Raw genomic sequence first — 458,504 nt, 5'->3', positions numbered from 1 at the left:
AAAACGTGATCCGCGCGGCCAAGGAAGTGTTCGCCTCGCTGTTCAACGACCGCGCCATTTCCTACCGTGTGCACCAAGGTTTCGACCACAAGCTGGTGGCCCTGTCTGCCGGTGTGCAGCGCATGGTGCGTTCGGAAACCGGCACGGCCGGCGTGATGTTCACCCTCGATACCGAATCGGGCTTCCGTGACGTGGTGTTCATCACCGGCGCCTACGGCCTGGGTGAAACCGTCGTACAGGGCGCGGTCAACCCCGACGAATTCTACGTACACAAGGGCACCCTTGAAGCGGGCCGCCCGGCCATCCTGCGCCGTAACCTGGGCAGCAAGGCTATCAAGATGATCTACGGTGACGAGGCCAAGGCCGGTCGCTCGGTGAAAACCGTGGAAGTCGATAAGGCCGAACGCGCGCGTTTCTGCCTGAGCGACGCAGAGGTCAGCGAGCTGGCCAAGCAAGCGATGATCATCGAAAAGCACTACAAGTGCCCGATGGACATCGAGTGGGCCAAGGACGGTGACGACGGCAAGCTGTACATCGTGCAGGCCCGTCCGGAAACCGTGAAAAGCCGCACGTCGGCCAACGTCATGGAGCGCTACCTGCTCAAAGAAACCGGCACCGTGCTGGTAGAAGGCCGTGCCATCGGCCAGCGCATCGGCGCCGGCAAGGTGCGGATCATCAAGGATGTGTCCGAAATGGACAAAGTTCAGCCAGGTGACGTACTGGTCTCCGACATGACCGACCCGGACTGGGAACCGGTGATGAAACGCGCCAGCGCCATCGTCACCAACCGTGGCGGGCGTACCTGCCACGCGGCGATTCATCGCCCGTGAACTGGGAATCCCTGCGGTAGTCGGTTGCGGCAACGCCACCCAACTGCTCAAGGACGGCCAGGGCGTGACCGTGTCCTGCGCCGAAGGCGACACCGGCTTCATCTTCGAAGGTGAGTTGGGCTTTGACATCAAGCAGAACTCCATCGATGCCATGCCGGACCTGCCCTTCAAGATCATGATGAACGTCGGCAACCCGGACCGTGCCTTCGACTTCGCGCAATTGCCGAACGCCGGTGTGGGCCTGGCCCGCCTGGAATTCATCATCAACCGCATGATCGGCGTGCACCCCAAGGCCCTGTTGAACTATGACGGCCTGCCGCTGGACATCAAGCAAAGCGTTGACAAGCGCATCGCCGGCTACAACGACCCGGTGGGCTTCTACGTCGAGAAGCTGGTGGAAGGCATCAGCACCCTGGCGGCGGCGTTCTACCCGAAAAAGGTCATCGTGCGTCTGTCGGACTTCAAGTCCAACGAATACGCCAACCTGATCGGCGGCAAGCTCTACGAGCCGGAAGAAGAAAACCCGATGCTGGGCTTCCGTGGCGCGTCGCGTTACATCAGCGAAGCGTTCCGTGATTGCTTCGAACTCGAATGCCGCGCCCTCAAGCGCGTGCGCAACGAGATGGGCCTGACCAACGTCGAGATCATGGTGCCGTTCGTGCGCACCCTGGGCGAAGCGAGCCAGGTGGTGGACTTGCTGGCGGAAAACGGCCTGTCCCGTGGCGAAAATGGCCTGCGCGTGATCATGATGTGCGAATTGCCGTCCAACGCCATCCTGGCCGAAGAGTTCCTGGAGTTCTTCGACGGTTTCTCCATCGGTTCCAACGACCTGACCCAGCTGACCCTGGGCCTGGATCGCGATTCCGGGATCATCGCCCACCTGTTCGACGAGCGAAATCCTGCGGTCAAGAAGCTGCTGGCCAACGCTATCCAGGCCTGTAACAAGGCCGGCAAGTACATCGGCATCTGCGGCCAAGGCCCATCCGACCACCCGGACCTGGCCAAATGGCTGATGGAGCAGGGTATCGAAAGCGTCTCGTTGAACCCTGATTCCGTGCTGGAAACCTGGTTCTTCCTGGCGGAAGGCCAAGCGTCCGCCTAAGATCGTCATGTCAAAAGTGCCGGTCACCCGATGAGGGTGACCGGCATTCTTATCTGTGCAGGGCGGAACTCCTTCCGGACGCCGCCCTTTTTTGTGCAAGAGCATTATGCAAAGCAGCAGCAAACTGTTTCCCGTCGCCCTGATCAGCGCTGAACGTCGTGGCGACCTGAGTGAAGACGTGTACCGCCTCAAGCCCGGTAACAGCCCCGACGGCACCGTCGAGCTGGCGGTTACCCGTTTGGGCCTGGCCGATGTCCCGGAAAACCGGGGCGTAGCGGTTATTTTATTGCATGGCAGTTTTTCCAATCGGCGCTTCTGGTATTCGCCCAAAGGCATCGGCCTGGGGGCTTACCTGGCCCGCCAGGGCTTCGATGTGTGGATCCCGGAAATGCGTGGTCATGGTTTGTCCAAGCGCAATCATGACTACGCACGCAACCGCGTCGCTGACTATGCGCGCTACGACTTGCCGGCCATTGGTGCGTTTGTGCGCGAGCAAAGCGGGCAGGTTCCCCACTGGATCGGCCATTCCCTGGGTGGCACCAGCCTGGCCGCAGCGCTGGGTGGGCAGCACCTTGGCGCACCAGCCGTGGCTTCGGTGGCGTTGTTCGGCTGCCAGGTCAGCCGCACCCACTGGCCGTTGAAACTGCCACCGGTGGAGTGGACGGGGCGCTTGCTCTTGAAACGCTTCGGCGAAGTGTCTGGCTCGCGCCTCAAGCGTGGCCCGGAGGACGAGCCGGCGGGTGTGATGATCGAGGCCATGCGCTGGAACGGCCTGTTTGGCCGCTTTGGCGAAGGCAAGAACGACTGGTGGAAAGGCCTGACAGACGTGGATGTGCCGTTGCTGGCCGTCAGTGCTGCCGGCGATCATCAGGATCCCGATTGGGCGTGTCGCAAGCTGTTCGAGCAGGTCGGCTCCGAGCACCGTCAATACCTGTGTCTCGGCCGCCAGCAAGGGTTTACCGAGGATTTCGGGCACGTTGAAATGCTCGTCAGCAAAGCTGCACAGGCCGAAGTGTGGCCGCTGGTGGCGCAATGGCTTAACGACCCGCTCACACCCTTGTTCGGCGTGCAGCCCGAGGTGTTGGCCACGGTTTGAGCGCAGGGCTCTGCCAAGGGCGTTTCACTCGTGTGTGGTTGCGGCTAAGATATGACGCGTTAAACGCTTCTGGTCATATTCAGTCGCGCAGTGGCTATTGCGTTGCGGCGAAGTGGATGGGATGTTTCGCACCTGCTTGGGCTGGCGCTTCTTTCGAAAGACGCTTCTTTGACGGAAAGGAATTGTTCAATGAACCATTACGTGACCCCCGACCTGTGCGACGCCTACCCGGAGCTGGTGCAGGTGCTTGAGCCGATGTTCAGCAACTTCGGCGGCCGAGATTCCTTCGGTGGCGAGATCGTCACCATCAAGTGTTTCGAAGATAACTCGCTGGTCAAGGAACAGGCAGACCAGCCTGGCGCCGGCAAGGTACTGGTGGTCGACGGTGGTGGTTCCCTGCGCCGTGCGTTGCTGGGTGACATGATCGCCGAGAAGGCCGCGAAAAACGGCTGGGAAGGGCTGGTGATCTACGGCTGCATCCGTGACGTCGATGTGATCGCCCAGACCGACCTGGGTGTGCAGGCCCTGGCCAGTCATCCGATGAAGACCGACAAGCGTGGCATCGGCGACTTGAATGTGGTGGTCACGTTTGCGGGCGTGACGTTCCGTCCGGGTGAATACATCTACGCCGACAATAACGGTGTGATCGTGTCGCCCAGCCCGCTGAAAATGCCTGAATAAATTGCAATAACCGACGGGGTGAGGATGTTCGAGGAAGAAAACGCGCAATGGGGGCTGGTGCATGCCCTGGTGCTGGACGGTAAAGGCGGTGCGCGTTCGATTGCCCGGACAGAGCTCGACGACTTGCAACTGCAGCCTCAGGAAAGCCTGTGGTTGCATTGGGATCGCAGCCATCCGCAAACCCAGACCTGGCTGCGCAAATCCAGTGGCTTGAGCGAGTTCGCCTGTGACCTGTTGCTGGAGGAGAACACCCGCCCGCGCCTGTTGCCGCTGCCGGACTCGGAATTGCTGCTGTTCTTGCGAGGGGTCAACCTCAACCCCGGTGCCGAACCGGAGGACATGGTCTCGGTGCGCATCTTCGCCGCTGCCAGCCGGGTGATTTCCCTGCGGTTGCGCCCGTTACGCGCCACCGACGAGCTGCTGGTGCAATTGGCGGATGGCAAGGGGCCGAAGACGGCCTCTGAACTCATCCTTTATATGGCTCAGTACCTCACCAATAAAGTGCAGGATCTGGTCTCCGACCTGTCCGAAATCGTCGACGTAGAGGAAGAAAAACTCGATACCGACGAACGGTATACTCCGGAACATGGCAGCGTTTTGCAGATCCGTCGACGGGCGGCCGGGCTGAAGCGATTCCTGGCGCCGCAGCGGGATATTTTTGCCCAGCTCACGCGCATCAAATTGCCGTGGTTCTGTGACGACGATGCCGACTATTGGAACGAATTGAACAACAGCCTCACCCGTTACCTGGAAGAGCTTGAATTGACCCGAGAGCGCGTGGGGCTTGTGCTGGAGGCCGAAGACCGGCGTTTGAGCGTGCGTATGAACCGCACCATGTACCGCTTCGGGATCATCACCGGGATCTTCCTGCCGATGAGTTTTCTCACCGGCTTGCTGGGTATCAATGTGGGCGGGATTCCGTTCTCTGCCAGCCCCTATGGATTCATGATTGCGTGCCTGTTGATGGTCTCGGTGGCGCTTGGACAATGGTGGCTTTTTCGACGATTGCGCTGGGTTTGACCTGAATATGAGCTGAACGTAGGAAGGGGCCTATGTGACCCCAAGAATTTAACCCTCGTCTTTTAAATCACTTGCGAGAGGTCCTTATGCACGATCCGTTCGAACAGTCTTTGCGTGACATGCTCAATGCCTCGCCGTCCAACCGGGACGATGATGCCTGCCTGGGCCGCGTGCTGAAAACCGCCAACCGTCAGGTAGGCGCGGGTGATCTGTTCGGCCTGCTCGGGCGCTGGGTGCCGGCGTTGATGATGGCCCTGAACAACGGTTCAGCCCACGTTTCACCGGTTTCCCGTCGTAAACCTCTTGCTCGCACTGCTGATAAGGCTGATTGAATATGGAACTTGATCTCTGGACCCAGAGCCTGGTCACCGCGATGACCGCATTGTGGACCAAGGTGGCGAATTTCATTCCCAACCTGTTTGGTGCCCTGGTGCTGGTGTTGCTGGGCTTTGTAGTGGCCAAGCTGCTCGACACCCTGCTGTCCAAACTGCTCGCTAAACTGGGCCTCGACCGTCTGATGGCGGGCACCGGCCTGACCAAGCTGTTGGGGCGTGCCGGGCTGCAGGTACCGATCTCGACATTGATCGGCAAGATCGTTTATTGGTTTGTTTTGCTGATTTTCCTGGTTTCTGCGGCTCAATCCCTTGGACTTGAGCGAGTTTCAGCTACGCTCGACATGCTGGCGCTGTATTTGCCGAAGGTTTTCGGCGGCGCGCTGGTGCTGCTGGTAGGCGTTTTGCTGGCGCAACTGGCCAATGGGCTGGTGCGCGGCGCCGCCGAAGGCGTGGGGTTGGACTATGCTGCCGGCCTGGGGCGAATTGCCCAGGGCCTGGTGATCATCATCAGTATTTCGGTCGCGATCAGCCAGTTGGAGGTCAAGACTGACCTGCTGAACCATGTGATTGTGATCGTTTTGATTACCGTTGGTCTGGCCGTTGCGCTGGCCATGGGGTTGGGAAGCCGGGAAATTGCCGGCCAGATTCTTGCGGGAATCTATGTGCGTGAGTTGTACCAGGTGGGCCAACAGGTGCGTGTGGGCGAGGTCGAAGGGCAAATCGAGGAGATCGGTACCGTCAAGACGACGGTGCTGACCGATGACGGCGACCTGGTGTCGTTGTCCAATCGGATTCTCCTGGAGCAGCAGGTGAGTAGCCGCTAATCCGGCAAACCCTGCTAATGTACGCCGCCGCAAACCCGGCTGATCGGGCTGCGGCGGACATTGACCTGACTGTCGGCACGACTTGTTTTGAATAAAGCCCAAACGCTGTCCACGCGCTATGACCCCCGTGAGCTCTCCGATGAGGAGCTGGTCGCGCGCTCGCACACGGAGCTGTTTCACGTAACTCGCGCGTACGAAGAATTGATGCGCAGATATCAACGCACTCTGTTCAACGTTTGTTCAAGGTATTTAGGGAACGATAGAGATGCGGATGATGTCTGTCAGGAAGTGATGCTCAAGGTGCTGTATGGCCTGAAGAACTTCGAGGGCAAATCGAAGTTCAAGACATGGCTCTACAGCATCACGTACAACGAGTGCATCACGCAGTATCGGAAGGAACGGCGAAAGCGTCGCTTGATGGACGCGTTGAGTCTGGACCCCCTTGAGGAGGCGTCTGAGGAAAAGGCGCCCGCACCCGAGGAGAAGGGCGGACTTGATCGCTGGTTGGTGTATGTGAACCCGATTGACCGGGAAATTCTGGTGCTACGATTTGTCGCAGAGCTGGAGTTCCAGGAAATCGCTGACATCATGCACATGGGTTTGAGTGCTACAAAAATGCGTTACAAACGTGCTCTTGATAAATTACGTGAGAAATTTGCGGGCGAGACTGAAACTTAGTGCGTGGCAAATATCTCTTACGTGTAGGCAAGTTCTGTTAGACTTGTCGCCGAGTTGTCCCCCGGTTTGTGGGACTGCTTTACAATCACCAGATGGGGATTTAACGGATGAAACTGAAAAACACCTTGGGCTTGGCCATTGGTACTCTTATTGCTGCCACTTCTTTCGGCGCACTGGCACAAGGCCAAGGCGCAGTTGAAGGCCAGCTGTTCTACAAGAAGCAGTTCAACGATAGCGTCAAGCACATCGAAGACGGCTACAACCCTGGCGCTAGCATCGGTTACTTCATTACCGACGACGTGTCGGTGAACCTGAACTACGACACCACCAACCACACCCGTTCGAACGACGGTACTGGCAACCAGAAGATCAAAGGTGACACTGGCAGCCTGACTGCTCAGTACCACTTCGGTCAGGCCGGTGTTGACTCCCTGCGTCCATACGTAGAAGGTGGTTTCGGTCACCAGAGCCGTACCAACGTACAGGCTGACGGCCACAGCGGTCGCGACCAGTCGACCCTGGCTATCGCTGGCGCTGGTGTGAAGTACTACTTCACCAACAACCTGTTCGCCCGTGCTGGCGTTGAGTCTGACTACAACCTGGACAACGGCAAGTGGGATTACTCCGCACTGGTCGGCCTGGGTGTGAACTTCGGCGGCAACGCTGGCGCAGTTGCTCCAGCTCCTACCCCAGCACCAGCTCCAGAGCCAACTCCAGAGCCAGAAGCTCCAGTTGCTCAGGTTGTTCGTGTTGAGCTGGACGTCAAGTTCGACTTCGACAAGTCGGTTGTTAAGCCTAACAGCTACGGCGACGTGAAAAACCTGGCCGACTTCATGGCTCAGTACCCAGCTACCAACGTAGAAGTTGCTGGTCACACTGACTCCGTAGGTCCAGACGCTTACAACCAGAAGCTGTCCCAGCGTCGTGCTGACGCTGTTAAGCAAGTCCTGGTTAAAGACGGCGTTGCTCCTAGCCGTATCACCGCAGTAGGTTACGGCGAGTCCCGCCCAGTTGCTGACAACGCAACTGAAGCTGGTCGTGCTGTTAACCGTCGCGTAGAAGCGTCGGTTGAAGCTCAAGCTCAGTAATTACTGAGTGGTAGAAAAAAGCCCGGCTTAGGCCGGGCTTTTTTTCGTCTGGAATTTGCTTCAGGCGCTGGCGGCTTGTGTGAGGCAAGCGACTTGCCCAGGGGCTGCGACATGGCCAATTACCAGGATGGCCGGGCTTTTCAAGGCAAATGCCTGCGCATCTGCATACATGCGTGACAACTCACTGCGGCATTCCCGTTGCTGGGGCAGCGATGCGTTTTCAATCATCGCCACCGGCATATCCGTCGCCATCCCGCCGTCCAGCAATTGCTGGCGAATCTCCTCCAGCTTCGCCACCCCCATGTACACCACCAACGTCGTCCCGCCCTCGGCCAGTGCTCGCCAATTCAAACGGCTGTTGTCCTGGGTATGCGCCGTAACCAGGGTCACGCCACGACTCACCCCGCGCAGTGTCAGCGGAACCGCGCAATTTGTCGCACCCGCCAGCCCCGCAGTGATTCCGTTGACCAACTCCACCTCGACGCCCCGTTCACGCAGCCACATCGCTTCTTCACCGCCGCGCCCGAAAATGCACGGGTCACCGCCCTTGAGCCGCACCACGCATTTGCCCTGGCGCGCATAGCGCAGCATCAGGCGATGGATAAAGTCCTGCGGGGTCGAGCGACAGCCACCGCGTTTGCCCACGGTGATCACTCGCGCTCCGGCGCAGTGTTCCAGTACCGCCGGGTTGACCAGGTCATCGATCAGCACCACATCGGCCTCACGCAAGGCGCGTACCGCCTTGAGGGTCAACAGCTCCGGGTCACCGGGGCCTGCGCCCACCAGCCAGACTTTTGCGTTCATGAATTATTCCTCGTCCAGGGATGACGTCAGCGGTTAAAGAGTGCGTACAACAGCACCAGGTTGATCAACAACGAAAGCAGCGCCAGAGTGCGCCAGACCTTCAAGGGTTCACGCTCCAGCAAGGGCTTGGGGCGGATGCTCAGTTCCTGTCGGTCCGCCTGTTCCAGCACTCGCAACCATTCTTCGGCAGTTTCGTAACGATGCGCCGGTTGGGCCGCCACTGCCCGTTCCAGGCTCAGGGGCAGCCAATCCGGCAAGTCGGGGCGGTAGCGACTGGCGCTGACAGGCTGGTTGAACCGGGGCCGTTGGAAGGCTTCGATTTCACCGTAGGGGTAGTGCCCGGTCAGCAGGTAATAGAGGCTGACACCGACACTGTATAAATCCTGCTGGGCCGTAGGCCGGTCGCCATTGAACGCCTCGGGCGCGATAAAGCTTGGCGTGCCCGGCAGCGCATGAGCGCACTCTTCCGACAGGCCTGGGCAGTACGCCAGGCCGAAATCCAGTAAACGCAGTTCGCCGTCATCCCCCAGCAACAGGTTTTCCGGCTTGATATCGCGGTGCAGGATCTGCCGGCGGTGCAACATGCCCACCGCCCGCAGCAAGCGCTCGGCGATCGACTGCCATTGCGCCAGGGGCAGTGGGCCGTGCTGCTGGAACAGTTCGGCCAGGGTCTGGCCGGGGTATTCCCGCATTACGTAGTACAAATGCTGACGCCCGCCGCAGGCATGGACTTCAGGAAATGCCCGCCCCGCAACTCGCCGTAGAAACCATTCCTCCGACAGCAAGGCCTGGCCGGCGTCGTTGTCATCCTCGCGACTCGGCGGCAGCGTTTTCAGCAGCCAGGGTTGTTGCTGGGCATCCCGCACCCGGTACAGCAATGACTGTCGGCTTTGCGCCAATACGCTTTGCACCTGCCAGCCTTCAAAGTGTTGTCCGGCTTTCAGTGGTGGTGGCAGCGGCCATTGCTGCAACTGCACCAGGGCATCGCCGAGGGTGGCTGCGCCAAGGGCGTCGATACGGACGAGCAGGGCACTGGCATTGTCCTGGCTGCCCGCCAGGTGTGCGGCGTTCACCAGGGTGTTGACCGCCAGCTCCAGGTCGGTTTGCTCGCGCAGAATCGAACGGATGCTGTGATCACCCAGGGTTGCCCACACACCGTCACTGAGCAGCAGGAAACATTCGCCTTCGCGCAACTGACCGTCGAGAAAATCCACCACCAGATGCTGATCCAAGCCGAGGGCACGCTTGAGCACATGCTGCATGCCCGGCTGCTCCCATACGTGATCCTCACTGAGGCGCTGCAATTCATCATTCAGCCAGCGATACGCCCGGCAATCGCCGACATGCGCGAGGGTAAAGCGCTGGCCGCGAAACACCAGAGCGCTGAGGGTGGTCAGCAACGGCTGCCCACCGCCATTGGCCTGCAGCCAGCGATTCTGTGCCAGCAGCAAACGCTCCAGGGCCTGGGCCACGCTCCAGGTCTGCGGCGTGGCGTAGTAATCCAGGGCCAACGCCTGCAAGGTCGAGCGTGCGGCCAGGCCGCCGTCGGCGCACTGGCTCACTCCATCGGCGATGGCGCACAAGTAGCCTTTGCTCGCCGCCAGTTCGGCCACGGGTGTCACCACCCGCAGTGCGTCCTGGTTTTCCGGCCGTGGGCCGATGGCACTGGCCTGGGCGACGCTCAGTTGCAGGCTCATCAGACCCGTGCAGCCGTCACTGCGGCCGAGCCCCAGGTGGTTCTCCAGCGACGTTTCACGCCATACAGGCCGAACCAGGCCAATACGCCCAGGCTCGCGAATAGCCACAGCGCCATCTGATAGCTGCCGGTGCTTTGCTTGATCGCACCCATGCCTGCCGCCAGCGCAAAGCCGCCAATGCCGCCGGCCATGCCGATCAGGCCGGTCATCACGCCGATCTCACGGCGAAAACGCTGCGGCACCAGTTGGAACACTGCGCCGTTACCGGCGCCCAGGCCAAGCATGGTGCAGACGAACAGGGCCAGCGCTGCGTAGGAACTCGGCAGGTTGAACCCAACCGCCGCAATGCAGATTGCCGCCACACTGTACATGCCCAGCAGGGTACGGATTCCGCCGAAGCGGTCCGCCAGCGCGCCGCCTAGAGGGCGCATCAGGCTGCCACCGAACACGCAGGCGGCGGTGTAGTAGCCGGCGGTCACCGGGCTCAGGCCGTACTGGTCGTTGAAGTAACCGGGCAGGGCGCTCGCCAGGCCGATAAAGCCGCCGAAGGTCACACTGTAGAAAAACATGAACCACCAACTGTCACGGTCACCCAGGGCCTTGAAGTAGTCGGCCATGGATTTGGCTTTTGGCCGTTCAGGTGCATTGCGCGCCAGCCAGGCAAACACGATCAGGGTCAGCACCAGCGGAATCAGAGCGAAGCCGAACACGTTGCTCCAGCCAAAGGCGGCCGCCAACACAGGCGCCAGCAGCGCGGCGAACACCGTGCCGGAGTTGCCCGCACCCGCGATCCCCATGGCTTTGCCCTGGTGTTCCGCCGGATACCACTGGGAGGCCAGCGGCAACGCAACAGCAAAGGATGCACCGGCCATACCCAGGAACAGCCCCAGCAGCAGCGCTTGTTCGTAACTGTGGATGCCCAGCTTCCAGGCGCCGAACAGGGCACAGATCACAATCACCTGGCCAATCAGCCCGGCGGTCTTGGGTGACAGCTTGTCCGCCAGCATGCCCATCAGGAAGCGCAGCACCGCACCCGCCAGGATCGGTGTAGCCACCACCAGGCCGCGTTGTTGGGTGGTCAGGTGCAGGTCGGCGGCAATCTGCACCGCCAGTGGACCCAGCAGGTACCAGACCATGAAGCTCAGGTCGAAATACAGGAACGCGGCAAACAGGGTCGGGGTGTGCCCGGATTTCCAGAAGCTTGATTTCATCACGCACCTCAACGGTTGGGAGTCTTGTAAGAAGGCCAAAACGAAAAAACGCCGCCACCGGGTTCGCGAGGGCAAACCGGGTGTGCGACGTCTTTGTCGGGGAGGGGCAACCGCCGTTGGCTACCTGTCCAGAATACTTAGCAAGAGCTGAGCCAATAAGGTGGAAGGCGAGACGCGGAGCGCCTCAGGCTGCATTTCCACGCGGGAGCGTGGGAACGATCATCAGCCGAGCAGCTCGCTCATGGCGATAATCTGCTCCGCCACCTGGATCAGCTTTTGCTGACGGCTCATGGCCTGGCGGCGCATCAGGGTGTAGGCCTCTTCTTCGTTGCAGGCCTTCATTTTCATCAGCATGCCCTTGGCCAGCTCGATGCGCTTGCGCTCGGCCAACTGCTGGTCACGTGCCTGGAGCTGGGCGCGCAAGGCCTGGTCACTTTCGAAGCGCGCCATGGCCACATCGAGGATCGGCTGCAGGCGCTGGGCCTGGATGCCTTCAACGATGTAGGCGCTGACGCCGGACTTGATTGCCTGGCGCATTACGTTCGGGTCGTGTTCGTCGGTAAACATCACGATGGGCCGGGGTTGATCGCGACTGACCAATACCACCTGCTCCATCACATCACGGCCCGGTGACTCGGTATCGATCAGGATCACGTCCGGGCGCACCGTTTCGACGCGTGCGGGCAGGTCGATGGTCAGGCCTGACTCATCGATTACCTCAAAACCGGCCTCGATCAGCGCCGTCCTGAGGCGGCCGACCTTGCGCGGGGTGTCATTGATCAACAGGATTCGCAGCATGGGTGTTCTCCTGTCAGCGCAAGGCCTGGCGGTTGGAATCATCGGCCAGGGCATGCAGGCGGAAGCTGCGGGCGTATTCGGCTGGGTTGGAACCGTCCCAGGTTTTGCCGTCGATCAGTTGGCTGCTGCGCATGTCCTGGGCTTTCACCGGGATCCCCAGCGCACCTGCCGCCTGGCGATACAGCGCCAGTTGCTGCACCTGGAGGGCTACGCCGAGGTAGTCGGGGTCCTCGCGCAACAGTCCCCAACGCCGGAACTGGGTCATGAACCACATGCCGTCGGAGAGGTAGGGCAAGTTCACCTCACCACCGGCGAAAAAGCGCAGGGCGTGGGGGTCCTGCCACTGATTGCCCAGGCCGTCGTCATAGGCCCCCAGCAGGCGCGGTTCGATGCAGTCGAGCGGGGCGTCGAGGTACTCGCGGCCACTGAGCAATTGCGCGGTGGAGCGGCGGTTTTCGGTACTTTCTTCGATAAACCGGCTGGCCTCCAGGATCGCCATCACCAACACGCGCGCAGTGTTGGGGTATTGGTCGACGAACGCTTGGGTGCAACAGAGGACTTTTTCCGGGTGATCCGGCCAGATCGCCTGGCTCGTTGCCAAGGTAAACCCTTGGTTTTGCTTGACCGCGCTGGCGCACCAGGGCTCACCGACGCAGAACCCGTCGATGCGTCCGGCTTGCAGGTGCGCAACCATTTGCGGCGGCGGGACTACCACGCTGTCCACATCCTGCAAAGGGTGAATGCCTTGGCTCGCCAGCCAGTAATACAGCCACATGGCGTGAGTACCTGTGGGAAAGGTCTGGGCGAAGGTCAGTTTTGTTCGGCTTTGGTGCACGTGGCGGTCCAGTGCCTCAGGAGTGACCACCCCTTGTTGCTGCAAACCGTGGGACAGGTTGATGCTCTGGCCGTTCTGGTTGAGCCCCATCAGCACGGCCATGTCGGTGGGTGCGACGCCGCCGATGCCCAGGTGCACGGCATAGATCAGCCCGTACAGGCTGTGGGCGGCGTCCAATTCGCCGCTGGCCAGTTTGTCGCGCAGGTTGGCCCAGGACGATTGGCGCTTGAGGTTCAGGGTCAGGCCGTAGGGTTGAGCGAAGCCCTGGGTGGCTGCTACGACCACCGAGGCGCAATCGCTCAAAGCCATGAAACCCAGGTCAAGGCTGCTCTTTTCCGGGGCATCACTGCCGTTGACCCAGGCCAGAGGGTCGTTCATCGGGCTCTTGCCAACCGAATCGTTCATCAACACCTGCCTTTTCTTTAAAAAAAAAGCGTCGTTCCCTCAGATGGCGATGTAAGCCAATGCGGGTAACGACGCCTTTGTCCGTAAGCGCGCTCCGCCGTTGGTGCGTGCTCTCATGCAGAGTTCATAGCAAGGCACATGCCACGGGCGGTGAGGCGCGGGTGGCCGTCAACTTTCCATCAAGATTGAAACCGGGCGGGCTTTCAGTATGGCCGCTCTCTCACTGCCAGACTGCCCAGGAACCCTCACGGTGCATGCCGACCCCCTTGTGACGATGCCCCGCCTCCGGTTTCACCGTTGGCTGTTGTTTGCCGGGCTGTGGCTGCTAAGTGCGGTGGCCTGGGGCGAGCTTTACCAGGTTCGGAATGAAAGCCTGTATACCGTGTTCACTGCATTGTCGGAGCCGCTGGGGGTACCCATAGTTGTCAGTCAGGCGGTGGCGCGCAAACGTCTCAGTACTGCGCTGGATTTCGATGCGCCGCAACAGACGCTGGAAGCGCTTGCGCTCGAACAGGGGTTGATCTGGTACGGCGACGGGCAAGTGCTGCATATCTACGATGCCGACGAGGCAAAGAGCTCTGCGGTGACCTTGCGGCATATTACGGTCGACAAGTTGCGTGGCCTCATGCGCCGCTCGGGCCTTGATGAGTCACGCTACCCGCTGCGTGAAAGTGGGGCGCGCACATTCTATGTGTCCGGCCCACCGAATTACGTCGACCAGGTCATGCGCCTGGCCCAATTGATGGATCGGCAAAGAGCCGACTTGCGTGTGGGCGCGCAGGCCTTTGCTGTGGTTCAAGTGCTTAACACCGATGTGGCGGACCGTCAGTACGGCACACGTGACAACCCGGTAACGGTGCCGGGGATGGCGTCGATGATCGAGACCCTGCTGGCCAGCGAGCACAAGGGGTTGCTGTCCGACAAGAGCCTCGGTGTGATCGCCTACCCGGACAGCAACAGTCTGCTGATCAAGGGCAAGCCGGCCCAGGTGAGTTTCATCCAGAAGCTGGTGGCGGAACTCGACGCACCCAAGCGACCGATCGAAGTCTCGCTGTGGCTGGTGGATGTGGAGCGCACTGAACTGGAGAAGCTGGGCCTGGGCAGGGATGAAGACGCCAAGACGTCGACCACGCGAATCCTTGCGCCTCTGGATGACAACCGCGTGATGGCCAGGATCGGTGCATTGGAGCGTCGTCGACGCGCGACGGTGGTGACACTGCCCGTGATTCTCACTCAGGAGAACGTCCCGGCGGTGTTCCAGGATAGCCATACCTTTTATCTACCGTCCCCCGGAAACGACCGAACTGACTGGAAACCTGTGCGCTATGGCACTCAGGTCAGTGTACTGCCGCGTTTTTCCGAAGCTAACCAGATCGAAATGCGCCTCGAGATTGAGGAGGGGCGCCAGATGAGTGAGCAGGGGCGGCGTGAAAAAAACACAGCGGTGGGGCAGGTGGGGGTCAACAGTGTGGTGCGTGTGCCCCAGGGCAGGCGTCTGTGGCTGGGTGCGTTTCAACGAGAGGCACAAGGGCGGGCGGCTGCTCGCCCGGATCAAGTGCGTCTGTTTGTGATTCAGGCCCGGGCCGTGGGCAGCGAGGCGCTGGGGCCGGGCGGGGGCGCAGGGCCGCCGCCTTTGACAGCAGCGCAATACGAGCGCGTTCAACGTGCGTTTGTACGGCCTGAGCGCCATGTCTCACCGTGAACAAGGTGTTAGCCGATGCATCTGGAAATTCTTCTTCAGGAACAATTGATCAGCCGCCGGCGCCTGGCAGCGTTTGCGCCCGGAAAGGTGTTGCCGTTGATGCCGGAGATAATCCATTGCGTGGAGGTTCGGGTTAACGGGCAACTACTGGCCTTGGGTGAGTTGGTGCAGTTGGAGGACCGGTTGGGGGTTGAACTGCACGAGGTTTATCAACCGTGGCTGCCTGGTGGCGGTGGATAGCGAAACGTCTTACAGCGCGGTTTCAAAAAGCGCGGGATATATGGGCTTATTCCTAACGTGAGCCCTTAGGCAGGTTTTTATAGTCGTGACAGGGGCACTTGAACCCGTAATGCAAATGAGGACTTCAATGTCAGTAGTCGGATGCCGAGGTAATCATGGCTGTCATGGATGATGGAGGGACGACGACTTCCCTGGTGTTTGCGCGTTGGACCCTGCACGACGATGGTCGCCTGACCGGTGAGGACGCGGATGTTCAGTTGCCGCCCAAGGAAGGGCTGGTGCTGCGATTGTTGCTGATGTCCGGTGGTGTTTTGATGACCAAGGATCGCTTGCTGGAGCTGGCTTGGCCGCAAGGGGAAGTCGCTGAAGAGTCGCTGACACGCTGCATTTATTCACTGCGCAAGTACCTTGGCACCGACAAGGGCTTTATCAAGACGATTTATGGTCGAGGATACCGGTTCATCTGCCCGGTGAAGGTCGAGGGTCATGCGTCAGGCCGTATGGCGCATGTGTGCTCCGCATGCGGGCAGACCCGCCATGGAGTGGTAACCCGTGGCTAGTTTCTGGAGCAAGGGCTTGGTGTTGGGGGTGATGATGACCGGCAATCAGGCGCTGGCCTATTGCTGGGAGGAGGCGGCCAGCCGCTACGACATCGAGCCAGAACTGCTGCAGGCGATCGCTGCAGTAGAGTCGGGCTTTCGTGCGCAAGCGATAAACCATGCGAACCGTAATGGCACTCGCGACATCGGCCTGATGCAGATCAACAGCAGCCATTTGCCGCGACTGCTCGAACGAGGTATTACCGAGGAGCGTTTGCTCAATGAACCTTGCCTCTCCGTGGAGGTGGGGGCTTCGATTCTCGCCGAGTTCATCCAGCGCTTTGGCTACAACTGGACGGCGGTAGGCTCCTACAACGCCGGCCCGGGTTCCGGGCCTGCGCGTGAGGCGTTGCGCATGCAATATGCCCAGAAAATCTGGGCGTATTACGAGCAGTTGGTAGCGCACCGCTACTGACGATTGAGGTTCGCGCCTCGCGCGCAACCCGTGACCCCGGCTATAATCGCCGCCACCTTTCGCCGCCATCCGAGTCTAGCCCGCCCATGTATACCCTGGCCCGCCAGCTGTTGTTCAAACTCTCCCCGGAAACCTCCCACGATCTGTCCCTGGACCTGATCGGTGCCGGTGGCCGCCTGGGGCTCAATGGCCTGGTATGCAATGCACCGGCAAAAATGCCGGTCTCGGTGATGGGGCTCGACTTCCCCAACCCGGTCGGCCTGGCGGCTGGCCTGGATAAGAACGGTGCGGCCATCGATGGTTTTGCACAGCTGGGTTTCGGTTTCGTTGAAATCGGCACCGTGACGCCACGTCCACAGCCGGGTAACCCCAAGCCACGTATCTTCCGCCTGCCGGAAGCCGAGGCGATCATCAATCGCATGGGCTTCAACAATCTGGGCGTTGATCACTTGCTGTCGCGGGTTCAGGCCGCCAAATACAAGGGCATCCTGGGCATCAATATCGGCAAGAACTTCGATACGCCGGTCGAGCGCGCCGTGGACGATTACCTGATCTGCCTGGACAAGGTCTACGCCCACGCCAGCTATGTCACGGTCAACGTCAGTTCGCCCAACACCCCGGGCCTGCGCAGCCTGCAGTTCGGCGATTCCCTCAAGCAACTGCTCGAAGCCTTGCGCCAGCGCCAGGAAGACCTGGCCGTGCGTCATGGCAAGCGCGTGCCGCTGGCGATCAAGATCGCGCCGGACATGAGCGACGAAGAAACCGTGCTGGTGGCCCAGGCCCTGGTGGACTCGGGGATGGACGCAGTCATCGCGACCAACACCACCCTCAGCCGCGTAGGCGTCGAAGGCCTGGCCCATGGCGACGAAGCGGGTGGCCTGTCGGGCGCGCCGGTGCGTGACAAGAGCACCCATATCGTCAAGGTGCTGGCTGCGGAGTTGGCCGGGCGCTTGCCGATCATCGCGGTCGGCGGTATCACCGAAGGCAAGCATGCGGCCGAGAAGATTGCCGCGGGCGCAAGCCTGGTGCAGTTGTATTCCGGCTTTATCTACAAAGGCCCGGCGCTGATTCGCCAGTCGGTAGATGCCATCGCAGCATTGCCAAAAGCCTGAAAGCGACCCATTAAAAAGGGCCCCTGAAAAGGAGCCCCCTGGGCCGAAGCCCGCCGCCCGGATGGGGCGTGCATGGTAAGTCGTTACAAATCCAGAGGTGGTGTCGGAATTAATTGCCCTTGATTAGCCGACGGCGTGAAGTTCGTTGAGTCTGTGGATTCCCGCAGTGCCAGTCATACCGTCCCAGTTGTCGCCGCGTCCTTCTCGCCAGCCGTTGATCCAGGCTTGGCGTACCGACGGTAGAGTAAATGGGCAAAGCTCACGGGATTTGCCATGAACGCCATATTGATATCCGCGTAAAAATGCTCTTTCCAACGGATCACGCTTAAGTCTTCTCATAGGGTGTTTCCCTCACTTGTTGACTGTCTTGATATCCTTCGGCCTCGTCCGAGGCCGGGCAGAGTTTTTCTGCCGTTGGTGGGCTCGCTGCCGGCGTGGCGAGCCGATGTGTCGGCGTCGTTACGGCGCCAACCTGTGTTGAGTTCTAACCAATAGGTCACATGGATTCAATGATCGTTTTGTCATAAGCACGTAACGATAACGATGCTATAGCCATAAGCTGGGATGGTTTTTCGCCCCTTTTAATGGGCAAACCCAGCTATGATGCACCCTGCATAGAGGATGGGTTTAATCCTTTAGTGAGAATGTCCGCCCGTTGCAGTCGGTTATTATTCGACGAAGGGTCGGAATATTTCTTTTTGTTACAGCCAATTGTTTATCTGCCCCGTCACTAAAGGCCCAAAGGCCCGGCAGCCGGGGTGGGACGGCACATTCGTGCCACGCGAGCACTCTTCAAGAAAAGTGCTTGATTGAAAACCGAGCCGGCGATGCGTCGCCCGTTCATTTATTGCTGAAAAGCCTGGAATGCCCCATGTCGGACCGTTTTGAACTCTTCCTCACCTGCCCCAAGGGCCTCGAAGGCCTGCTGATCGAGGAAGCCGTCGGGCTTGGCCTTGAGGAAGCCCGCGAGCACACCTCGGCCGTGCGCGGCATGGCCGACATGGAAACCGCCTACCGCCTGTGCCTCTGGTCACGCCTGGCCAACCGCGTGCTGCTGGTGCTCAAGCGCTTCCCGATGAAGGACGCCGAAGACCTCTACCACGGCGTGCTGGATATCGAGTGGGCCGACCACATGGTCCCCGACGGCACCCTGGCGGTTGAATTCAGTGGCCACGGTTCGGGCATCGACAACACCCACTTCGGCGCGCTGAAGGTCAAGGATGCGATTGTCGACAAGCTGCGCACCCCGACCGGCGAGCGCCCGTCCATCGACAAGATCAACCCGGACCTGCGTATCCACCTGCGCCTGGACCGTGGCGAAGCCATCCTGTCCCTGGACCTGTCCGGCCACAGCCTGCACCAGCGCGGTTACCGCCTGCAGCAGGGCGCGGCACCGTTGAAGGAAAACCTGGCAGCCGCGATCCTGATCCGTGCCGGTTGGCCGCGTATCGCCGCTGAAGGCGGCGCGCTGAGCGACCCGATGTGCGGCGTGGGCACCTTCCTGGTGGAAGGCGCAATGATCGCTGCTGACATGGCCCCCAACCTGAACCGCGAGCTGTGGGGGTTCACCACCTGGCTCGGTCACGTCCCGGCGCTGTGGAAGAAGCTGCATGCCGAGGCCGCTGAACGCGCCGCCGTCGGCATGAACAAGCCGCCGCTGTGGATCCGTGGCTACGAAGCTGACCCACGCCTGATCCAACCTGCGCGCAACAACATCGAGCGTGCCGGCCTGAGCCACTGGATCAAGGTGTACCAGGGCGAAGTCGGCACCTTCGAGCCGCGCCCGGACCAGAACCAGAAAGGTCTGGTCATCTGCAACCCGCCGTACGGCGAACGTTTGGGTGACGAAGCCAGCCTGTTGTACCTCTACCAGAACCTCGGCGAGCGTCTGCGCCAGGCGTGCATGGGCTGGGAAGCCGCGGTGTTCACCGGCGCGCCGGACCTGGGCAAGCGCATGGGCATCCGTAGCCACAAGCAGTATTCGTTCTGGAACGGTGCGTTGCCGTGCAAGTTGCTGCTGATCAAGGTCAACCCGGACCAGTTTGTCACCGGCGAGCGTCGCACCCCGGAACAGCGCCAGGCCGAGCGTGAGCAAGCTGCCTACGACCAGGCCCCGGCCGAGCCGCAAGAGCGCCAGTACAACAAGAACGGTAACCCGATCAAACCCGCTCCGGCCCCGGTGGTCGAGCAGGCGCGCCTGAGTGAAGGCGGGCAGATGTTTGCCAACCGCTTGCAAAAGAACCTCAAGCTGCTGGGCAAGTGGGCCAAACGCGAAGGTGTGGATTGCTACCGCGTGTACGATGCCGACATGCCGGAATACTCTATGGCCATCGACCTGTATCACGATTGGGTCCACGTGCAGGAATACGCCGCGCCGAAGTCCATCGACCCGGAAAAAGCTTCCGCGCGCATGTTCGATGCGCTGGCCGCGATTCCCCAGGCGCTGAACATCGACAAGAGCCGCGTGGTGGTCAAGCGCCGCGAGCGTCAAAGCGGCACCAAGCAGTACGAGCGGCAGAGCGCCCAGGGCAAGTTCACTGAGGTCAGCGAAGGCGGCGTGAAGTTGCTGGTCAACCTCACCGACTACCTGGACACCGGCCTGTTCCTCGACCACCGCCCGATGCGCCTGCGTATCCAGAAGGAGGCGGCCGGCAAGCGTTTCCTCAACCTGTATTGCTACACCGCTACCGCCAGTGTGCACGCGGCCAAGGGCGGCGCGCGCAGCACCACCAGCGTCGATCTGTCCAAAACCTACCTGGACTGGGCACGCCGCAACTTGTCCCTCAACGGCTTCTCCGACAAGAACCGCCTGGAGCAGGGTGACGTGATGGCGTGGCTGGAGGCGAGCCGCGATGAGTTCGACCTGATCTTCATTGATCCGCCGACCTTCTCCAACTCCAAGCGCATGGAAGGTATCTTCGACGTGCAGCGCGACCACGTGCAATTGCTCGACCTGGCCATGGCGCGCCTGGCACCGGGCGGCGTGCTGTACTTCTCGAACAACTTCCGCAAGTTCGCGCTGGAGGACAACCTCAGCGAACGCTACGCGGTCGAGGAAATCAGCGACAAGACCATCGATCCGGATTTCGCACGCAATGCGAAGATCCACCGGGCATGGAAAATCACCGCGCGCTGATCACGCCCCTGTAGGAGCGAGCTTGCTCGCGAAAAACTCAAGAGCGCCGCATTAATTCTGAATAATGCGCTGCCCTCAGGTTCTTCGCGAGCAAGCTCGCTCCTACAGTTGTTTTGCGCTGGTCAAAAGCGGGGCCGGTGGCTATAACTTAAGGCCAAGCCAAAGTGACACCCCCGCACGCTGGCGCTGTGAGTGTTGCCCATGCCGTTGCAAGCCGTTCGCCCGAAAATTCTAGGCTTTATCAGTGAACAGGCGTCGGCTTGGCTGGTGGCGTTGGTGGTATTACTGGCAGGGTTGGCCTTGACGGCGATCGTTGCTTGGGCAGCCGCCGATCTTTATCAGCAACAGGTGCGCCAACGTTTTCAGTTGCTGGTCAATGAGCGCTATACCCGCCTGCAGGAACGCTTCGAAGACCAGGAACAGCGTCTGAACAGCCTGCGGCGTTTCTTCGTCAATTCCGATGACGTGTCGCGCGAAGAATTCGATGGGTTTGCCCAGCCCTTGCTGCTGCGTGCTCGTGCTTACTCCTGGGCGCCCCGGGTGTATCGCGAACAGCGCAGTCAGTTTGAGCAAACCGTGTCCGAGCAGCGCGGCACCCCTTTTGTTATCCGTGAGTTGAATTCGGCCGGTGAGCTGGCCCCTGCGCCCGAGCGCGATGAATACGTGCCGGTCTTGTACAGCCAGACCCAAAGCCTGCTGGGCGCTCCCCTCGGCTTTGACCTGCTGGCCCAGCCCCTGCGGCGTTCGACCCTTGAGCGTGCGCAAAAGACCGGCAAGCTGGCGGTGTCCCAGCCCATGCAACTGGTGGGGGTGGAGCCGGCTTATGCCACTGGGGTTCTACTGGTTGCGCCGGTGAGTCATTTGCCCACCTCCGACCAATCCCAGAATGAGCCCTACGGCTATGTCATGGCGGTGATCAGCATGCGCCAGTTGGTGGCCGACGGTTTGCCCAAGCCGGATCGCGACAACCTGGTGATGCAGATCATCGACACCTCCGACGTGCAACAGCGCGTACTGTTCGAGTCCGGCAATACCGTGGCCGGCGGTGATCTTGTCGGGGCGCGCCGCCTCACGCTGGGCGACCATGTGTATGCCCTGAAACTGCGCCCGAGCCAGGTGTTCGACCAGGCCAACCACTCCTCGTTGAGCACTATCCTGACCATGGGCGGCCTGCTCAGCCTGTTGCTCAGCGCGTTGCTCTATGTGCTGGTCAGCCAACGCCAGCGCGCGTTGAAACTGGTGGAGCAGCGCACGGCGCAGTTGCGCCTGCGTGAGCAGGAATTACGCGGCGCCCATGGCCAGTTACGCAGTGTGCTGAATGCCGCGACGCAGGTCGCCATCATTGCCACCGACCTGCGCGGTGTCATCAATACCTTCAATGCCGGTGCCGAGCAGATGCTGGGGTTCAAGGCCGAGCAGGTGGTGGGCACGCAGACCCTGGAAAGCCTGCACCTGGCGTCGGAACTCGAAGCGCGCTCCGCCAGCCTCAGTGTGGCCCTGGGCAAACGCATCCCGGCAAGCCAGGCGATGCTGGTGGAAAGCCCCGACAACCTGCACGAAGCCCGTGAATGGACCTTGATCCGCGAGAACGGTAGCCAGTTGACCGTGAACATGTTGGGAACAGTGTTGCTGGACGACCATGGTTTGTGGATCGGTCACCTGGCGATTTACCTCGACATTACCGAACAAAAGCGCGCCTACGAGGCATTGGCGGCCCGGGATCGGCTGCTGAAGAAACTCAGCGCCCATGTACCCGGCGGCATCTTTCAGTTCACGTTGGAGCCTCAGGACAATTGGAAATTTATCTACGCCAGCGACGGCATGCGCGACATCTATGAAATCGAGCCCAGCGTCTTGCAGCAGGACGCCAAGCAGGTCTTCGAGCGCATCCACCCTCTGGATGCGGAGCGGGTACGCGCATCGATCCGCTTGTCGGCATTGCAGTTGAGCCATTGGCGTGAGGAGTATCGGGTGCTGTTGCCGCAACGCGGCCTGCGCTGGATTCGTGGCGAAGCCACTCCGGAAGAGTTACCTGCAGGCGGCACGTTGTGGCATGGCTACGTGTCGGATATTTCCGATCTGAAGCGGGTGGAAGAAGAGCTGCGTGCGCTCTCCATCACCGACTCCCTGACCGGGATCCACAACCGCCGCTATTTCCAGGATCGCCTCAAGGCCGAGATGGTCAGGCTCAACCGCACCTCGGGGGCCTTGTCGGTGATCATGCTGGATATCGATCACTTCAAGCGCATCAACGACCAGCATGGGCACGCCGTCGGCGATGGGGTATTGCAGGAGTTGTGCAAACGCATCAGCCAGCGCCTGCGCCGTACCGATGTGTTCTGCCGCCTGGGCGGCGAGGAATTCATGGTGCTGTGCCCGCACACCGATGGTGCTCAGGCCTACAGCCTGGCGATGGAGTTGTGGGCGTCGCTGCGCAGTGCGCCGATGGAACCGGTAGGCATCGTCACCGCCAGCTTCGGCGTGGCCAGTTGGCGGGTGGATGAAGGTATCGACGGGCTGCTGCTGCGCGCCGACTCGGCCGTGTATGTGGCCAAGCAGGCGGGCAGGGACAGGGTGGAGGCTGAGAGACTGCGCGCCTGAGACCGCCGCAGGCCAATGTGGGAGCGGGCTTGCTCGCGAATGCGGTAGACCAGCCACTCCATTTGGCGACTGATACTCCGCATTCGCGATCAAGCCCGCTCCCACAGGGGCTGCGTTACCTCTTAAAGGACGGGCGCAGCCGCCACCGCCTTCGGCTGGCGGTACAAATCCAGCAGCACCTGGTCCAGCACCGATGAAGCGCCCCATGGCTTCGGATCATTGAGGATCGCCACCACGGCCCAGGTGTTGCCATTGTTGTCGCGGCTGAAACCGGCGATGGCGCGCACGGTGTTCAGGGTGCCGGTCTTGACGTGGGCTTCGCCGCGCATGGCGGTGGTCTTCAGGCGTTTGCGCATGGTGCCGTCGGTGCCGGCGATGGGCATCGAGCTGATGTATTCCGCCGCGTAAGGGCTTTTCCACGCGGCTTGCAGCATGGCCGCCATCTCGCGGGCGCTGACCCGTTCGGCACGGGACAGGCCGGAGCCGTTCTCCATCACAAGGTGCGGCGCGGTGATGCCCTTCTTCGCCAGCCACTGGCGCACCACGCGTTGTGCAGCCTTGGCATCGTCGCCATCGGCGTCGTTGCGGAACTGCGCACCCAGGCTCAGGAACAACTGCTGGGCCATGGTGTTGTTACTGTATTTGTTGATGTCGCGGATGATTTCCGCCAGGTCCGGCGAAAATGCCCGGGCCAATACCTTGGCATCCTTGGGCACAGGCGCCTGGATGTCACGGCCCTGGATGGTGCCGCCCAGTTCCTTCCAGATCGCCCGGACGGCGCCGGCGGTATAGGTGGCGTGGTCCAGCAGCGACAGATAGGTCTGCGAGCTGCAGCCGTCGGCCAATTGGCCGCTGACCGTTACCGTCACGCTGCCGTCGGCGGCGGTGACCGGGTTATAGCGTACGTCGCCGGTGCACTGTTTGGCGTTGGACACCTTGACCTGGTTGTCGATGCGGATGCTCGCAATCGGCGGTTCGACCGATACCAGTACCCGGCCGGAATCATTGCGGGTCACAAAGCGCAGGGCCTTGAGGTTGACCAGCAGCGCGTCGGGCTTGACCAGGAACGGTTTGTTCTCGTCGTTGCCATCGTCGTTGAATTCCGGCAACAGCGGCTGGTTGAAGAAACTGCGGTCCAGCACCAGGTCGCCGGTGACTTGCTGCACGCCGTTGGCACGCAGGTCGCGCATCAGCAGCCAGAGTTTTTCCATGTTCAGCTTGGGATCGCCGCCGCCCTTGAGGTACAGGTTGCCGTGCAACACGCCACCGCTGAGGGTGCCATCGGTGTAGAACTCAGTTTTCCACTGGTGGTTGGGGCCGAGCATTTCCAGGGCCGCGTAAGTGGTGACCAGCTTCATGGTGGAGGCCGGGTTCACTGACACGTCGGCGTTGAACACAGTGGGCGTGCCCGGGCCGTTCAGGGGGATCATCACCAACGACAGCGCAGTGTTTTGCAGTTTGGCTTTGGCCAGCGCCTGTTGAACATTGGGCGGCAGGGTGTTGTTGACGGGGGCAGCGGAGACGGAAAAGGCCAGTGGCAGAATAAAACCGGCAAACAAGACGGAACGCAACGATTTGATCATAAGAAGTAAAACCCTACTGCTGAGGAGGGTGAAAAAGGCGAGGGGTAAATAAGAAAAATCCCTCAATGGTCATGAAAGTGTCGGCATTATGCCCCAAGGTTAAGCCACTTGTAGCTGAACCATAGCGGGTATTCGGCGTTTTTTTCACAGGCGTTGTGCCGCCTGTCCCAGAGAATCGGGCAATCGCCGCCTTAAACTGCTAAAGTGCCGCCCGTTATTACTTATGAGGATTGTTCCAATGGCGACTAACCGTTCCCAGCGTCTGCGCAAAAAACTGTGCGTTGATGAATTTCAAGAGCTGGGTTTCGAACTGAACCTGGACTTCAACGAAGGCCTGAGTGAAGAAGCTATCGACGCTTTCCTCGAAGCATTCATCAAAGAAGCCATGGAAGCCAACGGCCTGGGCTACGTCGGCGGCGATGACTACGGTCTGGTTTGCCTGCAGAAGCGCGGCTCGGTCTCCGAAGAGCAACGTGCTGCCGTTGAAGCCTGGCTGAAAACCCGTTCCGAGCTGACCAAGGCTGAAGTCAGCCCGCTGCTGGACGTGTGGTATCCGGAAAAGCCGATCAACGCGGCTAAGTGATACTGAAAAAAACGGCGACCTGAAGGTCGCCGTTTTTTTATGCCTTACGCCAGTTCAGGATCAGCAGCGTCAACACCCCCGCCACAATCCCCCAGAACGCCGAGCCGATGGAAAACAGCGTCAAGCCAGACGCCGTGACCATAAAGGTGATCAGCGCCGCTTCACGTTCCTTCGGCTCATTCATGGCGATGCTCAGGCCATTGATGATCGAGCCAAACAACGCCAGGGCCGCAATCGACAGCACCAGTTCCTTGGGCAAAGCTGCGAATAATGCTGCCAAGGTCGCGCCAAATACCCCGGCAACCCCGTAGAACACCCCGCACCACACGGCAGCGGTATAACGCTTGTTGCGGTCTTCATGGGCGTGAGGCCCGGTGCAGATCGCTGCGCTGATGGCAGCCAGGTTGATGCCGTGGGAGCCGAACGGAGACAGCACCAGGGACGCCAGCCCCGTGGCGGTGATCAGCGGCGAGGCCGGCACGTTGTAGCCGTCGGCCCGCAGTACGGCAATGCCGGGCATGTTCTGCGAGGTCATCGCCACCACGAACAGCGGGATGCCGATGCTGATGGTCGCCGCCAGCGAGAAGTGCGGCGTGGTCCATACCGGCGTCGCCACTTCCAGGTGAAAACCGCTGAAGTCCAGCAGCCCCATCAACCCCGACAGCGCGGTGCCGATCAGCAGCGCAGCCAGCACCGCATAGCGTGGCGACAGGCGCTTGATGATCAGGTAGGTAAAGAACATCCCCAGTACCAGCCCGGTGCGATGCTGTGCGGCGACGAAGATCTCGCTGCCGATCTTGAACAGAATCCCCGCCAGCAAGGCCGCCGCCAATGACGCAGGGATGCGCTTGACCAGTTTTTCAAAGCTGCCGGTCAAGCCGCAGAGTGTCACCAGCACCGCGCAGGTGATATACGCGCCGATGGCCTCGCCGTAACTCACACCGCCCAGGCTGGTGATCAGCAGCGCGGCACCGGGCGTCGACCAGGCAATCGTGATGGGGGTGCGATAGCGCAGGGACAGGCCGATGCTGCACACCGCCATGCCGATGGAAATCGCCCAGATCCATGAGGAAATCTGCGCCGTGGTCAAACCGGCGGCTTGCCCGGCCTGGAACATCAGGACCAGGGAGCTGGTGTAGCCGGTCATCATGGCGATGAAGCCGGCGACGACGGCCGAGGGTGAAGTGTCGGCCAGCGGGCGCAGAGGCGCTTGGGCGGCATCGTTCATGAACAGGTGTTCCTTTTACCAGGGAAGTTGCGGATTCAAGCCTAAACTCAAACGCAGCGACCCATTGCAATACAGCCGCCGCCGCAAACAGCCGTACAGTGTGTTGGCGCATTGGGTTGTGTACAATGTGCCCTGTTTTTAGGTGATACTTGCCAGCGACACGCTGTTGCCGTATTACCGTTAATTCGCCGCCGTTCTCCAAACCCGAGTGCCCATGAACGAACAGTTGCAACCTCTCAAGAAACAACCGCGTGCCGGCAAGGCCGGTCGCAGCGGAACCCAGGACGATATCGTCTACGCGCATATCTTCGAGGCGATCCTCGAACAACGCCTGGCACCCGGTACCAAGTTGAGCGAAGAGGCACTCGGCGAAATCTTCGGCGTCAGCCGCACCATCATTCGCCGCGCGCTGTCGCGCCTGGCTCATGAAGGCGTGGTGCTGTTGCGGCCCAATCGCGGTGCGGTAGTGGCTAGCCCAAGCGTCGAGGAGGCACGCCAGGTGTTCCTGGCGCGCCGTCTGGTGGAGCGGGCGATTACTGAATTGGCGGTGCAACACGCGACAGCCGAGCAACTGGCCGAACTGCGCCAGATGGTCAACGACGAACGCGACAGCTTTTCCCGTGGCGACCGCGGTGCCGGTATCCGTCTCTCCGGCGAGTTCCACCTCAAGCTGGCCGAAGCGGCGAAGAACGCGCCGCTGATCAGCTTCCAGCGCAGCCTGGTGTCCCAGACCTCATTGATCATCGCCCAGTACGAAAGCGGCAACCGCTCGCACTGTTCCTACGATGAACACACCCAGTTGATCGATGCGATCGAAGCACGGGATGCGGCGTTGGCAGTGAATTTGATGATGCATCACATGGATCACATCGACAGCAAGCTCAACCTCGATGAAGAGAGCGCGTCGGATGATCTGCATGCGGTGTTTTCGCATTTGTTGCAGACCAAGAAGCCGGGTCGTTCCTCAATAAAGCTGTAGTTTCCCTGATTCACCGGGGACAAAAATGTGGGAGCGGGCTTGCTCGCGAACGCGGTGGATCAGTCAATACATCTGTTGACTGACACTGCGCATTCGCGAGCAAGCCCGCTCCCACATTTGGTTTTGTTGTGTGGCTGAAATTAGCGCTGGTGCACCAATTGCCCGGCCGCATACGTCTGCAACACCGTGCGATCATCCCCCAGCGTCATCAACACAAACAACGTCTCGGCAATGTTCTTCGCCTGCTTCAGGCGATAGCTCAGCAGTGGCGTGGCGTTGTAGTCCAGCACCAGGAAGTCTGCATCGGTGCCCGGTTGCAGCGTGCCGATCTTGTCTTCCAGCCGCAGCGCACGAGCACCGCCCAGGGTCGCCAGGTACAGCGACTTGAACGGGCTCAACCGCGCGCCCTGCAACTGCATGACTTTGTAGGCTTCGTTCAGGGTTTGCAGCAGCGAAAAACTGGTGCCGCCCCCCACATCGGTGCCCAGGCCCACATTCAATTTGTGCTTTTCGGCCATCGGCAGGTTGAACAAACCGCTGCCCAGGAAGAAATTCGAGGTCGGGCAAAATGCGACCGCCGAACCCGTCTGCGCCAACCGCGCACACTCGTCATCACACAAATGCACGCCATGGGCAAACACCGAGCGCTCGCCCAGCAACTTGTAGTGGTCGTAGACATCCAGATAGCCACTGCGCTCCGGGAACAACTCCTTCACCCACTCGACTTCCTGCTTGTTCTCGCTGATGTGGGTCTGCATGTACAGGTCCGGGTATTCGCCCAGCAGTTGCCCGGCCAGCGCTAGTTGCTCAGGTGTGCTGGTCGGCGCGAAGCGCGGCGTGACCGCATAGTGCAGGCGGCCCTTACCGTGCCAGCGCTCGATCAGCGCCTTGCTTTCCTGGTAGCCGGATTCGGCGGTGTCGGTCAGGTGGTCCGGCGCATTGCGGTCCATCATCACCTTGCCGGCGATCATGCGCAGGTCGAGTTTCTCGGCGGCTTCAAAGAACGAATTCACCGACTGCGGGTGCACGCTGCCAAACACCAGCGCGGTGGTGGTGCCATTGCGCAGCAGTTCCTTGATGAAAATGTCCGCGACTTCTTCGGCGTGGGCCTTGTCGGCGAACTGGCTCTCGCAGGGGAAGGTGTAGGTGTTGAGCCAGTCGAGCAACTGCTCGCCATAGGCGCCGACCATGCCGGTTTGCGGCAGGTGGATGTGAGTGTCGATCAGGCCCGGGGTGATCAACGCGTCCTGGTAATGGGTGATGTCGATGTCAGCGGGCAGCGTCGGCAGCAAATCGCTGGCATGGCCGATGGCGCTGATTTGACCGTTTTCGATCACCAGCAGGCCGTCTTCGAAATACGCGTAGGACGCTTCGATGCCCACTTCAGCGGGGTCGGCGAGGCTGTGCAGCAGGGCGGCACGGTAGGCTTTGCGAGTCAGAGGCATGGTGATCTCATTTCAAATGGCTTGGCTGCGACGTGAAGCCGGCAGCAGTTTGGCAATGGGTTCGGCGCTGGCGGTGTGCTGGCCGAAATTGGCGTTATAGGTGGCGATGATTTCGCCGGCGATGGAGATGGCGATTTCCACCGGCAACTTGCCCTTCACCTCGGTGAGGCCCATGGGACAGCGCATGCGTTGCAGTTGCGCGGCGTCGAAGCCGCGATCGCGCAGGCGATGTTCGAACTTGACGCGTTTGGTCTTCGAACCGATCAGGCCGAAGTAGGCGAAGTCATTGCGCTTGAGCAGGGCCGCGGTCAGCTCCAGGTCCAGCGCGTGATTGTGGGTCATGACGATGCAGTAACTGCCCGCCGGCAGGTCGGCAATTTCGTCGACTGGCTCTTCGCTGACGATTTTACGCACGCCCTGGGGGATATGTGCCGGAAACTCCTGATCACGGGAATCGATCCAGCGCACCCGACACGGCAGGCTGGCCAGCAACGGCACCAGCGCACGGCCGACATGGCCGGCGCCAAACACCGCAATCTGCGCCTGCACCTGGCCCATGGGTTCGAACAGCAATACGGTCACGCCACCGCAGCACTGGCCCAGGCTCGCGCCGAGGCTGAAGCGCTCCAGATGGGTGTTCTGCTGGCCACGCACGAGCATGTCGCGGGCGATCTGCATCGCCTTGAATTCCAGGTGCCCGCCGCCGATGGTGTCGAAGGTCTGCGCGGCACTGATCACCATCTTCGAACCGGCGTTGCGCGGTGTGGAGCCGAGCTCTTCGATGATGGTCACCAGCACGCAGGGTTCGCCTTGGTTCTGCAGGTCGGCGAGGGCACTGATCCAGTTGTTCATAGTCACCTCCAGTCAGATCGTTCCCACGCTCCGCGTGGGAATGCATACCGTGACGCTCTGCGTCACAAGAGTGGACGCAGAGCGTCCAGGGCGGCATTCCCACGCAGAGCGTGGGAACGATCAAGCCAGTTCAGTTTCGACCGCCGTCGCAGTGGTCAATCGGCGCATTTGTTCGCAGCCCCACAACACCCGCTCCGGCGTGGCCGGTGCATCGATCCTGGGCTGATGGCGGTAGTCTGCCAGGCTCGCCACGGCATCCTTGATCGCGCACCACGAAGCAATCCCGAGCATGAACGGCGGCTCGCCCACGGCTTTGGAATGGAACACCGTGTCTTCCGGGTTCTTGCGGTTCTCCACCAGCTTCACCCGCAGGTCCAGTGGCATGTCGGCCACGGCCGGGATCTTGTAGCTGGCCGGGCCGTTGGTCATCAGCTTGCCCTTGTCGTTCCACACCAGCTCTTCCATGGTCAGCCAGCCCATGCCCTGGATGAAGCCGCCTTCGACCTGGCCGATGTCGATGGCCGGGTTCAGCGAGGCGCCCACGTCATGGAGGATGTCGGTGCGCAGCATCTTGTATTCGCCGGTCAGGGTGTCGACGATCACTTCGCAGCACGCCGCGCCGAACGCGTAGTAGTAGAACGGTCGTCCCCGCGACTGGCTGCGGTCGTAGAAGATTTTCGGGGTCTTGTAGAAGCCCGTGCTCGATAGCGAGACCTGGGCGAAATACGCCTGCTGGATCAACGCTTCAAAGGTCAGTATCTGCTCGCGCACGCGCACATGGCCGTTGTGGAACTCCACGTCCGCTTCGCTCACGTCGTACTTGCGCGCGGCGAATTCCACCAGGCGCTGCTTGATGGTTTCGGCGGCGTTCTGCGCAGCCTTGCCATTGAGGTCGGCACCGCTGGAGGCGGCGGTCGGCGAGGTGTTGGGCACCTTGTCGGTGTTGGTGGCGGTGATCTGTACGCGGTCGATTTCCACCTGGAACACCTCGGCCACCACCTGCGCGACCTTGGTATTCAAGCCCTGGCCCATCTCGGTGCCGCCATGGTTCAAGTGAATACTGCCGTCGGTGTAGATATGAATCAGCGCACCGGCCTGGTTGAGGAAACTCGCCGTAAACGAGATACCGAACTTCACCGGGGTCAGCGCCAGGCCTTTTTTCAGGATCGGGCTGTGGGCGTTGTACAGGCGGATCGCTTCGCGGCGTTCGGCGTATTGGCTGCTGGCCTCCAGTTCGGCGGTCATCTCGTCGAGCATGTTGTGCTCGACGGTCTGGTAGTAGTGGGTGACGTTGCGCTCGGTCTTGCCATAGTAGTTGGCCTTGCGTACGGCCAGCGGGTCGAGGGCCAGATGGCGGGCGATGGCGTCCATCACTTCCTCGATGGCGACCATGCCTTGCGGGCCGCCGAAACCGCGGTAGGCGGTGTTGGATGCGGTGTTAGTCTTGCAGCGGTGGCCGTTGACGGTGGCATCACCCAGGTAATACGAGTTATCGGCATGGAACATCGCACGGTCGACAATCGAGTTGGACAGGTCCGGCGAACAGCCGCAGTTGCCCGCCAGTTCCAGATTGATCCCGTGCAGACGACCGTTGTCGTCAAAGCCCACGTCATATTCGATGTAGAAGGGGTGGCGCTTGCCGGTCATCAGCATGTCTTCGACGCGCGGCAGGCGCATCTTGGTCGGCTGGCCGGTCAGGCGTGCCACCACCGCACACAGGCACGCAGGGCTGGCCGCCTGGGTTTCCTTGCCGCCGAAACCACCGCCCATGCGGCGCATATCCACGACGATTTTATTCATCGACACGTCCAGCACTTCGGCCACCAGTTTCTGCACTTCGGTGGGGTTCTGCGTGGAGCAGTAGACGATCATGCCGCCGTCTTCGGTGGGCATCACCGAGGAGATCTGGGTTTCCAGGTAGAAGTGTTCCTGGCCGCCGATGTGCAGGGTGCCCTGGATGCGATTTTTCGCGGTGGCCAGTGCGCCGGCCGAATCGCCGCGCTGGTGGGTGTGGCTGTCGAGCACGAAGTGCTTTTTGCGAAACGCCTCGACCACGTCCAGCACCGGCTCCAGGTCTTCGTATTCGATCACCGCCGCCATGGCGGCCTTGCGTGCGGTTTCCAGGTCACGCGCAGCAACGGCCAGCACCACTTGGCCGACGAACTGCACCGTATCAATCGCCAGCAAGGGGTCGCCAGGCATCAACGGGCCGATGTCTTTCAGGCCCGGCACGTCTTCATGGGTGATGACAATGCGCACGCCTTCAAACGCGTAGCAGGGCGCCGTGTCGATGCTGATGATGCGGGCGTGGGCGCGGTCGGACATGCGGGCATACAGGTGCAACTGGTTGGGGAATTCCAGGCGGTCATCGATGTACTGCGCTTCGCCGGATACGTGCTTGGCGGCGCTGTCATGCTTGACGCTGCGGCCCACACCGGAAGTGAGGTCCTGGGCAAACAGTGCGGCGAGTTCGGCCTGGGTTTTAACGACGGCGTGATGGTTAGACATAAGCGGTCACCCGAGTCTCGATGTGCGGCGTTTGCAGTTCGATGAAGTATTTGCGCAGCAGGTTCTGCGCGCTGAGCAGGCGATATTCCTTGCTCGCGCGGAAGTCCGACAGTGGGGTGAAGTCCTGGGCCAGGGCGGCGCAGGCCTTTTCCACAGTGGCGCTGTTCCAGGTGGCACCGACCAACACCGCTTCACAGTTTTTGGCACGCTTGGGCGTGGCGGCCATACCGCCGAACGCTACGCGGGCGTCGCTGATCACGCCGTTGTCGAGCTTGAGGTTGAACGCGGCGCAGACGGCGGAAATATCATCGTCCAGGCGCTTGGACACCTTGTAGGCGCGGAACAGCGTGTGGCCTTTCGGCACGATGATCTTCTCGATGAACTCGCTGTCCTGGCGGGCGGTGACGCGGTAATCGATGAAGTAGTCTTCGAGTGCCAGGGTGCGACGCGTGTTGCCCTTGCACAGCACAATCTGCGCGCCGAGGGCGATGAGCAGTGGCGGCGAATCACCGATCGGTGACGCATTGCCGATATTGCCGCCCAGGGTGCCCTGGTTGCGGATCTGCAGGGAGGCGAAGCGGTGCAGCAACTCGCCGAAGTCCGGGTAGGCATGGTGCAGCGCGGTGTAGCAGTCTGAGAGGGCGGCGGCGGCGCCGATTTCCAGGCGGTCGTCGAAGTCGTCGATGCGCTTCATTTCTTCGATGTTGCCGACGTAGATCATCACCGGCAGGGTGCGGTGGAACTGGGTCACTTCCAGCGCCAGGTCGGTGCCGCCGGCCAGCAGACGGGCCTGCGGGTAGGCGTCGTAGAGGTCGGCCAGGTCGGCGACGGTGAGCGGCACCAGGCAGCGTTTGTCGCCGCTGTTGAGTTCTCCGGTCTGGGTTGGCGCGATGGCTTTGAGGCGGGCGATGGTCTGCGCCTCACGGCTGTCGAACTGATCCTGGGGCTTGTTGCAGCAGGCCTGTTCAGCGGCGGCGAGGATCGGGCGATAACCGGTGCAGCGGCACAGGTTGCCGGCCAGGGCTTCATGGGCTTTCTGGCTGTCGGGGGCGTCGCTGTTCTTTTGCAGGGCGAACAACGACATCACGAAACCGGGGGTGCAAAAACCGCATTGCGAGCCGTGGCACTCGACCATTGCCTGTTGCACGCTATGCAGCTGGCCCTGGTGCTTGAGGTCTTCTACACTGATCAGTTGTTTGCCGTGCAGTGACGAGACAAAGGTCAGGCACGAGTTGAGGCTGCGATAACGAATCTGCTCGGCGCCCTGATCATCGGTGTGCAACTCGCCCACCACCACGGTGCACGCCCCGCAATCGCCGCTGGCGCAGCCTTCCTTGGTACCGGATTTGCCCAAATGCTCACGTAAATAGTTGAGCACGGTCAGGTTGGGGTCCAGGGCGTGCTCGCTACGGAGTTCCTGGTTAAGTAAAAACTGGATCACGGAAGGCCTCGCAGACTCATTATTGTTGTTAACCGCTTTGCGCCGAATCTAGTCATCTCTGACTTTTCGGTCAACGATTTTCTGACCAGAAGGTCAAGAAAATGCGATCGCAACACTTTCAATTATGGTCCAGTCTTCTGGAACCGGCGTTTTTGGGGGCTTGTGGCTGTTCATCGCTGCTTATTCTGTGCCAAATTCGCCACGGTGGGCGTAGCGCCATCAGCCAGCCAATGCGCTACACTGCCGCGCTTGTACCGATAGAAGATTTTGAAGGGAAAACATGACGTTCAAGGCGCCGGACAGTCTCGCCGAGCAAATTGCTCACCACCTCGCCGAACGCATCATTCGCGGCGATCTCAAGCCTGGGGAGCGGATCCAGGAACAGAAGGTCACGCTGGCGCTCAATGTCAGCCGTGGTTCCGTGCGCGAAGCCTTGCTGATCCTCGAACGCCGCCACCTGATCGCGATCCTGCCGCGCCGTGGCGCCCATGTCACCGAGTTAACGGCGCACAAGGTGCAGAGCCTGTGCACCTTGATGGGCGAGCTGTACATCCTGCTCGGCAATGCGGTGGCCCAGGGCTGGCAGGTGCAGGCCGACATGGCGCCGTTCCTGCAGATCCAGCAGCGCCTGGTGACCAGTTACGAGCGCGAGGACATCCGCGCTTTCGTTGAAGAAAGCTTCAATGTGATGCGCGCCGCGTACCCCTTCGCCAATAACCCGTATTTGCAGGAAACTGTCGAGAACCTGCAGCCGGCGATGAACCGCGCCTATTACCTGGCGCTGGACCAACGCAAGGCCTCCATGAGCGAATACCTGGCGCTGTTCGAGCAACTGCTCGCCGCCGTACTCGCCCGTGACCTGCCGCAAATCCGCCAAGTGCTCTCGGCCTACGGCGAGCGCAGTTGCTCGCTGGTCATCGCTGCGTTGGCGGACGCCTAAACGTGCGGCTCAAGTGCATCAAACTGGCGGGGTTCAAATCCTTCGTCGACCCGACCACGGTGAACTTCCCCAGTAACATGGCGGCGGTGGTCGGGCCCAATGGTTGCGGCAAGTCGAACATCATCGACGCCGTCCGCTGGGTGATGGGCGAGAGCTCGGCCAAGAACCTGCGTGGCGAGTCGATGACCGACGTCATCTTCAACGGCTCCACCAGCCGCAAGCCGGTGAGCCAGGCCAGCATCGAACTGGTGTTCGACAACTCCGACGGCACCCTGATCGGCGAGTACGCGGCCTACGCGGAAATCTCCATTCGCCGCAAAGTGACGCGCGACAGCCAGAACAGCTACTTCCTCAACGGCACCAAGTGTCGCCGTCGGGACATCACCGATATTTTCCTCGGCACAGGCCTGGGGCCGCGCAGCTACTCGATCATCGAGCAGGGCATGATCTCCAAGCTGATTGAAGCCAAGCCCGAGGACCTGCGTAACTTCATCGAAGAAGCGGCCGGCATCTCCAAGTACAAGGAGCGCCGCCGCGAGACCGAAAACCGCATTCGCCGCACCCACGAGAACCTCGCCCGCCTGACCGACTTGCGTGAAGAGCTGGAGCGCCAGTTGGAGCGCCTGCACCGCCAGGCCCAGGCCGCCGAGAAGTATCAGGAATACAAGGGTGAGGAACGCCAGCTCAAGGCACAACTGTCGGCCCTGCGCTGGCAGGCGCTGAACGACCAGGTGGGCCAGCGCGAAGCGATCATCGGCACCCAGGAGATCAGCTTCGAAGCCCTGGTGGCCGAGCAGCGCAATGCCGACGCCAGCATCGAACGCCTGCGTGACGGACACCATGACCTGTCCGAGCGCTTCAATCTGGTGCAGGGCCGCTTCTATTCGGTGGGTGGCGATATCGCCCGCGTCGAGCAGAGCATCCAGCACGGCCAACAGCGCCTGCGCCAGTTGCAGGATGACCTCAAGGAAGCCGAGCGCGCGCGCCTGGAGACCGAATCCCACCTGGGCCACGACCGCACCTTGCTGCTGACCCTCGGCGAAGAGCTGGACATGCTCACCCCCGAGCAGGAAGTCACCAGTGCCGCCGCCGAAGAGGCCGCCGCCGCCCTGGAAGAAGCCGAAGCCACCATGCACGGCTGGCAGGAGCAGTGGGACACCTTCAACCTGACGTCTGCCGAACCACGGCGCCAGGCCGAAGTGCAGCAGTCACGCATCCAGCAGCTGGAAACCAGCATGGAGCGTCTGGCCGAACGCCAACGCCGCATGCAGGAAGAGCGCGCATTGCTGTCCGCCGACCCGGAAGACGCGGCGATCATGGAACTGAGCGAGCAACTGGCCGAAAGCGAAATGACGCTGGAAGAACTGGAAGCCAGCGAAGAACAACAAGTGGAGCGCCTTGAGCAATTGCGTCAGCAGTTGCAACAGGCGACCCAGGCACAGCAACAGGCCCAGGGTGATTTGCAGCGGCTCAATGGCCGGCTGGCTTCCCTTGAGGCGTTGCAGCAAGCCGCTCTGGACCCAGGCACCGGCACCGCCGAATGGCTGCGCGATCAGCACCTGGCCGAGCGCCCGCGTTTGGCAGAAGGCTTGAAGGTTGAGGCCGGCTGGGAGCTGGCGGTGGAAACCGTCCTGGGCGCCGACCTGCAAGCGGTATTGGTGGATGATTTTGGCGGCTTCGACCTGGCCGGTTTTACCCAGGGCGACCTGCGTTTGCTCAGTCCAGCTGCTGACGGTACGCGGGTGCCAGGGAGTCTGCTGGATAAAGTTGAAGCGGCGATTGATCTGTCGCCGTGGCTGGGCCAGGTCAAGCCAGTGGACTCTTTGGAGCAGGCCCTGGCCCAGCGCGGTCAGTTGGGCGCTGGCGAAAGCCTGATCAGCCGTGACGGCTACTGGGTCGGTCGCCACTTCCTGCGGGTGCGTCGCGCCAGTGAAGCGGAAAGCGGCGTGTTGGCCCGTGGCCAGGAAATCGTCAACCTGATCGCCGAGCGCGAAGAGCGCGAAGCCACCCTCGAAAGCCTGGAAACCGAACTGCAAACCCTGCGCGCCACCCAGCGCCAGCAGGAGACCGGCCGTGAACACCTGCGCCGCCTGTTGCAGGACGAAGCGCGCCAGCAAGGCGAATTGAAGGCCCAGCTTTCCGCGAGCAAAGCCAAGGTCGAGCAACTGACCCTGCGCCGCACCCGTCTCGACGAAGAAGTCGCGGAAATGGGCGAGCAGCGCGCCCTGGAACACGAACAGATCGGCGAAGCGCGCCTGCAGTTGCAGGAAGCCCTCGACAGCATGGCCCTCGACACCGAGCAGCGCGAACTGTTGCTGGCCCAGCGTGACAGCCTGCGCGAACGCCTCGACCGCGTGCGCCAGGAAGCGCGCCAGCACAAGGATCACGCCCACCAGTTGGCCGTGCGCCTGGGGTCGCTCAAGGCCCAGCACGCGTCCACCGCCCAGGCCCTTGAGCGCCTGGAGATGCAGTCCAAACGCCTCACCGAAAAGCGCGAGCAACTGAGCCTCAACCTGGAGGAGGGCGAGGCGCCGCTGGAAGAGCTGCGCCTGAAGCTCGAAGAATTGCTCGACAAGCGCATGACCGTCGACGAAGAACTCAAGACCGCGCAGATCGCCCTCGAAGACGCCGACCGCGAACTGCGCGACGCCGAGAAACGCCGGACCCAGGCCGAGCAGCAATCCCAGCTGATCCGTGGTCAGCTCGAACAGCAGCGAATGGAATGGCAAGCCCTGACCGTGCGCCGCAAGACCCTGCAAGACCAATTGCTGGAAGACGGCTACGACCTGCACGGCGTGCTCAACACCCTGACCGCCCAGGCCAACGAGAAAGACGCCGAAGAAGAACTGGAACGCATTGCTGCGCGTATCCAGCGACTCGGCGCAATCAACCTGGCGGCCATCGACGAATACCAGCAGCAATCCGAACGTAAACGATATCTGGATGCCCAGGACGCCGACTTGGTCGAAGCCCTGGACACCCTGGAAAACGTGATCCGCAAGATCGACAAGGAAACCCGTAACCGCTTCAAGGATACCTTTGATCAGATTAATGGCGGTTTACAGGCGTTATTCCCAAAAGTTTTCGGCGGTGGCAGCGCTTACTTGGAACTGACGGGCGAAGATCTACTCGATACAGGGGTAACGATCATGGCGCGGCCTCCGGGCAAGAAGAACAGCACCATCCATTTGTTGTCCGGCGGCGAGAAAGCCCTCACCGCATTGGCCCTGGTATTTGCCATCTTCAAGTTGAACCCGGCGCCGTTCTGCATGCTCGACGAAGTTGACGCGCCGCTGGATGACGCTAACGTTGGACGCTACGCGCGTTTGGTCAAAGAGATGTCCCAGACCGTGCAGTTCATCTATATCACCCACAACAAGATCGCCATGGAAATGGCGGATCAGTTGATGGGCGTGACGATGCACGAACCGGGCTGTTCGCGTTTGGTGGCGGTAGATGTCGAAGAAGCCATGGCGATGGTGGAGTCTTGATCCATGCCGGCAAAGAATTTTTGTAGCGTGCGGTAAGAGGCTTTACCGGTCTGGCGAAAGTGGCAAATGGACATATTTGTTCAAGGCATTTTGACAGACGGTGTAAAGTTATCTTTGGTCGTGCTAGTTTAATGTCAAATTTTCGTATGCGTGGGCAAAACGTCAGTCAGAACATAGAGTTGGCGCCACGTTTTAAAGCGGTTTGCACGTTGCTAAACCCCTTATTTTTCAGCATTTTTTATTAGAGGCACGGGATTACATGGAAATCGGTCTGCGCGAGTGGCTGATCGTCATCGGCATTATTGTCATTGCCGGTATTCTTTTTGATGGCTGGCGCCGCATGCGCGGTGGCAAGGGCAAGCTCAAATTCCGTCTGGACCGCAACCTGTCCAACTTGCCCGACGACGACGGCAGCGCCGAGCTGCTGGGGCCGCCCCGTGTGCTGGATACCCATAAAGAACCGCAACTGGACGAGCACGACTTGCCGTCGATGAGCGCGCCGGTGCGTGAAGCCCGCGAGCCGTCATCCAAGCGTGGCAAGCGCACCGCTCCGGTGGTTGCAGAACCGCGCCAGGCCGACCTGGACCTGGACGTCAATGACGGCCCGAGCTTCAGCAGCCGCGACGATGATTTCCCCGACGAAAACGCCGGCAAAAATACCCCGCGCCAATCCGTGAACGACCAGCCGGCCGCCGAAGAAGTGCTGGTGATCAGCGTGATCTGCCGCGACGCTGCTGGCTTCAAGGGCCCGGCCCTGTTGCAGAACATCCTCGAAAGCGGCCTGCGGTTTGGCGAGATGGATATCTTCCACCGCCACGAGAGCATGGCCGGCAACGGCGAAGTGCTGTTCTCCATGGCCAATGCGGTCAAGCCGGGCACCTTCGACCTGGACGATATCGACCTGTTCAGCACCCCGGCCGTGAGCTTCTTCCTCGGCCTGCCAGGCCCGCGTCACCCGAAACAGGCATTCGACGTGATGGTGGCCGCCGCCCGCAAGCTGTCCCAGGAGCTCAATGGCGAGCTCAAGGACGACCAGCGCAGCGTGCTGACTGCGCAAACCATCGAACACTACCGTCAGCGCATCGTCGAGTTCGAGCGTCGCGCCCTGACACAGAAGCGCTGAGGTCCGAGCTTAAGCGTTGCCTGTAGAATCCGTGCACTAACATATTGAGCAGCTTCGGCTGCTCTTTTGCTTTATGAGAGAACACCCATGACCGCCGCCCACACCCGCATCCTCGAACTGCGCGCTGAACTGGATCAGCACAACTACCGCTACCACGTCCTCGACGAGCCGAGTATTCCGGACGCCGAGTACGACCGCTTGTTCCACGAGCTCAAGGCCCTGGAGGCCGAGCACCCGGACCTGGTAACGCGCGATTCACCGACGCAGCGGGTCGGCAGTGCGGCGCTGTCGGCGTTCACCCAGGTCAAGCATGAGATCCCGATGCTCAGCCTGGGCAACGCGTTTGATGAAATCACCATGCTCGAGTTTGATCGCCGGGTCACTGAGGGCCTCGACCTGCCGGTGGGCGACCTGTTCGGCGCTGGCGCGGCGGTGGAATACAGCTGCGAACCGAAGCTGGACGGCCTGGCGGTCAGCCTGCTGTATCAGGACGGTGAGTTGGTACGCGGCGCCACCCGAGGCGACGGTACCACCGGCGAAGACATCAGCGTCAACGTGCGCACCGTGCGCAATATCCCGCTGAAACTGCACGGCAGCGGCTGGCCGGCAACCCTGGAAGTGCGCGGCGAAGTGTTCATGTCCAAGGCCGGTTTCGAGCGACTCAATGCCTCGCAACTGGAAGTCGGCGGCAAGACCTTCGCCAACCCGCGCAACGCCGCCGCCGGCAGCCTGCGCCAGCTGGACTCGAAGATCACCGCCAGCCGCCCGCTGGAGTTCTGCTGCTACGGCGTGACCACCGATATCAGCGACACCCACATCGGCAACCTGCAACAGTTGAAGCAGTGGGGCATGCCCATCAGCCATGAGCTGAAGCTGGCCAAAGGTATTCAGGATTGCCTGGACTACTACCGCGACATCGGCGAGCGGCGTAACAGCCTGCCGTATGAGATCGACGGTGTGGTGTTCAAGGTCAACAGCATCGCCTCCCAGCGTGAACTGGGCTTTCGCGCCCGCGAACCGCGCTGGGCCATCGCGCATAAATTCCCGGCCATGGAAGAGCTGACCGAACTGCTCGACGTGGAATTCCAGGTTGGCCGCACCGGCGCCGTGACGCCTGTGGCGCGCTTGAAGCCGGTCAAGGTTGCGGGCGTCACCGTGTCCAACGCCACTCTGCACAACATGGATGAAGTCGCGCGCCTGGGCGTGATGATCGGCGATACCGTGATCATCCGCCGCGCTGGGGATGTGATCCCGCAGGTGGTGTCGGTGGTGCTTGAGCGCCGCCCGGAAGACGCCCGTGCGGTGCCGATCCCGCAGAGCTGCCCGGTGTGCGGCTCCCACGTGGAGCGCACGCAACTGGTCAAGCGCAGCAAGGGCAAGGAAACCGTCAGCGAAGGCGCGGTGTACCGTTGCGTCGGGCGTCTGGCCTGTGGTGCGCAGCTCAAGCAGGCGATCATCCATTTCGTCTCGCGCCGCGCCATGGACATCGATGGCCTGGGCGACAAGACCATCGAGCAATTGGTGGATGAAAAGCTCATCGGCTCACCGGCCGACCTCTACAAGCTCAAGTACGAGCAGATCATCGACCTGGAAGGCTTTGCCGATATTTCCAGCAAGAAGCTGATCACCGCCATTGAAAACAGCAAGACCCCGACCCTGGCGCGGTTTATCTATGCCCTAGGCATTCCCGACGTGGGCGAGGAGACCGCCAAGGTGCTGGCGCGCTCGCTGGCGTCCTTGGAGCGCGTGCAGAAGGCCTTGCCACAAGTGCTGACGTACCTGCCGGACGTGGGCCTGGAAGTGGCGCATGAGATCCACAGCTTCTTTGAAGACAGTCATAACCAGGACGTGATCGGCGCACTGCTGTCGCAGCAGGAGTGCGGCCTGCAATTGCAGGATCAGGGCGACCTGAGCGCCGAATTCGCCGCCAGTACCACCCTGGGCGGCTTGCTCGACAAGTTGCATGTGCCAAGCGTCGGCCCGGGCGCTGCGCAGAAGTTGGCAGACAAGTTCGGCACCCTCGAAGGCGTGATCAAGGCCGACTGGCTGGACATGCGCCAGGCATTGCCCGAGAAGCAGGCCAAGGCGGTACGCGAGTTCTTCGATAACGCAGACAACGCCAACCATGCCCTGGCCATCGAGCAGCAGCTCAAGGAATTCGGCATGCACTGGCTGAGCGAGAAGAAAGTCGTCGAAGGTTTGCCCGAAGCCGGACACACCTGGGTACTCACCGGCTCCCTGGAGCTGATGAGCCGTGACGTGGCCAAGGAAAAACTCGAAAGCCTCGGGGCCAAGGTGGCGGGTTCCGTCTCGGCGAAGACCCACTGCGTGGTGGCGGGGCCGGGCGCGGGTTCCAAGCTGGCCAAGGCGAGCGAGTTGGGTCTGAAGGTGCTGGATGAAGAAGCTTTCGTCGCCTTCCTGGCCAAGCACAACATCAAGGTCTGATGATCGTTCCCGCGCTCTGCGTGGGAATGCATCCTGTGACGCTCCGCGTCACGACCCTCAAGAGCAGACGCGGAGCGTCCATGGCGGCGTTCCCACGCAGAGCGTGGGAACGATCTCTCACGGGAAATGATCTAGTCTCAATCACCCAGGGAGAGATCGCCATGTTCCGCTACTTCGAGCAACTCAGTTCGCGCATCGCTGCACCGTTTGTAGCCGGCACCTCTCGCGACAGCAAGGTGTGGCAGTGCCGCTGCGGCCAATCGCTGTTCTTTCGCAACAGCCAGTGCCTGGCCTGCCAGGCGCTGCTGGGCTACCAACCCCAGCAAGCCCGGCTGGACTCCCTGCAGCCCGGCCCGGTCGAAGGCACCTGGCTGCAGGACGGTAACCTCGACGCCGGCGCCTTCCGCCGCTGCGCCAACCTCGACACCCCGGCCGCCTGCAACTGGCTGATCCCGGCCCACAGCACCGCTCCGTTGTGCGTGGCCTGTAGCCTGAACCGCACCATTCCTGACCTGTCGATCCCGGAAAACCACGAGCGCTGGCGCAAAGTCGAAACCGCCAAGCGCCGTTTGGTCGCGCAACTGATCAGCCTGGGTTTGCAAGTGGTGCCCAAAAGCGTCGACGAAGACACCGGCCTGGCCTTCGATTTTGTCGGTATCGACCTGGAGGGCAACGCGCCCATGACCGGCCACGCGAACGGCCTGATCACCCTCGATATCAAGGAAGCCGACGACGCCCACCGGGAAAAGGTCCGCGTCCAGATGCGCGAACCCTATCGCACGCTGCTCGGTCACTTTCGCCATGAGGTCGGCCATTACTACTGGGATCGCCTGATCGCCAATACCCACTGGCTTGAACCGTTTCGCAACCTATTCGGCGACGAACGTGCCAGTTATGCCGACGCCCTCGACCAGCACTACCAGCACGGCCCACGCGCCGACTGGCAGCAAACCTGCGTCAGCGCCTACGCCACCATGCACCCCTGGGAAGACTGGGCTGAAACCTGGGCGCACTACCTGCACATGATGGATGCCGTCGATACCGCCCTCGGCTTTGGCATGAGCGCCCGCGAGATGGACCTGGATTACCAGCCATTTCCCCTCAGCACGCTCTATGATCCCGAACACCCTGGCGGCGTGGCATTCCTGTCATTCGTTAACGCCTGGATCGAACTGGCCGGCATGCTCAACGAACTGTCGCGCAGCATGGGCCAGCCGGATTTCTATCCCTTCGTGCTGCCCCCAGCGGTGATCGCCAAGCTGCACTTCATTCACCTGGTGATCCAGGAAGAAGGCGGCCGAGCAGATGACGCCGTCCTATTGTAGGAGCGAGCTTGCTCGCGAAGAATTCACAGGCGCCGCGGGTATCCAGAATCCCCGCGTTAGCGTTCAAGCTCTTCACGAGCAAGCTCGCTCCTACAGGGATCTGTGTGAAAGCCGTGGGCAAGTGCTTGAACCATCGGATATTTTTAATCCGCCCCCAACGGTTGTAACTTCCGATGAGATCGGTACAATGGCCCCGCTTGCCGAGAGGCAGGCGTCGTTATGGTGACCCCATCGGTCCCCCCGCAACGATTACCCGTGAACCTGGTCAGAGCCGGAAGGCAGCAGCCACAGCGGGAACATTGTGTGCCGGGGTGTGGCTGGTGGGGTTGCCTCCATAACGCTCTTCCTCGCAGTACCTCTTAATTTCAAATCAAAAATGCTTTCACGCCATCTGCCATCGGGCAGTCCATGGCGGCATACTCCAGTGCCTGGCATCCGGAGACAGCACACGTGGAAAAAGTCGACGACCTCACTCGCGAAAAACTGCGGGAATGGCAGATGCGCCGCCTGGAGATCAAGGACCGCATTCAATCCCACCCTGAGCAGACCCTGGAATTGTCGAGGGTGCTGGACCAGATGGACGATGAACACGCGGAAATCCTCAGTCAGGCGGAAATGATCCGCTCTGCGCAAGTCGTTGACGAGCCCGCGCAGCCACCGCTTGCGGGCGCCTGCAGGCTGCAATTGAACGTGGCCGCGCAGAGCGCCGAAGACTTGCGGCGGTTGCTCGATATGGCTGTGTTCGAACTCCAGCAACAGATCAGCGCGATGGCGTCTGCGGCTGACGCAGGCCCTCATTTCGGCAGTATGTCGGGCTCTCTGGGCGAGTATCGGTTTGAACTGGGCGGTCAGGGCAATGCCTGATTCCCTGGCGGTGAGGCACTATGCAACCTGAACACTTTGACCTATCCAGCCCGGTCTTCCTGCCTGTCACGGATGAAACCTGCACGGCCCTGCTCGGTACGGACGGCGCCCTGGCCCTGGCTGGCCTGACGGATCCGGAGTTGGCCGCCGTACTGGTCATCCAGAACCTGGCCCAGGCTGCGGAAAAAGACCTGACCTGCGCAGGCGCCGAGCGCATCCTGGTCAAGTTGCTCGACTGGTCGGTCGACACGCAGGCAGGGGGCGCCGCGACGCTGCTGTCCGAAGCCCAGCGACTGTTCGATCCGCGCAAGCTCTACTTCGGTTTCAACGCGCTGAAAAGCGTCAACCTGCGCCTGCTGTCGGCTGAAGAAGTCGCGGCGCGGGATTACCTGCTGCCTACCGGAAAATGGGACATCGGCTACAAGGTCCGCCATCTGCGCAGCAACGACCCGTTCAGCCAGCAGATGATCACGCCCCGGCAGCGCGAGCGCTGGCTCAGCCCGGCCCAGGACAAGCTGGTGCGCACCTTCCGCGCCAACCTCAACGAAGACCTGCACGTTCAAGGCTACGCCGGCATCGGCAAGAGCCACCTGCTCGGTGCCTTTATGGAGTGCCTGCGCCCCGCCCAGACCCTGGTGCTGGCACGCACGGGGGCCAAACTGGCGACCCTGCGTGAGCGCATGGGGCTGGGGAAGGACAGCAAGGCGGGTTCTACCTTCGCTGCGTTCGCCAAGGCGCTGTTGCAGGGGCCGCGCCCATCCGTGCAGGGCACGCCTGCCAGGTTGCCCGGCAAGCATGAAGTGTCGCAGACCCTGAATATCCACGGCTGGCGCGGGCACGAGGGTGTGGCGACGCTGGATATCTGTCTGAAGGTGCTCGAAAGCTATTGCCACTCCAGTCATCACAGCCTGTCGGCCAGGCACCTGCCGCATTTCAAGCAGCCGTTGTCCAGCGTGGATACCCAGGCGTTACTGGAGTATTCCAGCCGGTTGTGGACGTACCTGGAGGCCAACCCACAGTGGGCCGGCCAGACTGCTTTCGCGGCGCTATGGTTGATCAAGCGTGCGAGTCTCGAAGGCTGTGTGGTGCCACCTCGCTATACCCACGTGTTGATCGATGAAAGCCAGGACATCCCGCCTTCATTGCTGCAGATCATCGAACGTGGTCGCCAGGTGCTGATCACCCTCGGCGATGAATACCAATTGGCCAGCGGTGTAATGGTGCGAAGAAAGCGTGAAGTCCGGCACACCGACATCAGTTACTCGGTGCGCTCGGGCCGCAACGTCGAGCGCCTGGTCAACCCGTTGATCAGTGTGCACTCACAAAAGTGCAAGACCCCTTTCGAAGGCGCGCGTGATGCCGACGTCGGCATCGAGCATTACCCCCAGGGCTTTGTGCCGCCGGAAGGCTGCGTCGTGCTGACCGCCTCCCATTGGGACACCATGAAATGGGCCATCCAGTTGCAACAGGCCAACTGCCCGTTCGGGTTCTTCGACACTGCAGCGCAGCAGGATCTGCAGCGCTTCATGATCAGCGTCATCGCCTTGTTCAAGCCGCAGTTCTACAGCAACGAGCACAACGACAACGGCCCCCATACGTATTTCAGCGACATGGACGATTGGCAGCAGGTGCGCGATGCCAGCCAGTTCGACGAGGCGTTTTTGTGGGTCGAAGGGGAGTTGGAAAAAGGCTTCAACGTCGCCGACATCACACGCTTGAACCGGCTGGGCGGCGTGCCCGGCAAACGTTGCCTGCTGATGCTGGCGGCAGAGGCGGGCGGCATGGAGTTTGACCGGGTATTGCTGACGCCCGAGTTGCTGACCAACGTGAAGTTCAAGGACGCCTACGCGTTCGATCAAAGACTGTGCGAGGTGTATATCGCCATTTCCCGCGCGCGGATGCAGCTCTACCTGCCTTACGATGTGGTCGAATGGATTGATTTTCACACCTATCAGAAAACCAGGGAGTTCCACGGTTACTGATTGATTTAATTCGGCTGTTTCACAACTTTTGCAGGTCGCTCTGGACAACCCAAAACCACCTTGTTAGTTTCCGCCAGCCACTTGTTTCAGAGTGTGACAAGTGTGCGGAGTTGATATTGAAGTGCCACCACTTCTTTAACTAACAAGGATGTCTCTGATGAAAAGCCTGCAAGGGTTGCCCCGTCTTATCAGTGCTTCGGTAGGCGCGCCCGGCAAAGCCCGCAACTTGCCCGCCGATGTGCAGTGCGTCCAGTATTTATTCAATCTGATCATTCCAAAAATGGGCTTCCCGCTGGCCGAAAACGGCAAGTGCGATGGCCAATTGGTGCAATGCATCAGCCAGTATCAATTCCGTCATCTCAAATATGCCCACCCTGATGGCGTGATCGACCCGACCGGTAAAACCTTCAACAGCCTGATCGAAGAAGCGGTGAAGGTGCCGGTAAAGGCGTTCCCGAGCATGCGTATCCCGAGCTTTCTGAATGTGTTCGGCAACAATCAGGGCGACGCGGTGCAGGCCACGGTCAATGTGTACCTGGACCGCATGCGCGCGATGATCGAGGCCGAGAAGCGCAACCGCCAATTGATGCTGCAGGCCACATGCGACGGGGGCATGACCCTCAGCGAGACCGATTTCCAGAACGCCGCCACGCAGTTGGGTGGCGGTATTTCGGTGAATATCATCAAGGCCTTCGCCACCGTGGAATCCGGCGGTCGTTCCGGTTTCGGCCCGGCCAAATTGCCGGTGATCGCCTTCGAAGGGCACCTGTTTCGCAAGTACACCAAGCACATCTACGACCAGGCGCATCCGCTGTTGTCCTACCCCTACAAGAAAAAGGCCGGGCCACAGTGGCAGACCAATAACAAGGACCAGACCAAGGCCTGGGAAACCATGGCCACCGCGTTTGCGCTGGATCAGGAAGCCGCGTTGATGTCAGCGTCCTGGGGCATGTTTCAGATCATGGGCTTCAACTACGTGTCCTGCGGTTACAAGACGGTGTTTGAATTCTCTGCGGCATTAAAAGTGAATGCCGGTAACCAACTAAAGGCCTTCCTCGGTTTTTGCAGCAAGAGCCCGGCGTTGATGAAGGCCATGAAAGCCAAGGATTTTACCGGCATGGCGCGTAACTATAACGGCGAGGACTACGGCAACTATGACGTCCTTATGCAAAAAGCCTACGAGAAACTTGAAGGGAAAAAATAAGATGATCCGTTTTCTAGCGATGGGTGTGTTGTCGTTGTGCGCCGTAGCCCCTGCGTTTGCCGGTTCGCCCGCGTTGCATTCAGGCAAGTACGAAGGGCTGATGCTGGCGGTGACGCCTGAGCACCAAGTTGAAGGCTACTACTTAGAGGCGATGGGCGAGGGCGTGACCCGCAGTTGCGCGTTTTACCTGCAAGGCAAACCCGCGGCGTTGACCACCTGGGCCGACGCCACCTACCCCGGCAGCGTGGCACCCTCATCCGATGGCGTGACATTGACCGTGGCAGAAGGCCGCCAGCATCCGGGTTGCCTCAATGTGCTGATGCCGGAGATCGCCACCGGCCTGGACCTGAGCCAGACCGTCAACACGAAATGGATCGGCCTGGTGAAAGTGTCCGCCGACAAGGCTTACCTGCTGAAGAACCCAAGTGCCAAGGCCGCCAAGCGTCCGTACATCGTCAAGAATGACGTGGTCGGTGTGCTGGCCTTCAAGGATGGCTGGGCCCAGGTCGAGTTCATCAATGCCGATGACCGTTCGTTTACCGGGTGGATCAGCCAGGATCAGTACAGCCGTCTGGCTGCCCCCAAAAGCTGATCAGCCGAAGGTTTCCCGCAACAACCCGGCAAACGCATCCCGTGCCAGATGCCGCTGGGTGTCCTTGTGCCAGAACAGCAGGTTGTCCACCGCCTGCAGTTCCTCGAACCGGTACGACGCCAGCTGATTGGCCTGCTCATAGCGGGCCAGGATGCCCTCCGGCGCCAGTGCCACGCCAATTCCCGCACTGACACAACCGATGATCGTGCCCCAACTGGCATAGCTGGCAATGGCCGGCTTGAACGCGTGGGGCTTGACCCAGTTCTCCAGCGCCGCCCGATAAGGGCAGCCGGGCGGCCATACCAGCAGGGTGCGGCCGGCCAGGTCTTCGGCGCTATGGATCGGTGCGCTGGAGGCGCTGGCGATCAGCACCAGGCGCTCGCTGTAGACCACGCTGTGTTCGAGCTTTGCGCGTTTGTTGCCGGCGGCCACCAGCGCGACGTCCAGGCGGTGGTGTTGCAGGTCATCGAGCAGTTCGCCCCAGGCGCCGGTCACCAGCTCCAGGCTGACATCCGGGTAGCGCCGATGGTATTCGGCCAGCAACGGCGGCAGACGTCCGCTGGCGCTGGACTCCACAGCGCCGATACGCAGGGTGCCACGGGGGATGGCATTGGTGTCGACTGCGCGTTTGGACTCGTCCACCAGCGCCAGGATGCGTTCGCAATACTCCAGGAAGATCTCACCGGCCGCACTGATCGACAACCCGCGTCCGGCACGGATAAACAGCGGTGTGCCCAACTCGCTTTCCAGCTGCTTGATGCGCGTGGTGATGTTGGACGGCACACAATGCAATTGCACGGCGGCCTGGGCCACGCTGCCGGTTTGTGCCACGGCTCGCACCATTTTCAGTTGGGCCAGTTCCATTGCTCAGTTCCAGTGATTTCAGAAGTCAGAAACGGTTAATTGTCCTACGTGTTGCCCGGGCCAAGACTGACGGCATTCCTTCTCAGTTTTCGGATGCCGTCGATGAATACCCCGTCACCCCTGAAGCTTACGCTAGTCATCGCCAGCGTCATCCTCTGTTGGGCCTATTCGCCGATTGGCGTGCACATGGGCCTGCACAGCTACAGCCCTGGCCAGCTTGCGCTGCTGCGGTTTCTGATTGCTTCGGTGTTCATGGCCGGTGTGGCGCTGGTGCTGGGCATTGGCCGACCGCGCCTGCAGGATCTGCCGTGGCTGTTGGTGTTGAGTTTTTTCGGGGTGTTCCTGCATCACACCAGCCTTAATTATGGGCAGCAATTCGTGACGGCGGCGGCGTCCAGCGTGCTGGCGCAATCGGCGCCGCTGTTCAGCGTGTTGATCGCGTTCTTCTGCTTGAAGGAACGGGTCAGCCTCTGGCGCTGGAGCTGTGTGCTGCTGGGGTTGTTCGGCGTGCTGGTGGTGATCTGGGGCGATCACGGTGTGGGCGATATCGACCCGCGCGGTTTGCTGATCCTGCTGGCGGCGGCTTCGTGGAGCCTGTACTTCGCCATCCAGAAACACTACGCCCACCGCTATAGCCCGCTGACGATGGCGTGCTACATGGTCTGGGCCGGCACCTTGATGCTCTGCGTGAACCTGCCGGGCCTGCCGGCTGCCGTGGCGCAGGCGCCTTTGCCGGAGAACCTCGCGGTGCTGGTACTCGGGGTTTTCCCCAGCGCCCTGGCGTACCTGGCCTGGGGCTATGTGTTGAAACATGTCGAGGTCAGCCGCGCTTCGGTAGCGATGTACCTGATCCCGCTGGTGGCGATGACGATGGCGGCCACGCTGCTGGGTGAGCACATCGCCCTGCAAGTGGTGCTCGGCGGCGTGATCGTGTTGGCCAGCGTGGCCGCCATCAGCCTGGAGGGGCGCTGGCGGTCAGTCGCTCAGGCAAAACGCGCGCAGCCGGTGGCCGTCGAGGTCCTGGGCGACGAAGGTGTAGCCGAAATCCAGCATGGTCGGTGACTGGATAATGGTCGCGCCGCGCTCTACCCATTGATCATGCAACGCATCCACCGCGGCCTTGTCAGCCAGGGACAAGCCCACTTCGCCGCCACCCCCGGTGAGCCGGGCTGCCGGTTCCACGGTATGGCGCGACCACAGCCCCAGCTTTACGCCATTGTCGAGAATGAACAGGGCGAAGGTCGGGTTGAGTTCCACGGGCGGCTTGTCCAGCAGGCGGCTGTAGAAGTTGGCGCTGGTGGCCGGGCTGTCGACGTACAGCAGGAAGTAATGGGCGAGGGTGTTCATGCAGGCTCCTTGGGACGGCGTGTTTGATGGCGCCCAGTCTATAAGGCTGCATTGTCAGTTTCTGTCAGGAGTCTCACCGGTGTAGAGCTGGATGATTTGCTCGATCTCGCCCGACTGCTTCATGCGCAGCAAGGTGCGCAGGATCTGCTGCACCGGCACATTCGGGTCGTTGCGCACGATGCAACCCAGGCGCTGCTCATCAATCACCGCGACCTTGTGCAGCCGTTTGCCGACCGGCAGGCGTTGGTTGAACCGGTCGAGTATCCATTCGTTGCTCACCGCAAACTTGAAGCGCCCGGCCACCAGTTTGTGCAGCACCTGCTCTTCGCTGCGCGCATCGTCGCGGCTGAGTTGGCCTTTGGCGAACAGCGGGTCGAGGGTCGCGTAACGGTAGTTGAGCACGGTGCCGATCGCCTGCGGCGCGAGTGTGTCCAGTTGTACCGGCTTCGGGGGGATGTGGGTGCTGACCAACAGGTTGCGCTGCACCATCAACGGCACGCTCCAGACGTAATCACCGGACGCGTCGTCGACCCAGGCCTGGGTGACATAACAGCGCACATCGATATCGCCATGCTCCATGGCGCTGGAGATACGCGCCCGTGCCAACACGTGGAATTCGGCCGGCCTGCCGACCTGGGTAGCCAGGCTCAACATCAGGTCATACAAAATGCCCTGGGTGGGCCGGCCGCTGTCCAATTGCACCATGGGCATCGCCCAGCTGTCGGAAACCGAGAAACGCAACGGTGCGGGCGCTGCCAGGCAAGCCGTGGTGATCATCCATAAAGCGCCCAGGACTACGCGCATACACACTCCGGGTTCAGGCCTTTTTGGGGCCAACCCGGCAAGCTTAGTCAGATTAGGCGAGCGTGCCGGATGCAATTTCCCCCTTGCTCCGCTAGCATTACCGGCTTCCGCTTCCCAGTTGCGACGGTTTTCGATGAGTTATCAGGTTCTTGCACGTAAATGGCGTCCGCGCTCGTTCCGCGAAATGGTCGGCCAGACCCATGTGCTCAAGGCTCTGATCAATGCCTTGGACAGCCAACGGCTGCACCACGCCTACCTGTTCACCGGTACCCGCGGGGTGGGCAAGACCACCATTGCGCGCATCATCGCCAAATGCCTGAACTGTGAAACCGGTATCACTTCGACGCCCTGCGGCACCTGCTCGGTGTGCAAGGAAATCGACGAAGGGCGTTTCGTCGACCTGATCGAGATCGACGCCGCGAGCCGCACCAAGGTCGAAGACACCCGCGAGCTGCTCGACAACGTGCAGTACGCGCCCAGCCGTGGTCGCTTCAAGGTCTACCTGATCGACGAAGTGCACATGCTGTCCAGCCATTCCTTCAACGCCCTGTTGAAAACCCTGGAAGAGCCGCCGCCCTACGTCAAATTCATCCTGGCCACTACCGACCCGCAGAAACTTCCTGCAACGATTCTGTCGCGGTGCCTGCAGTTCTCCCTGAAAAACATGACCCCCGAGCGGGTGGTCGAGCATTTGACCCATGTGCTGGGCGTCGAGAACGTACCGTTCGAAGACGACGCGCTGTGGCTGCTCGGCCGCGCCGCCGATGGCTCGATGCGTGACGCCATGAGCCTCACCGACCAGGCCATTGCCTTTGGTGAAGGCAAGGTCATGGCCGCCGATGTGCGCGCCATGCTCGGCACCCTCGACCACGGCCAGGTCTTCGACGTGCTGCACGCGCTGATCGAAGGCGATGCCAAGGCGTTGCTCGAGGCCGTGCGCCACCTGTCGGAGCAAGGCCCGGACTGGAACGGCGTGCTCTCGGAAATTCTCAACGTGCTGCACCGTGTCGCCATCGCCCAGGCGCTGCCGGAAGGCGTCGACAACGGCCATGGCGACCGCGACCGCGTGCTCGCCCTGGCCCAGGCGCTGCCGGCCGAAGATGTGCAGTTCTACTACCAGATGGGCCTGATCGGTCGCCGCGACCTGCCCCTGGCACCCGACCCGCGCGGCGGCTTTGAAATGGTGTTGCTGCGAATGCTGGCCTTCCGGCCCGCCGATTCGGCAGACGCGCCGAGACAGCCGCTAAAGCCAGTGGGGATCAGCCAGGCCACAGTTGATTCCGCCAAACCAGTGGCTGGCGCGGCAGTGGTCGCACCAGTGGTTGCTGCACCTGCACCGGTGCCCGAACCTGTGGCAGCTGCACCAGTGGTCGAGCCGGAACCGGTTGTCGAGCCCGAGCCCGTCGTCGACCTGCCCTGGAATGATCCGGTCGAAGCTGAAGTCGAGGCCGAGCAAGCGCCTGCCGTGGAGCCCGTGCTGGAAACCACCGGCGAGCAACCAGAGCTGACGCCGATGCCCACGCCGACTCCCGACAGCGTGGTGCCGGATGCTCCCGAATGGGTCTCTGCACCCGTCCCCGAGCCAACCGTGGCCCAGGTGGAAGCCGCCACGCCGGGCATCGACCTCGACGACGAACCGCCGCTGGACGAAGATTACATCGAGCCGGACATGGACTCGGCCTACAGCTACCTGGACGACCTGGCCAGCGAGCACACCGCCGAACCGGCCCCCGAGCCCGAAGCGGAGCCCGCTGCGGCGCCGGCCACTGGCCTGGCCCTGCAATGGCTGGAGTTGTTCCCCAAACTGCCGATCTCCGGCATGACCGGCAGCATCGCCGCCAACTGCACATTGATCTCCATTGAAGGCGACCACTGGTTGTTGCACCTGGACCCGGCCCACAGCGCCCTGTTCAATGCGACCCAGCAGCGTCGTCTCAACGATGCGCTGAACCAGTACCATGAGCGTACGTTGACCATCGCCATCGAGCTGATCAAGCCTGAGCAGGAAACCCCGGCCCAGGCCGCGACCCGCCGGCGCATCAACCGCCAGCGTGAGGCCGAGGATTCGATCCATGCCGATCCGCTCATCCAGCAAATGATGCAACAGTTCGGTGCGGTCGTCCGTCACGATACTATTGAACCTGTCGAAGCCCCGGTGCCCCAGGCGTCATAAAACCGGGCTACTTATTGATCCACGTACTTTTGAGGTGATTCCCATGATGAAAGGTGGCATGGCCGGCCTGATGAAGCAGGCGCAGCAGATGCAGGAAAAGATGGCCAAGATGCAGGAGGAACTGGCCAACGCCGAAGTCACCGGTAAAGCCGGTGGCGATATGGTCAGCGTGGTGATGACCGGTCGTCACGACATCAAGCGCGTGAGCATCGACCCAAGCGTCCTGCCAGGCGTGGGTGAAGATGACCTGGAAATGCTCGAGGCGTTGTTCGCCGCGGCCGTCAACGACGCCGTGCGCAAGATCGAAGCCAACAGCCAGGAAAAAATGGGCGGCGTCACTGCTGGTATGCAACTGCCTCCGGGCATGAAGCTGCCGTTCTGATCGACGAGCTAGACTCCAATGCCAGGCCTCGTGCCTGGCATTTTTGTTTGTGTTGTGGCGAGCAGGCTGATCGTTCCCACGCTCTGCGTGGGAATGCCGCCCCCGACGCTCCGCGTCCAATATGAACCCTGGCACGCCACGCATGGTCTGCACCCTATACCGATGCATTCGATAAAGGAGCCCCTTCATGCCTCAAGAACCGACCCTGAACCAGCGCATCGTCCTGGTCTCACGCCCCCAGGGCGCACCCACCCCGGAAAACTTCCGCCTGGAGCGGGTGAACCTGCCGGAACTGGCAGACGGTCAGGTCCTGCTGAAAACCCTGTACCTGTCCCTCGACCCCTACATGCGTGGGCGCATGAGCGACGCTCCGTCCTACGCGGCGCCGGTGGAAATCGACGAAGTGATGACCGGTGGCGCTGTCAGCCGTATCGAGCAGTCGCGTAATCCGAAATTCGAAGTAGGCGACCTGGTGGTTGGTGCTACCGGTTGGCAGAGCCACAGCATTTCCGATGGTCGCAACCTGATGCCAGTGCCCAAGGGCCTGGCCAGCCCGTCGATGGCCCTGGGTGTGCTCGGCATGCCAGGCATGACCGCCTACATGGGCCTGATGGACATCGGCCAGCCCAAGGCCGGGGAGACCCTGGTGGTGGCGGCCGCGTCCGGCGCGGTGGGCTCGGTGGTGGGGCAGGTGGCCAAGCTCAAGGGCTTGCGTGTGGTCGGGATTGCGGGAGGCGCAGACAAGTGCCGCTATGTGATGGACGAACTGGGCTTTGATGCCTGCATCGACCATAAGAGCGTGACCTTTGCCGATGACCTGGCGCAGGCGTGCTTCAAGGGCGTCGATATCTATTTTGAAAACGTCGGTGGCAAGGTGTTCGATGCGGTGGTGCCGCTGTTGAACCCCAAGGCGCGCATCCCGTTGTGCGGGCTGATCGCCGGCTACAACGCCCATGAAGCGCCCAGCGGGCCTGATCGTTTGCCAGCGCTGCAACGTACCTTGTTGACCAAGCGCGTACGCATCCAGGGCTTTATCGTGTTCGATGACTACGGTGACCGCCAGCCTGAATTCCTCAGCGCCATGGCGCCGTGGGTGCGCGACGGCAAGATAAAGTTCCGCGAGGACGTGGTCGATGGCCTGGAGCAGGCGCCCGAGGCCTTTATCGGTTTGCTGGAAGGGCGCAATTTCGGCAAGTTGGTGGTACGCGTCGCGCAGGATTGAGTATTTGACGCTAATCCGGGGCGCGGGTATAAACCGCGTCTCGTTGTTTTGTCGGACCCTTCGCCCATGAGCTTCAGCCCCCTGATTCGCCAACTGATCGACGCCCTGCGTACATTGCCGGGTGTCGGCCAGAAAACCGCCCAGCGTATGGCGCTGCAACTGCTGGAGCGTGATCGCAGCGGCGGCACCCGGTTGGCCCAGGCCTTGAGCCAGGCCATGACCGGCGTTGGTCACTGTCGCCAGTGCCGCACCCTCACCGAGGAAGAACTCTGCCCGCAATGCGCCGACCCGCGTCGCGACGACACTTTGCTGTGCGTCGTGGAGGGACCAATGGACGTGTACGCGGTGGAGCAGACTGGCTATCGCGGGCGCTATTTTGTGCTCAAGGGCCACCTGTCGCCCCTCGACGGCCTGGGCCCGGAAGCCATCGGCATTCCGCAACTGGTGGCGCGCATCGAAGAGCAGGGCACCTTCACCGAAGTGATCCTGGCCACCAACCCGACGGTGGAAGGCGAGGCAACCGCGCATTACATTGCCCAACTGCTGACCAACAAAGGCCTGATCACCTCGCGCATTGCCCATGGCGTGCCGCTGGGTGGCGAGTTGGAATTGGTCGATGGTGGCACGCTGGCGCATTCGTTTGCCGGCCGCAAACCGATCGCCCTCTGACGGCACGGCTTGATAACCAAGCAAGCGCTTGGTAATTTCGCTCCACCTCACCGTGGAGCTTGCCGATGTCTGCCTATCAGGACTACTTCGACCCCAGCCACCAATTGGTCCGCGACAGCGTGCGTCGCTTTGTCGAGCGCGAGATGCTGCCGGGTATCGAGCAATGGGAAGAGGCGGAAAGCTTTCCCCGGGAGTTGTACCTCAAGGCGGGTGCGGCGGGCATCCTTGGCATCGGTTATCCCGAAGTCCTCGGTGGTAGCCATGAAGGTGATCTGTTCGCCAAGGTGGCCGCCAGCGAAGAGTTGATGCGCTGCGGTTCTGGCGGCGTAGTTGCGGGGTTGGGCTCGCTGGATATCGGCTTGCCGCCCGTCGTCAAATGGGCGCGGCCGGACGTGCGTGAGCGCGTCGCGCCACAGGTGCTGTCGGGCGAGAAGATCATCGCGCTGGCAGTCACAGAACCGGGCGGTGGTTCCGATGTGGCCAGCCTGCAGACCCGCGCCGTTCGCGACGGTGACCATTATCGCGTCAGCGGCAGCAAGACCTTCATTACCAGCGGCATCCGCGCCGATTTCTACACTGTCGCCGTCCGTACCGGCGGGCCGGGCTTTGCCGGGATCAGCCTGCTGTTGATCGAAAAAGGCACTCCCGGTTTTACCGTCGGCCAGCCCCTGAAGAAAATGGGCTGGTGGGCGTCGGACACGGCTGAATTGTTCTTCGACGATTGCCGGGTGCCCGTAGGCAACCTGATCGGCGCCGAAAACATGGGCTTTGCCTGCATCATGGGCAACTTCCAGAGCGAGCGCCTGGCCCTGGCGCTCATGGCCAACATGACCGCGCAACTGGCCCTGGAGGAAAGCCTCAAATGGGCTGCCGAGCGCGAGGCCTTCGGCAAACCCATCGGCAAATTCCAGGTGATCAAGCACCGGCTGGCAGAAATGGCCACCGCCGTGGAGGTCTCTCGGGAATTCACTTATCGGCAGGCCGCAAAGATGGCCGCCGGTATCAGCGTGATCAAAGAGATATCCATGGCCAAGAACCTCGCCACCGACACCGCCGACCGCGTCACCTATGACGCGGTGCAGATCCTCGGGGGCCAGGGTTATATGCGTGGCAGCCTGGTGGAGCGGCTGTATCGCGACAACCGCATCCTCTCCATCGGCGGCGGCACCCGCGAGGTGATGAATGAAATCATCAGTAAGCAGATGGGCTTCTGATCTTGAGTGCCTTTCAGCGCCTCATCGGGGGCAAGCCCCCTCCCACATTTTGATCTGTGAACCGGTCAAGTGTGGGAGGGGGCTTGCCCCCGATGGCGTCAGCCCAGGCAACCGTTATTGTTCACTCAGCGCAAACTGCGTCAGGCAGAACGTTGGAATCCCCATATCTTCCAAACGTTGCGACCCACCCAGCTCCGGCAAATCAATGATCGCCGCTGCCTCGAAGATCTTCGCGCCCATGCGGCGTACCAGGTTCGCCGCTGCGATCAGGGTGCCGCCGGTGGCGATCAGGTCATCGAACATCAACACCGAGTCGCCTTCGCACAGGCTGTCGGCGTGCACTTCCAGGAAGGCCTCGCCGTACTCGGTCTGGTAGCCCTCGGCCAGCACGTCAGCGGGCAGCTTGCCCTGCTTGCGGAACAGGATCAGCGGTTTGTTCAGTTGGTAGGCGATGATCGAACCGATCAGGAAACCCCGTGCATCCATGGCGCCGATATGGGTGAAGTCGGTCTCGACGTAGCGCTGGGCAAAGGTATCGGCCACCAGGCGCAGGGCTCGGGGCGATTGGAACAGCGGCGTGATGTCACGAAAGATCACCCCCGGCTTGGGGAAGTCGATGACGGGACGGATCAGGGATTTGATGTCGAACGAATCGAAGGTCATCGTCGAAGAGTCCTGGGGCTGGAAACGGACTCGAAGTATACCTGCGGCCTCGCCGGTTGGCGCGGCCGCAAGTGTCTGCGTCAACCTTCCAGGGAACCACCGGCCAGCGCGCACAACTGGATCGGGTCGAGGATATGCACTTCCTTGCCTTCGGCGGCGATCAGCTCGTTCTGCTGGAAACGGGTAAACACGCGGGACACGGTTTCCACCGCCAGGCCCAGGTAGTTGCCGATTTCGTTGCGCGACATGCTCAGGCGGAACTGGTTGGCCGAGAACCCACGGGCACGGAACCGCGCCGACAGGTTGACCAGGAAAGTCGCAATGCGTTCGTCGGCGGTTTTCTTCGACAACAGCAGCATCATTTGCTGGTCGTCACGGATCTCGCGACTCATCACGCGCATCAACTGGCGGCGCAGTTGCGGCAGTTGCAGGGCCAGTTCGTCCAGGCGTTCGAAGGGAATTTCGCAGACGGAGGTAGTCTCCAGCGCCTGGGCCGACACCGGGTGGATCTCGGTGTCCATGCCCGACAAGCCCACCAGTTCGCTGGGCAGGTGGAAACCGGTGATCTGTTCTTCGCCGCTGTCGCTCAGGCTGAACGTCTTCAATGCACCCGAACGTACTGCATAAACGGAATCGAACTTGTCGCCCTGGCGAAACAGGAACTCGCCTTTTTTCAGCGGGCGACCACGTTTAACGATCTCGTCCAGCGCATCCATGTCTTCCAGATTCAACGAAAGTGGCAAGCAGAGGGGGGCCAGGCTGCAATCCTTGCAATGAGCCTGGCTGTGAGCGCGCAGTTTAACTGGCTCGGACATTTCTTAAATCCTTGTGGGAAAACACACATAAGACGTAAGGGTAACGCACTGGGGGGCGGTGAGGCCAGCGTGTACAAAAAACCAGCAACGGTATAAAGAATTTTGTGTCGCCGCCGATACAAAGTTACGAACCCTTGAGCTTGGAGGCTCGATTCATGATTTCCATCGGTGCAATGAACTCTGCAAGCGTTCAGGTGCAGTCCTTCGCGGAGCCGAAAGACCTGGTGGCAGAGGCCAAGCTCGCCAAGGCTGCCAAAGAGCTCAAGGACGCTACTGAAGCGCCGTTGCGGGAGAAAAAGGACGAGGAGGGGGTGAAGGTGACCTTTTCCGGTGCTGCCTTGAAAGCCCTGACCGAGGCCAAGAAACCCAATAAGGACATCGAAGACAGCGGTCTGCCGGACAGTGTCCAGCAGGTCCTCAAGATGATTCGCAAGATCAAGCAGCAGATCGCCGAGAAGCAGGCCGAACTGCAAGCCGTGATGGCGGACAAGAGCCTCAGCCCCGACGAGGCGCGGATCAAGGTCAGCAATCTGCAAGGGGCACTCGCCCAGTTGCAGGCGAGCCTGGTGACTGCCCAAACCTCCCTGGCCAAGGCCATGAAAGGCCTCAGCGGAGAAGACGCGTTGAAGGCTGGCTCCCTCGCTATGGCGTAGGGGGGGGTCAGATCACCCGTGAAAACCGCTGCCGGTTCTGGTGCTCCAGGTAGGCATCGAACACCATGCACACCGAACGCACCAGCAGGCGCCCGGCAGGCAGTACACGAATGGCCTGGGCGTCGAGTTCGATCAGGCCATCCTCGGCCATGGCCTCCAGTTGCGGCCAGATCTCGGAAAAATATCCGCGAAAATCAATGGTGAACGCCTGCTCGATCTTGTCGAAGTCCAGGCTGAAATTGCAGATCAATTGCTGAATTACTTCCCGGCGCAACCGGTCGTCCGTGGTGCAGACCAGGCCGCGACTGGTGGCCAGTTGTGCGCCGGCCAGGGTGTTCTGGTAGGCGTTGAGGTCGCTGCTGTTCTGGCAGTACAGGTCGCCAATCTGGCTGATCGCCGACACACCAAGCCCGATCAAGTCGCAATGGCCGTGGGTGGTATAGCCCTGGAAATTGCGCTGCAGGGTGCCTTCTTCCTGGGCGATGGCCAGTTCGTCGTCGGGCAGGGCGAAGTGATCCATGCCGATGTAGCGGTAGCCGGCCTGGGTCAGTTGCTCGATGGTGGTTTGCAGCATCAACAGCTTTGAGGCCGGGGACGGCAGTTCATCGGTGTTGATGCGCCGCTGGGGCATGAAGCGTTCCGGCAGGTGGGCGTAGTTGAACACCGACAAGCGGTCGGGCTGCAGCCTGATTACCTCTTCCACGGTGCGTGCGAAGTTGATCGGCGTTTGCTTGGGCAGGCCGTAGATCAGGTCGATATTGATCGAGCGAAATTGCAGGGTGCGTGCCGCATCGATCACCGCGCGGGTTTCTTCCAGGCTTTGCAGGCGGTTGACCGCCCGTTGCACCTCGGGGTCGAGGTCTTGCAGGCCGATACTCACGCGGTTGAAACCCAGCTCGCGCAGCAGGCCCATGGTGGCCCAATCCGCTTCGCGTGGGTCGATCTCGATGCCGTAGTCACCGGAATCGTCATCCAGCAAATTGAAGTGCTGGCGCAGGCAGCTCATCACCTGGCGCAATTCGTCGTGGCTGAGAAACGTCGGGGTGCCGCCGCCGAAGTGCAGCTGTTCCACCGGTTGTCTGGGGTCGAGGTGGCACGCCACCAGCTGTATTTCCTGCTCCAGGCGTTGCAGGTAGGCCTGGGCGCGGCCACGGTCCTTGGTGATGACCTTGTTGCAGGCGCAGTAGTAGCAGATGTTCGCGCAGAACGGCACATGCACATACAGCGACAGTGGCCGCACCGCCTTGCGGCTGTCGCGCAGGGCGTGGAGCAGGTCGAAAGTGCCGACCTGGCTGTCGAATTGTACGGCGGTGGGGTAGGACGTGTAGCGCGGTCCCGCCAGGTCGTAGCGGTGAATCAGATCGGTATCCCAACGAATGGCGTCGAGCATGCGGGCGTTCCCCCGGATAGGCTAGTGGGCCGAGTCTAGGGGCTGTCCGGGGCGCCCACCTTGATTTGCATCAACAGGGAGCGGCGCTATGCCACATGGCGATTTAATGGCCCATCAACCAGTGCTGATGCGGACCGGGTAACGTCCATATTCCAAACAGGATCACCAGCAAGCCGCCGGCCATCCTCACGCTGCGCTTGCGCAACAGCGCCGTCACCCGCTCAGCCGCCAGACCTGTAGCCAACAGCACCGGCCAAGTCCCCAGCCCGAACGCCAGCATCAACAACCCACTGTCCCAGGCATTGCCCTGGCTCGCCGCCCACAGCAACGTGCTGTAGACCAACCCGCACGGCAACCATCCCCACAGCGCCCCCAGCAGCAATGCACGCGGTACGCTGGACACGGGCAGCAAACGGTTGGCGACCGGCTGTATATAGCGCCACAGGCCGCGTCCGAGGCTTTCGATACGGGTGAGACCGCTCCACCAGCCCGCCAGGTACAGGCCCATGCTGATCAACAGCAGGCCGGCGAGCACGCGCATGAACATCGCCGCCGGGCTGTTCGCCACCGCCCAGCCGGCGAGGCCGATCAACACGCCGGCCGCGGCATAGCTGAGGATACGTCCCAGGTTGTAGGCCAGCAGCAGTTGAAACCGGCGGCCGCGTTGCTCCTTGGGGATCGCCAGGGTCAGCGCGCCCATCAACCCGCCGCACATGCCCAGGCAATGGCCGCCACCGAGCAGGCCGAGGATCAGCGCAGAGACCAGCAGCGGCGCCAGCTCAAGCATGGGGCGGGTCTTTTGGTGGTTGTTCGGGGTGGTTGGCCTCTTCGACGCCAGCCAGGTGGTTCGGGTCCTGATCGTCGAACAGCACGCTATGGGCCGGGCCGTCGAGGTCGTCGTACTGGCCGCTGTCCACGGCCCAGAAGAAGATGTAGATGGCCACGCCCACCAAGAGCAGCGCCGCCGGGATCATTACGTATAAAGCTGGCATCTGCACTCCATGCCCGCGCGGCTCACACCGGCAGCGGGCGGGTTACTGAGGGGGCTCGGGCGGCTGGCGCGCTCGGCAGGCGAGTCAGGCGCAGGGCATTGAGCACCACGGTCAACGAACTGAGGGACATGCCGATCGCCGCCCAGATGGGAGTGATCCAGCCCAGGGCGGCAAACGGCAGCATAAGGCCATTGTACAGCCCGGCCCACAGCAGGTTTTCAATGATTACCCGGCGGGTGCACCGCGCCAGAGTAAAGGCTTGCACCAAGGCGTCCAGGCGGTTGGACAGCAACACCGCATCGGCGCTGGTCTTGGCCAGGTCGGTGGCCGTGCCCATCGCCACGCTGATGTCCGCGGCGGCGAGTACCGGCACATCGTTGACGCCATCACCAAGCATCAGCACCTTGCGGCCTTCCTTGTGCAGTTGCTGAAGGACTTGCAGCTTGTCATCCGGGCGCAGGCCGCCGTGGGCCTCGTCGATACCCAACTCGGCGGCGACGCTGGTGACCATCGGCGAACTGTCCCCGGACAGCAACAGCGTGCGCCAACCACGCGCCTTGCACGCGGCCAGCAGGGCAGGGGCATCACTGCGCAGGCGGTCGTCGAGCACGAACCAGGCCAGGGCGCCGTCGCGGTCGCCGAGCAACAGCCATTGGCCGCAAACCTGCGGCGCTGCAGGAATCGGGCAACCACTGAGTTCGCAGACAAAGCCCGGCTGGCCAATGCGCAATACGCGCTCGCCGACACGACCTTCAAGGCCCAGCCCTGGCGAACTGATGACCTCATCGGCGGCCAATGGCGCACGCCCAAAGGCGCGGGCAATCGGGTGTTCGGAGCGGTTTTCCAGGGCGGCGGCCAAGCTCAGGCACAGGTCGGTGCTCAACGACCCCAAGGGCCGGATGGCTCTCAACGCCAGGCGCCCTTCGGTGAGGGTGCCGGTCTTGTCGAAGATCACTGTGTCGATCTGGTTCAGCCCTTCCAGCACATGGCCGCGAGTTAGCAGTAACCCGAGTTTGTGCAAAGTACCGGTGGCGGCGGTGAGGGCGGTGGGAGTGGCCAGGGACAGCGCACAGGGACAAGTCGCCACCAGCATTGCCAGCACAATCCAGAACGCCCGCGACGCATCCAGTTCCCACCACAGCAGGCCGATCAGCGCGGCGGCGATCAGCGAGCACAACAGGAACCACTGCGCGGCCCGGTCGGCGATCTGCGCCAGGCGTGGTTTATCGGCCTGGGCGCGCTCAAGCAAACGCACGATGGCGGACAGGCGTGTGTCATGGCCCAGGGCACGTACTTCGACGGTCAATGCCCCCTCGACATTCAGCGTGCCCGCCGTGACCGCGTCGCCGGTCTGGCGCGGTTGCGGCAGGTACTCACCGGTGAGCAGGGATTCATCAATGCTCGATTGTCCATCGAGAATCACCCCATCCGCCGGCAGCACGGCGCCGGGGTGCACCAGCACGCGGTCGCCTAGCATCAGTTCGGGGAGCAGGATGCGCTCGCTCTGGCCGTCGGGCTTGAGCCGCAGGCACGAGGCGGGCAGCAGGTTCACCAATTGCGCCGTCGCGGCGGCCGTGCGCTCCCTGGCGCGGCGCTCCAGGTAACGGCCAGCCAGCAGGAACAACGCAAACATGCCCACCGCATCGAAGTACAACTCGCCCGTGCCGGTGATCGCGGTCCAGATGCCCGCCAGGTACGCCCCGCCGATGGCCAGGGATACCGAGACGTCCATGGTCAGGTGGCGCGTGCGCAAGTCGCGCAGGGCGCCCTTGAAAAACGGTGCACAGCTGTAGAACACGATGGGTGTTGTAAGAAACATCGCCACCCAGCGCAGGATCACATGCAACTCGGGGCTCAGGTCGATGTTGAATTCCGGCCAGGTGGCCATGGTTGCCATCATCGCCTGGAACCACAGCAGCCCGGCCACGCCCAGTTGGCGCAGGGCCAGGCGGTTTTCCCCGGCCAGTTGCTCGGCGGCGCGATCCGCCTGATAGGGGTGAGCGGCGTAGCCGATATGGCGCAGTTCACCGAGCAGTTGGCTCAGCGGCAGTTGCCCATCGGCCCAACGCACGTGCAGGCGGTGGTTGGACAGGTTCAACCGCGCCTCGGCCACGGCGGGCAAGCTGCGCAGGTGTTTCTCGATCAGCCAGCCGCAGGCGGCGCAACTGATGCCCTCCATCAGCAGGGTGGTTTCGGCCAGCTCGCCTGCGTGACGCACAAAGGGTTTCTGCACGTCGGCGCGGTCATACAGCGCCAACTCGTCCACCAGTTGCACCGGCAACGCCTCAGGGTTGGCTGAGGCTTCGCTGCGGTGCTGGTAATAACTTTCCAGCCCACCGGCCACGATGGCTTCGGCCACGGCCTGGCAGCCGGGGCAGCAGAGTTCGCGGCGCTCACCGAGGATGACCGTGGTGAAACGGCTACCGGAGGGGACGGGGAGGGCGCAGTGGTAGCAGGGGGTGGTCATGGCTTGGGAATCTATGGTGGCTGGTAGGGCCTCATCGGGGGCAAGCCCCCTCCCACATTTGACTGATTTCACCAATAGATATGTGTAAACCCAATCCAGTGTGGGAGGGGGCTTGCCCCCGATGCGCGAAGCGCAGGCTTTTTATTTTTTCAGGTCTTCGGCACCCTGCAACGGTTCATCACCCAGCAGCAAGTCCTTGTCGTGGCTGACTTGTTCTTCCTCGAACATGCGCCAGGTCCGGTCGCCTTCCACGCCGAGCAACTCGACGAAGCGCCGGCCTTCGACCTTGTCGGTGACTTGGCCGATGTAGCGGCCGGGCTCACTGTCGCTACGGGCCAGGTTGATCTTGCGGTCTTTCTCCGGCTGGGTCGGGGAAATCAGGTTCAGCTCCAGGGTTTTCGGGTTGCTGTAGCCGGTAAGGTTGACCTCGACTTCACCGGTCAGCTCATCCAGGTGCACCTTGGCGCGCAGTTGCAGGGTCTGCGCGAGTAGCTCGCGGTCGAGGGAGCGGTTGATGCCTTTGCCGGCCTCGTAGTAGTTGTCGTTGACCAGGTTGTCCGGGTTGTTCACCGCGATGGTCACCATGGACAGGGTCAAGGTCACCGAACAGGCCAGGATGCCAATGATGATCCAGGGCCAGAGGTGCTTGTACCAAGGGCTTGCGGCAGTTGCTACGGACATTGTTCGGTTCCCTGTTAGCGGACTTGTGGGCCGATGAATCGGCTCTTGGCTTCAATATGGACGCTGGCGTCATCGGCATCGGTGAGGATGAATTTCACCTCGTTGGTGCTCGACGGCAACTGTTCCGGCGCACTCGACAGCTCCACCGGCATGCTGACGATATCGCCGGCCGCCACCTTGATCTCGCGGCGGCCTTGCAGCTTGAGGTCGGGCAGGCCGGCGGCGTCGAGCACGTAGGTGTGGTCGCGCTGGTCCTTGTTCATGATCTTCAGGCTGTAGACGTTCTCGATGCGGCCTTCGGCGTTTTCGCGGTACAGCACGCGGTCCTTGCTCACGTCGAAACCCACCAGCGAGCGCATGAAGAACGCCGCCACCAGCAGGCTGATCATCGCCAGCAACACCAGCGCGTAGCCGATCAGGCGTGGGCGCAGCTTGTGGGTTTTCTGCCCCGACAGGTTGTGCTCGGTGGTGTAGCTGATCAGGCCGCGTGGGTACTCCATCTTATCCATGATGTTGTCGCAGGCGTCGATGCACGCGGCGCAGCCGATGCACTCGATCTGCAGGCCGTCGCGGATGTCGATACCGGTCGGGCACACCTGCACGCACATCGTGCAGTCGATGCAATCGCCGAGGCCCTGGGCCTTGTAGTCGACGCCTTTCTTGCGCGGGCCTCGCAGCTCGCCACGGCGTGGGTCGTAGGAAACGATCAGGGTGTCCTTGTCGAACATCACGCTCTGGAAGCGCGCATACGGGCACATGTAGATACACACCTGTTCGCGCAGCCAGCCGGCGTTGCCGTAGGTGGCGAGGGTGAAGAAACCCACCCAGAAATACGACCAGCCATCGGCCTGGCCGGTGAAGAAGTCAAACACCAGTTCGCGGATCGGCGAGAAGTAGCCGACAAAGGTCATGCCGGTGACAAAACCGATCAGCAGCCACAGGGTGTGCTTGCTGAATTTGCGCAGGAACTTGTTGGCGCCCATGGGGGCCTTGTCGAGCTTGATGCGCTGGTTGCGGTCGCCTTCGGTGACCTTTTCGCACCACATGAAGATCCAGGTCCACACGCTCTGCGGGCAGGTGTAGCCGCACCACACGCGGCCGGCATACACCGTGATGAAGAACAAGCCAAACGCCGCAACGATGAGAATGCCCGAGAGAAGGATGAAGTCCTGGGGCCAGAAGGTCGCGCCAAAAATAAAGAACTTACGCTCTGGCAGGTTCCACCACACGGCCTGGTGCCCACCCCAGTTCAGCCACACCGTGCCGAAGTAGAGCAGGAACAGGCCGGCACCGCCGAGCATGCGCAGGTTGCGGAACAGGCCGGTGAAGGCGCGGGTGTAGATTTTCTCTCGCGAGGCGTAGAGGTCGACGGTTTTGGCAGGCGGGGTAACGTCATGTACCGGTATCTGGTCGCTCATCATTGCATCCCACGGCGGTGGAGATTTGCCTCGGCCAGTACGTGCCAACCGGGGTCAAATTAAGGATATTGCAGTGGCGTAATGATACGCCCCTGATCCCTGTCAAAGGGTGCGACCTTTGGTCGCGTTGGGGGAGATCAATTGATGGTGTAAGTGATCTGGGTCAATTGACAGGTGAGTATGGACGGTTTTTGGCTCTCCGGGCTCGGAGAGTAAGGTTTTAGAAGCGACGAAGCCCCGCGCAGTAAAAACTGGCGGGGCTTTTTTCATGGGGCTTTGGTAACCCTTTCGCACTTACCTGATATACGGGAGCTTCTGCTTGACATCATCACGAGTAACCAAGCTGGACTTACCATGAAACCCCAATTGCTGCATTAGCTCAGGACGGTTAAAGAATTCACGTATGAACATCTTTTTTTCATCATTATAGTTTTTCGAATTGAGTACCTGTTGAAGTCTTTGAATAGATAGTTCGTTAAATTTTCTACCCGTGCTACTCCAACTCACCAGTTTGAAATCATTGAAATTATCGAAGAGGTGTCGAGTTATATCCCTATCACTCATGGTAGAGAATCGACCATTATCTTTTCTTTCAAATGACGCGAGACTGGCCTGATCAATTTTTCCATCATGTTTGTCTTTGCCGTAACCATCTAGCTTTTCGAACAGCCTATCTTTTTCCAAGATGGCCCTGGCGAACGCTGAATCGTAAGGGTCGACCCCATCCATTTCAGGGAAGTACGCCATTTTCGCCAGATGTTCGCGAGTTACAGAACCTGGGTGCTTGGGATCTTCAAACTTGTCAAAGTACGTACGCAGAAGAAAGACTATCCCCTCCTCTGTAGTGTTCATGTAATAATTTTTAAGGTCGCGCGTTGCTGGAGTAGACGAAGCTTGAGTCGGCGCCGAGGGGTTATAATAAACATTTCCAATCGCAGTCATTAACAGTCCCTAAATTAAAACCAGTTGTCTATGGCCCCTCTTGGTGGAAACACCCCGTCCTACCGTTCCAACTGAAACCGAAGCAATTATTTAAGAATATTTTCTACGGTTATTACGTTGCGGCTCTGACATCAATTTTTGTACCAGCCTGCACAGCGGAGAGGATAAATTTTACGAGAGATTGACTATCTGAATGTAGGGTTCACTGCTTGACTCATTGTCGCCGCATGTACACTGCCAGCGGTGCAGATTCAACAATTTTGCAACGACATATGATAACCCGGTACCGCTGATGGCGGTTCATGCCGTTTGCCGCCGCCCTAATCTTCGCCCTCGGCCACTGGTGGCCTTAACCACGCTTGGGCAACTACAGCTAGTCCCATGGGGACAATAAAGCCGAGGAACAATAGAACCGCAAACCGACAGCCCTGGACGGTTGAGCCTGGCAGGCTAATGTGGTTGTCAACTAACGTTCGGTTGAGCCCGCTGTATGCCCAGGCCAACTAACCGCACGCTTACACTCGCTTGTGACCAGCTTCTGATATCGGAATCGGAGTTTCTAGTTTATAGATGACACCCTGGGTATTGGCTCGATCCTAACGCGCTAAGACGTATCCGCAGGCGATTCGCTGCTGAGTGAGCTGGATGGATACTGCAGGGGCGCCAAGGTGGGGCGGCACTGTAGAGGATGTAAGGGATTGACAGCTTGAAATGGTTTATGACATTTGTGTAAGTTGTTTAATGCCGTTGTGAGTGGAACTGATAGCGTCGAGTTGCCACACACGAGTAGACACTGCTATCAACGTGGTTACTATTCTAAGGTAATACTATGATTATAAATAATGTGTTGAATGCTCCACTACTGTCTGCGCCATCTCGTATCGCGCTGTGGCCCGAAGAGGAAAAAACGGTGCGCATACAATATGCCGCTTGGAGCGATTTTACGGATGTCCAAGCAATTGGCTGGTGACTTCAAAAGGGTGAAGTGCGGTTTTCAGGTAGTGCAATACAATTGTGAGTAATCATCAACGCCCTTACGGTTTCACCGGACGGGGCTTCATATAATGTCATCAATGCTCAGGAGCTTACCTCTTTGGACGGGATTGAGCGATCAAGCCTTGACCTTGAAGTTGCTGGCCAGTTTCGACAAGTACGTCGATCCATTTGAAAAGGGTTTTTATCACACCGAACTCGTTGAGAAGAGTCGAGAAGAGGTGCATGGATTGACCGTTGAAGGCTCACCGCTGGCGGATGCAATTCTATGCCGTCCGTACATTATGAATCAGCTTGATATAGATGCGCATGGCCGGCTGGATGGGGAAATTGATCGTCATAATATCCAACATGTTATTGGTGCCAAGGGTTTAATCACTTTCCGATCACTCGAGTGATAACAATATCAGCCAATATTTATTAAAAACTTCAGTTGTTGTCTCGTCGGTTTCTGTTCAGGAAACTGGATGGTGATCAAGATGGAAGGATCGGCGTCGGTACTATCGTAGACGAGTTGACGCACAGGATTGAATACCTGGACGACCCTTTCCACGGGACTGTCCGGGTAGCACTTTCGGATAAGGGCGAAGAGATTGCACGTTACCGTGGTTACAAACCTTCGTCATATGTAACAACGAGTTGGATGTTGATAGAAAAAAGATCGGACTCCTTGTAACCCCGGTTGATGTATGCAACGCGTTGTGCTGAAACATCATCGAGCCTCAAAGAAGCAGCTCGCCAGAGCACTGGCGGGCTGTTTGGTGGTGCTGAGTCACTTGCTCCGCGTCCGTCGCCTTATTTCCATGGGATTGGCCGTAAACATACACTGCCAGCGAGTGCACCCTGTCATTGCCTTGCAACCGTTCCTGCGCAGGCATGTGGCCCTTACGGGCGTAGCGGATGGTTTGCTGCAGTTGGGCGAAGCTTGAACCCTAGATGAATGCAACCGGGTGGGCAGGTCTTGCGCGTTCCTCGCTGTAATGGTGCCGATCGCCTGCACGCGCCTGCGCTTGCAGGTTAATCAGTGAATTGTCGATGACGCTGATGTTGTCGGTGAGTGAAGTTGTTGTGCACTCAAAAAAAAGCCCCGCCGATTAATATTGGCGAGGCTGTTTTGTTTTAACGCTTCACTCGGTGTCGGCCGGTTTATCCCCATGGGACAAGCTGTACACATACGCCGCCAGCAAGTGCACCTTGTCATTGCCTTGCAGTTGCTCCTGCGCCGGCATCTGGCCCTGGCGACCCCAACGGATGGTCTGCTGCAGTTGGGCGAAGCTCGAACCGTAGATGAACGCACCGGGGTGGGTCAGGTCGGGTGCACCCATGGCTGGGGTACCTTTACCGGCCGGGCCGTGGCAGGCCACGCAGTTGGCGGCGAAGAGTTTCTCGCCGTTGGCCACATCGGCTTTCACGCCTTCGGGCAGTTTGCGCCCGTCGAGGTTGGTGAGCACGAACGCGGCCACATCGCTGACGCCTTGTTCCTTGAGGATATCCAACCACGCCGGCATCACCGCATGGCGACCCTTCATGATGGTTTCCTTGATGGTGGCCGGCTCGCCGCCCCAGCGCCAGTCGGCGTCGGTCAGGTTGGGAAAGCCATACGCGCCCTTGGCGTCGGAGCCGTGGCACACCGAGCAGTTGGAAGCGAACAGGCGGCCACCCATCTTCAGGGCTTGCGGGTCCTTGGCGACTTCTTCAATCGGCATCGACGCGAATTTGGCGAAGATCGGCCCGAACTTGGCGTCCGACCTGGCCATTTCCTTTTCCCATTCGTGCACGCCGGTCCAGCCGGTCTGGCCGTTGGCGAAAGGGGTTTGTTTGTCGGTATCGAGGTAGTTGTAGCCCGGCAGCAGGCCCTTCCAGTTGCCCAGGCCGGGGTACAGCGCCAGGTAGCCGAGGGCGAAGACGATGGTGCCGACGAACAGCATGAACCACCACTTGGGCAGCGGGTTGTCGTACTCCTCGATGCCGTCGAACGAGTGGCCGACGGTTTCGTCGGTTTGCTCGGCGCGCTGGCCCTTGCGGGTCGACAGCAACAGCCAGGTCAGGGCGAAGATGGTACCCAGACTGAGGACTGTGACGTACAGACTCCAGAACGTAGTCATTCTTTGTTACTCCTAGAAGCTTGCTCGACGTGCTTGATGGCTTCGGGATCATCCGCAAAGGGCAGCAAGGTCGCGTCTTCAAACTCCGACTTGCGCTTGGGGCTGAACACCCACAACGCCAGGCCAATAAAGGCCACCATCACCACAACGGTGCCCAGGCCACGAATCATCCCGATATCCATAGATCACCGTTTGCTTTTGATGATGGTGCCCAGGCCTTGCAGGTAGGCCACCAGTGCGTCCATTTCGGTCTTGCCCTTCACGGCGGCGGCTGCACCGGCGATGTCTTCGTCGGTGTAGGGCACGCCCAGGGTGCGCAAGACTTCCATCTTCTTCGCGGTGTCCTTGCCGTCGAGCTTGTTTTCCACGAGGAACGGGTACGCCGGCATTTTCGACTCAGGCACCACGTTGCGCGGGTTGTACAGGTGCGCACGCTGCCAGTCATCGGAGTAACGCCCGCCGACACGGGCGAGGTCCGGGCCGGTACGCTTGGAGCCCCACAGGAACGGGTGGTCCCACACGCTTTCACCGGCGACCGAGTAGTGGCCGTAGCGTTCGGTTTCGGCACGGAACGGGCGGATCATCTGCGAGTGGCAGCCGACACAGCCGTTGGCGATGTAGACGTCGCGGCCTTCCAGTTCAAGGGCGGTGCGCGGCTTCATGCCTTCCACCGGCTTGTTGGTCACGTCCTGGAAAAACAGCGGAACGATCTGGGTCAGGCCGCCGATACTCACGGCGATGACCATGAAGAAGGCCAGCAGGCCGATATTCTTCTCGACTACTTCATGCTTCATCAGTGAGCTCCCACAACGGCGATCTTGGCGGCGGCTTCGGCTTCTGCCGGGTCGGCGGCACGCACGGTGCGCCAGACGTTGTAGGCCATCAGGAACATGCCGGAGGCAAAGAATGCACCGCCCAGGGCGCGCACGATGTAACCCGGATGGCTGGCTTGCAGCGCTTCGACGAAGGAGTAGGTGAGGGTGCCGTCATCGTTGATGGCTCGCCACATCAGGCCCTGGGTGATGCCGTTGACCCACATCGAGGCGATGTAGAGCACGGTACCGATGGTGGCCAGCCAGAAGTGCGCGTTGATCAGGCCAACGCTGTGCATCTGCGGACGGCCGAACAGTTTGGGGATCATGTGGTACAGCGCGCCGATGGAGATCATCGCCACCCAGCCGAGGGCGCCGGCGTGTACGTGGCCGATGGTCCAGTCGGTGTAGTGGGACAGCGAGTTGACGGTCTTGATCGCCATCATCGGCCCTTCGAAGGTCGACATGCCGTAGAACGCCAGCGACACCACCAGGAAGCGCAGGATCGGATCGGTGCGCAATTTATGCCAGGCGCCGGACAGGGTCATCATGCCGTTGATCATGCCGCCCCAGCTCGGGGCCAGCAGGATGATCGACATCGCCATGCCCAGGGACTGTGCCCAGTCCGGCAACGCGGTGTAGTGCAAGTGGTGCGGGCCGGCCCAGATGTACAGGGTGATCAGTGCCCAGAAATGCACGATGGACAGGCGGTACGAGTAAATGGGACGTTCGGCCTGTTTCGGCACGAAGTAGTACATCATCCCCAGGAAACCGGTGGTCAGGAAGAAACCCACGGCATTGTGGCCGTACCACCACTGGATCATCGCGTCCGTGGCCCCGGCGTAGGCCGAGTAGGACTTGAACAGGCTCACCGGCAACGAGGCGTGGTTGACGATGTGCAGCATCGCCGTGACCAGGATGAATGCGCCGTAGAACCAGTTGCCCACGTAGATGTGCTTGGTCTTGCGCTTGACGATGGTGCCGAAGAACACCACGGCATAGGCCACCCACACGATGGCAAGCAAAATGGCGATGGGCCATTCCAGCTCGGCGTACTCCTTGGTGGTGGTGTAACCCAGCGGCAGGGTGACGATGGCGCCGACGATGACCGCTTGCCAACCCCAGAAGGTGAAGGCCGCAAGGCTGTCGGAGATCAGTCGCGTCTGGCAGGTTCGCTGCACGACATAGTAGGAGGTGGCAAACAATGCACATCCGCCGAAGGCGAAGATCACCAGGTTGGTGTGCAGCGGGCGCAGGCGGCCAAAGGTCGTCCATGGCAAACCGAAATTCAATTCCGGCCAGACCAGTTGCGAGGCGATGAACACCCCGAGCCCCATGCCAAGGATCCCCCAGACCACCGTCATGATGGCGAACTGGCGGACTACCTTATAGTTATAAGCAGTCGGACTGATTGCTGTGCTCATTCTAAGGTTCCACGGTTTAGGTTTTTTTATAGGTAAAATCGGCCGCAAGTATGTAGAAAGCGAGGGGTCATTGCAACGCAATGACTGACCTGTATCAATGCGTTCCACGCCAGATTCTGCGCCCTTTCCATGTTTGGTGTAAGGACAAAATCGGAAATCGAAAGCTGATCAAGTGGACAGGAAAATTCAGGGGGTCGCAACGAATGTCGTCGCGTACGCCAGGATTGGTCCGCTGTGGGAACAAGCGTAGACCCGAAAGTGAGGAGGGGAAAGTTGTGCTTTGGAAGGGTGTGACACTTGGTCGCGTCAGTGAAGGCGACATTGGATTCTTTGTAGGAGCGAGCTTGCTCGCGAAAAACGTGAGGGCGCCGCGCTGAATCAGGATCACCGCTTCATCGTTGACGCTCTTCGCGAGCAAGCTCGCCCCTACAGGAAAACCGGGGGCCGCCCCTGATCAGGGGCGGCGGTTGAAGGTTATTGCGCTTGGCTTTCTGGCGTTGCGCCATCAGCGTTGTGGGACAGGCTGTAAACATAAGCGGCCAGCAGGTGCACCTTGTCATTGCCCTGCAGCACTTCCTGCGCCGGCATCTGGCCTTGGCGGCCGTGGCGGATGGTCTGCTGCAACTGCGCAAGGCTGGTGCCGTAGATGTACCCGGCCGGTTTGGTCAGGTCGGGCGCGCCCATGGCTTCCATGCCGTGGCCTTCCGGACCGTGGCAGGCAACACAGGTGGTGTTGAAGGCCGCCTGGCCGGCAGCCACATCGGCGCTGCTGTCGGCGGGCAGGGGCAACTTGGCCAGGTCGTGGCGAACAAAGGCCGCAACGTTCTTCACACCCTCATCGCCGAGCATGTCACCCCAGGCCGGCATCGCCGCGTGGCGGCCGTTGAGGATGGTGGTCTTGATCGCCTCGGCCGAACCGCCCCAGCGCCAGATGTTGTCCGCCAGGTTCGGGAAACCAAACGCGCCCTTGGCATCCGAGCCGTGGCACACCGCACAGTTGGAAGCGAACAGGCGACCGCCCATTTTCAGCGCTTGCGGGTTCTTGGCCACTTCTTCCACGGGCATGGCCGAGAATTTGGCGAAGATCGGCCCGAACTTGGCGTCGGCCTTGGCCATTTCCTTGTCCCATTCCTTGGTCTGGGTCCAGCCGTCTTCATAGCCCGGCAACACGCCTTTCCAGTTGCCCAGGCCCGGGTAGAGGATCAGATAGCCGACCGCAAACACCAGGGTGCCGGCGAACAGCATGAACCACCACTGGGGCAGCGGGTTGTCGTATTCCTCGATACCGTCGAAGGCGTGGCCCATGGTCTGGTCGACACTGCCCTTGGTCTCGCCCTTGCGGGTGCCGACCAGGAGCCAGGTCAAGCCGATCAGGCTGCCGAGGGTCAGTACGCAGATCCATGTACTCCAGAATAGGGTCATGGCCGGGTGCTCCTTATTGCAGGCTCTTCTTGAGCGTCGGATGGAGAGGGTTCATCGGCGAAGGGCAGCAGGCGCGCCTGCTCGAATTCCGCGTTGCGCCGGTTGTTGAACACCCATAGCGACAGGCCGATAAAGGCGATGGCCACCACCAGTGTGCCGAGGCCGCGGATGGTGCCTGCATCGAATTCAAATCCCATGGCTCACCTCTTGCTCTTGATGGCAGTGCCGAGCACTTGCAGGTACGAAACCAGCGCGTCCATCTCGGTCTTGCCCTTGAGGCTGGCCACGGCGCCACTGATGTCGTCGTCGGTGTATGGCACGCCGAGGGTGCGCATCACTTTCAACTTGGTCTCGGTGTGGCTGCTGTCGACGGCGGCGGTGACCAACCATGGATAGGCCGGCATTTTCGACTCGGGCACCACGTTGCGCGGGTTGTACAGGTGGGCGCGGTGCCAGTCGTCCGAGTAGCGTGCGCCGACGCGCGCCAGGTCCGGACCGGTACGCTTGGAGCCCCACAGGAACGGGTGGTCCCACACGCTTTCACCGGCGACCGAGTAGTGGCCGTAGCGTTCGGTTTCGGCACGGAAGGGGCGGATCATCTGCGAGTGGCACTGTACGCAGCCTTCGCGGATGTAGATGTCACGGCCTTCCAGTTGCAGCGCGGTGTAGGGTTTCATGCCCTCCACCGGCTTGTTGGTCACGTCCTGGAAGAACAGCGGGACGATCTGGGTCAGGCCGCCGATGCTCACGGCGAGCACCATCAGCAACATCAACAGGCCGACGTTCTTTTCAATCGTTTCGTGTTTCATCACAGACTCCTCAGGCCAGCTGCGCTGCAGCGGTGACTTCGGCGGGCTGCGCCGAACGCACGGTGCGCCAGGTGTTGTAAGCCATCAGGAACATGCCGCTGAGGAAGATGGCACCGCCCACCAGCCGCACGATGAAGCCTGGGTGGCTGGCCACCAGGGTTTCGACGAAGGAGTAAGTCAAGGTGCCGTCTTCGTTGACCGCACGCCACATCAGGCCCTGGGCGATGCCGTTGACCCACATCGAAGCGATGTAGAGCACGGTGCCAATGGTGGCCAGCCAGAAGTGCGCGTTGATCAGGCCGAGGCTGTACATCTGCTCGCGACCGAAGACTTTCGGGATCATGTGGTACAGCGCGCCGATGGAGATCATTGCCACCCAACCGAGGGCGCCGGCGTGTACGTGGCCGATGGTCCAGTCGGTGTAGTGGGAGAGGGCGTTGACGGTCTTGATCGCCATCATCGGGCCTTCGAAGGTCGACATGCCGTAGAACGCCAGGGACACCACCAGGAAGCGCAGGATCGGGTCGCTGCGCAACTTATGCCAGGCGCCCGACAGGGTCATCATGCCGTTGATCATGCCGCCCCAGCTCGGTGCCAGCAGCACCAGGGACATCACCATGCCCAGGGACTGTGCCCAGTCCGGCAGTGCGGTGTAGTGCAAGTGGTGGGGACCGGCCCAGATGTACAGGGTGATCAGCGCCCAGAAGTGCACGATGGACAAGCGATAGGAATACACCGGACGCTCGGCCTGCTTGGGCACGAAGTAATACATCATGCCGAGGAAACCGGCGGTGAGGAAAAAGCCGACCGCGTTATGCCCATACCACCACTGCACCATGGCATCCGTCGCACCGCCGTAGAGGGAGTAGGACTTGGTCAGGCTGACCGGGATTTCCAGGTTGTTGACGATATGCAGGATGGCCACGGTGATGATGAACGCACCGAAGAACCAGTTGCCGACGTAGATGTGCTTGGTGTTGCGCTTGGCCACGGTGCCAAAGAACACAATGGCGTAGGCCACCCAGACAATGGTGATCAGAATGTCGATCGGCCATTCCAGCTCGGCGTATTCCTTGGAGCTGGTGTAGCCCAGCGGCAGGGAGATCGCAGCCAGCAGGATGACCAACTGCCAGCCCCAGAAGCAGAACGCGGCGATTTTCGGCGCGAACAGCTGCGTTTGGCAGGTGCGTTGCACCGAGTAGAAGGAGCTGGCGAACAGCGCGCAGCCACCGAAGGCGAAGATCACCGCGTTAGTGTGCAGCGGGCGCAGGCGGCCGAAGCTGGTCCACGGCAGATCGAAGTTGAGTGCAGGCCACACCAATTGGGCCGCGAGAAAAACCCCGAGCCCCATGCCGACGATGCCCCACACCACCGTCATAATGGCGAATTGGCGGACCACCTTGTAGTTATAGGCGGTACTTAAAGTAGTGTTCATGGTTCCCCATCCACGGTTCAACCCAAGCAGATGCGGCACTTGGGCTGGAGTTATAGGCAGACTAAAAAGCGAGGCAAGCATGGGCAAAGAGCACAAGGCCAGTATTGACGGGGATCAATGGGCGCAGTGTGTGCGGGAACATGGGTGGTTGTGGGATGTCGCGGCCGTGGCGCTTTCGAGCGATCCCGTCACGCTGATCCTGGCCCACGGCGCAGGCGCACCGATGGACTCATCCTTCATGAACGACATGGCTGCGCGCCTTGCCGGGCATGGCGTCAACGTGTTGCGCTTCGAGTTCCCCTACATGGCCCAGCGCCGGGTGGATGGCGGCAAGCGCCCGCCAAACCCTGCGCCGAAACTGCTGGAAGCCTGGCGCGGGGTGCATGCCGAGGTGCGACGTCATGTCGCTGGGAAACTGGCCATTGGTGGCAAGTCCATGGGCGGGCGCATGGCCAGTTTGTTGGTCGATGAACTGGGCGCCGATGGACTGGTGTGCCTGGGGTATCCGTTCTACGCGGTGGGCAAGCCGGAGAAACCACGGGTTGAGCATTTGGCGGGGTTGAAGACGCCAACCTTGATTGTGCAGGGCGAGCGCGATGCGCTGGGTAATCGGGCGGCGGTGCAAGGGTATGAATTGTCGCCGAGCATCGAGGTGATGTGGCTGGTGGCGGGGGATCATGACTTGAAGCCGTTGAAGGCGTCGGGGTTTAGTCATGAGCAGCATTTGGAGGCGGCGGCGGGGAAGGTGGCCAGGTTTCTCGGCGCCTGTTAGGGCCTCTTCGCGAGCAAGCCCGCTCCCACATTCGACCGCATTCCAAGGGATGTACGCGGTTAAATGTGGGAGCGGGCTTGCTCGCGAAAGCGGTTTAACGGTTAAACCGTTCTACCAGCGAATACTGGGTATTCGCGGTATGCGTCAACTCTTCACTCAACTGCGCCGAGTTCAACGCTTGCTCCGAGGTCTGGTCTGCCAATAGCGCAATGGTGCTGATATTGCGGCTGATCTCTTCGGCCACCGAGCTTTGCTCTTCGGTGGCAGCCGCGATCTGGGTAGTCATGTCGGTGATATGCGCCACCGCTTCACTGATGCCCACCAACGCCTGGTCCGCTTCCATCACCCGTGCCACGCCTTCTTCGGCCTGGCGATGCCCGGCGTCCATGGTCTGTACGGCAGCGGCGGCGGTTTGTTGCAGCTTGGCGATCAGGGCATGGATCTGCCCGGTCGACTCCGCCGTGCGCTGTGCCAGTTGACGGACTTCATCGGCAACCACCGCAAACCCACGGCCCATCTCACCGGCACGGGCCGCTTCGATGGCGGCGTTGAGCGCCAGCAGGTTGGTCTGGTCGGCAATGCCCTTGATCACGTCGACCACACCGCCGATTTCATCACTGTCCTTGGCCAGTTGGGTGACGGTCACACCGGTCTCACCCACTGCTACGGACAGACGCTGAATCGCCTCGCGGGTTTCCCCGGCGATATCGCGGCCACGGCCGGTGAGGCGGTTGGCTTCCTGGGTTGCGTCCGCTGTGCGCTGCACATGGCTGGCGACTTCCTGGGTGGTGGCCGCCATCTGGTTAACGGCGGTCGCCACCTGCTCAGTCTCGACGCGCTGGCGTTCCAGGCCGCTGGAGCTGTTATGCGCCAGGGTGTTGGACTGTGCGGCCTGGTCGTTGAGGTGTTCGGCGGTGTCCTGCAGGCGGGTAAGACACGTCTTCAGACGTGCCTCCTGGCTGAGGATCGACATCTCCAGGCGCGCCTGGGCGCCACGGCTGTCGGTGTACATCTGCGCGATCAGCGGGTCGGAGGTGGTCTGCTCGGCCAGGCGCAGCAAACGCTTGAGGCCGCGCTGTTGCCAGCTCAGGCCGAGCAGGCCCAGCGGCACCGACAACCCCGCCGCCAGGGCAAAGCCCCAGTGGGAGTTGAGCGAGGCGCCGATCATGAAACTCAACTGGCTCACCAGGATAAACGGCAGCCAGTCCTGCAACACCGGTAGCCACTTGTCCCGCTGGGGGATCGCCGACTTGCCCTGGTTGATGCGTTGGTAGAGCGCTTCGGCCCGGCGGATCTGCTCGGCGGTGGGCTTGATGCGCACCGATTCGTAGCCGACCACCTGGTTGCCTTCGAAAACCGGCGTCACATAGGCGTTAACCCAGTAATGGTCACCGGTCTTGCAGCGATTCTTGACAATGCCCATCCATGGCAAGCCTTGTTTGAGCGTTGACCACATGTGCGCGAACACCGCCGCCGGAACGTCCGGGTGACGCACCAGGTTGTGCGGGGCACGCACCAGTTCGTCGCGGGAGAACCCACTGATTTCGACAAAAGCGTCGTTGCAGTAGGTGATCACGCCTTTGGCATCTGTGGTGGAGATCAACCGTTGCTGAGCGGGGAAGGTACGTTCGCGCTGGGTAACGGGTTGGTTATTACGCATGATTGTTCAATCCGCAAGGCTTTCAGGGGTTATCGGCAAGATCGGCATTTTATTTAACTTATTTTTGCAACAATCGGCGGTACGCACGTCCCCACTGTAGGAGCGAGCTTGCTCGCGAAGAGCGTTAACGATAACGCGGGGCATCTGGAAAAACGCGGTGCCTTGGCGTTTCTCGCGAGCACGCCCGTTCCTACTGGGACGGGGATCAACCGGCCAGCATCGGGTAGGTAAACAACCCGAAGTGAAGCAGATTCAAGCCAAAGTGCGTGGCTATCGCCGCGCCCAGACCGCCAAACCGATAGGCCAGGCCATAACCCACCCCGGCGATGCTCGCCAGCAATACCCAATGCCAGCCTGCGCCGATGTGCACCAGGCCGAACAGCAGCGAGGCCAGCAGCAGCGCCAGGTTCTCACCGTAAGGCAGGTGTTTGAAACGTCGGCTCAAACCGCCCTGTACGTAACCCCGGAACAGGGCTTCTTCCACCAGGGTCACCAACAGCAGGTTATTCAGTACCCAGAGCCAGGCTTGTTCCGGCCATTTCGGTGCCCAACTGATCACGCCCAGCAAGGCCGCTCCGCCGAGGGCAGCGATGGCGGTGAGGGTCAACGCCAGGGCGGCCACGCAGATCGACAAGCGCAACGAGCGCCGCGCCACAATCCACGGGCAGGCCAGCAACAGCCAGAAGCCGATCAGCGGTTTGTCCTGGTTCAGGTACATCGAGAAGGGGACGGCGTCCTCGGTGAAACGCTGCGAGGCAATGCCGCGCCCGTTGTAGAAACCCGGCAACCAGTGCATCGCCAGGCTCAAGGCCAGCACCACAAAAAGCCCGTGGCCCAGGTAGCGCGCCCAAGGCGTGCGTTGCTGGCGTACCGCGTAGCCGGCGATCAGCAGCAGGGCGACGGACACGGCTGCCAGCACCCCCAGTTGCCCGTACATCAACGCCAGCAGATAGCCGATGGAAAGAAGCGCGAGATACAGCCAGGGCAATGCGATCATGGGGAGTCCTTGGAAAAAGCTGGGCGGCATTATAGCGAGCCGTCCGGCAGGTCCTGCATGAAAACTACTCCATTCAAGGCGATTGCAAAACGTAACTCCGGCTGGGTATAGTCCCAGCCTCTTCATCCCCTCACACAAGATCAGTCCATGCCAGCTCTCCAGCGCACAGCGGTAGTCGATTCAGCGGTCAACGCTGCGGTCGTGCCGTGCGGGGACAAGCAGCCTGCGCAGATCAGTCACTACCCCCCACCTGTCAGCAGTACGCCGGTGTACGCAGTCGTATCACCGCCGGGTGTTGGTATTTTGGGCTGATCAGCTGATTGCTGTTCCCGTCTGCCCGCCTGAAAAAACCTTGAACTTCAGCGTCTGCTGAGTCGGCTTTTTTGCCTGATTACAGGTGGTAACCATGTCTGTTCTTTCGAAACAATCCGTGGCCGCGGCGGCCTCGACGAGCCTGTTTGTCCTGCTGTGGAGCAGCGGGGCGATCTTCTCCAAATGGGGCCTGGCCCACGCGTCACCCTTTGCGTTTCTGCTGATCCGTTTTGCCATTGCCCTCGTGGGCCTGGTGGTGCTGATACCGATCCTCAAGTTGAAACTGCCGCGCCCCGGCAAGCCGCTGTTGTATGCCGCGGCGACGGGGTTGGTGTTGTTGGGCGCCTACCAGATTTTCTATCTGTTGGCCCTGGACCTCAACGTCACCCCCGGCGTGATGGCAACCATCATGGGCGTACAGCCGATCCTCACCGTGGTGCTGATGGAGCGCCAGCGCTCATTCAGCCGTGTGTTCGGCCTGGGCCTCGGGTTGGCGGGGCTGATCATGGTGGTGTATCAGGGCATTGGTTTGTCCGGCATGTCCCTGGCGGGCATGCTGTTCGGGCTGCTGGCCCTGGCCAGCATGACCTTTGGTTCGATCATGCAGAAACGCATCACCGACAACCCCCTGGGCACGCTGCCGGTGCAGTACCTGGCGGGGTTGCTGCTGTGTTCTGCATTCGTGCCGTTCCAGCCATTCAACTTTGAGCACAGCAGCAGTTTTTACCTGCCTGTGCTGTGGATGGGGCTGGTCGTGTCGTTGCTGGCCACGCTGTTGCTGTACCGCCTGATCGCCCGGGGCAACCTGGTGAATGTCACCAGCCTGTTCTATCTGGTGCCAGCGGTGACGGCGGTGATGGACTACCTGATCTTTGGCAACAGGCTTGCTCTGTTGAGTCTGGTTGGGATGGGGTTGATTATCATCGGATTAGTGTTTGTCTTCCGCAGACGCTAAAGGCCCAACCTCCCTGTAGGCGCGAGCAAGCTCACGCCTACAGGTTTTTTTTCGGGCGCAATACCAGCCACAACGCTCCAGCGATCAACACCCCACCATACAGATGCGCCATGGACAGCGGCTCATCCAGCAGTAATGCCCCCCACAGCACACCAAACGGCGGAATCATGAAGGTCACCGTCATCGACTTCACCGGCCCAATGGACGTCAGCAACCGGAAGTAAAGAATGTAGGCAAACGCCGTACACACCAGCCCTAACCCCAGCAACGACCCCCACACCTGCCATCCACCCCAACTTGCGGGCGGCTGACTGATCGCGCTGTATGCAAAGAACGGCAACAGAAATAACGTCGCACCAAGCATGCTGCCCAGCGCCGATAGGCGACTGTCCAAGCCACCGCGCTGATCCAGCCAGCGCCTTGCCAGGAACCCGGCAAAGCCGTAACAGGTGGTCGCCAGCAAACACGCCAGCGCCCCCATCAACAATTCCAGATCAAACGCCACCGGCCCTGCGCGGGTCAGTACACCCACGCCCAGCAGCCCCAGGCAGACCCCGGCGACTTTCGACGGGGTCAGCCGTTCGCTGAAAAACAGCCCGCCGATCAGCACACCCATCAACGGCGTGGTGGCGTTGAAGATCGCCGAGTAACCCGCCGGCAGCACCTGGGCGGCCACTGAATACATGGTCGCCGGGATCCCGGAGTTGATCACGCCGAGCAGTAACACGGTCTTGAACTTGCCCTGGAAATCCCAGCTCACCCGCATCACCGCCAGGATCACCAGCAACCCGGCGGCGGCAATCGACACGCGGAAAAATGCCGTCGGCACGGTGCCGATCTCGGGCGCGATGATGCGCATGAACAGGAAACTCGCGCCCCAGATGGCGGCGAGTCCCAGCAAGTACAAGGTGTCGACAGGTCTCACGGAACACTCCTACCCTCAATAAGGCGGCGAGTGTTACACGACATTTCTATCGATTACAGGACAAACCGCGTCACCAGCCCATTCAGGTCCACCGCCAGGCGCGACAGTTCCTGGCTGGCGGCCGAGGTCTGGGTGGCACCGGCGGCGGTCTGGGTGGACAGGTCGCGGATGTTCACCAGGCTGCGGTCCACGTCACGTGCCACCAGCGCCTGCTGCTCGGCGGCGCTGGCGATTACCAGGTTGCGCTGGCTGATCTGCGAGATGGCCGCGGTGATTTTTTCCAGGGCGCTGCCGGCGCTGTTGGCTCGTTGCAGCGTCTGGCCGGCGTGCTCGGCGCTGCTGTTCAGCGCATCGACGGTGTCTTGGGTGCCGCGCTGGATGCCGGTGATCATCTGTTCGATTTCTTCGGTGGAGTCCTGGGTGCGTTGCGCCAGGGAGCGCACTTCATCGGCCACCACCGCAAAACCGCGCCCGGCCTCGCCCGCGCGAGCCGCCTCGATAGCGGCGTTGAGCGCCAGCAGGTTGGTTTGCCCGGCGATGCCGCGGATCACTTCCAGCACCTTGCTGATGTCCTGGGCCTGCACGGCCAGCCCTTCGGCCTTGTTCGAGGCGCCGAGCACTTCGTCGACCAGGTTCTGGATCGAGCTGATGGTTTCGCTGATCTGGTAGTGGCCGTGCTTGCTGTCCTCGTCGGAGGCCTGGGACGCCTCGGCGCTGGACACGGCATTGCCGGCCACTTCGTCCACGGCCGCGCTCATTTCGGTGACGGCGGTGGCGGCCTGTTCGATCTCGTCGTTCTGCGCCTGCAGGCCACGGGTGCTTTGTTCCATCACCGAGCTCATCTCTTCGGCGGCGGAGGCCAGTTGTTGCGCCGATTCGCTGATGCCCCGAATGGTGCCTTGCAATTGCGCCTGCATGGTGGCCAGGGCGTTGAGCAATTGAGCCGGTTCGTCCTTGCCGCTGACGGCAATCGGCTGGCTCAGGTCGCCGCCGGCAATGGTGCGGGCCACGCTCAGCGCCTGGCCGAGCGGGGCGGTGATGCTGCGGGTCAGTAGCCAGGCGAGCAACAAGGTGGCGATCAAGGCGGATACGATGATCAGGCCGACGATCCACTGGGCACTGGAATAGGTCTGCGCGGCTGAATCCACTGCGGTTTCCACGCCGTTCTGGTTGAACACGATCAGGTCCTCCAGGCTCTTGTTGAGGATCACGCCCTGCGGAGCGACGCGGGTGTTGAGCAGGTCAATGGCGTCTTGCTGCTGATCCTTGTCCACCAGGGTGACGATCTGTTCGACGAGGGTCAGGTAAGTGTTCACGTTACCTTCGAGCTGTTTGAGCATCTGACGCTCTTCGTCGCTGCTGAGCAGGCTTTTGTGATGGTCGAGCAGGGTTTGCAGCTCGCTGCGCTGGCGGGTGATCAGGGCTTTGCTGTTGTCGCGGATCCGCGATTCGTCGGTGGTCGCCAGGCGCAAGGCCTCCAGGCGGATGCTGGCGACAAAGGCCGCGCTGTCGTGGATGTTCTCGATGCTCGGCATCCACGATTGCTCGATGACCAGTGCGCTTTGTCGCAACTTGGCCATCTGGCCCAGGCCGAACAGGCCCACAATCACCAGCAAGCTGGCCAAAACCCCAAAACTCAGACTGGCACGCAGACCGATCCTCATGTTCCTCAATGACATCTCTATGCTCCTTGGGCGATTAGAACCTGTTCCCGGATCGGTCTTCGGACCTTGTTAGGGTGGGAGAGGGCGCGCTATATATCAAAGTGCCATCAAGGTGGTAATCAGGGTTTCCCTTAGTTGGATCCAAAGGTTTGTAGAGGGCAGAGTCACCGGGTGAGTACGCGTGTTTCCTGCTCTAAGCGGCAAGGCCGCGTCGTTGTGGGCGTATGGGGAAAACACCGGGCGACTTTTTAGTGCGTTTATTGACCGATTGGTCGAATTAAAAAAATTGAAAACAAATGTACGAAATGAACGGAGTTGTACAAGACTGCACGAAAAATGACCCTTCTCCTGCGTTCGTACACTGGCTAAGCTCAGGGCTTCCAGATGCCCGTTCGAGGTTTCCCACATGTCGCAACTCGCCCTCGCCATTGCCCAAATGATCCTCGATGGCTTCGACGATTACCGCGAGCATTTCCGCCAGATCACCGATGGCGCCCGCGAGCGTTTCGAAAAGGCCCAGTGGCAACAGGGCCAGGCGGCGTCGGCGGCGCGGATCAATCTCTATGAGGAAAAGGTCACTGAGGTGACCCAGTGGTTGCGTAAGCACTTCGATGACGCCGCACTGCTCGACATCGATGCGTGGCCTGTGGTCAAAAGCGCCTACATCGGCCTGATCGACCTGCGCTTCGACGATGAACTCTCCGAGACCTGGTACAACTCGATCTTCTGCGGGCTGTTCAGCCACGACCTGATCAGCGACGGCAGCATGTTCATCCACACCACCCGGCCCAGCCTGCGCCGGGCACGGGCCGCGCAGACGCGCACCTACACACCCGCTGGGCACATCCCGGAAATGCTCGCGCAGATCTTTGCCGACTACCGCTTCAGCGAATCCTACGCCGACCTTGCAGGCGATCTTCATCGCCTCGAAACCCAACTGCGGGAAAACCTGCCGGACTGGGTGTGCAAGGACCCGGACCTCAAGGTCGAGCTGTTTTCCTCGGTGCTCTACCGCAATAAAGGTGCCTACCTCGTCGGGCGCATCTACACCCGCGACGAACAATGGCCGCTGGTTATCCCGTTGCTGCACCGCGAAGGGCAAGGCATCCAGATCGATGCGCTGATCACCGACGAAGCCGATGTGTCGATCATCTTCTCGTTCACCCGCTCCTACTTCATGGTGGATGTACCGGTGCCAGCGGAGTTCATCGGCTTTCTCAAGCGCATCCTGCCGGGCAAGCACATCGCCGAGTTGTACACCTCCATCGGTTTTTACAAGCACGGCAAGTCGGAGTTTTATCGCGCGCTGATCAACCACCTGGCGACCACCGACGATCAGTTCATCATGGCCCCCGGCGTGCGTGGCATGGTCATGAGCGTGTTCACGCTGCCGGGCTTCAACACCGTGTTCAAGATCATCAAGGACCGTTTTTCACCGTCGAAAAACGTCAACCGCGCCACGGTGATCGAGAAGTACCGCCTGGTCAAAAGCGTCGACCGGGTCGGGCGCATGGCCGACACCCAGGAGTTCGCCGACTTCCGTTTCCCCTTGAGCAAGTTCGAGCCCGAATGCCTGGCCGAGCTGTTGGATGTGGCGGCGGGCACCGTCGAAGTGGAGGGCGACACGGTACTGATCCGCCACTGCTGGACGGAGCGGCGCATGACCCCGCTCAACCTCTACCTCGACAACGCCAACCCCGCCCAGGTGCGCGAAGCCCTGGAAGATTACGGCCTGGCGATCAAGCAACTGGCGGCGGCGAACATTTTTCCCGGCGATATGCTGCTGAAGAATTTCGGTGTCACCCGCCACGGCCGCGTGGTGTTCTACGACTACGACGAAATCTGCTTCCTTACCGAGGCCAACTTCCGCCACATCCCGGCGCCGCGTACCCCGGAGGATGAAATGGCCTCCGAGCCCTGGTATTCCATCGGCCCGTTGGACGTCTTCCCCGAAGAATTCCCACCGTTCCTGTTCGCCGATGCCGGCCAGCGCAAGCTCTTCGACGAGCTGCACGGCGAGTTGTACAACGCCGATTACTGGAAAGGCCTGCAGGAGGCGATTCGCGCCGGCAAGGTGATCGATGTGTTTCCGTATCGGCGCAAAGACCGCGATAACGAATGAGGGGGCACGCTTGTGGGCGGTTTTCTGCGACAATCCGCCCCCTGCATATATATAGACGACCCTTGCGTACCTGATGACTGACCAAGCGCCCACTATCGACCAACTGCTCAAAACCCTCGATCACGCCATGCTCGCTGACCGCCACCGCTTGCGGCGCCAGCTGCTTGAGCTGCGCAAGAAGCCCGACGAGGAGAAGCTGGCGCAGTGGGTGGCGCGCATGCAGGCGTCCTGCGCCCAGGTCACGGCGCGGCGCGCCAGCCTGCCGGTGATTCGTTATGACGACAGCCTGCCGATCGCGGCCAAGCGCGATGAAATCAAAGAGGCGCTGAACAAGCATCAGGTGCTGATCATTGCCGGCGAAACCGGCTCGGGCAAGACCACCCAGTTGCCGAAGATCTGCCTGGAAATCGGTCGTGGCCAGTTCGGCCTGATCGGCCACACCCAGCCCCGCCGGATCGCCGCACGTAGCGTGGCCAGCCGCGTCGCCGAGGAGTTGGCCACACCGCTCGGCGCGCTGGTCGGCTATCAGGTACGGTTCGAAGACCAGAGCGATTCCAACACCCTGATCAAGCTGATGACCGACGGCATCCTGCTGGCGGAAACCCAGAACGACCGCTACCTGGAACGCTACGACACCATCATCGTCGACGAAGCCCACGAGCGCAGCCTGAACATCGACTTCCTGCTGGGCTACCTGAAAACCCTGTTGCCACGTCGCCCGGACCTCAAGGTCATCATCACCTCGGCGACCATCGACCTGGAACGTTTCTCCAAGCATTTCGACGATGCGCCGATTGTCGAGGTGTCGGGCCGCACCTTCCCGGTGGACACCTGGTACCGCCCACTGACCCTGGAGCAGGACGAGGAGGGTAACCGCGTCGAGGACGACCTCACCGTCGACCAGGCGATCCTCGCCACCCTCGATGAAATCGCCGCCTATGAGCGCAGCGAGCGGCGCAGCCCCGGCGACGTGCTGGTGTTCCTGCCGGGCGAGCGCGAGATTCGCGACGCCGCCGACATGCTGCGCAAGGCCCAGCTCAAGCACACCGAAATTCTGCCGCTGTACGCGCGCCTGTCGCCGGCCGAGCAGCAGCGCATCTTCCAGTCCCATCCGGGCCGGCGCGTGGTGCTGGCGACCAACGTCGCGGAAACCTCGCTGACCGTGCCGGGCATTCGTTATGTGATCGACAGTGGCACCGCGCGCATCAGCCGCTACAGCTACCGCGCCAAGGTGCAGCGCCTGCCGATCGAAGCGATTTCCCAGGCCAGCGCCAACCAGCGTAAAGGCCGTTGCGGCCGGGTCGAGCCGGGCATCTGCATTCGTTTGTACAGCGAAGAAGATTTTATCGGCCGCCCGGAATTTACCGACCCGGAAATCCTGCGCACCAACCTCGCCGCCGTGATCCTGCAAATGCTGCATTTGCGTCTCGGCGAAATCACCGACTTCCCGTTTATCGAACCGCCGGACGGCAAGGCCATCAGCGACGGTTTCAACCTGCTGCAAGAGCTGTCGGCGGTGGACCGCAACAGCCAGCTCACGCCACTGGGCCGCCAACTGGCGCGCCTGCCGGTGGACCCGCGCATGGGCCGCATGTTGCTCGAAGCCGCCAAGTTGGGCAGCTTGCAGGAAGTGCTGATCGTCGCCAGCGCCATGTCGATCCAGGACCCGCGCGAGCGTCCGCCGGAGCGTCAGCAGGCCGCCGACCAGGCCCACGCACAGTGGAAGGACCCGGATTCGGACTTCGCCGGCCTGGTCAATTTGTGGCGCGGTTTTGAAGAGCAGCGCCAGGCGCTGACTGCCAGCCCGCTGCGTAACTGGTGCCGCAAGAACTTCCTCAACTACCTGCGCCTGCGCGAATGGCGTGATTCCCATCGCCAGTTGAGCCTGATCTGCCGCGACATGCAGTTGAGCGTCAATAAAGAGCCGGCGGACTTTCCTAAACTGCACAAGGCGGTGTTGTCCGGTTTGCTCAGCCAGATCGGTCAGAAAACCGAGGACGGCGATTACCTCGGTGCACGTCAGCGGCGTTTCTGGATTCACCCCTCATCGGGCATCGGCAAGAAACGCCCGCAATGGTTGATGACCGCCGAACTGGTGGAAACCACCAAGCTGTATGCGCGCATGGTCGCCAAGATCGACGCCGACTGGATCGAACCGCTGGCCGGGCACCTGATCAAGAAAAACCACTTCGAGCCGCACTGGGAGAAGAAGCGCGGCCAGGTCGTGGCCTTCGAGCAGATCACCCTGTTCGGGCTGATTGTGGTCGGGCGCAGGCCGGTGCATTACGGGCCGATTGACCCTGTGGTGTCCCGCGAGCTGTTTATCCGCGAGGGCCTGGTGCGTGGCGAGATCCAGTCGCGGGCCAAGTGCCTCACCGCCAACCAGCAACTGCTGGAACAGCTCGACGAGTTGGAGGCCAAGGCGCGCCGGCGCGACATCCTGGCGGACGAGGAAACCCTGTTCGCCTTCTACGATGCGCGCCTGCCGGCGGAGATCCACCAGACCGCGACCTTCGACAGTTGGTACAAGGTCAACAGCCAGAAAGACCCGCAACTGTTGATCATGCGCGAAGAAGACGTGCTGGCCCGCGAGGCCAGCGAAGTCACCGCTGCGCATTACCCGGACACCCTGCAGTTGGGTGACCTGGAACTGGCCTTGAGTTACCACTTCGAACCCAACCACCCGCGTGACGGTGTGACCCTGCGCGTGCCGGCGCCGCTGTTGCCCGCCTTGCCCCCGGAGCGCCTGGAGTGGCTGGTGCCGGGGGTGATCGAAGCCAAGTGCATCGCCCTGGTGCGCAACCTGCCCAAGGCGCTGCGCAAGAATTTTGTACCGGTGCCGGACTTCGTCAAGGCGGCCCTGCAACGCATCGAGTTCGGCCAGGGCTCATTGTCCCAGGCCCTGGGCCGCGAATTGTTGCGCATGACCGGGGCGCGGGTCAGCGATGAAGCCTGGGCTGAGGCCGCGCAGCAGGTGGAAAGCCACCTGAAGATGAACCTGGAAGTGGTCGACGGCCAGGGCAAGTTCCTCGGCGAAGGCCGGGATCTCGCCGAACTGACGGCGCGCTTTGCCGAGGCCAGCCAGGCCGCGTTGGCCGTGCCGCAAACTGCAAAAAGCCAGCAGCCGGTGGAGGCCAAGGTGTTCGCGGCGGTAGCCGAGAAGACGCAGCAGAAGATCGCCGGGTTGTCGATGACGGTGTATCCGGCACTGGTGGAAGAAAACGGCACGGTCAAGGAAGGGCGTTTCTCCACGGCGGCCGAGGCCGAGTTCCAGCATCGTCGCGCCTTGCAACGCCTGCTGATGCAGCAACTGGCAGAACCGGCGAAATTCCTGCGCGGCAAACTGCCAGGCCTGACCGAACTGGGCCTGATGTACCGCGAGTTGGGCCGGATCGATGCGCTGGTGGAAGACATCCTGCTCGCCAGCCTCGACACCTGCGTGCTCGAAGGCGAAGCCAGCCTGCCGCGTGATGGCGCTGGTCTGGCTGCCCTGGCCGAGCGCAAACGCAGCAGTTGGACCGAGCACGCCGAGCGTCTGGCGCGCCTGACCCTGGAGGTGCTGAAACTCTGGCACGGCCTGCAAAAACGCTTCAAAGGCAAGATCGACCTGGCCCAGGCCGTGGCCTTGAACGACATCAAGCAGCAACTGAGCAACCTGGTATACCCCGGGTTTGTACGGGAAACCCCGGCCCAGTGGTTCAAGGAGCTGCCGCGTTACCTCAAGGCCATCGAGTTGCGCCTGGAAAAACTACCGAGCCAAGTGCAAAAGGATCGGGTGTGGAGCGGCGAGCTGGCCGGCCTGTGGACGCAGTACGAAAACCGCCTGAAAAAACACGCCCAGGAAGGCAAGCGCGACCTCCAGTTGGAGCTGTATCGCTGGTGGCTGGAGGAATACCGGGTGTCGTTGTTTGCCCAGCAACTGGGGACCAAAGTGCCGATTTCCGACAAGCGCCTGAGCAAGCAGTGGAGCCAGGTAGAAGCCTGATGTTTACACGGTTTCCAAGGCAATACAGGTCCAGTGTGGGAGGGGCTTGCCCCCGATTGCGGTCTGTCAGTAAAGGATGTGTTGACTGGCCCACCGCTATCGGGGGCAAGCCCCCTCCCACAGATAGCGCCAAATTCCGAGGGTTGTGGCAAACTTCGCGGTTATAAATGCCGGGATCGTCGCGAAAGGCTGCGGCGCGATGGAATAAAGCGATGCCAGTTTGGTGTCCGCGGAGCGGAATCGGACTACTTATAGTTTGGTACGACGGTACCAATATCTTCTGCCTGACAGATTTAGAGGAACGACCGTGCATAACGTCGTCATCAGCGGCACTGGCCTGTATACCCCGGCCAACAGCATCTCCAACGAAGAGCTGGTGCAGTCTTTCAATTCCTACGTGCATCAGTTCAACAGCGACAACGCCGCCGCCATCGAGCGCGGTGACGTGCAGCCGCTGACCGAATCCAGCGCCGCCTTCATCGAAAAGGCCTCCGGCATCAAGAGCCGCTTCGTGATGGACAAGGACGGCATTCTCGATCCGCAGCGCATGGCCCCACGCCTGCCCGAGCGCAGCAACGACGAATGGTCGGTCCTCTGCCAGATGGCCGTCGGCGCCGCTGAACAAGCTCTACAACGCGCGGGCAAAACCGCCGCCGACATCGACGGTGTGATCGTCGCCTGCTCCAACCTGCAACGTGCCTACCCGGCCATCGCTATTGAAGTCCAGGAAGCCCTGGGCATCGAAGGGTTTGGTTTTGACATGAACGTGGCCTGTTCCTCGGCCACCTTCGGCATCCAGAACGCCGCCAACAGCATCCAGCTGGGCCAGGCGCGGGCGATCCTGATGGTCAACCCGGAAGTCTGCACCGGCCACCTGAACTTCCGCGACCGCGACAGCCACTTCATCTTTGGTGACGCGGCCACCGCCGTGATCCTGGAGCGCGCCGACCTGGCAACCTCCGAACATCAGTTCGACGTGGTGAGCACCAAGCTGCTGACCAAGTTCTCCAATAACATCCGCAACAACTTCGGCTTCCTCAACCGCGCCGCGGAAGAGGGCATCGGCGCGCCGGACAAACTGTTCGTACAGGAAGGCCGCAAGGTGTTCCGCGACGTATGCCCGATGGTGGCCGAGCTGATTGGCGTGCATCTGGCGGAAAACCAGTTGAACGTGGCCGATGTGAAGCGCTTCTGGCTGCACCAGGCCAACCTGAGCATGAACCACCTGATCGTGAAGAAGCTGCTGGGCCGCGAAGCCACGGTCGAAGAAGCACCGGTGATCCTCGATACCTACGCCAACACCAGCTCGGCGGGTTCGGTGATTGCGTTCCACAAGAATCAGGATGACCTGCCCAAGGGCTCCGTGGCGGTGCTCAGTTCGTTCGGCGCGGGCTATTCGATCGGCAGCGTGATCCTGCGCAAACGCTAAGACAATCGAGGTCTTGAATGGCAGCAGCGGACGACGCGCACCTGCTTGAACGCCTGCTCAAGGGTGAGCAGCGGGCCTACAAGGAATTGGTCACCACCTACCAGAGCGCCATGCGCGCGGTGGCCTTTGCCATCGTCGGCCAGCGTCACGCCGACGAAGTCGTGCAGGATGCCTGGCTGTCGGTGGTGCGCAACCTGGCCAGGTTCGAGGGGCGTTCCAGCCTCAAGACCTGGCTGCTGACCATTACCGCCAACGCTGCCAAAGGGCGCTACAAGCAGAATCGTCGCGAAGTGTTGCTCGACGATCTGCCTTCGCCCCACGGCACTATCGGTGATGATCGCTTCACGCCTGACGATGGCCATTGGGCCGTCGCCCCCTACGCCTGGCACCAGGACACCCCGGAAGCCCTGCTCACCGAAGATGAACTGCGCAAATGCCTGGAGCATACGTTGCTGAGTCTGTCGGAGTTGCAAAGCAGCGTGCTGGTGCTGCGCGAACGGCAGGGCCTGGAGTTGGAAGAGATCTGTAATCTTCTGACGTTGTCGCTCTCCAATGTCCGTGTGCTGTTGCATCGGGCACGGCTTAAAGTCTTCGCCACGGTGGAGCATTTTGAGGAAACGGGCGAATGTTGACCTGTAAAGAACAAGTGGCACGTTCCAGTGACTATCTCGATGGGCAGTTGACCTTTCGCGAGCGTCTGCTGGTGCGTCATCACTTGATGTTCTGCCCGAACTGCCGCCGGTTTATCCGCCAGATGCGCCTGATGCAGGCGACGCTGAAGATAATGCCGGATGAGCCGGTAGAGGGTGTGGAGGCCTTGGCCCAGCGTCTGGCTGACGAGCGGCTCAAGGATCACAAAGGCGGGGAATAAACAGGCTCGCGTGGGTGGAGCGAACGGATGATGGGGACCGATCCACTCACGCAAGACTGGTACAGCCACCTCGGGCCGTCCTGGCCCAAGGCTTTCAACACCTACTATTAGAACTTGGCTTCTGCATCCAGCTGCAGGGTGTTGGTGTTGGCGTCACGCTGGGTACGGCTGGCGTAGTCGGCCTTGGTCAGGAAGTACGTGGCACCGAGGGCGAAGTTCTTGTCGATGTCGTAGCTGACCTTCATCTTGTGACCGCGCGAACCGGTGGTTCCATTGGCGAAGTCCGAGTCGGTGAAGGCACCCACCACGGCATTACGCTGGATGTCGCGGTAGTTGTAGTCCAGGTTGAAGCCGAACACTTTCGACTTGGCACCGATCAGCCAGGCGGTGTCTTGGTCGGTCACGGCGTCGTTGTTTTTCACGTACTGGCCGTAGAACGCCAGCGGCACTGCCAGACCGCCGATGTCGGCTTGGGCAAAGCCTTCATACAGGCGGAACTGGTTGTCGGCCGAGTTACCGTTGACCGCCAGTGCGCAAGGCGTGGTGGTGGTTGTGCAACGGCTGTCCTTGTCGTTCTGGTAGGCGTAGACGCTGCCGCCCAGGGTCATTTTCAGGTTGTCGGTGACCGAGAAGCGTGTGCCCAACTGGCCAGAGGTCAGGCGCAGGTCGTGACGGAATTGCACGCCATCGCCGTCGACGTTGTCCTTGAGGTTGTAGTTACCGAGGCTGCCGAACAGCTCGGCGCTGCTGCCCAGCGGGTATTTGTAGGTCAGGGCCAGGCCTTCAGGGTTGATGTCGCTATCCCAGATGACGTCGCCCATGTTCACCCACGGTTGCAGCATCTTGCCGCCGATCACGTGCAGGTTCTTGATCTGGTCCGGGTGGTAGTCGATGTAGCCAAGGTCCAGCCAGATCGACTTCTTGTCGAAATAGTTGTCCTGGTCCTGGTTGGTCGAGCGCGCATCGTCGCTGCTGCCGGTGGCAATCCGGATACCGGTGTCGACTTGCGAGTTGATCTCGGTGTAGGCGCCCAGGCGGGCACGGATGCGCTGACGGTCCTTGTCGCGGCCGCCGTTGTTGGATTCGCCCTGGATTTTCACGGTTTCCTGACGGAAACGTACGTCACCCTTGAACTGAGTCTTGGCGGCCCAGGCCAGCTTCTGGTCGAAGCTGCTCAGCTCATTGGTTTTCTTCGCGGTGGCCGCGATCTGTTCGTTGGTCTCTTGTTGAGCTTGCCGTGCGATCTGCTGTTCTTTCTGGTCTTTGGCCAGCTCGCTTTGCAGTTCAGTGTACTGCGCCGCGGTGATCTGGCCGTTGGCCTTGAGCATGTCGAGCAATTTAGCGTCGACTGCAGCGCTGGCCGGAACGCTCAGGGCCAGTAACAGGCCGCCGCACAGGACCGCCGCAGTTTTAGTGGAAGCAAGACGCATATCAATCTCCGAAAGTGAGGAGGGATGGCAAACCATCCAGGACACAACCGACCGATGACGGACGGAAAAATAGCCGCCGGGTAGAACCAGGCGCTCTAAAAACAGGCGTTAGTATCACGATCGTTTATGACGGCGCAGTGGCGAAGTGATGTCATCTAGATGACAAATTTTTCACGTTCGGAACTATTGGTTTAGAGCCTTGTCGCGCGAAACGGGGGTGTGCCAGGGCCGGCAATCGGCGATACTCGCCAGGCTTTCACGCCCCGAACCAGTGAGGATGCCGATGCCGCTGCAACGCCTGGACAGCCTGTCCGAAATCGTCCCGCAAGCCTGGGATGCGCTGGTGCCGCAGGGGCAGCCGTTCGTGCGGCACGCGTTCCTGAGCGCCTTGGAAGACAGCGCCAGCCTGGGCCCGCAATCGGGCTGGCAGCCGGAGCATTTGCTGCACTGGGAGGGTGACCGGCTGGTGGCCGCACTGCCCAGTTACCGCAAATGGCATTCCTATGGGGAGTACGTGTTCGATCACGGTTGGGCCGATGCCTGTGAGCGCGCCGGCATCGACTACTACCCCAAGTTGCTGACAGCGGTGCCGTTCAGCCCGGTCAGCGGTCCACGTCTATTGGCCGCCAGCGCCGAAGACGGTTTTGAGCTGCTCAAGAGCCTGCCGGGTTACCTGGAGATCGAGGGGCTTTCCAGCGCCCATATAAACTTCACCGATGGCCTGGCCGATGCTGCACTGGCCCGGCAACCGGGCTGGTTGCAGCGCCTGGGCTGTCAGTATCACTGGCAGAACCGCGGCTACCGCGACTTCCAGGACTTTCTCGACGCCTTGAGCTCGCGCAAGCGCAAACAGATGCGCAAGGAGCGCGAGCAAGTGGCGGGGCAGGGGATCGATTTCGAGTGGTTGCAAGGCCATGAACTGAGCGAGGCGCAGTGGGATTTTGTCTACGCCTGCTACGCCAACACCTATGCCGTGCGCCGCCAATCGCCCTACCTGACTCGCGCGTTTTTCAGCCTGCTGGCCGAGCGCATGCCTGAAGCCATCCGCGTGGTACTGGCCAAGCAAGGCTCGCGCCCGGTAGCCATGGCCTTCAGCCTGCTCGGCGACGACAGCTTCTACGGCCGCTACTGGGGCTGCCTGGCAGAGTTTGACCGTCTGCACTTCGAAACCTGCTTCTACCAGGGCATGGACTACGCCATCGCCCACGGCCTGCAGCGTTTCGATGCGGGGGCACAGGGCGAGCACAAGTTGATCCGTGGGTTCGAGCCAGTGATCACGCGGTCGTGGCACTACCTGCGCCATCCGGGATTGAAGAATGCCGTGGAGGATTTCCTCGAACGCGAGCGCGTAGGGATCGTGGCGTATGCCGAGGAGGCGAGGGCAGCCTTGCCGTATCGGCAGGTATAAATCCCCCTGTAGGAGCGAGCTTGCTCGCGAAGAACGCCCAGACACCGCGTTAAACCAGGCTGCCCGCGTTATCGTTGACATTTTTCGCGAGCAAGCTCGCTCCTACAGGTGAGGCGTCAGCCCGCCGCCTCCTTGCCCAGCCATCGATAAGTGAACCCACCGATCACCGCGCCCAGGATCGGCGCAAGCCAGAACATCCACAATTGCTGGATCGCCCATCCGCCGACGATCAGTGCAGGGCCGGTGCTGCGGGCCGGGTTGACTGAGGTGTTGGTGACGGGAATGGAGATCAGGTGGATGAGTGTCAACGCCAAACCGATGGCTATCGGTGCAAGGCCTGGCGGGGCACGGCGGTCGGTGGCGCCGAGGATGATCAGCACGAACATTGCCGTCATCACCCACTCACAGACAAACCCCGCCGCCATTGAGTAACCGCCAGGCGAATGCTCGCCATAGCCGTTGGAGGCCAGGCCCGACGCCAGTTCGAACCCCGGCTTGCCGCTGGCAATGAAGTACAGCAACGCAGCGGCGAGCGTACCGCCGACTACCTGCGAGACAATGTAAGCCGGTAACTCCCGGGCTGGAAACCTTCCGCCCACCACCAGCCCCACCGATACTGCCGGGTTGAGGTGACAACCGCTGATATGCCCGATGGCGAACGCCATGGTCAGCACCGTGAGCCCGAAGGCCAGTGACACGCCCAACAACCCTATCCCGACTGCGGGGAACGCGGCGGCCAACACCGCACTCCCGCATCCGCCCAACACCAGCCAAAACGTACCTAACCCCTCTGTGACTGAACGCTTGAACAAAGACATGCAACCCGTCCTTGATAGATCGCTCTACCGGATCCGTAAATCAGTGATGCTCCCTGCAGATTTACTTCAGCGCCCGTCTGGGCACTGCACTGAGTACAGCACGGGTATGGCACAAATCCAGGGCTCTAAAGTGGGAGGGGGCTTGCCCCCTCCCACAGGCTGGGTTGTGTAAGGGTCAGTCGATACCGACGAAGCCGCCGGTCTGGTGCTGCCACAACCGCGCATACAACCCACCATGGGCCAGCAGTTCGGCATGGCTGCCGCTCTCGGCGATCTTGCCTTTCTCCAGCACCACCAGGCGGTCCATCCGCGCAATGGTCGACAAGCGGTGGGCAATCGCGATCACGGTCTTGCCTTGCATCAGGGTTTCCAGGCTTTCCTGGATCGCGGCTTCCACTTCCGAGTCCAGCGCTGAAGTGGCTTCGTCCATGATCAGGATCGGCGCGTCCTTGAGCAGTACGCGGGCGATGGCGATACGTTGACGCTGCCCGCCGGAGAGTTTCACTCCGCGCTCACCCACATGCGCATCCAGCCCGGTGCGGCCTTCGGAGTCCGACAGCAAGGGGATGAACTCATCCGCGCGCGCCTTGTGCACGGCGGCCCAGAGTTCTTCGTCGGTAGCGTCCGGTTTGCCGTACAGCAGGTTGTCGCGGATCGAGCGATGCAGCAGCGACGTGTCCTGGGTGATCATGCCGATCTGCTCGCGCAAGCTTTCCTGGGCGACGTCGGCGATGTTCTGGCCGTCGATCAGGATGCGCCCGCCTTGCAGGTCGTACAGGCGCAGCAGCAGGTTGACCAGGGTCGACTTGCCCGCACCGGACGGGCCGATCAGGCCGATCTTTTCACCGGCCTTGATCTCAAGGTTGAGGCCGCCAATAATCCCGCTCTTCTTGCCGTAATGGAAATCCACCTGCTCAAAACGCACTTGGCCACGGGGCACGCTCAGGCGCGGGGCGTTATCGCGGTCGATCACCGCCAGCGGCTGGGCGATGGTCTTCAGGCCATCCTGCACCTGGCCGATGTTTTCGAAAATGCCGTTGACCACCCACATGATCCAGCCGGACATGTTGACGATACGGATTACCAGGCCTGTAGCCAGGGCAATCGCGCCAACGGAAATCATCGATTGCGTCCACAACCACAGCGCCAGGCCGGTGGTGGTCACGATCAGCAGGCCGTTCATGGTGGTGATCACGATGTCCATGCTGGTGACCACGCGGCTGGCCAACTGGGTTTTTTCGGTCTGCTCGACGATCGCTTCCTTGGCGTACTCCTGCTCATAGCGGGTATGGGCGAACAGCTTCAAGGTGGTGATGTTGGTGTAGCCGTCGACGATGCGGCCCATCAATTTGGAGCGCGCCTCGGAGGAAATCACCGAGCGCTCCTTCACCCTAGGTACAAAGTAGCGCAGCGCCAGGCTGTAGCAGAGGATCCAGGTCACCAGCGGGATCATCAGGCGCCAGTCGGCCTCGGCAAACAGCACCAGGGAACTGATGGCGTAGATCGCCACGTGCCAGATCGCATCCACCGCGGCCACGGCGGAGTCGCGCAGCGAGTTGCCGGTTTGCATGATGCGCTGGGCAATACGTCCGGCGAAGTCGTTCTGGAAGAAATTCAGGCTCTGCTTGAGCACGTAGCTGTGGTTCTGCCAGCGGATCAGGCTGGTCATGCCGGGGCTGATGGTCTGGTGCACCAGCAGGTCATGCAGGGCGCCGAAGATGGGGCGCAGCAGCAGGGCGACCACGGCCATCCAGATCAGCTCGGTGCTGTGAACCTGAAAGAAGTTGGCCGGTGGCGTGCCCTGGGCCAGGTCGATGATGCGACTCAGGTAGCTGAACAGCGCCACTTCGATCAGCGCACCGATCAGACCCACCACCAGCAAGGCAGCAAAATGCGGCCAAACCTGGCGCAGGTAGTACAGGTAGAAAGGCAGGACTTTATCAGGCGGGGCGGCGCTCGGGGCGTCGCGGAAGATGTCGATCAGTTGTTCAAAGCGACGATAGAGCATTCAGTTTGACGCCCGCCGTGCGGGCTCTCCTTTTACAAATGCGCGCGCGGCCTTGTGGGCTGCGCACGGAGCTGCCTGCCAGGCATCAGTCGATGCGCTTGGCCGACTTGATCAGGACAGGATCGATTGGCACGTTCTGCATGCCCTGCTTGGTGGTGGTCTGGGAGTTGACGATGATGTCGACCACATCCATGCCCTTGACCACTTTGGCGAACACGGCGTAACCGGCATCGCGGCCCGGGTCGAGGAACGCATTGTCGGCGACGTTGATGAAGAATTGGCTGGTGGCCGAATTCGGGTCATTGGTGCGCGCCATGGACAAGGTGCCACGCACGTTATGCAGGCCGTTGCTGGCTTCGTTCTTGATTGGCGCGTCGGTCGGCTTCTGCGCCATCTGCGCGGTGAACCCGCCGCCCTGGACCATGAAGCCCGGAATTACACGGTGGAAAATCGTGTTGGTGTAGAAGCCCTTGTCGACGTAGGCCAGGAAGTTCTTGGTGCTGATTGGCGCCTTGACCGGATCCAGTTCGATCTCGATGTCGCCGTTGGTGGTGGTGATCAATACGTGGGGCGCCTTGGCGGGCTCGGCGGCCATCAGGTTGGCGGCGAACAGAACAGAACCGGCAAAGAAGGCGATTTTTTTCAGCATGGGTCAGTGATCCTGGTTAGTGGTTTCGACTGTCTTTAGAAAATCGAGCAAGGTTGCGTTAAAGACTTCGGGTTGGTCCAAGGGCGTGGCATGGCGGGAATCTTCTATCACCACCAGTCGCGCATCGGGCAGCAGTTTTACATAGTTTTGTTTCTGCGCCACAGGGGTGTAGTCGTGGTCGGCGCTGATGACCAGGGTTGGACAGGTGATCCGCGAAAGTCGTTCCTGCACGCCCCAGCCCACAATCGCATCGAAGCTGGCGAGATAAGCACGTTTGTCGTTCTTTGCCCAGCGTTCGGCCATCTTGCGGCGCAGCTCGGCCTGGTGCGGTTTGGGGAAGAGCCGCTCGCCCAACGCCTTGCCGATCGTGGACAGGCTCAGCAAGCGTGCCAGGCTCCAGCGCTTGGCCCACTGCCAGTAATCATCGGCACTGCGCACCTTGACCTCGGGGGCGCTGTTGACGATGCACAGGCTTTTGACCAGCGCGGGTTCGTCCACGGCCAGTTGGAAAGCGATCATGCCGCCCATGGACAAGCCCACCACGTGGGCCGGTGGCAGGCCCAGGTGCTCGAACAAGGCGATCAGGTCATAGGTGAAACCCTGGATGCTGTAGCGTTCGCGCGGTTTGTCCGAGCGGCCGTGACCGCGCACGTCCACCACGACCAGGCGGTAATGCCGGGCCAGTACTGGAATCTGCAGTTCCCAATCCTGACTGCTGGAGCCCAGGCCGTGGATCAGCACCAGCGGCGCGCCGTGGCCATATTCCTCGTAGTGCAGGCTGCATCCTTCATGGTCGAACCAGGCCATGGGCGAACTCCGTTTCAGGCTTGCCGGGGGGCGGCGAAAGGCGCGTCCAGCGGTGCGGTATCAAAGGTGCGCAGCAGTTCCACGAGGATCTGCGTGGCAGGCCCCAGGGGTTTGTCCTTGTTTGAATACAGGTAGAACGTGGGGTGGCGGCTGCCGCCCTGTTCCAGGGGCAGTTGCTTGAGCACGCCCTCGGCGAGTTCGCGCTCGATCATGTGCCGGGGCAACCAGGCAAAGCCCAGGCCGCTGCCGACAAAGGCGGCGGCGGTGGCCAGGCTGCCGACGGTCCAGCGCTGCTCGGCGCCGAGCCAGCCCACGTCGCGGGGTTGCTGGCGGCCGGAGTCGCGGATCACCACCTGCATCTGGCTTTCCAGGTCCTGGAAGCTCAACTCGCGGTTCATGCGGTGCAGTGCATGCTCCGGGTGGGCCACGGCGACAAACTCCACATCGCTCATTTCCGTACCGAGGTAGCCGGGTATGCTGAACCCGCAGATCGCCAGGTCGGCCACGCCTTCCATCAGCAACTCTTCTACGCCCGACAACACCTCTTCACGCAGGCGCACGCGGCAGCCACGGCTTTGCGGCATGAATGCGGTGAGGGCGCGAACCAGACGCGCATTGGGGTAAGCCGCATCCACCACCAGGCGCACCTCGGCTTCCCAGCCCTGTTCCATATGGTGGGCAAGGTCTTCCAGCTGGCTGGCGTTTTTCACCAGTTGCCGGGAGCGACGCAACAGCACTTCACCGGCGTCGGTGAGTACCGCCTTGCGTCCGTCGATGCGCAGCAGCGGTACGCCAAGCTGGTCTTGCATGCGGGCCACGGTGTAGCTGACCGAGGACTGCGAACGGTGCAGCGCTTCGGCCGCCTGGGCGAAGCCGCCATGGTCGACCACGGCCTGCAGCGTGCGCCATTGATCGAGGGTAACGCGGGGCGCTTTCAAGATGGGCTCCTCTTGTCCTAAGCTGGCTGTCCATATTGGAGACTGCCGAATGAGAAAATTCTGTTGTGTGTTGCTGGCGCTGCTGCCGATGAGCGTGTTTGCCTACCCCATCGACGTGACCAAGACGATCGACGGTGTGAGCATCGATTACACCGCCTCCGACGTGGACGGCGATATCAGCTCGATCCAACTCAATAACTACGGCACCCACGATGCCGTGTGCTCGGTGACCTTCACCAACGGCCCGGAATCCCCACGTCGCCGTACGGTCACGGTGCCGGCGGGCAAAAGCACCAACACCACGGTCAAGTTCAACCGCGCGATTATCAAGATGCGTATTGCCTTGGCCTGCACGCCGAAATAACCCGAGAGCGGAGCATGCTCTGCCTATAAACAAATTTATAGATGGGTTATAGCAGTTTTTTGCGCTTTTTAATCGAATTGGCTCTGTTTAATCTTCACTCCATCGACTTACAGCAATTACAGATGGAGCCTACAACGCCATGTCCAACGTTCTGATCATCGAAAGCAGCGCCCGCCAGCAGGATTCAATTTCCCGCCAACTGACCCAGCAGTTCATCAGCCAATGGCAGGCCGCGCACCCGGCGGATCAGATCACCGTACGTGACGTGGCCCTCAACCCGGTCCCGCACCTGGATGCCAACCTGCTCGGCGGCTGGATGAAACCGGCGGATCAACGCAATGGCAACGAACAGGCCTCCCTGGATCGCTCCAACGCATTGACCGACGAACTGCTCGCCGCCGACGTCCTGGTGATGGCCGCGCCGATGTACAACTTCGCTATCCCCAGCACCCTCAAAGCCTGGCTGGACCACGTGTTGCGTGCGGGTGTGACCTTCAAGTACACCGCCACCGGCCCTCAGGGTCTGCTGACCGGCAAGCGCGCCATCGTGCTGACTGCTCGCGGCGGCATCCACACCGGTGCCAGCTCCGATCACCAGGAACCGTACCTGCGTCAGGTCATGGCCTTCATCGGGATTCACGACGTCACCTTCATTCACGCAGAAGGGGTGAACCTGAGCGGGGACTTCCAGGAAAAGGGCATCAACCACGCCAAGGCGCTGCTGGCCCAGGTGGCTTGATCCTTTAATCGTCACATAATCGCGCGGTGTTTATATCGCTTCACGCCAACCCTTCAAGTACGCGTAACGAACCTCCCTTTGCACTATTGCTCCTGAGTGCTACCGCCCGACTGACGCTATAGCGAGGTCGGGTTTTTTTTGCCCCGAGTTTCTTCAACCGCCGAAAACCTTTAATGTCCCGCCCATTCGAAACGAGGCGCGCATGGGCTATTTACTGGTTGTCACCCTGATTCAGGCATTTTCCTTCAGCTTGATCGGCGAATACCTCGCCGGTCACGTCGACAGCTACTTCGCCGTGCTGGTACGTGTGCTGCTGGCCGGCCTGGTCTTCATCCCGCTGACCCGCTGGCGTTCGGTGGAACCGGCCTTCATGCGCGGCATGCTGGTGATCGGCGCACTGCAGTTCGGCGTGACCTACGTGTGCCTGTACCTGAGCTTTCGCGTGCTCACTGTGCCGGAAGTGTTGCTGTTCACCATTCTCACGCCGCTGCACGTGACCCTTATCGAGGACGCCCTCAACCGTCGCTTCAACCCCTGGGCGTTGGTCGCCGCACTGGTGGCGGTAGCGGGCGCCGCGGTGATTCGCTTCGACCAGATCACCCCGCATTTCCTTGGTGGCTTCCTGCTGCTGCAACTGGCCAACTTCACCTACGCTGCCGGGCAAGTGATGTACAAGCACCTGGTGGCGCGTTACCCGAGCAATCTGCCGCACTACCGGCGCTTCGGTTACTTCTACCTCGGCGCGTTGCTGGTGGTGTTGCCGGCGTTCCTGCTGTTCGGCAAAGCCAACTTTCTGCCGGAGGCGCCGCTGCAATGGGGCGTGCTGGTGTTCCTGGGCCTGGTCAGTACGGCGCTGGGCATGTATTGGTGGAATAAAGGCGCCTGCCTGGTGCAGGGCGGCACCCTGGCGGTGATGAACAACCTGCATGTGCCGGTGGGGCTGCTGTTGAATTTGCTGATCTGGAACCAGCATGAACCGCTGGGGCGGTTGGCGTTGGGTGGGCTGGTGATTCTGGGGGCGGTGTGGATCAGTCGGTTGGGGGGGCGCAAACAGCCGATACTGCGCTGACCCCCCTTGTGGGAGCGGGCTTGCTCGCGAATGCGGTGTGTCAGTCACCAGATGCATCAACTGACAAAAAGCTTTCGCGAGCAAGCCCGCTCCCACACAAGCCCGCTCCCACAGGGGGACTAGTGTCAGGCAGATTTGTTTTCCTGCGTTGGCAAATGACTGGCGCCGAGCAAGGCCGGTAGCATCCCAGTACGCAAGTCATTACCACTCGGCTGCTGATACAAACTCAAGCCAAACTCCGGCAACACCGCCAGCAGGTAATCAAAGATATCCCCCTGGATGCGCTCGTAATCCGCCCACGCCGTGGTGCGGGTAAAGCAGTAGATCTCCAGCGGCACGCCCTGGGCAGTGGTCTGCATCTGGCGCACCATGCAGGTCATGTTCGGCTGGATGTCCGGGTGGCTTTTCAGGTAGGCCAGGGCATAGGCGCGGAAGGTACCGAGGTTGGTCATGCGGCGGCGATTGGCCGACAGTTGCGCGCTGTGGCCCTGTGCTTCGTTCCAGGCCTTGAGTTCGGCCTGTTTGCGCCCGATGTAGTCGGTGAGCAGGTGCACCTGGGTCATGCGCAGTTCTTCGTCGTCGCGCAGGAAGCGCACGCCGCTGGCGTCGATGAACAGGCTGCGCTTGATGCGGCGCCCGCCGGAGGCCTGCATGCCGCGCCAGTTCTTGAACGACTCGGACATCAGGCGCCAGGTGGGGATGGAGACGATGGTCTTGTCGAAGTTCTGCACTTTGACCGTGTGCAGGGTGATGTCCACTACGTCGCCGTCAGCGCCGACCTGGGGCATTTCGATCCAGTCGCCGACCCGCAGCATGTCGTTGCTGGTCAACTGCACGCTGGCGACGAACGACAGCAGCGTGTCCTTGTACACCAACAGGATCACCGCCGACATCGCACCCAGGCCCGACAGCAGCAACAGCGGCGAGCGGTCGATCAGGGTGGCAACGATGATGATCGCGCCAAACACGAACAGCACCATCTTCGCCAACTGCACGTAGCCCTTGATCGAACGGGTGCGCGCGTGTTCGGTGCGGGCGTAGATGTCCAGCAAGGCGTTGAGCAGGGCGCTGATGGCCAGCACCAGGAACAGGATGCTCAATGCCAGGGCCACGTTACCGATGAACAGGATGGCGGTCTTGCTCAGGTCCGGCACCAGGTACAGGCCGAACTGGATCACCAGTGACGGTGTCATCTGGGCCAGGCGATGGAAGACTTTGTTGTGCCGCAGGTCGTTGAGCCAGTGCAGGGACGGTTGCCGGCCAAGCAGTTTGACCGCGTGGAGGATGAGGTAGCGCGCCAGTCGTCCGAGCACCAGGGCCACCACCAGCAACACCAGCAAGCCGAGGCTGGCGTGCAGCAGCGGGTGTTCATCGAGGGCGCCCCAGAGGTCCTGGGCGTTGAGCCAGAGCTGTTTGATATCCATGGGTGAAACCGATTCTTCTGTGGGACAAGACGGGGCGATTAGAGCATTTAAGTGCAACAAAGTTGACGTCATGGACAAATGTCCTGACAAAAAAGCGGCCGATTAGCACCGTTCGCGTAAAGAAACTCGGTTTGGGCGCCCGAAACCGGTAACCTATGCAGCTGATTTTTGTATTTCTTCGAGGTAGCACCCGTGTTTTCCCAATTCGCCCTGCACGAACGCCTGCTCAAAGCCGTGGCCGAGCTTAAATTTGTCGAGCCTACGCCTGTGCAAGCAGCGGCCATCCCGCTCGCGCTCGAAGGGCGTGACCTGCGGGTGACAGCTCAAACCGGGAGTGGCAAGACCGCCGCTTTCGTCCTGCCTGTACTGAACCGCCTGATCGGCCCGGCCAAAGTGCGTGTCAGCATCAAGACCCTGATCCTGCTGCCGACCCGCGAGCTGGCCCAGCAGACGTTGAAGGAAGTGGAGCGCTTCTCCCAATTCACCTTCATCAAGTCCGGCATCATCACCGGCGGTGAAGACTTCAAGGTCCAGGCCGCCATGCTGCGCAAGGTGCCGGATATCCTGATCGGCACCCCGGGCCGCATGATCGAGCAACTCAACGCCGGCAACCTCGACCTCAAGGAAGTCGAAGTGCTGGTGCTGGACGAAGCCGACCGCATGCTCGACATGGGTTTTGCCGACGACGTGCAGCGCCTGGTGGGCGAATGCGTCAACCGCCAGCAGACCATGCTGTTCTCCGCCACCACCGGCGGTTCCACCCTGCGCGAGATGGTCGCCAAGGTGCTGAACAACCCCGAGCACCTGCAGGTCAACAACGTCAGCGACCTGAACGCGACCACGCGCCAGCAGATCGTCACCGCCGACCACAACGTGCACAAAGAGCAGATACTCAACTGGCTGCTGGCCAACGAGACCTATCAGAAAGCCATTGTGTTCACCAACACCCGCGCTGCCGCCGACCGCATCTACGGCCGGCTGGTGGCCCAGGAATACAAGGCGTTCGTGCTGCACGGCGAGAAAGACCAGAAGGACCGCAAGCTGGCCATCGACCGCCTCAAGGCCGGCGGCGTGAAAATTCTGGTGGCCACTGACGTTGCCGCGCGCGGCCTGGACGTGGACGGCCTGGACCTGGTGATCAACTTCGACATGCCCCGCAGCGGCGACGAATATGTGCACCGTATCGGCCGTACCGGGCGTGCCGGCAACGATGGCCTGGCCATCTCGCTGATCTGCCACGGCGACTGGAACCTGATGTCGAGCATCGAGCGCTACCTCAAGCAGTCGTTCGAGCGTCGTACCATCAAGGAAGTCAAAGGCACCTACACCGGGCCGAAGAAGGTCAAGGCATCGGGCAAGGCCGTTGGTGTGAAGAAGAAAAAGACCGACGCCAAGGGCGACAAGAAGAAAACCGGCGCCAAGTCGCCGACCAAGCGCAAGATCGCCAACCGGCCGAAGACCGACAACCTGTCGCTCGTCAGCAAGGACGGCATGGCACCGCTCAAGCGCCGCAAGCCGGAAGCCCCGGCTGCCGAGTAAGGCTTGGGTGATGTGAAAAAACCGGACGATTGTCCGGTTTTTTTATGCCCTCAGGTTCTTCGTCAGGTGGACGGAACGGTGCGTAATGGTGCCTGTCCACCGTTTGACAGGCTATTTTCCACCCGCCTGCAGGAGGAATCAGGATGACGACTTACAACTGGGATCTGATCGAACGTCTGCTGCACGAAGTGCAGAACGGCGAGGGCAGCTTCGCCCCGCGCAAATACGCCGAGCAGGAAGCGGCCGAGAAGGCCACGGCGGGTGAGTCCACCGGCAATCTGGACGTGCTGAAAAAGACTGCTGCCGATTATGAGGCGCTGTTGTTCAAGCGCGGTTTCATAGCGTCGCGTCCTGAAGACGAGGGTGGCAACGGTGAAAATTTCATCCTGACCCCGCTCGGCGCACAGTTGCTGGCGCTGATCGACAGTTCGATCCCCGGCAATGATCACCCGCGTCAGGTGCTGGACGAGCAGGCAGATGCGCTGGACCCGGCGACCTTTGCCGAGGTGGCCTCCAAGGCGCAGATCGCCTGATACCCATCGCGCCCCGGCACTGTCGCAAAGCCGGGGCGAAACTGTCAGATCGGTAATCTGCCGCTAAGCTGGCTGACAGCCGGCCCTGCCTACTCTGCTGCCATTCAACTCATGGAATTGAATCGGCATGCACCCCACAACCACCCGACGAACCTTCGTCAAAGGCCTGGCCGCCTGCAGTTTGCTGAGCGGGCTCGGGCTTTGGCGCAGCCCGGTCTGGGCCCTCACCGGCCTCGGCCAGCCCACCGTGCTGGCAGGCACCGAATTTGATCTGTTCATCGATCAGACGCCGGTCAACCTCACCGGTCGCAACCGCACCGCGCTGACCATCAACGGCAGCCTGCCTGGCCCCTTGCTACGGTGGCGCGAAGGCGACACGGTCACCGTGCGCGTGAAGAACCGCCTGGCCGAGCCGACGTCGATCCACTGGCACGGCATTCTGCTGCCGTCGACCATGGACGGCGTGCCCGGACTGAGTTTCCAGGGCATCGAGCCGGGTGGGGTGTTTGTCTACCAGTTCACGCTCAAGCAGCACGGTACCTACTGGTACCACAGCCATTCCGGGTTCCAGGAACAGCAAGGCGTGTATGGTCCGCTGGTGATCGATCCCAGGGAGCCCGAGCCCTTCACCTACCAACGTGACTACGTGGTGATGCTGTCGGACTGGACCGATGAAGACCCGGTCGCGCTGATGAAAACCCTCAAGAAACAGTCCGACTACTACAACCTGCACAAACCGACCGTGGGCGATTTTGTGCGGGATGTGGGCAAGCAGGGCTGGTCGGCCACTGCCGCCGACCGTCTGATGTGGGCACAGATGAAGATGAACCCCACCGACCTTGCCGACGTCAGCGGCGAGACCTACACCTACCTGCTCAACGGCCAGCCGCCCGAGCATAACTGGACCGGCCTGTTCCGTGCGGGCGAGACCCTGCGCCTGCGCTTCATCAACGGCTCGGCGATGAGCTATTTCGATGTGCGCATCCCGGGGCTGAAAATGACGGTGATCGCGGCCGATGGCCAGCCGCTGCAGCCGGTGAGTGTCGATGAGTTCCGCATTGCCGTGGCGGAGACCTTCGATGTGCTGGTCGAACCTACTGCAGCCGCCTATACCCTGTTTGCGCAGTCGATGGACCGCAGCGGCTACGCCCGCGGCACGCTGGCCCTTCAAGCTGGAGCAATCGCACCGGTGCCGGCGCTGGACCCGCGCCCCTGGATCACCATGGACGACATGGGCATGGGCGGCATGGATCACGGCGCCATGGCGGATATGCCGGGCATGGATCACAGCGCCATGTCGATGCAGGCCCATCCGGCCAGCGAGCAACACAACCCGCTGGTGGATATGCAGGCCATGAGCCCGGTGCCCAAGCTCGATGACCCTGGCATCGGCCTGCGCAACAATGGCCGCCGTGTGCTCACCTATGCCGACCTGCGCAGCACTTTCGAGGACCCCGACGGCCGCGACCCCAGCCGCACGATTGAACTGCACCTCACCGGGCACATGGAGAAGTTCGCCTGGTCGTTCAATGGCGTGAAGTTCTCCGATGCCGAACCCTTGCAGCTCACGTATGGCGAGCGGGTCCGGCTGGTGCTGGTCAACGACACCATGATGAGTCATCCCATTCACCTGCATGGCTTGTGGAGTGATCTGGAGGATGAGAACGGCCAGTTCCAGGTGCGCAAGCACACCATCGACATGCCGCCGGGCTCGCGCCGCAGCTACCGCGTAACCGCCGATGCGCTGGGGCGCTGGGCCTATCACTGCCACCTGCTGTACCACATGGAAATGGGCATGTTCCGTGAGGTGCGCGTGCATGAATAAGGACGCAAACATGAGCCATCGTGTTTTATTGACCTTCTTCGGGCTGGCGCTCGCTCCGCTGGCGCAGGCCGACGAGTTCCAGGGCATGAGCCCGGCGACACCGGCCCTTACCGAAAGTCGCACTCCGATTCCTGCGCTGACCGATGCTGATCGCGCGGCGGTGTACAACGCCCCCGGTGGGCACAGGGTTCACGATAGTGGCATCAATTCTTTGCTGCTGATCAACCAGTTGGAATGGCAGGACGGTGACGGTGCAGGCGCGCTGAACTGGGATATCAAAGGCTGGGTCGGCGGCGATATCGACCGCCTGTGGCTACGCAGCGAAGGCGAGCGCAGTGCCGGTCGCACTGAAAGCGCCGAAGTCCAGGCCCTGTGGGGGCATGCCATCAGCCCGTGGTGGGACCTGGTGGGCGGCGTGCGCCAGGACTTCAAGCCAGGCGACGGCCAGACCTGGGCGGCGTTCGGCGCCCAGGGCATGGCGCTGTACAACTTCGAAGCCGAAGCCACGTTGTTTGTCGGTGAGGCGGGTCGTACCGCTGCTCGCCTGGAAGGCGACTACGACATCCTGCTGACCAACCGGCTGATCCTGCAGCCCACCGCTGAACTCAACTTCTATGGACGCAACGACCCACAGCGCGGCATCGGCTCGGGCCTGTCGGATAGTGAGCTGGGTTTGAGGCTGCGTTATGAAGTGCGCCGTGAGTTTGCGCCCTACATGGGCGTCAGCTGGAACCGCAGCTACGGCCAGACTGCGCAATACGCCCGGGATGAAGGCGAGGACACCAGCCAATGGCGCTGGGTCGTCGGTGTGCGCCTGTGGTTCTGATGGTTTCCCCCTCTCTATGATTCACTCGCCGCCATGAGCGGCCTGGAGCCTTGCATGTCATTGTTGAAAACCACTGTGCTGTGCGCCGGACTGATCAGCAGCCTGGCGGTATCGGCTCATCCGAAGCTGCTGTCGTCCACACCATCGGATGGGGCCAAGGGGGCGCCGCCGGCCGTGATCGAACTGCGCTTCTCGGAAAACCTGCTGACGCAGTTTTCCGGTGCCAAACTGACCATGACTGACATGCCCGGCATGTCCCACTCGCCGATGCCGGTGAAGGCCAGTGTCGCGGCCAGTACCGATCCCAAGGTGATGCTGATCAAGCCGGCGTCCGCGCTGACGGCGGGTACTTACCGGGTGGATTGGCGCGCGGTGTCGTCCGATACGCACCCGATCCTGGGTAATGTGATGTTCAGCGTCCAGCCATGAGCGAAGTGGTTCCGATACTCCTGCGTTTTGCGCTTTATCTGGACTTGATGCTGGTGTTCGGCCTGGGTTTGTTTGGCCTTTATGGCGACCGCCGCCTTTGGAAGTTGCAGCCGCTGTTGCGACTGATGGCGTGCCTGGGTGTGCTGCTTTCGGTCGCGTCGTTGCTGTCCATGACCCAGGCCATGAGCGGCGCCGAAGATTGGCAAACGCTGTGGCCGCACCTGCAGATGATGCTCGGGCAGACCGAGCTGGGTGGGACCTGGGGCCTGCGAGTGGTGGCCTTGATGCTGGTTGTGCTCAGTACCCGGCTGGCACCGCTGTTCGGCGCGCTTGCGCTGGTCACGCTGGCGTGGGCGGGCCACGGTGTGATGCACGAGGGGGCGCTGGGGCTGTGGCATGTTCTCAGTGACAGTGCGCACCTGCTGGCGGCGGGGGGATGGGTCGGCGCACTCGCTGCGTTCGGGTTAGCGCTGAGACGCAGGTCTTTGCCGGCGCTCCATAGGTTGGCGCATGCGCTGGCAGGTTTCGGGCGGATGGGCGCGGTATTCGTGGCAGTGCTGATTGGCACGGGCGTGGCGAATTATCTGTTCGTGGTCGGGCCGAACCTCGATGGCATCAACGGTGGCACCTATGCGGTCCTGTTGTGTTTCAAGTTGGGCCTGTTCGGTTTGATGCTGGGGCTGGCGGCGCTCAATCGTTCGCACTTCACGCCGTTGCTGCAACGCGCCCTGGCGGCGGGCGACATTACCGTGGCAAGCAGAGCACTGCGCCGCAGCATTGCGCTGGAGTCTGCCGCAGTGGTGTTGATCCTGGCGCTGGTGGCCTGGCTGGGGACGTTGGCGCCCGGTTAGGACTGCGCGCTCTTCAAGCATTTGAGTGCCTGGAAGTCGCTGCGCACCTTGTCGATTTTCTGGGTGAGTTTCTGCCGTTGTTGCAGCGTACTTTCGGCCATCACATCGACAATCAGGCTGCGCGCCGCCGCTTCTGTCTGGGCATAAGCTGCTCTGTACTCCGGGGTCCACAGGCTTTCACGGTCCACCAGCAACTGCTGGACCTTCTGCGGGAAATCGGCACTGCGGCGTTGTTGCACGGCGTCGATAAATTGCGCCTGCCAGCGGACGCGATTGCCGATCCATTCCTGGTTCTGCTCGCCCAGGGCGATGGACCACGCGGTCACGCGGTTCTGCTGGCTGACGCTGAGCGGGCCGATCCAGGCGTCCAGGCGCTTGCTCATGCGCTCGGCGCGTTCCTTGATCTGCTGAGCCAGGGGCGGCTTGAGGTAGTCGTCCTGGCGTTTGCGCAGGTCCTTGGCCAGCGCGTCGTTCATGTCCTTGACCTGCTGATCATCCAGGCCCTGCAGCAGTTGGATGGCGGACGGGGTGATCTCGCGGGCGATTTCGTCGATGGCCTGCTTGGCCTCGACGGTACGGGCCTGCAAGGCGGCGTCGGTGACCTGGTTGTCGTCGGCCATCCGCTGCAGGCGGTCCAGCCAATCCAGGTAACCCGGCAATTGCGTGGTGCAGTGCCAGGCCAGGTGCTGCTTGAGGGTGTCGTTGAACCAGCTCTTCTGCCCGGCGTTCATGTCCAGGTAGTCGTTGAGGGTCCAGGGTATGATCACGTCCAGATTGCGGTAGGCCAGGCCCACGCGATTGCAGCCGGCGAGCACGAGGCTCAGGGTCAGCAATAGCACCAGTAGTTTGAGCCGACGCAGCATGGGCGGGTCCTTCGCGAAGTGGGTTATCACATGTGAACCCGCGCAGGGTGCGACAGTTCAGCCCATCAATAGAACGACCGTGCGGCCTTTAGCGTCAACAGACCATCGCATTGCGAATTGTGTCCGGAATAGGCCGAGCAATCCCCGCCGCTGAGGCTGGAGTCGCTGTAGATCAGGTTCAGGTCAACCCCCATCCATTCCCGGGAGAATTGCACCGACCAGTCGCTGAAGCTGCGGATGGAACCGCCTTCCACCGACACCGGGGTGCCCAACTGATGAGTGGTGTATTTCATGCTGACGCCAATACCAAACGGTTGTGTGCCACCAAGGTCGGCGAACAGGGTGCTGTCCTGGCGGTCCGGGTCGTTGCTGAAGGATGCGCCGAAGCGGTTGCCCAACAGGTTCAGACCGCCGTAGAACTCCTGGCTGTCGAGGGGGCTGAGCTTGGGGTAGCTGTAGTGGATCAGGCCCACTTCGTAGCCCAGGGTCTGGTCGAAGGGATGTTTGAAACCCATGTACGAATCGACTTCGAGGTTGCTGGACGAAGACAAGCCCATGTTCGGTGAGAACTGACCGAAATACAGGCCACTGTCGTGGCTCAGGTCCAGCCCGCCATGGAACGAGTCGCTGCCGGGGGAGGTGGGTTTGACCAGGCCCTGGGCCATGCTGCGGCTGGGCGTGGTGCCCAATTTCAGGTCGAAGTCGCCCAATTCGCGCTGGAAGATCTGCGCTTCGGCGAGAGGGCTGGCAACCAGGGCAAAGACCAGGAAGATGCAGGGTTTGAACATGCTTCACTCCATGAAAAGCGAGGAGCAGTGACGGAGAAAATCGGGCAGATGCCCGTGCTAGACGTGTGCAAGCATACCGGCGAATGCCAGGCGCTGAGGCCCGTTCGTCGATTAGAGGTATAGAAGGGGTATTTCGGGCTCTAGTCCTAGCGCCTTGAGAGTCAAGACGCTTAGGGACCAGGGGGGTTGCGCGGTATTACTTTTTACCCAGGCTGATCTGCTTGGACGGGCCGAAAGTCTGGCCGCTTACGCCCTTGGCAATTTGCTGGATTTCGCCGCCGGACTTGAGGAACGCCGCAATCTGGCTGTTGATCGACTCGCTGGTTTCAACGGCGGGAGCTGGCTTTGCTTTGCTGTTGGATGCTTTTACGCGCATGGCGGCCACTAACCTGTAGAAAATTAACTTGGCCAGGCATCGTACAGGAAATACTTGACAATTGCTTGGTAAATATCCCCTGAGAATAAGTGCGGCGGCCGGAAATCGCCGAAGTTCATCTTATCAATAAGCCCCTAACTTACTGTTTTAACTCGAAACCATGGGGGCGGGTGGCGCTTGCCAACCATGGAAAATTCAGCCGATCGATCGGACGAGCGGGGCACTGCCATTGGAAGGCCACGCCAGCCCGCGATTTTTCAGGCGCGCGCGCGTGGCGAGCGCAACTCGGGTAGAATGCCGCCCACGTAATGAGGGTATTGGACATGGCTTTAGTCGGGCGCTACAACAGCTTGCAAGTGGTTAAACACACTAACTTTGGTTTGTACCTGGACGGTGCGCAAGATGGCGAAATCCTCCTGCCCAATCGGTATATTCCCAAAGATATTCCCAGTGAAGATGAAGACTGGCTTAATGTTTTCATTTATCTGGACAGCGATGACAAACTTATCGCCACCACTGAAAAACCCAAAGTTCAAGTCGGCGAATTCGCCAGTTTGAAAGTGGTGGAAGTCAACAGTATTGGCGTGTTCCTCGACTGGGGTTTGCCCAAGGATCTGCTGCTGCCGTATTCGGAAGAAAAGCGCCAGTTGACCGCCGGTGAATACTGCGTGGTGCATGTCTATCTCGACAAGCACACCAAGCGCATCACCGCCACCGCGCGCCTGGATCGCTACCTGGACAAGACACCGGCCAACTACCAGGTGGGCCAGGAAGTCGACCTGCTGGTGGCCGAAGCCACGGACATGGGCTTCAAGGCGATCATCAACAACAAGCACTGGGGCCTGATCCACAAGAACGAAGTGTTCAAGTTCCTGCGCCCGGGTAAGGAAGAAAAGGGCTTTATCAAAGAGATCCGCGCCGACGGCAACATCAGCCTGAGCCTGCAACCGGTCGGCCAGGAAGCGGCCTCCAGCCTGAACTCGAAGATCCTCGCCAAGTTGCGTGAAAACAACGGCACCTTGCCGGTCAGTGACAAGAGCGACCCTGCGGTGATCAGCAACTTGTTCGGCGTGAGCAAGGGCAACTTCAAGAAGGCCATCGGTGCGCTGTATAAGCAGGGCCAGATTGTGATTCATGCGGATCGTATTGAACTAAGCTGAGTGCGTTTTGCTCTTCTGTAGGCGCCCATTGGCGTCTACAGAGGTCGCCTCAATGAATAAGAAAACGCTGTTCGCCTACCTTGGCACGTTGCTCGCCTTCCTGATTCTGGACGGCCTCTGGCTCGGCGTCATCATGGGGCCCACCTATAAGTCCCTGCTGGGTCCACTGATGCTGGATCAACCACGCCTCTTGCCTGCAACGCTGTTTTATCTCCTTTATGTGCTCGGTTGCGTCGTGTTCGTGGTCTTGCCAAGTGCAAGCTGGCAACGCGCCGCGCGCCTGGGCGCCTTGCTTGGCCTGGTCGCCTACGGCACCTATGACCTGAGTAACTGGGCCACGCTGCAAGGCTGGTCCGCGCAATTGGCGATCATGGACATGGCTTGGGGGACGTTCCTGACCGCCGCATGCTGCACAGTGGGTTACCTGTGTGCACAACGAGTGCGCCGCTGATTGTGTACAGGATGTATGTGCACCGTTGCTGAGCGTAGTGCCGCCCTATAGGCGCTTATCAATCTCTTTGGAACGCCGTGCCAGCGGGATTGCGTTCAATTGGCACGCATTCTGCTGACTCTCTCGTATACAAACCATGCCGCCTCCCGTATGCACCCCGCGACGGAAGCGCAGGCCGGTATTTCGAGGAGCCCAGCGATGACCGAACAATTGCCCAAAGGCTACAGCCCGCGCCTATATAACCAGGACTTGGGCCCGCTGCCGCAGAAGTGGACCTGGTACAACATCTTCGCATTCTGGATGAGCGACGTGCACAGCGTCGGCGGCTATGTGTTCGCCGCCAGCCTGTTCGCCCTGGGCCTGGCCAGTTGGCAGGTGTTGATCGCGTTGCTCGCGGGCATTTGCATCGTGCAGTTGATCGCCAACCTGGTGGCCAAGCCGAGCCAGCAGGCTGCGGTGCCTTATCCGGTGATCTGCCGCCTGGCGTTTGGGGTGTTCGGCGCGAATATTCCGGCGGTGATTCGTGGTCTCATCGCCGTGGCCTGGTACGGGATTCAGACGTACCTGGCGTCGAGTGCCTTGATCATCGTGGTGCTGCGCTTCTTCCCACAGATGGCGGTGTATGCAGAACCGCATTTTGCAGGCCTGTCCTACCTTGGCTGGTTTGGTTTCCTCAGCCTGTGGGTGTTGCAGGCGGCGGTGTTCTGGGCGGGCATGGAGTCCATCCGCCGTTTTATCGATTGGGCAGGGCCGGTGGTATACGCGGTCATGTTTGTACTGGCGGGTTGGATCGTGTGGAAGGCCGGCTGGTCGAACATCAGCTTTACCCTGGCGGAAAAATCCCTGTCGGGCTGGCAGGCATTTGGCCAGGTGATTGTGGCGACGGCGCTGGTGGTGTCGTACTTCTCCGGCCCTACCTTGAATTTCGGCGATTTCAGCCGTTACTGCCGCAGCATGCAGGACGTGCGACGCGGCAACTTCTGGGGGCTACCGGTGAATTTCCTGGCGTTTTCCCTGGTGACCGTGGTGATTGTCTCGGGCACCTTGCCGGTGTTTGGCGAAATGCTGCATGACCCGATCGCCACCGTGTCGCGCATCGACAACAGCATGGCCGTATTGCTCGGTGCCTTTGCCTTCGTCACCGCGACCATCGGTATCAACATCGTCGCCAACTTCGTCTCGCCGGCGTTTGACTTCGCCAACGTCGCGCCGAGCAAGATCAGCTGGCGCGCCGGCGGGATGATCGCTGCCGTGGCCTCGATCTTCATCACCCCGTGGAACCTGTTCAATAACCCGCTGATGATCCACTACACCCTGGATATCCTCGCGGCGTTTATCGGCCCGTTGTTCGGGATCCTGCTGGTGGATTTCTACCTGATCAAAAAACAGCAGATCGACGTGGACGCCCTGTTCGATGACAGCCCGAACGGGCGCTATTACTTCGACGGCGGGGTGAACTGGACAGCGGTCAAGGCGTTGGTGCCTGCGACGCTGGTGGGCGTCGCGATCACCTTCACCCCGGCCTTGCAGGGCATGGCCAACTTTGCCTGGTTTACCGGGTGCTTCCTGGGTGGGCTGTTTTTCCTGGTGTTGGCGCGGCGTGAACAGGTGCGTGTGCCTGCGCCGCTGGTTGCCGGTTGATCAGCACCGAGCCCGCTACCAACAAGCCTGCTCCAGCGACCACCAACGCCGGTTGCAGGCCACCGCTCAAGTGGCTGCTGACCGACGCCAGCAACGGCCCGCTCAATTGGCCGATGGCAAAGCTGGCGGTCAACAGCCCGGTGCTGCGCTGGTAGCCATGGGGCGCGACTTCCCGCAGCCGGGCCATCACCAACTGCATGCAGGCCAGGAACGGCCCACCACACAGCAGGACCCCCAGTGCCAGGCCCCAGCCGTTGCCCAGCAAGCAGGCAAACACCCCCGCCGCTTGCAGCCAGAGCGTGGCCATCAGCCAGCGGCGCGTGGTGTTCGGGTCCTTGCGGCGCAGGGTCGCCACCACCACACCGATCGCGGCCGCCAGGCCGAAGCACGGCCAGAACAGGTCAGCCTGCCAGACGCCCTTGAACTGTGCGCTGGCCATCTGCGACAGAAACGTTGCCGGGATGATGTAGCCCAGGCCGTACAACACGTAGATCCAGCACAAGTGCGCGATGCTGCCGTTGCTGCCTGCGTCGGAGTGGCCGGTCAGGGGGGCGGCGGCAGACGGCTTGGGCAGAAACGGCAGAATCGCCAGTAACATCACCAGCGCCACCGCGCCGTACACCAGCCATAACGTTGCCGAGCTTTGCCCCAGCAGGTTCGAGCCCAGCGCCAGCAGGCCGGTCAATAGAATCCCCAGCCCCGGCCCTGCGAACACCAAGGCACCCAGGCGTGGACGCCCGGCGGCCATCGCCAGCGGCTGGCTCAGGCTGGTGATCATCACCAGCGCCCAGGCACTCGCGACACCGGTGCCAAAGCGCAGCAACAGATGCGGCCAGAAACCATGGGCCCAGTACGACGCCAGGGTCAGCAGCACGCACAGCCACAACCCGCCATACAAACGGCCACGCACGTGGTGATGGCTGCGCGCGAAGATCGAATCCACCGCGCCCACGAAGTAGCCCAGGTAATTGGCGGCGGCGATCAGGCCGGCGCCGGTCAAGTCGATCTGCCCTTCACTGAGCAGGTGGGGCATTTGCGGGGTGAGGGCGAAGCGGCCAATGCCCATCGCCATCATCAGGGCGACAAAGCTGGCTGTTAAGCGAATCAAGGGAGACATAGGTCAGGTTTCCTGCGGGTAAGCGAATACCTTCAGGCTAAGACGGATTGACTTTCTGTAAAATTGAATAATAGTGAGTAACTTGTTCAGTTTTGGAGAAAGTCATGGAGTTCAGTCAATTGCGCATTTTCCAGGCCGTGGCGGAAGAGGGCTCCATTACCCGTGCGGCTGACCGCTTGCATCGGGTGCCGTCGAATCTGTCGACGCGCCTCAAGCAAATGGAGGAGCAGCTTGGTGTAGAGCTGTTCGTGCGTGAACGCCAACGCTTGCAGCTTTCTCCTGCGGGCAAGGTGCTGCTGGACTACAGCACCCGTCTGCTGGCCCTGCATGACGAGGCCCACGGTGCCGTGCAAGGTGGGCAACCGGCTGGCGATTTTGTATTGGGCAGCATGTACAGCACGGCCGCGGTGCATTTGCCGAAGTTGTTGGCGGGCTATCACAAGGCTTATCCGATGGTGAACCTTCAGGTGCAATCGGCGCCCAGCGGGGAGTTGCTCGAAGGGTTGATCACCGGTCGCCTGGATGCGGCCTTTGTGGACGGTCCCATCACCATCGCCTCCCTGGACGGCATCGCACTGTGCGAAGAGCGCCTGGTGCTGATTTGCGAGGCCGACCACCCTCCCGTACGTGGCCCCCAGGATGTCGCTGGGCGCTCAGTGTTCACCTTCCGTCGCAGCTGCGCCTACCGCACCCGCCTGGAGACCTGGTTTTCCCACGAGCGCGTGGCCATGGGCCGGGCGATCGAGATCGAGTCCTACCAGGGCATGCTCGCCTGCGTGATCGCCGGATCGGGTGTGGCGCTGATGTCCGAATCGATGCTCGACAGCCTGCCCGGCAAGGACAGTGTGTCCGTTCATCCGCTGATAGGGCCTTTTGCCACTGCGACCACCTGGCTGATGTGGCGAAAGGGTATGCTCGGCGCTAACCTCAACGCATGGATCGACTTGCAGCAAGCCGACAAGGCTGCGGTTGTGCAAGACACACGCGCCATTGCTTGAGCGATCCGTCAGGATTTTGATGAATTCAGTAATAGTTCGTTGTGTTTTCGTTCAAGCAATACGTAGGACTTAGGGCTACTATCACTGTAGGAAAGGGCGACAGAACTTGCGCCTACTCGCATTACCCTTAAAGGGGGCAACCATGAAAGAGAAAATTCAAAACTGGCTCCATGACCTGGGTGTTGCACTGGGCTTGATCGAGCCTCCGCTGCAGCCGGTACCGATTCGCACAGATGACGAGCAGCGTCGTCCACGTCGCAGGTAAGTCCTGAAGCGCTCACGCGATTGAATCGCGCGGGCGCTCATGGCTGGGTTGTTCTTCAGGGCGTGTTCGGTTCCCTGTAATCAGACTGTATTCCCGTTCATTGGGTAGTGTGCCCAATTATCTGACGAGGCACGTGTCATCGTCAGAGCCTTCTTTTTATCCCGTCATCCATGCCCTTTTCCCCGTTTGTCCTTCTATATTTTTGCCTTCACATGGATGAATGGGCAGTGGTATGTCGAGTATTGATAGCGAAGGGATGTTGATTGCCGACAGAGTCGAACTCCGTCGGTTTCAATCGATCGAGCACGGGGATTTGCGCAGCGTGAGCGCGCTGGTGGTTCACCAGACAGATGCCCCGACCGCCCCGCACACCTTTAATGCCTACCTTGCCAAGGGCAACGGAGCACACTTTCTCATCGAGAAAAATGGTGTGATCTACCAGACGGCCAGCCTCAAGAAACGCTGTTATCACGTTGGCCGCTACTTGCGTTCCAAGTGCATGGCAACGGACAAGGCAACGTGCGACCCCGCCCGAATCCGAGCTATTCAAGCACTCACCTGGACCTTGCAGATCCGCGCGCTGGATCGGTATGAACGCACCAAGGGCTATCCTGAGCGATTCCCGATGAATGCGGACTCCCTGGGCATCGAATTGGTCGGCAAGCATCTGGATGCTGCACGTTATGAGGAGGTGACCGCGATGCAGAATCAATCTCTGCGATGGCTGGTGGGGGAGTTATATGGTCATTTCCGCCTGACGCCGGAGGACGTCTACAGGCATCCGCAAATCTCTTACAAACACCCCGGCGAAGCCAGCAGTGCGGTGTGGCAATGAGTCTGCGCCGATGGGCACTTGGCGTGTGGGTATTCCTCGCCGGATGCACGACTTCCCCTCCCGATATCGACGAAATTGCCCTTTTGGGCTTTCACTCCGAAGAGCCGGAACGCTGTCGACCCAGTGACGTTGCGCTGGATGAGCGACAGGTCGCGTCCTTTTTCAAGCGTGCTGAGCCCATTGATGGAGGCACGCTGCATGACGAGTACGAATGGGCGCCTTGTTACCTTGAAGGCACACTGAAATATCATGGCAAGGCGTGTGTGTGGCGGGTGAGGGCGGGGGCGACAGGGGAGATCGAATGCCCGGCAGTCGAGCAATATTTCGGCTGTAAGGATTGTGTTGATTTGTTTAAAGGTCTCAGCAGCGGGGAGGAGTGAGCAAGCGCTGTGGGTCTGCCGGTCAGCCCTTGGCGTTCGATTGTCGGAATCGGACTACCTGTCAGTCGGAATCAGCTGGCTTATCTAATTCTAGAAATACCCATAGCTTGAAACTCAAGCGCCTCTTCATAGCGCCCCAACGTTTTATTGAGTGCCTCTTTTCGAGGTGTCAGTCAGAGTTGTTGGAGACAAAGCTATGTTGCTCTCTTCAGTTCCTCCGGTCGCCGCGTCACTCATCACCACCACCGACTGTGTTTTACAGGCTGCGCCTGTGTCGAAAGGCTGGAGGGCCGACGCGCCCAGAAACGTCGTGTTTCTTTCCCCGGCATTGACCAGGCAGGCGCTGCTCATACAGATCGCGCTCCTGCGTCCAACAACCATCATTGTTGGAGACCAACCCATCGATGCGGATGTCCTGGAGCAATGGCGTACCTCCCACCCTTTTGGAAACCTCTGTTTGATCCGCAGAGGGACGAGCCTGGACAAGATACGACTGGACCTGTGTGAATCCCACGCCATTCAAGTACTCAACACCCCAGGGGTGAACGCGCCGCATGTGGCCGCCTACATCCTGCGTTGGCTGAGACTGGCGGATGGTTCCATCCCCCGGGACGTGCGCGTACTGGGATACGGTAATGTGGGGAAAGAGCTGGTCAACCTGTTGCTTGATCGAGATCCCGATGTTCGGATCAGAGTGTTGGTCCGGCCAGGTCGAGCGCCGGATACTCTCGGGAATGCCGCTTCCGACAGTCGAGTGTCATTTGTCGTGGACTGGTTCGAGGCCTTGGAGGGCGCCGCTGCTGTGGCAGTGTGCGTATCCCTCAATGACGAGTCCGTTCATCGCCTTGATCGGGCTCTTATTCAGTGCCTGCACCGACAAGCCCGCCTGATCTGTGTCGCCAAGCCGGATGTCTTTAGCGACGGTGCGTTGCATGCCCTGGCCGAGGCTGAAAATATGCAGCTGGTATTGGACTATGGGCCAGCGACATTGGATGCGTTCCGGCAACGCACGCAGACGCTCGGCTGCGAGGTCTCCACCTGGTACAGGCCTGCGACGCTCACTACCCAGGCATCAACCACCGAGGCCTGCCAGCGCGACCTTGACTATGCCGTTTCAATACAGCTGAGTTTGATGGCCTTGCGCGGTCTGGTGAGGCGTAAACTTGCACAATCATTGACGCTCCCTTCTCTGCCGGTAGATTCCAGTGCGCCGCGTGTGTCGATTATCGGCAGAGGCATCAATGGCCTGTTCCAGGCCGTGATGCTCCGGTTGGCGAATTATCAGGTCACCGTGTATGGGGGAGATCAGAAGAGCGATGGCACCGGTTATGCCGATCTGTATTTGGCCGTTGAATGCAATCGTGCAGGTATCGAGCTGTTTGAAAGGTTTCTGGCTGACAATCCAACGCTGACACGATTCGCGCTGGCTCGGGATGTTGAGGTTTCGGGCTACGGCCTGGAACTTATCCATTTAAAGAGGGAGATCAAGGCGCTTTTGAGAGGCTCCGGGGTTCGGTTTCCGTCACAGTTTCTGAGTCGGGTTCAGATCGCCGAGCGGAGCAGGGGGCACTTCGTGGTTATAGCCAGTGAGGAGGGCGGAACTTCGATAGTTCACTGTTGCGCCCATCACCAAGTAGCAGCCGGAGGCACCTACGCCGGCGGCACAATCCAAGGACTGTTATGGGCCTCCCTGGTCCAGGAGATCATCCAGGCAAACCAGAACCTGGCGGTTGAATGAAAAAAACGGGCGCGACATCCGACGTCGCGCCCGCTGAAGAAACCCCTCTAAAACCCGCTGTCTCTCAAACCGCGCTGGCCGCTACACCTTCTGGCCGACGCGACAACAAGCTCACCACCACAAAGCTCACCAGCCCCACCGCCAGGCTGTAGTAGATCGGTGTGTTCGCATCCAGCCCATCCTTGATCATGAACACCAGCGCCGTGACAAAGCCCAGGGTCATGGAGGTGATCGCGCCGGAGGTGGTGGCACGCTTCCAGAAGATCGCACCGATCAGCGGGATCAACATGCCGCCCACCAGCAGGTTGTAGGCCAAGGTCAGGGCGCTGATCACATCGCTCACCACCAGGGCGATGCCCAGCACGGCAATGCCGGTCAGCATCGTGAACAGGCGGTTGACGGCCAGGCTCGACTGTTTGCCGCCACGCAGGCGCGGCAGCAGGTCTTCGGTCAATACGGTGGAAGCGGCGAGTAAACCGGCGCTGGCGGTGGACATCATCGCGGCCAGTGCAGCGGCAATCACCAGGCCACGGATGCCGTCTGGCAGTGAGGCTTTGACGATAGCGGCAAACGCATTGTTGACGTTGTCCAGGTCCGGAATCAGCACGTGCGCGGCCATGCCGATCAGCGCACAGGCCAGGCCGTAGAGGATGCAGTAGAAACCGGCGAAGGTGCCCGCGTACTTGGCGACCTTTTCGTCACGGGCGGTGAACACCCGCTGCCAGATGTCCTGGCCGATCAGGATGCCGAAGAAGTAGATCATGAAGTAGGTGATGATCGTGTCCCAGCCGATGGCGGTGAAGCTGAAGCTCGACGCCGGCAGCTTGGCGACCAACTCGTCCCAGCCGCCGACGCGGTACAGGCAGATCGGCAGCAGGATAAACATCAGGCCGACAGTCTTGATCACGAACTGCACGATGTCGGTCAGGGTCAGCGACCACATGCCGCCGATGGTCGAGTACACCACCACCACGCCACCGCCGAGCAGCACCGAGATCCAGAACGGCAGGCCGAACAGCACCTGCAACACGGTGCCGATGGCCAGGATTGATGTCACGCCGATCATCAGCGCGTAGGCCAGCATGATCACCGCACTGGCCTGGCGGGCCATGGGGTTGTAGCGTTTTTCCAGGACTTGGGTCACGGTGAAGATCTTCAGCTTCAGCAGCGGCTTGGCCAGGAACAGGTTCAACGCAATGATGCCCATCCCCAGCGCGGCACACAGCCAGAAGCCGGAAATGCCATGCACATAACCCAGGCGCACGGTGCCGACGGTGGACGCACCGCCCAATACGGTGGCGGCCATGGTGCCCATGTACAGCGACGGGCCCAGGTTGCGCCCGGCCACCAGGTAGTCTTCGTGGGTCTTGGCGCGGCGCATGCCGTAGTAGCCGAGCACGAGCATGCCGGCGGCGTAGATGAGTACGACGAATAAATCCAAAGCCATGACGGCGGTTCTCCGATTATCGTTCTTATGGGCGATCAGGCGGCTGGTTGCAGCGCCGGTTTAACGCGCGCATCCGTGCGCTTGCTGCGAGGGTCGGCGGGCCCGTAGACGGCCGCCGGTTCCGGGAACATGCGTAGCAAAGTCAGGTACACCACCGACGCCAGCCCCAGCGTCACCGGCAGGCTGATATCGATGCCGTCGGCCAGGTTGCCCAGTGGCCCGACAAACTGCCCCGGCAGGTTGACGAAGCACAGGCCCACCAGCGCACTCGGAATCCACGCGCCCAGCCCGCGCCAGTTCCAACCATGGCTGAACCAGTAGCGACCGCCGGTTTCTCCACGGGTGAATACCTGCAGGTCATCCGGGCAGTAGAAGCCGCGACGCACGATCAGGCCGATGATCATCATCACCATCCACGGCGTGGTGCAGGTGATGATCAGCACGGCGAAGGTCGACACGCTCTGCACCAGGTTGGCGGCGAAACGTCCGATAAAGATGAAGGCAATCGACATTACCCCAATCAGCAAGGTGGCCTTGACCCGCGACAACAGGCGCGGGAACACGCTGGACATGTCCAACCCGGTGCCATACAGCGAGGTGGTGCCGGTGGACATGCCGCCGATCACCGCGATCAGGCACACCGGCAGGAAGAACCAGGTCGGTGCCACCGCCAGCAAACCGCCGACGTAGTTATTCGCCGCGATGTAGTCCGGTGCCTTGATCGCTACGATGGTCGCGGTGGCCAGGCCGAACAGGAACGGGATCAGCGTCGCGATTTGCGCCAGAATCACCGCCAGCATGATGCGCATTTTCGGCGTCTCACGCGGGATATAGCGCGACCAGTCGCCGAGGAACGCCCCGAAGGAAATCGGGTTGCTCATGGCCACCAGTGCAGCGCCGATGAAGGCGGCCCAGAAACCGGTCTGGCCCAGCGCGACGGTGCCGGCGAAATGGCTGTCGAAGGCGGGCGCGAAGGCGAAGATGCCCAACAGGAACAACAGGCTCGCCGCCCACACCGCAATGCGGTTGACCCACAGCATGAAGCGAAAACCGTAGATGCACACGGTCAGCACCAGAATGGCGAACACCCCGTAGGCCAGGCCCAGGGTCAGGTCGGTTTCCGGCAGGCCGATCAGGCGTTTCGCACCGCCCACCAGCGCATCACCCGAACTCCACACCGACAGTGAGAAGAAGGCAATCGCGGTCAGCAGCGACAGAAACGAGCCGACGATCCGCCCGTGCACACCAAAGTGCGCACCGGAAGACACGGCGTTGTTGGTGCCATTGATCGGCCCGAACAGGCCCATGGGCGCCAGGATCAGCGCGCCCACCAGCACACCCAGCACAATCGCCCAGACGCCGGCCTGGAATGACAGGCCGAACAGCACGGGGAAGGAGCCCAGCACGGCGGTGGCAAAGGTATTGGCACCGCCGAAGATCAGTCGGAACAGATCCTTGGGCCCGGCGGTACGTTCGTGGTCCGGGATCTGCTCGACCCCGTTGGTTTCTATCTTTCGAATACTTTTATCGTTGTTTTTATTATTCATGATCTGCTCCGATCACATTGGCTAAGGGGGCGGCAGCCCTTCCGGCATAGCGGACAAATGTTCGTGACAGGCCAGCCACAGGCCTTCTTCTTGTTCTGTGCGAGATCCTTGCCGTGTGAAGACAATGGTCTCGCGTTCCTGGCTAAAGAATTGCTCCCCGTTCATGCGCAGCTCGGTGGCCACGTCATGCATAAAAATCGCCACGTCGCCTTGCAGGCTGACCACGGCGTTGCTCGAGGAGCAGGACAGCACCTCGAACCCCTCATCCCGGCGCCAGCTGTCCCACAACGCCTGGTAGGCATCGCGGCTGAGCAGCGGCTGGGGGAGGGTGTGGAACACAAAGCTGGCATCCGCCGTGAACGCGCCGAAGTAGGCGGCGCGGTCATTGCGGGCGAAGGCCGCCACCAGTTCGGCGGCGGCTTGCAGCACTTCGCGGGTGCTCATCAGCGGTGCGCCACGCCCGGCAGTACGCAGAGCATCTCGTACAGCAGGTTGGCGCCCAGCAGTGAGGTGTTGCCGGTGGTGTCGTAGGGTGGCGAAACTTCTACCAGGTCACAACCAATCAGGTCGAGGCCCTGGCAGCCACGGATGATCTCGATTGCCTGGATGGTGGTCAGCCCGCCGATTTCCGGGGTGCCGGTGCCCGGTGCCCAGGCCGGGTCGATACCGTCGATGTCAAAGCTCAGGTACACCGGGCCGCCACCGACTTTCTCACGCACTTCGGCCATCAGCGGCGCGAGGGAGTGGTGCCAGCATTCTTCGGCCTGGACCACGCGGAAACCCTGCTTGCGGCTCCAGTTGAAGTCTTCGGCGGTGTAGCCTTGGGCGCGCAGGCCGATCTGCACCACGCGGTCGCAGTCCAGCAGGCCTTCTTCCACAGCGCGGCGGAAGGTGGTGCCGTGGGCGATTTTCTCGCCGAACATATGGTCGTTCACATCGGCGTGGGCATCGATATGCACCAGCCCGACCTTGCCGTGTTTCTTGTGGATCGCCCGCAGGATCGGCAGGGTGATGGTGTGGTCGCCACCCAGGGTCATCGGGATCACGTCGTGTTCGAGGATCTCGTCGTAGGCTTCTTCGATGATGCGCACGGCGTCGAGCAGGTTGAAGGTGTTGATCGCCACGTCGCCGATGTCTGCCACCGACAGCGAGTCGAACGGTGCAGCGCCGGTGGCCATGTTGTAGGGGCGGATCATCACGGATTCGGCGCGGATTTCACGCGGCCCGAAGCGGGTGCCGGCGCGTAGCGAGGTGCCGATGTCCAGGGGCACGCCGATGAAGGCGGCGTCGAGGCCCTTGGCTGTTTGCAGGTGGGGAAGTCGCATCATGGTGGCGATGCCGGCAAAGCGCGGCATTTCGTTGCCGCCCAGTGGTTGGTGGAAAATCTTGTCCACGGGAGTGCCTCATCGTTGTTTTGTTTATTAGGGCCTGATTCTGCGAAATACCGGGAAACGAAAGAATCGGTAGGGGCAAATACTTAGTTCAGATTTTTCTAAACTAATGCCTGGGGTAAACTGCCCCCGACCTTTGTAGGAGCGAGCTTGCTCGCGAAAACCGTCAACGATGACGCAGCGCATCTGGTTTTACGCGGCGCTCTCAGGTTTTTCGCGAGCAAGCTCGCTCCTACAGTTACAGCGTTTTTGGAGGCCCCATGGCCAACGCCTTGCCCGACCTGAAACTCCTGCGCATCTTCGTCAGCGTCGTGCGCCACCAGGGGTTCGCCAATGCCCAGCACGAACTCAACCTGTCCACCTCGGCCATCAGCACCTATATGAGCCAGCTGGAATCGGCATTGGGCCTGGTGCTGTGTCATCGAGGCCGCGGCGGGTTCAGCCTGACCAGCAAAGGTGAGCTGTTCCATCAGGAGACCTTGCGCCTGCTCGGTGAACTGGAAGGCTTCGAGCAATACGCCGCCGCGTTGAAAGGCGAGTTGCGCGGCACGCTCAAATTGGGCGTACTCGACTCCACTGTCAGCGACAAGGCGTTGCCATTCGCCGAAGTCATCGGCGCCTACAGCCTGGAGCACCCGGCGGTGCACCTGCACTTGTCGGTGATGAGTCCCTACGAGCTGCAACTCGGCGTGCAGGACAACCGCCTGGACCTGGCAATCGGCGCCTTCTCCAACCGCATGAGCGGGCTGGTCTACATGCCGCTGTACCGCGAGCAGCACTGGCTGTATTGCAGCACCCGTCACCCTCTCTTCAACGAGCGGCGTATTCCCGAGCAAGTCATCACCCAGCAACGCATGGTCGGGCGCGGCTATTGGAGCCAGGCCGAACTGGCGCGCCATGGCTTCAAGCACAGTGCGGCAACGGTGGAAAGTATGGAGGCGCAGCTGATCCTGGTGCTGTCCGGCGCCTACATCGGCTACCTGCCCGAGCACTATGCCCAGGCCTGGGCCGACAAGGGCGATTTGCGCGTGTTGCTGCCGGCGACCTTCGGCTACCAGGCACCGTTTTCGATGATCATGCGCCGTGGTCGCAGCCGTGAACCGCTGATCCAGACCTTCCGCGATCTACTCAAAGCCCAGCTCAACCAGGCCTGATAACACCATGTCCAGACCCCAATGTTCCCGCTGCCTACGGCCCGTCACCCATTGCCTGTGCGCGCTGATCCCCAGCCTCGACAGCCGCACCCGCGTGCTGCTGTTGCAGCACCCGAGTGAGGTCAACCATGCGCTGAACACCGCGAGGCTGGCAGCGCTGGGCTTGAACAACGCGCAGTTGGTGGTGGGGGAGGTGTTCGAGGATCTGCCGACGTTGTTGAACCCACCCGGTTATCAGGCGCGACTGTTGTTTCCGTCGGACGATGCACAACCCCTCCAAAGCTATGTGCCAGGCGAACAGCTGCTGTTGCTGGTGGTCCCTGACGGCACCTGGCGCAAGGCGCGCAAATTGTTGCACCTCAACCCGATGCTGGCAGCGTTGCCCCGGGTGACGTTGGCGGGCGACGCCGTATCACGCTATCGGCTGCGCAAGGCTCCCGGACCGGGGGCATTGTCCACTATCGAGGCGATTGCACAGGCCCTGCAAGTGTTGGAAGCCCCCACCTCCTTCGAGCCATTGCTGCGTCCGTTCGATGCACTGATCGAAGGGCAGATTGCAGCGATGGGCGCAGCGGTCTTCGAGAAGAACCATGGCTGAATCAACGCGCTACATAGCTACCGGAGCCATCGACGGGTAGTGGATAGGCTGATCATTTCAAGGAGTGTGAAATGATTGAGCCGATAGCGACACGACAGCAGGCAGACCCATTGGCTGAGTTCATGGCGCAGCAGCGAGCGCTGGGGCCTTTGGTCGCAGGCGACGAGTGGGCGACCCTGCAAACCGTGGACGCCCTGCATGAAAAGTTCGCCGCGTTCATGGCCGGGTTGGATGACGATGGCCAGCGCGAATATGTTCGCCTGCAACGGGCCTTGATCGAGGCCCAGGCGGAGGTTGAGCGTACTATTCGTCAATTCGTCACACAGTTTGAACACCAGAGCCTGGAGCGTTTGCGAACGGGGCTCAAAGACCTCACCGGTCAAGTCGTTGATCCCAAAACCCAGCACATCACCACCACCTATTCGTATGGCCCTCGCCGCCATCGGCGCGACCTGGCAGACCACGCCAATGAGCCCAAGGTCGTCCGGCTTTCGCTGTGGGACGCCGCCTGCATGAACTATGACGGGCTGACCGGATGGGATTACCCCGGCCATGACGGCGTGGCAACGTCCAGCAGGCTCAGTATCGACCTCAGCCCCGAGGACTTCATCGCGTTGGTGCGCGAACTCGATCTCGGCGGCCAACTCAGAACCCTGCTTGACGATAACCTGCACAAGGGTAAGCCGTTGGGCCAGGCGATTGTGAACCTGGGGCGCCTTGAGCTTGAGTTCGCCCTGATTGCAGCCCTGAAAGACTCGAACATCACTCGAATCGACCGGGAAAAATACCGGCATATCAAGCAAGCACTGGAGCAGGACGAGGGGTGGGGGCACTGCGAGGAAATGCAGCTGTTCATCCCCGACGGCATGGACAACATCGGTTGGGTGCCTCAATTCATCGGCAACACCGGGCAAATACTCAGCAAGCCGCCGGGGGACAGCCTGAACATCCCCCACCTGGTGTTTTCCGTTAACGGTTGCAAAGGCGCGTTCAGTTACTTTCCCCGTCGGCCGGGCGGGGGCGACCTGCGTCATTTCGACAGCCAACGGGAAGCCTGCCAGGAGTTTTATGTGGCCTTCAGTGCTTTCTACCGAAAGGGCTGGGTGGCGTGGTTATACGTGGTCATGTCACAGCCCGACAGCGAGCGCTTGACCAGACTCAGACGAGGCGCCACCCGCGAAACCGGGCTCAGTCCTTTTGCCGAGGCACTACAGGATCTGTTTCTTGAGGTGTTCGAGCCTCGCCTGGAGGACCGGACCGGCTATACCCGTAAAGTCGTGACCAAAGCACCGCCCGTCAGCTTGGGCGATCTCCACCTGGCGCGCATTCGCGCCAACCTCAAGGGCCTGGCCAACGAGACACCGGGATTTCTGCCGACCCTTGCCGGTATCGCTCGCACCGTGATCGGCGAGGTGCTGGAGCTATTGCTGATGCCGGTACCCGGGCCGCTCAAGGGTTTGGCGCGTGTACGGGCAGTCGCGTTGTTCGCGGCGCTCGGTGAGGGGTTGCTCAACGGAATTTCCAGTGTGCTCGAGGGGCATGCTGGGGAACTGGTCCTGGCTTTTTCCGACCTGGCCGACCTGCTGATCAACGGGCGGCTGCATAGCCGCCTGGCGTTCAGTGTACGGCGGCGCCATCAAGCCTTGTATCAACGCCTTTCGCAAATGCCCGCCGCCAGCATCAAGGACAGTGCGGGGTTGAGTAGCCCCCAGTTGCTTGAGCGCATGTTGCTGCCCTCCCAGGCGCCTGCGCATGAGCTGCAGGCCGTTCTGGAAACCAGCGGTACCTCACGGGAACAATTGGAGCGTGTCTGGGCAGGCGAACGTCCATCAGCCTCGTTGGTGGAGGCGGCGCATCGGTTCAACGCCGACCGGCTGATTGACTGGGCCGCCAACTCGGTCGATTCCAACCGGCCAGTGCCTATGGGGGCGTTCGAAGTCATGGGCCCGTTGCTGACCCAGCTGCCGGCGTGGCCGGTGGATACGGCGTTGAGGATCGTGAGTGCACAGGGCCAAGAGTTACGGCGCTACAGCAGGGATGCGACCCGCCCGACGACGATCGTGATCACGGTTACCGCCCTGGATAACCACCAGTTTGGCTACTCTGCACCGCAGCGCATCACCGCGCACCTGTCCCACGCGGTGGTACAACTTTTACCCTCGATTTTTTCCGCCGGCGAACAGGCGGTCCGTTTGCAACTGGCGGCCCAGGCTCAGGCGTCGCGGTTCGATCTGTTCGAAGCCTTGACCCGCTTTGCCGACACCCATCGCTTGGCCGCTAACCGCGCGTCGGCCTTCGTGCGCAAGTGGCTGCCCGACAGCCTTGGGCATGACTATCCGGTGCCCGATGTGATCGAGGTGCTGCGCGCATTGCACCCCGACGTCAGCCTGCCCAGGTTGCTGGAGGTGCTGGAACAGCATCCGCTGTCGCTTGAACAGCAAACCCGTTTGATCGAGGTGCGGCAGCAACCCGAGCAGCTCTACGACGCGCTCAAGGTTGCCGCGCAGATGGCGCGTGCCGAGGCGCTCATTGACCGGATCTACCACCGCCGCAGCTTTGACCAGCAGACCCAGGCGTGGGTCCAGGCGTTCGCCCGCAGTGCGTTGAGGGCTATCGGCAAGCACCTGATTGTTCGCCCTCCAACCTACGTTCCCCTGGATCGTGACAAGCATGCCGTGTTGATCCTCGACCATGGTGATGGGGAGTTTTCGCCCTATGATCCGGGCAGCCAGGGCGCCGGCGTGCAGCAGGGCGGCGCGGATGGGTTTTTCCGGGTGCTGCTGAGCCAACTCTCCGATCACGATCGCGCCCGGTTTGGTGCCGATATGCCCGCGGCCATCACTGGGTTTCGTCATCAAGTGGCCCAGGCAATGCTGCGCAATCGTGCACCGCAAGGCACGTTTTACCCGGTACTGCGCGACATCGCGCAGTACGCGAGTGACGTCGACACCAGGCGCATTGCACCCGAGCCCGATGCCTTGGGGTTGTTCTCTCTGGAATCGGACCGCTATTTGTTCATCGATAGCCAATATTTCAAAGTGACCCAGGCGGATCGAACCCGAGCCTGGCGCATCCGCCATCCGGCCCTGGACGATGCGTATGCGCCGCTGCTGAGCCACAACGGCGCGGGCGCGTGGCGGCATGAATGGGAGAACCCGCTGACCTGGGACGGGCATAAACCCTTTTACCGCCTGGGCCCCAGGTTTCGCACATTGACCCCCGATGCCATCGACCAGGTTCAGCAGATCAGCGGGGTGACGCCGGACATACTGCGCAAGGTGCATGTGCGCAGCGAACCGCCGCCGGTGCTTTTGGTGGAGACGTTCGAGCGCTTGAATATCTTTGAACGGGTCAAGCAAGGGCTGGAGACGGGCTCGGAATTTATCGTCCAGGTGCTCGATGAAATAACCCCCGACAGCGCGGATGCGTTGGTAGGGCTGCCTGGCGCTGCACGTGAAGATCAGGTCACGGCGCTGGAGGCCAAGGTGAATATGGACAAACTGCAGATGCATGCTCAGTTTTTTGATGTGCTGCGTCTGAAGAATCAACAGTCCGACGACCCCCTGGTTCAGTTGATTCTGCGTCAGTTCCCTGGGTTGACGGTGGGGATTGCACAGGACTGGGTACAGCATGCCGCGCCGTCGGAGCTTACGCGCTTGAGGGGGGGGCGGGTACCTGCCTCCCTGCTGCAAGAAGCGCGCTGGTGGACCCGCTGGTTGCGCGTCTGCCGCGCCTTGGAAGGCGTGCACCTTTCCCCACTGGCGAATGATGACAGCTCACGGTTGATGCTGCATGAGATGGCTCGCCGTGAGGGATGGCCAGCCCATTTGCGAGTCGAAGTCTGGGACGCCCATCGGATGATCGACAGCGTTGGTCCTGCTGATGGGGCTCTACGGCGAGTGTTGAAGCCGACCGTGGGCCAATACCAAGCGTACTCCCCGCGGCCTGGTGACGGCTTGCAGGCTGTGGGCGCTCGGGCGCCGTTTCTGGAAGCCTTGCTCAGTGCATTACCGCCTGCCGAGCGACAGACGTTGGGCTACACCCATATGGGCGGGGTGGCTGAGTTGAGGGCGGAGATGGGCAGCCGGCTTAGTCGCGACTGGCCGGGCATGCAGGCCATTCTCAAGATGCAGCGTGTACCAGAAACGGGCGTGTCAAAGCGCCTGGAAGACGGGCGTGTGGGGTATCCGTTGAGTGGTGGTACCGAGTTGGGGCCGGTGGACCGCCAACAAGTGGCCCGCATGCGCGAGTTGTTTCCTGCCATGACGGACCGGGAAGTCTTCGAGATGTTGGAGAATATCAGTGACTCCGTGGCCCAGCGTGAGGAGGCTATCGACTTCAAGTTCAGGGAGCGGGGGCGTATGAATCGGCTGCTGGATCACTGGTGTCGTCAGGGAGAGGCAGCGGACACTCTCCGGCGAAATGAAGTCGCTGAGCGGATTCGGCGCTGCTGGCGTAAAGAAGTCTCCACACGAGGCGTGGACTTCGAACTCAATCTGGATGATTTGGAGGTCAGTGACCTGCCGCCATTAGGGGCTCTTATGGCACATGTCCAATTGATGAGTTTAAGGAATAATCACCTGACAAGTTTGCCCACTCACTTCCTCAGGTGCTTCCCGAACGTGCGCTGGCTGTGTGCCAGTGGCAATCGTCTGGAGCGCCTCCCCTCGGGTTTGAATTACTTACCCTATCTGGTACAGCTGGATCTTGCTGACAATCGGCTCAAGTTCAACTTGGGGGACGTGATCGCCCTATCCGAATGGACTCAACTGACAAGCCTCGATTTGTCCGACAACCCGCTTAGGTTGGGCAAGCGGCTCAATCTTTATCCGCTGAAGCATTTGCGTGTATTGAAAATGCGGAATACGCAACTCGAGAACCTTCCACAGGGTGCCGTCACCTTGCGTAACCTGAGAGTGTTCGACCTTCGCGATAACCGTATATCCATACTTACCAGCAGTGATCTGTTTATTTTCCCCCATGTCAGTCGTGCGATGAATCTGCGCGGAAATCCACTGTCGGACGGAACGCTGCAAATGATGCGCCGCATGCGCGAGCAGCCTGATCGATCAGATATCCACTTTGGACTCGGCCCACAACACCTATCGCAGGCGGACCGTTGGCTGGCGGTGCTGCCATTGCAAGAGGTAACTGCGCATCACGAACGTTGGCGCTTCATGCAATCACAACCGAGATTCGAGAATTTTTTCTCATTGTTGGCATGTGTGAGTAATGACCCCAATTTTACGTCGATCGGCTATCGGGCTTTTAGAGAAGACCTGACTGCGCGAGTCTGGTCATTGATCGAACGTGCGGAGTTAAACCGTTCGCTGGCTGATGTTATGGCCGAGCAACTGTACGAAAGGGGCTACGGTAGAGATGGATGGGTGTTGGCGCTGAACCGCTTGGAGCTCAGGTTTCAAGCCACCGAGCTGTATTTTAGTGCAGACAATGAACGGGGTGTGTCTCTCATCCACTGTCTTCGTACCTTGAAGCGGCTGGACACTATCACGGAGATAGTGGTGAAGGTATTACCGTCCCAATCTCCCAGAGCGGCAGGCAACCGTATGTTGGCTTTCGCAATTTTGTTGGCTCGGGAATTGGAATTGCAACTTCCGTTGAAGGAACGCCTGGACAGAGAGTTGACCGTCAGCCCTGCGGAGGTCGCTGCTATGCATCAAAGAGTGATGATGGAGGAGGCGCAGGCTTTGTGGCCGTCGCCCTTGCTGGACGAGGAAGAGACGCTCTGGAGAGCCTTTCTGAAACAGAAGTATCAAGGGCGCTTTAACGAGAAGATTGACTATCACGGTTATGAAAGTCGGATGAATGATGCAATGGATAGGCAGGAACGCGGGGCGCTCAGCGAAGGTGAGTATCTACGGGAGGTGAACGGGCTAGCGGCGGCAAGGAATCAGGAAGAAGAAACGCTGTTTGTCCAGTTGACCGAGGAAGAATGGAGCGCATTCCTGGCTACTTATTCTATTGGGTAATAAGCACCATACTTTGCGTGATATGGCCCGCCAGCCTTTCCCGGTATGATGTGCGCCCCGCAGTCTGGATTGCGAATACGCCATGACCTTGCAGTACCCAACAATCGCCGATTGCGTCGGCAACACGCCCCTGGTCCGCTTGCAACGCATGGCGGGTGAAACCAGCAATACCCTGCTGCTCAAGCTCGAAGGGAATAACCCGGCCGGTTCCGTGAAGGACCGCCCGGCGCTGTCGATGATCACCCGCGCCGAGCTGCGCGGGCAGATCAAGCCCGGCGACACCCTGATCGAAGCCACCTCGGGTAACACCGGGATCGCCCTGGCCATGGCCGCCGCGATCAAGGGCTACAAGATGATCCTGATCATGCCCGACAACGGCAGCGCCGAGCGCAAGGCGGCGATGACCGCCTATGGCGCGCAGTTGGTGCTGGTCACCCAGGAAGAAGGTATGGAAGGCGCGCGTGACCTCGCTGAGCGCATGGCCGCCGAAGGCCGTGGCCTGGTGCTGGACCAGTTCGCCAATGGCGACAACCCCGAGGCGCACTACACCAGCACCGGCCCGGAAATCTGGCGCCAGACCCAGGGCACCATCACCCACTTCGTCAGCTCCATGGGCACCACCGGCACCATCATGGGCAACTCGCGCTACCTCAAGGAGCAGAACCCGGCGATCCAGATCGTCGGCCTGCAACCGATGGAAGGCGCGGCCATCCCAGGTATCCGCCGTTGGCCCGAGGAGTATCTGCCGAAGATCTACAACGCCACGCGTGTGGACCGCATCATCGACATGGCCCAGCGTGAAGCCGAAGACACCACCCGCCGCCTGGCGCGTGAAGAAGGCATCTTCTGCGGCGTGTCTTCCGGTGGTGCGGTGGCGGGCATGTTGCGCCTGTCCAAAGAAGTGGAAAACGCGGTGATCGTCGCGATCATCTGTGACCGAGGCGACCGATACCTGTCGACCGGCATCTTCGACGAACCCAACTGATGGCCAAGCACGAGAGAGGCCTGCGCTTCCAACCGACGGGCGGCAGCCGGGCCCCGCAGATTCCAGTGGGCAAGAAACAACGCCTGACCATCGAGCGCCTGGCCAATGATGGCCGTGGCATCGTGTTCTTCGAGGGCCGCACCTGGTTTGTGAACGGCGCGCTGGCCGGCGAAGAAGTCGAAGCCCGAGTGCTGGGGGCCCACGGCAAAATCGTCGAGGCGCGCACCGAGCGTGTCTTCAAGGCCAGCGAGCTGCGCCGCCCGGCGCCGTGTGCGCACGTTGGCCGTTGCGGCGGTTGCAGCGTGCAGCACCTGCCCCACACCGAACAGCTTGCCCTGAAACAGCGCATGCTCGCCGAGCAACTGTCCCGCGTGGCCGGTGTCGAACCGCAAGAGTGGGCCGCGCCGTTGAGCGGGCCGGAATTCGGCTACCGTCGCCGCGCCCGCGTGGCGGTGCGTTGGGATGCCAAGGCGAAACACCTGGACGTCGGTTTTCGCGCCGTGGCCAGCCAGGACATCGTCGCCATCGATGATTGCCCGGTGCTGGTACAGGCCTTGCAACCGATCATGCAGCGCCTGCCGAACATGCTGCGCCGCCTGAGCAAACCCCAGGCGCTGGGGCATGTGGAGTTGTTCAGCGGTACGTCCACTGCGGTGTTGCTGCGGCATATGGCGCCGTTGTCCGAAGCGGACCTGCAGGTGTTAAAAGAATTCTGCACTTTCCATGAGGCTCAATTGTGGCTGCATGGCGAGGGCCAGCCGGAGCCGGTCGACACTGATGCTGTCTTGGGCTTTCGACTGGAACAGTGGAATCTGGAGCTGGCTTACCGGCCGGGAGACTTCGTACAGGTCAACGCCGGGGTCAATGAAGCGATGGTTGCCCAGGCCCTGGAATGGCTGGCGCCACAACCCGACGAACGGGTGCTGGACCTGTTTTGCGGCCTGGGCAATTTCGCCCTGCCACTGGCGCGCCAAGTGCGTGAAGTGGTGGCGGTGGAAGGTGTGCAGACCATGGTGGACCGGGCGGCCGTGAATGCCATCAGCAACGATTTGCATAATGCGCAGTTTTTTCAGGCCGATTTGTCCCAGCCTTTGATTGACGCAGAATGGGCCAAACAGGGCTTTTCTGCGGTACTCTTGGACCCACCCCGTGACGGTGCCCTGGAGGTTGTGCGCAAGCTTGCGACCTTGGGCGCCAAGCGTCTGGTGTATGTGTCCTGCAACCCGGCTACGCTGGCGCGGGACACGGTTGAGTTGGTCAAGCAAGGCTACCGGCTAAAACGTGCCGGGATCCTCGACATGTTTCCGCAAACCGCGCATGTCGAGGCCATGGCGTTATTTGAAGCGGGCTAGGATGCCCGTTTAATCCGACTGGCCTGCGTTCTCCAGGGCCTGTGATCTGCCAGGGAGTCCGCAGTAAACGTCGGCGATGATTTTGGCGCATCGAAGGTGCGTCGTAGGGAAGGTAAGCAAGATGGTACAGGTGAGAGCACACCAGCCGATCAACACCGACGGCAGTATCAATCTCGAGGCATGGCTGGACCATGCCATCAGTGTCGACCCGGCACTGGACCGTGAAGCCTTGAAAGCAGCCTGCGAGTTCGCTCGTGAGTCTGAGCAGCAAGACAATGCGGCCAAGAACCTGTGGGCCGAAGGCACTTCAAGCTTTCGCACCGGGTTGGAAATCGCCGAGATCCTCGCCGATCTCAAGCTGGACCAGGATTCGCTGATCGCCGCCGTGCTCTATCGCGGCGTGCGTGAAGGGCATATCCCGTTGCCCACCGTCAGCCAGCGTTTCGGCACCGTGGTGGCCAAGTTGATCGACGGCGTGCTGCGCATGGCGGCGATCAGCGCCAGCCTCAGCCCGCGCCAGTCCATGGTGCTGGGCACCCAGGGCCAGGTCGAGAACCTGCGCAAGATGCTGGTGGCGATGGTCGACGACGTGCGTGTCGCCCTGATCAAGCTGGCCGAGCGTACTTGCGCGATCCGGGCGGTGAAGACCGCCGACGACGAAAAACGCAACCGCGTCGCCCGCGAAGTCTTCGACATCTATGCGCCGCTGGCGCACCGCCTGGGTATCGGCCATATCAAGTGGGAACTGGAGGACTTGTCCTTCCGCTACCTCGAACCCGATCAATACAAACAGATCGCCACGCTGCTGCACGAGCGGCGGCTGGACCGTGAGCGCTTCATTACCGATGTGATGAACCAGCTGCGCTCCGAGTTGCAGGCCACCGGCGTCGAAGCCGACATCAGCGGCCGCGCCAAACACATCTATTCCATCTGGCGCAAAATGCAGCGCAAGGGCCTGGCCTTCAGCCAGATCTACGATGTGCGTGCGGTGCGCGTGCTGGTGCCGGAAATGCGCGACTGCTACACCGCGCTGGGCATCGTCCATACCCTGTGGCGGCACATCCCCAAGGAGTTCGACGATTACATCGCCAACCCCAAGGAAAACGGTTATCGCTCGTTACACACAGCGGTGATCGGCCCCGAGGGCAAGGTGCTGGAAGTGCAGATCCGCACCCACGCCATGCACGAAGAGGCAGAACTGGGGGTGTGCGCGCACTGGCGCTACAAGGGCACCGACGTCAAGGCCGGGTCCAACCAGTACGAAGAGAAAATCTCATGGCTGCGCCAAGTGCTGGAATGGCACGAAGAACTCGGCGACATCGGCGGCCTGGCCGAACAGCTGCGCGTGGATATCGAGCCGGACCGGGTCTATATCTTCACCCCGGACGGGCACGCCATCGACTTGCCCAAGGGCGCCACGCCGCTGGACTTCGCCTACCGCGTGCACACCGAGATCGGCCACAACTGCCGGGGCGCCAAGATCAACGGGCGCATTGTGCCGCTCAACTACAGCCTGCAGACCGGTGAGCAGGTCGAGATCATCACCAGCAAGCACGGTACGCCGAGCCGTGACTGGCTGAACCCGAACCTGGGCTACATCACCACGTCGCGAGCGCGGGCGAAGATCGTCCACTGGTTCAAATTGCAGGCGCGCGACCAGAACGTCGCGGCCGGTAAAACCTTGCTCGAGCGCGAATTGGCGCGCCTGGGCCTGCCCCAGGTGGACTTCGACAAGCTGGCCGAAAAGGCCAACATGAAGATTGCCGAAGACATGTTTGCCGCCCTCGGTGCCGGCGATTTGCGCCTGGCCCAACTGGTCAACCTGGCCCAGCAACTGGTCGAGCCGGAACGCGGCAGCGAACAGCTGGAACTGATCCCACGCAAGGCCACCGGCTACAAGCCAGGCAAGCGTGGCGATATCCAGATCCAGGGCGTGGGCAACCTGATGACCCAAATTGCCGGCTGCTGCCAGCCGCTGCCGGGGGACGCCATCGTCGGCTATATCACCCAGGGCCGTGGCGTGAGCATTCACCGCCAGGATTGCGCCTCGGTGCTGCAACTGGGCGGGCGTGAGCCGGAGCGGATCATCCAGGTCAGTTGGGGGCCGGTGCCGGTGCTCACTTACCCGGTGGACATCGTCATCCGTGCCTACGACCGTTCCGGTTTGCTGCGTGACGTGTCGCAAGTGCTGCTCAATGAGCGGATCAACGTGCTGGCGGTCAATACCCGCTCGAACAAAGAGGACAACACCGCGCTGATGTCCCTGACCATCGAGATTCCGGGGTTGGACGCACTGGGGCGGTTGCTGGGGCGGATTTCCCAGTTGCCGAATATCATCGAGACGCGGCGTAACCGTACCCCATGATTAGCGGGATGAACGCGGACTAAAAAAATGTGGGAGCGGGCTTGCTCGCGAATGCGGTTTGTCAGTGCCGGATGCAGTGGCTGACCTACCGCTTTCGCGAGCAAGCCCGCTCCCACATTTGATCTCTAGCGTTCCCACTTCAGCGGAAAGAGACCGATGTATTCACTAGAAGACCTGCTGCATTTGATGAACCGCCTGCGGCACCCGCAATACGGGTGCCCGTGGGACATCAAGCAAACCTACGCCACCATCGTCCCGCACACGTTGGAAGAGGCCTACGAAGTCGCCGACGCCATTGAGCGCGGCGACTTCGATCACCTGCAGGGTGAGCTGGGCGACCTGTTGTTCCAGGTGGTGTATTACAGCCAGTTGGCGCGGGAAGAAGGGCGCTTCGAATTTGCCGGGGTGATCGACAGCATCACGCGCAAGCTGATCCGTCGCCATCCCCATGTGTTCCCCACCGGCGACCTGTATGCGCCGCTGGATATCCCACAGCTGAGTGAAGAACAGGTCAAGGAACGCTGGGAGCAGATCAAGGCTGAGGAGCGTGCGGAAAAGTCCGACGCGCCGGAGCAACTCTCCCTGCTGGATGACGTGCCCACGGCGCTGCCGTCCCTGTCCCGCGCCGCCAAATTGCAGAAGCGCGCCAGCCAGGTTGGCTTCGACTGGCCGTCGGCCCTGCCGGTGGTGGATAACGTGCGCGAAGAGCTCGATGAAGTGCTCGAAGCCATGGCCGACAACGATTCTGCGGCGATTGCCGATGAGGTCGGTGACCTGCTGTTCGCGGCGGTCAACCTGGCCCGTCACCTCAAGGTCGACCCGGAAACCGCGCTGCGTGGCGCCAATGCCAAGTTCGAGCGACGCTTCCGATTTATCGAACAGGCATTGCGCGATACGCACCAATCCATAGAAGATTGCACCCTCGAAACGATGGACGCCCTGTGGGGCGAAGCCAAACGTCAGGAAAAGAATGTGTCCAGCTGCGGTTGAGCAGTTGCCTAAGTGAGTAAGCACCATGAGCCTTTCCCTTCGCGACCAGTTGCTCAAAGCAGGTCTGGTCAACCAAAAGCAGGCCAAGCAGGTCGGCAAAGAGAAACAGAAGCAGCAGCGCCTGGTCCACAAAGGCCAGATCGAGGCGGATGACACCCAGGCCCGCCTGGCGGCTGAGGCGCAGGCCGAGAAGGTCAAGCGCGACCAGGAACTGAACCGCCAGCAGCAGGAAAAAGCCGAGGCCAAGGCCCGCACGGCCCAGGTCAAGCAACTGATCGAGACCTCGCGCCTGCCCAAGCTGACCACCGAGGACTATTACAACTTCGTGGACGACAAGAAGGTCAAGCGCCTGTCGGTCAACACGCTGATGCGCAACAAGCTGAGCAACGGCTCCCTGGCGATCGTGCACCACGGTGGCGGTTATGAGGTGATCCCGCGTGAAGCGGCGCTGAAAATCCAGGAACGTGCACCGGAGCGTATCGTCCAGCTCAACATCCTGACGGAAAGCCAGGTGCCGGATGAGGATGATCCATACGCGGCCTACCAGATTCCGGATGACCTGATGTGGTAAGGCAGTAGAAACGAAAAACCCCGCTTAACAGGCGGGGTTTTTATTTGTAGGAGCGAGCTTGCTCGCGAAAAACGTCAACGATAACGCGTGTAGCCTGAATGAGCGCGGTGCCTATGAGTTTTTCGCGAGCACGCTCGCTCCTACAGTATGGGGTTAACGACTTTCTGACTGGCGTCTCATCTCAAGGGCTTCGAGCTCGTTTTTATAATTATGAGCGTCGCTCTCGTTGTGAAACATGCCGACCAACAGGTCTTGCTGGTGTACATCCCAGATGTGAATCCCATGGCCCAGTGCTTCGTGGGACATATGTTCGTCGTCGCGTTCAGTTACTTTTACAGTCATCTGCTTGCTCCAATCTCTGGTGAGTCTGCGGCAAGTCGTCGCAGGCCTTTGTTATATGATTTGTTAGCTTGCTAAGTAAACCGACTTTTCGCGCAACAAATCATTGCAGCAAACGCAACAGTGCTGCAGGCCGCGTAAACCGCGACATTGCGCCGCAGGGTGCTGAGTTTTATGACAAAAGTTTCATGTTCAAGTCAGGCCTTGAACCCTTTGTTGGCCCGGCTATCTCCATCGGGGGCAAGCCCCCTCCCACGTTTTGATCGGTGAACACAACCAAGTGTGGGAGGGGGCTTGCCCCCGATAGCGGTAGAGGTTTCAACACTGAATCCATGGGCGAAAAAAAGCCCCGCATTCGCGAGGCTCTCTGTTCCAGCTACCGATCAGCTACCTTTGACAGCCTTACCGTCAACGGTGCCGTCCTGCAGCATGATGTTGTATTCCTTGCCGTCGGTTTCTACCTGGCGCAGGGCAACCAGGATGCCGCCCTGGTCCTTGGCAAACCACATCTGGGTGATGCGCTTGCTCTGCGTCGGGTCACGCACGCGCTCGACCTTGATCGCGTCAATGGAGCCAACCTTGGTCTGGACCTTTTCCGGGCCGATCACGCGGAAGTCGTAGGTGTCGACGTCGGTGCCTTCGACCACGTTGTAGCTCATGCTCTTCTTGCCGGCAGCCACGTCGCGCTGCAGGGCCAACTGGTAGGTCGACTTGTCGAGCATGCCGCTTTGCAGGGGCACGTTGACCGGGTCTTTGTTTTCAAAGCCGGTGACTTTCTTGGCGGTCTGGTCGAAGTCCAGATTGATCTTCTTCGCCTTGCCCAGGCCGCCGCGTTCGAAGGTGTAGCTCTTCGGTTGCAGGGTGTCCTTGTCAAACAGGATCACGCTGGTTTCGGTGAGGCTGGCGATCATCATGGAAGCCTTGAAATTCAAGGTCCAGGAGCCGTCGCCGTTCTTGGCCAGGCTGCGTTCGGCCGAACCACTCATGGGCAACTGTTTCCAGTCGGCGGTGTAGCTGACGGAGAAGGGGTGAAGGTCTGCTGCTTGCACGGCTGGCAAGGCGAACAGCGCAAAAGCGAAGAGCAAGGCGCGACGCATAAAATCTCCTAGGTTCGAATCAAGTGGCCGCTGGCCGCGAGTAACTGACCGTCCAATAATGCACCCTGGTCACCAAGAATCAACCGCCCCTCGGCAAACCAGCGAACGGCCAGCGGGTAAATCCTGTGTTCCTGGGTGTGAACCCGTTGCGCAAGCGTCTGCGCCGAGTCGTCAGACTCTACCGGAACCACTGCCTGTACGACCAGAGGCCCGCCATCGAGTTCCTCGGTGACAAAGTGCACGCTGCAGCCATGCTCGCTGTCGCCGGCCTCGAGCGCACGCTGGTGCGTGTGCATGCCTTTGTACTTGGGCAGCAGGGAAGGGTGGATATTCAACAGGCGCCCTGCGTAATGCCGCACGAAGTCAGCGCTGAGGATGCGCATGAAGCCGGCGAGTACCACGAGTTTGGGGTTGAAGGCGTCAATCAGTTCGATCAAGGCACTGTCGAAGGCCTCGCGGCCCTCGAAAGCCTTGTGATCCAGCGAGCGGGTGTCGATACCCGCGTCCCTGGCGCGTTGCAGGCCGTAGGCGTCGCTGCGGTTGGAGATCACCGCAGCAATGCGCACCGGGCTGTCGCCGGTGCGCGTGCTGTCGATCAGGGCCTGCAAGTTACTGCCGGTGCCGGAGAGCAGCACCACGACATCACAGGTCTGAGACATTAATGAGCCTTGAGGTTCTTCAGCTCAACCTGAGCCGCGCCTTCGGCAGCGGTGGCGATCTGGCCGATGACCCAAGGCTGCTCGCCGGCTTCGCGCAGTACGTTCAGTGCGGTTTCAACGTGCTCCTGAGCCACGCAGATGACCATGCCGACGCCGCAGTTCAGCACGCGGTGCATCTCGGTTTCGTCGACGTTGCCTTTCTCTTGCAGCCAGTCGAATACTGCCGGACGCTGCCAGCTGGCCACGTCAACGATGGCCTGGGCGCCTTTTGGCAGCACGCGCGGGATGTTGTCCAGCAAGCCACCGCCGGTGATGTGGGCCATGGCCTTGACTACGCCGGTGTCCTTGATCAGCTTGAGCAGTGGCTTGACGTAGATGCGGGTCGGGGCCATCAGCAAATCGGTCAGCGGCTTGCCGTCGAGCTGGGTGTTCTCGATCTCGGCACCGGACACTTCGATGATCTTGCGGATCAGCGAGTAACCGTTGGAGTGCGGGCCGGAGGATGGCAGGGCCAGCAGGGCGTCACCGGCAGCGACTTTGGAGCCGTCGATGATCTCGGCTTTTTCCACGACACCGACGCAGAAGCCGGCCAGGTCGTAGTCTTCGCCTTCGTACATGCCTGGCATTTCAGCGGTTTCACCGCCGACCAGGGAGCAACCCGACAGTTCGCAACCAGCGCCGATGCCGGTGACCACTTGTGCCGCGGTGTCCACATTCAGCTTGCCGGTGGCGTAGTAGTCGAGGAAGAACAACGGCTCGGCGCCGCACACCACCAGGTCGTTGACGCACATGGCGACCAGGTCGATGCCGATGGTGTCGTGCTTGTTCAGGTTCAGTGCCAGGCGCAGCTTGGTGCCCACGCCGTCTGTGCCGGACACCAGGACAGGCTGCTTGTAGCCGGCCGGGATTTCGCAGAGGGCGCCAAAACCGCCCAGGCCGCCCATGACTTCGGGGCGCGCAGTGCGCTTGGCGACGCTCTTGATGCGTTCGACCAATGCTTCACCGGCGTCGATGTCTACACCGGCGTCCTTGTAGCTCAGGGAGGGTTGCTTGCTCATGATCCAGGCCTTTAGGGGGGATTTCTGGGTAACGACCGAGCGGGCAGGCGCTTTTGGTAAAAGGCCCAGCCGTTGACGGTCTGCGAAGGCGCGCGATTTTATCAGGCTTGAGGGGCAGCGGCCATCCTCGGGCCGACGGGCAGGGGCATATAGGTAAAAAAGCCGGTTAAAAAATGCAAATCGGCCCTGCCTTGACGTGTATTAAGGTATAGCCTTTAAACCGCTATCGTTATGACAGTACAAAAACTGCCACGACCCTGTGAATGTTTTACCGGTCGCTGTGGTCACAGCCTTGCCAAGCCGAGTTCACGCGGTCTGTTCCAGCCGCTAAATTTGTCGTTCGGGAATCTTTCATGCGTTTGTTCAAGTTTTTCTTTGTAGGCTGCTTGTCGTTGGTCAGCCTGGCGAGTCATGCCGAAACCCTCAATGGCCTTTATCAAGTACTCGAGCCCGTCAGCAGCCAGTCGCCGCAAGAGCGCGACCAGGCGACCCAGCGCGCCGTGCAGACCCTGGTGATTCGCTTGACCGGCGACGCCAAGGCCGCCGATGGCCCGGGCCTGGCGGCCGTTCGCAAGGACCCGCAACAAATCATCAGTCAGTACGGCTACGACGCAGGCCCGCCGGAAAGCCTGCAAGTGGATTTCGACCCGGTGAGCACCGATCGCGTGCTGCGGGAAGCGGGCCTGTCGATCTGGGGCAGCAATCGGCCGTCGATCCTTGGCTGGTGGCTGAACGACTCCACCGAAGGCAGCAGCCTGGTGGGCGATGGCCAGACCGTTGCCCAGGCGCTGCGCCGTGCGGCGCAACACCGAGGTTTGCCGCTGCGCCTGCCGCTGGGTGACCTGGATGAGCAGGTGGTCGCCACCGCACCGAATCTGGAAAGTGCCGACGCCACACCGCTGCGTGCGGCCTCCGAGCGTTACGGCGCCGACGCCTTGCTGGCGGTGCATGCGCGTCAGGAAGGCAGCCAATGGCTGGCCAAATGGCGTCTGTGGCTGGGCGACAAAAGTGAGCAAGGCACGGCGCAAGGGGCCGACACCGGCGCCGTGGCCGACGCGGTGATGCTGGCGGTCAGCCAGAAGCTGGCGCCGCGCTTTGCGGTCAAGCCCGGCGTGAGCACCGAACAATTGCTGGAAGTGCAGGGCATGACCCTTGAGCGTTATGCCGCGCTGGGGCATCTGCTGGAGCCTTTCGGCGGTCAGCCGCAGTTAGTGGATGGCAATCGCATCGTGTACCGCGTCAACGGCAGTGCCGATCAGTTGCGTACTCAGTTGAGCCTGGCCAAGTTGCAGGAGATTCCTGCGGGTGAAGCACCGGTCCAGCAACCCGTGGCGGAGGGTGAGCAGCCGGCTGCTGCACCAGAACCTCAGGCGCAACTGCGTTTTCGTTGGTAGCAGTTTTCTTCTTTATATAGATGGAGTGGTTTATGGCGGATACGCGTCGTTGGGTGTGGCTTGGCGGGTTTGTCCTGCTGTGCGTTTTTGTGTTCCTGCTGCATTCGATCCTGACGCCGTTCCTGGTCGCGTTGCTGCTGGCTTACCTGTTCGATCCGGTGGTGGACCGTCTGGAGAAGGCAGGGTTGTCGCGGACCTGGGGCGTGGTGGCGGTGTTCGCCCTGTTTACCTTGATCATCACGGCGTTGGTGCTGGTGCTGGTGCCGATGCTGGCCAAGCAGTTGTTCCGCTTGTATGAGCTGGCGCCGCAGATGCTCGATTGGCTGCAGCACACGGCAATGCCATGGGCCCAGGCCAAGCTGGGGCTGGCGGATGGCTTCTGGAAGTTCGACAAGGTCAAGTCGGCCATCAGTGAACATATGGGTCAGACCACCGACATCGTCGGGGTCATCCTCAGTCAGGCGACGGCGTCCAGCCTGGCGTTGATCGGCTGGCTGACCAACCTGGTGCTGATCCCGGTGGTGGCGTTCTACTTGCTGCGCGACTGGGACATCATGATGGCCAAGATCCGCAGCTTGCTGCCGCGCAACCGTGAGGAACGCATTGTCTCGCTGGCCGAAGAGTGCCATGAGGTGCTTGGCGCCTTCGTGCGCGGGCAGTTGCTGGTAATGTTGGCCCTGGGGATCATCTACGCTGCTGGCTTGATGGCCATCGGCCTGGAGCTGGGCCTGTTGATCGGCCTGATCGCCGGCCTGGCCGCGATCGTGCCTTATATGGGCTTTGTGATCGGTATCGGCGCGGCGCTGGTGGCGGGCTTGTTCCAGTTTGGCGGTGACCTTTACCCGATGCTGGGGATCGTGGCCGTATTCATGGTCGGCCAAGCGTTGGAAGGCATGGTGCTCACGCCGTTGCTGGTGGGGGATAGGATTGGCCTGCACCCGGTGGCGGTGATCTTTGCGATCCTGGCGGGCGGTGAGCTGTTTGGTTTTACCGGCATCCTGCTGGCACTGCCGGTAGCGGCGGTGATCATGGTGCTGGTGCGCCATGTGCACGATCTGTACAAGGATTCGGATGCGTATACGGGGGTTGAAGATCCCGACTTGTAACCCTTTCTTCACAAACCCGGCCAACGCCGGGTTTGTCTTTTCTGGGAGCGGTCCGTCAAACAATCTGCATAAATCCAACAAGTTAACGCAAACCTTTGATTTTGCTTGGGGTCTGTTGCATTGTGCGCCCGGCGTCACGGGTATAAACTTTGCAAACTTTACACAGAGGCCACTAACGGTTCGTTTGGAGCCGTTCAGTCAGCATGAAACCGATTCAGCTGCCCTTGGGTGTGCGTCTGCGTGATGACGCCACCTTTATCAACTACTACCCAGGCGCCAATGCCGCTGCACTCGGCTATGTCGAGCGGCTCTGCGAAGCCGACGCCGGGTGGACCGAAAGCCTGATCTATCTGTGGGGCAAGCACGGCGTAGGGCGTACCCACCTGTTGCAGGCTGCGTGCCTGCGGTTCGAGCAGATGGGCGAACCGGCGGTGTACCTGCCGTTGGCTGAGTTGATGGACCGCGGTATCGGCATCTTCGACCATCTTGAGCAATACGAGCTGGTGTGCCTCGACGATCTGCAAGCGATCGCCGGCAAGGCGGATTGGGAAGAAGCGCTGTTTCACCTGTTCAACCGCTTGCGTGACAGCGGTCGGCGGCTGCTGATTGCCGCGTCGACTTCGCCCCGTGAGTTGCCGATCAAGCTGGCCGACCTCAAGTCGCGGATGACCCTGGCGCTGATCTTCCAGATGCGCCCGCTGTCCGACGAAGACAAATTGCGTGCCCTGCAACTGCGCGCATCCCGTCGCGGCCTGCACCTCACCGACGAGGTCGGGCACTTTATCCTTACTCGAGGCACCCGCAGCATGAGTGCATTGTTCGATCTGCTCGAACAGCTCGACCAGGCCTCCTTGCAGGCCCAGCGCAAGCTGACCATCCCCTTCCTGAAAGAAACCCTCGGTTGGTAACCAGCCCTTTGTTTTCGCGGCTTTCGGCAAATTCCAGGCGCCAGAAAACCTGCGTTTTAGCCGGTTTGGCCACGCAAAAGGCAGGTAAGGGGTGTTAAGGGCTTAGATGTCATAGTCCAAACAAGAAGTCACATAGACCACGATTGAATTTGCAAATCGATGTGATAGAAGGCATAGTCTCGACTTCTTTACATATCAGCCACGGTCGTGCCCATGCTAAATCGCTTCGCACCCCTCGTGCCCCTCGCACTCGTTACCCTGTTGTTTGGTTGCGCCTCCCACCCTCAGCAGGTGGCAGATCAGCAAAAACCACAGGTTCAAAATCAGGCAAAATTCGTTGCTGCTCAATCTGCCTCTGTTTATGAGGAAGAAGTTGCAACGGAAAAGGAACTGGCCGACTTCGCCGGCAACAAGCCTTACCAGCTTCCAGTCCTGGCCGACAGCATCCTCGAACGCGGCATGTCCCTGATCGGTACCCGTTACCGCTTCGGTGGTACCTCTGAAGCCGGTTTCGACTGCAGCGGTTTCATCGGCTATCTGTTTCGTGAAGAGGCCGGCATGAACCTGCCGCGTTCCACTCGCGAAATGATCAACGTGAATGCACCGTTGGTCGCACGCAACAACCTCAAGCCCGGTGATCTGCTTTTCTTCAGTACGGCAGGCCGTGGTCGTGTCAGCCATGCCGGTATCTACCTGGGCGATAACCAGTTTATCCACTCCAGCAGCCGTCGCAGTGGTGGTGTCCGGGTCGATAACCTGGGTGACAGCTACTGGAGCAAAACCTTCATCGAAGCCAAGCGCGCACTCGCCATGGCCCCGACGACGGTTACCGCTAGCAAGTAAACTTAAAGTGATACTTGAAGTTTGACGTGTAAGCGCTAGAATCCCTGGATATTGTTGTAATCCGTTCGCGCGAGCTTTGCTTGCGCGTTCTGGTTTTCAGCGTTCGGCAGCGAAAGCCGCATCCAGACCAGGATTGTTCTGCACATGTCGACCTCGGCCCGCCTGATTCTCATTGTTTGCGCCGCGCTCCTCAGCGCCTGTGCAAGCCGCACGCCGCCGCCCGCTCCCGTAGCGGTGAAGCCCAAGCCGGTGTTCAACTATTCCACCCAGAATTTCTCGCCTGCGGCCGAAGACGTGCTCTTCCGTGCGCTGGGCCTGGTCGGCACGCCTTACCGTTGGGGCGGCAACACGCCGGACTCCGGGTTTGATTGCAGTGGCCTGATCGGGTTTGTCTTCCGCGATGCCGCTGGTATCTCCCTGCCGCGTACCACCCGCGAACTGATCGTGATGCGCGCCCAGGATGTCAGCGAACAGAACCTGCAGACCGGCGACTTGCTGTTCTTCGCCACCGGTGGCGGTTCCCAGGTCAGCCACGCCGGGATCTACGTGGGTGAAGGCCGGTTTGTGCATGCGCCGCAAACCGGCGGCACGGTGAAGCTGGATACGCTGTCCAAGGCCTATTGGCAGAATGCCTACCTGAGCGCCAAACGCGTGTTGCCGGGCAACCTGGCACGCAATCCTTAGCGCCAGACTCGAATCAAAATGTGGGAGGGGGCTTGCCCCCGATAGCAGTGTGTCAGCTAAAGATAAATGGGCTGATCCACCGCCATCGGGGGCAAGCCCCCTCCCACAGTTGTTTTGTGTCGACTTCAAGTCGCTTTAATTGACGCTCCACCCCCAACCTACTACCCTTCGCCGCTTGTTCCAGGTGCTCTGTGACCCACGGGTCGACGGAGTGAAACAGGGAAGCCGGTGAGTGAGCGCACTTCTACACAGTGCCGCCGCGATTCCGGCGCTGCCCCCGCAACGGTAAATGAGTCAAGACGCTGCCTTTTGCCACTGTATCGCCTGCGATATGGGAAGGCGCAGCGTTGGCCTGCCTTCAACCCGCACGCCACTCATGAGCCCGGAGACCGGCCTGCAACATCCAACAGCATCACGGTGGGCGATGCTTGGCTGTCTGTTGTTCTTTTTTCCTGCCCGCCGTTTTTGTCCAGCCCCAACGGAGAGCTGCCATGACCGATTCCCCCGACCGCGACGAACGCCACCTGGCGCGCATGCTGCGCAAAAAAGCCGTGATCGACGAGCGCATCGCCAACTCCCCCAACGAATGCGGCCTACTGCTGGTGCTGACCGGCAACGGCAAAGGCAAGAGCAGCTCCGCGTTCGGCATGTTGGCCCGAGCCATGGGCCACGGCATGCAGTGCGGCGTGGTGCAGTTCATCAAGGGGCGCAACAGCACCGGTGAAGAATTGTTCTTCCGCCGCTTCCCCGAGCAAGTGCGTTTCCATGTGATGGGCGAAGGTTTCACCTGGGAAACCCAGGACCGCCAGCGCGACATCGCCGCCGCCGAAGCCGCCTGGGCGGTCTCCCGCGAATTGCTGCAAGACCCCTCCATCGGCCTGGTGGTGCTGGACGAACTGAACATCGCGCTCAAGCACGGCTACCTCGACCTGGACCAGGTCCTCAGCGACCTGCAAGCCCGTCCACCGATGCAGCACGTGGTGGTCACCGGCCGTGGCGCCAAACCCGAGTTGATCGAAATGGGCGACACCGTCACCGAAATGGGCATGCTCAAGCACGCGTTCCAGGCCGGCATCAAGGCACAGAAGGGCGTCGAACTTTGAATCAGCCCCGTCATTGCCCTGCCGTGTTGATCGCCGCTCCGGCGTCCGGCCAGGGCAAAACCACCGTCACCGCCGCGCTCGCCCGCTTGCACCGCAACTTGGGGCGCAAGGTGCGTGTGTTCAAATGCGGCCCGGACTTTCTCGACCCGATGATTCACGAGCGCGCCAGCGGTGCGCCGGTGTATCAGTTGGACATGTGGATGGTGGGCGAGGCGGAAAGTCGCCGTTTGCTGTGGGAAGCGGCGGGGGAGGCGGACCTGATCCTGATCGAAGGCGTGATGGGCCTGTTCGACGGCACACCCTCCAGCGCCGACCTGGCGCGACATTTCGGCGTGCCGGTGCTGGGAGTGATCGACGGCACGGCCATGGCGCAGACCTTCGGTGCGTTGGCATTGGGCCTGGCGCGCTATCAGCCGGATCTGCCATTCGCCGGCGTACTGGCTAACCGTGTCGGCACCCTGCGTCATGCGCAACTGCTGGAAGGCAGCCTCACCGAGGGCCTGCGCTGGTATGGCGCGTTGTCACGCGAGACCGGTATCGAACTGCCCAGTCGCCACCTCGGCCTGGTGCAGGCCAGCGAACTGAATGACCTGGATGTGCGCCTGGACGCTGCCGCGCAAGCCCTGGGCAGCAGTTGCGAAGTCGCCTTGCCGCCACCGGTGACATTTGCTGCGCCGCAAGTGATCGAGGCCGAACCCTTGCTCAAGGGCGTGCGCATCGCCGTGGCCCGCGATGAGGCCTTCGCTTTTACCTACGGTGCAAGTCTCGACCTGCTGCGCGCAATGGGCGCTGAGCTGGCGTTCTTCTCGCCGATTCACGATAGCCAGTTGCCCGATGCCGACAGTCTCTACCTGCCCGGCGGTTACCCGGAATTGCACCATCAGGCGCTGTCGGAAAACATCCCGATGCTTGAAGCCATTCGCGCTCACCACGCGGCCGGCAAACCCTTGCTCGCCGAATGCGGCGGCATGCTCTACCTGCTGGACTCGCTGACCGATGTCGACGGCATCCGCGCTGAACTGCTCGGCCTGTTGCAGGGCGACGCGGTGATGCAAAAGAAACTGGCGGCCCTGGCCCTGCAAAGCGTCGAATTGCCGGAAGGCACCCTGCGTGGCCATACCTATCACCATTCCCTGACCACCACCGAATGGCAGCCGATTGCCCGTGGCATGAGCCCCAACGGTGGGCGCGGTGCCGAGGCGGTATACCGGCAGGGGCGGATGACGGCGTCCTACGTACATTTCTATTTCCCATCCAATCCCCAGGCGGTGGCCGCATTGTTCGCGCCCGACCCAGCACTATGAGCGACAACGCCTTTCCCCAGGCCGACCGCGACGCTGTCTACCGTGCCATCGCCGAACGCCGCGACATGCGCCACTTCAGCGGCGGTACTGTCGCCCCCGAGCTGCTCCACCGCTTGCTCCAGGCCGCACACCAGGCGCCCAGCGTCGGCCTGATGCAGCCCTGGCGCTTTGTCCGCATCAGCGACCGCCAACTGCGTGGGCAGATTCAACAATTGGTGGAAGAAGAACGCGTACGCACCGCCGAAGCCCTGGGTGAGCGCTCCGATGAGTTCATGAAGCTCAAGGTCGAAGGCATTCACGACTGTGCCGAAGTGCTGGTGGCGGCGTTGATGGATGATCGCGAGCGGCACATCTTCGGGCGTCGCACCCTGCCGGAAATGGACATGGCGTCATTGTCCTGTGCTATCCAGAATTTGTGGCTGGCGGCGCGGGTCGAAGGCCTGGGCATGGGCTGGGTCTCGTTGTTCGAACCCCAGGCGCTGGCCGATCTGCTGGGCTTGCCGCCCGGCGCGAAACCCCTGGCCGTGTTGTGCCTGGGGCCGGTAGCCGAGTTCTATCCGGCACCGATGTTGCAGCTCGAAGGCTGGACCGAGCCTCGGCCATTGAGTGACATGTTGTATGAAAATACGTGGGGAGTGAGTCAATGAGTGTGGCCTTGCTGTGTGTCGCTGCAGTCGCGCTGGATGCGCTGCTGGGCGAACCCAGGCGCTGGCATCCGCTGGTGGCGTTCGGCAATTTCGCCGGGCGCATCGAGCAACGTTTCAACACCGGTGGCCGTGGCTGGCGCAGCCATGGCGTGACCGCGTGGTTTATCGCCGTGGTGCCGCTGACGTTGCTGGCCACGGCCTTGTCATGGGCGCCGTACATCGGCTGGGTGCTGGAGATCCTCGCGCTGTACTGCGCCCTCGGCATGCGCAGCCTTGGCGAGCATGTGATTCCGGTGGCCCAGGCGCTGCGCAGTGATGACCTGGAGGAAGCGCGCAAGCGTGTGAGCTATCTGGTCAGCCGTCAGACCAGCGAGCTGGACCGCACCGAAGTTGCCCGTGCCGCTACCGAGTCGGTGCTGGAGAACGGCAGCGATGCGGTGTTCGCTGCGATTTTCTGGTTTGTGGTGGCCGGCGTGCCAGGCGTGGTGCTTTACCGCCTGAGCAACACCCTCGACGCCATGTGGGGTTATCGCAACGAACGCTTCGAGCGCTTCGGCTGGGCTGCTGCAAAAATCGACGACGTGCTGAATTACATTCCCGCACGCCTGGTGGCGTTGACCTACGCGGTGCTGGGCAAGACGCGCCTGGCGCTCAAATGCTGGCGCACCCAAGGCCCGACCTGGGACAGCCCCAACGCCGGGCCGGTCATGGCCGCTGGTGCGGGCGCCCTGGGCGTGGAGTTGGGCGGCGCTGCGATCTATCACGGTGAAGTGCACCACCGCCCGCAACTGGGCGAAGGCCCGGCGGCGGATGCCGCTTCCATCGACCGGGGCTGGCAACTGGTGCAACGCGGCGTATGGTTGTGGCTGCTGATCCTATGCGCGGGGGCGCAATTCTATGCTTGAGCACGGTGGTCGGCTGCGCAAGGCCGCGATTCAATACGGGATAGCCGAAGCCGACTGGCTCGACCTGTCCAGCGGCCTCGCGCCTTGGCCTTGGCCGATCCCCGAGATCCCGTTGCGCGCCTGGGCGCGCCTGCCGGAAACCGACGACGGCCTGGAGCAGGCCGCCAGCGAATACTATGGCGCTGCGCATCTATTGCCGGTGCCGGGTTCCCAGGCGGCGATCCAGTTGCTGCCGCGGCTGCGTCGCGCGGGCAAGGTCGGCGTGCTGTCGCCGTGCTATGCCGAACACGCCGAAGCCTGGCGCCGTGCCGGTTATGTGGTGCGCGAAGTGCAGGAGCAGGAAGTCGACTTCTTTCTTGATGGTCTCGACGTGCTGGTGGTGGTCAACCCCAACAATCCCACCGGCCTGAGCCTGAGCCCGCAACGCTTGCTGGATTGGCACTCGCGGCTGGCCCAGCGCGGCGGCTGGTTGGTGGTGGACGAAGCCTTCATGGATGTGACCCCGCAACTGAGCCTGGCGGGCCAGGCGCATCAGGTCGGTTTGATCGTGCTGCGCTCGTTCGGCAAGTTCTTCGGCCTGGCCGGCGTGCGACTGGGCTTTGTGTTGGCCGAGCGCAAGTTGCTCAAGTTACTCGCCGAGCAGCTTGGTCCCTGGGCGGTCAGCGGGCCGACGCGGGTGCTGGGCCAAGCGTGCCTGCGCGACACGGCCGGGCATGCGCAGCAACGTGCGCGTTGCATTGAGGCGGGCCAGCGTTTGTTCGCGTTGCTGGAGCGCCACGGTTTTCCACCCCACGGCGGCTGCGCGCTGTTCCAATGGCTGATCACGCCCCATGCCGAACGTGTGCACGAATTCATGGCCCAGCGCGGCATTCTGCTGCGGCTGTTCGTGCACGACAGCAGCCTGCGTTTCGGCCTGCCTGACACCGAGGCCGATTGGCAGCGCCTGGACGAAGCCCTGGCCGCCTATAAGGACGCGACATGAGTACGCTGATGGTGCAGGGCACCACCTCCGATGCCGGCAAGAGCACGCTGGTGACCGCATTGTGCCGCTGGCTGGTACGCCAGGGCGTTGCCGTGGTGCCGTTCAAACCGCAGAACATGGCGCTCAACAGCGCCGTGACCGCTGAAGGCGGTGAAATCGGCCGTGCCCAGGCGGTGCAGGCCCAGGCCGCCAACCTGGCGCCCCATACCGACATGAACCCGGTGCTGCTCAAGCCCAACAGCGACACCGGCTCTCAAGTGATCATCCACGGCCGCGCCGTGACCACAATGAACGCAGTGGCCTATCACGACTACAAAGCCATCGCGATGCAAGCGGTGCTGGCCTCCCACGCGCGGTTGAGTCAGGCCTATCCCGTAGTCATGGTGGAAGGCGCTGGCTCCCCGGCGGAAATCAACCTGCGTGCCAATGACATCGCCAATATGGGTTTCGCCGAGGCGGTGGATTGCCCGGTGTTGCTGATCGCCGATATCAATCGCGGCGGGGTATTCGCCCATCTGGTCGGCACCCTGGAGCTGCTGTCACCCACGGAACAGGCGCGGGTCAAAGGCTTCATCATCAATCGTTTTCGCGGTGACATCGCGCTGTTGCAGCCGGGCCTGGACTGGTTGGAAGCGCGCACCGGCAAACCGGTGGTGGGCGTGTTGCCCTACGTGATGGACCTGCACCTCGAAGCGGAGGACGGCATCGACCAACGCCAGATCGACAAGGCGGCCCAGGTGCTCAAGGTGGTGGTGCCGGTGTTGCCGCGCATCAGCAACCATACGGATTTCGACCCGCTGCGCCTGCACCCCCAGGTGGATTTGCAATTCATTGGTCCGGGCCAGCCGATCCCTGCCACCGACCTGATTATCCTGCCGGGCTCGAAAAGTGTGCGTAGCGACCTGGCCTATCTGCGTGCCAACGGTTGGGACACCGCCGTGGCGCGGCACTTGCGCTATGGCGGCAAGGTGCTCGGCATTTGTGGCGGCTTGCAGATGCTCGGCGAGCAGGTACACGACCCGTTGGGCCTGGAAGGGCCTGCCGGCTCCAGTGATGGCCTGGGGCTGCTGGCGTTCAGTACCACGCTGGAAGAAGAGAAGCAGCTGCGCAATGTGCGGGGGCGCTTGTTGTTGGAGAATGCCGAGGTCAGCGGTTATGAGATCCATGCGGGCGTGACCTGCGGCGATGCTTTGTCGAATGCCGCCGTGCTGTTGGAGGATGGCCGCAGCGATGGCGCACAAAGTGCCGATGGGCAAATTCTTGGCACCTACTTGCACGGCTTGTTCGAAAGCCCGGCCGCGTGCAGCGCCTTGTTGCGCTGGGCCGGTTTGCAGGACGTGCAGGAAGTGGATTACCACGCCCTGCGCGAGCGCGATATCGAGCGCCTGGCTGATCTGGTGGAGAACCATTTGGATACTGAGTTGTTACGCAAACTATGTGGGATTTGACAGTGAGCGAATGCGCTGAGTATTTAACTGCTGCACTGCAACCCAAAGGTGGGAGGGGGCTTGCCCCCGATGGCGGTGCGTCAGTAGCCAATGGGCTGACTGGCGCACCGCCATCGGGAGCAAGCTCCCTCCCACAGGGAGCCGTGCCAGCTTCGAGGGTCCCACTGGCGAAGCAAGGTGTTATGTCATGCTCCAACTGATCCTCGGTGGCGCCCGTTCCGGCAAAAGCCGTCTTGCCGAAAAGCTCGCCAGCGACAGCGGCTTGCCGGTCACGTACATCGCCACCAGCCAACCTTTGGATGGCGAGATGAACGCGCGCGTTGCCCTGCATCGCCAGCGCCGCCCCGACCATTGGGGCCTTATTGAAGAACCCGTCGAACTGGCGCGTGTACTGCGTGAAAACGCGGCAACCGAGCGCTGCCTGCTGGTGGATTGCCTGACCTTGTGGCTCACCAATCTGCTGATGCTTGAGGATGCGGATCGTCTGGCAGGCGAGCGCGATCAACTGCTGGAAACCCTGGCCGCGCTGCCAGGTGAAATCATTTTTGTCAGCAACGAGACCGGTCTGGGTGTCGTGCCGCTGGGCGAATTGACTCGCCGCTATGTGGATGAAGCCGGTTGGCTGCATCAAGCCTTGGCCGAGCGATGTCAGCGTGTTGTCCTGACCGTCGCCGGCCTGCCCCTGACTTTGAAAGGTACTGCGTTATGACTGACACCTGGTGGCTCAACCCGTGTAAGGCGATCGACACTCAAGCGTACGAACACGCCCTGGCACGCCAACAGCAATTGACCAAACCGGCCGGCTCCCTCGGCCAGTTGGAAGCGCTGGCGGTGCAATTGGCCGGCTTGCAGGGCCAGGTCAAGCCGTCGGTAGATTCGCTGTGGATCGCCATCTTCGCCGGTGACCATGGCGTGGTTGCCGAAGGCGTGTCGGCGTTTCCCCAGGAAGTCACCGGGCAGATGCTGCACAACTTCGTCAGCGGTGGCGCGGCCATCAGCGTCTTGGCGCGGCAGTTGGACGCCCAATTGGAAGTGGTCGACCTGGGCACGGTGACCCCGTCCCTGGACCTGCCCGGTGTGCGTCACCTGAACATCGGCGCGGGCACCGCCAATTTCGTCAACGGCCCGGCCATGACCCAGGCCCAGGGGCAACTCGCCCTGCAAGCTGGTCGCGACAGTGCGCGGCGGGCGTTGGCAGGTGGTGCACAGCTGTTTATCGGCGGCGAGATGGGCATCGGCAACACCACCGCCGCCAGTGCGCTGGCGTGTGCCTTGCTCGACTGCCAGGTCAGTGACCTGACGGGGCCGGGCACCGGCTTGAATGCCCAGGGCGTAAGCCACAAAGTGGCCGTGATCGAACGCGCACTGGCGGTGCATGCCGCTCAGCGCGGTGATGCCTTGCAGACCCTGTTCAATCTGGGCGGCTTCGAGATTGCCGCGCTGGTGGGGGCGTATTTGGCCTGCGCCCAGGAAGGCATCGTGGTGCTGGTGGACGGTTTCATTTGCACCGTCGCCGCGCTGGTCGCCACGCGCCTGAACCCGGCATGCCGTGAGTGGCTGGTGTTCGGCCACCGTGGCGCTGAGCCTGGGCATCGTCATGTGCTGCAACACCTTGACGCGCAGCCGCTGCTGGAACTGGGCCTGCGCCTGGGCGAAGGCAGTGGTGCTGTGTTGGCAGTGCCGTTGTTGCGCCTAGCCTGTGCATTGCACGGGCAGATGGCGACCTTCTCTGAAGCCGCCGTGGCAGACCGCCCGGCATGACCTTGCACCTGGACCTGTTGCGCCACGGCGAAACCGAGCTGGGCGGTGGCCTGCGCGGCAGCCTGGACGACGCACTCACCGCCAACGGCTGGGCGCAGATGCGCGAGGCCGTGGTGGCGCAGGGGCCGTGGGACCGCTTGATCAGTTCGCCGCTGCAACGCTGTGCACGATTCGCCGAAGAGTTGGGTGCCCGGCTCAAGCTGCCGGTGACGCTGGAGAAGGACCTGCAAGAACTGCACTTCGGTGCCTGGGAAGGGCAGAGTGCAGCGGCGTTGATGGAGACCGACGCCGAAGGGCTGGGGCTGTTCTGGGCCGATCCTTATAGCTTTACACCGCCGGAAGGGGAGCCAGTCAGCGACTTTTCCGAGCGGGTTCTAGGCGCTGTCTCACGCTTGTATCAGGCGTATGCCGGTGAACGTGTGTTGTTGATCAGTCACGGCGGCGTGATGCGTCTGTTGCTGGCGCACGCGCGTGGCTTGCCCCGGGAGCAGTTGTTGAATGTCGAAGTCGCTCATGCTGGGTTGTTCAGCCTCCAAGTTGCAGCTGACGGCACGCTGAAGGAAGGAGTTTAGGCATGCTGCCGTTCTGGATCGCCCTGCAATTTCTCAGCAGCCTGCCGATTCGCCTGCCCGGCATGCCGCAGCCTCAGGAGCTGGGGCGTTCGCTGCTGTTTTATCCTGTCGTGGGCCTGTTGTTCGGCGTGCTGTTGTGGGCGCTGAACAGCGTATTGATGGGCGCGCCATTGCTGCTGCATGCCGCACTGTTGCTGACGGCCTGGGTATTGCTCAGTGGCGGCCTGCACCTGGATGGCCTGGCGGACAGCGCCGATGCCTGGCTGGGCGGCTTCGGTGACCGCGAGCGCACGCTCACCATCATGAAGGACCCGCGCAGCGGGCCGATTGCCGTGGTGACGCTTGGCTTGGTGCTGCTGCTCAAATTCACCGCGTTGGTGGCGTTGATCGAACAACACAACGGCGCCGCGCTGATCCTGGCCCCGCTGATCGGCCGGGCATCGATGCTGGCGCTGTTTCTCACCACGCGCTATGTGCGTGCCGGTGGACTGGGCCAGGCATTGTCGGATCATTTACCGAGGATCGTCGGTCAACAGGTGCTGATCCTCAGTGGACTTGCCTGCATCCTGATCGGCGGCTTCAGCGGCGGAGTTGCGGTATTGCTCGCGGCGATCTGTTTTGTGGGGCTGCGCCAACTGATGGTCAATCGCTTGGGCGGTACCACCGGCGACACCGCAGGGGCCTTGCTGGAACTGCTGGAGGTCGTGGTGTTGGTCGGCCTGGCGCTGTAACACTTTCTTGCATTTCCTTAATCGCGGGTATATACACGTTCCATGCTTGCCTCCCAATGTTTGTGCACCAACCTGCGACGTGCCGCCCGTGGCGTCAGCAGGCATTACGACGGCGCTCTCGACGGCTTCGGGATCAACGTCGCCCAGTATTCTTTGCTGTGCAACCTGCAACGACTCGACCAGCCGAGTATTTCCAGCCTGGCGGAAGCCATGGGCCTGGATCGCAGCACCTTGGGCCGCAACCTGCGGGTGCTGGAAGGCGAGGGCCTGGTGCAACTGGTGGAAGGCGACGACCTGCGCAATCGCCTAGTGATGTTGACCCAGGAGGGGGAAGCGCGACTTGCCGCTGCATTACCCGCTTGGGAGGCGGCGCAGCAGAAATTGATCGATCAACTCGGTGCGGAAAAACGCGAAACCTTGTTGGCCTTGCTGGACGAACTCGCTTGAAAGGCAGTTTGTTCGAATACAAGCGGGTATATACCCGCGAGCGGAGAATAAGAAATGACCTCGATGTGGCGCACCAGTGGCTGGATTCTTGTGGGGAGTGCGCTGATCCTGGCGTTGTCGTTGGGCGTGCGTCACGGTTTCGGCCTGTTCCTGGCGCCGATGAGCAGCGAGTTTGGCTGGGGCCGTGAGACTTTCGCCTTTGCCATTGCCTTGCAGAACCTGATCTGGGGCCTGGCGCAGCCCTTCACCGGTGCCCTGGCCGACCGTTTTGGTGCCACCAAAGCGGTGTTTGTCGGCGGTGTTCTTTACGCCGTTGGCCTGGTGTTGATGGGCATGTCCGATTCGGCGTGGTCGTTGTCTCTCAGTGCGGGCTTGCTGATTGGTATCGGCCTGTCCGGCACCTCGTTCTCGGTGATTCTGGGTGTAGTCGGGCGGGCCGTGGCGCCGGAAAAACGCAGCATGGCGATGGGCATCGCGAGTGCTGCCGGTTCGTTCGGTCAGTTCGCCATGGTGCCTGGCACTTTGGGTTTGATCAGCTGGCTGGGCTGGTCGGCGGCACTGCTGGTGCTTGGCCTGATGGTGGCGTTGATTCTGCCGCTGGTCGCCATGCTCAAGGACCGACCATTACCGGCGGTGGCGGGCCAGCAGACCTTGCGTGAAGCCTTGAAGGAAGCCTGCTCCCATTCCGGTTTCTGGCTGTTGGCGTTCGGCTTTTTTGTCTGCGGTTTCCAAGTGGTGTTTATCGGCGTGCATCTGCCGGCTTATCTGGTGGACCAGCACTTGCCGGCCACCGTCGGCACCACGGTGCTGGCACTGATTGGGCTGTTCAATATCTTCGGGACCTACACCGCCGGCTGGCTCGGCGGGCGCATGTCCAAACCGCGCTTGCTCACCGGGTTGTACCTGTTGCGTGCAGTGGTGATCGTGCTGTTTCTGTGGGCGCCGGTCACCGAGATCACGGCCTACCTGTTTGGCATGGCGATGGGCTTCCTGTGGCTATCCACGGTGCCGCTGACCAACGGCACCGTGGCCACGCTGTTTGGTGTGCGAAACCTCTCCATGCTCGGCGGCATCGTGTTCCTGTTCCACCAGCTGGGTTCATTCCTGGGTGGTTGGTTGGGCGGGGTAGTCTATGATCGAACCGGCAACTACGATTTGATCTGGCAGGTGGCGATTCTGTTGAGCCTGCTCGCCGCCGCCCTGAACTGGCCGGTGCGTGAGCGGCCGGTGGCGCGCTTGCAGGCGCAGATGGAGGCGGCATGAGTGTAGCGTTACGCGGTCTGATCCTCTTCGCGGGGCTGATCCTGGTGCTGCTGGCCTGGTGGGGCTGGCAGCATGGCGGGCTGGCGTTGATGCAACTGGGTATGTCGATCTGTTAAGTTCGTGGTTTGACTACTTTCAAGGACACACGACATGCAGATGCGTTGGCTCGCTGTACCCGTCCTGATGGCCATTGGCAGTGCCGCCCTGGCCGCCAGTTGCCCGCCGTTGCTGGAAGGCCAGTTGCCCAAGCTGCGCGCCAAGGAATCCATCGACCTGTGCCAGCGCTTCGCCGGCAAGCCCCTGGTCATCGTCAACACCGCCAGCTTCTGCGGGTTCGCCCCACAGTTCAAAGGTCTTGAAGCGTTGTACCAACGTTACAAGGGCCAAGGTTTGGAAGTGATCGGCGTGCCGTCCGATGACTTCAAGCAGGAAGCCAAGACCGGCGAAGAGACTGCCAAGGTCTGCTACGTGAATTACGGCGTGACCTTCACCATGACCGAGCCGCAGAAGGTCAAGGGGCCGGACGCGGTGCACCTGTTCAAGATCCTGGCGCAGCAGACCGACACGCCGCCGAAGTGGAATTTCTACAAGTACGTGGTGGATCGCCAGGGCAAGGTGATCGCCAATTTCTCCAGTTTGACCAAGCCGGACAATCCGGATTTGATCAAGGCAGTGGAACAGGCGATAGCGTCCAAGCCTTGATCGTCAGCCATTAAAAAGCCCCGCCTCCTTTGCAGGAGAGCGGGGCTTTTTTACACCGGTCTGGATCAGAAGGTGTAGGTCATGCCCAGGCCGAAACCGTTGGCGCTGTTTTCGTACTTGGCGTTGTAGCTGGCTGTCGACGGCGGGTTGGCCTTGTTGTTGACCTTGACGTCTTCTTCCTTCAGGTAGGAATAGGCCAGGTCAATGGTCATGTTATCCATGACTTTGTAGCCCATACCCACACTGAAGATCGTACGGTCACCGGTAGGAATACGTGGCGAACGATCGGCGTTGTTGGTGGGAGACTGGTCGAAGGTCAAGCCGGTACGCAGTACCACTTGCTTGGTCAACTGGTACGAAGTACCCACGGCGTAGGCCCAGGTGTCGTGCCAATCTTGCTTCTCGGTGATCGCTGTCAATTGGCTAGGTGCCAGGCCGCCACCCCCAACGCCAGTTACACCTTCGTTGTTGACGGTGATTTCTTTCAGACGGCTCCAGCGCGTCCAGGTAGCGCCACCGTACAGTTTCCAGGCATCGGTCAGGTCTTGAGTGACCGACAGATCGTAGGATTCTGGCGTTTCGATTTTCAACGAAGCGTCGTAACGGTTGTTGCGCAGGAACGGTTGAGTCTGCGCTGGACCGCTGACGGTGGTATGACCCTCAAGTTTGTAATTGACCTTCGAGTGGTAGGTCAGGCCGACACGGGTGGTATCCGTGGCCTGGACCAGCACGCCGATGTTAAAGCCCAGCGCGGTGTCATCACCCTTGATCTTGACGTTGGTGTCTGCAAAGCGCGGGTCGAGTGTCTTGTCCGATTCCAGCACACCGGAGATCCGGTTGATGGTCGGGCCAAAACCGATGGAGACACGGTCGTTGAATGCATAGCTGACAGTTGGCTGGAAGGTGATGACCTTCACTTCGCTCTTGCTGCCGAAGCCACGGCCCTGGAAGCCGTTTTCATAGTCGGTCACCAGGCCGAACGGTGCGTATACACCGAAGCCGATGGCCCACTGATCGTTTAGTTTGTTGGTGTAAAAACCGAAAGGAACGGCCGTGAACGGAACCATATCGCCTTTGTTGGAGCCGCGGGAATTACCACCTGTGTCGCTGATATCGGTCGAAGCATCAATGGCAGCAACGCCCCCCGTGATCTGTTGACCATTCAGGCGGGACATACCGGCAGGGTTACCGTAAACAGTGCTTGCATCATCGGCAGAAGAAGAGCGACCTGCGAAACCCGTACCCATCCCGCTGACGCTCTGTTCGTTCAGTGCGAAACCGCTTGCGAACAGGTGGGAGGATGCCATGGCAACGGCGAGGCTAAGTGTGGTCTTGAGCATTACTTTTTTCATTATTAGAACTCCGTGGTGATCACCGCTGCGGAAAGTAACAATAAATTTAAGATCGCGCTATAGGCTGTAATACAGGAGATAGAGCGGTTTTGTAGGACAATCCAACCAAAATTCGGTTTTTTTGGCGAATCTTGCAAATTGCCCGGTCAGCAAACCACGTGATTCATGGGTGAAACACAGGTTTGCCAGGCTTGAGTGAAATCGCGCAGCCTTCCTTGTGGATGAAAAATTTCTTTCCAGATACGTGCCATGGCGAGTACATCACCGGGCGGGGGCAGTGCAGGGGTGTGTTGTTCCACCAGGAGCCAGGCGATGGCTGTGGCGTAACGCAGGTTGACCGTCAGCTCAAGTTGCGGTGCGCTGAGGAACGCGTGCTGGCTAGCGAGGCCGCGTACCAGGCTGGCGCGCTCAGGGTCCAGCGCCAGGTAGCTGTCCCACAAGGCACGGTGGCGCGGTTCGGTGATGCTATACAGGCCATGCCCCCGTCGGTCGTGCAAGGCGGAACCGAGTTCCGACTGGCTGGCGGCGATGCCCAGCAGCAGGGACTCGGCCGTCGGGTTATGTCGGCCGAGGTACATCAACGTCGGCTTGATCACATAACGACACAATTCGCTGGCAGCGATACCCATACACGCCTCAATCCGTGAAAGTGGTCGACGAGGCCTGAGAAGATGGGGGCTTGGCAGCAGTGGATCGGATCTCAGGCTCGCCGGAAGCGGATCATGCCGCTTGAGTTGAAGTGTAGTGTCATATTTACGATGTAAAGGACTGTTTTTAAAACATCTTCTTCATTTAGTTATAACGTTTATATCTATTTGAACTTAGTGCAATTGCTCAATCAGTAAATTCCGGGCAATAAAAAACCCTGCTGTTCAAGCAGGGTTTTTGTGTTTCAGCGACTCGGGTCGGTCAGGCAGTCAATGCCTGACGGGTACGCTCGATCACGGCCTGCAGCGGTTCTGCGCTGGAGTATTGATCGGGGTACAGGCGTTCGCTGTGACGAGCGATGCCGTGTTCGTTGACCAGGGTGAAGCTGAAGCAGCCTTTGCGCGCAGCCATGATCAGGCAGTTCATTGGAGCAAAAGCGTTGGTGAGGGTGCGAATGGCATCCTGAGTGTGGATTTGAGCGTTCATATTATGGGTGTTCCTACAAATGACACGGATTAAGAACCGTGCAACGTTAAAACGTTCCAGTAACGTTGATCACCATTGATCAAACGAAGAACCTGACTGGAACAAAGCAGCCAGTTTGAAGCGCTGATAAGTTAGGCGCGCTTGGGCTGGCAGGTAGGTACTTAGGAGGGCAGGCATCACAACAGGGGCAAAGGTTCTGGGCCCGGGGTGAAGATCCTGATCAATTTGCAGGTTGGTTCGGTCAGAGTATGGAAACTTCGCGCACCCTTTGCTTGTTCAAAGGCAGTGTCGTCGCAAGTGATACCTGGAAACCATCGAGGTGGTCGATCCCGTGTTGTGCAGGGGAGTTGTTCGACCAGAATTGACTTTCAGCTTGGTACTAACGCCGCGGATAGTAACTGATTGAAACAGGTAAGGGAAGTATGTTAGCCAAAAAACCTCAATCAGCCGCCCAGCAGGCCTCGATAGACCAGCACAGTGGCTGCTGCTGCCAGCGAGCAACCCAAGCCATAAGCGGCAAGGGTCAAGCGCAGGGACTGGCCGGTCTCGACCACTTTCATCACATCCCCCATATCGTTGATCCGGCCTTCGCCGAGTTCGATGCACAGGCTCACGGCCGTGAACGCCGCCGACAGCAGGATGGCGATGGCGAACAGTGCCCCATCCGGTGAGGGCAACGCTGCATTGATCCCCAATGAAATGGCACAGATGGCCAGGAGCAGCACCGCAAACAACAGAATTCCTTTCATCGACCCCTCCACCGTTGCGCTGTAGGTCGGGGAGTGTGGCGAGCCGGGAAAGATTTGAAAAGTCCCTGTTTTGCCGCGGCGGTAACATCTTTGCAGCAAGTTGCTTCAAAAAACGTCGGCGATATAACCGTCGGATGGGTACTTGTGCACATTAGTTGCGGGAGGTGTAACCGCGCTGTCAACTGCTCTACCGGGCCGCCATTTGCCTGCAATGGAAATTTAAGTCAATGAAAAATCTGGCTTTTTTTTATTGGTGAAAAAATCGTCAGTTTGACTGCGACCCCCATTCCATGGGGCTTTGCGCGAGTTAAAGGGGGGTTGTCCACTGAGTTATCCACAGCTTCTGTGGATTGTCCCGAGCGCTTGCTCTAGAACGGGCGTGCAGAGTTTTTTCAGCTTTACCTGTACGAAAAAAAGAGTAGAGTGGCGCGCCTTCCGATCTGTCCCACAGTGCTTTATGAAGTTTCGCTCAGTATCACCTTCTGTTACCGATACCCCTCAAACTGTTACCGCCCCCAAGCGCTTCTCCTTGAAAGTCGCCTTGTGGCTGCTCGACAGTCCGCGCCTGGGTCACAACACCAACGTCAAACACTTCGCCGGGCGCTTGCTCAAGCAGCCCGCCCGTGAAGGCGTGGTTGCGGCCCAAAGCCGCCTGGGTCAACTGATGTGCCGTGAATGCGGGAATGCCCGCGACCGCCGCATCGGCCACGACCTGTTGCGCCTGGCGGCTCGCGCCGGTGACCGTCGCGCCCAGCGTGAACTGGGCCAAGTCGAAGACTGAGCTGTCCTCAGGCCCTGGGCTCCGCTAACCTTGCTTTTTTTCGGTGATGGCAGACATGTCTATGGTTTTTGACTGGACCAGTATTGCCCTGGGCCTCGCAGGCGCTGCCGTGCCTTTATTGGCGGTGTGCTGGCAGCTTCAGCGGCGACTGACCGCCCGCATGACCGGCTGGGAACTGCTCGAAGAGCGCCTGGCCACTGCGCAACTGGCCCAGGAGGGCCTCGCCGCACAGTTGGATGCCAGCCGCGACGAGATCAGCGATCTGAGCCAGGCGAATGCTGCCAAACAGGCCGACCTGGCGGCCGTACGCCGCGAAGTCGAACTGCTGCAGATCGACCGCGACAATGCCCGCGACGCCGCCCACGCCTGGAACCTCGACCGTAGCGCCAAGGAGACCGAGCTGCGCCGTCTCGATGCTCTGTCAGCGGCCTTGCGCGCCGAACTGCGGGAACAACAGGACAGCCATCAACAGCGCCTCACTGACCTGCAAGGCTCACGGGATGAGCTGCGCGCGCAGTTCGCCGAGCTGGCCGGCAAGATTTTCGATGAGCGCGAACAGCGCTTCGCCGAAACCAGCCAGGAGCGCCTGGGCCAATTGCTTGATCCGTTGAAAGAGCGCATCCAGTCCTTCGAAAAACGCGTGGAAGAAAGCTACCAGAACGAGGCCCGCGAGCGTTTTTCCCTGGCTAAAGAGCTGGAGCGCCTACAGCAACTGAACCTGCGTCTGTCGGACGAAGCCACCAACCTGACCCGTGCTTTGAAGGGCCAGAAAACCCAAGGCAACTGGGGCGAGCTGATTCTTGAGCGGGTGCTGGAGCATGCGGGCCTGGAAAAAGGCCGCGAGTACCAGACTCAAGTCAGCCTCAAGGGCCCGGATGGCGAGCGCTTCCAGCCCGACGTGCTGATCATGTTGCCCGGCGACAAGCAGGTGGTGGTGGACTCCAAGGTCAGCCTCACTGCTTACCAGCAGTACGTGGCGGCGGATGATGAGGTCATCGGCCAGGCGGCCCTGAAGCAACATGTGCTGTCGCTGCGAAACCACGTCAAAGGCTTGGCCGGCAAGGATTACAAACGCCTGGAAGGCCTGCACAGCCTGGATTTCGTGTTGCTGTTCGTGCCTATTGAAGCGGCGTTTTCCGCTGCGTTGCAGGCCGAGCCGAACCTGTTCCAGGAAGCTTTCGACCGCCATATCGTGATCGTCAGCCCGACCACGTTGCTGGCCACCCTGCGGGTGATCGACAGCCTGTGGAAGCAGGAGCGCCAGAGCCAGAATGCCCGGGAAATCGCCGAGCGCGCCGGTTGGCTGTACGACAAGTTCGTGTTGTTTATCCAGGACCTGGATGAAGTGGGTAACCGTTTGCAGCAGTTGGATAAGGCTTACAGTGCGGCGCGTAACAAGCTGACAGATGGACGCGGAAATCTGGTCAGCCGGACTGAGCAATTGAGGTTGCTCGGTGCGCGGGCGAGTAAGAGCCTTCCCGCTGACCTGCTGGAGCGGGCGATGACGGACTCAGATGGCGTGGCCCATCTGCCCGAATAAACGGCCACCTCTTGTAGGAGCGAGCTTGCTCGCGAAGAACCCACAGGCAACACGTTCATTCAGAATGTCCGCGTGTCGTTGACGGTTTTCGCGAGCAAGCTCGCTCCTACAAAGGCAAATGCCGGCTCAACAGTGCCCGCAACGCTGCCGGTTTCACCGGCTTGGCCAGGTAATCCAACCCCGCCGCATGCACCTCGGCGACCATCTCCGGGCGGCCATCGGCACTGATCACCACACCGGGAATCGGCTCCGCCAATTGCGCGCGCAACCAACCCATCAGTTCAGTCCCGGTTTCGCCATGGTCCAGGTGGTAGTCCACCAAGGCCAGTTGCGGGCGCACGCCGTCGGCCAGTAATGCCGCGCATTGCGCCTGGTCGGTGGCGGTCCAGACCTCGCAGCCCCAGCGCGTCAGCAGGCTGCGCATACCGATCAGGATGCTCTCTTCGTTATCCACACACAGCACTTGCGCACCGCTCAGTGGCAGGCCGCTTTCCTGCGGCGTCTTGACCTGCGGGGCGGCCTGGTTGCGGGCCAGCGGCACACGCACGCTGAACACGCTGCCCTTGCCGGGCCATGAGCGCACGCTCAGGCGGTGGCCCAGCACGCGGCACAGCCCGTCGGCGATCGCCAGGCCCAGCCCCAGGCCTTTCTCGGCACGGGTCTGGTGGCTGTCCAGGCGCTTGAATTCTTCGAAGATCACCTTTTGTTTATCCAGCGGGATCCCCGGGCCACGATCCCATACTTCCAGGCACAGCTCGCCTTTGCGTCGGCGTACGCCCAGTAGCACCGGGCCATCGGCATAACGAAAGGCGTTTGTGAGGAAGTTCTGAAGAACTCGTCGGAGTAGCTTGATGTCGCTGTCCACGCGCAAGCGACTGCCACGCATACGGAAGCGAAGACCTTGCTCCTGGGCCAGCGCCTTGAACTCCGCGCCCAGGGTGTCGAACAGTTCGTTAAGCACAAAAGGATGGCGCTGCGGATTGATCTTGCCGTTTTCCAGGCGCGAGATATCCAGCAGGTCGCTGATCAGGTCTTCGGCGGAGCGCAGTGAGCTGTCCAGGTGCTGCACCAGTTGCCGGGCTTCGTCGGACAGGCCGTCGTTCTGGTGGGAGAGGGCGGCGGAGAACAGGCGTGCGGCATTCAGCGGTTGCATCAAGTCATGGCTGACGGCGGCCAGGAAGCGCGTCTTCGACTGGCTGGCGGACTCGGCCACGCCCTTGGCGTCAGTGAGCGCCACGTTGAGTTGCGACAGCTCGTGGGTGCGCTCGGCGACCCGTTGTTCCAGGCCTTCGTTGGCCTCGGTGAGGGCCTGCTCGGCTTCACGGAACGCGGTGATGTCGGTGAAACTCATCACGAAGCCGCCGCCGGGCATCGGGTTGCCGATCAGCTCGATCACCCGGCCATTGGGAAACAAGCGTTCAGAGGTGTGCGCACGGCCCTGGCGCATCCAGTGCAGGCGTCGCGCCACGTGCACTTCGGCCTCACCTGGCCCGCATAGGCCGCGTTCGGCGTTGTAGCGGATGATGTCGGCAATCGGCCGGCCGACGCTGATCAGGCCGTCCGGATAGTTGAACAGCTCCAGGTAACGCCGGTTCCAGGCCACCAGCTTGAGGGACTGGTCGACCACGCTGATGCCCTGGGTGATGTTCTCGATAGCGCCTTGCAGCAATGCGCGGTTGAACTGCAGCACTTCCGACGCTTCGTCGGCGATGCGTACGACGTCCTCCAGCTGCATTTCGCGCCCTTCGATGGCGGCTTTCACCACTGCGCGGGTCGAGGACGCCCCGAGTACGCCGGCCAGCAAGCGCTCCGTGTGAGCTATCCAGTCGTTGTCGGCGTTCTGGTTGGGGTTGAAGCCTTTGCCCTGGCGATAGGCGAAGCGGATAAAACTCTGCTGGGCGCGTTCTTCACCCACAAAGCGCGCGGCCAGGCTGAGCAAATCACTGATCTGCACCGACAGCATCGAGCGGGCGCTGGCGCGTTGGCTGATTTCCTGGCCAATAAAACGCCCGGCTTGCCAGTGTTCGGAAACCCGCGTACGCGACAGCATCGACACCCATACGAACAGCGTGAAGTTACCTGCCAGAGAAAACACGGTACCCAAGGTCAACGAAGTGACGGACAGACCCAGTGGGTGGGAATGCATCCACGTCAGTCCTGGGAAAAGGCTGAGGGACCAGCCCAGGCTTTTCGCCGTTACCGGTAGGACCAAGGTGTAGAACCACAGGAAAGTGCCCGCTGCCAGCCCGGCAAACACGCCGCGCCGGTTGGCCTGCTTCCAGTACAGCGCGCCGAGCATCGCCGGTGCCAGCTGGGTCACGGCGGCAAAGGCGATCTGGCCGATGGTTGCCAGGCTGGCAGACGAGCCCAGCAGGCGGTAACTGACGTAGGCCAGCAACAGGATGATCACGATGCTGACCCGGCGTACCGACAGCATCCAGTGGCGGAACACTTCGAACGGGCGCTCGGCGCTGGAGCGGCGCAGCAACCACGGCAGCAGCATGTCGTTGGAGACCATGGTCGACAAGGCGATGCTTGCCACGATCACCATGCCGGTGGCTGCCGAGGCGCCGCCGATAAAGGCCAGTACCGCCAGTGCCGGATGGGCTTCGGCCATGGGCAGGCTGATTACGTAGGAGTCCGGCAGCACCGAGCCCGGCAGCATCATCTTGCCGCCCAAGGCGATCGGTACTACAAACAGAGCGGCCAGGATCAGGTAGGCGGGGAACACCCATTTGGCCAGGCGCAGGTCCTGAGGGTCGATGTTTTCCACCACCGTGACATGAAACTGCCGAGGCAGGCAGATGATCGCCATCATCGCCACGCCGGTCTGCACTACCATCGACGGCCAGTTGACGGTCTCCTTCCAGTATTCCTCCAGGCGTGGTGCCAGCATGGCCTGGCTGAACAAATCACCGAAACCGTCATACAGGCCGTAGGTCACAAACGCACCCACCGCCAGAAACGCGAACAGCTTGACCAGGGATTCAAACGCAATCGCCAGCACCATGCCCCGGTGGTGCTCCGTGGCGTCGAGGTTGCGCGTACCAAACACGATGGTGAACAGTGCCAGCACCAGCGACACAATCAACGCGGTGTCCTGGGCGCGGGTGCCGGTGGTGTCGGCCCCAGCGCCGATCAACAGGTTCACCCCGAGCACGATGCCTTTGAGTTGCAGTGCGATATAGGGCAATACGCCGACCAGGCAGATGAGTGCGACCACCACCGCCAGCGATTGCGATTTGCCGTAGCGCGCGGCAATGAAGTCGGCGATGGAGGTGATGTTTTCCTGCTTGCTGATCAGAATCATCTTCTGCAGCACCCAGGGTGCCAACACCAGCAGCAGCACCGGTCCCAGGTAGATCGGTAAAAACGCCCACAGCTGTTCGGCGGCCTGGCCTACGGCGCCAAAGAAGGTCCAACTGGTGCAATAAACCGCCAGCGACAGGCTGTACACCCAGGCACGCATGCGCGGCGGCAGTGGCGCACGGCGGCGGTCTCCGTAGAAGGCGATGGCAAACATGATGGCCATATAGGCCAGGGCAACGGCGGCGATCAGCCCGCTGGACAGCGACATGGTAACTCCGAGCATAGGAACGCCCGGGCATTCCGGGCCCGGTTGGACAGTCTCGCATGATGCTTGGGGTTAGTCAGTGTCGACCAAGGTCGTGTGGGATCGAATGTCGCAGGTCATTCAGCGCGGTGGCAGGGTTTTCTGGCGCAGGATGTAGATTGTCACCAGCACGGCGCTGGTCAGCATGAAGCCGCGCGCCCACGGTAATGGCACTAAATAGCAGGACACGCCGATGCTCAGCCACATCAAGCCGATGGCGTAGACCTTGCCTTTGAGTGGGATGCCGTTGCCGTCCAGGTAATCACGGATCCACGGGCCAAGGCGCGGGTGTTGCACCAGCCAGTGGTAGAAACGCGGGGAGCTTCGGGCGAAGCAGGCGGCGGCGAGCAGCAGGAAGGGCGTGGTCGGCAATACCGGTAGGAAAATGCCGATCACTCCCAGCGCTACGCTCAACCAACCAATGGCCAGCAGCAGGTAGCGCAGGAGCAGCGGACGGTTGCCCATGGGTGTCACGGGCAAGCGACTCAGTGGTGACGTGGCTTGAGAATCGCCGGTTTTTCGTCAGGGGCGTTGCACAGCAGGTACAGCGCGGTGAGGGCTTCCGGGATCTGCACGATCATGTCGTCCATCAGGTTGGCGTCGGCGGCGATGTCGGAGAACTCCGGCTGGTCGTCGAACAGACCCGAACCGACCATGATCGGCAGCAGCATTTCGCTGACTTCTTCCTCGGCGGTTTCGAACCAGGCGGCTTCACGCAGGAACACGCCTTCCATGAAACCAATGCACCAGCCGCGCAGGTCGGAATCATCCGGCTCTTCGCCCAGGTCCAGTTCGCACGGCAGCTCGAACTCTTCGTCGGAGGCCAGTTGGCGACCGATGTGGGCCTTGAGGGCCAGCAGGGTGGCTTCGATTTCTTCGCGTTGGGCGGCGTCGGTGTAGTGCGGCTCTTCGGCGAACAGCGCGTCGATCCATTCACGGTCAGGCACGACCTCGGAGCAGATCGACAAGGCGGTCAGGTAGCCGTGGGCGGCCACGTAGTCCAGCGCCTCGTCATGCAGCTCATCGGCGTCGAGGAAGGCTTGCAGGCGGGTTAGTTGCTCAGCGAAGGACATTGAAGAGTTACCTTGGGAATAAACGATGCTGAATTCTAGGCTTTCTTGAGCGCCCAGGCCAGCGTGGGAGCGGGCTTGCTCGCGAAGAGGGCGATTTGGTGTGGCTGGCGGAATGAATTTCTCAGCGTTTCTGGAGGGATGCCCGGTTTTTACTATTCGTCAGTGATGCCCTTTGCCGGGGATCGCTCGGGTATACTGCCGCGTTTTGTGATGCCCTTGCAGGCCAAGCGCCAGCCCGCGAAAACTTCGCTTACGGATTATTTCCCGTGAAAGCGTGTTTTTTCGGCCAGCCTGTACAGAGGGATTTCGGCACCATTTTGGAGTTTTACATGCTCGAGCAGGCTCAACGCGTCCTCAAGGACATCTTCGGCTACGACAGTTTTCGTGGCCGCCAGGGTGCGATCATTGAGCGCGTGGCCAGTGGCGGTGACGCACTGGTCCTGATGCCTACCGGTGGCGGCAAGTCATTGTGCTTCCAGGTGCCTGCGCTGTTGCGCAATGGCCTGGCGGTGGTGGTATCGCCGCTGATCGCGTTGATGGACGATCAGGTCGCCACCCTCGAAGAACTCGGGGTTGCAGCAGCGTCATTGAATTCCACCCTCAGTGCCGAGCAGCAGCGCGACCTGGCGGCGCGGATCAAGCGCGGTGAAGTGAAGATGCTCTACCTGGCGCCTGAGCGCCTGGTGCAGCCACGCATGCTGGCTTTTTTGCAGGGCCTGGAAATAGCCTTGTTCGCCATCGACGAAGCCCACTGCGTATCGCAATGGGGCCATGACTTCCGGCGTGAATACCTGCAACTCGGCCAGTTGGCGGAGCTGTTTCCCGATGTGCCGCGCATTGCGTTGACCGCGACTGCCGACAAGCGCACCCGCGAAGAAATCGTCGAGCGCCTGCATCTGCAGAACGCCGAGCGCTTCCTCTCAAGCTTCGACCGACCGAATATCTTCTATCGCATCGTGCCCAAGGAACAGCCGCGCAAGCAGTTGCTGGCGTTCCTCTCCGAGCGGCGCAGCGATGCGGGCATCGTTTATTGCCTGTCGCGCAAGAAGGTCGATGAAGTCGCCGCATTCCTCTGCGAGCAAGGCTACCCGGCGTTGCCGTACCATGCCGGCCTGCCCAACGAAACGCGTTCGGCGCACCAGAAGCGCTTCCTCAACGAGGAAGGCCTGATCATGGTGGCCACCATCGCGTTCGGCATGGGCATCGATAAATCCAACGTACGCTTCGTTGCGCATATGGACTTGCCCAAATCCCTCGAGGCGTACTACCAGGAAACCGGTCGCGCCGGCCGTGATGGCCTGCCGGCGGATGCCTGGATGGTCTATGGCCTGCAGGACGTGGTGATGCTCAAGCAGATGCTGCAGAACTCCGAAGGCGACGAGCGTCACAAGCGCCTGGAGCAGCACAAACTTGACGCGATGCTCTCGCTGTGTGAGGAAACCCGCTGCCGGCGCCAGACCCTGCTGGCATATTTCGATGAAGACATGCCCGAACCATGCGGTCATTGCGATAACTGCGTCGATGGCGTGCAGACCTGGGATGCCACCGAGCCGGCGCGCCAGGGCTTGTCCGCTATCTACCGCACCGGCCAGCGTTATGGCGTGGGCCACTTGGTGGATGTCTTGCTGGGCAAGGACAACGAGAAAGTCCGCAGCTTTGGCCACGAAAAACTCTCGGTCTACGGTGTCGGCAAGGCCCGCGCTGAAGGTGAATGGCGCTCGCTGTTCCGCCAGATGGTCGCACGTGGGTTGGTGGACATCGATATCGAAGGTTTTGGCGGCCTGCGCTTGAATGACAGTTGCCGGCCGTTGCTCAAGGGCGAGGTCAGCCTGGAGTTGCGCCGCGACCTCAAGCCGCAGACCACCGCCAAGACCAGCACCAGTCAGGCCAGCCAACTGGTGCGCTTTGAGGAGCGCGAGCAGTGGGAAGCCTTGCGCACCTTGCGGCGCAAACTGGCGCAGGAACACAGTGTGCCGCCATACGTCATTTTCCCCGACTCGACCCTGTTGGAAATGTTGCGCGAACAACCTACCACCATGGCCGAGATGGCGCGGGTCAGCGGCGTGGGTGCGCGCAAGTTGGAGCGTTACGGCCAGGCGTTCCTCGAAGTGCTCGGCGGCCAGGCCGAAGCGCCGAAGGAAGTCGCCGATATCCGCCACGAACTGATCAGCCTGGCACGCGCTGGCATGACCCCGATGCAGATCGCCGGTCAGCTGCAATGTTCGGAAAAAAACGTTTACACCTTGCTTGCCGAATCCATCGGCAAGCAGCAATTGTCGTTGGAGCAAGCCCTTGATTTGCCGGAGGATCTGCTCGGCGAAATCCAGGATGCGTTCCTCGACGGAGAGGGCGAATTGCCACCGGTCGCAGAGATTGCGCCGCTGTTCACCGGGCGTGTTCCAGAGGGGGTTTTGTACTGCGTGCGGGCGGCTTTGCAGTCCGAATTCGAAATTTAATGTGCCAATTACGACAATGTAACGAATCAGTACATAGCACCTCTTGCCTAGTGACATGGCTCATGCTTAGCTGACTAATAATTAGCCATACTTTATTTTCAGTCTAAATAATGAGTTTTTTATGTCGTTAACCGATCAACATCGTTTTGGCATGCAGCTGGCGCAAATGTCCCGTGGGTGGCGCGCCGAGCTGGACCGCCGTTTGGCGGGGCTTGGTTTATCCCAGGCGCGCTGGCTGGTTCTGCTGCACTTGGCTCGTTTTGAAGAAGCACCCACCCAGCGCGAGCTGGCGCAAAGCGTTGGCGTCGAAGGGCCGACACTGGCTCGCCTGCTGGACAGCCTCGAAGGCCAAGGCCTGGTGCAACGCCAGGCCGTGGTGGAAGACCGTCGTGCCAAGCGCATCGTGCTGTGTGATACCGCCCGGCCACTGATCGAACAAATCGAAACCATCGCCACCGCCCTGCGCCACGAACTGTTTGTGGGGGTAGACGAAGCCGACTTGAGCGTGTGCATGCGCGTGCATGGGCACATCCTGGCGAATCTGGAAAAGTCCTGAAGAAACCACTGTGCTGGCTTACTGTGGTAAGTAGGGCTGTTGTGGTGAGCGGGCTTGCCCCGCGTTGGGCTGCGAAGCAGCCCCACTAAAGTCACCGCGTTTTTTCAGTCAGAAATCAGTCGTCTGTTTTTGGGGCCGCTGCGCAGCCCAGCGCGGGGCAAGCCCGCTCGCCACAACAGCGCCGCTCTACACAATCGGGTTCTGTGCAAGACGCTAAAACGTCTGCCCCAGGTTCAGATACACCGCCTTCTGGTTATCATCGTTGAACCCATAGCTGAAATTCAGCGGCCCCAACGGCGTATCGAACCCCAGGAAGATACTCGCCGCATTGATGTAGCCGCTGTCGAATTCGTTGTCGTTGTTCCACGCCCGGCCGCGTTCCAGTGACGCACCCAGGTACAACGGGAAATCCAGCGGCAAGTACGAGCGAGGCGTGAGCCTGCGGTAATACACCGCCCGCATCAGGCTGATGTTCTGCCCCGAGATCGCATCCTGGCGGAAGCCTGAGAGCTGCCGCGCGCCCCCCAGCAGGAAGCTGGAAATCACCACATCCGAATCATCCAGGGTGCGCCCGTAGCGTCCACCCAGCACCAGGGTGTCCGGGCCGTGGCTCATGGCCTTGTCGAGCTTGAATTCCCATTGGCGGTAGCGCTGGTCCGAGCCCAGCCCCGGTTCGAATTCGCGCAAGGCCAGGCCGATGTCTTCGCCGCTGTGGGGGAAGTAAACGTTGTCCAGGGAGTCGAAGGAGTATTTCAACTCATAGAACCCTTCGCTGAAACTCACACTGGGCGAATCCCGGTCGCCGATACGCACATCCGCCTTGCCCCAGGCTTCGCCGACGCCGAAGCGGATCTCGCCGCTGCTGCCGATCTGCCGCCCGACGTTCAAGCCGAAACCGTAGCGCTCCAAGCGGTATTCGGAGACCGGGTCGTTGTCCAGGGTCAGCTCGACGTTCTGCGCCTGTGCCCTGATGTACGGTGCGACAAAGTAGCGCGAGCCGGTGTCCATCGGCTGGTAGAACTCGCTGTACAGTTCCTGGCGGTCACCGATCTGCACCCGCGTCAGCCATTCTGCGCCAAGACGGTTGATGCCATTCATGCGGTAGCTGGCGCCGAGATTAAAGGCGCTGTCGCCGCGCATGTCATCCGACAAGTTCAGGCCCAGGCGCAGGTAATCGGTGCCGCTGCGCTTGCCCCGCGCGCTGATCACCAGGGTGTTGTCCTGGCCCTTCTTGACCACGCGGTATTGCACCTGCTCGAAATAATCCAGGCCGTACAGGGTGCCCATGTCGGTTTGCAGGCGCCCCAGGTTGAGTGGTTCGCCCAGGGGCTGGCGAATGTAGTAGCGGATCACGTCGTCGCTGACTTTCGAATCGTTCTCTACGCTGATCGCGGTGATCACCGGGGTGCGTTCGCCCGGTGTGCGGGCGGCCACCAATTGCGGGTCGACCGGCTCGGCGGGGCGCAGGTGAGCCAGGCGTGCGTCAAGGGCACGGGTGGCGCGGTAGCCGGCGTCGATCATGTCCTTGGCGCGGCCGAAGTCGGTCACGCCATAGGCGGCGAGGGGCGGCTGGATCAGAACGTCCTTGGGGTGCAGGTCCTTGAGTTGTTCTTCGGAATTGCGTCGGGTCATCAGGGTGATGGACTGGTTGAGCACATCCACCACCGTGGCCAGTTGCTTGCGCGAACGCAGCGGGGTGCCGATGTCCACGACAATGGCGATGTCCACGCCCATCTCCCGCGCCACATCCAGCGGGATGTTGTCGGTCATGCCGCCGTCCACCAGCAGCCGGCCGTCCAGTTCCACCGGGGCGAATACCGCCGGGATCGACATGCTGGCGCGGATCACCTGGGGCAGGTGGCCCTTGCGAAACACCACCTTCTCGCCGGTGGTGATGTCGGTCGCCACCGCCCTGAAGGGGATGGGCAACTTGTCGAAGTTACGCGTGTTGCTGGTGTGGGCGAACATGCTTTCCAGCAGCAGCGCCAGGTTCTGGCCCTGGATCACACCCAGTGGCAGGCCCAGGCTGCCGTCGTCGCGGAAGCTGAGTTTCTGCTTGACCAGGAAGTCCCGGTCGTCCTGCTTGCGTCGGAATGGTACGTCTTCCCGGGGCGGTGCGTCAGACAAGGCCTGTTGCCAGTCGATACTCAGCGCCAGTTTTTCCAGCTCATCGATCTTGTAGCCCGACGCATACAGTCCGCCGATCACCGCGCCCATGCTGGTGCCGGCAATCGCGTCGATCTGGATACCTTGCTCTTCCAGCGCCTTGAGCACGCCGATATGGGCCAGGCCACGGGCGGCGCCGCCGGACAGCACCAGGCCGATTTTCGGGCGTGGCGCTTCAATGGCGTCGGCAAGCAGAGGGAACAGGCACAGCAACAGGCAGGACAGCAGGCGGCGCATCAGGAATCTCGGGGCTGGGCGATAAAGGCCGGTATTATAGCCACTCGATCCGCCGAGCCCGTTATGCCAGGAGCTTCTCAAGTTATGTCCACAAGCAAACCCGAGATCGTCATCACCTATTGCACCCAGTGCCAGTGGCTGCTGCGCGCCGCGTGGCTGGCGCAGGAACTGTTGAGTACATTTGCCGATGACCTGGGCAAAGTGTCGCTGGAGCCGGCCACCGGCGGCGCGTTTCGCATCACCTGTGATGGCGTGCAGATCTGGGAGCGCAAGGCGGACGGTGGTTTCCCCGAAGCCAAGGTGCTAAAGCAGCGCGTGCGCGACCGGATCGACCCGCAACGTGACCTGGGGCACAACGACCGTACGCAGTGAAAGTCACCGCCTTATTATTAGGGGCGGTGACCCTCTAGCGCAGCCCTATTTGGCGGCCATCTTGTGTTTGATGAAGCCAATCAGCCACGTCAGTACGAGGCCACCTATACCACCCCCACAATGTTGCTGCCAACTGCCGCCACATCCAGCGCTTCACCGCCCGAGGTGCCCGTGAATGCCGCGACGACCTGGCCCAACACCAGTCCGCCGACACCACCGATCAGTGTATTGAGCCCGGTCCCGAGGCTCTGTTTGGTCATGCCGGCGACGTTGCCGCCGACCGCCCCGCTGATGATCTGTACCAATAAGCTGATGAGCATTTCCATGTTAAAGCTCCCGCATCGCGTTGAGGTTGTGACCACTCGCTTGCAGCAACTTCAGAACACACCCTGGCTGTCGTCGAGCTGTCGGTTATCCGTTGAACGACTGCTGACTGTTGCGGATGTTTAAAGTATAGATCAGGCCGTTGCAGTGGGCTGTTTAGCCTGGCTGGCGCTGCCCATCAACCCCGACAGCACAATGGCGACGATGATCAGCGCGCCACCCAGCAGCATGCGCAGCGTCGGCGTTTCGGCAAACAGCAGCCAGGCGGCGGTGATGCCGTAGACCGGCTCCATGGCGAACACCACCGAGGCGGTGCGTGCCTTGATCACCGCGAGGCTGGCGACAAACAGGCTGTGGGCCAGGCCTGTACAGAACACGCCGAGCAAACCGATCCACAGCCAGTCGATTGCCCGTACCTCGGTCAGCCCTGGTGCCGCCACCGGCAACAGGCAAACAGCGACCACCACGTTCTGGCACAACGCCGCCTGCACTGCGGGGATGCGGCCGGAGCTGGCGCGGTTGTTCAATGAAAGCAGCGAAAACAGCAGCCCCGAGGCGATCCCCCAGAGCAAGCCGCCAGTGGCTTCGCTGGCGAGGTTGAAGTCTGGGGTGACCAGCACCAGCCCGATGCTGACCAGCACCACCAGCACGATTTCGTTGGGGCGGATCCGCTCGCGGAAAATCAACCCTTCGAGGATCACGGTAAACGCCGGGAACGCGGTGAAGCCCAGTGTCGCGACGGCCACGCCGGCCACCTTGACGGCGATAAAGAAGGTCACCCAGTGCGCTGCCAGCAACACGCCGCTCACCAGCAGCCGGCGCCAGTCGCGCAGTTCCAGTGTCTTCCATGCCGTGTTGCTGGCGAACCGGGCAAACACCGCAAGGGCCACCACGGCAAACACCGCGCGACCAAACACGATGATGGCCGGCGAAGCGGCCGCGAGTTTGCCGAATACGCCGGTAAGGCCAAACATCAATGCGCCGATATGCAGGGCGCCGAGGGCTGAGCGGGGAGTCATTGCGATCCTTGAGACAAGCGGGTGGCAAGTGCGCAGTCTAGTGGGTCGCCGGTGCGGATGTCTGTCGTGCGGCTCGCGTTTTTTATCGCAGGACTCTTCCTACGCGTTGCGGCGCAATGCCCCCGGTGACGCGCCGAACTCACGCAGCATCGCGGCGGCAAAGGCGCTTTGCGAGGTGTAGCCGACGCGATCGGCGACTTCACCGATGGCCAGCGGCGTTTTGCGCAGCAGGTCCAAGGCCATCTGCAGGCGACGGCTGCGGATGTAGTCCATCGGCGTTTGCCCGCATTCGGCGATAAAGCGTGCGTGTAAACGTGCCACCGACAGGTCGGCGATGCGCGCCAGGTCCGCCACCTGCAGCGGGTGCGCAAGGTGGCGCTCGATGTGCGCATTGAACGCCGCGTACGGCAGGCGCCGTCCCGGCAGGGGTTGGGCCTGGGGATGATTGAGGCTGGCCAGCAACAGCACCGCGCCTTGCTGGACGATCAGCGGGTCATGCACCGGGCTTTGCGCCAGCCATTGCACCAACTGGCTCTGCCGCGTATCCAGGGCCAGCCGCGACGGTTGGTCGAGCAGGCGGCGGCTGGCGTCGGCATGTTCGCCCAGCGATTGCAGCACCCAATGCTCGGTAGGCACATCCAGCACCAGGCAGCGGCTGCCATCACGGCTGCCGCACGCATGGTGGGCCGAGAAAGGCAGCACCATCACGCTGCTTTCGCGGACCTGGCTGCCACGCCCATCGACTTCCAGGTCCAGGTGCCCGGACAGGCCGAACACCAACTGCGCATGGTCATGGCTGTGGGCGAGGGGCGCTTCGAGGTAATGGCGCAGGGTGAGGGCGGGTCCCATAGTGATCTCCGGGGCGGCAAGCCGGCAGTCTACAACGCTTTGCGGCCGGCAGGCGCTGTCATCAGACTGACGCACAGTTGTCATGGGCTATTAATCGCCAGGGCGCAAGCTCGCGAAAACACCGTCGAGGGATGCCCATGACCAGTGCCGAGTTCACCAAGCCCAGCCGCAAGCAACGGGTGCGTACCCTGTGGATTTCCGATGTGCACCTGGGCACCCGGGATTGCCAGGCTGAGCATCTGTCGCAATTTCTCAAGGGCTATCACGCCGACAAGGTCTACCTGGTCGGCGACATCATCGACGGCTGGAAACTGCGTGGCGGCATGTATTGGCCCCAGGCCCACACCAACGTGATCCGTCGCCTGCTGACCATGGCCAAGCGCGGCACCGAGGTCATCTATGTCACCGGTAACCATGACGAATTCCTGCGCCGTTATTCCAAGCTGATCCTGGGCAATATCCAGCTGGTGGACGAAGCCATCCACGTGACTGCCGATGGCCGCCATCTGTTGGTGATCCACGGTGACCAGTTCGACGTAATCACCCGCTATCACCGCTGGCTGGCGTTCCTCGGCGATTCGGCCTACGAATTCACCCTCACACTCAACCGCTGGCTCAATCACTGGCGGGCGCGCTATGGCTATGGCTATTGGTCGCTGTCGGCGTACCTCAAGCACAAGGTCAAGACGGCGGTGAACTTCATCAGCGATTTCGAAGAAGCCATCGCCCACGAGGTGACCAAACGCGAGTTGCATGGAGTGGTGTGCGGGCATATTCACCATGCGGAGATTCGCAAGGTGGGCGAGGTGGATTACCTCAATTGCGGGGATTGGGTGGAGTCATGCACGGCGTTGATCGAGCACTGGGATGGGAGTATCGAGTTGTATCGGTTGGCGGATGCGCAGGCCAAGGAAGCACAGCTCAAGGCTGAGATGGTTGCTGGCTAGCGTCGGACTCGGTCCAAAATGTGGGAGCGGGCTTGCTCGCGAATGCGCAGTGACAGCCGACAACTATAGTGACTGATACACCGCATTCGCGAGCAAGCCCGCTCCCACATTTAGATTGAGTTTCGTCAGTTGGAGACGTTGGCGATGGCCTTGGCCAGCAAGGCCAACCGCGTGGCATCAATCCCTGCCACATTCGCCCGGCCAGAACTCACCATATACACACTGTGCTTTTCACGCAGTTGCTTCACCTGCTCGGCGCTCAAGCCGGTATAGGAAAACATCCCGCGCTGTGCACCGATATGCGCAAACCGCTCTGACAAGCCATGGGGCGCCAACGCCTCCACCAAGCCGGAGCGCAGGTGTGCGATCCGCGAACGCATGGCTTCAACCTCGTCGCTCCACTGCTTTTTCAGTCCTGCATCGCCGAGGATGGTCGCCACCACTGCGGCACCATGGTCCGGCGGCGTCGACCACAGGTTGCGCGCCGTGTTCGCCAGTTGGCTGCGCACGTCTGTCAGTTTCTCGGCATCCGGCGCGCAGACGATCAGCGCGCCGACACGGTCGCTGTACAAGCCGAAGTTTTTCGAGCAGGAGCTGGTGACCAGCACTTCCGGCAACTCGGCCGCAAATAGCCGCACCGCCCAGGCGTCTTGCTCCAGGCCATCGCCAAAGCCCTGGTAGGCGAAGTCGATCAGCGGCAGCAACTGGCGCTCGCGCACGATCTGCAGCACCTGGCGCCAGTCATCCTGGGACAGGTCGAAACCGGTCGGGTTGTGGCAGCAGGCGTGCAGCAGCACGACATCGCCTTGGGGCACGCTGGACAAGGTGGCGAGCATTGCCGCCACGTCCAGGCGATTGTCAGCGCCCACGTACGGGTAATGGCTGACCGGGATCCCGGCCTTGGCGAAGATGGTTTCGTGGATCGGCCAGGTCGGGTTACTCAGCCATACGCCACGGCCCGGCAGGTTCTGCGCGATAAAATCGGCGCTCAAACGCAGGGCACCGGTGCCGCCTGGGGTCTGGGTGGCGCCGGCACGACGGTCGCGCAGCAGCGGGGAGTCGGCGCCGAGCACCAGTTCGCTGATCAGCTTGCCGAACGCGGCATTGCCGTGGCCGCCGATGTAGGTCTTGGTGGTTTGCGTGTCCACCAGGCGTTGCTCGGCCAGCTTCACCGAGTGTGGAATCGGCGTCAGGCCCTGGTCATCTTTATAGACGCCCACGCCCAGGTCGAATTTGTTCGGGTTGGCGTCCTGGGCGTACAGGTCCATCAGCCCGAGGATCGGGTCGCCGGGCACGCGGCCAATGGTATCGAAGTGCATTACTTGCGGCCCTCGGCGTCCTTGGCCACTTCGTCGGTGCGTGCGGCCATGATGAAGTCGTTGCGGTGCAGGCCCTTGATGGAGTGGCTCCACCAGGTCACGGTGACCTTGCCCCACTCGGTGAGCAGGCCTGGGTGATGGCCTTCGGCTTCGGAGATTTCCCCCATGGCGTTGGTGAAGGCCAGGGCGAACTTGAAGTTCTTGAACAGGAAAACCTTTTCCAGTTGCATCACGCCGTCGCGGACTTCGATGTTCCAGTCAGGGATCTGCTTGAGCAATACCGGCAGTTCTTCGTCGCTGACTTGCGGGGCATCGGCGCGGCAGGCTTCGCAGTGGGCTTGGTTCAAGGTGGTCATGATGGTGTCCTGAATTCGAGTGTTTGAAGATCAGTAGCGTCACCCTAAAGCAACGCGGGGCCAGGGAACAGACTCACCTGGCCTGAAGATGTAAGGTTCAAGCCGCTTTGGGTTTCGGTGGAAACTTCGGCGCGTGGAGACCCAACTGCATGCCGCGCTCGACCATGCCCATGATGTCTTCCTGCGCCACTTCAAACAGGCGCTTCAGATTGGGCAGCACGAAGTACAGCGGTTGCAGGATGTCGATGCGGTACGGCGTGCGCATGGCTTCCAACGGGTCGAACACCTGGTGTTCGGGCTCGGACGACAGGCTGTACACGGTCTCTTTGGGCGACGACAGAATGCCGCCACCGTAGATACGCCGGCCAGCGGGCGTGTCCACCAGGCCGAATTCGATGGTCATCCAGTACAGGCGCGCCAGGTACACCCGTTGCTCCTTGGTGGCCGCCAGGCCGAGCTTGCCGTAGGTGTGGGTGAATTCGGCGAACCAGGGGTTGGTCAACAGCGGGCAGTGGCCGAAAATCTCGTGGAAGATATCCGGCTCTTGCAGGTAATCCAGTTCTTCGCGGGTACGAATAAAGGTCGCCACCGGAAACTGTTTGCTGGCGAGCAATTCGAAGAAGGTCTGGAAGGGGATCAGCGCCGGCACGCGGGCGACTTGCCAACCGGTGGTCTCGGCCAGCACCTGGTTGATTTCGCCCAGTTGCGGGATGCGATCGTGTGGCAGGCCGAGCTTGTCGATGCCGTCCAGGTATTCCTGGCAGGCGCGACCCTCGATCACTTTCAACTGGCGAGTGATCAGGGTGTTCCACACCGCATGTTCTTCCGGTGAGTAGTGGATAAAACCTTGCGCGTCGGGCTCGCGTGCCACGTACTGCGTCTGCTTCATACGGCTCTCCTGCTAGGCATTCGTTCTTGTTATGTCCTGCGATGAGCCTATTGATAACCCGTGAGAAGCCAGATTCCATCTGTCTAAAACCGACGGATGTAGGAAAACTTACCATTTTTCGTAAAGTATTCGTTACGCTTGTTAGGTTGACCGTTGCATTGGGCTGGGAAAGTCGCTGTCGCTGTCACATAATCTTGACGACTATCTGCGCCCAGCGACAAAAAGACGCGGCGCCTCCCCACTTTTCGGGCCTCTTCATGCGTATCAAAGTGCACTGCCAGAACCGCATCGGCATCCTGCGGGACATCCTCAACCTGCTGGTGGAATACGGCGTCAACGTCGCCAAGGGCGAGGTCGGTGGGGAGCATGGCAACGCCATCTACCTGTACTGCCCGAACCTGGTGAACATGCAGTTCCAGGCGCTGCGCCCGCAATTCGAGGCGATTGCCGGGGTGTTTGGCGTAAAGAGGGTAGGGCTGATGCCCAGCGAGCGCCGGCATATGGAGCTCAATGCACTGCTGGGTGCCCTGGAGTTTCCGGTGTTGTCCATCGACATGGGCGGTTCCATTGTCGCCGCCAACCGCGCCGCGGCGCAGTTGCTCGGGGTGCGGGTGGATGAGGTGCCGGGCATGCCGTTGTCGCGCTACGCCGAGGACTTTGACTTGCCGGAGTTGGTGCGCGCGAGCAAGTCGCGGATCAACGGCCTGCGGGTCAAGGTCAAGGGCGACGTGTTTCTGGCGGACATCGCACCGCTGCAATCCTCCGAGCATGACGACAGCGAGGCCATGGCCGGTGCTGTGCTGACCCTGCACCGCGCCGACCGCGTCGGTGAGCGCATCTACAACGTGCGCAAGCAGGAGCTGCGCGGCTTTGACAGTATCTTCCAGAGCTCCAAAGTCATGGCCGCCGTAGTGCGCGAAGCCCGACGCATGGCGCCGCTCGATGCGCCTCTATTAATAGAAGGCGAAACCGGTACCGGTAAAGAGCTGCTGGCGCGTGCCTGCCACTTGGCCAGCCCGCGAGGGCAATCACCGTTGATGGCGCTCAACTGCGCCGGCCTGCCTGAGTCGATGGCCGAGACCGAGTTGTTCGGCTACGGCCCTGGCGCGTTTGAGGGCGCACGGGCTGAAGGCAAACTGGGGCTGCTGGAGCTGACGGCGGGCGGTACGTTGTTTCTCGACGGTGTGGGGGAAATGAGTGCGCGCTTGCAGGTGAAACTGCTGCGCTTTTTGCAGGACGGCTGCTTCCGTCGCGTCGGCAGTGATGAAGAGGTGTACCTCGACGTGCGCGTGATTTGCGCCACCCAGGTGGACTTGTCCGAGCTGTGCGCCCGTGGTGAATTCCGCCAGGACCTCTACCACCGCCTCAATGTGCTGTCCCTGCATATCCCTCCATTGCGCGAATGCCTGGATGGCCTGGCACCCTTGGTCGAGCACTTTCTCGACCAGGCCAGCCGCCAGATCGGTTGCCCGCTGCCCAAGTTGGCGCCCGCCGCGATGGAGCGTCTGAGTCACTACCACTGGCCAGGCAACGTGCGGCAGTTGGAAAACGTGCTGTTCCAGGCGGTGTCGTTGTGCGACGGCGGTATGGTCAAGGTTGAGCATATCCGCTTGCCCGATTATGGCGTGCGTCAGCCGCTTGGCGACTTCTCCCTGGAAGGTGGCCTGGAAGACATTGTCGGGCGGTTTGAGAAGGCGGTGTTGGAAGCCTTGTACGCTGAGCATTCCAGCAGCCGGCAGTTGGGTAAGCGACTGGGGGTATCCCACACCACCATCGCCAATAAACTGCGCGATTACGAAATCCTGAAGAGCGATAAATAATTCGCGGACACTACGCGGTCAAAATGTGGGAGCGGGCTTGCTCGCGAATGCGGTGTGTCATTCAACACATGAGTGAGTGAACCACCGCATTCGCGAGCAAGCCCGCTCCCACATTGGATCTTCGCCGTTTTCCAGACATGTGTTTGCCGCAGGCGGCAGTAGTCCGCCGTTTTTTCGACTCACGCTCAACCCTGAAATCACCCCACCTCACGGCAAACCCCCGCGCAGCCTGCACTTCTCGCTCTTTTCAAAAGTTGGTTCGCAAATTGCTTAAGCCTCATCAGTACAGCGGTGGGCGGCAAGCGTCCGTCAGAAAGAGGAAGAAGCGTGGACAAGTACCTTTATGTGGCAATGACCGGCGCCAGCCAGAATGCTCTGGCGCAGAAGGCCCATGCCAACAACCTGGCGAACATTTCCACCAATGGTTTCCAACGTGACCTGGAGCAGGCGCGTTCGATGCCGGTGTTCGGCGACAGCTTTCCGGCGCGGGCGTTTGCCATGACTGAGCGTCCGGCCACCGACTTCACCCCTGGCGCAATGATCGAGACCGGTCGTGACTTGGACGTGGCCGTCAACGGCGACGGCTGGATGGCCGTGCAGACCCCTGATGGCAGCGAAGCCTACGTACGCAGCGCCAGCATGAACGTCGATGCATTGGGCGTGCTGCGTGCCGGCAACGGTATGCCGATCATGGGCAATGGTGGTCCGATTGCCGTGCCGCCCCAGCAGAAAATCGAAGTGGGTTCCGACGGCACCATCAGTATCCGTGCCATGGGCGAAGGCCCGCGGGTGATGGCTGAAGTGGACCGCATCAAGCTGGTCCAGCCGGACCTGAAGAGCATGAATAAGGGCCTCGACGGCACCATCCATACCAAGGATGGCCAGCCAGCCCAGGCCGACGCGAACGTCAAGCTGACCTCGGGCTTCCTGCAGGCGAGCAACGTCAATGCCGTGGAAGAAATGACTGCGGTGCTGGCGCTTTCCAAGCAGTTCGAGCTGCACATCAAGATGATGAACAGCGCTAAAGAAGACGATCAGGCCATGACGCGCGTCATGCAGATGAGCTGATCCAACACACTAATTTTGCGGCGCAGCGCCAACAAACAGGCGCACGAAGGAGAACAGCATGCTTCCGGCTCTATGGGTTGCCAAAACAGGCCTGTCCGCCCAGGACACCAACCTGACCACCATTTCCAACAACCTGGCCAACGTGTCGACCACGGGGTTCAAACGTGACCGTGCCGAGTTCCAGGACTTGCTCTATCAGATCAAGAAGCAGCCAGGCGCCCAGTCGACCCAGGACAGCGAACTGCCGTCGGGCCTGCAATTGGGTACCGGTGTGCAGATCGTCGGCACCCAGAAGAACTTCAGCGCCGGTAACCTGCAGCAAACCGGCCAGCCGCTGGACATGGCCATCAACGGCCGCGGTTTCTTCCAGATCCTGCAACCGGACGGGACAACTTCCTACACCCGTGACGGTACTTTCCACCTGGACTCTAACGGCCAGATCGTGACCGCCAACGGTTTCGCCCTAGAGCCGGCCGTGATCGTTCCAGCCGACGCCAAGACCTTCACCGTCGGCAACGACGGCACCGTGTCGATCACCGTGGCCGGCAACCCCGCGTCGCAAGTGATCGGCAACCTGCAGACCGCTGACTTCATCAACCCGGCCGGCCTGCAAGCCATGGGCAACAACCTGTTCCTGGAAACCGCCTCCAGCGGCGCGCCGCAAATCGGCACCCCTGGCCTGAACGGTTTCGGCACCACGCTGCAAAGCACCCTGGAAACCTCCAACGTGAGCACGGTTGAGGAGATGGTCAACATGATCACCACCCAGCGCGCCTACGAGATGAACTCCAAGGTGATCTCCACCGCCGACCAGATGCTTTCGTTCGTAACGCAGAATCTGTAATCAAGTCTATGGGGCGCTCTTGAGGGCGCCTGCAACACCGTGAGGTAAGGGTCATGAATCGCTATGTTTCTGTTCTGGCATTGAGTGGGATTGCCGTGCTCGCGGGCTGTGTCGCCCCGACGCCAAAACCCAATGACCCGTACTACGCGCCGGTGTTGCCACGCACGCCGTTGCCGGCGGCTGCCAACAATGGCTCGATCTACCAGGCCGGTTTTGAACAGAACCTGTACAGCGACCGCAAGGCGTTCCGGGTCGGTGACATCATCACCATCACCCTGAACGAGAAGACCCAGGCCAGCAAGAACGCCAACTCCCAGGTGGGCAAGACCAGCAAGACCGGTATCGGCCTGACCTCGTTGTTTGGCGCAGTGCCTAACACCAACAACCCATTGGGCAGTGGTGACTTGAGCCTGAGCGCCGGCTACAGCGGCGACCGTGCCACAAATGGCAAGAGCGCGGCGGGGCAGGGCAACAGCCTGACCGGTTCGATTACCGTGACCGTGGCCGATGTATTGCCCAACGGCATCATCGCCATTCGCGGTGAAAAGTGGATGACCCTCAACACCGGCGATGAGCTGGTGCGCATTGCCGGCATGGTCCGCGCCGATGACATCTCCACTGACAACACCGTGCCGTCGACACGCATTGCCGATGCGCGCATTACTTACTCGGGTACGGGTTCGTTTGCTGATGCGAGTCAGCCGGGCTGGTTCGACCGTTTCTTCCTTAGCCCGCTGTTCCCTTTCTAGGTGGCCACTTTGAACTTCAAACAGCTGATGGCCGCCGCGCTCTTGTTGTGCCTGAGCGCAGCCGCCCAGGCCGAACGCCTGAAGGACATCGCCAGCATCTCCGGCGTGCGTTCCAACCAGTTGATCGGCTACGGCCTGGTGGTGGGGCTCAACGGTACGGGTGACCAGACCACCCAGACCCCGTTCACCCTGCAGACCTTCAACAACATGCTCTCGCAGTTTGGCATCAAAGTGCCGGCGGGCTCGGGCAACGTGCAGTTGAAGAACGTCGCGGCGGTGTCGATCAGCGCCGACCTGCCAGCGTTCTCCAAGCCGGGCCAGGTGGTGGATATCACCGTGTCGTCCATTGGTAACTCGAAAAGCCTGCGCGGCGGCACCTTGCTGATGACGCCGCTGAAGGGTATCGACGGCAACGTCTACGCCATCGCCCAGGGCAACCTGGTGGTGGGCGGGTTTGACGCCGAAGGTCGCGACGGCTCGAAGATCACCGTCAACGTGCCGTCGGCCGGGCGTATCCCGGGTGGCGCCACGGTTGAACGTACGGTGCCGAGTGGTTTCAACCAAGGCAACAGCCTGACCCTGAACCTCAACCGCTCCGACTTCACCACCGCCAAGCGCGTGGTCGACAAGATCAACGACATGCTCGGCCCAGGCGTGGCCCAGGCCATCGACGGCGGCTCGATCCGCGTGACGGCGCCGCTGGATCCGAGCCAGCGTGTCGACTACTTGTCGATCCTGGAAAACCTTGAAGTCGACCCGGGTCAGGCCGTGGCCAAAGTCATCATCAACTCGCGCACCGGCACCATCGTGATCGGCCAGAACGTCAAGGTCTCGCCGGCCGCCGTGACCCACGGCAGCCTGACCGTGACCATCACCGAAGACCCGATCGTCAGCCAGCCAGGGCCTTTGTCCAACGGCCAGACGGCGGTGGTGCCGCGTTCGCGGGTGAATGCCCAGCAAGAAGCCAAGCCGATGTTCAAGTTCGGCCCCGGCACCACCCTGGATGAGATTGTCCGCGCGGTGAACCAGGTGGGCGCAGCGCCCGGCGACTTGATGGCGATCCTTGAAGCATTGAAACAGGCCGGCGCCTTGCAAGCCGACCTTATCGTGATCTGAGGCCATGGCCATGGATATGCGCAAGAGCGGGATCAGCAGCACGGCGGACTCGGGGTCTTATTCCGACCTGAACCGGCTTAACCAGCTCAAGGTCGGTGCCGACAAGAACAGCGAAGGCAACATGCGCAAGGTCGCGCAGGAGTTCGAATCGTTGTTCCTGAGCGAGATGCTCAAGTCCATGCGTTCGGCCACCGAGGCGCTGGGTAAAGACAACCCGATGAATACGCCGGCGGCCAAGCAGTACCAGGAAATGTACGACCAGCAGCTGGCCGTCTCCATGTCCCGTGAAGGCGGGGGTATCGGCCTGGCCGACGTGCTGATGCGCCAGATGCAGAAGAACAAACCGGTAGAGGCCCAGGCCGCCACCTTGCAGGGCCCGGCAGGCACCACGCCTGAGAAGAAAGTCGATGTGCCGACCGAGATTGCGGCAGGCACCCAGGCCGAAGGGCCGCTGGGCCGCTCCAATGGCCAGCGTCCGCTGTGGGCTTACCGTGTTGCTGAGCCTCAGGCTGGCGCTGCGGCGTCCCACAGCAATGACATGGAATTGATGAACCAGCGTCGGATCGCCTTGCCGAGCAAACTGACCGATCGCCTGCTGGCTGGCATCGTGCCGAACGCACCTGTCGCGATTGATGCCAAGAGCGCGCCGCTGCGTAACAGCGTGGCCGACGATAATGTGATCAACAGCAGCGCGCGCACCTTCGCCGTGCCGAGCGGGCGCATGCAGGTCTACGGTCGCGCCGTGGCCCAGCCACCGTTGGCGCCGGCTAAGAAAGCCTTCAGTTCGCAGGATGAATTTGTCGCCACCATGTTGCCGATGGCCAAGGCGGCCGCTGCGCGCATCGGTGTCGATCCGAAGTACCTGGTGGCCCAGGCCGCCCTGGAAACCGGTTGGGGTAAATCGGTGATGCGCGCCGAAGACGGCAGCAGCAGCCACAACCTGTTCGGCATCAAGGCCGGCCAGAGTTGGCAGGGCGGCCAGGCCCGTGCGATCACCAGCGAGTTCCGCGATGGGGCGATGGTCAAGGAAACGGCGCAGTTCCGTTCCTACAACTCCTACCAGGACAGCTTCCATGACCTGGTGACATTGCTGCAAAGCAATGATCGCTATAAAGAAGTCATCAAATCGGCCGACAACCCGGAACAGTTTGTCCGCGAGTTGCAAAAAGCCGGTTACGCCACCGACCCGGCCTATGCCAGCAAGATTTCGCAGATCGCCAAAACGATGGACAGTTACCAGAACTACGCTGCCGCTGGCGCAACCACACATTTATAAGGTCTGAACCATGAGTTTGCTCAGTATCGGGATGTCAGGGCTCAACGCCTCTCAAGGATCGCTGTCGGTCTTGAGTAACAACATTGCCAACGCCAACACTCCGGGTTACTCGCGTCAGCAGACCACCCAGAATGCCAGCGCGGCGAACCAGTACGGAGGTGTGTACATCGGCAGCGGTACCACCCTGGCCGATGTGCGCCGGGTGTACAACGAATTCCTCGACGCGGCGTACCAGAACAGCACCTCGCTCAACAGCGATGCCAAGGCTTACCTCGACCAAGTCAGCGCTGTCGACAAGACCCTGTCGGACAAGACCACCGGTATGTCGGCTGTACTCAGTGAGTTCTTCTCGGCTGTGCAGACGGCCTCGGCCAACCCGAGCGATGTCTCGGCCCGCCAGGTGTTGATCACCAAGGCGCAGACGCTGAGCAATCGCTTCAACTCGATCTCTACGCAACTGGGCCAGCAGAAAGAAACCATCAACGGCCAGTTGAGCTCGATGAGTGACCAGGTCAACAAGCTGACCTCGTCCATTGCCTCGCTCAACAAGCAGATCGCCCAGGTGCAGGGTTCGTCGAACACAGCCCCGGCCAACCTGCTGGACGCGCGTGCCGAAGCCGTGCGTTCGCTGAACGAATTGGTCGGCGTGACCGCCACCGAGAAGAATGGCGTGTTCAGTGTCAGCACCGGTTCCGGCCAGTCGCTGGTACTGGGTGACCAGTCCAACACGATTTCCGCCGTACCGAGCAAGAACGACACCAGCCAGTTCACCATCCAGCTCAACGTTGGCGGCGGTGAGTCGCTCGACCTGGGCAACGTGCTGAGCGGCGGTAGCATCGGCGGTCTGTTGCGTTATCGCACCGATGCGCTGATGCCTGCCATCAATGATCTGGGCCGCATTGCCATCGCCACCGCAGACACCATCAACAACCAGTTGGGCCAGGGCCTTGACCTCAATAGCCAGTTCGGCAGCTCGCTGTTCAAGGACATCAACAGCGCCGCCGCCATTGCCCAGCGCAGCCAGGCTTCGGGTGACAATAGCGCGGGTTCCGGCAACCTGAACGTGACGATCAAGGACAGCAGCAAGCTGACCAATTTCGATTACAAGGTCACCTTCAGCGACAGCGCCAACCCGAACAACGTCACCGTAGTGCGTTCCGATGGCAAGGCCATGGGGACCTTTGACGTCACGGCCACGCCACCGGCCGTGATCGATGGTTTCACCTTGGCGCTCGATGGCAAGGGGCCGATGGCCACCGGGGACAGCTTCAAGGTCAGCCCGACCGCCAATGGTGCCAAGGACATTGGCACGGTGCTGACGGATCCGAACAAGATCGCCTTCGCCGCGCCGTTATCCGGGCAAGCCAGTAAAACCAACGAGGGCACCGGCACGTTTACCCCGCCGACCCTGACGGTGCCTCTGGATATCCAGGGCGGCGCCGCCACTGCCCAATTGCGCACAGGTATTGAACATTCGATGCCGGTGAAGATGGTGTTCGGCAAGCCGGCAGCCGATGGCACCCAGCCGTACACGCTCAATGATGCCCAGGGCAACCCGATCGGCACCGGCAGCATTGTTCCGGGGCAGGGCAACAAGGTCACGGTCAACGTGCCGATGCGCGATGCCAACGGTGCCTTGGTGGTGCCGGCCAAGAGTTTCAGTTTCGACACCACGGTGGGCGGTTCGCCGGCCAACGGCGACAGCACGACGTTCTCGTTCAATGCCTCCGGCAAGTCCGACAACCGCAACGCTCTTGACCTGCTCAGCTTGCAGACCAAGGCGACCATCGGTACGGCCGCCGATGGCACTGGCGGCACCAGCCTGGTGGGGGCCAACAGCAAGTTGGTGTCTACCGTCGGTGCGAAAGCGGCGGCTGCCGGTACCGACAGCACGGCGACGAACGCATTGCTGACCGCCAACAAGAACGCGCGCAACTCAGTGTCCCAGGTCAACCTGGACGAAGAGGCGGGCGACATGATCAAGTTCCAGCAGTACTACACGGCGTCGTCGCAGATCATCAAGGCTGCGCAAGAAACCTTCAGCACATTGATCAATAGTCTTTAAGGGAGGCTGGGACGATGCGTATTTCTACACAGCAGTATTTCGAGACCAGCTCCGCCAAGTATTCGGATAACTATTCGGGTGTGGTGAAGGCCCAGGACCAGGCCAGCTCCGGCGTGCGTGTACAGACCGCCGCGGATGATCCTGTGGCGGCGGCGCGGTTGTTGATGCTGCAGCAGCAGAAAGACATGGTGGCCCAGTCCACGGGCAACATCACCAGCCTGAAAAACTCGCTGACTAACGAAGAGAGTGTTTTAGGTGCGATCAGTGAAGCCATGCAGCGTGCCACGGAGCTGGCACTCAAGGCCGGTGGTGCCGGCAGTGATGCTGATCGTCGCTCGATTGCCAGTGAGGTCGGTGCGATTGAAGATCAGGTCCTGGGCCTGCTCAACAGCAAGGACTCGGCCGGCAACTACTTGTTTTCCGGGTCCAAGACCCAGACGCCGCCGTATGCGCGCAACAACGATGGCACCTACAGCTACCAGGGGGATGAAACCCCACTGAGCCTGCAGATTTCCAATACGCTGAATGTCAGCGCGGGTGATACCGGCAAGACCATCCTTGAAGGCGCGGCCAACGCCGGTCGCACCCAGGCCCCCTGGGTTGCGCCGAACCCGCAGACCGTGCCGCCTACGGTCAATGACCACAAGGTGGCGCTCTCGGCCGGGCTGGTGACATCGAGCGGCGACTACGCCAACAAATTCGCCGACGGCCAGCCTTACAAGCTGACTTTTACCAGCAGCACGCAATACAAGGTGTCTGACAAGAACGGCAATGACGTGACTTCCGAGATACCGGGCAATGGCACGTTCGACGCCACCAAGGAAGGCAGCACCAGCGTTGCACTGCGGGGGGTGAAGTTCGATATCACCATGAACCTCGGGGACGTGGCGCCGGGCGCCAACTCCGATGCGTTGGTCAAGGACCGTACCTTCAGCCTGGAGGCCAAGCCGGACACGTTCAGCGTGTCGCGCACGCCGAGCAATGCGTCGAGCGCACAGTTGACCGGCGCGCAGGTCACCAATCAGGCGGACTATGCCAGCACGTTCCCGTCCAACAGTGGGGCGATCATCAAGTTCACCAGCGCGACGGCCTATGAGGTGTATGCCCAGCCCTATTCGAGCGCCAGCAAGGCGATCGCCACCGGCGATACCGGCGGCGGTACCACGGTGACGGCGGCCGGCGTGACGTTTGACGTGAGCAGCGGCCCGCCGCAGCCAGGCGACCAGTTCTCGGTGGGCGCCAATACCCAGAAGACCCAGAATGCGCTGGATACCCTGGGCCAGTTGCGCAAGGCGCTGGAAGCGCCGGCCGACGGCAATCCGGCAGCGACGGTCAAGCTCAAGGATGCCATGAATTCGAGCATCGCCAACCTGGCCAATTCGATGTCCCAGATCGTCAATGTGCGGGGTTCCGTCGGGGCGCGGCAGAATGCTCTGGATATCCAGGCCAGTGAGAACTCAAGCATCAGCATTGCCACGACCAGCACGATGAGTGATCTGGCCAACATCGACATGGGTGAGGCGGCCATCAACCTGGCGCTGCAGCAAACCATGCTGCAAGCCTCCCAGCTGGCGTTTGTGAAAATCTCGCAGTTGAGCCTGTTCAACAAGATGTAAGTGGCTTCACGTCAAGCGGCCCGCCCTGGAAACACGGCGGGCCGTTGTCGTTTCTGGGATTTAATTGTTTGAAGGTTTTGCACAAAGCACACACAATTGAGTGACCTGTGAGTCATAAAGCGCATCTTCACTGTATCGTGTGAAAAGGATAAGTCGTCACAGGGTCCTTGCGAGGCGGCTTTCAGCGAGATTTTTATGGGGTTATCCCCTTTATTGTCAGCACTCCGGGCGTGGCCCAGGGGTGTTCTCCAGCTATTTAGTATTGGGAAGCCACAATGATTGGCATAAAAAGCATCGCCAGTTACGTGCCGGCAGACGGGATCGATAACTACGCCCAGGGTGCCAAATTCGCCAAGGATGAAGAATTCATCATTGGCAAGATCGGGTCGGCGTTCCTGCCGCGCAAGGAAGCCGCGCAGGAAACTTCCGATCTGTGTGTCGAGGCGGTCAACGCTTTGTTTGCCAACAACCCGGATTTGAAGCGCGAGTCGATCGACGCGCTGATCGTCGTCACCCAGAACGGCGACGAAGAGGGCCTGCCGCACACCGCCGCCATCGTCCAGGACAAGCTCGGTTTGCCGACCCACGTCGCCGCCTTCGATATTTCCCTGGGCTGCTCCGGCTACGTCTACGGCATCTACGCGATGAAGGGCTTCATGGAAGCCGCCGGCCTGAAAAACGGCCTGCTGGTCACCGCCGATCCGTATTCGAAGATCGTCGACCCGGAAGACCGCAACACCACCATGCTGTTCGGCGATGCCGCCACCGCTACCTGGATGGGTGAAGACGCGCCGTGGTTGCTCGGCAAGTCCAAGTTCGGCACCGACGGTTCCGGCGCCCCTCACCTGAAGGTCAGCGATGGCGTGTTCTTCATGAACGGTCGCCAGGTGTTCAACTTCGCCTTGCTCAAGGTGCCGGCGCATTTGCACGAGTTGCTCGATGAGTCAGACCTCAAGGCTGACGACATTGATGCGTTCTGCATCCACCAGGGCAGTGCGGCGATTGTCGATGCCGTGGCGCGTCGTTTTGAAGATGCGCCGGTGGACAAGTTCATCAAGGACATGGTCGAGACCGGCAACACCGTGTCGTCGAGCATCCCGCTGCTGCTGGAAAAGCACGTGATGGACGCCACCTGGAAACGCGTGGCCATCAGCGGGTTTGGTGTAGGCCTGTCGTGGGGCTCGGCGATTCTCTATCGCCCGTGACACCTTGAATCGATAGCACAAAAAAACGCCGATGCTCGAAAGAGCATCGGCGTTTTTTATTTGGCGCCAGAAAAGCCAATGAAATCGGGCTTTTTTGCCTGCGTAAGCCCTTGAATTACAAGGGGTGGCACGACGCCAGCAAAAAAATCGAAAAAAATCCTCAAGCAACCGGCTAGCACGACGATAACTATTACGTAGGTTCTCAGGCCACACCCGGCGGTTGCCAGGGCCGGAAGCCGCAGTATCCATCCAACGAGGATTTCGTCATGGCTTTAACAGTAAACACCAACATTGCTTCGATCACTACTCAGGGCAACCTGAACAAAGCTGGCGGCGCCCTGGCCACTTCCATGCAGCGCCTGTCTTCCGGCCTGCGTATCAACAGCGCTAAAGACGACGCCGCCGGCCTGGGTATCGCCAGCCGTATGACCAGCCAGATCAACGGCCTGGGTCAAGCTGTAAAGAACGCCAACGATGGTATCTCCATCGCGCAGACCGCTGAAGGCGCAATGCAGGCTTCGACCGACATTCTGCAAAAAATGCGTACCCTGGCTCTGTCCTCGGCTACCGGCTCCCTGAGCCCCGACGACCGTAAGTCGAACAACGACGAATACCAGGCCCTGACTTCGGAACTGACCCGTATCGCCCAGACCACTACTTTCGGTGGCCAGAAGCTGCTGGACGGTTCGTACGGTACCAAGTCGATCCAGGTTGGCGCCAACGCTAACGAAACCATCAACCTGTCCCTGGATAACGTTGCTGCCAACAATATCGGTTCGCAGCAGGTGAAGAGCATCGGCATCACTCCAGGTGCTGGTGTAGCTGGCGGCGCAATCGCAGTGACCGGTAACGGCCAGACTAGCAGCGTCACTGTTGCTGCTGCTGCTTCCGCTAAAACCATCGCTGCCCAGCTGAACGGCGCCGTCGGTGGCCTGAGCGCTACCGCCAGCACTGAAGCTCAGTTCGTAGTCGGCGCCGGTGCTGCTACCGCTCCAGCTTCGTTCACCATGACCGTTGGCGGCCAAGCCACCACGTTCGTTGGCGTAAAAGACACTGCCAGCCTGGCTGACCAACTGAAGTCGAACTCCGCCAAACTGGGTATCAGCGTTAACTACGACGAGTCCAAAGGCACTCTGTCGGTTAAATCCGACACCGGTGAAAACCTGGCCTTCAGCGCTTCGACCGCTGCCGGCACCATCACTGTTGCCACCAAAGACGGTTCGGGCACCTACGGTACTGCTACCGCCCTGGCTGACGGCATCATCGCTACCGGTGCAGTAAACCTGGACTCCGCCAAGGGTTACTCCCTGGAAGGCGCTGGTGTGACCGGTGTCTTCGGTGCCGCTACTTCGGCTGCTTCGACCAAGACCTCCGTATCGCAAACCGACGTGACTGACGCCACCAAGGCCCAGAACGCTGTGTCCGTGATCGACCAGGCTATCGCTACCATCTCCAGCTCCCGTTCGGGCCTGGGTGCGGTACAGAACCGTCTGACCAGCACTGTGGACAACCTGTCCAACATCCAGAAAAACAGCACCGCTGCTCGTTCCACCATCCAGGACGTCGACTTCGCTTCCGAAGCCGCTGAACTGACCAAGCAGCAAACCCTGCAGTCGGCTTCCACTGCGATCCTGTCGCAGGCTAACCAACTGCCATCCGCTGTACTGAAGCTGCTTCAGTAATAGCGACGCGTGGTGAATGACGGAAGGGCGCGTTTACGTGCCCTTTCGTCTTTTCCAATCAGAGGAGATTGGGCATGGACATGAGTGTAAAACTGAACTTGTCTTATCCGCCGCTGGCCCCTCAAGGCACTCCGGCACCTGTGGTTGCGGATAAAGACAAGACTAAGGTTGAAGCGGCCGCGCCAACCGCGGGTACGTCCCAAAAGGACAGCCTGGAAAAAGCGGTCACTGATATTAAAGAATTCGTACAAGCGGCCCAGCGCAACCTGGACTTTTCCATTGACGATTCCACCCATAGGGTTGTGGTCAAGGTCATTGCCACCGACACCGGTGAAGTGATCCGACAGATTCCTTCGGAAACGGCCTTGAAACTGGCACAGAGTCTGGCCAGCGCCAGTCATGTGTTGTTTGACGACAAGGCGTGAACTGGCATGAAACTTGTTGCTGTCACAGCTTGAAGCGATAGTCGTCAAGATAACGGCAGCCACCGGAACAGGAGAAAGATGATGGCGGGTACAACGATTACCGGCGTGGGGTCGGGTTTCGACACTCAGGCGATTGTGAAATCCCTGGTGGATGCCGAGCGAGCGCCTAAACAGGGTCAGATCAACCTCCAGTCGCAAAAGGCAACCACCCAGCTGTCGTCCATCGGCAAGATCCAGGCAGCCCTGGACGCCTTCCGGGGTGCGCTGACAAGCATGGGCACCGATAACAGCTTCAGTGGCTTGACCGGTACGTCCTCGGACGAGAAGGTCGCCACCATGACGGCCAACCAGGGTGCGGCGAGCGGTAGCTTCTCGCTGGTCGTCAACCAGTTGGCGACGCCGTCGAAGCTGTCGACCAAGAGTTTCACTGGCGGCCAGTCGACGGTCGTGAACAGTGGCACCACCCCAACGACGCTGACGATCAGCCAGTCGGGCAAGAACTTCGACCTGAAGGTGCCGGCCGGCGCGACCCTGCAACAGGTGCGTGACTCGATCAACTCGCAGTTCGGCACCGCAGGCCTGAGTGCCAACATCCTCACCGACTCCAACGGTTCGCGTCTTATTCTGACCTCCACCAATGCTGGTGTTGGTTCCGATCTGACGATGTCGGGCAACTCGGGGATTGATACCGGTTACACAGTGGTCAGCGAGCCGAAGAACGCCAAGTACACCATTGACGGTATTGCTGCAGAGTCCAAGACCAACAGCATCACGGATGCAGTGAGTGGTGTAAGTATCAAGTTGCTCTCTGTGTCGCCCTTGACCACGCCTTCGGATACCGCGTCTACGGCTCGCAATGCTTTGACCATCTCCGTCTCCACCAGCACCACCGCCCTCAAGTCCGGGGTCAAAGGCTTCGTCGACACCTACAACGCCCTGCTCAAGGCGATGAACGCCGAGACCAAGGTGACCAAGGATGCCGCCGGTAACTCCGTCGCCGCCACCTTGACCGGCGACTCGACCATGCGCACCTTGCAGGCGGCGATCCGCAACGAGTTCAACGCCCTGTCCGGCAACGGCACCTTGAAGTCCCTGGCGCAATTCGGGGTGACGACTGACCGCGACACCGGCGCGCTGAGCATCGATGCCAAGCAGTGGGACAAGGCTGTGCTGACCAACGCCGCCGACATCAACAGTATCTTCAGCGGCAAGACCGGCCTGCTCGCGCGCCTGACGGCGGCGACCGATGGCTATGCCAAGGCCACCACCGGGATCCTGGCCACGCGTTCAGCGTCGTTGTCCGACAGCCTTAAAGACCTCAACAAGCAGCAAGTTGCGTTGGATGAACGCCTCACCACCATGCAAGACTCCTTGACCCGCAAGTACACCGCCATGGATACGCTGGTGGCGCAACTGCGCCAGCAGAGCAGCAGTATCCTGGGTACGCTCAGCGCGCTGAGTAACGCCCAGAAAAGCAGCTGATTGATGGCTGATGAAAAAGCCCAGGTCCATTGACCTGGGCTTTGTTCTTCATAGTGCCGTCGGGTTAAAGTTTTTTGCGACCCAGTCGACATAATGGTTATTGCAACCCTTCTCGCTGTTGCCTGTCACGAGGTAGAAACATGAATCCCATGAGAGCCCTTCGCCAATACCAGAAGGTCAATTCCCATGCCCAGATCTCCGAAGCCAGCCCGCACCGTCTGGTGCAAATGCTGATGGAGGGCGGGCTCGACCGCATGGCGCAGGCCAAAGGTGCGTTGGCGCGTGGCGATATCGCCGCAAAGGGCCTGATGCTGGGCAAGGCCGCCGACATCCTCATCGGGCTTCGTGATGGCCTGAGCGCGGAAAAAAGCGACAACAAGGAATACGTTCAGCAACTGGAAGGTCTGTACGTGTACATGACTAACCGTTTAATGGAAGCCAATCTGCACAACGACGCCGACATGATTGACGAAGTCGCCCGTTTGCTGATTACCGTGAAAGAAGGCTGGGATGCCATCGGCGCGCCACAAGGCGCTGCACAATAAGGCCAAGCGGCCTTGAGGAACACGTCATGAGCCAAGCATTGCAACGCATTGATGAAACCCGCGAGGCGCTGATGGGCGCGCTGGCGGACCGCAACTGGGACGCCATCGGCGAACTGGACCTGGGCTGTCGTCATGTCATCGACGAGGTGCTCAGCGAAGCGCCGGTAGACGAGGATGCGTTGCGCGAAAAGCTTGAGAGTCTGCTGGCGGTTTACCAGCAATTGCTTGAGGTGACGACCGGCGAGCGGCAGGCGATTTTCGAAGAGATGTCGCAGATCAACCAAGCGAAAAATGCGTCAAAGGTTTACCATCTGTTCGGCTGAAGAGCCGCAGTTGGTCCGATGGGTGCGTCATATATTTGACTGTGCCAGCATTTTTGACTTAACTAGTGCTGTTTTCAGATTTCAGACGTCTAGTAAGGTACAAAGTCGTACAGGCGTCTCGATTGCCCTCACTTTTGGGGCACGAAGTTTTACTAGGGAAGTTGCTATTGCATGTGGCGTGAAACCAAAATTCTGCTGATTGATGACGATAGCGTCCGCCGCCGCGATTTAGCGGTGATTTTGAATTTTCTTGGCGAAGAAAATCTGCCCTGCGGCAGCCATGACTGGCAGCAGGCGGTCAGCTCATTGTCATCGAGCCGTGAAGTCATTTGTGTGCTGATCGGGACGGTAAACGCTCCTGGCGCTGTTTTGGGCTTGTTAAAGACACTGTCTACCTGGGATGAGTTCCTTCCCGTGTTGCTGATGGGCGATATTTCTTCTGTCGACCTGCCAGAAGACCAGCGCCGCCGCGTGCTTTCCACCCTGGAAATGCCGCCCAGCTACAGCAAATTGCTCGACTCCCTACACCGTGCCCAGGTCTATCGCGAGATGTATGACCAGGCCCGCGAGCGCGGTCGCCATCGCGAACCCAACCTGTTCCGCAGTCTGGTCGGCACCAGCCGCGCCATCCAGCACGTGCGCCAGATGATGCAGCAGGTTGCCGATACCGACGCCAGCGTGCTGATCCTTGGCGAGTCGGGCACCGGCAAGGAAGTGGTCGCGCGCAACTTGCACTATCACTCCAAGCGCCGCGACGGGCCCTTTGTGCCGGTCAACTGCGGGGCGATCCCGGCAGAGCTGCTCGAAAGCGAATTGTTCGGCCACGAGAAGGGCGCCTTTACCGGGGCGATCACCAGCCGTGCCGGGCGTTTCGAGCTGGCCAACGGCGGCACCCTGTTCCTCGACGAGATCGGCGACATGCCGCTGCCGATGCAGGTCAAGCTGTTGCGCGTGTTGCAGGAGCGTACCTTCGAGCGCGTGGGCAGCAACAAGACCCAGAGCGTCGACGTGCGCATCATCGCGGCCACCCACAAGAACCTCGAGAGCATGATCGAGGTCGGCAGCTTCCGCGAAGACCTGTACTACCGCCTCAACGTATTCCCGATCGAGATGGCCCCGCTGCGCGAGCGCGTGGAAGACATCCCGCTGCTGATGAACGAACTGATCTCGCGCATGGAGCATGAAAAGCGCGGTTCGATCCGTTTCAATTCCGCCGCGATCATGTCCCTGTGCCGCCACGGCTGGCCGGGCAACGTGCGCGAGCTGGCCAACCTGGTGGAGCGCATGGCGATCATGCACCCCTACGGTGTGATCGGCGTGGTCGAGCTGCCGAAGAAATTCCGCTACGTCGACGACGAAGACGAGCAACTGGTCGACAGCCTGCGCAGCGACCTGGAAGAACGGGTGGCCATCAACGGTCATACCCCGGACTTCGGCTCTACCGCGATGCTGCCGCCTGAAGGCCTGGACCTGAAGGACTACCTCGGCAACCTGGAACAAGGCCTGATCCAACAGGCCCTGGACGACGCCAACGGCATCGTCGCCCGTGCCGCCGAGCGCCTGCGCATCCGTCGAACCACCCTGGTAGAGAAGATGCGCAAGTACGGTATGAGCCGCAAAGAAGGTGATGAACAGGCGGATGATTGACGCCTGTTTTTCAAACCGCTGATTTATCAGCGGTTTTTTTTCGGCACGGGTATTGCTACAGCCCTCGCAACGTTCCGTTTAACTGACGGTCAGCCAAGCGAGAGAGCATGATGCCCCACGCCGCCCAACATTCTTCCAGCCCCGCCATCCCGGGGCTCGTTCCCTCTGTAGAACAGCAAAGCCGCCAGGGCCTGGAGCAAGCTTTTTCGCTGTTCAACCAGATGTCCAGCCAATTGACCGATTCCTACAGCCTGCTCGAAGCCCGTGTTTCGGAGCTCAAGGGCGAGTTGGCGGTGGTCAGTGCCCAGCGCATGGAAGAGTTGGCTGAGAAGGAGCGCCTGGCCAACCGTCTGCAAAACCTGCTGTCGCTGTTGCCTGGTGGCGTGATCGTCATCGACGAAGAGGGCCGCGTGCGCGAAGCCAACCCGGCGGCCTGCGACATGCTTGGCCTGCCGTTGGAAGGCGAGCTGTGGCGTCACGTGATCACCCGCTGCTTTGCGCCGCGTGAAGACGACGGCCATGAAATCTCGCTCAAGGACGGCCGCCGCTTGTCCATTGCCACGCGCGCCCTGGACGCGGAGCCGGGCCAGCTTGTGCTACTCAACGACCTGACTGAAACCCGTCACCTGCAAGACCAGTTGGCGCGCCACGAGCGTTTGTCTTCGCTGGGGCGCATGGTCGCTTCTCTGGCGCATCAGATCCGCACGCCACTGTCGGCGGCGTTGATCTACGCCAGTCATTTGACTGATGAGCAATTGCCTGCGGCCACCCACCAGCGTTTTGCCGGGCGCCTCAAGGAGCGCCTGCACGAGTTGGAGCATCAGGTGCGCGACATGCTGGTATTTGCCCGTGGTGAATTGCCGCTGACCGACCGCATCACGCCGGCCGAGTTGATGCAGGCCCTGCAAGCGGCGGCCGCCACTCACATTCAAGACGTGCAAGTGCGTTGGCAGTGTGACAGCCATCTCGGCGAGCTGCTGTGCAACCGCGACACCCTTGTTGGTTCGCTGCTCAACCTGATCGAAAACGCCACCCAGGCCAGCGGCCCCGGTGCGCGGCTCAAGGTGCACCTGTACCACCGCGAGCAAACCCTGCGCCTGTGCATCAGCGACAGTGGCAGCGGTATCGAGCCCGCCGTGTTGCAGCGCCTGGGCGAACCCTTTTTCACCACCAAGACTAACGGCACCGGCCTCGGCCTGACCGTGGTCAAGGCAGTGGCACGCGCCCATCAGGGAGAATTGCTGCTGCATTCCCGTGTCGGGCGTGGCACCTGTGCATTGATGACCTTGCCGCTGTTTTCATGCGCGGCAAGCGCGGAGTAAAAGGTTATGGCTATCAAGGTTCTGTTGGTGGAAGACGATCGCGCGCTGCGTGAAGCATTGGCTGACACGCTGCTGTTGGCGGGCCATGACTACCGGGCGGTCGGTTCTGCCGAGGACGCCTTGGAGGCGGTGGAGCAAGAGTCCTTCAGCCTGGTGGTCAGCGACGTGAACATGCCGGGCATGGACGGCCACCAGTTGCTCGGCCTGCTGCGCGCGCGTCAGCCACAGCTGCCGGTGTTGCTGATGACCGCTCACGGCGCTGTCGAGCGTGCGGTCGACGCAATGCGCCAGGGCGCGGCGGATTACCTGGTCAAACCGTTCGAGCCCAAAGCTTTGATCGAACTGGTCGCGCGGCATGCCCTGGGCGTGATCCCGGCCAGCGACGGCGAAGGTCCGATTGCCTTCGAGCCGGCCAGCGCGCAGTTGCTGGAATTGGCGGCCCGCGTGGCGCGCAGTGATTCCACCGTGCTGATTTCCGGCGAGTCCGGCACCGGTAAGGAAGTGCTGGCCCGCTATATCCACCAGCAATCGACCCGCGCCAAACAGCCGTTTATCGCGATCAATTGCGCGGCAATCCCCGACAACATGCTCGAAGCCACGCTGTTCGGCCACGAAAAAGGCTCGTTCACCGGCGCCATCGCGGCTCAGGCGGGCAAGTTCGAGCAGGCGGATGGCGGCACGATTTTGCTCGATGAAATTTCCGAGATGCCCCTGGGCCTGCAAGCCAAGTTGCTGCGGGTGCTGCAAGAGCGCGAAGTGGAGCGCGTTGGCGCACGCAAGCCGATCCAGCTGGATATTCGCGTGGTCGCCACCACCAACCGTGACCTGGCGGGCGAAGTGGCGGCGGGGCGCTTCCGTGAAGACCTGTTCTACCGTCTCTCGGTCTTTCCCCTGGCCTGGCGCCCGTTGCGCGAGCGCCCGGCGGATATCATTCCGCTGGCCGAGCGTCTGCTGGGCAACCACGTCAAAAAAATGAAGCATGCCCAGGCGCGCCTGTCGGCCGAGGCCCAGGCCTGCCTGGTGGCCTATCCGTGGCCAGGGAACGTGCGGGAATTGGACAATGCCATCCAGCGTGCGTTGATCCTGCAACAGGGCGGCCTGATCCAGCCCCAGGATTTCTGCCTGGCCATGGGCAGCGGGATTGCGCCGCTGCCGACCCTGGCACCTGCGCCCGTGGTGGTCGAATCCGAAACCGCCGGTGCATTGGGCGACGACCTGCGTCGCCGTGAATTCCAGATGATCATCGACACCCTGCGCGCCGAGCGCGGCCGCCGCAAAGAGGCCGCCGAGCGCCTGGGGATCAGCCCGCGGACCTTGCGCTACAAGCTGGCACAGATGCGTGACGCCGGCATGGACGTCGAGGCGTATCTGTTCGCCACCTGATCGGTAACAAGGCAGACAAGGTTTGTCGCCTTTTCTTACGAGTTGAACCAGAGCTGGCACCCTTGTTGCTACTTCACCTAGTAATTGCGGCGTAGCGTCAAAAAACATGCGGGTTGTCGGAGAGAGAAGTTCATGAGCCAGGGTATTGAGTTCAATCGGTTGATGTTGGATATGCGCTCCATGCAAATGGATGCCATGGCTCAACCGAAATCCGTCGCGCCTGCGCCGGAATTGGGCCAAAGCAGCTTCGCCGACATGCTCGGCCAGGCCATCAACAAAGTCAGTGATACCCAGCAAGCCTCCAGCCAGTTGGCCAACGCGTTCGAGATCGGCAAAAGCGGCGTGGACCTCACCGATGTGATGGTTGCCTCGCAAAAGGCCAGCGTGTCGTTCCAGGCGTTGACCCAGGTGCGTAACAAGCTGGTTCAGGCTTACCAAGACATCATGCAGATGCCGGTTTAAGGACGAGATTTAAGTCATGGCAGAAGCAGTCGTGGACAACGCACCCGCCAAGGCAGACGGCAAGCCGCCGCTGTTTGGCCTGTCGTTCCTGGAAAACCTTTCCGAAATGACCATGTTGCGTCAGGTGGGCCTGATGGTCGGCCTGGCCGCCAGCGTGGCGATTGGTTTTGCCGTGGTGCTGTGGTCGCAGCAACCGGATTACCGGCCGTTGTACGGCAGCCTGGCCGGCATGGATTCCAAGCAAATCATGGAAACCCTGGCCGCCGCCGACATCGCCTACACCGTTGAGCCCAACTCCGGCGCGCTGCTGGTCAAGGCCGACGACGTGGCCCGTGCGCGCATGAAGCTCGCGGCGGCCGGCGTCACCCCGTCCGACGCCAATATCGGTTTTGAAATCCTCGACAAAGACCAGGGCCTCGGCACCAGCCAGTTCATGGAAGCCACCCGCTACCGTCGTGGCCTGGAAGGCGAGCTGGCACGCACCATCTCCAGCCTGAACAACGTCAAGGGCGCCCGCGTGCACCTGGCCATTCCGAAAAGCTCGGTGTTTGTGCGCGATGAGCGCAAGCCCAGCGCTTCGGTATTGGTGGAGCTGTTCTCTGGTCGCTCCCTGGAGCCAGGCCAGGTGCTGGCCATCGTCAACTTGGTTGCCACCAGCGTGCCTGAGCTGAGCAAGTCGCAAATCACTGTGGTCGACCAGAAGGGCAACCTGCTGTCCGACCAGGCGGAAAACTCCGCGCTGACCCAGGCCGGCAAGCAGTTCGATTACAGCCGTCGCGTCGAAAGCATGCTCACCCAGCGTGTGCACAACATCCTGCAACCGGTGTTGGGCAACGACCGCTACAAGGCTGAAGTGTCGGCCGATGTGGACTTCAGCGCCGTCGAATCGACCTCCGAGCAGTTCAACCCGGACCAGCCGGCGCTGCGCAGCGAGCAGTCCACCAGCGAACAACGCACCGCCGCCAATGGCCCGCCACAAGGCGTACCGGGCGCCCTGAGCAACCAGCCGCCGGCCCCGGCCTCGGCTCCGCAAACCACCGGTGGCGCGACGGCCAGCGCTGGCGCCATCCAGCCAGGCCAGCCACTGCTGGACGCCAATGGCCAGCAGATCATGGACCCGGCCACCGGCCAGCCGATGCTCGCACCGTACCCGGCGGACAAGCGTAACCAGTCGACCAAGAACTTCGAACTCGACCGTTCCATCAGCCACACCAAGCAGCAGCAGGGCCGCGTCAATCGCCTGTCGGTGTCGGTGGTGGTGGATGACCAGGTCAAGGTCAATGCCGCCGATGGCGCCGTTACCCGTGCCCCCTGGAGCGCCGATGAATTGGCACGCTTCACGCGCCTGGTGCAGGACGCTGTCGGTTTTGACGCCAGCCGCGGTGACAGCGTCAGCGTGATCAACATGCCGTTCTCCGCCGAGCGTGGCGAAGTGATCGCTGACCCTGCGTTCTACACGCAGCCGTGGTTCTGGGACATCGTCAAGCAAGTGCTGGGTGTGTTGTTCATCCTGGTGCTGGTGTTCGGCGTGCTGCGCCCGGTGCTCAACAACATCACCGGCAACGGCAAGAAACAACTGGCGGCCTTCGGTGGCAGCGACGTCGAGTTGGGTGGCATGGGCGGCCTGGACGGCGAACTGGCCAACGACCGCGTCAGCCTCGGCGGCCCGCAAAGCATCCTGTTGCCAAGCCCGAGCGAAGGCTATGACGCTCAGCTGAATGCAATCAAGAGTCTGGTGGCAGAAGACCCGGGCCGTGTGGCCCAGGTCGTGAAAGAGTGGATCAACGCAGATGAGTGATAATCGAGCCGCTGTTGCCAAGCTCACCAAGGTCGACAAAGCCGCAGTCCTGCTGCTGTCCCTCGGTGAAACCGACGCCGCCCAAGTGCTGCGCCACATGGGGCCCAAAGAGGTCCAGCGCGTGGGCGTGGCCATGGCGCAGATGCGCAATGTGCACCGCGAGCAGGTCGAGCAGGTGATGAGCGAGTTCGTCGAGATCGTCGGCGACCAGACCAGCCTGGGCGTCGGCTCCGACAGCTACATCCGCAAGATGCTCACCTCGGCCCTGGGCGAAGACAAGGCCAACGGCCTGATCGACCGCATCCTGCTGGGTGGCAACACCAGCGGTCTGGACAGCCTGAAATGGATGGAGCCGCGTGCCGTCGCCGACGTGATCCGCTACGAACACCCGCAGATCCAGGCGATCGTGGTGGCGTATCTCGACCCCGACCAGGCCGGTGAAGTGCTCGGCCACTTCGACCACAAAGTGCGCCTGGACATCATCCTGCGCGTGTCGTCGCTGAACACCGTACAGCCGGCGGCGCTGAAAGAACTCAACACGATTCTGGAGAAGCAGTTCTCCGGCAACTCGAACGCCTCGCGCACCACCCTGGGTGGTATCAAGCGTGCGGCGGACATCATGAACTTCCTCGACAGCTCGGTCGAAGGCCAGTTGATGGACTCGATCCGCGAGATCGACGACACCCTGTCCGGCCAGATCGAAGACCTCATGTTCGTGTTCAACAACCTCTCCGATGTCGACGACCGTGGCATCCAGGCGTTGCTGCGCGAAGTGTCCTCGGACGTGCTGGTGCTGGCCCTCAAGGGCTCGGACGAAAACGTCAAAGAGAAGATCTTCAAGAACATGTCCAAGCGTGCCTCGGAACTGTTGCGCGACGACCTGGAAGCCAAGGGCCCGGTGCGTGTCAGCGACGTGGAAACCGCACAGAAAGAAATCCTCACCATTGCCCGCCGTATGGCCGAAGCCGGAGAAATCGTTCTCGGCGGGAAGGGCGGCGAAGAAATGATCTAAGGCGCGTCCCATGTCGAACAAAGATGAGGCGCCCAGCGATCTGATTCGCGCACGGGACGTCGGTGGGTTCGACATCTGGTCGTTGCCCAGCTTCGACCCGCATGTGCCGGAGCCCGAGCCGGAGCCGGTCGAAGAACTTCCGGTGGAAATGGAAGAAGTGCCGCTGGATGAAGTCCAGCCACTGACCCTGGAAGAACTGGAAGCCATTCGCCAAGAGGCCTACAACGAAGGCTTCGCGGCGGGTGAAAAAGATGGTTTTCGCAGCACCACCCTCAAGGTGCGCCAGGAAGCCGAAGAGGCGCTGAGCGTCAAGTTGGCCAGCCTGGAACGCTTGATGGGCACGCTGTTCGACCCCATCGCCGAGCAGGATTCGCAGATCGAAAAGGCCATGGTCGGCCTGGTGCAGCACATTGCCCGCCAGGTGATCCAGCGCGAGTTGGTGCTGGATTCCAGCCATATCGAAAGCGTGATGCGCGAAGCGCTCAAGCTGCTGCCCCTGGGTGTCGGCAACGTGCGGCTGTACATCAACCCGCAGGATTTCGAGCAGGTCAAAGCCTTGCGCGAGCGCCATGAAGAAACCTGGCGCATCGTCGAAGACGCGGCGTTGCAGCCCGGTGGTTGCCGGGTCGAAACCGAACACAGCCGCATCGATGCCACGGTGGAAACCCGCATCAGCCAGATCATGGCCAAGCTCTTTGATCAGCTTCACGAACAGGCCCTGCACCCGGCCGAGCCTGATCTGAGCGTGGACCTGGACGCCGTCGATGCGCCTTGACCGCACCAGCTTCGCCAAGCGCCTGGGTGGTTACGCCGAGGCTACGGAGTTGCCCGGCCAGCCGATCCTCGAAGGGCGCCTGCTGCGCATGGTCGGCCTGACCCTCGAAGCCGAAGGCCTGCGCGCCGCCATGGGCAGTCGCTGCATGGTGATCAACGACGACAGCTACCACCCGGTGCAGGTCGAAGCCGAAGTGATGGGCTTTTCCGGCAGCAAGATTTTCCTGATGCCCGTGGGCAGCCTGGCGGGCATTGCCCCCGGCGCCCGCGTGGTGCCGTTGGCCGACACCGGCCGCCTGCCGATGGGCATGAGCATGCTCGGCCGCGTACTCGACGGCGCTGGTCGCGCGCTGGACGGCAAGGGCGGCATGAAGGCCGAAGACTGGGTGCCGATGGACGGCCCCACCATCAACCCGCTCAACCGCAACCCCATCAGCGTGCCGCTGGACGTGGGCATTCGCAGCATCAACGGATTATTGACGGTCGGCCGTGGCCAACGTCTGGGCCTGTTCGCCGGTACCGGCGTGGGTAAGTCGGTGTTGCTGGGCATGATGACGCGCTTTACCGAGGCCGACATCATCGTGGTCGGGCTGATCGGCGAGCGGGGCCGCGAGGTGAAGGAATTCATCGAGCACAGCCTCGGTGAAGAAGGCCTCAAGCGCTCGGTGGTGGTCGCATCCCCAGCCGACGATGCGCCGCTGATGCGGTTGCGCGCCGCCATGTACTGCACGCGCATCGCCGAATACTTCCGCGACAAGGGCAAGAACGTCCTGTTGCTGATGGATTCGCTCACGCGTTTCGCCCAGGCCCAGCGGGAAATCGCCCTGGCCATCGGCGAACCGCCGGCGACCAAGGGTTACCCGCCGTCGGTATTCGCCAAACTGCCCAAGCTGGTGGAGCGCGCCGGTAACGCCGAGGCCGGTGGTGGCTCGATCACCGCGTTCTACACCGTATTGTCCGAAGGCGATGACCAGCAGGACCCGATTGCCGACTCGGCGCGGGGCGTGCTCGACGGCCACATCGTGCTGTCACGGCGCCTGGCCGAAGAAGGGCATTACCCGGCCATCGACATCGAAGCGTCCATCAGCCGGGTGATGCCGGCCGTGGTCACGCCGGAACACATGGCCCGTGCGCAACAGTTCAAGCAGCTGTGGTCGCGCTACCAGCAGAGCCGCGACTTGATCAGCGTCGGCGCCTACGTGGCGGGCGGTGATCGCGACACCGACTTGGCGATTGCCCTGCAACCGCAATTGGTCACCTACTTGCGCCAGGGTCTCAACGACAAGATCAGCATGGGCGAAAGCGAAGCGCACCTGCAGTCGATCTTCGCCCCCGCGCCGGGCGGCTAAGCCATGGCCAACAGCCGCGCCGCGCGTCTGGCTCCGGTGGTGGACATGGCCGAGAAGGCCGAGAAAACCGCCGTGCAGCGCCTGGGTTACTTCCAGGGGCAAGTCCGCTTGGCGGAAAGCAAGCTGGGCGACCTGGAGCGTTTTCGCGGCGAGTACCAGCAGCAATGGATCGAGCGCGGCAGCAAGGGCGTGTCCGGCCAATGGCTGATGGGTTACCAGGGCTTTCTCAACCAGTTGGAAACCGCCGTCGGCCAGCAACGCCAAAGCCTGGCCTGGCACCAGAACAACCTCGATAAGGCGCGTGAGAGCTGGCAAGCCGCGTTTGCCCGGGTCGAAGGGTTGCGCAAGTTGGTGCAGCGCTATATCGACGAAGCACGGGCGCTCGAAGACAAGCGCGAGCAAAAGTTGCTGGATGAGCTTTCGCAGCGCATGCCGCGCAAAGACGTCTATTGAAAGTTGCCCACATCCCCGGCACCTGCTAAACCTTGTGTCATTGCCAATGACAAGGAAGCAGTCACATGTCAGTCGAGTCAGAAGTATCCCTGGATGGGACGAAGTTGACGATCGCAGTCAAGGGCCGGTTCGATTTCGGCAGCCACCAGACGTTTCGCGAAGCCTATGAGCGCTTCTACAAAGTGCCCAATACCTACGTCGTGGACTTGAAAGAGACGACCTACCTCGACAGCTCCGCCCTCGGCATGCTCTTGCTGCTGCGCGACCATGCCGGCGATGACGCCGATATCCGGGTGATCAACAGCAATTCGGATGTGCGCAAGATCCTCGGCATCTCCAACTTCGACAAACTGTTCGACATCAGTTGAGCGTCCTGGCCCCGGTCCTTGAGCCGCTGACAATCCTGATCGCCGAGGACAGTGCCGCCGACCTGTTGTTGCTGTCGACCATCATCCGGCGCCAGGGCCATCAGGTGCTCACGGCCACCAACGGCGCTGAAGCGGTCGCGGTGTTTACCCGTGAGCGCCCGCAGTTGGTGTTGATGGATGCGCTGATGCCGGTGATGGACGGCTTTGAGGCGGCGCGCCGAATCAAGCAATTGGCGGGTGAAGAGCTGGTGCCGCTGATTTTTCTCACCTCCCTGCGCGAGAGCGAAGCGCTGGCCCAGTGCCTGGATGCCGGCGGTGATGACTTTTTAGCCAAACCCTACAACCCGCTGATTCTCGCGGCGAAGATCAACGCCATGGACCGCCTGCGCCGGTTGCAGGCGACGGTTTTGCAGCAGCGCGACCTGATTGCCAAGCATCACGACTACCTGCTGCACGAGCAACGGGTGGCCAAGGCAGTGTTCGACAAGGTTGCCCATTCCGGCTGCATCAACGCCGCGCCGAATATCCGCTACCTGCAATCGCCCTATGCGTTGTTCAACGGCGACCTGCTGTTGGCCGCCTACACCCCGTCCGGCGATATGCATGTGCTGCTCGGCGACTTCACCGGCCATGGCCTGCCGGCGGCGGTGGGCGCCATGCCCCTGGCGGAAGTGTTCTACGGCATGACCGCCAAGGGCTACGGCCTGGCGCAGACCCTGCGGGAGATGAACGCCAAGCTCAAGCGCATCCTGCCGGTGGACATGTTCTGCTGCGCCACCCTGTTGTGCCTCAGCACGCAGCGACGGGTGGTGGAGGTGTGGAACGGTGGGATGCCCGAAGGCTATGTGCATGAAATCGCCACGGGCAAACGCACGCCGCTGGAATCGCGGCATTTGCCATTGGGGGTGCTGTCGGCTGAGGTCTTTGATGATCGCACCGAAGTCTGGCCCATGGCCCTGGGTGACCGGGTGTTCCTGTTGTCCGATGGCGTGCTGGATACCGCTGACGCCAATGACCAGTTGTTCGGCGCTGAACGCTTGCAGCAGGTGTTCGCTGCCAACCGTGAGCCGGATCGGCTGTTTGAAGATATCGAGCAGGCCCTGGCGGCGTTCCGAGGTGAAGCGCGGGATGACGTGAGCATGGTGGAAATCACCCTGCACGGCGGCCAGCAGCTGCGTGCCAGCGGGCCGTTGTATGCCGACAGTGGGCAGTCTTGTCCGCTGGATTGGTCAGTCAGTTTCGAATTTCGTGCTGAGACGTTGAAGCGTTACAACCCATTGCCGTACTTGCTGCAACTGCTGCTGGAGATTCACGGTCTGCGCGAGCAGAGCGGGGCGCTGTACAGCGTGATGGCGGAGCTGTATTCCAATGCGCTGGAGCATGGCGTGCTGGGGCTGGATTCCCGGCTCAAGCGTGACGCCCAAGGGTTTGCCGAGTATTACCGCCTGCGTAATGACCGCCTGGCGCAGCTCAACAGCGGCTATATACGGGTGCATGTGCAGGTGGTGCCGACCGAGGTGGGCGGAAGGATGACCCTGCGCATCGAGGACAGCGGTCCTGGGTTCGACGTGGAACAGATGCTGGCGCGGCCGCTCGATATCGACCGTCTGTCAGGCCGGGGCTTGAGCCTGGTGCGTCAATTGAGCAGCGATGTACGCTGGTCGGACGGCGGGCGCAGTGTCTGCGTGGAGTTTTCCTGGGAGGCTCTGGCATAATCCGCCGATTCTTGATCAAGGAGCGAGCAAGTGGTTGATCTACATCTGGACCCGGAGGTGTTGTCGGGTTTGCAGGAAGTTATGGAAGGCGAGTATCCCAAGCTGCTTGATACCTTTCTCGATGATTCCCAGAAACGCGTCGAAGCGCTGCGCAAGGCCAGGGATGATGCCAAGGCGTTGGGGCGGATTGCGCATAGTTTCAAGGGCAGCAGTGGGAACCTGGGGGCGGTGCGGTTGGCGCAGTTGTGTCAGCGGTTGGAGGTTGAGTCGGTTGAGTCTGCGGTTGGGGATCTGGGGGAGTTGGTCGATCAGATTGATCGGGAGTTTGCGTTGGTGAAGCCGTTGTATGAGTCGGAGCGGCAGCGGTTTCAGGTTTGATTGAGTACATATCCGTTTTTTATGTAACGGCGGCTTATGGTTCCGCCCTTACGGCGGGTCACTTTTGGAAAGGCCCAAAAGTAACCAAAAGGCCTTCGCCCCAACACTCGGCACCTCGCCTAGGCTCGGTGTTCCCTCACTCCGGCTTGAATCCGTGGGCCGCCGCCACGCGCCATCCATGGCGCGGGGCGGCTAACCCGGCGTCCTGCCGGGTTACCCACGGATTCAAGCCTGCGCTCGGCCAGCGTGTTTGACGGGGCGCCGAAGATCAAAAGCAAGAGCGACTCGCTTCGCATCGTAGATACGTTTTCTGTTCTGTGTAACCCACTTACTGTGGTGAGCGGGCTTGCCCCGCGTTGGGCTGCGAAGCAGCCCTAAAACCGGTGAGGGCGCCGCGTTTATCCTGGTTTCCCGCGTCATCGTTAACGACCTTCGCGGGCAAGCCCGGCTCCTACAGGGGGAACGCGTATGCCTTAACGACTCGGTCGGCTACCAGGCCGCCGCGCTTTGCTTTTGATTTTGATCTTAGGCGCCCCGTCAAACACGCTGGCCGGAATTCGGCAGGGATTTGGGGGGTAAACCGGCAGGGATGCCGGTTTAGCCGCCCCGCGCCATGGATGGCGCGTGGCGGCGGCCCCCCAAATCCCTGTCGAATTACGGGCACACCGAGCCTAAGCGAGGTGCCGAGTGTTGGGGCAAGAGCGTTTTGCTTACTTTTGACTGGGCCGGCATTCCGGCTTTTCAAAAGTGAGCCGCCGTAAGGGCGGAACCAATATCAGCCGTAACCGAAGAAATGGATATGTACTCGGTCGATATACCAACCTGGCCCAACTCTTGCTCTACCTTCAGTTACTGCATCCCCGACCCCCATGCAGTGGAGACCTTTACCTATGCCAGTCGCCCCCAATTCGCTCCTTCAGGCTGCCCCCGCGGCCAAGCCTCAAGCGCCCTCTGCCAACCCACCGGCAGCGGCTGCGGACCCACGGGACAAGGGCCCTGGCTTCGCTCAAGTGTTTGCCAACCAGGCGTCCAAACCTTCCGTCAAGACCGACGACAGCTCGGCCAAACCCACTGCAGGCAAGTCGTCCGATGCCAGCGCCAAGCCTGCAGCGGGCAATGACAAGCCTGCCGCCAGCACGCCAGCCGTTGCCGATAGCGGCAATACCTTGCCTGCCACGCCGCCGGCCAAAACCGACGACAGCGCCAGCAAGGATGACGACGCGCCAGCCGACCCGACCCTGGTGCAGCAGCCTCCGGCTGACCCGGTGGTCGACCCGGCATTGATTGCCACCGTAACCCCGATAGCCGTGCCGGTGCCGGTTGAAACACCCGCGCCCGTTACCACCGCCAAGGATGACAAGGCCCAGCCGGTGGTTGCAGCGCCGGTCGCCGCGACCGAGGAGGCCAAGCCTGCGTTCGATCCGGAGGCTGATCCCCTGGATGCCATGCCAGCCGTGCGCCTGGCGATGGAGCAGGGCGGTCACGTATCGGCCAGCAGCCAGGCGCAGGCAAAAAGCGCTCCGGCGCCAACTCAGGATCAACCCACCGCCGCACAGAATTTCGCCGCCGGCCTGGCCAATATGGTCGACCAGCAAGCCACCAAAGACAGCACCGACCAGGGCGGCGACAAGGCCTTCAGCGGGTTGATCGAAGACGGTCTCAAGGACCTGAAGAACGCCAGCAGCGACACCCGTGTCGATGACTTCGCCAACCGCCTGGCCGCATTGACGCAAGCCGCCACGCCGAAAACCGCCAACGCCTTGCCACCGGTGACCAATGCACCATTGGCCATGCACCAGAGCGGCTGGACCGACGAAATCGTCAACCGGGTGATGTACCTGTCCAGCGCCAACCTCAAGTCGGCGGAGATCCAGTTGCAACCCGCTGAGCTCGGCCGCCTGGATATCAAGGTCAATATGACCGCCGACCAACAGGCCCAGGTCAACTTCATGAGCGCCCACCCGGTGGTACGCGAAGCGTTGGAAAGCCAGTCCGGGCGCTTGCGGGAGATGTTTGCCCAGCAGGGCATGGGGCAGGTGGATGTGAATGTGTCCGACCAGTCCCGTGGCCAGGAGCAACAGCAGCAACAGGCCCAGACCGGTGGCGTGAGCCGCAGCGGTGGACGTGGCGGGGATAACGGCGACAGTGGCAGCCACATTGATGTGGCTGAAGCCCTTACGCCGGTGACATCCACCGTGATCGGCTCCAGCGCGGTGGACTACTACGCCTGATTTGAACGTTGCGCAGGCCCAAATGTGGGAGCGGGCTTGCTCGCGAATGCGGTGGAACAGTCAGTATATCTGTTACTGATAAACCGCATTCGCGAGCAAGCCCGCTCCCACATTGGATCTGTTGCGTGGCCGATATCGGGATACACCTCCAAATCCACCAGACAACTCTGGCATAACACTTGCTCTTGCCTTTCCGTAGATCTATGAATCCCCGAATAGTGACGGATTATTGGCATGGCGAAGAGCGACGACGCAGCAAAAGCACCCGCAGGCAAAGGCAAGCTCAAGCTTATCCTGTTGATAGTCCTGGGCCTGCTCCTGGCCATCGGCGCCTCGGTCGGCGGCACCTGGTACATCATGCACAGCAGTGCCAGCAAACCGGCCCCTGCCGCCGAAACCGCCACTAACGTCAAGCAACCGGCAATCTTCGAGCCGATGCTTCCGGCCTTTGTCGCCAACTTCAATCAGAACGGTCGTCAACGCTACCTGCAGGTGAGCATCACCTTGCTGGCACGTAACGCTTCGGACCTGGACGCCCTCAAGGTGCACATGCCCGTGATCCGCAACAACCTCGTCATGCTGTTCTCCAGCCAGAGCTTCGACACACTTGCCACCCCGGTGGGCCAGGAAATGCTGCGCCAGAAGGTCACGGCCAGCGTGCAGGAAGTGGCCCAGAAGGAGCTCGGCAAAGTCGTGGTCGAGCAGGCGCTCTTCACTAACTTCGTATTGCAGTAGGATCACGACATGGCCGTGCAAGACCTGCTGTCCCAGGATGAAATCGACGCGCTGCTGCATGGCGTCGACGATGGTCTGGTACAGACCGAAATGGCTGCCGAGCCCGGCAGCGTCAAAAGTTATGACCTCACCAGCCAGGATCGTATCGTCCGCGGACGCATGCCGACCCTGGAGATGATCAACGAACGTTTCGCCCGCTATACCCGCATCAGCATGTTCAACATGCTGCGCCGTTCGGCGGACGTGGCGGTAGGTGGCGTGCAGGTGATGAAGTTCGGCGAGTACGTGCACTCGCTGTACGTGCCCACCAGCCTCAACCTGGTCAAGATCAAGCCACTGCGCGGCACCGCGCTGTTCATCCTCGACGCCAAACTGGTGTTCAAGCTGGTGGACAACTTCTTCGGCGGCGACGGCCGCCACGCCAAGATCGAAGGCCGTGAGTTCACCCCCACCGAGTTGCGGGTGGTGCGCATGGTGCTGGAGCAGGCCTTCATTGACTTGAAGGAAGCCTGGCAGGCGATCATGGAAGTCAACTTCGAGTACATCAACTCCGAAGTGAACCCGGCCATGGCCAACATCGTCGGCCCTAGCGAAGCCATTGTGGTGTCGACCTTCCACATCGAACTCGATGGCGGTGGCGGCGACCTGCACGTGACCATGCCGTACTCGATGATCGAACCGGTGCGCGAGATGCTCGACGCCGGTTTCCAGTCCGACCTGGACGACCAGGACGAACGCTGGGTCAAGGCCCTGCGCGAAGACCTGCTGGACGTCGACGTACCGCTGAGCGCCACCGTGGCCCGTCGTCAGCTGCGCCTGCGCGATATTTTGCACATGCAGCCGGGGGACATCATCCCGGTCGAATTGCCGGAAGAAATGATCATGCGCGCCAACGGCGTGCCGTCATTCAAGGTCAAGCTCGGTTCCCACAAGGGCAACCTGGCGCTGCAGGTGGTCGAGCCGATCAACCGCCGCTGATTCACTCCTATTTATGAATGTTTGCTCCGCCGAGGACATGTAATGGCTACCGAACACGAAAACACTTCCGCCGAAGACCAGGCCCTGGCTGACGAATGGGCGGCTGCCCTGGAAGAAACCGGCGATGTTGGCCAGGACGATATCGACGCGCTGCTGGCCGCTGACGCCGCCACCGCCCCGGCCGGCAACCGCCTGCCCATGGAAGAGTTCGGCAGCGTGCCGAAAAACAACGAGCCGGTGTCCCTCGATGGCCCGAACCTGGATGTGATCCTCGATATCCCGGTATCGATTTCCATGGAAGTCGGCAGCACTGAAATCAACATCCGCAACCTGCTGCAACTCAACCAGGGTTCGGTGATCGAGCTCGACCGCCTGGCCGGCGAGCCGCTGGATGTGCTGGTCAACGGCACCCTGATCGCCCACGGCGAAGTGGTGGTGGTCAACGAAAAGTTCGGCATCCGCCTGACCGACGTGATCAGCCCGAGCGAACGCATCAAGAAGTTGCGCTGATATGAAGTATTCGATGGCGGGACTGTTTCTGGCGCTGCCATTGAGCGCCCTCGCGGCTGAGCCGGCCGCGCAAGCGACAGCGGTAGCCGCACCGGTGGTGAGCAGTGGCATCGGCGGGCAATTGACCCAGTTGGTGCTGGGCCTGTTGCTGGTGGTCGGGCTGATTTTCGTGCTGGCCTGGCTGATGCGCCGCGTGCAGCGGGTAGGGCCGGGCAACGGCCAGGTGATCGAGATGATCGGTTCGCGCGCCCTCGGCCCGCGTGATCGGCTGGTGCTGGTGCAGGTGGGCGAGGAGCAGATCCTGCTGGGCATCACTCCTGGCCGCATCACCCCGTTGCACGTGCTCAAGACCCCGGTGAGCGTGGATCAGAGCCAGTCCGCCACGCCAGAATTCGCCCAGCGCCTGATGGAGTTGCTGGGCAAGGATCAGAAGGATAAGAAGTAATGCGCGTTTTATTGACGCTCATGCTGTTGCTGGCCGCGCCATTGGCGTTCGGCGCCGACCCGTTGTCGATCCCGGCCATTACGCTGGGGACCAACGCAGCGGGCGCGCAGGAGTATTCGGTCAGCCTGCAGATCCTGCTGATCATGACCGCGCTGAGCTTCATCCCGGCGTTCGTCATGCTGATGACCAGCTTCACGCGGATCATCATCGTGTTCTCGATCCTGCGCCAGGCCCTGGGCCTGCAGCAGACGCCGTCGAACCAGATTCTCACCGGCATGGCCCTGTTCCTGACGCTGTTCATCATGGCGCCGGTGTTCGACAAGGTGAACCAGCAAGCCCTGCAGCCCTACCTGGCGGAGAAAATGACCGCCCAGGACGCGATCGACAAGGCCCAGGGCCCGATCAAGGATTTCATGCTGTCGCAGACCCGCTCCAGCGACCTTGAGCTGTTCATGCGCTTGTCCAAGCGCACCGACATCGCGACCCCGGACCAGGCGCCGTTGACCATCCTGGTGCCGGCGTTCGTCACGTCCGAGTTGAAGACCGCGTTCCAGATCGGCTTCATGATCTTTATCCCGTTCCTGATCATCGACTTGGTGGTGGCGAGCGTGCTGATGGCCATGGGTATGATGATGCTGTCGCCACTGATCATCTCGCTGCCGTTCAAGATCATGCTGTTTGTGCTGGTGGACGGCTGGGCGCTGATTATCGGCACCCTGGCCGGCAGTTTCGGCGGGGTATAGCGCGATGACGCCAGAAGTAGCCGTCGACCTGTTCCGTGAAGCGCTGTGGCTGACCACCATGATGGTCGCCGTGCTGGTGGTGCCGAGCCTGTTGGTGGGCCTGCTGGTGGCGATGTTCCAGGCCGCGACCCAGATCAACGAACAGACCTTGAGCTTCCTGCCGCGCCTGCTGGTGATGCTGGTCACCCTGATCGTCGCTGGCCCGTGGCTGGTGCAGACCTTCATGGAATACATCCTGCAGTTGTACGGCAGTATTCCGCAGTTGATCGGCTGACCCGATGCAGTCCTTGCTGGCGTTGACCGACACCCAGATCAGCACCTGGGTGGCGTCCTTCATCCTGCCGCTGTTCCGGGTGACGGCCATGCTCATGGCCATGCCGGTGTTCGGCACCACACTCGTACCGCGCCGCGTACGCCTGTACTTTGCGGTGGCGATTACCGTGGTGATCGTGCCCGGGTTGCCGCCGATGCCGCCGGTCAACGCTATCGATCTCAGTGCGTTGCTGCTGATTGCCGAACAGATCCTGATCGGCGCGCTGATGGGCTTTTCCCTCACGCTGTTTTTCCAGGCCTTTGTGATCGCCGGGCAAATCATCTCGATCCAGATGGGCATGGGCTTCGCCTCGATGGTCGACCCCACCAACGGTGTGTCGGCGGCGGTGATCGGGCAGTTCCTGACCATGCTGGTGACCTTGCTGTTCCTGGCCATGAACGGCCATCTGGTGGCGTTCGAGGTGATGACCGAAAGCTTCACCACCTTGCCGGTGGGTTCGGGGCTGGTGGTCAATCACTTCTGGGAGATCGTCGGACGCCTCGGTTGGGTATTGGGCGCTTCGCTGTTGCTGGTGCTGCCGGCGATCACCGCGTTGCTGGTGGTCAACATCGCCTTTGGGGTGATGACCCGCGCGGCGCCGCAATTGAACATCTTCTCGATTGGTTTCCCGTTGACCCTGGTGTTGGGCATGGGGATTTTCTGGATCGGCCTGGCCGACATTCTGAATCAGTATCAACCGCTGGCGACCGACGCCCTGCAGTTCTTACGTGATCTGGCACGGGCGCGCTGAGCCATGGCCGAGAGCGAGAGTGGTCAGGACAAAACAGAAGACCCCACGGAGAAACGTAAAAAGGACTCCAGGGAAAAGGGCGAGATTGCCCGCTCAAAAGAGCTCAATACCGTCGCCACAATGATGGCCGGCGCCGGCGCGTTGCTGATCTACGGCGGCGGCCTGGCACTGGACCTGATGGAGTTGATGAAACACAACTTCGCCTTGCCCCGCGAGGTGCTGCTCAACCCTGATGCCATGGGCCAGTACCTGCTGCACTCGGGCAAGATTGCGATCCTGGCGGTGCAGCCGATCCTGATCACCTTGCTGCTCGCCGCACTGATCGGCCCGGTCGCCCTGGGCGGCTGGCTGTTCGCCGCCGGCAGCATGGCGCCCAAGTTCAGCCGCATGAACCCTGGCGCCGGGCTCAAGCGCATGTTCTCCACCAAGGCCCTGGTGGAGCTGCTCAAGGCGTTGGCCAAGTTCATCCTGATCCTGTTCGTGGCGCTGATGGTGTTGTCGTCCGACATTGACGACCTGCTGCGCATCGCCCATGAACCGCTGGAGTCGGCGATCATCCACAGCGTGCAGGTGGTGGGCTGGAGTGCGCTGTGGATGGCGGCCGGGTTGATCATCATCGCGGCGGTGGATGCGCCGATCCAGCTGTGGGAAAGCCACAAGAAACTGCTGATGACCAAGCAGGAAGTGCGCGACGAGCACAAGGACCAGGAGGGGCGCCCCGAGGTCAAGCAGCGTATTCGCCAACTGCAGCGCGAGATGTCCCAGCGCAAGATGATGGCCTCGGTGCCCGACGCCGACGTGGTCATCACCAACCCGACCCACTACGCCGTGGCCCTCAAGTACGACCCGGAGAAGGGCGGCGCGCCGATGCTGCTGGCCAAGGGCAGCGACTTTACCGCCTTGAAGATCCGCGAAATTGCGGTGGCCAACGACATCCTGCTGCTGGAGTCGCCGGAATTGGCGCGGTCGATCTTCTATTCCACCGACCTCGACCAGGAAATCCCCGCCGGGCTGTACCTGGCCGTGGCCCAGGTACTGGCGTACGTCTATCAGATTCGCCAGTACCGTGCGGGCAAGGGCAAGCGGCCGGATCCGCTCAAGGATCTGCCGATTCCGCCGGATTTGCGCCGCGATTCCTGACGCCGCACCGCCCTCTTTACCACTCGTCGATAACTGGCGTCTACCTGTCAAACTTGACAGTAGCCAGGCAGCGCTGCTCGCGGTTCTATTGCCGTAAGTACTGCGCGCAGGCTGTAAACGAGATGCAGGGAGAGTGGTTTTGAATCGGGTTATCAGAGGCATCGTCACATCCTATGACCAGGCAACTGGAAAGGGTTTGATTGTCGTGGGCGGCGAGGCGGTTCCAGTGGACCTCATTGGTTCGCGCGGCGTCCGGCTTGCAGTGGGTATGCAGGTTGCGTTTCAGAGGATCCATCGACCTGACGGCGTCTTTGCCTCCGATGTCAGGGTCATCCAGCAAGTCCTTGAGTGAGATATCAGGAGAACGGTAATGGCAACAGGCACGGTGAAGTGGTTTAACGCGGAGAAGGGTTACGGGTTCATCACTCAAGACGATGGCGGTGATGTTTTTGTCCATTATTCGGCTATCAAGAGCGACGGTTTCAAGACGCTTGAAGAACATCAAAAAGTTGAATTCGATTTAGCCCAAGGACCCAAAGGCGGTCAGGCTGAAAACGTCCGCATCCTATCAGTGTCATAATCGTTCCCGCAGGGTAGTGCAGGAACGATCCGCCATCAGGCCCTCAAGTGCTCGCTGTCCTCCAGTACTCTGTCGGCCAGCAGCTTCGCGAGCCCGATCAACTGCGCTACGCCCAGTGCACCTTCGCGTTTTGTCCCGTCCAACTCGAAGGCAAAGTCACTCATCAGCGCTTCGGCCGAAGCGAGGGTTTCGGTGAGGTTGACCAGCAGGTCTTCGGTTTTCAGGTGGTCTGCAACGGTGAAGAGGCTGATGGGGGGATTTGGGGTGGGTTTGATCATTGTGAGGCTCCTTAAAAGTGGAGCTGCCACTGATCGCCGCGACGCGATGGGGTGACAGCTGTGCGCAGGTTCGCGGACCGGTCAAGGAGCAACCCGGCATACCCTAAGGTATCCCGCGCACAGCCGCCATAGCGCCGCACAGTAGACGCTAAAAAAGCGTCAACTGAAAGCGGGCGATAGTGCTTTTGCTCTTTGAAAATCCGGGCCGCGACGCCCGTCCACTGCGTTTGCAGCGGTGTACGGAGACTAGAGAGCGGCTTTCCTAGGGGCAACCGCAAAACCTTGTCGGAAATTTCCCCAGTAGTACCGGCTGCGCGCACATCCAAGTGTGGGAGGGGGCTTGCCCCCGATGGCGTTGTGTCAGTCACCGACTCTTAGTCTGGCAAGCTGCAATCGGGGGCAAGCCCCCTCCCACATTTAAAATGTGTTCTTTCCGAAAAAACGTGGGCCTCCATAGCGATCGACGTTCCAAAACAAAAGTTGGAAGGCTTCTTGCAATACCGCCTCCAGGACGCCCAACCGCGTCAAAACTTTGCTTCAAAGGACACGAGGAATACTGGTGGATCGCTCTCAAATGCTCGGCACGGCGCGCAGCACCCTGACTGACCTCTCGCGGGGCAATCTGGGTGTGCCGTTGTTGTTGCTGGTGATGCTGGCAATGATGATGTTGCCGATGCCGCCGTTCCTGCTGGACGTGTTCTTTACCTTCAACATTGCCCTGTCCGTCGTGGTGCTGCTGGTCTGTGTGTACGCCCTGCGGCCGCTGGACTTCGCGGTGTTCCCGACCATCCTGCTGGTCGCCACCTTGCTGCGCCTGGCGCTGAACGTGGCGTCGACCCGCGTGGTGATGCTGCACGGCCAGGACGGCCACGCCGCCGCCGGCAAGGTGATCCAGGCCTTTGGCGAGGTGGTGATCGGCGGTAACTATGTGGTCGGTATCGTGGTGTTCGCGATCCTGATGATCATCAACTTCGTGGTGGTGACCAAGGGCGCCGGGCGGATTTCCGAGGTGAGCGCGCGGTTTACCCTCGACGCCATGCCCGGTAAGCAAATGGCGATCGACGCCGACCTCAACGCCGGCCTGATCGACCAGAACCAAGCCAAGGCCCGCCGTCTGGAAGTGGCCCAGGAGGCCGAGTTCTACGGTTCCATGGACGGTGCCAGCAAGTTCGTGCGCGGTGATGCCATTGCCGGCCTGCTGATTCTGTTCATCAACCTGATCGGCGGCGTGGCGGTCGGCATGTTCCAGCACGGCATGACCTTCAGCGATGCGGGCAAGGTGTACGCCTTGCTGACCATCGGTGACGGTTTAGTGGCGCAATTGCCATCACTGTTGTTATCCACAGCAGCGGCGATCATGGTGACCCGTGCGTCGGGCTCCGAAGACATGGGCAAGCAGATCAGCCGGCAAATGTTTGCCTCGCCCAAGGCCCTGGCCGTGGCGGCGGGCATCATGGCGATCATGGGCATCGTGCCGGGCATGCCCCACGTGTCCTTCCTGAGCATGGCGGCCATGGCGGCGGGCGGTGCCTACCTGTTCTGGAAAAAGCAGAATGCGGTCAAGGTCCAGGCCCAGCAGGAGATTGCACGCCAGCAGGAACTGCTGCCATCCCCGGCCCGCGCCCAGGAAACCAAGGAGCTGGGCTGGGATGACGTGACACCGATCGACATGATCGGCCTGGAAGTCGGCTACCGCCTCATTCCGCTGGTAGACCGCAACCAGGGTGGCCAGCTGCTCGCGCGGATCAAGGGCGTGCGCAAGAAGCTGTCCCAGGACCTGGGCTTCCTGATGCCCACCGTGCATATCCGCGACAACCTGGACCTGGCGCCCAGCGCCTACCGCCTGACCCTGATGGGCGTGATCCTGGCCGAAGCCGAGATCTACCCGGACCGCGAACTGGCGATCAACCCGGGGCAGGTGTTCGGCAGTCTCAACGGCATTACCGCCAAAGATCCGGCTTTTGGCCTGGACGCGGTGTGGATCGAAATCAGCCAGCGCAGCCAGGCGCAGTCCCTGGGTTACACCGTGGTGGACGCCAGCACCGTGGTTGCTACCCACCTCAACCAGATCCTCTACAAGCACTCCCACGAGCTGATCGGCCACGAAGAAGTCCAGCAATTGATGGGTTTGCTCGGCAAAGCCTCGCCAAAACTCGCCGAAGAGCTGGTGCCGGGCATCCTGTCGCTGTCGCAGTTGCTCAAGGTATTGCAGGCGCTGCTGGCCGAACAGGTGCCGGTGCGCGACATTCGCAGCATTGCCGAGGCTATCGCCAACAATGCCGCCAAGAGTCAAGATACTGCCGCCCTGGTGGCCGCGGTGCGCGTCGGATTGTCGCGCGCAATCGTGCAAAGCATTGTAGGGCTTGACTCCGAGCTGCCTGTGATCACCTTGGAACCAAGGTTGGAACAAATATTGCTCAATAGTATTCAGAAGGCAGGACAGGGCCAGGAAGAGGGCGTTCTGCTGGAGCCAAGCATGGCCGAGAAGCTGCAGCGTTCGTTGATCGACGCCGCGCAGCGCCAGGAAATGCAAGGCCAACCGGTGATCCTGCTGGTGGCAGGCCCGGTCCGGGCGATGTTGTCGCGGTTTGGGCGCCTGGCAGTACCGAATTTGCACGTTTTGGCTTATCAGGAAATTCCTGACAACAAGCAAGTGACTATCGTCGCGACAGTAGGGCCCAACGGCTGAGGGTAGTGGGTTATGCAAGTGAAGCGTTTTTTCGCCGCCGATATGCGTCAGGCCATGAAACTGGTTCGTGATGAGCTGGGCGCCGACGCTGCGATTATTGGCAACCGTCGTATTGCCGGCGGTGTCGAGCTGACGGCTGCCCTGGATTACACACCTTCGGCCCTGGCGCCGCGCGTGCCGAACATGGAGCTCGAAGACGAGCTGCGCAAGACCGCTTCGCGGATTGTTTCGGCCCAGGCTGAACTGAGCATGCGTGGCGACAGCGATGCCACCACCAATCGCCAGTTGTTCGCCGGCCTGCCGCTGACCGCCGCGGAGCCATTGGTTGAGCCAACCTTCAAAGAGCCGCCGCGTCCCGCTGCGCCAGCCCCGGCAGCGGCGGTTGACCAGCGGGTGTTCGACTCGATGCGCTTTGAGCTCAACGGTTTGCGTGAACTGCTCGAAGTGCAATTGGGTTCGCTGGCCTGGAACCAGTTGCAAGGCAGCAAGCCGCAACAGGCCAACCTGTGGCGCCGCTTGCAACGCATCGGTCTGTCCGGCCCGTTGTCCCGCGACCTGCTGGCCCTGACCACCGAAATCGAAGAGCCTCGCCAGGCCTGGCGCATGTTGCTGGCCCATCTGGCGCGGATGATCGTCACCCCGGAGATCGAGCCCCTGGAAGAGGGCGGCGTGATCGCCATGGTCGGCCCAGCCGGCATGGGCAAGACCACCACTCTGGCCAAGCTGGCGGCGCGCTACGTGCTCAAGTACGGCGCTCAGAATATCGCGCTGGTGAGCATGGACAGCTACCGTATCGGTGCCCAGGAGCAGCTCAAGACCCTGGGCCGCATTCTCAATGTGTCGGTGACCCATGTCGACCCAGGCCAGTCCCTGGCCAACGCCCTCGACCCGCTGCTGCGCAAGCGCGTGGTGCTGATCGACACCGCCGGCCTGCAAGCCAGCGACCCGGCCTTGCGCATGCAGTTGGAAAGCCTGGCCGGGCGTGGCATCAAGTCGAAAAATTACCTGGTGCTTGCAACCACCAGCCAGAAACAGGTTCTTACCGCTGCGTATCATAGTTACAAGCGCTGCGGCCTGGCCGGTTGCATCCTCACCAAGCTCGACGAAACCGCGAGCCTGGGCGAGGTGCTGAGCCTGGCCATCAGCCATGAATTGCCGGTCGCCTACCTGACCGACGGGCCGAGGATTCCGGATGATCTGCATCTGCCGCGCCGTCATCAGTTGGTCAGCCGTGCAGTCAGCGTGCAAATGCAAGACGAGCCTAGCGAGGAAGCGATGGCCGATATGTTCGCCGACCTCTACCACAACCCGGCGAAGCGGGTAGGTTGAGGGCGGTATGAACACCGTGAAAAGTATCTACATCGATGGTCTGCAAGCGATTCACGCGGCCAAGCCATGTAGCCTGCGTCTAAGCAAGACAAGGTAAAGAAATAAAATGGGCAGCATGCATCCCGTACAGGTGATCGCGGTGACCGGCGGCAAAGGTGGCGTCGGGAAAACTAACGTGTCAGTGAATTTGTCCCTGGCCCTGGCAGAGCTTGGCCGTCGCGTCATGCTGCTGGATGCTGACCTGGGGTTGGCGAACGTCGACGTTCTGCTGGGGCTGACGCCCAAACATACCCTTGCCGATGTGATCGAGGGCCGCTGTGAGCTGCGCGATGTGCTGCTGCAGGGGCCTGGGGGCATCCGCATCGTCCCGGCCGCTTCCGGCACCCAGAGCATGGTGCACCTGAGCCCGGCGCAGCATGCCGGGCTGATCCAGGCCTTCAGTGACATCGGTGACAACCTCGACGTGCTGGTGATCGACACCGCCGCCGGGATCGGCGAGTCCGTGGTCAGCTTCGTGCGCGCTGCGCAGGAAGTGTTGCTGGTGGTCTGCGATGAACCCACCTCGATCACCGACGCCTACGCCCTGATCAAACTGCTTAACCGCGACTACGGCATGAACCGCTTCCGCGTCCTGGCCAACATGGCCCAGAGCCCGCAGGAAGGGCGCAACCTGTTCGCCAAGTTGACCAAGGTCACGGATCGTTTCCTCGATGTCGCCTTACAATACGTCGGCGCAGTTCCCTACGACGAGTGTGTGCGCAAGGCTGTGCAAAAGCAGCGTGCAGTCTACGAAGCGTTCCCTCGTTCCAAGTGCGCACTGGCGTTCAAGGCTATTGCCCAGAAGGTCGATACCTGGCCGTTGCCTGCCAACCCCCGGGGGCATCTGGAGTTTTTCGTCGAGCGATTGGTGCATCAGACGAGCGCAGGACCCGTGCTATGACCGCGACCGGCTACAACGCGTACAAGAAGTCTGCCCGTGACAGCCAGGGCGAGTTGATCGAGCGCTACGCGCCCTTGGTCAAGCGCATTGCCTATCACTTGCTGGCACGCCTGCCCGCCAGCGTCCAGGTCGAAGACCTGATCCAGGCGGGCATGATCGGCCTGCTCGAAGTGTCGACCAAATACGACGCGAGCAAGGGTGCAAGTTTCGAGACGTATGCGGGCATCCGTATCCGTGGCGCGATGCTCGATGAAGTGCGCAAGGGTGACTGGGCGCCGCGTTCGGTACACCGCAATACACGCATGGTCAGTGACGCAATTCGCGCAATTGAAGCAAAAACCGGTCGCGACGCTAAAGATCACGAAGTTGCGGCCGAACTCCAATTGAGTCTCGACGATTACTACGGGATTTTGAACGATACCTTGGGCAGCCGCCTGTTCAGTTTCGACGACCTGTTGCAGGACGGCGAACATGAAGGGCTGCACGAGGACGGCGCGAGTGCTCATATGGAGCCATCGCGAGACCTGGAAGATGAGCGTTTCCAGGGGGCGTTGGCGGACGCGATTGCCAATTTGCCGGAGCGTGAGCGGCTGGTGTTGGCGCTGTACTACGACGAAGAGCTGAACCTCAAGGAAATCGGTGAGGTCCTGGGTGTCAGCGAATCGCGGGTCAGCCAGTTGCACAGCCAGTGCGCAGCCCGCTTGCGGGGGCGTTTGGGAGAGTGGCGAGCGCGCTGAACAGGCAGTGTGGGGACACTGCAGACGATACCGCGAGGGCAACCGGCCTTCGCGGGTTCGACCCGTGGTGCCCCCGGCAGTCCTTTTTGTGTAATGCCTGTTGATTGAAATGGCGTGTCCAGGTGCTGGGCGCGTTTAAGACTGCTTGGAGGTCGAATTGGACAAGAACATGAAAATCCTCATCGTTGATGACTTCTCAACGATGCGGCGGATCATAAAAAACCTGTTGCGTGACCTTGGGTTCACAAACACGGTCGAGGCGGATGACGGCATTACGGCCATTCCGATCCTCAACAGCGGGAGTATCGACTTTCTGGTAACAGACTGGAACATGCCGGGCATGACCGGTATCGACTTGCTGCGCCACGTGCGCGCTGACGAAAAGCTGCGCAGCCTGCCTGTGCTGATGGTGACCGCCGAAGCCAAGCGTGAGCAGATCATCGAAGCCGCCCAAGCCGGGGTCAACGGTTACGTGGTCAAGCCATTCACTGCACTGGCCTTGAAAGAGAAGATCGAAAAAATCTTCGAACGCATCCACGGCTAATGCCATCGCGGGGGAGCTATGGAGCATAAAGAAACGTCACAGGGAGACTTCGAGTCGACCCTGAAAAAGCATGCTCACCAGTTGGTCGACAGCCTTGAAAAAGGCCAGTTCGGCGACGCGGTGCAGTTAATCCATGAGCTCAACCAGACCCGTGACCGCGGCCTGTACCAGGAAGTGGGCAAGCTCACACGCGAGCTGCACAGTGCGATCGTCAATTTCCAGATTGACCCGCATATGCCCCAGGCCGAAGAAATCTCGCAAATCACCGATGCCACCGAACGCCTGTCCTATGTGGTCAGGCTGACTGAGGCGGCGGCCAACCGCACCATGGACCTGGTGGAAAACGCCACGCCCCTGGTCAACGGCATGGCCACTGAAGCCCAGGCCCTGAGCCACGACTGGGGCCGCTTCATGCGCCGGGAAGTGGGGGCTGAGGAGTTTCGCGAGTTGGCACGTCGGGTTGACGGTTTCCTGTCACGCAGCGAGCAGGAAAACCGCACGGTTTCCAGCAACCTCAACGACATTCTGCTGGCCCAGGATTACCAGGACCTCACCGGTCAGGTGATCAAGCGTGTGACCCAGTTGGTCACCGAAGTGGAAAGCAACTTGCTCAAATTGGTGCTTATGGCAGGCCAGGTTGACCGTTTCGCCGGCATCGAACATGACCGCGAAGCGATCCTCTCGGAAAAAGATCCACAAAAACATCTCGCCAAGGGTGAAGGTCCGCAGATTCATGCCGATAAACGTGAAGACGTTGTGTCAGGTCAGGATGACGTAGATGACCTGTTATCCAGTTTAGGCTTCTAAGGAGCACCCACATGAGCTTCGGCGCCGATGAAGAAATCCTTCAGGATTTCCTTGTAGAGGCCGGCGAAATTTTAGAGCAACTGTCCGAACAACTGGTCGAGCTGGAAAGCCGACCGGATGATGCGAACCTGCTCAATGCAATTTTTCGCGGTTTTCACACTGTAAAAGGGGGCGCCGGCTTCCTCCAGCTCCATGAGCTGGTGGAGTGCTGCCACATCGCCGAGAACGTGTTCGACATCCTGCGCAAGGGTGAGCGTCACGTTGATTCGGAGTTGATGGACGTGATTCTCGAAGCACTGGATGCGGTCAACGGCATGTTCAGCGAGGTGCGCGACCGTGCACCGATCACGGCGGCCACCCCGGAACTGCTGGCCGCCCTGGCGCGCCTGGCGGAACCTGCCGACACGTCGGCCGCACCGGTGGTTGAAGCCGCACCGGAGCCTGTGGTTGAGGCCGAACCGGATGTGACCGACAGCGAGTTCGAACAGCTGCTCAACTCCCTCAGTGCCGTCAAGGCCGAGGCTGAAGCACCGGCTGCGCCGGTCGCTGCACCGACCAGCGAAGACATCACCGACGCCGAGTTCGAATCGCTGCTCGACCAGTTGCATGGCAAGGGCCAGTTCGCGGCCGACGCCGTGGCACCTGCCGCTGCGGCTGTGGATGCACCGGCGGCCAGCACCAGCACCGACATTACCGATGATGAATTTGAAGCATTGCTCGACCAACTGCATGGCAAGGGCACTTTCGTGGCCGACGCCTTGCCGGAAGTCGCCGCCACGGCTGCGGCACCGGCTGCTGCCAGCGCCGCTCCTGCGGGCGATGGGCTGATCTCCGATCACGAGTTCGAATCCCTGCTGGACGAGTTGCACGGCAAGGGCAAGTTCAGCGAAGTGGCCCCGGCCGCTGCGGTGGCGACCGCTGCACCGGTCGCCGCCAAAGCCGCTGCGCCAGCCCCGGCCGCCAAACCTGCACCGGCTGCCAAGTCAGCACCGGCCCCGGCCGCCGCACCTGCTCCAGCGCGCGCAGCCCCGGCCCCGGCCGCCGAGAAGCCTGCCAGTGAAGCCGAAACCACCGTGCGGGTTGATACCGCGCGCCTGGACGACATCATGAACATGGTCGGCGAACTGGTACTGGTGCGTAACCGCCTGGTGCGCCTGGGCCTTAGCAGCGGCGATGAAGCCATGCAAAAGGCCGTGTCGAACCTTGACGTGGTCACCGCCGACCTGCAGACCGCCGTGATGAAAACGCGGATGCAGCCGATCAAGAAAGTCTTCGGCCGCTTCCCGCGCCTGGTCCGCGACCTGGCGCGTCAGCTGAAGAAAGAAATCAACCTGGAACTGGTGGGCGAAGAAACCGACCTCGACAAGAACCTGGTCGAGGCCCTGGCCGATCCGCTGGTCCACTTGGTGCGCAACGCTGTCGACCACGGCGTGGAAACCCCGGAAGAACGCGAAGCCTCGGGCAAGTCCCGTGGCGGCAAGGTGATCCTGGCGGCGGAGCAAGAAGGCGATCACATCCTGCTGTCGATCACTGACGACGGCAAAGGCATGGACCCGACCATATTGCGCAACATTGCGGTCAAGCGCGGCGTGATGGACAAGGACGCCGCCGACCGCCTGACCGACACCGAGTGCTACAACCTGATCTTCGCCCCGGGTTTCTCGACCAAGACCGAGATTTCCGACGTGTCCGGCCGTGGCGTCGGCATGGACGTGGTGAAGACCAAGATCAGCCAGCTCAACGGCTCGATCAACATCTACTCGACCAAGGGCCAGGGCTCGAAGATCGTCATCAAGGTGCCGTTGACCCTGGCGATCATGCCGACCCTGATGGTGATGCTGGGCAACCAGGCGTTCGCCTTCCCGCTGGTCAACGTCAACGAAATCTTCCACCTCGATCTGTCGCGCACCAACGTGGTGGACGGCCAGGAAGTGGTGATCGTGCGCGACAAGGCGTTGCCGCTGTTCTACCTCAAGCGCTGGCTGGTGGCTTCGGCTGCCCACGAAGAGCAGCGCGAAGGCCATGTGGTGATTCTGTCCGTGGGCACCCAGCGCATCGGCTTTGTCGTCGATCAACTGGTTGGCCAGGAAGAAGTGGTCATCAAGCCTTTGGGCAAAATGCTGCAGGGAACCCCGGGCATGTCGGGTGCGACCATCACCGGTGACGGTCGGATCGCGCTGATTCTCGATGTTCCGAGCATGCTCAAGCGTTACGCCGCTCGGCGTATTTGATTCTGGTGGGGCAGGGCGGTAGTGCCCGCCCCGCCTAACGGAGTGTTTATGGCAGTCAAGGTCCTGGTGGTGGACGATTCGGGTTTCTTCCGCCGCCGCGTCTCGGAAATTCTTTCCGCCGATCCAACGATCCAGGTGGTCGGCACGGCCACCAACGGCAAAGAGGCGATTGATCAAGCCATTGCGTTGAAACCGGACGTGATCACCATGGACTACGAGATGCCGATGATGGATGGCATCACGGCAGTCCGGCACATCATGCAACGCTGCCCGACCCCGGTCCTGATGTTTTCCTCGCTGACGCACGAAGGCGCCCGGGTCACCCTGGATGCGCTGGACGCTGGCGCGGTGGACTTCCTGCCGAAGAATTTCGAAGACATCTCGCGCAACCCCGAGAAGGTCAAGCAGATGCTGTGCGAGAAGGTGCACAGCATTTCGCGCAGTAACCGTCGCAGCCTGTTCAGCACGCCTACGCCGACGCCTGCACCTGCGCCCGCAGCGGTTCCGACGACCTCGTTCGGGCGTCCTGCGCCAGCACCGGTGGCCCGTCCCGTGGCACCTGCGCCTGTGCGTACAGCCGCGCCGGCGTCGGCTCATTCGCCCGCACCCAAGCGCAAGGCCTACAAGCTGGTCGCCATCGGCACCTCCACGGGTGGCCCGGTTGCGCTGCAACGCGTGTTGACCCAACTGCCGGCCAACTTCCCGGCGCCGATCGTGTTGATCCAGCACATGCCGGCGGCGTTCACCAAGGCCTTCGCCGAGCGCCTGGACAAGCTGTGCCGCATCAGCGTCAAGGAAGCCGAGGATGGCGACATCCTGCGCCCTGGCCTGGCGCTGCTGGCCCCCGGTGGCAAGCAGATGATGGTCGACGGCCGTGGCGCGATCAAAATCCTGCCAGGCGACGAACGCCTGAATTACAAGCCGTGCGTGGATATCACCTTCGGTTCGGCAGCCAAGTCCTACGGTGACAAAGTTCTGGCGGTGGTGCTCACCGGCATGGGCGCCGATGGCCGTGAAGGTGCACGCCTGCTCAAGCAGGGCGGCAGCGCTATCTGGGCCCAGGACGAAGCCAGCTGCGTGATCTATGGCATGCCCATGGCCATCGTCAAGGCGGGCCTGGCCGACGCCGTCTACAGCCTGGACGACATCGGCAAGCATCTGGTGGAGGCCTGCCTCTGATGGATGTACTGAGCCTGATCGGCATCATCATGGCGTTTGTCGCGATCATCGGCGGCAACTACCTCGAAGGCGGGCACCTCGGCGCCCTGGCCAACGGCCCGGCCGCCCTGATCGTGATCGGCGGCACCGTGGGCGCGGCGTTGTTGCAATCGCCCATGAGCTCGTTCAAGCGCGCCATGCAGATTCTGATATGGATCATTTTCCCGCCACGCGTGGACCTGCCGGGCGGCATCGACCGCGTGGTCAACTGGAGCCTCACCGCACGCAAGGAAGGCCTGCTGGGCCTGGAAGGCGTGGCCGATGCCGAGCCCGACAGCTACGCACGCAAAGGCCTGCAATTGCTGGTGGACGGCGCCGAACCGGAAGCGATCCGCAGCATTCTTGAAGTGGATTTCTACACCCAGGAAAGCCGCGATATCAACGCCGCCAAAGTCTACGAAAGCATGGGGGGCTACGCGCCGACCATCGGCATCATCGGTGCGGTGATGGGCCTGATCCACGTGATGGGCAACCTCGCCGATCCATCGCAACTGGGCAGCGGCATTGCCGTGGCGTTCGTCGCGACCATCTACGGCGTGGCCAGTGCCAACCTGGTGCTGTTGCCGGTGGCGAGCAAACTCAAGTCGATTGCCATGCGCCAGTCGCGTTATCGCGAGATGCTGCTCGAAGGCATCCTGTCGATCGCCGAGGGCGAGAACCCGCGTTCCATCGAATTGAAGCTCCAGGGCTTCATGGATTGATGAACATGCACCTTGTAGGAGCGAGCTTGCTCGCGAAAATCGCCAACGATAACGCGGGTTGCCTGATACCCCGTGGTGTTCTCGGGTTTTTCGCGAGCAAGCTCGCTCCTACAGGGGATGCGTTTTGTCCAGGGAGTTGCTTGTGAGCCGTCGCCGTCGCGAGCCTGAAGAACACGTCAACCACGAGCGGTGGCTGGTGTCCTATGCAGACTTCATCACCCTGCTGTTCGCGTTTTTCGTGGTGATGTACTCCATCTCGTCGATCAACGAAGGCAAGTACAAAGTCATTTCCCAGGCGCTGATCGGCGTGTTCAACGATGCCGACCGTGCGCTCAAGCCGATTCCCATCGGTGAAGAACGGCCCAAGACCGTGACCCCGGCCAAGCCGCTGGTCAACGACAGCGATGAAACCGCTGCCGGCGTGGGCGGCACCAGCGACCCGCTGAAAAGCATCGCCGACGACATCAGCGCGGCGTTTGGCGACCTGATCAGTTCCAACCAGATGACGGTGCGCGGTAATGAGCTGTGGGTGGAGATCGAACTCAATTCCAGCCTGCTGTTCGCCAGTGCGGATGCGTTGCCCAGTGACCAGGCGTTCACCATCATCGACAAGGTGGCGGCGATCCTCAAGCCATTTGAAAACCCGATCCATGTCGAAGGCTTCACCGACAATTTCCCGATCAGCACCGCGCAGTACCCGACCAACTGGGAGCTGTCCTCGGCCCGCGCCTCAAGCATCGTGCGCATGCTGGCGATGCAGGGCGTGAACCCTGGTCGCCTGGCGTCCGTAGGCTACGGTGAGTTCCAGCCGGTGGCCAATAACGCCACGGCGGAAGGCCGCGCGCGTAACCGTCGGGTGGTGCTGGTGGTGTCGCGCAACCTGGATGTGCGCCGCAGCCTGACCGGCACCGGCACCGCCAATGCAACACCGGATGCGGCCTTGAAGCGGGCTGGCACACAAACTGCACCGGCCCCGGTAAAACCGCCGGTTCGACAGAGTGCCGTCAATTCTCCGTCGCCGGCTCAATAACCCTATGCAATGTCTCGGTCGCGCCTGTGCCTGCCGGGAGGAACCAACCGAATGAGAGTCTGGGCAGTTGCCAATCAAAAAGGTGGAGTCGGCAAGACCACCACCTCCATCGCCTTAGCCGGTTTGCTGGCCGAGGCAGGCAAGCGTGTGGTCGTGGTGGACCTGGACCCTCACGGCTCCATGACCAGCTATTTCGGCTACGACCCGGATGCGCTGGAACACAGCAACTACGACCTGTTCCTGCACAAGGGCAGTGTGCCGGCCGATCTGCCGGGGCAACTGCTGTTGCCCACCAGCAACGAAAGCATTTCCCTGCTGCCGTCCAGCACCGCGCTGGCGACCCTGGAGCGCCAGTCGCCGGGGCAGAGCGGCCTGGGCCTGGTGATCGCCAAGACCCTGGCGCAACTGTGGCAGGACTTCGACTACGCGATCATCGACAGCCCGCCGTTGCTTGGCGTGCTGATGGTCAACGCCTTGGCGGCCAGCCAGCAACTGGTGATCCCGGTGCAGACCGAGCACCTGGCCGTCAAAGGCCTGGAGCGCATGGTCAGCACCCTGGCGATGATCAACCGCTCGCGCAAACAGGCGCTGCCGTTCAGCATCGTGCCGACCTTGTTCGACCGCCGCACCCAGGCGTCCCTCGGCACCCTGCGCGTATTGCGCGATGCCTACCCGGACACTATCTGGAACGGCTATATCCCGGTGGACACGCGCCTGCGTGACGCCAGCCGTGCGGGCCTGGCGCCGTCGCAGTTTGACCCGAAAAGCCGTGGCGTACTGGCCTACCGCGCGTTGCTCAAACACCTGCTGTCGCAGCAGCTTGTGGCGCAGGTGGCGTGATGAACCGTCCCGTCGAACTCAAGACCCGGCCGCAACTGGCGCTGGAATCCTACCTGGATGCCCTGCTGCAGGATGCGACCGAGGAAGCGTTGCCGGAACCGATCCTGGTACTGGAGCCTGCCGTTGTAGAACCGGAAAGCACGCTGGATGAATTCCAGTTGGCCGTCCTGGAAGAACAGGCCCGCGATGCGCAGGTTGCGCCTGTCGTCGTGCCGATTGCTCCGGTGGTGATTGCCCCCGTGGTGGTCGAGCCGGTGGTGGAAGTGCACCTGCCACCGAGCATCACACCGCCGCCGGTCACCGGTGATGATCGCCCGAGCTGGGCTGCCGAGCCGTTCGAATGCCTGTTGTTCGACGTCGCTGGCTTGACGCTGGCGGTGCCACTGGTGTGCCTGGGCTCGATCTATTCCCTGGAAGGCCAGGAGCTGACGCCGCTGTTCGGGCAGCCGGAGTGGTTCCTCGGCATCCTGCCGAGCCAGGCCGGTAACCTGAAAGTGCTGGATACCGCGCGTTGGGTCATGCCCGACCGCTACCGCGACGACTTCCGCCAGGGTTTGCAATACGTGATCTCGGTGCAGGGCTACGAGTGGGGGCTGGCGGTGCATCAAGTCAGCCGCTCGTTGCGCCTGGACCCGAACGAAATCAAATGGCGCAGCCATCGGGGCCAACGGCCTTGGCTGGCAGGCACCGTGATCGAACACATGTGCGCGTTGCTTGATGTGGCAGAACTGGCCGAGTTGATCGCCAGTGGCGCTGTCAAAACGATGCCGGTTACTAAACGCAGTTGATTGAACAATAAGGTCCACGCTGGTGCGTGGCCAATCTTGAAGGGGTCAGGGGTATGAACAAGTCAGCGTCCGCACAAGGTTTGGATGATCCGATCCTGCAATGGGTGACCTTCAAACTGGACAACGAGTCCTACGGCATTAACGTGATGCGCGTCCAGGAAGTGCTGCGCTACACCGAGATCGCGCCGGTACCGGGTGCGCCGAGCTACGTGCTGGGTATCATCAACCTGCGCGGCAACGTGGTGACGGTGATCGACACCCGCCAGCGCTTCGGCCTGGTACCGACCGAGGTCAACGACAACACGCGTATCGTCATCATCGAGGCCGACAAGCAAGTGGTCGGGATCATGGTCGACAGCGTGGCCGAAGTGGTCTACCTGCGCCAATCGGAAGTGGAAACCGCGCCGAACGTGGGTAACGAAGAATCCGCCAAGTTCATCCAGGGCGTGTGCAACAAGAACGGCGAACTGCTGATTCTGGTTGAGCTGGACAAGATGATGAGCGAAGAAGAGTGGTCGGAACTGGAGAGCATCTGATTGTTCCTTGAGGCCGCGGTGATTGTCCTGGCCCTGTTGTGGGCCGGGACCCTGGCATTCCTGTTGCGCTATGTGCGTCAGCAGCGCGAACTGTTGCTGCAGCAGGCTGAGCGTGATGTTGTGCGTGATCGGCGGGTGCTGGAGTTGGTGAAGCGGGTTGATCACTTTCAGCAGAGTGCGGTGAAGGTCGGGGACGAGGTGCATGAGTTGCGCGCGATTCTTGCGCCATTGCCGGATAAGCTGGCGCAGATTGAGCAGCGCGATCCTTCGAGTCTTTCGTTTGCGCAGGCGGCGAAGCTGGTGGGGATGGGGGCTACGGTGGATGAGCTGACGCAGTCGTGTGGGTTGACGCAGGCTGAGGCGCAGTTGATGAGTAAGTTGCATAAGAGTTGATCGAGTGCATATCCGTTGCTGCGGTAACGGCTACTTAGGGTTCCGCTCTTACAGCGGGTCACTTTTGGAAGAGCGCCAAAAGTAACCAAAAGGGCTCTTGCCCCAACACTTGGCACCTCGCCTAGGCTCGGTGTGCCCTCTCTCCGGCTTGAATCCGTGGGCCGCCGCAATGGGCCATCCTTGGCCCAGTGCGGCTAACCCGGCGTCCTGCCGGGTTACCCACGGATTCAAGCCTGCGTTCGGCCAGCGTGTTTGACGGGGCGCCGAAGATCAAAAGCAAGAGCGCGGCGGCCTTAGAGCCGACCGGATTGTATGGCCGGTACTCGGTCAAAGTGTGGGAGGGGGCTTGCCCCCGATGGCATTGGGTCAGTCACTGATGAGTTGGCTGACACACCGCCATCGGGGGCAAGCCCCCTCCCACAGTTTGATCTTCATGTATCAGTTGAAGGGTGGTTTGCTCTGGCTCAGGCTCTGGCTCTGGCTCTGGCTCTGGCTCTGGCTTTTGATCTGCTTTTGATTTTGATCTAAGGCGCCCCGTCAAACACGCTGGCCGGAATTCGGCAGGGATTTGGGGGGTAAACCGGCAGGGATGCCGGTTTAGCCGCCCCGCGCCATGGATGGCGCGGGGCGGCGGCCCCCCAAATCCCTGTCGAATTACGGGCACACCGAGCCTAAGCGAGGTGCCGAGTGTTGGGGCAAGAGCCCTTTTGGTTACTTTTGGCTGGGCCGGCATTCCGGGCTCTTTTCCAAAAGTGACCCGCCGTAAGGGCGGAACCCTAAGCGGCCGTTACCAAAAAAATGGATATGCACTCGGTAAACCAAAACCCCTCCCCAAAGGTCCCATCCTCCAAGCACCTTTGAATCAGGAGATTCCCCAATGACCACCCCCAAAGCCCTGTTGATCCTCCACGGCAAGCAAGCCCTCAACGAGGACGTGCGTTCAGCCGTGCAGGCCCGGCGCGAGCAGGGTGGGGAGTTGGCCGTACGGGTCACGTGGGAGGGCGGCGACGCCCAGCGCCTGGTCAACGAAGCCCTGGCTGACGGCTACACCCACATCATCGCCGGTGGTGGCGATGGCACCCTGCGCGACGTGGCCGAAGCCATGGCCCAGGCCAACACCAACGCCAGCCTGGTGCTGATGCCCCTGGGCACCGCCAACGACTTCGCCAAGGCCGCCGGCGTGCCGCTGGAGCCTGACCAGGCGCTGGCGCTGCTGGACGTGCCACCCAGGGCCATCGACCTCGGCCAGGTCGGCGGGCAGATCTTCCTCAATATGGCCACCGGCGGTTTCGGCAGCCAGGTCACCGCCAACACCTCCGAAGACTTGAAAAAAGTCCTGGGCGGCGCCGCCTATCTGTTCACCGGTTTGACGCGATTCAGCGAGTTGAAAGCCGCCTATGCCGAGCTGGATGGCCCCGATTTCCATTGGAAAGGCGAGCTGCTCGCGCTGGGCATCGGCAACGGTCGCCAGGCAGGCGGTGGGCATGAGCTATGCCCAGGCGCCATGGCCGACGATGGCCTGCTGGACGTCAGCATCCTGCCGGCCCCCCAGGAAGTGGTCGGTACCTTGCGCGAGTTGATGAGCAACGGCTGGGGCCTGGACACCATGTTTGTGCGGGCGCGCCTGCCGTGGGTGAATATCAAGGTCGCACAGGGCTTGTACATCAACCTGGATGGCGAGCCGCTGGAGGGCGATGATCTGCACTTCGAGGCCTTGCCCAAGGCCTTGCGCGTGCACTTGCCGGTGGATTCGCCGCTAGTCGTCCAGGCTGATGATCTGCTCGCGCACCGCGAATAGCACCAGGCCCGCCACGTCGAAAATCTGCAGGCGCTTCATGATCTGCGAGCGGTGGGCTTCCACGGTCTTGATGCTCAGGCCCAGGCCGTGGGCGATCTCACGGGTGGACTTGCCGCGCACGATCAGGCGCAGGATCTCCAACTGCCGCGCCGTGAGATTGTGGCTGTGGCCGGCGGGAGTGGTCGGCCCCTGGCTGCGCACCAGCGCCTGGTTGATCACGGTGTGGGCGATCGCCGGGCTTAGGTAGCGCTCGTTGTTGCGCAAGGCCAGCAGCGCGTGTTCCAGCTCGTTGGCGGTGGTGTCCTTGAGCAGGTAGCCATGGGCGCCGGACTCCAGCGCACACATGATCAGTTCCGGGTCGGTGTGCATCGACAGGATCAGCACTTTGCTCTTGGGATAGGCGCGCTTGAGTTGCTGCAAGGCGTCCAGGCCGCCGGTGTGCTTCATCGACAGGTCCAGCAGGACGATATCCGGCAGCAGGGCGCTGAACTGCTCCAGCAACTGCGCGCCATCGCTTGCTTCGCCGATCACCGTGTAGCCGGGAATATCCTGGACCAGTGCGCGTACGCCGGCCCGGATCAGTGCATGGTCATCCACCAGGAGTAATTTGCAGCTCACTCGAGAACCTTAGGGGAACTGGCCCGTTCGAGGGCGCGGGGCGCCCAGGGGAAAAGCGCTTCGATCCGTGTCCCATTGCCGGGCTGGCTGCTGACGGACAACGTGCCGCCAAGCTGATCTATCCGCTCGGACATGCCGGCCATGCCCCGTTGGCCTTCCAGGCCGGGATTGATGGACGGTGAGAAACCCTGGCCGTCATCGCAGATGGTCAGCGACAGGCCTTCGGGCAAGCGTTGCAGGCGTACCAGCAGGTTGCGCGCCTGGGCGTGGCGCAGCATGTTGGTCACCGCTTCCTGGGTGATGCGGAAGGCCGCCACCGCCATTTCTTCCGGGATTCCGGTCAGCCGTTGCTGGCATTCCAGGCTCCAGTGGATCGGGGTGTTTTCCAGGGTCTTGAGCAGGTGTGCACGCAGGCTGGCTTCCAGGCCCAGGCTGGCCAACTGGCGAGGGTTGAGGATGGCGGATACGTCACGCACCTTGGCCAGGGTTTCATTCAGGGTGTTGCACAGCACCGTGCATTGGCTTTGCAGGTCGTCGGGCAGGCGGCGCTTGAGCCATTCGCTTTGCAGCTTGGCCGCGGTGAGCAGTTGGCCGATATCGTCGTGCAGTTCACGGCTGAGGCGATGGCGTTCGTTTTCCTGTACCTGCAACAGGCGATCGGCCAGTTCCTGGGGCTGGAACTTGATGGACTTGCGTGAACGCCATTGTTGCAGGCCGACCACTACCAGGGTGGCCAGGTTAAGCACAATCACCAGCAACGGCAGCGGTTCGGAGCTGGAATAGGTCCAGAGGCTCAGCAGCAGCGAGCCAAGGCACAGGGCGAGGATCAAACGGCGCGCATTGCTGCGGGACGCGGACCTTGCGATGAGTGTCTTGAGGCTGGCGTACATAGCGGATGGAGCCAATGAGGGTGCGCTGCGGGAAGTCCGGTCACTGCGGCTGACGGGGCTCTGTTTGGGATGCGTTATCGAATCGTTTTTATGCATGATGAAGTTGAGTCACTTCGAGCGGGGCATAGTACCACCACTATTACCGTTGGTCGCCTGGTGCCGTGCCTCACCGGATTATTGACCGCGCAAATGCTCCGGGCGGTATTCCCAGAGTTCATGGAGTGGGGGAGTTATATTATTTCTGTTTGGTTGTATCGTTATTACCGTTAATGGCTAATTGATATCTTTGTCTGCGCTGTTCAAGTCCAACACATTAATAGTCGTGTCGTTTTTAGATAACTTCGGGTTCGAATACGACTTGTTATCCACTCAAGAGGCGTGGTGCACACGCTGCTGCGGTTTATAAGTGAAGTCCTTTTGCGGGATCTGCAGCGTGACGGTTGCAATCAATGTCGCCTGCTCACTCTCGTCCATACTCAGTTCACCGGTGCGCACATCGATCAGTTCCAGTTGCCACGCGAGTAGCGTCAGGCACGCATGCAGTGCATCCAGCGCCTGGTCATGCAGTTGCATCGGGCTGGCCGCATTGGCGATCAGGTATTGGATATGCCGGGAAAACTCGCTGATCACCTGCAGGGCCAGGCTGTCGGCCTTTTCAGCGAGTTTAGCCAGGCTGGCCTTCATGCAATCGATGGCGTCGCTGTCGTCGCGAATCAGGTGCAGGTGGCTCAAGCACTCTTCCGACTTGGCCAGCAGCGTTTCTGCTTCAAGCAGGAAATCGGGAAGTGTGGTTTGCCATTCATTTGCGCTGTTCATCATACAAGTCTCCACAACATAAGGTCGGGTGATGAGATGTCGCACCGGGTGAATGGCTTAAAAATAGCGCTGAAATATGACTTGGACCTGTAGGTCGCTTCTGAGCGTTCAGTAGGACGTTTATTAGAGTGACGGCAACGGCTGTGCGCTGCCCTCATGAAAGGGGTCAATTGCACACCTTCGATTGCCGACATCTGTATGTCTGGAAGGCCCGTGGGCCGAGGGCTTGGGATGGCAAACAAAAGCCTGACTCCATTCATGCATTGAGAATGGCGTCACATTAATGGCTATTAGATATTGCGAATATCAGGTTGGGCCTGATTGTGCGTAGGGGAATCCCTTACATAGCGGAACCTTGCGTCGAATTGAATGTCGCGCAACGTCGCTTTATTGCCATACGGAGAGGCCAGCGCAGTAAAGCATGATGTCAGTGTGACATCAATGGATTTACGTGGCATTTTACGGGGGTCAAGGTCTGGCGTTCGCCGCCGATAACCCACCTTATGTGAACCGCACAAATTCCTCAGCGCATCAGGAGCTTTTAATGGCCGGCATTCTCGACACGGTAGATCAACGCACGCAACTGGTGGGTGAGAATCGCCTGGAGATCCTCATGTTCCGCCTGGCGGGGCGCCAATTGTTCGCGATCAACGTGTTCAAGGTGCAGGAAGTGCTGCAACTGCCCAAGTTGACCCTGATGCCCCAGCGCCATCCTTTCGTGTGCGGTGTGGTCAACCTGCGTGGCCAGACCCTGCCGGTGATCGACCTGTCCCAGGCCATCGGCATGCGTCCGCTGGTGCCTGGCCCCAACAGCACCATCATCGTCACTGAGTACAACCGTTCGGTGCAGGCCTTCCTGGTGGGCGGTGTGGACCGCATCGTCAACATGAACTGGGAGGCCATCCTGCCGCCACCGACCAGTGCCGGGCGCCAGCATTACCTCACCGCCATCAGCAAGGTCGACGACCAGTTGGTGGAAATCATCGACGTGGAAAAAGTCCTGGCCGAGATCGTGCCGTACAACGCCAAGGTTTCCCGCGAGAAACTCGAAGACCCGGTGCTGGAGCGCGCCCGCGGCCGCGAAGTGCTGCTGGTGGATGACTCCAACGTGGCCCTCTCGCAACTGCGCGACACCCTTGGCCAACTGGGCGTGAAGATGCACATCGCCAGTGACGGCCTCAAGGCATTGAACATGCTCAAGGCCTGGGCCGACGCCGGCCATGTGATGACCGACAAGCTGCTGATGATTTTCACCGACGCCGAAATGCCCGAGATGGACGGCTACCGTCTCACCACCGAGATCCGCAACGATCCGCGCTTGCGCAGCCTTTACGTGGTGTTGCACACCTCGCTGTCAGGCAGCTTCAACGACTCGATGGTGAAGAAGGTCGGCTGCGACAATTTCCTGTCCAAATTCCAGCCCGACAAGCTGGTGGACGTGGTGCGTCAGCGTCTGATGCTGGACGAAGTGCCCGCATGACCTTAGGGTGATGGCTTTGCCCCTCAGGAATGCAGGCCCATGCTTCGTCTCAGCGCGTTGTACCGTTACCCCTTGAAGTCCGGCAAGGCCGAAATCCTGCAGCAGGTCGGCCTGGATAAGCTCGGGGTGGACGGGGATCGACGCTGGATGTTGGTGGACGAAGCCAGCGGTCGCTTCCTCACGCAGCGCGCCGTGGCCAAGATGAGCCAACTGTCGGCACTGTGGAACCGCAACGGCGGGCTCACCTTGAGTTCGCCCGGTTGCACGCCGCTGGAGGTGGCGCTGCCCGGCGCTGATGCCGAGTTGCGCGGTGTGACCATCTGGCGCGATACCCTGCGCGTACCGGACGCCGGCGACGAGGCAGCGGCCTGGGTCAGTGACTTTATCGGCAAACCGACGCGGCTGGTGCAGATCCCCCTCGAACGCGCCCGCACCACCGAGGCCGGTTATGGCAAGGACGATGACCAGGTCGCGTTTGCCGATGGCTACCCGCTGCTGGTGATTGGCCAGGCTTCGCTGGATGACCTTTCGCAACGCATCGGCCGGCCCATGGAGATGCTGCGTTTTCGACCCAACCTGGTGATCGAAGGCAGCACCGCCTTCGCCGAAGATGGCTGGAAGCGCCTGCGTATCGGTGATGTGGAGTTCCGTGCGGTCAAGCCCTGCTCGCGCTGCATCCTCACCACCATCGACCCGCAGACCGGCGAACGCAGTGCTGACCGTGAACCCTTCGCCACGCTGGAAACCTATCGCAAGACTGAAAATGGCGCGATCTTCGGCCAGAACCTGGTCAACGATGGCATCGGCCGCCTGGAAGTGGGGATGCCGGTGACCATTCTCGAATAGTGTTCGACGCCCATAAAAAATGCCCGTCTCGCAGGAGACGGGCATTTTTTTGCTTCCGGGAAACCCTTAGCCGCGGTATTCGCACAGGTAAGCGGTGTCCACGGCGACCTTGAGTTGGAACTTGCTGTTGGCCGGCACGTTGAACTGGCTGCCGGCGGCGAAGGTTTCCCAGTCGCTGGCGTCAGGCAGCTTGACGGTCAGGGCGCCGGACACCACGTGCATGATTTCACGCTGGGCGGTGCCGAATTCGTATTCGCCGGGAGCCATGACGCCGATGGTCGCCGGACCTTCTGCGGTGCCGAAAGCGATCGACTTGACGGTGCCGTCGAAGTACTCGTTGACTTTGAACATGGGCGATTCCTCGGAAAGTGGGTCAAGGCTTTACTGTAGGAGCGAGCTTGCTCGCGAAGAGCGTCCAGACACCGCGTTTAATCAGACAGCACGCGTTATCGTTAGCATTCTTCGCGAGCAAGCTCGCTCCTACAGGGTAAGCCACACGAAAATGGGTGCTCAGTATGCCCAAGCCTTTGGAAGCTGCCTAGACCGGCAGAATCAGCGGCAGCAGGCGCGCCGTGTTGCGCGCATCCTCCAACGCCCGATGTTGCTGGCCATGGAACTGCATCCCCGCCAATTGCAGGGCGCCGTTGAGCCCCAGGGGCTTGTCCAGGCGCCGGGCCTTGGCGAAGCGCTGCTTGAGGTTCACATGGGGCGTGGTGGCGAGGGCGCTGGCCAGGCCATGGCGCTGCCATTCCAGCTCCAGTTGCCTGCGATCGTAATCGCCCCAACTGGCCCAACCCTCCAGGCGCGCCTGGTGTTGGCCCAGCCAGCGCTCGAACAGCGGCCAAACTTCAGTGATTGGCACCGCGCCATCGATGTTCGCCTGGGTGATGTGGGTCAACTGCCGACAAAAAGGCGTCAGCAAGGGGCGGCGCAGCGGCCGCACGAAGCGCTGGAAGTGATCCAGCTCGCGGCCCTGGCGGTTGACCAGGCTTGCGCCGATCTCGATGACTTCCATCTCCGTCACGGGCCAGCCGCCTTCATCCGTTGTGGCTTCAAGGTCAATAATCAGCCAATGAGGCATCGCGCAGGTTCCCGTACTCTTCCCTTTCTGTTGGGGATAGAGCGTAGCCCGGCCCTGTAGTTCCGCCTAGGGGGCTAGATGATCTCGAGTAAAACCTGGCGATTGCGCACCTGGTCACCGGCGATCACCTGCACACCCTTGATCACACCGTCGATGCCGGCGGTCAGCGGATGCTCCATTTTCATGGCTTCGAGCACCAGCAGCAGTTGGCCCTTGGTGACGTAATCACCGGCGCTGACCCGCACATCGACGATGGCGCCGTCCATCGGGGCCTTGACCGTGCCGCTGCTGGCATCGGCCTGGCGGCTGGCCACTTGCTGGGTGCGGTTGGTCACGCACAGGCCCGGCAGCCACAGTTGGTCGTCGTCGAGGTGATAGGCCATGCGCCGACGGATACCGTTGAGCACCTGGGTGGCGTGGCGGCCGTCGGTGGTGAGCAGCAGGGGTTCGGTGCTGACAGTGTGGATTTCTCCATTGACCTCAAGCCGATAGGTGCAAGGGCTACTCGCGGTGTTGCGCCAGCCCGACAACCCGTGGGGATGTTGCTCGGCACCGTGGGTGTAGAACAGTACAGCGGCCAGGGCGAGCTGTTCGCTCGACACAGAAGGACGCGGTATCTCGCTGAAGTGCTTGGCGATAAACCCGGTGCTGAAATCGCCGTTGATAAAGTCCGGGTGCTTGAGCAGGTCAGCCAGCAGTTGCTGATTGGTCGCGACGCCCAGCAACAGCGTGTCTTCCACCGCCCGCAGCAGTTTGCGCCGCGCTTCTTCGCGGGTGGTGCCGTGGGCGATGAGCTTGCCCAGCATCGGGTCGTAGAACGGGCTGATACGTTGGCCCTGCACCACGCCATGGTCGATGCGCACGCCCGTCGCCGGTTCCCAGCGCAGCACCGCGCCGGTTTGCGGCAGGAAGCCCTGAGTCGGGTCTTCGGCGTAGAGGCGCACTTCCATGGCATGGCCGCTGAGGGTGACGTCTGCCTGGGTCAACGGCAGCGCTTGCCCGGCGGCGATCTGCAACTGCCAATCCACCAGGTCGAGGCCGGTGATCAGCTCGGTGACCGGATGTTCCACTTGCAAGCGGGTGTTCATTTCCAGGAAGTAGAAGCGGCCGCTACGGTCGAGCAGGAACTCCACGGTACCGGCGCCGACGTAATTCACCGCGCGCCCGGCCTTCAATGCGGCTTCGCCCATGGCCTGGCGCAACTCGGGCGTCATGATGGGGCAGGGGGCTTCTTCGATGACTTTCTGGTGGCGGCGCTGCACCGAACAGTCGCGTTCGCCGAGGTAGATCAACTGACCGTGGCTGTCGCCGAACAACTGGATCTCGACGTGGCGCGGCTCGATCAGCGCTTGTTCGAGGATCAGGTCGTCGCTGCCAAACGCATTTTTCGCTTCCGAACGGGCGGTATGCAGGTTGTCCAGCAGCGCTTCCGGCTGGTGCACCAGGCGCATGCCACGTCCGCCGCCACCGGCGCTGGCCTTGATTATCAACGGGTAGCCGATGCGCCCGGCTTCCTGTTGCAGGGTGGCGTCGTCCTGGGCGCTGCCTTGGTAGCCGGCAATGCACGGCACGCCGGCGTCGAGCATGGCAAGTTTGGACAGGCGTTTGCTGCCCATCAGTTCGATGGCCTCGACGCTGGGGCCGATGAAGGTCAGGCCGGCGTGTTGGCAGGCTCGGGCGAAGTCGGGGTTTTCCGAGAGGAAGCCGTAGCCGGGGTGGATCGCATCGGCGCCGGTGAGTCTGGCGGCGGCGAGAATCGCCTCGATATTGAGGTACGACTGTTGCACGGGGGCCGCGCCGATATGGACGGATTCATCGGCCATCTGCACGTGCAGGGCCTGGGCGTCGGCGTCGCTGTAGACGGCGACGGTGCGGTAGCCCAGGGCTTGGGCGGTGCGCTGGATGCGGCAGGCGATTTCGCCGCGGTTGGCGATCAGGATTTTGTTAAAGGCGGGCATGGGTTTATCCCTTGGCTGATGGGGTGTTTGATCGGGCCTCATCGGGGGCAAGCCCCCTCCCACACTGTGGGAGGGGGCTTGCCCCCGATGGCGTCATTTGCACCACCGAGGCTTTCTTTTTTGTACAAACGCCTGCGTCCCCTCAATCCCTTCCTCACTGCGCACCGCCTCGGCAAACCACTGCGCGCCCCGATCCAGCACCGCCTCCAGCGGCTCATTCACACTGGCCAGCAACAGCGCTTTAGTCCGTCCATTCGCCCCCGGCGCACACTTCAGCACCTGGCCCAGCACGTCGTCCAACCGCTGCGCCAACGCCTGCGGGTCGCGCTCGGTAAAGTGCACCACCCCCAGCTGCTCAGCCTCAAGCCCATCAAACCGCGCCGCGGTCAGCGCCAGCCGTCGCGCCTGGGTCAGCCCGATGCGCTTGACCACAAACGGTGCAATCTGCGCCGGCAGCAAGCCCAGGCTGGTCTCCGGCAGGCCGAATTGCGCCTGATGATCGGCGATGGCGATATCGCTCACGCACGCCAGGCCAAAGCCCCCGCCCAGCACCGCGCCCTGCAGCACCACGATCACCACCTGCGGCAGCGCTTGCACTTCCTGCAGCAAGGTGCCAAACGCCCGGTTCAGCGCCTGCAGTTGATTGCCCGCCGTGACCAGGTCCTTCACATCCGCCCCGGCGCAGAAATGTCCGCCGGCGCCGCTGATCACTACCGCGCGCGTCTGGCTATCCAACTGCGCCAGCACACTGCTCAGTTCATTGACCATCTCCAGGCTCATCGCATTGCGGCAGTCGGGCCGGTTGAGGGTGATGTGCAGCACGCCGTTGTGGGGTTCGAGCAACAAGGTGTTCATGGCTTTTTCCCCGGCAAGGTGCCCATCAACTTGCAGATGATGCCCAGCATGATTTCATCGGCGCCGCCACCGATCGACACCAGCCGCACATCGCGATAAGCCCGGGCCACAGGGTTGTCCCACATGAAGCCCATGCCGCCCCAGTATTGCAGGCAACTGTCGGTGACTTCGCGGCCCAGGCGCCCGGCCTTGAGCTTGGCCATCGACGCCAGGCGGGTCACGTCCTGGCCCTTGATGTATTGCTCGGTGGCCTGGTAGACCAGGGCGCGCAGGCATTCGATTTCGGTGGAAAGTTCGGCGAGACGAAAGTGAATGACCTGGTTGTCGATCAGCGCCTTGCCGAAGGTCTGGCGCTCTTTGCAGTATTCGATGGTGCTGTCGATGCAATGCTCCAGACCCTTGATCATATTGGCCGCGCCAAACAGGCGTTCTTCCTGGAATTGCAGCATCTGCATCATGAACCCCGCGCCTTCGTGACCGATGCGGTTGCGTTGCGGCACGCGCACGCCGTCGAAGAACACCTGGGCGGTCTCGGAGCTGTGCATGCCGAGCTTTTCCAGGGGTGGGCTGACGCTGATGCCGGGGGTGTTCATCGGCACCATGATCAGCGACTTGTTGATGTGCGGCTTGTCATCGGAGGTGTTGGCCAGCAGGCAGATGAAGTCGGCGCTGGGCGAGTTGGTGATCCACATCTTGCTGCCGTTGATCACGTAGTCGTCGCCGTCCTTGCGCGCATGGGTCTTCAACCCGGCCACGTCGGAACCGGCGCCGGTTTCCGAGACGCCGATGCAGCCGACCTGCTCGCCGCTGATGGCCGGGCGCAGGAATTCTTCGCGCAGTGCATCGGAGCCGAAGCGGGCGAGGGCGGGGGTGCACATGTCGGTCTGCACGCCGATGGACATGGGAATGCCGCCGCAGCGGACGGTGCCGAACTCTTCGGCGGCGACGATGGAATAGCTGTAGTCCAGGCCCATGCCGCCGAACTTCTCCGGTTTGGAGATACCCAGCAGGCCGAGTTCACCGGCCTTGCGGAAAATATCGTGGATGGGAAAGCGCCCGGCCTTTTCCCATTCGTCCACATGGGGGTTGATCTCGCGGTCGACGAAGGCGCGGACGCTGCGGCGCAGTTCCTGGTGTTCTTGAGTGAAGATCATTTTTATTGTTCTCCTGATTAGAAGCGCGCCACACCAAAGCTGTTGGGCTGCAATGGCCGCACCTCAGCCTCATGACAGATATCCAGCAGAAAACCGAGCAAGGTCCGTGTATCCCGAGGGTCAATCAGCCCGTCGTCCCACAGGTTCGCGCTGCCATACAGCGCCGTGGACTGGCTGTCGAGCTTCTGCGCAGTGACCTGTTCCAGCATGTCCAGCACCTTGGGGTCCGGCACCAGGCCGTCCTTCAATTGCTTGGCCTCCGTGACAATTCGCAGGACTTTGCCGGCCTGCGCACCGCCCATCACCGCCGTGCGGCTGTTGGGCCAGGCGAAGATAAAGCGCGGGTCCAGGCCACGGCCGCACATCGCATAGTTGCCCGCGCCATAGGAGCCGCCGACCACAATCGTCAGTTTAGGCACCCGTGCATTGGCCACCGCCTGGATCATCTTCGCGCCGTGCTTGATCACGCCTTGCTGCTCCGACTCGGTGCCCACCATGAAGCCGGTGGTGTTGTGCAGGAACAGCAGCGGCGTGCGGCTCTGGTCGCACAGCTGGATAAATTGCGCGGCCTTGCTCGCCCCCTTCGGTGTGATAGGGCCGTTGTTGCCGATCACGCCGACGGCGCGGCCCTGGAGGTGCATGTGGCCGCAGACGGTGTGGGCGTCGAACTCGCCCTTGAACTCGAGGAAGTGCGAGCCGTCGGCCAGGCGTGCGAGGATTTCGCGGACGTCGTAGGGCTTTTTCGGGTCGTCCGGGATCAGGCCGAGCAGCTCTTCGATGGGGTGCAGCGGTTCGGCGTAGGCACGTTTCGGCGTCTGTGGCAGGCGATCATTCCAGGGCAACAGGCCGACGATTTCGCGCGCGATACGCACGCCGTCCGCATCGTTTTCCGCCAGGTATTCGGCGGTGCCGGCGGTTTGTGCGTGCATCTCGGCGCCGCCCAGTTCTTCATCGGTCGCCACTTCGCCGGTCGCGGCTTTAAGCAGCGGCGGGCCGGCGAGGAACAGTTTGGCTCGGCCGCGCACCACCACCACGTAATCCGACAGCCCCGGCTGATACGCGCCACCGGCCGTAGCCGAGCCATGCACCACGGTGATCTGCGGCAGGCCCATGGCTGACATGCGCGCCTGGTTGGCGAAGCTGCGCGCACCTTCGACGAAGATCTCGGCGGCATAGTTGAGGTTGGCGCCGCCGCTTTCGGCGAGGGTCACCACCGGCAGTTTGTTCTCCAGGGCGATCTGTTGCAGGCGCAGGGATTTTTTCAGGCCGGTGGGGGAAATGGTGCCGCCCTTGATCGCGCTGTTATTGGCCACCACCAGCATGCGCACGCCGCTGACGTAGCCGATGCCGGCGATCAACCCACCGCCGGCGGCGCTGCCGTCCTTGTCGTCGTGCAGCTTGTAGCCGGCCAGGCTGGCCAGTTCCAGGAACGGCGCACCAGGGTCCAGCAGCAGGTTGAGGCGCTCGCGTGGCAGCAGTTGGCCGCGCTTGTCGAACTTGGGCTTGGCGTCCTGCGCCTTGCTCAGCAGGGTGTCTTCCAGCGCGCGCAGTTGGGCGATGGCGGCCAGCATGGCTTCGCGGTTTTGCGCGAATTGGGCGCTGTGGGCATCGATCAGCGATTCAATCACTGGCATGGTCTATTGCTCCGCCTTGAGCACATCCGGCAAGTAGGCGCGGTGGAAGCCATTGAACGGTTCGCTCGGCGCCTGCGCCTTGTGCAACGGCCAGGCGCGGCTGCCCAGGCTGGCGGCGCCGTCGATGCGCAGTGTGCTGCCGCTGATAAAGGCAGCGGCGGGGCTGAGCAGGAACACGATGGCTGCGCTGACTTCCGATTCGGTGCCGATGCGCTTGAGCGGCACATGTTCGCGCAGCGTGGGAATCACCGCCTTGAACGCGCCTTCGTAGGTGTCCATGCCGCTGGAGGCGATCCAGCCCGGCGCCACCGCATTGACCCGCACCCCGGCATAACCCCATTCGAACGCGGCGGTCTTGGTGAAGTTGTCCATGCCCGACCGTGCCGCCCCCGAGTGGCCCATGCCGGGCATACCGCCCCACATGTCGGCGAGCATGTTGACGATGGCGCCGCCGTGCTTGCTCATGGATTGGTTGAACACTTCCCGCGCCACCAGGAAACCGCCGACCAGGTTGGTGCGCAGTACGGTTTCGAAACCTTTCTGGTTGATTGCGGCCAGTGGCGAGGGGTACTGGCCGCCGGCATTGTTGACCAGGCCATGGATCGGACCGTGCGCATGCAGGATGTGTTTGACCAGCGCCTTGACCGCCTCTTCATCGCGGATGTCGCACACCTGCCAATGGGCGATGCCGCCGTCTTCAGCGATTTCCGCCGCGACCTTCTGCAACTTATCCGCCTTGCGTCCCACCAGGATGACGTTAGCGCCGAGCGCTGCCAATTCATGGGCAGTGCAACGGCCAATGCCGCTGCCGCCACCGGTGACTACCACGGTTTGCCCCTGGAACAGGTTGGCTTTGAAGATCGAGTCGAAGGCCACGGCAACGCTCCTGTTATGCGAGTTGATTGGCAATGTGTTGCGGCACGGCAATCGGGATGTCCAGCAGTTGCTGGGCGAAGGCTTTGCCCTGCGGGTCGATGCGTAGGCTGGCGATGCCACCGCCGCCCAGGGCGTTTTCCAGCAAGAAGTTGAGGCTGTGGCTGCCGGGCAGATACCAGCGCCCGACACGGCCGTGAACGGGGTCGAGCAGGTGGCCCATCCAGTCGACAATCACTGGCGGGGTGAGTGCTTCGGCGATCCATGGCAGGTAATCGGGGTGGCGGGCGATCACGCCAATATTGCTGTGGTTGCCCTTGTCTCCGGAGCGCGCCACGGCCAGTTTCACCAATGGCACGCTGGCGTCGGCGCGGCCTTGGGGCTTGGGCGGATCGATGGACGCATCGGGCAGGCGCGGGGCGTCGGCAGCTGGCAGTGCGCAGGGGTGGCGTTCGCCCTGGAAGTCGATGGCCAAGTCACAGGCTGTTTTATCGATCAGGAAGGAAAACAGCCGGATCAGCGGGTACACCGTCGGCCGTCCGCCGACGATGCCGGTCAGGCCCGGCGCCATGCCGGTAGCGGCCTGGGCAATCTCGCGGGAAAACAGTATCAGCGCTTGTTTGCTGGGGTGACGCACCGCCAGTTTCACCACCACTTCGCGGCAGTCCTGGCGCCTGGCGTGGGCGCCGTAGGTGGCTTCGCTGCCGAGCAATTCGATGTTCACTTCGGTGTAAGGCGCCCAGCCGCGCTGGCTGAACAGCTCCGAGGTCTTGTTGATGATCGCCTGGCTGACCCGCTCGGCCTTGGCGACCGCATCGATGCCGGCGATCAGGCAACTGGCGGTGCAGCGGAAACCGTCCGGGTACGTGGCGCTGACCTTGTACTGGTCGGTAGGTGGCAAGCCCTTGGCGCCGTGCAGGCGTACCTGGTTGTTGCCTTGCTGCTGCAATTTGACCTGGCTGAAATCGCAGATCACATCGGGCAGCAGGTAGGCGTGCGGGTTGCCGATTTCATACAGCAACTGTTCAGCGACGCTGAGTTCGCTGATCAGCCCGCCCGTGCCCTCGACCTTGTTGACGGTGAATTGGCCGTCGGCGCTGACTTCGACGATGGGAAAGCCGATGTGCTCGTAGTCCGGTACGTCGCGCCAATCGGTGAAGTTGCCGCCGGTGCACTGCGCGCCGCATTCGATGATATGCCCGGCCAGGGCGGCCTGGGCGAGGCGGTCGTAATCCTGCCAGGACCAGTCGAATTCATGCACCAGCGCGGCGCTGACCACTGCGCTGTCCACCACGCGCCCGGTGATGACGATATCCGCGCCCAGTTTCAGCGCCTGGGTGATGCCGGGTGCGCCCAGATAGGTGTTGGCGGACACGCACAGCGGCGGCAACGGTATACCGTTGAACATGTCGGTGACGCCGCGCAGGTGTTTGAGCTGGGGGTGCAGGTCGTCGCCCAGCAGCACGGCGATTTTCAAGGGAATATCGGCTTTGTCGCAGGCGGCTTGCAGGGCGGCGGCGCAGGCTTGCGGGTTGATGCCGCCGGCGTTGCTGATCACGCGAATGCCCTGGCGCTGGATATCCGCCAGCAGCGGCGTGAGCACGTCGACGAAATCCGTGGCATAGCCGGCCTGGGGATCTTTCATCCGCGCACCGGCCAGGATCGACATCGTGACTTCCGCCAAGTAGTCGAATACCAGGTAATCCAGCTGGCCGCCTTGCACCAGTTGGGCGGCGGCGGTGCAGGTGTCGCCCCAGAAGGCGCTGGCACAGCCGATACGAACCGTCTTGCTCATGAGAAATCCTTCCTCGAATGGCTGGGGTCGAGACTACCAAGCAAGCGCTTGGTTTGTAAACTGTGGATGCAAGTTTCAGCCAAGCGCTTGCTTGGGTCGCCGCCTCGGCCTAAATTGCGGGCCAAGACGTCCGTGGAAGTAGAGGAGAGAGGCATGGATGAGCACAAAGCCCTGCGGGTCATGCGCACCATGGTTGATGGCGGGCAATTGACCGACCCCGACAGTGCCCGGGGCAAGCTGCTGCAAACCGCGGCCCACCTGTTTCGCAACAAGGGCTTCGAACGTACCACCGTGCGTGACCTGGCCAGCGCCGTGGGCATCCAGTCCGGCAGCATCTTTCATCACTTCAAGAGCAAGGACGAGATCCTGCGGGCGGTGATGGAAGAAACCATCCACTACAACACGGCGATGATGCGCGCTTCGCTGGAAGAGGCGAGCAACGTGCGCGAACGCGTGCTGGCGCTGATCCGCTGCGAATTGCAGTCGATCATGGGCGGCAGCGGCGAGGCCATGGCGGTGCTGGTGTACGAGTGGCGTTCGTTGTCGGCCGAAGGCCAGGCCCAGGTGCTGGCCCTGCGCGATGTGTACGAGGCGCTCTGGCTGCAAGTGCTGGGGGAGGCCAAGGATGCGGGCTATATCCGTGGTGATGTATTTATCACGCGGCGTTTCCTCACCGGCGCGCTGTCCTGGACCACCACCTGGTTTCGCGCCGAGGGCAGCCTGACGCTGGAGCAGTTGGCCGAAGAGGCCCTGCTGATGGTTTTGAAGGCCGATTGAGGCGCAAGCTATTAATTTACCGCTGGAAAGTTGTCTCTCCAGACAAAAACGCCTAGCTTATCGCCATTAGCGTTTTTGAACGGTGCGTGCCTTGATGTTTTCGCCATGGCGGCTGGCTGCAGGACTTACCTTTTGGGCACTGGGCACCGCGTGGTGGGTGCCGGCTTCGGCTGCGCAGTTGGTCCGTATCGGCGCGGCGCATTTCCCACCCTACACCGTGCGCCCGGAGCAGGGCGCCGACACCGGTTTGCTGCCGCAACTGGTCGAAGCCCTGAACGCCGCGCAAACCGACTACCAATTTGTCTTGGTGCCCACCTCCATCCCGCGACGTTTTCGCGATTTCGAGCAGGGCCGGGTGGATATGGCGATCTTCGAAAACCCCGCCTGGGGCTGGCAGGAGATAGCCCACACGTCGGTCGACATGGGCCTGGAAGATGCGGAAATCTTCGTCGCCCAGCGTGAGCCCGGTCGTGACCAAAGCTATTTCGCTGACCTGAGAGGTAAACGCCTGGCGGTGTTCAGCGGTTATCACTACGCCTTCGCCAACTTCAACCCCGACCCCAAGTACATGGCCGAGCACTTCAACGCCACGTTGACCTATTCCCATGACAGCAACCTGCTGATGGTCGCGCGCGGGCGTGCCGATATCGCCTTGGTGACGCGGTCGTACCTGAGTGATTTCATGGTGCGCAATGCGCAGATGGCGGGGCAGTTCCTGGTCTCGGAGCGCATCGACCAGGTCTATCACCACTACGCGTTGTTGCGCCCGAAAGCGCCGATCACGGGGGACGCGTTTGCCGCGTTGCTCAAGCGTTTGCGCGACGATGGCGAGATGCTGAAGATTTTCGAACCGTACCGCATCGATGTAACCGCAGTCCCCATGTAGGAGCGAGCTTGCTCGCGAAGAACCAGAGAGCGCCGCGTCAAGCCAGATGCGCTGCGTTATCGTTGACGACCTTCGCGAGCAAGCTCGCTCCTACAGTGATGGTTTGCTGTCAGACCCGACGTGCAAACGTATCGCTATGGCTGCCCGACACCTTGCGGCAGTGCACCAGCGCATCACGGATCATGAAGTTCACCAGGGTCGGCGATACGCCCAGTTCCTTGGCGATGTCCTTTTGTGGCACGCCGTGCAGGCGGTACATCTCGAACGCATAGCGGGTGCGCTGGGGCAGCTCCGTCAGGGCGTCGGCGATGTTTTCCAGGGTGTTGAAATTGATGTGCGAGGTTTCCGGTGAAGCGCCGTGAATAACCACATTCAAGCCTTCCTCTTCCGTCCCGGAGTATTTGAGCTCCAGGGCCTGCTTGCGGTAATGATCGATGGCCAGGTTGCGCACGATCTGGAACAGATAACTCAACTGGGCCTTGAACGATGAGGTGATCGTCGGCGCCGATTGCAGCCGAAAGTAGGCATCCTGCACTACATCCTCGGCACGGGAGCGGCACCCGGTAATACGTGCCGCGATCTTCACCAGAATCAGTCGATTATCGACGAATGCCTGGAGCAGCGGTGAGTCGCACCTGCCTGTGGATACTTGTTCCGTCATGGAAATCACCTTGTCGCAAAAGAGGTTAGGGGAGGGCGTCCTTGCCGGGGCCTCCTACACATCGGGCAACAAATTATGCTTAATGATAATGATTGTCAAATGAGAAGGCGAACTAATCTTATGCTTTCTTGTTCGGTGTGAACCACGTCTCGCTTGTACCCGGCGACTAATTATTTGCCGGTGCCGTCCGTTCTTCTGGGTGACAGGTCCGTTAGTAAAACGGCCAAGGATCAGCACCCGCAGGAGGACGAAATGGGTTTCTATCGTGCATACAGCGTGTTTCAGTTTGGAGTCGTCACTCGATGAGTACGCCGACTCGACTGCGCCTGTTCTGCCTGCCCTATTCGGGCGCCAGCGCCATGGTGTATGCGCGTTGGCGCCGGGCGCTGCCTGAGTGGTTGCAGGTATGTCCGCTGGAATTGCCCGGCCGTGGCATGCGCATGGACGAGCCGTTGCAACGCGATATCAAGGCCCTGGCCGCGCAGCTCGCCGATGAAATCAGCCGCGACTTGAGCGGTCCCTATGCCCTGTTCGGCCACAGTCTCGGCGGCCTGCTCGCCTTCGAATTGGCCCATGCCTTGAACGCTCGCGGTGTGCCTGCGCCGCTCGCCCTGTTCGCCTCCGGCACTGCCGGCCCGGCCCGTCGCGATGTCAGCGAATACGCCATCGAAAAGACCGACGAACAACTGATTGCTCGCCTGCGCGAACTGCAAGGCACCACCGAAGAAGCCCTGGCCAACCCCGAGTTGATGCAGTTGATGCTGCCGATCCTGCGTGCCGATTTCCTGCTGTGCGGCAGCTTCACCTACGGCGAGCGTGCGCCGCTGCGCATGCCGATCCATGTGTTCGGCGGCAAGCAGGACAGCGTGCGCGCCGACCAGTTGCTCGACTGGCAACTCGACGCCGCCAGCGGCTTTTCCCTGGACATGTTCGACGGCCACCACTTCTTCCTCGTGCAACACGAAAGCGCCGTACTGCGTTGCGTGCGGCGCTACGCCGACGAACACCTGGCCCGCTGGCGCAATGGCGCGGCGCGGCCACTCGCCGTCGGCTGAACACCCCCCCGAATTCTTGAATTTCCCGTAAGCCGATTTCAGGCAGGAACCCCATGATGGACGCCTTCGAACTCCCCCGCACCCTGGTCCAGTCCCTTCAACGTCGCGCCGCGCAGACCCCGGACCGGGTTGCCCTGCGCTTCCTCGCCGAGTCCGCCGAGCACAGCGTCGTGCTCAGCTATCGCGACCTCGACCAGCGCGCCCGCACCATCGCCGCCGCCTTGCAGGCCAACGCCGAGCTGGGCGATCGTGCGGTGCTGTTGTTCCCCAGCGGTCCGGATTACGTCGCGGCGTTCTTTGGTTGCCTGTACGCAGGCGTGATCGCGGTGCCGGCCTATCCGCCGGAGTCCACCCGCCGTCATCACCAGGAGCGCCTGCTGTCGATCATCAGCGATGCCGAGCCGCGCCTGTTGCTGACCATCGCCAGTCTCGCCGACGGCTTGGCGCAGATCGACAATGCGCCGCCGGTCCTGAGCGTCGATACCTTACAGAGCGCTGGCGACTGGGCCGCCCCCGACCTGCACCCCGATGACATCGCCTTCCTGCAATACACCTCCGGCTCCACCGCGTTGCCCAAGGGTGTGCAAGTCAGCCATGGCAACCTGGTGGCCAACGAAGTGCTGATCCGGCGCGGTTTTGGCATCGACCTCAACCCCGACGACGTGATCGTCAGCTGGCTGCCGCTGTACCACGACATGGGCCTGATCGGCGGCCTGCTGCAACCGATCTTCAGTGGCGTGCCGTGCGTGCTGATGTCGCCCGCCTACTTCCTCGGCCGGCCATTGCGCTGGCTGGAAGCGATCAGCGAATACGGCGGCACCATCAGTGGCGGGCCGGACTTCGCCTATCGCCTGTGCAGTGAGCGGGTCAGTGAATCGGCCCTGGAACGCCTGGACCTGAGCCAGTGGCGCGTGGCTTATTCCGGCTCCGAACCGATCCGCCTCGACACCCTGGAGCGCTTCGCCGAGAAGTTCGCTGCCTGTGGTTTTACCCCGAATAATTTCTTCGCCTCCTACGGCCTGGCCGAAGCAACCCTGTTTGTCGCCGGTGGCACTCGTGGCCATGGCATCCCCGCGCTGCGCGTCGACGAGCAGGCCCTGGCCGCCAACCGCGCCGAGCCGGGGCAGGGCAGTGCGATCATGAGTTGCGGCACCAGCCAGCCCGAACACGCGGTGCTGATCGCTGACCCGCACAGCCTCGCCGAACTGCCCGATAACCACGTCGGCGAACTCTGGGCCAGCGGCCCGAGCATCGCCCACGGCTACTGGCGCAACCCCGAGGCCACCGCCAAGACCTTCGTGCAACATGCCGGCCTTACCTGGCTGCGCACTGGCGACCTCGGTTTTATCCGGGACGGCGAGGTGTACATCACCGGTCGCCTCAAGGACCTGCTGATCGTGCGCGGCCACAACCTGTACCCGCAGGACATCGAACAGACCATCGAGCGCGAAGTGGAAGTGGTGCGCAAAGGCCGGGTCGCCGCGTTTTCGGTGAATGACCGGGGCCTGGAGGGCATCGGCATTGCCGCCGAAATCAGCCGCAGCGTGCAGAAGATCCTGCCGCCCGAAGCGCTGATCAAAGCGATCCGCCAGGCCGTCGCGGAGGCGTACCAGGAGGCGCCGAGCGTGGTGGTGTTGCTCAACCCTGGCGCGTTGCCGAAGACCTCCAGCGGCAAGGTGCAACGTGCGGCGTGTGCGCTACGCCACGCCGATGGCAGCCTCGACCGCTATGCGCAGTTCCCCGATCTGCAAGCGCAGGCGCGCACTGGAGCGCTGGAATCCGACCTGCAAAACCAGATCGCCGCGATCTGGTGCGAACAGTTGCAGGTCGCGACCGTTGCGGCCGATGACCACTTCTTCCTGCTCGGCGGCAACTCCATCAGCGCCACCCAAGTGGTCGCGCGCCTGCGTGAAACCCTTGGCCTGGAGCTGAGCCTGCGCCTGCTGTTCGAAGCGCCGACCCTGCAGGGTTTTGCCGCGGCTGTCGCGCAATTACAACAGGATGGCGGCGTCGCCCAAGGTGCGATTCACAGCTTGTCCCGTCTGGAGGAACTGCCCCAATCCCTGGCACAGAACCGCCTGTGGATCACCTGGCAACTGGACCCGCACAGCAGCGCCTACACCATCCCTGGTGCCCTGCGCCTGCGCGGCGAGTTGGACGAAGACGCGGTGCGCGCAAGCTTCCAGCAGTTGATCCAGCGCCACGAAGCCCTGCGTACACGCTTCTACGAACGCGACGGTCAGGCTTTCCAGCGGATCGATGCCAAGGCCGATTTCGACCTGCAGATCATCGACCTCAGCGACCTGCCCGCAGCCGAGCGTGAAGCCCGTGCGCAACAGATCCGCGAAGACGAAGCGCGCACCCGGTTCGACCTGGAAAAAGGCCCGCTGCTGTGGGTGACCCTGGTGCGCCTGGACGATGAAGACCACCAACTGTTGGTGACCCTGCACCACATCATCGCCGACGGCTGGTCGCTGAATATCCTTATCGATGAATTCTCACGCCTCTACGCCGCCGCTGCCCAGGGCCAGACCCTGGCGTTGCCGCCCCTGGCTCTGCACTACGCCGACTACGGCAGTTGGCAGCGCCAATGGCTGGCCGAAGGCGAAGGCCAGCGCCAACTGGCGTACTGGAAAACGCAACTGGGTGAAGAGCACCCGACACTGAGCCTGGCCACCGACCATCCGCGCTCGGCACACCACCGCCACACGGCCTCGCGCCATAGCTTGCGCTTGGGTGCGAGCCTTAGCGAAGCCATTCGCCAGGCCGCCCAGGCCAACGAATCCACGCCCTTCATGCTGTTGCTGGCGGCGTTCCAGAGCCTGCTCTATCGCTACAGCGGCCAGCGCGATATCCGCATCGGCGTACCCAATGCCAACCGCCCGCGCCAGGAAACCCAAGGCCTGGTCGGCTTCTTCATCAACACCCTGGTGATGCGCGCCGAACTCGACGGACGCCTGCCCTTCAACCAGCTGCTAGCCGCAACGCGCCAGACGGCCTTGGGCGCCCAGGCCCATCAGGACCTGCCGTTCGAACAACTGCTGGAAGCCTTCCCGCAAGCCCGCGAGCAGGGCCTGTTCCAGGTCATGTTCAACCACCAGCAACGCGACCTCAGTGCCTTGCGCCGCCTGCCGGGTATGCTCGCCGACGAGCTGCCGTGGCACAGCCGCGAAGCCAAGTTCGACTTGCAACTGCACACCGAAGAAGACCGCAACGGGCGCCTGAGCCTGTCGTTCGACTACGCCGATGAACTGTTCGAAAACGCGACTATCCAGCGCCTGGCCGAGCACTACATCAACCTGTTGCACGCTGTCTGCGAACAGCCCCGGCAAGCCATCGGCGACCTCATGCTGATGCAGCACGACGAACAGGCGCTTTACAGCGAAGCCCCCTGCGCGCCGGCCCAACAGTGGCTGCCCGACCTGCTCAACCAGCAGACCTCGGACAGCACCGCGCTGGTCTGGGACGGCGGTAGCCTGACCTTCGCCCAACTCCACACCCAGGCCAACCGCCTGGCCCATTACCTGCGCGATAAAGGCGTCGGCCCGGACGTGTGCGTGGCCATCGCCGCCGAGCGTTCGCCGCAACTGCTGATCGGTCTGCTGGCGATCATCAAGGCCGGTGGTGCCTACGTGCCGCTCGACCCGGACTATCCCGCCGAGCGGCTGGCCTACATGCTCAAGGACAGCGGCGTCCACTTGCTGTTGACCCAGACTGCGCTGCTGGAGCAAGTGCCGAATGCCGAAGGCGTGTGTGTGATCGCCATGGACAGCCTGCACCTCGACAGCTGGCCGACCCAGGCGCCCGGCCTGCACCTGCACGGCGATAACCTTGCCTATGTGATCTACACCTCCGGTTCCACCGGCCAGCCCAAAGGCGTGGGCAATACCCATGCGGCATTGGCCGAGCGCTTGCAGTGGATGCAGGCCACCTATCAACTCGACGCCAGCGATGTGCTGATGCAAAAGGCGCCGATCAGTTTTGACGTGTCGGTGTGGGAATGCTTCTGGCCGCTGATCACCGGTTGCCGCCTGGTGCTGGCCGGCCCCGGCGAGCATCGCGACCCGCACCGCATCGCGCAGTTGGTGCAGGCGCACGGCGTGACCACGCTGCACTTTGTGCCGCCGCTGTTGCAGCTGTTTATCGATGAACCGCTGGTGGCCGTATGCACCAGCCTGCGCCGCCTGTTCTCCGGTGGCGAAGCCTTGCCTGCCGAGCTGCGCAACCGCGTGTTGGCCCAGTTGCCGGCGGTGCAATTGCACAACCGCTATGGCCCGACCGAAACCGCAATCAACGTGACCCACTGGCACTGCAGTGCCGAGGATGGCGAACGCTCGCCGATTGGCCGTCCGCTGGGCAATGTGATCTGCCGTGTGCTGGATGAGCAGCTCAACCCCGTGCCCGTTGGCGTGCCGGGTGAGCTGTGTATCGGTGGTATCGGCCTGGCGCGGGGTTACCTCGGCCGTCCTGGGTTGACCGCTGAGCGCTTTGTCGCCGACCACCAAGGTGCGCGCCTGTACCGCACCGGTGACCGCGCCCGCTGGAACGCCGACGGTGTGCTTGAGTACCTCGGCCGTCTCGACCAACAGGTCAAGCTGCGCGGTTTCCGTGTGGAGCCGGAAGAAATCGAAGCGCGCCTGCTCGCCCTGGACGGCATCGCCCAGGCCGTGGTGCTGGTGCGTGACGCCCAGTTGATCGGCTACTACACCGCCCATGCCGAACTGGACGAACAGCAGGTCAAGAGCGCCCTGGCCGCCGAACTGCCGGAGTACATGGTGCCGGCGCTGCTGATGCGCCTGGACGCCATGCCGTTGAGCCCCAGCGGCAAGCTCGACCGTCGCGCGTTGCCGGAGCCGGTGTGGCAAACCCGTGAGCACGTCGAGCCTGAAACGCCGCTGCAACAGCAGATCGCCGCGATCTGGCGCGAAGTCCTCGGGCTGCCGACAATCGGCCTGCACGATGACTTCTTCGCCCTGGGCGGCCACTCGCTGCTCGCCACGCAAATCATCTCCCGCACCCGCCAGGCGTGTGACGTCGAGTTGCCGTTGCGCACCTTGTTCGAAGCCAGCGAGTTGGGCGCTTTTGCCGAACAGGTCGGGCTGATCCAGGCGTCGGGCCAACGCAACCAACAAACCGCCATCGCCAAGGTCGACCGCAGCCAGCCGGTGCCGTTGTCCTATTCCCAGCAGCGCATGTGGTTCCTCTGGCAGATGGAGCCGGACAGCCCGGCGTACAACGTCGGCGGCATGGCGCGCCTGCGTGGCGTGCTGGATGTGGGGCGTTTCGAGGCGGCGTTGCAAGCGCTGATCATGCGTCACGAAACCCTGCGCACCACCTTCCCGAGCGTCGACGGCGTGGCCTGTCAGAAGGTCTCGGCACAGACCGGCCTGCGCATGGACTGGCAGGACTACTCCGCGCTGGCCGAACCCGAACGCCAGCAGCGCTTGCAGCAACTGGCCGATCACGAGGCGCATACTCCGTTCAACCTGGAAACCGGGCCGTTGCTGCGCGCCTGCCTGGTCAAGGCCGCCGAGCGCGAACATTACCTGGTGCTGACCCTGCACCATATCGTCACCGAAGGCTGGGCCATGGACATCTTTGCCCGTGAACTCAGCGCGTTGTACGAGGCCTTTATCGACGAACGCCTGTCGCCGCTGGCGCCGTTGCCGGTGCAGTACCTCGACTACAGCGTATGGCAGCGCCAGTGGATGGAAGCGGGCGAGCGTCAGCGCCAACTGGACTACTGGACTCGTCAGTTGGGCACGGAACATCCGCTGCTCGAACTGCCCGGCGACCGTCCACGTCCACCGGTACAAAGCCATCGGGGCGAACTGTACCGCTTCGATTTGAGCGATGACCTGGCCGTCCGCGTGCGTGCCTTCAACGCTGAACGCGGCCTGACCCTGTTCATGACCATGACCGCCACCCTGGCCGTGTTGCTCTACCGCTACAGCGGCCAGACCGACCTGCGCATCGGCGCGCCCGTGGCCAACCGCATCCGCCCGGAAAGCGAAGGGCTGATCGGCGCGTTCCTCAACACCCAGGTGCTGCGTTGCCAGCTCGATGGGCAGATGAACGTGGCTGAGCTGTTCGAACAGGTGCGCCATACCGTGATCGAAGGCCAATCCCATCAGGACTTGCCTTTCGACCACTTGGTGGAGGCCCTGCAGCCGCCGCGCAGTGCGGCCTACAACCCGCTGTTCCAGGTGATGTGCAACGTGCAGCGCTGGGAGTTCCAGCAGAGCCGCCAATTGGCCGGCATGACCGTCGAGTACCTGGCCAACGATGCGCGGGCGACCAAGTTCGACCTCAACCTGGAAGTCACCGACCTTGACCATCGCCTGGGTTGCTGCCTGACCTACAGCACCGATTTGTTTGATGAGCCACGCATCGCCCGCATGGCCGAGCATTGGCGCAACCTGTTGGAAGCGTTGATCGCCAATCCCGAGCAGCGTCTGAGCGAATTGCCGTTGCTCAGTGCTATGGAACAGCGCGCGCTACAGGACAGCCTGGGCGTCGAAGCCGGTGAACATCGCCTTGATCAGTGCATTCACACGCTGTTCAGCCAGCAGGCGAAAGCCCGTGGCGATGCGCCCGCGCTGACCTTCGCCGGCGTTACCCTCAGCTACCGCGAACTGGACGCCCGCGCCAATCGCCTGGCCTGGATGCTGCGCGAGCGTGGCGTCGGCCCGCAGGTGCGGGTCGGCCTGGCGTTGCCGCGTTCGCTGGAAATGGTCATCGGCCTGCTGGCGATCCTCAAGGCCGGCGGCGCCTACGTGCCGCTGGACCCGGAATACCCGCTGGACCGCCTGCATTACATGATCGAAGACAGCGGCATCGGCCTGCTGCTCAGCGACGCGGCGATGTTCGAAGCCCTTGGCGAATTGCCGGCGACCGTGGCGTGCTGGTGCCTGGAAGATGATTTGCCGGTACTCGCCAACTACCCAGCCGATGAGCTGCCGTTGATCAGCCTGCCGCAACACCAGGCGTACTTGATCTACACCTCCGGCTCCACCGGCAAGCCCAAGGGCGTGGTGGTGGCCCACGGTGAAATCGCCATGCATTGCGCGGCAGTGATCGAGCGGTTCGGCATGCGCCCGGATGACTGCGAGCTGCACTTCTATTCGATCAACTTCGACGCCGCCACCGAGCGCCTGCTGGTGCCGTTGCTCAGCGGTGCGCAGGTGGTGTTGCGGGCCCAGGGCCAGTGGGATGCAGAAGAAATCTGCGGACTGATCCGTACCTATCACATCACTATCCTGGGCTTCACGCCGAGCTACGGCAGCCAGTTGGCGCAATGGCTGGCGACCCAGCAGCAGACGTTGCCGGTGCGCATGTGCATCACCGGTGGCGAAGCGCTGACCGGTGAGCACCTGCAGCGCATCCGCGCAGCGTTCCAGCCGCAGGTGTTCTTCAACGCCTATGGCCCGACTGAAACGGTGGTGATGCCGCTGGCCAGTCTCGCGCCCGAGCAGTTGGAGGAGGGCGCCGGCAGCGTGCCGATCGGCAGCATCATCGGCGACCGTGTGGCGTACATTCTCGACGCCGACCTGGCCCTGGTGCCGCAAGGGGCGACCGGCGAGTTGTACGTCGGTGGCGCCGGACTGGCCCAGGGTTATCACCAGCGTCCGGGCATGACCGCCGAGCGTTTTGTCGCCGATCCCTTCGCGAGCAACGGTGGGCGCCTGTACCGCACCGGCGACCTGGTGCGCCAACGCGCCGATGGCCTGGTGGAGTACCTGGGGCGGATTGACCATCAGGTGAAGATTCGCGGTTTCCGTATCGAACTGGGCGAGATCGAAACCCGCCTGCTGGAACACGAGTCCGTGCGTGAAGCGGTGGTGCTGGCGCTGGATTCGCCGAGTGGCAAGCAGTTGGTGGCGTACCTGGTCAGCGATGCCGAGCACGGCGCATTGCGCGATGCGCTCAAGGCACATCTCAAGGCGCAACTGCCGGACTACATGGTGCCCGCGCACCTGATCGTGCTCGACAGCATGCCGTTGACCGCCAACGGCAAACTCGACCGTCGTGCGTTACCGCAGCCGGACCCCGAGGCGAATCGCCAGACCTATGTTGCGCCACGCAACGAGCTTGAACAGACGTTGGCAGCGATCTGGTGCGCCGTGCTGAATGTGCAGCAAGTCGGCCTGGACGATAACTTCTTTGAACTGGGCGGTGATTCGATCCTGTCGATCCAGGTGGTCAGCCGTGCGCGGCAGGCCGGGATTCATTTCAGCCCCCGCGACCTGTTCCAGCACCAGACCGTGCAAACCCTGGCCGCCGTGGCCACGCGCTCCGAGCAGATCACCGCCGAGCAAGGCGTGCTTACCGGTAGCTCGGGCCTCACGCCGATCCAGCACTGGTTCTTCGACACCGAGATCCCGAACCGTCAGCACTGGAACCAGGCGCTGGTCCTCAAACCGTTGCAACTGCTGCAACCCCATCGTCTGGAGCAGGCGCTGCTGGCGGTGCTGGAACACCACGATGCACTGCGCCTGAGCTTCTCCCAGCGCGACGCGCGGTGGCACGCCGAGCATCTGGCCGTGCCGGAAGGCGGCGTGCTGATGCAGGCGCAAGTGCGTGATATGGCGCAGTGCACCGCGCTGTTCACCGACACCCAGCGCAGCCTCGACCTGCAACACGGTCCGTTGCTGCGCGCCTTGCTGGTGGACGGTCCCCAAGGGCAACAACGCCTGCTGATCGCGATCCATCACCTGGTGGTGGACGGCGTGTCGTGGCGCGTCCTGCTCGAAGACCTGCAAACGGTCTACCGCCAACTGAGTGACGGCCAATCGGTCAGCCTGCCGGCCAAGACCAGTGCCCTGCGTGATTGGGCCGCGCGTTTGCAGGCGTATGCCGGCAGCGAATCCCTGCGTGAAGAACTGAGTCTGTGGCAGGACCAATTGGCTGGGCCGGAAGTGGTGTTGCCGGTGGCGCGCCCGCACGGTTCGTTGCGCAACCGCGACGCCGACAGCGTCAGCGTGCGCCTGGATGCCGAACACACCCGCCAGCTGCTGCAACAGGCCCCGAGCGCCTATCGCACCCAGGTCAACGACCTGCTGCTGACCGCCCTGGCCCGTGTGCTGTGCCGTTGGACGGGTCACGCCTCGGCACTGATCCAGTTGGAAGGCCACGGTCGTGAAGCCCTGTTTGATGACATCGACCTGACCCGCAGCGTCGGCTGGTTCACCAGTGCCTACCCGCTGCGCCTGACCCCGCAGGCCGGGCAGGGCGATTCGATCAAGGCGATCAAGGAGCAACTGCGCGGCGTGCCGCATAAAGGCCTGGGTTATGGCGTGCTGCGCTACCTGGCCGATGATCTGTGCAAGCACAGCATGGCCGCCTTGCCGAGCGCGCAGGTCACCTTCAACTACCTCGGCCAGTTCGACCAGAGCTTCGGTACCGATGCGCTGTTCCATCCGCTGGATGAGTCCGCGGGCCTGGCCCATGACCCGGACGCGCCACTGCCCAACGAGCTGAGCATCGACAGCCAGGTGTACGGCGGCGAACTGGTGCTGCGCTGGACCTTCAGCCGTGAGCGTTTCGATCAGCACACGGTGCGCGAATTGGCCGAGGCCTACCTGGCCGAACTGCACAGCCTGACCCGGCACTGTCTGCAGGACGATGTCGGCGGCCTCACGCCGTCCGACTTCCCGCTGGCCGATCTGACCCAGGCGCAACTCGACAGCCTGCCGGTGCCGGCCAGCGTCATCGAAGACGTCTACCCGCTGACGCCGATGCAGGAAGGCCTGTTGCTGCACACCCTGCTGGAGCCGGGCACCGGCCTCTACTACATGCAGGACCGCTACCGCATCAACAGCGCCCTCGACCCCGAGCGTTTCGCCCAGGCCTGGCAGGCGGTGATCGCCCGTCACGAAGCCTTGCGCGCTTCGTTCTGCTGGAACGTCGGCGAAGACATGCTGCAAGTGATCCACGCACCGGGCAGCACGCCAATTGAATACCTCGACTGGAGTGCTGACCCGGAAAGCGAACATGAGCCGCGCCTGCAAGCACTGCTCAAGCAGGAGCGCGAAGCCGGTTTCGATCTGCTCAACCAGGCGCCGTTCCACCTGCGCCTGATCCGCGTCGGCGCCGAGCGCTACTGGTTCATGATGAGCAACCACCATATCCTCATCGATGCCTGGTGCCGCTCGTTGCTGATGAATGACTTCTTCGAGATCTACATGGCCCTCGGCGAGGGGCGCGAGGCGCAACTGGCCACACCGCCGCGCTATCGCGATTACATAGCCTGGCTGCAACGCCAGAACCTGAGCGAGGCACGCCAGTGGTGGCAGCAGAACCTGCAAGGCTTCGAGCGCACCACGCCGATCCCGAGCGATCGTCCGTTCCTGCGTGACCACGCCGGCCACGGTGGCATGTTGGTGGGCGACTGCTACACCCGCCTCGACGCCCGCGACGGTGCGCAGCTGCGCGAACTGGCCCAGGCTCATCAACTGACCGTCAACACCTTCGCTCAGGCGGCGTGGGCGCTGGTATTACGTCGTTTGAGTGGCGACCGTGACGTGCTGTTTGGCGTCACCGTGGCCGGGCGCCCGGTAGAGATGCCCGAGATGCAACGCACCGTCGGCCTGTTCATCAACAGCATCGCGCTGCGGGTAAAACTGCCCGAGGACGACCAGCGTTGCAGCGTGCGCCAGTGGTTGAGCGACTTGCTCGACAGCAATATGCAACTGCGCGAGTACGAATACCTGCCGCTGGTAACCCTCCAGGAACACAGCGAACTGCCCAAGGGCCAGCCGCTGTTCGACAGCCTGTTCGTGTTCGAAAACGCCCCGGTGGAAGTCTCGGTGCTGGACCGTGCACAAAGCCTGAATGCCACCTCGGACTCCGGCCGCACCCACACCAACTTTCCGCTGACGGCCGTGTGTTATCCGGGCGATGACCTGGGCTTGCACCTGTCCTACGACCAGCGCTACTTCGACGAAACCACCGTGCAAGGCATGCTCGGTGAGTTCAAGCGCCTGCTGCTGGCGCTGGTGCAGGGCTTCCATGGCGACATGGCCGACCTGCCGCTGATTGGCGAGCAGGAGCGTGAGTTCCTGGTGGAGGGCTGCAACCAGAGTGAGCATGTTTACCCGCTGGAGCGCAGCTATGTCGAGTTGTTCGAAGCCCAGGTGGCCGCACATCCGCAGCGCATCGCCGCCAGTTGCCTTGATCAACAATGGACCTACGACGAACTGAACCGCCGCAGTAACGGCCTGGGTCATGCGCTGATTGCAGCCGGCGTGGGTCTCGATCAACCGGTGGCGTTGCTGGGCGAACGTAGCCTTGACCTGCTGGGCATGATCATCGGCAGCTTCAAGGCCGGTGCCGGTTACCTGCCGCTGGACCCGGGTCTGCCGAGCCAGCGTTTGCGCAGCATCATCGACTTGAGCCGCACGCCGTTGCTGGTATGCACCGAGGCATGCCGCGAGCTGGCCATCGAGTTGCTGGACGGCTTCGATTGCCAATTGCTGGTGTGGGAAGAGATACCGGCACGTGGTGAAAACCCGCGGATCTACAGCGGCCCGGACAACCTCGCCTACGTCATCTACACCTCGGGTTCCACCGGCCTGCCCAAGGGCGTGATGGTGGAGCAGCGCGGCATGCTCAATAACCAGTTGAGCAAGGTCCCATACCTGGCCTTGAGCGACGCCGATGTGATCGCGCAGACTGCGTCGCAAAGCTTTGATATTTCCGTGTGGCAGTTCCTTGCCGCGCCGCTGTTTGGCGCGCGGGTGGATATCGTGCCGAACACCATCGCGCATGATCCCCAAGGCCTGCTGGAACACGTTCAGACCCAAGGGATCACCGTGCTGGAAAGCGTGCCATCACTGATCCAGGGCATGTTGGCCCAGGACCGCATCAGCCTGGATGGCCTGCGCTGGATGCTGCCAACCGGCGAAGCGATGCCACCGGAGCTGGCGCATCAGTGGTTGTTGCGTTACCCCGAGATCGGGCTGGTGAACGCTTATGGTCCGGCGGAATGTTCCGATGATGTGGCGTTCTATCGCGTCGACTCGGCCTCGACCCGTGGCACTTACCTGCCGATTGGTACACCGACCGACAACAACCGTTTGTACCTGCTGGATGGTGCGTTGGAGCTGGTGCCCCAAGGTGCTGTGGGTGAGCTGTGTGTCGCCGGCACCGGCGTTGGTCGCGGTTACGTCAGCGACCCGCTGCGCACTGCGCCGGTGTTTGTGCCGAATCCTTTCGGTGCGCCGGGCGAGCGCCTGTACCGCACCGGCGACCTCGCGCGTCGCCGTAGTGATGGCGTGCTGGAGTACGTCGGGCGTGTCGATCATCAAGTGAAGATTCGCGGCTACCGCATCGAGCTGGGTGAAATCGAAGCGCGCCTGCACGAACAACCGGAAGTGCGCGACGCGGCGGTGGGGGTGCAGGAGGGCGTCAACGGCAAGCACCTGGTCGGCTATCTGGTGGCGGCGGATGAGGCGCTGAACCCAAGCGAACGCCTGGACCGCATCAAGCAACGCCTGCGCGCCGAGCTGCCGGAATACATGGTGCCGCTGCACTGGCTGTGGCTCGACCGCCTGCCACTGAATGCCAACGGCAAACTCGACCGCAAGGCGCTGCCGGCGCTGGAGATCGGCCAGTTACACAGCCAGGACTACCTGGCGCCGCGCAATGAGCTGGAAACCACCTTGGCAGACATCTGGGCCGAAGTGCTGAAAGTCGAGCGGGTAGGGGTGCAGGACAACTTCTTCGAACTGGGCGGGCATTCGTTGCTGGCCACGCAGATTGCCTCGCGGGTGCAGAAGACCTTGCAGCGGGATGTGCCGCTAAGGGCGATGTTTGAATGCAGTACGGTGGCGGAGTTGGCCGAGTATATCGAGGGGCTGGCTGCGAATGAGATCAGTGCCGAGAAGGTAGATCGTTTGAGTGATTTGATGGCGGAGTTGGAGGGGCTTTAATTTTCGTTGTCTGTCAGGGCCTCATCGGGGGCAAGCCCCCTCCCACATTTGAAATGCGTTCCAAATGTGGGAGGGGGCTTGCCCCCGATGGCGTCAGTCAAGGCACCGCCTATTTCGGCCCAAGAATCTTCACCAACTTCTCCGGCGAAGGCGCCCCTTGCTGCTGCTGCAACCCGCCCTTGTCATCCAGATAGAAAATCGCCGGCGTCGCCGACAATTCCAGCTCATCCATCAACTTCATGTTGCTATCAAGCTTGGCCTCGATATCCGCCGGAATCTTGGCCAACGCCTGCAACTTGCTGCCCTTGCCAGCGGCTTCATGTTCTTCCAAGGCTTTCTGCGGGTCTTTAGCGGCAAACAGCGCGGCGGATTTGCCCGGGCTGTCTTCGCGGATGATGCCGACCATGATGTGGCGCAACTGCACCTTGCCGGCCTTCACCCAGGGGCGGGCCTGTTCCCAGAACATGTTGCAGTAGGGGCAGTTGGGGTCGCTGAACAGGTAGACGATGCGCGGCGCCTTGATGTCGCCGTCCTGGATCCAGCTGCTTTTTTCCATCTTGGCCCAGACTTCCTTGGCCATCGGTGCGTACACCAGCTTTTCCAGGGGGGCGCTGCTCAGGTCGTTGCCTTGGGCGTCGTACAGGTTGCCGGCGATCACGCTTTTGCCGTCGGCGGTCAGGTACAGGGCCATGCCACGGTTCTGGTACTGGGCGGCGTAGCCGGTGAGGCCGCTGGGGGCGTCGAATTTGCCGAGGATCTTGGCGCCCTTGGCCTCGATCTGTTTGATCGGTGCAGGCCAGTCTTCGGCCTGGGCCAGGGTGGCCGCGAGTGTCAGCGGCAGCAGGGTCAGCAGGTGGCGGAGGCTTGGCATGTCGGTTTCCTTTCAGGGGCGGTGTCGAAGGGTTCCATGGCGCGGGCCAGGCTGGCCTGGGACAACTCGCCCAGGTGGCTGTTGATCAGGCGCCCATCGGCTCGGTAGAACAAGGTGGTCGGCAAGGCCATCGAGCCCACGGCCTGGCCGAGGCGGCCGCTGGCGTCGAACAGCACGTTGTCCAGCGTCAGGCCTTGAGTGGCGAGGAAGGTGCTGACGCTTTGCATGCTTTCGGCCTGGTTGACGAACAGGAAGGTCACATCGGGACGTTGGTGTTGGGCACGTTCCAGCACCGGCATTTCGCGGCGGCACGGCGGGCACCAGGTGGCCCACAGGTTGATCACCAGCGGACCGCCCTTGTAGTCGGCCAATTGCACCACCTCGCCATTGGCATTGCGCAGGGTGATTTCCGGCAGCTGCGAGCCCTTGTCATACAGGCTCAGGGACACGCTGGTCATGCCCCAGAACACCAGGCCGGTGATCACCCCGGCACTCAGCGGCTTGCGCAGGGCCGGGCGGCGCCAGCCATAGGCCAGTGCGCCAAGGACCAGGGCGATCACGCCCGGCCAGGCAAGGAAGCCGCCGTCGCGCAGGTCGACCATCTGCACCCAGTCGTTGCGGTAGTCGCTCCAGTACCTCAGTACAAAGCTGATGCGGGCGACGAGCATGCCCAGCAGGAAAAGGCTGAACAGCACCGATTCCGGGTTTTCACCACCACGCTTGGCCACGCGCCAACCCACCAGGGTGGCGAGAATCAGCGCGCTGATCAGCAGGATGTGATTCAGGGCGATGGCGAAGGTGCCGATGGTCAGGGTCAGCATCAGAGAGCGTCTCGGGTTTGCGTCCAGCGTTGCAGGAAAGCGGCGGCATCCACTTCGCCGGTGATGCGTTGGGCGCGGCGTTCTTCACCGTCCGGGCCGATCCACACGAAGCTCGGTGGGCCAGGCACTTTGTAGCGGCCGAGCAGCGCGCGGCTGGCGGCGTTGTCGGCGGTGACGTCCAGGCGCAGCAGGCGTACGTCTTTCAGCGCCTGCATGACTTCGGGTTGGCCGAACACCTGTTTTTCCATGATCTTGCACGACACGCACCAGTCGGCGTAGTAGTCCACCAGCACCCATTGGCCTTGGGCCTTGGCGCTGTCGAGCTGGCTTTGCAGCACGGCCGGGTCGTTGATGGTCATGAAGGCATCGTGGGCGGAGGCTGCGCCGGCGACCCGTGAACCGCTGTAGACCTTCAGCGGTTGCCACAGGTCGTCGCTGCCCCCCGCTGCGCCCACCACCAGCACCGCGCCCCACAGACCCAGTACCAGGGAGCCTGCGCCAAACACCTTGGCGGCCAGGCCGTATTCTCGGGCCAGGGTCCAGCCGCAGTAGGCCATGATCAGCGCGAGTACGCCCCACAGGCCGATCCACAGGTTTTCACCGACCACCGGGCGGATCATCAACACGGCGGTGCCGAGGAACAGGAAGCCGAAGATGCCCTTGAGCACGTTCATCCAGGTGCCCGGCTTGGGCAGGAAGCGGTTGCCCACGGTCACCAGCAGCAACAGCGGAATGCCGATGCCGATGCCCATGGCGAACAGGATCAGGCCACCGTGCAGCGCATTGCCGCTCTGGGCGATGTAGAGCAGGGCGCCGGCCAGGGGCGCGGTCATGCACGGGCCCACCAGCAGACCGGACAGCGCACCGAGAATCCCTGCCCCCACCAGGCTGCCGCCGCTTTGCTGGCGGCTGACGTTGTCCAGGCGGTCGCGCAGGAACGCTGGCAGTTGCAGTTCAAAGAAGCCGAACATCGGCAAGGCGAGGATCACGAACAGCGCAGCGAAACTGCCGAGGATCCATGGGGTTTGCAGGAGCGCGGCGAGGTTGGCGCCAAGCAACGCAGCCAATACGCCGAGCGCGGCATACACCAGCGCCATGCACACCACATAGCTGCTGGCCAGGGCAAAACCGCGACGCGGGCTGGCGCCACTGCCCACCACCAGGCCGGCGAGAATCGGCAGCATGGGCAACGAGCACGGGGCAAACGCCAGTAACAGGCCCAGGCCGAAGAACAACAACAGGCTCCAGCCCAGGCTGCGCTGTTGCAAACCGCTGGCCAGGCTCTGGTCCTGGGCTTGCGCGGTGGCGGCGACGGCGGGGTTGCCGCCCAAGTCCACGGTGATCGATTGCGGCGGATAACACAGGCCCGCGTCAGCGCAGCCCTGCCAGCCCAGCTTGACCTGGCCGGTGACGCCGGCCGGGATCTTCACTTCCAGGCCCTGGCGATACACTTCCTGGTCGCCGAAGAACTCGTCGCTGTGAGCCTCGCCTTGCGGCAAAGCGGGCTTTTCGGCCAGGCCGTCGAACTTCATACGCTGCTTGTACAGGTAATAGCCGTCGGCAATCTGCCAATACAACTGGGTCTCGCCACTTTCAAGACGTTCGGAGGTAAAGGTGAAGGCCTTGCCCACCGGGAGGAAATCGGGTTTGGTCTCAAACGGGTTGCCCGGCGCTGCCTGGGCCAGCCCGGCGAACAACACCAGCAGAAAGGTAAACAGATGCCGCATGGTCAAGCCTTAGTTCGATGCAAGTAGGCACACAATGTGTGGCGTTGATTAACCGATGATTAACCATGGCTATTCTAGATTGAGTGTGGGGTGTTTAGCGGCATAATCTGCGCTTAATCCGCTGCCCCTTTAATCTCCCCATCTTTCATGAAGGGTTCTCCATGCACGTACTGGTCTGTGAAGACGACAAACTGATCGCCAGCGGCATTGTGGCCGGCCTCGCTGCCCAAGGGTTTACCGTCGAACATGTGGCCACGGCGGGCGCTGCACGCGCGATGCTCAAGGCCGCGACGTTCGACATCATGGTGCTCGACCTGGGCCTGCCGGATGAAGACGGCCTCAAGTTGTTGCAGCAACAGCGCAGCCAGGGCCTGGAGATACCGGTGCTGATCCTGACCGCACGCGACTCGGTGACCAACCGCGTCGATGGCCTGCAAGCCGGCGCCGATGACTACCTGCTCAAACCCTTCGACCTGCGCGAACTCGCCGCGCGCCTGCAAACCCTGTTGCGACGGGTCGCGGGGCGCAGCGTCAACCTCATCGAGCATGGCCGCCTGGCCTACGACCCCAGTAGCCGCGAAACCTTCCTGGGCGGTGAGCCCGTCGACCTGTCGCGTCGCGAACAGGCGCTGTTGCAAGCCTTGCTGCACAATAAAGGCCGGGTACTCTCCAGCGAACAGCTCAAGGACAGCGTCTACGGTTTCAACGACGAGCTGGAGAGCAACGCGCTCAACGTGCATATCCACCACCTGCGGCGCAAATTGGGCAATGGCATCGTCGAGACCGTGCGTGGCCTCGGGTATCGCCTTGGCCCGGCCGATGGAGGCGAGGACGCATCGTGAAAAGCCTGCGCCTGCGCCTGACGTTCAAGCTGGGCGCCGCTTTTGTGCTGATCTGGGCCCTGGCGGCGGCCTGGATGCTCAACGACCTGCGCAACCAGATGATGTTCTCCCTCGACCAGCGCCTGGTGGCGTCGGCGCGCATGGTGGCGGGGCTGACCGAACAGATGCCCGGCCTGGCCAGCGTCAGCGGCGGCGCGCATTTCAGCGCTGAACAATTGAATGTGCCCGGCGGCATGGCCTGCCAGGTCAGTTCCCTGCGCGGGGAAATCCTGGCGCGCAGCCACACCACGCCGGAAGAGGGGTTGGAGTCGCGCAAGAGCGGGTTTCGCGACCAGGTCGTCGATGGCGTGGGCTGGCGCAGTTTCACCCTGTCCCGGGGTGACCTGCTGATCACCACGGCCGATCGGCAAGTGGAGCGCGAGGCGCTGAACCTGTCGATCTTGCTGGCAGCGTCGGTGCCGGTGGGCGTGGCGATGCTGGGCTGCCTGTGCCTGTTGTGGCTGGGCATCGGCCAGAGCCTGCTGCCGCTCAACCGCATGCGTGACGCCTTGATGCGCCGCAGTGCCGACTCCCTTGAACCGCTGCAGATCCACCCGTTGCCCAGCGAACTCAAGCCGCTGCTCGACACCCAGAACCAGCTATTGCAACGCATCGCCAAGACCATCGAGCGCGAGCGCCGTCTCACCGGTGACGCCGCCCACGAACTGCGCAGCCCGCTCACCGCAATCAAGACCCACCTGCAAGTGGCGCGCATGACCGAAGGCGCGGCCCGCGACCAGTCCCTGGCCCATGCCGAGGAGGGCGCCGACCGCCTGCATCGGACCCTGGAGCAATTGCTCTTGCTGGCCCGGGTGGAGGGCAACCTGTCGTTTGACGATGGTATGCATTCCAGTGCCGAAGAAGTAGCGCGCCTGGCGATCCAGGATGCCAATGCCGGTGACAACTCGCGCATCGACCTGATCCTGCCGGACGACCTCTCGGCCACCCCGGTGGAAATGCCGGTGGGCCTGGCGGTCGCGGCCTTGCGCAACCTGCTGGACAACGCGTTGCGCCACACGCCGACGGACACCCGGGTGGAGCTCAGCGTGTTCACCGAAGCCGATAATGTGGTGTTCCGCGTGCGTGACCACGGCAAGCAGATTGCCGCCGAGGACCTGCAATACCTGACCCAACGCTTCTGGCGCAACGGCAACAGCGAAGGCTGTGGCCTGGGCCTGGCGATCGTGCAAGCGATCGTGCAACGCTGTTCCTGCTCATTGAAATTCGACAGTCGGCCGGATGGTTTGCGCGTCGACCTGGGCATGCCTCTGCGCTGCTGATCACGTTTCTTTCAAGTGCCAAATAGTTACCGCCCTGCTGAAGTTCAAGCCTTCAGGATGGCGGTAATTTTTTTGCGCTTGAACGGGCCGAACGACTCGGCCTGTATTGAAAAGGACGGTTCTCATGTTGGTCATCGATACCAGTTTCCCTGCCAGAGGCTTCAACGAACGCAACGGCGAGCCCGTGCGGCAGGTGATCCTGCATTACACCGCAGCGCCTTTTGGTGCCTCCCTGCGCACCCTGACTCAGGACGGGGTGAGTGCCCACTACTTGCTGCCCGACCCTGATGAGCCCGACTATCGCGCGGCGGGCTATGAAGAGCTGCGTGTGTTCCGGTTGGTGGAGGAAGACAAGCGTGCCTGGCACGCCGGTGTGAGTCATTGGGCGGGGCGCGACAACCTCAACAGCCGCTCGATTGGCGTCGAGATCGTCAACCTGGCGCGGGATGACGGTGGTGTGTTCACCTTTCCTGCCTACGCGCAGGAACAGATCGACGTATTGATTGCGCTGGTTCGCGACATTCTTGGGCGCTACCCGCAGATAGGGCCCATCGACATCCTCGGGCATGCGGACGTGGCGTTCGGGCGCAAGAGCGATCCGGGGCCGCGGCTGCCGTGGCGGTGTCTGCATGAGGCTGGGGTGGGGGCCTGGTTTGATGAGGCGACGCGGGCGATGTATCAGCGTAGGTTTTGCCTGGGCCTGCCGCCGGAGGTCGAGGTGGAGCGGGCGTTTCAACGCTATGGCTATGCGCCGGCGAAGAATCGGCAAGGGTTTGAACAGAGGACGCGGGCGTTTCAGATGCACTTTCGGGCGCGGGATTACTGCGGGTTTCTGGATGCGGAGACCTGCGCGATCTTGTACGCACTGAACGAAAAATACCGTGGTTTATGACGCCGAACGCAGTTCCAATGTGGGAGGGGGCTTGCCCCCGATTGCGCTCTGTCAGTCCCGACACCAGTGACTCATCCACTGCTATCGGGGGCAAGCCCCCTCCCACATTTGGTTTTGTATTCATTGGTGAGTGATCAAAGGCCCTAAATCCCCTCGACGCTGGTGCGTTTCCAGAACAGGAAATCCGTGCGCATGCCCCTTGGGGCCAGACGCCAGCGGATCGGCAGTTTGGTCACCATCATCAGCGTATTGAGGGATCGAGAAATGTCAGTCGCTACCAGCCGTATCGAAGACGCCCAGGTGCATGAAACGCTTTACCAGTTCGACGAAACCCCGCTGCTGGCCCGACAGCGCCAGCAGGAATCCAATGCCCGCAGCTACCCTCGGCGCATTCCCCTGGCACTCAAGCGTGCCAAGGGGATTTACGTGGAAGACGTCGAAGGGCGCAGCTTCATCGACTGCCTGGCGGGCGCCGGCACCCTTGCGCTGGGGCATAACCACCCGGTCGTGATCGAGGCTATTCAACAGGTGCTGGTCGATGAACTGCCCCTGCACACGCTGGACCTGACCACCCCGGTCAAGGACCAGTTCGTGCAGGACCTGTTCGGTTTGTTGCCGCCGGCGCTGGCGCGGGAAGCGAAAATCCAGTTCTGCGGCCCCACCGGCACCGATGCGGTGGAAGCTGCGTTGAAGTTGGTACGCACCGCCACCGGGCGCAGTACCGTATTGTCCTTCCAGGGCGGTTACCACGGCATGAGCCAGGGCGCCTTGAGCCTGATGGGCAGCCTGGGGCCGAAGAAACCCTTGGGCGCCCTGCTCGGCAACGGCGTGCAATTTTTGCCATACCCCTACGACTACCGTTGCCCGTTCGGCCTGGGTGGCGCGGAAGGTGTGCGGGTCAACCTGCACTACCTGGAAAACCTGCTGAATGATCCGGAGGCTGGCGTATTGCTGCCAGCCGCTGTGATTGTCGAAGTGGTGCAGGGCGAGGGCGGCGTGATTCCGGCTGACCTGGACTGGCTGCGCGGCCTGCGTCGCATCACCGAGCAGGCGGGCGTGGCGTTGATCGTCGATGAAATCCAGAGCGGTTTCGGTCGCACCGGCAAGATGTTTGCCTTCGAACATGCCGGGATCATCCCGGATGTGGTGGTGATGTCCAAGGCCATCGGCGGCAGCCTGCCGCTGGCGGTGGTGGTGTATCGCGACTGGCTCGACACCTGGCTGCCGGGCGCCCATGCCGGGACCTTCCGTGGCAATCAGATGGCCATGGCGGCAGGTTCGGCGGTGATGCGCTACCTCAAGGACCACGACCTGGCCGGCCATGCAGCGGCCATGGGCGAGCGCCTGGGTGAACACCTGCGCATCCTGCAACGCGACTTCCCGCACCTGGGGGATATTCGGGGCCGTGGGTTGATGCTTGGCGTGGAACTGGTCGACCCGAACGGCACGCCGGACATTCAAGGCCATCCGCCGGTGCATCGCCAATTAGCGCCGCTGGTGCAGCGCGAATGCCTCAAGCGCGGGCTGATCCTTGAACTGGGCGGTCGGCACGGCAGTGTGGTGCGTTTCCTGCCGCCGCTGGTGATCACCGCTAACGAAGTGGACCGGGTGGCGGACATCTTCGGGCGCGCGTTGGCGGCAGCGGTCGCCAGCCTCTAATTTTTTGCCAGCTTGGTACGTTTCTACAGATATCGGTGCTGCGCACGGTGCGCAGCCAGCCTTATAGCGATGGAGAACAGCAATGACCTCAGTATTTGACCGCGACGACATCCTGTTTCAGGTAGTGGTCAACCATGAAGAACAGTATTCCATCTGGCCCGACTACAAGGCCGTGCCGGAAGGCTGGCGCACGGTGGGCAAGAGCGGCCTGAAGAAAGAGTGCCTGGCCTATATCGAAGAAGTCTGGACTGACATGCGTCCGCTGAGCCTGCGCCAGAAGATGGATGGCACTGCGATCGCGTAAACGCCACAGATCAAAAATGTGGGAGGGGGCTTGCCCCCGATGAGGGAGTGTCAGTCGACTAATGAGTGACTGATACACCGCCATCGGGGGCAAGCCCCCTCCCACATTTTGAGCTGTGTTGCTTTCAGGTATTTTTTTCTTTGTCTAATCCGCCCGAAGCCCCCGTCACCACTTGCACGCTCAAGCGTGGTGTGGCCAGGTCCAACCCCGCCTCATCCAGATGCCGTTTCAGCGACAGGTTGAACGCCCGCGACACTTCCCACTGTTTGATCGGCGCCGTCTTGAACCGCGCCCGCAGGATCGCGCTGCCCGACTCGAAACTCTCAACCCCCTGAATCTCCAACGGCGACCAGATATTGCGACGTTGCAGCGGGTCGTTGCGCATTTTCTGGCCAACATCGCGCATCAGCTTGATGGCGTCGTCGATCTCCATGTTGTACGGGATCGCCACCCGGAAGATCGCGTAGCCGAACTCCCGCGAGTAGTTCTTGATGCTCTTGATCTCGCTGAACGGGATGGTGTGCACAATGCCGTCGATATCCCGCAGGCGCACGGTACGAATGGTCAGGCCTTCCACCGTGCCCAGGTGGCCGCCCACATCCACGTAGTCGTCGATGGCCAGGGAGTCCTCGATGATGATGAACAGGCCGGTGATCAAGTCCGCCACCAGCGACTGCGCGCCGAAACCGATGGCCAGGCCGATCACACCGGCGCCCGCCAGCAGCGGCGTGACGTTCATGCCCATGTTTGCCAGGGCGACGATGGCAGCAATGATAAAGATGGTCACGAACAGCACGTTGCGGATCAACGGCATCATGGTCTGCGCCCGCGCGTTGGCCAGGCCTTTGCGCGAGCGGGTGAGGGCATGGTGGATCGCGGTGTCGCTGAGAATCCAGATCAGCCAGGCGAACAGCAAGGTCCCGGCCAGGCCGAACAGCTTGACGCTGACTTCATGGCCATCGCCTTCGGTAAAGCGGATCAGCGACAGGCCCCACACCCGCAGGCCCAACTCGATAAACACCAGCCACACGATCAGGTGGGCCAGGGTGTAGACGAAGCTTTTCAGGCGTTCGGAATACAGCGCATGACGCTTGTGCCCACGCTGCGGCTTGAGCGCGTGGCGACGGACCAGGCCGTTGATCACCATGCACAGCACCAGCAGCACCGTGCACAGCAGGGACTGGCGCAAGGCGGTGCTGGTATCGCCGGCCGAGACGAAGGTGGCGAACAGCGAGATGCCCACCAGCAGCAAGGCCGGTATGTACCAGAAGGACCCGATGATTTCGATGGTGTCGCTGAGGGCGCGGCGCGTCAGGCGGCGCGACAGCGGCTGGTTGCGGATCAGGTGGGCGATGGGCCGGCGGAAACGCAGGATGAATACACCGGTCGACAGCGCCGCCATCACATTGGCGACCGTCGCGGCGGTGTGGGACAGGTGCTGGCCCAGGGCCTGGACCAGTCGCGGGTCGCTCAAGGCCTCGCCAAAGGCGGCAAAACTGCCGATCCACCATAGCGGGCGGAACGCCTGGTGCCGCAGGATATACAGCGCACGATGACGGTGCGGGCCGTCGAGTACCGAAAAAGCAATCACGCAGATCGCCGAGAAACAGGTGCCTACCACCAGTGCGTAGGCCAGCACCATCGCCAGGGACTTGCCCAGGGACGAGGGCAGGGCGTAGCTCAGGTACACCGTGATCACCAGGGCGATCATCCATGGGCCGAGCTTGCGCAGGGCGAAGCGCACCATGTCCCAGGTGCGTGGATGTTGCGGCAATTCTTCAGGCAGGCCGAAACGTTCGCGCACCCGATGGCTGAGCCAGATCAGCGCGTAGGCCAGCAGGCTCCACACGGCGAGGATCAGGGCAAAACCGAAAATGATCGGCAGCCATTCGTTGGCCGGCAGCATCAGCGCACTGAGTTCTTCCTTGGCCTGGTCGACTTCGTTGGACCAGCGTTCCAGCGGGCTGTCGGCTCCGGAGAACTGTGCCTCCAGGTTGGCCAGGGTGCCGCCGATCAACCCCAGCACGCCTTCTTCGGCGGCCGGTTGGGCCTTTTGCGTGGCGGCGCGCAGCTTTTTCAGGTCGCTCAGCAACTGGGTGCGCTGCTGGTCGTTTTCCAGGGTCTTGATCACCTCGTCCAGCGACTGCCCCAGTGGCACTTCGGCCTGGGGCTGGGTCTTGTTGGTACTGCCCAGCAAGCCGGGCAAACCCACTGCATGGGCAGGCGTGAGCGGCAGCAAGGTGAGCAGGGCGATCAAGCAGTAGCAGGGCAGGGCAAACAGACGGGAAAGCACGAGGCGGTCAACCTTGGAAACGACGGGTTGAGCGAGTGTACGAGTGCAAGCGTCATTCGGCCAGTTTGGCGAGGATCTTGTACACCACGGTGCCCAGGATCAGCAGCATGCCGAGCCACATGCCGAACACGCCGAGGGGCTTGTCGCGAAAGTTGAAACCCACGGCCAACATGATCATGCCGATAAGGATAGGGATAAGCATGGCGTGGAAGGAGGACATGGAGATCATGGGAGGGGACGGCCTTGTCGGAGTGGGAATACTGACAAGTCTAGGTCGGATTGTGAGAAGTGCAGGTGATATAGATCAGGCGTGCACAACACAATGTGGGAGGGGGCTTGCCCCCGATTGCGGTGGATCAGCGTCAGGTGTAGTCACTGGCACACTGCTATCGGGGGCAAGCCCCCTCCCACATTCAGATCAGGGCAGATCGTGGCTCGCGTAGAACGCCCCCAACACCTTCACCAGATGCGCCAGGTCATGGCTGCCGCACAGTTCGCGGATCGAGTGCATGGCGAACGTCGGCAGGCCGATGTCCACGGTACGCACGCCAAGATGGCTGGCGGTGATCGGGCCGATGGTCGAGCCGCAGCCCATGTCGCTGCGTACCACGAAGCTCTGCACTGGCACTTCCTGGGCCATGCACAGGTGGCGGAAGAACCCGGCGGTTTCGCTGTTGGTGGCGTAGCGCTGGTTGCTGTTGACCTTAATCACCGGGCCGGCGTTGAGCTTGGGGCCGTGGTTGGCGTCGTGTTTCTCGGCGTAGTTAGGGTGAACGCCGTGGGCATTGTCTGCCGACACCAATAGAGATTTCTGAATGGTACGTACGAATTCATCACCTTCTGGCAGCAGGCGACGCAGGGTCTGCTCCAGCATCGGGCCATCGGCGCCGCATGCCGAGCAGGATCCGACTTCTTCGTGGTCGTTGCACACCAGCACGCAGGTTTCTTCGCTGTCGCTGGTGAGCAAGGCTTGCAGGCCGGCGTAGCACGACAGCAGGTTGTCCAGGCGTGCGCCGGCGATGAAGTCGCCATTCAGGCCAATGACCGCAGCGCTTTGCGTGTCGTAGAAACTCAACTCGTAGTCGAGCACCACGTCGGCGTTCAGCCCATGCTCGCGCGCCAGTTGCTCGGTGAGCACGGCGCGGAAGTCGACGCGCTCGTCACCGGCAAATTGCGCGAGGATCGGCGGCAGCTCGGTCTGGGCATTGATCGCCCAACCCTGGTTGGCTTCACGGTTGAGGTGAATGGCCAGGTTGGGAATGATCGCGATGGGCAGCTTGAAGTCGATCAACTGGCTTTCGACCTTGCCGTCGCGGCGGAAGGTCACGCGGCCGGCCACGGACAGGTCGCGGTCGAACCACGGCGCCAGCAGTGCGCCGCCGTAGACTTCCACGCCCAACTGCCAGAAGCCCTGGCGTTGTAGCTCAGGCTGCGGCTTGACCCGCAGGCACGGGCTGTCGGTGTGGGCGCCGACCAGGCGGATACCACCCTGCAGCGGCGAATGGCGGCCGAGCTTGAAGGCGATGATCGAAGAGTCGTTACGGGTCACGTAATAGCGCCCGTTGGCCTCGGTGGCCCAGGTTTCGCGCTCATCGAGACGCTGGTAGCCGGCCGCTTCCAGGCGCTGGGCCAGGGCGGCAGTGGCATGAAAAGGAGTAGGGGAGGCCTTGAGGAAGTCGATCAGGCCTTGATTCAACGCTTCGCGCATAAATAGCTCCAGACAGCAATGCGCGGAGTTTACCGTATTGGCTCCGCCGATTCATTGTAGGAGCGAGCTTGCTCGCGAAAAACGTCAACGATAACGCGGGCATTCTGAATGAACGTGGCGTTCTCTGGTTTTTCGCGAGCAAGCTCGCTCCTACAGGTAAGCGTCTTTGCCTTAGAAAGGGGCAGGGCACTCGAAGCGCAGGCGCTCGCCGCTTTGGGGGTGGGTGAAGCTCAACATGCTTGCATGCAGGCACAGGCGCGGCCAGGCAGCCAGGGCTTGCTCATGGGCATACAGGCCATCACCCAGCAAGGGGTGGCCGATGGAAAGCATGTGCACACGCAGCTGGTGCGAACGCCCGGTAATCGGTGTCAGCTCGACGCGGCACCAGTCCCCGCAACGCTCCAGCACCTTCCAGAAGGTCAGCGCGTGCTTGCCGAACTCGTGGTCGACCACATGCCGGGGTTTGGTCGGTGGGTCGTAGCGCAGCGGCAAATCGATGCTGCCACTGTCCAGTTCCGGTTGGCCCCAGGCCAGGGCGGTGTAGGCTTTTTCGGTTTCACGGTCGTGAAACTGGCGAGACAGCTCGCGGTGCGTGTCAGCATCCCGGGCCAGCAAGATGATGCCCGAGGTTTCCCAGTCCAGGCGGTGGACGATACGGGCTTCGGGGTAGCCGTTTTCCTGCAGGCGAGTGATCAGGCAGTCCTTGTTGTCGTCGGCGCGGCCAGGCACCGAGAGCAGCAGGGTGGGCTTGTTCACCACCAGGACGGCGTCGTCCTGATACAGGATGTGGATATTGGACAGCGGCATTAAACAGCCTCGTAACAAACGCCAACGGCGGCTCCACTGACTGCCCCTTCAATCTGTAGGAGCGAGCGTGCTCGCGAAGAACCTGAGGACAACGCGTTTATCCAGAATGAACGCGACGTCCTTGAGTTTTTCGCGAGCAAGCTCGCTCCTACAGGTTGAGGGCCAGGTAGCAGAGCCGCCGTGGCGGCCGCCTGTTCGATCAACGATCAGGCAGGGTGATATTGAGTTCCAGAATCGAGCAGCTGCCGTCATTTTCCAGGGCGACATGCACGTCATCGTTGCCGATATTGACGTACTTGCGGATCACCTCGACCAGTTCCTTCTGCAAGGCTGGCAGGTAGTCCGGCGTGCTGCGTTGGCCGCGTTCGTGCGCCACGATGATCTGTAGACGCTCTTTCGCTACCGACGCGGTACTTGGCTTTTTGTTGGCGCGAAAGAAGTCGAGAAATTTCATTGTTTAGTTGCCTCCAAAGATACGCTCGAAGAATCCCTTCTTCTTGACATCGAGGAAGCGGTGTTCCACGGTCTTGCCCAACAAGCGATCAACGGCATCGCTGTACGCCTGGCCGGCGTCGCTCTGGTCATCGAGAATCACCGGAACGCCCTGGTTGGAAGCCTTCAGGACCGCCTGGGATTCTGGAATCACGCCCAGCAGGGTCACTGCGAGGATTTCCTTCACGTCTTCAACGCCGAGCATTTCGCCGTTGCTGACGCGCTCAGGGTTGTAGCGGGTGAGCAGCAGGTGCTCCTTGATCGGGTCTTCGCCTTTCTCGGCGCGCTGGGACTTGCTGGCCAGCAGGCCGAGCATGCGGTCCGAGTCACGTACGGAGGAGACTTCCGGGTTGGTCACCACGATGGCTTCATCGGCAAAGTACATCGCCAGGTGAGCACCGGTCTCGATACCGGCCGGCGAGTCGCAGACCACGTATTCGAAGGTTTCCTTCAGCTCGGCCAGGACTTTGCCTACGCCTTCTTTGGTCAGCGCGTCTTTGTCGCGGGTCTGGCTGGCGGCCAGCACGTACAGGTTCTCAAGGCGCTTGTCCTTGATCAGGGCCTGTTGCAGGTTGGCTTCACCGTTGACCACGTTGACGAAGTCATACACCACGCGGCGTTCGCAGCCCATGATCAGGTCGAGGTTACGCAAGCCGACGTCGAAGTCGACGATAACTGTCTTGTGGCCGCGCAGAGCGAGGCCGGTACCGATAGCGGCGCTGGTGGTGGTCTTACCCACACCACCCTTGCCGGATGTAACCACGAGAATCTTGGCCAAGGTGTTTCACCCCTAAGGAAAAAGGACTTTTCAGTCCCTGAAAAACATCTCTTGGAACTCGCTGCAGGCGGACAGCCTTGTAGGAATAAAAAATTCCTACATAAGTAATGCCGGTTTCGCTGTGCTATCAGAGTCTAGAGATGCTTGGAAAATGCGGCAGTATCCGTTAAAGACGGATGATGTTCAACACATCGCCCGACAGGTTGACCTGCACCGAAGCCCCCCACAGCGGATCACGGCGCAAATCTTCCGAAACCTTGTACTGGCCTGCGATGGACACTAGCTCAGCGGTCAACTGCTGGCAAAAAATACGGGCCTTTGTATCACCCTTGATGCCGGCGAGGGCACGTCCGCGCATCGGGCCGTATACATGGATGTTGCCATCGGCGAGAAGTTCCGCCCCCGGGCTGACCGAGGAGATCACCACAAGGTCGCCGCCCTGGGCGTAAATCTGCTGCCCGCCGCGTACGGGCGAGGTGATGATCTTTGTAGGCTTTATCGCAGGCTCGGGTGGTTTTTCCGGTTTTTTCTTCTCTTCGCCGACCAATGGTTCGAGCGGACGCTCGCGTGCGCCGGACGGTGGCAGTACTGGCAGTTCAATGGCGATGGCCGCCGCAATGTCTTCGATGCGGCTGGCGCGAATCGCCAGGGTACGCAGGCCATGGGAACGGCACACGCGCATCAGGCCGGGCAAATCGATACTGCCCTGGCCGGCGGGCAACTTGTCCAGGGCCAGCACCAGCGGGGCGTTGTTGAAGAAGTTCGGCGCCAGGGCGACCTTGGCCGCCAACTGGCGGTCCAGGGCGTCGAGGTCGTTACGGGCGAGTTCCAGCACGGTGATGGCGAGCATGCTGCCTTTCAGCTGGAACACGGGATCTTGGTCTAGCGGTTCGGTTTGGCTCATGGTCGGCAAAAGCGGCTTGTCACGAAAAGTGTCGAGACTTATAACGAGAACACTCACCCGCCGCAAGCCGGGTCGAACCGTTGTAGAATGCGCGGCCCTTGTCTTTACCGGAATCTGTAATGGATCGCCCGCGTTTTCGAGCTGTATTTTTTCACCCGCGTTTCTGGCTGTTATGGCTGGGGCTCGGTCTGCTGTGGCTGGTCACCCAACTGCCGTATCGCGCGCTGCTGAGCATCGGTCGCCTGCTGGGTGCCGGCATGTACCGCGTGGCCGGCGAACGACGCCGCATCGCCGCGCGCAACCTGGAACTGTGCTTCCCGGAAAAATCCGCCAAAGAACGTAAGCAGTTGCTCAAGGAAAACTTTGCCTCCACCGGCATCGCGTTCTTTGAAATGGCCATGAGCTGGTGGTGGTCGCGCCAGCGCCTGGCGCGCCTGGCCCACGTTGAAGGCCTGGAACACCTCAAGCAGGCCCAGTTGGATGGCAAGGGTGTGATCCTCATGGCCCTGCATTTCACCACCCTGGAAATCGGCGCCGCGCTGCTGGGGCAGAAGCACACCATCGATGGCATGTACCGCGAGCACGGCAACCCGCTGTTCGACTTTATTCAGCGCCGTGGCCGCGAACGTCACAACCTCGATTCCCTGGCTGTGGAGCGCGAAGACGTGCGCGGTATGCTCAAGCTGCTGCGCGCCGGGCGTGCCATCTGGTACGCACCGGACCAGGACTATGGCGCCAAGCAAAGTATCTTCGTGCCATTGTTCGGCATCCAGGCCGCCACAGTGCCGGCTACCAGCAAGTTCGCCAAGCTGGGCAAGGCGCTGGTGGTGCCGTTCACCCAAAAGCGCCTGGCCGATGGCAGCGGTTACCGCCTGGTGATCCATCCGCCGCTCACCGATTTTCCCGGCGAAAGCGATGAAGTCGACTGCCTGCGCATCAACCAATGGGTTGAAGCCTCCGTGCGTGAATGCCCCGAGCAATACCTGTGGACGCACCGCCGCTTCAAGAGCCGGCCGCCGGGTGAGCCCAAGCTGTACGAAAAACGCCGCTGATAAGAACGACTTTTCCCCACATGGAGTGAAGCAATGCGCCCAGCTGAACCGGTTACAGGCTTGATTCTTTCCGGCGGCGGGGCGCGAGCGGCGTATCAGGTGGGGGTATTGGCGGCGATTGCCGAGTTGCTGCCACCGGGGGCACCCAATCCTTTTCCAGTGATCGTCGGCACCTCGGCCGGCGCGATCAATGCGGTGAGCCTGGCCAGTGGTGCCACGGACTTCACCGCTGCGATCCAACGTCTTACGGCGTTCTGGCAGGGCTTTCGCAGTCATCTGGTGCTGCGCAGTGATTGGCCGGGGGTGATCCGGCAGGCAAGCCGCTTCCTAATCCACAGCCTGCTCGGGCTGGGCGCGCAAGTACCGGTGGCATTGCTCAACAGCACGCCGCTCAAGGCGCTGCTCAAAGACAAACTGCATCTGGACGGCATCGACGAAGCGATCCGCAACAAGCATCTGCATGCGGTGGCGGTCACGGCCTTCGGCTACGAGTCCGGCCAGGCGGTGACCTTCTATCAGGGCGGCGGCACCATCGATGCATGGTTGCGCCACCGCCGTATCGGCCTGCCGACTCAACTGACGGTCGAACACCTGCTGGCCAGCTCGGCGATCCCCTTGTTGTTCGCGCCTGTCAAACTCGACCAGGAGTACTTCGGCGACGGTGCGGTGCGGCAATCAGCACCGATCAGCCCGGCGTTGCACCTGGGGGCCAGCCGCGTGCTGGTGGTGGGCGTCAGCGGCAACCCACGGGGCAATGAACCGGCGGTGCAGCGCAGCTACACCGGCCAGGAACCGACCCTGGCGCAGATCGGTGGGCATATGCTCAACAGCACGTTCATTGACAGCCTGGAAGGCGATATCGAATTGCTCGAACGCTTGAACCAGTTCAGCCATGTCGCGCCTGGTGTGGCGGCGGTGGAGGTGCTGGTGATCGCACCCAGCCAGCCGATCGATGAGATCGCGGCGCGGCATCGCCAGGAATTGCCGGCGGCGTTGCGCTTGTTTTTGCGCGGGCCGGGGGCGACCAAGACGAGCGGGGCGGGGGTGTTGAGTTACTTGCTGTTCGAGGCGGGGTATTGCAGCGAATTGATCGAGCTGGGGCGACGGGATGCGTTGGCCAAGCGCGAGGAAATAACCCGGTTCTTGGGCTTGGCATAATCCCTGTAGGAGCGAGCTTGCTCGCGAAAAACCCAAGAGCAACGCGATCATTCAGTATGTGCGCGTTATCGTTGACGTTCTTCGCGAGCAAGCTCGCTCCTACAGGGGGAAACCTGAACGCTTAGAAGTGATACTTGACCAGGAAGCTCGCTGTGTCCTGGTTGGTCTTGAACGCGCCGGAATCTTCGATCCCGTACTTGTTCTTCCAATAGTCGTATTCAAAGCCCACGTACAACTGCTTGTCGCCCCAATGCAGTGCCTTGCCCAGGTCATATTTGACCTGCGGGTTGAAGTGCAGGTTGGCGTGGTAGGTGCCACGGGCGTTCTTGTCGTTGTCCGTCACCCAGTCCATGAAACCGTCGATCAGCACATCGGAGTTGCCCACGGGGATGGTGTAAGACCACACCGGGGTGATCTGCCACACACCGTCACCCGGGCGATTGCCTTCGGTCTGGCGCTGGTAGAAGTTCAACTGGAAGTAATCGAAACCGGGGATGTTCAAGTCAAAGCCAGGCCCGAGCAGGTACGACTCGTTGTCGCCTTCGCCGAACTCGTAAGTGAAGGCCAGCAATACATCTTTGATCGGGCCGAACGACAGGTCTTTATCAAAGATTTTGCCGAATGACAGGCGCGGGCTGATTTCGCCGTAATAGGTACTTGGCCCGACGTTGCCGTCTTCCTTGCCGTTGTAAAAGATGCGGTCGACGAACACAAAGTTATCACCGTACTTCCAGGCATCGGCATGTTCGAACGTGACGGTTTGCTGGATCTGCGGGTTGACGGTAAAGCTCTTGCCCCACAAGTAAGTCAGGCTGTTGTTCTGCCACTGCAACAGGTCACCGGCCACGGCTTGGCCACCGGCCAGCAGGGATCCCGCCAGCATCAGGCCTTTGAACATAGGTTTCATTCGGTTGCTCCCGAGTTAAAGTTTTATGGTTTTTCTTCTACGCAGGCGCTCTGGTGTGGCGCCTTTTGGTTCGCTGCAAAAATCGTCTGTTCGGTCAGCTTTAGTGCTTTTAGCAAGAGCTGCGCCAAGGTGTTTAAAAAGCCAAAAAATCCCCGTCGGCTGCATGAGATGCAGTCGAATTCAGAGGACATTTGCGCACTTTGGCTGCAGACAGGAGGCCGGGATAAGTTGGCCTTGCAGTCAGCTTTTACATTCGCTGTTTTTTTTTGAGTCGATTCGAGCGGGCGCGGAGAATACTGGCTCCCAGGCCTGGGCTCAAGTGCGCCGTTACAGCGCGCGCGGGGCGAGAATGGGGCACGGCTTGTGACCGGCCCCAGGTGAAGGGTGTGCATGTTGATGTTCCCTGTTTCGTTATTGTTTTTGTGCGAACGAAGGAATCAATGCGTAGGAGCAACGGCAGGTCGTTCAGAACCGCCGAGAATGTTGAACAGGATATTCAGCGACAACGCGCTGAGCGTGGCCATGGCGATGCCACTGTGGGTAATCGGGCTCATCCATAGCGGCAGCTGCGCGAAGAACTCCGGGCGCACCACCGGGATCAGGCCCATGCCGATGCTCACCGCCACCAGCAATTGGTTGCGCCGGTCGGCGATATCGGCTTCCTGCAGGATCTTGATCCCGGTCGCCGCCACCATGCCGAACATGGCAATCGCCGCGCCGCCCAGCACCGCCGGCGGGATCGACGCGACCAGGTACGCCGCCTTGGGCAGCAGGCTGAGCACGATCAGAAACGCGCCGGCCATCATCGTCACCGAACGGCAGCGCACGCCGGTCATCTGCACCAGGCCGATGTTCTGCGCGAACGAAGAGTGGGTGAAGGTGTTGAAGAACCCGGCGAAGAATGACGCACCGGCATCACACAGCAGGCCACGGCGCAGCATCTTCGGCGTGACGTCCTGCCCGGTGATCTTGCCCAGCGCGAGGAACATCCCGGTGGACTCGACAAAGATGATCACCACCACCAGGCACATCGACAGGATCGGCGCCAACTCGAATTTGGGCATGCCGAAGTGCAACGGCGTCACCACCTGCACCCACGGCGCCTGGGCCAGGCCGCTGAGGTCGACCATGCCGATAGCACCGCACAAGGCGTAGCCCAGGCCCATGCCGATCAGCACCGAGATGTTCACCCAGAAGCCACGCATGAAGCGGTTGATCAGCAGGATGGTGGCCAGTACCAGCGCGGCAATCGCCAGGTAGACCGGTGAGCCGAAAGTCGCGGCGGCACTGCCACCACCGGCCCAGTTCACTGCCACGGGAAACAGCGACAAGCCAATCGCAGTGATCACCGTGCCGGTCACCAACGGCGGAAAAAAACGTACGACCTTGGACATGAACGGTGCGATCAGCATGCCGAAGAACCCGGCAGCGATGGTCGCACCGAAGATGCCCTGCAGGCCGATACCGGGCATGCCGGCCATGGCGACCATGCTGCCGACGGCGGCGAAACTGGCGCCCATCATCACCGGCATGCGGATGCCCACCGGGCCGATGCCGAACGACTGCACCAGGGTGGCGATGCCGGCCACCAGCAGGTCGGCGTTGATCAGAAAGGCGATTTCTTCACGGCTGAGGCCTGCGGCCTGGCCAATGATCAAAGGCACGGCGACGGCGCCGCCGTACATCAGCAAGACGTGTTGCAGGCCTACCAGAATCAGTTGCAAGAGGGGCAGCCGCACCAGGGCGGGTGCGGCGGGAATCTGCGGTTCGGCTAACTCGGTCATGCAACACCTCGGATCTTTTTTATTGTTGTGTTGTTCGGCATTCAATTGCCATTTGAAACGCGATCGGTAAATCGGCGCAAATCCCCTGTGGGAGCGGGCTTGCTCGCGAAAGCGGTGTGTCATTCAACTGATCAGTGACTGAACGATCGCATTCGCGAGCAAGCCCGCTCCCACATTTGGATCTGCATCAGGCTGTCAGTTTGTGCGGGCTCCTTGATTGATCCAGGTGCCAATCAAATCCCGCTCCTGCTGGGTCATCTGGGTGATGTTGCCCAGCGGCATGATCTGGCTCGCCACGGCCTGCGCCTGGATGCGCGCCGCCTGCTGCTGGATCTGCGCCGGGGTGTCGAACATCACGCCAGCGGGTGCGGTGCTGAACAGCGGGCTGGTGGGCTTGGCCGAGTGGCATACGGCGCAGCGTTCCTGGATTACCCCGTGGACCTTGTCGAAATCAATCGTCGCCTGGGCCGGCGCAGGTTCAGCGGCGGGTGCGGCAGGTGCAGCCGGTTTCAAGCCACCGCCCAGTGCTGTTTCCGGCAATGGTTGGTACTCGATGGCCGCTGGGGCCTTGGCCACTTCGGCCACCGGCTTGGGGCCGGTCACGTAGGCCAGACTGATCATCGCCAACGCACCCACCGGCAACGTCCACGCATACTTCTGGCTGTTATGCCGGGTGTTGAAGTAGTGACGCACCAACACCGCCGCCACCGCGATGCCCGCCAGGATCAGCCAGTTGTATTGGCTACCGTAGGTGCTCGGGAAGTGGTTGCTGATCATGATGAACAGCACCGGCAAGGTGAAATAGTTGTTGTGCCGCGAACGCAGCAAACCTTTGGCCGGCAGTGCCGGGTCCGGCGTGCGGTTCTCCGCGATCGCCGCCACCAGCGCGCGTTGCGCCGGCATGATGATGCGGAACACGTTGCCCACCATGATGGTGCCGATCACTGCACCCACGTGGAGGTACGCACCACGGCCACTGAACACTTTGCTGAAGCCGTACGCGGCGGCGATCAACAGCACGAACAGGATGAAGCCGAGCAGGGCAGGGCGCTTGCCCAGCGCCGAGTCGCAGAGGAAGGAGTAGATGAACCAGCCGGCGAACAGTGAGCCAATGCCCAGCAATACGCCTTCCGGGCCACTGAGGCTGCTGCCCGGGGCCAGCAGGTACAAGGTCGGGTTCCAGTAGAACACCACGCACAGTAGCGCGATGCCCGACATCCAGGTGAAATAGGCTTCCCATTTGAACCAGTGCAGGTTGTCCGGCATGGTCGGCGGGGCCAGTTTGTATTTTTCCAGGTGGTAGATACCGCCACCGTGGATCGCCCACAAGTCACCGGCCAGGCCGCTCTTGGGGTTGACGCGATTGAGGTTGTTTTCCAGCCAGACGAAGTAGAAAGAGGCGCCGATCCACGCGACGCCCGTGATCATGTGAACCCAGCGCACGCTCAGGTTCAGCCATTCCATCAAATGTGCTTCCACAGTCTTTACCTCTCGCCTGTCACCCTTGTTGTCGGGTGATCAGACCTTCTCTTATTGGTGGGGGGCGAGGATCAACCGCTCATCCTCTTTGAAAAAATGCTCATCGCAGTTATTGCCTGTGCCACTGCGATCAACCACCAGGAAGTCATCCCGCTTTTCGATCGTCAGCACCGGGTGGTGCCAGACGCCGCGATGGTAATTAATGCCCTGCCTGCCGTTGGTGACGAAGGCGCGGACCAAGCCTGATACAGGTGCATCGCCAAGTGGCGCGACCACGATCAGAAAGGGGTTGCCGAGCAGCGGTATGAAAGCCTGGCTGCCCAGCGGGTGTCGTTCCAGCATGCACACGGTCAGCGGCATGTCCTGCGCGTCGGCGCGGAAGATGCTGATGATCGCGTTGTCCTCCGGCGTCGCGGTTTCCACCGTCGCCAGTTTGTGAAAGCGCATGGTCGACCCGTTGTTGATCATGAAGTGATCGCTGCCATCGGTTTCGATAACGTCTCCGAAAGGGGCGAAGGCTTCTTTGGTCAGGGGTTCGATCACTAGTGTGCGCATGGCTGTCTTCTTATCCGAATTTTGTGTTGTTTGTTCTGGCGCCTTCGCGAGCAAGCCCGCTCCCACATTTGGAGTGCATTCCCCTGTGGGAGCGGGCTTGCTCGCGAATGGCATCACCGCTTACTTCGAAACCTTGCCCAATACACGCAGGCGGCTCACACCGCCATCCGGGAATACGTTCAGGCGGATGTGGGTAATCGGCCCCAGCGCCTTGATCTGCTCGGCGAAGGTATGTTCGGCGTGCATTTCCAGCTTCTGCGCCGGCAGCAGTTCGCGCCAGAACAGTGATTGGGTTTCGATCTGGCTGTCGGTGCCGCCCTTGACGAACGCGCCCTGGATTGAGCAGGTGTCCGGGTAGTTGCCCTTGAAGTGCAGGGTGTCGACGATGATCTTCTCGATCTCGCCCGGGTGGCCCAGGGCGACGATTACCCAGTCATTGCCCGGCGTGCGACGACGCGCGGTTTCCCAGCCGTCGCCCATGTTGATGCCACGGCCGGGGTTGAGGATGTTGCTCATGCGGCCGAAGTGTTCATCGGAACAGGCCAGGGCACGGCCACCGTTCAAGGCCGCAGCCAGGTCGACCTGTTCGTTGTCGCCCACCGAGGACCAGTCGCGGAACGGCACCCCGTACACGCGCAGACGCGCCACACCGCCATCCGGGTAGATGTTGAAGCGCAGGTGGCTGAAGGCCTGGTCGTTGTTGATCTCGTGGTAGTGGTGGCTGTTGCCTTGCAACTCGACGGCCGACAGCACTTCGACCCACTGGGTGTTGTCATCCGGCTCGCCCGAGGCCAGGAAGCAGGCTTCCAGGGAGGCCGATGGCGGGAAGTTGCCGGTGAAGAATGAAGTGTCGATGTCCACGCCTTTGATCGAGCCCGGCACGCCCAGGCGGATCACTGCGCTGTCGTAGCCTTCGAAGCGCTTGCGGCGTGACTCCCAGCCGTCCATCCACTTGCCGTTGTCATCGAAAACGCCCTCCTTCCACACGGCCGGGGTCGGCTGGAACAGGCGGTTGGCATCGGCAAACCAGTCATCGGTGACGGAGATGATCTTGGTGCCCAGGCGGGCGTCGGCCAGGTTGACGAACTTCTCGAAAGGTACGGCGTAAGCTTTCATTCTTCTTGTCTGCCTTAGATAGAGTGGCTGGGGATGGTCGTTTAGAGGGTCAGTAAACGGAACAACGCGATCTTGTTGATCTCGGCCAGTGCACATTTGAACTCGGCGTCGACCGAGTTGTGGATGCGCGTTTCGAATGCGGCGAGGATCTGGTGCCGGTTGCTGCCTTTTACCGCCATGATGAAGGGAAACTTGAACTTGGCCTTGTAGGCGTCGTTCAGCTCGGTGAAGCGCGAGAACTCTTCGGCCGTGCATTGGTGAATCCCCGCGCCAGCTTGCTCATCGGTGCTGGCTTGGGTCAGTTGGCCCTGGACGGCGGCTTTGCCGGCCAGGTCCGGGTGAGCGACTACCAGCATAAGCTGGCTGGCATGATCAGCGCTCAACAGGATGTCGCTCATGCGCTGGTGCAGGGTCTCGATCTGGTCGATCGATGCGCCCTGGCCCAGGTCGAAGGCCTTTTCGGCCACCCATGGCGAATGTTCATAGATATCGGCGAAGGCAGCGACAAACGCATCGCGGCTCAGGCTCGAGGGTTTCAGGCTCTGGAACGCAGTCATTTGGCCGCTCCCGTGTAGGGGTGGGTTTGCTGCCAGTGGCGGGCAATGTCGACGCGACGGGTGAACCACACCTGCTCATGGCCTTTGACGTATTCGATAAAGCGCTTCAACGACGCCAGGCGCGCCGGGCGGCCGATCAGGCGGCAATGCAAACCGATGGAAAGCATCTTCGGCGCCTCGGCCCCTTCGGCGTAGAGCACGTCGAAGGCGTCCTTGAGGTACTCGAAAAAGTCATCGCCCTTGTTGAAACCCTGCACCTGGGTGAAGCGCATGTCATTGGTGTCCAGGGTGTAGGGGATCACCAGGTGCGGCTTGCCGGTGGGGTTGTTGGGTTCCCAGTAGGGCAGGTCGTCGTCGTAGGTGTCGCAGTCATAGAGGAAGCCGCCTTCCTCCATCACCAGCCGCCGGGTGTTGGGGCCGGTGCGCCCGGTGTACCAGCCCAGTGGGCGTTCGCCGGTGAGTTCGGTGAGGATGCGGATGGCTTCGAGCATGTGCTCGCGCTCCTGGGCCTCGTCCATATATTGGTAGTCGATCCAGCGGTAGCCGTGGCTGCAGATCTCATGGCCGGCGTCGACCATGGCGCGGATCACATCCGGATGGCGCTGCGCGGCCATGGCCACGGCGAAGATGGTCAGCGGGATGTCGAATTCCTTGAACAGCTTGAGGATGCGCCACACGCCGGCACGGCTGCCGTATTCATACAGCGACTCCATGCTCATGTTGCGCGCGCCTTGCAGCGGCTGGGCCGAGACCATTTCCGAGAGGAACGCTTCGGATTCTTTGTCGCCGTGCAGGATATTGCGCTCGCCGCCTTCTTCGTAATTGAGTACGAAAGACAGCGCAATGCGCGCCTTGCCCGGCCAGTGGGGGTGAGGAGGGTTACTGCCGTAACCGATCAGGTCGCGTGGGTAGTCAGCGCTCACTGCAGTCTTCCTTCTTGTTCGTCGTAATAGCGATGAGTGATTGTATACAACTTATCGCCGACTTTGTAAGCCCGCATTTCTGCATTTTTTCCGCAGGCACCCTCGGAAGGCTATTGCAATAAACTTGCCCAATCGGTCAGCTAATGCACAAAAAGTTCCTTGTAGCAGCGAGCTTGCTCGCGAAAAACCTGAGGGCAACACTTTTTATCCTGAGAGCCCACGTTATCGTTGGCGTTTTTCGCGAGCAAGCTCGCTCCTACAGGGATACGAGGATTTGTTAAATTTATTGTGTACAATTTTTTTGGAAAGTGTCTTAATCAGTAATCACCGGCTTTTTCGATGCCCTGAAAAAGTGCGGATCACTTTTCTTCTGACCACAGGAGGCGCGTAGACGCCATGGGACGCTTGACCACACACGTATTGGACGCCGCACATGGCTGCCCCGGCAGCGCAATCAAGGTTGAGCTGTACCGCGTCGAAGGCGCGCAGCTGGAACTGGTGGCCACCGCGCAGACCAACAGCGATGGCCGCTGCGACGCACCGCTGCTGCAAGGTGACGACTACCGCAGCGGCGTGTACCAATTGCAGTTCAGCGCCGGTGATTACTACCGCGCCCGTGGCGTGCAACTGCCGGAACCGGCCTTCCTGGATGTGGTAGTGCTGCGCTTCGGCATCAGCGCCGAGCAGGATCACTACCATGTCCCGCTGCTGATTTCGCCCTACAGCTACTCCACCTATCGCGGTAGCTGAGCGTCACCTCGCTTCACACCCCCAAAGCTCTTCGTTGGTTTCGCCCGCGCACACTGCGGGCTTTTTTTCGTCTGGCGCTTGTCGACACGACCGTTCAATTATGTGGCGCACACCTCAGAGGGATGAGGCCTAGGCTCGGCGTCTTTCGTACAAGAAGACGCCGTCATGAGCTCTGATCCCCTTAACCCCACAGTCTCAGCACCGGACACTGTCCCCGTCGAAACCTATGATCTCGACAGCCCCATTCAGGCCAGCGAGGCCCGTGATCAAGCCGTCCGCCGCTTGCTGACGCGCCGCCTCAACGCCTCTGCCCAGCCCAGCCGGTTGATCAACCAATGGCACCTCGTGAACACGCGCTGTATCGAATCTTCAAAGGCGCTCAAGCGTCTCATAGGCAGGGCGCCACGGCTGTTGCGGGTGATTCGTTTCGCGTTGCAGGAAGCCTTTGGCCTGGACCCGGACAACCTGCTGTTCACCGAGCCCACGCCGCCACGTCCCGCGCAGAAAGTCGACAGTCTGACCGAGCGCGCGCTGGCGTTGTTCAGCGATCCGTCCTTGCCGATCAACCTTAACCAGTACACCGCACTGAGCCTCAAGGACGACCCTGCGCGCACACTGCCTTTTACCGCCCTGCAGGCGCTGGAGCGGGTCAAGGGGCTGGGGTTGATGGCTCGGCTCGACAACCAGGTGCGTGAATATTGGCAGTATTTGGCGTACGGCTCGTGGTTGACGCGCCAGGCGCGCTGGGTTCAGTTGCGCAAGCGCTTGTTCATCGACGCGGGCTTCCTGGCGCACCAGCTGGATGAACTGTCGGATGCGGGTTGGGTATTGGTGCAGCAGGTGGCGGACGCGCCTTCCGGCGAGGCGCGCAAGTGCGCTGGCGGCGATTGGGCTGGCGTGCGCGTCAGCACAGTGCTGTGGCCCGGTACGTTTCAGACGGCGCTGGCCATTCCCGGCGCCCTGCACTTGTGCCGTGAGGGCGCGGCGCAGCAGGCGCCCCACGTGATCTATCTGCCAGGGATGGCCCGCGCATTCTATGAGTTCAGTGCATGGGAACAGGTGCAATGCGGTCTGACGAGCCTGCTGAACGGCGCGTTGTTCAGTGTCCTGTGGCAGTGCCTGCCGCTTCGCCGTCGCCACGAAGCCTGTCGCGGCGAGACGCGGTTGGCGCGTGGCGCTGCGCTGACCGGCGATGCCTTGCAGCACAGTGCAATCGCCGTGCTTGATGCGCAATGGGACAATGAACTGGCGTGTGCGTTGTCGATCAATCACGCGACGGTAGCGGCGCCGGCTTCACCGGGGCGTGACACGGCGCGCTTCCTGCGGTTTATCGAAAAAGGCCGGGACCGACTGGCGATCGCGGAGCACCTGGGCGCTTCCCTGGGGACCTTGTTGGGTTGGGATGCAACGCGGCGTGCGGCAGAAATCATCCTCGGCCAGCTGCCGTCCGGACTGGCCTTGCGCAGCCGCGAACAGCAGGTGGAGCGCTACGAAAAGCGTCTCATGACGCTGCTCGATCCACAGGACCCGAGCCGGGAGAACACGGCCTATGACGCATTGGTCACGCTCAATGGGCAATGGCAAGCACAGACTGATGCGGTGCAGGCCCTGTCACTCGGGCCAGATGAGCGCCTGCTGAGCCCGGCATTCTGGCTGGAACACCCAGACGACAGGCGCAACCGTACCACCTTGTTGTTGATCGCCCAGCGCGAGGCGTTGTTGCAGGAGGTGCAACGGTTGCAGCATTTGAAACTGATGGCCGAGGCGCCCTTGCAGCGCCTGGTCGAGGTGTTGAACAAGCCCCAGGCCAGCGATCGCAACGGCAGCGACACCTGCGTGCTGCGGGTGCTGTTGGGCGGCGAGGGGATGCTTGGGGCGTTCGTGGTGACGACGAAACAGGCCCACGCCACCCCGGTGCGGACGCAGCCGGTGCTGCTGTGTGTGGCCGGGCGCTTCGGCGGGCTGGCTGCATTCGACAACCTGGAGACGCTATCCGAGCGCCTGCGAGCCAGCCTGGGCAGTCGCGACGGCTCGCCCCTCTGGCAGTGCGTGGGGCGTGATCGGCGCCAGGCGCTGAAGACCGCGTCTGACATCAAGGTGACGTACGAAGTGCTTGAGGAACATGTGCTGCACCATGGGCTCACTGAACTGATCAACCACTACGCCAGGCTCGACCAGGGACTAGACCAGGGCTCGCGACTTTTCAGTGAAGTCCGCGACCCGGCGCTGGTCCGGATGCTGTTGGCCGCCGAGATGCGCGAGCACCTACAGGTGCCGGCGCATGACGCCGTGACCGAGGCTATGGCCAACCTGGAGCTGCTGCGGTTCGCCGCCGCCCAGGCGAAAAAACTGCCGGCATGGCTGGGCCAGGCGCAGGCCGATCAGCGCAATGCCTACCGACGATTACAGCTGCATTACCTGAGCAGTGCCCAGGCATTCGAAGCCAAGCTCTGGCGTGAATTGCCGGAGTTGGAGGCGTTCGCACGTAAGCTGCTGATCGCTCAATTGAAGCTGGATGGGTTGTACCCGGAGGTGGATATCGATCAGCCCTTGCTCGATATGCCCGATGACGTCAGCGCCTACTTCTGCGGGTGGACCAGCCAGTGCGCGGTGGGCGAGCGGGATATCAAGAAAGTCGTCAGTCCGCAACGCACTACATTCAGCCTGTTGCAGTTGGCCCTGCACAATCTGGATGCCCAGGCGCCCTGGACCGAATGGCGCTTGAACCGTGCGCGCTACCTGGCCCCGCAGTGGCAGCAGCGCTTGAATAGCCGTTACTTGATCAAGACCCTGGCAGCCCTGGATATCGGTGGGCGCTATGACACATTGATCCAGCAAGTGTTTTATCCGCCCGCTTCCGCGCCCCCAGCGTTGCCTGGTGGACTGGTTGACCGGGTGCTGCGCCAGCAGGCACGCATGCATGTATTTTCGGCGGCGCAGCAGGGCCTGGGTGCCAAGGCCCAGAGTGTGTTCAACACCCTGATGGCGGCGCAGGCGGTGGCCGATCTGAACCGCAATGGCCATCGCCTGCGACTGCACTTCGTGCGTCTGTGCGGCCATACCCTGGAACACGACCGGCATATCGCCGGGGTGCTGGTGACCCACGACGAATCGACAGGGTTGTGGCTGGTGTACTGGCCTGCCGCAGTGGACGGCCCGGCCATTGCCGAGTACACGAGCCGGGAGCAGGCTGTCGCTGCATTGAACAAGGCTTGGGCAACCCCGGCCAATGTGAAAGCCCTGGCCCATCGGGTGGCACCGGGGTGGGAGACGCAGGCCATCGCCAGTTACCCCGCCGCCGGCAGCGAGGGGGCGATGGTCGCCACGGGTGGCTCCAGGTTGGTGTTTGCCCCGGTGCGTGGTTTTTATGTGCTGGAAACGGTCGAGGCCATGGCTCGGTTCATTCGCTCGTTCAAGGTCAAACACCGCGTTCCGGCGGTGGTCGTGGAAGATATCCAGACGCAGATCAACGAACAGATCGCCACCGCCCCGAAAGCCTGGCTCGACTTCAGCACGACCACCGCCAGCCATGCGCTGGCCCTGCTGGCGCACGCGCGGATGTTCGAAATCCAGCACCGTGCACAGGGGCGAGCCGTATCGGCCAGGACATTGCAGGCCTACCGGCAAGAGCGCTTGGGCGAGCAACACGCGGCCACGTTGCGTGGGGTGCTGTCGTTCGTACCGGTGATCGGCCTGGGGGTCAGCCTTTACGAAATTCTGTTGGCGGCCAGGCGCTTTCATCACAGTCGCCAACCCGGTGATGCCGTGGACCTAGGGTTTGTCACACTGCTGGGCTTTGTGGATGTGCTGACCGCGTTCATTCCCGGGCCAAAAAGTGCGCGGGTGACAGGTGTGGCCGCCACGCGCGCGTCGATGCGCGGTGCCCTGGGCCGGCTGCACCGTCGTCATGGGTTGGTCGGCGGCGGGCTGTCTGCGCTCAAACCGTCGACGATCCTGCCGGCCAAGGCGTTGGAGCGTTTTCGCAAGGACCTGCCGCCAAGCGCAGCCATCGAGTTGCAGGGGCCGGGCAATCGGGGCACTTACGTCAAGGGTGGCGAGCAATTTGTGCTCGACGATACCCATCAATACCCGGTCTATCGACGCCAGGATGATCAGGTGCTGCGTCTCAAGCATCCGCAGGACGATGTGCAAAACGAGCTGATTCTGCACATCGAGGAACCCGGAGAGTGGCTGCTCGGCGCCGATGCTCCGCCAGCCCAGCCGCAGCCGGGGCCCAGTACCGAGATGTGGCGGCCCTGGGCCACAACCCCCAGCGCCCAGGAGTGGTCGCCGCCTTCTCATGCGATGCTGCAGGAACACGTGGGCCGCGCCGCTCATTTGCCAGGCGCGGGGCAGGGCTGGGGCTTCGATTCGCGCTGGGTGCTGACAGACCTGTTGCCCGAGCGCGGGATCTTCCGCGTGTCGGGCGGGGAGGGGGAGCGGGCCTTCGATGTGCTGCGCCAAGACGGGCGTTTGTTCCGGTTGCTGCCCGAGGGGACCAACTCTTCGTTCCAGAGCATTATCTTTCTCACCCGCAACCGGGCGCTGGCCCCTCAAGCGGCCACCGACATTCACTTCTGGTTGGGCGCAGGCTTCAGTGAGCAGCCGATTCCTGCGACGCTAGGCGCCGATGGCCTCTGGAAGGCGCGGCCGGTGCTGTTCCTGGAACCGCTGGAAAACACCATGGGCCGAGTGTTTCCGCGCATGAAGGAACTCAGTCGGCGCTTCGCCAGCGAGCGCTTGATCGAACTGGCTGACGCCGGTCGTGAGGTGACGGCCAGTCATCTGTTGACCATCCGCGCCACCCTGGACGACTGGCTCGCCCCCGGTGCCGTGGGCCACACCGATGACCTGTTGAAAATGTTGCGCCCCACCTACAGCCGGCGGCGCCTGGCTTTCTACATTGGCTATGAAGGCCGTTCACCGGGGTTTACACGCATGGACTTCACCCTGCCAGCGCCCCTCGATCCCTCCTGGCGCGTGAGCACCCGCGAAAACGCCAGTGCCAGAGCCCAGGTGGTGCAGGCGGTGATTGCCCAGATGCTGGAACAACAGGGGTTTGTCATCCGCTCGATTGAAAAGCGCATGGGCGGGCAGTACTCGGTGGATTACTTCTGCACGCACCCCAAATCCAACGCCAGGTACTACGTGCTCACGCGCTGGGTGAAGGACAGCACGGTCAACCTGCGGTCCGCCACCAGCGTGCAACTGACTGACGAATGGTTCAGGCGGCGCAGTGTGGCGCGCACTTATTCGGAGCATATGCCCGAGATCAGTCGGGCATTGAATCAGAACCGCCTGGTCAAGATCATTGCCGGTATCCAGTGGACATCGCGTTCCAACCCGACGGTGTTTTTCGTCAAGTTCGGCGGGGTCAGCTCTTGAGCAACGACAGCGCGCCTGCGCCACCGAACAGCCCGGCGCTGACCCGGTTGAACCAGCCCTGGCCCTTGCCACTGCGCAGGTAGCGCGCAGCGCCGTGGGCACTCAAGCCGTAGGCCAGCTTGCACAGCAGGTCGAGCACGGTCCAGGTGGCGATCATGATCAGCAACTGCGCCAGGAACGGCTGCTGGCTGTTGAGAAACTGCGGCAGGAACGCGGCAAAGAACAGGATGTCCTTGGGGTTGCTGGCGCCCAGCACAAACGCGCGCCCGAACAGGGCGCGAAAGCGTGGCGTCGGCGCGGCCTGCGGGACGTCGGCGCCCTGGCTTGGCTGGCGCGACTGCTGCCAACTCTGCCAGGCAAGGTAAAACAGGTACAGCGCGCCGACGATCTTCAGCGCGCTGAACAGATGTTCCGAGGCCAGCAGCAGGGCGCCCAGGCCCAGCGCTGAAGCGCTGAGCAGGCAGATCGAGGCGCTTACGCCACCGAGGAAGGCGGGGTAGGAGCGGCGCAAGCCATAGTTGAGGCTGTTGCTGATCATCAACAACGACAGCGGCCCGGGGATCAGGATAACCACCAATGCAGCGCCACTGAACAACAACCAGGTTTCCAGACTCATGCCTAACACCTCTTATAGAAATATGAATTTCGCGATGAAAATCGCGCACAGTACCCACAAGCTGACGGAAATCTCGCGGTACTTGCCGGTACCGGCCTTGAGGGCCACGTAGGTGATAAACCCCAGGGCAATCCCATCGGCGACCGAGAACGTCAGCGGCATCATGATCGCGGTGACAATCGCCGGGATGCTGTCGGTGGCTTCATCCCAATTGATATGGGCCATGCTTGCCATCATCAGCATTGCCACGTAAATCAGCGCACCTGCGGTGGCATAGGCCGGAATCATCCCGGCCAGCGGTGCAAAAAACATCGCGGCTACAAACAGCACGCCGACGGTGACGGCCGTCAACCCGGTACGGCCACCTGCGGCCACGCCCGCAGCACTTTCCACGTAGCTGGTCACCGGCGGAACACCGACCATGGCACCGAACACGCTGGAGGCACTGTCGGCCTTCAATGCGCGGGACAGGTTGTCGATCTTGCCGTCGGCATTGACCAATCCGGCCCGTTGCGCGACGCCCATCAGTGTACCTGCGGTGTCGAACATGTGTACAAAAAGAAAAGCAAATACCACGCTGATCATGCTGACATTGAATACACCCGCTATATCCATCGCCATCCAGGTCGGCGCCAGGCTCGGCGGCGTGGAGATAAAGCCGTTGTAGTGCACCAGCCCCAGGCCCCAGCCGGCCAGTGTCACGGCGATGATGCTGATCAGGATGGCGCCAAAAACCCGGTGGTAGCTGAGGATGGCGATCAGCAGGAAGCACACCGCCGCCAGCAATGGCGCCGGCTCGTGCAGTGAACCGAGCTTGATCAAGGTCGCCGGGCTTTCGACGATGATGCCGGCGGTCTTCAGGCCGATCACCCCGAGGAACAGGCCGACGCCGGCGCCCATGGCGTGGCGCAGGCTCACGGGGATGCTGTTGAGCAGCCATTCACGCACCCGCGACAGGGTCAGGAACATGAACAGCACGCCGGAGATAAACACGGCGCCGAGCGCGGTCTGCCAGGTGTAGCCCATGGTGCCGACCACGGTGTAGGTGAAAAACGCATTCAAACCCATGCCTGGCGCCAGGCCCACCGGCCAGTTGGCGTACAGGCCCATCAACAGGCAACCGAGTGCGGCGGCGATGCAGGTGGCGACGAACGCCGCACCGTGATCGATGCCCGCGTCGGCCATGATGTTGGGGTTGACGAAGATGATGTAGGCCATGGTGATGAAGGTGGTGAGGCCGGCGATCAGCTCGGTCTTCACTGTGGTGCCATGCAAGCGCAGTTTGAACAGGCGTTCCAGCCAGCCGTTTGGTGAGGGGGCAAGGTCCAGCGTCGAGGCTTCGGATTTGCGGCTATCCACAGCGAGTACTCCTCAAGCATTTTATTGTTATGGCCAGCGCCGAAGCGCTGAGAGGTACTGGCGGGTTTGTTGACCAATAGGTCAGGAACTCGCACGAAGCGAATTATGCTTTTGTATACAAATAAAGCAAATAATGTTTTCTATCTGCTGCACGAAAGAGATGAAAGGCAACCACACGATTGTGTGGTGAGCGGGCTTGCCCCGCGTTGGGGCGCGTAGCGGCCCCAGGAGAGTCACCACCGCATCAGGGTTGGTTGGCGAGCGCCTGATTCACCGCCAGCCACCCAACCACCGCGTCTTCGCCCGCGTCACTGAAGGCGCGTTGCAGCAACTTCACCTGCTCGCGGCGCAGTGACTGCTCGAAACGCAGGCCTTCCTCGGTCAACTCCAGCAGGCGTTTGCGCTTGTCTGTCTCGGACGCAACGCTGTTGACCAGGTGCATCTCCTGCAATTGACGCAGCGGTATGTTCAGCGCCTGCTTGCTCACGCCGAGCAGTTCCAGCAGTTCCTTGACGCTCAACGCCGGGTAGCGCGCAATGAAAAACACGATGCGCTGGTGCACCCGGCTCAGTCCACGGCGCTCGAGCATTTCGTCGGCTTTGGCGGTAAACGCCTGGTAGCCGAAGAAGAACGCTTCCATGGCGGCCTGCTGGGCGGTGGGGTTTTTAAGGTCAAGCATATTGACGTATCCGTGCGAGTCGTCGTAATTTCGGTCAACCAGTTTGACGTATTTCCCACAGTCTTCGCTACCGGTGACCCCATGGCCTTCTCTGAACGTGTTACGCGCCTCAAAAGCTCCCTGATCCGTGAAATCCTCGCGGCAGCCCAGCGTCCGGAAGTGATGTCGTTCGCCGGTGGCCTGCCGGCCGAAGCCATGCTGCCTGCCTTGAACTGGGACGACATGCCGCTGAACATCGGCCAATACGGCATGAGCGAAGGCGAACCGCAGCTGCGCGAACTGCTCGCCGCCGAGGCGCGTGCCCTGGGTGTACCGTGCCAGGCCTGCCAGGTGCTGGTGGTCAGCGGTTCCCAACAAACCCTGGACCTGGCGGCCAAGCTGTACATCGACAAGGGCACCCAGATTCTGTTGGAAGGGCCTACCTACCTGGCCGCGTTGCAGATCTTCCAACTGTTCGGCGCCGATTGCCTCACTGTGCCACTGGAAGCCGACGGCCCGGATCTGGCCGCGTTGCGTGCCAATCTTGAGCGCCATCGCCCGGCCTTCATCTACTTGATCCCAACGTTCCAGAACCCCTCGGCCGTGCGCTACAGCGAGGCCAAGCGCGAAGCCGTCGCCGCTTTGCTCGATGAGTTCGGCGTGACCCTGATCGAAGACGAACCCTACCGCGAGCTGACCTTCGACGGCGGCAGCGCCAAACCCATCGTCGGGCGCTTGAAAAAAGCCAGCTGGATCTACACCGGCACCGTGTCCAAGACCCTGTTGCCGGGGCTGCGCGTGGGCTACCTGATCGCCAGCCCGGATCTGTTCCCGCACCTGCTCAAGCTCAAGCAATCGGCGGACTTGCACACCAACCGCGTCGGCCAATGGCAGGCCATGCAGTGGATCGGCACGGAGCACTACCAGCAGCACCTGGCGCAACTGCGCAGCTTTTATCGCGAGCGCCGCGATGCTTTCCAGTCGGCGCTGGAGCGTCACTTCGCCGAGTTGGCCGACTGGCAGGTGCCCCAGGGCGGTTTATTCTTCTGGCTGACCTTGAAACAGCCGCTCGACACCCGCACCTTGTTGGCTCAAGCGCTCGACCAGGACGTTGCGTTCATGCCCGGTGAACCGTTCTTTTCCGAGCCCGACCGACACCTGGGTTCGTTGCGGCTCAATTTCAGCCACATCGACCCGGCCCGTTTGGATGAAGGTCTCAAGCGCCTGGCCGCGGTGATCCGTCAAGCACAGCACGCGCAAGCGGCATAAGGGGAGCCCCATGTACAAGGTTTATGGCGATTACAAGTCGGGCAACTGCTACAAGGTCAAATTGATGCTCAGCCTACTGGGCATTCCCTACCAATGGATCGATGTGGACATCCTCAAGGGTGACACCCAGACCGCCGAGTTCCTGGCGAAGAACCCCAACGGCAAGATCCCCGTGCTGGAGCTGGAAGACGGCACCTGCCTGTGGGAATCCAACGCGATCCTCAACTTCCTTGCCGATGGCAGCGAGTTCCTGCCCAGCGAACCGCGCCTGCGTACCCAGGTGTTGCAGTGGCAGTTCTTCGAGCAGTACAGCCATGAGCCGTACATTGCGGTGGCGCGGTTTATCCAGTTTTACCTGGGCCTGCCCGAGGATCGCCTGGAGGAATACAAGAAGCTGCACAAAGGCGGTTACAAGGCGCTCAAGGTCATGGAACGCCAACTGCAACTGACGCCGTACCTGGTGGGCGAGCAGTTCTCCATCGCGGATGTGGCGTTGTATGCCTATACCCATGTGGCGAATGAGGGTGGTTTTGACTTGGACGCTTATCCGGCGGTGCAGGCTTGGTTGAAGAGGGTTGCCAGCCATCCCAAGCATGTGGCCATGCTCGGTTAAACCTGTGGGAGGGGCTTGCCCCCGATTGCGGTGTATCAGTCAACTGATGTGTGACTGACACTCTGCTATCGGGGGCAAGCCCCCTCCCACATTCAGTTGTTCGTTCAGCAAGTCGAAACAACGCTGCGCCGCCGGGCTCAGGCCCATCCCGCTGCGAGTGATCAAGCCGATCTCGCGGTTCACCCCGGGATGATCGATGGGCATGCGCTTCAACCCCGCCAAGCTGTCCGCCGCCGATTCCGGCAGCACACTGATCCCCAACCCCTGGCGCACCAGCGCCAATACCGTCGACATGTAGTTGGCTTCCATGCCCGCGTTCATCGTCAGGCGTGTCTGATCGAACAGTGCATCCACTTGCTCGCGCACGCTGCTGTCGCGGCCGGTGAGGATGATCGGCTGGTCCGCCAGTTGCTCCAGGGTCAGTCGGCGATGGCGGGTGAGGGGGTGATCCACCGGCACGAACGCACACAGGCGATCGTTCAGCACCGGCACGAATTCCAGCCCGTGGCTGAGCCGAGCGCGCACACCTACGCCGAAATCCACCTCGCCGGAACGTACCTGGGCATGAATGCGATGGGCGACCAGGTCATGCAGGCGTACTTCGATTCCGGCAAAACGCTCGCGAAACAGGCGCAGCACCGGCGGCAGGCTGCCGGCACAGACCGAGGGCAGGGCGGCGATGGTCACCACGCCTCGGCGCAACGCCGCCAGGTCGCGGGACCCGCTGACGATGTTGTCCAGGTCCAGCAGCAGTTTTTCCATCGGCCCGCGGGCCTCCTGGCCGGCGACGGTGATGCTGACGTGGCGCGGGCTGCGGTCGAGCAAGGCGACGCCGAGCCAGTCTTCCAGTTGTTGCACCTGCACCGTCAGCGCAGAAGGCGACAGATGCAGCTCATTGGCCGCCTTGGTGAAACTGCCAGTACGGGCCACCGTAAGAAATGCCTGAATGTGTTGGATACTGTTCTTCATTTTGTTTTTCCGAACACTAACGGGTGAATATTCCAATTTACAAAGACTAACCTGCTTCCAATACTCCAGGGAAAACAATAACCGGCCAAAAAGGCCGCTCTGGAGTAACCCATGCTCGCTACCCTGGGTGTCATCACCATCCTGTGCCTGCTCGCTGCCGTCATGAGCAAACGCCTCTCGCCGCTGGTGGCCCTGATCGCCTTGCCGATCATCGCCGCACTGCTCGGCGGGTTCGGCCTGCAAACCAGTGCCTTCATCATCACCGGGATCAAGAACGTCGCCCCCGTGGTCGGCATGTTCGTCTTTGCGATTCTGTTTTTCGGGATCATGACCGATGCCGGCATGCTCGACCCCATCATTGATCGCATCCTGCGCACGGTAGGGACGCGTCCTACACGCATTGTTGTAGGCACCGCGACCCTTGCGCTGCTGGTGCACCTGGACGGCTCCGGCGCGGTGACCTTCCTGGTGACGGTGCCGGCCATGTTGCCGCTGTATACGCGGCTGGGCATCGATAAACGCATCCTCGCCTGCGTCTGTGCGATGGCCGCCGGGGTCAACTTCCTGCCGTGGACCGGGCCGGTGTTGCGTTCGTCCGCCGCCCTGCATGTGCCGGTGGCAGACCTGTTCCAGCCGCTGATCCCGGTGCAGATCGTCGGCCTGATCTTTGTGTTTGCCTGTGCCTGGTGGCTGGGCCGTCGCGAAGAAAAACGCCTGGGCCTCGGCGCCGGCTCCACGGTGGATGCGGTGCCGCAACGGGTGCTCAGCGACGACGACATCAAGCTGCGTCGCCCGCGCCTATTCTGGGTCAACCTGATCCTCACCGTGCTGGTGATGGTGGTGATGATTGCCGGCTGGGTCGACCCAGTGGTGATGTTCATGCTCGGCACCGTAGTGGCGTTGTGCATTAACTACCCGAACGTGGATGCCCAGCGTGCCCGCATCGATGCCCATGCCAAGACCGCTCTGACCATGGCCAGTATCCTGCTGGCCGCCGGGGTGTTCACCGGGATCATGCAAGGCACCGGCATGCTCAAGGCCATCGCCGAAGTGGCGGTGGCGCAGATTCCGGCGGGCCATGGCAAGTTGATCCCGGCGGTGGTGGGCTTCATTTCCATGCCGTTGAGCATGCTGTTTGACCCCGATTCCTACTATTTCGGCGTAATGCCGGTGATCGCCGAGGTCGGCAAGGCCCTGGGTGTCGATCCACTGCAAGTCGCCCAGGCCTCGTTGCTGGGGGTGCACACCACCGGTTTCCCGGTCAGCCCGCTGACGCCCGCGACCTTCCTGTTGGTGGGCCTGTGCAAGGTCGAACTGGCCGATCACCAGCGCTTCACCATTCCGTTTCTGTTTGCCGCGTCGGTGTTGATGACCCTGACCGCGTTGCTCCTGGGAGTGATTTGAGATGAAAACCTTGCGCATCGGTTCTGGTGCCGGCTATTCCGGTGACCGTATCGAACCTGCGGTCGAGTTGGCCGAACACGGCGACCTGGATTACCTGGTATTTGAATGCCTGGCTGAACGCACCATCGCCTTGGCGCAACAGGCGCGTATCAGCGATCCGCAGGGCGGTTACGATCCGCTGCTGAGTGAGCGCATGCGCCGGGTGCTGCCGTTTGTGGGGGTGCAGACCGGGCGCCGTCGCCTGCGGGTGATCACCAATATGGGCGCGGCCAACCCAGTCTCGGCGGCGGCCGAAGTGCGGCGAATTGCGGGTGAGATGGGCCTGGATCTCAAGGTGCTCGCTGTGGTGGGCGACGATGTGTTGACGCTGTTGCAGCCTGATTTTTTGTTGGATAACGGCCAGACCGTCGGCTCTTTGGGCGAACGGTTGATCTCTGCGAATGCCTACCTGGGCGTCGACGGCATTCTGCAGGCGTTGCACGCTGACGCGGATGTGGTGATCACCGGGCGCGTGGCCGACCCCTCGCTGTTCCTGGCACCGCAGATGTTTGAGTTCGGCTGGACGGAGGATGATTGGCAGCGCTTGGGGCGCGGCACCTTGGTGGGGCATCTGCTCGAGTGTGCCGGGCAAGTCAGCGGCGGCTATTTTGCCGATCCGGGTTTCAAGGATGTGGATGACCTGGCGCGCCTGGGTTTCCCGCTGGCCGAGATTGATGCCGACGGTGAAGCCGTGATCACCAAGGTCACCGGCTCCGGTGGGCGGGTCAGCCGTGCCACCTGCACTGAGCAACTGATCTACGAAGTGCATGATCCGGCCGCGTACCTGACGCCGGATGTGACCGCCGACTTTTCTCAGGTGGGTTTTGTCGAGGAGGGCGCTGATCGTGTTCGTGCCCAAGGTGCTGGGGGGCGCTCGCGTCCCGCACAGTTGAAGGTGAGTGTTGGCTATCTGGACGGATGGATCGGTGAAGGGCAGATGTCCTACGGTGGCCCCGGTGCTGTCGCACGGGCACAGCTGGCGAGGGATGTCGTGCTCAAGCGCCTTGAGTTGATGGGGGTAAAGATGCAGGACGTGCGTGCCGAACTGATCGGCATGGACTCGCTGCACGGCCCGCGCAGCACGGTGGAGCCCTGGGAAGTGCGCCTGCGCGTGGCGGCTCGCTGTGAAGAGCGCAGCGAAGCGGTGCGCGTCGGCAACGAAGTGGAAACCCTTTATACCAACGGCCCGTCCGGTGGCGGCGGCGCGAGCAAGAGTGTGCGGCAGGTGGTGGCGGTGGCGTCGTTGCTGCTGCCGCGTAATGCGGTCAAACCGAGGATCGAAGCATGAAGCTGCACACACTGGCCCATTCCCGTACCGGGGATAAGGGCGACACGTCGAACATTTCGATCATTGCCTATCGTGCCGAGGATTACCCATTGCTCTGCGCACAGCTGACGGTTGAGCGCGTGGCCGCGTTCTTTGCCGACCAACTGGAGCCAGGCGCCGCACCGGTGCGGCGCTATGAACTGCCGAACGTGCAGGCATTGAACTTCGTGCTGCCGGGCATTCTGCGCGGCGGTGTCACCCGCTCGCTGGCGCTGGATGCCCACGGCAAGTGCCTGGGCTCCGCGCTGCTGGACATTGATTTGCCAATACTGAACTAAATGTGGGAGGGGACTTGCCCCCGATAGCAGAGTGTCAGTCACACATAAGTTGACTGATACACCGCCATCGGGGGCAAGCCCCCTCCCACATTGGTTATCCAGTGTCTGTCAGACCGCAGCGAAACGCTTGTCGAGGTAGTCGATGATCACCTTGGAATCATACATCCAGGTGGTCTGGCCATTTTCTTCAATGCGCAGGCACGGCACTTTGATCTTGCCGCCTTGCTCCAGCAGGGTCTGGCGGTCCTGCGCGTTGTTCTTCGCGTCCTTCAACGCCACCGGCACATTCAGGCGGTGCAGGGTGCGACGGGTCTTCACGCAGAACGGGCAGGCGTGGAACTGATACAGGGTCAGTTCCTTGGCCGCTGCATTCACCTGCGCCTGCTGTTCGGCGGGGCGCTGTTTTTTGCGGGGACGGGTCAGGAAGTCGCCCGCGATGATGATCTGGCCGAGGCCGACTCGAAGTGCTTTGACCAACATGGTGTAAACCTCTTGCCCATAACTGAGGGGCGGCAGCTTACCTGAATTCTGCGGGCGAAAAAAAACCGGCGATGAACGCCGGTCTTTTCCTACGCAGCCCGTTATTTGATCAGGCTGAGGAATTCGCTGCGGGTCGCCGCGTTTTCGCGGAACTCACCCAGCATCACCGAAGTGATCATCGACGAATTCTGTTTCTCCACACCGCGCATCATCATGCACATGTGCTTGGCTTCAATCACCACGGCCACGCCCAGGGCGCCGGTGACTTGCATCACCGCATCGGCGATCTGGCGGCTGAGGTTTTCCTGGATCTGCAGGCGGCGCGCATACATGTCGACAATCCGCGCGACCTTGGACAGGCCCAGCACTTTGCCGCTGGGGATGTAGGCAACGTGCGCCTTGCCGATAAACGGCAGCAGGTGGTGTTCGCACAGCGAGTACAACTCGATGTCCTTGACCAGCACCATTTCGCTGTTGTCGGAGCTGAACAAGGCACCGTTGGTGACTTCTTCGAGTGTCTGCTCATAGCCGCGGCAAAGGTACTGCATCGCCTTGGCGGCACGTTTTGGCGTGTCGAGCAGGCCCTCGCGGGAAACGTCCTCGCCGAGTTGGCCGAGGATCGCGGTGTAATTCTGTTCCAGGGACATGAAACTACCTGTGGGATTTTCGCAAAGCGCAAGGTTACGGTGGCGGGCACATCGCTGCAAGCCTGACGATGGCACTTGTTACTCGTCGCGCCCTTCCATCATGGTCCGCTTGAGCATCACATACACCGCCCCCGCGCCGCCGTGACGAGCCTGGCACGAGGTAAAGCCGAGTACCTGGGCGTGCTGGCGCAGCCAGGTGTTGACATGGCTCTTGATCATCGGCCGCTTGCCGTCCAGCCGCACGGCCTTGCCGTGGGTGACGCGCACGCAGCGGATTTCGAACTTGGTGGCTTCGGCGAGGAAGGCCCACAGGGTTTCCCGGGCTTTTTCCACGGTCATGCCGTGCAGGTCGAGGCTGCCTTCGAACGGGATCTGGCCGATCTTGAGCTTGCGCATCTGGCTTTCCTGCACACCGTCGCGGGCCCACATCAGCTCGTCTTCGGGGCCGACGTCGATCACGAACTGGTCCGACAGGCCGTCTACGGTGGTGGCATCGGTGCGCACGGTCGCGGCCTGGCGCAGCTTGGCGATCTGCGCGCGGTCGGCCTTGGGTTTGCCAGTGTCGGCGCGGTCGTGCTTGATCGGCTTGACGCCGCGCAACTCGTTTTTGAACAGGGAAAAATCGTCGTCTTGCATGTCAGCCTCCGCGAAGGGCGGGCAGTTTACCTAAATCGCGGCGGCCGGGGCGCAGGAAACGCTATCCAAGCGCCATCAGTCGTGTTTTTTCATCAGGTGCGAAGCGATGTTAAGCGACAACGGCTGGCGCATTTTCCGACGGCTGCGCCGCCACAACCATACGCCCAGCCACAGTACCAGCAGCCCGATCCCCAGCAGGATAGCCGAGCCACCAGGGCTGGCATTCAGCTCGCCAAGGGCCGGCGAGTGACCAGACAGACCGGCGCCACCAGCGCCGGCCAACAGCAGACCTACGATCGCCAGCAGCGCGGCGATGCCGGCTACCAGGCGCAGACGCCAGTTGCTCGGGCCCTTGGGGCGCAAGCGACGAGCATCAAAACCATCGGATATCTTCATTCCGACCTTTCCTCCAGGGTATCGGCCCTTGGACCGGACAATACACAGGTTGTTCCGGGACGAGGGGTAAATGCGCCAAATGAAAAGGCTTTGCGGATGAGCGGGGCAATAAACATTGTCGCACCGCTCATCAGAAGGTCGATCAGATCAGATCTTTGGTCAACGCCAGGGTGGCGAAGTTGTCGGCCATGATGGCCATTTCGGTCTGCTGTACGTGCTCGGCGCTGAGGATGCCGCCTTTGTAAGGCAGGTCGCGGGTGGCGCAGGCGTCTTCCACCAGGGTGCAGCGAAAGCCCAGGTTCTTGGCGGCACGCACGGTGGTGCTGACGCTGGAGTGGCTCATGAAACCGCAGACGATCAGGTCCAGGGAACCGAGGTCCTGCAGGTGTTTTTCCAGGCCAGTGCCGTGAAATGCGCTGGGCAGCAGTTTGCCGATGATGGTTTCGTCGCCCTCAGGCTCGAGGCCCGGGATGAACTCACCCCGTTCGCCTTGAGGGTCGAACAAGCCGCCAACGGTGCCCAGGTGACGCACATGCACGATCGGGCGCCCGGCGTTGCGCGCTGCGGCGACCAGTTGCTTGATGTTACCAACGGCCGCGTCCATGCCCGAGAGGGCGAGCGGGCCGCTGAGGTATTCCTTCTGGGCGTCGATGATCACGAGGGTCGCGTGGCTGAGGTTCGCTGCTGCGTAACCACGACCGCTGAGTTGAAACATCGTCTTTGGAACGGACATTCTGGGGCTCCTGTGAGGGGGGCTTTTGCGACATTGTCCACTGGCTGAGCGGTTCTGTGAATCGCTACCATCGTAAGGTACGCCGTTGTTGACGTGCAGCCATGTCAAGAGGTGGGCCTGTTTAACACAATGATGGCAATTTGGATGAAATCCGACGGATGGGCGCGGCTTTTCGTACATCGTCGGTACAGGTGAAGGCTGTTAGAATCGCCAGTCGTTTTTTCCAGGAGCTTGTCCCCGTGATCACATCCCGCCTGCGCACTTTGCGCGACCATATTCGTTGGGCTGTCAGCCGTTTCCATGGGGAAGACCTGTTTTTCGGGCATGGCACTGACAATGCCTGGGACGAAGCCCGGCAACTGGTGCTCGGTGCCTTACACCTGCCGTGGGAGATTGCCGACAGCTATCTGGATTGCAACCTGGAAGAAGAGGAAGTCTCCCACGTGCAGCGTTTGCTGCATCGCCGCATCCATGAGCGTGTGCCAACTGCTTACCTGCTGAAGGAAGCCTGGTTCTGCGGCATGTCGTTCATCGTCGACGAGCGCGTGCTGATCCCGCGTTCGCCGATTGGCGAGCTGATCGAAAACCGCTTCGAACCCTGGCTGGCTCAGCCGCCCGCCCGCATCCTCGACCTGTGCACAGGCTCCGGCTGCATCGGTATCGCCTGCGCCTACGAGTTTCAGGACGCCGAAGTGGTGCTGGGCGACTTGTCGTTCGAAGCCCTGGAAGTGGCCAACCAGAATATCGAGCGGCATGGCGTCGATGAGCGCGTCTACACCGTGCAGGGTGACGGTTTCGACGGCCTGCCGGGCCAGCGTTTTGACCTGATCGTGTCGAACCCGCCGTATGTGGATGCCGAAGATTTCGCCGACATGCCGGATGAGTACCAACACGAACCGGAGCTGGGCCTGGCCTGTGGCGATGATGGCTTGAACCTGGTACGGCGCATGCTGGCCGAAGCGGCAGACCACCTGACCGAGAAGGGCTTGCTGATCGTGGAAGTGGGCAACAGCCAGGTGCACGTCGAGGCGTTGTACCCGGAAGTGGACTTCGCCTGGCTGGACTTCCAGCGCGGTGGGCATGGGGTGTTCATGCTGACGGCTGAGCAATGCCGTCAGCATCAGGCCGTCTTCGCCGCCCGCGTTTAACCCACCTTACTGAACGAATAGGGCCAATGTGGGAGGGGGCAAGCCCCCTCCCACATTCAGGCCTTATTTCAAGGCATAGACTCATTTCAGCGGTGCGTAGCAATCCAGATCAACAACCCCGCCTGAAACACCGTAAACGCCACCAGGCAGGTGATGGTAAAGCGCAACCCGCTGTCCTCACGCTTGAACTTGGTGACCTTTTCCTCTTCCTTGCGCAGCTTCACTTCCTGCTCGGCCAGGTTCTGCTCGGCCTGTTGCAGCATCTGCGCCGCTTCAAGAATCTCCACAAACTGGACCTTCTCGGTGTTCCAACTATCCAGCACATCACCGACCTTGCCCGGCTGCACGTTACCTTTCAGGTGCTGTACATCGGCGTAGGCCACATCAAAGCCCTGGATGCGCAGGAAGTGATCGCGGCGCAGGCGGGTGGCCTCGTTCAACGCATCTTTGTTGGCCAGGTCGACGCCGTCGACGCGGTAGTGTGACCACTTCTTCTTCGCCCACGCGGCGCCCTGAGCTACCAGGAAGCGACCGATACCCCGGTTGGCCGGTTCGATTTCCAGGCTGTTGCCCGGGCCGAAGTGCACGCGGTGCTTGTCGTGGTCGACCCAGATATCCAGGTGGTTCTGCTCACGGCGCACGCGCTGCCCTGGCAGTTGGATGACCATGCGCAGCAGGCTGTGGTGTTTGTCATTGCGTTCGGCATAGCCGAACTGCACGAAGCGCAACGGCCGCACGCCGGTGGCGCGGTCGGTGGCCAGGGGCGCCAGGCGCAGCATCTTGAAATGCTCGGCCTGGACATCCGCCCACGGCAAGGGCGCCGCGTCGACGGCCTCGGTTTTTTCTGCCGGGGTGTCGGCGGTGGATTCCGGTGTTGCTTCAGTGGTTGTCATGCGGCGCGATCCTGTCCAAGCCCGGCGAGCCGACAGTCTTTTTGCTGTCGACTCAGTGCTTATCGGCCGTTTTTCCCAGGACTGGAGGCAAATTGTCGCTTAACGGGGTTGAAGTCCGTCGATAAAGCGCACGATGCGGCTGCCCAGCTCGGCGGCAAGGGGCAGTTGCGGATCGTTGTAGGAGGCCAATTGCTGCTTCACGTCGTTGGGCACAATGCGCATCACGTGGTTCATGCCTTCGATCACCGCCAGCTGTGCGTCGGGCTTGGCCTTTTTCAATTGCTGGGCGTCGCTCACACCCACCTGGATATCGTTGGTGCCCTGGATGATCAGCGCGGGCATGCGCAACTGGGCGAAAGCGGCCGAAGGGTCGGCACGGAACAGGCTGATCAGGTACGGCTGCACGCTGGGGCGGAAAATGCCTTCCAGCGGGCCGGGTACATCGGCGTCCACCTGGCCGGCCTTGAGGTGATCGAGGATCTCGTTGCTGCGCAGCAACAGGGCAGGGGGCAGGTGATCGGCCAACTGCTGGCGTATCACCTGGTCCACCGGGCGTGCGCTGCCGGACAACGAAATGACGCCGGCCGGGTCCAGTTGCGGCGCGGCGAGGGCCGCCACCAACGCCCCTTCGCTATGGCCCAGCACAATCAGCGGGCCAAAGCGTTGGTCGGTCTTGAGCAACTTGCCCCAGGCCACGGCATCGGCCGCGTAGGCCTCCAGGGTCAGGTTGCGTTCATCCGGCGTGGCCGCCAGGCTGGCCGCGACGCCGCGCTTGTCGTAGCGCACGCTGGCGATGTTGTGCCGCGCCAGCACCCAGGCGAGGCGCTTGAGGCTGTCGTTGCGCGCGCCGTCGGCACTGTTGCCGTTGCGGTCGGTAGGGCCGGAGCCAGGGATGATCAGTACAACCGGGACTGGCTTATCGGATTTGGGCAACAAGAGTGAGCCAAACAGCTCGCCACTGCCGGTGTCCAGGCTGATGGGCCTTTGCAGCACGACAGGAGAGGCAGCGAAGCCAACACTGGAAAACAGGGTGAGGGTCAAAAGCAGAACTCGCAGCATCATCGCGCCATCATGAGGAAGGTGCCGGTTGGACCAAGGTCTACCGGTAAGGTTTCGAGGATGAACTACTCGGTTAGCCTGCGTATACTGGCCGCCTTAAGTTATTACGGTTGACTTGATTCAACTGATTTCACGGAGCGCCCTGCATGTCCGGCAATACCTTCGGCAAGCTGTTCACTGTCACCACCGCGGGCGAAAGCCATGGCCCGGCGTTGGTCGCCATTGTCGACGGCTGCCCGCCCGGCCTCGAGCTGTCCCTGGAAGACCTGCAGCGTGACCTCGACCGCCGCAAGCCCGGCACCAGCCGCCACACCACCCAGCGCCAGGAGCCCGACGAAGTCGAGATTCTCTCCGGGGTGTTCGAAGGCCGCACCACCGGCTGCGCCATCGGCCTGCTGATCCGCAACACCGACCAGAAGTCCAAGGACTACTCGGCGATCAAGGACCTGTTCCGCCCGGCTCACGCCGACTACACCTACCACCACAAATACGGCGAGCGTGACTACCGTGGCGGCGGCCGCAGTTCGGCCCGCGAAACCGCCATGCGTGTGGCCGCCGGTGCCATCGCCAAGAAATACCTGGCCACCCAGGGCATCGTGATCCGTGGCTACATGAGCCAACTGGGCCCGATTGAAATCCCCTTCAAGACCTGGGACAGCGTTGAAGACAATGCCTTCTTCAGCCCGGACCCGGACAAAGTGCCAGAGCTGGAAGCCTATATGGATCAGTTGCGCCGCGACCAGGATTCCGTCGGCGCCAGGATCACCGTGGTGGCCGAGGGCGTGAAGCCGGGCCTGGGCGAACCGATCTTCGACCGCCTCGATGCGGAACTGGCCCATGCGCTGATGAGCATCAACGCGGTCAAAGGCGTTGAAATCGGCGCCGGTTTCGCCTGTGTGTCCCAGCGTGGCACCGAGCATCGCGACGAACTGACCCCGCAGGGTTTCCTCAGCAACAACGCGGGGGGCATCCTCGGCGGTATTTCCTCGGGCCAGCCGATTGTGGCGCACCTGGCGCTCAAGGCCACGTCGAGCATCACCACGCCGGGCCGTTCCATCGATGTGCACGGCAACCCGGTGGATGTGATCACCAAAGGCCGCCACGACCCCTGCGTCGGCATCCGTGCCACGCCAATTGCCGAAGCGATGATGGCCATCGTGTTGATGGACCACCTGCTACGCAATCGCGGGCAAAACGCCGATGTGCGCGTGAGTACGCCGGTGCTGGGCCAGCTGTGACTGTGGTGAGCGAGCTTGCTCGCGCTGGGCTGCGCAGCAGCCCCTGACATGACTCCATCTCTCCCATACTGGCGCCTCTCCAGCTTCTACCTGTTCTACTTCGCCCTCCTGGGGGCGACCGCGCCGTTCCTGGCGCTGTACTTCGATCACCTGGGGTTCTCCAGCGCGCGCATCGGCGAGCTGGTGGCCATCCCCATGCTGATGCGCTGCGTGGCGCCCAACCTGTGGGGCTGGCTGGGCGACTACACCGGCCGGCGCCTGACTATCGTGCGTTTTGGCGCGGTGTGCACCCTGGCGAGTTTTTCGCTGATCTTCGTCAGCCACACCTACGCCTGGCTGGCCATGGTGATGGCGCTGCATGCGTTCTTCTGGCACGCGGTACTGCCGCAGTTTGAAGTCATCACCCTCGCGCACTTGCAAAAGCAGACGTCGCGCTACAGCCAGATTCGCCTGTGGGGCTCCATCGGATTCATCCTCACCGTGGTGATCATGGGGCGCCTGTTCGACTGGCTGAGCCTGGATATCTACCCGGTGGTGGTCGTGGTGATCATGGCCGGCATTATCGGCGCCAGCCTGTGGGTGCCGAATGCGCAGCCCACGACCCAGGGTAATCGTCTGGCGGGCGACGGCTTCCTCAAGCAATTGCGCAGCCCCGGCGTGCTGGCGTTTTATGCCTGTGTGGCATTGATGCAACTGAGCCACGGCCCCTACTACACGTTCCTCACGCTGCACCTGGAACACCTGGGTTACAGCCGGGGCTTGATCGGCATGCTGTGGGCCTTGGGTGTCGTGGCGGAAGTGTTGATGTTCCTCGGCATGAGCCGCATCCTCACGCGCTTTTCGGTGCGTCGGGTACTGCTGGCGAGTTTCCTGTTGGCGGCGCTGCGCTGGTTGCTGCTCGGGTCGTTTGCCGAGTATTGCTGGGTGCTGTTGCTGGCACAGGTGATGCACGCCGCTACGTTCGGCAGCTTTCATGCGGCCTCGATTGCCTTTGTGCAACGCAGTTTTGGTGACCGCCAACAAGGCCAGGGCCAGGCGCTTTACGCCGCCCTGGCCGGCACCGGCGGTGCGCTGGGTGCGCTGTATGCCGGCTACAGCTGGAACCTGTTGGGGCCGACCCTGACCTTCAGCATCGCGAGCCTCGCGGCCCTGGCCGCCGCCCTTATCATCGGTCTTCGATTGCACGAGCAGAACCAAGGAACCCTTCAATGAGCTATGTCGCCGTCTACTCCGTTGCTTCACCAGACACCCCGAACAAGGTCCTCACCCACTACGAGGATATTGCTGCGACCCTGGCCGAGCACGGCGTGCGTTTTGAGCGTTGGCAGCCTGTCCCCATCGAGAAGGGGGCCACAGATGCGCAATTGATTGCGGCGTACCAGGCGCAGATTCAGGCCTTGGGCTACGCAGATGCGCGTGTGCTCAAGGTGACGGAGGATCATCTCCAGAAGGCCGAAGTGCGTGCGGGTTTTCTTGCTGAGCGCCGCTACAGCGAGGATACCGTACGGTTCATCATTGCTGGCCAGGGGCTGTTTTCCCTGCACATAGGCGATTACGTATACGCCGTGCGCTGTGAGAAAAACGACCTGTTGGTGATCCCGGCCGGTATGGCGCACTGGATTGACATGGGTGAGAACCCGCACTTTGTCACGCTGCGCCTGTGCAATACGGCTGAAGAATGTACACCGGAGTTCACCGAGGACGATATTGCCAGTCGTTTTCCCGGCCTCGACGACTAATCCCCACTTATCAAAAACTACAACCCCTGAAGGTTGGAAGTTGCTGTGGGAAGAAACTTAAACTTCTGTAAGGCTCGGATGTTTATGCGCGGGCCTGCGCCTTAATACCATTCGTTATGTAACCCTCTGCGGCATCAATGTTTATGTCACCTGTCAATAGGAGGAATCCGAAGGTGGTGCGGCATGAGCCAGAAAAAGGAGAGGATCTAATGAGCGGCCCCAAGGAATCGTATCTACCGCCGTATTCAGTGCCTAATGCAATCAGGCGACGTTTGAACCTGGCGGGCAAGGCCCTGACGCCAGCGGAGTTGGAAATCCTGCGCTGGGCTTCGGAAGGCAAGACCGTCTGGGAGATCAGCCAGATACGCGCTACGTCTGAAGCAACCGTGAAGTTCCACCTGCGCAATATCTACTGCAAGCTGGAAGTGACCAATCGGGTACAGGCCGTCAATGAAGCCAGCCGCCAAGGGCTGTGTTGAACCCATGAAAAAGGGCCGCGACGCTAGAGGCGTCGCGGCCCTTTTGGGTATCTGGAGCTTAAGCCGAGTGGTAGGTCGGCAAGGCAAAGCGGTTCTGGCTTTGCAGCATCGAAATCTGCGGCAGCTCGCTGGCCTGTTCTGCCAGGTCGCGGCGAATGGCGCTGATAACCCATGTCAGCTGGTCGGCAGTGTGCAATTGCTGGTAAGAGATCGAACGCTTGACCTGTTTACCCTCGCTGTTGCGCAGGGTCAGCAGGATGCCGCCGTCTGGACGAGGCTGGGTGGTGACATCGTAGTTGGAGAATACTGAAGCGAATTTATCTTGGATCAGGCTCATGTCTATCAGCTCCGTTGGCTCAAGTTGGCAAGCATGGAGAGATAGGTGCAGTGATTGTGCCAGCTAATGGTTTAAATAAATATCGTTATAAATCAACATCTTATAAGAATTCAAGATTTTCGGATTCGTGCAATTTGCATGAATGGCCATCATGCATCCTGCATTTTGCGTGGCTATGCACGCTCGAGCAGGCGCTTCACTCCTCATAAAGACTGCCCTTGGCTGGCTAAATTCCTTTTTTTAGCGCTCGCTTATCGGGATACAAAACTTTTCAAATCCTGCGTGTACAGCCGAAGAGGGCCTGACGTACTTTTCTGCAAGGTTTACGCACAATAAGAAAAAGGACGTTCCCATGAGCCACGCGCAAAACGACATGATCACCTGGGGCATGATGCTACGTAAGGTGCCGGCCATTGTTCGCGCTTTGCCTCGCGTGGTGCGCGGCATGCGGGCCGCCAATGTCACCGACCCTGCGCAGCCCTGTGGCCTGGGCTGGCATTTTGAACAAGCCACCCTGCGTAACCCGGATGGCACAGCCTTGTTGTACGGCGACCGCGTGCTCAGCTACAGCGAAGCCAACCAACAGGCCAACCGCATGGCCCACCATCTGCAAGCCCAGGGCATCGGCAAGGGCGACGTGGTGGCGATCTTTATTGAAAACCGTCCCGAGTTGCTGCTGAGCGTGCTGGCCGTGGCCAAGTTGGGCGGCATCTGCGCGATGCTCAATACCGCGCAAACCCAGGCGGCGCTGCTGCACAGCCTCAACCTGGTGAACCCGGTGGCGATTGTGGCCGGTGCGGAACTGGTGGCTTCTTATGACGCGGTACGTGAGCAGGTGAGCATTCCTGTGGAACGGACCTGGTTTGTCGCGGACCAGCAAGCCAATGCGCTGCCCGACGGTTATTGTGACCTGGTGGCAGCCAGCGCCGAATGCCCGGTGGACAACCCGCCGAGTACCGCGCAGATTTTCTTCAACGACCCCTGCTTCTATATCTACACCTCCGGCACGACCGGGCTGCCCAAGGCCGGCATCATGAAACATGGTCGCTGGACCAAGACCGCTGTCAGCTTCGGCAGCATTGCGCTGGACATGGGGCCGGAGGATGTTCTTTATTGCACCCTGCCGCTGTACCACGCCACCGGCCTCTGCGTGTGCTGGGGCTCGGCGATTGTCGGCGCGTCCGGGTTCGCTATCCGGCGCAAGTTCAGCGCCAGCCAGTTCTGGGAGGATGCGCGCAAATTCAAGGCGACCACCCTCGGCTATGTCGGCGAATTGTGCCGCTATCTGCTCGATCAGCCGGCCACCGGAAACGACCGTGACCACCGCGTGACCAAGATGGTTGGCAATGGCCTGCGTCCTGGTGTGTGGGCGCAGTTCAAGGCGCGTTACGGCGTGGAGCATGTCTGTGAGTTGTATGCCGCCAGCGACGGTAATATCGGTTTCACCAACATATTGAATTTCGACAACACCGTCGGCTTTTGCCTGCAACACTGGGCGTTGGTGGACTATGCCCACGACAGCGGTGAGCCGATCCGTGGCAGTGATGGTTTCATGCATAAAGTGAAGACCGGCGGGCAGGGCTTGTTGCTGGCCAGGATCGATGAAAAGTCGCCCTATGACGGTTACACCGACCCGGAGAAAAACCGCAAGGTGATCCTCACGGATGTGTTCGAGAAGGGCGACCGCTACTTCAATACCGGCGACCTGGTGCGCAGCATCGGCTTTGGCCATGCACAGTTTGTCGACCGCCTGGGCGACACCTATCGCTGGAAGGGTGAAAACGTCTCCACCACCGAAGTGGAGAACATCCTGCTGCAACACCCGCAGATCGCCGAAGTCGTGGCCTATGGCGTGGAAATCGAAAACACCAACGGCCGTGCTGGCATGGTCGCCATCACCCCGAGCGAATCGCTGGCTGCCCTGGACATGCGCGAGTTGCTGCAATTCGCTCATGGCCAGTTGCCGCACTATGCCGTGCCGTTGTTCCTGCGCATCAAGGTGAAGATGGAAACCACCGGCACCTTCAAATACCAGAAGGTGCGGCTCAAGGAGGAGGCCTTCGACCCGGACAAGGCCGGCAATGACCCGGTCTATGCCTGGCTGCCGGGGTCGGACAGTTATGTGCCAGTCACCGGGCAGTTGCTGGCGCAGATCCAGGGTGGGCATTTCCGCTATTAAAGGAGCGCTATTGATTCTGCCTATGGCTGCTTTTGACAAAAAAGCCATGACAGGGGGGAACTCCCTCGCGACACTGGGCGCCATATAAAGCACCAGACAAGGAGCCCCACATGTCAGACCAAGCCAAACAAATGACCGAAGACGAAGCCGCCGAATTTGCCGAGCAGGTCTTCGACGTTGCCCGTAAAGGCGACGCCGCCATGCTCGCTGCGCTGCTGGCCAAGGGCTTGCCGGCCAACTTTCGCAACCATAACGGCGACACCTTGCTGATGCTCGCGGCCTACCACGGCCACGCCGAGGCGGTAAAAGTGCTGCTGGAGTTCAAGGCCGATCCGCAGATCGCCAACGACAAGAACCAGCTGCCGATGGCCGGTGCAGCGTTCAAGGGCAACCTGGACGTGGTCAAGGCGCTGATCGAAGGGGGCGCGCCGGTGGATGCCGCGTCTTCCGATGGCCGTACGGCGTTGATGATGGCGGCGATGTTCAACCGCGTCGAGATGGTCGATTACCTGCTGGGCCAGGGCGCTAACCCCAAGGCCACCGACGCCAATGGCGCCACCGCACTGGCTGCCGCGCAGACCATGGGCGCGGTGGATACGGCGGCGCAGTTGCAGAAACTGGTGTAGGCTACGCGCCCTCAAAAGCCAGCCCGCTACAGGACCATTCCCATGAAAACCGCCCTCGTCGAACTCATCAGCAAAATCAGCGCCGGCGTCATGGGCGAGGACGAGGTGGCGCGCATCGCCGATGAAGCGGCCCAGGCCTACGCCGACCCGGCCGCGTTTCTGGCGGCCAACCCGGATATCAACTACGACGACACCTTCCCCATCCCACTCGGTGAGTGGGTGGTGGTCGGCAGCCTGCCGGACACCGTACTGTTCCAGGCCGACACCTATGGCGACCTGTTCGCGCAGATCGTCGCGTCGTTCGGCCCCGGCGTGGCGTTCAACCTCAAGCCCAAGCAACTGGCCAAGACCGAAGACCTGACCGCACTCAACCGCATCCAGATCCAGATGAGCGCCCTCAGCCCCGAGGATGGCGGCTATGTGCTGCTCAACTTCAGCCAGCTGCTGGATGACGAAATCCAGGCAGTACTGGTCTACGGCAACGACCTGCCGCGCGTGCTGGAGCTGTGCGCCGAAGTGGGCATCAAGGGCGAACCGTCCCTGGAAGCGCTGAAAGTGGCCGTTCACGTCTGAAATAAAACGGAACCCCCGCCAGGGCTGACTATCCTACAAGGGCATGCCCTCACTTAGGAGCGACACCATGGGTTCCACTTTTAACAGCTTGATCGGGCTGATCATCCTCGCGCTGGATATCTGGGCGATCATCAACGTGTTCAAAAGCGGCGCAAGCACGGGCGCCAAGGTGTTGTGGATCCTGTTGATCCTGCTGCTGCCGGTGCTGGGCCTGATCATCTGGGCGATTGCCGGGCCAAGGGGTAACGTGCGGATCTGATCGTGCGCCCGACCTGGCAGCTGTCGAGCCCTGGCTCGGCAGCTGCCAGGCTAGGGTTCTTCCCTTCAATTCATTTTGTGTTTCGAAATATTCGCTGCACACAATTTTCACATCCCGTCCAAGACAATTCGCCGGCTTTATCTTCCTGCCAAGGCCCTATTTCAAGAGCCACTAAAGGCGGAGCGCCGGTGCACGTTCAGTAATTAATAGCCTTGCCGCCGTTGATCGGGCACCATTCGCGCCACTGCATTACTTCGTCACTTAAACTTCCAATGGGTCCTGAAACGACATGGCAAACCCGGACGCCCTGAGTCAGCAGCGAGCTTCTAATCGCCTGCTGCAACCGACCGTCAAATCCCATCTGGCGTACACGCTGCTTTGCGCACTGGTCATGATGGTGATGTTCTCCCTGCTGCGCCTGGCGCTGCTGGTGTACAACCGCGAAATGATCCTCGACACGCCGGCCTCGACCTTCCTCGAAGCGTTCGGCAATGGCACGCGCTTTGACATCCGCTTCGTGATGTACGCGTTGGTCCCGCTGCTGCTGGCGCTGTTCAGCGTCCGCGCCATGGCCGCGCGTGGGTTCTTCCGTCTGTGGCTGACCGTCGCGTCCAGCATTGCCCTGTTCCTGGGCCTGATGGAAATGGACTTCTACCGCGAGTTCCACCAGCGCCTCAACGGCCTGGTCTTCCAGTATGTGAAGGAAGACCCCAAGACCGTGATGAGCATGCTCTGGTACGGTTTCCCGGTAGTGCGCTACCTGCTGGCCTGGGCCGTGGGTACGCTGATCCTGAGCATGGCGTTCAAAGGTGCCGACCGCGCCACACGTCCCCGTGGCCCGTTCAGCGGTGGCAGCATCGGCACCCGCCAGGTGGCGCCTTGGTACACGCGCATCGCGGTGTTCGTGGTCTGCCTGCTGATCGCCGTGGTCGCCATCCGTGGCACCCTGCGCCAGGGTCCGCCGCTGCGTTGGGGTGATGTCTACACCACCGACTCCAACTTCGCCAACCAGTTGGGCCTCAATGGCACCTTGTCACTGATTGGCGCGGCCAAGGCCCGCTTCGGCGAAGACCGTTCCAACGTCTGGAAGGCCACGCTCGACCAGCCGCTGGCCACCCAGACCGTGCGTGACATGCTGGTGCTGCCGCAAGAGAAGCTGGTGGATACCGACATCGCCGCCGTGCGCCGCGACTACATGCCGCCGGCCGAGAAGACCCTGCCGATCAAGAACGTGGTTGTGATCCTGATGGAAAGCTTCGCCGGTCACTCGGTCGGCGCCTTGGGTCGTCCAGGCAACATCACGCCGTACTTCGACAAACTGTCCAAAGAAGGCCTGCTGTTCGACCGTTTCTTCTCCAACGGCACCCATACCCACCAGGGCATGTTCGCCACCATGGCGTGCTTCCCGAACCTGCCGGGCTTCGAATACCTGATGCAGACCCCCGAAGGCAGCCACAAGCTGTCGGGCCTGCCGCAGTTGCTCAGCGCGCGCAAGTATGACGACGTGTATGTCTACAACGGCGATTTCGCCTGGGACAATCAGTCGGGCTTCTTCAGCAACCAGGGCATGACCAACTTCATCGGTCGCAATGACTTCGTCGACCCGGTGTTCTCCGACCCGACGTGGGGCGTCTCCGACCAGGACATGTTCAACCGTGGCCTGGAAGAGCTGAAGGCGCGTGAAGGCGGCAAGCCGTTCTATGCGTTGCTGCAAACCCTGTCCAACCACACGCCGTATGCGCTGCCGACGCCATTGCCAGTGGAGAAAGTCACCGACCGTGGCAGCCTCAACGAGCATTTGACCGCCATGCGCTACTCCGACTGGGCCCTGGGCCAGTTCTTTGAGAAGGCCCGCAAGGAGCCGTACTTCAAGGAAACCCTGTTCGTCATTGTCGGTGACCATGGCTTCGGCAACGAGCAGCAGATCACCGAAATGGACCTGGGCCGTTTCAACGTGCCGATGCTGATGATCGCGCCAGGCATGCAGGAAAAGTTCGGCGAGCGTGACCATACCGTAGGCACCCAGATCGACATCGTGCCGACCATCATGGGCCGCCTCGGTGGCGATACCCTGCACCAGTGCTGGGGCCGTGACCTGCTGAACCTGCCGGAAGGCGACAAAGGTTTCGGCGTGATCAAGCCATCGGGCAGCGATCAGACCGTGGCGCTGGTGACCGCAGACCGCATTCTGGTGCTGCCGAAGGAAATGCCACCGAAGTTGTGGGAATACGAACTGGGCGCGAACCCGACCGGTAAAGTGATCCCCGAGTCACCGGACGAGGCGGCGCTGAAGCAGAAACTTGAGTCGTTCCTGCAGACGGCTACCAAGAGTCTGTTGGATAACACTGCCGGTGTGGTCAACGGCAAGCCGGACTAATTAACCGGCCATAAAAAAGAGGCCCTTTAAAGGGCCTCTTTTTTTGTGCGTTTTACTGTAGGAGCGGGCCTGCCCGCGGAAGAATTCTAGAACAACACGTTAATCCGGAAAGCCCGCGTTATCGTTAACGACCTTCGCGAGCAAGCTCGCTCCTACAGGGGGTGGCGTTTATATGCGGCCGAGCAACAACAGCACCAGCAGCACCACCAACACCACGCCCAGGATACCCGACGGGCCATAACCCCAGTTGCGGGAGTGAGGGAATACTGGCAAACCGCCGACCAGTAGCAGGATCAGGATAATGATCAGAATGAGGCTCATGGTTTTTTTCCTTATTGGCCTTCTGCAAAGACCGGTTGTTTAACGATAGGCCCGAGTAATTAATACGGACGCCTTAACAACTCCGACTGTGGCCCTTCATAGAAAATTCAGTATTTTTTTAAAGCATTTCGCAAACGTGTTTATTTCTTTTAATGCGCTCGCAACTAAAACCTATTAGTTGAAAAATATTGAACTTAGGCTATACGCAAACATCCGACCCGGCCCACGGTTTGCCAGGGGCATTCATCACTCTGATGGTGGATGGGGGCAGGAAAAACCTTCGCTACACTGCCGGTCACTTCTTCTGTGAACCACAAGGCAACTTCCTATGCAAAATCGCATGATGATCACTGGCGCCGGGTCCGGCCTGGGTCGTGAAATCGCTCTGCGCTGGGCCCGTGAGGGGTGGCAGTTGGCCTTGTCGGATGTCAGTGAGCCCGGCCTGCAAGAAACCCTCAAGCTCGTGCGTAACGCCGGTGGCGAAGGTTTTATCCAGCGCTGCGACGTGCGCGACTACAGCCAGCTCACTGCATTCGCTCAGGCCTGTGAGGTCAAGCTGGGCGGTATCGATGTGATCGTCAACAACGCGGGCGTGGCGTCAGGCGGCTTCTTTGCCGAGTTGTCCCTGGAGGACTGGGACTGGCAGATCGCAATCAACCTGATGGGCGTGGTCAAGGGCTGCAAGGCATTCCTGCCGCTGCTGGAAAAGAGCAAGGGCCGCATCATCAACATCGCCTCCATGGCTGCACTGATGCAGGGGCCGGCCATGAGTAACTACAACGTGGCCAAGGCCGGTGTGGTGGCATTGTCGGAGAGTCTGCTGGTGGAACTCAAGCAGCAGGAAATCGGTGTGCATGTGGTGTGCCCATCGTTCTTCCAGACCAATCTCCTGGATTCGTTCCGTGGGCCGACCCCCGCCATGAAGGCCCAGGTGGGCAAGCTGCTGGAAAGCTCGCCGATTTCGGCGGCGGATATCGCCGACTACATCTATCAGCGGGTCGCGGAGGGCGAGTTCATGATCCTGCCCCACGAACAGGGGCGCATGGCATGGGCGTTGAAGCAGAAGAACCCGCAATTGCTGTATGACGAAATGACCAGCATGGCCGACAAAATGCGCGCCAAGGCACAGGCTGCCAAGGGCTGATCGGGTAGTGGTCTGTCAGGTATTTTACCTACACATGTAAGTAGTGCCTGATTTCACGGCAAGCCATTGATGCGCAGCACAGCCTGCGCGCATGGTCGAGGTCCTTTCACTGTTATAAAGGACAACCGCCATGCTGGTCTTAAGCCGCGCCATAGGCGAAGTCATCTCCATCGGCGATGACATCGCCGTGCATATCCTCGAGTTGAACGGTACCCAGGTGAAACTCGGCGTTGAAGCGCCGGCCGGGGTGCATGTACATCGCGCGGAGGTGCATCAGAAAATCCGCGATCGCCAGGACCCCAGCACCCATCCGGTGCCGGTACCCAATCTCTGACGTCAGTCGAACAGATGCTTGGGCACGTCGTGCTTGAGCATCAGCTGGCACTGCTCGCTTTCTGGGTCGAACACGATCAGTGCCTGGCCCTTGGTCAGCGCCTGGCGCACGCGCAGTACACGGGTTTCCAGGGGCGTGTCATCGCCATTGTCGGTGCCGTCGCGGGTCACGAAGTCTTCGATCAGGCGCGTCAGCGTGTCGACTTCAAGTGCATCGTAGGGAATCAGCATACAAGCCTCGGGTGATGGATCCCGGCGATCCTACTGCGCCGGGACCGCAGTTGCCAGTCTCAGGACTTGTTGCCCACCAGGCTATCCACCGACGGCACTCGCGTGTCGCTCTCCATCTGCGTCTCGTGCTCGATCTGGTGACTGAACCTGTCCAGGGAACCCTGTGCCGGCTGTGCATCGCTGGCGAACACGGGCGGGCTGAGAATGTAGGCGCCCAATAGACGACTCAGCGCCGCCAGGCTGTCGATATGCGTGCGCTCGTAGCCGTGGGTCGCATCGCACCCAAACGCCAGCAACGCGGTGCGGATATCGTGGCCGGCGGTGACAGCCGAGTGTGCGTCACTGAAGTAGTAGCGGAACAGGTCGCGGCGCACCGGCAATTCGTGGTCGGACGCCAGGCGCAGCAAATGCCGCGACAGGTGATAGTCATACGGCCCGCCGGAATCCTGCATCGCCACGCTCACCGCATGCTCGCTGGAGTGCTGGCCGGGGGCGACCGGGGCGATATCGATGCCGACGAACTCACTGACGTCCCAGGGCAGCGCGGCCGCTGCGCCACTGCCGGTTTCCTCGGTGATGGTGAACAGTGGATGGCAGTCGATCAGCAACGGCTCGCCACTGTCGACGATGGCCTTGAGTGCGGCCAGCAGCGCGGCGACGCCGGCTTTGTCGTCCAGATGTCGGGCGCTGATGTGCCCGCTCTCGGTGAATTCCGGTAGTGGGTCGAAGGCGACATAGTCACCGATGCCAATCCCCAGGGAGTCGCAGTCGGCCCGGGTCGCGCAGTAGGCGTCCAGACGCAATTCCACGTGGTCCCAGCTCACCGGCATTTCATCCACGGCGGTATTGAACGCGTGCCCGGAGGCCATCAACGGCAGCACGCTGCCACGGATCACGCCGTTATCGGTAAACAGGCTGACGCGGCTGCCTTCGGCAAAGCGGCTCGACCAGCAGCCTACCGGCGCCAGGCTCAGGCGGCCGTTGTCCTTGATGGCGCGCACGGCGGCGCCAATGGTGTCCAAGTGCGCTGAAACCGCGCGGTCGGGGCTGTTTTTCTGGCCCTTGAGGGTGGCGCGGATGGTACCGCGGCGGGTCATCTCAAAGGGGATGCCCAGCTCTTCCAGGCGCTCGGCGACGTAGCGCACGATGGTGTCGGTAAACCCGGTGGGGCTGGGGATGGCGAGCATTTCCAGCAGCACTTTTTGCAGGTAGTTCAGATCCGGTTCGGGGATGGTTCGGCTCATAAAGACTCCTGATGAGGTGTGGCGAACAGCCGTGTTGTGGCTAGCTGGCTTTTTGTGGTGAGCGGGCTTGTTGTGGCGAGCGGGTTTTCTGTGGTGAGCGGGCTTGCCCCGCGTTGGGCTGCGAAGCAGCCCCAAAACCTGCCAATGAGCTTTGACTGAAGGAGCGCGGCGCCTGGATTGGGGCTGCTGCGCAGCCCAACGCGGGGCAAGCCCGCTCGCCACAACAGGCCCTCTAGCCACACTAGCCCGCTAGCCACAGGGTTATTGAGTGGCCGGCTGGCTATGAGGAAACAGTAAATCCACAAACTTTTCTGCGGTTGGTTGCGGTTCATGATTGGCCAGGCCGGCCCGTTCGTTGGCTTCGATAAACACGTACTCGGGTTGGTCGGCGGCGGGCACCATCAGGTCCAGGCCCACCATGGGAATGTCCAGGGCGCGGGCGGCGCGCACGGCGGCGTCCACCAGCGTGGGGTGCAGGATGGCGGTGACGTCTTCCAGGCAGCCGCCGGTGTGCAGGTTGGCGGTGCGGCGCACGGCCAGGACCTGGCCACGAGGCAGGATGCTGCTGTAGTCGTAGCCGGCCGCTTTCAAGGTGCGTTCAGTTTCGCCATCCAGGGGGATTTTGCTTTCACCATCGGTGGCGGCCTGGCGACGGCGGCTCTGGGCTTCGATCAATGCGCCAATGGAGTGATGGCCGTCACCGGTCACCTCCGCCGGGCGGCGGATCGCGGCGGCCACCACCTCGAAGCCGATCACCAGGATGCGCAGGTCCAAGCCTTGGTGGAAACTCTCCAGCAACACACGGCTGTCGAATTGCCGCGCCGCTTCAATGGCTTGCTGCACCTCCTCGATACTCTGCAAATCCACCGCCACGCCCTGGCCTTGCTCGCCATCCAGCGGCTTGACGACGATGCGCTGGTGCTCATCGAGGAACTCCAGGTTGTCATCCGCGCTGCCCGCCAGTTGCTGCGCCGGCAGTTTCAATCCGGCGGCCTTCAGCACCTTGTGCGTCAGGCTTTTGTCCTGGCACAAGGTCATGCTGATGGCACTGGTCAGGTCGCTCAACGACTCACGGCAACGCACTCGGCGCCCGCCATGGCTCAATGTGAACAGACCGGCATCGGCGTCATCCACCTGCACATCGATGCCACGTCGGTGGGCCTCTTCGACAATTATCCGTGCGTACGGATTAAACCCAGCCTGTGGGCCAGGGCCGAGGAACAACGGCTGGTTGATCCCATTCTTGCGTTTGATGGCAAAGGTGGTCAGCGCGCGGAAACCGAGCTTGGCGTAAAGGTTCTTGGCCTGGCGGTTATCGTGCAGCACCGACAGGTCCAGGTAGCTCAGGCCACGGCTCATGAAGTGCTCCACCAGATGGCGCACCAGCACTTCGCCCACGCCGGGGCGCGTGCATTGCGGGTCGACTGCCAGGCACCACAGGCTGCAACCGTTTTCCGGGTCATGAAATGCCTTCTGGTGATTCAGGCCCATGACGCTGCCGATCACCGCGCCGCTGTCTTCGTCTTCTGCCAGCCAGTACACCGGGCCGCCTTGATGGCGCGGCGTGAGGCGTTCGGCGTCGACCGGCAACATGCCGCGCCCCTGGTACAGCTGATTCACCGCCAGCCAATCGGCCTCGGTCTGCACCCGTCGAATGCGGAAGCCGCGGAACACCCGGGTGGCTGGACGATAGTCGGTGAACCACAGGCGCAAGGTGTCGGACGGGTCGAGGAACAACTGCTGCGGGTCGATCCCCAGGATCTGTTGCGGCGCCGCCACATACAGGGCGATGTCGCGTTCGCCTGGCTGTTCATTCAACAGTTCCTGCGCCAGGGTCGCGGGGTCTGGAAAGGTATGCCCGATCAGCAACCGGCCCCAGCCGCAATGCACGGCAATCGGTTCGGCGCCCAGTGGGCTGCCATCTTCCGCCAGGCGCGCCTGCAGGCGCTCGTAGGTCGGCGCCTGGCCCTTGAGCAAGCGTTGGCTATAGGCCGCTGCGAGAGGTTTCATCAATCAGATTCCTTGTTCGCTGAGCCACAGGTTCAGCGCTGCCAGTTGCCACAGCTTTGAGCCACGCAACGGCGTCAATTGGCCTTGCGGGTCGGTCAACAAGCGGTCCAGCGCGGCGGGGTTGAACAGGCCGCGATCCTGGCTCGGGTCGAGCAGCAGTTCGCGTACCCAGTTCAAGGTATCGCCCTGCAAATGCTTGAGGCCCGGCACGGGGAAGTAGCCTTTCTTGCGGTCGATGACTTCGCTCGGGATGACCCGGCGCGCCGCTTCCTTGAGCACTTGCTTGCCGCCGTCGGGCAGCTTGAACTTACCCGGCACGCGGGCCGAGAGCTCGACCAAGCGGTAGTCGAGAAACGGCGTGCGCGCTTCCAGGCCCCAGGCCATGGTCATGTTGTCGACACGTTTGACCGGGTCGTCCACCAGCATCACCGTGCTGTCCAGACGCAGGGCCTTGTCCACCGCCGCATCGGCGCCGGGCATGGCGAAATGCTCGCGCACGAAATCACCGGCAGCGTCGTTGGCGGTCAGCCATTTGGGCGCGACAGTAGCGGCATAGTCTTCATAGCTGCGGTCAAAAAATGCATCGCGATAGGCCGCATAGGGGTCGGCAGCACCGTCCACCTGCGGGTACCAGTGGTAACCGGCGAACAACTCATCGGCGCCCTGGCCGCTTTGCACCACCTTGCAATGCTTTGCCACTTCCCGTGACAGCAGGTAGAAAGCAATACAGTCATGGCTGACCATCGGCTCGCTCATGGCGCGGAAGGCCGCCGGCAGTTGCTCGATGATCTCGCTTTCGGCGATGCGCAATTGGTGGTGGCGCGTGCCGTAGTGCTTGGCGATCAGGTCCGAGTACTGGAACTCGTTGCCGGCTTCGCCACCGGCGTCTTCAAAGCCGATGGAGAAGGTCGACAAATCCTGTACGCCGACTTCACGCAGCAGGCCGACGAGCATGCTCGAATCGACACCACCGGAGAGCAACACCCCCACATCCACCGCAGCACGTTGACGGATGGCCACGGCTTCGCGGGTGCTGTCGAGCACGCGGTCGGTCCAGTCTTCCAGGCTCAGATTTTTTTCATCTTCATGCGGGCCGTAGGGCAGGGTCCACCAAGTCTTCTGTTCAGTCTTGCCGCTGGCATCGATGCGCATCCAGCTCGCCGGTGGCAGTTTTTCAATGCCCGCCAGCAGGGTGCGTGGCGCCGGTACCACGGCGTGGAAATTCAAGTAGTGGTTCAAGGCAACCGGATCGAGGATCGGGTTGATATCGCCACCCTTGAGCAGCGCCGGCAAAGCCGAGGCAAAGCGCAGGCGCTGACCGGTGCGCGACAGGTACAACGGCTTCACGCCGAGGCGGTCGCGGGCGATGAACAGGCGCTGGGCATCGCGTTCCCAGATCGCGAAGGCAAACATGCCGTTGAGCTTGGGCAGCAGTGCCTCGCCCCAGGCGTGATACCCCTTGAGCAGCACCTCTGTGTCGCCGCCGGAAAAGAAGGCGTAGCCCAGGGCTTCCAGCTCTTCTCGCAATTCCGGAAAGTTATAGATCGCACCATTGAAGGCCAGGCTCAGGCCCAGGTGCGAATCGACCATCGGTTGGGCTGAACCGTCCGACAGGTCCATGATTTTCAGGCGCCGATGGCCCAGGGCTATCGGCCCCTGGGCATGAAAACCCCACGCGTCAGGGCCACGCGGGGCCAGGTGATGGGTGATGCGTTCAATCGCTGCCAGGTCGGCAGGTTGGGCATCGAAACGTAATTCTCCAGCTAATCCGCACATAAATTCCTTACCGGTTTTTCCGTTGGGGAGCATAAAACTCAATACGCCCGACAGGGCGCGTACCCAGAAACTGACACGGGGCTATTCGTGGAGTTTTAGATCAATCGGTTATAAGCGGATGAAGGTGGTTGCAGGGCGGTATACAGATACCCGGATGCGGTCCGGTCCAGGCTTATCGTTTGGCGTCATGTTCAGCTGGCTGAGGAAACATGCCGATGACGCAAAAACGCGATTTGAGTGAGGTCGCCGCAGGGGCGACTCAAGATGAACTGGACAGGGCATTGCTCGACATGACCGCCGACCTGGACAAGGCGCAGGTTTTGCGCACAACCGTGCCGCACTGGTTGGTTGAGGCCGACGCTTCGACACTCACAGCCCTTGAACAGACGCATATCGACAGCAAGGTGATTCGTGAGAATGTCCGTTACCTGTTGAGCCGCCTGGAACCGCTGGATCAGTATTGCGCAGAGCGCTTGACCAATTTTCTGCGGGCCAAAGGGGTGGAGTCGCCGGATGTCAGGCAAGACCTGCTGGAGTTGCCCCGGCGCAAGCTCACTGGAGTGAGCCCGGACCTGGGCGGCGGCTTGCTCCAGACCGTTACCTATACCAAACAAAGCCTGCTGCATGCGGCGATGCAGAATTTCTCTGCAGAGCGCGCTGAGCCCGGGGGCATGTCCGTCGCAGCTGTAGTGCGCTCCGCGGCCACCAGGCAGCCGATGGTGGGGATGACGGTGCCTGAATTTGTCGGTTATTGCCGGGAGCTGGACCTGGGGGCGCTCTATCAAAAGCACATCGAAGAGGTCTTCGACCTGCCCGACCCGAAAAGCAAAGAGGAAGTCAGCTCCTACAACCAGGTTGCCGTCAGTATTGGCCTGGGCAAACTCATGGACATGCGCATGGATTTGCATATTGCCTTGTGCAAGGGGCATATCGAAGCCGGGACCTACGCGCGGTTGCTCAAGCTGATCGGTTTCGACCGTCCGGCCAGTGAGCTCAAGAGCAAGCTGCCGGGCAACGGTCTGAGTACGTGGCAAGGTGTGAACATCGATGACACCTGTGTGTGGAGTGTATTGGTATTTTCCGACAGCGCACCGGGCAGCCTGCATACCGGCCCCTTTATTGTCTACATGCCGAACGAGCCCTCCAGGCCCTGGTACGAGTATCCGACGCTGGAAGACTTCAAGGTGTACTTGTCCTTGAAGCTGCAAATCAAGAGCTACCGGACGTTTTTCGAAGGGTACCTGGATGAGTCCAACCGCCTGGATTTTTTCGAATCGTTCGACAGGACGCGCAAGGTTGGCCAGCTGCGTGCCTTACCCGTCACGACCAGCCTGACCGGGTTCTTCTTCCAGGCATTTGTCGGCAAGATTCAGTTGGACGCGCTGGTGCTGGCGGTACCCAAGGCCCAGGTCGACCAGCAAGCCAGTGAAGAGCGCATGCAGCGCTATCTGGACCTGGGGCTGGACCTGCTGAATGTGGCGTCGTTGGTGGTGCCGGTGTTGGGTCAGTTGATGCTCGGGGTAGCCGTCGGACAGCTGTTGGGTGAAGTGTTCGAGGCCGTCGAGGACTGGCAGCACGATGAGCATACCGAGGCCCTCAAGCATCTGCTGAATGTGGCTGAAAATATCGCGGCCATGGCGTTGTTCGTGGCGGGCGGGCGGGTAGTGGGGACGTTGAAGCGCACCCTGACAACGTCTGCGCAGTTCTTCGAGAAGTTCGAAGCCGTCAACACTGCCGATCAGGGCCAGAAACTCTGGCGACCAAGGCTCAATGCCTATCGACAGCCTGAGCCGGTCGCACGCCAGGCCGTGGCCAGTTCTCGAGGGGTGTACCAAGTCAACGGCCGCTCCTACATCCGCATGGGGGGAAACCACTATTCGGTTGCGTTCGATACCCGATTGCAGAAGTGGCGGGTCATCCATCCACAGCGTCCGCAGGCTTATCGCCCGCCGCTGGAGCACAACTTCCGTGGTGGCTGGCAGCATGTCTACGAGCGCCCCTTGCAGTGGGTAGACCCCGTCTACAGCCTCAGGCGACTGGATCCAAGCCTTGAAGAGTTGCCGGCTGAGCCGTTGTCGAACCTGGCAACCCTCACAGGAATGACCCTGCCACACCTGCAGGCATTGGGCAGTGCCTACGAGCCGTTACCCGAGCGTTTTCATGACGCAGTGCTGCGCTATAAGCAAAACGACAGGGTCCATGAACTGATGGAGTACCTGGAGCGTGGTGAACGTCCCGATGCGAGTACCGCACGCGCGCAATTGTTTGCGTTGCCGCTGGTGCCAGGCTGGCCCCAGGGGCGTTTTTTCGAGGTGCTGGACGAGGAGGGCGAGCTGCTGGAAAGGCATCCGGAAACAGCACCTTTCGATTATGAGGACCTGAGCATCCATATCACCCGCAAGGAGTTGAGGGAGGGGCGAGTCATGGAGACTCTGCTGGAGCACTTGAGCGACGAGGAACGTAGCGACCTGTTGGGCAAGGGCGTGGCGGAAGACGACATGCGCAGCACACTGGAGCGTCGTCTGCTGGACACGCTGCGCAGCCGGCATCAAGCCGTGTTCGATCATTTGTACACCTATTACGCCGGTGTTGCCCTGAACGAATTGGTGCCGTTGTGCGAGCGCTTCAAACAACTGCCGCCCCGTGTGGCGTGGGAGCTGTACTCACAGGCCACATTATGGGAGCGCCGGTATTTGCGCACCACCGGCCAGGTACCGCTGGTGCTTGCCCAGCGGGCACGCGAGGCGGTGGACCTGTTGGAGCAGGACCGCGCATTGATGGGCCTGTACTGGCCGGAACTGGCGGGGGACGGCACCCGACGCGTGGCCGTCGGTATGCTGCAGCGAATGCCCGGCTGGCCCCGAGACTTGGCGTTGCAGGTGCGCAGGCAAACCCTGGGCGGGGAGGTGCTGGCCGAGGCGGGCGCGTCAACAGCCGCAACGCAGAGGACCCTGGTCAGTACGCCCCAGGGGTATCAGGCATTCGATCAAAAAGGCAAAGCCCTCGGGCCGGTCGCGACAGGCGCGGACGGCTTGTACACGGCGCTTTTCGATAGCCTGCTGCCACGCCAGCGCATTGCATTGAAGCTTCAGGCCGAAAACGAGGCGGCCGACCTGCGCGGCCGCCTGCGTGCTACCACGGTGCATGAGCGTGACAGGGTCGCCCGTTACCTGTGGCCGGAACGCGGGCTGCTGGACGAAGAGCCGCTGATCTGTACCCAGGCGGCGCGCGCCGAGGCAGAGCATTTCCCGGCGGCGTTGGTGCGTAAAGTCAACAAGCTCTATCCCTTGCTCAGTCCGTCGCAGGTCAACGATTTCCTGCGCGATGCGGGCCATGATCACCTGTCGCGTGCCAAGGCGGTTCAGGCACGCGAGCAGGAGTTTGAAGCGCTGCACATGGCACTCAAACGCTGGCGTGCCGAGAAGTCTGTCAATATCGTGCAGGCCGACCCCCTGTGGGACTATCGATTGAGCCGCCACCAGGCGGCGAAGAGCATCGAAAAGTGCTGGCGACGGATGTCGACCCTGCCCGATGAGCACGCCCGCCAGGTTCCTGGGCTGTTGCTCGATGATATGGTCATCGGCCCTCTGCCGACATTGCCCGCACAGGTGCGCTTCGATCACGTCGAGCATTTGTCACTGCGCCGTTTGAACCTGACTGACGATGTGGCGTATTTCCTCAGCCACTTCAAGGGGCTGCGCACCCTTGAACTAGGCGAAAACCAGATGACCCGGCTACCTGAAGCCCTGTCGCACATGCCGGGCCTGGAGCGGTTGTACCTGAGCAACAACAAACTCCAGCTCACCGAATACACCCGTGCCAAGCTGGCCGACCTGACGCGCCTGAAGGTGTTGAACCTGACGGATAACCCGCTGCTGGACCCGCCGGATATCAGCCGGATGTTCGCGCTGCGCAGCCTGGTGTTGCGCAATTGCCGGCTCAAGGAACTGCCCAAGGACCTGTGGCGCCTGCCTTATCTTGAACACATCGATTTGCGCGCCAATGACATCAGCGTGCTGCCGGAGTGGCTATTGCGCGTGCCGCGAAACTTTGCCCAGGGTGTCAACTTGCGGCACAACCCGTTATCGGTTCAAAGCCAACTGGCCTTGAAAAACTACCGTCAGGCGTTCGGTCCGGGGATGGGGTTCCTGGAAGACGACATTGCCCGTTTGAACGAGCAGAGCGCGCGGGAATTGTGGCTGGCGGACGAACGGCTGGCGGGCTATGCGGCGAAGAAACTCACGTGGACGGGGCTCAAGGACGATCGCCGGTCGGATGCCCTGTTCAAGCTGCTCGCGGAACTGGGCGGTACCAAAGACGCCGAGTTCGTGCGTGAGGATCTGCAGCGCCGCGTCTGGCGGGTGCTGGAGGCTGCCGCGATGAACAGCGAACTGCGTGATGAAGTATTCGAACGGGCCGCCACGCCGATCAATTGTGACGATGCCGCCGCCGTCAACTTCAGCAGCCTGGAAGTCCTGGTGGAAATCAGCGATGCCAAGGCCCTCATTCAGGGGCGTGCTCTGACGCCCAAGCCGCTGTTGAAACTGGGTCGTGGCCTGTTTCGCCTGGAGCAGTTGGAGGCGATTGCGCGCCGTCACAGTGGCCTGCATCCTGCCGCCGATCCATTGGAGGTCAGCCTGGCGTTCCGCACAGGCCTGGTCGGCGAATTCTATTTGCCCGGCCAGCCTCGGCACATGCGCTATTCGCGGCTGGGGGAGGTCACTCAGTTGGCGCTGGATGAAGCCAAGGCCGAAGTCACGCTGGCCGAGCTGTCCCCCGAGCTGATGACGTATCTCAAGAAGCTGCCGTTCTGGACCGACTACCTCAAGCGTGCCCAGGCGGCTCGCTTCGAGGCCTTGAACACGCCCTATGATGAGCGCCTCAATGACATCTTCGAACAAAGCCTGGTACTGAGCGATGCCGATTACCGCAGTCGCATGCACACCGTCCTCAGTGAACGGGAGCAGGCTGAAAGCGTGCTGATCGAGCGCTTGACCGAGGACGCCATCAGGACCGAAGGGCTGGGCCCCGTGTGTGAGGCCCCGGCCGGTTGATCATTCGGCCTTGCCGGTGGTGGTGCGGATCAGCGCCCGCACGCCGAAGCGGTTGGGGTGGCAGGCGTCAGCCACCGCGCGCGACACCGGCAGCGGCTCGTTGTCCAGCCAGGCGGCGAGTAGCTCCGCACTCAGCGGGGCGGTGATCAGCCCCCTTGAGCCGTGGCCGCTGTTGACGTACAGCCCGTTCAGCCACGGGCAGGCGGCACCTGGCACTTGCCGGGCGTCCTTGCGCAGGGCGGCGTAGGCCTGGTCGAACGCCTGGCGGTCAGCCAATGGCCCGACAATCGGCAGGTAGTCCGGGCTGGTGCAGCGGAACGCAGCGCGGCCTTCCAGGGCTTCCGGCGCCAGGCTGTCGGCGCCCAGGCGCTGGGCCAGGTCTTCGGAAATGCCCTGGAGCAGCTCCAGGTTCCCGGTATGTTCAGCGGCAGTGGGCGTAAGGTCATCGCTCTTGAAGTCGAAACTGGCGCCCAGGGTGTGCTCGCCCAGGCGTGGCGGGGCGACGTAGCCTTCGGCGCACACCACCGTGGCCAGGGCCTGGCTGTCGGCGGTCTGCGGCAAACGGGTGATCTGCCCGCGAATGCGCTTGAGGGGCAGGTTGGCGAAGCGCTGGACTTCAGCGGCGCCGGCCAGGATCGCCACGCTGGCGCTGGCGAGCAGGCGCTCACCGTCCCAGGCTTGCCACTGACCGTCGACGTGCCGCAGGTCGAGCACATCATGGTGGGGCAGCAGGGTCACGCCCGGCTGGTGTGCTTGCCATTCGCACAATGCCGGTGGGTGCACCCAGCCGCCTTCGGGGAAAAACAACCCACCGTGCGCCAGTGCGATACCGGCGCGGGCCTGGGCCTGGTCGCGGTCGAGCAGGTGCAGCAAGTCCGGCGCGAAGGCAGCGGCCAGTTGCGCCTGGCGCTGGGCCTCCTTGGCATCGAAGGCCAGCTGCAGCACGCCGCAACCGTCCCAGTCGACGCCGCGATGCAGGTGCTCCAGCACCCGGCGGGTGTAGCCGAACCCCGCCACGATCAACTGCGAGAGGGCCGTGCCGTGGGCTGACAGTTTCAGGTACAGCACGCCCTGGGGGTTGCCGGAGGCTTCCCGGGCCGCGCCGGCACGGCGCTCCAGCAGACTGACTTGCCAGCCCCTGGCTGCCAGGCTGGCCGCTGTCGCGCAGCCCGCCAGGCCGGCGCCGATCACCAGTGCGTGACGCTCACCCGTAATGGCGGGCGGCCTGGCGAACCACGGCTTGGCAGCGGCCGGTACCGGTGTGTCGGCCGGCCAACCGAGAAACTCCCCACGCAGGATCTCCCACTTGTGGCCAATGCCCGGCGTACGTTTCATCTTGAACCCGGCGGCGTTGATCAACCGACGCACCCAGCCGGTGCTGGTAAAGGTGCTGATGGTCGAGCCTGGCGCCGCCAGGCGTGCCAGCTCGGCAAACAGCTCGGCGGTCCACATTTCCGGGTTTTTCGCCGGGGCGAAGCCGTCCAGGAACCAGGCGTCGATCTGCGCATCCAGTTGCGGCAGTTGTTCCAGGGCGTCACCGACCAGCAGGGTCAGGCTCACGCGGCCGTTATCCAGCACCAGGCGCTGGAAGCCCTGATGGATGGCAATGTATTGCGCCAGCAGTTGTTCGGCGAAGGGGTGCAGTTCGGGCCAGAGCAGCAGGGCGCGTCGCAGGTCGGCATGGCTCAGCGGATACTTTTCCACGCTGACGAAATGCAGGCGCGCACCGGCTACCGCGTGTTGTTCGAACAGTTGCCAGGCGCAGAGGAAATTCAACCCCGTGCCGAACCCGGTCTCACCGATCACCAGCCGCCCACCGGCGGGCAGCGCGGCGAAGCGTTCCTGCAAACGGTTCTGTTCGAGGAACACATAGCGGGTTTCCTCAAGGCCGGACTTATCGGAAAAATACACGTCGTCAAAGATTCGCGAGTGCGGGCGACCTTGGTCATCCCAGTCGAGCTGGGCGTGGGTGATGGGGTTCATGGGCGGCTCGGTAAAGACAAGGCCGCCATTCTAGCCGATCAACCGGCATTGAATTGACCCACGGCAAGCGCCGGTGGAATTTCCTCCCGCGTGTTGTTGCCCAATCCGCTAGTCTTGAGCCATCTTGAAACGGAGCTGCCCATGTTCGAATCCGCCGAAATCGGTCACGCCATCGACAAAGACACCTTTGAGGCTGAAGTGCCTGCATTGCGCGAAGCCTTGCTTGAGGTGCAGTACGAGTTGCAGCAGCAGAAGCGCTTCCCGGTGATTATCCTGATCAACGGTATCGAAGGCGCCGGCAAGGGCGAGACGGTCAAGCTGCTCAATGAATGGATGGACCCGCGCCTGATCGAGGTGCGCACCTTTGACCAGCAGACCGACGAAGAACTGGCGCGCCCGCCGGCCTGGCGCTATTGGCGCCAACTTCCTGCCAAAGGCCGCATGGGCATCTTCTTTGGCAACTGGTACAGCCAGATGCTGCAAAGCCGGGTGCATGGGCAGATCAAGGACGCCCGCCTGGACCAGGCCATCGCCGGCGCCGAACGCCTGGAAAAGATGCTCTGCGATGAAGGCGCGCTGATCTTCAAGTTCTGGTTCCACCTCTCCAAAAAACAGATGAAAGCGCGGCTCAAGGCCCTGGCCGACGACCCCCTGCACAGTTGGCGCATCAGCCCGCTGGACTGGCAGCAATCGGAGACCTACGACAAATTCGTGCACTTCGGTGAGCGTGTGTTGCGCCGCACCAGCCGCGACTATGCGCCGTGGCATGTGATCGAAGGCGTGGACAGCAACTACCGCAGCCTCACCGTGGGCAAACTCCTGCTCGAAGGCCTGCAGAATGCGCTCAAGCTGCCCAAGGGCAAGGCCAGCGGCATGAACCCGGCGCCGTTGATCGCCTCGGTGGACAAGAAGAGCCTGCTGGACAGCCTCGACCTGTCCCAGCGCCTGGACAAGGACGATTACGAAGAACAGCTGATCACCGAACAGGCGCGTTTCTCCGGGCTGATGCGCGACAAGCGTATGCGCAAGCACGCCTTGATCACGGTATTTGAAGGCAATGATGCGGCGGGCAAGGGCGGCGCGATCCGCCGGGTGGCAGCGGCGTTGGACCCGCGTCAGTACCACATCGTGCCGATTGCCGCGCCCAGTGAAGACGAGCGCGCCCAGCCTTATTTGTGGCGGTTCTGGCAGAAGATCCCGGCACGCGGCATGTTCACCGTGTTCGACCGCTCCTGGTATGGCCGCGTGCTGGTAGAACGCATCGAAGGCTTCTGCACCCCGGCCGACTGGATGCGCGCCTATGGCGAGATCAATGACTTCGAAGAACAATTGCGCGATGCCGGTGTGATCGTGGTCAAGTTCTGGCTGGCCATCGACAAGGACACGCAACTGGAGCGCTTCCAGGCCCGCGAGGAAATCCCCTTCAAGCGCTTCAAGATCACCGAAGACGACTGGCGCAACCGCGACAAATGGGACGACTACCGCGCGGCGGTAGGCGATATGGTCGATCGCACCAGCACCGAGGTATCGCCCTGGACCCTGGTGGAGGCCAATGACAAGCGCTGGGCGCGGGTCAAGGTGTTGCGCACGATCAACCTGGCGCTGGAAGAAGCGTTCGCAAAGACCGACAAGCACGACAAAAAGAAAAAGAAATAATGATGCAGCTCGTTGTGGCGAGCGGGCTTGTTTTGGCAAGCAGGCCTGTTGTGGCAAGCAGGCTTGTTGTGGTGAGCGGGCTTGCCCCGCGTTGGGCTGCGAAGCAGCCCTAAAACCTGCCAACTCAGTCGTGCCTGAAGAACCGCGGTGCCTGATTCGGGGCCGCTTCGCGCCCCAACGCAGGGCAAGCCTGCTCACCACAACAAGCCTGCTCACCACAACAGGCCGACTCGCCACAACAAGCCGAACCATCACAACAAGCCTGCTCGCCACAGTGAACCGGGCCGCCATGGTTTTGTATCTATGGGGTGAATGATCGTCGCGGCTGCGCAGAGCGGGATCTATGCTCGATCCAACAACCACAAGATCGAGGTAGCCCATGCGTGAAGTAGTGATCGTCGACAGCGTGCGAACCGGCCTGGCCAAGTCCTTTCGCGGCAAGTTCAACCAGACCCGCCCGGATGACATGGCGGCCCATTGCGTCAACGCGCTGCTCGCCCGCAACGGCATCGACCCGGCGACCGTGGAGGATTGCATCGTCGGCGCCGGCTCCAACGAGGGCGCCCAGGGCTACAACATCGGGCGCAATGTGGCGGTGCTCTCGCAACTGGGCACTGGCGTGGCCGGCATGACCCTCAACCGTTTCTGCTCGTCGGGCTTGCAGGCGATTGCCATTGCGGCCAACCAGATTGCGTCGGGTTGCAGCGATATCATCGTTGCCGGCGGCGTCGAATCGATCAGCCTGACCATGAAAAGCGTCAACACCGACAACCTGATCAACCCGCTGCTCAAAGAACAGGTGCCGGGTATCTATTTCCCCATGGGACAGACCGCCGAGATCGTCGCGCGTCGCTACAACGTCAGCCGCGAAGAACAGGATCTGTACGCCCTGCAAAGCCAGCAGCGCACCGCCCAGGCTCAGGCCGACGGCCTGTTCAACGATGAAATCGTGCCGATGGCGGTCAAGTACAAGGTCGAGGACAAGCACACGGGTGAAGTGCAGATCCTTGACGGCGTGGTCGACCGTGACGACTGCAACCGCCCGGACACCACCCTGGCCAGTCTGCAAGGTTTGAAGCCGGTGTTTGCCGATGACGGCTCGGTGACGGCGGGCAACTCGTCGCAGCTCTCCGACGGTGCCTCGATGACCCTGGTGATGAGCCTGGAGAAAGCCCTGGCACTGGGGCTTAAGCCCAAGGCGTTTTTTCGTGGCTTTACCGTGGCCGGCTGCGAGCCGGACGAGATGGGCATCGGCCCGGTGTTTTCGGTGCCCAAGTTGCTCAAGGCCAAGGGTTTGCAGGTGGCGGACATCGACCTGTGGGAACTGAACGAAGCCTTTGCCTCCCAGTGCCTGTATGCGCGTAATCGCCTGGAAATCGACAATGCCAAGTACAACGTCAACGGCGGCTCGATCTCCATCGGGCATCCGTTCGGCATGACCGGCTCGCGGCAGGTGGGGCACCTTGTGCGTGAGTTGCAGCGGCGCAACCTGCGTTACGGCATCGTCACCATGTGCGTGGGCGGCGGCATGGGGGCCACCGGGTTGTTCGAAGTGGTGCGCTGATCGGCAAAGTAAGTGTTCGCTACACAAAGTGCATCGGGTGCCCCTAGAATGCGGCTCCACTTCCTCTGGCTCTGGGGCACTCATGCACATATCTTCCGGCCGCTGGGTCTATGGTTTTCTCCTGACCCTGCTGGCCGCGCTGCTCTGGGGCATTCTGCCGATCAAACTCAAACAGGTGTTGCAGGTGATGGACCCGATCACCGTGACCTGGTTTCGCCTGACCGTGGCTGGCGGCTGCCTGTTTGTCTACCTGGCGCTGACCAGACGCTTGCCCAACCTCAAGGTTTTGGGCCACAAGGGCGGCTGGCTGGTGGGGATGGCGGTGTGCGGCCTGGTAGGCAACTATGTGTTGTATCTGGTGGGCCTGAAAATGCTCAGCCCCGGCACCGCGCAACTGGTGGTCCAGATCGGCCCGATCCTGTTGATGATCGCCAGTGTGTTCATCTTCAAGGAACGCTTCAGCCTGGGCCAAGGTGTGGGTCTGGTGGTGCTGATCATCGGTTTTGCGTTGTTCTTCAATCAGCGGCTGATGGAGTTGCTGACGTCACTGGGTACCTACACTGCCGGCGTGCTGACGGTCCTGCTCGCCACGAGCATCTGGGTGTTGTATGCACTGGGCCAGAAGCAATTGCTGACGGTGTGGAATTCGTTGCAGGTGATGATGGTGATCTACCTGTCCTGCGCCGTGCTGCTCACGCCTTGGGCGCATCCGCTTGAGGCATTCGACCTGAGCCCGTTGCAAGGCTGGCTGTTGCTGGCGTGCTGCATGAATACCCTGGTGGCCTACGGCGCCTTTGCCGAAGCGCTGGCCCACTGGGAGGCTTCGCGGGTCAGTGCGACCCTGGCGCTCACGCCTTTGGTGACGTTTGTAGCGGTGGCCTTGGCGGCCTGGCTGTGGCCCGAGTATGTGCAGGCCGAAGAGATCAACGCCCTGGGCTATGCCGGGGCGTTGGTGGTGGTGCTGGGGTCGGCAACCGTTGCGTTGGCGCCGTCGCTGCTCGCCGGGCTCAAGGCCCGGCGGTTGCGCATGGCATCCTAGGCTAGGCGCCTAGCATGTCTTCGGGGCGAACCCACCGGTCGAACTCTTCGTCAGTGAGGTAGCCCAGTTCCAGCGCGGCCTCCCGCAGCGTCAACCCTTCGGCGTAGGCCTTCTTGGCGATCTCTGCGGACTTGTCATAGCCGATGTGCGGGTTGAGCGCGGTGACCAGCATCAAGCCGCGTTCCAGGTGCTCGGCCATCTGCACCGGGTCGGGCTCAAGACCCGCCACGCAGTGTTCCTGGAAGTTGTTGCAGCCGTCGGCCAGCAGGCGGATCGACTCCAGCAGGTTGTGGATGATCACCGGCTTGTACACATTCAACTGCAAGTGGCCCTGGCTGGCGGCAATGCCGATGGTCACGTCATTGCCCAGCACCTGGCAGGCCAGCATCGACAGTGCTTCGCACTGGGTCGGGTTGACCTTGCCCGGCATGATCGAGCTGCCCGGCTCGTTGGCCGGCAATTTCACCTCGGCCAGCCCGGTGCGCGGGCCGGAGCCCAGCAGGCGCAGGTCGTTGGCGATTTTCATCAGGGCCACGGCCAGGGTTTTCAGCGCGCCGTGCAGCGTTACCAGCGGCTCGTGGCCGGAAAGAGCGGCGAATTTGTTCGGCGCGGTGACGAACGGCAAGCCCGACAGCGCCGCCAGCTCCGAGGCAATCGCCTCGCCGAAGCCGTGGGGCGCATTGAGCCCGGTGCCCACCGCGGTGCCGCCCTGGGCCAGTTCGCACGCGGCGGGCAGGGCGGCGCGGATCGCACGTTCGGCGTAGTCGAGTTGAGCGATGAATGCCGACAGTTCCTGGCCGAAGGTGATCGGCGTGGCATCCATCATGTGGGTACGACCGGTCTTCACCAGCTTCATATGTTTGGCGGCTTGCTCCGCCAGCCCGCCGGACAGGGTGGCAATCGCCGGCAGCAACCGTTGATTCACCGCCTGCACGGCGGCGATGCTCATGGCCGTGGGGAAGCAGTCGTTGGAGCTCTGGGAACGGTTGACGTGATCGTTGGGGTGCACCGGGCTCTTGCCGCCGCGCTTATTGCCCGCCAGTTCGTTGGCGCGACCGGCGATCACTTCGTTGGCGTTCATGTTGCTCTGGGTGCCGCTGCCGGTCTGCCACACCACCAGGGGGAACTGGTCGTCGTGCTGGCCGGCCAGCACTTCGTCGGCGGCCTGTTCGATCAGGCGGGCGATATCGGCAGGCAGGTCGCCATTGCGGTCGTTGACCCGTGCCGCCGCCTTCTTGACCAGGGCCAGGGCGTGCAATACCGCGAGGGGCATGCGCTGCTCGCCGATGGCGAAGTTCACCAGCGAACGTTGGGTCTGGGCGCCCCAGTAAGCGTCATCCGGGACGTGGACTTCTCCCAGGCTGTCGGTTTCGATACGGCTCATCGGGCACACTCCTTCAGGTTCGTTTGCGCAGTTTAGGCTGTGATGAGCCTTGGGGGTTCCCCTGAAAGACTTTTCATCGGGCAATCCTTGTCCGACAAGGCCCGGGGTTGAGCCCCAAGGTTTTTTAGGCGCAGAATGGGCGCCCTTGGGGTCTTACCTCGCCTGCTAGAAAAGGAAACTCGATGACTCGTCTTCGTGCCATCTGTACCGCGGTTGCTCTGGTTTGCGCCAGCGGCCAGGTTCTTGCCGATACCGCCAGCCACAACGCCAGTGCCGAAGCCTTCCTTACCCTGGCCCATGCCGACAAGCTGGGTACCCCGGTGTACATGCAAGTGCAGCAAATGTTCGCCCAGCGTTTCGAACAGACCAAGGCGCCTGCCGCCAAGCAGTCCGTACTCGACAGCTACCAGGCCAAGGCCAACGCCGCCCTCGACCAGGCCATCGGCTGGCCGAAGCTGAAACCGGACATGGTCAAGCTCTACACCACCAACTTCAGCGAATCCGAACTCAAGGACCTGGTTGCCTTCTACCAGTCGCCACTGGGCAAGAAAGTCCTGGAAAAAATGCCGCAACTGACCCAGCAATCGGCTCAGATGACCCAGGCCAAGCTGGAAAGCGCCGTACCGGTGGTGAACAAGCTGTTGGAAGACATGACCAACGAGCTGACACCTAAAGCCGCCGCACCGGCCAAGAAGAAGTAAGCAGGAATGACCATGCAACAGCGTATCGAAACGGCGCTTGCCGCCCTGGGCACCGACCACTTGAGCGTGCTGGATGAAAGCCACATGCACAGCCGTGGGTTGCAGACCCACTTCAAGGCCGTGCTGGTCAGCCCGCAGTTCGAGGGGCTCAACCGCGTCAAGCGCCACCAGAAGGTCTACGCCACCCTGGGTGACCTGATGAGCGAGTTTCATGCGCTGGCGCTGCATACCTACACGCCTGAAGAATGGGCGAAAATCGACGCAGCCCCGGCCTCGCCGACCTGCGCCGGCGGACATGATTGATGATCGGGTGTCTCTGACACCGGGCATTTGTTAGAATCCGCAACGCGCCGCCTAGCCGGCGCGTTTTTTTTGCATCCGGTTCACCCCTTACGAGGGTAGCCACCTGGAGAGAACACCCATGACTCAACCGATTGTCGTGGCGGCACTGTATAAGTTCGTCACCCTCGAAGATTACGTCGCCCTGCGCGAGCCACTGCTGCAGGCGATGGTCGACAACGGCATCAAAGGCACCTTGCTGATCGCCGAAGAAGGCATCAACGGCACCGTTTCCGGCAGCCGCGAAGGCATTGATGGCTTGATGGCCTGGCTGAAGAACGACCCGCGCATGGTCGACATCGACCACAAAGAATCCTACTGCGACGACCAGCCGTTCTACCGCACCAAGGTCAAGCTCAAGAAAGAGATCGTGACCCTGGGCGTCGAAGGCGTCGACCCGAACAAAAAAGTCGGCACCTACGTCGACCCACAAGACTGGAACGCGCTGATCAGCGACCCGGAAGTGCTGTTGATCGACACCCGCAACGACTACGAAGTGTCGATCGGCACCTTTGAAGGCGCAATCGACCCGAAAACCACCAGTTTTCGCGAATTTCCCGACTACATCAAAGCCAACTTCGACCCGGCCAAGCACAAGAAGGTCGCCATGTTCTGCACCGGCGGCATTCGGTGCGAGAAGGCCTCGAGCTACATGCTCAGCGAGGGTTTCGATGAGGTCTACCACCTCAAGGGCGGCATCCTGAAGTACCTCGAAGAGGTGCCGCAGGCAGAAACCAAATGGCAGGGTGACTGCTTTGTTTTCGATAATCGCGTCACCGTGCGCCACGACCTGAGCGAAGGCGACTACGATCAATGTCATGCCTGCCGCACCCCCGTGAGTGTTGAGGACCGCGCCTCCGAGCATTATGTGGCGGGTATCAGCTGCCCACATTGCTGGGATAAGCTGCCGGAGAAGACCCGCCGCAGTGCGATTGACCGCCAGAAGCAGATCGAGCTGGCCAAGGCCCGTAACATGCCGCACCCGATTGGCTTCAATTACAAGCAAACTCCTTCCGAGGCCTGAGCCATGTCCGCGCGCCTGCTCTATGTAATGGACCCGATGTGTTCCTGGTGCTGGGGCTTTGCCCCGGTGGCCGAAGCGTTGGTGGAGCAGGCCCAGGCCGCCGGCGTGGAACTGCATCTGGTGGTGGGCGGCTTGCGCACCGGCAGCGGTGCGGCGCTGGAGCCGACCACGCGGCGGTACATCCTGGAGCACTGGCAGGCGGTGACCGACGCCACCGGCCAGCCGTTCAAGCGTGACGGCGCACTGCCCGACGGTTTTGTGTATGACACCGAGCCGGCGTGCCGCGCCATCGTCACGGCACGCAGCCTGGCGCCGGATTGCGCGTGGAAGCTGCTGGGGCTGATCCAGCGCGCGTTTTATGTCGAGGGTCGCGATGTGACCCTCGCCAGCGTGCTGGTGGAACTGGCCGAGCAGGCAGGCATCCCGCGCATCGAGTTTGCCGGCGAATTCGACCGCGCCGAGCAGCACGCCGCCACAGCGGCCGATTTTACCTGGGTGCAGGACCTGGGTATCGCCGGTTTCCCCACGCTGCTGGCCGAGCGCAATGGCCAGTTGGCGTTGCTGACCAACGGTTACCAGCCGCTGTCCGAGCTATCACCGCTACTGGGTCGATGGCTGGAGCGAGCCACCTGTGCATGAGCAACCTCAACGCACTGACCGCCTGACCTGGGCGGAAATTCGCCGCCTGGCCCTGCGCCACAAGAAATCCCTGTGGATCGCCAATGGTGTCGCCGTGCTGGCGACCCTGTGCAGCGTGCCCATCCCTCTGCTGTTGCCGTTACTGGTGGATGAAGTGCTGCTGGGCCGTGGCGATGCCGCGCTCAAGGTGATGAACCACGCCTTGCCCCTGGGCTGGCAGAAGGCTGCCGGCTATATCGGCCTGATGTTGCTGGTGACGCTGTTCCTGCGCTGCGGCGCGCTGGTGTTCAACGTGGTACAGGCGCGGTTGTTTGCGCGGTTGGCCAAGGACATCGTGTACCGCATCCGCGTGCGCCTGATCGAGCGGCTCAAGCGCATTTCCCTCGGCGAATACGAAAGCCTGGGCAGTGGCACGGTTACCACCCACCTGGTCACCGACCTGGATACCCTGGATAAATTCGTCGGCGAAACCCTCAGCCGCTTTCTGGTGGCGATGCTCACGCTGGTGGGCACGTCGGCGATCCTGGTGTGGATGCATTGGCAACTGGCGCTGCTGATCCTGCTGTTCAACCCGCTGGTGATCTACGCCACGGTGCAGTTGGGCAAACGCGTCAAACACCTGAAGAAGCTGGAAAACGACAGCACTTCGCGGTTTACCCAGGCACTCACCGAAACTCTGGACGCCATCCAGGAAGTGCGCGCCGGCAACCGCCAGGGCTTCTTCCTCGGGCGCCTCGGCCAGCGGGCCCAGGAAGTGCGCGACTACGCGATCCACTCCCAGTGGAAAACCGATGCTTCCAGCCGCGCCAGCGGGTTGCTGTTTCAGTTCGGCATCGACATCTTCCGTGCGGCGGCCATGCTCACGGTGCTGTTTTCCGACCTGTCCATCGGCCAGATGCTCGCGGTGTTCAGTTACCTGTGGTTCATGATCGGCCCGGTGGAGCAATTGCTGAACCTGCAATATGCCTACTATGCGGCGGGCGGGGCGCTGACGCGGATCAACGAGCTGCTGGCGCGGGCCGATGAGCCGCAATATGCGGGCGGCGAAGACCCGTTCACCGGGCGCGAAACCGTCGGCATCGAAGTGCGTGGCCTGAGTTTCGGCTACGGCGAAGACCTGGTGCTCGACCAGTTGAACCTGGCCATTGCACCGGGGGAAAAGGTCGCGATCGTCGGCGCCAGCGGCGGTGGCAAAAGCACCCTGGTGCAACTGTTGCTGGGCCTGTACACGCCCCAGGCCGGGACTATCCGCTTTGGCGGTGCCACCCAGCAGGACATCGGCCTGGAGACCATCCGCGAGCACGTCGCCGTGGTGCTGCAACATCCCGCGCTGTTCAACGACACTGTGCGCGCAAACCTGACCATGGGCCGCGAGCGCAGTGACCAGGCCTGCTGGCAGGCACTGGAAATCGCCCAACTGGATGCGACCGTCAAGGCGTTGCCCATGGGCCTGGACAGTGTGGTGGGGCGTTCCGGGGTGCGGTTTTCCGGCGGCCAGCGTCAGCGCCTGGCGATTGCGCGCATGGTGTTGGCCGAACCGAAAGTGGTGATCCTCGACGAAGCGACTTCCGCCCTGGACGCCGCCACCGAGTACAACCTGCACCAGGCGCTGGCGCGCTTCCTCAGCGGCCGTACTACACTGATCATCGCCCACCGCCTGTCGGCGGTTAAGCAGGCAGATCGAGTCTTAGTGTTCGACGGCGGTCACATTGCAGAGGATGGCGACCATCAGCAATTGATTGCTGACGGTGGTTTGTACGCCAAACTCTACGGGCACTTGCAACAAGTACGTTGATTTAGCCTAGGCTGAGCTATCGGAAGCGGTGTTTCGCGTGCGTATCCAGCAGTGCATGTGCAAGGGGCTTCATGAAGCAAAAGCGGACTCTCGGAACGCCACGGTTGTTGGGCATTGTCTGGCCCTTTATCGCCGTGGTGCTGTTCCAGGCATTGTTGGGTTGCGTCAGCCTCTACGTGCTCTCGGCGGTGCGTGGTTATGTGGCTGGCGAAAGCCTGTGGTCCAAGGGCCAGAAAGATGCGATCTACTACCTGACGCTGTATGCCGACAACCGCGACGAAACCACTTATCTCAAATACCAGCAGGCGATCGCCGTGCCCCAGGGCGGGCATGAATTGCGTATTGCCCTGGACCGCTCCACCCCTGATCTTGCTGCCGCTCGATTGGGCATCCTCAAAGGCGGTAACCACCCGGATGACGTTTCCAGCCTGATCTGGCTGTACCTCAACTTCCGCCATTTCAGCTACCTGGAAAAAGCCATCGAGCTGTGGACCGTGGGCGATGGCTATCTGGTGCAACTGGATGACCTGGCGCGCGAGATGCATGGCGCAATCAGCCGCGACCAGGTCAGCGCCAACGATGTGCGTCAATGGAAGGCACATATCACCGCCATCAACGAAGGTGTGACGCCCGCCGCCAAGGCGTTCAGCGATGCCCTGGGCGAAGGTTCGCGGATGATCCTGCGGCTGCTGGTGATCACCAACCTGGCCACGGCCTTGGGCCTGATTGTGCTGGCGCTGCTGCGCACGCATAAACTGCTGGCCCAACGCCACGCCTTTGCCGACGCGCTGCAACAAGAGAAGGAGCGGGCGCAGATCACCCTGGAGTCGATTGGCGACGGGGTGATTACCACTGATGTCGATGGCGCCATCACCTACATGAACCCGGCGGCCGAGGCGCTGACCCACTGGAATTCTGCCCAGGCCCAGGGGTTACCCCTGGCGGCGCTGTTCAACCTGCTGGATGACAATGCCCAGCCCGATGGCTTTACCTTGATCGAACATATCGTCAAGGGTCAGCTCGGCGGCGGCAGCGAGCACTCGAAAACCATCCAGCGCCTGGATGGCAGTACGGTTTCGGTGACCCTGGTGGGCGCGCCGATCCGCAGCGCCGGCAAGGTGACCGGGGCGGTGCTGGTGTTGCACGACATGACCCAGGAGCGTCAATACATCGCCAACCTGTCCTGGCAGGCGACCCACGACGCCCTGACCGGCCTGGCCAACCGTCGTGAGTTCGAGTTTCGCCTGGAACAGGTGCTCCACCCTACGGGGTCGCAGCTGGGCGGGCGGCATGCGCTGATGTTCCTCGACCTGGACCAGTTCAAGTTGGTCAACGACACCTGTGGCCATGCGGCAGGCGACGAGTTGTTGCGGCATATCTGCGCGCTGTTGCAATCGGACCTGCGTGAAGGTGACACCCTGGCGCGCTTGGGCGGCGATGAATTCGGCATTCTGCTGGAGAACTGCCCGGCGGCCGCGGCTGAAAAAATCGCCGAGAGTCTGCGTCATACGGTGCAAAGCCTGCACTTCGTATGGAAGGGCCGGCCGTTCATGACCACCGTCAGCATCGGCCTGGTGCACCTTGGGCATACCCCGACGACCCTGGAAACCTCACTGCGCGCCGCCGACATGGCGTGCTACATGGCCAAGGAAAAGGGCCGCAACCGCGTGCAGGTCTACCACGCCGACGACTCGGAATTGTCCGTGCGCTTCGGCGAAATGGCCTGGGTGCAGCGCCTGCACATGGCCCTGGAAGAAAACCGGTTCTGCCTCTACGCCCAGGAAATCTCACCCCTGGGGCACACTGACGGTGGCGATGGGCACATCGAGATCCTGCTGCGCCTGCATGACGAGGCTGGCCGCATCATCCTTCCGGACAGCTTTATCCCAGCCGCCGAACGCTATGGCTTGATGACGTCCCTGGACCGCTGGGTAGTAGAAAATGTGTTCAAGATCATCAGCCGATGCCTGCAGGAGCGCCCGGGGCGTCCCATGGCGATGTGTGCGATCAACCTGTCGGGCATCACCATTGGTGACGATGACTTCCTCGGGTTTTTGCGTGAGAAGTTTCATACATACAATATTCCGCCGGGCATGATCTGTTTTGAAATCACTGAAACCAGTGCGATTGCAAACTTGGGCAGTGCGATCCGCTTTATCAATGAACTCAAAGCCTTAGGCTGTCATTTCTCGCTGGATGACTTTTGTGCCGGAATGTCCTCATTCGCTTATCTCAAACATTTACCTGTAGACTTCCTGAAGATCGATGGAAGTTTCGTAAAGGATATGCTGGACGACCCGATTAACCGCGCGATGGTCGAAGTGATCAACCACATCGGCCATGTCATGGGTAAGCGCACAATTGCAGAGTTTGTCGAGACACCGCACATCGAACAGGCATTACTCGAAATTGGTGTGGATTACGCTCAGGGCTACCTGATTGAACGACCGCAATTGTTTACCTTTGATAGCTTGCAGTGTCGACCTGTGCGGCCGCAGCCTCTGTTATTCAAGGCGCCCGGCACATTCCGCTGAAAACTTTGCTGGTCTGTACAATCACACTTAAAAAGGAGCCTTACAGTGATCGACACATTCAACAGAACCGGCCCGCTTATGGAAGCCTCAAGTTACCCCGCCTGGGCTCAGAAATTGATCCTGGACTGTAGCGAGAGCAAGCGCCGAGTTGTCGAACACGAACTGTACCAGCGCATGCGCGACAACACGCTCAGCGCCAGGACCCTGCGCCACTACCTGATCGGTGGCTGGCCGGTGGTGGAACAGTTTGCCTTGTACATGGCACAGAACCTGACCAAGACCAAATTTGCCCGCCATCCTGGGGAGGACATGGCGCGCCGCTGGCTGATGCGCAATATTCGTGTGGAACTCAATCACGCCGATTACTGGGTCAATTGGGCCAGTGCCCACGGCGTGAGCCTGGACGAATTGCAGGCCCAGGACGTGCCGCCGGAGTTGCACGCCCTCAGCCATTGGTGCTGGCACACCAGTTCTGCCGATTCGCTGATCGTGGCCATTGCCGCGACCAATTACGCGATCGAAGGCGCGACCGGTGAGTGGTCCGCCGTGGTGTGTTCCACCGGTGTCTACGCGGCGGCTTTCCCCGAGGACGAACGCAAGCGTGCGATGAAGTGGTTGAATATGCATGCCCAGTACGATGACGCCCACCCGTGGGAAGCGCTGGAAATCATCTGCACCCTGGCCGGGATGAACCCGACCAAGGCGTTGCAGGCAGAACTGCGCCAGGCCGTGTGCAAGAGCTACGACTACATGTACCTGTTCCTGGAAAGCTGCATGCGTCTGGAGAAAGAAAAAGCCCCAGCCTTGATGCGTGAGCGCCAGGCGCGGGTTGCCAGCGAAGCCTGATGTAGAGCAGATGGCGGGGTTTACCCCGCCATCGCCAGGCGGTTGCGGCCTTCGCGCTTGGCCACGTACAGCGCGCTGTCGGCCCGGCGCAGCAGGCTTTCGGCAGATTCGGCGGCCAGCAAGGTCGAGCAACCCAGGCTCACCGTCAATTCGATCCGCGTTCCGTCCGCCCAGTAGTCCTGGGCCTGTGCAGCCTGGCGCAGGCGTTCGCCGACCATCGCCGCCGCATCGCGACCGGTGTTGGACAGCAGGATCAGAAACTCTTCCCCGCCATAACGAAACACCATGTCCACGTTCCGCAACTGGCTCTTGATCGATGCCGCCACAGTGCGCAGCACGTTGTCGCCGGCGGCATGGCCGTGGGTGTCGTTGATGGTCTTGAAGTGGTCGATGTCCAGCATCAGCAAGGACAGCGGGTTGAGGTGCCGGCGCGCCATGTCGATTTCCCGTTGCAGGGTCTGGTCCATGGCGATGCGGTTGCCGGTCTCGGTCAGCGGGTCGCGCAGCGCGCTGCGGGTGGCGGCGCGGTAGAGCAGGGCGTTGCGCATCGGGTAGAGCAGGGTCGCCAGCAGCGATTCAAGCTGGCCGAGTTCTTCTTCCAGCAGGCGCTGGTTGCGCCGGAAGATCAGCTCGCCCAGGTGCTCGCCTTCATGGCTCAGGCTGTAGCTCATCGAGTGATGGCCGCGATGGCCAAACTCCAGGCGCAGGTCGCTGGCCTGGTGACGGTAGTGCAGGGCGTCCAGGGGCACCAGGCGTTGGATCTCACGGAAGAACACCGCGAGAATGCGCTCCGGTTCCAGGCTGGTTTGCAGTTGCTGGCCCAGTTGCTGGCGAAGTTCGATAACGGTGGTGGGGCGGCGCGGCAGGAGGGCGGGTTGGCCAAAGCCCAGGCGTTGCAATTTGGCACTGTCAAAGTCAATTGCATGGGTCTGGGTAGGTGTTTTCATAACCGTTTGGCCTCTAAGCACTCAACTGTCTTACAGGCTCGATGAGAGTGGCGAATGCCAAGCGTCTTACTGTTCCTTCAGTTCCGTAAAACATGAGTTACAGTCTAGACCGCTTTACCATGGGTTATAACCCCTGGGCACTGCCGCACGTCTTGTCATCGCTTAACCTGCTTGGACAGGGTTAGAGCGAGATTCATGCCACATTCGTTCAATTAAATAAAAAGCCTTACAAATCAAGCGACTGTTTTTATCGCTAAAAACAGTCGCCGAAGAATGACGCCAGTTATTTGGCAAACGGACGCCGCGCTTACTGTTTTTGCGGATCGAACTGTTTATCGCGGATAAACAACGCAGGGATGACGCCGCAGATGAAGTACGCGCCGCCCATCACCAGGAACCCCATGCCGATGGAGCCATGGGACGCCAGGAAACCAATCGCCGCTGGTGCCACTGCCGCACCAATGCGCCCGATGTTGTAGGCCCCACCCACCGCCGAGCCGCGAAATTTCGCCTCGAAGCTTTCGGTCATGTACGTGGCGTTCACGCCATAGGGAATCCCGTACAGGAAACCGAACACCACCAGCATCCACAGGATGTTCGCCGGGCTCTGGAACAGCACGATCACCGGCAGGAAGATCGCCGTGCCCAGGGCGCCGACGGCGAACACGGTGCGTCGTCCCAGGCGGTCTGCGGCGAGACCGGCGAGGATTTTGCCGAAGATCATCGCCGCGTAGGTGCCGACCATGTAGCTGGTCATCGACTTGAAGTTCATCCCCAGTTCGCTTTCCAGGTAGGAGGGCATCCAGTTATTCACACCGTAGTAGCCGAACTGCAGGAAGCCTGCGGTCAGGGCCCAGAGCAGGAACATGCGGCTGGCTTTCGGGTCGCTGAAGATCAGCTTGAACATACCGTCGGGCTTGTTCTTCAGGGCTTGGCGGGTGCCATTGGCTTTCTCCCGCGCGCGCTCGGCCCTTGCGGTCAGCCAGGCTTGAGGCTCGGGCACCAGGCGTTGCATCAGCACGGCGAGGATCACCGGGATGATCGCCACGTAGAACAACCAGCGCCAGCCGTGCTCGGGCAGGATCCAGCCGGCCAGCAGCGTGGCGACGATGTAACCCACCGACCAGCCGGCCTGCAAGGTGCCGAGCACGGTGGTGCGGTAGCGGGTTGGTACGTATTCGGCCATCAACGTATTGCACGCCACGTACAGCGCGCCCAGGCCGAGGGAGGCGAAGAACCGCGTGCTCGCGAACTGCCAATAGCTGTGGGTCATGCCCAGGATCGCCGTGCCCACGGAGAACAGCACGATGCTCCACACCACGGTTTTGACCCGGCCGAAGCGGTCACAGGCCCAGCCCCCGTAGATGCCACCGATGGCCATCCCGGCCAGGGTGAAACTGCCCAGGCTGCCGGCCTCGACGCTGGTCAGGCCGAATTCGGCCTTGAGGCTGCTGAGGCTGTAGGACAGCAACATCAGGTCTGCGCCATCGATCAACAGGCCGAGGAAGCAGAAGATAAAGACAATGATCCACAGTTTGCTTTTTGCAGGCGACAACGCGCCCGCCGATGCGGCGACTTCCATAGCGATACCTTGTTGTAGTTGTTAGGGCATTGGGTATGGGTGGTGCTTAGCGTTGCGCCGCGCGAATCATGTTGCGGGCAATCACCAGTTGCTGGATCTGCGTAGTGCCTTCGTACAGGCGGAACAGGCGCACATCCCGGTAGAAACGCTCGATGGCGTACTCGCTGATATAGCCGGCGCCGCCATGGATCTGCACGCAGCGGTCAGCCACGCGGCCACACATCTCGGTGGCGAACATCTTCGAGCAGGAGGCTTCGGTGCCAATGTCCTGGCCTTCGTCACGCTTGCGGGCGGCGTCGAGCACCATGCAGCGTGCGGCATAGATTTCGGCCTTGCTGTCGGCGAGCATGGCCTGGATCAACTGGAACTCGGCAATCGGCTGGCCGAATTGCTTGCGTTCGATCGCGTAGATCAGCGCATCGCCCAGCATGCGCTCGGCGGCGCCGACGCTGACGGCGGCAATGTGCAGGCGGCCTTTGTCGAGGACCTTCATGGCGGTCTTGAACCCCACGCCTTCCACGCCACCGATCAACTGGCTGGCCGGCACACGCACGTTGTCGAAGATCACGTCGCTGGTGTGCGCACCTTGCTGGCCCATCTTGTGGTCGCGCTTGCCCAGGGACAGGCCCGGTGTGTCACGTTCGATGATGAACGCGCTGATACCGCCCGAGCCGCGGATCGCCGGATCGGTGCGCGCCATCACCGTGAAAATCCCGGCGTGGGGTGCGTTGGTGATAAAGCGCTTGGTGCCGTTGATCACGTAGTGGTCGCCATCGCGTACGGCGGTGGTTTTCAGCGAGGCGGCGTCGGAGCCGGAGTCGGGTTCGGTGAGGCAGAACGAGCTGAGCAGCGCGCCGCTGGCCAGCAGCGGCAGGTAATGTTCCTTCTGCGCGTCGGTGCCGTCGAGCAGGATGCCGATGGAGCCGATGCCATTGTTGGTGCCGAAGTATGAGCGGAAGGCCGGGGAGGTGCGCCCCAGTTCAAAGGCGATGGTCACCTCTTCTTCCATGGTCAGGCCCAGGCCGCCGTAGGCTTCGGGGATGGTCAGGCCGAACAGGCCCATGTCCTGGAATTGGTTGATGATGTCGGCCGGGATTTCGTCGGTCTCGGCGACTTCGTTTTCCCGTGGGATCAGCGCTTCATCGACGAACTGCGCAATGGCTTCCACCAGGATATGCAGGGTTTGTGCGTCTCGGATCATGTGCAGCCCTCAGCGGCCCGTTCGGCGGGCCTGTTATCGTCAATCTGCCGAGGCCATGCACCGGTCCAGCTAGCGGGTGGCGGCCTCGATATTGTTCACCATGTGCTTGAGGCGGGGGCCGATGTCGTCTTCGAGTTTCTCCCGGGAGAGGTGGAAACTCGGTCCGCCACAGTTGAACGCCAGCAAGCCGTGTTGTGCGTGTCGCAGCGGTACGGCGATGGCATTGACATCGCGGTGCCACTCACCGATCGACATGCAGTAGCCGAAATCGGTGTAGTCCCGGAAGGCGCGTTCCAGCCCCTTGCGGATGTTCGGCCAGTCCTCCAGATGACGCTGGCGGATGTGGTCGAGAATGAACTCCCGCTCGTTTTCCGGCATCGCTGCCAGGCAGGCGCGGCCTGCTGAACTCAAGTGCAACGGCAACCGTGTGCCGACCTGGCGGCGCATGGTCATGTTGGCTTCACCCTGGACCACGTCCAGGTACACCGCGTCGAGGCGGTCCCGGGTGGCCATCGCGACGGCCGCCTGGGCGTACTTGGCCATGGTCTCCATCAACGGGTGGGCCACGGCGCGGATCGACAGGTTCGACAACATGGCGTAACCGAAGGCCATCACGCCCACCTCCAACTGGTACCGGCCCGACTGCGGCAGGTGCCTGAGGTAACCCAAGCGGGTCAGGGTGTGGGTCATGCGGGTGATCGTCGGTTTCGGCAACCCGGTCTTGCGCGCCAGTTCCTGGTTGCCCAGCACGCTCTCGCTTGGCGTGAAACAGCGCAGCAGTTCCAGGCCACGGGCCAGGGCGGTGACGAACTGGCGATCCTTGTCTTCCTCCTCATCGTTGTGCATCGGGTCAATCAACAAATGCTCGAAGGCGTTGTTGCCTGCTGGGACTTCGTTGTTGTCCGAGTCCGGGTTTCGACGGCGCATGTTAAGCCTCATTTTTTTATAAAATCAACAAAACAAAATAGTATTCCGCACAGCGAAACTAAGCAACTTTTTGAGTTGTGATTATTTAATGCGATAAACCCCAGTAAAACAGCGAGTTAGTCACTGTTTTAGAATGAGTTCGGGTTTTTACGTTTACACCTGCGGGGTCGATACTTATGATTATTGACAAATACGGAATGTTATTTCGCACAGCGAAACATATGCAGTCCAACTAACAAGAACAGTGCAGCAGGAGTGAATGTGACCAACGCTAACCCACCCGTGGTGACCCTCGACATCCAGGACAATGGCGTGGCCGTGGTGTGTATCCATCGTCCCGACGTCAAGAACGCCCTGAATGCCCAGGTACGTGAAGCGCTCGCCGAGCATTTCCGTGCACTGGCTCGCCGCCAGGATGTGCGCGCCATTGTGCTGACCGGGGGCGAACAGTTCTTCGTCGCTGGCGCGGATATCAAGGAGTTCGCCGCTGCCGGCGCGATCGATATGTACCGCCGCCACACCGAATACCTGTGGGAAGCCATCAGCCGCTGCCCCAAGCCGGTGATCGCGGCCGTCAATGGTTTTGCCCTGGGCGGTGGCTGCGAGCTGGCGATGCATTGCGACCTGATCGTGGCGGGCGAGTCGGCGCGGTTTGCCCAGCCGGAGGTCAAGCTGGGCTTGATGCCGGGCGCGGGCGGCACCCAGCGGCTGGTGCGGGCGGTGGGTAAATTCCAGGCGATGCGCATTGCGCTTACCGGCTGCATGGTCAGTGCGAAGGAAGCCCTGGCCATGGGCATGCTCAGCGAGATGGTCAGCGACGATCAGACACTGCCCCGCGCCCTGGAACTGGCCGCGCAGATCGCTGCGCTGCCGCCGTTGGCGGTGGAGCAGATCAAGGAGGTGATGCTGGCCGGTGCCGACCTGCCGCTGGAAAGCGCCCTGGTGCTGGAGCGCAAGGCGTTCCAATTGTTGTTCGACTCCAAGGACCAGAAGGAGGGCGCTGCGGCGTTCTTCGAAAAGCGCACGCCGCAATACCGGGGGGAATAAACATGACCGACATTATCAATACGCTGGGCCTGGTGGGCACCGGTGTGATGGGGGCGGGCATTGCGCAAATCGCCGCCCAGGCCGGTGTGGTGGTGCGCCTGTTCGATGCTCGCGACGGCGCTGCGCAAGCGGCCCGTGACAACCTCGGTACCACGTTTGCCAAACTGGTGGGCAAGGGCAAGATCAGCCAGGCGACGATGGACGCGGCGTTGGCCAACTTGCAGGTGGTCGAGCGCATCGACGACCTGCGCGATTGCGACCTGGTGGTGGAAGCCATCGTGGAAAATCTCGACGCCAAGCGCGGCCTGTTGCAACAGCTTGAAGGCATTGTCAGCCCGAGCTGCATCCTGGCGACCAACACCTCGTCACTCTCCGTCACCGCCATCGCCACCGGTTGCCGGCACCCCGAGCGCGTGGCCGGTTTGCATTTCTTCAACCCGGTGCCGTTGATGCGCGTGGTGGAGGTGATCGATGGCCTGGCCACCGCGCCCAAGGTCGGTGAAGCCTTGCTGGCGCTGGTGGCGCGCACCGGCCATCGCGGCGTGCGCGCCAAGGACACCCCTGGTTTCATCGTCAACCACGCGGGCCGGGCCTACGGCACCGAAGCCCTGAAGATGCTGGAGGAAGGCATCGCCGAGCGCGGCGATATCGACCGCATCCTGCGCGACGGCGCCGGGTTTCGCATGGGGCCGCTGGAGCTGCTGGACCTCACCGGCCTGGACGTCTCGCACCCGGTGATGGAGTCGATCTACAACCAGTTCTACCAGGAACCCCGCTACAAGCCATCGCCCCTGACCCGGCAGATGCTGGTGGGCGGTCGCCTGGGACGCAAGACCGGCCACGGCTTCTATCAGTATGAAAACGGCCAACTCATCAACGGCCCGCAGCCCCAACCGGTGCCCACGGTGCAACCGCTGCCACCGGTGTGGATTGCCACGGAAAACAGCCAAGACTACGAGCGCCTGAGTGCCCTGGTGATCGACCTGGGCGCCCATCTGGAACACGCTGCGCAACCGTCGCCGCAGGCGTTGTGCCTATTGGCGCCTTACGGCCGGGATGCCACCAGCGCCTGCGTGCGCTTCGATACCGACCCGGCGCGCACGCTGTGCATCGATGTGCTGACGGACCTTGCACGCCACCGCACGCTGATGCAAAACCCGCTGACGGCCCCGGCGATGCGCGATGCCGCCCACGCCTTGCTCGCAGCGGATGGCGTGGGCGTTACGGTGATCGGCGACAGCGTCGGCTTTGTGGCCCAACGCACCTTGGCGATGGTGGTCAACCTCGCCTGCGACATTGCCCAGCAGCGCATCGCCAGTGTCGAGGATATCGACCAGGCCGTGCAGCTCGGCTTGGGCTACCCCAACGGCCCGCTGGCCTGGGGCGATGCCCTCGGGCCGCGGCGCCTGCTCACAATTTTGCAACGCATGAGCGAACTCACCCATGACCCGCGTTACCGCCCCAGTCCGTGGCTGCGGCGGCGGGCGCTGCTGGGGGTTTCCCTGCGCCATGAAGAGCCGAGCCTCGGCTGATTTCCCAACCTCACAGGATAAGAACAATGGGTGCATTGACAGGTTTGCGGGTGCTGGATCTGAGCCGTGTGTTGGCCGGCCCCTGGTGTGGGCAAGTGTTGGCTGACCTTGGCGCGGAAGTGATCAAGATCGAACGCCCGAAAAGCGGCGACGACACCCGTGGCTGGGGCCCGCCGTGGATGAAGACCGACACCGGTGAGTCGTCGGGCGAGGCTTCGTATTATCAGTCGACCAACCGCGGCAAACTGTCCGTGGCCATCGACATGGCCACTCCCGAAGGGCAGGAGTTGGTACGGGCGCTGGCGGCCAGTTCCGACGTGTTGATCGAGAACTATAAAGCGGGCTCCCTGGCCCGCTACGGTCTGGACTACGCGACCCTGGCCGAGCTCAACCCGCGCCTGGTGTATTGCTCCATCACCGGTTTCGGCCAGACCGGCCCGCGTGCCGAGGAGCCGGGCTACGACTTCATCATCCAGGGCATCGGCGGCCTGATGAGCATCACCGGCGAGCGCGATGACCTGCCCGGCGGCGGCCCGCAAAAAGTCGGCGTGGCGTTCTCCGACCTGATGACCGGCCTGTATTCCACCGTGGCGATCCAGGCTGCGCTGCTCAGCCGTGAGCGCACCGGCGTGGGCCAATACATTGATATGGCGTTGCTGGATGTGCAGGTCGCGACCTTGGCCAACCAAAGCATGAACTACCTGGCCTCGGGCAAGGTGCCGCAGCGCTATGGCAATGCCCACGCCAATATCGTGCCTTACCAGGTGTTCCGTGCCGCCGACCGCGACTTCATCATCGCCTGTGGCAACGACAGCCAGTTTGTCGCGCTGTGCCAGAGCATCGGCCTGGCGCATCTGCCGGACGACCCGCGCTTTCGCCGCAACGCCGACCGCGTGGCCCATCGCGAAGAAATCGTCGCGCTGCTCTCGGCGCACTTTCTGGGGCGCAGTGCCGATGAGTGGGTGGCGTGTATCCATGCCTCGAAGGTGCCGGTGGGGGCGATCAACTCCATCGCGCAATCCCTGGAAGAGCCCCAGGTGCTCGCGCGCAACCTGATGGTGAAGATCCCCCATCCGCAGAACCCGGATTTCGCCATGGTCGGCAGCCCGATCAAAATGTCCGGTACGCCCGTGGAGTACGAGCGGCCGGCGCCGAGGCTGGGGCAGCATACCGACGACATTCTCGGCCGGCGATTGGGCCTGTCGCCGGAGCAACTGGCCCAACTCAAGGCCCGTGGGATTGTCGAACAGCAGGGTTAGACCAGGGTGGTGCGGTCGATCTGCGCGATGGAGGTGACGCCGGTGAGGGTCATGGCTACGCGCATTTCCTTGGCGAAGATGTCCAGCAGGTTTTCCACGCCGTGCTGGCCATCGGCGGCCAGCGCGTAGGCCGTGGCGCGGCCCAGCAGGCAGGCCTTGGCGCCCAGGGCGAGCATGCGCACCACGTCCAGCCCGGAACGGATGCCGGAGTCGACCAAGACGGTAAGGTCATCGCCCACCGCATCGGCAATCGGCGGCAAGGCCTTGGCGGTGGACAGCACGCCGTCCAGTTGGCGGCCGCCGTGGTTGGAGACCACGATGCCGTCGGCACCGAAACTCACTGCATCCTTGGCGTCCTGGGGGTCGAGGATGCCTTTGATGATCATCGGGCCTTTCCAGAATTCGCGGATCCACTCCAGGTCTTTCCAACTGATGGATGCATCGAAATTGTTTGCCAGCCAGCCGATGTAGTCTTCCAGGTGGGTGGGTTTGCCCAGGTACCTGGAGATATTGCCCAGGTCATGGGGACGGCCCATCAGGCCCACGTCGAAGGCCCATTGCGGCTTGGTGACGGCTTGCAGCATGCGTCGCTGTGCGGCGAACGGGCCGGACATGCCCGAATGGGCATCGCGATACCGTGCGCCGGGCGTGGGCATGTCCACGGTAAACACCAGCGTCGTCACACCGGCTGCCTGCGCGCGCTCCAGCGCGTTGCGCATGAAGCCGCGGTCCTTGAGCACATACAACTGGAACCAGATCGCCTGCGCGCTTTGCGACGCCACTTCTTCAATCGGGCACACCGACACCGTCGACAGGCAGAACCGAATGCCCTTGTTCGTTGCCGCCTTGGCCGCCTGCACTTCACCGCGCCGCGCGTACATGCCGGTCAGGCCGACCGGGCTGAGGATCACCGGCATGTCGAGTTCCTGGCCGAACACGCTGGTCTTCAGGCTCAGGTTGTCGACATTGCGCAGGATGCGCTGGCGCAGGCTGATCTCGGCCAGGTCCGAGCTGTTCGCGCGCATCGTGTGTTCGGCGTAGGCGCCGCCGTCGATGTAGTCGAACAGGAAACGCGGGAGCTTGCGCTTGGCGGCTGCGCGGTAGTCGGAGGCGGACGAGATGATCATTGTTGGAGGCTCCACGGGCAAGGTGGCGTCAGGATAGGCAATTCTCTGGCATGATAAAAACAACTTTTATCGCTGGCAGCAAGTCGCCAAAGGAATACTGATGAACCTGAGAACATTGCGTGCCTTTGTCGAAGTGGTGCGCCAGGGTGGTTTTTCCCAGGCTGCCGAGGTGGTGTCCCTGACCCAATCCAGCGTGAGCAAGGCGGTCAAGACTCTGGAAGACGAACTGGGCACGCCGCTGCTCAATCGCCTCGGGCATCGCAACGAACTCACCGCCGCCGGCGAAATCGCCTACCGTCGCGCCCTGGTGCTGCTCGCCGAGCGCAATGACCTGGTGGCCGAGATCAACGACCTGTGTGGCCTCAAGCGCGGCGTACTGCGCATCGGCCTGCCGCCGGTGGGTTGCGGCGTGCTGTTCGCGACCATGTTCGCCACCTACCGCAGCCGCTACCCGGACATCGACATCGAACTCACCGAATACGGCAGCAAAAAACTGCGCGAGTGCCTGGAAGCGGGGGAGGTCGACCTGGCAGCGCTGCTGCTGCCGGTGGACGAAGACTTTGACTACCAGCCCGTGCGCAACGAACCGTTGATGGCCGTGCTGCCCATCAGCCACCCGCTGGCCCGCCTTGAACGTATCGACTTCACCGACCTGGCCGATTCGCCGTTCATCCTGTTTGAAGCCGGCTTCGCCCTCAATGCCAAGATTCTCGCTGCCTGCGAGCGTAAAGGCGTCAACCCCAAGGTGACCGCCCGCAGCGGGCAGATCGACTTCATCATCGACCTGGTCGCCGCCGGCCTGGGCGTAGCCTTCGTACCACGCATGCTGGCGCACAAACACCAGCACCCCGGCATTGCCCTGATCCCCTTGGACGAGCCCTACACCGACTGGCACATCGCCCTGGCCTGGCGCGCCAGCGCCCACCTGCCCCCCGCCGCCCTGGCCTGGCTGGAACTGGCCAGGGAGCACACCATTTCAACCGGTCATCCGGTTTAATCACGCCGAATGCCAGAGAAAGCTTGACTTCTCCTTTTCAATCAGTAACATACGGCGCATTCCGCGATAGCTCAGTTGGTAGAGCAAATGACTGTTAATCATTGGGTCCCTGGTTCGAGTCCAGGTCGTGGAGCCAGATAGCGACATAAAGAGAAGCCTGCAGAGATGCAGGCTTTTTTTTGCCTTGGATTTCTCCAGGGTGATCAAAGCGCACAGCGTGATAGGCATGAAGGCGTCTCTAATCCTACGATTCAGAGGGAAGCCCCATGAAAGTCGCTGCAGTGGTTTCAACCAAAGACGGCAGAGTCGGCGTAGCGAACGTCAGGATTCAGCCCCAGGCGGATGACCGAAGTACGCCTTGTAGGCGTGGTTGAAGTTGGCAGGGTTGGCGTACCCCAGGCGGTGGGCAATCTGCGCCACGTGCCATTTGCGCTGGCGCAGCAGGGTGCGCGCCAGTTCCAGGCGCTGCTGGCGCACGTAATCGAGCATCGATTGGCCGTACACCCGGCTGAAGGCACGTCTGAGGGTGGTTTCACCCACGCCCAGTTCCCGTGCCAGCGCCAGCGTGCCGGGTGGTTTCATCAGGTTTGCGTCGAGCTTGAAGCGTGCTTCATGTGCAAGGTCCGAATGGCTGCGCAACGGGGCCGTGGGCTTGGCCGGTTGTGGCGCCAGGTGCGTGGCCAGCTCGACCAGCACGGCCAGGCTCAGGCTTTCCTGGTTCAGCCGTTCCAACGCCCCCTGGTAGGGCGAGTGATAAAGGCGCTCGAACAAACGCCCGACGGCGCGACAGCCGTGCAGTTCTGAAAAGTGCATGCCATCGTCGAGCAGCCTGGCCAGCGATTGCAGTGACGGGTCTTCTTCGGCCAATTGGCGCAGATAGTCGCCGCCGATGCGCAGCCCGGCCATGCGCGCACGGCTACCGGCAGGCATCTGGTCCATGGCTTCCATGCTTTCGCTCAAGCCCAGCACATGGGGCGCGCCGGGGGTGTATTCATTTAGCCGGCCGTCTACCTGATGCTGCCATTGCCCACCCAGTACCTGCACGATGCACACACTGTCGGGCAGCACCTTGTGGATGCGTAACGGTTCGGGGAACTGCAGATCGCAGTCGAAATACTGCAGGTGCGGCCGCACCGTCTGCGCACGGTAATGGCCGATCGCGCTGCCCATGACCTGCTGCGCGCTGTCATCGAATACACCGGCCTGGTCCAGGGCCTCTGGGTGATCGAAGCAGAAGTGGGTGTCCAGATAGGGGTTGCGGCGGTCCATTGGCAAAAGCGTCCGTCAGAGCGGGTGGGCAGCGTTGCATGATATCGACATCGGGCAGCCCGATCAGTTGTTGTGAGTCACGGCCTTATTGTTGTGCGCCACGGCCGTGCCGCTTGGCAGGCGTCGGCGCGTTGATTTCAATGGTCGGCTTTGAACTGTCGAGGAAGCCGTAAATGTTGATATATCGCAAGTGGGCAGCGCTGCTGGGCCTGGTTCTGGCCGTGATCGCGGGGATCGCCCAGGCTGACAACCGCCCGGAAGTCGCGGAAAAAGTGCTGGCCTATGCCGGCGAAGGCGGCGTGAAAGTCTGGACCCTGCGCATCGGCGCGCGCAGTGACAATCAGGCGCTGGTGCAGGTAGAGGGCGTGGACCACGACTGGAACATGAAGATCCAGAAAATGGCCGTGGAAAAGACCGGCAAGGACACCCGCTATTCCACCACCGTGGACGGCCAGAAGTTCGTCGTGCTGGTGCTGCGTCAAGGCTGGGGCGAGCTGTACTTGCCCGGCGACGCTCAAGCGTTGAACGTTGGCTATGACGAGTTCCTGTCCAGCCAAGGCAATGCGCAGGCATTCCTGACCGATTATTTGCAGGCCAACTGAGCAGTGGGTCGATTCGCACGGTGGTCGTGGGCGCTGACGATACTGGTACTGCCGCTGGCCCTGATGGGGTGGGCCAGTCTGCAGAGCTGGCGCGCCGATGAAGTGCTGCGGGACGCGCAAAGTATCGACGGCGACTACGCCTGGCTGCGTGTGCGTCAGGCCCTGGCGGGGTTGGCGTACTGGCTGGCCATCGCCGCGTTGGTGGCCGGGCTCTCAACATGGCTCAAGATGCGGCTGGACGCATGGCGCGCGCGGCAATCCAAGGACTTTCTCTACGGCCGTCTGTTCCTCTGCTGGCGTGCTCTGGGCCACTGGTTGGTGGCCTACACCGGGCTGCTGGTCTGCGCGCTGGCGCTGTGCCTGCTGTATGAACTGAGCTGGGGCTGGAGCCACTTCAAGGCCGGCGGCTGGTTCATGCTGTTGGTGGCGGTGCCAGTGATTACCGTGCTCTGGACAGGCTGCCGGTTGATTGAGCGGTTGCGCCGGCAATGGCACGCCTTGGACCGGCCTTCCTCGGCGTTTCTGGGTCAAACCCTGGGGCGCGACAAGGCACCGGCCTTATGGACGTGGGTTGAGCAACTGGCCAATACGGCCGGCGCGCCGGTGCCCGACCATATCGTGGTGGGCATCGACCAGGCGTTTTTCGTCACCAGCGTCAATGTCGCGCTGCAACCCGCCGGTGACGTGCTCAGCGGGCGCACCCTTTACTTGCCGCTGACCTACCTCTCGAGCCTGAGCCAGGCCGAAGCGGCGTCGATCATCGGCCATGAGCTGGGCCATTTCAGCAGTCGCGACACCGAACGGGGCAGCGAGATCGGGGCGCATTTCAGCCTGATGTGCCTGCACTTTTCGTATATCAGCGCTGGGGATGCCGACCCGGCGTGGGTCGAGCGCCCGGCAATCTGGATGACGCAGCGTTTCCTGCACCACTTTCAACTGGCGGTGCACCACTGGGGCCGCGCCCAGGAATTGGTCGCAGATAGGGTGGGCGGCAACATCGGCGGTGAGCGCTTATTTTGCCAGGCACTGTTACGCGTTATCGCGCTCGACTGTGAGATCCACACGCTGCTCACCGAGCGCCACCCGAACCTGATCCAGGCCCTTGCCGACCACCTGCTCCATACACCGCTGCGCTTGGACAAGGCAGCGCTGGACCATGCCATCGCGCACCCGTTCGATACGCACCCGCCGACAGCACTGCGCATGCAGCAACTGGGCGTGCGACTGGATGACGACCTGCTGGCCCAGGCCACTCGCGTGCCTACCGAGCACGACCGCCACTGGTTCAGCCAACTCACCCATGCATCGTCCTCCGATGTCTGGCTGCCTGTATCACCGCCTATATCAATCGCTCAAGGAGAATGACCCATGACCCAACCCTCCGATCCGCTGTCGGATCTCGCCAGCACACTCAGTCAGGAATATGCCGACTCCCGCGAAGCTCAGCGCGAGCGTGCGATCGCCGAACTCGAGCAGGTCATCCATCGCGTGCCCGAGCAGACCGAATTCACCAATTCGCGCCGTTACAAGGTGCGCGGTCCGCTGTTTTTGCTGATTGCCCTGGGCTTGCTGGGCTTCGGGCTGCACCGAGGTTACAACGGCTTGGCCGTGTGTGCCGCGGTGATGGCCGTGGTGTTCGTACTGCTCACTTGGCAGCACCGCAACGCCGGGCAACATGCCTTTATGCGCCTGACCCGCCGCCAGTTGTTTGTGGACACCTTGAGTGCGCCGGTCGATCTCGTCGAAATTGCCGACGTCAGCGTCAGTGAGGAAGGCTGGCTGACCGTGCAGAAACTGATTTTGCGACCCGGTGCGCCCCTGCCTGTGCATCGCGCCACGCGACAGCTGTTCGGCAACCAGGCGCTGGCCCTGAACAAACCCCAGCCGCAGATCCTGATTCAATCCGCCGGCCTGATGCATGAGGGCCATACCCTGGATGACGACCAGATCGCAGGCATCCTCAACGCCTATTGCCAAGCTGCCCAGGCCCAACAACATCTTGATGCGCTGCGCCAGGGCACTCAGCGCGATTCCGGAGCGGTTGTACGGTAGAGCCGGTTCAGGGTTGTTGAAATTGCCTCGCTGCATTGACATCCAGATCCGCAAATCAACCTGTTGAGCATTCAGTTTATGACCGTGATCGCGCCAGTTGCGATGGCCGCGATCAACATCACCAGCACGGTGCCGAAGGTCCACTTCAGCGAGACCCGCTGGTTATCGCCATAGTCAATGTCCAGCAGCCCGCACAGTAGGTAGGTGGAGGCCACCAGCGGGCTGAGCAGGTGCACTGGCTGGCCGATCAACGAGGCGATGGCCATTTCGTGGGGGCCGATGCCGTAGTGGGCAGCGGTTTCGGCGAGGATGGGCAGCACTCCAAAATAGAACGCGTCGTTGGTCAGGACGTAGGTGAACGGCATGCTGAGCAGCGCGGTGATGACTGACATGCCGTGGCCAGCCTGCTCTGGCAGGATGGCGATCAGGTTATCGGAGATAGCCTTGATCATCCCGGTGCCGCCCATGATGCCGACGAAGATGCCCGCCGCAAAAATCAGCAGGGTCACGGCCAGCACGTTGTCGGCGTGCCGACCGATGACTTCCTTCTGCTGTTTGAGCGTCGGGTAGTTGATCAGGCAACCCAGGCCGAAGGCGACCATGAACAGGATCGGCAGCGGCATCAGGCTGAGCATCATCGAGCTGATGAGGGCGACCGTCAGGACCACATTGAACAGAAATTTCGGGTCGCTCAGGCGAACGTGTGCGTAGCCTTCGAGCACCTTGTCTTCGCTGACGCTGACAATACCCAAACGGCGGTATTCCATTCGACCTAGCCACCAGGCGGCAAAAATCACCCATACACCGCCAGCAATCATGATGGGAACCATCTGTAAAAACAGCTCGGTGATGTCGACGTGCATGGCACTGGCCGCTCGCGAAAACGGCCCGGCCCACGGCAGGATGTTCATCACCCCGATGGCCAGCAGTAGCACGGTGGCCATGACCTGCAAACGAATGCCGGTCAGACGATACAGCGGCAAAAAAGCTGCTGTGGCGATGATGTACGTGGTTGCGCCGTCGCCGTCCAGGCCGACGCACAACCCCAGCACGGCGGTGCCGACAACGATCTTGCGCGGGTCGCCCTTGACCAGCCGCAACAGCACCTTGATCAGCGGGTTGAACAGACCGGCGTCGGTCATCATGCAGAAATACAGGATTGCGAAGGTCAACATGATGCCGGTGGGGGCGAGCATCTTCACGCCGTCGTACATCATGCCGCCCAGTTGCGTGGCGAAACCGCCGAGGCAACCGAAGAGGATCGGCACCAGCAGCAGCGCCACCAGCGGTGAAAGGCGCTTGCTCATGATCAGGTACATGAAGCAGACGATCATGGCGTAGCTCAGAAAGATCAACATGGGCATCCCTTTTATTGGTTTTGTAGGGGGCGAGCGCGGGACGGCTCGCGTTCTTCGGGCCGAACGAAGCCGGTGCAGCAGGCGCACAGGATTCAGCGTGTTGCGGGTTTAGTGGTGCGAGAACATCGGCTGGCCGCTATGGGGCAGGTCGGCGACCAGGATGGAACCGGTAGAAGAGTCGGTGATGAACAATTGCCGATTGCCCTCGCCACCGAACGCCAGGTTGGTCAGGGTGCGGCCTTGGGTGCACGAGCGAATGCGGTACAGCGGCACGGCGTGAGGGTCGAACACCCAGACGCAGCCGTTACCGGCATCGCACACATACAGATTGCCTTCGCTGTCTAGCGCCATGCCGTCGGCGCCACTGACGCCCCCGGCCATGGCGGTGAAAATGCCCGCCTTGCTGGTGCCGCCGTCGCGTTGGATCGGCAGGCGCCAGACAGCGTTGCCCCGAGTCATCGCCACGAAGAGCGCGTTCTGCGCGAGGTCCATGACAAGGCCATTGGGGCTCGGGCCGTTGTCGATCAGACGCGTGAGGGTCTGCTTTTCCAGATCATAGGCGTAGACGCGACCGGTCGGGTCCTGCTGGCCGGTCTGGCCCTGATCGGTGAAGTACAGCTTGCCGCCGGCATCGAAGAATAGGTCGTTGACACCCTTGAAGCCTTCGCTGCGACTGTGAGTGAGGAACGGCGTCACCGCGCCGGTGTGCGGAGCGAGCGTCAGGATCCCTTGCTTGTAATCGGCGATGAAAATCCGCCCGTCGCGGTGGATTTTCAAACCATTGGGCCAGCCATCGTACTCGGCGATCAACGTCCAGTGGCCTTGAGGGTCGATGCGCATGATGCGGCCGTAGGGAATGTCGGTGACGTACAGGTTGCCGTCCCGGTCGAAGGACGGCCCTTCGAGAAAGCTTTTGACCTTCTGCCCTGGTTTGTTGGCGCGTACCCAGTCGGAGTCGCCGTCTTTCCAGAATTCTTCGGGCAGCGTGGTGAACACGCGGGTCGACAAATCGCGAGGCGGGGCATACAGGCTCACAGGATCAGCTCCTACGGGGGCGAACGGAAAGCACCGATCTTGCTGGTGACGAGACCTTTTCGCCTTATTGTTTTTGTTCTATCTGACAGAACGTTGTGTTTGCAGATAGAACAAGGTTCGACTTTATTTTTTCAGCTGTCAACCCACCGGGATTGTCTGTTTTTCATTTCGCCATTCATCACCAGGCACTCCCAACGCTCTCGGGAGCGCCCTGACGCATCGCTCGGGATGAGAGGCGTTGACAGTGGGATTTTGTCGGCTCATGATTATTTCAGAACAGTGTTCTGTCAGATAGAACTATTGCATTCCACCACCCGGAGACCCGGCGATGAACTCTAATAACAACCTGGACATCCTGATCAGCGAGGTCGGCCCCCGTGATGGCCTGCAAAGCATTAGCGCGACCATGCCCACTGCGCTCAAGCTTCAATGGCTGACGGCCCTGGCCGACGCGGGCTTGAAGGAGATTGAGGTCGGCTCGTTCGTGTCCCCCAGACTGCTGCCGCAAATGGCCGATGCCGCCGAGTTGGTGGCGCACATGCGTCAGCGTTCGGACGTGTTCGTTACCGCGCTGGTACCGAACCTCAAGGGCGCCGAGGCAGCGTTCAACGCGGGCGTACAAAAGATCACCCTGCCCATTTCCGTCAGCGAGCCCCATTCACTGGCCAACATCCGCAAGACCCATCAACAGGTCTACGACGAAGTGCGTACGGTGATGGCCCTGCGCAACGAGCGCTTCCCGCACGTCGAGGTCGAGGCCGGGCTGTCGACGGTGTTCGGTTGCACGATTCAGGGCGAGGTGCCCGAGGACGACGTGCTGCGCATGGCCCTGACCATGGTCGAGCTGGGCGTCGATGAAGTCGGGCTCGCCGACACTGTGGGGTACGCCAATCCGGCGCAGGTGCGTCGCGTGTTCACCCGTCTGCGCAACGAGATCGGCAGCAAGGCCGGCAGCGCGCATTTTCACAATACCCGTGGGCAGGGCCTGGCCAATGTGGTCGCGGCGCTGGATGTTGGCGTCACCACCATCGATGCCTCTCAGGGCGGTATCGGCGGTTGCCCGTATGCGCCGGGGGCGTCGGGCAATATCGTGACCGAGGATCTGGTCTACCTGCTCGAGTCCATGGGCCTGCGCACCGGCGTGGACATCGACAAGCTGGTGGCCGCTCGCGCCTGGCTGAAACAGGGCCTGCCGGGAGAGCCGCTGTATGGCTTCATCCCTGACGCAGGCGTCGGCAAGAATTTCCATTACGCCGGAGGTGCGCGATGAGCCTGCTCAATCGGAACCTTCAGGCGCTGCCGCTGGCAGGGGTGCGCGTGGTCGAGTTCGTGCACATGGTCATGGGCCCGACCTGTGGGCTGGTGCTGGCTGACCTCGGCGCTGAAGTGATCAAGGTCGAGCCGACGCCCGAGGGTGACAACACGCGTCGCCTGACCGGCTCCGGCGCTGGCTACTGGATGACCTACAACCGCAACAAGAAAAGCTTCGCGGTCGACATCAAGACCGAGGAAGGCATGGCCGCGGTGCGCAAGCTGATCGAAAGCGCCGATGTGGTCACCGAGAACTTTCGTCCCGGCGCCATGGACAAGCTCGGCCTGGGCTACGAGCAGGTCAAGGCGATCAAGCCGGACATCATCTACAGCTCGATGAAAGGCTTTCTGCCGGGGCCGTATGAACATCGCACTGCGCTGGACGAGGTGGTGCAGATGATGACGGGCCTGGCCTACATGACGGGTCCCGAAGGCCGCCCGCTACGCGCCGGTGCCTCGGTCAATGACGTAATGGGCGGCATGTTCAGCGCCATCTCGATTCTGGCGGCGCTGTGGCAACGCAAAAACACTGGGGAAGGGCAGTTCGTGCAGACCGGGCTGTTCGAGAACTCAGCGTTTCTGGTGGGGCAACACATGATGCAGATGGCAACCACTGGCAAGCCTGCCGCGCCGATGCCCAGTCGTTTGTCAGCCTGGGCGATCTACGACGTGTTCAATACCCTGGGCGATGAGCAGGTGTTCATGGGCGTGGTGAGCGACAGCCAGTGGGTCAATTTCTGCCAGGGTTTTGGCTTTACAGAGCTGGGGCGCGACCCTGGACTGGCGAAAAACACCCAGCGCGTGCAGGCCCGGGCGAGGATTCTGCCGCAGGTCCGCGAGCGTCTGGCGCAAATGAGCAAGCAGGAGGTCATGGACCTGTGCGAGCAGACGGGCCTGCCGTTTTCGCCGATCCAGCGGCCGCAGGACCTGTTCGACGACCGGCACCTGAACGAGTCGGGTGGGCTGGCCCATCTGACGCTGGAGAATGGCGACGCGGTCAAGGTGCCAATGCTGCCGTTCGAGATGAATGGTCGTCGCTTCAATACCCGCCTCAATGTGCCGCAAATGGGCAGTCACTCTGCCGAGCTGCTCGAAGAAATGGGCTACGCGTCGGGTGACATCGAAGCGTTGCGCGGGCGTGGCATCGTTCGCTGAAACCGCTGGAAGGGATTCCTGATTCCTGTAGCTGACGGACATTCCCGCCGTCAGCCTTATAAAAATAAATGCTGAGGAAACCCGTCATGGCCATCGTCACGACACCCCCGCACAGCAGCGATATCAGCAGCGTGCGCTCCCTGGATGCCGAACAGACCCGCGTCCTGCACAAGGCCGCCTGGCGCTTGATCCCCTTGCTCGCGCTGGCGTATTTCTTCAATTACCTGGACCGCACCAGCGTCGGCTACGCCGCGTTGCAGATGACCGAGCAGTTGGGCCTGACCGCCACGCAGTTCGGCCTTGGCGCGGGCATCATGTTCTTCGGCTACTGCCTGTGCGAAGTGCCGAGCAATCTGGCGATGTACCGTTTCGGCGCCCGCCTGTGGATGGCGCGGATCATGATCACTTGGGGCCTGGCCGCTGCTGCCACCGCGATGATCGTCGGGCCGTACAGCTTCTATATTGTGCGCTTGATCCTCGGCATCGCTGAAGCCGGCTTCTTTCCCGGCGTGATTTTCTTCCTTACCCTGTGGTTCCCCGCGCAATACCGCACGCGGGTGTTGGCCTGGTTTACCGTGGCCACGCCGATCTCGTTTCTGGTGGGCGGGCCGCTGTCGATCTGGCTGTTGCAGATGCACGGTTTGCTCGGGCTTGCGGGTTGGCAATGGATGTTTCTCATCGAAGGGGTGCCAGCGTGCATCCTCGGTTTGATTACCTTGAAGGTGCTGACCAACCACCCGGCCGAGGCCAAATGGCTGACCGCCGAAGAACGCCATGTGCTGACCGGCATGCTCGCCGAAGAGCAGAGCAAAGGTCAGCACAGCCATGGCTTCAAGGCCGCACTCAAAGACCCACGCGTGTGGATTCTCAGCTCGATCACCTTCAGCTTCACCCTGGGCTCCTACGGCATCGGTATCTGGTTGCCGGAGATGCTCAAGGCCCATGGTGTCGAAGTCAGCATGATCGGCTGGGTTGCGGCCATTCCGTACTTCTTTGCCACTGTAGCGCTACTGATCTGGGCCAAACATGTGGACCGTACGGGCAAAGGCATTTTCAACCTGACCGTGGCCATGCTGCTGGCAGGCTTTGCGTTAATCCTGGCGCTGCGAATGGACGCGCTGGTTCCGGCACTGGCAGGGATTACTTTAGCGCTGATCGGCACGATCGCTGGCAAGACGATTTTCTACACTTTGCCGGGCAAGTTCCTGCGCGGGCAAGCCGCAGCGGGTGGAATCGCACTGATCAATTCCATTGGCGCGTTTGGCGGGTTTGTCGGGCCTTACCTGATGGGCTTTTTGAAGGACTACACCGGGTCGTTCACCGCAGGTCTTATGGTCATGGGCTGCATCATGTTCGTTGCCGCAGCAATGGTCGTCTCGCTTCGCTTCTTCCTGCGCGAGTAGTGAGCAGCGGCTGCACATTTTTCAGAAGGGATCGGGCGGCTCTGATATTGTCTTGCGGGTTGGCGGGGTGGTTTGCGAATCATCCGCCGCCTGCGAGCGACGAATCGACAATGAGTGTCTATGACTACCGAATCTGAAAAAAACCTTTCCGACCAGGCCGCCAATGCTGAAGGCGGCGTGGCTGCCGTCGACCGCGCATTTGCCATTTTGTCGGCCTTCAGCATCGAGCAGGACTGTCTGGCCCTGGCCGAAATCGCGCGGCGGACGGGTTTGTACAAAAGCACCATCCTGCGCCTGATCGCCTCGCTGGAAAAAGCCGGGTTCGTCCGTCGCCTCACCGATGGTCGTTACTCGGTCGGCCCTGAGCCTCTGCGTTTGTCGCAGCTGTACCAGAGCTCGTTCCGACTGCGCGACGTGATTCACCCCTTGCTGGAGTCGATCACTGAGGAAAGCGGTGAAACCTCTTCGTTCTACGTGCTGGAAAACGGCAGCCGCGTCGTGTTGTTTAGGGTCGAGCCCAAGCGTGCGGTGCGGGTTTCGGTGCTGGAAGGCGCGCGCTTTCCGTTGCAGGCCGGAGCGTCAGGCAAGATCCTTCGGGCCTTTTCCCGCGATGCGGAGCCTGCATTGACCGAGGTCCGCGAACGCTTCTGGGCCTGTTCCTTCGGCGAGCGGGACCCGGAAACTACCGCCGTATCAGTGCCGGTGTTTGCCATGGGCCATGAGTTGAAAGGGGCGCTGACCTTGTCCGGTCCGTCTGACCGTCTGCTCAAGGAACACATCGAACATGCGGCGTCGATCCTGTTGAGAAATGCAGCCATCGCCAGCAATGCGCTAGGCGGTAGTGACCGAGAGCTACGTGCAGCTCTGACACGTCTGGGCGAATCGATGGTCCGTCGTTAACCGGCGAGCGACCGCTTAGGGCCGATGTTGTGAGAGGCAGCAGTCGGCCCACCCAAGGCCGGCAATACCCATTCTCTTGGAGTCGGTAGTGGTACAAAGTTGTACATTTAATTGACGCCACTATATCGCCATCTTAAGATCGCCGCTCATTGATGGCACTACGCCATATAGAGGGATCTAGAAATGTGGCGTTTGGTACGCCGGACCAGGCTCGGCCTGCTGTCCGCTTGTTTTTGCCTGGGCTTCGCCGGGACGGTCCAAGGCGCGACCCCGCAGAGCACCCCGGGCGTCACTGATCTGATCCGTGATCGCCAGGATCGTCTGCTTCAAGAGCAACAACGCCGCCTCGACGAACTCAAGGACCTGCCCGGCAAAGCCGCCGCGCCTGCCAAACCGACAGCGCCTGCTGACACCCGCTGCTTCGCCATCAAGACCATCGAACTCACTGGCGCCGATGCGTTGTCTGAAAGCGAGCGCCACGCGTTGGTCCAACCCTACATCGGGCAATGCCTGGGCGTACCGCAACTCAACGAGGTGCTCAAGGTCATCACGGACCGCTACCTGGCCAAAGGACTGGTCACCAGCCGCGCCTACTTGCCACAACAAGACCTCTCCAACGGCGTGCTCAAGATCCAGGTAATCGAAGGCAGGCTCGAAGGATTGAAGGGCGAGCAGGGCAGCGGCATCACCGACCGCCAACTCGCCATGACTTTTCCAGGCCAAAAGGGTGAATTGCTCAACCTGCGCGAAATCGAGCAGATGGTCGACCAACTGAACCGCCTTCCCTCAAACCAGGCGCAGATGGAATTGGCACCGGGCAAACAAGTCGGCGGTAGCGAGGTGTTGGTCAAGAACACGCCGCAAAAACCCTGGCGTGTTGGCCTATCTCGCCACAACGGCGGCCAACGCAGCACCGGCGAACAACAGTGGGGCGCCAGTCTCGATTGGGATAACCCGCTCGGCCTGGCTGACCAACTCTCCCTGCGTGGCGGCCATGACGCGGTCAGCGACCACCAGAAAACCTCACGCAACTCGATGCTCAACTACAACCTGCCGTTTGGCTGGTGGAACCTCAATTACAGCTACAGCGAGACTGAATATCGCTCCCTGGCCCAGGCCAGCGGCTTCAACTTCAAGCAGTCCGGTGACAGCCAAAGCCACCAGTTGCGCTTGGAGCGGGTCGTCCACCGCGACGCCCTGAGCAAGACTTCTTTGAGCACCGGCGTGGCCTACCTGCGCACCAACAACTTCATCGAAGACAGCAAGCTCGCCCTGAGCAGCAACCGCCTCAGCGAAGCCCAGTTCGGCATCAACCATGGCCGACGCATTGGCAGCTCGTTCCTTAACATCGACCTGGGTATGCAGGACGGCATTGGCGCGTTCGACGCCCAGGCCAACCACAACCCACGCCCCGGCCAGGCCGATGCGCGCTACCGCAAATACACCGCGACGGTGAGCTACCTGTACCCCTTCAAGCTGTGGGGCGAGTCGCTCAGCTTCAGCAGTTTGATGACCGGCCAGCGCAGCGAAGACGTGCTGTTCAGCCCGCAACGCATGAGCCTCGGCGGGCAGTCCTCGATTCGTGGCTATAAGGACCAAAGCCTGGCCGGCGACAGCGGCGGCTACTGGCGCAACGACCTGCGCTGGAGCCGCCCGGTGACCTGGGCATGGCTGCAGTCGGCGTTCAACGAATACGGCACCAGCGTCGGCTACGACCAGGGCGTGATCCGCCACGGTCGCTACAACGCCGAACAGCATGGGCGCATGACCAGCAATTCCCTGGAACTGTTTGCACGCGGCAAGAACGTCGCGGCCACGGTGACCTTTGCACACTCTTTGGAACGACCGGACCCGATCACGGAACGTGAAGCGCCGATCTATTTCCGCATGGATTTTTTCCTTTAATTTTTTATCGCCCTTTGGGCATCGAGATACGACATGGATGTTCGCCAGTTCGCCTTCCTCGTGCGCCAACCTTCTGCGGCCGTAAAAAGCCGCTCCACCTTCCTGGGCTTGCCCAAGCGCGGGTTGGCATTGGTGCTGGCTAACGCCATGTTCTGGCAGCCGCTGCTGGCTCAGGCGGACGGCATTGCTGTGAGCGGGCCGGGTACCACACTCGGGCAAGCGGGCAATGGCGTACCGATCGTCAATATTGCCGCGCCGAACGCCAATGGGCTGTCGCATAACCAATTCCACGACTACAACGTCGGTGCCAACGGGGTCATCCTCAACAACTCGACCAGCCGGACCCAGTCCACCCAACTGGGCGGCATCATCCTCGGAAACTCGAATTTCAATGGCAGCGCCGCCAGCGTCATCCTCAATGAGGTGAATGGCGGCAGCCCCAGCCAATTGCGTGGCTACACCGAAGTGGCGGGGCAGTCGGCCCATGTGATTGTCGCCAACCCGTATGGCATCAGTTGCAACGGTTGCGGCTTTATCAACACCCCTCAAGCCACACTCACCACGGGCAAGGCGGTCATCGAAAACGGCCAGATCAGCCGCTATCAAGTGGATCAGGGCAACGTCGCCATCGAAGGCACTGGACTGAACGCCAGCAACGTCGACCAGTTCGAAATCATCACCCGTGCCACCACCCTCAACGCTCAGATCCAGGCGAAAAAGCTCACCATCGTGGCGGGCCGTAATGATGTGGATGCGCGCACGTTGAACGCCACGGCGCGTGCGGCAGACGGTAGCAAGACACCGGATCTGGCGATTGACTCGTCGGCGCTGGGCGGCATGTATGTGGGGGCGGTCAGGTTGGTGGGGACCGAGGCCGGCGTAGGGGTGAAACTGTCCGGGGACATGGTCGCCGGTGGTGATATCCAGATTGATGCGGCGGGCAATGTGGTCATGGGCCAGACCTCGGCCGGTACGGCAGTGGCGGTCAAAGCAGCCAGCGTAGAGGCCAAGGGCGCCGTGTATGCCGGTACTGACTTGTCGGTGAACACCCAAGGCGCACTGACCAATCAGCAAACCCTGGCGGCCAAGGACAGCATCACACTGGACGCTTCTGGCCGATTGACCAACAACGGGATCATCGAAGCGGGCGTCAATGCGGATAACAGCCGCAATGCCCAAGGCGATGTGCGCTTAAAAGCACAAAGCATCGACAACAGCGGCAAGACGGTGATCGCCAGCCGTGACTTGACCATCAACACGGGCAACCTGGCCAACCAGGGTGGCACGTTGAGCGCTCAACGCGATGCGCAACTGAATGCGTCGACTCTGGACAACCAGAACCAGGGCCGGATCCTTAGCGCAGGAAGTCTTGAGGTCACCGCCGGCCAACTGCTAAATCAAAAGGGTCAACTGCTGGCGACTGACGCCACGTTGGCCGTGGGCTCTCTGGCTAACGATGATGGTCAGATTCAGGGTGATAACGCGCTGTCGATCAAGGGCAGCGCTATCGGCAACCTTCGCGGAAACATCGCTGCGGGTAAGCGCCTTGATGTTGTCAGCAACACGCTCGACAACACCGCTGGCAAGCTAATCAGTGACGACGCGCTGACCACGGTGATCGCGGGTCAACTGCTCAACCAGACCGGTTTGTTCGCCGCCAAAGGTGACGCGCGCGTGAAACTGGCCAGCCTCGATAATCGTCATGGCACGATCTTCGCCAACCATCTCAACCTGCAGTTGACTGGGCCGGTGAACAATCAGCACGGCACTATGCGCGGTAACGTCAGCCTGGATTTTAAAGCCGGTGAGGTCGACAACAGTCAAGGCGGCCGTATCACCAGCGGCCAGACGCTTAATGCCAGCGTCAGCGGCCTGGACCAGCACGACGACGGTCGGATTTTCGCAGGCGGTGACGTCAGCCTCGACCTGAATGGCGGCCACCTGAACAACCAGGGCGGTTTGATCCATGCACCAGGTGCGTTGCTACTCAATAACCTGACCAGTGTGGATAACCGAGGCGGCGAAATCTCCAGTGCCCAGGCACTGGGTTTCACGGCTGACAGCCTCGACAACCGCAGCGGCAAATTGCTCAGTGAGCAAGGGTTGCTGGTACGTATTGCTCAAGCGCTGGACAACGCCAAGGGCCTGGTCGCCGCGACCGGGTTGGACCTGCAAGCCAATAGCCTGAACAACACCGAAGGCAAACTCAGTGCGCGCGATGACCTGACTGCACGTGTCACCACAAGCCTGCTCAATCGCCAGGGCGAGATCCTCGGCGCTAACACCTTACTGACCGGTGCATCACTGGATAACGGTAAGGGTTTGATCCAGGGCGACAAGCGCCTGACCCTTGATCACACAGGCCTGATCAGCAACCGCAACGGGCGTATGGTCGCCGGGCAGGCATCGGACCTGAGTGCTGCCAGCTTCGACAACACCGGTGGCCTGTTCACCAGTGACGGCACCCTGAAGGCGTTGATCTCCGGTCAGTTGGTCAACCAGGCCGGGCTGTTTGCTTCCGCCGGCCTCTTGCAGTTGACGGCCGCCAGTCTCGATAACCAGAACAAAGGCCGCATCACCGGCAAGAGTGAGCTGGCGCTTTCCCTCGGCCAACTCGATAACCGCAGCGGTTTGATCAACTCCGGCAAAACCATGACTTTGGCGGGCGACAGCCTCGACAACCGCGCCGGTGAAGTGTCCAGTGTCACGGACATTGTGCTCAACGGCAGTCAGCTGGATAACAGTGCCGGTGGCAAGGTACTCGCCAACGGCGATATTCAACTGAACCTCGACCGTCTGAACAACCAGCTCAAGGGCAGCGTCTACGCCAAACGCAACCTGAACATAGTACTCAATGGTCCACTGTTGAATCAGCAGGGCGCGCTGCGCAGTGAGGCGAGCCTGACCCTGGACATGAACCATGGCGCACTCCACAACGCCGCTGGCCTGATCAACACCCCCGGTGCGTTGGTACTCAAAAACCTTTCCACGGTCGCCAACCAGAAAGGCGAAATCTCCAGCGAACACGCGTTCTCCCTGGCTGCACAAAGCCTGGACAACAGCGAAGGCAAACTGCTCAGCGATCAAGCCCTGACCCTCACCATTGACCAGGCTCTGGTCAATATCAAGGGCGTGATCGCTGCAGCCGGGCTTAGTGCTCAGGCAGCGCGGTTGGACAATACGCAAGGCGTGCTCAACAGTTCAAAAGACCTGACCCTGGCTGTGGCCGGTGAATGGCTGAATGCCGACGGCGAAGTGTCGAGTGCTGGCACCAGCGTGATTGACGCCATGACGCTGAATAACCGCAGTGGGCAGGTCTTGAGTGACGTCAGTCTTTCCCTGACGACCCGAGCCGTGTTGGTTAACCAAGGCGGTACGCTCGGCGCCGGTCAGCGTCTGCTGGTGACTGCGTCCAGTCTTGACAACAGTCAGTCCGGCAGCCTGGTCAGCGATGGCAGCGTCACGGTGCAGGTGGAGGGGCTTGTGGACAATCAGGCCAAGGGCCGCATGTTGTCCAAGGGCGATATGACCCTTCAGGCGGGCAGCTTCGACAACCGCGGTGGTGTGCTGAGCAGCAGGCAGGCACAAACCCTTACCGGGCAATCCCTGAATAACAACGGCGGTCTGGTCAATGCCGTTGGGCCGTTACGTCTGACAGTGGACGTAGCGGACAACACCAAGGGCCGTATCGCCAGCCAGGCTGATCTCGACGCTACGGTCGGCGTGCTGAACCAGCAGGGTGGCGAACTCGTTGCCCAGGGCAACCTGAGCCTCAGCGGCAATGACTTGGATAACCGCAACGGCGGGCTGGTAGGCGCGACAAAAGCGCTGAAACTCAATGTCGACCGCGTGGATAACCGCGTAGGGGAAATCTCCGGCCAGCTCAAGACCGAGATCAGCGGCCAGCGCCTGGACAACAGCGACGGCAAGGTATTGGCCGGCACCGCGCTGGAACTGGCAATGGTTGAGGTGATCAACCGGGCCAAGGGCCTGGTGTTCGCCCAGGATGTACACCTCAATGCTGCGAGCCTGGACAACACCGAAGGCACGCTGGCCGGTCAACGCTCGCTGGCGGTGCGACTGTCGGCCGGGCTGGACAACATGCGCGGCAAGATCAGCAGCGAAGGCGGCCTGCAACTGCACGCACAGCGGGTGGATAACAGCGGCGGCAGCCTGTCCAGTGCCGGTGACCTGACCCTTACCAGTGACGGTGAGCTGCTCAACGTGGGCGGTGTGGTGGAGTCTGCGCAGGTGCTCAGTCTCACCAGCACCGGCCTGAATAACAGCACGCAAGGCCTGCTGAAAAGCCAGGGCGCTGCCACCCTGACTACCGGGCAATTCAACAACAGCCTTGGCGGTCGTGTGATCAGTGCCAACAGCCTCGATATTCAAGCTACTGACCTCAACAACGGCGGCCGCATCGCCAGTACTGGCGTGCTGAATGCAAACCTTGCAAGCCTGACCCAGGCAAGCGGCGGCGAACTGTTCAGCAGCAGCCAGATGAACCTGGACATGAATCACGGAGAGCTGACCAACGCCGGGGTGATCAACGCACCGATCCTGGTGTTGAAAAACCTCGGCAACGTGAATAACCGCGACGGTGAAATCTCCAGCCAGAACGCCTTCACCCTCGCGGCACGCAGCCTGGATAACGGCAACGGCAAGTTGATCAGCAACCAGGCCCTGGACCTGCGCATCGAACAAGCCCTGGCCAATGCCAAGGGCAGCATCAGCGCGATCGGCCTCAATGTGCACAGCGCCAGCCTGGACAACACCGACGGTTTGATCAGCAGCCGTAGTGGCCTGGAGATCAGCGCTGACAGCCTGATCGACAACCAGCGCGGCAGCCTGATTGGCGACGGTGCCGTTCTGCTGACCGCCGCAAAACTGGACAACCGTGCGGGCGAAATAGCGGGTAAGGCCAAGGTCACTGTCAACGCCAATCGCATCGACAACCAGAAAGGTCAGTTGATCAGCACTGACACCCTGGCGCTTACGGGTATCAATCTCGACAACCGCAATGGCCTGGTAGGCGCGACAAAAGCGCTGAAGCTGGACGTGGGCGACGTCGATAACCGCACCGGTGAGTTGACCAGCAACGCCGACCTGAGCATCACTGGCCAACGTCTGGACAACAGCGACGGCGGACAGGTGTTCGCAGCCGCAGGCTTGAGCGTGGCGGTGGATAACGTACTCAACCGTGTGCGCGGCCAATTGAATGGCCAGCGCCTGACACTGACGGGTACAGCGCTGGACAACAGCGGCGGCAAGCTGCTCAGTCAGCAACTTTTGGTGGTGGATCTGGCAGGTGACCTCACCAACAACCAGGGCCTGCTGAGCAGCGAAGACACGCTGGACGTCAAGGCGCGCAGCCTCGATAACACCAAGGGCAGTCTCTCCAGCGCGCAAGGCCTGAATGTGGTTGTCAGCGATAACCTGAACAACCAGGGCGGTGAACTGGTCACCGACGCCAGCTTGACGCTGCGCAGCGCCAGCCTGGGCAATCAACAAGGCACCCTCAGCGGCAAAGGTCCGGTCTCGGTTACCACCGGCACCCTGAACAACCAGGCCGGCCGCCTTAACAGCGGCGATACTTTGACCCTGGTCGCTGGCCAGGTAAACAACGGTGGCAGCATTGGTAGTGCCAAGGCACTGAACGCTACGGTGACTGGCCTCGACCAGCAGGCCGGCAAGCTCTTCAGCCAGGCCGGGTTGAGCCTGGACCTGGGCAACGGCCAACTGAACAACCGTGGCGGGTTGATAAACACCAGTGGTCCGCTACTGCTGAAAAACCTCACCACCGTCGATAACCAGGGCGGTGAAATCTCCAGCGACCAAGCCTTCACCTTGGCTGCACAAAGCCTGGATAACAGCAATGGCAAGCTGCTGAGCAACCAGGACCTGACACTGCGAATCAACCAGGCCATGGCCAACATCAAGGGCCTGGTCGGCGCCACCAATCTCAATGTGCACGCAGGTTCCATTGATAACCAAGGCGGTACATTGACCGGTCGAGGCGAGCTGCAACTGACCAGCGACGGTCTGCTGAATAACCAAGGCGGCAATCTGTTGGGCGGTAGCCGCGTAATCCTCAACGCGACGGCGCTGGATAACACCGCCATGGGTTTGGTCAACAGCCAAGGCTCCCTCGATATTGCGACAGGCAACCTCAGCACTGGCAGCGGCGGTGAGGTGTCCGCCAAGGGCTCGATGGACTTGAAGCTCAGCGGCTTGACGCTGGGCGGCGGTCAAATCGTCGGCGCGCAGGGCGTGACCCTCGATTTGAACGGCGCTGAACTGGATAACCGTAACGGGCTGATTTCCGCCAAGGGCTCACTGGCGCTGAACCGTGTGCACGCCATCAATAACCAGAATGGCGAACTCTCCACCCAGCAAAACCTGACGCTTAACCTCAATAGCCTGGATAACAGCGGCGGTAAGTTGATCAGCAGCCAATTGCTCTCTGTCAACGCAGGCACACTGCTCAACCAGAATGGATTGTTGTCCGGCTGGCAGGGATTGAGTGTTAGTGGCGACAGTCTCGACAACCGCAACAACGGCACGCTTTCCAGTCGCAACGGCGCGGTGGACGTGCGTCTTACCGGCGCTCTGCTCAATACCGCTGCCGGCGCGGTGGCCAGTCAGGGACGGCTGGACCTCACTGCCGCCAGTCTCGACAACAGCGGCGGTATCCTCTCAAGTGGCGCGGGGCAAAGCCTGACCGTCACCGGCCAGTTGAGCAACGGCAACGCTGGCCTGATCGACAGCGGCGCCGAACTCGAACTGCAGGCGGTCACGCTGGACAACCAGGGCGGTTCAGTCAGCGCGCAAAAGGCCCTGGCCATCACCGCCACAGACCTCAACAACACCGGCGGCACCGTCGCCGGCAACGACCGCTTGACCCTCAACCTGCTCGGTTCCCTGACCAACACCAACGGCAAACTGGCCAGCGCAGGTCCGCTGTTGCTACAGCGCGCGATACAGATCAACAACCAGGGCGGCCAGATCGCCAGCCAAGGGTTGCTGACCTTACTGGCTGGCGGCCTGGACAACAGCAAGCTCGGCACTGTCGCCGGTAAAGGTCGTGTGGCGATCACCACCAGCGGCATCCTGCAAAATGACGCCAAGGGCCTGATCTACAGTCAGGAAGCCGACCTGCAAATCAAGTCCGCAGGGCTCTCAAACGTTACCGGCGTCGTGCAGGCCCAGAGCGGTTTGAGCCTCGACGTCAGTGGCGATATCGATAACCAGGGCGGCAAGCTCCTGGCGCAAACTGGCGACACCGTGATCAAGGCCAACACCCTTAACAACCAGGGCGGCAGTGTGGCCAGCGTGGCGGGGGGAGTGGATGCCACATTGAGCGACAGTCTGCTCAATGGCGCTAGGCAAAGCAAAGGCGGGGTAGTGCAAGGCCAGCGCGTGAGCCTGACAGCACTTACCGTCGATAACCAGCAAGGTCGCATCGCCGCCCAGGACGGCGATGCCGTTATCACTGCCAATCAATTGCTTAACGCCTATGGCGGGGTGTATGCCAAGGGCGCGTTGCAAACCCGCGGCATCTCGTTGGATAACAGCTTCGGGCAAATCTCCGCCAAGCGCATCGACCTCGGCCTCAGTGGGCAACTGAGCAACCATTCGGGGATTATCGAAAGCGAGGAGACGCTGACTCTGCAAGCTAATGACTTGGTCAACCAGGGCGGCAAGTTGCGTGCCTTGGCGAGCGTGGGCAAGACTCAGTTCCAGATCGGCAACCTGTTCGACAACCGCAACGGCGTGGTCGAAACCGCCAACACCAACCTGGGCCTGGCAGCCACGACCTTCCAGAACACCGGCGGCCAACTCCTGCACACCGGCGAGGGCGATTTTGATATCTCCCTGCCCAATGTTACGGGGGCCGGTGGCAGCATCGTTACCCGTGGCGGCCTGACCCTGAATGCCGACACCTGGACCAACAGCAGCGTCATCCAGGCAGGACGCCTCAATGTGAATGTCGGCACTTTCACTCAGACTGAAACCGGGCAGTTGCTGGCGTCTTCACGCCTGGAAGGCAAGGGCGGTCAGTGGATCAACAATGGCCTGATCGCCAGTGATGGCAGCCTGGCGCTGCAATTGACGGGTGGTTATGAGGGCAGCGGTCGAGTCAGCAGTGTGGGCGCGCTGGACCTCACGGCTGCGCAATTGACCGTGGGGCAACTCGCGAGCATCACCGGTGGCGGCAATAGCCGCATCGCTGTGGACGGGACGCTGGCGAATGAAGGGCGGATCACCTCGGCTACGGACCTGAATGTATCCGCAGGCGCGATCAATAACAGCGGCACGCTGGGCAGCAACGCAAACCTGCGCCTGACCACACCTGCTTTGTTGAACCAGAACGGCCTGATTTTTAGCGGCGGCGACATGGCGCTGCGCACCGATACGTTCACCAATCGATTTGCCGATGTTTACGGCCTGGGGAATGTGAGCATTGCCAAGGATGACAACAACGGGCAGAGCACGTCGATCAACAATATTTCGGCCACGGTAGAGAGTGGTGGAGATTTGAGCTTGGCCGCTGGCTACATCGAAAACCGCAAGGACGTATTCAAGACTACTGGCGGCCTCGTTTCCAGTTACATCGGTGTGCAATGCAGCAGCTGTACTTCCACTGCTGGATCGGGCCCAAGCTTTCTGGTGTGGGCTGAGAACTTTAAGTCACAGGTTGTTGAAGACTCGGCGGCTTCCAGCATGACCGCCGGACGAAACTTCCTGGTTTCCGGAGGGGATCTGATCAATAAAGCCTCGACGTTGACTGCAGGTAATAACATCTCGTTTACCTTGAAAAATTTCACCAACGAAGGAGCATCGGTAGGTGACTACAGCCTTCGGCGCTCTTATGACTTTGGTTCACTAAACCCATCCAATATTGCGAAGTTCATGCTCACGGTCATGAACTACAACCGGACTCACGACCCGCTCTATAACTCCAGAAGTCCTGCCGTTCATACCTTTAACAGCAGTGGCGTTGAGTCCTATAAACGTATTGGCTTTGAGGGGGGGCGAGACGCTGTTCGTTTTTACACGACTTATGGAACATTACGAATCCAAACAAAGGGTGAGAGCGTCGATCCAAATATTGGTGCTGCGGACGGGCCCTGGGAAATGCTGAGTGCTCGTCCGTTCAATAGCACCACCATCGGTTCCACAACTGCGGCGGGTGCGGTGGTTCAAGCCGGCGGTACCGTCAGTATCAACGCAACACAAAACCTGACCAACAGCGTGGTACGTCAAAACGTAGCGGTCACCGGTAATGCATCCCGTGTGGGCGCTACCCAGGTCACCGGCAACACGGCGGTGATGGTTACGATCAACCGCGAACTGCCACCTGGCCTCGCCCTGCAGCAAGTCAACCCGGTGGCCCTGCCAGGCTTCACCTTGCCTACCGGCAAAAACGGCTTGTTCCGCTTGAATGAACAAGCTGCGAACACTGGGCAGGTGAGCAGTGGCGACACTGGCTCGCAGAACTGGACGCTGGGCAATGCCAACGTAGGCTTGGTGCAGCGCCAGCAACCATCGCCCGGCGTCTCCGGCCGTACCCTCCAGGTAAATAATGCCGCGCAAGCAGCAGGTGTCCATCAAGTCGCGCTGACCGCTCGTGACGCCGGGGCCGTCAGTGGCAGTGCCAGTACGATTAGCGTCGCCGGCAATACCGATAGCGGTGCATTGCCGCCCGGCCGTACCACTGGTATTGAAATCAGCCACGGTGATGCGACACACACGCAGGTTTCGCGTCCGGACCTCGAATTGCCTGTATTGACACCGGCAGCACGTGATACGAACGGAGCGCGTGATAACTCCATCGCGTCCAATGCCGGCGCCACTATCAACATCCCAGTACTGACCCCACTGGCACCAGGCAGCACTCAACCTGGCGCAGCGAAACCCATTCATCGCGTCCAAGGTTTGCCCATCAGCAGCGCCGCCGCCCAACCACATAAGTACCTGATCGAAACCAACCCCGCACTGACCGACCTGAAGCAATTCATGAGTTCGGACTACCTGCTCGCTGGCCTTGGCTACAACCCTGACGAGAGCGCCAAGCGCCTCGGAGACGGCCTCTATGAACAGCGGCTGATCCAGCAAGCCGTGGTCGCCCGTACCGGTCAGCGCTTCCTCGACGGCCAGACCTCGGACGATGCACTCTTCCGCTACCTGATGGATAACGCCATCCGCAGCAAGCAAAGCCTGGATCTATCAGTAGGTGTGTCGCTGACCGGCGCGCAGGTTGCAGCACTGACGCATGACATCGTTTGGCTGGAAGAGCATGAGGTGGCTGGCGAGAAAGTCCTGGTACCGGTGCTTTATTTAGCCAATGCCGATCAGCGCCTGACGTCGAACGGTGCATTGATTGCTGGCCAGGACGTCAGCTTGATTGCCGGTAAGGACCTCATCAACGCAGGCACCTTACGTGCCAGTAACAATCTTTCAGCGGCCGCAGGTGATGACCTTGTCAACAGTGGTCGGATTGAGGCAGGAAACCGACTGGATCTATTGGCGGGAAATAACATCGTTAACCAGTCTGGCGGTGTGATTGCTGGACGCGATGTAACGCTGACGGCGTTGACGGGGGATGTGGTAAATGAGCGCAGCCTGACAGGGTATGGCATGGGGGAGGGGAATCGCAGTTACTACGGTGATTCTGCGCGTATTGAGGCGGCAAACGACCTGACCATCAAAGCTTCACGTGACTTCACCAATAGTGGTAGTTCCCTGAAAAGTGGTGGGGATACTCTGATTGACGCCGGTCGCGATATCAACATCGTCGCAACGAAAGCGCTTGATTCCGGTTTCAGCGGCATGGGTATGCGTACCAGCGCAGTGACTCAAAGTACTTCTTCTGTCAGTGCAGGGCGAGACGTGGTGATGAACGGGGGGCGTGATCTGAACGCGATCGCCAGCTCAATCAACGCCAAGCGCGATATCTTCATGAATGCCAAAGAGAACATGACTGTCGCCTCTGCCGCGAATGAGGAACACGCTTTTGGCAAGAGCAAGAAGAGGACCATCCAAGAAGACCATGTCAGCCAAGTTGGATCGTTGGTTAGCGCAGGCGCGGATGTACGCCTCACCGCTGGCCATGATATGGCTTTGATCTCCAGCCGTATAACCGCTGGCGACGAAGCTTATCTGGTGGCTGGCGAGAAACTGAGTCTGCTTGCTGCGCAGGATAGTGACTATTCGCTCTATGACATGAAGAAGAAGAGCAAAAGCAAAAAGCAGACGCAGCACGATGAAGTGACAAAAGTCGTGAATATCGGGAGCGAAGTCAAAGCCGGTGGCGACATCGCCCTTATCAGCGGCGGTGATCAAAAATACCAGGCGGCAAAACTGGAAAGCGATCAGGACCTGACTGTGCAAAGCGGTGGTGGGATTGAGTTTGAAGGGGTGAAAGACCTGCATCAGGAGAGTCACTCCAAGAGTAAATCAAGTCTTTTCTGGAACAGCATGAGCGGTAAAGGCAACACCGATGAGACGTTCAAGCAGACCCAGATGACCGCCCAAGGCGAAATCGTTATCAAAGCCGTCGATGGGTTAAAAATCGATGTCAAACACATCAATCAAGAAACGGTCAGCCAGGCCATTGATGCGATGGTCAAGGCAGATCCGCAACTGGCTTGGCTCAAAGAGGCTGAGAAGCGCGGTGATGTGGATTGGCGCCTGGTAAAAGAAACTCACGACTCCTTCAAGTACAGCCATTCTGGAATGGGCACCGGGGCAATGCTGGTGGTGGTCATTGTGATCACCGTAGTGACTGCCGGTAGCGGCACCGCAACTGCGATTGGAACAACGGCGGGTACCACCGCGTCTAGTGCGGCCGTTGCTGCGGGTGCAAGTACTGTCACTGCTGCGGCTGTCGGGTCTGCGGCGTCGGCGGCGGCGGCAGCTGCTTATACCGCTGTGGTCACACAATCAGTCGTCAGTACCATCAATAACAAAGGGGATTTGGGAGCGGTACTTAAGGATGTGACCTCTAGCGACAGTATCAAGGGTTACTTGAAATCGGGGTTGGCGGCAGGATTTGCCGCAGGAGTACTTGATAAAGCGTTTTCGGTTTCTCCAGAGAAGGCGGGTACTGCCACCCATGGCTTTAAACTTGGAGAGCTTGATGGCTTTACCAAGTTTGCCGGGTATAGCCTTGCAGAGAAGGGCTTCGGTGCGTTGACCAATGTTGCGTTCGACGGCGGTAGCCTCAAAGATCAAATGGCCCAGGCTAGTATTAGCGCGATTGCAGATGTGCTCAGTGCATCGGTTTACAAAAAATTGGGCTCCCAGCTGGAGTTCACTGGTATCCCCGGCAAGGTGGGGGCTCATGCCATCGTCGGTGGACTGATCGCCGAAGCTGCCGGTGGCAGCTTTAGGACCGGAGCCTTGGCTGCGGGTGCAAACGAAGCGTTTGTGGCTGCTGTGGACGACTCGATATTTTCTGGGCCGATGCATGATCAACTGCTGGCGATGACATCCCAGCTCATCGGAACAACCGTGGCAACGGTCGCCGGTGGGTCAGCCAAGGACCAGCAGGTTGCCGGTTGGGTGGCTCAACAGGCAACCAAGTTCAACAGCCTTGACCACCCAACTGCGAAAAGACTGCTAAAGGAGCTTAATGATTGCAAAGCCAATGGCGGTTGCAGTACAGAAAAGGTCCGAGGTGTCATTGACCGATACGAGGAAATCTCGGCGGCACGATCTGCTGCGATCAAGGCTTGCAAGAGTCGTGAATGTGCTGATGGCATCGTGGCCAACACGATTTCCATGGACGACCCCGTTGCTCAAGACCTCCTGAAATTTTTCAGAGGAAAGATTGCGTACGACGTGCCTGGTCTGTTGGTGGGCAACCCCAAAGATTTTTCATCGCCACCGCAGGGCTTTGACAAATGGGGAGCGACATATGTCACAGATGATCAGATGGTCACAGCCAAGTACATTCAGGAAGGATGGTTGACACCGGACGAGGCAGCACATCTGGATGAGTGGGTAAAGGGCACTTCTTGGATGGAAAGGGCTGCGGGTCGTGAGTTGAGTGTGTCTGAACGGGCGCGTATGCTCACTGACATGGGTGACATGTTACTTACCAATGGTTGGGGTAACAGGGCACCTAAACCGAGCATTTCGAAAGGGAAGGTCGAGGATAAAGGGCCTGGTATTTCGGCGGACGCTGATGGGTTTGGTTTAAATGGCCCAAAAAGCACACCCCCGACGGCAGGTCAACCAGCTTCTACACTTCCGAACACCTTTGGCGAGTCAGTCCTCGGTCATAACACCCAGATTGGCGTGCGAAATAGTAAGGCGGGGACGATTTCTGGCGCTCACAACAGCGATGCCTTCCTAGAGTCGGTTGAAATAACTGGCGCGAAAATCTCGAACAAAATCACGGATGTCCGTTATCCTGGCCTTGTTGAGTATAGCTATCAGTTGCCTAGAACCAACACTAAGGGCGAATTGATAGGTGGGTATAAGCCTACATCCACGAAAACGACTTACGATCCAAAGGTTCTTCCGGATAGCAGGGTGGCTGATATGTCTAGTCGTGCGGCAGTTCAAGCTGAGTCTTTGTTTAAATCCAGCCCAGCGTTGAGAGAAGCTAATATTAAAGTGGATGGCTATCATTTCCAAGTGACACGTAATAGCAAGACTGGAGAAATAACAAATGCCTTTATCACTATGCCGCCGAGGACAAACTGATGGCTAACTTGGCTTGGCTTGAGAGCCTCAAGGAGTCGTTTGTTTCAACGGGTCTGGATTATGAAGACCTTTACGAATTGATAGAGGCTTCTATGGCGAGGGGGAGGATTAATTTTCCAGCGCTTATCTATAACGCCTCGCGGGGATTTGGCTTTTCTGTGAGTGAAGGATTTTTTTACTCTCTTGATCAGGACTGGGACATTCCAGAAGATTTCAATGAGGTCAGTTTCTTTTTGGGTGAAGTGGAAACTTCAAGTATCCCAGTGCCTGACTACGTTTCCCTGATGAAAGTTGCAGCTGATGTTTACTCTGCATTCTTTCCTGATGATAGGGGCAGTGTTCTAAGGTCTGCTGAAAGATTAGAAGAGCGCTACTCAAAGAAGTCTCCAGTCTAGTTTATGACGTTTATTCAAAAATGTGAACGGGGTCAGACCCTGAGGGGGCAGGCGGTTTATACAAGTTTATATTGGACCCTTCGGGAGATGTCACCCATCAGATTCTGATAGGCGGAATGTGTTTAAAGACTATGATTTGTTATTGGATTCAATAGGGTCAGAAGATTATTGGTCGGATGTAGGAACGGATATCGCGACCTCCAAGGTCTCTCAGTTTGATAATTCAAGCTGGAACGAACTTTAATCTGCTCTTCTGGCGAAGTCTGAAGTCTGGCGAGGTCGGTGCGCGGAGTCTCTCGGTGACTCTAATGATGAGCGGGCGTTGCGGGTTTTGCTAACGCTTCTAAAAGCTGGAGAGGATTCGGTTGTCATTCATGCAGTTGAATCAATTGAGTCAGTTTTTTTGGCTGGCTACATTCTTGACAGGGCGCAGGTCGTACGCGCTCTAGATGAGAGGTTTGAGGTAGAGTGCAGAACATTGAAGCTAATGGCAGCTACGTTGCTCAGGAAGTTAAGTGAGGCAAGAAGGTTACTCGGTAACTGACAGAGGGCGCCTCCTTTTCCTACAGGTCATTGCTTTGCCCCGCTTTGACAAGCCAACCCAACCCGACTAACTTTCCTGGCGTGACGTATTCATGCGACCCACGCTATGCAGCTACCTATTTTCTGCGCCACATTTCACCGTGGCCCCAGTGCGCCTAACAGCTAGCAAATGACTGTTAATCATTGGGTCCCTGGTTCGAGTCCAGGTCGTGGAGCCAGATAGAGAAGCCTGCAGAAATGCAGGCTTTTTTTTGCCTTGGATTTCTCCAGGGTGATCAAAGCGCACAGCGTGACCAGCATGAAGCCGTCTCTAATCCTACGATTCAGAGGTATGAATCGTCCTAACCTTTAGCAATAGGCAGTCGCCAGCCAAGAGCGGCCGCTTGACTGCGTCTGCAAATTTAGAGGCAGTTAAATAGGTCCTATGGGCCGAATGTATATTTATGAAAAAGTCTGTCGCGTTTCGTAGAAATACATTATTTTATTGGGTTATGGCCAAATGCTACTAGGACGGAGCGACAGAATGATAGATTGGTTAAATGAAAACACCGGAGCTGTACAAGGTCTTGCCTCAATTTCAGTCGCGGTATTGACTGCCTTGCTTGCTCGCTTCACGTACCGATATGTGAATCTAACGGGCGCAATTGCCATTGCGGCGAAGGAGCAAGTTGAGCTCGCTCGCGCTCAGGCGCAAGTTTCTTCGAGCCTAGCCGAGTTGGCACAGGAGCAGCGGGCACTCAACCAACAGCGTTTAGATGAAGTGAAAGACAAAGAAGAAAACAACAGGCAAGAGGGCAAGCGTGAACTGGAAAGACTCGCTGCACGTTTGTTGAGTCAGCTCTCTGGATCAAGCTCGGAACCTGAGCTGGACTACCTCAAAAATTCGCTTCCAATATCTGAGGACGTTTTTGATTCAATCCGCAAAGCCGCAGAGCAAGCGCGAGATCCCAATACCGGTAACCTTGAAAGTACAATTGCATCACTTGAAGCTATTGTCGCACTGCAAAAACGTATTGCCACCAGTCCTCAAGATTCTTATGTGTTGTCGACATCGGAACGGGAGTCGTACAAAACGAATCTTCGGAATGCCCGTGATGGGCTTAAGACCTTTACCTCGTACCGTCCGAATAATGAGCGGTACTAGCGTGAGGTTTTAACCTTTCATGTCACGAAGGTTTACTTTGGGTCCAAAGCACCCTTCGTGAATGAACGCTATTCGCTTACTCCAGCATAGAGTGTTCGATGAGGACCAGCTAAAGTTAGTCGTTCAGACGTGGTTGCTATCGATCAGATACATAGGTTGGGGATGATGGTATAGAGCGTGTGCGAAAATATAAAATGTATTGACTGTGATTTGAGTGAGTAAGATGTGGAACGTTAAAAGCCTAGTGACGGGCGTAATTTGTTGTGTGGTGGAAAAGATACCTTTCGCATTTTTCCAACGTTTAAGAGATGCAAAAGAGGGATATGTATCCAATAAAAATCACTGTCTCGATTTGGAAAATCTTTCACCACATGAAAAACTCACTCACTTTAGTCTGTTGGATCCAGATGATCATCAGAAGGTTCTCGGGGTTCGCAATCTAAGATTGCTTCCGCAGCAATGTGCTGCGGCTGCGCTGCGTTGGAAAACCCGCCATGAAATATGGAGCAAAGATACACCCGAACGTTCTGCTGAGCATGCCAAGCAAGTTGACCTTGGTGAGTTTTTTATAAGGGCACATGCTGATGGGGTTAAGCTACCAAGTGAGCGCGAGGTTAGAGTAAATGCTAAATACATATCCCATTGTTTTTTGTCGTTAATGGAGTTGAAGAATGGGGAGTTTTTTCTTGATTCTCATTGTTTTTTTACCGAAGAAGCCACACGTTTACTTCAGCGTTTCAGCGTAGAACATCTGCCTCACAGGCACGTTGAATATGAGACGTGTAATCCGTTCAAAAAAAATTTTTCGGCAGCTACACTTCTCAATCGAGCCAATCTCAGTGACAAGGAACTCATGCGCAGAGTAAATGAGCTCCACGCCGAGGTTGAAAATCTTCTGCGCACCTTGCAGGACAGAATCGGCATAAGATCCACCCGCAGCGGGATATCAACGTTGGAAGTGCTGAGCGGTACCGGCAAACCTTATTTTTACGAAGATGTTTTGCCTATGCGACAACAGGGTGGCGCTGCCGGATATCACGCTATTGATAAATATAAAAGGCTTCACGCCTTGATCTGGGAGGCGGAGAATGGGCAGACCGTATTGTTCTCACCAGGGGTATTAAAAAAAACTAATATCCAGCACCTTGCGATTAGCTACGTTGCCCCGGACAATTTTGACTCTACGATTGCGGAGTATCGAAGGTCTTTCTTTCCGGCAAAAATAAATTATGGATTGTTTAGGTATTATTTGCTCCTAAGCAAGCAGCTCTCCCTTGCTACAGTCCATTACAAGGACTGTATATCAAAAGGCCTTTCAAAGCCCAGTCGGAACTACGGCAATATATACGATGTGAAAATTGATTTTATGGAGCTTATGTTTCGAGTCAGATCGATACTGAATGACAGCTCGTTTTTTTTGTTCAAGATGAACGATCAAGCCGTAGAGAGAGCCAAGGAGTTGTTCGGGGCCAGGTTGTCTCAACTTGAGGCGTTGAACAGAGAGGTCGATGAGCGCAAGGCAATTTGTCACGAAAAGGTTCTGGCGGAAAATTTAGGCTATCAAAAGATGATCAATAGACTGGTCGTGTTTTTAGCGATATTGCAAGTGGTTGTCGCCGTCATTGCACTCAATGGGCCTGGCGTATTAAGGTGGCTGAAGGTGCATCTGGTGCCGATGTTTTCATAAGTGCTGTGTATTTGCTGAAAGGGCGTTTTATGCCATTCAACGTTATGCCTCAATTTAGGTACGAACGTCTCGAAGACAAACGTCGGCCAATAGCGGGTGAGGCATCATGGGGAAAAGGGGGCGGATTTATTTTTTATCCATTTGCTAGGCTGTAATTTCCTAAGGAAGGAGATTACCTATGCTCGGAATGGGGCGCATCGTTTTGGCAGACTATCCGCATCACGTTGTACCGCCTGGTCATAACCGCCAGATGGTGTGTGCTGCTGAAGAAGATTGCCAGCGTTATGTGAGAGACCTCCGAGAGCTCAAGGGCGCATTTGGAATAAAAATATATGCCTATTGTTTGATGATAAATCATGTTCATTTGTTAGTCGCGTCAGGCGAATCGGTGGCGGGACCAAGGCAGTTAATGAAGGCGCTTGCCGCTCGGGCTACTTGATGTCGAAACAAGTTAGAGGGTCGTACAGGTACGTTATGGGAGAGTCGATATAAATCACGTGTGGTGCAAGCGAAGAATTATTTCCTTGCGTGCTGTCGGTATATTGAACTGAATCCAGTACGTGCCTGCAGGGTGGCTGGTGCAGCAGATTATCCATGGTCAAGTTATAACGCCCCTGTGGGGCATGCACGGGATAGCGATCGGCTAGATATTGATGCGTATTTTGCTGTGTTGGGGAACACAACGCTGGAGCGGCACTAAGGATATAAAAGATTTGTGGAGCAGTCCGTTTCAAGTGAAGAGATAAAAACCATTCGTGAGGTATTGCAACGTGGGCAGCTTACCGAGACTGGTCGTTTTGTTGATGAGGTTGAAAAAAATTGCAGGGGCTCGTATCGAACATCGAGGTCGGGGTAGGCCGAAGTTGGATGTGGGAAAAAATAGAAAATAAATCTGTCCCCCTTTTTATTCTTTTGGGCCGGCACAATATATCGAATACGTTGTTGGCGAAGAGAAAAGAGAACAAGTTTATTCAATCTTAGATAATCTGTAAAAAGGTATTGGTGCCAGTGCTGATGCCGGAAAGTGAGATGATTTTTTTATAGTTTTATTGGCGTGGATGTGTTGATTTTTGATCGAAAATAAATCTGTTCAGTTTTTCTGGTGATGTGTTACTGTCTAGGTTTGAAATAGGCTTAACCCTGTTTCATGAGTAAATAATGTCGTGATTGTATAAGTGCTTGCGAGAGAAGGAGGAGTTGTAGTGAAATCTAGCATGTTGTTGGTTTTGGTTTTTCTTTTGTCCGGCTGCGTAACCAATCAATTGCACTTCGCGGCCTACACCACAGATGCAGAACTGTCTGCGATCAAAAACAAAACCATTCACTCAACGATAACCAGCATATCTGGCGATGAACGCTGCGCTCCCTGTTCCGAGCGTAGTAAGGTGGTGTGGCATGCGGCCAACTATAACGTGGGCCTGTACGAGGGTTTCGCTAATATCCCAGTCACCGATTGGTCTGAGTTCACCAAGCGGTCTATCGGATCTGATGCAGATGCGAGCATAAAAACCAGAGTCGAGATCGACCGGATTTTTGTCAAAACCTGGAACAGTCCTGATTATTATGCGTGCGAAGCGAGGCTCTCGGTGTATATCGGGACGGCTAAATATACCGGGCAGTCGCGTGTGAAAATAAAGAGGGCAGGCCAAGAGATGGTTAGTCAGAATCAAGCCTATCTTAAGTCCGAAACACTAAATGCTGTTAGTCTTGCGTTGAAGGCTGCTTACATCGATGCCTTTAGCCGCATTGAAAAAGCTCCGCGCTAAACTAGCGAAAAGCGGCAAAAGCCACTGTGGGGCTACGTTGGTCAGGAAGTTAAGTGAGCCATAAAGGTTACTCGGTAACTGACAGAGGGCGCCTCCTTTTCCTACAGGTCATTGCTTTGCCCCGCTTTGACAAGCCACCCCAACCCGACTAACTTTCCTGGCGTGACGCATTCATGCGACCCACGCTATGCAACTAACCTATTTTCTGCGCCACATTTCGTCGTGGCCCCGGTGTGTCTAACCGCTAGCAAGTGACCGTTAATCATTGGGTACCTGGTTCGAGTCCAGGTCGTGGAGCCAGATAGCGACATAAAGGGAAGCCTGCAGCGATGCAGGCTTTTTTGCCTTGGGTTTCTCTACGCGCTAAAAGCTGCCCCCTCAATGTGATAAACCTGCGGCTCCTCTAAAAAGTATTTTTCCAGTCCCAACATAAACACCCGATGATCCTCACTCCCTTCAAACCCCGGCGTGTGATCCTTCAGCGACGCCCAGCGCACAATCAGGTTGAATCGCTCAGGCGTCTCGATCCCTTGTGCGAGCATGTGGCCCAGGTAGCCTTTGGCACGACTCAGCAACGGCGCCACCTCGGCAAAGGCTCGCCTGAACGCGTCGATGTGTTCCTTGTGAACCGGCAGCACGGCGATCTCGTAAATCATGGTCTTGTTTCCTGAGCGGGCACGACGGCAATCGCGATTTTTCCTTGGATACCGTTGTTGGCACCCTCCAACCGAGCATGGGCAAGTCCGATGTCGGCCAGTGCATAGATGGCCCCTACATGCGGCCGCAGGTGGCCCTGCGCAACCAACGTACTCAACTCATCCAGCTTGCCGCGATTCTGCCGCGTGAACACAAAGTGGTAGCTCGCGTTCTTGCCCCAGGCCTGGACCAGGTTCTGCGGCTGCGCTATGTCCACGATCGAGACCACGCGGCCCAGTTGCGCGAGTGCGTCGGGGCTGCGTGAAAGCGTGTGGCCGCCGATGGTGTCGAACACCACATCGACGCCGTGCCCAGCCGTTTCCCGGAGGATCGCGTCAACGTAATCTTCCCTCTCGTAGTCGATGATCACATCGGCGCCCATGCGTTGTGCGAAATCAATATTGGCTTCACGCACGGTGGTGAACACCTTGGCGCCGATGGCTTTGGCCAGTTGGATTGCCACATGCCCGACGCCGCCCGCGCCGCCATGTATCAGGATGCTTTCCCCCACTTGAAGTGCTGCACGCACGGTCAGCGCTTCCCATGCCGTGCCGCCCACCAGGCTCAGGCTTGCCGCCTCGAGGTGACTGAGCGTAGGTGGTTTCTTACCGATGATGCTTTCGGCCGCCACGTGGTATTCGGCATAACTGCCGGGGCCGTCGAATATCTGCGGGGTGTACCAGACTTCGTCGCCTGGCGCGAAGTTCGTCGCGCCCGGGCCTACGGCCTCGACGACGCCGGACACGTCATGACCGGTGATGGCGGGGAGGGGCACCAGGTCGGCATAGTCACCACGTCGCACCTGGTAATCCAGCGGGTTGATGGAGGTTGCGTGAACCCGCACCAGCACCTGCCCCGTGTGCGGCACCGGCTTGGGCACCTCGCAGCTTTCGAACGAATCAGGGCCGCCAAATGATTCAAGCATCATCGCTTTCATTGCATTACCTCGTTTCAATAGCCGTGGGTTTCAATAGCAGTAGGTTTCAATAGTCGTAGGTTTCGGTAAAAAGGGATATCGGGAATTCTCGATATGCAGGGATAAAAAATTACAGCTCCTTGCCGATGATCTCGGCAAGGGCGCTGATGGTTGCCTCGTTTCGCTTGTAGTAGGTCCACTGCCCGATGCGGCGTGTCTCGATCAACCCGGCCCGATGCAGCGTTGCCAGGTAATCCGACACGGTCGACTGCGACAGCCCGACGCCTTCCTGGATACTGCTCACGCAGACGCCAACGGTATGAACGTCCCCTTCATCCTGCGGGGGGAAGTTCTTTTCGGGGTCCTTCAAACCTTTCAGGATGTCGAGTCGAGTACGGTTCGAGAGGGCTTTGAATATGTCGAGTAGGTCCATGGCGCGAGGATATCGAGATTTACCGATATGTCAATGCGGTTTCGGCAGTAAATCGCCTCGCGCATCAGTTTTGGTCCGCCTCCGAGAGCGCGTTGTTCAAGACCATGAGTATCAAACGGCTCGGATGCCCGGCGCCGATATGCACGGTGTTGCGCGCCACCTGCGGATGCTCGCCCATGCCTTCGGCCTCGCCACTGTTGGGGTTTACATCGAAGCGCGGAAAGTTGCTGCTGGCGATATCCAGGCGCAGGCGGTGGCCTCGCTTGAACAGGTTGCAGGTGGCGAAGGGTTCGATCACCACCTTGAAAGGCTCTCCCGGCGTGAGCGGAGCCGGGTGTTCCCACGAGTCCCGGTAGCGGCACCGGATAATCCCGTCGGTGATGTTCATGGCGTACCCCTGCGGGTAATCGTCGCTCGGCGGATAGACGTCCACCAACTTGGCGGTGAAATCGGTATCCAGCGCGCTGCTGTGCACCCACAGTTCGACTTTCACCGGGCCGGCGACCACCCAGTCGTGCTCAAGGGGTTGGGTTTCGAAGCTCACTACGTCATCTCGGTCGCACAGTGCCGAGTGGTCACCCCTGGTGCCGAAAAAGTCCGGGCTTTCGACCTGGTTGAAAGCGCCACCCACAAACACCGGAGCGCCCGATGTCAACGAGCCGCCAATGGTCGGTACGGGGTGGGCGGGATCGCTGAAGTAGCTCAATGAGGAGGGCGTCTCCACAGGGGCAAGCGGCGAAAGGGCTCTGTGTGGTGTCAGGTAAAGGTTCAGCTGTTGGCTGCCCGCGAGCGGCCAACACGGCGACTTGAGCCAACGCCCGCCATGCTCCAGCCGACCCTGCGCATTTTTTCGGCCGCTGCCGCCGCCCATCAGGAACACATCGACCTGATGAGTGGCGCTCCGTTCGGCATCGGTGGGTTTGAGCCAGCGCTGCATCCATTCCACTCGGCAACTCAACCAGTCTTCGCCCAGGTTGCCGTCGAAAGAGGCGGTGTTGCCAAATTCGGCGTTGCCGCTGTAGCTGATGTTGCGGTCACCGTGTAGCCACGGGCCCATGATCAGGCGTTGAGGTGACTGCTTGCGTGCGGTGAACGCCGTGAAGTTATCCAGCGTGCAACTGACATAAGCGTCGTACCAACTGGACATGAACAACACCGGGATGTCCGGGATCTGCTCGTAGAAACCTTCGGCGTAGATACCCAGTTGCTTCCAGTACTGATCAAAGTCCCCGTGGGACCACTGCTCGAACAGGTAGTTTTCGTACTCCGGTACATGGCGCAATGGCGAATGCCCTGGGCGCCACGGCATGCGTGCAAACCAATCGAGAATATCTTCCTGGGCCAACGCCTCTCGCAACTGCGGGTCGGCCTGCACGGCGGCGCTTTGTTGGGCTTGCTTGTAGGCCCAGGTCGCTTGCTTGAGTTCGAACGCGCCGCCCTGGCGAATGCCGCACTGGTAGGCGTTGGCGAACCCGCCCGAGTCCAGCACCATGGTCTTGAGACCAGGCGCATTGCAGCAGGCCATCGCCATCTGCGTGTGCGCAGCATAGGACAGGCCTATGCTGCCGATATGCCCATTGCACCAGGGCTGTTCGACGATCCAGCGCAAGGTGTCGTAGCCGTCTTCGCCTTCATTGATGTATTTGGTGAACACGCCTTCGGAACGGTAGCGCCCGCGACAATCCTGGAAGATCGCCACAAAGCCCTGCTCGGTAAAGGCTGCGGCCATTTGCTCGCGGGTAAGGTGCAGGCCGTCCAGGCGTTTTTCCGAGCGCGAGGGGCCGGATTTGTCGTAGGGCGTGCGCTCGATGACAACCGGCCAGGGGCCGGTGCCCAGCGGTAGATAAATGTCGGTGGCCAGGCGCACGCCATCGCGCAGGGTGATCATCTGGTTGCGTACGATGTGCATGTTTTCGAATGCAGGGAGGGTCATGACAAAGCCTTGGTCAGTCGAATTCAATAGCCGGTGAGGGCGGCGCAGGCGAGCAGAAGCAACGCCACCGCCGTGCAGATCAGGAACAGCGGCAGCACAAACCGCGCCCACTGCACCCAGCCCACATTGGCCGCGGCAAGCAGTACCAGCAGGCCGCTGGAAGTGGGCGTGATCATGTTGGTCAAGCCGTTGCCCAGCAGGAAGGCATACACCGTGGTCTGCGGGCTCACGCCGGCCAGTTGGCCCAGCGGACCGAAGATCGGCATCGTCACCGCAGCCTGCCCGCTGGTGGACGGAATCACCACATCCAGGCTCATCTGCGCGAAGAACATGCCGAACGCCGCAGGCAGTTGGCCGTGCTGGCCGATGATCTGCGACAGCCCGTGGACGATGGTGTCCAGCACCTGGCCGCTGGCGAGGATCGACTCCACGGCCGTGGCCAGTGCGATCAGCACGCCGGCCATGAGCATCTTGTTCATGCCTTCGACAAAGGTGCTTGCCGTGGTGCTCGGGCTCATGCCTGCGATGGCGGCGAAGACGATGGTCAGCGCCAGGTAATACGAGGACAGCTCGGGGTATTTCCAGTGCCAGGTATTGGAGGCGTACACCAGGAAGCCGACGCCTGCTCCCAGCGTGATCAGGCTCAGGGCATGCCGCACGGAGAGTTTTTTGCCCGAATGGGAAAACGTGGCCGAGGTATCGAAGCCGCTCCGGCGGATGTAGAACAGGATGTAGCCCACGGCCAGCGTGACAAAAATGAAGTACGCGACGATGCGCATGCTCAGCCCGCTGAACACCGGCAGGCCGACCAAGGGTTGCGCGACAGACAGTGCGATGGGGTTGGAGATCGAGCCCATGTACCCTGTCTTGACCGCCAGTGCGACGATTGCCAAGCCGACGATGTTGGGCAGGCCCAGGCGGTTTGCCATGGCCACCATCACCGGCACGAACATGATGTATTCCTTCGCCAGCCCCATGAAGGTGCTGCCTGCCGACAATGCGAGCATCAGGGTTGGCACTAGGATGTAGACATTGCCTTTGGTGGCGCCGAGCAGCCGGTCCAGGCCGGCATCGATGGTGCCGGTCTTGTTCAGCACGGCAAACATGCCACCGATGAACAGCACCATGAAAATCAGCCCGGCGCGTTTCTCGATGGCCAGGGGAATGGCCAAAAAGGTCTCGGCCAGCGATACCGGTTGTGCCACGGTTTTATTCGCCGAGCGCGACGGCAGGGCGAAGAGTTGGCTGAGCGAGGTGTCTTTTTCCAGTACCTGATAGGTCCCGGGAATCACGCGGACGTCTTGGCGTTCAAACTGGCCGGAGCGCACCACATAAGTCAGCACCATGGCCAGGAACACAATGCTCAGCAAGATGATTGCCGGGTTGAGTTGGCGGGTGTTTTTGGGTGGCGCGGTGTCGGTGACTGTTGGCGCAGTGGATGACATAGCGGTGCTCTCTTTTTTTTATGGGGATAGCCAACGGCTACAACGGCACAGTAGGGCAATCATAAATACCTCACAACGTTATGACGAACGCGTATTGGGCTATGCGTTTGAAGGTGTTTTCGGGTTGTTTGTCATAGCCTGATGCGCGTTTGTCATAAGCTTGTCGCCCCTGTTTTAATTCGATAGCGTTGTTTACTAATTTCGGTCATTAACACCCAAGAGCATCGGCCAGGAAATACTGGGTCAAGCAACTTTTCTTACTCTCTGCCACAAAAAATAAAACACAGCTGAGGGCTTCAACATGCGTGCGTTTATAACGACCGGCGGGCTTTTATGCGCCAGCTTAATGGTGCCTGGTATATCAAGCGTGCGCGCCGAAGGTTTCCTCGAGGATTCCACCGGCCACCTTGCGTTGCGTAATTACGCTTTCAATCATGACAACCGCAGCGGCGGCAACGACCGTGTCGAATGGGCACAGGGGTTGTTGCTGACGATGCGTTCCGGTTTCACCCCCGGGACCGTCGGGTTTGGCCTCGACACCCTGGGCCTGCTGGGGCTGAGGCTTGACTCCAGCCCTGCACACGCCGGTACAGGCCTGTTGCCAGTGCATGATGATGGCCGCGCCGCGCGTGATTTTTCCAGCCTAGGCGTGACCGGCAAGCTGCGTTTCGCCGATGTCGTGGTGAAGACGGGCACGTTGTTGCCCAAGAACCCGGTGGTCAGTTACAACGATGGGCGTTTGCTGCCACAGACCTTCCAAGGCACGCAGTTTGAATACACCGGTATCGAACATCTATTTGTGCAAGGTGGGCGACTGGATCAATCAAAGTTGCGTAACTCCAGCGATAACGTCGATCTGCTACCGAGCGGTTACAAAGGCCCGAAGCACGGTGATTTTTACTTTGCAGGGGGTACGTATGCACTCAATAAAACCATCAGTTTGTCTTATTACTACGGTGAACTTGAAAACTTCTATCGCCAGCACTTTTTCGGGGTTGCGCATAAAGTAGCTGTCGGGCCAGGTCACTTGACGACGGACGTGCGTTATTACAACAGTCTTGAAACGGGAGCGGCCTATAACGGTGCTGCGGACGCCGACATGTTCAGCGGCTCCTTGAGTTATCGACTTGGCGGGCATACGTTCGGCGGTGGCTATCAGCAGTTGTCCGGTGACGCCGCATTGCCGTATTTGAATGGTGCGGCCACCACGTCCTTTACCAGTCCGGGCGTGAGCAAATTCATCCTGGAGGATGAGAAAACCTGGATGCTGCGCTACGACTATGACTTTTCCGCCCTGGCGATCCCGGGCTTGAGTTTCATGGTCCGCTACTACAAAGGGTTCGACGCCAAGTATTCCGGCAAACCGGCCGATGAGCACGAGCTGGATACCAGCCTCAAGTACGTGATCCAGGACGGCACGCTCAAAGGTTTGGGGGCAGAATTTCGCAACACGGCGTACCGCTCCAATGTGCTCACCAGTTGGGACTACAACCGCCTGTACCTGACCTACGACATCAAGCTCTGGTAGGGCTGTAAGGCTGGACGCCGCCGGTGTTGCCAGCGGAAACTGCACCCAGTCGTGTCTGCTTGGAGCCCGAGCGTGAATCTCAAACAACTGGAAGCGTTCCAGGCCATCATGTCGACCGGTTCGACCATCGATGCCGCCACGCGCATGGGCTTGTCCCAGTCGGCCATCAGCCGTTTGCTCAGCCAGCTCGAAGAGTCACTGGGCTTTGCCTTGTTCCTGCGCAGGAAGGGCAGGCTGACGCCGACCTCCGAGGCCGAGGCGTTTTTGCCGGAGGTGTCGGGGCTGGTCGACAACATGCAACGCGTCCAGCGCATGGCCGACGACCTGCGCCTGGGTCACGCAGGCCGGGCGCTGCTGCGCGTGGCGGTGCCCACCAGCATGACCCACCAATGGTTGCCCCGTGTGGTGGCCGAATTCATGCAGGGCCGCGACGACCTTGTGATCGAACTGGTCACTGGCTCCTACGATGCGCTTGAGCGCGCAGTGCTGGACCGCAGCGTCGATTTTGCCTTTGTGCGTCTGCCCACCGAATTGCCGGGCTTCGATGTGGTGCCGGTGTTGCAGGTGCAAGGCGTGTGCGTGCTCCCCCAAGCGCACGCGCTGTGCGCAAAGCGCGTCATCCAGGTGAGTGATTTGCGCGGTGTGCCGCTGGTGCTGCTGGGCCGCCAGCGCAACCTGCGCACGGAGCTTGACCAGGTGTTTCGGCAGGCGTCCATTCTTCCCAACGTGCGTATGGAAGTGCATTCGGCAGGTGCCGCCTGCGCTTTCGTCGCGGAGGGCATCGGCGTGTCGATTATCAATGAATTGCTGGCCAATGATTTCTTGGACTTGCCGATCGTGACGCGGCCTTTTCTACCGGTTTTGCCGTACTCATTCGGCCTGGTTTTTCGCAGTGATGTTCCCCGTACGGCCCTGGCGCAAGCGTTCTCCGATTTACTGGCCCAGCGTTTGCGAATGGCGATGCCGCAGGTGCATTAACGTCAGCGCAACCCTTCGAGCGTGCGCCACAACTTCCTCATCGTCGGGTTCTGGTTTTCAATCGCGCAATACGAGCGAATCTCCAACCGCGTACTCCATTCCTCGCCACCCGCACGCACCAGCAGCCCACGCTCCAACTCATCCACCACCGCGCTCTGCGGCAACCACGCCACACCGTAACCTTCGATAGCCATGCGCATCAGCAGCATGGCCATGTCGGCTTCGTAGCAGCGCTCCAGCACGGCGGGCGCAGGGCCGTTCTTGATCACGATTTCTGCGACGCGGCCCAGGAACGTGGTGGCGGTGTAAGCCAGATGCGGCACAGGCTTCCCCGTGCTCCCCGGCAGGCGATACAGCGGTCGGCCGCGTTTGTCCGGCGCGCACAACGGGATAAACGCATCATGCCCCAGGGCCAGGCTGCCGAAGCGTTGCGCGTCCAGCAGGATCGGCGCCAGGGGATGGTGGTAGACGATCATCAGGTCGCAACTGCCTTCTTCCAGCGCAATCACTGCGTCATGAATATTCGCCGCCACCACCCGTGCATTGAACTGCTCGGTCTGGCGCTGGAACTGCGTCAGCCACTTGGGCAGGAAGGTCATCGACAGGCTGTGCGCGGCGGTCACCTGGATCGAGCGCCCCGGCATGCGTTCCACTTCGCGCAGGCGGGCGCGCAGGCGCATCAGGCCGGCGAGGGCGTCGCGGCTTTCGCTGCAGAAGGCGGCGCCTGCGGCGGTCAACTGCACCGGGTAGGTGCCACGGTCCACCAGTTCGACGCCCACCCATTCCTCCAGTGAGCGAATACGCCGCGACAACGCCGATTGCGTCACGCAGCGCACTTCGGCGGCGCGGGAGAAGTTCTTCCACTCGGCGATGGCCAAGAGGTCGTCCAACCATTTGATCTGCATGCCGGTTCTCCAGGCGATGAGCCCTGAGTGTATGTCGCCGCGCGTAGCCGGGGCTGGGCTTTTTGCAAACTATTCCAAAAGCGCATGGGGTTAGCCGGATTACTCATCATGGCCGCCGGGGTGCGTCCCTAGAATCCGCTCCATACAACAAAAGCCATCTGAGGGCCGCACCTGTGAAGAAGAACAAACTCCCCCGTCGAATTGCAGTCGGCATCGCCTTGGGCGTGCTGGTGGGTTGGGCGTGTCACCACTATGCAGGGAGCGAGCAGGCCGCCAAGGCACTGGCCGGATATTTTTCGCTGGTCACCGATATTTTCCTGCGCATGATCAAGATGATCATTGCGCCGCTGGTGTTTGCCACCCTGGTGGGCGGTATCGCGAGCATGGACGGTTCGCGCTCGGTAGGGCGCATCGGCTTGCGTGCGATGCTGTGGTTCGTCACGGCGTCGCTGGTCTCGCTGATGCTTGGCATGGCCCTGGTCAACCTGTTCCAACCGGGCGCCGGGCTGAACATGCAGGTGGTGCAACATGCGACGGCAGCGGTGCCGGTCAACACCGGCGACTTCAGCCTCAAGGCCTTCATCAGCCACGTATTCCCACGCAGCATTGCCGAGGCGATGGCCAACAACGAGATCCTGCAGATCGTGGTGTTTTCGCTGTTCTTCGGCTTCGCCCTCGCCGGGGTCAAGCGTGCCGGTTATGCGCGCATCACCGACACCGTGGACGAGCTGGCCAAGGTGATGTTCAAGATCACCGACTACGTGATGGCCTTCGCGCCGCTCGGTGTGTTCGCCGCGATTGCCTCGGCGATCACCACCAACGGCCTGGGCCTGCTGGCCGATTACGCCAAGCTGATTGCCGAGTTCTACCTGGGGATCGCCTTGCTCTGGGTGTTGTTGTTCGCCGCCGGCTATCTGTTTCTCGGCCGCTCGGTGTTCACCCTCGGCAAGCTGATCCGCGAGCCGATCCTGCTGGCGTTTTCCACGGCCAGCAGCGAGTCGGCCTACCCCAAAACCATGGAGGCGCTGGAGAAGTTCGGCGCGCCCAAGCGGGTCTCCAGTTTTGTGCTGCCGCTGGGCTATTCCTTCAACCTCGACGGTTCGATGATGTACCAGGCGTTCGCGATCATGTTCATCGCCCAGGCCTACAACATCGACCTCAGTTTCACCCAGCAACTGCTGATTTTGTTGACGCTGATGATCACCAGCAAAGGCATGGCCGGCGTGGCGCGGGCGTCGGTCGTGGTGGTGGCGGCGACCTTGCCGATGTTCAACCTGCCCGAGGCGGGTCTGTTGCTGATCATCGGTATCGACCAGTTCCTCGACATGGCGCGCACCGCCACCAACGTGGTGGGCAACAGCATCGCCACGGCGGTGGTAGCCAAATCCGAAAGCGCGGAAGACCCCGCTGAACTGCCGCAGGGTGCGCACGCATGAAAACCACCTCTCGGCTGGGCATCGTGGGTGGGCTCGGTTCGCTGGCGGGCGGCGATCTGTTCTACAAGCTGGTCAAGTCCCGTGCCGTACGGGAGGACCAGGGGCGCTATCACTTCCTGTTCGAGCAGCACCCGTTCAAGGATGTGCTGCTGCCCCTGGACCGTAACGCGAGCATGACCGCGCGCAAGTTTTATGTGTTCCAGGTGTGCAAGACCTTTGAAAACACCGGAGTGGATGCGGTGCTGCTGCCGTGTTTCGCCAGCCAGAGCTTTCTTGGGGAAATCCAGCAGGAACTGGGCATTCCGGTGCTGGACATGATGCAGGCGCTGGTCCGGCACATCACCCGTCGAGTCGCGCCGGGCACCACCCTGGGCGTGATCGCATCGGACTTCGTGCGCCACGGCGGCTTGTTTGAACGGCACCTCGGCCAGCACTTCAACCTGGTGTACCCGGAGGACCACGCCCAGGCCGCCTTGATGGAGGCGATGTACGGCGTCAACGGCATCAAGGATGGCCACCTTGATGGCGTACCGCTGGAGTCGGTGTACCAGGCGTGCCTGTCGCTGCAAGGGCAGGGCGCTATGGTAATTGTGCCGGGCATGACCGAGCTGTCGCTGGTCTGCGGCGACCTGCAACGGCGCGGCATCAGCGCCCTCGACATCAACCAGATCTACGCCGAGTTCGCCACCCAGGCCGATGGCCCGGCGCGTCAGCCGCCGTTCAAACTGGGCATCGTCGGCGGCGTTGGCCCGGCGGCCACCGTGGACTTCATGGGCAAGGTGGTCGCCCATACTCCGGCCGGCAAGGATCAGGACCATATCAAGATGGTGGTGGAGCAAAACCCGCAGATCCCCGACCGCACCGCCAACCTGCTGCGTGATGAAACCGACCCGACCCTGGCCCTGTATGCCACCTGCAAACGCCTGGAAAGCGCCGGCGCCCAGGCCATCGCGATTCCGTGCAACACCGCCCATGCGTTTGTCGAACGCATCCAGGCGCACCTGCGCGTGCCCATCGTCAACATGCTCAGCGAGACGGTGGAGTGGATCGTGCACACCCACGGCAGCGGCCAGGCAGTGGGCTTGCTGGCGACGTCCGGCACCCTGCAAAGCCAGGTCTACCACCAGGCCGCGCGACGCTGCGGCTTGCAACTCATCACGCCGGGCTTTGATTACCAGGCGCTGGTGATGGAGGCGATCTATGGCGAGCGGGGGATCAAGGCGGGGTTTACCGAGGGCGTGTGCCGCGAGCAGTTGCTGCTGGCGGCGGAGCATTTGTGTGAGCAGGGGGCGAAGGTGTTGATTCTCGGGTGTACCGAGTTGCCGTTGGTGTTGGCGCATTGTGAGGTGTTCGAGATCGGTGCCCACCGCGTCGCCCTGGTTGATCCTACGACGGTCCTTGCGCGCCGTTGTGTCAGCCTTTCTTCAGGTGAGCATCGCACCGGATAAAATTTTTTGTGGTCGACGCTTGAAAATTTTCAGCCTGAACCTACTTAGGTTTTACGCGATGCCGAAGGCGGGTCGCGTCTCAAATCACTTGGAGAAACCTCAGGAGATTTTGCAATGGCTACTACTCTTTCGTTGGCCCCACTGTTCCGTCACTCTGTCGGCTTTGACCGTTTCAACGACCTTTTCGAATCGGCGCTTCGCAGCGAGGCCGGCACCACCTACCCACCGCACAACGTCGAAAAGCACGGTGACGATCATTATCGAATCGTGATTGCAGCCGCAGGCCTGGTGGAGGATGACCTGGAAATCCAGGTGGAAAAAGGCGTGTTGACCGTCGCCGGCGGCAAGCGCGAACACAATGAAGGCATCACCTACCTGCACCAGGGCATCGCCCAGCGCGCGTTCCGCTTGTCGTTCCGCCTGGTCGACCACATCGAAGTGCAGGGCGCGCAGCTTGCCAATGGCCTGCTGAGCATCGACCTGCTCAGGGTGGTACCGGAGGAAGCCAAGCCAAAACGCATTGCGATTGGTGGCGCTGCCAAGGCGGATGTGAAATCCATCGGCGAGCAGTGAGTTGAAGTGAATAAAGGCGCTCTCAGGAGCGCCTTTATTTGGCCCAATGATTAACAGTCATTTGCTGTTAATTGAGCAAATTGCTCTTTGGCTTTGGCCGTTTTTTTATCATCCAGACCACTGCTCGGCAGGGTCACGTCAGCCATGCGTGCCGCAAAATACATATCGAAAAGTTGCCAGTCTTCGAACTCCTCAGGAGCGACAGCAAACGTCGTCAGCCGACCAATCAATCCGCACAGCCAGTCAGCACATTGCAACGTTTGAAACAGATAGCTCTCACCTTGAAGCGGAGGCTCTATCAGTGTGCGGCATTTTTCTGCTGGATCTTCAAACATCGCCAGGGTACAGGCTTCTACGTTTCGTTCGCGCCATTCATTGCCTGCTTTCTGCTCATCCAGCAGAACGATGAACGAGGCATTCTTCAACGTACAGAAGCGATCAATCTTGCGGATTGACTGTAACAGCGTCCGCTTGAAGGTCTCGGTCGAGTCGTGTTCCCCGGGCTCGATAGATTTGTGCTCACCCGTGTAGAAAACGTGTCCTCCAATTTTCTGGATATGACTCAGCAAACGACATGAGGACCTTCGCAGCTCCCGATACTTGCGCACATTACCCACAGTAAAAAGTGCAGAGCCTTTCTTTTCCCATTGATAGGCAGGCAAGTGATGAGGGTTTTTGTGTTTCAGGTCCCAGGCGAGTAACTGGCACTTGAGTTTGTAGAAATAGATTGCGAACTCGCGCACCTCTTCGGCGGGAATCAGCATGCCGCCTAACCCGAATACAGGGCTGGTCTTGTACATCGGGTGTTTTCGCGAGACATATTGGCCCACGTGCCCAAACTCATCCAGATAAGCAATGTACTGCACCAAATTCGATTTCCCCATCCATGAGAAACACGAAAGCCCGTGCGATTTCTCGCAACGGGCCTCGGAAGGTGGGCACATGGTTGCCCATATGCGTTGGGTGAAGAATCTAGCGAAAAAAAGCGGCAGGTTCCAGCCGAGCCGGCGGAATCAGGCAAGTCCTACACATCATCAGGAAACTTACCGCGTCGGTGCTCTTTGGTGAGCCCCTGGCACCTCCCGGCCCTCCCAATTCGCAATCACCAACGGCGCCAGCGCATTGCCCAGTACGTTCAGTGCGGTGGTCGGCATTTCCATCAAGCGATACACCCCGGCAATAAACGCAATCCCCTCCAATGGCAACCCGGCACTGGCGAGCGTTGCCGAGAGAATCACGAACATGAACCCCGGCACGCCCGCGGCGCCCTTGGATGTGAGCACCATGGTCACCACCAGCAGCGCCTGATCCCCCAGGCTCAAATCGATGCCATACAACTGCGCCACGAACAGCGTGCCGATGCCAAGGAACAGCGAGGCACCGTCGAGGTTGAACGAGTAGCCCACCGGCACCACGAAGCTCACCAGCGACGGCGGTACACCGTAGGTCTCCAGCTTCTTCATCAGTTGCGGCATGACCGACGCCGAACTCGCGGTGGAGAACGCCAATATCAGCTCATCCTTGATATGCCGCATCAGGGCAAACAGGTTGATGCCACACAGTCGCGCCACCAGGTTGAGCACCACCAGTACAAAGAACGCGATGGACACGTAACTGACCATGATCAGCTTGGCCAACGGCAACAGCGAACCAAAACCGAAGTTGGCCACGGTCACGGCGATCATGCCGAACACGCCGATGGGCGAGTAGGCCATGATCATCGACGTGACCTTGAACATTGCGTCAGACACGCCGCGCAGCAGTGCGATCACCGGGTCCTTGCGTTCGGCGGGCAAGCGCGCCACGCCCAGGCCGAACATTACCGCGAAAAACAGCACCGACAACAAGCTGCCCTGGGCCATGGCGCTGATCACATTATCCGGGATGATGCCGACGACGATCTGCCCCAGGCTATGCCCGCCGCCGTTGCTGGTAGGCAGGGTGATGTTCGCCGCGTGCAGGCTAGACAGCTCCGTACCGGCGCCCGGCTTGAGCAGATTGCCCAGCACCAGCCCAACGATGATCGCCAGGGTGGTGATGCAGAAAAAATAGCCCAGGGAACGCACGCCGATACGGCCCAGGGATTTACCGTCGCCGTGCCCGGCAATGCCCACCACCATGCAGGCAAACACGATGGGCACCACGATCATTTTCATCAGCTTGATAAAAATATCGCCCGCCGGTTGCAAAAGATTGTCCACCAGCCACGGCCGGGATTCGGGAAAACGGTGCAACAGGGCACCAATGGCGATGCCGGCCAGCAAGCCGATCATGATTTGCCAGACCAGCGCGATACGGGGCGTGTGCATGGGAATGCCTCATTTGCGATCAATGATTTTTAAGTTGTTGTTCTAGGCAGTCAAAACAGCGGCCATCCGTTGGCCGCCGGGTGCAGCAGGGCGGGTCAGCGCAGGTCGTGGCACGCGTCCTTGAGACGTCGGCAACCTTCTTCGATCACTTCTAGCGAGCTTGCGAAGGACAGGCGCACATAGGGCGACATGCCATACGCTGCGCCGCTGACTGTGGCCAGGCCGTAGTCACGCAGCAGGTAGTCCACCAGTTGGCTGTCGCTGTCGAGGCGACCGCCTTGCGGGGTGACTTTGCCCATCAGCCCGCTCACATTGGCGAACACGTAGAACGCGCCGTCTGGTGGGGTGCAGCTCAAACCGGGGATGTCCGCGAGCAAAGCCAACATGCGTGTGCGACGTTGCTGGTATTCCTCGCGCATGGCGGCGATGGGTGCCTGGTCTCCGGCAAACGCGGCGACGGCAGCCGCCTGGCTCAACGAGCTGGGGCACGTGGTGGTTTGCGACAGCAGCTTGGCGATCGCCGCAATCAGCCAGGCGGGACCTGCGCCAAACCCCAGGCGCCAGCCGGTCATGGCGTAGCCTTTGGAGGCCCCGTTGACGATCAGCGTGCGCGGCTTGAGGTCGGGTGCCAGCCGCGTCAACGGCACATGCCGGGCATCGCCGTAGACGAAGTGCTCGTAGATTTCGTCGGCCATGATCAGCACGTGAGGATGGCGCCGCAGTACATGGGCCAGCGCCAGCAGTTCGGTCTCACTGTAGACCGCGCCACTGGGGTTGTTCGGGCTGTTGAGGATCACCCATTTGGTCTGCGCGGTAATCGCCTGTTCCAAGGCGTCGGGCGACAGCTTGAAACCCAGGCTTTCATCACCGGGGATGATCACCGGTGTCGCATCATTGAGCCGGGCGATGTCCGGGTACGACACCCAATACGGCGTGTGCACGATGACTTCATCACCGCGGTTCAGCGTGGCGGCCAATGCGTGATAGATGATGTGCTTGCCGCCGCAACCGGCCACCACTTCATCCAGGCCGTAGGCCAGTTCGTTGTCCCGTTGCAGCTTGAGGCAGATGGACTGGCGCAGGGCGAGGGTGCCGGTGGTGGGCGTGTAGTGCGTGTCGCCGCTGTGCATCGCCTGGCTTGCGGCTGCGAGGATATGCGCCGGGGTGTCGAAGTCCGGCTCGCCGACGGTGAAGTTGACGATATCGCGGCCCTGGGCGCGCAACTCGGTCACCAGTGCGTTGGCGGCGATGCTGGGGGAGGGCGCGATGCCCAGGACGCGATCAGACAACCAGTGCCTCATGACGCCAGCCCTGCGTTGTCCAGTACCTTGTCGATCCAGCTCTGGCGCACGGCACCGCTGGCGATCTCGGCTTTGACGGCCTCTTCATGGTCGGCATGGTGCGCGGCGCGGCGCAGCACTTCGGCGGCGTCGGCCTGGGAGAACGCGACCAGGCCGTCTTCATCCCCCACCACCAGGTCGCCGGGGTTGACCAGCATGCCGCCGATGGACACTGGCACGTTCACTTCACCGGGGCCGGTCTTGTAGGGCCCGGTGTGCACCACGGCGCGGGCGTAGCAAGGCGTGTCGTCGAAGCTGGCGACATCACGGATCGCGCCGTCGATCACAAACCCCACGCAGCCGCGTTGCTGGGCGTAGAGCTTGACCAACTCGCCGATCACCGCATTGTTGGTATCGCCCTGGCCGTCCACCACCAACACATGGCCGGGTTGCAGCAGGCTCAGGGCTTTGTAGATCAGCAGGTTGTCACCGGGACGGGTCTTCACCGTGATCGCCGTGCCCACCAGTTTGCCGCTGCGGTTGTAGCGCGTCAGGCCGCGCGCGCCGATATGCCGGCCCAGGTTGTCGCTGATGTGCGGGGTGACCACCTGGGCGAACGCCTCGACCAGTTCGGCCGAGGCCATGGGGGCGTTGGGAAGGATGCGTGAACCGGGCAAGGACATGGCAAATCTCCAGAATTGTTGGATAGCGACGGGCTATGGCCAGATCTTAGGAGTGATGATCGGAGAGTTTTAGCGATATTTTATGATGTGTTAGCATCGCTTTTTCTCATGATTGGTCTGCCATGATCACGTTCAAGCAAATCGACGCGCTGTACTGGATCGCCGAACTGGGCAGCTTCGAAGCGGCGGCCAACAAGCTGAACATGTCGCAGTCGGCCATCTCCAAGCGTATCCAGGAGTTGGAAGACACCTTCGATGTGGAGATTTTCGACCGCAGCAAACGTAACGCCCGGCTGACGGAGAAGGGCGGCGAGCTGCTGGACTACGCGCGTGACCTGCTCAACAGCCGCGACCAATTGCTGGAACGGGTCAGCGCCCGTGAAGTACTGGTGCGCCGGTTTCGTCTGGGTGTCACCGAACTCACTGCACTGACCTGGCTGCCGGCGTTGGTCGAAGCGCTGCGTCAGATGTACCCCAAGGTGCAGATCGAACCGTCGGTGGAGCTCAGCAGCGAGCTGTTCCGCAAGCTGGAAAGCGACCAATTGGATGTGGTCATCGTGCCTGACGTCTACAGCGACCCGCGTTTTCACAGTACGCCGCTGCAATGCGTGGAAAACGCCTGGATGTGCGCCCCTGACCTGATCCCCGACGCCGACCCTATCAGCCTGGAGACCCTGGCCAGCTACACCGTGCTCACCCAGGGTTCACAGTCGGGGACCGGGATGATCTACGAGCGCTGGCTGGCGGCCAATAATGTGCAGATGCCGCGCACCCTCACCAGCCACAACCTGTTGGTGCAGGCCGGGTTGGCGTTGTCGGGGATCGGCGTGAGTTACCTGCCCGTGGCCTGCCTGTCCCACCTGATCGAGCAAGGCACCCTGCGCGCGCTGGTCACCGAGCCGGCGCTGCCAGATATCCAGTATGTGGCGTTGCACAGGGTGGACCGGCAATACGGGCTGAATCAAGAGGTAGCGCAACTGGCACAGGCGTGCTGCAATTTCTCGCGGCTGTTGTTTTAGGGAGCGACCATGAAGCGCCATTTCGAAGATGTGCAGCTGGGCAGTATCGAACTCTTCTGCCTCGCCGCCGAAGCCAACAGCTTCACCGCTGCCGCGCAGGTTGCCGGTGTTACGCCGGCGGCCGTGAGCCGCAGCATTTCCCGCCTGGAAGAGCGCCTGGGCGCGCGGCTGTTTGTGCGCACCACGCGCAGCATCCGCCTCACCGACAGCGGCCGGACCTTCTTCGAGCAATGCCGCCAGGCCCTGACCCAACTGGTGGAAGCCCAGCAGGAAGTGATGGGCGCGCAAGCCGTGCCATCGGGCCTGTTGCGCATCAGCATTCCCACCACCTACGCCCATCACCGTCTGCTGCCGCTACTGCCCAGGTTTCGTGCGCTCTACCCGCAGGTGACGGTGGATATCCACATCAGCAACCGCAATATCGACTTCGTCGCCGAAGGCTACGACCTGGCGGTCCGTGTGCGCGCCCAGCCAGACTCATCGCTGATCGCGCGCCTGCTGGAAGACGCCGAATTGGTGGTGGTCGCGGCACCGTCCTATCTGAAACGCGCCGGCATCCCACAGACGCTGGAAGACCTGCCCACCCATGAATGCATCCAGTACGAACTGCCCAGCAATGGCCGGCGCATCGCCTGGCTGTTCCAGGTGGATGGCAAGGCGCAGGAGTATGCGGGGGAGGCGGGGTACAGCTGCTCCGACGATGTGCTGGGTGGGGTGACCCTGGCCAAGCATGGGGCGGGGTTGTTCCAGACCTACAGGTTTATCGTCGAGCAGGAACTGGCTGACGGCAGCCTGGTGGAAGTCCTGCAGCTGTTTGGCGGGCGTTCACGGCCGTTTACCTTGTTGTATCCCCACGGGCGCTATCTGCCGCATCGGGTACGGGCGTTTGTGGATTTCCTGATGCAGTGTCGGGACGAATGGGCGGTGCCGTAGACGCGGCAATATCCCAGGTCAGCAGCAGTTGGCTGATCGCCGCGTCGATGCTGGCGTGGGGCACGTTGTCGCGCGCCAGGATCGAAATGCCTTGCAGGAAACTGTCAAATACCGTCGCCATCACGGCCGGGTCAATCGTGCCTGGCAATTGCCCGGCACGTATCGCGCGCTGCACACAGGCCACAATTCCCGCCCGGGTGCGCAGCCGTGATTGCGTCAACCCATTCGCCACCCGGGCATTTTCCGGGCTGGGCGCACTCATCACGCCCAGCGCCACCATGCAGCCCTTGGGGTGCCCGTCTTCACACTGCATGCGTGCCGACCGGCGCAGCGCCGTTTCAACGGCCTGGCGCGGCGGCAGGCTTTCGTCCCACAGGCACTCGGTGACCTGGGCGTAGGTCGCCAGGTAGCGCTGCACGCATTCGTCGAACAAGGCTTCTTTGGAACCGAACGCGGCATAAAAACTCGGCGCGGAGATACCGCCGCCCAGGCCAGCCTTGAGATGGGCCAGGGAGGTGGCGTCGTAGCCATGCTGCCAGAACAGGTGCAGGGCCTGGTCTACGGCGTGGTCGCGGTCGAAAGTGCGGGGGCGGCCCATCTGTGCCATGGCGGATCTCCGGGGGGGAAGCGAGATAAATACTAGTCGATACATAAGTCGTTGACAATGCACTGCGCTCGGTCGCAACATTTGTATCGATCAGTATTTAAGTCTCGCTCAAGGAGTTCTCCGTGACACCCTCACTCACTTTATCGGCGTCATCCGACCGCCTGCCCATTGGTGCGTTGCTTGCCCTGGCCATGACCGGCTTCATCTGCATCGTCACCGAAACCCTGCCTGCCGGCCTGTTGCCGTTGATCAGCGAGGGCCTGGCGATATCCCCGTCGATGGCCGGGCAGATGGTCACCGCGTATGCCTTGGGCTCGGTGCTGGCGGTAATCCCCATGACCATCGCGACCCGTGGCTGGCGCCGGCGCAATGTGTTGTTGCTGACTATCGTCGGCTTCCTGCTGTTCAACTCCATCACCGCGCTGTCGTCCCACTATGGCGTGACCCTGGTGGCGCGTTTCTTTGCCGGTGTGGCAGCGGGGTTGGCCTGGAGCCTGCTGGCCGGTTACGCCCGGCGCATGGTCGCGCCGCACCAGCAGGGCAGGGCGCTGGCGTTGGCGATGGTGGGTACGCCGATTGCGCTGTCGCTGGGGGTGCCGCTTGGCACCTGGCTGGGTGGGTTGGTGGGATGGCGCACCACGTTTGGCCTGATGTCGGCAGTGAGTCTTGGATTGATTGCGTGGGTGCTGGTGAAAGTCCCGGACTACCCGCCCCAGCCCGCCCATCAACGTGTGTCACTGGGCCAGGTGCTGACCACGCCGGGCGTACGGCCGGTGCTGGCGGTGGTGATCAGTTGGATGCTGGCGCACAACATTCTGTACACCTACATCGCACCGTTCGTGGCGCCTGCGGGGTTGGCAGAGCGGGTTGACCTGGTGTTGTTGGTGTTCGGGGTGGCCGCGTTGGCGGGGATCTGGCTCACGGCCAGGCTCGTTGAGCCGTTATTGCGCAAGACCGTACTCGTCAGCCTGGCGGTGTTCGCGATCGTCGCGCTGGGGCTGGGTCTTTTCGGCAACCGGCCGGAAGTGGTCTATATCGGTGTAGCGGTGTGGGGCCTGAGTTTTGGCGGCGCCGCGACCCTGCTGCAAACCGCCCTGGCCGATGCGGCGGGCGATGGCGCCGACGTGGCGCTGTCACTGAATGTGGTGGCCTGGAACAGCGCGATTGCCGGCAGCGGCGTGGTCGGTGGCGTGCTGCTGGAGACCTGGGGCGTGGCCTCGTTTCCGTGGGCGATGCTGCTGTTGATCGGTGTGTCGTTGGCGATTGCCTGGGGCGCCCGTGCCCATGGATTCAAACCAGGCGCGCGGGCTGCGGGAAAACCTACAGCGGTCGGGCACTAATCTCACATCTGCTAGTCAATAATCCTCGCAATATCATCCACTTGGCTCCGTACGCCGGAGCCAGCCGCTTCACTCCTTTTCGAAGATTTAATGCATGTACCTACGCAAAATTGCCGTTGGGCTGACCGCCTTTGTTTTGCTGTCTTGCGGGGCCAACGCCCGCAGCCTGCCGGACCTCTACTCCAAACAGGAAAAACAACTGTCCTTCGACAGCTGTGCCGACCTGTTCCCCGCCGCACCGATCAACACCGCCACGGTGCCAGCTGCGATGAAGCCTCTGGCGTTGTGTTCCGACCATTTTGCGGTGCTCTACTCGCAAACCAGCAAGACGCCGCTGGTGGTGGTCGAACGCCTGAATGCCGCCTTGCTGAAAGACGCCAAGGGCGAGGAACGCACCAACCAGTTCTATGCCGACCCGCGTATCCCCAAGGCCGGTCGCGCTGAGTTGAGCGACTACCGCGCCCAGCACCCGGCGGTGGACCGTGGTCATCAATCCCCGGCCGCCGATGCACCGAATGCCAATGCCATGGCGCAGTCGTTCGCGCTGTCGAACATGGTGCCCCAGGACCCCACCAATAACCGCAAGATATGGAGCAAGGTCGAGGCCGACGTGCGTAAGTTTGCCGTGCGCGCCGGCGGCGATGTGTATGTGTTCACCGGCCCGCTGTTCGACCCGGGCTACGGCACCATCGGCGACAACAGGGTCTGGGTGCCGACGCGGCTGTTCAAACTGGTGTACGACGCCTCCAGCAAACGTGCCTGGGCCTATGTGCTGCCCAATGCCGAGACGCGTATCCAGAAACCGATGGACTACGCGACGTTTGTGAAGAGCACTGGGCTCAAGTTGCTGGGGGATCTTCCGGTGTCGGGGTCGGTGGGGCGGGGTTGATCCGCGATCTGGCGGGCCATTGTGGTGAACGGGTTTGTTGTGGTGCGGACTCTTGTGGTGAGCAGGCTTCTGTGGTGAGCGGGCTTGTTGTGGTGAGCGGGCTTGCCCCGCGTTGGGCTGCGCAGCGGCCCCAAAAAAAGCGGGAGCGCTGCGCACTCCAACGCGGGGCAAGCCCGCTCACCACAGAAGCCCGCTCACCACAACAAGCCCGCTCATCACAACAAGCGCTCTCACCACAGAGGCTCGCTCACCACAGATGCATGAACGGCCTTACCTGGCTTTTTTCAACGCCTTGAGGCGCTGTGTCGCACGCTGTACGGCCGCCATCTTCTCCGGGCGTTTCATGCGTTTCCATTTGCGGATGTCATCCTTGGTGCGTCCGCAACTGACGCAGAGGTCGCCGCTGAGCTGGCAGAGGGAAACGCAGGGGTTCTCGATGTCTTTGGCCACGGGTTCACCGGCTGATGGAGGAAAGGGGCGCCGTCAGGCCACACGCCTCCCAGGATTATCTACACACAAGGTTATACTCGCCACCCTCGCAGCCTACTCCATTCAAACAGATCGAGATTCCCCATGAGTACCTCTCTGCCTCTCACCCCCGCGCGCAAGCCCGTCGCGCCGCTGGTGGCCTTTATCATCCTGGTGCTGGGCGCCCTGTTCCTGCAAAACAGCGTCGGTTCGCGCCAGGTGCTGTTGCTGGTGGTCGGCGCCGCACTGGGCTTGACCCTCTACCACGCCGCCTTCGGTTTCACTTCGGCCTGGCGCGTGTTCATCAATGATCGTCGTGGCGCCGGCTTGCGCGCGCAGATGGTGATGCTGGCGCTGGCGGTGCTGCTGTTCTTCCCTGCGTTGGGGGCAGGCACGCTGTTCGGGCAGCCGGTGACCGGGCTGGTGGCGCCGGCCGGGGTGTCGGTGGTGTTCGGGGCGTTTATCTTCGGTATCGGCATGCAGCTGGGCGGCGGTTGTGCATCGGGCACGCTGTTCACCGTGGGCGGCGGTAATGCGCGCATGCTGGTCACCTTGCTGTTCTTTATCTGTGGTTCGTTGATCGCCACGCACCATGTTGACTGGTGGTTCGGGCTGCCGGCGTTCCCGGCGGTGTCCATCGTCAAGAGCTTTGGCGTGGTGCCGGCATTGGGCTTGAGCCTGGCGGCGTTCGCGATCATTGCGCTGGTGACCGTACGCCTGGAGAAGGGCCGTCATGGTCAGCTGGAAGAGGGCGTGAAAAGCGAACACCAAGGCCTGCGCCGCTTCCTGCGTGGGCCATGGCCATTGGTGTGGGGCGCCATCGGCCTGGCCCTGCTCAACTACGCCACCCTGGCGTTGGCGGGACGGCCCTGGGGCATCACCTCTGCATTCGCGCTGTGGGGCGCCAAAGTCGCCAGCGGCCTGGGTGTGGACGTGGCCAGTTGGGCGTTCTGGCAGATGCCGGGCAACGCCAAGGCCCTGGCAGCGCCGGTGTGGGAGGACATCACCAGCGTGATGGACATCGGCATCATCCTCGGTGCGCTGCTGGCCGCCGGCCTGGCCGGGCGTTTCGCCCCCAGCCTGAAGATTCCGGCGCGCTCGCTGGCGGCGGCGGTGATCGGCGGCCTGCTGCTTGGCTACGGCTCGCGCCTGGCGTACGGCTGCAACATCGGCGCGTACTTCAGCGGCATCGCCTCGGGCAGCTTGCATGGCTGGGTGTGGCTGGTGGCGGCGTTTATCGGCAACAGCGTGGGCGTGCGGCTGCGGCCGTTTTTCTTTGCGGGCGAGCGGCGGCAGGTCGTGTTGAGCGGTTGCTGAGTCAGCTTTCCGGGGAAAGGCTTGGGTCCTGGGCGGCTTCGGCCGCGAGCTTTTCCCGGTCTGCCTTGCTGATGTACTTGTCCTTCTTCTTCGGCGCCAATTTGGCGTTGGCCTTCCTGGCTTTTTCCTTGAAGAGCTGCTGGAGTTTTTTCTGGCGGTTCATGTGGTTCTACCCGGGTTATACAGGCCCGGGATGATACCAGCTTAAAATCCGCAGCCGTGCCCTGGGTCGCTTTTTCGCGCCGATCTGTGCATTGAATCGCGGTGGCTTTCACCAATAATCGGGTCCTCCAGCGCATAACGGAAGACACTGATGAGCCTCCATACCCGTACCCAACGCCTGACCGTCCCGCAACTGGTCGCCATGAAGGGCCAGCAGAAGATCGTCTCTCTCACGGCCTACTCCAGTGCGATCGCCAAGCTGATCGACCCATTGGTCGATTTCATCCTGATCGGCGATTCCACGGCCATGGTCGGTTATGGCCGACCTTCGACCCTGAGCATGCAGCTTGAAGAAATCATCGGCCACACCCGCGCCGTGGTCGATAGCACGCGCCTGGCCTGTGTGATCGCCGACATGCCGTTTGGCAGCTATCAGGAGTCCAATGAACAGGCCTTCCGCAATTGCGCCCAGGTCCTGGCGCGCACCGGTTGCGACGCGGTGAAGCTGGAGGCCAACCAGGCCTTGGCGGGCACCGTCGAGTTCCTGGTGGCGCGGGGGATTCCGGTGATGGCGCACATCGGGCTGATGCCGCAGTTCGTCAATGTCATGGGGGGGTTCAAGGCCCAGGGCCTTACCGCCGAAGCCGGCGCGCGGATTGCCGAGGACGCGCGGGCCACTCTGCAGGCGGGCGCGTTCAGCCTGGTGCTGGAAGGGGTGGCTGAAGGCGTGGCGCGGCAGATCACCCTCGATTCAAAAATGCCCACCATTGGCATTGGTGCATCACCGGCCTGCGACGGCCAGGTGTTGGTGACCGAAGACGTATTGGGTCTGGGGGGCGAGCACCTGCCGCGCTTCGTCAAACACTACGCGGATGTGGGCGCGGTAATTCGCGATGCCTGCGAACGGTTTGCCGAAGACGTGCGCCACGGGCGTTTCCCGGAGGCGCGGCACTGCTACGGGCTCTGACGGATCGCCTGCGATAACTGTTTCAGCGCCTGGGCGATATCCTTGTTCCAATCGAGGGTAAAGCTCAGGCGCATATGCTGTTTCCAGCGACCTTGCTGGCCGAACAGTTCGCCGGGGGCGATCACGATGCGCTCGGCCAGCAGGCGTTCGAACACCCGCTGCAAGTCGACCGGGTGCGTCGCCTCCAGCCAGAAGCACGCGCCGCCGTGCGGAGTCATCACCTTGAAAGCGCCATGGCCGTGCTCGTCCAGCAGCGCTTTCATGCGGGTCATGCTGTCGTGCAACAAGGCCCGCAGTCTGTGCAGGTGCGTGTCGATGCGCTTGGAGGTGAACAGCTTGGCGATCGCTCTCTGACGAATGGGGGAGAGGCGAAACGCGCGCTCGCGGAATGCCCGTTGCAACGGCGGCCCACACCCACGGCACAGCACATAACCGTAGGGCGCCTCGGAGCCGATCACCTTGTCGAACGTCGAGAACACCAGCAGTTTTTGCGGGTCGGCAAAGTCGCGATAACGGGCCGGTTGGGGCGCGAAATACAACTCGCCGTAGGTGTCGTTTTCGAACAGCCAGATATCCCGTTCCGCCAACCACTGGCAGATGTGCTGCTTATCCTCAGCCGGCATGCGGCTACCGTGGGGAATGTTCACGGTGGATGACAGCACAGCCAGGCGAATGGGCGCATGTTTGAGCTGTTCATTCAGGGCCGGCAGGTCGAAGCGCCCGTCGGCACCCAGGTGCATTTCGATCACTCGGATGTTTGCCGCCTGCAACTGGCGCAGGGTCGCCCACGAACAGGGTGACTCGACCAGCGCCACGGTGCCCGCGAGGTCCAGGGCGTTAAGCGACAGCTCCAGCACACTGTGCAGATCTGCGCCGATATACACCTGGTCGGCCTGCCAGTAGTTATCCGTCGAGCAGGTGTAGCGCTCGGCCAGCGCCGCGCGCAATTCGAGCTCGCCGAAGGGCAGGTACTGCGGTGTGAGTGAACGCGGGTAGTGGCGGGCCAGTTCGCGCTCGATCATCAGCAACGGGTTTTCGAGCGACAACAGGATGGCCGGGACGTCGCTGCTCAGGGCCAGCATGCCCGGTTGGCGGGAGCTGGCGAAGACCTGTTCGAGCAGGTTCGGTGAGTGTTCAGTCGAGGGCGGCGTCGGCATCAGGCGGGTGAAGTAGCCCACCTTGGGCTTGGCGACGATCCGGCCTTCATCCTCCAGCAGCGAGTAGGCGTACTTGGTCGTCGACACCGACACGCCGAGGCGCTGCGCCAGTTGGCGCAGGGATGGCAGTTGACGCTCGCCTTGGTACGGGCTGGCCTCGATCAGTTCGACGAGGTAGCGGTAGACCGCTTGGTAAGCGAAGGCGCGGGCGGTCAAAGGGTGACGGCGCTGCGAGCGTCCGCAGGTTCTGGCCTGTGCATCACAAACGTTGCCTTGACCCGTTTGGATACCAGCATGTAGGGCACCCAGACAAACAAGGTGATCAACGTCCGCGCCAGTTCTTTCGTGGTACTGGCGTCGAAGATGGGCTCATCTACCAACACAAGGGAGCACACCCAGGCATCCAGCGGAATAAAGACCGCCGACACCAGCACCGTGGCGATGTAAACCTTGGGGAACCGGTAGTGCTCGGTGATGAACAGGTAAATGAGGTACGTGTAGGTGGCGGCAAATAGTGAGCTGATGAGCGCTTCCGAAATCAGGATCGGCGCCCACAGCGGGTTATACAACGTCGTCCCGGGCGTGCTCAGGGCAGTGAAGGTGCCGTCGGTGAACAGCGGGTAATACACCGCGAGCAGGGCGTAGGTCATGCGGGCGAACGATACGATCAGGCCGATGCCAATCAGTATGAGCCAGCCGCGTAGCCCTCTGAGGTTTTTGCTTTCTTGCATGTTGCGCTCCGTCGGTCAGTCAAGGGGTCGTGTCTTTGATCAATGGCGGAACGATTGCCGCAGGAACGCAGCCATGCGTTCTACCACCTGGTGCTGGATCGCTGCCCGTGGTCGAGCCCCCTCACCATCGCGGCAGATCATGCCGTCGCCCGGCGAGTCTTCTTCGATCAACGCCATGCCGCCCGGCTTGCAGATCGACATGAAGCTGAAGTGCGTGGCATCGCGGATTTCCACGTACTGGGTCGAGGCTTTGGGCATGCGCCTGACCATGTCGGCGGACTCCAGGTTGGGGTCCATATCTTCCGTTGGTACACCCCCCGCAATCACCAGCGCCGGCACCGGCAGGGCGGCCAGGCTGGCGTCGGTGAAGCCGCGCGACAGGCCCAGGTCCAGGGTCACCACGGCGCCGACGCGTGGGTCGCGCAGGTCAGCGGCCAGTTGGGCCTTCGCCGCCGGGGTCGCGGCGGGCTTGATCTGCTGGTAGCCGATGCAGCCGCCCAACTTGGGATGGGCGTTGCAATCGCGGGCGAAGAGGTCCGGGTCGAAACGCGCGCCGGCGATTTCCATGGCGGTCCAGCCACCGATGGAGTGGCCCACCACGGCGATACGGTTGTTTGCCACGGTGCCGAACTGCGTCGGCTGGGCGATCACCGTATCGATGGCCCGGCTCAGGTCTCTGGGTCGTTGCCATAACTGCGCAGCAGCCTGGGGGCTGCGATCCTTGCTGGTGGTGCCGGGATGGTTGACCGCCGCCACGATGTAGCCCTGATGGGCCAGGGCGCTGGCCAGCCACACCTGGTTGCCCCAGTTGCCGCCGTAGCCGTGGGAAAGCACCACCAACGGATGCTCGCCGCTCGCTGCCGGCGCATCGGGCACCGCCAAGGCACCGAAGAACACGGCGTCATCGCGGATCAACTCAGGATTAGCGGTGGTGGCGGCGGGGTACCAGACCACCATTTGCAGCGGGCGTTGTGCATCAGGGACGTTGATGCTCTTGAAGCCGATGGGCGTGGTGTCGGCGAATGCAGGCATCGCCAAGCCAATCAACAGCAGCACGGTGAGGGTGGTTTTCACGGTTTTATCGTCCTTGATGTGAGGGCGGCATCATGCCTTGAAACAGGGGTTTTTAATAGAGGGGCGGCGGGACTAGGAAGTTGCTGACAAAGTCCTACTTGTAAGTATTACAGATAAGGACTTCATGTTTTTAGGAAGCGAGTGCCTTACTTGAATTGAAAAATCGTGCAAGGGTAGTGGTGTGATTCCTACTGCTGGAATGATTGGAACCTCAGGTATTAGTTTGTGAACTAGGGTGAAGATTATGAAGAGCTCGAAAAGCATTAGTAAGGTTTGGCTTGCTGTGGGTGTTGTTTTAACTATTTTTACAAAAAATGCCGTGTTGGCGGCGGAGGGCGTCTTTACTAAAACGGTGGCACCAACTCCCGTATTGGTACTGTCCAATTCTAATACTGTGCCGAGTCGTGAATTCGCAAACTTTAGTGTGCTGGCTGCGGATATTCCCTCAGGAACACTCCAAGACCCCAAGCAGATATCAGAAATTCGGTGGAGTACAACGTACTAGCCTGGGACACTGAGTGAGAAGGTTGAGCTGTGTTACTTTCGCTCCTTCAGTGCTGAAAAAGATTGTCGTGATATCTTTCCGAGTTCTTCGGGTGTGCTGATGGATTTTAACAATCAGTCATTCGGTCATGGTTCAAAATTTACGATTTTTCATACGGTATTGGGCGGCACTCCACCTTACGCTCGTCCTGCCGGCGTTTATTCTGTGACAATTAAATATAGCTATTAGTGTGGTGTGATGCCCGCAGCCAATTTGGCTGCGGGTATTTGGATAGGTAAGAAGCTTTTACATGACCATTCACATGCCTAACGCAAGGTGAATACTAATGATCACTATCAGCCCTAATACCTCCTCGTCTAACAGTCGCGTGACGAATGAATCCGGCGGCATTGTTATTCCGTCAACAGTCTCGCCTGACAACGCCCAGGCTGATGCCCCCCTCTCTACACGTAATGCCGGCACCACCACCGTCTCAATCCTGGCGCGTCAACTGAGTGATGCGGCACAGCGGGCGGAGACACCCGTTGGCCAAAAGAACGCCGACTCCCTAGAACCCATCACCGACGAACAGTATTTCGCCAACAAGGCACAACACGACGCAGAGACTCCAACGGCCAATGACCCAGAACTCCTGGCCCGTGCGCGACAAGCGACCGGTTTCCTCAACGGTCATGACAGCAACCCCTTCAAGGGACTCGGGCGAGATCAACTCAACCTGATCGCCCGCGACAACGGCGGCGCCTTCACGGTCAACGAGCGACGCGCGGCGTGGGAAACCGTCCAGTCGATGGCGCCTTCAGGCGCTTCTAATCCCACGCCGGTCCCCATTAACGGTCGTGAGACCTTCATTTCGCGCATGTTTCACAATGGCGAACCACCCGTTGCCCTTCCACCCGCGACCTTTGAAAACGGCACTCAAAATCGCAACGACTTTCTCACCCTCGATGACCGTGCCTTGATCTCGGATATGTACGCTTATGCACATTCAGAAGGTGCGGATCTACGTCACGTCGACCGATTGGTTTATGCACTCGCTGACTATCGTTATTTCAGCGACGGTCGCCAACTCATTAGCAATAATGGCTATTACGTCGATGAGTATTGGACGACGTTCGATTTCAAGCCGGAGGACGCCGCCATCGCTTCACGGATACTGTCCAGTTCAGCGCTCGGCAACAGCCGTGTTGACCCGGGTTTTGTGAAGCACATCCTGGATCCGGGCATCGGGGTGTACACCCACTTTGGCGGCATACCGTTCCTGGAGCGAATGGTGAAAAAATTTTCCGACGAGGGCGCGGATCAACCTCCACTCGGCAGCGAGTACGCCACCTTCAAACACGCCAAAACTGCGGACCATATCGTCACCACCACGCACAAGGACATCAAACTTCCACCCTCAAAGGCAGTCTCCCAAGTCATCGACGGTGTCTGGAGCCTCACTGAGTACGGCAAGGCCTCCGGTTACGTGCTGGATGCAGTCACCCATCGGGTCTATAAGCCGGAGGACCCGCCAAGCGATCCAATTCTCCCGCGTCCAAACGTGAATGGGCCTGACGGTGATGCGCCCAACAAAACCTTTCTGGACGCTCTCGGTGAGACTCGCGACCCGCCCCAGTCACGCTGGATCTGGCCCGGCCACCTGTTCAAATTGATGAAAAATTTCAAACCCTGAGCTCCCGGCGCACTGCGTAACAAACCGTGAATCTTGCTATTGGCCAACACGGCCCCATAACTAGGCGGGTATCCACTGAACGCAAGGGCAGACCATGACCAACTCAACCGAAACCGCCATCCTCGCCGGCGGTTGCTTCTGGGGCATGCAGGACCTGTTGCGCCGCTACCCCGGCGTGCTGCACACCCGCGTCGGCTACACCGGCGGCGACGTGGCGAATGCCACCTACCGCAACCACGGCAACCATGCCGAAGCGATTGAAATCGTGTTCGACCCGGCGGTGATCAGCTACCGGCAGATTCTGGAGTTCTTTTTCCAGATCCATGACCCGAGCACGCCTAACCGGCAGGGCAATGACCTGGGGCCGAGTTATCGCTCGGCGATTTATTACCTGAGTGATCAGCAGCGGGCTGTGGCCGAGGATACGGCGGCGGATGTGGATGCATCGAAGCTGTGGCCAGGCCGCGTGGTAACCGAGATCGAACCGGCGGGGCCGTTTTGGGAGGCGGAGCCGGAGCATCAGGATTATCTGGAGCGGATTCCCAATGGCTATACCTGCCACTTTATTCGGCCGAATTGGAAGCTGCCCAAGCGTGGCTGAAAGCACGCAAGGCCTTTAGGTAAAACTGGCGATAAGTATTCTGTGGCGAGCCCGCTCGCCACAGTTGCAGTGTTCGTCCTTATGGGACGGTATCAGCCGGAGATGGCCGGTTTCTCAAAGACCTTGATCAGCTTCGCGCTCCATCAGCTTGTCCACCAACAAAACCCCCAACTCACTTAACTGGTGAATGGCCAGCGCCACATCCCGCTGTTTTCCCGTCAACGCCTCCGACAGGTCGAGCAGCAAGGCGCTCACCGAGGAAAAGGTTTCGTAGCTGTTGACGATCAAGGGGTTGGGCGTGACTTTGAACATGTGTGTTGTACCTGTTTTAGGGCCACCACCTTTTCGCTACTAAACGAGAGGGTGGCAGCTGTACGCAGGTAGTAGACCGGGGAAACACACAAAGCCGGCGCGCCCGAGGACGCCCTGCGCACAGCCACCATCAAGCACAGACAAGAACATCTGATCGATGAGGCTCATGCACTTTATGTTGTCACTCGGGCTACTAAACCCGATCACTGAGTGTTCAGCGACCGAACCACGTTAGAGACACCCACCCAAGCGCACAAGCCGGCGGATTCTGACGCAAGCGTAGGCAACCGGGCAAGGCTCGCGCCTTTCGTCCCGGCAGGATTAGGACTTGTCGTACGCCATGTACGCGTTCTGCAACACGATATGGTCCGCCACGTACTTCGCATCGTGCCAAACCCCATAGATAAACGACGACGCGCGATTCACCAGATTCGGCAGGCCCAGGAAGTAAATCCCGCTCTGCGCCGAGATTCCGCGCTTGTGGAACGGTTCGCCCTTCTCGTCGAAAGCATCCACCTTCAACCAGCTGAAATCGAAGGTAAAGCCAGTAGCCCAAAGGATTGTGGTCACGCCTGCTTCAGCCAGATCCAGGTTCAACATCGGATTCACCAAACACTCTGGATCGGGCAACAATTCCCAGGCCTGTGGCTCCAGCGGAAACGGCAAGCCATTGGCCTCGATATACGCATCCGCATCGCGCAGTACGTCAAAGTAAGCGCGGTCGCCTTCAGCCACGTTCTCGGCCAACCCCGGTTGAAACGTCATGACGCCCTCCACCCAGTCCTGGGTGACACCCACCAACTGAATCCCCTGGTGGGCCAGTCGGCGAAAGTCCACCGTCTTGCCGCCTTCATAGCCACTCACCGCGAACGCCACGTGTTTTTTCTTCGGCTGGATTTTCACTTCATCCCACAAGCCCAGTGCACCCAGCCACCAGCAATAGTCACGGCCACGATAGGCGCGGGGCGGGCGGTAGTGTTCGCCGACCGAGAGGTACACGGTCTTGCCTGCCTTTTGCAGTTCTTCGGCGATCTGCGAGCCGGAGGCACCGGCGCCGACCACCAGCACGGCGCCTTCGGGCAGTTGGCCGGGGTTCTTGTAGGCAGAGGAATGCAGTTGGTGCAGCGCTGCGCTGGCGGGGACGATGTTCGGGATTGAGGGGCGTTGGAACGGGCCGGTCGCGGCCACCACGTTGACGGCTTCGATCACACCCGCGGAGGTGGTGACCTTGAAGCCGGGGCGCCCTGCATGGCGTTCCACCGACTGGACTTCCACGCCCGTGCGGACAGGGGCCTGCAACTTATTTGCGTAGGCCTCGAAGTAGTCGGCCATGCGCTCTTTCGGCGGGAAGGCTTCCGGCGAAAGGCCTTCGAAGGTGAGACCGGGAAAGCGGTCATGCCAGGCCGGACCGTTGGCGACCAGGGAGTCCCAGCGTTCCGAGCGCCAGCGTTCGGCGATGCGGTGGCGTTCCAGCACAAGGTGGGGCACGCCCATCAGGGACAGGTGCTCGCTCATGGCGACGCCGGCCTGGCCTGCGCCGACGACCAGGGTGTTGATTTTTTCTACTGACATGAGCGGGTTCCCGAAGATAGGTCAAACGTTTGTGGTGAGCGGGCTTGTCCCGCGCTGGGCTGCGTAGCAGCCCTGATCAAGTCATCGCGTTCTTTCAGGCAAACTTCGCTGTGAGGTTTGGGGCCGCTTCGCGCCCCAACGCGGGACAAGCCCGCTCACCACAGCAGTTCGTCTGTCTTAGGCTTATGTCTCTAATAGTTCGGCCACGGCCGTCAGGGCCAGTTCATAGCCCAGCGCCCCCAACCCGGCGATCACACCGGTGGCGGCCCTGGACACGTAGGAGTGGTGCCGGAAGCTTTCACGCTGCCAGATGTTGCTCATGTGCGCTTCGATGATCGGGCCGTCGAACGCCAGCAGCGCATCGAGGATCGGCACCGAGCTGTAGCTGAGCCCGGCGGCATTGATCACGATGGCGTCGGCCTGCAGGCGTGCTTCCTGAATCCAGTCCACCAGCACGCCTTCATGGTTGCTCTGGCGAAAGTCCAGCCTCAGGCCCAGCACGGCGGCGCGGCGTTGGCAGCGGGCGTCGATGCTGGCGAAGCTTTCGCTGCCGTAGGTGCCGTTTTTATCCAGGCCATACAGGTTGGCGTTGGGCCCGTTGAGGAAAAACACACGATGGGTCATGGGGCACTCCAGGCAATCAGCGTGTGCATACGGCCCAATCGTCCGGCACCACGGCGATCACATCGATCTCCATCAACCACTCTGGCTGGCCCAGCCCGGCGATCACCAACCCAGTGGAAATCGGGAACACACCTTTGAGCCACTTGCCCACCTCCTGGTACACCGGCTCGCGGTAGCGCGGGTCGATCAGATAGGTGGTGGTCTTCACGATATGCGACAGGTCCGAACCGGCTTCTTCCAGCAGTTGCTTGACGTTCTTCATCGCCTGCTCAGCCTGGGCACGCGGGTCGCCGAGGCCGACCAGGTTGCCGTCGAAATCGGTGCCGATCTGGCCGCGTACATAAATGGTGTTGCCAGCGCGCACGGCCTGGCACAGGTCATTGTCCAGCGCCTGGTTGGGATAGGTCTGCCGGGTGTTGAACATGCGGATACGGGTGTGGGTAGGCATATCGGCAGCTCGTGGGAAGCGGGATAGATCCAGCTTCACACTGCCCCGGCTGCGGCGAAACCAGCATTTGTGCGGGGTAGTGCTTAGGAAAAACCGAAGCCCCTGCAGTTCATCGCCCGGCGCCTGACCCGGCACGAACCCTGCAACGCCACCGGCACAGTCATTGTTGAGGGGCAGGCGTCATGCTCAGTCGTATTACTCAGCGTCAACTGGAGTATTTCGTCGCGTCGGGAGAGGCGGGCAGCATCAGTGCGGCCGCCGAGCGCATTCATGTGTCGTCGCCGTCGATCTCGGCGGCGATCACCCATATGGAGGCGGAGCTGGGCATTCAGTTGTTTATCCGCCATCACGCCCAGGGCATTTCCCTCACGGCGGTGGGGCGCCTGGTGATGCAGGAAGCCAAGCTGATCCTGGAGCAGATGACCAACCTCTACACCATCGCCTCGGAGTCCTTGAACACGGTGCGCGGGCCGCTGCGCGTGGGCTGCCTGGAGTCGCTGGCGCCGATGATCACCCCGGAGCTGGTATTTGGTTTCGGCCGGGCCTTTCCCGGCGTACGGCTGACGCAAGCCGAGGGCAACCATGAAGAGCTGCTGGAAAAACTGCGCAGCGGCGAGCTGGACATCGCCCTGACCTATGACCTGGTGACCAGTCCGGACATCGACTTCCAACCCCTGGCGCAACTGCCGCCCTACGTCATGGTGGGCGAGTACCACCCGCTGGCGAACTCGCCGGCCGTGAGCATGCAGGACCTGGAGGCCTACCCGGTGGTGCTGCTCGACACGCCGTGGAGCCGCGACTATTTCCTCAGCCTGTTCATCCAGGCCGGCACCACGCCGAACATCATCATGCGCTCCACCAACCTTGAAACGGTGCGCGCCATGGTCGGCAACGGTATCGGCTATTCCTTCGCGAATGCGCGGCCCAAATCGAATATGTCCCAGGACGGCAAGCGCGTCATCCGCTTGCGCCTGGCGGGTGCGCACCGGCCGATGCGCCTGGGCTACGCCACGGCCAGCAACACCCAGCTGTCGCGGGTGGTGTCGGCGTTTGCCGAGCGCTGCCGCATGTTTGTGTCCGACCAGTACATCCCCGGCATGGCGCCGCCAAGCTTCTTTGACCCGCATGCGGTGCGCGACTGTAGGAGCGAGCTTGCTCGCGAAGGGCGTTAACGATAACGCGGGAAGCCTGGGTGAACGCGGTGCTCTTGGGTTTTTCGCGAGCAAGCTCGCTCCTACAGAAACGCAGCAATCCTGTCGTGCACCGAAATGCAGCGCGCGACGCGCTACGGATTCTGGCTTGCACCCTTTTGAGCTGCATAGGTTCTACCTACCCAGTGCCCCGGCTTTTACGAATTGACCCCAACCGCCTCCCACCACGACTCTGAACCCATCGATGTAGATCAACTTCTCAGGGCACAGCGACGATGACATTCGACTGGAATTACATGTTTGGTTTGCTGGGCGATGCCGAGTTCTGGCGGGCGACGTGGACGGTGATCAAGCTCAGTACCCTGACCTGGGTGTTGAGCATTGGCCTGGGCTTTCTGCTGGCGCTGGCCAAGCAATCCAAGCATGGTTTGCTCAGCGTGCCGGCTCGCGGCTATATCTGGCTGTTCCGCAGCCTGCCGCTGTTGGTGCTGCTGATCTTTATCTACAACCTGCCGCAAGCGTTGCCGGGTACCTCGGCGGTGCTGGCCGACCCGTTCTGGTCCGGCCTGTTGGCGCTGGTGATCTGCGAAACCGCCTATGTGGCCGAGATCCATCGCGGTGGGCTGCTGTCGATTCCCAAGGGCCAGGGCGAGGCGGCGCGGGCGCTGGGCTTGAAGTTCTTCGGCACCCAGTGGCGCGTGGTAATTCCCCAGGCGCTGCGGGTGGCCTTGCCGTCGCTGGCCAACGAGTACATCTCTATCGTCAAGCTCACCTCGTTGGTGTCGGTGATCTCCCTGACCGAGATCCTGATGGTCGGCCAGCGCCTGTATTCGCAGAACTTCCTGGTGATCGAAACCATGGCGGCGGTGGCGTTTTTCTACGTGTTTATCGTCACGGTGTTCGACTTTCTGCTCAAACGCCTGGAGCGCTTTCTCGACGTCAACCAGCGCAACGTGTCCCGCGTGCCCGATGCGGCGGTGCTGGCCCTGGCGACCCAACAGCGCACCGCCTTGGCGCGCCCGGCCAATAATGGCGAGTCGGCGTTGCAGGCCACGCGGTTGCACAAGGCCTACAACGATATCGAGGTGTTGGGCTCGGTGAATCTGCAGATCCAGCCCGGTGAAGTGGTGTCGGTGATCGGCCCGTCGGGCTCCGGCAAGACCACACTGATTCGCCTGCTCAACGGCCTGGAGCAACTGGATAACGGCGAGATCAGGATCAATGGCCAGCCCTTCATTCACCTGAACAAAGTCGGCGCGCAGAAACCCCAGTACATCGAGCACGCCGAACATCGCCTGCACATCGGCATGGTGTTCCAGAGCTTCAACCTGTTCCCGCACTTGAGCGTGCTCGACAACCTGCTGATGGCGCCCAAGTACCACCGCCTGGGCGCGACCGCCGAGCTCAAGCAACAGGCCTATGCGCTGCTGCACAAGGTCGGCATGCTCGACCACGCCTGGAAGTACCCGCACCAGTTGTCCGGCGGCCAACAGCAACGCGTGGCTATCGCCCGCGCGCTGATGATGCGCCCGCAGATCATGTTGTTCGACGAGCCCACCTCGGCGCTGGACCCGGAGAAAGTCAACGAAGTGCTGCAGGTGATCGAAGCCCTGGCCGAGGAGGGCATCACCATGGTCATCGTCACCCACGAGATGAACTTCGCCTTCAAGGTCTCCGACCGCATCGTGTTCATGGAGAAGGGCCGCGTGGTCTGCGACGACACGCCGGGCGCCCTGCGCAACGGCCACAACCCACGCGTGGAGGCGTTCCTCAAGGACGTCTCGCTGGCGTGATCTGTTTAACGTTCAGGAAACACTAAAATGATCGAGCAATCGCAAATCGAACAATTCCAGCGCGACGGCTTCCTGGTGGTAGAAGGCGTGCTGTCACTGGATGAAGTGGCCGCGCTGCAGCATGACTTCGACCAATGGGTGGAAGAAAGCCGCAGTCATGACCGGGGCTGGGGCGCCACCGTCGATGGCCGCGAGCGCTTTGACCTGGAGGGCGACCACCGCGCCGACCACCCGTCACTGCGCCGGGTCAGCTCGCCCACCGAGATTTCGCCGGCCTATGAGCGCGTGGCGTTGCACTCGCGCATGGCGGCGATTTCCGCGCAACTGATCGGCGCCCAGGGTACGCGTTTTCACCACAGCAAGATCAACTCCAAACTGCCCCATACCGCGACCCAGGTGAAGTGGCACCAGGACTTCCTGTTCACGCCCCACAGCAACGACGACATCGTCACCGCCTTGCTGATGGTCAGCGAAGTGACGCCGCAGAACGGCCCGCTGAACGTGATCCCCGGCAGCCACAAAGGCCCGCTGTGGTCGCACTGGCAGCACCAGCGTTTCACCGGCTCGGTGGACGACAGCGTGGTCGCGCAACATTGCCAGCAACCGGTGGCCTGTTACGGCCCGGCCGGCTCGGTGTGCTTCATGCACACCCGGCTGCTGCATGCTTCCAGCCCTAACGAGACCGAACTGCCGCGCACCCTGTTCATCAGTGTCTATGCCGCTGAAGACGCGCTGCCCTTCGGCGAAAACCCGTTGCCCAGTGCGCATGCCGGCCTACTGGTGGCCGGTGAAGAAAGTGGCCTGGTGCGTTCCACCGACAACCACATGCGCCTGCCGCAGAAGCCTCGTGGCGCGTCGTTCTTCGTGCAACAGGCGGGACAAGATTCAGCCACTGCCTAACCCCCTAAACCCTTGCAGGTAATCACCATGACAGCGTTTCGTAAAAGTGTTCGTCCCCTTGCCGTGTGCCTGCTGGGCGCAGCGGTTGCACTGACCTCGTTGGCCGCGTCGGCGTTCCAGCAGGACGGCAAGATCATCGCCGGTTCCGACGTGACGTTCTTCCCCTATGAGTACATGGATAACAACAAGCCGGCAGGCTTTGATATCGAATTCATGGACGGCCTGGGCAAGGTCATGGGACGCAAGGTCGAGACCCTCGATACGCGCTTTCCCAACCTGATCACCGGTCTGCAGGCCGGGCGTTTCGACGTGACCAACTCGTCGATGTACATCACCGCCGAGCGCGTCAAAGTCATCGACATGATCCCTTACCTCAAGAGCGGCGAGTCGATCCTGACCCTCAAGGACAGCAGCCTCCAGCCCAAGACCCCGGAGGAATTCTGCGGCCACAAGATCGGCTCCATGGGCGCCACCTCGTGGCTGGCGCAGATGAACAAGCTGTCCACCGAATACTGCGTGGCCAAGGGCCTGAAGCCGATCCAGATCAGCGAATACAGCACCGACCCGCAAACCACCCAGGCGCTGCTGGCCCACGCGGTTGAAGCGCAGATCACCGACGCCGCCGTGGCCCGAGGCGTGATCGACAAGCTCGGCAGCCGCGTGGTGATCTCTTCCGACACCCTGATCTACCCGGTGCTCAACGGCTTCGGCGTGAAGAAAGGCAATGACAGCGTGAAACAAGCCCTGCTCGACGGCCTGGAAAAGTACCGCGCCACGCCGGAGTACGCCGCCCTGCTCAAGAAGTACAACTTCCAAGCGCCGACCGATGCCGACATCGCCGCACTGATGCCGAAGTAAACCTACACGCGCGTGCCGCATTCGCCTGCGGCCGCGCCCTGCGGAGTCCGATCCATGGCGTTATCCCACGAAGAACAGACGCGCATCGACCTGGCGGCGACCTTTCGCATCATCGCCCACCTGGGCATGCATGAGGCGGTGGCCAACCACTTCAGCGCCGCCGTCTCGGCCGATGGCAAACAGTTTTTGCTCAACCCGAAGTGGAAGCACTTTTCACGTATTCGCGCGAGCGATCTGTTGCTATTGAACGCAGACGACACGGCCTGTGCCGATCACCCCAACGTGGATGCCACGGCGTGGTCGATCCACGGGCAGATCCACCGGCTGCTGCCGCAGACCCGTGCGGTGCTGCACCTGCACCCGGTGTACACCACGGCGGTGGCGTGCCTGGCCAGGCCGCACATTCCACCGATCGACCAGAATACTGCGCGCTACTTCAACCGCGTGGCCGTGGACGAATTGTACGGCGGCATGGCCGACACCGAGGCCGAAGGCGCGCGCCTGGCCGGGCTGCTCGACGGCAAGAGCCGCCTGTTGATGGGTAACCACGGCGTGATGGTCACGGCCGGTTCCATCGGTGAAGCCTTCGACGACATCTGGACCCTGGAACGTTCCTGCCAGATCCTCGTCACGGCCTGGTCCACCGGGCAGCCGTTGCGAGTGCTGTCCGATGAAGTGGCGGAAAAAACCGCACGGGGCTGGGAAGGCATCACCGACTTTTCGCGCCAGCATTTCGAAGAAATGAAGCAGTTGATGATCGACGCGGACCCTTCCGTGCTCGACTGAGGACACCCCATGACGTTTTCCGTTGTCGCCCGCTGCGCCGAGACGGGCCAGTTGGGCATTGCGATCAGCTCATCGAGCATTGCCGTGGGCGCGCGTTGCCCCTGGCTGCGCCCCGGTGTGGGCGCGGTGGCGTCGCAGAACATCACCTTGCCGAGCCTGGGGCCACAGGTGCTGGATTTACTGGAGCAGGGCCTGGCGCCGAGTGAAGCGCTGGCGATGTTGGCCGGTCAGGATCACAGCGAGTATCGCCAGGTCAGCGTGATTGATCATCTGGGCCGCACCGCGCATTTCAGCGGTGCGCAGACCCTGGGCATTCACCACGCAGTGAGCGGTGAGGGCTGCGTGGCGGCAGGCAACATGTTGGCCAACGCTGAGGTGATCGAGGCCATGGTGGCGGCGTTCGAAGCGGCCCCGGGGCACCTGGCTGACCGGCTGCTGGCCGCGATGCACGCCGGTGTGGCGGGCGGTGGCGAAGCCGGGCCGGTGCATTCGGCGGCGCTGGTGATCGTCGATGACCTGCTGTGGCCGGTGGTCAATCTGCGCGTGGATTGGGCCGATACGGGCCCGATCAGCGCCCTCGACCAACTCTGGCAGGCCTATCGCGGGCAATTGCAGGATTACATCGACCGTGCGCTCAACCCGCAGATCGCACCGGGTTATGCGGTGCCGGGAGATGACCGATGAACAGCCGCGACCTGCTGGCGCAACTGGTGCGCTTCGACACCACCAGCCGCGAATCCAACCTGGCCTTGATCGACTTTGTGCGCACCTACCTGCAAGACCACGGCGTGGCTTGTGAACTGGTGTACAACGCACACAAGAGCAAGGCCAACCTGCTTGCGACCATCGGCCCGGCACAGGTGCCCGGCATCGTGTTGTCCGGGCATACCGATGCAGTACCGGTCGACGGGCAGCGCTGGCGCGTGGCGCCGTTCGAGCTGACGGAACAGGACGGCAAGTTGTACGGGCGTGGCACGGCCGACATGAAGGGCTACATCGCTTGTGTGCTGGCGTGCGTGCCGGCGCTGGTGCAGGCGCCGTTGCGCATGCCGGTGCATATCGCGCTGTCCTACGATGAGGAAGTCGGCTGCCTGGGCGTGCGCTCGTTGATCGAGCGGTTCCATGGGCAGCCGGTCAAGCCTCTGCTGTGTGTGATTGGCGAACCCACCGAACTCAAACCGGTGCTGGGCCACAAAGGCAAGCTGGCGATGCGCTGCCAGGTGCACGGTGCGGCATGCCATTCGGCGTATGCGCCGGCGGGTGTGAACGCGATTGAATACGCGGCGCGCCTGGTCAGCGAGCTGGTGCGTCTGGGCGAAACGCTCAAGGCGACGCAGCATCTGGATGCGCGTTTTGATCCGGCGTTTTCTACGGTGCAGACCGGTTTGATCAGCGGCGGCAAGGCACTGAATATCGTGCCGCAGGAGTGCAGTTTCGACTTTGAAGTGCGCTCGCTACCGGCCCAGGATCCCTGGCAGGTGGTGCAGCAACTGCGCGACTACGCCGAGCACTCCCTATTGCCGGCAATGCGGGCGGTGAGCGCGCAATCGGCGATCAGCATCAGCGAGTTGTCCAGTTATCCAGGGCTGGCCACGTCGCCAGAAAGCCAGGCCGCAGAGTGGGTGGCGCAGTTCTGTGGCTCGCAGGATTTTGGCACGGTGGCCTTTGGTACCGAAGGCGGGTTGTTCGACCAGGCCGGTATTCCCACGGTGGTGTGTGGGCCTGGCAGCATGGAGCAGGGCCACAAACCGGATGAGTTCATCAGCCTGGCGCAGTTGCAGGCCTGTGACCGGATGTTGGCGCGGGTGCTGAAGTTTGTGAGCGTGTAGGTTACCTGTGGGAGGGGACTTGCCCCCGATGGCGGTGGGTCAACTAACACTGCAGTGACTGGATGTCCGCAATCGGGGGCAAGCCCCCTCCCACATTTGATCTTTGTTGCGCCCTCGAACTGTCAGTGCTTTGCCACACCCACCCGCCACTGCGCAGGCGGCAGGATTCCATTCACCAGGTAATTGCCCACAATCCGCGACTTGTACACCCTCGGGTTATGGTTCGCCAGGGTGCGCGCATTGCGCCACAGCCGGTCCAACGCCTTGCTGCTGGCAGTGGCACTGGCGCCCAGGGCATCGAACAAGGCCGTGGTCGCGGCCAGCGTCGCATCCACCACCGGGTTCACCGCCAGGCACACTTCCAGCTCGGCCAATGCAACCTGCGGGTCATCGTCATGCAGTGGCTGGTCGTGGGCGATCACATACTGCGCGGTGTACTCCAGGCGTTGGGCCGCTTGCTGGGCGATGGCTTGCGCGGCGTAGGCTTGGCTCGCGACTTCACCAATTACCTGTAGCAGTTGCACGTCTTGGCTCGCTGTGTCGGCATTGCCGGTGGTGAAGGTGCGGGCGCGTCGGCTGAGTTCTTCGGCACCACTGAGGGCGGCGCGCCGAGCAATACCGGCCAGGGTGCTGAGGTGGTAGAGCTGGAAGAACGACTGCCCATGGCCAAAGCGCTGTTGGGTGGGGCGCGCGTCGTCGTCCACCACCGGTGCGTTATCGAAGATACAGGTGCCGCTGGCGGTGAGGCGTTGGCCGAAGCCGTTCCAGTCGTCGACGATCTGTACCCCTGGGGCTTTCAGGTCGACGACAACCGTATACACGGTGCCGTTTTCACCGGTTGCAATGGTGTTGATCAGGTCGCTGTAGAGCGCGCCGGTGGTGTAGAACTTCTTGCCGCTGATGCGCAACGCGCCGGCGGCGTCACGGTGCAGCCGGGTATCAAAATCACCACGGGCCGCGTTGCCGACTTCGGTGCTGCCGGGCGAGAGCAGGGCACCTTGGCCGAGGCGGTCCAGCCACTTGGCGCGCCAGTCGAGGTCCTTGGCGCTGAGCACGTCTTCGCAAAAACCAAAGTGGCCGCGCAGGGCCTGGGTGATGTTGGACTCGGCGGCAGACAGTTCAGTGAGCAGCGTGAGCAGCTCGACCAGGCTCGCATCCTGGCCGCCATAACTGGCCGGCAGGCGCCAGCGTGGCAAGCCCAGGGCGTTGAGTTGTTGGATCACCGTGGCGAGGCTGGCGCGTGTCTGATCCGCCTCGGCGGCCTGCGCGAGAATCTGCGCAAACAGTGGGCGAAACGGCGCGGCCAATTGTTCGTAGCGGGCAGTGGGCGGAGCGCCCCAGATATTCAAAGCGGGAATCGACATGCAATGGACCTTGCTGAAAGTGGTTCAGGTGCTGGGGTCCAGTGGTCTGGTGACGTCACCCTAACCCAGGGGCGGCGAAGGTTTTAATACGAAAAGCAACTAGCGACCTGTGGGACGGTTCTATCGATAGTGCCCAACAGTATTAAACCCCGCGCTTTTATTGCGTTAGCTTCTACCTCAAGCGACCAGACTGCATGCCCACAGATGGTTAAACCAACCCTCTAACCCTGTGGGATTTTTCATGATCAACCGTCGAACACTGCTGTCCTTGCTAGGCGTGGCCTCTCTTGCACTCTATGGTCCGTCGGCCAGTGCCGCCGAGCCGTTGACCCTCGTCGTGGGTGACCAATTCTTCTCCAACCGCATCGTGCTGGAGCTGTCGGGCGAGCTGAAGGACTTGCCTTACAAAATCGACTTCAAGCGCTTCAACACCGGCTCCCCGGTGGCCTCGGCCGTGGCCAGCGGCGCGTTGGATGTGGGCATCGTCGGCGACACCCCGGTGATCAGCCTGGCCGCCAACGGCGCACCGGTGAAAGTCGTCGCCAGCACCCAGACCAGCCTCGACGGCGTGGGTATTGTGGCGCGCAAGGGCATTCACTCGGTGGCCGACCTCAAAGGCAAGACCGTTGCCATCTGGAACGGCTCATGGAGCCAGCAACTGGCGTACAAGGCGCTGGATGAAGCGGGTGTGCCGCGCAGCAGCGTCAACTTCAAATACCTGCTGCCGGCCGAGGCCAGCCTGGCGTTGACCCAGGGCGACATCGACGCCTTCGGCACCTGGGAACCCTACGTGTCGTTGCAGGAAAAAGAAGGCAGCACGCTGATCCGCAACGCCAAGGGCCTGATGAGTGCGCCGACCTACATCGTGGCGTACGAGCCGGCCCTGGCGCAGAAAAGCGCGATCATCAAAGACTTCATTGCCCGCCTGACTCGCGCCCGAGTCTGGAGCAACACCCACGTCGATGAATACGCCGAAGCCTGGTCCAAGGCCAACCAGTCGGCGCCGGAAATCGCCAAGGTGTGGTTCAAGCGCGATGCAATCAAGGTGCTGCCGATCTCGCCGAAGATTATCAGCGAGGCCCAGGCCACGGCGGATTTTTTGGTGGATGCGCAGATGTTGAAGCAGCGGTATGACGTGGCGCCGTTGTTTGATCGGGTGCTTTAAACACAGGGGAAACAAGCACTCATAGTATCCATCCGATGTTTGTGCAGGTGCTGAACTAGGGTTTTTTATTCCGGCGCTCACCGGAAACAAAAATCCATTGGCATCGACAAGGAGTAGCCTGTAGGCTACAAGTGATACTGTGACTAATTTGATCGGCAGGACGCCGGAGTTTGATACATGGCTCGACGGTATGCGGGATATCTGGGGGGAAAACGGCGATTCTTACTCGCTTGGACCGGGCGGAGGAAAACAATTTTGGGGATTGTGAATCGGTAGGCGACGGCATGAGTGAAATGCGTGTGTTCGTCGGGCCTGGTTACAGGATGTATTTCGTGCGTACGGGGATCACCGCTTACTTGATGCTGTGGGGCAGTGATAAGACTGACCAGAAAAGAGGCATCAAGCGGGCAAAAGAGATTCTCGATGCCCTGAGAGGTAAATGAAATGAGCGAATCGAAATTCAAACCCGAGGACATGCCGATCCTCGATCTGGATACGTCCGGAACCAGCGTCTATGAGGCTTCGCGCTTTCTCGACAGCCCGGAAACCATCAGTGCGTATCTGGCGCAGAGCATGAAGGCTCAAGACCTGCAGGTGCTCATGAAGGCGCTTGCCGAGATTGCCAAGGCCCAAGGTGTGAACAAGGTGGCCGAGGCCGCTGGGGTGAACCGGGAGAGCCTGTATAAAACGTTGAAAGGCGGCTCGAAGACCCGCTACGAGACGATCCAGAAGCTGATGCTGGCGTTGGGCGTCGAGCTGACGGTACAGCCAATTGCAGGAGCGGGCTTGCTCGCGAAGAAACCCTAGGCGCCGCGTCTATCCGGGATGTACGTGTTGCCGTTGGCGATCTTCGCGAGCAAGCTCGCTCCTACAGGGGGGGCATTTATCGCACCAGGCACGGCTGTTTGTTGTTGAAGCGCCACCCCGGAATCAAGAATTGCATGGCCACGCTGTCATCCCGCGCGCCGAGGCCCATGCCTTTGTAGACTTCGTGGGCCTGGGCCACCGCGTCCATGTCGATCTCCACACCCAGGCCTGGCTTGCTTGGCACTTTCACGTAACCGCCTTCGATTTTCAGCGGCGCTTTGGTCAGGCGCTGGCCGTCCTGCCAGATCCAATGGGTGTCGATGGCGGTGATGTCGCCCGGTGCTGCGGCGGCGACCTGGGTGAACATTGCCAGGGAAATATCGAAGTGGTTGTTGGAGTGCGAGCCCCAGGTGAGGCCCCATTCATGGCACATCTGCGCGACGCGCACCGAGCCCTGCATCGTCCAGAAGTGCGGGTCGGCGAGGGGGATGTCCACCGATTGCAACTGGATCGCGTGGCCCATTTCGCGCCAGTCGGTGGCGATCATGTTGGTGGCGGTTTTCAGTCCCGTGGCCCGGCGGAATTCGGCCATGACTTCGCGGCCCGAGTAACCGTTTTCGGCACCGCAGGGGTCTTCGGCATAGGCGAGTACGTGGTGCTGGTCGCGGCACAGGCGGATAGCCTCTTTCAGTGACCAGGCGCCGTTCGGGTCGAGGGTGATGCGTGCGTCCGGGAAGCGTTCGGCCAGGGCGGTGACGGCTTCGATTTCAGCATCGCCGCTCAATACGCCGCCCTTGAGCTTGAAGTCGTTGAAACCGTATTTGGCCTGGGCGGCCTCGGCCAGGCGCACCACGGCGTCGCTGGTCAGGGCTGTTTCATGGCGCAGGCGGAACCAGTCATCGTCGCTGTCGGCTTCGTTGCGGTAGGCGAGGGTGGTGGCGCTGCGGTCGCCGACATAGAACAGGTAGCCGAGCATTTTCACCGCATCGCGCTGCTGTCCTTCGCCGAGCAGGGCGGCCACCGGTACTTCGAGAAACTGGCCCAGCAAATCGAGCAGTGCCGCTTCCATGGCGGTGACGGCATGGATGGTGATGCGCAGGTCAAAGGTCTGCAGGCCGCGGCCGGCAGCGTCGCGTGAAGCAAATGTGCTGCGCATCTGGTTGAGGATGCGCTGGTACTGGCCGATGGGCTGGCCGATCACCAGGCTGCGGGCGTCCTCCAGGGTTTCGCGGATGCGCTCGCCGCCGGGTACTTCGCCGACGCCGGTGTTGCCCGAGCTGTCCTTGAGAATCACGATATTGCGCGTGAAGTACGGCCCATGGGCGCCGCTGAGGTTGAGCAACATGCTGTCGTGGCCGGCGACGGGGATGACCTGGAAGTGCGTAACGACGGGAGTATTCATGGCAGGTTCCTGATTGGGCTCAAAGTGGTTTGCCGAGGGCGGCGGTGGGCACGGCGCTCGGTGGCATCAATGCGGCAGAGGGGGCCGTCTTGGCAAAAAACACCAGGATCGCGGCGAGCACCGAGGTGCCGGCCAGGCCATAGAGGCCGCCCTGGATCGAACCGGTGGTTTGCTCCAGAAATCCGAAGGTGGTCGGCGCGACGAAACCGCCCAGGTTGCCGATGGAGTTGATCAGCGCGATCACCGCGGCGGCGATGCGCACATCCAGGTAGCCCTGGGGGATCGGCCAGAACAGTGACGACGCCGACTTGAAGCCGATGGCCGCAAAACAGATCGCCACAAACGCGAAGATCGGCCCGCCGGTGGTCGACATGAACATCCCCGCCGCCGCAATCAACAGCGCTGCCGCGACCCAGGCCTGCTGGAACTTGAACTTGCCCGAGAGTGACGCAAAGGCGTACATGGCGATGATCGAGATCAGCCACGGGATCGAGTTGAAGAAGCCGACCTGCACATCACTCAAGTCGCCCATCTTCTTGATGATGCTCGGCAGCCAGAAGGTGGCGGCGTAGATCGTCAGCTGGATGCAGAAATACAACGCGCAGAACAGCAGGATCTGGCGGTCCTTGAGCAGCTTGCCGAGGGTCGGCTTGACGCTGGTGAGGGCTTCGCGGTCGCGTTGTTCCTGGTCGATGGCATTGACCAGCGCATCCTGTTCCTCGCGGGTCATCCATTGGGCGTCGTGGGGTTTGGAGTCCAGCCAGAACCACACAAAGAACCCCAGCGCCACCGAGGCCAGGCCTTCAATGCCAAACATCCATTGCCAGCCATGCAAGCCAAACCCTTCGATCTGCAACAGCGCGCCGGAAAGCGGACCGGAAATCAGCGACGCGACCGCCGAGCCACTGAGGAAAATCGCAATGGCTTTACCGCGTTCCACGCCGGGCAGCCAGCGCGTGAAGTAGTAGATTACCCCGGGGAAAAAACCGGCTTCGGCCACGCCCAGCAGGAAGCGCAGGATGTAGAAGTGGGTTTCGTTCTGGATGAACGCCATCAGTGTGGCGACGATGCCCCAGGTGAACATGATGCGGGTCAGCCAGATACGTGCGCCGACCTTTTGCAGCAGCATATTGGAGGGCACTTCGAAGAGCGCGTAGCCGATGAAGAACAGCCCGGCGCCGAAACCATAGGCCGCTGCGCCGATGCCCAGGTCGTGCTCCATGTGCGTGCGCACAAAGCCGATATTGACCCGGTCGATGTAGTTGAGGATGAACATGATCACGAACAGTGGGAGCACATGGCTCTTCACTTTGCTCACTGCGCGCGTGAGGACTGGATCATTTTCGGGTGTGGCAGATGCGTGGCTTGAAGTGGTCACCATTCAAAACTCCCCCTGATTGTTTTTATGCGGGCTTGTGTGTCTTGTTGATAGACATCATACAAGTTGTTTTATTTTTTACGCAAGATCTTGAGGTTTTGTTGGTTTTAATGATGCGTCACAGTAATGTTGTCATACAAGTTAAGTGTTTTTTGCGCGTAAACCACCCTGTAGGAGCGAGCTTGCTCGCGAAAAACGTCAACGATAATGCAGCGCCTCAGGTGTAACGCGGCGCCCTCAGGTTTTTCGCGAGCAAGCTCGCTCCTACAGTTGCATGGGGCATGGGGCATGGGGCATGGGGCATGGGGCCTGGGGCCTGGGGCCTGGGGCCTGGGGCCTGGGATGTGGGGATGTTAAGCTTGCCGCTGCTCAACCCTGTGGATGCGTAATATGCCCATCGATAATGGAAACTCTGTCCGCAGACGCTCCACCAACCTGGCCCAAGGCGTGGTCGACGCGTTGACCCAGCGCATCCTGCTCGGCCAACTCAAACCCGGTGAAAAACTGCCCTCGGAATCCACCATCGTGCGCGAGCATGGCGTGAGCCGAACGGTGGTGCGCGAAGCCATCTCCAAGTTGCAGGCGTCCGGCCTGGTCGAGACCCGCCACGGCATCGGCACCTTTGTGTTGGAGCAGCAGGCCCAGCAGGGGTTGCGCCTGCACGTGGACACGGTGGCCAGCGTGCGCAACATGCTGGAGTTGCGCCTGGGCCTTGAAGTACAGGCCGTCGCGCTGGCGGCGGTGCGCAGGACCGACACCCAACTGGCCCACATGCGCCAGGCGCTGGACGACTACCAGGCCTCCCTGGCCAATAACGACAGCTGCGTGGAGGAAGACAAACGTTTTCACCAACTGATCGCTGAGGCCACTGGCAATACTTTTTTCACCGAAATCATGCTGCACCTGGGCAATGCGATGATCCCGCGCACCCAAGTCAAGAGTGATGAGCGCGGCGGTGCCGACTTCGCCAGGCTGGGGCAGTTGGCGAACCTGGAGCACGAGGCAATCTTCAACGCGGTCAAGCGCCAGGACCCGGATGCCGCCCGCGCCGCCATGGTGCTGCACCTGACCAACAGCCGCGATCGGTTTTCCGGGGAGCAGGGCCGTTGAACGAACACACCTTATCCCAGCGCCTGGAGCGCGTGGCCGCCAACATACCGGCTGGCGCGCGGCTGGCCGACATCGGTTCCGATCACGCTTACCTGCCGGTGGCGTTGATGCGCCGAGGTGCGATCACGGCGGCGCTGGCGGGGGAGGTGGCGACCACGCCCTTTCATGCGGCGCAACGTACCGTGCGCGACAACGGCCTGGAACAGCAGGTCTGCGTGCGCCTGGCCGATGGTCTGGCGGCCATCGAACCCCATGACGGCATCACCGCCATCAGCCTTTGCGGCATGGGCGGCGAGACGATCCGCGACATTCTTGAACACGGCAAACTGCACCTGAGCGGCCAGGAACGCCTGATCCTGCAACCCAACGGTGGCGAACAACCGTTGCGCCAATGGTTGATGCACAACGGCTACTCCATCCTCCATGAAGAGCTGCTGCGCGAGAACCGTTTCTACTACGAAATCATCGTCGCCGAGCGCACCGGGCCGGTGGCCTACACCGCCGAACAGCTGTACTTCGGCCCCCTGCAAATGCAGGCGCGCAGCCCGGCGTTCCTGGCCAAGTGGCAGCGCCTGTTGCAGCAAAAGCACAAGACCCTGGCCAGCTTCGAGCAGGCGCGGCAGGCAGTGCCGCCAGACAAGTGGCAGGCGATTTCCCAGCAGGCCAGGTGGATAACCGCGCTACTGGCTTGATAGACCTTCATTCAAACCTGATGACCAAGGAAAACCACCATGGCAGACGCCATCGACCCCACCTTCTACGACCGCGCCGACGCGCATATCGAGCTGTCGAACCAGCAGCTCCAGACCCACGAAAACCTCGGCCAGGTCAGCGCCTCGATGCTGTTTGGCACCACGCGCTTCAACGCCTGGGCCAGTGCGCGCAACTTCAAGTCGGGTGCGCAAATGGCCGAAGCGCGGGAGGCCATGTTGAAGTACTTCTGCGATCAGTACCGGATGATGCTTGAGGATAATCTGGATGATCACATCAATAATTTCGACCGGTACATGGCCGGACAGGCGCAAGGGTAAGCGAGGCTGTCGGGGGTTGAAAATGTAGGAGGGGGCTTGCCCCCGATTGCGGTGGGTCAGCGAGGAATGTGCTCAATGACGCACTGCCATCGGGGGCAAGCCCCCTCCCACCTTGAATTTGTGGCGTGGTTACATATCTGCGCGCAGTGATGGGTGCTTTCGCCCCATTTCAGGGCACTTTGCGTGCACCGTCAGTGTGCCACCCCGCCTGTATCCGCCTTCTTCACCAACGGCCCACATCTTGCTAGTGCCTTCCCAATCAATGACATGGCATTTTGCCGTTAGTCATTTCAAGGCTTCACCCAGCGGTGCACCGACTGGGTCGTTTTTGGGGAGTGTTTGCAGATGCACAGCCTTTTATCACCGGGTATCCGCCTGCTGGGGCGTTTCGGCTTTGCGCGCAAGTTCCAGATTCTCTTCTTCCTGTTCATGCTGCCCCTGGCAGGCAGCCTGTGGATGATCGGCGCGGACTATCGCGACAAGCTGACCGTGATTTCCAGCGAGCAATCCGGCGTTCGCCAACTGCTGGCCCTGGATGGGCTGGACGGCCAGTTGACGAGCCAGCGCAACTTGGCTGCACGCTGGAAAGCCGCCGACATCCTGCACGCCCCGACCCCGGCGGCAAAGGCGGCGATGGACAAGGTCGACGCGAATTTCCCGCTGATCCTGCAAAGCCTGCAAGCCCTGGGAGATTCACTCAAGACCCAGCATGCCGGTACCGACGTGCTGGCCCGCTTCGACGCGTTGCAGGCCACGGTCAAGGGCATGGACTCGCAATCGCTGCGCACCGTGGGCTGGTGGCCGGACGGTTACGACCGTTTCACCTCGGCCCTGACCGCCATGCAGACCCTACGCGAACAGATCACCCTGGACGCCGGCCTGATCCTCGACCCGTGGCTGGAAACCTACCTGTTGATGCAGATGTCCACCCAGCACACACCGGACCTGATCGAGCGCATCGGGCGCATGGCCAGTGTCGGTCAGTCATCCATCGCCTCGGGGCAATTCACCTTGCAAAGCCGTTTGCAGATGCGTGACCTGCGCGGCCGTATCGGCGATGCGCGCGACCAATTGGTCAAGGCGGCGGCCTCGCTCAAGGCCAAGCAATATGCCGGCCTGGAACCCTGGACCACTCAGTACGACACCAGCCTGCAACGCCTGGACAATGAGCTCAAAGTGCTCGACGACGGCGTGTTCGGCGGCTCCATCAAGCTCGACACCGCCGCCTTCGAAACCAGTGTCGACGGCATGCTCGACAGCCTGGGCGCGCTGCGTAACCAATCCCTCGATTCGCTGGATGCGCGCCTGGGGCACTACCGTGATCGCTCGTTGCAGAAGTTCGTCCCCGTCGCGGCGACATTCAGCCTGCTGGCCCTGGCCGCGTTGTACCTGTTCATGTGCCTGCAAGCTTCCATCCGCCGCAGTGCCAGCGGCATCACCACCCTGGCCGAGTCCCTGCGCGACGGCAACCTGTGCGTGGAGGTGGCGGTGGAAGGGCGCGATGAACTGGCGGCCATCAGCACCGCGCTCAATGTGGCGGTGGTGCAATTGCGTACCAGCCTGCTGGGGGTCAACCACGAGACGCAGCAACTCGGTTCGGCGGTGCTCACCCTCAATTCGCAATCGGGCAGCACCCTCACCGAAGTCGAAGACCAGCAACACCAAATCAGCCAGATTGCCGCCGCCGCGACCCAACTGGCCGCCACTTCCCTGGGCGTCGCCAAAAGCTGCGAACAGGCCTCGGGCAGCGCCCAGCAGACCCGGCGCATTGCTGAAGACAGCAGCCGTGACAGCCAGCGCACCACGGCCAGCATCCAGCAGCTCAACCAACGCCTGACTGACACCGCCGATGCGCTGGAGCAAGTCAGCCAGCAGGGCCAGCAGATTCAATCGGTGGTCGACACTATTCGCGGCATCGCCGAACAGACCAACCTGCTGGCCCTCAATGCCGCCATCGAAGCTGCGCGCGCCGGCGAGCAGGGCCGTGGTTTTGCGGTGGTGGCCGATGAAGTGCGCAGCCTGTCGCAACGCACCCAGGCCTCCACCGCACAGATTGCCGGCACCGTCGACAGCCTGCGCGCCACGGTCAGCCAGGCGGTCACCCTGATGGGTGCTGCGTGTGAACAAGCGCTGACGGATGCGGAGTCTGTCACCGGGCTGGGCACCCGTTTGGGCGAGATCGCCGGTGCAGTGCAGCACGTGACCGACACCCTCGCGCAGATCGCCACCGCCGTTGAGGAACAAGCGGCGACGGCGGATGAAGTGAGTGGCAATATCCAGCAAGTGGACCAGGCTGCCGGGCGCTTGCTCGACGGTGCGCGGGCAGTCAACCGCGCAGCCGATACCCTGAGCAAAGGCAGCCAGGCACTGAGTGACAACACTGCGCGGTTCCGCCTGGGCTGAGCTGTCTTCCAAACAAACCAGACCCAATGTGGGAGGGGGCTTGCCCCCGATTGCGGTGTACCAGTCAACAGATTCAGCGACTGACACACCGCATTCGGGGGCCAGCCCCCTCCCACATTTTGTCCTGCGCTGTTTTCAGTATCGGGTCAGGTCCTCCTCCTGCTGCCGTGGCCTCAGGCGATCTTCACATTCATCGTGATCTTCGCCGTAAACACCTTCACCCCACCCTCATCGAAAATGTCCACCGGCACGATCTTGTCGCCAGCCGTTGCCCAGTCAATGCCACTGCCATCCGCCACCGCACGGATGTTCGACTTGGCCTTCGCCAGGTACTCCACGGTCATGCCCTTGGGAATCCATTTGGCGCCTTGGGGGATCGACACATCGGTCATCGTGCCACCGGCCAGTTCCGCTGCGTTGCACAACGCAATGGCATGCACCGAGGCCAGGTGGTTGGTGATTTCCTTGCGAAACGGCACGTTGACCACCGCGTGGCCTGGGCGCAGTTCGGCGATTTCAGGGTTGATGGTGCTGAAGTAGGGCGCCACCTGGCAGGCCATCTGGCTGAAGGCTGCTGGGCCTACGCTGTTGAACATGCTGAGAAACTGACTCATGGATTTCCTCCGGTTAGATTTACAGAATAATATTCTGTAGCGGAACAATATTCTGTAAATCTCAGGAGTGTCAAGCCATGCCTTCTCTCGCGGCTGCCGTACCTTTAGACTCCGCACATTTGGCGAGCGACTACATGCACGCACCTGACCTGATCGAGCGCACCTTCCCGGGCCGGCGCAGCGACCTCAAGCGCAGCATCCTGCGCGAGGCGCTGGCCTGCTTTAACGAAGTGGGTATTGAAGCCACGAACATCGAAACCATCCGCGCGCGGTGCGACACCAGCGTGGGTGCCATCTACCACCATTTCGGCAGCAAGGAAGGCATCGTTGCCGCGCTGTTTTTTGCCGCTTTGGAGGACCAGGCTGCCCTGCGTGAGCACTACCTGACGCAGGCGCAAACCGCCCAGGCAGGCGTGGAGGCACTGGTGCGCAGCTATGTGGAGTGGGTGGACGCACAACCCGACTGGGCGCGCTTTGTGTTCCAGAGCCGTTTCGCCGTGGCCAACGGCCCGTTCAAGGATGAATTGCTCACCCGCAACAAACAGCGCAATCGGCAATTGACCGAGTGGATGAGCGAGGAGGGCCGCGCTCAAGCGTTCAGCCACATTCCCGCCGAGCTTTTGCTCTCGCTGATCATTGGCGCGGCAGAAAACTACGCCCGGGCGTGGTTGTCCGGGCGGTTCAAGAACAGCCCGAATGACTACGCGCAGTTACTGGCCCAGGCGGCGTGGGCGTCGATCAGCCAAACGCCTCCACAATAAACGCCTCGAGTGTCTTCTCTTCCAGGATTTCCATGGAAAAGTGCCCGAAGCGCTTGGGTAGCCAGATAATGCGCCCGCCGGAAGGCGACTGCAGGTTCTCGCGGGCCAGGGGCACGCCGTTTTCATTCTCAGGCTGCACACCGGCGGCGATCAGCTCGTCATAGGCGACCTCGATGTCCGGCGTGGTGTAGCAATGACGGTAAATCATGCCTTCGCCGTGGGCGTCCAGCAGCTCGCGCAGATTCCCGGCAATCGGCTGCACCAGCATGAACCGCTCTTGCCCCATCAGCACCACGGCATAGCGCACATGCAAACCGCCGCGTTCCCACACAAAGGTCTTGGAGATGCGTGCCTTGAGGATGTTTGCGTAATAGGCGCAGGCCTCCTCGAGGTTTTCGACCAGTATGTCGACGTGACTGAACTTCAGGTCCATGGCGGAGCTCCTGTGGAATCGATCCCCATGGTAACCACGAGTGTTTGTCGCGTTGAAATTTAATTGTCGGCACTCCCGGCCGCTGGCGTAGTCTGTTTCCAAGACATCCCTCTCGCCCTGCGGAGCACGCCATGATCATCGTCCACCACCTCAACAACTCACGTTCGCAACGCATCCTGTGGCTGCTCGAAGAACTCGGCCTGCCTTACGAGATCAAGCGCTACCAGCGCGACCCGAAAACCAACCTGGCGCCGCCGGAACTCAAGGCCATCCACCCGCTGGGCAAATCCCCGGTGATCGAAGACGGCGGCCAGGTGCTGATCGAGTCCGCCGCGATCATCGACTACCTGATCCGCCATCACGGCCAGGGCCGCCTGCAACCGGACCCGGCCAGCGCCGCCTATGACACCTACGTGCAGTGGCTGCACTTCGCCGAAGGCTCGGCCATGTTGCCGCTGATGCTCAACCTCTACGTCGGCCGCCTGGGTGAAGCTGGTGCGCCGTTGCATCCACGTATCGAATCGGAAGTGGCCAACTATTTGGGTTACCTGAACGACGTGCTGGCCGATAAAGCGTACCTGCTGGGCGACGAGCTGAGCGGTGCGGATATCCAGATGAGCTTTATCGGCGAAATCGCCAAGGCCCAGGGCAAGTTGCAGGCTTACCCGCACCTGGCGGCGTGGGTAGAAAAACTCCAGGCCCGACCTGCCTATCGCAAGGCGGTGGAGCAGGGTGGGGAGTATGCGTTTGCCAAGTGACTAACGCTGTTGCAACGCCACCTTCAGCCCCAGCCCCATAAACAGCGTGCCGATGATTTTTCCTTCCCAGCGCCGCAGTTTGGACAGCCCCTTGATGCCTCGGCTCAAGGGGCGGATGGCGAGGGCGAGCAGGCTGGTGTACACCGCACTGAGCACCGAGAAAATCAAACCCAGCACCGCGAACTGCACCAGCGATGAGCCGGCTTCCGGGTGCACGAATTGCGGCAGGAAGGCCAGGAAGAAAATCGCGGTTTTCGGGTTGAGCAACTCGGCACCGACTGCCTGGAAAAACGCCTGGCGCGGCGTGACCGCCGGCAACGTCAGCCCCTTCTGTGTGCCGGTCTTGGCCATGAACGCACGGATGCCCAGGTAGATCAGGTAAGCCGCGCCCGCCCATTTCACCGCGTTGAACGCGGTGGCCGAGGTCATCAGGATCGCCGATAACCCCAGCGCCGCGCCCAGGGTATGCAGCAGGTCGCCGCACGCCACCCCCAGGCCGGTGGCGACCCCGACCTTGCGGCCGCCCTGCACGGTACGGGTGATCACCAGCAACACGGACGGGCCGGGGATCAGGAACAGGCCGATCACGACGGCGACATAGGTAATGAGGGCGGCGAGTTCAAACATGATGGGCACTCTCGGAACGGGGCTCGACCGCCAGTTATCCCCAACTGAACGTCGTTTACAACTGTTAACGGATTCAACGGCGCAATCGCTATAGGCTTTGCTTGGTCCTTCAGGAGTCCTCGACCATGAACCTGCGAGCTGTCGTCGCCACGTTGTTTGCCTTTGCCCTTTTGCTGCCGTCACCGGCAGAAGCCTCGGCGCCTATCACCCGTGTCGCCATCTACCGTGGCCCGGCAGGCTGCGATGACTGTTCGGAAAACGTGGCAAAGGCCCTGCAGCGCATCAATCCCAACTACCGCATCGACTTCGTGGGCGCCGACGAGCCCATCGACATCACGCCGCAAACCCTGGCGCGCTACGACCTCTACGTGCAACCCGGCGGCGGCCAGGACATCCCCGGCGCCCTGCGCAGCCTGGGCGATGCGCGCAGCGAGGCGATCCGCGATTACGTGGCCAACGGCGGGCGCTACCTGGGCTTGTGCATGGGCGCCTACCTGGCGGATGACAGCAACCTCGGCCTGATCCCCGTGGACCTCGACGGAGAAGCCGGCCGCCCCGGTTTCGAAGTGCCCGACAGCGCCGACGCCGCGGTGCAGGTCACTTGGGAGGGCAAGCCTGACCAGGTGTTCTTCCAGGACGGCCCGTATTTTCCCAAAGTCGCGCCCTACACGGCCATCGCGACCTACCGCAACGGTGACGTCGCGGCGGCGCGGTATACCTTCGAGAAAGGCGTGGTGATACTGAGCGGCCCCCATCCTGAAGCCAGTGCGCAGTGGTTCGAGAATGCCGAAATCCCGTTGAGCCAAATGCCCCAGGGCGACCTGTTCGGCTCGCTCATACGCCACTTCTAACTGGCCCGCTCGCCACAGCAAGCCCGCTCACTTCGGGGTAGGGGGATCAGGCGGTGGTGACGCGAAACGGCCGAAACGCCTTCCAGAGTTCCTGGGCAAAAATCTGCGGCTGTTCAAACGCGGCAAAATGCCCGCCCTTGTCCACGGCATTCCAATAGAACAGGTTGGCCCACGCCGCTTCGGCCCAGGCCCGTGGTGGCTTGAAGGTTTCGGCGGGGAAAATGCTCGCGCCCATCGGCACCTGGATGCGCTCGACACCACCACGGGCCGACGAGAAAAAGTCTGCACCGCGAATGGTCGCACCCACGCCTTCCCAATACAGGCGGGCACTTGAGGTGCCGGTGCCGGTAAACCAGTAGAGCGAGATGTCATCGAGCATCTGGTCGCGGGTCAGGGCGTCTTCGGGGCGACCGTTGTTGTCGGTCCACTCCCAGAACTTTTCATACAGCCAGGTGGCCAGGGCCACCGGCGAATCGTTCAGCCCGTAGCCGATGGTTTGCGGGCGGGTGTTCATCTGGTTGGCGTAGCCGGCCTTGTCGCTGACGTAACGCTCGATATCCTCAAGGGCCTGGCGTTCTTCGTCGGTGGGGTGGGCGGGCAATTGCGCCGGCACCACCATCGGCAGGTTCACGTGCGCGGCCATCAAGCCCTCGGGTGCCTGGCCGGCCAGCGCGGTAGTGATCGCCGCACCCCAGTCGCCACCCTGGGCCACCCAGTTCTTGTAGCCCAGCCGCTGCGTCATCAGCACCGCCCAGGCCTTGGCAATACGCGCCGGGTTCCAGCCCTGCTCGGTGGGTTTGTCGGAAAAGCCGTAACCCGGAATCGCCGGCACCACCACATGAAACGCGTCTTCGGCCTGGCCACCGAACGCCACCGGATCGGTAAGGCGCTCGATCACGTTGAGGAACTCCAGCACCGAGCCGGGCCAACCGTGGGTCAACAGGATCGGCGTGGCATTCGGGTGGGGCGAGCGGGCGTGGATAAAGTAAATGCCGACGCCATCGATGCGCGTGCGGAACTGCGGGAAGCCGTTCAACCGCGCCTCGAACGTGCGCCAGTCATAGCCGTTGAGCCAGTAGTCCACCAGTGACTTCGCCGCATCCAGCGGCACGCCCTGGGACCAGTCATCCACCAACTCCTGGTCGGGCCAGCGGGCCAGGCGCAGACGCAGGTGCAAATCCTCGATGGCAGCCTGGGGCACGTGCACTTCAAACGGCGTGACCGCATGCGTGGCGGGCGGCAAGACCAAGGGGCGATGGGCGGAAAAATCGAGTGTGGCAGGCATTTCTGTCTCCAGGGATTATTTGATTGTAACGGTCGCTACAAAATAGCCCGAGCAGAAATACTTCGTCAATGATATTGTATCGGTCGATACAGTATCGGCAGGTGACCCATGGCGAGAAAAATTGCGTTTGATTACGACCAGGCAGTTGAAAAGGCGAAGGTGCTGTTCTGGCAGCGCGGCTATGTAGCCACTGGCTTGCGCGACCTGTTGAAGGTCATGGACATCGGCGAAAGCTCCTTCTACAACTCGCTAAAGAGCAAGAAGCAGCTGTACCTGGCGTGCGTGCAGCGTTACGAAGATGACGTGGTGGCGCGACGCCTGGAGGCACTGGTTGCAGCGCCTACCGCGGCTGAGGGCATCCGCGCTTTTTTCAGCGTGATCCTGGACGACCTGCAAAGCGCACACATGCCATCGCCGCTGTGCATGGTGGCCGCGATGGTCACCGACGTGGTGCTGTCAGACCCGGAGTTGCGCGAGCGGGCCGAACAAGGCTTGGAAGCGGTGCGCGGCATCATGGCCGAGCGCTTGGGCGAGGACCAGGCCAGCGGTGTGCTCCCGGCCACGCTGGACCCGCAGGTGACCGCCTCGGTGATCCTCACCTACATGCAAGGCTTGTGGCGCATGGCGCTGGTGAAGTTCGAGCGACCTGGCTTCGAACGCCAGGTCGACACGTTTTTGCAGGGGCAGGGGCTTTAGTCAGCGCACCACGTCCAGCGTCTGGATTTCATTCACATAGTGGGTCTGGCTCGACGTCGACTCCAGCGTCAGGGCCACCCCCAGGTCCTCGATAAACGCGCGCGACGACGTGTAGCCGTCCTGCTCGCAGGCCAGCCGGATGGCATCCCCCGTCAACGACGCAAACACCTGGCGCGCCGGGAAGCGCTCGCCGACCTTGCAGGTCAAGGTGGTTTCGGTCGGTTTGTCAGTGGGCTTGACCGGCACATTGGCCATCTTGAGGTGCGCACTCAGGGTCTGGCCCGGTGCCCAACTGGTCGGTAGTTTCACCTCGGCCTCGCGGGTCTGCAGCACCTGGCCTTCGCCCACGCCGTTCATTTTCGATTTCAGCTGGATCAGGTCTGCCAGCATTAAACGGTCCACATTGAAGGCGTTGCCATAGGCCTCATTCTTCACCAGCAAACCGCCCTCGGCCTTGAACCGGATCGTGATCGGCGCGTCCTTGCCCGCGTCATTCTTCGACAGGTAGGTGTAGCTCAACGTCTTGAACCTGGGCTGCAACAACGGCGCGTCGAGGCCCTGGAGCACAGTGGGCGGCACCGGCACGTCGGCGAGATTGGTCTCGGCCACCGTGCGCGGGTAATCCACCGGCGCAATGTCCGGCCGCAGCAGTGCGACCAAGCCGGGAGTCACCCCGCCCTGCACCGAACAGCTCACACGCGAGTGCGTGCCCTCCGGCTCCACGATCAGCACCCGCTCCACATTGCGCAGCCCTGGCGCCTTGCCCGGCATCGGCTTGATCGCCTGCCAGCTGTTGCCCACCTTGAGCTCGCTGCGCGTGTATTGCCCTTCGCCTTTTTGCAGCGCAGCGGGTTGGTCCAGCAGTGCGGCAAAGCGCTGCGCGACCTCATCAATGTTGCCGTCCACCGTGAAACCCCAGAAGTAATACAGGCCCAGCGGGCCGAGATCGCTGACCTCATCGTTGTACGACAGCAACTTCAAGCCGGCGATGGCCGGCGCGCTCACCGGCACTGCGGTGGCCTTGGGGTCGGTGCGATCGCGCACGGCGATCCAGCTGAAGTCCTTCTCTTGCTTGAGCGGGGCGTAGGCCTGCCAGGCGTCACGGTGGGTGTTCAGGCTGCTGAAAAAACTCGCGTCGCAGCGAGTGAAGGCCTTGAGGGTGTCGACCAGTGCGGCGTCGTCGGCGTGGGCGAGGGAAGGCAACAGCAAGGCTGAGGCGAGGGCGACGGCGGACGCGGGTAACTTCATTGAGCGGGACTTCCGTATCGAGGCGGGAGGAGGGGGCATTATCCAGAGATTGGCGAGTGCGCTCTAGCGCTTATCCGTGATGACTGACTTAAAGCCTGAGCCGTCGCCGCCGATAAACCGGAGGAACCCGCCAATCATGGACCGATTAAATGGCATTCACCGTCAGCTCTGCCTACGTCCCACCCGCTAACACCCTCCTTACGCCTTCCGGCCAGAACCTCGCGCCCGCACCGCTGATGGACACCGCTCAGGCAGCCTTGGCTGACGCGGCCCCGGCGGCGGTCTACCACCCCAGTGAAGGCGCCCAGACTCTGGCGCAACCCCTGGAGGTCATCGACACCTGGGTCGGCCGGTCGGCATCACCGGAACTCCCGCGCCTCGAAAAACTGTTCCAGGGCGCGCAGAGTGTGCTGAAAGCGGCGGTCGAGACCTTCAAGGCCGCGCTGCCGGCGGACCTGGCCGGCAAAAAGTTCGGCTTCACCGTCGAGGCCGATGACCGCTTGAAGGTTATCGACACTGCAGGCCAGCTCAGCCAGTCGGATATTCAGCGGCTGACCCTGCTGCTCAATCAAACCTCTGACCTGAAGCCCGCCGCGATCAGGTTTCGCGACGCCACCATCGACCTGCTGGACGCCGACTCGCCCTGGTCGGGCAACCTGATGGGCTACTACAGCCTGACCAAGGAAAACTTTGCCGCCACCCTGGACCTGGCGGCGCTGTTCAATCGGCCCGGCTCATTGCCACCCAAAGAGCATGCCGCCGGAACATTAATCGGCCAGTTGGCCAACAAAGGGCAAGTGGCCACGCAAGAGACCGAAGCGGCGATGCTCGAGCGGCGTGCAGCGCAGCGGTTTAGCGTACAGGCCTGACCGCACTTGCCCCACGAGCCAGGCGCACACGCCAGTCGCCGCCGTGCTGCGACTGGCATGCCTGTTCAGAATCAACGTGCACGCAGCGGTCCAACTGCACGGCGGGCACGTCTGCCTGCTGCAACGCATCCCCCGTCAACTCGCGCATGCGCTGGTCGAAGCCGCTGGCCAGGGCGTGGTTCTGGCTGGCCCGCGTGTCGAATACCCAGGTGACCCGCAGGCTCTGTGGGAACGCGGCGTAGTCGACCGTGTGCGTCAGCCATTCAAACCCCGGGATTTCGGACTTGGCGGTTTCGCAGGCGTCAGTCAGGGTGGCGACCAGGCGGCGTTCGATGCGCGCATTGTCGCGTTTTGACAAGGCTTTCGCGTTCAACGAAATATCCATGGGGGGGTGAACCTTCCTGTTGATAGCGCTACGCGCCAGGGCTACGCCTGAGCTCTAAGCGCACTGATGATAAACCCATGCAGGCTGTTGACCGCCTTGGATCCGCGCGAAGCCCGGCTACGTAGAATCGACACCTCCATCGGTTCGATAGCGCCCAGGCCGTGTTCGCTGCTCAAGACCTGCAAGGACGACTGCACGGTGCACTCTGTAATCGCAGCAATCGCCAGCCCACCTTCCACGGCCGCGAGTTGGCCGGCCAGGCTGGAGCTGTTGTACACCACCTTGAACTGGCGGCCCTGTTGCGCCAGCGAATTTACCGCATACCGCCGTGCCAGGCTTTCGCTTTCGTAGACGGCGATAGGCACCGGGTCGCGGCGCCATAGTTCGAATTGCGCGGAGCCGACCCACACCATCGGCTCCTTGAACAGAAACGTCCCCGTGTGCGGCGAGTCCCTGGACACCAGCGCAAGATCAAGATCGCCGCTGCGCACACGCGGGATCAGGGCGGTCGACTGTTCACAGGTCAGCTCGATGTCCACCCCCGCATAACGCGGCGCAAAACGTTTGAGCACCGGCGTGAGGTACTTGGCTGCGTAGTCCTCGGCAACGCCCAGACGGATGCGCCCGGTCAATGCCTCGCCATGAAACGCCGCCTGGGTCTCGGCGTGCAGGGCGAGCATGCGACGGGCATAGCCCAGCAACGTCTGGCCGTCATCGGTGAGTTGCAGGTGCCGCGGGCCACGGTTGAGCAAGGGCCGGCCCAGGGCCGCCTCGAGTTTTTTCATCTGCATGCTGACGGCGGACTGCGAGCGGTTCACCTCATGGGCCGCCCCCGACAGCGAACCGGCATCCACCACGGCGACGAAGCACTTGAGCCAATCGATCTGCAAATCGCTGGAAGACATGGCGGTTACCTTTATTCGTTAATCGAATGGCTGCGACGTGAATTATGCGCTTTTCACGGTCGCTGTTCATTTGCAAGATAGCGGCCAGAACCTACCCCCTTGCGGAACTGCCCATGCCCTTCGAGACTTGGTTGCTGTACCTGATCACCTGCTGCGGGATATCCGTGGTGCCAGGCCCGAATGCGTTGCTGGCGCTGACCCATGGCGCGCTGCACGGCAGTCGCAGAACCCTGTTCACCATCAGCGGCGGCGTGCTCGGCTTTGCCCTGGTGCTTGCGCTGTGTGCGCTGGGCCTGGGCGCACTGATCCAGGCCTCGGCCAGCGCGTTCACGGCCTTGAAGATTGCCGGCGGGCTCTACCTGATCTGGCTGGGCTACGGACTGTGGCGCGCCGCCCCCGTCAGCCTGGAAACCCCGGCTACCACCAGCCTGCGCCGCTGGTCGCTGTTCCGCCAAGGGTTGGTCTCGGCCCTCTCAAACCCCAAGGCGCTGCTGCTGTTCACCGCGTTTATCCCACCCTTCCTGGACCCCCACAGAAACATCATCACGCAGACCGCGATCATCGCGCTGACCTACGCCGTGGTGGAGTTTGTGGTCGAATACCTGGTGGCCAGCGCCGCGCACCGGGTGCGGCCATGGTTGGCTCGCACGGGGCGGCGGTTCAATAAAGTCTGCGGTGGGTTCTTTGTGTTGTTCGGGGTGGCGTTGCCGTTGCATAGCTGAGGGCGAGACGTGGCTCAGAAGTTATCGCCCCAGTTGCATAACTTGCTCTCAGCCAACGGCACGCGGGAGCCCTCAATCTTGCCGACCAACATGCGCTTGAGCGTCACCCCGCACTTATAGCGACCCGCTGCATCCAGCTCATAGTCCATCCCCGCCTCAGGCACGAAAGTGAACATGTTGTAGCAACGATTGCCGATGTAATGAAACGCGATGGGCTGCCCGGCCGGCACCCGCAGCTCACTCATCACCGTGCCATCCGAATACCGCTCCACGGGCGCCATGCCCAGGCTTTCGCCGTTGCGGTCTGCATAGCCCTCTCGGTTGGCCACCATCACCCCCGCGCCGGGCAGGCGGAAGTTGATGCAGTTGGAGTTGGGCACGGCGCGCACCATGCCATCACTCATCACACGCAGGCGCACGGTTTCAGCGCTGGTGGGCGTGGCGTAGGGCGTGGAGAACGAGCGCACATCCGTCAATGCGCCGCAGCCGGTGAGGGCGGCGAGGAGGGTGAGGCAGATGAGTGGTTTGAGTGGGCGCGGGGAGGTGAGCATGGTGTCGATTCCATTCGTAAGGGGTTCGATAAGCGTGCCTGAGTGAGTGGCGCAAAAGGCGCCAGTGTAAACGTGGTAAACCAAATCCGTCGCCTTAATCCCCCGTGTGTAATCGTGGGGTGGTCCGAAGGCTCCTGCGCACTTATTCTCTTGCCTGCGCAAAGCGTCTACTGCCTTACCCCACGGCGCGGGTTATGGGCATGGCGCTATTTCAGTGGGGATTGAATTGCAAACGTGAGGGCACCGAGGGTGAATAAAGCGCAATTGACCGCGCAGGGCGAAAGGGCTTCACACGGGCTGTTTGCGTGGAGCCAATTTGTCGCGCACACCGAATGCCTATGGCAGAACACCACGCTGGTGACCGACGCTTCCGCCTGGCAGCGCCAATGGTTCGAGCTGGAAATTATCAATGGCCTGGCATTGGCCGAGTGGGAAGAGCAGGGCAGGCCGGAGGATTTTTCAGCCCGCTGGCGCGAGGGCTATCAGCAGGAAGCCTTTGGATTGGTGAATGAGTTGCTGGCGCTGATCCCTCCATCCCCGGATTGAGGCTGGGAGGTGGCTGGCAGAAATAGAGGTCAGACCACCATTGTTGAAAGCGTGGTCTGACCCCAATTCTCTCCCTGTCCGATCAGACCTCATGCCCTCCAGTTCAAGGGCATTTCGAACACTTTTGCAAGCCGAGCCAGCTTCCCGGCAGATCGGGCAGAGATAGCGAGAGGAGGCTCTTTGATCATGTAGAACAGATGATCGAGTGCGACACCTGCCTCGCCGTGCGCGATGTAGTCCAGGACGATCTCTGACCCATTCTCAAGACCCGACTGCGCCAGTGGATGATCGTGAGGCAAGGGGCCTAGCTGCGCATATGCTGCGGACATCAGTGTAGAAACCTCATCCAGCACTTCGAGGAGGTCTTCACGCAGATCGGGACTCAGCTGATTCATTTCGCCTCTATCCATGTCGTCATAGGCTCAGTTTTGTACCACCAGTTGCCGAAGAGTCGCAGCGCTGACTCCACGACGGACAGCTTTCGACCCAAAGAGGACGTTCGATTCGCTGAAAAAACGATCAGCATGATACGTTTATTGGACACGAACGGAGTGCTGCACCTCTAATAAGGAAATTACAATGCCCATCGATACCCGCGAAATCTGCATTCAGTCGCCACGCCTGAGTATTGAGCCCTTCTGCGCGCAGGACGCTGTTGAATCCTTCGCTTGTATAACGGCCTCGTTGACGCGCTACATGTCGTGGGAACCCCCTACTTCTCTTGATGAGTATGCAAAAGTCTGGCGGCAGTGGCTGCCTTCAATCGCAGATGGCAGCGACTTTGTGTTCGCGATTAGACAACTCGACGATGCTCGTTTTACTGGCCTCGTTGGGTTGCATGCTACCCACGGTGAAACACCGGAGCTGGGCATCTGGATTCGTGAGGATAAACACGGGTTGGGCTTTGGAGCGGAAGCGGTCCAAGCGGTTGTTCAGTGGGCCAGCCAGCGAGTCGTAGCAAAAAGTTTCATCTACCCCGTTGCGACGGACAACCATGCGAGTCGACGTATTGCCGAGGCTCTGGGTGGAATCATCCTCGAGACGCGCACATCAGCCAAGTACGACTCAGTTGTTTACCAAATACCACGGGTGTAATCATCTTTATCAAGCCCGTCGACGGATTGCTTCTGGTCGGTCAGCGGCGGCCTAACTTCGACCGTAGCTATGCATGATCAAACCTCAGTCTGTTCCGCCATCTCCAGCGAGGAAATAGGGGGGAGGACATAGGTCAGGGCAGAAATAGCAGAAATAGGGGTCAGGCCACCATTATTGAAAACGTGATCTGACCCCAATTCTCTGCGTGGAGCCAATTTGTCGCGCACACCGAATGCCTATGGCAGAACACCACGCTGGTGACCGACGCTGCCGCCTGGCAGCGCCAATGGTTCGAGCTGGAAATTATCAATGGCCTGGCGTTGGCCGAGTGGGAAGAGCAGGGCAGGCCGGAGGATTTCTCAGCCCGCTGGCGCGAGGGCTATCAGCAGGAAGCCTTTGGATTGGTGAATGAGTTGCTGGCGCTGATCCCTGATCCCTACATCCCCGGATAGAGACCGGGAGGTGGCTGGTAATCCGGGTCCTCGAAGCGACTGTTGTTGTAGTGGGTTTTGGCGGTGGGGCCGACAGGCGAGTAAGTCACCTGCGGATTAGGCGTGAGATGCCATCCCGCCCCCGCTTTATCGCGCTCGATCAGCGAGGGCCTGGCCGTGCAGGTGCCGCTGGAGCCCGACGTCAGGCTGAACTGATAGTAACGCCCAGCCTGCGGCGTAAACTGCACCGTGACAAAACAGGATTGAGTGCGCGGCCCCTCCCAGAACAGCCCCACATGGGTTTCGATGCCGGGCCGCACGCGGGTTTCATAGTAGTCGGACGTCAAATGCTGCCCGGCTTTGGGCATGCCCTGATCCTGCGTATGGATGAAGGGCAGCGGCCCGCTACGGATGACACCGCCCGAGCGCACACCGTTTTCGTATTGGTAGATATCGGCGTGCTGCGTGAAATTGACGATGCGTACCCAGGCGGGGTTCGGCTCGTTGTCGGGGGCGGTGAAGTAATGGGTCTGTGGGAAAAACTGGCAGCCGGCAAATAGTGGCAGGATCAACAGGCAGAGCGTGGGGCGAATCGACATGGCGCGAGTCCTTTGCAGCGTTGTGCTACAGACCGCAAGAAAACAGGTGCATTCCGTAGTCGACGCAAAGTGGGTCAGATCGCGGTTGTACCTGCGATCTCAATTTCAGCAACAACAAGTCCCACAGCAAGCGGGTTTGTCAGGGGGAATAGGGGGCAGTACACCATTATTGATAACGTGGTCTGACCCAAATTTTCCGTTTTCACGTGGGAATCCACGAAGGAAAAGATGAGGCTTTGGCCTTCGACGCTAGCATCATGTTTGTTGCCTTGAAGTTGGCCGGGGCTGGCCGGCCATGAGCTTCTTTTTACTTTTGACTCAGCGCTGCGATCGACAGCCCCGAGGCCACAAACGTAAAGCCCGCGCCCAGGTTAAGCCCGTTGACCACCTTCGGCTTGCGCTGTAACCACGCCGAAAGACCTGTCGCAAAAATTCCCATAAGGGCAAAGCCCAGGGCGGTCAATCCCGCGAACCAGGCGCCATATACCAGCATTTGCACCGTGACCGAGCCCAGCTTGGGGTTGACGAACTGGGGAATGAAGGCGAGCACGAAGAGGCCTGGCTTTGGGTTCAGGGCCGCCGACAGAAAACCAGTGAGGAAGATATTTCTCAGGGGCTGGCGTGCCGTTGGCTGGAAGTTGATCAGGTTGCGCGAACGCAAGACTTTGATGCCCAGCCACAGCAGATAGCTGGCCCCGATCACCTTGACGATCCAGAAGGCCAGCACCGAGGTCTGCATCAGGAGGGTTAATCCCAGGGAAGCGGTTGCCACGTGAAACAGGATGCCGGTGCCCGACGCCACGCCTGAAATGGCCGCCGCCAGTCTGCCCTGGCTGAGTCCCCTGGCGATTGCCAGCAGGTTATCCGGCCCGGGGGAAAGCACCAGTAACAGACAGGCGGCGGTATAGGTCAGCCAAATATCTAATGGGAACACAATTATTCTCCTTTTGTGTTTGGGCGCCCGCCAGACGCCTTCGCGATGAGCGCCATGCGGCGTGACGAGAGGATAGCAGGCTCATAAACCCAGCACGCCCAGAACGGCCGCTTTCACCACGGCTGCGGTTTTATTGGGAGTGCCCGGCTTGGCGGTAGTATTTTCACGAAATGGGGGGCGAAATTGGCCGATTGCTGCCTCTTGCGAAGGGCCGCTATCGGCCAAAAGCGGACGCTTAAGAGCGGCAGCTTCCGGCCAGAAGAGGACCTCCAGCCCACCACATTTCTTCAGGAAGAAGCTGCTGATAGGAAGGCAGTCTTGAAAAGGATTTAAACTCGCCTGGCGGGTTCCAGACGTCAACGTACGGAATTAGATTCGTGCACATTCATATTATCTACACCCGAACAGTCATGCTGCTCTCCAAGCATCCTTACCAATCATGGCGAGAAATTCAAAATCAGTACCCTGACTACATGACTTCGCTCGGCCCTTGGGAAGAAGATGCGGTCACGGAATACCTTGCGGATGAATACCCAGAGCTTTCCCCGCATCCGCAAGAGCAAGTCAGCGCGTTCATAGCGGATACTCAAGAGGCAAGAGTGCTTACCTTTTCCACATAAATCGTCTTAGCGATCATTCTCCGAAGCTCGCCCTCGACGTCCCCGTTGGGTCGAAAGCGTTAACCCACGACCGGCAGCTTTCGCCCTAACGCGGACAACTGAATCGTCCGCATAACATCGTCAACCTTTGAGACGGCTCTCTTGTTTAAACCAGACTGGCCGATAACGGACCAGATGTCCCCATTTCTGGATTCTTCTCGGTTGGTGTGAAGTTGACTAAATCCATACTTATCTGCTGTGCGATTTTTCTGACTGGTTGTGTTGGTCACTACCAGCAACCGGCACCGAATGCGCCGCACGCCACCCTTGATGCTCATTGGGGGAAAAATGAATTCATGTCTGGAGGCAGCCAAGTGTATTGGGCCTACTACGATGCTCACTGCCAAGATACGAGAGAGACCGGTGTGCTAGGTAGTGTTTCACCGTCAGAACCTGAAAAGAATCGATTTCTAATCCAGCCTGATCGGCGCATTTACCTGAGCGCACTCAGCTCAGGAATCAAGGAGCGTGAGAACACGGATCAGCCGTTAATCCATAGGAGTTGTTTGAGCATCAGTAGCTTCGTCCCTAATGCGGGGGGGATCTACCAAGTGACCCACTCAGCTCCTAAATCCGGTTGTGCATTGGAGGTAGTTGATATTCAGACAGGGAAAGCGCCTTCAACACTTATCGTTGAGCCTATCGCAAAGGGGTGCGGATTGTGATGGCGTACACAGACAAAGCGTATTGCCACCAACTTATGGCCTCGCCTCATCTGAGACAGTCTTTCTGCCAGCGCAGTGTCTAGTCTGTTGTCTCTACTGGTTGAATAGTCTGGCGATTTCTGCTCGTGCTGACGTGCTGCTTCTGGCCGATTTCTGCCTGTCGTAGCGGGCAGCAATCGGCCAGAACCGGATGTTTAAAGCTGGGATAATGAACTCGTCGAATTTCTTCCTGCTTTAAGAGTTTGCCGACGCGCTTTTACACACTCCGGGCTGGGAAGTAGAGTTAGGAAATCAACTCGTCCCTTTTTATAAAGTAGGTGCAAATGGTGGCTCCCTTCGTTCTCCAGGACTTTGATGTTGGATGGGTCGCCACCGACGCCGTCGGGCAGGTTGCGCTCTTCACTACGGGTGGGCCGGGGCCGGTTCCTGATTCCGCAATGCCCTCCGTCGAAAACTCCGAAGAATTTGTCCTTTCATTGCCGGAGGTGTCCGATGTAGATCGGGTCACTGCCAGGGCTGGCGTAAACGCTTTCGTTGAATTTGCCAAACGTGGGTTCTTCGCGTACGACTGGTCAGACGTTCATCGCGATTCACGCCAGGCCTTGAGGGGGTATGAGCTGCAATGCCGCCCACTGAATCCACTGACACTTTTCGATTTGCCTGCCCCTTTACGGGCATTAGCTGAGGCTACTCGGCTATCTGATGTAACCTTCGGAGAACCCCTCATAGTGATAGGTGATCAGGTTTCTTAGCCTTCATTCGGCGATTCGGAGCCGCTTTTTTGGGCCGGAAGCTTTCAGTTGCGTACCGCAGCTCACGGCCAATAGCTGCGCTTCGCGATTGACGACTTTCGACCCATTGCGACCATTCGCAGGAGCCACCAGAATCGGGGGACTTCTGGTGGTGAGGTGACGCATGGTGAGGATTGAAGTATCAGAAGAAGCCGACTGGACGCTTTTCGAGGACGTGGCCCGGGTTCTTGAGCAAGGGCTGGGAGGTTGCTGGAAAGAGAGGCTCGATGGTCAAGATCAGCGCTACTGGGATCTGTTGGTAGATGAACACACGCTCACCCTGCACCTTGAACACTATTTAGGCATTTCAGTGGGCATTCCCGATGGCGCAGATGACATCGCTCGAAGAGTATGTGTGTTGCTCAAGCAGCCTCTTTGCGGGTAAGCCCGCTCCAACAAAGATCACGTCTGATCTAGACGGCAGCAGTGGGTCGATTTCTGCCTGTAGCCATCGTCAGCTTTTGGCCGTAAGTGGCCCGTCACAAATGGCGGCTAATGGGTGTGATCTTGATCTTTAAACGCAATAGAAGGTCTAGATCGGCCCGCCGGCTTATCCGCGACCATTCCTGCAATAGTCGTTTCCGCATGAAGCCTATGTGATGAGGTAGGACGTCACAATGTCTTCAAGCATGCCCACCAGTTCAGGATCCATGTAGCGGTAATCATCTGGAATATCGAGAGAGTGGAGCCGTTTGTGTTCAAGAAGGCGGGCGTATTCAGCCTGAAGACGATTAAGGTGTTTGCGTTCCATGACAAAGATCACATCAGCCCAGCGAATATCCGCTGGGCTGATAGGTTTACGTGCATTTGGACTGGTTCCTGCTGAACGGGCATTAAAGCCGGTACGACGGCGCCAGATCGCTTCCGCAGTAGGACTACGCCATTGGTTACGGCTACAGACGAACAGGAGGTTAGTCACTCTTAATCCAGTAGTTGACGGGTTGTACGGATGGGATAGCTCATCCCGAGTTGGGGTGCTCTGTAGAGTTTGGCTGCGCGGGTGTACATCAGTTTCCAATGCTTTTCTGGCTTGCACTCCAGCGGACGAACCGTATTGTCGCCTCTGCATTTAAGGGCCTGCATACGTCTCCAGGCGCGGGTTCTTTTCATCGTTATATCCTCGTGAGTACCGGGTTCAGCAGCCGCAGTAATACGAGTTGGAAATATAGTAAACGTGAATCGATGCAGGGGCTAGATAGGTTGAGCGCTTGATACTAGCAGCAGCTAATGACTGTAAGCAGTATCAGCGCC

At 61.1% G+C, this 458,504-nt stretch carries 399 protein-coding genes, 2 tRNA genes, 1 other RNA gene, 6 pseudogenes and 1 riboswitch (1 of these 409 running past the window's edge); of the genes and pseudogenes, 245 read left to right on the top strand and 163 right to left on the bottom strand.

Annotation, left to right across the window (positions count from 1 at the left end):
• The 8 genes and pseudogenes from ppsA to BLR69_RS13630 all read left to right on the top strand — a co-directional run.
• Positions 1-1,932: pseudogene (gene ppsA / locus BLR69_RS13665) on the top strand (phosphoenolpyruvate synthase) (it extends 445 nt beyond the left edge of the window).
• A gap of 106 nt (positions 1,933-2,038) precedes the next feature.
• The gene (locus BLR69_RS13660) at positions 2,039-3,028 is read left to right on the top strand and encodes an alpha/beta fold hydrolase (protein WP_071493879.1); all 990 of its coding nucleotides are present in this window, start codon (positions 2,039-2,041) and stop codon (positions 3,026-3,028) included.
• A gap of 189 nt (positions 3,029-3,217) precedes the next feature.
• Positions 3,218-3,709: a ribonuclease E activity regulator RraA gene (rraA, locus tag BLR69_RS13655; protein ID WP_058427377.1), complete on the top strand. Its 492-nt coding sequence runs from the start codon at positions 3,218-3,220 to the stop codon at positions 3,707-3,709.
• A 24-nt stretch (positions 3,710-3,733) separates the two neighbouring features.
• Positions 3,734-4,729, top strand: a complete 996-nt coding sequence (locus BLR69_RS13650) for a zinc transporter ZntB (RefSeq protein ID WP_058427376.1) — start codon at positions 3,734-3,736, stop codon at positions 4,727-4,729.
• 86 nt (positions 4,730-4,815) lie between these two features.
• Complete coding sequence (locus BLR69_RS13645; RefSeq protein WP_025854229.1) at positions 4,816-5,061, top strand: hypothetical protein; 246 nt, start codon at positions 4,816-4,818, stop codon at positions 5,059-5,061.
• A 2-nt stretch (positions 5,062-5,063) separates the two neighbouring features.
• Entirely contained in the window at positions 5,064-5,888 is an 825-nt protein-coding gene (locus BLR69_RS13640; RefSeq protein WP_003175519.1) for a mechanosensitive ion channel family protein, read from the top strand.
• Positions 5,889-5,975: 87 nt separating this feature from the next.
• Entirely contained in the window at positions 5,976-6,566 is a 591-nt protein-coding gene (sigX, locus tag BLR69_RS13635; protein ID WP_010208495.1) for an RNA polymerase sigma factor SigX, read from the top strand.
• Between the two features lie 107 nt (positions 6,567-6,673).
• Complete coding sequence (locus BLR69_RS13630; protein ID WP_071493878.1) at positions 6,674-7,654, top strand: OmpA family protein; 981 nt, start codon at positions 6,674-6,676, stop codon at positions 7,652-7,654.
• 60 nt (positions 7,655-7,714) lie between these two features.
• Here BLR69_RS13630 and cobA read toward each other — a convergent pair whose 3' ends face one another.
• From cobA to BLR69_RS13605, 5 genes are all read right to left on the bottom strand, one after another.
• Entirely contained in the window at positions 7,715-8,458 is a 744-nt protein-coding gene (cobA, locus tag BLR69_RS13625) for a uroporphyrinogen-III C-methyltransferase (protein WP_071493877.1), read from the bottom strand.
• Between the two features lie 26 nt (positions 8,459-8,484).
• A complete protein-coding gene (locus BLR69_RS13620; RefSeq protein WP_071493876.1) occupies positions 8,485-10,155 on the bottom strand; it encodes a bifunctional protein-serine/threonine kinase/phosphatase in 1,671 nt (556 codons plus the stop codon).
• A complete protein-coding gene (locus BLR69_RS13615; protein ID WP_071493875.1) occupies positions 10,155-11,366 on the bottom strand; it encodes a nitrate/nitrite transporter in 1,212 nt (403 codons plus the stop codon). Before BLR69_RS13615 ends, BLR69_RS13620 begins: the two co-directional genes overlap by 1 nt.
• 222 nt (positions 11,367-11,588) lie before the next feature.
• Positions 11,589-12,164, bottom strand: coding sequence for an ANTAR domain-containing response regulator (locus tag BLR69_RS13610; RefSeq protein WP_032887604.1), 576 nt, complete (start codon positions 12,162-12,164; stop codon positions 11,589-11,591).
• Between the two features lie 13 nt (positions 12,165-12,177).
• Complete coding sequence (locus BLR69_RS13605) at positions 12,178-13,404, bottom strand: CmpA/NrtA family ABC transporter substrate-binding protein (protein ID WP_071493874.1); 1,227 nt, start codon at positions 13,402-13,404, stop codon at positions 12,178-12,180.
• A gap of 274 nt (positions 13,405-13,678) precedes the next feature.
• Here BLR69_RS13605 and sctC point away from each other — a divergent pair, with 274 nt between their 5' ends.
• The 5 genes from sctC to BLR69_RS13580 all read left to right on the top strand — a co-directional run bounded on the left by sctC (position 13,679) and on the right by BLR69_RS13580 (position 17,472).
• A complete protein-coding gene (gene sctC / locus BLR69_RS13600; RefSeq protein WP_071493873.1) occupies positions 13,679-15,106 on the top strand; it encodes a type III secretion system outer membrane ring subunit SctC in 1,428 nt (475 codons plus the stop codon).
• A 15-nt stretch (positions 15,107-15,121) separates the two neighbouring features.
• Positions 15,122-15,346, top strand: coding sequence for a FliM/FliN family flagellar motor switch protein (locus BLR69_RS13595; protein ID WP_071493872.1), 225 nt, complete (start codon positions 15,122-15,124; stop codon positions 15,344-15,346).
• A 155-nt stretch (positions 15,347-15,501) separates the two neighbouring features.
• A complete protein-coding gene (locus BLR69_RS13590) occupies positions 15,502-15,906 on the top strand; it encodes a winged helix-turn-helix domain-containing protein (protein ID WP_071493871.1) in 405 nt (134 codons plus the stop codon).
• 31 nt (positions 15,907-15,937) lie between these two features.
• Positions 15,938-16,360, top strand: a complete 423-nt coding sequence (locus BLR69_RS13585; RefSeq protein ID WP_232000989.1) for a transglycosylase SLT domain-containing protein — start codon at positions 15,938-15,940, stop codon at positions 16,358-16,360.
• Between the two features lie 86 nt (positions 16,361-16,446).
• On the top strand, positions 16,447-17,472 hold the full coding sequence (locus tag BLR69_RS13580; protein ID WP_071493870.1) for a quinone-dependent dihydroorotate dehydrogenase: 1,026 nt from the start codon (positions 16,447-16,449) through the stop codon (positions 17,470-17,472).
• Positions 17,473-17,595: 123 nt separating this feature from the next.
• Here the strand turns inward: BLR69_RS13580 and rmf are convergent, their stop codons facing one another.
• The gene (rmf, locus tag BLR69_RS13575; RefSeq protein WP_002553055.1) at positions 17,596-17,811 is read right to left on the bottom strand and encodes a ribosome modulation factor; all 216 of its coding nucleotides are present in this window, start codon (positions 17,809-17,811) and stop codon (positions 17,596-17,598) included.
• A gap of 532 nt (positions 17,812-18,343) precedes the next feature.
• On the opposite strand from rmf, the gene rlmKL reads away from it, so the two are divergent.
• Positions 18,344-20,608 carry a bifunctional 23S rRNA (guanine(2069)-N(7))-methyltransferase RlmK/23S rRNA (guanine(2445)-N(2))-methyltransferase RlmL gene (rlmKL, locus tag BLR69_RS13570; RefSeq protein ID WP_071493869.1) on the top strand — a complete coding sequence of 755 codons (2,265 nt, stop codon included), beginning with the start codon at positions 18,344-18,346 and terminating at the stop codon, positions 20,606-20,608.
• Between the two features lie 201 nt (positions 20,609-20,809).
• The gene (locus BLR69_RS13565; protein ID WP_071493868.1) at positions 20,810-23,209 is read left to right on the top strand and encodes a sensor domain-containing diguanylate cyclase; all 2,400 of its coding nucleotides are present in this window, start codon (positions 20,810-20,812) and stop codon (positions 23,207-23,209) included.
• Between the two features lie 122 nt (positions 23,210-23,331).
• On the opposite strand, the gene dacB is transcribed toward BLR69_RS13565, so the two are convergent.
• Positions 23,332-24,792 (bottom strand): D-alanyl-D-alanine carboxypeptidase/D-alanyl-D-alanine endopeptidase, encoded by a 1,461-nt coding sequence (gene dacB / locus BLR69_RS13560; RefSeq protein WP_071493867.1) that lies wholly within the window; start codon positions 24,790-24,792, stop codon positions 23,332-23,334.
• 238 nt (positions 24,793-25,030) lie between these two features.
• Between dacB and BLR69_RS13555 the strand changes: the two genes are divergently transcribed.
• Entirely contained in the window at positions 25,031-25,375 is a 345-nt protein-coding gene (locus BLR69_RS13555; RefSeq protein ID WP_003193255.1) for a YggL family protein, read from the top strand.
• A gap of 37 nt (positions 25,376-25,412) precedes the next feature.
• On the opposite strand, the gene BLR69_RS13550 is transcribed toward BLR69_RS13555, so the two are convergent.
• Entirely contained in the window at positions 25,413-26,603 is a 1,191-nt protein-coding gene (locus BLR69_RS13550) for a benzoate/H(+) symporter BenE family transporter (RefSeq protein ID WP_071493866.1), read from the bottom strand.
• 214 nt (positions 26,604-26,817) lie between these two features.
• Between BLR69_RS13550 and BLR69_RS13545 the strand changes: the two genes are divergently transcribed.
• Positions 26,818-27,582, top strand: coding sequence for a GntR family transcriptional regulator (locus BLR69_RS13545; RefSeq protein WP_015885332.1), 765 nt, complete (start codon positions 26,818-26,820; stop codon positions 27,580-27,582).
• 140 nt (positions 27,583-27,722) lie between these two features.
• Here the strand turns inward: BLR69_RS13545 and guaD are convergent, their stop codons facing one another.
• From guaD to xdhA, 4 genes are all read right to left on the bottom strand, one after another.
• Positions 27,723-29,027, bottom strand: a complete 1,305-nt coding sequence (gene guaD / locus BLR69_RS13540; RefSeq protein WP_071493865.1) for a guanine deaminase — start codon at positions 29,025-29,027, stop codon at positions 27,723-27,725.
• A 12-nt stretch (positions 29,028-29,039) separates the two neighbouring features.
• Positions 29,040-29,879 carry a xanthine dehydrogenase accessory protein XdhC gene (xdhC, locus tag BLR69_RS13535; protein WP_071493864.1) on the bottom strand — a complete coding sequence of 280 codons (840 nt, stop codon included), beginning with the start codon at positions 29,877-29,879 and terminating at the stop codon, positions 29,040-29,042.
• A 120-nt stretch (positions 29,880-29,999) separates the two neighbouring features.
• The gene (gene xdhB / locus BLR69_RS13530) at positions 30,000-32,387 is read right to left on the bottom strand and encodes a xanthine dehydrogenase molybdopterin binding subunit (RefSeq protein WP_071493863.1); all 2,388 of its coding nucleotides are present in this window, start codon (positions 32,385-32,387) and stop codon (positions 30,000-30,002) included.
• A complete protein-coding gene (gene xdhA / locus BLR69_RS13525) occupies positions 32,380-33,828 on the bottom strand; it encodes a xanthine dehydrogenase small subunit (RefSeq protein ID WP_071493862.1) in 1,449 nt (482 codons plus the stop codon). The genes xdhB and xdhA overlap by 8 nt, the downstream gene beginning before the upstream one ends.
• Positions 33,829-34,108: 280 nt before the next feature.
• Here xdhA and BLR69_RS13520 point away from each other — a divergent pair, with 280 nt between their 5' ends.
• From BLR69_RS13520 to BLR69_RS13475, 10 genes are all read left to right on the top strand, one after another.
• Complete coding sequence (locus BLR69_RS13520; RefSeq protein WP_058427357.1) at positions 34,109-34,768, top strand: GntR family transcriptional regulator; 660 nt, start codon at positions 34,109-34,111, stop codon at positions 34,766-34,768.
• Positions 34,769-34,770: 2 nt separating this feature from the next.
• Positions 34,771-38,259, top strand: a complete 3,489-nt coding sequence (smc, locus tag BLR69_RS13515; protein ID WP_071493861.1) for a chromosome segregation protein SMC — start codon at positions 34,771-34,773, stop codon at positions 38,257-38,259.
• A gap of 259 nt (positions 38,260-38,518) precedes the next feature.
• Positions 38,519-39,382 (top strand): cell division protein ZipA, encoded by an 864-nt coding sequence (gene zipA, locus BLR69_RS13510; RefSeq protein ID WP_071493860.1) that lies wholly within the window; start codon positions 38,519-38,521, stop codon positions 39,380-39,382.
• Positions 39,383-39,469: 87 nt separating this feature from the next.
• The gene (gene ligA, locus BLR69_RS13505) at positions 39,470-41,827 is read left to right on the top strand and encodes an NAD-dependent DNA ligase LigA (protein WP_071493859.1); all 2,358 of its coding nucleotides are present in this window, start codon (positions 39,470-39,472) and stop codon (positions 41,825-41,827) included.
• A 161-nt stretch (positions 41,828-41,988) separates the two neighbouring features.
• Positions 41,989-43,152, top strand: coding sequence for a zinc-binding metallopeptidase family protein (locus BLR69_RS13500; RefSeq protein ID WP_071493858.1), 1,164 nt, complete (start codon positions 41,989-41,991; stop codon positions 43,150-43,152).
• Positions 43,153-43,381: 229 nt separating this feature from the next.
• Positions 43,382-43,478: signal recognition particle sRNA small type (ffs, locus tag BLR69_RS13495), an RNA gene on the top strand.
• A 124-nt stretch (positions 43,479-43,602) separates the two neighbouring features.
• Positions 43,603-44,016 (top strand): hypothetical protein, encoded by a 414-nt coding sequence (locus tag BLR69_RS13490; RefSeq protein WP_071493857.1) that lies wholly within the window; start codon positions 43,603-43,605, stop codon positions 44,014-44,016.
• 20 nt (positions 44,017-44,036) lie between these two features.
• Positions 44,037-45,998 (top strand): hypothetical protein, encoded by a 1,962-nt coding sequence (locus BLR69_RS13485; RefSeq protein ID WP_071493856.1) that lies wholly within the window; start codon positions 44,037-44,039, stop codon positions 45,996-45,998.
• A 157-nt stretch (positions 45,999-46,155) separates the two neighbouring features.
• Positions 46,156-47,202, top strand: a complete 1,047-nt coding sequence (locus BLR69_RS13480; protein ID WP_071493855.1) for an N-acetylmuramidase family protein — start codon at positions 46,156-46,158, stop codon at positions 47,200-47,202.
• A 1-nt stretch (position 47,203) separates the two neighbouring features.
• Positions 47,204-47,794: a hypothetical protein gene (locus BLR69_RS13475; RefSeq protein WP_071493854.1), complete on the top strand. Its 591-nt coding sequence runs from the start codon at positions 47,204-47,206 to the stop codon at positions 47,792-47,794.
• On the opposite strand, the gene BLR69_RS13470 is transcribed toward BLR69_RS13475, so the two are convergent.
• Positions 47,795-48,658, bottom strand: coding sequence for a LysR family transcriptional regulator (locus BLR69_RS13470; protein ID WP_071493853.1), 864 nt, complete (start codon positions 48,656-48,658; stop codon positions 47,795-47,797). It abuts the gene before it with no gap.
• Positions 48,659-48,760: 102 nt separating this feature from the next.
• Here BLR69_RS13470 and BLR69_RS13465 point away from each other — a divergent pair, with 102 nt between their 5' ends.
• Positions 48,761-49,720 carry a DMT family transporter gene (locus BLR69_RS13465; protein ID WP_071493852.1) on the top strand — a complete coding sequence of 320 codons (960 nt, stop codon included), beginning with the start codon at positions 48,761-48,763 and terminating at the stop codon, positions 49,718-49,720.
• On the opposite strand, the gene BLR69_RS13460 is transcribed toward BLR69_RS13465, so the two are convergent.
• Positions 49,634-50,005 carry a VOC family protein gene (locus BLR69_RS13460; RefSeq protein ID WP_071493851.1) on the bottom strand — a complete coding sequence of 124 codons (372 nt, stop codon included), beginning with the start codon at positions 50,003-50,005 and terminating at the stop codon, positions 49,634-49,636. The two genes, BLR69_RS13465 and BLR69_RS13460, sit on opposite strands and share 87 nt — an antisense overlap.
• Positions 50,006-50,059: 54 nt before the next feature.
• Positions 50,060-50,809: a substrate-binding periplasmic protein gene (locus tag BLR69_RS13455; RefSeq protein WP_071493850.1), complete on the bottom strand. Its 750-nt coding sequence runs from the start codon at positions 50,807-50,809 to the stop codon at positions 50,060-50,062.
• Between the two features lie 133 nt (positions 50,810-50,942).
• Here BLR69_RS13455 and dnaX point away from each other — a divergent pair, with 133 nt between their 5' ends.
• The 5 genes from dnaX (at position 50,943) to BLR69_RS13430 (ending at position 56,469) form a co-directional block, all read left to right on the top strand.
• Entirely contained in the window at positions 50,943-52,982 is a 2,040-nt protein-coding gene (dnaX, locus tag BLR69_RS13450) for a DNA polymerase III subunit gamma/tau (RefSeq protein ID WP_071493849.1), read from the top strand.
• Between the two features lie 43 nt (positions 52,983-53,025).
• Positions 53,026-53,364 carry a YbaB/EbfC family nucleoid-associated protein gene (locus BLR69_RS13445; protein WP_003175481.1) on the top strand — a complete coding sequence of 113 codons (339 nt, stop codon included), beginning with the start codon at positions 53,026-53,028 and terminating at the stop codon, positions 53,362-53,364.
• Positions 53,365-53,551: 187 nt separating this feature from the next.
• Positions 53,552-54,586, top strand: a complete 1,035-nt coding sequence (locus BLR69_RS13440; protein ID WP_071493848.1) for an NADP-dependent oxidoreductase — start codon at positions 53,552-53,554, stop codon at positions 54,584-54,586.
• Between the two features lie 66 nt (positions 54,587-54,652).
• Positions 54,653-55,255: a recombination mediator RecR gene (gene recR / locus BLR69_RS13435; RefSeq protein ID WP_015885312.1), complete on the top strand. Its 603-nt coding sequence runs from the start codon at positions 54,653-54,655 to the stop codon at positions 55,253-55,255.
• A 65-nt stretch (positions 55,256-55,320) separates the two neighbouring features.
• Positions 55,321-56,469, top strand: a complete 1,149-nt coding sequence (locus tag BLR69_RS13430) for an acyl-CoA dehydrogenase family protein (RefSeq protein WP_071493847.1) — start codon at positions 55,321-55,323, stop codon at positions 56,467-56,469.
• A 114-nt stretch (positions 56,470-56,583) separates the two neighbouring features.
• Here the strand turns inward: BLR69_RS13430 and BLR69_RS13425 are convergent, their stop codons facing one another.
• Complete coding sequence (locus BLR69_RS13425) at positions 56,584-57,132, bottom strand: adenine phosphoribosyltransferase (RefSeq protein ID WP_071493846.1); 549 nt, start codon at positions 57,130-57,132, stop codon at positions 56,584-56,586.
• A gap of 80 nt (positions 57,133-57,212) precedes the next feature.
• On the bottom strand, positions 57,213-57,947 hold the full coding sequence (gene fnr / locus BLR69_RS13420; RefSeq protein ID WP_058427340.1) for a fumarate/nitrate reduction transcriptional regulator Fnr: 735 nt from the start codon (positions 57,945-57,947) through the stop codon (positions 57,213-57,215).
• 155 nt (positions 57,948-58,102) lie between these two features.
• Between fnr and BLR69_RS13415 the strand changes: the two genes are divergently transcribed.
• Positions 58,103-58,600, top strand: a complete 498-nt coding sequence (locus BLR69_RS13415; RefSeq protein WP_071493845.1) for a hypothetical protein — start codon at positions 58,103-58,105, stop codon at positions 58,598-58,600.
• A gap of 7 nt (positions 58,601-58,607) precedes the next feature.
• On the opposite strand, the gene hemN is transcribed toward BLR69_RS13415, so the two are convergent.
• From hemN to BLR69_RS13380, 7 genes are all read right to left on the bottom strand, one after another.
• Positions 58,608-59,990: an oxygen-independent coproporphyrinogen III oxidase gene (gene hemN, locus BLR69_RS13410; RefSeq protein WP_071493844.1), complete on the bottom strand. Its 1,383-nt coding sequence runs from the start codon at positions 59,988-59,990 to the stop codon at positions 58,608-58,610.
• A 103-nt stretch (positions 59,991-60,093) separates the two neighbouring features.
• Positions 60,094-60,777: a sulfite exporter TauE/SafE family protein gene (locus tag BLR69_RS13405; RefSeq protein WP_071493843.1), complete on the bottom strand. Its 684-nt coding sequence runs from the start codon at positions 60,775-60,777 to the stop codon at positions 60,094-60,096.
• Positions 60,770-60,982 carry a cbb3-type cytochrome oxidase assembly protein CcoS gene (gene ccoS / locus BLR69_RS13400; protein ID WP_010208549.1) on the bottom strand — a complete coding sequence of 71 codons (213 nt, stop codon included), beginning with the start codon at positions 60,980-60,982 and terminating at the stop codon, positions 60,770-60,772. Before ccoS ends, BLR69_RS13405 begins: the two co-directional genes overlap by 8 nt.
• Positions 60,983-61,004: 22 nt before the next feature.
• Positions 61,005-63,449 carry a heavy metal translocating P-type ATPase gene (locus tag BLR69_RS13395; protein ID WP_071493842.1) on the bottom strand — a complete coding sequence of 815 codons (2,445 nt, stop codon included), beginning with the start codon at positions 63,447-63,449 and terminating at the stop codon, positions 61,005-61,007.
• A 141-nt stretch (positions 63,450-63,590) separates the two neighbouring features.
• The gene (locus BLR69_RS13390) at positions 63,591-64,130 is read right to left on the bottom strand and encodes a FixH family protein (RefSeq protein WP_071491367.1); all 540 of its coding nucleotides are present in this window, start codon (positions 64,128-64,130) and stop codon (positions 63,591-63,593) included.
• A 14-nt stretch (positions 64,131-64,144) separates the two neighbouring features.
• On the bottom strand, positions 64,145-65,548 hold the full coding sequence (gene ccoG / locus BLR69_RS13385; RefSeq protein WP_071493841.1) for a cytochrome c oxidase accessory protein CcoG: 1,404 nt from the start codon (positions 65,546-65,548) through the stop codon (positions 64,145-64,147).
• A 294-nt stretch (positions 65,549-65,842) separates the two neighbouring features.
• Complete coding sequence (locus BLR69_RS13380) at positions 65,843-66,490, bottom strand: hypothetical protein (protein ID WP_134434943.1); 648 nt, start codon at positions 66,488-66,490, stop codon at positions 65,843-65,845.
• 1,103 nt (positions 66,491-67,593) lie between these two features.
• Between BLR69_RS13380 and BLR69_RS13375 the strand changes: the two genes are divergently transcribed.
• Entirely contained in the window at positions 67,594-67,881 is a 288-nt protein-coding gene (locus BLR69_RS13375) for a hypothetical protein (RefSeq protein WP_071493839.1), read from the top strand.
• 324 nt (positions 67,882-68,205) lie between these two features.
• Here BLR69_RS13375 and BLR69_RS31160 read toward each other — a convergent pair.
• The 9 genes and pseudogenes from BLR69_RS31160 to ccoN (BLR69_RS13330) all read right to left on the bottom strand — a co-directional run.
• Positions 68,206-68,436: pseudogene (locus BLR69_RS31160) on the bottom strand (hypothetical protein); the annotation flags it as partial.
• A 174-nt stretch (positions 68,437-68,610) separates the two neighbouring features.
• Positions 68,611-69,588: a cytochrome-c oxidase, cbb3-type subunit III gene (ccoP, locus tag BLR69_RS13365; protein WP_071493837.1), complete on the bottom strand. Its 978-nt coding sequence runs from the start codon at positions 69,586-69,588 to the stop codon at positions 68,611-68,613.
• Positions 69,585-69,770: a CcoQ/FixQ family Cbb3-type cytochrome c oxidase assembly chaperone gene (locus BLR69_RS13360; RefSeq protein WP_003175465.1), complete on the bottom strand. Its 186-nt coding sequence runs from the start codon at positions 69,768-69,770 to the stop codon at positions 69,585-69,587. Before BLR69_RS13360 ends, ccoP (BLR69_RS13365) begins: the two co-directional genes overlap by 4 nt.
• 3 nt (positions 69,771-69,773) lie before the next feature.
• Positions 69,774-70,382 (bottom strand): cytochrome-c oxidase, cbb3-type subunit II, encoded by a 609-nt coding sequence (ccoO, locus tag BLR69_RS13355; protein WP_003193167.1) that lies wholly within the window; start codon positions 70,380-70,382, stop codon positions 69,774-69,776.
• Positions 70,382-71,824, bottom strand: a complete 1,443-nt coding sequence (gene ccoN, locus BLR69_RS13350; RefSeq protein ID WP_071493836.1) for a cytochrome-c oxidase, cbb3-type subunit I — start codon at positions 71,822-71,824, stop codon at positions 70,382-70,384. The genes ccoO (BLR69_RS13355) and ccoN (BLR69_RS13350) overlap by 1 nt, the downstream gene beginning before the upstream one ends.
• Before the next feature lie 474 nt (positions 71,825-72,298).
• Positions 72,299-73,246 (bottom strand): cytochrome-c oxidase, cbb3-type subunit III, encoded by a 948-nt coding sequence (gene ccoP, locus BLR69_RS13345; RefSeq protein ID WP_071493835.1) that lies wholly within the window; start codon positions 73,244-73,246, stop codon positions 72,299-72,301.
• Positions 73,243-73,443, bottom strand: coding sequence for a cbb3-type cytochrome oxidase subunit 3 (locus BLR69_RS13340; RefSeq protein ID WP_010208563.1), 201 nt, complete (start codon positions 73,441-73,443; stop codon positions 73,243-73,245). The genes ccoP (BLR69_RS13345) and BLR69_RS13340 overlap by 4 nt, the downstream gene beginning before the upstream one ends.
• A gap of 3 nt (positions 73,444-73,446) precedes the next feature.
• Positions 73,447-74,055, bottom strand: a complete 609-nt coding sequence (gene ccoO / locus BLR69_RS13335; protein ID WP_017735321.1) for a cytochrome-c oxidase, cbb3-type subunit II — start codon at positions 74,053-74,055, stop codon at positions 73,447-73,449.
• A 10-nt stretch (positions 74,056-74,065) separates the two neighbouring features.
• Positions 74,066-75,490, bottom strand: a complete 1,425-nt coding sequence (ccoN, locus tag BLR69_RS13330; RefSeq protein WP_071493834.1) for a cytochrome-c oxidase, cbb3-type subunit I — start codon at positions 75,488-75,490, stop codon at positions 74,066-74,068.
• Between the two features lie 79 nt (positions 75,491-75,569).
• Between ccoN (BLR69_RS13330) and BLR69_RS13325 the strand changes: the two genes are divergently transcribed.
• Complete coding sequence (locus BLR69_RS13325; protein WP_071493833.1) at positions 75,570-76,262, top strand: alpha/beta family hydrolase; 693 nt, start codon at positions 75,570-75,572, stop codon at positions 76,260-76,262.
• A gap of 94 nt (positions 76,263-76,356) precedes the next feature.
• Here the strand turns inward: BLR69_RS13325 and BLR69_RS13320 are convergent, their stop codons facing one another.
• Both BLR69_RS13320 and BLR69_RS13315 read right to left on the bottom strand, forming a co-directional pair.
• Positions 76,357-77,922 carry a methyl-accepting chemotaxis protein gene (locus tag BLR69_RS13320; RefSeq protein WP_058427327.1) on the bottom strand — a complete coding sequence of 522 codons (1,566 nt, stop codon included), beginning with the start codon at positions 77,920-77,922 and terminating at the stop codon, positions 76,357-76,359.
• Positions 77,923-78,127: 205 nt separating this feature from the next.
• Positions 78,128-78,919 carry a CPBP family intramembrane glutamic endopeptidase gene (locus BLR69_RS13315; protein ID WP_071493832.1) on the bottom strand — a complete coding sequence of 264 codons (792 nt, stop codon included), beginning with the start codon at positions 78,917-78,919 and terminating at the stop codon, positions 78,128-78,130.
• A 406-nt stretch (positions 78,920-79,325) separates the two neighbouring features.
• Between BLR69_RS13315 and BLR69_RS13310 the strand changes: the two genes are divergently transcribed.
• Positions 79,326-80,186 carry a DMT family transporter gene (locus BLR69_RS13310; RefSeq protein ID WP_071493831.1) on the top strand — a complete coding sequence of 287 codons (861 nt, stop codon included), beginning with the start codon at positions 79,326-79,328 and terminating at the stop codon, positions 80,184-80,186.
• A gap of 37 nt (positions 80,187-80,223) precedes the next feature.
• On the opposite strand, the gene BLR69_RS13305 is transcribed toward BLR69_RS13310, so the two are convergent.
• Together BLR69_RS13305 and BLR69_RS13300 are read right to left on the bottom strand one after the other, a co-directional pair.
• Positions 80,224-81,111 carry a DMT family transporter gene (locus BLR69_RS13305; protein WP_071493830.1) on the bottom strand — a complete coding sequence of 296 codons (888 nt, stop codon included), beginning with the start codon at positions 81,109-81,111 and terminating at the stop codon, positions 80,224-80,226.
• 53 nt (positions 81,112-81,164) lie between these two features.
• Positions 81,165-82,775, bottom strand: a complete 1,611-nt coding sequence (locus BLR69_RS13300; RefSeq protein ID WP_371858626.1) for a methyl-accepting chemotaxis protein — start codon at positions 82,773-82,775, stop codon at positions 81,165-81,167.
• Positions 82,776-83,181: 406 nt separating this feature from the next.
• Between BLR69_RS13300 and aceK the strand changes: the two genes are divergently transcribed.
• The 5 genes from aceK to BLR69_RS13275 all read left to right on the top strand — a co-directional run bounded on the left by aceK (position 83,182) and on the right by BLR69_RS13275 (position 91,182).
• Positions 83,182-84,897 (top strand): bifunctional isocitrate dehydrogenase kinase/phosphatase, encoded by a 1,716-nt coding sequence (gene aceK, locus BLR69_RS13295; RefSeq protein WP_071493828.1) that lies wholly within the window; start codon positions 83,182-83,184, stop codon positions 84,895-84,897.
• Between the two features lie 73 nt (positions 84,898-84,970).
• Entirely contained in the window at positions 84,971-88,882 is a 3,912-nt protein-coding gene (gene hrpA / locus BLR69_RS13290) for an ATP-dependent RNA helicase HrpA (protein WP_071493827.1), read from the top strand.
• 307 nt (positions 88,883-89,189) lie between these two features.
• Positions 89,190-90,311, top strand: coding sequence for a beta-ketoacyl-ACP synthase III (locus BLR69_RS13285; protein WP_071493826.1), 1,122 nt, complete (start codon positions 89,190-89,192; stop codon positions 90,309-90,311).
• 17 nt (positions 90,312-90,328) lie between these two features.
• The gene (locus BLR69_RS13280) at positions 90,329-90,943 is read left to right on the top strand and encodes an RNA polymerase sigma factor (RefSeq protein WP_071493825.1); all 615 of its coding nucleotides are present in this window, start codon (positions 90,329-90,331) and stop codon (positions 90,941-90,943) included.
• A complete protein-coding gene (locus BLR69_RS13275) occupies positions 90,937-91,182 on the top strand; it encodes an anti-sigma factor family protein (RefSeq protein ID WP_058425368.1) in 246 nt (81 codons plus the stop codon). Before BLR69_RS13280 ends, BLR69_RS13275 begins: the two co-directional genes overlap by 7 nt.
• A 107-nt stretch (positions 91,183-91,289) precedes the next feature.
• Here BLR69_RS13275 and BLR69_RS13270 read toward each other — a convergent pair whose 3' ends face one another.
• A complete protein-coding gene (locus BLR69_RS13270) occupies positions 91,290-92,612 on the bottom strand; it encodes a putative porin (protein WP_028617432.1) in 1,323 nt (440 codons plus the stop codon).
• Between the two features lie 283 nt (positions 92,613-92,895).
• On the opposite strand from BLR69_RS13270, the gene BLR69_RS13265 reads away from it, so the two are divergent.
• The gene (locus tag BLR69_RS13265; protein WP_071493824.1) at positions 92,896-94,020 is read left to right on the top strand and encodes a GNAT family N-acetyltransferase; all 1,125 of its coding nucleotides are present in this window, start codon (positions 92,896-92,898) and stop codon (positions 94,018-94,020) included.
• 116 nt (positions 94,021-94,136) lie between these two features.
• Here the strand turns inward: BLR69_RS13265 and aqpZ are convergent, their stop codons facing one another.
• From aqpZ to BLR69_RS13240, 5 genes are all read right to left on the bottom strand, one after another.
• Positions 94,137-94,838: an aquaporin Z gene (gene aqpZ / locus BLR69_RS13260; protein WP_071493823.1), complete on the bottom strand. Its 702-nt coding sequence runs from the start codon at positions 94,836-94,838 to the stop codon at positions 94,137-94,139.
• 175 nt (positions 94,839-95,013) lie between these two features.
• Positions 95,014-96,846, bottom strand: coding sequence for an ABC transporter ATP-binding protein (locus BLR69_RS13255; protein ID WP_071493822.1), 1,833 nt, complete (start codon positions 96,844-96,846; stop codon positions 95,014-95,016).
• Between the two features lie 85 nt (positions 96,847-96,931).
• Positions 96,932-97,495: a peptidylprolyl isomerase gene (locus BLR69_RS13250; RefSeq protein WP_058425362.1), complete on the bottom strand. Its 564-nt coding sequence runs from the start codon at positions 97,493-97,495 to the stop codon at positions 96,932-96,934.
• A 3-nt stretch (positions 97,496-97,498) separates the two neighbouring features.
• Positions 97,499-98,302 carry an alpha/beta fold hydrolase gene (locus BLR69_RS13245; RefSeq protein ID WP_071493821.1) on the bottom strand — a complete coding sequence of 268 codons (804 nt, stop codon included), beginning with the start codon at positions 98,300-98,302 and terminating at the stop codon, positions 97,499-97,501.
• A gap of 14 nt (positions 98,303-98,316) precedes the next feature.
• Entirely contained in the window at positions 98,317-99,240 is a 924-nt protein-coding gene (locus tag BLR69_RS13240) for a LysR family transcriptional regulator (protein WP_058425360.1), read from the bottom strand.
• Between the two features lie 49 nt (positions 99,241-99,289).
• Here BLR69_RS13240 and BLR69_RS13235 point away from each other — a divergent pair, with 49 nt between their 5' ends.
• The 3 genes from BLR69_RS13235 to BLR69_RS13225 all read left to right on the top strand — a co-directional run bounded on the left by BLR69_RS13235 (position 99,290) and on the right by BLR69_RS13225 (position 101,412).
• Positions 99,290-99,604 carry a 3-phosphoglycerate kinase gene (locus BLR69_RS13235; RefSeq protein WP_071493820.1) on the top strand — a complete coding sequence of 105 codons (315 nt, stop codon included), beginning with the start codon at positions 99,290-99,292 and terminating at the stop codon, positions 99,602-99,604.
• 139 nt (positions 99,605-99,743) lie between these two features.
• Positions 99,744-100,343, top strand: a complete 600-nt coding sequence (locus tag BLR69_RS13230; protein WP_071493819.1) for an FMN-dependent NADH-azoreductase — start codon at positions 99,744-99,746, stop codon at positions 100,341-100,343.
• Between the two features lie 202 nt (positions 100,344-100,545).
• Positions 100,546-101,412, top strand: a complete 867-nt coding sequence (locus BLR69_RS13225; protein ID WP_071493818.1) for a carboxylate/amino acid/amine transporter — start codon at positions 100,546-100,548, stop codon at positions 101,410-101,412.
• 125 nt (positions 101,413-101,537) lie between these two features.
• Here the strand turns inward: BLR69_RS13225 and BLR69_RS13220 are convergent, their stop codons facing one another.
• Positions 101,538-102,836, bottom strand: a complete 1,299-nt coding sequence (locus BLR69_RS13220; protein WP_071493817.1) for a mechanosensitive ion channel family protein — start codon at positions 102,834-102,836, stop codon at positions 101,538-101,540.
• Positions 102,837-103,028: 192 nt separating this feature from the next.
• On the opposite strand from BLR69_RS13220, the gene BLR69_RS13215 reads away from it, so the two are divergent.
• The 6 genes from BLR69_RS13215 (at position 103,029) to copD (ending at position 108,839) form a co-directional block, all read left to right on the top strand.
• The gene (locus tag BLR69_RS13215) at positions 103,029-104,375 is read left to right on the top strand and encodes a DEAD/DEAH box helicase (RefSeq protein WP_025855790.1); all 1,347 of its coding nucleotides are present in this window, start codon (positions 103,029-103,031) and stop codon (positions 104,373-104,375) included.
• Between the two features lie 143 nt (positions 104,376-104,518).
• Positions 104,519-104,908 (top strand): transcriptional regulator, encoded by a 390-nt coding sequence (locus tag BLR69_RS13210; RefSeq protein WP_071493816.1) that lies wholly within the window; start codon positions 104,519-104,521, stop codon positions 104,906-104,908.
• Positions 104,909-105,035: 127 nt separating this feature from the next.
• On the top strand, positions 105,036-106,733 hold the full coding sequence (locus tag BLR69_RS13205; RefSeq protein WP_071493815.1) for a copper resistance system multicopper oxidase: 1,698 nt from the start codon (positions 105,036-105,038) through the stop codon (positions 106,731-106,733).
• Positions 106,734-106,743: 10 nt separating this feature from the next.
• Entirely contained in the window at positions 106,744-107,559 is an 816-nt protein-coding gene (locus BLR69_RS13200) for a copper resistance protein B (protein WP_071493814.1), read from the top strand.
• 54 nt (positions 107,560-107,613) lie between these two features.
• Entirely contained in the window at positions 107,614-107,988 is a 375-nt protein-coding gene (gene copC, locus BLR69_RS13195; protein ID WP_071493813.1) for a copper homeostasis periplasmic binding protein CopC, read from the top strand.
• Positions 107,985-108,839 carry a copper homeostasis membrane protein CopD gene (gene copD, locus BLR69_RS13190; RefSeq protein WP_071493812.1) on the top strand — a complete coding sequence of 285 codons (855 nt, stop codon included), beginning with the start codon at positions 107,985-107,987 and terminating at the stop codon, positions 108,837-108,839. Before copC ends, copD begins: the two co-directional genes overlap by 4 nt.
• Here the strand turns inward: copD and BLR69_RS13185 are convergent.
• The 3 genes from BLR69_RS13185 to BLR69_RS13175 all read right to left on the bottom strand — a co-directional run bounded on the left by BLR69_RS13185 (position 108,836) and on the right by BLR69_RS13175 (position 110,866).
• A complete protein-coding gene (locus BLR69_RS13185; RefSeq protein WP_071493811.1) occupies positions 108,836-109,702 on the bottom strand; it encodes a DUF6279 family lipoprotein in 867 nt (288 codons plus the stop codon). The two genes, copD and BLR69_RS13185, sit on opposite strands and share 4 nt — an antisense overlap.
• A gap of 65 nt (positions 109,703-109,767) precedes the next feature.
• A complete protein-coding gene (locus tag BLR69_RS13180) occupies positions 109,768-110,490 on the bottom strand; it encodes a TorF family putative porin (protein WP_058425349.1) in 723 nt (240 codons plus the stop codon).
• A gap of 196 nt (positions 110,491-110,686) precedes the next feature.
• Complete coding sequence (locus tag BLR69_RS13175) at positions 110,687-110,866, bottom strand: hypothetical protein (protein WP_003193095.1); 180 nt, start codon at positions 110,864-110,866, stop codon at positions 110,687-110,689.
• A gap of 323 nt (positions 110,867-111,189) precedes the next feature.
• Between BLR69_RS13175 and BLR69_RS13170 the strand changes: the two genes are divergently transcribed.
• The 3 genes from BLR69_RS13170 (at position 111,190) to BLR69_RS13160 (ending at position 114,118) form a co-directional block, all read left to right on the top strand.
• Positions 111,190-112,026, top strand: coding sequence for a CvfB family protein (locus tag BLR69_RS13170; RefSeq protein WP_017134857.1), 837 nt, complete (start codon positions 111,190-111,192; stop codon positions 112,024-112,026).
• A 52-nt stretch (positions 112,027-112,078) separates the two neighbouring features.
• Positions 112,079-112,477 (top strand): DUF2177 family protein, encoded by a 399-nt coding sequence (locus BLR69_RS13165; protein WP_071493810.1) that lies wholly within the window; start codon positions 112,079-112,081, stop codon positions 112,475-112,477.
• A 198-nt stretch (positions 112,478-112,675) separates the two neighbouring features.
• On the top strand, positions 112,676-114,118 hold the full coding sequence (locus tag BLR69_RS13160) for an NCS1 family nucleobase:cation symporter-1 (RefSeq protein ID WP_071493809.1): 1,443 nt from the start codon (positions 112,676-112,678) through the stop codon (positions 114,116-114,118).
• On the opposite strand, the gene BLR69_RS13155 is transcribed toward BLR69_RS13160, so the two are convergent.
• On the bottom strand, positions 114,030-115,235 hold the full coding sequence (locus BLR69_RS13155; protein WP_071493808.1) for an MFS transporter: 1,206 nt from the start codon (positions 115,233-115,235) through the stop codon (positions 114,030-114,032). The genes BLR69_RS13160 and BLR69_RS13155 overlap by 89 nt on opposite strands.
• Before the next feature lie 104 nt (positions 115,236-115,339).
• Here BLR69_RS13155 and ptrR point away from each other — a divergent pair, with 104 nt between their 5' ends.
• From ptrR to BLR69_RS13135, 5 genes are all read left to right on the top strand, one after another.
• On the top strand, positions 115,340-116,233 hold the full coding sequence (ptrR, locus tag BLR69_RS13150; protein ID WP_071493807.1) for a putrescine utilization regulator PtrR: 894 nt from the start codon (positions 115,340-115,342) through the stop codon (positions 116,231-116,233).
• Between the two features lie 142 nt (positions 116,234-116,375).
• Complete coding sequence (locus BLR69_RS31360; protein ID WP_003193089.1) at positions 116,376-116,498, top strand: PA1414 family protein; 123 nt, start codon at positions 116,376-116,378, stop codon at positions 116,496-116,498.
• Between the two features lie 232 nt (positions 116,499-116,730).
• Positions 116,731-117,333, top strand: a complete 603-nt coding sequence (locus BLR69_RS13145; protein ID WP_071493806.1) for a peptidoglycan recognition protein family protein — start codon at positions 116,731-116,733, stop codon at positions 117,331-117,333.
• Positions 117,330-117,713, top strand: coding sequence for a hypothetical protein (locus BLR69_RS13140; protein WP_071493805.1), 384 nt, complete (start codon positions 117,330-117,332; stop codon positions 117,711-117,713). Before BLR69_RS13145 ends, BLR69_RS13140 begins: the two co-directional genes overlap by 4 nt.
• Positions 117,714-117,909: 196 nt before the next feature.
• Positions 117,910-119,451, top strand: coding sequence for an amino acid dehydrogenase (locus BLR69_RS13135; RefSeq protein ID WP_071493804.1), 1,542 nt, complete (start codon positions 117,910-117,912; stop codon positions 119,449-119,451).
• Positions 119,452-119,515: 64 nt separating this feature from the next.
• Here BLR69_RS13135 and BLR69_RS13130 read toward each other — a convergent pair whose 3' ends face one another.
• From BLR69_RS13130 to speB, 4 genes are read right to left on the bottom strand one after another with little or no spacing between them, the layout of a single operon-like run.
• The gene (locus tag BLR69_RS13130; protein ID WP_071493803.1) at positions 119,516-120,898 is read right to left on the bottom strand and encodes a sodium:solute symporter; all 1,383 of its coding nucleotides are present in this window, start codon (positions 120,896-120,898) and stop codon (positions 119,516-119,518) included.
• A gap of 35 nt (positions 120,899-120,933) precedes the next feature.
• Positions 120,934-122,445: a purine-cytosine permease family protein gene (locus BLR69_RS13125; RefSeq protein WP_071493802.1), complete on the bottom strand. Its 1,512-nt coding sequence runs from the start codon at positions 122,443-122,445 to the stop codon at positions 120,934-120,936.
• A 21-nt stretch (positions 122,446-122,466) separates the two neighbouring features.
• The gene (locus tag BLR69_RS13120) at positions 122,467-122,889 is read right to left on the bottom strand and encodes a YybH family protein (protein ID WP_071493801.1); all 423 of its coding nucleotides are present in this window, start codon (positions 122,887-122,889) and stop codon (positions 122,467-122,469) included.
• A complete protein-coding gene (gene speB, locus BLR69_RS13115) occupies positions 122,889-123,839 on the bottom strand; it encodes an agmatinase (protein ID WP_033900672.1) in 951 nt (316 codons plus the stop codon). Before speB ends, BLR69_RS13120 begins: the two co-directional genes overlap by 1 nt.
• Positions 123,840-123,959: 120 nt before the next feature.
• Between speB and BLR69_RS31505 the strand changes: the two are divergent.
• The 9 genes and pseudogenes from BLR69_RS31505 to BLR69_RS13075 all read left to right on the top strand — a co-directional run.
• A pseudogene (locus BLR69_RS31505) lies at positions 123,960-124,088 on the top strand (outer membrane lipoprotein carrier protein LolA); the annotation flags it as partial.
• A gap of 8 nt (positions 124,089-124,096) precedes the next feature.
• The gene (locus BLR69_RS13110) at positions 124,097-124,990 is read left to right on the top strand and encodes a LysR family transcriptional regulator (protein WP_024076785.1); all 894 of its coding nucleotides are present in this window, start codon (positions 124,097-124,099) and stop codon (positions 124,988-124,990) included.
• 7 nt (positions 124,991-124,997) lie between these two features.
• Positions 124,998-125,588, top strand: coding sequence for a tRNA-uridine aminocarboxypropyltransferase (locus BLR69_RS13105; protein ID WP_071493800.1), 591 nt, complete (start codon positions 124,998-125,000; stop codon positions 125,586-125,588).
• A 71-nt stretch (positions 125,589-125,659) separates the two neighbouring features.
• Positions 125,660-131,578 (top strand): DUF6543 domain-containing protein, encoded by a 5,919-nt coding sequence (locus BLR69_RS13100; RefSeq protein ID WP_071493799.1) that lies wholly within the window; start codon positions 125,660-125,662, stop codon positions 131,576-131,578.
• 82 nt (positions 131,579-131,660) lie between these two features.
• Positions 131,661-132,563 (top strand): cysteine synthase CysM, encoded by a 903-nt coding sequence (gene cysM / locus BLR69_RS13095; RefSeq protein ID WP_058425337.1) that lies wholly within the window; start codon positions 131,661-131,663, stop codon positions 132,561-132,563.
• A complete protein-coding gene (rlmD, locus tag BLR69_RS13090; RefSeq protein WP_071493798.1) occupies positions 132,563-133,915 on the top strand; it encodes a 23S rRNA (uracil(1939)-C(5))-methyltransferase RlmD in 1,353 nt (450 codons plus the stop codon). Before cysM ends, rlmD begins: the two co-directional genes overlap by 1 nt.
• Before the next feature lie 121 nt (positions 133,916-134,036).
• Positions 134,037-136,280, top strand: a complete 2,244-nt coding sequence (relA, locus tag BLR69_RS13085; protein WP_071491326.1) for a GTP diphosphokinase — start codon at positions 134,037-134,039, stop codon at positions 136,278-136,280.
• A 156-nt stretch (positions 136,281-136,436) separates the two neighbouring features.
• Positions 136,437-137,270 carry a nucleoside triphosphate pyrophosphohydrolase gene (mazG, locus tag BLR69_RS13080; RefSeq protein ID WP_071493797.1) on the top strand — a complete coding sequence of 278 codons (834 nt, stop codon included), beginning with the start codon at positions 136,437-136,439 and terminating at the stop codon, positions 137,268-137,270.
• A gap of 25 nt (positions 137,271-137,295) precedes the next feature.
• Positions 137,296-137,841: a DUF2058 domain-containing protein gene (locus BLR69_RS13075; RefSeq protein WP_010208656.1), complete on the top strand. Its 546-nt coding sequence runs from the start codon at positions 137,296-137,298 to the stop codon at positions 137,839-137,841.
• Between the two features lie 153 nt (positions 137,842-137,994).
• On the opposite strand, the gene BLR69_RS13070 is transcribed toward BLR69_RS13075, so the two are convergent.
• From BLR69_RS13070 to purM, 4 genes are all read right to left on the bottom strand, one after another.
• Positions 137,995-138,183, bottom strand: a complete 189-nt coding sequence (locus BLR69_RS13070; protein WP_016976512.1) for a hypothetical protein — start codon at positions 138,181-138,183, stop codon at positions 137,995-137,997.
• A gap of 380 nt (positions 138,184-138,563) precedes the next feature.
• On the bottom strand, positions 138,564-139,277 hold the full coding sequence (locus tag BLR69_RS13065; RefSeq protein WP_058424959.1) for a DUF3108 domain-containing protein: 714 nt from the start codon (positions 139,275-139,277) through the stop codon (positions 138,564-138,566).
• An 8-nt stretch (positions 139,278-139,285) separates the two neighbouring features.
• Positions 139,286-139,936 carry a phosphoribosylglycinamide formyltransferase gene (gene purN, locus BLR69_RS13060; RefSeq protein WP_071493796.1) on the bottom strand — a complete coding sequence of 217 codons (651 nt, stop codon included), beginning with the start codon at positions 139,934-139,936 and terminating at the stop codon, positions 139,286-139,288.
• Positions 139,936-140,994 carry a phosphoribosylformylglycinamidine cyclo-ligase gene (gene purM, locus BLR69_RS13055; protein ID WP_071493795.1) on the bottom strand — a complete coding sequence of 353 codons (1,059 nt, stop codon included), beginning with the start codon at positions 140,992-140,994 and terminating at the stop codon, positions 139,936-139,938. The genes purN and purM overlap by 1 nt, the downstream gene beginning before the upstream one ends.
• 353 nt (positions 140,995-141,347) lie before the next feature.
• Here purM and BLR69_RS13050 point away from each other — a divergent pair, with 353 nt between their 5' ends.
• From BLR69_RS13050 to BLR69_RS12965, 18 genes are all read left to right on the top strand, one after another.
• The gene (locus BLR69_RS13050; protein WP_071493794.1) at positions 141,348-142,388 is read left to right on the top strand and encodes a DUF2066 domain-containing protein; all 1,041 of its coding nucleotides are present in this window, start codon (positions 141,348-141,350) and stop codon (positions 142,386-142,388) included.
• A 32-nt stretch (positions 142,389-142,420) separates the two neighbouring features.
• Positions 142,421-143,494 carry an AI-2E family transporter gene (locus BLR69_RS13045; protein ID WP_071493793.1) on the top strand — a complete coding sequence of 358 codons (1,074 nt, stop codon included), beginning with the start codon at positions 142,421-142,423 and terminating at the stop codon, positions 143,492-143,494.
• 203 nt (positions 143,495-143,697) lie between these two features.
• A complete protein-coding gene (gene hda, locus BLR69_RS13040) occupies positions 143,698-144,402 on the top strand; it encodes a DnaA regulatory inactivator Hda (protein WP_058424954.1) in 705 nt (234 codons plus the stop codon).
• Between the two features lie 213 nt (positions 144,403-144,615).
• The gene (locus BLR69_RS13035; protein ID WP_058424953.1) at positions 144,616-145,245 is read left to right on the top strand and encodes a C40 family peptidase; all 630 of its coding nucleotides are present in this window, start codon (positions 144,616-144,618) and stop codon (positions 145,243-145,245) included.
• A 144-nt stretch (positions 145,246-145,389) separates the two neighbouring features.
• On the top strand, positions 145,390-145,929 hold the full coding sequence (locus tag BLR69_RS13030; protein WP_071491318.1) for a C40 family peptidase: 540 nt from the start codon (positions 145,390-145,392) through the stop codon (positions 145,927-145,929).
• Positions 145,930-146,094: 165 nt separating this feature from the next.
• Positions 146,095-146,341: riboswitch (cobalamin riboswitch) on the top strand.
• Between the two features lie 79 nt (positions 146,342-146,420).
• Complete coding sequence (gene cobO / locus BLR69_RS13025) at positions 146,421-147,032, top strand: cob(I)yrinic acid a,c-diamide adenosyltransferase (RefSeq protein ID WP_010208674.1); 612 nt, start codon at positions 146,421-146,423, stop codon at positions 147,030-147,032.
• Positions 147,029-148,336 carry a cobyrinate a,c-diamide synthase gene (locus BLR69_RS13020; protein WP_071493792.1) on the top strand — a complete coding sequence of 436 codons (1,308 nt, stop codon included), beginning with the start codon at positions 147,029-147,031 and terminating at the stop codon, positions 148,334-148,336. Before cobO ends, BLR69_RS13020 begins: the two co-directional genes overlap by 4 nt.
• Complete coding sequence (gene bluB / locus BLR69_RS13015; protein ID WP_071493791.1) at positions 148,333-148,983, top strand: 5,6-dimethylbenzimidazole synthase; 651 nt, start codon at positions 148,333-148,335, stop codon at positions 148,981-148,983. The genes BLR69_RS13020 and bluB overlap by 4 nt, the downstream gene beginning before the upstream one ends.
• Positions 148,980-149,888, top strand: a complete 909-nt coding sequence (cbiB, locus tag BLR69_RS13010) for an adenosylcobinamide-phosphate synthase CbiB (protein ID WP_071493790.1) — start codon at positions 148,980-148,982, stop codon at positions 149,886-149,888. The genes bluB and cbiB overlap by 4 nt, the downstream gene beginning before the upstream one ends.
• Positions 149,881-150,870 carry a threonine-phosphate decarboxylase CobD gene (cobD, locus tag BLR69_RS13005; RefSeq protein WP_071493789.1) on the top strand — a complete coding sequence of 330 codons (990 nt, stop codon included), beginning with the start codon at positions 149,881-149,883 and terminating at the stop codon, positions 150,868-150,870. The genes cbiB and cobD overlap by 8 nt, the downstream gene beginning before the upstream one ends.
• Positions 150,867-152,318: a cobyric acid synthase gene (locus BLR69_RS13000; RefSeq protein ID WP_071493788.1), complete on the top strand. Its 1,452-nt coding sequence runs from the start codon at positions 150,867-150,869 to the stop codon at positions 152,316-152,318. The genes cobD and BLR69_RS13000 overlap by 4 nt, the downstream gene beginning before the upstream one ends.
• A 187-nt stretch (positions 152,319-152,505) precedes the next feature.
• Positions 152,506-153,027 (top strand): bifunctional adenosylcobinamide kinase/adenosylcobinamide-phosphate guanylyltransferase, encoded by a 522-nt coding sequence (gene cobU / locus BLR69_RS12995; RefSeq protein ID WP_071493787.1) that lies wholly within the window; start codon positions 152,506-152,508, stop codon positions 153,025-153,027.
• Complete coding sequence (gene cobT / locus BLR69_RS12990) at positions 153,024-154,079, top strand: nicotinate-nucleotide--dimethylbenzimidazole phosphoribosyltransferase (RefSeq protein ID WP_071493786.1); 1,056 nt, start codon at positions 153,024-153,026, stop codon at positions 154,077-154,079. Before cobU ends, cobT begins: the two co-directional genes overlap by 4 nt.
• Complete coding sequence (gene cobC, locus BLR69_RS12985; protein WP_071493785.1) at positions 154,076-154,651, top strand: alpha-ribazole phosphatase family protein; 576 nt, start codon at positions 154,076-154,078, stop codon at positions 154,649-154,651. Before cobT ends, cobC begins: the two co-directional genes overlap by 4 nt.
• A gap of 2 nt (positions 154,652-154,653) precedes the next feature.
• Positions 154,654-155,382, top strand: coding sequence for an adenosylcobinamide-GDP ribazoletransferase (locus BLR69_RS12980; protein WP_071493784.1), 729 nt, complete (start codon positions 154,654-154,656; stop codon positions 155,380-155,382).
• Positions 155,383-155,424: 42 nt separating this feature from the next.
• Positions 155,425-155,829 (top strand): MarR family winged helix-turn-helix transcriptional regulator, encoded by a 405-nt coding sequence (locus tag BLR69_RS12975; protein WP_071493783.1) that lies wholly within the window; start codon positions 155,425-155,427, stop codon positions 155,827-155,829.
• Positions 155,830-155,892: 63 nt separating this feature from the next.
• Complete coding sequence (locus BLR69_RS12970) at positions 155,893-157,092, top strand: MFS transporter (protein WP_166794314.1); 1,200 nt, start codon at positions 155,893-155,895, stop codon at positions 157,090-157,092.
• 150 nt (positions 157,093-157,242) lie between these two features.
• Entirely contained in the window at positions 157,243-157,794 is a 552-nt protein-coding gene (locus tag BLR69_RS12965; protein ID WP_071493781.1) for a glutathione peroxidase, read from the top strand.
• Between the two features lie 65 nt (positions 157,795-157,859).
• On the opposite strand, the gene BLR69_RS12960 is transcribed toward BLR69_RS12965, so the two are convergent.
• The 4 genes from BLR69_RS12960 to BLR69_RS12940 all read right to left on the bottom strand — a co-directional run bounded on the left by BLR69_RS12960 (position 157,860) and on the right by BLR69_RS12940 (position 161,029).
• Complete coding sequence (locus BLR69_RS12960; RefSeq protein WP_071493780.1) at positions 157,860-159,146, bottom strand: OmpP1/FadL family transporter; 1,287 nt, start codon at positions 159,144-159,146, stop codon at positions 157,860-157,862.
• 146 nt (positions 159,147-159,292) lie between these two features.
• Entirely contained in the window at positions 159,293-159,775 is a 483-nt protein-coding gene (locus BLR69_RS12955) for a hypothetical protein (RefSeq protein WP_071493779.1), read from the bottom strand.
• 280 nt (positions 159,776-160,055) lie between these two features.
• Positions 160,056-160,280 carry a hypothetical protein gene (locus tag BLR69_RS12950; RefSeq protein ID WP_005790139.1) on the bottom strand — a complete coding sequence of 75 codons (225 nt, stop codon included), beginning with the start codon at positions 160,278-160,280 and terminating at the stop codon, positions 160,056-160,058.
• A 443-nt stretch (positions 160,281-160,723) separates the two neighbouring features.
• Entirely contained in the window at positions 160,724-161,029 is a 306-nt protein-coding gene (locus BLR69_RS12940; protein ID WP_058424938.1) for a hypothetical protein, read from the bottom strand.
• Between the two features lie 457 nt (positions 161,030-161,486).
• On the opposite strand from BLR69_RS12940, the gene BLR69_RS12935 reads away from it, so the two are divergent.
• A complete protein-coding gene (locus BLR69_RS12935) occupies positions 161,487-161,810 on the top strand; it encodes an SEL1-like repeat protein (RefSeq protein ID WP_025855837.1) in 324 nt (107 codons plus the stop codon).
• Positions 161,811-161,985: 175 nt separating this feature from the next.
• Positions 161,986-163,350: a DNA recombination protein RmuC gene (gene rmuC, locus BLR69_RS12930; protein WP_166794315.1), complete on the top strand. Its 1,365-nt coding sequence runs from the start codon at positions 161,986-161,988 to the stop codon at positions 163,348-163,350.
• Positions 163,351-163,456: 106 nt separating this feature from the next.
• Here the strand turns inward: rmuC and BLR69_RS12925 are convergent, their stop codons facing one another.
• From BLR69_RS12925 to BLR69_RS12915, 3 genes are all read right to left on the bottom strand, one after another.
• Entirely contained in the window at positions 163,457-166,927 is a 3,471-nt protein-coding gene (locus BLR69_RS12925; RefSeq protein ID WP_071493778.1) for a hybrid sensor histidine kinase/response regulator, read from the bottom strand.
• 117 nt (positions 166,928-167,044) lie between these two features.
• On the bottom strand, positions 167,045-167,428 hold the full coding sequence (locus BLR69_RS12920; RefSeq protein ID WP_071491302.1) for a YbaN family protein: 384 nt from the start codon (positions 167,426-167,428) through the stop codon (positions 167,045-167,047).
• 20 nt (positions 167,429-167,448) lie between these two features.
• Positions 167,449-168,036, bottom strand: a complete 588-nt coding sequence (locus tag BLR69_RS12915) for a UPF0149 family protein (RefSeq protein WP_058424934.1) — start codon at positions 168,034-168,036, stop codon at positions 167,449-167,451.
• 329 nt (positions 168,037-168,365) lie between these two features.
• Between BLR69_RS12915 and recQ the strand changes: the two genes are divergently transcribed.
• Both recQ and BLR69_RS12905 read left to right on the top strand, forming a co-directional pair.
• A complete protein-coding gene (recQ, locus tag BLR69_RS12910) occupies positions 168,366-170,492 on the top strand; it encodes a DNA helicase RecQ (protein WP_071493777.1) in 2,127 nt (708 codons plus the stop codon).
• Positions 170,493-170,613: 121 nt separating this feature from the next.
• Complete coding sequence (locus BLR69_RS12905; protein WP_058424932.1) at positions 170,614-171,048, top strand: MarR family transcriptional regulator; 435 nt, start codon at positions 170,614-170,616, stop codon at positions 171,046-171,048.
• Between the two features lie 213 nt (positions 171,049-171,261).
• Here BLR69_RS12905 and BLR69_RS12900 read toward each other — a convergent pair whose 3' ends face one another.
• Positions 171,262-173,451 (bottom strand): patatin-like phospholipase family protein, encoded by a 2,190-nt coding sequence (locus BLR69_RS12900; protein ID WP_071493776.1) that lies wholly within the window; start codon positions 173,449-173,451, stop codon positions 171,262-171,264.
• 84 nt (positions 173,452-173,535) lie between these two features.
• On the opposite strand from BLR69_RS12900, the gene BLR69_RS12895 reads away from it, so the two are divergent.
• The gene (locus BLR69_RS12895) at positions 173,536-173,823 is read left to right on the top strand and encodes a SelT/SelW/SelH family protein (RefSeq protein WP_058424930.1); all 288 of its coding nucleotides are present in this window, start codon (positions 173,536-173,538) and stop codon (positions 173,821-173,823) included.
• A gap of 45 nt (positions 173,824-173,868) precedes the next feature.
• Here the strand turns inward: BLR69_RS12895 and BLR69_RS12890 are convergent.
• The 3 genes and pseudogenes from BLR69_RS12890 to BLR69_RS12880 form a co-directional block, all read right to left on the bottom strand.
• Positions 173,869-174,149, bottom strand: a pseudogene (locus BLR69_RS12890) (hypothetical protein).
• A 132-nt stretch (positions 174,150-174,281) separates the two neighbouring features.
• Positions 174,282-175,166, bottom strand: coding sequence for a DMT family transporter (locus BLR69_RS12885; protein WP_071493774.1), 885 nt, complete (start codon positions 175,164-175,166; stop codon positions 174,282-174,284).
• Between the two features lie 99 nt (positions 175,167-175,265).
• Positions 175,266-176,015 carry an AraC family transcriptional regulator gene (locus BLR69_RS12880; protein ID WP_071493773.1) on the bottom strand — a complete coding sequence of 250 codons (750 nt, stop codon included), beginning with the start codon at positions 176,013-176,015 and terminating at the stop codon, positions 175,266-175,268.
• Between the two features lie 137 nt (positions 176,016-176,152).
• Between BLR69_RS12880 and BLR69_RS12875 the strand changes: the two genes are divergently transcribed.
• The gene (locus tag BLR69_RS12875; protein ID WP_071493772.1) at positions 176,153-176,962 is read left to right on the top strand and encodes a UDP-2,3-diacylglucosamine diphosphatase; all 810 of its coding nucleotides are present in this window, start codon (positions 176,153-176,155) and stop codon (positions 176,960-176,962) included.
• Positions 176,963-177,087: 125 nt separating this feature from the next.
• Here BLR69_RS12875 and BLR69_RS12870 read toward each other — a convergent pair whose 3' ends face one another.
• The 3 genes from BLR69_RS12870 to phhA all read right to left on the bottom strand — a co-directional run bounded on the left by BLR69_RS12870 (position 177,088) and on the right by phhA (position 179,526).
• The gene (locus BLR69_RS12870; RefSeq protein WP_071493771.1) at positions 177,088-178,281 is read right to left on the bottom strand and encodes an amino acid aminotransferase; all 1,194 of its coding nucleotides are present in this window, start codon (positions 178,279-178,281) and stop codon (positions 177,088-177,090) included.
• The gene (locus BLR69_RS12865; RefSeq protein ID WP_010208721.1) at positions 178,281-178,637 is read right to left on the bottom strand and encodes a 4a-hydroxytetrahydrobiopterin dehydratase; all 357 of its coding nucleotides are present in this window, start codon (positions 178,635-178,637) and stop codon (positions 178,281-178,283) included. Before BLR69_RS12865 ends, BLR69_RS12870 begins: the two co-directional genes overlap by 1 nt.
• A 97-nt stretch (positions 178,638-178,734) precedes the next feature.
• Positions 178,735-179,526, bottom strand: a complete 792-nt coding sequence (phhA, locus tag BLR69_RS12860) for a phenylalanine 4-monooxygenase (protein ID WP_071493770.1) — start codon at positions 179,524-179,526, stop codon at positions 178,735-178,737.
• A gap of 257 nt (positions 179,527-179,783) precedes the next feature.
• Between phhA and BLR69_RS12855 the strand changes: the two genes are divergently transcribed.
• From BLR69_RS12855 to BLR69_RS12670, 36 genes are all read left to right on the top strand, one after another.
• Complete coding sequence (locus BLR69_RS12855; protein ID WP_071493769.1) at positions 179,784-181,346, top strand: sigma-54-dependent transcriptional regulator; 1,563 nt, start codon at positions 179,784-179,786, stop codon at positions 181,344-181,346.
• A gap of 327 nt (positions 181,347-181,673) precedes the next feature.
• Entirely contained in the window at positions 181,674-182,414 is a 741-nt protein-coding gene (locus BLR69_RS12850) for a flagellar basal body rod protein FlgF (protein ID WP_071493768.1), read from the top strand.
• Positions 182,415-182,472: 58 nt separating this feature from the next.
• A complete protein-coding gene (gene flgG / locus BLR69_RS12845) occupies positions 182,473-183,258 on the top strand; it encodes a flagellar basal-body rod protein FlgG (RefSeq protein WP_025855853.1) in 786 nt (261 codons plus the stop codon).
• Between the two features lie 53 nt (positions 183,259-183,311).
• Positions 183,312-184,007 (top strand): flagellar basal body L-ring protein FlgH, encoded by a 696-nt coding sequence (gene flgH, locus BLR69_RS12840; protein ID WP_016976553.1) that lies wholly within the window; start codon positions 183,312-183,314, stop codon positions 184,005-184,007.
• Positions 184,008-184,034: 27 nt separating this feature from the next.
• Positions 184,035-185,123, top strand: a complete 1,089-nt coding sequence (locus BLR69_RS12835; protein ID WP_166794316.1) for a flagellar basal body P-ring protein FlgI — start codon at positions 184,035-184,037, stop codon at positions 185,121-185,123.
• Between the two features lie 4 nt (positions 185,124-185,127).
• Positions 185,128-186,399, top strand: coding sequence for a flagellar assembly peptidoglycan hydrolase FlgJ (flgJ, locus tag BLR69_RS12830; protein ID WP_071493766.1), 1,272 nt, complete (start codon positions 185,128-185,130; stop codon positions 186,397-186,399).
• Positions 186,400-186,409: 10 nt separating this feature from the next.
• Positions 186,410-188,464: a flagellar hook-associated protein FlgK gene (flgK, locus tag BLR69_RS12825; RefSeq protein ID WP_071493765.1), complete on the top strand. Its 2,055-nt coding sequence runs from the start codon at positions 186,410-186,412 to the stop codon at positions 188,462-188,464.
• A 14-nt stretch (positions 188,465-188,478) separates the two neighbouring features.
• Positions 188,479-190,080 (top strand): flagellar hook-associated protein 3, encoded by a 1,602-nt coding sequence (locus tag BLR69_RS12820; protein ID WP_071493764.1) that lies wholly within the window; start codon positions 188,479-188,481, stop codon positions 190,078-190,080.
• 275 nt (positions 190,081-190,355) lie between these two features.
• Positions 190,356-191,285 carry a ketoacyl-ACP synthase III gene (locus BLR69_RS12815; RefSeq protein ID WP_058424918.1) on the top strand — a complete coding sequence of 310 codons (930 nt, stop codon included), beginning with the start codon at positions 190,356-190,358 and terminating at the stop codon, positions 191,283-191,285.
• Between the two features lie 266 nt (positions 191,286-191,551).
• Complete coding sequence (locus tag BLR69_RS12810) at positions 191,552-192,967, top strand: flagellin N-terminal helical domain-containing protein (RefSeq protein WP_071493763.1); 1,416 nt, start codon at positions 191,552-191,554, stop codon at positions 192,965-192,967.
• A 74-nt stretch (positions 192,968-193,041) separates the two neighbouring features.
• Positions 193,042-193,392 carry a flagellar protein FlaG gene (locus tag BLR69_RS12805; protein ID WP_058424917.1) on the top strand — a complete coding sequence of 117 codons (351 nt, stop codon included), beginning with the start codon at positions 193,042-193,044 and terminating at the stop codon, positions 193,390-193,392.
• Positions 193,393-193,473: 81 nt separating this feature from the next.
• Positions 193,474-194,874, top strand: coding sequence for a flagellar filament capping protein FliD (gene fliD, locus BLR69_RS12800; protein ID WP_071493762.1), 1,401 nt, complete (start codon positions 193,474-193,476; stop codon positions 194,872-194,874).
• Between the two features lie 140 nt (positions 194,875-195,014).
• Complete coding sequence (fliS, locus tag BLR69_RS12795) at positions 195,015-195,419, top strand: flagellar export chaperone FliS (RefSeq protein ID WP_058424915.1); 405 nt, start codon at positions 195,015-195,017, stop codon at positions 195,417-195,419.
• Between the two features lie 26 nt (positions 195,420-195,445).
• Positions 195,446-195,742: a flagellar assembly protein FliT gene (locus BLR69_RS12790; RefSeq protein ID WP_015885198.1), complete on the top strand. Its 297-nt coding sequence runs from the start codon at positions 195,446-195,448 to the stop codon at positions 195,740-195,742.
• Positions 195,743-195,913: 171 nt separating this feature from the next.
• On the top strand, positions 195,914-197,389 hold the full coding sequence (locus tag BLR69_RS12785) for a sigma-54 dependent transcriptional regulator (RefSeq protein WP_058424913.1): 1,476 nt from the start codon (positions 195,914-195,916) through the stop codon (positions 197,387-197,389).
• A gap of 110 nt (positions 197,390-197,499) precedes the next feature.
• Positions 197,500-198,711 (top strand): sensor histidine kinase, encoded by a 1,212-nt coding sequence (locus tag BLR69_RS12780; protein ID WP_071493993.1) that lies wholly within the window; start codon positions 197,500-197,502, stop codon positions 198,709-198,711.
• A 6-nt stretch (positions 198,712-198,717) separates the two neighbouring features.
• On the top strand, positions 198,718-200,094 hold the full coding sequence (locus BLR69_RS12775; protein ID WP_071493761.1) for a sigma-54-dependent transcriptional regulator: 1,377 nt from the start codon (positions 198,718-198,720) through the stop codon (positions 200,092-200,094).
• A 132-nt stretch (positions 200,095-200,226) separates the two neighbouring features.
• Complete coding sequence (gene fliE / locus BLR69_RS12770; RefSeq protein WP_015885194.1) at positions 200,227-200,556, top strand: flagellar hook-basal body complex protein FliE; 330 nt, start codon at positions 200,227-200,229, stop codon at positions 200,554-200,556.
• Positions 200,557-200,572: 16 nt separating this feature from the next.
• The gene (gene fliF, locus BLR69_RS12765; RefSeq protein ID WP_071493760.1) at positions 200,573-202,354 is read left to right on the top strand and encodes a flagellar basal-body MS-ring/collar protein FliF; all 1,782 of its coding nucleotides are present in this window, start codon (positions 200,573-200,575) and stop codon (positions 202,352-202,354) included.
• Positions 202,347-203,366 (top strand): flagellar motor switch protein FliG, encoded by a 1,020-nt coding sequence (gene fliG, locus BLR69_RS12760; RefSeq protein WP_010208743.1) that lies wholly within the window; start codon positions 202,347-202,349, stop codon positions 203,364-203,366. The genes fliF and fliG overlap by 8 nt, the downstream gene beginning before the upstream one ends.
• A gap of 10 nt (positions 203,367-203,376) precedes the next feature.
• A complete protein-coding gene (fliH, locus tag BLR69_RS12755; RefSeq protein WP_071493759.1) occupies positions 203,377-204,141 on the top strand; it encodes a flagellar assembly protein FliH in 765 nt (254 codons plus the stop codon).
• Positions 204,131-205,489 (top strand): flagellar protein export ATPase FliI, encoded by a 1,359-nt coding sequence (gene fliI, locus BLR69_RS12750; protein WP_071493758.1) that lies wholly within the window; start codon positions 204,131-204,133, stop codon positions 205,487-205,489. Before fliH ends, fliI begins: the two co-directional genes overlap by 11 nt.
• Before the next feature lie 3 nt (positions 205,490-205,492).
• Positions 205,493-205,942: a flagellar export protein FliJ gene (gene fliJ, locus BLR69_RS12745; protein ID WP_016975640.1), complete on the top strand. Its 450-nt coding sequence runs from the start codon at positions 205,493-205,495 to the stop codon at positions 205,940-205,942.
• A 65-nt stretch (positions 205,943-206,007) separates the two neighbouring features.
• Entirely contained in the window at positions 206,008-206,310 is a 303-nt protein-coding gene (locus BLR69_RS12740) for an STAS domain-containing protein (RefSeq protein ID WP_071493757.1), read from the top strand.
• Positions 206,307-208,025, top strand: coding sequence for an ATP-binding SpoIIE family protein phosphatase (locus BLR69_RS12735; RefSeq protein WP_071493756.1), 1,719 nt, complete (start codon positions 206,307-206,309; stop codon positions 208,023-208,025). Before BLR69_RS12740 ends, BLR69_RS12735 begins: the two co-directional genes overlap by 4 nt.
• A gap of 30 nt (positions 208,026-208,055) precedes the next feature.
• On the top strand, positions 208,056-208,403 hold the full coding sequence (locus BLR69_RS12730; protein WP_071493755.1) for an Hpt domain-containing protein: 348 nt from the start codon (positions 208,056-208,058) through the stop codon (positions 208,401-208,403).
• An 890-nt stretch (positions 208,404-209,293) separates the two neighbouring features.
• On the top strand, positions 209,294-210,634 hold the full coding sequence (locus BLR69_RS12720) for a flagellar hook-length control protein FliK (RefSeq protein ID WP_071493754.1): 1,341 nt from the start codon (positions 209,294-209,296) through the stop codon (positions 210,632-210,634).
• Between the two features lie 234 nt (positions 210,635-210,868).
• Positions 210,869-211,369 carry a flagellar basal body-associated protein FliL gene (gene fliL / locus BLR69_RS12715; protein ID WP_071489823.1) on the top strand — a complete coding sequence of 167 codons (501 nt, stop codon included), beginning with the start codon at positions 210,869-210,871 and terminating at the stop codon, positions 211,367-211,369.
• Between the two features lie 9 nt (positions 211,370-211,378).
• Entirely contained in the window at positions 211,379-212,347 is a 969-nt protein-coding gene (fliM, locus tag BLR69_RS12710; RefSeq protein ID WP_010208755.1) for a flagellar motor switch protein FliM, read from the top strand.
• Positions 212,348-212,389: 42 nt separating this feature from the next.
• Positions 212,390-212,857: a flagellar motor switch protein FliN gene (gene fliN, locus BLR69_RS12705; protein WP_058427232.1), complete on the top strand. Its 468-nt coding sequence runs from the start codon at positions 212,390-212,392 to the stop codon at positions 212,855-212,857.
• Position 212,858: 1 nt separating this feature from the next.
• Positions 212,859-213,302, top strand: a complete 444-nt coding sequence (gene fliO, locus BLR69_RS12700) for a flagellar biosynthetic protein FliO (RefSeq protein ID WP_058427231.1) — start codon at positions 212,859-212,861, stop codon at positions 213,300-213,302.
• Positions 213,302-214,045, top strand: a complete 744-nt coding sequence (fliP, locus tag BLR69_RS12695; protein ID WP_016976565.1) for a flagellar type III secretion system pore protein FliP — start codon at positions 213,302-213,304, stop codon at positions 214,043-214,045. The genes fliO and fliP overlap by 1 nt, the downstream gene beginning before the upstream one ends.
• Before the next feature lie 4 nt (positions 214,046-214,049).
• On the top strand, positions 214,050-214,319 hold the full coding sequence (gene fliQ, locus BLR69_RS12690; protein ID WP_003175300.1) for a flagellar biosynthesis protein FliQ: 270 nt from the start codon (positions 214,050-214,052) through the stop codon (positions 214,317-214,319).
• Between the two features lie 4 nt (positions 214,320-214,323).
• Positions 214,324-215,109: a flagellar biosynthetic protein FliR gene (gene fliR, locus BLR69_RS12685; protein ID WP_058427230.1), complete on the top strand. Its 786-nt coding sequence runs from the start codon at positions 214,324-214,326 to the stop codon at positions 215,107-215,109.
• A 3-nt stretch (positions 215,110-215,112) separates the two neighbouring features.
• Complete coding sequence (gene flhB / locus BLR69_RS12680) at positions 215,113-216,249, top strand: flagellar biosynthesis protein FlhB (protein WP_071493753.1); 1,137 nt, start codon at positions 215,113-215,115, stop codon at positions 216,247-216,249.
• Between the two features lie 370 nt (positions 216,250-216,619).
• Positions 216,620-216,829 carry a cold-shock protein gene (locus tag BLR69_RS12670; RefSeq protein ID WP_071493751.1) on the top strand — a complete coding sequence of 70 codons (210 nt, stop codon included), beginning with the start codon at positions 216,620-216,622 and terminating at the stop codon, positions 216,827-216,829.
• 35 nt (positions 216,830-216,864) lie between these two features.
• Here the strand turns inward: BLR69_RS12670 and BLR69_RS12665 are convergent, their stop codons facing one another.
• The gene (locus tag BLR69_RS12665; protein WP_071493750.1) at positions 216,865-217,107 is read right to left on the bottom strand and encodes a DUF6124 family protein; all 243 of its coding nucleotides are present in this window, start codon (positions 217,105-217,107) and stop codon (positions 216,865-216,867) included.
• A gap of 574 nt (positions 217,108-217,681) precedes the next feature.
• On the opposite strand from BLR69_RS12665, the gene flhA reads away from it, so the two are divergent.
• The 15 genes from flhA (at position 217,682) to yegS (ending at position 233,688) form a co-directional block, all read left to right on the top strand.
• Entirely contained in the window at positions 217,682-219,796 is a 2,115-nt protein-coding gene (gene flhA, locus BLR69_RS12660; RefSeq protein WP_371858631.1) for a flagellar biosynthesis protein FlhA, read from the top strand.
• Between the two features lie 12 nt (positions 219,797-219,808).
• The gene (gene flhF / locus BLR69_RS12655; protein ID WP_071493748.1) at positions 219,809-221,125 is read left to right on the top strand and encodes a flagellar biosynthesis protein FlhF; all 1,317 of its coding nucleotides are present in this window, start codon (positions 219,809-219,811) and stop codon (positions 221,123-221,125) included.
• A 106-nt stretch (positions 221,126-221,231) separates the two neighbouring features.
• On the top strand, positions 221,232-222,065 hold the full coding sequence (gene fleN / locus BLR69_RS12650) for a flagellar synthesis regulator FleN (protein WP_003192912.1): 834 nt from the start codon (positions 221,232-221,234) through the stop codon (positions 222,063-222,065).
• Positions 222,062-222,802 carry an RNA polymerase sigma factor FliA gene (gene fliA, locus BLR69_RS12645; protein ID WP_016976604.1) on the top strand — a complete coding sequence of 247 codons (741 nt, stop codon included), beginning with the start codon at positions 222,062-222,064 and terminating at the stop codon, positions 222,800-222,802. The genes fleN and fliA overlap by 4 nt, the downstream gene beginning before the upstream one ends.
• A gap of 169 nt (positions 222,803-222,971) precedes the next feature.
• The gene (locus tag BLR69_RS12640) at positions 222,972-223,346 is read left to right on the top strand and encodes a chemotaxis response regulator CheY (RefSeq protein ID WP_015885173.1); all 375 of its coding nucleotides are present in this window, start codon (positions 222,972-222,974) and stop codon (positions 223,344-223,346) included.
• Between the two features lie 18 nt (positions 223,347-223,364).
• The gene (locus tag BLR69_RS12635; RefSeq protein ID WP_065909831.1) at positions 223,365-224,153 is read left to right on the top strand and encodes a protein phosphatase CheZ; all 789 of its coding nucleotides are present in this window, start codon (positions 223,365-223,367) and stop codon (positions 224,151-224,153) included.
• Positions 224,154-224,164: 11 nt separating this feature from the next.
• Positions 224,165-226,384: a chemotaxis protein CheA gene (locus tag BLR69_RS12630; protein WP_071493747.1), complete on the top strand. Its 2,220-nt coding sequence runs from the start codon at positions 224,165-224,167 to the stop codon at positions 226,382-226,384.
• A gap of 48 nt (positions 226,385-226,432) precedes the next feature.
• A complete protein-coding gene (locus BLR69_RS12625) occupies positions 226,433-227,563 on the top strand; it encodes a protein-glutamate methylesterase/protein-glutamine glutaminase (RefSeq protein ID WP_071493746.1) in 1,131 nt (376 codons plus the stop codon).
• Positions 227,563-228,303 (top strand): flagellar motor protein, encoded by a 741-nt coding sequence (locus BLR69_RS12620; protein ID WP_033900785.1) that lies wholly within the window; start codon positions 227,563-227,565, stop codon positions 228,301-228,303. The genes BLR69_RS12625 and BLR69_RS12620 overlap by 1 nt, the downstream gene beginning before the upstream one ends.
• 142 nt (positions 228,304-228,445) lie before the next feature.
• Complete coding sequence (gene motD / locus BLR69_RS12615; RefSeq protein WP_071493745.1) at positions 228,446-229,333, top strand: flagellar motor protein MotD; 888 nt, start codon at positions 228,446-228,448, stop codon at positions 229,331-229,333.
• 51 nt (positions 229,334-229,384) lie between these two features.
• Positions 229,385-230,173: a ParA family protein gene (locus BLR69_RS12610; protein ID WP_016976611.1), complete on the top strand. Its 789-nt coding sequence runs from the start codon at positions 229,385-229,387 to the stop codon at positions 230,171-230,173.
• Positions 230,173-230,961, top strand: coding sequence for a CheW domain-containing protein (locus BLR69_RS12605; protein ID WP_071493744.1), 789 nt, complete (start codon positions 230,173-230,175; stop codon positions 230,959-230,961). The genes BLR69_RS12610 and BLR69_RS12605 overlap by 1 nt, the downstream gene beginning before the upstream one ends.
• Before the next feature lie 53 nt (positions 230,962-231,014).
• Positions 231,015-231,497 carry a chemotaxis protein CheW gene (locus BLR69_RS12600; RefSeq protein WP_010564003.1) on the top strand — a complete coding sequence of 161 codons (483 nt, stop codon included), beginning with the start codon at positions 231,015-231,017 and terminating at the stop codon, positions 231,495-231,497.
• Positions 231,498-231,890 carry a DUF2802 domain-containing protein gene (locus BLR69_RS12595; protein WP_071493743.1) on the top strand — a complete coding sequence of 131 codons (393 nt, stop codon included), beginning with the start codon at positions 231,498-231,500 and terminating at the stop codon, positions 231,888-231,890.
• 877 nt (positions 231,891-232,767) lie between these two features.
• A complete protein-coding gene (gene yegS / locus BLR69_RS12580) occupies positions 232,768-233,688 on the top strand; it encodes a lipid kinase YegS (RefSeq protein WP_058424676.1) in 921 nt (306 codons plus the stop codon).
• On the opposite strand, the gene BLR69_RS12575 is transcribed toward yegS, so the two are convergent.
• The 3 genes from BLR69_RS12575 to BLR69_RS12565 all read right to left on the bottom strand — a co-directional run bounded on the left by BLR69_RS12575 (position 233,647) and on the right by BLR69_RS12565 (position 236,015).
• Positions 233,647-234,306 carry a response regulator transcription factor gene (locus BLR69_RS12575; RefSeq protein ID WP_071492719.1) on the bottom strand — a complete coding sequence of 220 codons (660 nt, stop codon included), beginning with the start codon at positions 234,304-234,306 and terminating at the stop codon, positions 233,647-233,649. The genes yegS and BLR69_RS12575 overlap by 42 nt on opposite strands.
• Positions 234,303-235,196 (bottom strand): sensor histidine kinase, encoded by an 894-nt coding sequence (locus BLR69_RS12570; protein ID WP_071492720.1) that lies wholly within the window; start codon positions 235,194-235,196, stop codon positions 234,303-234,305. Before BLR69_RS12570 ends, BLR69_RS12575 begins: the two co-directional genes overlap by 4 nt.
• Before the next feature lie 369 nt (positions 235,197-235,565).
• Positions 235,566-236,015 (bottom strand): hypothetical protein, encoded by a 450-nt coding sequence (locus BLR69_RS12565; protein ID WP_172832128.1) that lies wholly within the window; start codon positions 236,013-236,015, stop codon positions 235,566-235,568.
• A 541-nt stretch (positions 236,016-236,556) separates the two neighbouring features.
• On the opposite strand from BLR69_RS12565, the gene BLR69_RS12560 reads away from it, so the two are divergent.
• Positions 236,557-237,492: a chemotaxis protein CheV gene (locus BLR69_RS12560; protein ID WP_058424673.1), complete on the top strand. Its 936-nt coding sequence runs from the start codon at positions 236,557-236,559 to the stop codon at positions 237,490-237,492.
• A gap of 39 nt (positions 237,493-237,531) precedes the next feature.
• Positions 237,532-238,338 carry an MOSC domain-containing protein gene (locus BLR69_RS12555; protein ID WP_071492721.1) on the top strand — a complete coding sequence of 269 codons (807 nt, stop codon included), beginning with the start codon at positions 237,532-237,534 and terminating at the stop codon, positions 238,336-238,338.
• Positions 238,339-238,404: 66 nt separating this feature from the next.
• On the opposite strand, the gene ppnP is transcribed toward BLR69_RS12555, so the two are convergent.
• The 8 genes from ppnP to BLR69_RS12515 all read right to left on the bottom strand — a co-directional run bounded on the left by ppnP (position 238,405) and on the right by BLR69_RS12515 (position 247,688).
• A complete protein-coding gene (ppnP, locus tag BLR69_RS12550) occupies positions 238,405-238,689 on the bottom strand; it encodes a pyrimidine/purine nucleoside phosphorylase (RefSeq protein ID WP_058424671.1) in 285 nt (94 codons plus the stop codon).
• A gap of 187 nt (positions 238,690-238,876) precedes the next feature.
• Positions 238,877-239,419 (bottom strand): exonuclease domain-containing protein, encoded by a 543-nt coding sequence (locus BLR69_RS12545; protein WP_071492722.1) that lies wholly within the window; start codon positions 239,417-239,419, stop codon positions 238,877-238,879.
• Positions 239,420-239,493: 74 nt separating this feature from the next.
• Complete coding sequence (locus BLR69_RS12540) at positions 239,494-241,377, bottom strand: acetyl-CoA carboxylase biotin carboxylase subunit (protein ID WP_071492723.1); 1,884 nt, start codon at positions 241,375-241,377, stop codon at positions 239,494-239,496.
• A 93-nt stretch (positions 241,378-241,470) separates the two neighbouring features.
• Positions 241,471-242,232, bottom strand: a complete 762-nt coding sequence (locus tag BLR69_RS12535) for an enoyl-CoA hydratase/isomerase family protein (protein ID WP_071492724.1) — start codon at positions 242,230-242,232, stop codon at positions 241,471-241,473.
• The gene (gene atuD, locus BLR69_RS12530; RefSeq protein ID WP_071492725.1) at positions 242,229-243,386 is read right to left on the bottom strand and encodes a citronellyl-CoA dehydrogenase; all 1,158 of its coding nucleotides are present in this window, start codon (positions 243,384-243,386) and stop codon (positions 242,229-242,231) included. Before atuD ends, BLR69_RS12535 begins: the two co-directional genes overlap by 4 nt.
• A gap of 17 nt (positions 243,387-243,403) precedes the next feature.
• Entirely contained in the window at positions 243,404-245,020 is a 1,617-nt protein-coding gene (atuC, locus tag BLR69_RS12525; protein ID WP_071492726.1) for a geranyl-CoA carboxylase subunit beta, read from the bottom strand.
• Between the two features lie 3 nt (positions 245,021-245,023).
• Positions 245,024-245,896, bottom strand: a complete 873-nt coding sequence (locus BLR69_RS12520) for an SDR family oxidoreductase (RefSeq protein WP_071492727.1) — start codon at positions 245,894-245,896, stop codon at positions 245,024-245,026.
• A 13-nt stretch (positions 245,897-245,909) separates the two neighbouring features.
• Positions 245,910-247,688 (bottom strand): acyclic terpene utilization AtuA family protein, encoded by a 1,779-nt coding sequence (locus BLR69_RS12515; protein WP_071492728.1) that lies wholly within the window; start codon positions 247,686-247,688, stop codon positions 245,910-245,912.
• Between the two features lie 153 nt (positions 247,689-247,841).
• Here BLR69_RS12515 and BLR69_RS12510 point away from each other — a divergent pair, with 153 nt between their 5' ends.
• Positions 247,842-248,465 (top strand): TetR/AcrR family transcriptional regulator, encoded by a 624-nt coding sequence (locus BLR69_RS12510; protein WP_071489790.1) that lies wholly within the window; start codon positions 247,842-247,844, stop codon positions 248,463-248,465.
• A gap of 94 nt (positions 248,466-248,559) precedes the next feature.
• Positions 248,560-249,351 carry a substrate-binding periplasmic protein gene (locus tag BLR69_RS12505; protein WP_071492729.1) on the top strand — a complete coding sequence of 264 codons (792 nt, stop codon included), beginning with the start codon at positions 248,560-248,562 and terminating at the stop codon, positions 249,349-249,351.
• 109 nt (positions 249,352-249,460) lie between these two features.
• On the opposite strand, the gene BLR69_RS12500 is transcribed toward BLR69_RS12505, so the two are convergent.
• Positions 249,461-250,012: an RNA polymerase factor sigma-70 gene (locus BLR69_RS12500; protein ID WP_005789991.1), complete on the bottom strand. Its 552-nt coding sequence runs from the start codon at positions 250,010-250,012 to the stop codon at positions 249,461-249,463.
• Positions 250,013-250,314: 302 nt separating this feature from the next.
• Between BLR69_RS12500 and BLR69_RS12495 the strand changes: the two genes are divergently transcribed.
• Positions 250,315-251,067: a thioesterase II family protein gene (locus BLR69_RS12495; protein ID WP_071492730.1), complete on the top strand. Its 753-nt coding sequence runs from the start codon at positions 250,315-250,317 to the stop codon at positions 251,065-251,067.
• Positions 251,068-251,120: 53 nt separating this feature from the next.
• The gene (locus BLR69_RS12490; RefSeq protein ID WP_071492731.1) at positions 251,121-263,999 is read left to right on the top strand and encodes a non-ribosomal peptide synthetase; all 12,879 of its coding nucleotides are present in this window, start codon (positions 251,121-251,123) and stop codon (positions 263,997-263,999) included.
• Between the two features lie 109 nt (positions 264,000-264,108).
• Here BLR69_RS12490 and dsbG read toward each other — a convergent pair whose 3' ends face one another.
• Genes dsbG through dsbD form a run of 3 tightly spaced genes read right to left on the bottom strand, consistent with a single transcriptional unit; the run spans position 264,109 to position 267,418 of the window.
• Complete coding sequence (gene dsbG, locus BLR69_RS12485) at positions 264,109-264,870, bottom strand: thiol:disulfide interchange protein DsbG (RefSeq protein ID WP_071492732.1); 762 nt, start codon at positions 264,868-264,870, stop codon at positions 264,109-264,111.
• Positions 264,846-265,691: a prolipoprotein diacylglyceryl transferase family protein gene (locus tag BLR69_RS12480; RefSeq protein ID WP_071492733.1), complete on the bottom strand. Its 846-nt coding sequence runs from the start codon at positions 265,689-265,691 to the stop codon at positions 264,846-264,848. The genes dsbG and BLR69_RS12480 overlap by 25 nt, the downstream gene beginning before the upstream one ends.
• Complete coding sequence (gene dsbD, locus BLR69_RS12475; RefSeq protein ID WP_071492734.1) at positions 265,691-267,418, bottom strand: protein-disulfide reductase DsbD; 1,728 nt, start codon at positions 267,416-267,418, stop codon at positions 265,691-265,693. Before dsbD ends, BLR69_RS12480 begins: the two co-directional genes overlap by 1 nt.
• Before the next feature lie 161 nt (positions 267,419-267,579).
• On the opposite strand from dsbD, the gene BLR69_RS12470 reads away from it, so the two are divergent.
• The 5 genes from BLR69_RS12470 to BLR69_RS12450 all read left to right on the top strand — a co-directional run bounded on the left by BLR69_RS12470 (position 267,580) and on the right by BLR69_RS12450 (position 272,434).
• Positions 267,580-268,260: a response regulator gene (locus BLR69_RS12470; protein ID WP_071492735.1), complete on the top strand. Its 681-nt coding sequence runs from the start codon at positions 267,580-267,582 to the stop codon at positions 268,258-268,260.
• The gene (locus tag BLR69_RS12465) at positions 268,257-269,579 is read left to right on the top strand and encodes an ATP-binding protein (RefSeq protein ID WP_071492736.1); all 1,323 of its coding nucleotides are present in this window, start codon (positions 268,257-268,259) and stop codon (positions 269,577-269,579) included. The genes BLR69_RS12470 and BLR69_RS12465 overlap by 4 nt, the downstream gene beginning before the upstream one ends.
• 124 nt (positions 269,580-269,703) lie before the next feature.
• Positions 269,704-270,471, top strand: coding sequence for an N-acetylmuramoyl-L-alanine amidase (locus BLR69_RS12460; RefSeq protein WP_071492737.1), 768 nt, complete (start codon positions 269,704-269,706; stop codon positions 270,469-270,471).
• Between the two features lie 264 nt (positions 270,472-270,735).
• Complete coding sequence (locus tag BLR69_RS12455) at positions 270,736-272,130, top strand: aspartate aminotransferase family protein (RefSeq protein WP_071492738.1); 1,395 nt, start codon at positions 270,736-270,738, stop codon at positions 272,128-272,130.
• Between the two features lie 82 nt (positions 272,131-272,212).
• A complete protein-coding gene (locus BLR69_RS12450; protein ID WP_071492739.1) occupies positions 272,213-272,434 on the top strand; it encodes an MbtH family protein in 222 nt (73 codons plus the stop codon).
• A gap of 124 nt (positions 272,435-272,558) precedes the next feature.
• Here the strand turns inward: BLR69_RS12450 and BLR69_RS12445 are convergent, their stop codons facing one another.
• The 7 genes from BLR69_RS12445 to minC all read right to left on the bottom strand — a co-directional run bounded on the left by BLR69_RS12445 (position 272,559) and on the right by minC (position 279,416).
• Complete coding sequence (locus BLR69_RS12445) at positions 272,559-274,727, bottom strand: mechanosensitive ion channel family protein (protein WP_071492740.1); 2,169 nt, start codon at positions 274,725-274,727, stop codon at positions 272,559-272,561.
• A gap of 52 nt (positions 274,728-274,779) precedes the next feature.
• Positions 274,780-274,947, bottom strand: coding sequence for a hypothetical protein (locus tag BLR69_RS30945; protein ID WP_163821401.1), 168 nt, complete (start codon positions 274,945-274,947; stop codon positions 274,780-274,782).
• A 198-nt stretch (positions 274,948-275,145) separates the two neighbouring features.
• Entirely contained in the window at positions 275,146-276,435 is a 1,290-nt protein-coding gene (locus BLR69_RS12440; protein WP_071492741.1) for a M18 family aminopeptidase, read from the bottom strand.
• A gap of 171 nt (positions 276,436-276,606) precedes the next feature.
• The gene (locus tag BLR69_RS12435; protein WP_010208822.1) at positions 276,607-277,242 is read right to left on the bottom strand and encodes an RluA family pseudouridine synthase; all 636 of its coding nucleotides are present in this window, start codon (positions 277,240-277,242) and stop codon (positions 276,607-276,609) included.
• Positions 277,243-277,441: 199 nt separating this feature from the next.
• The gene (gene minE, locus BLR69_RS12430) at positions 277,442-277,696 is read right to left on the bottom strand and encodes a cell division topological specificity factor MinE (protein WP_003175252.1); all 255 of its coding nucleotides are present in this window, start codon (positions 277,694-277,696) and stop codon (positions 277,442-277,444) included.
• 3 nt (positions 277,697-277,699) lie between these two features.
• Positions 277,700-278,512 (bottom strand): septum site-determining protein MinD, encoded by an 813-nt coding sequence (minD, locus tag BLR69_RS12425; protein WP_003209098.1) that lies wholly within the window; start codon positions 278,510-278,512, stop codon positions 277,700-277,702.
• Positions 278,513-278,678: 166 nt separating this feature from the next.
• A complete protein-coding gene (gene minC / locus BLR69_RS12420; protein WP_033900844.1) occupies positions 278,679-279,416 on the bottom strand; it encodes a septum site-determining protein MinC in 738 nt (245 codons plus the stop codon).
• Positions 279,417-279,535: 119 nt separating this feature from the next.
• Between minC and BLR69_RS12415 the strand changes: the two genes are divergently transcribed.
• Together BLR69_RS12415 and BLR69_RS12410 are read left to right on the top strand one after the other, a co-directional pair.
• Positions 279,536-280,468, top strand: a complete 933-nt coding sequence (locus tag BLR69_RS12415) for a lipid A biosynthesis lauroyl acyltransferase (protein ID WP_071492742.1) — start codon at positions 279,536-279,538, stop codon at positions 280,466-280,468.
• 33 nt (positions 280,469-280,501) lie between these two features.
• Positions 280,502-281,626, top strand: a complete 1,125-nt coding sequence (locus BLR69_RS12410) for a patatin-like phospholipase family protein (RefSeq protein WP_071492743.1) — start codon at positions 280,502-280,504, stop codon at positions 281,624-281,626.
• A 121-nt stretch (positions 281,627-281,747) separates the two neighbouring features.
• On the opposite strand, the gene BLR69_RS12405 is transcribed toward BLR69_RS12410, so the two are convergent.
• The 8 genes from BLR69_RS12405 to puuE form a co-directional block, all read right to left on the bottom strand.
• Positions 281,748-282,533: an outer membrane protein OmpK gene (locus tag BLR69_RS12405; protein ID WP_058424647.1), complete on the bottom strand. Its 786-nt coding sequence runs from the start codon at positions 282,531-282,533 to the stop codon at positions 281,748-281,750.
• A gap of 23 nt (positions 282,534-282,556) precedes the next feature.
• Positions 282,557-282,724 carry a hypothetical protein gene (locus BLR69_RS30755; protein WP_156790787.1) on the bottom strand — a complete coding sequence of 56 codons (168 nt, stop codon included), beginning with the start codon at positions 282,722-282,724 and terminating at the stop codon, positions 282,557-282,559.
• 246 nt (positions 282,725-282,970) lie between these two features.
• Complete coding sequence (locus tag BLR69_RS12400; protein ID WP_058424646.1) at positions 282,971-284,317, bottom strand: nucleobase:cation symporter-2 family protein; 1,347 nt, start codon at positions 284,315-284,317, stop codon at positions 282,971-282,973.
• Positions 284,318-284,512: 195 nt separating this feature from the next.
• A complete protein-coding gene (locus BLR69_RS12395) occupies positions 284,513-285,796 on the bottom strand; it encodes a urate hydroxylase PuuD (protein ID WP_071492744.1) in 1,284 nt (427 codons plus the stop codon).
• A gap of 51 nt (positions 285,797-285,847) precedes the next feature.
• Entirely contained in the window at positions 285,848-286,351 is a 504-nt protein-coding gene (locus BLR69_RS12390) for an ureidoglycolate lyase (protein ID WP_071492745.1), read from the bottom strand.
• Positions 286,352-286,471: 120 nt separating this feature from the next.
• Positions 286,472-287,467: an allantoicase gene (gene alc, locus BLR69_RS12385; protein ID WP_071492746.1), complete on the bottom strand. Its 996-nt coding sequence runs from the start codon at positions 287,465-287,467 to the stop codon at positions 286,472-286,474.
• Between the two features lie 41 nt (positions 287,468-287,508).
• Entirely contained in the window at positions 287,509-288,024 is a 516-nt protein-coding gene (uraD, locus tag BLR69_RS12380; protein WP_071492747.1) for a 2-oxo-4-hydroxy-4-carboxy-5-ureidoimidazoline decarboxylase, read from the bottom strand.
• A complete protein-coding gene (puuE, locus tag BLR69_RS12375) occupies positions 288,021-288,947 on the bottom strand; it encodes an allantoinase PuuE (RefSeq protein ID WP_071492748.1) in 927 nt (308 codons plus the stop codon). Before puuE ends, uraD begins: the two co-directional genes overlap by 4 nt.
• Positions 288,948-289,343: 396 nt before the next feature.
• On the opposite strand from puuE, the gene uraH reads away from it, so the two are divergent.
• Positions 289,344-289,697 carry a hydroxyisourate hydrolase gene (gene uraH / locus BLR69_RS12370; RefSeq protein ID WP_015885122.1) on the top strand — a complete coding sequence of 118 codons (354 nt, stop codon included), beginning with the start codon at positions 289,344-289,346 and terminating at the stop codon, positions 289,695-289,697.
• A gap of 165 nt (positions 289,698-289,862) precedes the next feature.
• Positions 289,863-295,082 carry a dermonecrotic toxin domain-containing protein gene (locus BLR69_RS12365; RefSeq protein ID WP_083365804.1) on the top strand — a complete coding sequence of 1,740 codons (5,220 nt, stop codon included), beginning with the start codon at positions 289,863-289,865 and terminating at the stop codon, positions 295,080-295,082.
• Here BLR69_RS12365 and BLR69_RS12360 read toward each other — a convergent pair.
• From BLR69_RS12360 to BLR69_RS12350, 3 genes are all read right to left on the bottom strand, one after another.
• Positions 295,072-295,698, bottom strand: coding sequence for a LysE family translocator (locus BLR69_RS12360; RefSeq protein WP_071492749.1), 627 nt, complete (start codon positions 295,696-295,698; stop codon positions 295,072-295,074). The genes BLR69_RS12365 and BLR69_RS12360 overlap by 11 nt on opposite strands.
• Positions 295,699-295,710: 12 nt before the next feature.
• Complete coding sequence (locus tag BLR69_RS12355) at positions 295,711-297,057, bottom strand: NCS2 family permease (RefSeq protein ID WP_071492750.1); 1,347 nt, start codon at positions 297,055-297,057, stop codon at positions 295,711-295,713.
• 244 nt (positions 297,058-297,301) lie between these two features.
• Positions 297,302-297,736: a MarR family winged helix-turn-helix transcriptional regulator gene (locus tag BLR69_RS12350; protein ID WP_071492751.1), complete on the bottom strand. Its 435-nt coding sequence runs from the start codon at positions 297,734-297,736 to the stop codon at positions 297,302-297,304.
• 81 nt (positions 297,737-297,817) lie between these two features.
• Between BLR69_RS12350 and BLR69_RS12345 the strand changes: the two genes are divergently transcribed.
• Together BLR69_RS12345 and BLR69_RS12340 are read left to right on the top strand one after the other, a co-directional pair.
• Positions 297,818-298,984, top strand: a complete 1,167-nt coding sequence (locus BLR69_RS12345) for an aminotransferase-like domain-containing protein (RefSeq protein ID WP_071492752.1) — start codon at positions 297,818-297,820, stop codon at positions 298,982-298,984.
• Between the two features lie 10 nt (positions 298,985-298,994).
• On the top strand, positions 298,995-299,597 hold the full coding sequence (locus BLR69_RS12340; RefSeq protein WP_071492753.1) for a glutathione S-transferase family protein: 603 nt from the start codon (positions 298,995-298,997) through the stop codon (positions 299,595-299,597).
• A gap of 39 nt (positions 299,598-299,636) precedes the next feature.
• On the opposite strand, the gene BLR69_RS12335 is transcribed toward BLR69_RS12340, so the two are convergent.
• Positions 299,637-300,566 carry a LysR family transcriptional regulator gene (locus BLR69_RS12335; protein WP_071492754.1) on the bottom strand — a complete coding sequence of 310 codons (930 nt, stop codon included), beginning with the start codon at positions 300,564-300,566 and terminating at the stop codon, positions 299,637-299,639.
• Between the two features lie 111 nt (positions 300,567-300,677).
• On the opposite strand from BLR69_RS12335, the gene BLR69_RS12330 reads away from it, so the two are divergent.
• From BLR69_RS12330 to BLR69_RS12320, 3 genes are read left to right on the top strand one after another with little or no spacing between them, the layout of a single operon-like run.
• Positions 300,678-301,970, top strand: coding sequence for a CitMHS family transporter (locus tag BLR69_RS12330; RefSeq protein WP_071492755.1), 1,293 nt, complete (start codon positions 300,678-300,680; stop codon positions 301,968-301,970).
• Between the two features lies 1 nt (position 301,971).
• On the top strand, positions 301,972-303,297 hold the full coding sequence (locus BLR69_RS12325; RefSeq protein ID WP_071492756.1) for an acyclic terpene utilization AtuA family protein: 1,326 nt from the start codon (positions 301,972-301,974) through the stop codon (positions 303,295-303,297).
• Positions 303,294-303,614: an AtuA-related protein gene (locus BLR69_RS12320; protein WP_071492757.1), complete on the top strand. Its 321-nt coding sequence runs from the start codon at positions 303,294-303,296 to the stop codon at positions 303,612-303,614. The genes BLR69_RS12325 and BLR69_RS12320 overlap by 4 nt, the downstream gene beginning before the upstream one ends.
• A gap of 108 nt (positions 303,615-303,722) precedes the next feature.
• Here BLR69_RS12320 and BLR69_RS12315 read toward each other — a convergent pair whose 3' ends face one another.
• The 5 genes from BLR69_RS12315 to BLR69_RS12295 all read right to left on the bottom strand — a co-directional run bounded on the left by BLR69_RS12315 (position 303,723) and on the right by BLR69_RS12295 (position 306,506).
• On the bottom strand, positions 303,723-304,094 hold the full coding sequence (locus BLR69_RS12315) for a glutathione S-transferase N-terminal domain-containing protein (protein ID WP_058424630.1): 372 nt from the start codon (positions 304,092-304,094) through the stop codon (positions 303,723-303,725).
• 101 nt (positions 304,095-304,195) lie between these two features.
• On the bottom strand, positions 304,196-304,741 hold the full coding sequence (gene folE / locus BLR69_RS12310; protein ID WP_003442011.1) for a GTP cyclohydrolase I FolE: 546 nt from the start codon (positions 304,739-304,741) through the stop codon (positions 304,196-304,198).
• 78 nt (positions 304,742-304,819) lie between these two features.
• Complete coding sequence (locus BLR69_RS12305; protein ID WP_058424628.1) at positions 304,820-305,377, bottom strand: Smr/MutS family protein; 558 nt, start codon at positions 305,375-305,377, stop codon at positions 304,820-304,822.
• 75 nt (positions 305,378-305,452) lie between these two features.
• Positions 305,453-305,773 (bottom strand): hypothetical protein, encoded by a 321-nt coding sequence (locus BLR69_RS12300; protein WP_058424627.1) that lies wholly within the window; start codon positions 305,771-305,773, stop codon positions 305,453-305,455.
• A 142-nt stretch (positions 305,774-305,915) separates the two neighbouring features.
• Positions 305,916-306,506: a cysteine hydrolase family protein gene (locus BLR69_RS12295; protein ID WP_025855010.1), complete on the bottom strand. Its 591-nt coding sequence runs from the start codon at positions 306,504-306,506 to the stop codon at positions 305,916-305,918.
• 239 nt (positions 306,507-306,745) lie between these two features.
• Between BLR69_RS12295 and prmB the strand changes: the two genes are divergently transcribed.
• Positions 306,746-307,654 carry a 50S ribosomal protein L3 N(5)-glutamine methyltransferase gene (gene prmB, locus BLR69_RS12290; RefSeq protein ID WP_071492758.1) on the top strand — a complete coding sequence of 303 codons (909 nt, stop codon included), beginning with the start codon at positions 306,746-306,748 and terminating at the stop codon, positions 307,652-307,654.
• Positions 307,655-307,740: 86 nt separating this feature from the next.
• On the opposite strand, the gene BLR69_RS12285 is transcribed toward prmB, so the two are convergent.
• Complete coding sequence (locus tag BLR69_RS12285) at positions 307,741-308,547, bottom strand: hypothetical protein (protein WP_058424625.1); 807 nt, start codon at positions 308,545-308,547, stop codon at positions 307,741-307,743.
• Between the two features lie 99 nt (positions 308,548-308,646).
• Positions 308,647-309,609: an alpha/beta hydrolase gene (locus BLR69_RS12280; protein WP_071492759.1), complete on the bottom strand. Its 963-nt coding sequence runs from the start codon at positions 309,607-309,609 to the stop codon at positions 308,647-308,649.
• Positions 309,610-309,752: 143 nt separating this feature from the next.
• Here BLR69_RS12280 and aroC point away from each other — a divergent pair, with 143 nt between their 5' ends.
• From aroC to BLR69_RS12260, 4 genes are all read left to right on the top strand, one after another.
• Positions 309,753-310,844: a chorismate synthase gene (aroC, locus tag BLR69_RS12275; RefSeq protein WP_071492760.1), complete on the top strand. Its 1,092-nt coding sequence runs from the start codon at positions 309,753-309,755 to the stop codon at positions 310,842-310,844.
• 48 nt (positions 310,845-310,892) lie between these two features.
• On the top strand, positions 310,893-312,056 hold the full coding sequence (locus BLR69_RS12270; protein WP_071492761.1) for an MFS transporter: 1,164 nt from the start codon (positions 310,893-310,895) through the stop codon (positions 312,054-312,056).
• Positions 312,053-312,583 (top strand): acireductone dioxygenase, encoded by a 531-nt coding sequence (locus BLR69_RS12265; protein ID WP_071492762.1) that lies wholly within the window; start codon positions 312,053-312,055, stop codon positions 312,581-312,583. The genes BLR69_RS12270 and BLR69_RS12265 overlap by 4 nt, the downstream gene beginning before the upstream one ends.
• A gap of 209 nt (positions 312,584-312,792) precedes the next feature.
• A complete protein-coding gene (locus BLR69_RS12260; RefSeq protein WP_058424620.1) occupies positions 312,793-313,062 on the top strand; it encodes a response regulator transcription factor in 270 nt (89 codons plus the stop codon).
• A gap of 58 nt (positions 313,063-313,120) precedes the next feature.
• Here the strand turns inward: BLR69_RS12260 and BLR69_RS12255 are convergent, their stop codons facing one another.
• Complete coding sequence (locus BLR69_RS12255; protein ID WP_003172952.1) at positions 313,121-313,399, bottom strand: DUF3509 domain-containing protein; 279 nt, start codon at positions 313,397-313,399, stop codon at positions 313,121-313,123.
• Between the two features lie 352 nt (positions 313,400-313,751).
• Here BLR69_RS12255 and BLR69_RS12250 point away from each other — a divergent pair, with 352 nt between their 5' ends.
• From BLR69_RS12250 to BLR69_RS12230, 5 genes are all read left to right on the top strand, one after another.
• The gene (locus tag BLR69_RS12250; protein ID WP_071492763.1) at positions 313,752-315,578 is read left to right on the top strand and encodes a long-chain-acyl-CoA synthetase; all 1,827 of its coding nucleotides are present in this window, start codon (positions 313,752-313,754) and stop codon (positions 315,576-315,578) included.
• A 110-nt stretch (positions 315,579-315,688) separates the two neighbouring features.
• The gene (locus tag BLR69_RS12245) at positions 315,689-316,204 is read left to right on the top strand and encodes an ankyrin repeat domain-containing protein (RefSeq protein WP_071492764.1); all 516 of its coding nucleotides are present in this window, start codon (positions 315,689-315,691) and stop codon (positions 316,202-316,204) included.
• Between the two features lie 42 nt (positions 316,205-316,246).
• Positions 316,247-316,777, top strand: a complete 531-nt coding sequence (locus BLR69_RS12240; protein WP_071492765.1) for a hypothetical protein — start codon at positions 316,247-316,249, stop codon at positions 316,775-316,777.
• A 67-nt stretch (positions 316,778-316,844) separates the two neighbouring features.
• Positions 316,845-317,036: a PLDc N-terminal domain-containing protein gene (locus BLR69_RS12235; protein ID WP_003192770.1), complete on the top strand. Its 192-nt coding sequence runs from the start codon at positions 316,845-316,847 to the stop codon at positions 317,034-317,036.
• Between the two features lie 289 nt (positions 317,037-317,325).
• The gene (locus BLR69_RS12230) at positions 317,326-319,413 is read left to right on the top strand and encodes an LTA synthase family protein (RefSeq protein ID WP_071492766.1); all 2,088 of its coding nucleotides are present in this window, start codon (positions 317,326-317,328) and stop codon (positions 319,411-319,413) included.
• Positions 319,414-319,581: 168 nt separating this feature from the next.
• Here BLR69_RS12230 and BLR69_RS12225 read toward each other — a convergent pair whose 3' ends face one another.
• On the bottom strand, positions 319,582-319,734 hold the full coding sequence (locus tag BLR69_RS12225) for a DUF3309 family protein (RefSeq protein ID WP_015885095.1): 153 nt from the start codon (positions 319,732-319,734) through the stop codon (positions 319,582-319,584).
• Between the two features lie 328 nt (positions 319,735-320,062).
• On the opposite strand from BLR69_RS12225, the gene BLR69_RS12220 reads away from it, so the two are divergent.
• Both BLR69_RS12220 and csrA read left to right on the top strand, forming a co-directional pair.
• Positions 320,063-320,878 carry an SDR family oxidoreductase gene (locus BLR69_RS12220; RefSeq protein ID WP_071492767.1) on the top strand — a complete coding sequence of 272 codons (816 nt, stop codon included), beginning with the start codon at positions 320,063-320,065 and terminating at the stop codon, positions 320,876-320,878.
• Between the two features lie 130 nt (positions 320,879-321,008).
• On the top strand, positions 321,009-321,212 hold the full coding sequence (csrA, locus tag BLR69_RS12215) for a carbon storage regulator CsrA (protein ID WP_071492768.1): 204 nt from the start codon (positions 321,009-321,011) through the stop codon (positions 321,210-321,212).
• 2 nt (positions 321,213-321,214) lie between these two features.
• Here csrA and BLR69_RS12210 read toward each other — a convergent pair whose 3' ends face one another.
• The 4 genes from BLR69_RS12210 to BLR69_RS12195 form a co-directional block, all read right to left on the bottom strand.
• Positions 321,215-321,442: a YheU family protein gene (locus BLR69_RS12210; RefSeq protein WP_003192759.1), complete on the bottom strand. Its 228-nt coding sequence runs from the start codon at positions 321,440-321,442 to the stop codon at positions 321,215-321,217.
• Between the two features lie 59 nt (positions 321,443-321,501).
• Positions 321,502-322,686 carry an osmoprotectant NAGGN system M42 family peptidase gene (locus tag BLR69_RS12205; RefSeq protein ID WP_015885092.1) on the bottom strand — a complete coding sequence of 395 codons (1,185 nt, stop codon included), beginning with the start codon at positions 322,684-322,686 and terminating at the stop codon, positions 321,502-321,504.
• A 261-nt stretch (positions 322,687-322,947) separates the two neighbouring features.
• Positions 322,948-324,696, bottom strand: a complete 1,749-nt coding sequence (ngg, locus tag BLR69_RS12200) for an N-acetylglutaminylglutamine synthetase (protein ID WP_071492769.1) — start codon at positions 324,694-324,696, stop codon at positions 322,948-322,950.
• 3 nt (positions 324,697-324,699) lie between these two features.
• Positions 324,700-326,472 carry an N-acetylglutaminylglutamine amidotransferase gene (locus BLR69_RS12195; protein WP_071492770.1) on the bottom strand — a complete coding sequence of 591 codons (1,773 nt, stop codon included), beginning with the start codon at positions 326,470-326,472 and terminating at the stop codon, positions 324,700-324,702.
• A 215-nt stretch (positions 326,473-326,687) separates the two neighbouring features.
• Between BLR69_RS12195 and BLR69_RS12190 the strand changes: the two genes are divergently transcribed.
• A complete protein-coding gene (locus BLR69_RS12190) occupies positions 326,688-331,526 on the top strand; it encodes an NEL-type E3 ubiquitin ligase domain-containing protein (RefSeq protein ID WP_083365803.1) in 4,839 nt (1,612 codons plus the stop codon).
• Here the strand turns inward: BLR69_RS12190 and mnmC are convergent, their stop codons facing one another.
• The gene (gene mnmC, locus BLR69_RS12185) at positions 331,527-333,509 is read right to left on the bottom strand and encodes a bifunctional tRNA (5-methylaminomethyl-2-thiouridine)(34)-methyltransferase MnmD/FAD-dependent 5-carboxymethylaminomethyl-2-thiouridine(34) oxidoreductase MnmC (RefSeq protein ID WP_071492771.1); all 1,983 of its coding nucleotides are present in this window, start codon (positions 333,507-333,509) and stop codon (positions 331,527-331,529) included.
• Positions 333,510-333,650: 141 nt separating this feature from the next.
• On the opposite strand from mnmC, the gene pap reads away from it, so the two are divergent.
• The 3 genes from pap (at position 333,651) to BLR69_RS12170 (ending at position 337,768) form a co-directional block, all read left to right on the top strand.
• Entirely contained in the window at positions 333,651-335,165 is a 1,515-nt protein-coding gene (pap, locus tag BLR69_RS12180; protein WP_071492772.1) for a polyphosphate:AMP phosphotransferase, read from the top strand.
• A gap of 379 nt (positions 335,166-335,544) precedes the next feature.
• Complete coding sequence (locus BLR69_RS12175) at positions 335,545-336,729, top strand: thiolase family protein (RefSeq protein WP_071492773.1); 1,185 nt, start codon at positions 335,545-335,547, stop codon at positions 336,727-336,729.
• Positions 336,730-336,811: 82 nt separating this feature from the next.
• On the top strand, positions 336,812-337,768 hold the full coding sequence (locus BLR69_RS12170; RefSeq protein ID WP_071492774.1) for a DMT family transporter: 957 nt from the start codon (positions 336,812-336,814) through the stop codon (positions 337,766-337,768).
• Position 337,769: 1 nt separating this feature from the next.
• Here BLR69_RS12170 and BLR69_RS12165 read toward each other — a convergent pair whose 3' ends face one another.
• Positions 337,770-339,152 (bottom strand): class II fumarate hydratase, encoded by a 1,383-nt coding sequence (locus BLR69_RS12165; protein ID WP_071492775.1) that lies wholly within the window; start codon positions 339,150-339,152, stop codon positions 337,770-337,772.
• 182 nt (positions 339,153-339,334) lie between these two features.
• Here BLR69_RS12165 and BLR69_RS12160 point away from each other — a divergent pair, with 182 nt between their 5' ends.
• The 7 genes from BLR69_RS12160 (at position 339,335) to BLR69_RS12130 (ending at position 347,030) form a co-directional block, all read left to right on the top strand.
• Complete coding sequence (locus BLR69_RS12160) at positions 339,335-339,853, top strand: DUF2059 domain-containing protein (protein ID WP_058424992.1); 519 nt, start codon at positions 339,335-339,337, stop codon at positions 339,851-339,853.
• 6 nt (positions 339,854-339,859) lie between these two features.
• Entirely contained in the window at positions 339,860-340,156 is a 297-nt protein-coding gene (locus tag BLR69_RS12155; protein ID WP_038847405.1) for a BolA family protein, read from the top strand.
• Between the two features lie 118 nt (positions 340,157-340,274).
• Complete coding sequence (gene trhO / locus BLR69_RS12150) at positions 340,275-341,216, top strand: oxygen-dependent tRNA uridine(34) hydroxylase TrhO (protein ID WP_033900937.1); 942 nt, start codon at positions 340,275-340,277, stop codon at positions 341,214-341,216.
• A 36-nt stretch (positions 341,217-341,252) separates the two neighbouring features.
• Positions 341,253-341,855: a DsbA family protein gene (locus tag BLR69_RS12145; RefSeq protein WP_172832155.1), complete on the top strand. Its 603-nt coding sequence runs from the start codon at positions 341,253-341,255 to the stop codon at positions 341,853-341,855.
• Positions 341,848-343,650 carry an ABC transporter ATP-binding protein gene (locus tag BLR69_RS12140; RefSeq protein WP_071492777.1) on the top strand — a complete coding sequence of 601 codons (1,803 nt, stop codon included), beginning with the start codon at positions 341,848-341,850 and terminating at the stop codon, positions 343,648-343,650. Before BLR69_RS12145 ends, BLR69_RS12140 begins: the two co-directional genes overlap by 8 nt.
• Before the next feature lie 71 nt (positions 343,651-343,721).
• Positions 343,722-346,184 carry an EAL domain-containing protein gene (locus BLR69_RS12135; RefSeq protein ID WP_071492778.1) on the top strand — a complete coding sequence of 821 codons (2,463 nt, stop codon included), beginning with the start codon at positions 343,722-343,724 and terminating at the stop codon, positions 346,182-346,184.
• A gap of 78 nt (positions 346,185-346,262) precedes the next feature.
• Complete coding sequence (locus BLR69_RS12130) at positions 346,263-347,030, top strand: TenA family transcriptional regulator (RefSeq protein ID WP_371858630.1); 768 nt, start codon at positions 346,263-346,265, stop codon at positions 347,028-347,030.
• A gap of 20 nt (positions 347,031-347,050) precedes the next feature.
• Here BLR69_RS12130 and BLR69_RS12125 read toward each other — a convergent pair whose 3' ends face one another.
• The 4 genes from BLR69_RS12125 to BLR69_RS12110 form a co-directional block, all read right to left on the bottom strand.
• Positions 347,051-347,977 (bottom strand): GGDEF domain-containing protein, encoded by a 927-nt coding sequence (locus BLR69_RS12125; protein WP_071492780.1) that lies wholly within the window; start codon positions 347,975-347,977, stop codon positions 347,051-347,053.
• A gap of 307 nt (positions 347,978-348,284) precedes the next feature.
• Positions 348,285-349,559: an MFS transporter gene (locus BLR69_RS12120; protein WP_071492781.1), complete on the bottom strand. Its 1,275-nt coding sequence runs from the start codon at positions 349,557-349,559 to the stop codon at positions 348,285-348,287.
• Between the two features lie 46 nt (positions 349,560-349,605).
• The gene (locus BLR69_RS12115) at positions 349,606-350,760 is read right to left on the bottom strand and encodes an acyl-CoA dehydrogenase family protein (RefSeq protein ID WP_071492782.1); all 1,155 of its coding nucleotides are present in this window, start codon (positions 350,758-350,760) and stop codon (positions 349,606-349,608) included.
• Between the two features lie 69 nt (positions 350,761-350,829).
• Positions 350,830-351,699 (bottom strand): IclR family transcriptional regulator, encoded by an 870-nt coding sequence (locus tag BLR69_RS12110; protein WP_071492783.1) that lies wholly within the window; start codon positions 351,697-351,699, stop codon positions 350,830-350,832.
• 249 nt (positions 351,700-351,948) lie between these two features.
• On the opposite strand from BLR69_RS12110, the gene BLR69_RS12105 reads away from it, so the two are divergent.
• The 3 genes from BLR69_RS12105 to BLR69_RS12095 are packed head-to-tail and all read left to right on the top strand — an operon-like array spanning position 351,949 to position 355,525.
• Positions 351,949-352,734 carry an enoyl-CoA hydratase gene (locus tag BLR69_RS12105; RefSeq protein WP_071492784.1) on the top strand — a complete coding sequence of 262 codons (786 nt, stop codon included), beginning with the start codon at positions 351,949-351,951 and terminating at the stop codon, positions 352,732-352,734.
• Between the two features lie 2 nt (positions 352,735-352,736).
• Positions 352,737-354,266, top strand: coding sequence for a 3-hydroxyacyl-CoA dehydrogenase (locus tag BLR69_RS12100; protein WP_071492785.1), 1,530 nt, complete (start codon positions 352,737-352,739; stop codon positions 354,264-354,266).
• 26 nt (positions 354,267-354,292) lie between these two features.
• Positions 354,293-355,525 (top strand): CaiB/BaiF CoA transferase family protein, encoded by a 1,233-nt coding sequence (locus BLR69_RS12095; RefSeq protein ID WP_071492786.1) that lies wholly within the window; start codon positions 354,293-354,295, stop codon positions 355,523-355,525.
• Here the strand turns inward: BLR69_RS12095 and lldD are convergent.
• Complete coding sequence (gene lldD / locus BLR69_RS12090) at positions 355,522-356,652, bottom strand: FMN-dependent L-lactate dehydrogenase LldD (RefSeq protein ID WP_071492787.1); 1,131 nt, start codon at positions 356,650-356,652, stop codon at positions 355,522-355,524. The genes BLR69_RS12095 and lldD overlap by 4 nt on opposite strands.
• A 100-nt stretch (positions 356,653-356,752) precedes the next feature.
• On the opposite strand from lldD, the gene BLR69_RS12085 reads away from it, so the two are divergent.
• A complete protein-coding gene (locus tag BLR69_RS12085; RefSeq protein WP_071492788.1) occupies positions 356,753-357,649 on the top strand; it encodes a LysR family transcriptional regulator in 897 nt (298 codons plus the stop codon).
• A gap of 60 nt (positions 357,650-357,709) precedes the next feature.
• Positions 357,710-357,785 (top strand) — tRNA-Asn (locus BLR69_RS12080).
• Positions 357,786-357,970: 185 nt separating this feature from the next.
• Here the strand turns inward: BLR69_RS12080 and BLR69_RS12075 are convergent.
• Positions 357,971-358,918 (bottom strand): helix-turn-helix transcriptional regulator, encoded by a 948-nt coding sequence (locus BLR69_RS12075; RefSeq protein WP_058424977.1) that lies wholly within the window; start codon positions 358,916-358,918, stop codon positions 357,971-357,973.
• A gap of 173 nt (positions 358,919-359,091) precedes the next feature.
• Here BLR69_RS12075 and BLR69_RS12070 point away from each other — a divergent pair, with 173 nt between their 5' ends.
• Genes BLR69_RS12070 through BLR69_RS12060 form a run of 3 tightly spaced genes read left to right on the top strand, consistent with a single transcriptional unit; the run spans position 359,092 to position 361,572 of the window.
• Complete coding sequence (locus BLR69_RS12070) at positions 359,092-359,520, top strand: hypothetical protein (RefSeq protein WP_071492789.1); 429 nt, start codon at positions 359,092-359,094, stop codon at positions 359,518-359,520.
• Positions 359,521-359,523: 3 nt separating this feature from the next.
• Positions 359,524-360,885 carry a M48 family metallopeptidase gene (locus BLR69_RS12065; RefSeq protein ID WP_232000978.1) on the top strand — a complete coding sequence of 454 codons (1,362 nt, stop codon included), beginning with the start codon at positions 359,524-359,526 and terminating at the stop codon, positions 360,883-360,885.
• 3 nt (positions 360,886-360,888) lie between these two features.
• The gene (locus BLR69_RS12060) at positions 360,889-361,572 is read left to right on the top strand and encodes a hypothetical protein (protein ID WP_071492790.1); all 684 of its coding nucleotides are present in this window, start codon (positions 360,889-360,891) and stop codon (positions 361,570-361,572) included.
• A gap of 71 nt (positions 361,573-361,643) precedes the next feature.
• On the opposite strand, the gene BLR69_RS12055 is transcribed toward BLR69_RS12060, so the two are convergent.
• Together BLR69_RS12055 and BLR69_RS12050 are read right to left on the bottom strand one after the other, a co-directional pair.
• Positions 361,644-362,930, bottom strand: coding sequence for a CitMHS family transporter (locus BLR69_RS12055; RefSeq protein WP_058424974.1), 1,287 nt, complete (start codon positions 362,928-362,930; stop codon positions 361,644-361,646).
• A 108-nt stretch (positions 362,931-363,038) separates the two neighbouring features.
• The gene (locus BLR69_RS12050) at positions 363,039-363,965 is read right to left on the bottom strand and encodes an SMP-30/gluconolactonase/LRE family protein (protein ID WP_071492791.1); all 927 of its coding nucleotides are present in this window, start codon (positions 363,963-363,965) and stop codon (positions 363,039-363,041) included.
• Between the two features lie 328 nt (positions 363,966-364,293).
• Here BLR69_RS12050 and BLR69_RS12045 point away from each other — a divergent pair, with 328 nt between their 5' ends.
• The 12 genes and pseudogenes from BLR69_RS12045 to BLR69_RS11925 all read left to right on the top strand — a co-directional run bounded on the left by BLR69_RS12045 (position 364,294) and on the right by BLR69_RS11925 (position 389,890).
• On the top strand, positions 364,294-365,235 hold the full coding sequence (locus BLR69_RS12045; protein ID WP_071492792.1) for a hydroxymethylglutaryl-CoA lyase: 942 nt from the start codon (positions 364,294-364,296) through the stop codon (positions 365,233-365,235).
• Positions 365,232-366,431 (top strand): CaiB/BaiF CoA transferase family protein, encoded by a 1,200-nt coding sequence (locus BLR69_RS12040; protein WP_071492793.1) that lies wholly within the window; start codon positions 365,232-365,234, stop codon positions 366,429-366,431. Before BLR69_RS12045 ends, BLR69_RS12040 begins: the two co-directional genes overlap by 4 nt.
• An 86-nt stretch (positions 366,432-366,517) precedes the next feature.
• The gene (locus BLR69_RS12035; RefSeq protein WP_071492794.1) at positions 366,518-367,834 is read left to right on the top strand and encodes an MFS transporter; all 1,317 of its coding nucleotides are present in this window, start codon (positions 366,518-366,520) and stop codon (positions 367,832-367,834) included.
• 120 nt (positions 367,835-367,954) lie between these two features.
• Positions 367,955-368,734: an IclR family transcriptional regulator gene (locus BLR69_RS12030; protein ID WP_071492795.1), complete on the top strand. Its 780-nt coding sequence runs from the start codon at positions 367,955-367,957 to the stop codon at positions 368,732-368,734.
• Between the two features lie 183 nt (positions 368,735-368,917).
• Positions 368,918-370,639 carry a ShlB/FhaC/HecB family hemolysin secretion/activation protein gene (locus BLR69_RS12025; RefSeq protein WP_083365802.1) on the top strand — a complete coding sequence of 574 codons (1,722 nt, stop codon included), beginning with the start codon at positions 368,918-368,920 and terminating at the stop codon, positions 370,637-370,639.
• A gap of 33 nt (positions 370,640-370,672) precedes the next feature.
• A complete protein-coding gene (locus tag BLR69_RS30750; RefSeq protein WP_071492796.1) occupies positions 370,673-384,355 on the top strand; it encodes a two-partner secretion domain-containing protein in 13,683 nt (4,560 codons plus the stop codon).
• Positions 384,355-384,750 (top strand): hypothetical protein, encoded by a 396-nt coding sequence (locus BLR69_RS11955; protein WP_071492797.1) that lies wholly within the window; start codon positions 384,355-384,357, stop codon positions 384,748-384,750. Before BLR69_RS30750 ends, BLR69_RS11955 begins: the two co-directional genes overlap by 1 nt.
• A gap of 677 nt (positions 384,751-385,427) precedes the next feature.
• Positions 385,428-385,511: transfer RNA gene (locus tag BLR69_RS11945), tRNA-Asn, on the top strand.
• 305 nt (positions 385,512-385,816) lie between these two features.
• A complete protein-coding gene (locus BLR69_RS11940) occupies positions 385,817-386,437 on the top strand; it encodes a hypothetical protein (RefSeq protein WP_071492798.1) in 621 nt (206 codons plus the stop codon).
• Between the two features lie 214 nt (positions 386,438-386,651).
• A complete protein-coding gene (locus tag BLR69_RS30745; protein ID WP_139222446.1) occupies positions 386,652-388,124 on the top strand; it encodes a hypothetical protein in 1,473 nt (490 codons plus the stop codon).
• Between the two features lie 178 nt (positions 388,125-388,302).
• A pseudogene (locus tag BLR69_RS11930) lies at positions 388,303-389,014 on the top strand (transposase).
• Positions 389,015-389,326: 312 nt separating this feature from the next.
• On the top strand, positions 389,327-389,890 hold the full coding sequence (locus tag BLR69_RS11925; RefSeq protein WP_071492800.1) for a hypothetical protein: 564 nt from the start codon (positions 389,327-389,329) through the stop codon (positions 389,888-389,890).
• A gap of 356 nt (positions 389,891-390,246) precedes the next feature.
• Here the strand turns inward: BLR69_RS11925 and BLR69_RS11920 are convergent, their stop codons facing one another.
• The 5 genes from BLR69_RS11920 to BLR69_RS11900 all read right to left on the bottom strand — a co-directional run bounded on the left by BLR69_RS11920 (position 390,247) and on the right by BLR69_RS11900 (position 395,313).
• Complete coding sequence (locus tag BLR69_RS11920; RefSeq protein ID WP_071492801.1) at positions 390,247-390,546, bottom strand: antibiotic biosynthesis monooxygenase family protein; 300 nt, start codon at positions 390,544-390,546, stop codon at positions 390,247-390,249.
• Complete coding sequence (locus BLR69_RS11915; protein WP_071492802.1) at positions 390,543-391,523, bottom strand: zinc-dependent alcohol dehydrogenase family protein; 981 nt, start codon at positions 391,521-391,523, stop codon at positions 390,543-390,545. The genes BLR69_RS11920 and BLR69_RS11915 overlap by 4 nt, the downstream gene beginning before the upstream one ends.
• 109 nt (positions 391,524-391,632) lie before the next feature.
• The gene (locus BLR69_RS11910; RefSeq protein ID WP_071492803.1) at positions 391,633-391,935 is read right to left on the bottom strand and encodes an ArsR/SmtB family transcription factor; all 303 of its coding nucleotides are present in this window, start codon (positions 391,933-391,935) and stop codon (positions 391,633-391,635) included.
• Between the two features lie 64 nt (positions 391,936-391,999).
• Positions 392,000-393,844, bottom strand: coding sequence for a CocE/NonD family hydrolase (locus tag BLR69_RS11905; protein ID WP_071492953.1), 1,845 nt, complete (start codon positions 393,842-393,844; stop codon positions 392,000-392,002).
• A 47-nt stretch (positions 393,845-393,891) separates the two neighbouring features.
• On the bottom strand, positions 393,892-395,313 hold the full coding sequence (locus tag BLR69_RS11900) for a YfcC family protein (RefSeq protein WP_071492804.1): 1,422 nt from the start codon (positions 395,311-395,313) through the stop codon (positions 393,892-393,894).
• 301 nt (positions 395,314-395,614) lie between these two features.
• On the opposite strand from BLR69_RS11900, the gene BLR69_RS11895 reads away from it, so the two are divergent.
• Positions 395,615-396,841: an OprD family outer membrane porin gene (locus tag BLR69_RS11895; RefSeq protein ID WP_071492805.1), complete on the top strand. Its 1,227-nt coding sequence runs from the start codon at positions 395,615-395,617 to the stop codon at positions 396,839-396,841.
• Between the two features lie 72 nt (positions 396,842-396,913).
• Positions 396,914-397,819 carry a LysR family transcriptional regulator gene (locus BLR69_RS11890; protein ID WP_071492806.1) on the top strand — a complete coding sequence of 302 codons (906 nt, stop codon included), beginning with the start codon at positions 396,914-396,916 and terminating at the stop codon, positions 397,817-397,819.
• 2 nt (positions 397,820-397,821) lie between these two features.
• Here BLR69_RS11890 and BLR69_RS11885 read toward each other — a convergent pair whose 3' ends face one another.
• A complete protein-coding gene (locus BLR69_RS11885; RefSeq protein ID WP_071492807.1) occupies positions 397,822-398,724 on the bottom strand; it encodes a LysR substrate-binding domain-containing protein in 903 nt (300 codons plus the stop codon).
• Positions 398,725-398,897: 173 nt separating this feature from the next.
• Here BLR69_RS11885 and BLR69_RS11880 point away from each other — a divergent pair, with 173 nt between their 5' ends.
• The 3 genes from BLR69_RS11880 to BLR69_RS11870 all read left to right on the top strand — a co-directional run bounded on the left by BLR69_RS11880 (position 398,898) and on the right by BLR69_RS11870 (position 402,181).
• Positions 398,898-400,160 (top strand): dicarboxylate/amino acid:cation symporter, encoded by a 1,263-nt coding sequence (locus BLR69_RS11880; RefSeq protein WP_071492808.1) that lies wholly within the window; start codon positions 398,898-398,900, stop codon positions 400,158-400,160.
• Positions 400,157-401,608, top strand: coding sequence for a cysteate racemase (cuyB, locus tag BLR69_RS11875; RefSeq protein WP_071492809.1), 1,452 nt, complete (start codon positions 400,157-400,159; stop codon positions 401,606-401,608). Before BLR69_RS11880 ends, cuyB begins: the two co-directional genes overlap by 4 nt.
• Positions 401,609-401,722: 114 nt before the next feature.
• Positions 401,723-402,181 carry an Hsp20 family protein gene (locus tag BLR69_RS11870; protein WP_058425679.1) on the top strand — a complete coding sequence of 153 codons (459 nt, stop codon included), beginning with the start codon at positions 401,723-401,725 and terminating at the stop codon, positions 402,179-402,181.
• A gap of 50 nt (positions 402,182-402,231) precedes the next feature.
• Here the strand turns inward: BLR69_RS11870 and BLR69_RS11865 are convergent, their stop codons facing one another.
• The 4 genes from BLR69_RS11865 to BLR69_RS11850 all read right to left on the bottom strand — a co-directional run bounded on the left by BLR69_RS11865 (position 402,232) and on the right by BLR69_RS11850 (position 406,453).
• The gene (locus BLR69_RS11865; protein ID WP_255336705.1) at positions 402,232-403,065 is read right to left on the bottom strand and encodes a DUF3800 domain-containing protein; all 834 of its coding nucleotides are present in this window, start codon (positions 403,063-403,065) and stop codon (positions 402,232-402,234) included.
• 159 nt (positions 403,066-403,224) lie between these two features.
• Positions 403,225-404,490, bottom strand: coding sequence for a cation:dicarboxylate symporter family transporter (locus BLR69_RS11860; protein WP_071492810.1), 1,266 nt, complete (start codon positions 404,488-404,490; stop codon positions 403,225-403,227).
• Between the two features lie 95 nt (positions 404,491-404,585).
• Positions 404,586-405,791, bottom strand: coding sequence for a pyridoxal phosphate-dependent aminotransferase (locus BLR69_RS11855; protein ID WP_071492811.1), 1,206 nt, complete (start codon positions 405,789-405,791; stop codon positions 404,586-404,588).
• Entirely contained in the window at positions 405,788-406,453 is a 666-nt protein-coding gene (locus tag BLR69_RS11850) for an RraA family protein (RefSeq protein ID WP_071492812.1), read from the bottom strand. Before BLR69_RS11850 ends, BLR69_RS11855 begins: the two co-directional genes overlap by 4 nt.
• Before the next feature lie 122 nt (positions 406,454-406,575).
• Here BLR69_RS11850 and BLR69_RS11845 point away from each other — a divergent pair, with 122 nt between their 5' ends.
• On the top strand, positions 406,576-407,472 hold the full coding sequence (locus tag BLR69_RS11845) for a LysR family transcriptional regulator (protein ID WP_071492813.1): 897 nt from the start codon (positions 406,576-406,578) through the stop codon (positions 407,470-407,472).
• Positions 407,473-407,481: 9 nt separating this feature from the next.
• A complete protein-coding gene (locus tag BLR69_RS11840) occupies positions 407,482-408,405 on the top strand; it encodes a LysR family transcriptional regulator (protein WP_071492814.1) in 924 nt (307 codons plus the stop codon).
• Here BLR69_RS11840 and BLR69_RS11835 read toward each other — a convergent pair.
• A complete protein-coding gene (locus BLR69_RS11835) occupies positions 408,308-409,012 on the bottom strand; it encodes a TetR/AcrR family transcriptional regulator (RefSeq protein ID WP_071492815.1) in 705 nt (234 codons plus the stop codon). The genes BLR69_RS11840 and BLR69_RS11835 overlap by 98 nt on opposite strands.
• Positions 409,013-409,134: 122 nt before the next feature.
• Between BLR69_RS11835 and BLR69_RS11830 the strand changes: the two genes are divergently transcribed.
• Positions 409,135-410,352 carry an MFS transporter gene (locus BLR69_RS11830; RefSeq protein ID WP_071492816.1) on the top strand — a complete coding sequence of 406 codons (1,218 nt, stop codon included), beginning with the start codon at positions 409,135-409,137 and terminating at the stop codon, positions 410,350-410,352.
• A gap of 94 nt (positions 410,353-410,446) precedes the next feature.
• On the top strand, positions 410,447-411,241 hold the full coding sequence (locus BLR69_RS11825; protein WP_071492817.1) for a DNA/RNA non-specific endonuclease: 795 nt from the start codon (positions 410,447-410,449) through the stop codon (positions 411,239-411,241).
• Positions 411,242-411,511: 270 nt separating this feature from the next.
• Here the strand turns inward: BLR69_RS11825 and BLR69_RS11820 are convergent, their stop codons facing one another.
• On the bottom strand, positions 411,512-411,691 hold the full coding sequence (locus BLR69_RS11820) for a DUF1289 domain-containing protein (protein ID WP_058425670.1): 180 nt from the start codon (positions 411,689-411,691) through the stop codon (positions 411,512-411,514).
• 123 nt (positions 411,692-411,814) lie between these two features.
• On the opposite strand from BLR69_RS11820, the gene BLR69_RS11815 reads away from it, so the two are divergent.
• Positions 411,815-413,026, top strand: a complete 1,212-nt coding sequence (locus BLR69_RS11815) for a YeeE/YedE family protein (RefSeq protein ID WP_071492818.1) — start codon at positions 411,815-411,817, stop codon at positions 413,024-413,026.
• 1 nt (position 413,027) lies between these two features.
• Here the strand turns inward: BLR69_RS11815 and BLR69_RS11810 are convergent, their stop codons facing one another.
• Positions 413,028-413,189: a DUF2986 domain-containing protein gene (locus tag BLR69_RS11810; RefSeq protein WP_071490178.1), complete on the bottom strand. Its 162-nt coding sequence runs from the start codon at positions 413,187-413,189 to the stop codon at positions 413,028-413,030.
• A gap of 150 nt (positions 413,190-413,339) precedes the next feature.
• Between BLR69_RS11810 and panB the strand changes: the two genes are divergently transcribed.
• Positions 413,340-414,155: a 3-methyl-2-oxobutanoate hydroxymethyltransferase gene (panB, locus tag BLR69_RS11805; protein ID WP_071492819.1), complete on the top strand. Its 816-nt coding sequence runs from the start codon at positions 413,340-413,342 to the stop codon at positions 414,153-414,155.
• Here the strand turns inward: panB and BLR69_RS11800 are convergent.
• Genes BLR69_RS11800 through BLR69_RS11790 form a run of 3 tightly spaced genes read right to left on the bottom strand, consistent with a single transcriptional unit; the run spans position 414,143 to position 417,117 of the window.
• Positions 414,143-415,528, bottom strand: a complete 1,386-nt coding sequence (locus BLR69_RS11800; RefSeq protein WP_071492820.1) for an aminotransferase-like domain-containing protein — start codon at positions 415,526-415,528, stop codon at positions 414,143-414,145. The two genes, panB and BLR69_RS11800, sit on opposite strands and share 13 nt — an antisense overlap.
• Positions 415,525-416,043, bottom strand: a complete 519-nt coding sequence (locus BLR69_RS11795) for a DUF2569 domain-containing protein (RefSeq protein ID WP_071492821.1) — start codon at positions 416,041-416,043, stop codon at positions 415,525-415,527. Before BLR69_RS11795 ends, BLR69_RS11800 begins: the two co-directional genes overlap by 4 nt.
• Positions 416,044-416,082: 39 nt before the next feature.
• Positions 416,083-417,117: an alpha/beta hydrolase family protein gene (locus BLR69_RS11790; RefSeq protein ID WP_071492822.1), complete on the bottom strand. Its 1,035-nt coding sequence runs from the start codon at positions 417,115-417,117 to the stop codon at positions 416,083-416,085.
• Positions 417,118-417,947: 830 nt separating this feature from the next.
• Here BLR69_RS11790 and BLR69_RS11785 point away from each other — a divergent pair.
• Positions 417,948-419,294 carry a hypothetical protein gene (locus BLR69_RS11785; RefSeq protein WP_071492823.1) on the top strand — a complete coding sequence of 449 codons (1,347 nt, stop codon included), beginning with the start codon at positions 417,948-417,950 and terminating at the stop codon, positions 419,292-419,294.
• Between the two features lie 94 nt (positions 419,295-419,388).
• The gene (gene msrA / locus BLR69_RS11780; protein WP_071492824.1) at positions 419,389-419,895 is read left to right on the top strand and encodes a peptide-methionine (S)-S-oxide reductase MsrA; all 507 of its coding nucleotides are present in this window, start codon (positions 419,389-419,391) and stop codon (positions 419,893-419,895) included.
• 114 nt (positions 419,896-420,009) lie between these two features.
• On the opposite strand, the gene BLR69_RS11775 is transcribed toward msrA, so the two are convergent.
• The 4 genes from BLR69_RS11775 to BLR69_RS11760 form a co-directional block, all read right to left on the bottom strand.
• Positions 420,010-420,207, bottom strand: a complete 198-nt coding sequence (locus tag BLR69_RS11775; RefSeq protein WP_071492825.1) for a DUF6124 family protein — start codon at positions 420,205-420,207, stop codon at positions 420,010-420,012.
• Positions 420,208-420,528: 321 nt separating this feature from the next.
• A complete protein-coding gene (locus BLR69_RS11770) occupies positions 420,529-421,779 on the bottom strand; it encodes a flavin-containing monooxygenase (RefSeq protein WP_071492826.1) in 1,251 nt (416 codons plus the stop codon).
• Positions 421,780-421,962: 183 nt separating this feature from the next.
• Positions 421,963-422,403 (bottom strand): type II 3-dehydroquinate dehydratase, encoded by a 441-nt coding sequence (locus BLR69_RS11765; protein WP_071492827.1) that lies wholly within the window; start codon positions 422,401-422,403, stop codon positions 421,963-421,965.
• A gap of 16 nt (positions 422,404-422,419) precedes the next feature.
• Positions 422,420-422,851, bottom strand: coding sequence for a RidA family protein (locus BLR69_RS11760; protein WP_071492828.1), 432 nt, complete (start codon positions 422,849-422,851; stop codon positions 422,420-422,422).
• A gap of 182 nt (positions 422,852-423,033) precedes the next feature.
• Between BLR69_RS11760 and BLR69_RS11755 the strand changes: the two genes are divergently transcribed.
• The 7 genes from BLR69_RS11755 (at position 423,034) to argE (ending at position 430,168) form a co-directional block, all read left to right on the top strand.
• On the top strand, positions 423,034-424,023 hold the full coding sequence (locus BLR69_RS11755; protein WP_071492829.1) for a LysR family transcriptional regulator: 990 nt from the start codon (positions 423,034-423,036) through the stop codon (positions 424,021-424,023).
• 254 nt (positions 424,024-424,277) lie between these two features.
• Positions 424,278-425,795: an amino acid ABC transporter permease/ATP-binding protein gene (locus tag BLR69_RS11750; RefSeq protein ID WP_071492830.1), complete on the top strand. Its 1,518-nt coding sequence runs from the start codon at positions 424,278-424,280 to the stop codon at positions 425,793-425,795.
• Between the two features lie 27 nt (positions 425,796-425,822).
• Positions 425,823-426,695 carry a phytanoyl-CoA dioxygenase family protein gene (locus BLR69_RS11745; RefSeq protein WP_071492831.1) on the top strand — a complete coding sequence of 291 codons (873 nt, stop codon included), beginning with the start codon at positions 425,823-425,825 and terminating at the stop codon, positions 426,693-426,695.
• Between the two features lie 27 nt (positions 426,696-426,722).
• Complete coding sequence (locus BLR69_RS11740) at positions 426,723-427,553, top strand: ABC transporter substrate-binding protein (protein ID WP_071492832.1); 831 nt, start codon at positions 426,723-426,725, stop codon at positions 427,551-427,553.
• Between the two features lie 54 nt (positions 427,554-427,607).
• Complete coding sequence (locus tag BLR69_RS11735; RefSeq protein ID WP_071492833.1) at positions 427,608-428,339, top strand: class II aldolase and adducin N-terminal domain-containing protein; 732 nt, start codon at positions 427,608-427,610, stop codon at positions 428,337-428,339.
• A gap of 9 nt (positions 428,340-428,348) precedes the next feature.
• Positions 428,349-429,023: a DUF1028 domain-containing protein gene (locus BLR69_RS11730; RefSeq protein WP_071492834.1), complete on the top strand. Its 675-nt coding sequence runs from the start codon at positions 428,349-428,351 to the stop codon at positions 429,021-429,023.
• A complete protein-coding gene (argE, locus tag BLR69_RS11725) occupies positions 429,020-430,168 on the top strand; it encodes an acetylornithine deacetylase (protein ID WP_071492835.1) in 1,149 nt (382 codons plus the stop codon). The genes BLR69_RS11730 and argE overlap by 4 nt, the downstream gene beginning before the upstream one ends.
• Before the next feature lie 122 nt (positions 430,169-430,290).
• Here argE and BLR69_RS11720 read toward each other — a convergent pair whose 3' ends face one another.
• Complete coding sequence (locus BLR69_RS11720) at positions 430,291-431,532, bottom strand: acyl-CoA dehydrogenase family protein (protein WP_071492836.1); 1,242 nt, start codon at positions 431,530-431,532, stop codon at positions 430,291-430,293.
• Between the two features lie 241 nt (positions 431,533-431,773).
• Between BLR69_RS11720 and BLR69_RS11715 the strand changes: the two genes are divergently transcribed.
• The 3 genes and pseudogenes from BLR69_RS11715 to BLR69_RS11705 all read left to right on the top strand — a co-directional run bounded on the left by BLR69_RS11715 (position 431,774) and on the right by BLR69_RS11705 (position 433,504).
• Complete coding sequence (locus BLR69_RS11715) at positions 431,774-432,697, top strand: ABC transporter substrate-binding protein (RefSeq protein ID WP_071492837.1); 924 nt, start codon at positions 431,774-431,776, stop codon at positions 432,695-432,697.
• Positions 432,698-432,836: 139 nt separating this feature from the next.
• Positions 432,837-433,140, top strand: a pseudogene (locus BLR69_RS11710) (type II toxin-antitoxin system RelE/ParE family toxin).
• A 1-nt stretch (position 433,141) separates the two neighbouring features.
• A complete protein-coding gene (locus BLR69_RS11705) occupies positions 433,142-433,504 on the top strand; it encodes an addiction module antidote protein (RefSeq protein WP_071492838.1) in 363 nt (120 codons plus the stop codon).
• A 76-nt stretch (positions 433,505-433,580) separates the two neighbouring features.
• Here BLR69_RS11705 and gudD read toward each other — a convergent pair whose 3' ends face one another.
• Together gudD and BLR69_RS11695 are read right to left on the bottom strand one after the other, a co-directional pair.
• Entirely contained in the window at positions 433,581-434,906 is a 1,326-nt protein-coding gene (gene gudD, locus BLR69_RS11700; protein ID WP_071492839.1) for a glucarate dehydratase, read from the bottom strand.
• 19 nt (positions 434,907-434,925) lie between these two features.
• On the bottom strand, positions 434,926-436,284 hold the full coding sequence (locus BLR69_RS11695) for an MFS transporter (protein ID WP_134434951.1): 1,359 nt from the start codon (positions 436,282-436,284) through the stop codon (positions 434,926-434,928).
• 390 nt (positions 436,285-436,674) lie between these two features.
• Here BLR69_RS11695 and BLR69_RS11690 point away from each other — a divergent pair, with 390 nt between their 5' ends.
• From BLR69_RS11690 to BLR69_RS11675, 4 genes are all read left to right on the top strand, one after another.
• The gene (locus BLR69_RS11690) at positions 436,675-437,394 is read left to right on the top strand and encodes a FadR/GntR family transcriptional regulator (RefSeq protein ID WP_071492841.1); all 720 of its coding nucleotides are present in this window, start codon (positions 436,675-436,677) and stop codon (positions 437,392-437,394) included.
• A complete protein-coding gene (locus BLR69_RS11685; RefSeq protein WP_071492842.1) occupies positions 437,391-438,086 on the top strand; it encodes a tRNA (adenine(22)-N(1))-methyltransferase in 696 nt (231 codons plus the stop codon). Before BLR69_RS11690 ends, BLR69_RS11685 begins: the two co-directional genes overlap by 4 nt.
• A gap of 39 nt (positions 438,087-438,125) precedes the next feature.
• On the top strand, positions 438,126-438,425 hold the full coding sequence (locus tag BLR69_RS11680) for a DUF3144 domain-containing protein (RefSeq protein ID WP_071492843.1): 300 nt from the start codon (positions 438,126-438,128) through the stop codon (positions 438,423-438,425).
• A gap of 345 nt (positions 438,426-438,770) precedes the next feature.
• A complete protein-coding gene (locus tag BLR69_RS11675; protein ID WP_071492844.1) occupies positions 438,771-440,828 on the top strand; it encodes a methyl-accepting chemotaxis protein in 2,058 nt (685 codons plus the stop codon).
• 173 nt (positions 440,829-441,001) lie between these two features.
• Here the strand turns inward: BLR69_RS11675 and BLR69_RS11670 are convergent, their stop codons facing one another.
• Positions 441,002-441,442, bottom strand: a complete 441-nt coding sequence (locus BLR69_RS11670; protein ID WP_071492845.1) for a hotdog fold domain-containing protein — start codon at positions 441,440-441,442, stop codon at positions 441,002-441,004.
• Positions 441,443-441,576: 134 nt separating this feature from the next.
• Between BLR69_RS11670 and BLR69_RS11665 the strand changes: the two genes are divergently transcribed.
• Positions 441,577-442,203, top strand: a complete 627-nt coding sequence (locus tag BLR69_RS11665) for a TetR/AcrR family transcriptional regulator (protein ID WP_071492846.1) — start codon at positions 441,577-441,579, stop codon at positions 442,201-442,203.
• Here the strand turns inward: BLR69_RS11665 and BLR69_RS11660 are convergent.
• A complete protein-coding gene (locus BLR69_RS11660; protein ID WP_058425639.1) occupies positions 442,181-442,636 on the bottom strand; it encodes a VOC family protein in 456 nt (151 codons plus the stop codon). The genes BLR69_RS11665 and BLR69_RS11660 overlap by 23 nt on opposite strands.
• Before the next feature lie 131 nt (positions 442,637-442,767).
• Between BLR69_RS11660 and BLR69_RS11655 the strand changes: the two genes are divergently transcribed.
• Positions 442,768-443,394 (top strand): glutathione S-transferase family protein, encoded by a 627-nt coding sequence (locus BLR69_RS11655; RefSeq protein ID WP_071492847.1) that lies wholly within the window; start codon positions 442,768-442,770, stop codon positions 443,392-443,394.
• Here BLR69_RS11655 and BLR69_RS11650 read toward each other — a convergent pair whose 3' ends face one another.
• Complete coding sequence (locus BLR69_RS11650) at positions 443,395-444,021, bottom strand: LysE family translocator (protein ID WP_071492848.1); 627 nt, start codon at positions 444,019-444,021, stop codon at positions 443,395-443,397.
• A gap of 125 nt (positions 444,022-444,146) precedes the next feature.
• On the opposite strand from BLR69_RS11650, the gene BLR69_RS11645 reads away from it, so the two are divergent.
• Positions 444,147-444,872, top strand: a complete 726-nt coding sequence (locus BLR69_RS11645; RefSeq protein ID WP_071492849.1) for a BPL-N domain-containing protein — start codon at positions 444,147-444,149, stop codon at positions 444,870-444,872.
• Positions 444,873-444,918: 46 nt separating this feature from the next.
• Here the strand turns inward: BLR69_RS11645 and BLR69_RS11640 are convergent, their stop codons facing one another.
• Positions 444,919-446,157 carry an epoxide hydrolase family protein gene (locus tag BLR69_RS11640; protein ID WP_071492850.1) on the bottom strand — a complete coding sequence of 413 codons (1,239 nt, stop codon included), beginning with the start codon at positions 446,155-446,157 and terminating at the stop codon, positions 444,919-444,921.
• Between the two features lie 108 nt (positions 446,158-446,265).
• Here BLR69_RS11640 and BLR69_RS11635 point away from each other — a divergent pair, with 108 nt between their 5' ends.
• Positions 446,266-446,853, top strand: a complete 588-nt coding sequence (locus tag BLR69_RS11635) for a TetR/AcrR family transcriptional regulator (protein WP_071492851.1) — start codon at positions 446,266-446,268, stop codon at positions 446,851-446,853.
• On the opposite strand, the gene BLR69_RS11630 is transcribed toward BLR69_RS11635, so the two are convergent.
• Positions 446,854-448,101 carry a hypothetical protein gene (locus tag BLR69_RS11630; RefSeq protein WP_071492852.1) on the bottom strand — a complete coding sequence of 416 codons (1,248 nt, stop codon included), beginning with the start codon at positions 448,099-448,101 and terminating at the stop codon, positions 446,854-446,856.
• Positions 448,102-448,250: 149 nt separating this feature from the next.
• On the opposite strand from BLR69_RS11630, the gene BLR69_RS11625 reads away from it, so the two are divergent.
• On the top strand, positions 448,251-448,970 hold the full coding sequence (locus BLR69_RS11625; RefSeq protein ID WP_071492853.1) for a hypothetical protein: 720 nt from the start codon (positions 448,251-448,253) through the stop codon (positions 448,968-448,970).
• Here the strand turns inward: BLR69_RS11625 and BLR69_RS11620 are convergent.
• Positions 448,954-449,355, bottom strand: a complete 402-nt coding sequence (locus BLR69_RS11620; protein WP_071492854.1) for a hypothetical protein — start codon at positions 449,353-449,355, stop codon at positions 448,954-448,956. The genes BLR69_RS11625 and BLR69_RS11620 overlap by 17 nt on opposite strands.
• Positions 449,356-449,396: 41 nt before the next feature.
• A complete protein-coding gene (locus BLR69_RS11615) occupies positions 449,397-450,260 on the bottom strand; it encodes a LysR family transcriptional regulator (protein ID WP_071492855.1) in 864 nt (287 codons plus the stop codon).
• Between the two features lie 113 nt (positions 450,261-450,373).
• Here BLR69_RS11615 and BLR69_RS11610 point away from each other — a divergent pair, with 113 nt between their 5' ends.
• Entirely contained in the window at positions 450,374-450,982 is a 609-nt protein-coding gene (locus BLR69_RS11610) for a LysE family translocator (protein WP_071492856.1), read from the top strand.
• Between the two features lie 14 nt (positions 450,983-450,996).
• Here the strand turns inward: BLR69_RS11610 and BLR69_RS11605 are convergent, their stop codons facing one another.
• On the bottom strand, positions 450,997-451,533 hold the full coding sequence (locus BLR69_RS11605; RefSeq protein ID WP_071492857.1) for a hypothetical protein: 537 nt from the start codon (positions 451,531-451,533) through the stop codon (positions 450,997-450,999).
• 249 nt (positions 451,534-451,782) lie between these two features.
• Between BLR69_RS11605 and BLR69_RS11600 the strand changes: the two genes are divergently transcribed.
• Entirely contained in the window at positions 451,783-452,079 is a 297-nt protein-coding gene (locus tag BLR69_RS11600; protein ID WP_071492858.1) for a hypothetical protein, read from the top strand.
• Positions 452,080-452,168: 89 nt separating this feature from the next.
• On the opposite strand, the gene BLR69_RS11595 is transcribed toward BLR69_RS11600, so the two are convergent.
• Positions 452,169-452,474, bottom strand: a complete 306-nt coding sequence (locus tag BLR69_RS11595; protein ID WP_071492859.1) for a hypothetical protein — start codon at positions 452,472-452,474, stop codon at positions 452,169-452,171.
• Positions 452,475-452,658: 184 nt separating this feature from the next.
• Between BLR69_RS11595 and BLR69_RS11590 the strand changes: the two genes are divergently transcribed.
• Positions 452,659-453,174: a GNAT family N-acetyltransferase gene (locus BLR69_RS11590; protein ID WP_071492860.1), complete on the top strand. Its 516-nt coding sequence runs from the start codon at positions 452,659-452,661 to the stop codon at positions 453,172-453,174.
• A 254-nt stretch (positions 453,175-453,428) separates the two neighbouring features.
• Positions 453,429-453,626 carry a hypothetical protein gene (locus tag BLR69_RS11585; RefSeq protein ID WP_071492861.1) on the top strand — a complete coding sequence of 66 codons (198 nt, stop codon included), beginning with the start codon at positions 453,429-453,431 and terminating at the stop codon, positions 453,624-453,626.
• Here BLR69_RS11585 and BLR69_RS11580 read toward each other — a convergent pair.
• On the bottom strand, positions 453,611-454,204 hold the full coding sequence (locus tag BLR69_RS11580) for a hypothetical protein (RefSeq protein ID WP_071492862.1): 594 nt from the start codon (positions 454,202-454,204) through the stop codon (positions 453,611-453,613). The genes BLR69_RS11585 and BLR69_RS11580 overlap by 16 nt on opposite strands.
• Positions 454,205-454,511: 307 nt before the next feature.
• The gene (locus BLR69_RS11575; RefSeq protein WP_071492863.1) at positions 454,512-455,138 is read right to left on the bottom strand and encodes a LysE family translocator; all 627 of its coding nucleotides are present in this window, start codon (positions 455,136-455,138) and stop codon (positions 454,512-454,514) included.
• 377 nt (positions 455,139-455,515) lie between these two features.
• Here BLR69_RS11575 and BLR69_RS11570 point away from each other — a divergent pair, with 377 nt between their 5' ends.
• Both BLR69_RS11570 and BLR69_RS11555 read left to right on the top strand, forming a co-directional pair.
• Positions 455,516-455,758 carry a hypothetical protein gene (locus BLR69_RS11570; RefSeq protein WP_076955201.1) on the top strand — a complete coding sequence of 81 codons (243 nt, stop codon included), beginning with the start codon at positions 455,516-455,518 and terminating at the stop codon, positions 455,756-455,758.
• Positions 455,759-457,377: 1,619 nt separating this feature from the next.
• Entirely contained in the window at positions 457,378-457,638 is a 261-nt protein-coding gene (locus BLR69_RS11555) for a DUF3630 family protein (protein WP_071492864.1), read from the top strand.
• Between the two features lie 207 nt (positions 457,639-457,845).
• Here BLR69_RS11555 and BLR69_RS11550 read toward each other — a convergent pair whose 3' ends face one another.
• Positions 457,846-458,172: a low molecular weight protein tyrosine phosphatase family protein gene (locus BLR69_RS11550; protein ID WP_076955204.1), complete on the bottom strand. Its 327-nt coding sequence runs from the start codon at positions 458,170-458,172 to the stop codon at positions 457,846-457,848.
• Positions 458,173-458,504: the final 332 nt, after the last annotated feature.

The organism is Pseudomonas azotoformans, assembly GCF_900103345.1.
Taxonomy (GTDB): Bacteria; Pseudomonadota; Gammaproteobacteria; order Pseudomonadales; family Pseudomonadaceae; genus Aquipseudomonas; species Aquipseudomonas azotoformans.
The sequence above is the reverse complement of the archived record's forward strand: the minus strand, read 5'-3'. Positions and strand labels throughout refer to the sequence as shown.

What these genes read in the sequence shown, in the direction of transcription:
- BLR69_RS13660 (WP_071493879.1), top strand. Translation starts at nt 2,039, where the DNA reads ATGCAAAGCAGCAGCAAACTGTTTCCCGTCGCCCTGATCAGCGCTGAA.
- rraA (WP_058427377.1), top strand. Translation starts at nt 3,218, where the DNA reads ATGAACCATTACGTGACCCCCGACCTGTGCGACGCCTACCCGGAGCTG.
- BLR69_RS13650 (WP_058427376.1), top strand. Translation starts at nt 3,734, where the DNA reads ATGTTCGAGGAAGAAAACGCGCAATGGGGGCTGGTGCATGCCCTGGTG.
- BLR69_RS13645 (WP_025854229.1), top strand. Translation starts at nt 4,816, where the DNA reads ATGCACGATCCGTTCGAACAGTCTTTGCGTGACATGCTCAATGCCTCG.
- BLR69_RS13640 (WP_003175519.1), top strand. Translation starts at nt 5,064, where the DNA reads ATGGAACTTGATCTCTGGACCCAGAGCCTGGTCACCGCGATGACCGCA.
- BLR69_RS13630 (WP_071493878.1), top strand. Translation starts at nt 6,674, where the DNA reads ATGAAACTGAAAAACACCTTGGGCTTGGCCATTGGTACTCTTATTGCT.
- cobA (WP_071493877.1), bottom strand. Translation starts at nt 8,458, where the DNA reads ATGAACGCAAAAGTCTGGCTGGTGGGCGCAGGCCCCGGTGACCCGGAG.
- BLR69_RS13620 (WP_071493876.1), bottom strand. Translation starts at nt 10,155, where the DNA reads ATGAGCCTGCAACTGAGCGTCGCCCAGGCCAGTGCCATCGGCCCACGG.
- BLR69_RS13615 (WP_071493875.1), bottom strand. Translation starts at nt 11,366, where the DNA reads ATGAAATCAAGCTTCTGGAAATCCGGGCACACCCCGACCCTGTTTGCC.
- BLR69_RS13610 (WP_032887604.1), bottom strand. Translation starts at nt 12,164, where the DNA reads ATGCTGCGAATCCTGTTGATCAATGACACCCCGCGCAAGGTCGGCCGC.
- BLR69_RS13605 (WP_071493874.1), bottom strand. Translation starts at nt 13,404, where the DNA reads ATGAACGATTCGGTTGGCAAGAGCCCGATGAACGACCCTCTGGCCTGG.
- sctC (WP_071493873.1), top strand. Translation starts at nt 13,679, where the DNA reads ATGCCCCGCCTCCGGTTTCACCGTTGGCTGTTGTTTGCCGGGCTGTGG.
- BLR69_RS13595 (WP_071493872.1), top strand. Translation starts at nt 15,122, where the DNA reads ATGCATCTGGAAATTCTTCTTCAGGAACAATTGATCAGCCGCCGGCGC.
- BLR69_RS13590 (WP_071493871.1), top strand. Translation starts at nt 15,502, where the DNA reads ATGGCTGTCATGGATGATGGAGGGACGACGACTTCCCTGGTGTTTGCG.
- BLR69_RS13585 (WP_232000989.1), top strand. Translation starts at nt 15,938, where the DNA reads ATGATGACCGGCAATCAGGCGCTGGCCTATTGCTGGGAGGAGGCGGCC.
- BLR69_RS13580 (WP_071493870.1), top strand. Translation starts at nt 16,447, where the DNA reads ATGTATACCCTGGCCCGCCAGCTGTTGTTCAAACTCTCCCCGGAAACC.
- rmf (WP_002553055.1), bottom strand. Translation starts at nt 17,811, where the DNA reads ATGAGAAGACTTAAGCGTGATCCGTTGGAAAGAGCATTTTTACGCGGA.
- rlmKL (WP_071493869.1), top strand. Translation starts at nt 18,344, where the DNA reads ATGTCGGACCGTTTTGAACTCTTCCTCACCTGCCCCAAGGGCCTCGAA.
- BLR69_RS13565 (WP_071493868.1), top strand. Translation starts at nt 20,810, where the DNA reads ATGCCGTTGCAAGCCGTTCGCCCGAAAATTCTAGGCTTTATCAGTGAA.
- dacB (WP_071493867.1), bottom strand. Translation starts at nt 24,792, where the DNA reads ATGATCAAATCGTTGCGTTCCGTCTTGTTTGCCGGTTTTATTCTGCCA.
- BLR69_RS13555 (WP_003193255.1), top strand. Translation starts at nt 25,031, where the DNA reads ATGGCGACTAACCGTTCCCAGCGTCTGCGCAAAAAACTGTGCGTTGAT.
- BLR69_RS13550 (WP_071493866.1), bottom strand. Translation starts at nt 26,603, where the DNA reads ATGAACGATGCCGCCCAAGCGCCTCTGCGCCCGCTGGCCGACACTTCA.
- BLR69_RS13545 (WP_015885332.1), top strand. Translation starts at nt 26,818, where the DNA reads ATGAACGAACAGTTGCAACCTCTCAAGAAACAACCGCGTGCCGGCAAG.
- guaD (WP_071493865.1), bottom strand. Translation starts at nt 29,027, where the DNA reads ATGCCTCTGACTCGCAAAGCCTACCGTGCCGCCCTGCTGCACAGCCTC.
- xdhC (WP_071493864.1), bottom strand. Translation starts at nt 29,879, where the DNA reads ATGAACAACTGGATCAGTGCCCTCGCCGACCTGCAGAACCAAGGCGAA.
- xdhB (WP_071493863.1), bottom strand. Translation starts at nt 32,387, where the DNA reads ATGTCTAACCATCACGCCGTCGTTAAAACCCAGGCCGAACTCGCCGCA.
- BLR69_RS13520 (WP_058427357.1), top strand. Translation starts at nt 34,109, where the DNA reads ATGACGTTCAAGGCGCCGGACAGTCTCGCCGAGCAAATTGCTCACCAC.
- zipA (WP_071493860.1), top strand. Translation starts at nt 38,519, where the DNA reads ATGGAAATCGGTCTGCGCGAGTGGCTGATCGTCATCGGCATTATTGTC.
- ligA (WP_071493859.1), top strand. Translation starts at nt 39,470, where the DNA reads ATGACCGCCGCCCACACCCGCATCCTCGAACTGCGCGCTGAACTGGAT.
- BLR69_RS13500 (WP_071493858.1), top strand. Translation starts at nt 41,989, where the DNA reads ATGTTCCGCTACTTCGAGCAACTCAGTTCGCGCATCGCTGCACCGTTT.
- BLR69_RS13485 (WP_071493856.1), top strand. Translation starts at nt 44,037, where the DNA reads ATGCAACCTGAACACTTTGACCTATCCAGCCCGGTCTTCCTGCCTGTC.
- BLR69_RS13480 (WP_071493855.1), top strand. Translation starts at nt 46,156, where the DNA reads ATGAAAAGCCTGCAAGGGTTGCCCCGTCTTATCAGTGCTTCGGTAGGC.
- BLR69_RS13475 (WP_071493854.1), top strand. Translation starts at nt 47,204, where the DNA reads ATGATCCGTTTTCTAGCGATGGGTGTGTTGTCGTTGTGCGCCGTAGCC.
- BLR69_RS13470 (WP_071493853.1), bottom strand. Translation starts at nt 48,658, where the DNA reads ATGGAACTGGCCCAACTGAAAATGGTGCGAGCCGTGGCACAAACCGGC.
- BLR69_RS13465 (WP_071493852.1), top strand. Translation starts at nt 48,761, where the DNA reads ATGAATACCCCGTCACCCCTGAAGCTTACGCTAGTCATCGCCAGCGTC.
- BLR69_RS13460 (WP_071493851.1), bottom strand. Translation starts at nt 50,005, where the DNA reads ATGAACACCCTCGCCCATTACTTCCTGCTGTACGTCGACAGCCCGGCC.
- BLR69_RS13455 (WP_071493850.1), bottom strand. Translation starts at nt 50,809, where the DNA reads ATGCGCGTAGTCCTGGGCGCTTTATGGATGATCACCACGGCTTGCCTG.
- dnaX (WP_071493849.1), top strand. Translation starts at nt 50,943, where the DNA reads ATGAGTTATCAGGTTCTTGCACGTAAATGGCGTCCGCGCTCGTTCCGC.
- BLR69_RS13445 (WP_003175481.1), top strand. Translation starts at nt 53,026, where the DNA reads ATGATGAAAGGTGGCATGGCCGGCCTGATGAAGCAGGCGCAGCAGATG.
- BLR69_RS13440 (WP_071493848.1), top strand. Translation starts at nt 53,552, where the DNA reads ATGCCTCAAGAACCGACCCTGAACCAGCGCATCGTCCTGGTCTCACGC.
- recR (WP_015885312.1), top strand. Translation starts at nt 54,653, where the DNA reads ATGAGCTTCAGCCCCCTGATTCGCCAACTGATCGACGCCCTGCGTACA.
- BLR69_RS13430 (WP_071493847.1), top strand. Translation starts at nt 55,321, where the DNA reads ATGTCTGCCTATCAGGACTACTTCGACCCCAGCCACCAATTGGTCCGC.
- BLR69_RS13425 (WP_071493846.1), bottom strand. Translation starts at nt 57,132, where the DNA reads ATGACCTTCGATTCGTTCGACATCAAATCCCTGATCCGTCCCGTCATC.
- fnr (WP_058427340.1), bottom strand. Translation starts at nt 57,947, where the DNA reads ATGTCCGAGCCAGTTAAACTGCGCGCTCACAGCCAGGCTCATTGCAAG.
- BLR69_RS13415 (WP_071493845.1), top strand. Translation starts at nt 58,103, where the DNA reads ATGATTTCCATCGGTGCAATGAACTCTGCAAGCGTTCAGGTGCAGTCC.
- hemN (WP_071493844.1), bottom strand. Translation starts at nt 59,990, where the DNA reads ATGCTCGACGCCATTCGTTGGGATACCGATCTGATTCACCGCTACGAC.
- BLR69_RS13405 (WP_071493843.1), bottom strand. Translation starts at nt 60,777, where the DNA reads ATGCTTGAGCTGGCGCCGCTGCTGGTCTCTGCGCTGATCCTCGGCCTG.
- ccoS (WP_010208549.1), bottom strand. Translation starts at nt 60,982, where the DNA reads ATGCCAGCTTTATACGTAATGATCCCGGCGGCGCTGCTCTTGGTGGGC.
- BLR69_RS13395 (WP_071493842.1), bottom strand. Translation starts at nt 63,449, where the DNA reads ATGACCACCCCCTGCTACCACTGCGCCCTCCCCGTCCCCTCCGGTAGC.
- BLR69_RS13390 (WP_071491367.1), bottom strand. Translation starts at nt 64,130, where the DNA reads ATGTCCGTAGCAACTGCCGCAAGCCCTTGGTACAAGCACCTCTGGCCC.
- ccoG (WP_071493841.1), bottom strand. Translation starts at nt 65,548, where the DNA reads ATGAGCGACCAGATACCGGTACATGACGTTACCCCGCCTGCCAAAACC.
- BLR69_RS13380 (WP_134434943.1), bottom strand. Translation starts at nt 66,490, where the DNA reads ATGACTGCGATTGGAAATGTTTATTATAACCCCTCGGCGCCGACTCAA.
- ccoP (WP_071493837.1), bottom strand. Translation starts at nt 69,588, where the DNA reads ATGACTACGTTCTGGAGTCTGTACGTCACAGTCCTCAGTCTGGGTACC.
- BLR69_RS13360 (WP_003175465.1), bottom strand. Translation starts at nt 69,770, where the DNA reads ATGGATATCGGGATGATTCGTGGCCTGGGCACCGTTGTGGTGATGGTG.
- ccoO (WP_003193167.1), bottom strand. Translation starts at nt 70,382, where the DNA reads ATGAAGCATGAAGTAGTCGAGAAGAATATCGGCCTGCTGGCCTTCTTC.
- ccoN (WP_071493836.1), bottom strand. Translation starts at nt 71,824, where the DNA reads ATGAGCACAGCAATCAGTCCGACTGCTTATAACTATAAGGTAGTCCGC.
- ccoP (WP_071493835.1), bottom strand. Translation starts at nt 73,246, where the DNA reads ATGACCCTATTCTGGAGTACATGGATCTGCGTACTGACCCTCGGCAGC.
- BLR69_RS13340 (WP_010208563.1), bottom strand. Translation starts at nt 73,443, where the DNA reads ATGGGATTTGAATTCGATGCAGGCACCATCCGCGGCCTCGGCACACTG.
- ccoO (WP_017735321.1), bottom strand. Translation starts at nt 74,055, where the DNA reads ATGAAACACGAAACGATTGAAAAGAACGTCGGCCTGTTGATGTTGCTG.
- ccoN (WP_071493834.1), bottom strand. Translation starts at nt 75,490, where the DNA reads ATGAACACTACTTTAAGTACCGCCTATAACTACAAGGTGGTCCGCCAA.
- BLR69_RS13325 (WP_071493833.1), top strand. Translation starts at nt 75,570, where the DNA reads ATGGGCAAAGAGCACAAGGCCAGTATTGACGGGGATCAATGGGCGCAG.
- BLR69_RS13320 (WP_058427327.1), bottom strand. Translation starts at nt 77,922, where the DNA reads ATGCGTAATAACCAACCCGTTACCCAGCGCGAACGTACCTTCCCCGCT.
- BLR69_RS13315 (WP_071493832.1), bottom strand. Translation starts at nt 78,919, where the DNA reads ATGATCGCATTGCCCTGGCTGTATCTCGCGCTTCTTTCCATCGGCTAT.
- BLR69_RS13310 (WP_071493831.1), top strand. Translation starts at nt 79,326, where the DNA reads ATGTCTGTTCTTTCGAAACAATCCGTGGCCGCGGCGGCCTCGACGAGC.
- BLR69_RS13300 (WP_371858626.1), bottom strand. Translation starts at nt 82,775, where the DNA reads ATGAGGATCGGTCTGCGTGCCAGTCTGAGTTTTGGGGTTTTGGCCAGC.
- aceK (WP_071493828.1), top strand. Translation starts at nt 83,182, where the DNA reads ATGTCGCAACTCGCCCTCGCCATTGCCCAAATGATCCTCGATGGCTTC.
- hrpA (WP_071493827.1), top strand. Translation starts at nt 84,971, where the DNA reads ATGACTGACCAAGCGCCCACTATCGACCAACTGCTCAAAACCCTCGAT.
- BLR69_RS13280 (WP_071493825.1), top strand. Translation starts at nt 90,329, where the DNA reads ATGGCAGCAGCGGACGACGCGCACCTGCTTGAACGCCTGCTCAAGGGT.
- BLR69_RS13275 (WP_058425368.1), top strand. Translation starts at nt 90,937, where the DNA reads ATGTTGACCTGTAAAGAACAAGTGGCACGTTCCAGTGACTATCTCGAT.
- BLR69_RS13270 (WP_028617432.1), bottom strand. Translation starts at nt 92,612, where the DNA reads ATGCGTCTTGCTTCCACTAAAACTGCGGCGGTCCTGTGCGGCGGCCTG.
- BLR69_RS13265 (WP_071493824.1), top strand. Translation starts at nt 92,896, where the DNA reads ATGCCGCTGCAACGCCTGGACAGCCTGTCCGAAATCGTCCCGCAAGCC.
- aqpZ (WP_071493823.1), bottom strand. Translation starts at nt 94,838, where the DNA reads ATGTCTTTGTTCAAGCGTTCAGTCACAGAGGGGTTAGGTACGTTTTGG.
- BLR69_RS13255 (WP_071493822.1), bottom strand. Translation starts at nt 96,846, where the DNA reads ATGCTCTATCGTCGCTTTGAACAACTGATCGACATCTTCCGCGACGCC.
- BLR69_RS13250 (WP_058425362.1), bottom strand. Translation starts at nt 97,495, where the DNA reads ATGCTGAAAAAAATCGCCTTCTTTGCCGGTTCTGTTCTGTTCGCCGCC.
- BLR69_RS13245 (WP_071493821.1), bottom strand. Translation starts at nt 98,302, where the DNA reads ATGGCCTGGTTCGACCATGAAGGATGCAGCCTGCACTACGAGGAATAT.
- BLR69_RS13235 (WP_071493820.1), top strand. Translation starts at nt 99,290, where the DNA reads ATGAGAAAATTCTGTTGTGTGTTGCTGGCGCTGCTGCCGATGAGCGTG.
- BLR69_RS13230 (WP_071493819.1), top strand. Translation starts at nt 99,744, where the DNA reads ATGTCCAACGTTCTGATCATCGAAAGCAGCGCCCGCCAGCAGGATTCA.
- BLR69_RS13225 (WP_071493818.1), top strand. Translation starts at nt 100,546, where the DNA reads ATGGGCTATTTACTGGTTGTCACCCTGATTCAGGCATTTTCCTTCAGC.
- BLR69_RS13220 (WP_071493817.1), bottom strand. Translation starts at nt 102,836, where the DNA reads ATGGATATCAAACAGCTCTGGCTCAACGCCCAGGACCTCTGGGGCGCC.
- BLR69_RS13210 (WP_071493816.1), top strand. Translation starts at nt 104,519, where the DNA reads ATGACGACTTACAACTGGGATCTGATCGAACGTCTGCTGCACGAAGTG.
- BLR69_RS13205 (WP_071493815.1), top strand. Translation starts at nt 105,036, where the DNA reads ATGCACCCCACAACCACCCGACGAACCTTCGTCAAAGGCCTGGCCGCC.
- BLR69_RS13200 (WP_071493814.1), top strand. Translation starts at nt 106,744, where the DNA reads ATGAGCCATCGTGTTTTATTGACCTTCTTCGGGCTGGCGCTCGCTCCG.
- copC (WP_071493813.1), top strand. Translation starts at nt 107,614, where the DNA reads ATGTCATTGTTGAAAACCACTGTGCTGTGCGCCGGACTGATCAGCAGC.
- copD (WP_071493812.1), top strand. Translation starts at nt 107,985, where the DNA reads ATGAGCGAAGTGGTTCCGATACTCCTGCGTTTTGCGCTTTATCTGGAC.
- BLR69_RS13185 (WP_071493811.1), bottom strand. Translation starts at nt 109,702, where the DNA reads ATGCTGCGTCGGCTCAAACTACTGGTGCTATTGCTGACCCTGAGCCTC.
- BLR69_RS13180 (WP_058425349.1), bottom strand. Translation starts at nt 110,490, where the DNA reads ATGTTCAAACCCTGCATCTTCCTGGTCTTTGCCCTGGTTGCCAGCCCT.
- BLR69_RS13175 (WP_003193095.1), bottom strand. Translation starts at nt 110,866, where the DNA reads ATGCGCGTAAAAGCATCCAACAGCAAAGCAAAGCCAGCTCCCGCCGTT.
- BLR69_RS13170 (WP_017134857.1), top strand. Translation starts at nt 111,190, where the DNA reads ATGGCTTTAGTCGGGCGCTACAACAGCTTGCAAGTGGTTAAACACACT.
- BLR69_RS13165 (WP_071493810.1), top strand. Translation starts at nt 112,079, where the DNA reads ATGAATAAGAAAACGCTGTTCGCCTACCTTGGCACGTTGCTCGCCTTC.
- BLR69_RS13160 (WP_071493809.1), top strand. Translation starts at nt 112,676, where the DNA reads ATGACCGAACAATTGCCCAAAGGCTACAGCCCGCGCCTATATAACCAG.
- BLR69_RS13155 (WP_071493808.1), bottom strand. Translation starts at nt 115,235, where the DNA reads ATGTCTCCCTTGATTCGCTTAACAGCCAGCTTTGTCGCCCTGATGATG.
- ptrR (WP_071493807.1), top strand. Translation starts at nt 115,340, where the DNA reads ATGGAGTTCAGTCAATTGCGCATTTTCCAGGCCGTGGCGGAAGAGGGC.
- BLR69_RS31360 (WP_003193089.1), top strand. Translation starts at nt 116,376, where the DNA reads ATGAAAGAGAAAATTCAAAACTGGCTCCATGACCTGGGTGTTGCACTG.
- BLR69_RS13145 (WP_071493806.1), top strand. Translation starts at nt 116,731, where the DNA reads ATGTCGAGTATTGATAGCGAAGGGATGTTGATTGCCGACAGAGTCGAA.
- BLR69_RS13140 (WP_071493805.1), top strand. Translation starts at nt 117,330, where the DNA reads ATGAGTCTGCGCCGATGGGCACTTGGCGTGTGGGTATTCCTCGCCGGA.
- BLR69_RS13135 (WP_071493804.1), top strand. Translation starts at nt 117,910, where the DNA reads ATGTTGCTCTCTTCAGTTCCTCCGGTCGCCGCGTCACTCATCACCACC.
- BLR69_RS13130 (WP_071493803.1), bottom strand. Translation starts at nt 120,898, where the DNA reads ATGGCTTTGGATTTATTCGTCGTACTCATCTACGCCGCCGGCATGCTC.
- BLR69_RS13125 (WP_071493802.1), bottom strand. Translation starts at nt 122,445, where the DNA reads ATGAATAATAAAAACAACGATAAAAGTATTCGAAAGATAGAAACCAAC.
- BLR69_RS13120 (WP_071493801.1), bottom strand. Translation starts at nt 122,889, where the DNA reads ATGAGCACCCGCGAAGTGCTGCAAGCCGCCGCCGAACTGGTGGCGGCC.
- BLR69_RS13110 (WP_024076785.1), top strand. Translation starts at nt 124,097, where the DNA reads ATGGCCAACGCCTTGCCCGACCTGAAACTCCTGCGCATCTTCGTCAGC.
- BLR69_RS13105 (WP_071493800.1), top strand. Translation starts at nt 124,998, where the DNA reads ATGTCCAGACCCCAATGTTCCCGCTGCCTACGGCCCGTCACCCATTGC.
- BLR69_RS13100 (WP_071493799.1), top strand. Translation starts at nt 125,660, where the DNA reads ATGATTGAGCCGATAGCGACACGACAGCAGGCAGACCCATTGGCTGAG.
- cysM (WP_058425337.1), top strand. Translation starts at nt 131,661, where the DNA reads ATGACCTTGCAGTACCCAACAATCGCCGATTGCGTCGGCAACACGCCC.
- rlmD (WP_071493798.1), top strand. Translation starts at nt 132,563, where the DNA reads ATGGCCAAGCACGAGAGAGGCCTGCGCTTCCAACCGACGGGCGGCAGC.
- relA (WP_071491326.1), top strand. Translation starts at nt 134,037, where the DNA reads ATGGTACAGGTGAGAGCACACCAGCCGATCAACACCGACGGCAGTATC.
- mazG (WP_071493797.1), top strand. Translation starts at nt 136,437, where the DNA reads ATGTATTCACTAGAAGACCTGCTGCATTTGATGAACCGCCTGCGGCAC.
- BLR69_RS13075 (WP_010208656.1), top strand. Translation starts at nt 137,296, where the DNA reads ATGAGCCTTTCCCTTCGCGACCAGTTGCTCAAAGCAGGTCTGGTCAAC.
- BLR69_RS13070 (WP_016976512.1), bottom strand. Translation starts at nt 138,183, where the DNA reads ATGACTGTAAAAGTAACTGAACGCGACGACGAACATATGTCCCACGAA.
- BLR69_RS13065 (WP_058424959.1), bottom strand. Translation starts at nt 139,277, where the DNA reads ATGCGTCGCGCCTTGCTCTTCGCTTTTGCGCTGTTCGCCTTGCCAGCC.
- purN (WP_071493796.1), bottom strand. Translation starts at nt 139,936, where the DNA reads ATGTCTCAGACCTGTGATGTCGTGGTGCTGCTCTCCGGCACCGGCAGT.
- purM (WP_071493795.1), bottom strand. Translation starts at nt 140,994, where the DNA reads ATGAGCAAGCAACCCTCCCTGAGCTACAAGGACGCCGGTGTAGACATC.
- BLR69_RS13050 (WP_071493794.1), top strand. Translation starts at nt 141,348, where the DNA reads ATGCGTTTGTTCAAGTTTTTCTTTGTAGGCTGCTTGTCGTTGGTCAGC.
- BLR69_RS13045 (WP_071493793.1), top strand. Translation starts at nt 142,421, where the DNA reads ATGGCGGATACGCGTCGTTGGGTGTGGCTTGGCGGGTTTGTCCTGCTG.
- hda (WP_058424954.1), top strand. Translation starts at nt 143,698, where the DNA reads ATGAAACCGATTCAGCTGCCCTTGGGTGTGCGTCTGCGTGATGACGCC.
- BLR69_RS13035 (WP_058424953.1), top strand. Translation starts at nt 144,616, where the DNA reads ATGCTAAATCGCTTCGCACCCCTCGTGCCCCTCGCACTCGTTACCCTG.
- BLR69_RS13030 (WP_071491318.1), top strand. Translation starts at nt 145,390, where the DNA reads ATGTCGACCTCGGCCCGCCTGATTCTCATTGTTTGCGCCGCGCTCCTC.
- cobO (WP_010208674.1), top strand. Translation starts at nt 146,421, where the DNA reads ATGACCGATTCCCCCGACCGCGACGAACGCCACCTGGCGCGCATGCTG.
- bluB (WP_071493791.1), top strand. Translation starts at nt 148,333, where the DNA reads ATGAGCGACAACGCCTTTCCCCAGGCCGACCGCGACGCTGTCTACCGT.
- cbiB (WP_071493790.1), top strand. Translation starts at nt 148,980, where the DNA reads ATGAGTGTGGCCTTGCTGTGTGTCGCTGCAGTCGCGCTGGATGCGCTG.
- cobD (WP_071493789.1), top strand. Translation starts at nt 149,881, where the DNA reads ATGCTTGAGCACGGTGGTCGGCTGCGCAAGGCCGCGATTCAATACGGG.
- BLR69_RS13000 (WP_071493788.1), top strand. Translation starts at nt 150,867, where the DNA reads ATGAGTACGCTGATGGTGCAGGGCACCACCTCCGATGCCGGCAAGAGC.
- cobU (WP_071493787.1), top strand. Translation starts at nt 152,506, where the DNA reads ATGCTCCAACTGATCCTCGGTGGCGCCCGTTCCGGCAAAAGCCGTCTT.
- cobT (WP_071493786.1), top strand. Translation starts at nt 153,024, where the DNA reads ATGACTGACACCTGGTGGCTCAACCCGTGTAAGGCGATCGACACTCAA.
- cobC (WP_071493785.1), top strand. Translation starts at nt 154,076, where the DNA reads ATGACCTTGCACCTGGACCTGTTGCGCCACGGCGAAACCGAGCTGGGC.
- BLR69_RS12980 (WP_071493784.1), top strand. Translation starts at nt 154,654, where the DNA reads ATGCTGCCGTTCTGGATCGCCCTGCAATTTCTCAGCAGCCTGCCGATT.
- BLR69_RS12975 (WP_071493783.1), top strand. Translation starts at nt 155,425, where the DNA reads ATGCTTGCCTCCCAATGTTTGTGCACCAACCTGCGACGTGCCGCCCGT.
- BLR69_RS12970 (WP_166794314.1), top strand. Translation starts at nt 155,893, where the DNA reads ATGTGGCGCACCAGTGGCTGGATTCTTGTGGGGAGTGCGCTGATCCTG.
- BLR69_RS12965 (WP_071493781.1), top strand. Translation starts at nt 157,243, where the DNA reads ATGCAGATGCGTTGGCTCGCTGTACCCGTCCTGATGGCCATTGGCAGT.
- BLR69_RS12960 (WP_071493780.1), bottom strand. Translation starts at nt 159,146, where the DNA reads ATGAAAAAAGTAATGCTCAAGACCACACTTAGCCTCGCCGTTGCCATG.
- BLR69_RS12955 (WP_071493779.1), bottom strand. Translation starts at nt 159,775, where the DNA reads ATGGGTATCGCTGCCAGCGAATTGTGTCGTTATGTGATCAAGCCGACG.
- BLR69_RS12950 (WP_005790139.1), bottom strand. Translation starts at nt 160,280, where the DNA reads ATGAACGCTCAAATCCACACTCAGGATGCCATTCGCACCCTCACCAAC.
- BLR69_RS12940 (WP_058424938.1), bottom strand. Translation starts at nt 161,029, where the DNA reads ATGAAAGGAATTCTGTTGTTTGCGGTGCTGCTCCTGGCCATCTGTGCC.
- BLR69_RS12935 (WP_025855837.1), top strand. Translation starts at nt 161,487, where the DNA reads ATGAAGTTTCGCTCAGTATCACCTTCTGTTACCGATACCCCTCAAACT.
- BLR69_RS12925 (WP_071493778.1), bottom strand. Translation starts at nt 166,927, where the DNA reads ATGTCGCTGTCCAGCGGGCTGATCGCCGCCGTTGCCCTGGCCTATATG.
- BLR69_RS12920 (WP_071491302.1), bottom strand. Translation starts at nt 167,428, where the DNA reads ATGGGCAACCGTCCGCTGCTCCTGCGCTACCTGCTGCTGGCCATTGGT.
- BLR69_RS12915 (WP_058424934.1), bottom strand. Translation starts at nt 168,036, where the DNA reads ATGTCCTTCGCTGAGCAACTAACCCGCCTGCAAGCCTTCCTCGACGCC.
- recQ (WP_071493777.1), top strand. Translation starts at nt 168,366, where the DNA reads ATGCTCGAGCAGGCTCAACGCGTCCTCAAGGACATCTTCGGCTACGAC.
- BLR69_RS12905 (WP_058424932.1), top strand. Translation starts at nt 170,614, where the DNA reads ATGTCGTTAACCGATCAACATCGTTTTGGCATGCAGCTGGCGCAAATG.
- BLR69_RS12900 (WP_071493776.1), bottom strand. Translation starts at nt 173,451, where the DNA reads ATGCGCCGCCTGCTGTCCTGCCTGTTGCTGTGCCTGTTCCCTCTGCTT.
- BLR69_RS12895 (WP_058424930.1), top strand. Translation starts at nt 173,536, where the DNA reads ATGTCCACAAGCAAACCCGAGATCGTCATCACCTATTGCACCCAGTGC.
- BLR69_RS12885 (WP_071493774.1), bottom strand. Translation starts at nt 175,166, where the DNA reads ATGACTCCCCGCTCAGCCCTCGGCGCCCTGCATATCGGCGCATTGATG.
- BLR69_RS12880 (WP_071493773.1), bottom strand. Translation starts at nt 176,015, where the DNA reads ATGGGACCCGCCCTCACCCTGCGCCATTACCTCGAAGCGCCCCTCGCC.
- BLR69_RS12875 (WP_071493772.1), top strand. Translation starts at nt 176,153, where the DNA reads ATGACCAGTGCCGAGTTCACCAAGCCCAGCCGCAAGCAACGGGTGCGT.
- BLR69_RS12870 (WP_071493771.1), bottom strand. Translation starts at nt 178,281, where the DNA reads ATGCACTTCGATACCATTGGCCGCGTGCCCGGCGACCCGATCCTCGGG.
- BLR69_RS12865 (WP_010208721.1), bottom strand. Translation starts at nt 178,637, where the DNA reads ATGACCACCTTGAACCAAGCCCACTGCGAAGCCTGCCGCGCCGATGCC.
- phhA (WP_071493770.1), bottom strand. Translation starts at nt 179,526, where the DNA reads ATGAAGCAGACGCAGTACGTGGCACGCGAGCCCGACGCGCAAGGTTTT.
- BLR69_RS12855 (WP_071493769.1), top strand. Translation starts at nt 179,784, where the DNA reads ATGCGTATCAAAGTGCACTGCCAGAACCGCATCGGCATCCTGCGGGAC.
- flgG (WP_025855853.1), top strand. Translation starts at nt 182,473, where the DNA reads ATGCTTCCGGCTCTATGGGTTGCCAAAACAGGCCTGTCCGCCCAGGAC.
- flgH (WP_016976553.1), top strand. Translation starts at nt 183,312, where the DNA reads ATGAATCGCTATGTTTCTGTTCTGGCATTGAGTGGGATTGCCGTGCTC.
- BLR69_RS12835 (WP_166794316.1), top strand. Translation starts at nt 184,035, where the DNA reads ATGGCCGCCGCGCTCTTGTTGTGCCTGAGCGCAGCCGCCCAGGCCGAA.
- flgJ (WP_071493766.1), top strand. Translation starts at nt 185,128, where the DNA reads ATGGCCATGGATATGCGCAAGAGCGGGATCAGCAGCACGGCGGACTCG.
- flgK (WP_071493765.1), top strand. Translation starts at nt 186,410, where the DNA reads ATGAGTTTGCTCAGTATCGGGATGTCAGGGCTCAACGCCTCTCAAGGA.
- BLR69_RS12820 (WP_071493764.1), top strand. Translation starts at nt 188,479, where the DNA reads ATGCGTATTTCTACACAGCAGTATTTCGAGACCAGCTCCGCCAAGTAT.
- BLR69_RS12815 (WP_058424918.1), top strand. Translation starts at nt 190,356, where the DNA reads ATGATTGGCATAAAAAGCATCGCCAGTTACGTGCCGGCAGACGGGATC.
- BLR69_RS12810 (WP_071493763.1), top strand. Translation starts at nt 191,552, where the DNA reads ATGGCTTTAACAGTAAACACCAACATTGCTTCGATCACTACTCAGGGC.
- BLR69_RS12805 (WP_058424917.1), top strand. Translation starts at nt 193,042, where the DNA reads ATGGACATGAGTGTAAAACTGAACTTGTCTTATCCGCCGCTGGCCCCT.
- fliD (WP_071493762.1), top strand. Translation starts at nt 193,474, where the DNA reads ATGGCGGGTACAACGATTACCGGCGTGGGGTCGGGTTTCGACACTCAG.
- fliS (WP_058424915.1), top strand. Translation starts at nt 195,015, where the DNA reads ATGAATCCCATGAGAGCCCTTCGCCAATACCAGAAGGTCAATTCCCAT.
- BLR69_RS12790 (WP_015885198.1), top strand. Translation starts at nt 195,446, where the DNA reads ATGAGCCAAGCATTGCAACGCATTGATGAAACCCGCGAGGCGCTGATG.
- BLR69_RS12785 (WP_058424913.1), top strand. Translation starts at nt 195,914, where the DNA reads ATGTGGCGTGAAACCAAAATTCTGCTGATTGATGACGATAGCGTCCGC.
- BLR69_RS12780 (WP_071493993.1), top strand. Translation starts at nt 197,500, where the DNA reads ATGCCCCACGCCGCCCAACATTCTTCCAGCCCCGCCATCCCGGGGCTC.
- BLR69_RS12775 (WP_071493761.1), top strand. Translation starts at nt 198,718, where the DNA reads ATGGCTATCAAGGTTCTGTTGGTGGAAGACGATCGCGCGCTGCGTGAA.
- fliE (WP_015885194.1), top strand. Translation starts at nt 200,227, where the DNA reads ATGAGCCAGGGTATTGAGTTCAATCGGTTGATGTTGGATATGCGCTCC.
- fliF (WP_071493760.1), top strand. Translation starts at nt 200,573, where the DNA reads ATGGCAGAAGCAGTCGTGGACAACGCACCCGCCAAGGCAGACGGCAAG.
- fliG (WP_010208743.1), top strand. Translation starts at nt 202,347, where the DNA reads ATGAGTGATAATCGAGCCGCTGTTGCCAAGCTCACCAAGGTCGACAAA.
- fliH (WP_071493759.1), top strand. Translation starts at nt 203,377, where the DNA reads ATGTCGAACAAAGATGAGGCGCCCAGCGATCTGATTCGCGCACGGGAC.
- fliI (WP_071493758.1), top strand. Translation starts at nt 204,131, where the DNA reads ATGCGCCTTGACCGCACCAGCTTCGCCAAGCGCCTGGGTGGTTACGCC.
- fliJ (WP_016975640.1), top strand. Translation starts at nt 205,493, where the DNA reads ATGGCCAACAGCCGCGCCGCGCGTCTGGCTCCGGTGGTGGACATGGCC.
- BLR69_RS12740 (WP_071493757.1), top strand. Translation starts at nt 206,008, where the DNA reads ATGTCAGTCGAGTCAGAAGTATCCCTGGATGGGACGAAGTTGACGATC.
- BLR69_RS12720 (WP_071493754.1), top strand. Translation starts at nt 209,294, where the DNA reads ATGCCAGTCGCCCCCAATTCGCTCCTTCAGGCTGCCCCCGCGGCCAAG.
- fliL (WP_071489823.1), top strand. Translation starts at nt 210,869, where the DNA reads ATGGCGAAGAGCGACGACGCAGCAAAAGCACCCGCAGGCAAAGGCAAG.
- fliM (WP_010208755.1), top strand. Translation starts at nt 211,379, where the DNA reads ATGGCCGTGCAAGACCTGCTGTCCCAGGATGAAATCGACGCGCTGCTG.
- fliN (WP_058427232.1), top strand. Translation starts at nt 212,390, where the DNA reads ATGGCTACCGAACACGAAAACACTTCCGCCGAAGACCAGGCCCTGGCT.
- fliO (WP_058427231.1), top strand. Translation starts at nt 212,859, where the DNA reads ATGAAGTATTCGATGGCGGGACTGTTTCTGGCGCTGCCATTGAGCGCC.
- fliP (WP_016976565.1), top strand. Translation starts at nt 213,302, where the DNA reads ATGCGCGTTTTATTGACGCTCATGCTGTTGCTGGCCGCGCCATTGGCG.
- fliQ (WP_003175300.1), top strand. Translation starts at nt 214,050, where the DNA reads ATGACGCCAGAAGTAGCCGTCGACCTGTTCCGTGAAGCGCTGTGGCTG.
- fliR (WP_058427230.1), top strand. Translation starts at nt 214,324, where the DNA reads ATGCAGTCCTTGCTGGCGTTGACCGACACCCAGATCAGCACCTGGGTG.
- flhB (WP_071493753.1), top strand. Translation starts at nt 215,113, where the DNA reads ATGGCCGAGAGCGAGAGTGGTCAGGACAAAACAGAAGACCCCACGGAG.
- BLR69_RS12670 (WP_071493751.1), top strand. Translation starts at nt 216,620, where the DNA reads ATGGCAACAGGCACGGTGAAGTGGTTTAACGCGGAGAAGGGTTACGGG.
- BLR69_RS12665 (WP_071493750.1), bottom strand. Translation starts at nt 217,107, where the DNA reads ATGATCAAACCCACCCCAAATCCCCCCATCAGCCTCTTCACCGTTGCA.
- flhA (WP_371858631.1), top strand. Translation starts at nt 217,682, where the DNA reads ATGCTCGGCACGGCGCGCAGCACCCTGACTGACCTCTCGCGGGGCAAT.
- flhF (WP_071493748.1), top strand. Translation starts at nt 219,809, where the DNA reads ATGCAAGTGAAGCGTTTTTTCGCCGCCGATATGCGTCAGGCCATGAAA.
- fleN (WP_003192912.1), top strand. Translation starts at nt 221,232, where the DNA reads ATGGGCAGCATGCATCCCGTACAGGTGATCGCGGTGACCGGCGGCAAA.
- fliA (WP_016976604.1), top strand. Translation starts at nt 222,062, where the DNA reads ATGACCGCGACCGGCTACAACGCGTACAAGAAGTCTGCCCGTGACAGC.
- BLR69_RS12640 (WP_015885173.1), top strand. Translation starts at nt 222,972, where the DNA reads ATGAAAATCCTCATCGTTGATGACTTCTCAACGATGCGGCGGATCATA.
- BLR69_RS12635 (WP_065909831.1), top strand. Translation starts at nt 223,365, where the DNA reads ATGGAGCATAAAGAAACGTCACAGGGAGACTTCGAGTCGACCCTGAAA.
- BLR69_RS12630 (WP_071493747.1), top strand. Translation starts at nt 224,165, where the DNA reads ATGAGCTTCGGCGCCGATGAAGAAATCCTTCAGGATTTCCTTGTAGAG.
- BLR69_RS12625 (WP_071493746.1), top strand. Translation starts at nt 226,433, where the DNA reads ATGGCAGTCAAGGTCCTGGTGGTGGACGATTCGGGTTTCTTCCGCCGC.
- BLR69_RS12620 (WP_033900785.1), top strand. Translation starts at nt 227,563, where the DNA reads ATGGATGTACTGAGCCTGATCGGCATCATCATGGCGTTTGTCGCGATC.
- BLR69_RS12610 (WP_016976611.1), top strand. Translation starts at nt 229,385, where the DNA reads ATGAGAGTCTGGGCAGTTGCCAATCAAAAAGGTGGAGTCGGCAAGACC.
- BLR69_RS12605 (WP_071493744.1), top strand. Translation starts at nt 230,173, where the DNA reads ATGAACCGTCCCGTCGAACTCAAGACCCGGCCGCAACTGGCGCTGGAA.
- BLR69_RS12600 (WP_010564003.1), top strand. Translation starts at nt 231,015, where the DNA reads ATGAACAAGTCAGCGTCCGCACAAGGTTTGGATGATCCGATCCTGCAA.
- yegS (WP_058424676.1), top strand. Translation starts at nt 232,768, where the DNA reads ATGACCACCCCCAAAGCCCTGTTGATCCTCCACGGCAAGCAAGCCCTC.
- BLR69_RS12570 (WP_071492720.1), bottom strand. Translation starts at nt 235,196, where the DNA reads ATGTACGCCAGCCTCAAGACACTCATCGCAAGGTCCGCGTCCCGCAGC.
- BLR69_RS12565 (WP_172832128.1), bottom strand. Translation starts at nt 236,015, where the DNA reads ATGATGAACAGCGCAAATGAATGGCAAACCACACTTCCCGATTTCCTG.
- BLR69_RS12560 (WP_058424673.1), top strand. Translation starts at nt 236,557, where the DNA reads ATGGCCGGCATTCTCGACACGGTAGATCAACGCACGCAACTGGTGGGT.
- BLR69_RS12555 (WP_071492721.1), top strand. Translation starts at nt 237,532, where the DNA reads ATGCTTCGTCTCAGCGCGTTGTACCGTTACCCCTTGAAGTCCGGCAAG.
- ppnP (WP_058424671.1), bottom strand. Translation starts at nt 238,689, where the DNA reads ATGTTCAAAGTCAACGAGTACTTCGACGGCACCGTCAAGTCGATCGCT.
- BLR69_RS12545 (WP_071492722.1), bottom strand. Translation starts at nt 239,419, where the DNA reads ATGCCTCATTGGCTGATTATTGACCTTGAAGCCACAACGGATGAAGGC.
- BLR69_RS12540 (WP_071492723.1), bottom strand. Translation starts at nt 241,377, where the DNA reads ATGCCCGCCTTTAACAAAATCCTGATCGCCAACCGCGGCGAAATCGCC.
- BLR69_RS12535 (WP_071492724.1), bottom strand. Translation starts at nt 242,232, where the DNA reads ATGAACACCTTGTTGCTCGAACCCCACAACGGCGTGCTGCACATCACC.
- atuD (WP_071492725.1), bottom strand. Translation starts at nt 243,386, where the DNA reads ATGATCTTCACTCAAGAACACCAGGAACTGCGCCGCAGCGTCCGCGCC.
- atuC (WP_071492726.1), bottom strand. Translation starts at nt 245,020, where the DNA reads ATGCCAGTGATTGAATCGCTGATCGATGCCCACAGCGCCCAATTCGCG.
- BLR69_RS12515 (WP_071492728.1), bottom strand. Translation starts at nt 247,688, where the DNA reads ATGAGCAAGACGGTTCGTATCGGCTGTGCCAGCGCCTTCTGGGGCGAC.
- BLR69_RS12510 (WP_071489790.1), top strand. Translation starts at nt 247,842, where the DNA reads ATGGATGAGCACAAAGCCCTGCGGGTCATGCGCACCATGGTTGATGGC.
- BLR69_RS12505 (WP_071492729.1), top strand. Translation starts at nt 248,560, where the DNA reads ATGTTTTCGCCATGGCGGCTGGCTGCAGGACTTACCTTTTGGGCACTG.
- BLR69_RS12500 (WP_005789991.1), bottom strand. Translation starts at nt 250,012, where the DNA reads ATGACGGAACAAGTATCCACAGGCAGGTGCGACTCACCGCTGCTCCAG.
- BLR69_RS12495 (WP_071492730.1), top strand. Translation starts at nt 250,315, where the DNA reads ATGAGTACGCCGACTCGACTGCGCCTGTTCTGCCTGCCCTATTCGGGC.
- BLR69_RS12490 (WP_071492731.1), top strand. Translation starts at nt 251,121, where the DNA reads ATGATGGACGCCTTCGAACTCCCCCGCACCCTGGTCCAGTCCCTTCAA.
- dsbG (WP_071492732.1), bottom strand. Translation starts at nt 264,870, where the DNA reads ATGCCAAGCCTCCGCCACCTGCTGACCCTGCTGCCGCTGACACTCGCG.
- BLR69_RS12480 (WP_071492733.1), bottom strand. Translation starts at nt 265,691, where the DNA reads ATGCTGACCCTGACCATCGGCACCTTCGCCATCGCCCTGAATCACATC.
- dsbD (WP_071492734.1), bottom strand. Translation starts at nt 267,418, where the DNA reads ATGCGGCATCTGTTTACCTTTCTGCTGGTGTTGTTCGCCGGGCTGGCC.
- BLR69_RS12470 (WP_071492735.1), top strand. Translation starts at nt 267,580, where the DNA reads ATGCACGTACTGGTCTGTGAAGACGACAAACTGATCGCCAGCGGCATT.
- BLR69_RS12460 (WP_071492737.1), top strand. Translation starts at nt 269,704, where the DNA reads ATGTTGGTCATCGATACCAGTTTCCCTGCCAGAGGCTTCAACGAACGC.
- BLR69_RS12455 (WP_071492738.1), top strand. Translation starts at nt 270,736, where the DNA reads ATGTCAGTCGCTACCAGCCGTATCGAAGACGCCCAGGTGCATGAAACG.
- BLR69_RS12450 (WP_071492739.1), top strand. Translation starts at nt 272,213, where the DNA reads ATGACCTCAGTATTTGACCGCGACGACATCCTGTTTCAGGTAGTGGTC.
- BLR69_RS30945 (WP_163821401.1), bottom strand. Translation starts at nt 274,947, where the DNA reads ATGTCCTCCTTCCACGCCATGCTTATCCCTATCCTTATCGGCATGATC.
- BLR69_RS12440 (WP_071492741.1), bottom strand. Translation starts at nt 276,435, where the DNA reads ATGCGCGAAGCGTTGAATCAAGGCCTGATCGACTTCCTCAAGGCCTCC.
- BLR69_RS12435 (WP_010208822.1), bottom strand. Translation starts at nt 277,242, where the DNA reads ATGCCGCTGTCCAATATCCACATCCTGTATCAGGACGACGCCGTCCTG.
- minE (WP_003175252.1), bottom strand. Translation starts at nt 277,696, where the DNA reads ATGAAATTTCTCGACTTCTTTCGCGCCAACAAAAAGCCAAGTACCGCG.
- minC (WP_033900844.1), bottom strand. Translation starts at nt 279,416, where the DNA reads ATGAGCCAAACCGAACCGCTAGACCAAGATCCCGTGTTCCAGCTGAAA.
- BLR69_RS12415 (WP_071492742.1), top strand. Translation starts at nt 279,536, where the DNA reads ATGGATCGCCCGCGTTTTCGAGCTGTATTTTTTCACCCGCGTTTCTGG.
- BLR69_RS12410 (WP_071492743.1), top strand. Translation starts at nt 280,502, where the DNA reads ATGCGCCCAGCTGAACCGGTTACAGGCTTGATTCTTTCCGGCGGCGGG.
- BLR69_RS12405 (WP_058424647.1), bottom strand. Translation starts at nt 282,533, where the DNA reads ATGAAACCTATGTTCAAAGGCCTGATGCTGGCGGGATCCCTGCTGGCC.
- BLR69_RS30755 (WP_156790787.1), bottom strand. Translation starts at nt 282,724, where the DNA reads ATGTCCTCTGAATTCGACTGCATCTCATGCAGCCGACGGGGATTTTTT.
- BLR69_RS12400 (WP_058424646.1), bottom strand. Translation starts at nt 284,317, where the DNA reads ATGACCGAGTTAGCCGAACCGCAGATTCCCGCCGCACCCGCCCTGGTG.
- BLR69_RS12390 (WP_071492745.1), bottom strand. Translation starts at nt 286,351, where the DNA reads ATGCGCACACTAGTGATCGAACCCCTGACCAAAGAAGCCTTCGCCCCT.
- alc (WP_071492746.1), bottom strand. Translation starts at nt 287,467, where the DNA reads ATGAAAGCTTACGCCGTACCTTTCGAGAAGTTCGTCAACCTGGCCGAC.
- uraD (WP_071492747.1), bottom strand. Translation starts at nt 288,024, where the DNA reads ATGACTGCGTTCCAGAGCCTGAAACCCTCGAGCCTGAGCCGCGATGCG.
- uraH (WP_015885122.1), top strand. Translation starts at nt 289,344, where the DNA reads ATGGGACGCTTGACCACACACGTATTGGACGCCGCACATGGCTGCCCC.
- BLR69_RS12365 (WP_083365804.1), top strand. Translation starts at nt 289,863, where the DNA reads ATGAGCTCTGATCCCCTTAACCCCACAGTCTCAGCACCGGACACTGTC.
- BLR69_RS12360 (WP_071492749.1), bottom strand. Translation starts at nt 295,698, where the DNA reads ATGAGTCTGGAAACCTGGTTGTTGTTCAGTGGCGCTGCATTGGTGGTT.
- BLR69_RS12350 (WP_071492751.1), bottom strand. Translation starts at nt 297,736, where the DNA reads ATGCTTGACCTTAAAAACCCCACCGCCCAGCAGGCCGCCATGGAAGCG.
- BLR69_RS12345 (WP_071492752.1), top strand. Translation starts at nt 297,818, where the DNA reads ATGGCCTTCTCTGAACGTGTTACGCGCCTCAAAAGCTCCCTGATCCGT.
- BLR69_RS12340 (WP_071492753.1), top strand. Translation starts at nt 298,995, where the DNA reads ATGTACAAGGTTTATGGCGATTACAAGTCGGGCAACTGCTACAAGGTC.
- BLR69_RS12335 (WP_071492754.1), bottom strand. Translation starts at nt 300,566, where the DNA reads ATGAAGAACAGTATCCAACACATTCAGGCATTTCTTACGGTGGCCCGT.
- BLR69_RS12330 (WP_071492755.1), top strand. Translation starts at nt 300,678, where the DNA reads ATGCTCGCTACCCTGGGTGTCATCACCATCCTGTGCCTGCTCGCTGCC.
- BLR69_RS12325 (WP_071492756.1), top strand. Translation starts at nt 301,972, where the DNA reads ATGAAAACCTTGCGCATCGGTTCTGGTGCCGGCTATTCCGGTGACCGT.
- BLR69_RS12320 (WP_071492757.1), top strand. Translation starts at nt 303,294, where the DNA reads ATGAAGCTGCACACACTGGCCCATTCCCGTACCGGGGATAAGGGCGAC.
- BLR69_RS12315 (WP_058424630.1), bottom strand. Translation starts at nt 304,094, where the DNA reads ATGTTGGTCAAAGCACTTCGAGTCGGCCTCGGCCAGATCATCATCGCG.
- folE (WP_003442011.1), bottom strand. Translation starts at nt 304,741, where the DNA reads ATGTCCCTGGAACAGAATTACACCGCGATCCTCGGCCAACTCGGCGAG.
- BLR69_RS12305 (WP_058424628.1), bottom strand. Translation starts at nt 305,377, where the DNA reads ATGCAAGACGACGATTTTTCCCTGTTCAAAAACGAGTTGCGCGGCGTC.
- BLR69_RS12300 (WP_058424627.1), bottom strand. Translation starts at nt 305,773, where the DNA reads ATGAAGATATCCGATGGTTTTGATGCTCGTCGCTTGCGCCCCAAGGGC.
- BLR69_RS12295 (WP_025855010.1), bottom strand. Translation starts at nt 306,506, where the DNA reads ATGTCCGTTCCAAAGACGATGTTTCAACTCAGCGGTCGTGGTTACGCA.
- BLR69_RS12285 (WP_058424625.1), bottom strand. Translation starts at nt 308,547, where the DNA reads ATGACAACCACTGAAGCAACACCGGAATCCACCGCCGACACCCCGGCA.
- BLR69_RS12280 (WP_071492759.1), bottom strand. Translation starts at nt 309,609, where the DNA reads ATGATGCTGCGAGTTCTGCTTTTGACCCTCACCCTGTTTTCCAGTGTT.
- aroC (WP_071492760.1), top strand. Translation starts at nt 309,753, where the DNA reads ATGTCCGGCAATACCTTCGGCAAGCTGTTCACTGTCACCACCGCGGGC.
- BLR69_RS12270 (WP_071492761.1), top strand. Translation starts at nt 310,893, where the DNA reads ATGACTCCATCTCTCCCATACTGGCGCCTCTCCAGCTTCTACCTGTTC.
- BLR69_RS12265 (WP_071492762.1), top strand. Translation starts at nt 312,053, where the DNA reads ATGAGCTATGTCGCCGTCTACTCCGTTGCTTCACCAGACACCCCGAAC.
- BLR69_RS12260 (WP_058424620.1), top strand. Translation starts at nt 312,793, where the DNA reads ATGAGCGGCCCCAAGGAATCGTATCTACCGCCGTATTCAGTGCCTAAT.
- BLR69_RS12255 (WP_003172952.1), bottom strand. Translation starts at nt 313,399, where the DNA reads ATGAGCCTGATCCAAGATAAATTCGCTTCAGTATTCTCCAACTACGAT.
- BLR69_RS12250 (WP_071492763.1), top strand. Translation starts at nt 313,752, where the DNA reads ATGAGCCACGCGCAAAACGACATGATCACCTGGGGCATGATGCTACGT.
- BLR69_RS12245 (WP_071492764.1), top strand. Translation starts at nt 315,689, where the DNA reads ATGTCAGACCAAGCCAAACAAATGACCGAAGACGAAGCCGCCGAATTT.
- BLR69_RS12240 (WP_071492765.1), top strand. Translation starts at nt 316,247, where the DNA reads ATGAAAACCGCCCTCGTCGAACTCATCAGCAAAATCAGCGCCGGCGTC.
- BLR69_RS12235 (WP_003192770.1), top strand. Translation starts at nt 316,845, where the DNA reads ATGGGTTCCACTTTTAACAGCTTGATCGGGCTGATCATCCTCGCGCTG.
- BLR69_RS12230 (WP_071492766.1), top strand. Translation starts at nt 317,326, where the DNA reads ATGGCAAACCCGGACGCCCTGAGTCAGCAGCGAGCTTCTAATCGCCTG.
- BLR69_RS12225 (WP_015885095.1), bottom strand. Translation starts at nt 319,734, where the DNA reads ATGAGCCTCATTCTGATCATTATCCTGATCCTGCTACTGGTCGGCGGT.
- BLR69_RS12220 (WP_071492767.1), top strand. Translation starts at nt 320,063, where the DNA reads ATGCAAAATCGCATGATGATCACTGGCGCCGGGTCCGGCCTGGGTCGT.
- csrA (WP_071492768.1), top strand. Translation starts at nt 321,009, where the DNA reads ATGCTGGTCTTAAGCCGCGCCATAGGCGAAGTCATCTCCATCGGCGAT.
- BLR69_RS12210 (WP_003192759.1), bottom strand. Translation starts at nt 321,442, where the DNA reads ATGCTGATTCCCTACGATGCACTTGAAGTCGACACGCTGACGCGCCTG.
- BLR69_RS12205 (WP_015885092.1), bottom strand. Translation starts at nt 322,686, where the DNA reads ATGAGCCGAACCATCCCCGAACCGGATCTGAACTACCTGCAAAAAGTG.
- ngg (WP_071492769.1), bottom strand. Translation starts at nt 324,696, where the DNA reads ATGAAACCTCTCGCAGCGGCCTATAGCCAACGCTTGCTCAAGGGCCAG.
- BLR69_RS12195 (WP_071492770.1), bottom strand. Translation starts at nt 326,472, where the DNA reads ATGTGCGGATTAGCTGGAGAATTACGTTTCGATGCCCAACCTGCCGAC.
- BLR69_RS12190 (WP_083365803.1), top strand. Translation starts at nt 326,688, where the DNA reads ATGACGCAAAAACGCGATTTGAGTGAGGTCGCCGCAGGGGCGACTCAA.
- mnmC (WP_071492771.1), bottom strand. Translation starts at nt 333,509, where the DNA reads ATGAACCCCATCACCCACGCCCAGCTCGACTGGGATGACCAAGGTCGC.
- pap (WP_071492772.1), top strand. Translation starts at nt 333,651, where the DNA reads ATGTTCGAATCCGCCGAAATCGGTCACGCCATCGACAAAGACACCTTT.
- BLR69_RS12175 (WP_071492773.1), top strand. Translation starts at nt 335,545, where the DNA reads ATGCGTGAAGTAGTGATCGTCGACAGCGTGCGAACCGGCCTGGCCAAG.
- BLR69_RS12170 (WP_071492774.1), top strand. Translation starts at nt 336,812, where the DNA reads ATGCACATATCTTCCGGCCGCTGGGTCTATGGTTTTCTCCTGACCCTG.
- BLR69_RS12165 (WP_071492775.1), bottom strand. Translation starts at nt 339,152, where the DNA reads ATGAGCCGTATCGAAACCGACAGCCTGGGAGAAGTCCACGTCCCGGAT.
- BLR69_RS12160 (WP_058424992.1), top strand. Translation starts at nt 339,335, where the DNA reads ATGACTCGTCTTCGTGCCATCTGTACCGCGGTTGCTCTGGTTTGCGCC.
- BLR69_RS12155 (WP_038847405.1), top strand. Translation starts at nt 339,860, where the DNA reads ATGACCATGCAACAGCGTATCGAAACGGCGCTTGCCGCCCTGGGCACC.
- trhO (WP_033900937.1), top strand. Translation starts at nt 340,275, where the DNA reads ATGACTCAACCGATTGTCGTGGCGGCACTGTATAAGTTCGTCACCCTC.
- BLR69_RS12145 (WP_172832155.1), top strand. Translation starts at nt 341,253, where the DNA reads ATGTGTTCCTGGTGCTGGGGCTTTGCCCCGGTGGCCGAAGCGTTGGTG.
- BLR69_RS12135 (WP_071492778.1), top strand. Translation starts at nt 343,722, where the DNA reads ATGAAGCAAAAGCGGACTCTCGGAACGCCACGGTTGTTGGGCATTGTC.
- BLR69_RS12130 (WP_371858630.1), top strand. Translation starts at nt 346,263, where the DNA reads ATGGAAGCCTCAAGTTACCCCGCCTGGGCTCAGAAATTGATCCTGGAC.
- BLR69_RS12125 (WP_071492780.1), bottom strand. Translation starts at nt 347,977, where the DNA reads ATGAAAACACCTACCCAGACCCATGCAATTGACTTTGACAGTGCCAAA.
- BLR69_RS12120 (WP_071492781.1), bottom strand. Translation starts at nt 349,559, where the DNA reads ATGGAAGTCGCCGCATCGGCGGGCGCGTTGTCGCCTGCAAAAAGCAAA.
- BLR69_RS12115 (WP_071492782.1), bottom strand. Translation starts at nt 350,760, where the DNA reads ATGATCCGAGACGCACAAACCCTGCATATCCTGGTGGAAGCCATTGCG.
- BLR69_RS12110 (WP_071492783.1), bottom strand. Translation starts at nt 351,699, where the DNA reads ATGAGGCTTAACATGCGCCGTCGAAACCCGGACTCGGACAACAACGAA.
- BLR69_RS12100 (WP_071492785.1), top strand. Translation starts at nt 352,737, where the DNA reads ATGACCGACATTATCAATACGCTGGGCCTGGTGGGCACCGGTGTGATG.
- BLR69_RS12095 (WP_071492786.1), top strand. Translation starts at nt 354,293, where the DNA reads ATGGGTGCATTGACAGGTTTGCGGGTGCTGGATCTGAGCCGTGTGTTG.
- lldD (WP_071492787.1), bottom strand. Translation starts at nt 356,652, where the DNA reads ATGATCATCTCGTCCGCCTCCGACTACCGCGCAGCCGCCAAGCGCAAG.
- BLR69_RS12085 (WP_071492788.1), top strand. Translation starts at nt 356,753, where the DNA reads ATGAACCTGAGAACATTGCGTGCCTTTGTCGAAGTGGTGCGCCAGGGT.
- BLR69_RS12075 (WP_058424977.1), bottom strand. Translation starts at nt 358,918, where the DNA reads ATGGACCGCCGCAACCCCTATCTGGACACCCACTTCTGCTTCGATCAC.
- BLR69_RS12070 (WP_071492789.1), top strand. Translation starts at nt 359,092, where the DNA reads ATGTTGATATATCGCAAGTGGGCAGCGCTGCTGGGCCTGGTTCTGGCC.
- BLR69_RS12060 (WP_071492790.1), top strand. Translation starts at nt 360,889, where the DNA reads ATGACCCAACCCTCCGATCCGCTGTCGGATCTCGCCAGCACACTCAGT.
- BLR69_RS12055 (WP_058424974.1), bottom strand. Translation starts at nt 362,930, where the DNA reads ATGTTGATCTTTCTGAGCTACGCCATGATCGTCTGCTTCATGTACCTG.
- BLR69_RS12045 (WP_071492792.1), top strand. Translation starts at nt 364,294, where the DNA reads ATGAACTCTAATAACAACCTGGACATCCTGATCAGCGAGGTCGGCCCC.
- BLR69_RS12040 (WP_071492793.1), top strand. Translation starts at nt 365,232, where the DNA reads ATGAGCCTGCTCAATCGGAACCTTCAGGCGCTGCCGCTGGCAGGGGTG.
- BLR69_RS12035 (WP_071492794.1), top strand. Translation starts at nt 366,518, where the DNA reads ATGGCCATCGTCACGACACCCCCGCACAGCAGCGATATCAGCAGCGTG.
- BLR69_RS12030 (WP_071492795.1), top strand. Translation starts at nt 367,955, where the DNA reads ATGACTACCGAATCTGAAAAAAACCTTTCCGACCAGGCCGCCAATGCT.
- BLR69_RS12025 (WP_083365802.1), top strand. Translation starts at nt 368,918, where the DNA reads ATGTGGCGTTTGGTACGCCGGACCAGGCTCGGCCTGCTGTCCGCTTGT.
- BLR69_RS30750 (WP_071492796.1), top strand. Translation starts at nt 370,673, where the DNA reads ATGGATGTTCGCCAGTTCGCCTTCCTCGTGCGCCAACCTTCTGCGGCC.
- BLR69_RS11955 (WP_071492797.1), top strand. Translation starts at nt 384,355, where the DNA reads ATGGCTAACTTGGCTTGGCTTGAGAGCCTCAAGGAGTCGTTTGTTTCA.
- BLR69_RS11940 (WP_071492798.1), top strand. Translation starts at nt 385,817, where the DNA reads ATGATAGATTGGTTAAATGAAAACACCGGAGCTGTACAAGGTCTTGCC.
- BLR69_RS11920 (WP_071492801.1), bottom strand. Translation starts at nt 390,546, where the DNA reads ATGATTTACGAGATCGCCGTGCTGCCGGTTCACAAGGAACACATCGAC.
- BLR69_RS11915 (WP_071492802.1), bottom strand. Translation starts at nt 391,523, where the DNA reads ATGAAAGCGATGATGCTTGAATCATTTGGCGGCCCTGATTCGTTCGAA.
- BLR69_RS11910 (WP_071492803.1), bottom strand. Translation starts at nt 391,935, where the DNA reads ATGGACCTACTCGACATATTCAAAGCCCTCTCGAACCGTACTCGACTC.
- BLR69_RS11905 (WP_071492953.1), bottom strand. Translation starts at nt 393,844, where the DNA reads ATGCACATCGTACGCAACCAGATGATCACCCTGCGCGATGGCGTGCGC.
- BLR69_RS11900 (WP_071492804.1), bottom strand. Translation starts at nt 395,313, where the DNA reads ATGTCATCCACTGCGCCAACAGTCACCGACACCGCGCCACCCAAAAAC.
- BLR69_RS11895 (WP_071492805.1), top strand. Translation starts at nt 395,615, where the DNA reads ATGCGTGCGTTTATAACGACCGGCGGGCTTTTATGCGCCAGCTTAATG.
- BLR69_RS11885 (WP_071492807.1), bottom strand. Translation starts at nt 398,724, where the DNA reads ATGCAGATCAAATGGTTGGACGACCTCTTGGCCATCGCCGAGTGGAAG.
- cuyB (WP_071492809.1), top strand. Translation starts at nt 400,157, where the DNA reads ATGAAAACCACCTCTCGGCTGGGCATCGTGGGTGGGCTCGGTTCGCTG.
- BLR69_RS11870 (WP_058425679.1), top strand. Translation starts at nt 401,723, where the DNA reads ATGGCTACTACTCTTTCGTTGGCCCCACTGTTCCGTCACTCTGTCGGC.
- BLR69_RS11865 (WP_255336705.1), bottom strand. Translation starts at nt 403,065, where the DNA reads ATGGGGAAATCGAATTTGGTGCAGTACATTGCTTATCTGGATGAGTTT.
- BLR69_RS11860 (WP_071492810.1), bottom strand. Translation starts at nt 404,490, where the DNA reads ATGCACACGCCCCGTATCGCGCTGGTCTGGCAAATCATGATCGGCTTG.
- BLR69_RS11855 (WP_071492811.1), bottom strand. Translation starts at nt 405,791, where the DNA reads ATGAGGCACTGGTTGTCTGATCGCGTCCTGGGCATCGCGCCCTCCCCC.
- BLR69_RS11850 (WP_071492812.1), bottom strand. Translation starts at nt 406,453, where the DNA reads ATGTCCTTGCCCGGTTCACGCATCCTTCCCAACGCCCCCATGGCCTCG.
- BLR69_RS11845 (WP_071492813.1), top strand. Translation starts at nt 406,576, where the DNA reads ATGATCACGTTCAAGCAAATCGACGCGCTGTACTGGATCGCCGAACTG.
- BLR69_RS11840 (WP_071492814.1), top strand. Translation starts at nt 407,482, where the DNA reads ATGAAGCGCCATTTCGAAGATGTGCAGCTGGGCAGTATCGAACTCTTC.
- BLR69_RS11835 (WP_071492815.1), bottom strand. Translation starts at nt 409,012, where the DNA reads ATGGCACAGATGGGCCGCCCCCGCACTTTCGACCGCGACCACGCCGTA.
- BLR69_RS11825 (WP_071492817.1), top strand. Translation starts at nt 410,447, where the DNA reads ATGTACCTACGCAAAATTGCCGTTGGGCTGACCGCCTTTGTTTTGCTG.
- BLR69_RS11815 (WP_071492818.1), top strand. Translation starts at nt 411,815, where the DNA reads ATGAGTACCTCTCTGCCTCTCACCCCCGCGCGCAAGCCCGTCGCGCCG.
- BLR69_RS11810 (WP_071490178.1), bottom strand. Translation starts at nt 413,189, where the DNA reads ATGAACCGCCAGAAAAAACTCCAGCAGCTCTTCAAGGAAAAAGCCAGG.
- panB (WP_071492819.1), top strand. Translation starts at nt 413,340, where the DNA reads ATGAGCCTCCATACCCGTACCCAACGCCTGACCGTCCCGCAACTGGTC.
- BLR69_RS11795 (WP_071492821.1), bottom strand. Translation starts at nt 416,043, where the DNA reads ATGCAAGAAAGCAAAAACCTCAGAGGGCTACGCGGCTGGCTCATACTG.
- BLR69_RS11785 (WP_071492823.1), top strand. Translation starts at nt 417,948, where the DNA reads ATGATCACTATCAGCCCTAATACCTCCTCGTCTAACAGTCGCGTGACG.
- msrA (WP_071492824.1), top strand. Translation starts at nt 419,389, where the DNA reads ATGACCAACTCAACCGAAACCGCCATCCTCGCCGGCGGTTGCTTCTGG.
- BLR69_RS11775 (WP_071492825.1), bottom strand. Translation starts at nt 420,207, where the DNA reads ATGTTCAAAGTCACGCCCAACCCCTTGATCGTCAACAGCTACGAAACC.
- BLR69_RS11770 (WP_071492826.1), bottom strand. Translation starts at nt 421,779, where the DNA reads ATGTCAGTAGAAAAAATCAACACCCTGGTCGTCGGCGCAGGCCAGGCC.
- BLR69_RS11765 (WP_071492827.1), bottom strand. Translation starts at nt 422,403, where the DNA reads ATGACCCATCGTGTGTTTTTCCTCAACGGGCCCAACGCCAACCTGTAT.
- BLR69_RS11760 (WP_071492828.1), bottom strand. Translation starts at nt 422,851, where the DNA reads ATGCCTACCCACACCCGTATCCGCATGTTCAACACCCGGCAGACCTAT.
- BLR69_RS11755 (WP_071492829.1), top strand. Translation starts at nt 423,034, where the DNA reads ATGCTCAGTCGTATTACTCAGCGTCAACTGGAGTATTTCGTCGCGTCG.
- BLR69_RS11750 (WP_071492830.1), top strand. Translation starts at nt 424,278, where the DNA reads ATGACATTCGACTGGAATTACATGTTTGGTTTGCTGGGCGATGCCGAG.
- BLR69_RS11745 (WP_071492831.1), top strand. Translation starts at nt 425,823, where the DNA reads ATGATCGAGCAATCGCAAATCGAACAATTCCAGCGCGACGGCTTCCTG.
- BLR69_RS11740 (WP_071492832.1), top strand. Translation starts at nt 426,723, where the DNA reads ATGACAGCGTTTCGTAAAAGTGTTCGTCCCCTTGCCGTGTGCCTGCTG.
- BLR69_RS11735 (WP_071492833.1), top strand. Translation starts at nt 427,608, where the DNA reads ATGGCGTTATCCCACGAAGAACAGACGCGCATCGACCTGGCGGCGACC.
- BLR69_RS11730 (WP_071492834.1), top strand. Translation starts at nt 428,349, where the DNA reads ATGACGTTTTCCGTTGTCGCCCGCTGCGCCGAGACGGGCCAGTTGGGC.
- argE (WP_071492835.1), top strand. Translation starts at nt 429,020, where the DNA reads ATGAACAGCCGCGACCTGCTGGCGCAACTGGTGCGCTTCGACACCACC.
- BLR69_RS11720 (WP_071492836.1), bottom strand. Translation starts at nt 431,532, where the DNA reads ATGTCGATTCCCGCTTTGAATATCTGGGGCGCTCCGCCCACTGCCCGC.
- BLR69_RS11715 (WP_071492837.1), top strand. Translation starts at nt 431,774, where the DNA reads ATGATCAACCGTCGAACACTGCTGTCCTTGCTAGGCGTGGCCTCTCTT.
- BLR69_RS11705 (WP_071492838.1), top strand. Translation starts at nt 433,142, where the DNA reads ATGAGCGAATCGAAATTCAAACCCGAGGACATGCCGATCCTCGATCTG.
- gudD (WP_071492839.1), bottom strand. Translation starts at nt 434,906, where the DNA reads ATGAATACTCCCGTCGTTACGCACTTCCAGGTCATCCCCGTCGCCGGC.
- BLR69_RS11690 (WP_071492841.1), top strand. Translation starts at nt 436,675, where the DNA reads ATGCCCATCGATAATGGAAACTCTGTCCGCAGACGCTCCACCAACCTG.
- BLR69_RS11680 (WP_071492843.1), top strand. Translation starts at nt 438,126, where the DNA reads ATGGCAGACGCCATCGACCCCACCTTCTACGACCGCGCCGACGCGCAT.
- BLR69_RS11675 (WP_071492844.1), top strand. Translation starts at nt 438,771, where the DNA reads ATGCACAGCCTTTTATCACCGGGTATCCGCCTGCTGGGGCGTTTCGGC.
- BLR69_RS11670 (WP_071492845.1), bottom strand. Translation starts at nt 441,442, where the DNA reads ATGAGTCAGTTTCTCAGCATGTTCAACAGCGTAGGCCCAGCAGCCTTC.
- BLR69_RS11665 (WP_071492846.1), top strand. Translation starts at nt 441,577, where the DNA reads ATGCACGCACCTGACCTGATCGAGCGCACCTTCCCGGGCCGGCGCAGC.
- BLR69_RS11660 (WP_058425639.1), bottom strand. Translation starts at nt 442,636, where the DNA reads ATGGACCTGAAGTTCAGTCACGTCGACATACTGGTCGAAAACCTCGAG.
- BLR69_RS11655 (WP_071492847.1), top strand. Translation starts at nt 442,768, where the DNA reads ATGATCATCGTCCACCACCTCAACAACTCACGTTCGCAACGCATCCTG.
- BLR69_RS11650 (WP_071492848.1), bottom strand. Translation starts at nt 444,021, where the DNA reads ATGTTTGAACTCGCCGCCCTCATTACCTATGTCGCCGTCGTGATCGGC.
- BLR69_RS11645 (WP_071492849.1), top strand. Translation starts at nt 444,147, where the DNA reads ATGAACCTGCGAGCTGTCGTCGCCACGTTGTTTGCCTTTGCCCTTTTG.
- BLR69_RS11640 (WP_071492850.1), bottom strand. Translation starts at nt 446,157, where the DNA reads ATGCCTGCCACACTCGATTTTTCCGCCCATCGCCCCTTGGTCTTGCCG.
- BLR69_RS11635 (WP_071492851.1), top strand. Translation starts at nt 446,266, where the DNA reads ATGGCGAGAAAAATTGCGTTTGATTACGACCAGGCAGTTGAAAAGGCG.
- BLR69_RS11630 (WP_071492852.1), bottom strand. Translation starts at nt 448,101, where the DNA reads ATGAAGTTACCCGCGTCCGCCGTCGCCCTCGCCTCAGCCTTGCTGTTG.
- BLR69_RS11625 (WP_071492853.1), top strand. Translation starts at nt 448,251, where the DNA reads ATGGCATTCACCGTCAGCTCTGCCTACGTCCCACCCGCTAACACCCTC.
- BLR69_RS11620 (WP_071492854.1), bottom strand. Translation starts at nt 449,355, where the DNA reads ATGGATATTTCGTTGAACGCGAAAGCCTTGTCAAAACGCGACAATGCG.
- BLR69_RS11615 (WP_071492855.1), bottom strand. Translation starts at nt 450,260, where the DNA reads ATGTCTTCCAGCGATTTGCAGATCGATTGGCTCAAGTGCTTCGTCGCC.
- BLR69_RS11610 (WP_071492856.1), top strand. Translation starts at nt 450,374, where the DNA reads ATGCCCTTCGAGACTTGGTTGCTGTACCTGATCACCTGCTGCGGGATA.
- BLR69_RS11605 (WP_071492857.1), bottom strand. Translation starts at nt 451,533, where the DNA reads ATGCTCACCTCCCCGCGCCCACTCAAACCACTCATCTGCCTCACCCTC.
- BLR69_RS11595 (WP_071492859.1), bottom strand. Translation starts at nt 452,474, where the DNA reads ATGAATCAGCTGAGTCCCGATCTGCGTGAAGACCTCCTCGAAGTGCTG.
- BLR69_RS11590 (WP_071492860.1), top strand. Translation starts at nt 452,659, where the DNA reads ATGCCCATCGATACCCGCGAAATCTGCATTCAGTCGCCACGCCTGAGT.
- BLR69_RS11580 (WP_071492862.1), bottom strand. Translation starts at nt 454,204, where the DNA reads ATGTCGATTCGCCCCACGCTCTGCCTGTTGATCCTGCCACTATTTGCC.
- BLR69_RS11555 (WP_071492864.1), top strand. Translation starts at nt 457,378, where the DNA reads ATGGTGAGGATTGAAGTATCAGAAGAAGCCGACTGGACGCTTTTCGAG.